This window comes from Bermanella marisrubri (genome assembly GCF_012295615.1).
Taxonomy (GTDB): Bacteria; Pseudomonadota; Gammaproteobacteria; order Pseudomonadales; family Oceanobacteraceae; genus Bermanella; species Bermanella marisrubri.
In genome coordinates this window covers 1,954,728-2,416,100 of sequence record NZ_CP051183.1, presented here as the reverse complement: position 1 = coordinate 2,416,100, position 461,373 = coordinate 1,954,728, and the positions used below count along the sequence as shown (strand labels likewise).

The 461,373-nt window shown below is 43.7% G+C and carries 429 protein-coding genes, 16 tRNA genes and 2 pseudogenes (2 of these 447 running past the window's edge); 273 read left to right on the top strand and 174 right to left on the bottom strand.

Features of this window, described 5'->3' with window-relative positions; translation table 11 throughout:
- Both HF888_RS11205 and HF888_RS11200 read left to right on the top strand, forming a co-directional pair.
- On the top strand, positions 1-194 hold the 3' portion of the coding sequence (locus tag HF888_RS11205; protein WP_007017409.1) for a hypothetical protein. 169 nt of this gene lie to the left of the window's left edge; only the last 194 of its 363 coding nucleotides appear in the window; the start codon falls outside the window, past its left edge; its stop codon occupies positions 192-194.
- A complete protein-coding gene (locus HF888_RS11200; protein ID WP_007017408.1) occupies positions 194-553 on the top strand; it encodes a DUF6164 family protein in 360 nt (119 codons plus the stop codon). The genes HF888_RS11205 and HF888_RS11200 overlap by 1 nt, the downstream gene beginning before the upstream one ends.
- A 143-nt stretch (positions 554-696) precedes the next feature.
- Here the strand turns inward: HF888_RS11200 and HF888_RS11195 are convergent, their stop codons facing one another.
- Entirely contained in the window at positions 697-2,262 is a 1,566-nt protein-coding gene (locus HF888_RS11195; RefSeq protein ID WP_007017407.1) for a sodium:solute symporter family protein, read from the bottom strand.
- Positions 2,263-2,467: 205 nt separating this feature from the next.
- Here HF888_RS11195 and HF888_RS11190 point away from each other — a divergent pair, with 205 nt between their 5' ends.
- Positions 2,468-3,610, top strand: a complete 1,143-nt coding sequence (locus tag HF888_RS11190; protein ID WP_007017406.1) for a PepSY-associated TM helix domain-containing protein — start codon at positions 2,468-2,470, stop codon at positions 3,608-3,610.
- Between the two features lie 407 nt (positions 3,611-4,017).
- On the opposite strand, the gene HF888_RS11185 is transcribed toward HF888_RS11190, so the two are convergent.
- The 9 genes from HF888_RS11185 to HF888_RS11145 all read right to left on the bottom strand — a co-directional run bounded on the left by HF888_RS11185 (position 4,018) and on the right by HF888_RS11145 (position 15,152).
- The gene (locus tag HF888_RS11185) at positions 4,018-5,292 is read right to left on the bottom strand and encodes a DUF4374 domain-containing protein (RefSeq protein ID WP_007017405.1); all 1,275 of its coding nucleotides are present in this window, start codon (positions 5,290-5,292) and stop codon (positions 4,018-4,020) included.
- A 10-nt stretch (positions 5,293-5,302) separates the two neighbouring features.
- Entirely contained in the window at positions 5,303-7,393 is a 2,091-nt protein-coding gene (locus HF888_RS11180) for a TonB-dependent receptor (RefSeq protein ID WP_007017404.1), read from the bottom strand.
- Between the two features lie 153 nt (positions 7,394-7,546).
- The gene (locus HF888_RS11175) at positions 7,547-8,599 is read right to left on the bottom strand and encodes an adenosine deaminase (RefSeq protein ID WP_007017403.1); all 1,053 of its coding nucleotides are present in this window, start codon (positions 8,597-8,599) and stop codon (positions 7,547-7,549) included.
- A gap of 145 nt (positions 8,600-8,744) precedes the next feature.
- On the bottom strand, positions 8,745-9,860 hold the full coding sequence (locus tag HF888_RS11170; RefSeq protein WP_007017402.1) for a fatty acid desaturase family protein: 1,116 nt from the start codon (positions 9,858-9,860) through the stop codon (positions 8,745-8,747).
- Positions 9,861-9,872: 12 nt separating this feature from the next.
- Complete coding sequence (locus tag HF888_RS11165) at positions 9,873-10,994, bottom strand: ferredoxin reductase (protein WP_007017401.1); 1,122 nt, start codon at positions 10,992-10,994, stop codon at positions 9,873-9,875.
- 134 nt (positions 10,995-11,128) lie between these two features.
- The gene (locus HF888_RS11160) at positions 11,129-11,863 is read right to left on the bottom strand and encodes an oxygen-binding di-iron domain-containing protein (RefSeq protein WP_007017400.1); all 735 of its coding nucleotides are present in this window, start codon (positions 11,861-11,863) and stop codon (positions 11,129-11,131) included.
- Positions 11,864-11,875: 12 nt separating this feature from the next.
- The gene (locus HF888_RS11155) at positions 11,876-12,514 is read right to left on the bottom strand and encodes a hypothetical protein (protein WP_007017399.1); all 639 of its coding nucleotides are present in this window, start codon (positions 12,512-12,514) and stop codon (positions 11,876-11,878) included.
- Between the two features lie 59 nt (positions 12,515-12,573).
- Positions 12,574-13,971, bottom strand: coding sequence for an oxygen-independent coproporphyrinogen III oxidase (hemN, locus tag HF888_RS11150; protein ID WP_007017398.1), 1,398 nt, complete (start codon positions 13,969-13,971; stop codon positions 12,574-12,576).
- 86 nt (positions 13,972-14,057) lie between these two features.
- A complete protein-coding gene (locus HF888_RS11145; protein ID WP_168367063.1) occupies positions 14,058-15,152 on the bottom strand; it encodes an extracellular solute-binding protein in 1,095 nt (364 codons plus the stop codon).
- Between the two features lie 206 nt (positions 15,153-15,358).
- Between HF888_RS11145 and HF888_RS11140 the strand changes: the two genes are divergently transcribed.
- Entirely contained in the window at positions 15,359-15,631 is a 273-nt protein-coding gene (locus tag HF888_RS11140) for an acylphosphatase (protein WP_007016848.1), read from the top strand.
- A gap of 61 nt (positions 15,632-15,692) precedes the next feature.
- Entirely contained in the window at positions 15,693-16,082 is a 390-nt protein-coding gene (locus HF888_RS11135) for a hypothetical protein (protein ID WP_007016847.1), read from the top strand.
- 7 nt (positions 16,083-16,089) lie between these two features.
- Here the strand turns inward: HF888_RS11135 and puuE are convergent, their stop codons facing one another.
- From puuE to HF888_RS11085, 10 genes are all read right to left on the bottom strand, one after another.
- Positions 16,090-16,998, bottom strand: a complete 909-nt coding sequence (gene puuE / locus HF888_RS11130; protein ID WP_007016846.1) for an allantoinase PuuE — start codon at positions 16,996-16,998, stop codon at positions 16,090-16,092.
- Between the two features lie 40 nt (positions 16,999-17,038).
- On the bottom strand, positions 17,039-18,211 hold the full coding sequence (locus HF888_RS11125; protein ID WP_007016845.1) for a hypothetical protein: 1,173 nt from the start codon (positions 18,209-18,211) through the stop codon (positions 17,039-17,041).
- Positions 18,199-18,606, bottom strand: coding sequence for an ACT domain-containing protein (locus HF888_RS11120; RefSeq protein ID WP_007016844.1), 408 nt, complete (start codon positions 18,604-18,606; stop codon positions 18,199-18,201). Before HF888_RS11120 ends, HF888_RS11125 begins: the two co-directional genes overlap by 13 nt.
- Complete coding sequence (locus tag HF888_RS11115; RefSeq protein ID WP_165837008.1) at positions 18,603-19,382, bottom strand: alpha/beta fold hydrolase; 780 nt, start codon at positions 19,380-19,382, stop codon at positions 18,603-18,605. Before HF888_RS11115 ends, HF888_RS11120 begins: the two co-directional genes overlap by 4 nt.
- A 90-nt stretch (positions 19,383-19,472) precedes the next feature.
- A complete protein-coding gene (locus HF888_RS11110; RefSeq protein ID WP_007016842.1) occupies positions 19,473-20,384 on the bottom strand; it encodes a hydroxymethylglutaryl-CoA lyase in 912 nt (303 codons plus the stop codon).
- Positions 20,385-20,394: 10 nt separating this feature from the next.
- The gene (locus HF888_RS11105) at positions 20,395-22,443 is read right to left on the bottom strand and encodes an acetyl/propionyl/methylcrotonyl-CoA carboxylase subunit alpha (protein ID WP_007016841.1); all 2,049 of its coding nucleotides are present in this window, start codon (positions 22,441-22,443) and stop codon (positions 20,395-20,397) included.
- Positions 22,444-22,482: 39 nt separating this feature from the next.
- Positions 22,483-23,277, bottom strand: coding sequence for an enoyl-CoA hydratase/isomerase family protein (locus tag HF888_RS11100; protein WP_007016840.1), 795 nt, complete (start codon positions 23,275-23,277; stop codon positions 22,483-22,485).
- Between the two features lie 9 nt (positions 23,278-23,286).
- Positions 23,287-24,894, bottom strand: coding sequence for a carboxyl transferase domain-containing protein (locus HF888_RS11095; protein WP_007016839.1), 1,608 nt, complete (start codon positions 24,892-24,894; stop codon positions 23,287-23,289).
- 14 nt (positions 24,895-24,908) lie between these two features.
- Entirely contained in the window at positions 24,909-26,078 is a 1,170-nt protein-coding gene (locus tag HF888_RS11090) for an isovaleryl-CoA dehydrogenase (RefSeq protein ID WP_007016838.1), read from the bottom strand.
- 61 nt (positions 26,079-26,139) lie between these two features.
- The gene (locus HF888_RS11085; RefSeq protein WP_168367062.1) at positions 26,140-26,523 is read right to left on the bottom strand and encodes a MerR family transcriptional regulator; all 384 of its coding nucleotides are present in this window, start codon (positions 26,521-26,523) and stop codon (positions 26,140-26,142) included.
- Between the two features lie 502 nt (positions 26,524-27,025).
- On the opposite strand from HF888_RS11085, the gene HF888_RS11080 reads away from it, so the two are divergent.
- On the top strand, positions 27,026-27,700 hold the full coding sequence (locus tag HF888_RS11080; protein ID WP_007017396.1) for a transglutaminase-like domain-containing protein: 675 nt from the start codon (positions 27,026-27,028) through the stop codon (positions 27,698-27,700).
- Between the two features lie 58 nt (positions 27,701-27,758).
- Here the strand turns inward: HF888_RS11080 and HF888_RS11075 are convergent, their stop codons facing one another.
- Positions 27,759-29,396, bottom strand: coding sequence for a long-chain-fatty-acid--CoA ligase (locus HF888_RS11075; RefSeq protein WP_007017395.1), 1,638 nt, complete (start codon positions 29,394-29,396; stop codon positions 27,759-27,761).
- Positions 29,397-29,519: 123 nt separating this feature from the next.
- Positions 29,520-30,218 carry a pseudouridine synthase gene (locus HF888_RS11070; RefSeq protein ID WP_040297561.1) on the bottom strand — a complete coding sequence of 233 codons (699 nt, stop codon included), beginning with the start codon at positions 30,216-30,218 and terminating at the stop codon, positions 29,520-29,522.
- A gap of 69 nt (positions 30,219-30,287) precedes the next feature.
- Here HF888_RS11070 and HF888_RS11065 point away from each other — a divergent pair, with 69 nt between their 5' ends.
- Positions 30,288-31,160, top strand: a complete 873-nt coding sequence (locus HF888_RS11065) for a type 2 periplasmic-binding domain-containing protein (RefSeq protein ID WP_007017393.1) — start codon at positions 30,288-30,290, stop codon at positions 31,158-31,160.
- Between the two features lie 205 nt (positions 31,161-31,365).
- The gene (locus HF888_RS11060) at positions 31,366-33,318 is read left to right on the top strand and encodes an integrin alpha (protein ID WP_007017392.1); all 1,953 of its coding nucleotides are present in this window, start codon (positions 31,366-31,368) and stop codon (positions 33,316-33,318) included.
- 65 nt (positions 33,319-33,383) lie between these two features.
- Here HF888_RS11060 and HF888_RS11055 read toward each other — a convergent pair whose 3' ends face one another.
- Entirely contained in the window at positions 33,384-34,418 is a 1,035-nt protein-coding gene (locus HF888_RS11055) for an SDR family oxidoreductase (protein WP_007017391.1), read from the bottom strand.
- Positions 34,419-34,581: 163 nt separating this feature from the next.
- Here HF888_RS11055 and cmoA point away from each other — a divergent pair, with 163 nt between their 5' ends.
- Positions 34,582-35,307, top strand: a complete 726-nt coding sequence (gene cmoA / locus HF888_RS11050) for a carboxy-S-adenosyl-L-methionine synthase CmoA (protein ID WP_007017390.1) — start codon at positions 34,582-34,584, stop codon at positions 35,305-35,307.
- Complete coding sequence (gene cmoB / locus HF888_RS11045; protein ID WP_243469370.1) at positions 35,304-36,320, top strand: tRNA 5-methoxyuridine(34)/uridine 5-oxyacetic acid(34) synthase CmoB; 1,017 nt, start codon at positions 35,304-35,306, stop codon at positions 36,318-36,320. The genes cmoA and cmoB overlap by 4 nt, the downstream gene beginning before the upstream one ends.
- Positions 36,321-36,352: 32 nt before the next feature.
- Here cmoB and HF888_RS11040 read toward each other — a convergent pair whose 3' ends face one another.
- The gene (locus tag HF888_RS11040; RefSeq protein WP_007017388.1) at positions 36,353-37,129 is read right to left on the bottom strand and encodes a methyltransferase domain-containing protein; all 777 of its coding nucleotides are present in this window, start codon (positions 37,127-37,129) and stop codon (positions 36,353-36,355) included.
- A gap of 92 nt (positions 37,130-37,221) precedes the next feature.
- On the opposite strand from HF888_RS11040, the gene HF888_RS11035 reads away from it, so the two are divergent.
- From HF888_RS11035 to HF888_RS11020, 4 genes are all read left to right on the top strand, one after another.
- Positions 37,222-37,866 (top strand): hypothetical protein, encoded by a 645-nt coding sequence (locus HF888_RS11035; protein WP_007017387.1) that lies wholly within the window; start codon positions 37,222-37,224, stop codon positions 37,864-37,866.
- A 35-nt stretch (positions 37,867-37,901) separates the two neighbouring features.
- A complete protein-coding gene (locus HF888_RS11030; protein WP_007017386.1) occupies positions 37,902-39,113 on the top strand; it encodes a pyridoxal-phosphate-dependent aminotransferase family protein in 1,212 nt (403 codons plus the stop codon).
- 67 nt (positions 39,114-39,180) lie between these two features.
- Positions 39,181-40,173 carry a GTP 3',8-cyclase MoaA gene (moaA, locus tag HF888_RS11025; protein WP_007017385.1) on the top strand — a complete coding sequence of 331 codons (993 nt, stop codon included), beginning with the start codon at positions 39,181-39,183 and terminating at the stop codon, positions 40,171-40,173.
- A gap of 39 nt (positions 40,174-40,212) precedes the next feature.
- Positions 40,213-41,067: a 23S rRNA (adenine(2030)-N(6))-methyltransferase RlmJ gene (locus HF888_RS11020; RefSeq protein WP_007017384.1), complete on the top strand. Its 855-nt coding sequence runs from the start codon at positions 40,213-40,215 to the stop codon at positions 41,065-41,067.
- Between the two features lie 9 nt (positions 41,068-41,076).
- Here the strand turns inward: HF888_RS11020 and HF888_RS11015 are convergent, their stop codons facing one another.
- The 3 genes from HF888_RS11015 to HF888_RS11005 all read right to left on the bottom strand — a co-directional run bounded on the left by HF888_RS11015 (position 41,077) and on the right by HF888_RS11005 (position 43,972).
- A complete protein-coding gene (locus HF888_RS11015) occupies positions 41,077-41,637 on the bottom strand; it encodes an MgtC/SapB family protein (RefSeq protein WP_007017383.1) in 561 nt (186 codons plus the stop codon).
- Positions 41,638-41,708: 71 nt separating this feature from the next.
- Positions 41,709-42,713 (bottom strand): DUF6976 family protein, encoded by a 1,005-nt coding sequence (locus HF888_RS11010; RefSeq protein ID WP_007017382.1) that lies wholly within the window; start codon positions 42,711-42,713, stop codon positions 41,709-41,711.
- A 38-nt stretch (positions 42,714-42,751) separates the two neighbouring features.
- Positions 42,752-43,972, bottom strand: coding sequence for a hypothetical protein (locus tag HF888_RS11005; RefSeq protein ID WP_007017381.1), 1,221 nt, complete (start codon positions 43,970-43,972; stop codon positions 42,752-42,754).
- Between the two features lie 163 nt (positions 43,973-44,135).
- Here HF888_RS11005 and HF888_RS11000 point away from each other — a divergent pair, with 163 nt between their 5' ends.
- From HF888_RS11000 to efpL, 4 genes are all read left to right on the top strand, one after another.
- Positions 44,136-45,944: an aldehyde dehydrogenase family protein gene (locus HF888_RS11000; protein WP_007017380.1), complete on the top strand. Its 1,809-nt coding sequence runs from the start codon at positions 44,136-44,138 to the stop codon at positions 45,942-45,944.
- A gap of 128 nt (positions 45,945-46,072) precedes the next feature.
- The gene (locus HF888_RS10995; RefSeq protein WP_007017379.1) at positions 46,073-46,936 is read left to right on the top strand and encodes a DUF6544 family protein; all 864 of its coding nucleotides are present in this window, start codon (positions 46,073-46,075) and stop codon (positions 46,934-46,936) included.
- Positions 46,937-47,029: 93 nt separating this feature from the next.
- Positions 47,030-47,245: a TIGR02450 family Trp-rich protein gene (locus HF888_RS10990; RefSeq protein ID WP_007017378.1), complete on the top strand. Its 216-nt coding sequence runs from the start codon at positions 47,030-47,032 to the stop codon at positions 47,243-47,245.
- A gap of 100 nt (positions 47,246-47,345) precedes the next feature.
- Entirely contained in the window at positions 47,346-47,912 is a 567-nt protein-coding gene (gene efpL / locus HF888_RS10985) for an elongation factor P-like protein EfpL (RefSeq protein ID WP_007017377.1), read from the top strand.
- Between the two features lie 167 nt (positions 47,913-48,079).
- Here the strand turns inward: efpL and HF888_RS10980 are convergent, their stop codons facing one another.
- Both HF888_RS10980 and HF888_RS10975 read right to left on the bottom strand, forming a co-directional pair.
- The gene (locus HF888_RS10980; RefSeq protein WP_007017376.1) at positions 48,080-48,391 is read right to left on the bottom strand and encodes an AzlD domain-containing protein; all 312 of its coding nucleotides are present in this window, start codon (positions 48,389-48,391) and stop codon (positions 48,080-48,082) included.
- On the bottom strand, positions 48,388-49,095 hold the full coding sequence (locus HF888_RS10975; RefSeq protein WP_007017375.1) for an AzlC family ABC transporter permease: 708 nt from the start codon (positions 49,093-49,095) through the stop codon (positions 48,388-48,390). Before HF888_RS10975 ends, HF888_RS10980 begins: the two co-directional genes overlap by 4 nt.
- Before the next feature lie 204 nt (positions 49,096-49,299).
- Between HF888_RS10975 and HF888_RS10970 the strand changes: the two genes are divergently transcribed.
- Positions 49,300-49,971 carry a tRNA-uridine aminocarboxypropyltransferase gene (locus tag HF888_RS10970; RefSeq protein ID WP_007017374.1) on the top strand — a complete coding sequence of 224 codons (672 nt, stop codon included), beginning with the start codon at positions 49,300-49,302 and terminating at the stop codon, positions 49,969-49,971.
- On the opposite strand, the gene HF888_RS10965 is transcribed toward HF888_RS10970, so the two are convergent.
- The gene (locus HF888_RS10965; RefSeq protein WP_007017373.1) at positions 49,955-50,533 is read right to left on the bottom strand and encodes a TetR/AcrR family transcriptional regulator; all 579 of its coding nucleotides are present in this window, start codon (positions 50,531-50,533) and stop codon (positions 49,955-49,957) included. The two genes, HF888_RS10970 and HF888_RS10965, sit on opposite strands and share 17 nt — an antisense overlap.
- A 237-nt stretch (positions 50,534-50,770) precedes the next feature.
- Here HF888_RS10965 and HF888_RS10960 point away from each other — a divergent pair, with 237 nt between their 5' ends.
- Both HF888_RS10960 and HF888_RS10955 read left to right on the top strand, forming a co-directional pair.
- Positions 50,771-51,829 carry an efflux RND transporter periplasmic adaptor subunit gene (locus HF888_RS10960; protein ID WP_007017372.1) on the top strand — a complete coding sequence of 353 codons (1,059 nt, stop codon included), beginning with the start codon at positions 50,771-50,773 and terminating at the stop codon, positions 51,827-51,829.
- A 12-nt stretch (positions 51,830-51,841) separates the two neighbouring features.
- Positions 51,842-54,898 (top strand): efflux RND transporter permease subunit, encoded by a 3,057-nt coding sequence (locus tag HF888_RS10955; protein ID WP_007017371.1) that lies wholly within the window; start codon positions 51,842-51,844, stop codon positions 54,896-54,898.
- 322 nt (positions 54,899-55,220) lie between these two features.
- On the opposite strand, the gene HF888_RS10950 is transcribed toward HF888_RS10955, so the two are convergent.
- Complete coding sequence (locus HF888_RS10950; protein ID WP_007017370.1) at positions 55,221-56,222, bottom strand: DUF2804 domain-containing protein; 1,002 nt, start codon at positions 56,220-56,222, stop codon at positions 55,221-55,223.
- A 226-nt stretch (positions 56,223-56,448) separates the two neighbouring features.
- Here HF888_RS10950 and acs point away from each other — a divergent pair, with 226 nt between their 5' ends.
- Entirely contained in the window at positions 56,449-58,395 is a 1,947-nt protein-coding gene (gene acs, locus HF888_RS10945; RefSeq protein WP_007017368.1) for an acetate--CoA ligase, read from the top strand.
- Positions 58,396-58,489: 94 nt separating this feature from the next.
- On the opposite strand, the gene HF888_RS10940 is transcribed toward acs, so the two are convergent.
- Positions 58,490-58,921, bottom strand: coding sequence for an Hsp20/alpha crystallin family protein (locus tag HF888_RS10940; RefSeq protein WP_007017367.1), 432 nt, complete (start codon positions 58,919-58,921; stop codon positions 58,490-58,492).
- 528 nt (positions 58,922-59,449) lie between these two features.
- On the opposite strand from HF888_RS10940, the gene HF888_RS10935 reads away from it, so the two are divergent.
- From HF888_RS10935 to HF888_RS10915, 5 genes are all read left to right on the top strand, one after another.
- Entirely contained in the window at positions 59,450-59,929 is a 480-nt protein-coding gene (locus HF888_RS10935) for a hypothetical protein (RefSeq protein WP_133308432.1), read from the top strand.
- A gap of 211 nt (positions 59,930-60,140) precedes the next feature.
- Entirely contained in the window at positions 60,141-60,383 is a 243-nt protein-coding gene (locus tag HF888_RS10930; RefSeq protein ID WP_007017365.1) for a type II toxin-antitoxin system Phd/YefM family antitoxin, read from the top strand.
- Positions 60,380-60,643: a Txe/YoeB family addiction module toxin gene (locus HF888_RS10925; protein ID WP_007017364.1), complete on the top strand. Its 264-nt coding sequence runs from the start codon at positions 60,380-60,382 to the stop codon at positions 60,641-60,643. The genes HF888_RS10930 and HF888_RS10925 overlap by 4 nt, the downstream gene beginning before the upstream one ends.
- A 393-nt stretch (positions 60,644-61,036) precedes the next feature.
- Positions 61,037-62,194 carry a TolB-like translocation protein gene (locus HF888_RS10920; RefSeq protein ID WP_040297559.1) on the top strand — a complete coding sequence of 386 codons (1,158 nt, stop codon included), beginning with the start codon at positions 61,037-61,039 and terminating at the stop codon, positions 62,192-62,194.
- 4 nt (positions 62,195-62,198) lie between these two features.
- Positions 62,199-62,975, top strand: a complete 777-nt coding sequence (locus HF888_RS10915) for a hypothetical protein (RefSeq protein ID WP_007017362.1) — start codon at positions 62,199-62,201, stop codon at positions 62,973-62,975.
- 236 nt (positions 62,976-63,211) lie between these two features.
- On the opposite strand, the gene HF888_RS10910 is transcribed toward HF888_RS10915, so the two are convergent.
- Positions 63,212-64,924: a protein adenylyltransferase SelO gene (locus HF888_RS10910; protein WP_007017361.1), complete on the bottom strand. Its 1,713-nt coding sequence runs from the start codon at positions 64,922-64,924 to the stop codon at positions 63,212-63,214.
- Positions 64,925-65,269: 345 nt separating this feature from the next.
- Between HF888_RS10910 and HF888_RS10905 the strand changes: the two genes are divergently transcribed.
- From HF888_RS10905 to HF888_RS10860, 10 genes are all read left to right on the top strand, one after another.
- The gene (locus tag HF888_RS10905; RefSeq protein WP_007017360.1) at positions 65,270-65,932 is read left to right on the top strand and encodes a GntR family transcriptional regulator; all 663 of its coding nucleotides are present in this window, start codon (positions 65,270-65,272) and stop codon (positions 65,930-65,932) included.
- Between the two features lie 22 nt (positions 65,933-65,954).
- Positions 65,955-69,452: a chromosome segregation protein SMC gene (smc, locus tag HF888_RS10900; protein ID WP_007017359.1), complete on the top strand. Its 3,498-nt coding sequence runs from the start codon at positions 65,955-65,957 to the stop codon at positions 69,450-69,452.
- 22 nt (positions 69,453-69,474) lie between these two features.
- On the top strand, positions 69,475-70,908 hold the full coding sequence (gene zipA, locus HF888_RS10895) for a cell division protein ZipA (RefSeq protein ID WP_007017358.1): 1,434 nt from the start codon (positions 69,475-69,477) through the stop codon (positions 70,906-70,908).
- Positions 70,909-70,923: 15 nt separating this feature from the next.
- Positions 70,924-73,008, top strand: a complete 2,085-nt coding sequence (gene ligA / locus HF888_RS10890) for an NAD-dependent DNA ligase LigA (protein ID WP_007017357.1) — start codon at positions 70,924-70,926, stop codon at positions 73,006-73,008.
- Complete coding sequence (locus tag HF888_RS10885; RefSeq protein ID WP_007017356.1) at positions 72,986-73,639, top strand: transglycosylase SLT domain-containing protein; 654 nt, start codon at positions 72,986-72,988, stop codon at positions 73,637-73,639. Before ligA ends, HF888_RS10885 begins: the two co-directional genes overlap by 23 nt.
- 57 nt (positions 73,640-73,696) lie before the next feature.
- Entirely contained in the window at positions 73,697-74,137 is a 441-nt protein-coding gene (locus tag HF888_RS10880; RefSeq protein WP_007017355.1) for a hypothetical protein, read from the top strand.
- A gap of 13 nt (positions 74,138-74,150) precedes the next feature.
- Positions 74,151-74,384: a YheU family protein gene (locus HF888_RS10875; RefSeq protein WP_007017354.1), complete on the top strand. Its 234-nt coding sequence runs from the start codon at positions 74,151-74,153 to the stop codon at positions 74,382-74,384.
- A 112-nt stretch (positions 74,385-74,496) separates the two neighbouring features.
- Positions 74,497-74,709, top strand: coding sequence for a hypothetical protein (locus HF888_RS10870; protein WP_007017353.1), 213 nt, complete (start codon positions 74,497-74,499; stop codon positions 74,707-74,709).
- A gap of 128 nt (positions 74,710-74,837) precedes the next feature.
- On the top strand, positions 74,838-75,476 hold the full coding sequence (locus HF888_RS10865; RefSeq protein ID WP_007017352.1) for a LysE family translocator: 639 nt from the start codon (positions 74,838-74,840) through the stop codon (positions 75,474-75,476).
- A gap of 36 nt (positions 75,477-75,512) precedes the next feature.
- A complete protein-coding gene (locus HF888_RS10860) occupies positions 75,513-75,986 on the top strand; it encodes a hypothetical protein (RefSeq protein ID WP_007017351.1) in 474 nt (157 codons plus the stop codon).
- A 13-nt stretch (positions 75,987-75,999) separates the two neighbouring features.
- On the opposite strand, the gene mnmC is transcribed toward HF888_RS10860, so the two are convergent.
- Positions 76,000-77,988, bottom strand: coding sequence for a bifunctional tRNA (5-methylaminomethyl-2-thiouridine)(34)-methyltransferase MnmC2/FAD-dependent 5-carboxymethylaminomethyl-2-thiouridine(34) oxidoreductase MnmC1 (mnmC, locus tag HF888_RS10855; protein ID WP_007017350.1), 1,989 nt, complete (start codon positions 77,986-77,988; stop codon positions 76,000-76,002).
- An 89-nt stretch (positions 77,989-78,077) separates the two neighbouring features.
- On the opposite strand from mnmC, the gene HF888_RS10850 reads away from it, so the two are divergent.
- Complete coding sequence (locus tag HF888_RS10850; RefSeq protein WP_007017349.1) at positions 78,078-78,968, top strand: AEC family transporter; 891 nt, start codon at positions 78,078-78,080, stop codon at positions 78,966-78,968.
- Here the strand turns inward: HF888_RS10850 and HF888_RS10845 are convergent.
- The 3 genes from HF888_RS10845 to HF888_RS10835 are packed head-to-tail and all read right to left on the bottom strand — an operon-like array spanning position 78,965 to position 80,631.
- Positions 78,965-79,576: a peptidylprolyl isomerase gene (locus HF888_RS10845; protein WP_007017348.1), complete on the bottom strand. Its 612-nt coding sequence runs from the start codon at positions 79,574-79,576 to the stop codon at positions 78,965-78,967. The genes HF888_RS10850 and HF888_RS10845 overlap by 4 nt on opposite strands.
- 38 nt (positions 79,577-79,614) lie before the next feature.
- On the bottom strand, positions 79,615-80,274 hold the full coding sequence (locus HF888_RS10840) for a TIGR04211 family SH3 domain-containing protein (RefSeq protein WP_165837020.1): 660 nt from the start codon (positions 80,272-80,274) through the stop codon (positions 79,615-79,617).
- A 57-nt stretch (positions 80,275-80,331) separates the two neighbouring features.
- Positions 80,332-80,631, bottom strand: coding sequence for a YciI family protein (locus tag HF888_RS10835; protein ID WP_007017346.1), 300 nt, complete (start codon positions 80,629-80,631; stop codon positions 80,332-80,334).
- A 187-nt stretch (positions 80,632-80,818) separates the two neighbouring features.
- Here HF888_RS10835 and HF888_RS10830 point away from each other — a divergent pair, with 187 nt between their 5' ends.
- The 7 genes from HF888_RS10830 to rluB all read left to right on the top strand — a co-directional run bounded on the left by HF888_RS10830 (position 80,819) and on the right by rluB (position 87,561).
- Complete coding sequence (locus HF888_RS10830; RefSeq protein ID WP_007017345.1) at positions 80,819-81,595, top strand: VC0807 family protein; 777 nt, start codon at positions 80,819-80,821, stop codon at positions 81,593-81,595.
- A gap of 11 nt (positions 81,596-81,606) precedes the next feature.
- Positions 81,607-82,437, top strand: a complete 831-nt coding sequence (locus HF888_RS10825; protein ID WP_007017344.1) for a PHP domain-containing protein — start codon at positions 81,607-81,609, stop codon at positions 82,435-82,437.
- Between the two features lie 86 nt (positions 82,438-82,523).
- Positions 82,524-83,147 carry an L-threonylcarbamoyladenylate synthase gene (locus HF888_RS10820; RefSeq protein WP_007017343.1) on the top strand — a complete coding sequence of 208 codons (624 nt, stop codon included), beginning with the start codon at positions 82,524-82,526 and terminating at the stop codon, positions 83,145-83,147.
- 107 nt (positions 83,148-83,254) lie between these two features.
- Positions 83,255-84,469, top strand: coding sequence for a tryptophan--tRNA ligase (locus HF888_RS10815; RefSeq protein ID WP_083771891.1), 1,215 nt, complete (start codon positions 83,255-83,257; stop codon positions 84,467-84,469).
- An 8-nt stretch (positions 84,470-84,477) separates the two neighbouring features.
- A complete protein-coding gene (locus HF888_RS10810; protein ID WP_007017341.1) occupies positions 84,478-85,365 on the top strand; it encodes a segregation and condensation protein A in 888 nt (295 codons plus the stop codon).
- Positions 85,362-86,600 carry an SMC-Scp complex subunit ScpB gene (scpB, locus tag HF888_RS10805; RefSeq protein ID WP_007017340.1) on the top strand — a complete coding sequence of 413 codons (1,239 nt, stop codon included), beginning with the start codon at positions 85,362-85,364 and terminating at the stop codon, positions 86,598-86,600. Before HF888_RS10810 ends, scpB begins: the two co-directional genes overlap by 4 nt.
- Positions 86,601-86,688: 88 nt before the next feature.
- Entirely contained in the window at positions 86,689-87,561 is an 873-nt protein-coding gene (gene rluB / locus HF888_RS10800; protein WP_007017339.1) for a 23S rRNA pseudouridine(2605) synthase RluB, read from the top strand.
- 62 nt (positions 87,562-87,623) lie between these two features.
- On the opposite strand, the gene HF888_RS10795 is transcribed toward rluB, so the two are convergent.
- Entirely contained in the window at positions 87,624-87,845 is a 222-nt protein-coding gene (locus tag HF888_RS10795; RefSeq protein WP_007017338.1) for a hypothetical protein, read from the bottom strand.
- Between the two features lie 271 nt (positions 87,846-88,116).
- Positions 88,117-88,917 carry a thioesterase family protein gene (locus HF888_RS10790; RefSeq protein ID WP_007017337.1) on the bottom strand — a complete coding sequence of 267 codons (801 nt, stop codon included), beginning with the start codon at positions 88,915-88,917 and terminating at the stop codon, positions 88,117-88,119.
- A 142-nt stretch (positions 88,918-89,059) separates the two neighbouring features.
- Here HF888_RS10790 and HF888_RS10785 point away from each other — a divergent pair, with 142 nt between their 5' ends.
- Entirely contained in the window at positions 89,060-89,437 is a 378-nt protein-coding gene (locus tag HF888_RS10785; RefSeq protein WP_007017336.1) for an MAPEG family protein, read from the top strand.
- 35 nt (positions 89,438-89,472) lie between these two features.
- Here the strand turns inward: HF888_RS10785 and HF888_RS10780 are convergent, their stop codons facing one another.
- The 9 genes from HF888_RS10780 to HF888_RS10740 all read right to left on the bottom strand — a co-directional run bounded on the left by HF888_RS10780 (position 89,473) and on the right by HF888_RS10740 (position 99,118).
- Positions 89,473-90,147, bottom strand: a complete 675-nt coding sequence (locus HF888_RS10780; RefSeq protein WP_007017335.1) for a sensor histidine kinase — start codon at positions 90,145-90,147, stop codon at positions 89,473-89,475.
- Positions 90,147-91,793: a tetratricopeptide repeat-containing response regulator gene (locus HF888_RS10775; protein ID WP_007017334.1), complete on the bottom strand. Its 1,647-nt coding sequence runs from the start codon at positions 91,791-91,793 to the stop codon at positions 90,147-90,149. Before HF888_RS10775 ends, HF888_RS10780 begins: the two co-directional genes overlap by 1 nt.
- Before the next feature lie 76 nt (positions 91,794-91,869).
- Complete coding sequence (locus HF888_RS10770; protein ID WP_007017333.1) at positions 91,870-92,508, bottom strand: alpha-ketoglutarate-dependent dioxygenase AlkB; 639 nt, start codon at positions 92,506-92,508, stop codon at positions 91,870-91,872.
- Positions 92,489-93,262: a phosphoribosylformimino-5-aminoimidazole carboxamide ribotide isomerase gene (hisA, locus tag HF888_RS10765; RefSeq protein ID WP_007017332.1), complete on the bottom strand. Its 774-nt coding sequence runs from the start codon at positions 93,260-93,262 to the stop codon at positions 92,489-92,491. Before hisA ends, HF888_RS10770 begins: the two co-directional genes overlap by 20 nt.
- A 153-nt stretch (positions 93,263-93,415) precedes the next feature.
- Positions 93,416-94,237, bottom strand: coding sequence for an ABC transporter permease subunit (locus HF888_RS10760; protein ID WP_007017331.1), 822 nt, complete (start codon positions 94,235-94,237; stop codon positions 93,416-93,418).
- Positions 94,234-95,130: an ABC transporter permease subunit gene (locus HF888_RS10755; protein ID WP_007017330.1), complete on the bottom strand. Its 897-nt coding sequence runs from the start codon at positions 95,128-95,130 to the stop codon at positions 94,234-94,236. Before HF888_RS10755 ends, HF888_RS10760 begins: the two co-directional genes overlap by 4 nt.
- Complete coding sequence (potA, locus tag HF888_RS10750; RefSeq protein WP_007017329.1) at positions 95,127-96,287, bottom strand: polyamine ABC transporter ATP-binding protein; 1,161 nt, start codon at positions 96,285-96,287, stop codon at positions 95,127-95,129. Before potA ends, HF888_RS10755 begins: the two co-directional genes overlap by 4 nt.
- A gap of 122 nt (positions 96,288-96,409) precedes the next feature.
- Positions 96,410-97,495, bottom strand: a complete 1,086-nt coding sequence (locus HF888_RS10745; RefSeq protein WP_007017328.1) for a polyamine ABC transporter substrate-binding protein — start codon at positions 97,493-97,495, stop codon at positions 96,410-96,412.
- A 270-nt stretch (positions 97,496-97,765) separates the two neighbouring features.
- On the bottom strand, positions 97,766-99,118 hold the full coding sequence (locus tag HF888_RS10740; RefSeq protein WP_007017327.1) for a glutamine synthetase family protein: 1,353 nt from the start codon (positions 99,116-99,118) through the stop codon (positions 97,766-97,768).
- Between the two features lie 346 nt (positions 99,119-99,464).
- Here HF888_RS10740 and HF888_RS10735 point away from each other — a divergent pair, with 346 nt between their 5' ends.
- The 5 genes from HF888_RS10735 to edd all read left to right on the top strand — a co-directional run bounded on the left by HF888_RS10735 (position 99,465) and on the right by edd (position 105,717).
- Positions 99,465-100,916 (top strand): NAD-dependent succinate-semialdehyde dehydrogenase, encoded by a 1,452-nt coding sequence (locus HF888_RS10735; protein WP_007017326.1) that lies wholly within the window; start codon positions 99,465-99,467, stop codon positions 100,914-100,916.
- Positions 100,917-100,990: 74 nt separating this feature from the next.
- Positions 100,991-102,355, top strand: coding sequence for a glutamine synthetase family protein (locus HF888_RS10730; RefSeq protein WP_007017325.1), 1,365 nt, complete (start codon positions 100,991-100,993; stop codon positions 102,353-102,355).
- Between the two features lie 144 nt (positions 102,356-102,499).
- The gene (pgl, locus tag HF888_RS10725; RefSeq protein WP_007017324.1) at positions 102,500-103,192 is read left to right on the top strand and encodes a 6-phosphogluconolactonase; all 693 of its coding nucleotides are present in this window, start codon (positions 102,500-102,502) and stop codon (positions 103,190-103,192) included.
- 18 nt (positions 103,193-103,210) lie between these two features.
- On the top strand, positions 103,211-103,867 hold the full coding sequence (locus HF888_RS10720) for a bifunctional 4-hydroxy-2-oxoglutarate aldolase/2-dehydro-3-deoxy-phosphogluconate aldolase (protein ID WP_007017323.1): 657 nt from the start codon (positions 103,211-103,213) through the stop codon (positions 103,865-103,867).
- A gap of 8 nt (positions 103,868-103,875) precedes the next feature.
- Positions 103,876-105,717, top strand: a complete 1,842-nt coding sequence (gene edd / locus HF888_RS10715) for a phosphogluconate dehydratase (RefSeq protein WP_007017322.1) — start codon at positions 103,876-103,878, stop codon at positions 105,715-105,717.
- Positions 105,718-105,726: 9 nt separating this feature from the next.
- On the opposite strand, the gene HF888_RS10710 is transcribed toward edd, so the two are convergent.
- The gene (locus HF888_RS10710) at positions 105,727-106,608 is read right to left on the bottom strand and encodes a LysR family transcriptional regulator (protein ID WP_007017321.1); all 882 of its coding nucleotides are present in this window, start codon (positions 106,606-106,608) and stop codon (positions 105,727-105,729) included.
- A gap of 196 nt (positions 106,609-106,804) precedes the next feature.
- On the opposite strand from HF888_RS10710, the gene HF888_RS10705 reads away from it, so the two are divergent.
- Positions 106,805-107,491 (top strand): type 1 glutamine amidotransferase domain-containing protein, encoded by a 687-nt coding sequence (locus HF888_RS10705; RefSeq protein ID WP_007017320.1) that lies wholly within the window; start codon positions 106,805-106,807, stop codon positions 107,489-107,491.
- Between the two features lie 114 nt (positions 107,492-107,605).
- On the opposite strand, the gene HF888_RS10700 is transcribed toward HF888_RS10705, so the two are convergent.
- Positions 107,606-107,947, bottom strand: a complete 342-nt coding sequence (locus tag HF888_RS10700) for a DUF2956 domain-containing protein (RefSeq protein ID WP_007017319.1) — start codon at positions 107,945-107,947, stop codon at positions 107,606-107,608.
- Between the two features lie 413 nt (positions 107,948-108,360).
- Between HF888_RS10700 and HF888_RS10695 the strand changes: the two genes are divergently transcribed.
- The 20 genes from HF888_RS10695 to HF888_RS10605 all read left to right on the top strand — a co-directional run bounded on the left by HF888_RS10695 (position 108,361) and on the right by HF888_RS10605 (position 123,385).
- Positions 108,361-108,831: a GNAT family N-acetyltransferase gene (locus HF888_RS10695; protein ID WP_007017318.1), complete on the top strand. Its 471-nt coding sequence runs from the start codon at positions 108,361-108,363 to the stop codon at positions 108,829-108,831.
- 29 nt (positions 108,832-108,860) lie between these two features.
- A complete protein-coding gene (locus HF888_RS10690; protein WP_040297556.1) occupies positions 108,861-109,331 on the top strand; it encodes a GNAT family N-acetyltransferase in 471 nt (156 codons plus the stop codon).
- 28 nt (positions 109,332-109,359) lie between these two features.
- A complete protein-coding gene (locus HF888_RS10685) occupies positions 109,360-109,848 on the top strand; it encodes a hypothetical protein (protein WP_007017316.1) in 489 nt (162 codons plus the stop codon).
- A 132-nt stretch (positions 109,849-109,980) separates the two neighbouring features.
- A complete protein-coding gene (locus HF888_RS10680) occupies positions 109,981-110,367 on the top strand; it encodes a tautomerase family protein (protein ID WP_007017315.1) in 387 nt (128 codons plus the stop codon).
- 334 nt (positions 110,368-110,701) lie between these two features.
- A complete protein-coding gene (locus HF888_RS10675; RefSeq protein WP_007017314.1) occupies positions 110,702-111,670 on the top strand; it encodes an ABC-three component system protein in 969 nt (322 codons plus the stop codon).
- Positions 111,657-111,881 (top strand): ABC-three component system middle component 6, encoded by a 225-nt coding sequence (locus HF888_RS16815; RefSeq protein ID WP_007017313.1) that lies wholly within the window; start codon positions 111,657-111,659, stop codon positions 111,879-111,881. The genes HF888_RS10675 and HF888_RS16815 overlap by 14 nt, the downstream gene beginning before the upstream one ends.
- Entirely contained in the window at positions 111,872-113,587 is a 1,716-nt protein-coding gene (locus tag HF888_RS10670) for a DUF2326 domain-containing protein (protein ID WP_007017312.1), read from the top strand. Before HF888_RS16815 ends, HF888_RS10670 begins: the two co-directional genes overlap by 10 nt.
- A gap of 121 nt (positions 113,588-113,708) precedes the next feature.
- Positions 113,709-114,068, top strand: coding sequence for a transposase (locus HF888_RS10665; RefSeq protein WP_007017095.1), 360 nt, complete (start codon positions 113,709-113,711; stop codon positions 114,066-114,068).
- Positions 114,020-114,907, top strand: coding sequence for an IS3 family transposase (locus tag HF888_RS10660; RefSeq protein ID WP_083771882.1), 888 nt, complete (start codon positions 114,020-114,022; stop codon positions 114,905-114,907). The genes HF888_RS10665 and HF888_RS10660 overlap by 49 nt, the downstream gene beginning before the upstream one ends.
- 93 nt (positions 114,908-115,000) lie before the next feature.
- A complete protein-coding gene (locus tag HF888_RS10655; RefSeq protein ID WP_007017311.1) occupies positions 115,001-115,420 on the top strand; it encodes a hypothetical protein in 420 nt (139 codons plus the stop codon).
- Between the two features lie 21 nt (positions 115,421-115,441).
- Positions 115,442-115,936: a hypothetical protein gene (locus HF888_RS10650; RefSeq protein ID WP_007017310.1), complete on the top strand. Its 495-nt coding sequence runs from the start codon at positions 115,442-115,444 to the stop codon at positions 115,934-115,936.
- 79 nt (positions 115,937-116,015) lie between these two features.
- Positions 116,016-117,208 (top strand): IS3 family transposase gene (locus HF888_RS10645; protein ID WP_133308430.1). Its coding sequence is split into 2 segments (ribosomal slippage): positions 116,016-116,313 and positions 116,313-117,208, totalling 1,194 coding nucleotides; the frame shifts between segments, so codons are not numbered across the junction.
- A gap of 100 nt (positions 117,209-117,308) precedes the next feature.
- Entirely contained in the window at positions 117,309-117,587 is a 279-nt protein-coding gene (locus HF888_RS10640) for a hypothetical protein (protein WP_007017307.1), read from the top strand.
- Positions 117,588-117,706: 119 nt separating this feature from the next.
- Positions 117,707-118,333 (top strand): FMN-binding negative transcriptional regulator, encoded by a 627-nt coding sequence (locus HF888_RS10635; RefSeq protein ID WP_007017306.1) that lies wholly within the window; start codon positions 117,707-117,709, stop codon positions 118,331-118,333.
- Between the two features lie 266 nt (positions 118,334-118,599).
- The gene (locus HF888_RS10630; RefSeq protein ID WP_007017305.1) at positions 118,600-119,760 is read left to right on the top strand and encodes an FG-GAP repeat domain-containing protein; all 1,161 of its coding nucleotides are present in this window, start codon (positions 118,600-118,602) and stop codon (positions 119,758-119,760) included.
- 83 nt (positions 119,761-119,843) lie between these two features.
- Positions 119,844-121,036 (top strand): IS3 family transposase gene (locus tag HF888_RS10625; RefSeq protein ID WP_133308429.1). Its coding sequence is split into 2 segments (ribosomal slippage): positions 119,844-120,141 and positions 120,141-121,036, totalling 1,194 coding nucleotides; the frame shifts between segments, so codons are not numbered across the junction.
- 339 nt (positions 121,037-121,375) lie between these two features.
- A complete protein-coding gene (locus HF888_RS10620) occupies positions 121,376-121,861 on the top strand; it encodes a hypothetical protein (RefSeq protein WP_007017303.1) in 486 nt (161 codons plus the stop codon).
- 112 nt (positions 121,862-121,973) lie between these two features.
- A complete protein-coding gene (locus tag HF888_RS10615) occupies positions 121,974-122,429 on the top strand; it encodes a GNAT family N-acetyltransferase (protein ID WP_007017302.1) in 456 nt (151 codons plus the stop codon).
- Positions 122,430-122,709: 280 nt separating this feature from the next.
- Positions 122,710-122,967 (top strand): hypothetical protein, encoded by a 258-nt coding sequence (locus HF888_RS10610; RefSeq protein ID WP_007017301.1) that lies wholly within the window; start codon positions 122,710-122,712, stop codon positions 122,965-122,967.
- A gap of 85 nt (positions 122,968-123,052) precedes the next feature.
- A complete protein-coding gene (locus tag HF888_RS10605; protein WP_007017300.1) occupies positions 123,053-123,385 on the top strand; it encodes a hypothetical protein in 333 nt (110 codons plus the stop codon).
- Positions 123,386-123,414: 29 nt separating this feature from the next.
- On the opposite strand, the gene HF888_RS10600 is transcribed toward HF888_RS10605, so the two are convergent.
- The gene (locus HF888_RS10600; RefSeq protein ID WP_007017299.1) at positions 123,415-124,266 is read right to left on the bottom strand and encodes an alpha/beta hydrolase family protein; all 852 of its coding nucleotides are present in this window, start codon (positions 124,264-124,266) and stop codon (positions 123,415-123,417) included.
- Positions 124,267-124,497: 231 nt separating this feature from the next.
- Between HF888_RS10600 and HF888_RS10595 the strand changes: the two genes are divergently transcribed.
- The 9 genes from HF888_RS10595 to HF888_RS10555 all read left to right on the top strand — a co-directional run bounded on the left by HF888_RS10595 (position 124,498) and on the right by HF888_RS10555 (position 134,104).
- Positions 124,498-125,112, top strand: a complete 615-nt coding sequence (locus HF888_RS10595) for a TetR/AcrR family transcriptional regulator (RefSeq protein ID WP_007017298.1) — start codon at positions 124,498-124,500, stop codon at positions 125,110-125,112.
- Positions 125,113-125,130: 18 nt separating this feature from the next.
- Positions 125,131-125,547, top strand: coding sequence for a GFA family protein (locus HF888_RS10590; RefSeq protein WP_483398640.1), 417 nt, complete (start codon positions 125,131-125,133; stop codon positions 125,545-125,547).
- 51 nt (positions 125,548-125,598) lie between these two features.
- Positions 125,599-126,018: a GNAT family N-acetyltransferase gene (locus HF888_RS10585; RefSeq protein WP_007017296.1), complete on the top strand. Its 420-nt coding sequence runs from the start codon at positions 125,599-125,601 to the stop codon at positions 126,016-126,018.
- Between the two features lie 38 nt (positions 126,019-126,056).
- Positions 126,057-126,269, top strand: a complete 213-nt coding sequence (locus HF888_RS10580; protein WP_007017295.1) for an RNA-binding S4 domain-containing protein — start codon at positions 126,057-126,059, stop codon at positions 126,267-126,269.
- Positions 126,270-126,322: 53 nt separating this feature from the next.
- Positions 126,323-126,724: a YkvA family protein gene (locus tag HF888_RS10575; protein WP_007017294.1), complete on the top strand. Its 402-nt coding sequence runs from the start codon at positions 126,323-126,325 to the stop codon at positions 126,722-126,724.
- A gap of 183 nt (positions 126,725-126,907) precedes the next feature.
- On the top strand, positions 126,908-127,336 hold the full coding sequence (locus HF888_RS10570) for an RDD family protein (RefSeq protein WP_007017293.1): 429 nt from the start codon (positions 126,908-126,910) through the stop codon (positions 127,334-127,336).
- A gap of 74 nt (positions 127,337-127,410) precedes the next feature.
- Entirely contained in the window at positions 127,411-127,881 is a 471-nt protein-coding gene (locus tag HF888_RS10565; protein ID WP_007017292.1) for a hypothetical protein, read from the top strand.
- Positions 127,882-128,226: 345 nt separating this feature from the next.
- Positions 128,227-133,101, top strand: a complete 4,875-nt coding sequence (locus HF888_RS10560; protein WP_007017291.1) for a M26 family metallopeptidase — start codon at positions 128,227-128,229, stop codon at positions 133,099-133,101.
- A 10-nt stretch (positions 133,102-133,111) separates the two neighbouring features.
- Positions 133,112-134,104 (top strand): hypothetical protein, encoded by a 993-nt coding sequence (locus tag HF888_RS10555; protein ID WP_133308428.1) that lies wholly within the window; start codon positions 133,112-133,114, stop codon positions 134,102-134,104.
- Positions 134,105-134,476: 372 nt separating this feature from the next.
- On the opposite strand, the gene HF888_RS10550 is transcribed toward HF888_RS10555, so the two are convergent.
- Both HF888_RS10550 and HF888_RS10545 read right to left on the bottom strand, forming a co-directional pair.
- Entirely contained in the window at positions 134,477-134,848 is a 372-nt protein-coding gene (locus tag HF888_RS10550; protein WP_007017289.1) for a hypothetical protein, read from the bottom strand.
- Between the two features lie 77 nt (positions 134,849-134,925).
- A complete protein-coding gene (locus HF888_RS10545; RefSeq protein WP_083771889.1) occupies positions 134,926-135,789 on the bottom strand; it encodes a LysR family transcriptional regulator in 864 nt (287 codons plus the stop codon).
- A gap of 196 nt (positions 135,790-135,985) precedes the next feature.
- Here HF888_RS10545 and HF888_RS10535 point away from each other — a divergent pair, with 196 nt between their 5' ends.
- Positions 135,986-136,831: an HPP family protein gene (locus HF888_RS10535; protein ID WP_165837019.1), complete on the top strand. Its 846-nt coding sequence runs from the start codon at positions 135,986-135,988 to the stop codon at positions 136,829-136,831.
- Positions 136,832-136,893: 62 nt separating this feature from the next.
- Here HF888_RS10535 and HF888_RS10530 read toward each other — a convergent pair whose 3' ends face one another.
- Positions 136,894-138,558: a hypothetical protein gene (locus HF888_RS10530; RefSeq protein WP_007017285.1), complete on the bottom strand. Its 1,665-nt coding sequence runs from the start codon at positions 138,556-138,558 to the stop codon at positions 136,894-136,896.
- A gap of 168 nt (positions 138,559-138,726) precedes the next feature.
- Between HF888_RS10530 and HF888_RS10525 the strand changes: the two genes are divergently transcribed.
- From HF888_RS10525 to HF888_RS10515, 3 genes are all read left to right on the top strand, one after another.
- Positions 138,727-139,509 carry a CLCA_X family protein gene (locus HF888_RS10525; protein WP_007017284.1) on the top strand — a complete coding sequence of 261 codons (783 nt, stop codon included), beginning with the start codon at positions 138,727-138,729 and terminating at the stop codon, positions 139,507-139,509.
- A gap of 13 nt (positions 139,510-139,522) precedes the next feature.
- Entirely contained in the window at positions 139,523-140,083 is a 561-nt protein-coding gene (locus tag HF888_RS10520; RefSeq protein ID WP_007017283.1) for a helix-turn-helix domain-containing protein, read from the top strand.
- Between the two features lie 83 nt (positions 140,084-140,166).
- On the top strand, positions 140,167-140,595 hold the full coding sequence (locus tag HF888_RS10515; RefSeq protein ID WP_007017282.1) for a DUF4396 domain-containing protein: 429 nt from the start codon (positions 140,167-140,169) through the stop codon (positions 140,593-140,595).
- A 141-nt stretch (positions 140,596-140,736) separates the two neighbouring features.
- Here HF888_RS10515 and HF888_RS10510 read toward each other — a convergent pair whose 3' ends face one another.
- From HF888_RS10510 to aptA, 5 genes are all read right to left on the bottom strand, one after another.
- Positions 140,737-141,147: a hypothetical protein gene (locus HF888_RS10510; RefSeq protein ID WP_007017281.1), complete on the bottom strand. Its 411-nt coding sequence runs from the start codon at positions 141,145-141,147 to the stop codon at positions 140,737-140,739.
- A gap of 205 nt (positions 141,148-141,352) precedes the next feature.
- Positions 141,353-142,639 carry an NAD(P)/FAD-dependent oxidoreductase gene (locus tag HF888_RS10505; RefSeq protein WP_007017280.1) on the bottom strand — a complete coding sequence of 429 codons (1,287 nt, stop codon included), beginning with the start codon at positions 142,637-142,639 and terminating at the stop codon, positions 141,353-141,355.
- A gap of 78 nt (positions 142,640-142,717) precedes the next feature.
- Positions 142,718-143,059, bottom strand: coding sequence for a cupin domain-containing protein (locus HF888_RS10500; protein WP_007017279.1), 342 nt, complete (start codon positions 143,057-143,059; stop codon positions 142,718-142,720).
- A gap of 51 nt (positions 143,060-143,110) precedes the next feature.
- A complete protein-coding gene (locus tag HF888_RS10495) occupies positions 143,111-144,598 on the bottom strand; it encodes a CoA-acylating methylmalonate-semialdehyde dehydrogenase (RefSeq protein WP_007017278.1) in 1,488 nt (495 codons plus the stop codon).
- A 36-nt stretch (positions 144,599-144,634) separates the two neighbouring features.
- Entirely contained in the window at positions 144,635-145,942 is a 1,308-nt protein-coding gene (aptA, locus tag HF888_RS10490) for an omega-aminotransferase AptA (RefSeq protein WP_243469369.1), read from the bottom strand.
- A 245-nt stretch (positions 145,943-146,187) separates the two neighbouring features.
- Between aptA and HF888_RS10485 the strand changes: the two genes are divergently transcribed.
- Entirely contained in the window at positions 146,188-147,684 is a 1,497-nt protein-coding gene (locus tag HF888_RS10485; protein ID WP_007017276.1) for an aldehyde dehydrogenase, read from the top strand.
- A gap of 244 nt (positions 147,685-147,928) precedes the next feature.
- Here HF888_RS10485 and HF888_RS10480 read toward each other — a convergent pair whose 3' ends face one another.
- Both HF888_RS10480 and HF888_RS10475 read right to left on the bottom strand, forming a co-directional pair.
- The gene (locus HF888_RS10480; protein WP_007017275.1) at positions 147,929-148,366 is read right to left on the bottom strand and encodes a GNAT family N-acetyltransferase; all 438 of its coding nucleotides are present in this window, start codon (positions 148,364-148,366) and stop codon (positions 147,929-147,931) included.
- Between the two features lie 28 nt (positions 148,367-148,394).
- Complete coding sequence (locus HF888_RS10475; protein WP_007017274.1) at positions 148,395-149,705, bottom strand: NAD(P)/FAD-dependent oxidoreductase; 1,311 nt, start codon at positions 149,703-149,705, stop codon at positions 148,395-148,397.
- Between the two features lie 163 nt (positions 149,706-149,868).
- Between HF888_RS10475 and HF888_RS10470 the strand changes: the two genes are divergently transcribed.
- On the top strand, positions 149,869-150,438 hold the full coding sequence (locus tag HF888_RS10470) for a cupin domain-containing protein (protein ID WP_243469368.1): 570 nt from the start codon (positions 149,869-149,871) through the stop codon (positions 150,436-150,438).
- A 59-nt stretch (positions 150,439-150,497) separates the two neighbouring features.
- On the opposite strand, the gene HF888_RS10465 is transcribed toward HF888_RS10470, so the two are convergent.
- Positions 150,498-151,439: a TIGR00341 family protein gene (locus tag HF888_RS10465; RefSeq protein ID WP_007017272.1), complete on the bottom strand. Its 942-nt coding sequence runs from the start codon at positions 151,437-151,439 to the stop codon at positions 150,498-150,500.
- 209 nt (positions 151,440-151,648) lie between these two features.
- Here HF888_RS10465 and putA point away from each other — a divergent pair, with 209 nt between their 5' ends.
- Together putA and putP are read left to right on the top strand one after the other, a co-directional pair.
- Entirely contained in the window at positions 151,649-154,828 is a 3,180-nt protein-coding gene (putA, locus tag HF888_RS10460) for a bifunctional proline dehydrogenase/L-glutamate gamma-semialdehyde dehydrogenase PutA (RefSeq protein ID WP_007017271.1), read from the top strand.
- A 47-nt stretch (positions 154,829-154,875) separates the two neighbouring features.
- Positions 154,876-156,354 carry a sodium/proline symporter PutP gene (putP, locus tag HF888_RS10455; RefSeq protein WP_007017270.1) on the top strand — a complete coding sequence of 493 codons (1,479 nt, stop codon included), beginning with the start codon at positions 154,876-154,878 and terminating at the stop codon, positions 156,352-156,354.
- Between the two features lie 29 nt (positions 156,355-156,383).
- On the opposite strand, the gene HF888_RS10450 is transcribed toward putP, so the two are convergent.
- Both HF888_RS10450 and HF888_RS10445 read right to left on the bottom strand, forming a co-directional pair.
- A complete protein-coding gene (locus HF888_RS10450; RefSeq protein ID WP_165837018.1) occupies positions 156,384-158,096 on the bottom strand; it encodes a sensor domain-containing diguanylate cyclase in 1,713 nt (570 codons plus the stop codon).
- 144 nt (positions 158,097-158,240) lie between these two features.
- A complete protein-coding gene (locus tag HF888_RS10445) occupies positions 158,241-159,191 on the bottom strand; it encodes an acyltransferase (RefSeq protein WP_007017268.1) in 951 nt (316 codons plus the stop codon).
- Positions 159,192-159,357: 166 nt separating this feature from the next.
- Between HF888_RS10445 and HF888_RS10440 the strand changes: the two genes are divergently transcribed.
- Both HF888_RS10440 and HF888_RS10435 read left to right on the top strand, forming a co-directional pair.
- Complete coding sequence (locus HF888_RS10440; protein WP_007017267.1) at positions 159,358-160,377, top strand: zinc-binding dehydrogenase; 1,020 nt, start codon at positions 159,358-159,360, stop codon at positions 160,375-160,377.
- A 190-nt stretch (positions 160,378-160,567) separates the two neighbouring features.
- Positions 160,568-161,503, top strand: coding sequence for an SGNH/GDSL hydrolase family protein (locus HF888_RS10435; RefSeq protein ID WP_244957546.1), 936 nt, complete (start codon positions 160,568-160,570; stop codon positions 161,501-161,503).
- Between the two features lie 117 nt (positions 161,504-161,620).
- Here the strand turns inward: HF888_RS10435 and ccoG (HF888_RS10430) are convergent, their stop codons facing one another.
- The 4 genes from ccoG (HF888_RS10430) to HF888_RS10415 all read right to left on the bottom strand — a co-directional run bounded on the left by ccoG (HF888_RS10430) (position 161,621) and on the right by HF888_RS10415 (position 166,481).
- Positions 161,621-163,021, bottom strand: coding sequence for a cytochrome c oxidase accessory protein CcoG (ccoG, locus tag HF888_RS10430; protein ID WP_007017265.1), 1,401 nt, complete (start codon positions 163,019-163,021; stop codon positions 161,621-161,623).
- A gap of 134 nt (positions 163,022-163,155) precedes the next feature.
- A complete protein-coding gene (locus tag HF888_RS10425; RefSeq protein WP_007017264.1) occupies positions 163,156-164,595 on the bottom strand; it encodes a sigma-54 interaction domain-containing protein in 1,440 nt (479 codons plus the stop codon).
- Positions 164,596-164,652: 57 nt separating this feature from the next.
- A complete protein-coding gene (locus tag HF888_RS10420) occupies positions 164,653-165,327 on the bottom strand; it encodes a lipid A deacylase LpxR family protein (RefSeq protein ID WP_165837017.1) in 675 nt (224 codons plus the stop codon).
- A gap of 233 nt (positions 165,328-165,560) precedes the next feature.
- Positions 165,561-166,481 carry a LysR family transcriptional regulator gene (locus tag HF888_RS10415; protein WP_007017262.1) on the bottom strand — a complete coding sequence of 307 codons (921 nt, stop codon included), beginning with the start codon at positions 166,479-166,481 and terminating at the stop codon, positions 165,561-165,563.
- Positions 166,482-166,585: 104 nt separating this feature from the next.
- Here HF888_RS10415 and speB point away from each other — a divergent pair, with 104 nt between their 5' ends.
- A complete protein-coding gene (gene speB, locus HF888_RS10410; RefSeq protein WP_007017261.1) occupies positions 166,586-167,542 on the top strand; it encodes an agmatinase in 957 nt (318 codons plus the stop codon).
- Positions 167,543-167,614: 72 nt separating this feature from the next.
- On the opposite strand, the gene HF888_RS10405 is transcribed toward speB, so the two are convergent.
- Positions 167,615-169,156 carry a thioredoxin domain-containing protein gene (locus tag HF888_RS10405; protein ID WP_007017260.1) on the bottom strand — a complete coding sequence of 514 codons (1,542 nt, stop codon included), beginning with the start codon at positions 169,154-169,156 and terminating at the stop codon, positions 167,615-167,617.
- A 192-nt stretch (positions 169,157-169,348) separates the two neighbouring features.
- Between HF888_RS10405 and HF888_RS10400 the strand changes: the two genes are divergently transcribed.
- Positions 169,349-170,179 carry a pirin family protein gene (locus HF888_RS10400; protein ID WP_007017259.1) on the top strand — a complete coding sequence of 277 codons (831 nt, stop codon included), beginning with the start codon at positions 169,349-169,351 and terminating at the stop codon, positions 170,177-170,179.
- A 37-nt stretch (positions 170,180-170,216) separates the two neighbouring features.
- On the opposite strand, the gene HF888_RS10395 is transcribed toward HF888_RS10400, so the two are convergent.
- On the bottom strand, positions 170,217-170,426 hold the full coding sequence (locus tag HF888_RS10395) for a hypothetical protein (protein WP_007017258.1): 210 nt from the start codon (positions 170,424-170,426) through the stop codon (positions 170,217-170,219).
- A 184-nt stretch (positions 170,427-170,610) separates the two neighbouring features.
- On the opposite strand from HF888_RS10395, the gene HF888_RS10390 reads away from it, so the two are divergent.
- Positions 170,611-171,723, top strand: a complete 1,113-nt coding sequence (locus HF888_RS10390) for an ATP-NAD kinase family protein (protein WP_007017257.1) — start codon at positions 170,611-170,613, stop codon at positions 171,721-171,723.
- A gap of 17 nt (positions 171,724-171,740) precedes the next feature.
- Here the strand turns inward: HF888_RS10390 and HF888_RS10385 are convergent, their stop codons facing one another.
- Together HF888_RS10385 and HF888_RS10380 are read right to left on the bottom strand one after the other, a co-directional pair.
- A complete protein-coding gene (locus HF888_RS10385) occupies positions 171,741-172,253 on the bottom strand; it encodes a glycine cleavage system transcriptional repressor (protein WP_040297554.1) in 513 nt (170 codons plus the stop codon).
- A 68-nt stretch (positions 172,254-172,321) separates the two neighbouring features.
- Complete coding sequence (locus tag HF888_RS10380) at positions 172,322-173,869, bottom strand: methyl-accepting chemotaxis protein (RefSeq protein ID WP_007017255.1); 1,548 nt, start codon at positions 173,867-173,869, stop codon at positions 172,322-172,324.
- A 111-nt stretch (positions 173,870-173,980) separates the two neighbouring features.
- On the opposite strand from HF888_RS10380, the gene glpK reads away from it, so the two are divergent.
- Positions 173,981-175,462, top strand: coding sequence for a glycerol kinase GlpK (gene glpK / locus HF888_RS10375; protein ID WP_007017254.1), 1,482 nt, complete (start codon positions 173,981-173,983; stop codon positions 175,460-175,462).
- Positions 175,463-175,597: 135 nt separating this feature from the next.
- The gene (locus HF888_RS10370; protein WP_007017253.1) at positions 175,598-176,725 is read left to right on the top strand and encodes a GGDEF domain-containing protein; all 1,128 of its coding nucleotides are present in this window, start codon (positions 175,598-175,600) and stop codon (positions 176,723-176,725) included.
- Between the two features lie 31 nt (positions 176,726-176,756).
- Here HF888_RS10370 and HF888_RS10365 read toward each other — a convergent pair whose 3' ends face one another.
- Positions 176,757-177,677, bottom strand: a complete 921-nt coding sequence (locus HF888_RS10365; RefSeq protein WP_007017252.1) for a hypothetical protein — start codon at positions 177,675-177,677, stop codon at positions 176,757-176,759.
- A 383-nt stretch (positions 177,678-178,060) separates the two neighbouring features.
- Here HF888_RS10365 and HF888_RS10360 point away from each other — a divergent pair, with 383 nt between their 5' ends.
- From HF888_RS10360 to HF888_RS10350, 3 genes are all read left to right on the top strand, one after another.
- Positions 178,061-179,233: a Na/Pi symporter gene (locus HF888_RS10360; RefSeq protein ID WP_050758007.1), complete on the top strand. Its 1,173-nt coding sequence runs from the start codon at positions 178,061-178,063 to the stop codon at positions 179,231-179,233.
- Between the two features lie 13 nt (positions 179,234-179,246).
- Complete coding sequence (locus HF888_RS10355) at positions 179,247-179,576, top strand: hypothetical protein (RefSeq protein WP_007017250.1); 330 nt, start codon at positions 179,247-179,249, stop codon at positions 179,574-179,576.
- Between the two features lie 746 nt (positions 179,577-180,322).
- Complete coding sequence (locus HF888_RS10350; RefSeq protein WP_007017249.1) at positions 180,323-182,284, top strand: oleate hydratase; 1,962 nt, start codon at positions 180,323-180,325, stop codon at positions 182,282-182,284.
- A 435-nt stretch (positions 182,285-182,719) separates the two neighbouring features.
- On the opposite strand, the gene HF888_RS10345 is transcribed toward HF888_RS10350, so the two are convergent.
- From HF888_RS10345 to nrdA, 5 genes are all read right to left on the bottom strand, one after another.
- On the bottom strand, positions 182,720-183,361 hold the full coding sequence (locus tag HF888_RS10345) for a hypothetical protein (protein ID WP_007017248.1): 642 nt from the start codon (positions 183,359-183,361) through the stop codon (positions 182,720-182,722).
- Between the two features lie 150 nt (positions 183,362-183,511).
- Positions 183,512-183,979, bottom strand: a complete 468-nt coding sequence (gene bcp, locus HF888_RS10340; protein WP_007017247.1) for a thioredoxin-dependent thiol peroxidase — start codon at positions 183,977-183,979, stop codon at positions 183,512-183,514.
- Between the two features lie 27 nt (positions 183,980-184,006).
- A complete protein-coding gene (yfaE, locus tag HF888_RS16810) occupies positions 184,007-184,477 on the bottom strand; it encodes a class I ribonucleotide reductase maintenance protein YfaE (RefSeq protein ID WP_083771896.1) in 471 nt (156 codons plus the stop codon).
- A 15-nt stretch (positions 184,478-184,492) separates the two neighbouring features.
- Positions 184,493-185,623: a class Ia ribonucleoside-diphosphate reductase subunit beta gene (nrdB, locus tag HF888_RS10330; protein ID WP_007017245.1), complete on the bottom strand. Its 1,131-nt coding sequence runs from the start codon at positions 185,621-185,623 to the stop codon at positions 184,493-184,495.
- Positions 185,624-185,696: 73 nt separating this feature from the next.
- Complete coding sequence (gene nrdA / locus HF888_RS10325; protein ID WP_007017244.1) at positions 185,697-187,967, bottom strand: class 1a ribonucleoside-diphosphate reductase subunit alpha; 2,271 nt, start codon at positions 187,965-187,967, stop codon at positions 185,697-185,699.
- A gap of 464 nt (positions 187,968-188,431) precedes the next feature.
- On the opposite strand from nrdA, the gene HF888_RS10320 reads away from it, so the two are divergent.
- Both HF888_RS10320 and HF888_RS10315 read left to right on the top strand, forming a co-directional pair.
- Positions 188,432-189,178 carry a response regulator gene (locus tag HF888_RS10320; RefSeq protein ID WP_279383247.1) on the top strand — a complete coding sequence of 249 codons (747 nt, stop codon included), beginning with the start codon at positions 188,432-188,434 and terminating at the stop codon, positions 189,176-189,178.
- 138 nt (positions 189,179-189,316) lie between these two features.
- Complete coding sequence (locus tag HF888_RS10315; RefSeq protein WP_243469367.1) at positions 189,317-190,570, top strand: ATP-binding protein; 1,254 nt, start codon at positions 189,317-189,319, stop codon at positions 190,568-190,570.
- Between the two features lie 174 nt (positions 190,571-190,744).
- Here HF888_RS10315 and HF888_RS10310 read toward each other — a convergent pair whose 3' ends face one another.
- A complete protein-coding gene (locus HF888_RS10310) occupies positions 190,745-191,662 on the bottom strand; it encodes a LysR family transcriptional regulator (protein WP_007017241.1) in 918 nt (305 codons plus the stop codon).
- A gap of 157 nt (positions 191,663-191,819) precedes the next feature.
- On the opposite strand from HF888_RS10310, the gene HF888_RS10305 reads away from it, so the two are divergent.
- On the top strand, positions 191,820-193,673 hold the full coding sequence (locus HF888_RS10305; RefSeq protein WP_007017240.1) for an ABC transporter ATP-binding protein: 1,854 nt from the start codon (positions 191,820-191,822) through the stop codon (positions 193,671-193,673).
- A gap of 98 nt (positions 193,674-193,771) precedes the next feature.
- Here HF888_RS10305 and HF888_RS10300 read toward each other — a convergent pair whose 3' ends face one another.
- Positions 193,772-194,245, bottom strand: coding sequence for a Dps family protein (locus HF888_RS10300; RefSeq protein ID WP_007017239.1), 474 nt, complete (start codon positions 194,243-194,245; stop codon positions 193,772-193,774).
- A gap of 208 nt (positions 194,246-194,453) precedes the next feature.
- Positions 194,454-194,786, bottom strand: a complete 333-nt coding sequence (locus HF888_RS10295; RefSeq protein ID WP_007017238.1) for a DMT family transporter — start codon at positions 194,784-194,786, stop codon at positions 194,454-194,456.
- A gap of 108 nt (positions 194,787-194,894) precedes the next feature.
- Between HF888_RS10295 and HF888_RS10290 the strand changes: the two genes are divergently transcribed.
- Entirely contained in the window at positions 194,895-196,634 is a 1,740-nt protein-coding gene (locus HF888_RS10290) for an ABC transporter transmembrane domain-containing protein (protein ID WP_007017237.1), read from the top strand.
- Between the two features lie 21 nt (positions 196,635-196,655).
- On the opposite strand, the gene HF888_RS10285 is transcribed toward HF888_RS10290, so the two are convergent.
- Complete coding sequence (locus HF888_RS10285) at positions 196,656-197,693, bottom strand: zinc-binding alcohol dehydrogenase family protein (RefSeq protein ID WP_007017236.1); 1,038 nt, start codon at positions 197,691-197,693, stop codon at positions 196,656-196,658.
- A 155-nt stretch (positions 197,694-197,848) separates the two neighbouring features.
- Here HF888_RS10285 and HF888_RS10280 point away from each other — a divergent pair, with 155 nt between their 5' ends.
- Complete coding sequence (locus HF888_RS10280) at positions 197,849-198,808, top strand: calcium/sodium antiporter (protein ID WP_007017235.1); 960 nt, start codon at positions 197,849-197,851, stop codon at positions 198,806-198,808.
- A 90-nt stretch (positions 198,809-198,898) separates the two neighbouring features.
- Here the strand turns inward: HF888_RS10280 and HF888_RS10275 are convergent.
- From HF888_RS10275 to rlmF, 4 genes and pseudogenes are all read right to left on the bottom strand, one after another.
- Positions 198,899-199,180, bottom strand: a pseudogene (locus HF888_RS10275) (bifunctional aconitate hydratase 2/2-methylisocitrate dehydratase); the annotation flags it as partial.
- Between the two features lie 38 nt (positions 199,181-199,218).
- Complete coding sequence (locus HF888_RS10270) at positions 199,219-203,298, bottom strand: hypothetical protein (RefSeq protein WP_050758000.1); 4,080 nt, start codon at positions 203,296-203,298, stop codon at positions 199,219-199,221.
- A 288-nt stretch (positions 203,299-203,586) separates the two neighbouring features.
- Complete coding sequence (locus tag HF888_RS10265; protein ID WP_007017232.1) at positions 203,587-206,376, bottom strand: bifunctional aconitate hydratase 2/2-methylisocitrate dehydratase; 2,790 nt, start codon at positions 206,374-206,376, stop codon at positions 203,587-203,589.
- Between the two features lie 398 nt (positions 206,377-206,774).
- On the bottom strand, positions 206,775-207,722 hold the full coding sequence (rlmF, locus tag HF888_RS10260; RefSeq protein WP_007017231.1) for a 23S rRNA (adenine(1618)-N(6))-methyltransferase RlmF: 948 nt from the start codon (positions 207,720-207,722) through the stop codon (positions 206,775-206,777).
- Positions 207,723-207,840: 118 nt separating this feature from the next.
- Here rlmF and bioA point away from each other — a divergent pair, with 118 nt between their 5' ends.
- Positions 207,841-209,154, top strand: coding sequence for an adenosylmethionine--8-amino-7-oxononanoate transaminase (bioA, locus tag HF888_RS10255; RefSeq protein WP_040297620.1), 1,314 nt, complete (start codon positions 207,841-207,843; stop codon positions 209,152-209,154).
- A gap of 329 nt (positions 209,155-209,483) precedes the next feature.
- Here the strand turns inward: bioA and HF888_RS10250 are convergent, their stop codons facing one another.
- Positions 209,484-210,482 (bottom strand): NADP-dependent oxidoreductase, encoded by a 999-nt coding sequence (locus tag HF888_RS10250; protein ID WP_007017229.1) that lies wholly within the window; start codon positions 210,480-210,482, stop codon positions 209,484-209,486.
- 191 nt (positions 210,483-210,673) lie between these two features.
- Here HF888_RS10250 and HF888_RS10245 point away from each other — a divergent pair, with 191 nt between their 5' ends.
- The 12 genes from HF888_RS10245 to HF888_RS10195 all read left to right on the top strand — a co-directional run bounded on the left by HF888_RS10245 (position 210,674) and on the right by HF888_RS10195 (position 231,817).
- Positions 210,674-211,576: a LysR family transcriptional regulator gene (locus tag HF888_RS10245; RefSeq protein WP_007017228.1), complete on the top strand. Its 903-nt coding sequence runs from the start codon at positions 210,674-210,676 to the stop codon at positions 211,574-211,576.
- An 89-nt stretch (positions 211,577-211,665) separates the two neighbouring features.
- Positions 211,666-212,430 (top strand): sulfate transporter CysZ, encoded by a 765-nt coding sequence (gene cysZ / locus HF888_RS10240; protein WP_007017227.1) that lies wholly within the window; start codon positions 211,666-211,668, stop codon positions 212,428-212,430.
- A gap of 73 nt (positions 212,431-212,503) precedes the next feature.
- Positions 212,504-214,534 (top strand): excinuclease ABC subunit UvrB, encoded by a 2,031-nt coding sequence (gene uvrB, locus HF888_RS10235; protein WP_007017226.1) that lies wholly within the window; start codon positions 212,504-212,506, stop codon positions 214,532-214,534.
- Between the two features lie 113 nt (positions 214,535-214,647).
- Entirely contained in the window at positions 214,648-215,172 is a 525-nt protein-coding gene (locus HF888_RS10230) for a hypothetical protein (protein ID WP_007017225.1), read from the top strand.
- The gene (locus tag HF888_RS10225) at positions 215,172-216,281 is read left to right on the top strand and encodes a DUF805 domain-containing protein (protein WP_040297552.1); all 1,110 of its coding nucleotides are present in this window, start codon (positions 215,172-215,174) and stop codon (positions 216,279-216,281) included. The genes HF888_RS10230 and HF888_RS10225 overlap by 1 nt, the downstream gene beginning before the upstream one ends.
- Before the next feature lie 50 nt (positions 216,282-216,331).
- Positions 216,332-216,457 (top strand): hypothetical protein, encoded by a 126-nt coding sequence (locus HF888_RS16740; protein ID WP_007017223.1) that lies wholly within the window; start codon positions 216,332-216,334, stop codon positions 216,455-216,457.
- A gap of 74 nt (positions 216,458-216,531) precedes the next feature.
- Positions 216,532-218,181, top strand: a complete 1,650-nt coding sequence (locus HF888_RS10220; RefSeq protein WP_007017222.1) for a ShlB/FhaC/HecB family hemolysin secretion/activation protein — start codon at positions 216,532-216,534, stop codon at positions 218,179-218,181.
- Positions 218,182-218,356: 175 nt separating this feature from the next.
- On the top strand, positions 218,357-227,059 hold the full coding sequence (locus HF888_RS10215) for a two-partner secretion domain-containing protein (protein WP_007017221.1): 8,703 nt from the start codon (positions 218,357-218,359) through the stop codon (positions 227,057-227,059).
- Positions 227,049-227,483 carry a hypothetical protein gene (locus HF888_RS10210; RefSeq protein ID WP_007017220.1) on the top strand — a complete coding sequence of 145 codons (435 nt, stop codon included), beginning with the start codon at positions 227,049-227,051 and terminating at the stop codon, positions 227,481-227,483. The genes HF888_RS10215 and HF888_RS10210 overlap by 11 nt, the downstream gene beginning before the upstream one ends.
- Positions 227,484-227,611: 128 nt before the next feature.
- On the top strand, positions 227,612-229,837 hold the full coding sequence (locus tag HF888_RS10205) for a hypothetical protein (RefSeq protein ID WP_007017219.1): 2,226 nt from the start codon (positions 227,612-227,614) through the stop codon (positions 229,835-229,837).
- A gap of 2 nt (positions 229,838-229,839) precedes the next feature.
- Complete coding sequence (locus HF888_RS10200; RefSeq protein ID WP_007017218.1) at positions 229,840-230,493, top strand: hypothetical protein; 654 nt, start codon at positions 229,840-229,842, stop codon at positions 230,491-230,493.
- A 457-nt stretch (positions 230,494-230,950) separates the two neighbouring features.
- Entirely contained in the window at positions 230,951-231,817 is an 867-nt protein-coding gene (locus HF888_RS10195) for a hypothetical protein (RefSeq protein WP_007017217.1), read from the top strand.
- A gap of 182 nt (positions 231,818-231,999) precedes the next feature.
- Here HF888_RS10195 and HF888_RS10190 read toward each other — a convergent pair.
- Positions 232,000-232,076: transfer RNA gene (locus HF888_RS10190), tRNA-Val, on the bottom strand.
- Between the two features lie 309 nt (positions 232,077-232,385).
- Between HF888_RS10190 and thrS the strand changes: the two genes are divergently transcribed.
- The 10 genes from thrS (at position 232,386) to HF888_RS10140 (ending at position 241,220) form a co-directional block, all read left to right on the top strand.
- On the top strand, positions 232,386-234,302 hold the full coding sequence (gene thrS / locus HF888_RS10185) for a threonine--tRNA ligase (RefSeq protein WP_007017216.1): 1,917 nt from the start codon (positions 232,386-232,388) through the stop codon (positions 234,300-234,302).
- 20 nt (positions 234,303-234,322) lie between these two features.
- Entirely contained in the window at positions 234,323-234,868 is a 546-nt protein-coding gene (gene infC, locus HF888_RS10180) for a translation initiation factor IF-3 (RefSeq protein WP_133308425.1), read from the top strand.
- 228 nt (positions 234,869-235,096) lie between these two features.
- Complete coding sequence (gene rpmI / locus HF888_RS10175) at positions 235,097-235,294, top strand: 50S ribosomal protein L35 (protein ID WP_007017214.1); 198 nt, start codon at positions 235,097-235,099, stop codon at positions 235,292-235,294.
- Between the two features lie 28 nt (positions 235,295-235,322).
- Positions 235,323-235,676 carry a 50S ribosomal protein L20 gene (gene rplT / locus HF888_RS10170; RefSeq protein ID WP_007017213.1) on the top strand — a complete coding sequence of 118 codons (354 nt, stop codon included), beginning with the start codon at positions 235,323-235,325 and terminating at the stop codon, positions 235,674-235,676.
- Between the two features lie 162 nt (positions 235,677-235,838).
- Entirely contained in the window at positions 235,839-236,855 is a 1,017-nt protein-coding gene (pheS, locus tag HF888_RS10165) for a phenylalanine--tRNA ligase subunit alpha (protein WP_007017212.1), read from the top strand.
- 92 nt (positions 236,856-236,947) lie between these two features.
- Entirely contained in the window at positions 236,948-239,338 is a 2,391-nt protein-coding gene (gene pheT, locus HF888_RS10160) for a phenylalanine--tRNA ligase subunit beta (protein WP_007017211.1), read from the top strand.
- Between the two features lie 2 nt (positions 239,339-239,340).
- Positions 239,341-239,655: an integration host factor subunit alpha gene (gene ihfA / locus HF888_RS10155; RefSeq protein WP_007017210.1), complete on the top strand. Its 315-nt coding sequence runs from the start codon at positions 239,341-239,343 to the stop codon at positions 239,653-239,655.
- Between the two features lie 157 nt (positions 239,656-239,812).
- A tRNA-Pro gene (locus HF888_RS10150) sits at positions 239,813-239,889 on the top strand.
- A 202-nt stretch (positions 239,890-240,091) separates the two neighbouring features.
- Positions 240,092-240,502 carry an acyl-CoA thioesterase gene (locus HF888_RS10145; RefSeq protein ID WP_007017209.1) on the top strand — a complete coding sequence of 137 codons (411 nt, stop codon included), beginning with the start codon at positions 240,092-240,094 and terminating at the stop codon, positions 240,500-240,502.
- An 85-nt stretch (positions 240,503-240,587) separates the two neighbouring features.
- Complete coding sequence (locus HF888_RS10140; RefSeq protein WP_007017208.1) at positions 240,588-241,220, top strand: MiaE family protein; 633 nt, start codon at positions 240,588-240,590, stop codon at positions 241,218-241,220.
- Here the strand turns inward: HF888_RS10140 and HF888_RS10135 are convergent.
- Positions 241,217-241,819 (bottom strand): TonB C-terminal domain-containing protein, encoded by a 603-nt coding sequence (locus HF888_RS10135; RefSeq protein ID WP_007017207.1) that lies wholly within the window; start codon positions 241,817-241,819, stop codon positions 241,217-241,219. The two genes, HF888_RS10140 and HF888_RS10135, sit on opposite strands and share 4 nt — an antisense overlap.
- A 138-nt stretch (positions 241,820-241,957) precedes the next feature.
- On the opposite strand from HF888_RS10135, the gene HF888_RS10130 reads away from it, so the two are divergent.
- Positions 241,958-242,581: a peroxiredoxin gene (locus HF888_RS10130; RefSeq protein WP_007017206.1), complete on the top strand. Its 624-nt coding sequence runs from the start codon at positions 241,958-241,960 to the stop codon at positions 242,579-242,581.
- A gap of 48 nt (positions 242,582-242,629) precedes the next feature.
- Here the strand turns inward: HF888_RS10130 and HF888_RS10125 are convergent, their stop codons facing one another.
- The 3 genes from HF888_RS10125 to rnt form a co-directional block, all read right to left on the bottom strand.
- Positions 242,630-243,058 (bottom strand): DUF6691 family protein, encoded by a 429-nt coding sequence (locus HF888_RS10125; RefSeq protein WP_007017205.1) that lies wholly within the window; start codon positions 243,056-243,058, stop codon positions 242,630-242,632.
- Positions 243,059-243,329: 271 nt separating this feature from the next.
- Positions 243,330-243,773 (bottom strand): YeeE/YedE family protein, encoded by a 444-nt coding sequence (locus tag HF888_RS10120; protein ID WP_007017204.1) that lies wholly within the window; start codon positions 243,771-243,773, stop codon positions 243,330-243,332.
- 70 nt (positions 243,774-243,843) lie between these two features.
- Positions 243,844-244,512 (bottom strand): ribonuclease T, encoded by a 669-nt coding sequence (rnt, locus tag HF888_RS10115; protein WP_007017203.1) that lies wholly within the window; start codon positions 244,510-244,512, stop codon positions 243,844-243,846.
- A 133-nt stretch (positions 244,513-244,645) separates the two neighbouring features.
- Here rnt and HF888_RS10110 point away from each other — a divergent pair, with 133 nt between their 5' ends.
- Together HF888_RS10110 and dinB are read left to right on the top strand one after the other, a co-directional pair.
- Positions 244,646-245,530: a flagellar protein MotY gene (locus tag HF888_RS10110; RefSeq protein WP_007017202.1), complete on the top strand. Its 885-nt coding sequence runs from the start codon at positions 244,646-244,648 to the stop codon at positions 245,528-245,530.
- A 69-nt stretch (positions 245,531-245,599) separates the two neighbouring features.
- Positions 245,600-246,700 carry a DNA polymerase IV gene (gene dinB, locus HF888_RS10105; RefSeq protein ID WP_007017201.1) on the top strand — a complete coding sequence of 367 codons (1,101 nt, stop codon included), beginning with the start codon at positions 245,600-245,602 and terminating at the stop codon, positions 246,698-246,700.
- On the opposite strand, the gene HF888_RS10100 is transcribed toward dinB, so the two are convergent.
- On the bottom strand, positions 246,631-247,458 hold the full coding sequence (locus HF888_RS10100; protein WP_083771886.1) for an HDOD domain-containing protein: 828 nt from the start codon (positions 247,456-247,458) through the stop codon (positions 246,631-246,633). The genes dinB and HF888_RS10100 overlap by 70 nt on opposite strands.
- Positions 247,459-247,614: 156 nt before the next feature.
- Between HF888_RS10100 and HF888_RS10095 the strand changes: the two genes are divergently transcribed.
- The 12 genes from HF888_RS10095 (at position 247,615) to HF888_RS10040 (ending at position 253,597) form a co-directional block, all read left to right on the top strand.
- Positions 247,615-249,408, top strand: coding sequence for an ABCB family ABC transporter ATP-binding protein/permease (locus HF888_RS10095; RefSeq protein WP_007017199.1), 1,794 nt, complete (start codon positions 247,615-247,617; stop codon positions 249,406-249,408).
- The gene (xni, locus tag HF888_RS10090) at positions 249,408-250,199 is read left to right on the top strand and encodes a flap endonuclease Xni (protein ID WP_007017198.1); all 792 of its coding nucleotides are present in this window, start codon (positions 249,408-249,410) and stop codon (positions 250,197-250,199) included. The genes HF888_RS10095 and xni overlap by 1 nt, the downstream gene beginning before the upstream one ends.
- Positions 250,200-250,227: 28 nt before the next feature.
- A complete protein-coding gene (locus HF888_RS10085) occupies positions 250,228-250,509 on the top strand; it encodes a LapA family protein (protein ID WP_007017197.1) in 282 nt (93 codons plus the stop codon).
- A 10-nt stretch (positions 250,510-250,519) separates the two neighbouring features.
- On the top strand, positions 250,520-251,686 hold the full coding sequence (locus HF888_RS10080; RefSeq protein WP_007017196.1) for a hypothetical protein: 1,167 nt from the start codon (positions 250,520-250,522) through the stop codon (positions 251,684-251,686).
- Positions 251,676-252,374 (top strand): orotidine-5'-phosphate decarboxylase, encoded by a 699-nt coding sequence (pyrF, locus tag HF888_RS10075; protein ID WP_007017195.1) that lies wholly within the window; start codon positions 251,676-251,678, stop codon positions 252,372-252,374. Before HF888_RS10080 ends, pyrF begins: the two co-directional genes overlap by 11 nt.
- 79 nt (positions 252,375-252,453) lie before the next feature.
- Positions 252,454-252,768, top strand: coding sequence for a ComEA family DNA-binding protein (locus HF888_RS16640; protein ID WP_007017194.1), 315 nt, complete (start codon positions 252,454-252,456; stop codon positions 252,766-252,768).
- Positions 252,769-252,974: 206 nt separating this feature from the next.
- Positions 252,975-253,050, top strand: a tRNA-Val gene (locus HF888_RS10065).
- A gap of 36 nt (positions 253,051-253,086) precedes the next feature.
- Positions 253,087-253,163 (top strand) — tRNA-Asp (locus tag HF888_RS10060).
- A 50-nt stretch (positions 253,164-253,213) separates the two neighbouring features.
- A tRNA-Val gene (locus tag HF888_RS10055) sits at positions 253,214-253,289 on the top strand.
- Between the two features lie 21 nt (positions 253,290-253,310).
- Positions 253,311-253,387: transfer RNA gene (locus tag HF888_RS10050), tRNA-Asp, on the top strand.
- Between the two features lie 26 nt (positions 253,388-253,413).
- Positions 253,414-253,489: transfer RNA gene (locus tag HF888_RS10045), tRNA-Val, on the top strand.
- Between the two features lie 31 nt (positions 253,490-253,520).
- Positions 253,521-253,597: transfer RNA gene (locus tag HF888_RS10040), tRNA-Asp, on the top strand.
- A 480-nt stretch (positions 253,598-254,077) separates the two neighbouring features.
- Here the strand turns inward: HF888_RS10040 and HF888_RS10035 are convergent.
- Positions 254,078-255,097, bottom strand: a complete 1,020-nt coding sequence (locus tag HF888_RS10035; protein ID WP_007017192.1) for an AraC family transcriptional regulator — start codon at positions 255,095-255,097, stop codon at positions 254,078-254,080.
- 139 nt (positions 255,098-255,236) lie between these two features.
- On the opposite strand from HF888_RS10035, the gene HF888_RS10030 reads away from it, so the two are divergent.
- The 3 genes from HF888_RS10030 (at position 255,237) to HF888_RS10020 (ending at position 259,379) form a co-directional block, all read left to right on the top strand.
- On the top strand, positions 255,237-257,264 hold the full coding sequence (locus tag HF888_RS10030; RefSeq protein WP_007017191.1) for an NADPH-dependent 2,4-dienoyl-CoA reductase: 2,028 nt from the start codon (positions 255,237-255,239) through the stop codon (positions 257,262-257,264).
- Between the two features lie 174 nt (positions 257,265-257,438).
- The gene (locus tag HF888_RS10025; protein ID WP_007017190.1) at positions 257,439-258,470 is read left to right on the top strand and encodes a hypothetical protein; all 1,032 of its coding nucleotides are present in this window, start codon (positions 257,439-257,441) and stop codon (positions 258,468-258,470) included.
- Between the two features lie 48 nt (positions 258,471-258,518).
- Positions 258,519-259,379: a 1-aminocyclopropane-1-carboxylate deaminase/D-cysteine desulfhydrase gene (locus HF888_RS10020; RefSeq protein ID WP_007017189.1), complete on the top strand. Its 861-nt coding sequence runs from the start codon at positions 258,519-258,521 to the stop codon at positions 259,377-259,379.
- A gap of 61 nt (positions 259,380-259,440) precedes the next feature.
- Here HF888_RS10020 and HF888_RS10015 read toward each other — a convergent pair whose 3' ends face one another.
- The 6 genes from HF888_RS10015 to HF888_RS09990 all read right to left on the bottom strand — a co-directional run bounded on the left by HF888_RS10015 (position 259,441) and on the right by HF888_RS09990 (position 265,459).
- Complete coding sequence (locus HF888_RS10015; RefSeq protein WP_133308423.1) at positions 259,441-260,487, bottom strand: AraC family transcriptional regulator; 1,047 nt, start codon at positions 260,485-260,487, stop codon at positions 259,441-259,443.
- Between the two features lie 232 nt (positions 260,488-260,719).
- The gene (locus HF888_RS10010; RefSeq protein ID WP_007017186.1) at positions 260,720-261,427 is read right to left on the bottom strand and encodes a hypothetical protein; all 708 of its coding nucleotides are present in this window, start codon (positions 261,425-261,427) and stop codon (positions 260,720-260,722) included.
- A 142-nt stretch (positions 261,428-261,569) separates the two neighbouring features.
- A complete protein-coding gene (locus HF888_RS10005) occupies positions 261,570-262,766 on the bottom strand; it encodes a hypothetical protein (protein WP_007017185.1) in 1,197 nt (398 codons plus the stop codon).
- 65 nt (positions 262,767-262,831) lie between these two features.
- Positions 262,832-263,302 (bottom strand): DUF2489 domain-containing protein, encoded by a 471-nt coding sequence (locus tag HF888_RS10000; RefSeq protein WP_007017184.1) that lies wholly within the window; start codon positions 263,300-263,302, stop codon positions 262,832-262,834.
- A 196-nt stretch (positions 263,303-263,498) separates the two neighbouring features.
- Complete coding sequence (locus HF888_RS09995; protein WP_165837016.1) at positions 263,499-265,103, bottom strand: SulP family inorganic anion transporter; 1,605 nt, start codon at positions 265,101-265,103, stop codon at positions 263,499-263,501.
- Positions 265,104-265,138: 35 nt separating this feature from the next.
- Positions 265,139-265,459: an ArsR/SmtB family transcription factor gene (locus HF888_RS09990; RefSeq protein ID WP_007017182.1), complete on the bottom strand. Its 321-nt coding sequence runs from the start codon at positions 265,457-265,459 to the stop codon at positions 265,139-265,141.
- Between the two features lie 166 nt (positions 265,460-265,625).
- Between HF888_RS09990 and HF888_RS09985 the strand changes: the two genes are divergently transcribed.
- Together HF888_RS09985 and tpx are read left to right on the top strand one after the other, a co-directional pair.
- The gene (locus HF888_RS09985) at positions 265,626-266,060 is read left to right on the top strand and encodes a DUF695 domain-containing protein (RefSeq protein WP_007017181.1); all 435 of its coding nucleotides are present in this window, start codon (positions 265,626-265,628) and stop codon (positions 266,058-266,060) included.
- An 82-nt stretch (positions 266,061-266,142) separates the two neighbouring features.
- Positions 266,143-266,640, top strand: coding sequence for a thiol peroxidase (gene tpx, locus HF888_RS09980; RefSeq protein WP_007017180.1), 498 nt, complete (start codon positions 266,143-266,145; stop codon positions 266,638-266,640).
- Positions 266,641-266,697: 57 nt separating this feature from the next.
- Here tpx and trhO read toward each other — a convergent pair whose 3' ends face one another.
- The 12 genes from trhO to HF888_RS09920 all read right to left on the bottom strand — a co-directional run bounded on the left by trhO (position 266,698) and on the right by HF888_RS09920 (position 281,315).
- A complete protein-coding gene (gene trhO / locus HF888_RS09975) occupies positions 266,698-267,708 on the bottom strand; it encodes an oxygen-dependent tRNA uridine(34) hydroxylase TrhO (RefSeq protein WP_007017179.1) in 1,011 nt (336 codons plus the stop codon).
- Positions 267,709-267,826: 118 nt separating this feature from the next.
- Positions 267,827-269,221, bottom strand: a complete 1,395-nt coding sequence (locus HF888_RS09970) for a leucyl aminopeptidase family protein (RefSeq protein ID WP_007017178.1) — start codon at positions 269,219-269,221, stop codon at positions 267,827-267,829.
- Between the two features lie 116 nt (positions 269,222-269,337).
- Positions 269,338-269,544 (bottom strand): cold-shock protein, encoded by a 207-nt coding sequence (locus tag HF888_RS09965; protein WP_007017177.1) that lies wholly within the window; start codon positions 269,542-269,544, stop codon positions 269,338-269,340.
- A gap of 191 nt (positions 269,545-269,735) precedes the next feature.
- Entirely contained in the window at positions 269,736-273,152 is a 3,417-nt protein-coding gene (locus HF888_RS09960) for a methylmalonyl-CoA mutase family protein (RefSeq protein WP_007017176.1), read from the bottom strand.
- Positions 273,153-273,333: 181 nt separating this feature from the next.
- Positions 273,334-274,218: a DMT family transporter gene (locus tag HF888_RS09955; protein WP_007017175.1), complete on the bottom strand. Its 885-nt coding sequence runs from the start codon at positions 274,216-274,218 to the stop codon at positions 273,334-273,336.
- Positions 274,215-274,385: an SEC-C metal-binding domain-containing protein gene (locus HF888_RS09950; RefSeq protein ID WP_007017174.1), complete on the bottom strand. Its 171-nt coding sequence runs from the start codon at positions 274,383-274,385 to the stop codon at positions 274,215-274,217. The genes HF888_RS09955 and HF888_RS09950 overlap by 4 nt, the downstream gene beginning before the upstream one ends.
- 7 nt (positions 274,386-274,392) lie before the next feature.
- Entirely contained in the window at positions 274,393-276,069 is a 1,677-nt protein-coding gene (locus tag HF888_RS09945) for a BatD family protein (RefSeq protein WP_007017173.1), read from the bottom strand.
- Positions 276,063-277,928 carry a VWA domain-containing protein gene (locus HF888_RS09940; RefSeq protein WP_007017172.1) on the bottom strand — a complete coding sequence of 622 codons (1,866 nt, stop codon included), beginning with the start codon at positions 277,926-277,928 and terminating at the stop codon, positions 276,063-276,065. Before HF888_RS09940 ends, HF888_RS09945 begins: the two co-directional genes overlap by 7 nt.
- Positions 277,928-278,950, bottom strand: coding sequence for a vWA domain-containing protein (locus HF888_RS09935; protein ID WP_007017171.1), 1,023 nt, complete (start codon positions 278,948-278,950; stop codon positions 277,928-277,930). The genes HF888_RS09940 and HF888_RS09935 overlap by 1 nt, the downstream gene beginning before the upstream one ends.
- Positions 278,947-279,387: a DUF4381 domain-containing protein gene (locus HF888_RS09930; RefSeq protein ID WP_007017170.1), complete on the bottom strand. Its 441-nt coding sequence runs from the start codon at positions 279,385-279,387 to the stop codon at positions 278,947-278,949. The genes HF888_RS09935 and HF888_RS09930 overlap by 4 nt, the downstream gene beginning before the upstream one ends.
- Before the next feature lie 3 nt (positions 279,388-279,390).
- Entirely contained in the window at positions 279,391-280,350 is a 960-nt protein-coding gene (locus HF888_RS09925; protein ID WP_007017169.1) for a DUF58 domain-containing protein, read from the bottom strand.
- A 2-nt stretch (positions 280,351-280,352) separates the two neighbouring features.
- Complete coding sequence (locus HF888_RS09920) at positions 280,353-281,315, bottom strand: AAA family ATPase (RefSeq protein ID WP_040297550.1); 963 nt, start codon at positions 281,313-281,315, stop codon at positions 280,353-280,355.
- Between the two features lie 240 nt (positions 281,316-281,555).
- Here HF888_RS09920 and HF888_RS09915 point away from each other — a divergent pair, with 240 nt between their 5' ends.
- From HF888_RS09915 to HF888_RS09905, 3 genes are read left to right on the top strand one after another with little or no spacing between them, the layout of a single operon-like run.
- On the top strand, positions 281,556-286,457 hold the full coding sequence (locus HF888_RS09915; protein WP_007017167.1) for an NAD-glutamate dehydrogenase: 4,902 nt from the start codon (positions 281,556-281,558) through the stop codon (positions 286,455-286,457).
- Between the two features lie 58 nt (positions 286,458-286,515).
- A complete protein-coding gene (locus tag HF888_RS09910) occupies positions 286,516-286,731 on the top strand; it encodes a DUF2835 family protein (protein WP_007017166.1) in 216 nt (71 codons plus the stop codon).
- A gap of 57 nt (positions 286,732-286,788) precedes the next feature.
- Positions 286,789-287,856 carry a quinone-dependent dihydroorotate dehydrogenase gene (locus tag HF888_RS09905; RefSeq protein WP_007017165.1) on the top strand — a complete coding sequence of 356 codons (1,068 nt, stop codon included), beginning with the start codon at positions 286,789-286,791 and terminating at the stop codon, positions 287,854-287,856.
- An 88-nt stretch (positions 287,857-287,944) separates the two neighbouring features.
- Here HF888_RS09905 and rmf read toward each other — a convergent pair whose 3' ends face one another.
- Positions 287,945-288,139, bottom strand: a complete 195-nt coding sequence (rmf, locus tag HF888_RS09900) for a ribosome modulation factor (protein ID WP_007017164.1) — start codon at positions 288,137-288,139, stop codon at positions 287,945-287,947.
- Positions 288,140-288,383: 244 nt separating this feature from the next.
- Between rmf and rlmKL the strand changes: the two genes are divergently transcribed.
- The 3 genes from rlmKL to HF888_RS09885 all read left to right on the top strand — a co-directional run bounded on the left by rlmKL (position 288,384) and on the right by HF888_RS09885 (position 292,740).
- The gene (gene rlmKL / locus HF888_RS09895; protein WP_007017163.1) at positions 288,384-290,600 is read left to right on the top strand and encodes a bifunctional 23S rRNA (guanine(2069)-N(7))-methyltransferase RlmK/23S rRNA (guanine(2445)-N(2))-methyltransferase RlmL; all 2,217 of its coding nucleotides are present in this window, start codon (positions 288,384-288,386) and stop codon (positions 290,598-290,600) included.
- Between the two features lie 256 nt (positions 290,601-290,856).
- Entirely contained in the window at positions 290,857-292,071 is a 1,215-nt protein-coding gene (locus tag HF888_RS09890; RefSeq protein ID WP_007017162.1) for an ammonium transporter, read from the top strand.
- Between the two features lie 168 nt (positions 292,072-292,239).
- Entirely contained in the window at positions 292,240-292,740 is a 501-nt protein-coding gene (locus HF888_RS09885; RefSeq protein WP_007017161.1) for a DUF2938 domain-containing protein, read from the top strand.
- On the opposite strand, the gene HF888_RS09880 is transcribed toward HF888_RS09885, so the two are convergent.
- Positions 292,710-293,891, bottom strand: coding sequence for a GGDEF domain-containing protein (locus HF888_RS09880; protein ID WP_083771884.1), 1,182 nt, complete (start codon positions 293,889-293,891; stop codon positions 292,710-292,712). The genes HF888_RS09885 and HF888_RS09880 overlap by 31 nt on opposite strands.
- Positions 293,892-294,063: 172 nt before the next feature.
- On the opposite strand from HF888_RS09880, the gene choX reads away from it, so the two are divergent.
- On the top strand, positions 294,064-295,011 hold the full coding sequence (gene choX, locus HF888_RS09875; protein ID WP_007017159.1) for a choline ABC transporter substrate-binding protein: 948 nt from the start codon (positions 294,064-294,066) through the stop codon (positions 295,009-295,011).
- 41 nt (positions 295,012-295,052) lie between these two features.
- Here the strand turns inward: choX and HF888_RS09870 are convergent, their stop codons facing one another.
- The 5 genes from HF888_RS09870 to HF888_RS09850 form a co-directional block, all read right to left on the bottom strand.
- Positions 295,053-295,670 (bottom strand): Yip1 family protein, encoded by a 618-nt coding sequence (locus HF888_RS09870; protein ID WP_007017158.1) that lies wholly within the window; start codon positions 295,668-295,670, stop codon positions 295,053-295,055.
- A 205-nt stretch (positions 295,671-295,875) separates the two neighbouring features.
- Positions 295,876-296,481 carry a nucleotidyltransferase family protein gene (locus HF888_RS09865; RefSeq protein ID WP_007017157.1) on the bottom strand — a complete coding sequence of 202 codons (606 nt, stop codon included), beginning with the start codon at positions 296,479-296,481 and terminating at the stop codon, positions 295,876-295,878.
- Positions 296,468-297,418: an XdhC family protein gene (locus HF888_RS09860; protein WP_007017156.1), complete on the bottom strand. Its 951-nt coding sequence runs from the start codon at positions 297,416-297,418 to the stop codon at positions 296,468-296,470. The genes HF888_RS09865 and HF888_RS09860 overlap by 14 nt, the downstream gene beginning before the upstream one ends.
- Before the next feature lie 5 nt (positions 297,419-297,423).
- Positions 297,424-299,646 carry a xanthine dehydrogenase family protein molybdopterin-binding subunit gene (locus HF888_RS09855; protein ID WP_007017155.1) on the bottom strand — a complete coding sequence of 741 codons (2,223 nt, stop codon included), beginning with the start codon at positions 299,644-299,646 and terminating at the stop codon, positions 297,424-297,426.
- Positions 299,643-300,170, bottom strand: coding sequence for a (2Fe-2S)-binding protein (locus tag HF888_RS09850; protein WP_007017154.1), 528 nt, complete (start codon positions 300,168-300,170; stop codon positions 299,643-299,645). Before HF888_RS09850 ends, HF888_RS09855 begins: the two co-directional genes overlap by 4 nt.
- A 301-nt stretch (positions 300,171-300,471) precedes the next feature.
- Between HF888_RS09850 and HF888_RS09845 the strand changes: the two genes are divergently transcribed.
- From HF888_RS09845 to HF888_RS09835, 3 genes are all read left to right on the top strand, one after another.
- On the top strand, positions 300,472-300,960 hold the full coding sequence (locus HF888_RS09845; RefSeq protein ID WP_007017153.1) for an asparaginase domain-containing protein: 489 nt from the start codon (positions 300,472-300,474) through the stop codon (positions 300,958-300,960).
- A gap of 59 nt (positions 300,961-301,019) precedes the next feature.
- A complete protein-coding gene (locus HF888_RS09840) occupies positions 301,020-301,787 on the top strand; it encodes a substrate-binding periplasmic protein (protein ID WP_007017152.1) in 768 nt (255 codons plus the stop codon).
- Between the two features lie 206 nt (positions 301,788-301,993).
- Entirely contained in the window at positions 301,994-303,121 is a 1,128-nt protein-coding gene (locus HF888_RS09835) for a DUF5610 domain-containing protein (RefSeq protein WP_007017151.1), read from the top strand.
- 30 nt (positions 303,122-303,151) lie between these two features.
- Here the strand turns inward: HF888_RS09835 and HF888_RS09830 are convergent, their stop codons facing one another.
- The gene (locus HF888_RS09830) at positions 303,152-304,072 is read right to left on the bottom strand and encodes a LysR family transcriptional regulator (protein WP_007017150.1); all 921 of its coding nucleotides are present in this window, start codon (positions 304,070-304,072) and stop codon (positions 303,152-303,154) included.
- 158 nt (positions 304,073-304,230) lie between these two features.
- Here HF888_RS09830 and HF888_RS09825 point away from each other — a divergent pair, with 158 nt between their 5' ends.
- The 6 genes from HF888_RS09825 to HF888_RS09800 all read left to right on the top strand — a co-directional run bounded on the left by HF888_RS09825 (position 304,231) and on the right by HF888_RS09800 (position 310,149).
- A complete protein-coding gene (locus tag HF888_RS09825; RefSeq protein WP_007017149.1) occupies positions 304,231-305,460 on the top strand; it encodes an acyl-CoA dehydrogenase family protein in 1,230 nt (409 codons plus the stop codon).
- Between the two features lie 32 nt (positions 305,461-305,492).
- Positions 305,493-306,302, top strand: coding sequence for an SDR family oxidoreductase (locus tag HF888_RS09820; RefSeq protein WP_007017148.1), 810 nt, complete (start codon positions 305,493-305,495; stop codon positions 306,300-306,302).
- Positions 306,303-306,304: 2 nt separating this feature from the next.
- Entirely contained in the window at positions 306,305-307,363 is a 1,059-nt protein-coding gene (locus HF888_RS09815; protein ID WP_007017147.1) for a phosphotransferase family protein, read from the top strand.
- Position 307,364: 1 nt separating this feature from the next.
- Positions 307,365-308,045: a histidine phosphatase family protein gene (locus HF888_RS09810; protein WP_007017146.1), complete on the top strand. Its 681-nt coding sequence runs from the start codon at positions 307,365-307,367 to the stop codon at positions 308,043-308,045.
- Positions 308,046-308,066: 21 nt separating this feature from the next.
- Positions 308,067-308,834 (top strand): SDR family oxidoreductase, encoded by a 768-nt coding sequence (locus tag HF888_RS09805; protein WP_007017145.1) that lies wholly within the window; start codon positions 308,067-308,069, stop codon positions 308,832-308,834.
- A 205-nt stretch (positions 308,835-309,039) separates the two neighbouring features.
- Positions 309,040-310,149: an SMP-30/gluconolactonase/LRE family protein gene (locus tag HF888_RS09800; protein WP_007017144.1), complete on the top strand. Its 1,110-nt coding sequence runs from the start codon at positions 309,040-309,042 to the stop codon at positions 310,147-310,149.
- On the opposite strand, the gene HF888_RS09795 is transcribed toward HF888_RS09800, so the two are convergent.
- Positions 310,127-311,173 (bottom strand): polysaccharide deacetylase family protein, encoded by a 1,047-nt coding sequence (locus HF888_RS09795; RefSeq protein WP_007017143.1) that lies wholly within the window; start codon positions 311,171-311,173, stop codon positions 310,127-310,129. The genes HF888_RS09800 and HF888_RS09795 overlap by 23 nt on opposite strands.
- A complete protein-coding gene (locus HF888_RS09790) occupies positions 311,149-311,739 on the bottom strand; it encodes a DNA-J related domain-containing protein (RefSeq protein WP_007017142.1) in 591 nt (196 codons plus the stop codon). The genes HF888_RS09795 and HF888_RS09790 overlap by 25 nt, the downstream gene beginning before the upstream one ends.
- A 54-nt stretch (positions 311,740-311,793) precedes the next feature.
- Between HF888_RS09790 and HF888_RS09785 the strand changes: the two genes are divergently transcribed.
- Genes HF888_RS09785 through HF888_RS09775 form a run of 3 tightly spaced genes read left to right on the top strand, consistent with a single transcriptional unit; the run spans position 311,794 to position 313,824 of the window.
- A complete protein-coding gene (locus tag HF888_RS09785) occupies positions 311,794-312,831 on the top strand; it encodes a prenyltransferase (RefSeq protein ID WP_007017141.1) in 1,038 nt (345 codons plus the stop codon).
- A 4-nt stretch (positions 312,832-312,835) separates the two neighbouring features.
- Positions 312,836-313,327: a transcription elongation factor GreB gene (gene greB, locus HF888_RS09780; protein WP_007017140.1), complete on the top strand. Its 492-nt coding sequence runs from the start codon at positions 312,836-312,838 to the stop codon at positions 313,325-313,327.
- 59 nt (positions 313,328-313,386) lie between these two features.
- Positions 313,387-313,824, top strand: a complete 438-nt coding sequence (locus HF888_RS09775) for a hypothetical protein (protein WP_007017139.1) — start codon at positions 313,387-313,389, stop codon at positions 313,822-313,824.
- Here HF888_RS09775 and ttcA read toward each other — a convergent pair.
- The 12 genes from ttcA to ccoN all read right to left on the bottom strand — a co-directional run bounded on the left by ttcA (position 313,821) and on the right by ccoN (position 325,212).
- Positions 313,821-314,786: a tRNA 2-thiocytidine(32) synthetase TtcA gene (gene ttcA, locus HF888_RS09770; protein ID WP_007017138.1), complete on the bottom strand. Its 966-nt coding sequence runs from the start codon at positions 314,784-314,786 to the stop codon at positions 313,821-313,823. The two genes, HF888_RS09775 and ttcA, sit on opposite strands and share 4 nt — an antisense overlap.
- Positions 314,787-314,890: 104 nt before the next feature.
- Positions 314,891-315,382: a hypothetical protein gene (locus tag HF888_RS09765; protein ID WP_007017137.1), complete on the bottom strand. Its 492-nt coding sequence runs from the start codon at positions 315,380-315,382 to the stop codon at positions 314,891-314,893.
- 241 nt (positions 315,383-315,623) lie between these two features.
- Positions 315,624-316,394 carry a fumarate/nitrate reduction transcriptional regulator Fnr gene (gene fnr, locus HF888_RS09760; RefSeq protein ID WP_050758006.1) on the bottom strand — a complete coding sequence of 257 codons (771 nt, stop codon included), beginning with the start codon at positions 316,392-316,394 and terminating at the stop codon, positions 315,624-315,626.
- A gap of 126 nt (positions 316,395-316,520) precedes the next feature.
- Complete coding sequence (locus HF888_RS09755) at positions 316,521-317,180, bottom strand: sulfite exporter TauE/SafE family protein (RefSeq protein ID WP_007017135.1); 660 nt, start codon at positions 317,178-317,180, stop codon at positions 316,521-316,523.
- Positions 317,181-317,189: 9 nt separating this feature from the next.
- The gene (ccoS, locus tag HF888_RS09750; protein ID WP_007017134.1) at positions 317,190-317,417 is read right to left on the bottom strand and encodes a cbb3-type cytochrome oxidase assembly protein CcoS; all 228 of its coding nucleotides are present in this window, start codon (positions 317,415-317,417) and stop codon (positions 317,190-317,192) included.
- 15 nt (positions 317,418-317,432) lie between these two features.
- Complete coding sequence (locus HF888_RS09745; protein WP_007017133.1) at positions 317,433-319,853, bottom strand: heavy metal translocating P-type ATPase; 2,421 nt, start codon at positions 319,851-319,853, stop codon at positions 317,433-317,435.
- A gap of 3 nt (positions 319,854-319,856) precedes the next feature.
- Positions 319,857-320,360, bottom strand: a complete 504-nt coding sequence (locus HF888_RS09740) for a FixH family protein (protein ID WP_165837014.1) — start codon at positions 320,358-320,360, stop codon at positions 319,857-319,859.
- A gap of 115 nt (positions 320,361-320,475) precedes the next feature.
- The gene (ccoG, locus tag HF888_RS09735) at positions 320,476-321,900 is read right to left on the bottom strand and encodes a cytochrome c oxidase accessory protein CcoG (protein ID WP_007017131.1); all 1,425 of its coding nucleotides are present in this window, start codon (positions 321,898-321,900) and stop codon (positions 320,476-320,478) included.
- Positions 321,901-322,073: 173 nt separating this feature from the next.
- Positions 322,074-322,979 carry a cytochrome-c oxidase, cbb3-type subunit III gene (gene ccoP, locus HF888_RS09730; RefSeq protein ID WP_007017130.1) on the bottom strand — a complete coding sequence of 302 codons (906 nt, stop codon included), beginning with the start codon at positions 322,977-322,979 and terminating at the stop codon, positions 322,074-322,076.
- The gene (locus HF888_RS09725) at positions 322,972-323,154 is read right to left on the bottom strand and encodes a CcoQ/FixQ family Cbb3-type cytochrome c oxidase assembly chaperone (protein ID WP_007017129.1); all 183 of its coding nucleotides are present in this window, start codon (positions 323,152-323,154) and stop codon (positions 322,972-322,974) included. The genes ccoP and HF888_RS09725 overlap by 8 nt, the downstream gene beginning before the upstream one ends.
- Before the next feature lie 4 nt (positions 323,155-323,158).
- Complete coding sequence (gene ccoO, locus HF888_RS09720; RefSeq protein ID WP_007017128.1) at positions 323,159-323,767, bottom strand: cytochrome-c oxidase, cbb3-type subunit II; 609 nt, start codon at positions 323,765-323,767, stop codon at positions 323,159-323,161.
- Positions 323,768-323,781: 14 nt separating this feature from the next.
- Positions 323,782-325,212, bottom strand: coding sequence for a cytochrome-c oxidase, cbb3-type subunit I (gene ccoN / locus HF888_RS09715; RefSeq protein WP_007017127.1), 1,431 nt, complete (start codon positions 325,210-325,212; stop codon positions 323,782-323,784).
- A gap of 380 nt (positions 325,213-325,592) precedes the next feature.
- Between ccoN and HF888_RS09710 the strand changes: the two genes are divergently transcribed.
- The 6 genes from HF888_RS09710 to acpP all read left to right on the top strand — a co-directional run bounded on the left by HF888_RS09710 (position 325,593) and on the right by acpP (position 330,889).
- Entirely contained in the window at positions 325,593-326,231 is a 639-nt protein-coding gene (locus tag HF888_RS09710) for an alpha/beta family hydrolase (RefSeq protein WP_007017126.1), read from the top strand.
- A complete protein-coding gene (gene rlmM, locus HF888_RS09705) occupies positions 326,232-327,290 on the top strand; it encodes a 23S rRNA (cytidine(2498)-2'-O)-methyltransferase RlmM (protein ID WP_007017125.1) in 1,059 nt (352 codons plus the stop codon). It begins immediately after the preceding gene.
- Positions 327,291-327,547: 257 nt separating this feature from the next.
- On the top strand, positions 327,548-328,114 hold the full coding sequence (gene fabA, locus HF888_RS09700; protein ID WP_050757999.1) for a bifunctional 3-hydroxydecanoyl-ACP dehydratase/trans-2-decenoyl-ACP isomerase: 567 nt from the start codon (positions 327,548-327,550) through the stop codon (positions 328,112-328,114).
- 25 nt (positions 328,115-328,139) lie between these two features.
- On the top strand, positions 328,140-329,351 hold the full coding sequence (locus tag HF888_RS09695) for a beta-ketoacyl synthase N-terminal-like domain-containing protein (RefSeq protein ID WP_007017123.1): 1,212 nt from the start codon (positions 328,140-328,142) through the stop codon (positions 329,349-329,351).
- A gap of 55 nt (positions 329,352-329,406) precedes the next feature.
- Positions 329,407-330,618, top strand: coding sequence for an enoyl-[acyl-carrier-protein] reductase FabV (fabV, locus tag HF888_RS09690; protein ID WP_007017122.1), 1,212 nt, complete (start codon positions 329,407-329,409; stop codon positions 330,616-330,618).
- Between the two features lie 31 nt (positions 330,619-330,649).
- Positions 330,650-330,889: an acyl carrier protein gene (gene acpP, locus HF888_RS09685; RefSeq protein WP_007017121.1), complete on the top strand. Its 240-nt coding sequence runs from the start codon at positions 330,650-330,652 to the stop codon at positions 330,887-330,889.
- A 143-nt stretch (positions 330,890-331,032) separates the two neighbouring features.
- On the opposite strand, the gene HF888_RS09680 is transcribed toward acpP, so the two are convergent.
- Positions 331,033-332,061 (bottom strand): AraC family transcriptional regulator, encoded by a 1,029-nt coding sequence (locus HF888_RS09680; RefSeq protein WP_007017120.1) that lies wholly within the window; start codon positions 332,059-332,061, stop codon positions 331,033-331,035.
- Positions 332,062-332,188: 127 nt separating this feature from the next.
- Positions 332,189-332,473: an antibiotic biosynthesis monooxygenase family protein gene (locus HF888_RS09675; protein ID WP_007017119.1), complete on the bottom strand. Its 285-nt coding sequence runs from the start codon at positions 332,471-332,473 to the stop codon at positions 332,189-332,191.
- Positions 332,474-332,718: 245 nt separating this feature from the next.
- Between HF888_RS09675 and HF888_RS09670 the strand changes: the two genes are divergently transcribed.
- Positions 332,719-333,045: a hypothetical protein gene (locus HF888_RS09670; RefSeq protein ID WP_007017118.1), complete on the top strand. Its 327-nt coding sequence runs from the start codon at positions 332,719-332,721 to the stop codon at positions 333,043-333,045.
- Here HF888_RS09670 and HF888_RS09665 read toward each other — a convergent pair whose 3' ends face one another.
- On the bottom strand, positions 333,046-334,512 hold the full coding sequence (locus HF888_RS09665; protein WP_007017117.1) for a sensor histidine kinase: 1,467 nt from the start codon (positions 334,510-334,512) through the stop codon (positions 333,046-333,048). It abuts the gene before it with no gap.
- Between the two features lie 258 nt (positions 334,513-334,770).
- Between HF888_RS09665 and HF888_RS09660 the strand changes: the two genes are divergently transcribed.
- Positions 334,771-336,315: a fatty acyl-CoA reductase gene (locus HF888_RS09660; protein WP_007017116.1), complete on the top strand. Its 1,545-nt coding sequence runs from the start codon at positions 334,771-334,773 to the stop codon at positions 336,313-336,315.
- On the opposite strand, the gene tsaA is transcribed toward HF888_RS09660, so the two are convergent.
- Complete coding sequence (gene tsaA, locus HF888_RS09655) at positions 336,299-337,000, bottom strand: tRNA (N6-threonylcarbamoyladenosine(37)-N6)-methyltransferase TrmO (RefSeq protein ID WP_007017115.1); 702 nt, start codon at positions 336,998-337,000, stop codon at positions 336,299-336,301. The genes HF888_RS09660 and tsaA overlap by 17 nt on opposite strands.
- A gap of 85 nt (positions 337,001-337,085) precedes the next feature.
- Here tsaA and HF888_RS09650 point away from each other — a divergent pair, with 85 nt between their 5' ends.
- The 4 genes from HF888_RS09650 to HF888_RS09635 all read left to right on the top strand — a co-directional run bounded on the left by HF888_RS09650 (position 337,086) and on the right by HF888_RS09635 (position 340,416).
- Positions 337,086-338,213 carry a hypothetical protein gene (locus tag HF888_RS09650; RefSeq protein ID WP_007017114.1) on the top strand — a complete coding sequence of 376 codons (1,128 nt, stop codon included), beginning with the start codon at positions 337,086-337,088 and terminating at the stop codon, positions 338,211-338,213.
- A gap of 53 nt (positions 338,214-338,266) precedes the next feature.
- Entirely contained in the window at positions 338,267-338,524 is a 258-nt protein-coding gene (locus HF888_RS09645; protein WP_007017113.1) for a glutaredoxin family protein, read from the top strand.
- 46 nt (positions 338,525-338,570) lie between these two features.
- Positions 338,571-339,278 carry a hypothetical protein gene (locus tag HF888_RS09640; RefSeq protein ID WP_040297548.1) on the top strand — a complete coding sequence of 236 codons (708 nt, stop codon included), beginning with the start codon at positions 338,571-338,573 and terminating at the stop codon, positions 339,276-339,278.
- A 103-nt stretch (positions 339,279-339,381) separates the two neighbouring features.
- Positions 339,382-340,416 carry an NADP(H)-dependent aldo-keto reductase gene (locus tag HF888_RS09635; RefSeq protein WP_007017111.1) on the top strand — a complete coding sequence of 345 codons (1,035 nt, stop codon included), beginning with the start codon at positions 339,382-339,384 and terminating at the stop codon, positions 340,414-340,416.
- A gap of 21 nt (positions 340,417-340,437) precedes the next feature.
- Here the strand turns inward: HF888_RS09635 and HF888_RS09630 are convergent, their stop codons facing one another.
- Positions 340,438-341,397 carry an integron integrase gene (locus tag HF888_RS09630; protein WP_007017110.1) on the bottom strand — a complete coding sequence of 320 codons (960 nt, stop codon included), beginning with the start codon at positions 341,395-341,397 and terminating at the stop codon, positions 340,438-340,440.
- Between the two features lie 375 nt (positions 341,398-341,772).
- On the opposite strand from HF888_RS09630, the gene HF888_RS09625 reads away from it, so the two are divergent.
- The 18 genes and pseudogenes from HF888_RS09625 to HF888_RS16805 all read left to right on the top strand — a co-directional run bounded on the left by HF888_RS09625 (position 341,773) and on the right by HF888_RS16805 (position 355,688).
- On the top strand, positions 341,773-342,789 hold the full coding sequence (locus tag HF888_RS09625; RefSeq protein WP_007017109.1) for an IS110 family RNA-guided transposase: 1,017 nt from the start codon (positions 341,773-341,775) through the stop codon (positions 342,787-342,789).
- Between the two features lie 267 nt (positions 342,790-343,056).
- The gene (locus HF888_RS09620) at positions 343,057-343,611 is read left to right on the top strand and encodes a hypothetical protein (RefSeq protein ID WP_007017108.1); all 555 of its coding nucleotides are present in this window, start codon (positions 343,057-343,059) and stop codon (positions 343,609-343,611) included.
- 121 nt (positions 343,612-343,732) lie between these two features.
- Positions 343,733-344,119 (top strand): tautomerase family protein, encoded by a 387-nt coding sequence (locus tag HF888_RS09615; protein ID WP_007017107.1) that lies wholly within the window; start codon positions 343,733-343,735, stop codon positions 344,117-344,119.
- Positions 344,120-344,205: 86 nt separating this feature from the next.
- Positions 344,206-344,460, top strand: a complete 255-nt coding sequence (locus HF888_RS09610; protein ID WP_007017106.1) for a hypothetical protein — start codon at positions 344,206-344,208, stop codon at positions 344,458-344,460.
- 161 nt (positions 344,461-344,621) lie between these two features.
- Complete coding sequence (locus HF888_RS09605; protein ID WP_007017105.1) at positions 344,622-346,193, top strand: IS1182 family transposase; 1,572 nt, start codon at positions 344,622-344,624, stop codon at positions 346,191-346,193.
- A gap of 165 nt (positions 346,194-346,358) precedes the next feature.
- On the top strand, positions 346,359-346,649 hold the full coding sequence (locus HF888_RS09600) for a hypothetical protein (protein WP_007017104.1): 291 nt from the start codon (positions 346,359-346,361) through the stop codon (positions 346,647-346,649).
- Between the two features lie 122 nt (positions 346,650-346,771).
- A complete protein-coding gene (locus tag HF888_RS09595; protein WP_007017103.1) occupies positions 346,772-347,209 on the top strand; it encodes a hypothetical protein in 438 nt (145 codons plus the stop codon).
- A gap of 72 nt (positions 347,210-347,281) precedes the next feature.
- Complete coding sequence (locus HF888_RS09590) at positions 347,282-347,686, top strand: DUF7674 family protein (protein ID WP_007017102.1); 405 nt, start codon at positions 347,282-347,284, stop codon at positions 347,684-347,686.
- A gap of 101 nt (positions 347,687-347,787) precedes the next feature.
- Positions 347,788-348,980 (top strand): IS3 family transposase gene (locus HF888_RS09585; RefSeq protein ID WP_133308422.1). Its coding sequence is split into 2 segments (ribosomal slippage): positions 347,788-348,085 and positions 348,085-348,980, totalling 1,194 coding nucleotides; the frame shifts between segments, so codons are not numbered across the junction.
- Positions 348,977-349,537, top strand: a complete 561-nt coding sequence (locus HF888_RS09580; RefSeq protein WP_007017099.1) for a hypothetical protein — start codon at positions 348,977-348,979, stop codon at positions 349,535-349,537. Before HF888_RS09585 ends, HF888_RS09580 begins: the two co-directional genes overlap by 4 nt.
- 226 nt (positions 349,538-349,763) lie before the next feature.
- Complete coding sequence (locus tag HF888_RS09575) at positions 349,764-350,852, top strand: hypothetical protein (protein WP_007017098.1); 1,089 nt, start codon at positions 349,764-349,766, stop codon at positions 350,850-350,852.
- 121 nt (positions 350,853-350,973) lie between these two features.
- Positions 350,974-351,186: a tetratricopeptide repeat protein gene (locus HF888_RS09570; RefSeq protein WP_007017097.1), complete on the top strand. Its 213-nt coding sequence runs from the start codon at positions 350,974-350,976 to the stop codon at positions 351,184-351,186.
- A 141-nt stretch (positions 351,187-351,327) separates the two neighbouring features.
- Positions 351,328-351,636 carry a hypothetical protein gene (locus tag HF888_RS09565; protein ID WP_007017096.1) on the top strand — a complete coding sequence of 103 codons (309 nt, stop codon included), beginning with the start codon at positions 351,328-351,330 and terminating at the stop codon, positions 351,634-351,636.
- A gap of 96 nt (positions 351,637-351,732) precedes the next feature.
- Positions 351,733-352,092: a transposase gene (locus tag HF888_RS09560; protein ID WP_007017095.1), complete on the top strand. Its 360-nt coding sequence runs from the start codon at positions 351,733-351,735 to the stop codon at positions 352,090-352,092.
- Complete coding sequence (locus tag HF888_RS09555; protein WP_083771882.1) at positions 352,044-352,931, top strand: IS3 family transposase; 888 nt, start codon at positions 352,044-352,046, stop codon at positions 352,929-352,931. Before HF888_RS09560 ends, HF888_RS09555 begins: the two co-directional genes overlap by 49 nt.
- Positions 352,932-353,027: 96 nt before the next feature.
- Positions 353,028-353,369 carry a hypothetical protein gene (locus tag HF888_RS09550; protein WP_040297602.1) on the top strand — a complete coding sequence of 114 codons (342 nt, stop codon included), beginning with the start codon at positions 353,028-353,030 and terminating at the stop codon, positions 353,367-353,369.
- 86 nt (positions 353,370-353,455) lie between these two features.
- Positions 353,456-353,977, top strand: a complete 522-nt coding sequence (locus tag HF888_RS09545; protein WP_007017092.1) for a DMP19 family protein — start codon at positions 353,456-353,458, stop codon at positions 353,975-353,977.
- A gap of 139 nt (positions 353,978-354,116) precedes the next feature.
- Positions 354,117-355,688: pseudogene (locus HF888_RS16805) on the top strand (IS1182 family transposase).
- A gap of 413 nt (positions 355,689-356,101) precedes the next feature.
- Here the strand turns inward: HF888_RS16805 and HF888_RS09535 are convergent.
- From HF888_RS09535 to HF888_RS09525, 3 genes are read right to left on the bottom strand one after another with little or no spacing between them, the layout of a single operon-like run.
- Complete coding sequence (locus HF888_RS09535; protein WP_007017089.1) at positions 356,102-358,408, bottom strand: xanthine dehydrogenase family protein molybdopterin-binding subunit; 2,307 nt, start codon at positions 358,406-358,408, stop codon at positions 356,102-356,104.
- Positions 358,401-358,892: a (2Fe-2S)-binding protein gene (locus HF888_RS09530; protein WP_007017088.1), complete on the bottom strand. Its 492-nt coding sequence runs from the start codon at positions 358,890-358,892 to the stop codon at positions 358,401-358,403. Before HF888_RS09530 ends, HF888_RS09535 begins: the two co-directional genes overlap by 8 nt.
- Before the next feature lie 6 nt (positions 358,893-358,898).
- The gene (locus tag HF888_RS09525; protein WP_007017087.1) at positions 358,899-360,179 is read right to left on the bottom strand and encodes a c-type cytochrome; all 1,281 of its coding nucleotides are present in this window, start codon (positions 360,177-360,179) and stop codon (positions 358,899-358,901) included.
- Between the two features lie 352 nt (positions 360,180-360,531).
- Between HF888_RS09525 and bamJ the strand changes: the two genes are divergently transcribed.
- Positions 360,532-361,005 (top strand): BamJ family beta-barrel-assembly machinery protein, encoded by a 474-nt coding sequence (bamJ, locus tag HF888_RS09520; protein WP_007017086.1) that lies wholly within the window; start codon positions 360,532-360,534, stop codon positions 361,003-361,005.
- 93 nt (positions 361,006-361,098) lie between these two features.
- Here the strand turns inward: bamJ and HF888_RS09515 are convergent, their stop codons facing one another.
- Positions 361,099-361,599: a lactoylglutathione lyase family protein gene (locus HF888_RS09515; protein WP_007017085.1), complete on the bottom strand. Its 501-nt coding sequence runs from the start codon at positions 361,597-361,599 to the stop codon at positions 361,099-361,101.
- A 95-nt stretch (positions 361,600-361,694) separates the two neighbouring features.
- On the opposite strand from HF888_RS09515, the gene HF888_RS09510 reads away from it, so the two are divergent.
- From HF888_RS09510 to rnk, 5 genes are all read left to right on the top strand, one after another.
- Positions 361,695-362,591 carry a LysR family transcriptional regulator gene (locus HF888_RS09510; RefSeq protein ID WP_040297547.1) on the top strand — a complete coding sequence of 299 codons (897 nt, stop codon included), beginning with the start codon at positions 361,695-361,697 and terminating at the stop codon, positions 362,589-362,591.
- A gap of 69 nt (positions 362,592-362,660) precedes the next feature.
- Positions 362,661-363,014 carry a glutaredoxin domain-containing protein gene (locus HF888_RS09505; protein ID WP_007017083.1) on the top strand — a complete coding sequence of 118 codons (354 nt, stop codon included), beginning with the start codon at positions 362,661-362,663 and terminating at the stop codon, positions 363,012-363,014.
- Between the two features lie 339 nt (positions 363,015-363,353).
- On the top strand, positions 363,354-363,872 hold the full coding sequence (locus tag HF888_RS09500; protein ID WP_007017082.1) for a permease: 519 nt from the start codon (positions 363,354-363,356) through the stop codon (positions 363,870-363,872).
- A gap of 200 nt (positions 363,873-364,072) precedes the next feature.
- The gene (locus HF888_RS09495; RefSeq protein ID WP_007017081.1) at positions 364,073-364,285 is read left to right on the top strand and encodes a hypothetical protein; all 213 of its coding nucleotides are present in this window, start codon (positions 364,073-364,075) and stop codon (positions 364,283-364,285) included.
- Positions 364,286-364,483: 198 nt separating this feature from the next.
- A complete protein-coding gene (gene rnk / locus HF888_RS09490; protein ID WP_007017080.1) occupies positions 364,484-364,891 on the top strand; it encodes a nucleoside diphosphate kinase regulator in 408 nt (135 codons plus the stop codon).
- A gap of 14 nt (positions 364,892-364,905) precedes the next feature.
- On the opposite strand, the gene HF888_RS09485 is transcribed toward rnk, so the two are convergent.
- The 3 genes from HF888_RS09485 to HF888_RS09480 all read right to left on the bottom strand — a co-directional run bounded on the left by HF888_RS09485 (position 364,906) and on the right by HF888_RS09480 (position 366,782).
- The gene (locus HF888_RS09485; protein ID WP_165837013.1) at positions 364,906-365,793 is read right to left on the bottom strand and encodes an FUSC family protein; all 888 of its coding nucleotides are present in this window, start codon (positions 365,791-365,793) and stop codon (positions 364,906-364,908) included.
- Positions 365,794-366,141: 348 nt separating this feature from the next.
- Positions 366,142-366,444 carry a hypothetical protein gene (locus HF888_RS16825; protein WP_481170237.1) on the bottom strand — a complete coding sequence of 101 codons (303 nt, stop codon included), beginning with the start codon at positions 366,442-366,444 and terminating at the stop codon, positions 366,142-366,144.
- Between the two features lie 89 nt (positions 366,445-366,533).
- Positions 366,534-366,782, bottom strand: coding sequence for an HlyD family secretion protein (locus tag HF888_RS09480; protein ID WP_133308420.1), 249 nt, complete (start codon positions 366,780-366,782; stop codon positions 366,534-366,536).
- Positions 366,783-366,933: 151 nt separating this feature from the next.
- Between HF888_RS09480 and HF888_RS09475 the strand changes: the two genes are divergently transcribed.
- A complete protein-coding gene (locus tag HF888_RS09475; RefSeq protein WP_007017077.1) occupies positions 366,934-367,704 on the top strand; it encodes a sulfite exporter TauE/SafE family protein in 771 nt (256 codons plus the stop codon).
- A gap of 34 nt (positions 367,705-367,738) precedes the next feature.
- On the opposite strand, the gene HF888_RS09470 is transcribed toward HF888_RS09475, so the two are convergent.
- From HF888_RS09470 to HF888_RS09455, 4 genes are all read right to left on the bottom strand, one after another.
- A complete protein-coding gene (locus HF888_RS09470) occupies positions 367,739-368,569 on the bottom strand; it encodes a tetratricopeptide repeat protein (RefSeq protein WP_007017076.1) in 831 nt (276 codons plus the stop codon).
- Between the two features lie 159 nt (positions 368,570-368,728).
- A complete protein-coding gene (locus HF888_RS09465; protein ID WP_007017075.1) occupies positions 368,729-369,592 on the bottom strand; it encodes a biosynthetic peptidoglycan transglycosylase in 864 nt (287 codons plus the stop codon).
- Between the two features lie 7 nt (positions 369,593-369,599).
- Complete coding sequence (locus tag HF888_RS09460) at positions 369,600-370,274, bottom strand: hypothetical protein (protein ID WP_007017074.1); 675 nt, start codon at positions 370,272-370,274, stop codon at positions 369,600-369,602.
- 71 nt (positions 370,275-370,345) lie between these two features.
- Entirely contained in the window at positions 370,346-371,746 is a 1,401-nt protein-coding gene (locus tag HF888_RS09455) for an MATE family efflux transporter (protein WP_007017073.1), read from the bottom strand.
- 257 nt (positions 371,747-372,003) lie between these two features.
- Between HF888_RS09455 and HF888_RS09450 the strand changes: the two genes are divergently transcribed.
- The 5 genes from HF888_RS09450 to pdxB are packed head-to-tail and all read left to right on the top strand — an operon-like array spanning position 372,004 to position 376,422.
- Complete coding sequence (locus tag HF888_RS09450) at positions 372,004-372,546, top strand: elongation factor P hydroxylase (protein WP_007017072.1); 543 nt, start codon at positions 372,004-372,006, stop codon at positions 372,544-372,546.
- Positions 372,547-372,548: 2 nt separating this feature from the next.
- Positions 372,549-373,976: a DEAD/DEAH box helicase gene (locus HF888_RS09445; RefSeq protein WP_007017071.1), complete on the top strand. Its 1,428-nt coding sequence runs from the start codon at positions 372,549-372,551 to the stop codon at positions 373,974-373,976.
- 22 nt (positions 373,977-373,998) lie between these two features.
- A complete protein-coding gene (locus HF888_RS09440) occupies positions 373,999-374,433 on the top strand; it encodes a hypothetical protein (RefSeq protein ID WP_007017070.1) in 435 nt (144 codons plus the stop codon).
- A complete protein-coding gene (locus tag HF888_RS09435) occupies positions 374,417-375,283 on the top strand; it encodes a 5'-3' exonuclease (protein ID WP_007017069.1) in 867 nt (288 codons plus the stop codon). Before HF888_RS09440 ends, HF888_RS09435 begins: the two co-directional genes overlap by 17 nt.
- Positions 375,284-375,288: 5 nt before the next feature.
- Positions 375,289-376,422, top strand: a complete 1,134-nt coding sequence (gene pdxB / locus HF888_RS09430; protein WP_007017068.1) for a 4-phosphoerythronate dehydrogenase PdxB — start codon at positions 375,289-375,291, stop codon at positions 376,420-376,422.
- Here pdxB and HF888_RS09425 read toward each other — a convergent pair.
- Positions 376,406-376,567: a PA1571 family protein gene (locus HF888_RS09425; protein ID WP_007017067.1), complete on the bottom strand. Its 162-nt coding sequence runs from the start codon at positions 376,565-376,567 to the stop codon at positions 376,406-376,408. The genes pdxB and HF888_RS09425 overlap by 17 nt on opposite strands.
- 48 nt (positions 376,568-376,615) lie before the next feature.
- Between HF888_RS09425 and HF888_RS09420 the strand changes: the two genes are divergently transcribed.
- The gene (locus tag HF888_RS09420) at positions 376,616-377,545 is read left to right on the top strand and encodes a class I SAM-dependent methyltransferase (protein ID WP_007017066.1); all 930 of its coding nucleotides are present in this window, start codon (positions 376,616-376,618) and stop codon (positions 377,543-377,545) included.
- Here HF888_RS09420 and HF888_RS09415 read toward each other — a convergent pair.
- Both HF888_RS09415 and HF888_RS09410 read right to left on the bottom strand, forming a co-directional pair.
- Positions 377,532-377,957, bottom strand: coding sequence for a hypothetical protein (locus tag HF888_RS09415; RefSeq protein WP_007017065.1), 426 nt, complete (start codon positions 377,955-377,957; stop codon positions 377,532-377,534). The genes HF888_RS09420 and HF888_RS09415 overlap by 14 nt on opposite strands.
- 18 nt (positions 377,958-377,975) lie before the next feature.
- Positions 377,976-379,190: a pyridoxal phosphate-dependent aminotransferase gene (locus tag HF888_RS09410; protein ID WP_007017064.1), complete on the bottom strand. Its 1,215-nt coding sequence runs from the start codon at positions 379,188-379,190 to the stop codon at positions 377,976-377,978.
- 139 nt (positions 379,191-379,329) lie between these two features.
- Here HF888_RS09410 and msrB point away from each other — a divergent pair, with 139 nt between their 5' ends.
- The 4 genes from msrB to HF888_RS09390 all read left to right on the top strand — a co-directional run bounded on the left by msrB (position 379,330) and on the right by HF888_RS09390 (position 381,528).
- Positions 379,330-379,731 (top strand): peptide-methionine (R)-S-oxide reductase MsrB, encoded by a 402-nt coding sequence (gene msrB / locus HF888_RS09405; RefSeq protein ID WP_040297597.1) that lies wholly within the window; start codon positions 379,330-379,332, stop codon positions 379,729-379,731.
- Entirely contained in the window at positions 379,731-380,396 is a 666-nt protein-coding gene (locus tag HF888_RS09400) for a DNA-3-methyladenine glycosylase I (protein ID WP_007017062.1), read from the top strand. Before msrB ends, HF888_RS09400 begins: the two co-directional genes overlap by 1 nt.
- Positions 380,397-380,531: 135 nt before the next feature.
- The gene (locus tag HF888_RS09395; protein ID WP_007017061.1) at positions 380,532-381,011 is read left to right on the top strand and encodes a glutathione peroxidase; all 480 of its coding nucleotides are present in this window, start codon (positions 380,532-380,534) and stop codon (positions 381,009-381,011) included.
- Between the two features lie 67 nt (positions 381,012-381,078).
- Positions 381,079-381,528, top strand: coding sequence for a MarR family winged helix-turn-helix transcriptional regulator (locus tag HF888_RS09390; RefSeq protein ID WP_007017060.1), 450 nt, complete (start codon positions 381,079-381,081; stop codon positions 381,526-381,528).
- Here HF888_RS09390 and HF888_RS09385 read toward each other — a convergent pair.
- Entirely contained in the window at positions 381,525-382,313 is a 789-nt protein-coding gene (locus tag HF888_RS09385; RefSeq protein ID WP_007017059.1) for a hypothetical protein, read from the bottom strand. The genes HF888_RS09390 and HF888_RS09385 overlap by 4 nt on opposite strands.
- A gap of 141 nt (positions 382,314-382,454) precedes the next feature.
- On the opposite strand from HF888_RS09385, the gene HF888_RS09380 reads away from it, so the two are divergent.
- The 4 genes from HF888_RS09380 to HF888_RS09365 all read left to right on the top strand — a co-directional run bounded on the left by HF888_RS09380 (position 382,455) and on the right by HF888_RS09365 (position 382,891).
- Positions 382,455-382,530, top strand: a tRNA-Glu gene (locus tag HF888_RS09380).
- A gap of 100 nt (positions 382,531-382,630) precedes the next feature.
- Positions 382,631-382,706 (top strand) — tRNA-Gly (locus HF888_RS09375).
- 21 nt (positions 382,707-382,727) lie between these two features.
- Positions 382,728-382,803: transfer RNA gene (locus HF888_RS09370), tRNA-Glu, on the top strand.
- 12 nt (positions 382,804-382,815) lie between these two features.
- A tRNA-Gly gene (locus HF888_RS09365) sits at positions 382,816-382,891 on the top strand.
- A gap of 209 nt (positions 382,892-383,100) precedes the next feature.
- On the opposite strand, the gene HF888_RS09360 is transcribed toward HF888_RS09365, so the two are convergent.
- Positions 383,101-383,505: a PA2817 family protein gene (locus HF888_RS09360; RefSeq protein WP_007017058.1), complete on the bottom strand. Its 405-nt coding sequence runs from the start codon at positions 383,503-383,505 to the stop codon at positions 383,101-383,103.
- 14 nt (positions 383,506-383,519) lie between these two features.
- On the opposite strand from HF888_RS09360, the gene HF888_RS09355 reads away from it, so the two are divergent.
- Genes HF888_RS09355 through queF form a run of 3 tightly spaced genes read left to right on the top strand, consistent with a single transcriptional unit; the run spans position 383,520 to position 386,081 of the window.
- Entirely contained in the window at positions 383,520-384,467 is a 948-nt protein-coding gene (locus HF888_RS09355) for an ABC transporter ATP-binding protein (RefSeq protein ID WP_007017057.1), read from the top strand.
- 4 nt (positions 384,468-384,471) lie between these two features.
- Positions 384,472-385,251, top strand: a complete 780-nt coding sequence (locus HF888_RS09350) for an ABC transporter permease (RefSeq protein ID WP_007017056.1) — start codon at positions 384,472-384,474, stop codon at positions 385,249-385,251.
- A complete protein-coding gene (gene queF, locus HF888_RS09345) occupies positions 385,251-386,081 on the top strand; it encodes an NADPH-dependent 7-cyano-7-deazaguanine reductase QueF (protein ID WP_007017055.1) in 831 nt (276 codons plus the stop codon). Before HF888_RS09350 ends, queF begins: the two co-directional genes overlap by 1 nt.
- Before the next feature lie 71 nt (positions 386,082-386,152).
- Here the strand turns inward: queF and HF888_RS09340 are convergent, their stop codons facing one another.
- The gene (locus tag HF888_RS09340) at positions 386,153-386,545 is read right to left on the bottom strand and encodes a SirB2 family protein (RefSeq protein ID WP_007017054.1); all 393 of its coding nucleotides are present in this window, start codon (positions 386,543-386,545) and stop codon (positions 386,153-386,155) included.
- An 83-nt stretch (positions 386,546-386,628) separates the two neighbouring features.
- Here HF888_RS09340 and HF888_RS09335 point away from each other — a divergent pair, with 83 nt between their 5' ends.
- Positions 386,629-387,105, top strand: a complete 477-nt coding sequence (locus HF888_RS09335; protein WP_007017053.1) for a hypothetical protein — start codon at positions 386,629-386,631, stop codon at positions 387,103-387,105.
- Between the two features lie 68 nt (positions 387,106-387,173).
- Here the strand turns inward: HF888_RS09335 and HF888_RS09330 are convergent, their stop codons facing one another.
- Positions 387,174-387,458 carry a hypothetical protein gene (locus HF888_RS09330; RefSeq protein WP_007017052.1) on the bottom strand — a complete coding sequence of 95 codons (285 nt, stop codon included), beginning with the start codon at positions 387,456-387,458 and terminating at the stop codon, positions 387,174-387,176.
- A 292-nt stretch (positions 387,459-387,750) separates the two neighbouring features.
- On the opposite strand from HF888_RS09330, the gene HF888_RS09325 reads away from it, so the two are divergent.
- Positions 387,751-388,308, top strand: coding sequence for a chalcone isomerase family protein (locus HF888_RS09325; RefSeq protein ID WP_007017051.1), 558 nt, complete (start codon positions 387,751-387,753; stop codon positions 388,306-388,308).
- Here the strand turns inward: HF888_RS09325 and HF888_RS09320 are convergent.
- The 3 genes from HF888_RS09320 to HF888_RS09310 form a co-directional block, all read right to left on the bottom strand.
- Complete coding sequence (locus tag HF888_RS09320) at positions 388,305-390,707, bottom strand: S8 family serine peptidase (RefSeq protein ID WP_007017050.1); 2,403 nt, start codon at positions 390,705-390,707, stop codon at positions 388,305-388,307. The two genes, HF888_RS09325 and HF888_RS09320, sit on opposite strands and share 4 nt — an antisense overlap.
- 134 nt (positions 390,708-390,841) lie before the next feature.
- Entirely contained in the window at positions 390,842-392,503 is a 1,662-nt protein-coding gene (locus tag HF888_RS09315) for a response regulator (RefSeq protein WP_007017049.1), read from the bottom strand.
- 152 nt (positions 392,504-392,655) lie between these two features.
- Positions 392,656-395,085: a Lon protease family protein gene (locus tag HF888_RS09310; protein ID WP_007017048.1), complete on the bottom strand. Its 2,430-nt coding sequence runs from the start codon at positions 395,083-395,085 to the stop codon at positions 392,656-392,658.
- A 196-nt stretch (positions 395,086-395,281) separates the two neighbouring features.
- On the opposite strand from HF888_RS09310, the gene ybfE reads away from it, so the two are divergent.
- The 4 genes from ybfE to HF888_RS09290 all read left to right on the top strand — a co-directional run bounded on the left by ybfE (position 395,282) and on the right by HF888_RS09290 (position 400,302).
- On the top strand, positions 395,282-395,629 hold the full coding sequence (ybfE, locus tag HF888_RS09305; RefSeq protein ID WP_007017047.1) for a LexA regulated protein: 348 nt from the start codon (positions 395,282-395,284) through the stop codon (positions 395,627-395,629).
- A 166-nt stretch (positions 395,630-395,795) separates the two neighbouring features.
- Positions 395,796-397,115, top strand: a complete 1,320-nt coding sequence (locus tag HF888_RS09300; protein ID WP_007017046.1) for a DUF3422 family protein — start codon at positions 395,796-395,798, stop codon at positions 397,113-397,115.
- 73 nt (positions 397,116-397,188) lie between these two features.
- A complete protein-coding gene (locus HF888_RS09295) occupies positions 397,189-397,644 on the top strand; it encodes a hypothetical protein (protein ID WP_007017045.1) in 456 nt (151 codons plus the stop codon).
- A 108-nt stretch (positions 397,645-397,752) separates the two neighbouring features.
- Positions 397,753-400,302 carry an efflux RND transporter permease subunit gene (locus HF888_RS09290; protein ID WP_007017044.1) on the top strand — a complete coding sequence of 850 codons (2,550 nt, stop codon included), beginning with the start codon at positions 397,753-397,755 and terminating at the stop codon, positions 400,300-400,302.
- Positions 400,303-400,468: 166 nt separating this feature from the next.
- On the opposite strand, the gene HF888_RS09285 is transcribed toward HF888_RS09290, so the two are convergent.
- Both HF888_RS09285 and HF888_RS09280 read right to left on the bottom strand, forming a co-directional pair.
- Complete coding sequence (locus HF888_RS09285; protein WP_165837012.1) at positions 400,469-402,223, bottom strand: DUF885 domain-containing protein; 1,755 nt, start codon at positions 402,221-402,223, stop codon at positions 400,469-400,471.
- Positions 402,224-402,294: 71 nt separating this feature from the next.
- Positions 402,295-402,849: a tRNA-uridine aminocarboxypropyltransferase gene (locus HF888_RS09280; RefSeq protein ID WP_083771881.1), complete on the bottom strand. Its 555-nt coding sequence runs from the start codon at positions 402,847-402,849 to the stop codon at positions 402,295-402,297.
- Between the two features lie 53 nt (positions 402,850-402,902).
- Between HF888_RS09280 and HF888_RS09275 the strand changes: the two genes are divergently transcribed.
- The 6 genes from HF888_RS09275 (at position 402,903) to HF888_RS09250 (ending at position 409,750) form a co-directional block, all read left to right on the top strand.
- Positions 402,903-403,781: a DUF4892 domain-containing protein gene (locus HF888_RS09275; protein WP_007017041.1), complete on the top strand. Its 879-nt coding sequence runs from the start codon at positions 402,903-402,905 to the stop codon at positions 403,779-403,781.
- Positions 403,778-404,710 carry a patatin-like phospholipase family protein gene (locus tag HF888_RS09270; RefSeq protein ID WP_007017040.1) on the top strand — a complete coding sequence of 311 codons (933 nt, stop codon included), beginning with the start codon at positions 403,778-403,780 and terminating at the stop codon, positions 404,708-404,710. Before HF888_RS09275 ends, HF888_RS09270 begins: the two co-directional genes overlap by 4 nt.
- 37 nt (positions 404,711-404,747) lie before the next feature.
- Positions 404,748-405,665 carry a 50S ribosomal protein L3 N(5)-glutamine methyltransferase gene (prmB, locus tag HF888_RS09265; RefSeq protein ID WP_007017039.1) on the top strand — a complete coding sequence of 306 codons (918 nt, stop codon included), beginning with the start codon at positions 404,748-404,750 and terminating at the stop codon, positions 405,663-405,665.
- Between the two features lie 41 nt (positions 405,666-405,706).
- Positions 405,707-406,801 (top strand): chorismate synthase, encoded by a 1,095-nt coding sequence (aroC, locus tag HF888_RS09260; RefSeq protein ID WP_007017038.1) that lies wholly within the window; start codon positions 405,707-405,709, stop codon positions 406,799-406,801.
- A gap of 39 nt (positions 406,802-406,840) precedes the next feature.
- Complete coding sequence (locus HF888_RS09255; RefSeq protein WP_243469366.1) at positions 406,841-408,004, top strand: MFS transporter; 1,164 nt, start codon at positions 406,841-406,843, stop codon at positions 408,002-408,004.
- Positions 408,005-408,118: 114 nt separating this feature from the next.
- Complete coding sequence (locus HF888_RS09250; RefSeq protein WP_007017036.1) at positions 408,119-409,750, top strand: methyl-accepting chemotaxis protein; 1,632 nt, start codon at positions 408,119-408,121, stop codon at positions 409,748-409,750.
- A 29-nt stretch (positions 409,751-409,779) separates the two neighbouring features.
- On the opposite strand, the gene folD is transcribed toward HF888_RS09250, so the two are convergent.
- Positions 409,780-410,637 carry a bifunctional methylenetetrahydrofolate dehydrogenase/methenyltetrahydrofolate cyclohydrolase FolD gene (folD, locus tag HF888_RS09245; protein ID WP_007017035.1) on the bottom strand — a complete coding sequence of 286 codons (858 nt, stop codon included), beginning with the start codon at positions 410,635-410,637 and terminating at the stop codon, positions 409,780-409,782.
- Positions 410,638-410,885: 248 nt separating this feature from the next.
- Between folD and HF888_RS09240 the strand changes: the two genes are divergently transcribed.
- The 4 genes from HF888_RS09240 to HF888_RS09225 all read left to right on the top strand — a co-directional run bounded on the left by HF888_RS09240 (position 410,886) and on the right by HF888_RS09225 (position 411,324).
- Positions 410,886-410,962 (top strand) — tRNA-Arg (locus tag HF888_RS09240).
- 27 nt (positions 410,963-410,989) lie between these two features.
- Positions 410,990-411,065 (top strand) — tRNA-His (locus HF888_RS09235).
- A 3-nt stretch (positions 411,066-411,068) separates the two neighbouring features.
- Positions 411,069-411,153: transfer RNA gene (locus tag HF888_RS09230), tRNA-Leu, on the top strand.
- 86 nt (positions 411,154-411,239) lie between these two features.
- Positions 411,240-411,324, top strand: a tRNA-Leu gene (locus tag HF888_RS09225).
- Between the two features lie 105 nt (positions 411,325-411,429).
- On the opposite strand, the gene HF888_RS09220 is transcribed toward HF888_RS09225, so the two are convergent.
- Both HF888_RS09220 and gltA read right to left on the bottom strand, forming a co-directional pair.
- Positions 411,430-412,299 (bottom strand): NAD(P)-dependent oxidoreductase, encoded by an 870-nt coding sequence (locus HF888_RS09220; RefSeq protein WP_007017033.1) that lies wholly within the window; start codon positions 412,297-412,299, stop codon positions 411,430-411,432.
- Positions 412,300-412,386: 87 nt separating this feature from the next.
- On the bottom strand, positions 412,387-413,667 hold the full coding sequence (gltA, locus tag HF888_RS09215) for a citrate synthase (protein WP_007017032.1): 1,281 nt from the start codon (positions 413,665-413,667) through the stop codon (positions 412,387-412,389).
- A 399-nt stretch (positions 413,668-414,066) separates the two neighbouring features.
- On the opposite strand from gltA, the gene sdhC reads away from it, so the two are divergent.
- From sdhC to HF888_RS09100, 23 genes are all read left to right on the top strand, one after another.
- A complete protein-coding gene (gene sdhC, locus HF888_RS09210) occupies positions 414,067-414,444 on the top strand; it encodes a succinate dehydrogenase, cytochrome b556 subunit (RefSeq protein WP_007017031.1) in 378 nt (125 codons plus the stop codon).
- Complete coding sequence (gene sdhD, locus HF888_RS09205; RefSeq protein WP_007017030.1) at positions 414,435-414,782, top strand: succinate dehydrogenase, hydrophobic membrane anchor protein; 348 nt, start codon at positions 414,435-414,437, stop codon at positions 414,780-414,782. Before sdhC ends, sdhD begins: the two co-directional genes overlap by 10 nt.
- A gap of 3 nt (positions 414,783-414,785) precedes the next feature.
- On the top strand, positions 414,786-416,561 hold the full coding sequence (sdhA, locus tag HF888_RS09200; protein WP_007017029.1) for a succinate dehydrogenase flavoprotein subunit: 1,776 nt from the start codon (positions 414,786-414,788) through the stop codon (positions 416,559-416,561).
- An 18-nt stretch (positions 416,562-416,579) separates the two neighbouring features.
- Complete coding sequence (locus HF888_RS09195) at positions 416,580-417,284, top strand: succinate dehydrogenase iron-sulfur subunit (protein WP_007017028.1); 705 nt, start codon at positions 416,580-416,582, stop codon at positions 417,282-417,284.
- Positions 417,285-417,541: 257 nt separating this feature from the next.
- Positions 417,542-420,373, top strand: a complete 2,832-nt coding sequence (locus tag HF888_RS09190; protein ID WP_007017027.1) for a 2-oxoglutarate dehydrogenase E1 component — start codon at positions 417,542-417,544, stop codon at positions 420,371-420,373.
- 29 nt (positions 420,374-420,402) lie between these two features.
- Positions 420,403-421,641 (top strand): 2-oxoglutarate dehydrogenase complex dihydrolipoyllysine-residue succinyltransferase, encoded by a 1,239-nt coding sequence (gene odhB, locus HF888_RS09185; protein ID WP_007017026.1) that lies wholly within the window; start codon positions 420,403-420,405, stop codon positions 421,639-421,641.
- A 55-nt stretch (positions 421,642-421,696) separates the two neighbouring features.
- On the top strand, positions 421,697-423,133 hold the full coding sequence (gene lpdA, locus HF888_RS09180; protein WP_007017025.1) for a dihydrolipoyl dehydrogenase: 1,437 nt from the start codon (positions 421,697-421,699) through the stop codon (positions 423,131-423,133).
- Positions 423,134-423,325: 192 nt separating this feature from the next.
- On the top strand, positions 423,326-424,492 hold the full coding sequence (sucC, locus tag HF888_RS09175) for an ADP-forming succinate--CoA ligase subunit beta (protein WP_007017024.1): 1,167 nt from the start codon (positions 423,326-423,328) through the stop codon (positions 424,490-424,492).
- 1 nt (position 424,493) lies between these two features.
- Positions 424,494-425,366, top strand: a complete 873-nt coding sequence (gene sucD / locus HF888_RS09170) for a succinate--CoA ligase subunit alpha (protein ID WP_007017023.1) — start codon at positions 424,494-424,496, stop codon at positions 425,364-425,366.
- 411 nt (positions 425,367-425,777) lie between these two features.
- Positions 425,778-426,668: a DUF2971 domain-containing protein gene (locus HF888_RS09165; protein WP_007017022.1), complete on the top strand. Its 891-nt coding sequence runs from the start codon at positions 425,778-425,780 to the stop codon at positions 426,666-426,668.
- Positions 426,669-426,707: 39 nt separating this feature from the next.
- Complete coding sequence (locus HF888_RS09160; RefSeq protein WP_007017021.1) at positions 426,708-427,106, top strand: hypothetical protein; 399 nt, start codon at positions 426,708-426,710, stop codon at positions 427,104-427,106.
- Between the two features lie 54 nt (positions 427,107-427,160).
- Positions 427,161-427,454, top strand: a complete 294-nt coding sequence (locus HF888_RS09155; protein WP_007017020.1) for a DUF1330 domain-containing protein — start codon at positions 427,161-427,163, stop codon at positions 427,452-427,454.
- An 89-nt stretch (positions 427,455-427,543) separates the two neighbouring features.
- Positions 427,544-427,879, top strand: a complete 336-nt coding sequence (locus HF888_RS09150) for a hypothetical protein (RefSeq protein WP_007017019.1) — start codon at positions 427,544-427,546, stop codon at positions 427,877-427,879.
- 125 nt (positions 427,880-428,004) lie between these two features.
- Complete coding sequence (locus HF888_RS09145; protein WP_007017018.1) at positions 428,005-428,466, top strand: hypothetical protein; 462 nt, start codon at positions 428,005-428,007, stop codon at positions 428,464-428,466.
- 272 nt (positions 428,467-428,738) lie between these two features.
- Positions 428,739-429,272 carry a DUF4303 domain-containing protein gene (locus HF888_RS09140; protein ID WP_007017017.1) on the top strand — a complete coding sequence of 178 codons (534 nt, stop codon included), beginning with the start codon at positions 428,739-428,741 and terminating at the stop codon, positions 429,270-429,272.
- Positions 429,273-429,395: 123 nt separating this feature from the next.
- Positions 429,396-430,109: a hypothetical protein gene (locus tag HF888_RS09135; RefSeq protein WP_007017016.1), complete on the top strand. Its 714-nt coding sequence runs from the start codon at positions 429,396-429,398 to the stop codon at positions 430,107-430,109.
- A 127-nt stretch (positions 430,110-430,236) separates the two neighbouring features.
- Complete coding sequence (locus HF888_RS09130) at positions 430,237-430,701, top strand: hypothetical protein (protein WP_007017015.1); 465 nt, start codon at positions 430,237-430,239, stop codon at positions 430,699-430,701.
- Between the two features lie 116 nt (positions 430,702-430,817).
- Positions 430,818-431,240, top strand: coding sequence for a hypothetical protein (locus HF888_RS09125; RefSeq protein WP_007017014.1), 423 nt, complete (start codon positions 430,818-430,820; stop codon positions 431,238-431,240).
- A gap of 149 nt (positions 431,241-431,389) precedes the next feature.
- The gene (locus tag HF888_RS09120; protein ID WP_007017013.1) at positions 431,390-431,641 is read left to right on the top strand and encodes a hypothetical protein; all 252 of its coding nucleotides are present in this window, start codon (positions 431,390-431,392) and stop codon (positions 431,639-431,641) included.
- A 3-nt stretch (positions 431,642-431,644) separates the two neighbouring features.
- Positions 431,645-431,977 carry a YnfA family protein gene (locus tag HF888_RS09115; RefSeq protein ID WP_007017012.1) on the top strand — a complete coding sequence of 111 codons (333 nt, stop codon included), beginning with the start codon at positions 431,645-431,647 and terminating at the stop codon, positions 431,975-431,977.
- Between the two features lie 210 nt (positions 431,978-432,187).
- Positions 432,188-432,616, top strand: coding sequence for an organic hydroperoxide resistance protein (locus tag HF888_RS09110; protein ID WP_007017011.1), 429 nt, complete (start codon positions 432,188-432,190; stop codon positions 432,614-432,616).
- A gap of 8 nt (positions 432,617-432,624) precedes the next feature.
- A complete protein-coding gene (locus tag HF888_RS09105) occupies positions 432,625-433,008 on the top strand; it encodes a DoxX family protein (RefSeq protein ID WP_007017010.1) in 384 nt (127 codons plus the stop codon).
- Positions 433,009-433,146: 138 nt separating this feature from the next.
- On the top strand, positions 433,147-433,455 hold the full coding sequence (locus HF888_RS09100) for a hypothetical protein (protein WP_007017009.1): 309 nt from the start codon (positions 433,147-433,149) through the stop codon (positions 433,453-433,455).
- 92 nt (positions 433,456-433,547) lie between these two features.
- On the opposite strand, the gene HF888_RS09095 is transcribed toward HF888_RS09100, so the two are convergent.
- The 3 genes from HF888_RS09095 to HF888_RS09085 form a co-directional block, all read right to left on the bottom strand.
- Positions 433,548-434,441 carry a LysR family transcriptional regulator gene (locus HF888_RS09095; RefSeq protein WP_007017008.1) on the bottom strand — a complete coding sequence of 298 codons (894 nt, stop codon included), beginning with the start codon at positions 434,439-434,441 and terminating at the stop codon, positions 433,548-433,550.
- Positions 434,442-434,522: 81 nt separating this feature from the next.
- Entirely contained in the window at positions 434,523-435,164 is a 642-nt protein-coding gene (locus HF888_RS09090; protein ID WP_007017007.1) for a nitroreductase family protein, read from the bottom strand.
- A gap of 51 nt (positions 435,165-435,215) precedes the next feature.
- Positions 435,216-435,380, bottom strand: coding sequence for a hypothetical protein (locus tag HF888_RS09085; RefSeq protein ID WP_165837011.1), 165 nt, complete (start codon positions 435,378-435,380; stop codon positions 435,216-435,218).
- Here HF888_RS09085 and HF888_RS09080 point away from each other — a divergent pair.
- The gene (locus tag HF888_RS09080) at positions 435,379-436,281 is read left to right on the top strand and encodes a DMT family transporter (protein WP_050757997.1); all 903 of its coding nucleotides are present in this window, start codon (positions 435,379-435,381) and stop codon (positions 436,279-436,281) included. The genes HF888_RS09085 and HF888_RS09080 overlap by 2 nt on opposite strands.
- A 112-nt stretch (positions 436,282-436,393) precedes the next feature.
- On the opposite strand, the gene HF888_RS09075 is transcribed toward HF888_RS09080, so the two are convergent.
- Positions 436,394-437,767: a DEAD/DEAH box helicase gene (locus tag HF888_RS09075; RefSeq protein WP_007017004.1), complete on the bottom strand. Its 1,374-nt coding sequence runs from the start codon at positions 437,765-437,767 to the stop codon at positions 436,394-436,396.
- A 376-nt stretch (positions 437,768-438,143) separates the two neighbouring features.
- Here HF888_RS09075 and betI point away from each other — a divergent pair, with 376 nt between their 5' ends.
- The 6 genes from betI to choV all read left to right on the top strand — a co-directional run bounded on the left by betI (position 438,144) and on the right by choV (position 445,014).
- The gene (gene betI / locus HF888_RS09070) at positions 438,144-438,740 is read left to right on the top strand and encodes a transcriptional regulator BetI (protein WP_007017003.1); all 597 of its coding nucleotides are present in this window, start codon (positions 438,144-438,146) and stop codon (positions 438,738-438,740) included.
- Positions 438,741-438,760: 20 nt separating this feature from the next.
- Positions 438,761-440,224, top strand: coding sequence for a betaine-aldehyde dehydrogenase (gene betB, locus HF888_RS09065; RefSeq protein WP_007017002.1), 1,464 nt, complete (start codon positions 438,761-438,763; stop codon positions 440,222-440,224).
- 25 nt (positions 440,225-440,249) lie between these two features.
- Positions 440,250-441,917 carry a choline dehydrogenase gene (gene betA, locus HF888_RS09060; RefSeq protein WP_040297544.1) on the top strand — a complete coding sequence of 556 codons (1,668 nt, stop codon included), beginning with the start codon at positions 440,250-440,252 and terminating at the stop codon, positions 441,915-441,917.
- 88 nt (positions 441,918-442,005) lie between these two features.
- The gene (locus HF888_RS09055) at positions 442,006-442,908 is read left to right on the top strand and encodes a choline ABC transporter substrate-binding protein (RefSeq protein ID WP_007017000.1); all 903 of its coding nucleotides are present in this window, start codon (positions 442,006-442,008) and stop codon (positions 442,906-442,908) included.
- Between the two features lie 87 nt (positions 442,909-442,995).
- On the top strand, positions 442,996-443,826 hold the full coding sequence (choW, locus tag HF888_RS09050; RefSeq protein ID WP_007016999.1) for a choline ABC transporter permease subunit: 831 nt from the start codon (positions 442,996-442,998) through the stop codon (positions 443,824-443,826).
- 9 nt (positions 443,827-443,835) lie between these two features.
- The gene (gene choV, locus HF888_RS09045) at positions 443,836-445,014 is read left to right on the top strand and encodes a choline ABC transporter ATP-binding protein (RefSeq protein ID WP_007016998.1); all 1,179 of its coding nucleotides are present in this window, start codon (positions 443,836-443,838) and stop codon (positions 445,012-445,014) included.
- Between the two features lie 94 nt (positions 445,015-445,108).
- Here choV and HF888_RS09040 read toward each other — a convergent pair whose 3' ends face one another.
- From HF888_RS09040 to HF888_RS09030, 3 genes are all read right to left on the bottom strand, one after another.
- Positions 445,109-446,044 carry an NAD(P)H-dependent flavin oxidoreductase gene (locus HF888_RS09040; RefSeq protein WP_007016997.1) on the bottom strand — a complete coding sequence of 312 codons (936 nt, stop codon included), beginning with the start codon at positions 446,042-446,044 and terminating at the stop codon, positions 445,109-445,111.
- A 238-nt stretch (positions 446,045-446,282) separates the two neighbouring features.
- Positions 446,283-447,101: a type 2 periplasmic-binding domain-containing protein gene (locus HF888_RS09035; RefSeq protein WP_040297541.1), complete on the bottom strand. Its 819-nt coding sequence runs from the start codon at positions 447,099-447,101 to the stop codon at positions 446,283-446,285.
- Positions 447,102-447,124: 23 nt separating this feature from the next.
- A complete protein-coding gene (locus HF888_RS09030; protein ID WP_007016995.1) occupies positions 447,125-447,967 on the bottom strand; it encodes a DMT family transporter in 843 nt (280 codons plus the stop codon).
- Between the two features lie 153 nt (positions 447,968-448,120).
- Between HF888_RS09030 and clpB the strand changes: the two genes are divergently transcribed.
- From clpB to HF888_RS08995, 7 genes are all read left to right on the top strand, one after another.
- Entirely contained in the window at positions 448,121-450,739 is a 2,619-nt protein-coding gene (gene clpB / locus HF888_RS09025) for an ATP-dependent chaperone ClpB (protein ID WP_040297540.1), read from the top strand.
- A gap of 165 nt (positions 450,740-450,904) precedes the next feature.
- Positions 450,905-452,851 (top strand): methyl-accepting chemotaxis protein, encoded by a 1,947-nt coding sequence (locus HF888_RS09020; protein ID WP_007016993.1) that lies wholly within the window; start codon positions 450,905-450,907, stop codon positions 452,849-452,851.
- Positions 452,852-452,897: 46 nt separating this feature from the next.
- Entirely contained in the window at positions 452,898-453,920 is a 1,023-nt protein-coding gene (locus HF888_RS09015; protein WP_007016992.1) for an AraC family transcriptional regulator, read from the top strand.
- 118 nt (positions 453,921-454,038) lie between these two features.
- Complete coding sequence (locus tag HF888_RS09010) at positions 454,039-454,398, top strand: AEC family transporter (protein ID WP_007016991.1); 360 nt, start codon at positions 454,039-454,041, stop codon at positions 454,396-454,398.
- 102 nt (positions 454,399-454,500) lie between these two features.
- Complete coding sequence (locus tag HF888_RS09005; protein ID WP_007016989.1) at positions 454,501-455,454, top strand: NAD-dependent epimerase/dehydratase family protein; 954 nt, start codon at positions 454,501-454,503, stop codon at positions 455,452-455,454.
- Positions 455,451-457,244 carry a Vgb family protein gene (locus tag HF888_RS09000; protein ID WP_007016987.1) on the top strand — a complete coding sequence of 598 codons (1,794 nt, stop codon included), beginning with the start codon at positions 455,451-455,453 and terminating at the stop codon, positions 457,242-457,244. The genes HF888_RS09005 and HF888_RS09000 overlap by 4 nt, the downstream gene beginning before the upstream one ends.
- A complete protein-coding gene (locus HF888_RS08995; RefSeq protein ID WP_007016986.1) occupies positions 457,244-458,440 on the top strand; it encodes an MFS transporter in 1,197 nt (398 codons plus the stop codon). The genes HF888_RS09000 and HF888_RS08995 overlap by 1 nt, the downstream gene beginning before the upstream one ends.
- On the opposite strand, the gene HF888_RS08990 is transcribed toward HF888_RS08995, so the two are convergent.
- Both HF888_RS08990 and leuA read right to left on the bottom strand, forming a co-directional pair.
- Entirely contained in the window at positions 458,441-460,354 is a 1,914-nt protein-coding gene (locus HF888_RS08990) for a methyl-accepting chemotaxis protein (protein ID WP_007016985.1), read from the bottom strand.
- A gap of 76 nt (positions 460,355-460,430) precedes the next feature.
- On the bottom strand, positions 460,431-461,373 hold the 3' portion of the coding sequence (leuA, locus tag HF888_RS08985) for a 2-isopropylmalate synthase (protein ID WP_007016984.1). Its footprint extends 737 nt past the window's final position; the window shows 943 of its 1,680 coding nt (coding positions 738-1,680); its start codon lies off the right edge, out of view; its stop codon occupies positions 460,431-460,433.

Sequence of the window (461,373 nt, the reverse complement as noted above, 5' to 3'; positions counted from 1 at the left end):
TGGATGGTATCCAAGCTATTGCTCCTGCGTTTATGGTCTTTGTGGCCGAGCTATTAACCTATGGTTTCCAAGAATCACTGCAAGGGCTATTACCGCTATTGCTGGCGCTATTCCTAGGTGCCACGGCGTTAGCTATTCATGCTTATTTTAAGCGTTCATTGCCAAAGAAAAAGCAAGAAAAGGCCAGTGAGTAATGGCGCAACTCTTACTGAAACTGCGTAACGTTCCTGAAGATGAATACCTAGAGGTATGTCAGCTATTAAACGACAATGATATTCCCTTTTACGAGACGAATGTAGGTTTCTGGGGAATAGGTGTAGCCGCTATCTGGTTAAATCGCGATGATGATTTACCTCAAGCACAACAATTACTGTCTGAATATATGGAACAGCGTCAGCGCCAAGCTCAAGCTGATTATCAGGCGGCTATTGAATCAGGTACTCAGCGAACTTGGTGGAGTACCTTCAGTCAGCAACCCTTCATGTTTATTCTATATATTCTGATCATCGGCTTTATTCTGGGGCTAACCATCATGCCGTTTCTTTCTCTGTAAGGATCAGCGTAAACAACACCCATAAAAAAAACGCGGCATGAATACACCGCTGCACCTTATATTTGAAACAACTGTTCTGTAATCAGTAAAGCGTCATCCCCGACGCGCGAAGCGCTTTGATCGGGGATTCATTAATAATTACCTTAACTGTTTTCTTTGGGTAAATCGTAAACCGTTAGCCCGCTTAAGTCGCGATCGCTTGGGAATACTTTGGCGGCTACGAAGTAGGTCACGATAAACATCACTACGTTTCCGACAAAACCTGTGTAATACAAGTCGAATGGAACCTGTAGGCTTTCTGGTAATAATTGGTTTTTACTCAGTATTGTCCAGCTCGTAAAAATCATGGTGCTAACCAGGCCCACCCAAATAGCACGGGCATCGCCTTTTTTGGTGAAGAATCCAATGAGATATAAGCCCAATAGGCCGCCACCTAGAATACTGGTCAATATGGTTGCGGTATCTTGCAGCGTTGTATTGTCGGCATGGGCTAAATAGATAGCTCCCAGAATCATTAGCACTGATGTAATGGTAGCAATCAACCAAGCCGCTTTTAGGTAGTGGCGGTCATTTTGCTCGGGTTTTAAATGGCGACGATAAATGTCTACGATGGAAACTGTTGAGATAGCATTGATCGAGCTATCCAGTGAAGACATAGCAGCAGCCAACGCAGAAGCGATAACTAAGCCAGCAACCCCCGCAGGTAAATGATTACTGATGAAGTAAGGTAGGATGCCTTCTGCTGCTTTTTCGCCATTAAGCATCATTGAGGCAGGTTCTGCAGGGAATTGCTGGAAGAAGACAAATAAGGCGGTACCTAAAAACATGTAAAACGCCCAAATTGGTAGCGAGCTAGCCACGGCGATTAACATGGCTCGGCGCGCTTCTTTTGTCGATTTAGAGGCGCAGTAGCGCTGAACGGTGTTTTGGTTAGAACTGTATTCTGTAAGCCATGCAATCAAGCCGATGAAAAGCATCATGGATACGGTTTTCTCATCAAACTGAATATCCCAGCCGACATTCTCGAGCAAACCATCATTGAGGACACTAAAGCTCAATTTATCGAAATCATTTGCCACGCTGAAGACTTGTCCTAGCCCTCCTGGTAGGGCATCGACGATGACCCAAAGACACAAAATACCACCTAACAACAATACGATGGTTTGCATTACGTCAGTCCAGATAACCGCATCTATGCCACCAATAATCGTATAGGTAGCGACAATCAGTCCTCCCACGACTATGGCCCAGGTGGCACTTAAACCGGTGAGCTCTTGGATGAGCAAAGAGAGTAAGAACAGAATCATGCTGATGCGCACAATTTGCGCAATGATGAACGCAATGGCGCCATACACTCGAACACTGGGCCCAAAGCGATCTTCTAAATATTCATAAGCAGTGGTGGTATTGCGGCGACGGAAGAACGGCAAAAAATAGTATGCAGCAAAGAGAACAGCTAGTGGTAGCATAAGGTTTGGAACAAATCGCAACCAGCTTGTCTTGAACGCGTCTCCGGGGTAGGCAAGGAAGGTAATCGAGCTGATAGAGGTGCCCACCAGCGATAGCCCAATAACCCAGCCGCTAAAACTGCGTCCGCCAACGAAATACTCCTCTGTATTGGTATTTTTACGTGAAAAATACACGCCAACGCCAGTAATCACTAATAAATAGCCGATAAGGGCTACTAAGTCTAAGCCGCCTAGATTCACGCTTGCCTCGTTAGATTTGTTGTTTTCAATTCTTATTGTTTGTATTCAGTCAGCTATCCGCACGGGGCCGAAATCTGAAGGACGCGGGATATTAGCAAATTTAAGGCTTTTTTAGAAACTTGCCATTAAATAATATTGATTATGAGAATTATTATAATTAGCATATGGCAATTGGATAATGCCAATTGCGCCCAGAGAGATTGTAATGAAGAAAAAACTGTTTAAGTGGCATAGCTACGCCGGGTTAATAGCCTTTCTACCAATTTTGCTGCTGTGTCTAACAGGTAGCTTTATTGTCTTTAAATATGAAATCGACACTCTTATTCGCGATGAAGTAGTGAGTGTACCAGTCATTGAAAACCAACAGCGTTTATCGCAAGACGTTTTGCTCGATACGATCGGCGAGAAATTTCAAGATCATGAAGTAGTAGGGTGGGTTTTATTCCAAGACTCTGAACGAAGCGATGTTGTGTACATCATGCCTAGAGGGACTAGTGATTGGTACCACATATATGTAAATGGGTATACTGGAGATGTCTTATCACAACCAGCTCAATCAACCGATAATCTCACTGATTGGATGGTGGAATTTCATGCATCCTTCCTTCTTCATGAGACAGGCTTGATTATAGCAAGTATTTTCTCTGTAGTACTTGTCTTCTTAGGTATATCGGGACTAATACTGCATAAACGATTCTGGAAAAATCTATTTAAGCTTCGAACCGGCGCCAAAAGGATTTTGTATTACAGTGACTTACATAAATTATTTGGCGCATGGTTTAGCCCAATTCTGCTAGTGCTTGGCTTTACTGGAGCATACTGGAATGTGAGTCACTTACTTCATGATTTAGAGCATCACCTAGAGGATGATCATTTTGTTATGTCAGAAAAGATGTATGGAAGGGATTTATCTATAGATAAATTGCTTGCTGAAGCATCCAGTCATGTGTCAGGTTTTGAAGCAACCTATATTTCTTTCCCTCATGAACCAGGTGATGAATTATCTCTCTATGGCGACGTTCCCGGTGACTCTTTTTTAACGAGCCAGTATGCAAATGTGGTCACTTATGATCGAATGACCGGCGAGTATCTTTCCTCTTATGATATTCGTAATGCTCCTCTATGGCATGTAATCGTAGATAGTTTTAGAAAGCTTCATTTTGGTACGTTTGCAGGAACGACATCAAGAGTTATTTGGTTATTGGCTGGTTTAGCTCCACTTATTCTAACCTTCAGCGGGCTCTATATTTGGTGGAAAAGACGTGCTATTCGTCAACGTAAGAAGCTCAAAAATCAGACTCTGAAACAAGATAGTTTAATTGTTGAGTCTAAACAAAAAGAAGCCTAAATCCTCACTAATTAGTACATAGAGCAATCGACAAAGCCCATGGAGTTTATTACTACATGGGCTTTTTTGTATCGATAAAGTGCTCTGTCCTATAATAAACTCACGTCTCGTGTTCTGTTATTTTTGGGGTGACAAGGGGCTTCGCTGTAGGTAAGTCCGGACTCAGAACCAGTTTAAATAAACACAGAATAATTTGAGACTGAAATAGGTTTATTTTTTCAATCCGTTAGTTCTAGCCGTTTTATCAATTATTTGTGCTTATGCTTATCTGAAATTGATACTTTACGGAAGTAGGGGCGTTGATAGAGACAACAAAAAATACTTAAATTAATTAGCCAGATTGATACAAAAAAAAGCCCCATTTGAGGATCAAATGAGGCTTAGGTGCAAAATGATTGTAACTCGTATTAGTTTAAGTCAAAGAATCCTTTTACTGTTTTTGCACCCTCGACTTTAGCACCTTTAACTGCCGTCGCTGTATCTAAGTCTACAGAGTATACATGAGTTTGAAGGTCTGGAGCTTCAGGCGTACCTTCGTTTGTTTCAATACTTACTAGAACTTTGCCATCTTTTATTTCAAGTGGAGATGTATAGCGTTTCTGATGCATCGGAACACCTTCAACATCCGTTACGGTTTTATTCGCAAGATCAAGAATCACAAGCTTATGTTGGTGGAATGACTTGTAGAAAGCTGACCAAGCACCGCCTGGTAGTGTCTCTGTTGCTTCAGTTGGAATAAAAATTCGGGCAATTGCTTTTTCACCGCCAATCGGTTCCATCCAAAACATCTTGCCGCCTTCTGTTTCTTCTTCGATATTGAAGAAGTATGAGCTATCGAATTCATCTTCACCATTGTTGATTCTTAGAATTCCTGATGGTTTGGTTGAAGCGGGAGCAAAGCCACCAGATACTGCACCATTTGAATAGGAATATAGGTCACCGCTATCTGTTTGTATCAGACCGTTCGTGTCTCCATTTACACCGATATTACTGGTGCGATCGTCTTCAATGATTTTGAGGGGTTCGTTATTTTCAGTCGTTAATGGATAGTTATAGACGGCTACATATGCTTTATTCACGTCTGGGGTAGTGAAATTGCCGCCGTCATCAAATTTTTGGAAAGGAATAAACAGTTTGTCATCACGCACAACCAAAGCGGTTGGCCAAGCGACTGTACCTTCGCCAGCAGTTCCAGTGTCGAGATCATGAATTGTATAGTCAACTTTACTGGTAATACGACCAGTTTCAGCGCTAATTGTATACATGATGAGAGGACCATGTTCACTATAGGAAGGATCGGTTGCTAGTAGAGTTGTATCGTTAACATTGCCGAACTGCTGAAGGGGACGGTCATAAAAGAATGTGTTAAGTACTTCCAACTGGCCCTCATCATTCATGACATAGGCGTTGGCTTCATAATTCTCATAACCGGTTACGAAAAGTGTATCGCCCACGCGATAGTAAAAATTCCAACCTAGCTGCTCGTTACCTGCACCTTGGTTAGTGATACTGCCGCTTTCAAGTGAGTTAGACGTCAACAAGAATTCTGTTTCAGTGTCTCCAGATTGCTTAAATGCTAAGGTAACACCTCCGTCTACGGCAGCGTTTGATGAATCATCACTACCACAGGCGGTCAAGCCAACGGTTGCGGCGATCGTTAGTGCCAATAAAGATTTTTTCATTTTGTTACTCCTAATAAGTGTAGCGAAGTTTGAGGTAGAAGGCTCTACCCGGCTTTTGAATGCTGAAGTTATCGTAGAGTTTTTCATCGGTTATATTGCTTACCGATAATCCTACATTGTATTTTCCATAGGCCAGCGCATAGGATATGTCTAAGTCATGAAAAAGCTGTTGTGGTATGACTCTTTTGGTCTCTGAGTTTCCAGATGATTCAGGGGTCAAATAGAATTTTTCAACAAATTGGGTATTCCAGCTTACAGATAGAACATTGTTATAAAGTACTTGCTCTGTTGAAATCTGAAGTCTAGAGAATAGGTAAGGTTTGTTTGGCAATCGGCCATTGTAGTTTTGGTTTTGTCCGCCCAAAATAGTCTCTCGGGCAACGTCACGAATATCTTGGTAAGTTGTTGTAAACGCAAGTTTGAAAAGTGTTGAATAACTAGCCTCTAAGTTAGCTTCAAACCCATTTATTTCTACTTCACTTTTATTAACATTGATGCCAGTGATAATTCTATCTGCTTCGTATTGAATGAAATCAGAGGCGTCTCGATAAAATAAATTTATGCCAGCAGAACTAAACCAGTTTTTTGTTTCAAGTGTACTGGCAATTCCGAGGTTAATATTATTACTTGTTTCTGGTTTTAAGTCCGGGTTTGCTCTTATAAATTGACCATCACCCAAAACCTCATCAGGTGTTGGTAAGCGATAAGCTTTTTCAATGGATACTGTTCCATATGAGTTTTGAGAAAAAGGCCATTTCAAAGCACTCCCGAAGCCATAGTTTGTAAAATCACTACTAGTATTTATTTGTTCGTTATTTTCACTAGTTGTTGTATCAGCGGCAAAGTGGTACACCTTGGCAAAAGTGTCCCATGTAATCGAGTTTTTGATATCGGTACTGATATTAAAAGCCAAGATATTTTTGACTGTAGAATTAGGAGTTGAGAAGAACCGATTATTAGGATTTAAATTATCGTTTCCACTTCGCTCAAGTCCATAGGTGCTTAAACTAGTTGAAAGCGAGATATCATCGGACAGTGTATATTGGTAAAAAGCAGTACTTGAGTATATTTTATCCTTAATCTCTAGGATGGAGGGTACTTCATAGAACTCTGCTCTACCTTGGCTGGAGTCCTCGAATGACCCATCCCAGTCATATTTGCGTGAAAAAGTATCATAGATAGTGTCTTTGGAAGTGCCAATTTGGCCATCCCATCTAACATCATGTTGTCCTAGGTTTCTCTCAATGTGTGAAGATAGTAAATAGGTTTGACTGCGTGAGTGTAGCTTTCCAAATGCACGATTCATCGTACTGCTAGGGTTTTGTACCTCATCATAATTCTCTGAGAGAGATATACCGATATTTGCATCATCCGCCCAATTAAGCCCGTAACTTCCTAGTTTCATGTTGAGCATTTGAGAATGGTAAGTGTCATTAAAGCGTTTGAAGCTCGCCTCACCGATTTTGTTGTCTAGGCTGTCAGTAACGGGAATATTATCCACCTCATAATCGTTATCTGAGTAATTTAAATATGCGGAGGTTATGAGGTAGTGATCACGGGCCGATACGAATTGTGAACTTAGAGATAGTCTGTGAGTATTGAACGAACCAATTGTATACGCGATATCAGTAAAGTCGCTCTGTGCTTTGCGAGTTACAAAGTTAATCGCGCCGCCAAGTGCATCTCCGGCAAGAGATATTGGAACGACTCCACGGTATACATCAATTCGTTCAATAAGATTTACTGGAAAGTTATTGATACCCATAGACGGGCCATAATTTTCCATCGGCACGCCATCAATATAAAAGCGAACTTGTTCTCCACTTAATCCGTTCATGCTGAGCTCGTATTCCTGCCCAAGCCCCCCTGAAGAGCGAATAGTGATCCCAGAAAGGCCGTTCAGAACTTGGCTTAGATCTTTGGCCTGATTAAAAAACTCACCCGTATCAATTTCTTCCATCGTGAAATTTTTATTCTGGCTACCGAACGCTCCGGCTGTACCTTTTACCGTGACGCTTTCAAGTTCTGTTTCTGGTGAAGCCCATGAAATAGCCGTAAATAAGCCTGTTGTGAGTAGGGTAAGATGGTATTTAGTCAGCATAAGTAATAGTATTAGTGAACGTAATGCAAATGATAATGTTTATCATAAAGATATGCAACGTTGACGTTGTGTAGGATTTGGAAGTGTTTGTTTAATTAGGGGGAGGGACAACAGGGGAGAGTATCCCCCTGTTGTTGATAGAACTTACTGGACTTACGCAGTTGCTAAATAGCCATTTAGCTCTTCAATCATAGTTCTCATACGTTCCTCGCCGCAAAAGCTACTGCTGATGCTGTTGTAAGCCAATTGTGCGGCTTGTTCGCGCGTCATATTCAAAGCTTGTGCTAATGAAAGGTAGTTTTGCAAAACATAGCCGCCAAAAAACGCAGGGTCGTCAGAATTGACCATGACCTTAAGGCCTTTCTCTAATAATTCAAGAATAGGGTGTTGTTCCATCTTCTCGTACACTTTTAAGCGTATGTTACTTTGCGGACATACGGTTAATGGAATTTGCTTGTCGGCAATCTCTTGCATGAGTTGCTCACTTTGTGTGCATTGCACGCCGTGATCAATGCGCTCGATTTTTAAACGTTCCAGTGCATTCTCAATATAACTGGTTGGGCCTTCTTCACCAGCATGGGCAACAGCTCTTAAACCTAAATCGCGAGCGGCTTTAAAAACACGTTCAAATTTTTCTGGTGGGTGACCCAGCTCAGAACTATCTAGTCCCACACCGATAATATGATCAAGATAAGGTTTCGCTTGCTCTAATGTATCGAAGGCCGCTTCCTCACTCAGGTGACGTAAGAAGCATAGAATCAAACCATAGCTAATACCGAACTCCTCTCTGCCTTGCTCTAGGGCTTTGGTAATGCCATTGAATACAATGCCAATATCGATCCCGCGATCGGTATGGGTTTGTGGGTCAAAGAAGGGTTCCACATGGACTACGCCTTCTATGGAGCATTGCTTTAAATAGGCATAGGTTAGGTCAAAGAAGTCTTGCTCGGTGCGCAATACATCAGCGCATTTGTAATAGATATCTAAGAAGCTTTGCAGATTTGTAAAGTTGTAGGCTGACTTTACGTCCTCAACGGTATCATAGGGTAGCGTAACCTGATTGCGTTTTGCTAACTCAAACATCAGTTCAGGCTCAAGTGAACCTTCTAAATGAAGATGCAATTCAGTTTTGGGTAGGCCCCTTAAAAAGGCTTCATCTGCTACTTTTTCTGGGTTAGATGGGGAAGAGAGCGGTGAAAGTGACATAATGGTAACCTAGGAAATTGACTATCTGATCAGGAAGTATAGCGCCACTAGGTAACAATTAAAAAGATACAATCAAAACAACATGAAAAATAACAGTATCCATATTATTTAATAGAACCGGGCGATAAAGCCCGGTTTTCAGTTGTTAAGATGCAGTAGCTTCTGTGGGCTGGCTTTGTTTATTCGGGAAGCTATAGCGCACGATGCGTTTCAAAACCGTGAAGTATTGTTTGAAGAAGCCTCCAGTATTGTAAGGAATGCCATACTTGCGGCATATTTGCTCAACTTGTGTTGCCATCTCAGGGTAGCGATGTGCTGGTACATCTGGGAACAAATGATGCTCAATTTGGCAGCTCAAGTGCCCGGTTAAAATATGGAACCAACGCGCGCCTTCTAGATTACCACTGCCCAATATTTGGCGATAATACCATTGTCCTTGGCTTTCATTTTCGCACTCAGACATCTTGAAGGTATGAATGTCTTCGGTGAAATGACCACAAAAAATAATCACGTTTGTCCAAATGTTACGAACAATATTTGCAGCAAAATTGCCGAGTAATACATAGAAGAAAACCGGGAAGCAAAGCAGCGGAAATAATATGTAATCTTTAAAGCCTTGGCGTTTAAGCTTATTAAAGAAGTCTTGCTTCAACTGTTCTCGGCTGATTGGTAGGCTACTGGTTTTACGTTTTTTACCCATGAAAATACGTTCTCCAGCTACTTCATGATAGGCCACACCCAATTCAAAAAATATACATAAAAGACTGTAGGTAAATAATTGCCAAAGATATTTGGGCTTCCAGCGAATATCATCGCTCATGCGCAAAAGTCCATAACCAAAATCACGGTCTTTACCAATAATATTGGTGTAGGTGTGATGCTCATGGTTATGGTAACGTTTCCATGAACCGCTATCACCGGCGTTGTCCCATTCAAAACTACGACTATTAATATTGGGATCGTTCATCCAGTCGTATTGACCATGCATGACATTGTGACCAATTTCCATGTTGTCGAGAATTTTAGAAAGGCCAAGAGAAAAGACCCCCAAAACCCACCATAGAGGGTGCAAGAATCCAAGGACTAGGGTTACGCGACCAATAATTTCGCTTATGCGTTGGACGGAGATGACTTTTCGGATATATTTGGCATCGTCAGTGCCTACTTTATCCATTGTTGCCTGCTTTAATTGATCAAGCTCTCTGGCAAAGTCATTCAGTGTACTTTCGTCTGGGCTCATGTTTTTAACATTCGTTGTCATGTTGCCTCCTTATTACAAATCAAGCACAACATCATCCACCGCGGTGCTGATGCATAGTTGAATTTCTTGTTGTCCGGAATCACTAATCTCTCCGGTTTTGATATTGCGCACGCGGCCACTTTGCTTTTTGCAAATACATTGATGACAAACACCGATGCGGCAACCGCTTACGGGCTTTAATTCTTGCTTTTCTGCTAGCTCAAGAAGGCTTTCATTGCCTTCGGTATTAGCTTGCAATTTTGCTCGCTGAAACAATACCGCTCTGGCTTGTCCATCCGCTTCCAATGGCTCTGGACCAAAAAATTCATAATAAATATTTTCTTTTTTCACGCCGTGGGTATTAAGCGTTGATCGTACGTGTTGAATCATGGCTGGCGGCCCACAAACGAAAAACGCAGTATCCGTTTGGTGTTTGTTTTCCACTTGTAGATGTGTGTAGTCAAAGAATCCTATTTTTTCAGAATCCATGAAATGCACATGTGCTTTAGGTAGTAGATACGCACAGCGTTGGAGTTCTTCTCTAAATAAAAAATGCTCTTCACTGCGCGCGTAATAAAACAATTCTATTTCTTGAGTATCACGCTCGTCGCTCTGCATTAGAGATTGCAGGCTAGATCTAAAGGGCGTGATCCCTGACCCTCCTGCTATAAATACCTTGCGCGAAACTGATTTATCACGTGGTATGTTGAGCGGTAAGAAATCACCCATGGGCTGACCTAGGTTTACCATGTCGCCTTTGTTTAGGTTTTTCATCAGCCAAGGCGTAATACGACCATTTGCTTGAATCGCGATGGACAGTTCAATCGTGCCCGTTTCTCTGAAAAATTCAGGACTTGAGGAAATCGTAAAATAGCGACTGACCCAAGCGCCGTCTTTTTGAATAATTAATTCAACATACTGCCCAGCGAACTCATGGGAAAAAGACTGCAATGGTTTGAGTTGCAGCGTGTACATATCACTGGATTCGTAGCGCACACTGACGACACGAGTGTAACAGCGATCGGCACGCCAATTAGGTTTTATCCATTGAATGAGCGGTTCAAAAAACGCGGCAAAGCTATTGTGTGTGGTTAGGCTGCGTGCAAACCACTGGGAAATTCGTGTCGTTTTAGGTGCGATTTCAACAGTACTCATGTTCACCTCTATAGTTTAGTGAACAAGTGTATGCTGAAATTGGTATTAGGTAAACAATTGTAATCTTAAATTGCTATGTATTTTATAAATAGAAGCAGATTAATCGATAGTTTTAAGCTAACAAGTGTTCTTTTTTATGGCTTGGTAGCGATACCTACGTCCAAATCCTCAAACCAATCGAAGAACTGTTCAATCTGCCTGCCCTTGAATAGGCGCCCATGCTGTGGGGCTAAGATGTCAATCTCTAGCTTGCGTACTCGTTGCAGCCAGTGCATTTTAGCCTCGTTGCTAGGCATCCAGCGCTGATGAAAATAGCGCATTTTATCGAGATGTTGTTCGAAATCATCCACAAACAAAGGGGCGCCTGGTGGCTCTAGGGCTGCGCCAACATCACCACTGAAAAGAATTTTCGCTTTGGGGTCGTAGACTTGGAAATTACCTGAGCTATGCAGGTAGTGGGCAGGAAAGAAGCGAAGCTCTATATCATCAAGATGCAAGCTACGGCCCTCATCGGGAATAGGTTCATAGCGAATGTGATCCATACCAAAGTGACACACAAAGCCCTCCCACAGCCATGAACAATGTAGAGTGGCATTCGGAAGCACTTGATCCCACATCCCTAAAGAAGAAATGATGTCTGGGTCTTGGTGACTGGCGAATAGGTCTGTCACTTTGTCGATATCCACGTATTTTAAAATCGATGCCAACATGGTGGAAAATATCTCAATACCGCCCGGGTCCAATACAATGCTGCGTTCGTCATTGACGATCATAAACTGGTTGGTATCGATTATTTTTTCTGGTTTGTCTGGGTCGCGGCCAAATACATACCATTGATGGCCTTGATCGTAGAGCTTGAGTGCGTCCATGTATTGACCTTTCTAATCCCGCTTTATGTGATGAAGCATGTTCGAGCTCATGGTAATGAGCGCTTTGATATCGTCAGTCAGCTTGGAAATATTATTCGCCATGGCTTCTAGCATAGGCTGAAACTCACCTGTTTGTGTCGCTTCTAAGCGAAAAGTAACGGCCACGACATTGCTTGACTGCATGAATTGCTGGATCTCACCTAAGGCATTGTCTAGCTGGCTCAATTCTTTACGTAAATTATGGTTCAGGTTGTTTAAGTGATTGTCGGCGAAATCCAAAGCTTGCTGAAGTTGTCGCTGTTGTTTCGATTCTAGTTTTTGATAAGCACTGTAGACGCGATCGACAAAGCCTTGGGTTTGCCATTGTTTAACGCTATTTTGCGAGATGCTAATGGCAGCCACATTGATGGTTTTTGAAAGCTCGATCGTGCGCGTCGCTAGTTCACCAAAATAATCACTGATGACTTTAAGCCCTGCTGCTGCGGAACCGGCGCGCAATACCATGGCGCGAGAATTTTTGGCGGTTAGTGCCATACGTTGTGCAATCAGGCTGGCTTTATGTAAATGGCCCGAAATCGACGCTGCTATGGCTGTTTGATTGGCAATTTGATGGGTATTGCTTTGCGAGTAGTTTGGCTCAACCGCTTGCATAGTTAGATCATCTATAGTGTATATAAATAAACTATAGACGATCTGGCAAGCAATGAGTTTTAGATGACCTTACTATAGCGGATGCTATGGTCTGGTTGATTTAGGTATTCATCGAATTGCATGCATATATTACGAATTAACAGAGCTCCTTTGTCTTTTACTTGGATACCCTTATCGTTGATTTCCACCAGTCCATCATCTTGATATACATGCAATCGGTCTAAAGCATCAGCAAAATGAACTTTGAAATCAATATCAAAAACGCGCTCAATATCGAGGTAATCTAATTGAAAGTGACAGATGAGCTGCTTGATAACGGCACGGCGTAAATCGTCTTCATCTGATAAAACCACGCCGCGCTTAATAGGCAGGCGGTCATTGCAAATATTATCCATGTACTCATTGATATCGGCGCTATTTTGAAAATAGCTATGGCCTACCTGTGAAATTGCACTGACGCCTAGAGCCACCAAATCACAATCTTCGTGAGTAGTGTAGCCTTGGAAATTTCGATGTAATTTACCTGCCATTTGCGCTTGTGCCAAAGAATCATCAGGTTTAGCAAAGTGATCCATACCCACGTAGTGATAACCTGCATCTGTAAGCATTTTGATGCTGTCTTCGAGCATACCTAGCTTGTCTTCTGATGAAGGTAAGTCTGCTTCATTGATACGACGCTGAGGCATAAAGCGTTCTGGTAAGTGGGCGTAATTAAAAACACTAATACGATCAGGGCTTAACTCAATTACAGTCTCTAATGTCTCTTTGAATGTTTCTCGGTTTTGGAAAGGAAGGCCGTAAATTAAATCAATGTTGATAGACTTAAATCCCAATTCTCGAGCTTGCGAAAGCGTTGCTTCTGTCATGCTGCGCGGCTGAATACGGTTAACGGCTTTTTGTACTTTTTCATTGAAGTCCTGAACCCCAAGGCTTACACGGTTAAAACCGATTGCTTTAAGGTGCTCAAGTGTATCGTCTTGCAGTTCACGCGGATCGATCTCAATACTGTAATCACGATCATCTGTATCCAGTAGAGTGAAATGTTCACCGAGTTTTTTCATGAGTGCGCTCATCTGCTCATGATCGATAAAAGTCGGAGTGCCGCCACCCCAATGTAATTGTTCAATAGGGCGGGATGCATCATAGCCTTGGCTGCGCATTTCGATTTCTTTGAATAATACGTCTAGGTACGGCTGGGCTTTATCTCTGTGTTTGGTAATTATCTTATTGCACGCGCAGTAATAACAAACATGACTACAAAACGGAATATGGACATAAAGTGAAAGCGGACCACTTTGATTGGTGCTGGTTTCACGTGCGTGGTCGTACTGTAAGCGGCTAAATCCAGGTTTAAATTGAACGGCCGTAGGGTAGGACGTATATCGAGGTCCTGACTTATCATAGCGCTTGATGAGTTCGATATCCCATTGGATACCTGGAGAAAACGGGTTCGACATGGCACAGCTTTCACATTAAATGTTAGATGAGTGCCAGTCTAGCAAGCCCCGCAAAAATGGAGCTTGCTTCAAGTCAAGAAATAGCTCTACAGATAACTCTTCATAGGCATAACACACCAACGACCATTGCTACATAGGGCCTTCACCCACAGGCGATGTTTAATGTTATTGCTTCTACGTTCAAGTGGTGCAAAGGCTTGCAGGCGTGCAAGGATCTCTTGTGAAGGATATATGGTTTTGTCCTCTAGAATTTCAGCGTCGACGAAGGCCTTGGCAGTATCAACAGGTGTTGGGTAAGCAATATAGTTACTGTTGGTGCCTGCAATTTTCGGTGTCGAAAGGAAGTTAATTAACCGGTAAGCCAATTCTTTATTTTCGCTGTTGCTTGGAATCGCCATCATATCAAACCACATGGAAGCGCCTTCTCTTGGAATGTTATAGCTGATGGCAGGGTTGCTTTCCATTTCGGCAAGGATGTCACCGCTGTAGCCAACACCAACACAAATTTTACCTGCACCCAAATCATCTGTGTACTGAGTGCTGTGTACGTATTTAGCGTCAGCTACCGTTTCTTTAAGTAAACTGCCGGCTGTATCTAATTGCTCTGGGTCTTTGGTATTGATGGGATAACCAAGATAAATCAAGGCTGCGGCAAATAACTCGTCGCGCTCGTATACCAATCCAATTCCGCAGGACTTTAGTTTTTCTCGCTTGTTTGCATCAAAGATTAATGACCAACTATCAGCATATTCGAATAGCCCTAAACGCTTAAGCTCTTTAGTATTCGCACCAATACCTGTCGTGCCCCACATATACGGCACACCATACTGATTACCAGGATCTTGCGCTTCCAATTCGCGCATGACATCGCGGTTAAGCTGTTCAAAGTGCTGAATCTTTGTTTTATCAAGCTTAACTAATAGATCTTTTTTAGACAGTACCCCTAACAAGGTTGAGCTAGGGAAGACCACGTCAAAGCTTGCGTCGCGCTCGAAAAACAACTTGTTGAACTCTTCTTCACTATTGAATTCAACATATTCAATACTGACTCCATTTTCTCGTTCAAACTGGGTGACCAACTCAGGATCAATATAATCCCCCCAATTTAAAACGCGTAGGGTTTGTGCGGTACTGCTGAGGGCAAAGCAAAGGCTCAGGGTTAAAACCAATAAGTGTTTCATTTGGCGCTCCGTGTCTAAAATTGTGCAGTATTTTATATCTTTTGTGATAAGTGGTAAAAAATAATTTACAAATTGTGACGTGTTACTCTTTTATTGAACATTGGTGTTAGATTATTTGAACGCCTTCAAACGGCTTATGGAGAGCAAATAGTTGACGCCTAGCAGTGTGCGCGGCATGCTTTGCGTATCAAGGAGTAGGAAGATCCATGCAAGCGTGGCACATAGTGGTTTCAGGCAAGGTACAGGGTGTTTATTACCGTGTATCCACAGCAAAAAGAGCAGAGCAGCTCGGCGTAAAAGGATGGGTACGGAATCTACCCAATGGCGATGTTGAGATGGTGGCTCAGGGTACTGAGGGTCAACTCAATGCACTTTACAACTGGTGCCACGAAGGGCCCGTTTTGGCAAAAGTGGAATCCGTCTCACGTTTAAAAGTGCCCATAGACAGTAAGCTTGTCGCATTTGACGTACTCAAGTGACTTACTTGCTTGAGAAAATCTTGATACCCTTGCTCAAAATAAAAACAACAAGAAGAACGCTATGAAATTCCCACTCTTGCTCGTGCAAATTGCGGCCATCATTGGTTTGTTATCTATGGGAGCTTGCAGCTCCATGCCTGGTGCGAAAACGGGTAATGATTTGAGTTACTTGAGTCTGCGTGACAAGCGCCTTTCAGAAAAACGTGTACAAGTCCTATCGCAAACACCGCAGTCTAGTGACGTACTAGGGGTCGTGACCACAAAGCGCTGTCAGACCAGTGTATTTAGTGAAGAGCCGCAAGAAAAAACCTTGCTGGTGGATATGAAAGCAGAAGCTTATCGTTTAGGTGCTAATGCCATTAGTGACGTTAAAGTCGTAAAAGCGGGAGCGGTTGGCGATGGTTGCTGGAATCTCTACACCGCCACCGCCAATATGCTTGTCGTTCAATAAACTTACTTTAACCAGCGTCCTTCGCTGGATGCGTTTGCATCCAGTGCTCGGCAATATCCGCTCGGGTAGCAACCCAAGCATCGTCGTGCTTCTGCACATAGTCTAAAAACTTCATTAGCGCCGCCGCACGCCCAGGGCGTCCTACCAAGCGGCAATGCAAACCAATACTCATCATGCGACCGCCTTCTGCATAAAGCACATCAAAGCTGTCTTTTAGATATTGATAAAAGTGTTCACCGGTGTTGAACCCTTGGTTGGTGGCAAAGCGCATATCGTTAGCATCCAGCGTGTAGGGCACAATCAAATGGGGTTTTTGATAATCGTATAGCCAATAGGGTACGTCATCAGCATAGCTGTCTGCGTCATAAGTAATGTCGGGATAAACATCCAATAAAAGGTCGCGCGTATTTGGGCTCATGCGTCCGGTATACCAACCCTTGGGTTTATTGCCCGTCATCGTTTCGTGAATCTCGATAGCTTGTTCTATGTGTTCACGTTCGATGCTGGATTTTACATATTGATAATCGATCCATTTCAAACCATGACTAGCGATTTCCCAATCGGCTTTGAGCATGGCATCAACAATATCAGGATTGCGCTGCATCGCTGTAGCAACACCGAAGACAGTGACTGGTAATTGTCGATCTGTGAACATACGATGCAAGCGCCAAAAGCCTGAACGCGCGCCATACTCATAGATCGACTCCATATTCATATGACGAACGCCGGGCAAGGCCTGAGCACCAACAATTTCCGAAAGAAAGGCTTCAGATGCTTCATCCCCATGCAAAATGCAGTTCTCACCGCCTTCTTCATAATTGATGACAAACTGCACAGCGATTTTGGCCTTGTTAGGCCAATTCGCATCAGGAATGTGAGGCCCATAGCCGATTAAGTCACGGGGATATTCGCTCATGGACGCTCCTTGAATAATAAAATTGATACCTGATTATAATTTACCTGACCAAACGGTCAATAAAAGGAATGCAATTAAAACGCTCTAATGACATTAGAACCTCAGAATCAAAGCACAAGCTGCCATCTTTTTGAATTGTTTGGATCTCACTTGAGAATGGGTGAACTGCACGTTTCCCATTATTAATAAGTAAAACTTTAGAGTTTAATAATCGAGTTTGTAAAATATTTTCCTTTTCATCGACGCCTTTCATTTCAAGCAAGATGCTGCCGCCATAATTACGAAATTGGTCCGTACCAACTTTAGGAATGCTTTCATTTAAGTAACGACTGAGAAACTGAGAATCTGGTGCATATAACAAGTCTATTAAGTACTGTGTTTCTCTTGCCTCTTGGTTAATAGTCATATTCGGTTTAAACAGTAAATTCACATACCAAGAAGGAACAATGTCCTGGGGTGAGAAAAAAGCAGGGTTACCATCAAGTCCCTTAAATAGATCCACCGCAATCATAAACTCCCATAAAAAGCCTTGTTTGAGACTATTTCTGATATCTCTGATTTCAAGATCCAGTAATTCGTAGCCGTGTTTATATTTTAAGTATGCGAATGCATTAAGGCTCCTATTGAGAAGCTCTTGAAATACTAGGGTGCCAAGAACGGTATCTTGATTATTTAGATGATTAGCAATAGCTTGAATATTAGTCTTTAACTCATTTACGGCATGCTCAGTGTTTTTGTTTGATAGTTGCTCAGAAATAAATAGATTGTGAGCAAACAGAACTGTAAAAAGATGCGGAGTAGCGTACTCAATGTTCGGTTTTTCTAGTGTTTGATAGTCGCTAAGGCCCATTAGTTTTTGATAGCGTGAATATAGATAACCATATTCTTTTACTAGGTGACGCTTGCTTTGGAATGATTCAACCACCTTGTCTACGCAATCTGCCTTGTGTAGAGAGCAGCTGAAAAGATGCGGATAGTCTTTTGCACGCTCTTGCCGGTTTTGTTTGGCGTGCATAATAGGGTCAGTGCCTTTAGGCGCGTCGAACCCCATCAATAGCCAGTATGCTTCACTATCGGATTGATTGTGTTGTGCTTCAAAGTCTCGAATTAAGGACTGGCTTTCTTGGCTTAAATCATCATCTAGGAAGGCATAAATGATGGTGCTAGTGGTGGCGATAATAATGATGGTTGATAAAGCGATTATGTAGCGCATTGATCCGATAAGTCCTTTAGTATGACGAGTGCATCCTCTGCACGATTGCTGGGTACAAATATATGATCGTGATAATAGGCAGCAATCACATTTGCACTGATGTGTTTGTCCGCCAATGCTTGTGCAACGGTTGCGGTTAATCCCACCGCGTTTAAACTGGATTCTACGTTCAGTGTAATGCAGCGAAAGGTCGATTCATAGACGAGCTTATTAGCCAACGCGGATTTCATGGTAATGACCATGGTCCACCCTTCATTTTCGTGGAAGCAAGCAATTGGGTTTAGGTGTAGGCCTTTTTCCAGTTCATGACCTAGATTACAAAAAACAAAATCATCATCAAGAATACTGGGTTTCAGGTTTTGCAGTAAGAAATCTAAATCGGTAGCGCTTTTCATAAGTTGTTCACCGAGTTTAGTGAAAGCATTGTATGCTTAAAGCGTCCATGCTTTAAAAAATGTACGATCTGAAATTTTACTTTTTCATCGTGTCGCATCATGGCATGACCCGCCTCTAGTAAGATGAAATCTTGCATCTCTGCTAATCGCATATTTTGGACTGCCACTGTGCCGTCATTGGGTTCAGGTAACCAAGACGATGGCCATAAGCTCCATTCTCGGTAAGCCGCAATGATTCCTACTTCTTCCTTGATAGGTTTTAATGAGTTTATAACGCCATTGGAGTCTTTAGTTAACGTGATGGCTGCTGGACCCACTAACCACTCATACCATGACGTATCGCCAAAGCGTTTACTGAATTCACTGCCTTGGTTGGGTGGGCTTAGCATAACCACACGACTATTTTCGGGTAATGAATGATTTTGCAAATACATTCTAGCAACGATGCCCCCCATGCTATGAGTGACGAAATGAATCCTTTTCATACCTTGGGCTTGGCATTCATCTACTGCAGGGGCAACAAAGTTGGTAGCGAGATTTTCAATGCTGGTTTCAGTAGAAGGGTAATTAATGGCGATGGTCGTAAAGCCATAATTGTTTAGGTATTCTTGCAAGGGTTTCATGGCATAACCACTACGCCAGAGCCCATGAATCAAGACAATACACTGATTCTTGCCGTTAACAGCAGCGAGCTCAACGGGCAGCATGGTTTTATCTGTGGTATTGGCACAGGCCGAAAGTGAAACCAACAACAATGAAAAGAGGAAAAGGCGCATCTTTAAACCAAAATAATAAATCAGCCTAAATAATATGGACATGTTGCAAAATTTAAATGGCCAATCTAGGTTTTCACTGTTTCGCATAGGCTAAGCTAGCATCGCCTTGCCGACTTTGCTTTGATTGCTTCGGTTTAGTTTTTGGCAGATCCATTGGCCGGTTTCACATAAAGCTTGCAAACCGATTCCGGTTTCGATGTTCATGCCTTGCAGCATGTAAACTACATCCTCAGTGGCGACGTTTCCACTGGCCCCTTTTGCGTAAGGGCAGCCCCCTAAACCGGCAATGGCACTATCGACTTTATTGATGCCCATTTCGAGACTGACATAAATGTTTGCCAACGCCTGCCCATAAGTATCATGGCAATGCACAGCTAAAGCTTCCATCGGAATCTCTTGAATCACAGCCTCAAGCATGGCCTTAAATTCAAACGGCGTTGCGGCGCCGATGGTATCGCCTAAAGAAATTTCGTAACAACCCATCTCATAGAGATGCTTGGCTACTTCGGCGACTTTTTGTGGTTGGATTTTACCTTCGTAAGGACAGGCCACCACGGTGGATACGTACCCGCGAACGGGTAAATTAATTTGCTGCGCTTGTGCCATGATGGCATCGAATCTCTGTAAGCTTTCTTGAATGGAGCAGTTAATGTTTTTTTGCGTAAAAGACTCACTGGCGGCACTGAAAATAGCCACCTCTTGAGCCTGTGCTTGAACCGCTGCTTCCAAACCTTTAAGGTTGGGCGTTAATACCGAGAATGTCGCTTGCTGGACGTCTGCTTGCTGGGATGCCTGAAGCGCGGCTAAAACCTCATCGGTCTTTGTCATCTGTGGCACCCACTTTGGGGAAACAAAACTGCCAGCTTCTAAATGCTTAATACCAGACTTCGTTAAGCGTTCTAGAAGCTCAACACGTGTTGCAACATCCGGATGAGACGGTTCATTCTGTAAACCGTCCCGCGCGCCCACTTCAATAATCTGTACTTGTCGAGGAAAACTCATCAAATCATTCCTATTCTAGCGCTGCGCTTGCCGTTTCTATGGTTTGACCATCTAGCTCTACCAAGATAGCGCCTTCATCCACCAAATCCCCTTGATTAAAAAACAAATCCACAATCGTGCCGTCTGTAGGGGCCGTGATGCTATGCTCCATTTTCATGGCTTCCATTATCAGTAGTAGATCACCGGCTTTGACCATTGCACCAGGTTCCACCGCTACATGAATAATGGTGCCATTCATTGGTGCCGTCAGGTTACCTTGATCCTCCTCTGCATATTCAAAGGCATGTCGCTTATATCGAAGTTTGGTTTCACCACCTTGATCGTATACCCAGATATCATCGCCATGATGCATAATGCGAGCACTGTACCATTGGCCATCAATGAGAATTTGTAATTCTTGTTGTAGTAGACGTGCTTCTACGGAGAAGGACTTTTCATCTAATTGAATTTGCCATGCATTATCATTCACAGTGTTGATATGAACACAAATGTCTTGCTGCTCTTGATGTTCAGCAACAAAGTGCAAGGTTTCTTGTGCATCTTGATTCAATCGGAACGTACTCAATTGATGCCAAGGGCTGTTTTTATCAGAGCGCGCTTGTGCCTTAATCCCTTGGCTTTGGCGTTTTAACATGTGGAAAGCAACAGCGGACAATACATGGTGTGTATGGCTTTCATTGCTAACTGCAAGTTGCTCATCGTGTTCTTCAATGAAATGTGTGCTCACGTCGCCATTGGCAAAGTCGTCGATGGAAAGTAGTCGGCGCAAGAATGACAGGTTTGTTGTGACCCCGGCAATTTGATATTCCTGTAAGGCATTTTTCATACGGCTCAAACATTGCGCTCGGTCTTCACCCCACACAATCAGTTTGCTAATCATAGGATCGTAATACGGACTGATTTGATCGCCCTGAACAACCCCTGAATCTAGGCGTACTTTTCCACTTTCTAAAACAGGCAATGATAGATAGTCTAAGCGACCAGTGGTGGGTAAAAAGTCGTTATCGGGATCTTCCGCATAAATACGCACTTCCATACTATGGCCATGAATGCTTAAGTCACTTTGCTCAAGTGGCAGCGCTTCGCCTTGCGCAACACGCAATTGCCATTGCACGAGGTCTTGTCCTGTAATCATTTCAGTAACAGGGTGTTCCACTTGTAGGCGCGTATTCATTTCCATGAAATAAAACTGACTCTGATTGCCTTGTTTTTCATAGAGAAACTCAACGGTGCCTGCACCTTCGTATTGAATGGCTTTAGCGGCTTTAAGCGCGGCTTCCCCCATAGCTTGGCGGTCATCTCCGGAAAAGTCAGGAGCAGGGGCTTCTTCAACCACTTTTTGATGTCGGCGTTGTATCGAGCAATCGCGCTCAAATAAATAAACGCCGTTGCCTTGCTGATCTAGAAATACTTGAATCTCAACATGACGGGGTCGTGAGATGTATTTCTCCACCAGTAATTTATCATCACCAAAACTATTGAGGCCTTCACGTTTGGCACCGGCGATGGCTTGGGCAATGTCTTCTTTTTTATCGACAATGCGCATGCCTTTACCGCCGCCACCTGCGCTGGCTTTAATTAAAACGGGGAAACCAATCTTTTCGATTTCGCTTGCTAAAAAGGCATCGTCTTGTTCATCGCCATGATAACCTGGCACCAAAGGCACATTGGCTTGTTCCATTAATTGCTTGCTATGACTCTTTGAGCCCATGGCTTCGATGGCAGAGGCAGGCGGTCCTACCCAAATCATATTGGCTTGCTCAACTTTTCGCGCAAAGCCGGCGTTCTCAGATAAGAAACCATAACCCGGGTGGATGGCATCGGCTCGAGACTGTTTGGCAATGTTAAGCACCTTGTGTGTATCCAAGTAGCTATCTTTTGCTGGGCTTGCCCCAATGTGCCAAGCCTCATCGGCGGTTTTCACATGTAATGCATCTTTATCAGCATCACTAAATAGCGCGATACAATGAATGCCCATGGACTGAGCGCTTTGCATGATACGAACCGCAATTTCTCCACGGTTGGCAATCAGTAGGCGTTTTATTTTTATCGTATTCATCTTAAAAATTCTCTAGGCTTTTAATGGGCAATTCGGTGATTATTGCTCACCACGCCAGCTGGGTTCGCGTTTCTCAAGAAACGCACTTAAGCCTTCTTGTCCTTCTTCGCTTACACGAATTGCTGCGATTAAATTTACTGTGTAATCGCGCATGTGGGGATCAATGGCCCCACGACTCACGTGCATAATGAGTTGTTTGGTTTTGTGAATAGCTTGCGGACTGTTTTGTAAAATACAGTCCACTAAATGCAGGCCTTGCTCTAGTAATTCATCACGATCGCTCACCACTTCGTTCACGAGACCAAACTCTTTTGCTTTGTGTGCAATGAACGGCTCTGCGGTTAGAAAGTAGCGACGTGCAATGCGCTCGCCCATAGCGCCCACTACGTAAGGACTGATGACAGCAGGGCTTAAACCAATGCGTACCTCACTTAAGCAGAAACGACTACGCTGAGTAGCGATGGCCATGTCGCAGCAAGCTACTAAACCGACAGCACCGCCATAAGCTGCACCGTCTACCAATGCGATGGTCGGAATGCTCATTTCATTTAAGCGGTGCATGAGTTCTGATAGTTCGTGTGCATCTGCGCGATTATCACTTTCTGATAAATTCGCCATGCGCTTCATCCAATTTAAATCGGCCCCGGCGCTAAAGTGCTTACCATTGCTGGTTAAGATTAATGCTCGAATGGAATCATCTTCTTCCACTTGCTTTAATGCTTTAATCAAATCATTGATGAGCTTGTCATCAAATGCATTGTGCACTTGGGGGCGATCCAAAATTAGTGTGGCAATCTGATTTTCAATCTTGAGTTGATAGCCGTTATCACTCATGACGTTCTCCTACATTCGGAAAATACCGAACTGTGTTTTTTGCGTGGGGGCATTTAATGAAGCGCTGATGGCCAAACCTAATACTTCTCGAGATTGTGCCGGATCAATCACACCGTCATCCCATAAGCGAGCCGATGCATAATAAGGGTGGCCCTCTTGCTCATATTTTTCCAGTAACGGCGCTTTAAAAGCGGCTTCGTCTTGTTCGCTAAACGGTTCACCGCGTTTTTCTTTTGCACCCTTGGTGATCAAGGCCATGACGCCAGCGGCTTGCTCGCCACCCATGACGCTGATGCGAGCGTTAGGCCACATCCACATAAAATTTGGATCATAAGCGCGGCCACACATACCGTAGTTACCTGCACCAAAGCTGCCGCCAATGACCATGGTGAATTTGGGCACCTTGGCACAGGCAACGGCGTTCACCATTTTGGCCCCGTGTTTTGCGATGCCTTCTTGCTCGTATTTAGAACCCACCATAAAGCCAGTAATGTTTTGCAAAAACACCAAAGGGATATTGCGCTGACAACACAGCTCGATGAAGTTCGCGCCTTTTTGCGCACTTTCAGAAAATAAAATACCTGCATTGGCGATGATGCCCACAGGGTAGCCGTAGATGCGGGCAAAGCCGCAAACCAAACTATTACCAAAGCGGGCTTTGTATTCATCAAATTCACTGCCATCCACAATGCGCGCAATGATTTCGTGAACGTCCATGGGCTTTTTCAAATCACTCGGCACCAGACCATAGATTTCCTCAGCAGGGTAGAGTGGGGCAACCACGTCGGCTACATCCAAGTCTACCTGTTTACGCCAGTTTAAACGCGCGATACTTTGACGCGTTAATTCAATGGCATGGTGATCATCTTGGGCAAGATGGTCTGCTACACCACTGGTACTGGTATGCATGTCACCACCACCCAAGGTTTCTGCATCGACTTGCTCACCGGTAGCCATTTGTACAAGCGGTGGGCCCGCTAAGAAAATCGTACCTTGTTCTTTAACAATAATGGATTCATCTGCCATGGCAGGAACATAAGCACCACCGGCAGTACAGCTACCCATAACCACGGCAATTTGTGGAATGCCCATGGCTGACATATTGGCTTGGTTATAGAAGATGCGACCAAAATGATCACGATCGGGAAAGACTTCATCTTGACGGGGTAAGTTAGCACCGCCGCTATCCACCATATAGATACAAGGTAGATAATTCTTTTGCGCAATTTCTTGTGCGCGTAAATGTTTCTTTACCGTAAGTGGGTAATAGGAGCCGCCTTTTACGGTGGCATCGTTGGCGACAATCATGCATTCTACGCCGCTGACTTTCCCTACACCCGCGACCACACCGGCGCAGGGAACCTCTTCGCCATAGACTTCATGGGCAGCCAGTTGACCCACCTCTAAAAACGGTGAGCCCTCATCTAATAATTCAGCAATGCGCTCACGGGCTAATAGTTTGCCGCGGGATTTGTGGCGTGCTTGTGCTGCTTCGCCGCCGCCTAAAGAAATACGTTGAATCAGATTGCGTAAATCACTAACAATATGTTGCGTATGCTGTGCATTCTGTTGAAAGCTTTCAGCATTCACATTGATTTTACTTTTAATAACGGGCATCGCGATAACCTTAATTATTTTGACTCGTTGAAAAGCTCACGACCAATGAGCATACGGCGAATCTCACTGGTGCCTGCACCAATTTCATAAAGCTTGGCATCACGTAATAAGCGACCGGTAGCAAAGTCATTGATATAGCCATTGCCACCGAGTAGTTGAATCGCATCTAGCGCCATTTGTGTGGCTTTTTCTGCGGTATAAAGAATTACACCGGCGGCATCTTTGCGTGTGGTTTCGCCACGATCACAGGCAGTCGCTACCATATACAAATAGGATTTACAGGCATTCATGGTGCTGTACATATCCGCAATTTTGCCTTGTACTAATTGAAACTCGCCGATGCTTTTTCCAAATTGTTGGCGGTCGTGAATATAGGGCACTACGACATCCATACAAGCTTGCATAATGCCGGTAGGACCACCAGATAAAACAACACGCTCGTAGTCTAAGCCGCTCATTAATACTTTCACGCCGTTGTTTAAACCGCCTAACACATTTTCTGCCGGCACTTCACAATCTTCAAAGATAAGCTCGCACGTATTGGAGCCGCGCATACCTAACTTATCGAGTTTTTGACCACGACTAAAACCAGGAAAATCCCGTTCGACAATAAAGGCGGTAATACCATGGGGACCTTTTTCAAAATCGGTTTTGGCATAGATCACATAAACATCGGCGTCAGGACCATTGGTGATCCACATTTTGCCGCCATTTAAAATGAACTTATCGCCTTTTTGTTCGGCCCGTAACTTCATGCTGACCACATCGGAACCAGCATTGGGTTCGCTCATGGCAAGGGCGCCAATATGGTCACCGCTAATTAATTTGGGAAGGTACTTTGCTTTCTGTTCTGGAGAACCGTTTTTAGTCAGTTGATTCACACACAAATTGGAAAACGCACCATAGCTTAAGCCAATGGAGGCAGACGCGCGGCTGATTTCTTCCATGGCAATCACATGGGCAAGGTATCCCATATTGGTACCGCCATATTCTTCTTCGGCGGTAATGCCGAGCAAACCCATGTCGCCCATTTTTTTCCATAGCTGATTGGGAAAGGCGTTTTCCTTATCTGTCTGTTCTGCTAACGGTGCCACTTCTTTGCTGGCAAAGTCGTTGACTTGTGCCCGCAACATATCCACGGTTTCACCTAAACCAAAATTAAATTCACTGTATTGGCTTTTCATAACGCATACCTCGTATAAGCTTTTTATTTTTATTTTTATTCTTACTTTTGCTGAATAAACGTTAGCGAGACATGGCGGTTTTTACCCGTTGCTCATGTTCATCTAATTCCATCAGCATGATTTCTATGTCATGCATTTGCTGCTGTAATCGTTCTCGACTGTCTTGCACTTTCTCTAGCACTTTTAAATATTGCTCTTGGTTATTTGAGTCCGGGTTGTACATTTGAATCAAATCGCGGCTTTCCGCTAGTGACCAACCTAAGCGCTTACCTCTTAAAATGAGTTTAAGCGTGGTGTAGTCCTTTTGGTTGTAGATACGCTTTTGTCCGTCGCGCATAGGACTCAGTAAGCCTTCGCTTTCATAAAAACGAATGGCTCGTGTAGTGATATCAAAGCGTTTTGCCAGATCACTTATGGTGTAAGTAGATGATTGTTTTGTGTTCATAAATCGATTAAAAACCAAGTTGACGTTTACGTCAACGTCATGACTTTATCTTAAGTTGTCACTGTCCGAATTTAATCCCCATAGTAGGGGCCAATGTGCCCCGAAACGGGCAATCGATGTCAAACGTTATGCACAAAAATAAACCACTGGCTAATACTCAACCAAAGTCGAATGCAATTGGCAGAGTTGAACTATTGATTTACGTAAAGTATTGAAAAATATAGAAAAAATTAATTGTTTGAAAAAAATCCAATTTGAGCTACCCCTAGAAACCATGCCGCCTAGCGTGAGTTTTCAAATACTTATGCACCAAGTTATCCACAGTTTCTGTGGGTAACCTTGCGTAACTGGCTGCAGCCCTTATTTTTCCTGAGTTTTTACGAAACAGGTGTTCGTTTGTTGGGCTTTTAAAGCAAAAATCAGTGGAATTGGCATATGTGGCAATTGGCCAAGAATGGCGAATAAGATCTAATATTTTAAGAGTCGCTGAGAGGAAGAAACCATGACGTCGCAAAACTATTTATCTGAAACCGAGTTTTTCGATTTTCAGCACCCCCTTGTGCAACAACTCAGTGCACGAACCGTGACACCTGAGATGAGCGATAAACAAAAAGCCATCGCTCTGTACTATGCGGTGCGGGATGGTATTCGCTATAACCCCTATGTATTCAGCGCTGAGTCGAAATCCCTTAGCGCTAGTCACTGTCTAGAAGCCGGGCAAAGCTATTGTATTCCGAAGGCCGTATTGTTGGGGGCTCTATGTCGCTTCAATGGTATTCCAGCTCGATTGGGCTTGGCTGATGTGAAAAACCACTTGTCTAGTGAAGCGTTGGTAAAGTGGCTAAGAAGCGATGTGTTTGTCATGCATGGTTACATAGAGTTATACATAGACGGCCAGTGGGTGAAAGCAACTCCTGCGTTTGATGCCAAGCTATGCGAACGCATGGGCGTGGAGCCATTGGAATTTGATGGTGAGCAGGATTCGATTTTTCATGAGTTTAATGGCGAGGGGCATCGTCACATGGAGTACTTAGCAGACCATGGCCAGTTTGATGACGTGCCTTTTGATTTCATTGTGGACAGCGTGATGCAGGCTTACCCACATTTGATCAGTGCAGATAAACGTGAAGTGACTGATCAGCAAAGCAAGGATACGGTGTTTGAGCCAAACGCTTGAAGTTAGGTTTCAACCTGCTTCAATTCTCCAAGCGTCAGGCTCGTTCAGTACTTTTTGATTAACGCTGTACTGAGTCGGGCAATTCATAGTCTTTGAATTGCTCACGTAAAGCGACCTTATTAATCTTCCCTGTGGCGGTGTGCGGAATTTCTTCGACAAACTCGATGGCATTTGGCAGCCACCATTTAGCCACTTTGCTTTCCAAGTATGTGCGAATATCATCAGGATTTGGCGGATTGCTAGGGTCTTTCGCGACCACAGCCATGAACGGGCGTTCTTCCCATTTAGGGTGTGATAAGCCAATCACCGCGGCTTCCAATACGGCGTCATGGCCCATTGCCGCATTTTCTAAATCAATGGAGCTAATCCATTCACCGCCGGATTTAATCACATCTTTACTGCGATCGGTGATTTGCATATTACTGCTTGCATCAATGGTGGCCACGTCGCCGGTATCAAACCAACCTTCGGCATCGGTGGCATCTTCTTGTGCTTTAAAATAGCGCTTGATGATCCAAGGGCCTCGCACTAATAAGCGTCCAAAGGCTTTGCCATCGTGGGGCAGCTCATTGTTTTGGTCATCGACAATTTTCATCTCGACACCAAAGCACGGACGACCTTGCTTTACTTTAATGTCTAATTGTTCTTCGTAGCTAAGTTTTAAATCTTCCGGACGAGGTTTGTTCAAACTGCCCAACGGGCTCATTTCGGTCATACCCCAAGCTTGCCAAACGTCGACGTCATAATCCTGATGGAATTTCTGAATCATAGAGCGCGGCACTGCCGAGCCTCCGATGAGCACACTATCGAGCGAAGGTAGTTTATCTCCTGATTCCTCCAAGTGTTTCATCAGCATGGTCCACACGGTTGGCACAGCAGCCGAGATATTTACGTCATAGCGATTAATCATGTCGCATACGCTGGCGCCATCCAAATGGGGTCCAGGTAACACCACTTTGGCGCCCATCATGGCGGTGGCGTATACCAAGCCCCAGGCATTCGCATGGAACATGGGCACAATGGGTAAAACACGAGTATTGTTATCCAACTCCGCGATTTCTTTACCGGCAATGCCCCAGCTGTGCAATAAACTGGAACGATGGCTGTAAACTACGCCTTTCGGATTGCCCGTGGTGCCCGAAGTGTAGCAAATAGAGGTTGCTTGGCGTTCATCCAACTCCGGCCATACATAGTCGCCATCTTCGGCATTGATGAGACTTTCATAGCAGTGGACATTCGGTAGTTTGGTTTCAGGCATATGGGCTTCGTCTGTCATAATGACAAAGCCTTTTACCTTGCCAATGTGTTCAAGCAAGGCCTCTACTAAGGGGACAAACGTGGTGTCTAAAAACAGATATTGGTCTTCAGCGTGGTTAATAATGTAGATCAATTGTTCTGGGAATAAGCGCGGATTAATCGTATGAAGAATGGCACCCATGCCGGAAATGCCATACCAGCATTCATAATGGCGATGGGTGTTCCAAGCCAAGGTTCCGATTACATCACCATCTTTAATGCCCAGTTTTAAAAGGGCCTGTGCTAATTGCTTACTGCGTTTTTGTGCATCTTTAAACGTGTATTCATGCCAGTGACCTTCAACGGTCTTGGTCACAATTTGTTGGTGACCATGCACCTTGGCGGCATGATCAATCAATTGGCTAACCAGTAGTGGGGAATCTTGCATCTGACCAAACATAAGTATGCCTCTTTTTTATTGTATGCATACTTTCAATTTGACTGATTAATCAGCTTTGTACAATGTACCAAATGCGCCAATTGGTAACTTGTTGTAACAGATCAATGGTACCGTCAGTTTTTACTAGTGTTTCCAATCAAAGGTGGAAAACAAGCTCTGCATAGCGCCCTCTAAAGGAGCGGTAATCATTAACTTAGAGCCTGAAACGGGGTGAGTCATTTCCAGTTGTTGATGATGTAAAAGCAGGCGAGGGCAATCATAATGTTCAGTAATATAGCGATTGTACTTGCCTTTACCATAGCGAGCGTCGCCGATAATCGGATGACTTAAATGCTTTAAATGGCGACGAATTTGATGGGTGCGGCCTTGCTTAGGTTTGGCTTCTACCCAACTAAAGCGACTTTTAGGATAGCGATCAATTTCCGCGTCTATCTCCACATAATCAATGGGTTTGAAGTGGGTTTGCGCTTCCTGAACGATTTCCACATCCTGACCATAATCTGCCATGCCTTTTAGAGCATGATCCACTAAGGTTTGTTCTTTTAACCAGCCACGCACCACGGCCCAATAAGTTTTGTTCGCCTGTTCCCATTGAGCCTGCACTTGCTGTGCGATTTCGCCAGAAAAACCAAATAATAAAACCCCAGACGTGGGACGATCTAAGCGATGCACAGGAAACACATGCTTGCCTGACATGTCACGAACGATTTGCAGTGCAAACTCTTTCGCGTCTTTTGCCACCCAGCTTTTATGCACAAGTAACCCGCTGGGTTTATTAATGGCGATGAGGTCATCATCTTGGTAAAGAATGCTTGGGGTCATGCTGATGGTCATAGAAAGAGTGATTCGGCATTTTAGCAAAAATGCACGGCGAGCACCTATACTGGAAATATGATCAGAATACTTGCCATCTTATTTGCATTGTTGATGAGTCACGCTTCAGTGGCTCAGGTTATTTATCATCCTCGGCCCGAGTTTGCCGAGGATCAACGCTATACCTACTTTAAAGCACTGCTGCACAAAGCCTTGCAAAATAGTCGAGATCAATTCGATCACTACGAGTTATTTGAAGTGCAGTCTCGCATGCAGCAAAAACGTCAATTGTTGAGTTTAGAGCAGGGACATATCAGTGTGATGTGGACCATGACCAGTGCGCAGCGGGAGCAAGAAGCCTTAGCTATTCGCGTGCCACTGATGATGGGGCTGATGGGATACCGCTTACTGGTGGTTAACGATGCCGACCGACAAGCAATTGCACAGGCCAATGAAGCAAAACTAAAAGCCATGACATCTTTTCAGGGGCATGACTGGCCGGATTTGGAAATATTAAAAGCGAATGGATACAACACAAAACCTTTTTCGTTTTTTCTGGGCTTGTATAAGCAACTTAGTTTAAGGAAGTTCGATTTTTACCCTCGCGGGATACTAGAAGCGTATCGAGAAGTGGAAGTTGGGCAATATAAAAACCTATCAGTAGATCAGTCAAAATTATTGTATTACCCAACGGCCATTTACTTCTTTGTGGCAAAAGACAATACACAATTGGCAGCACGCATCGAAGTAGGGCTGCAAGCCATGGTTGAAAGCGGCGATCTAGAAAAGTTCTTAATTAATTATGGCACCCATAAAAAAGACTTAGCACGAGCGGCTTTGAACAAGCGAACACTTTATACCTTACGCAACCCGTTATTGAGTGAAGAGACCCCTATTAATGATGCGCGATATTGGTTAACAGTGGACGAGATTCAAGCCTTGCTGAAATAAATATGTTCGGTCTCAGCTAATACTAAAGCATTGCGTTGCCCAATCCTTAAACGATTAAAATAAGAAATTTCGACAAATCTCTCATTCTATTATCGAGCGATAGAACTCACCTCAGAACCCCAGTACAATCCGCCGCTAATATTTAATCACCAAGGAATGGTGGTCGCTATTGTCTCGCTATTCCCGCTACATTCAAGGATGAAGTATGAAACTCCAGACGTTACTGTTTTGCAGTGCCTTTCTTTTTTTAACTGCTTGTGGATCGTCCGACTCCAAACCTATCGATTCAGATGCTGATGGCATTCCCGATCAAACCGATAACTGCTTGAATATCGCAAACCCAGATCAATCAGATCTTGATGACAACGGTCAAGGTGATCTGTGCGATGACGATATGGACGGCGACGGAGTAAACAACGCTGAAGATGCGTTTCCAAAAGATGTAACCGAATCGGTAGACGTGGATGGCGACGGCATTGGCGATAATAAAGATCTTGATCTTCAAAGCTCAAATATCAATTCAATTAAAATGAGTCGGTTACTGGATAATCAAAGGGCAGTAAAAGTGACCGGTGGTTATCATGGAGATCTCCAAGGTGATTATATCTATCCGAATTTTGGCCAGAATGTAGAAAATGTGGGAGATGTAAATGGCGATGGATACGATGATTTTGTAATTGGCACAGAGCACGCTGACTTTTATTCGCCATCTGAGAAGAGTAGATTTTATCGTTTAGGTGGCATTGCTTATCTGATTTTTGGTAGTGCGGAAACATTGCCTACGTCAGTAGATCTTGATTCATTGGAAGGTATATCTCATGTCAAGCTACGGTTTTCCGATTCCGGTCGATCCTCAGGCTTCGGATCCGAGGTAGAGGCTTTGGGTGATATCAATAAAGATGGTTTGGACGATTTTTTCATTTCTATCGAGTCAGATTTTATTGAGGAGCATGTAGGTTCAGCATTTATCGTATTTGGGCGTAATAGTTGGATTCAAGAAGCTGATGAACAGGGAGTTATATCGAAACAAAAGCTTCAAGAGAATGCAGTTTCATACCAAGGTTTTCAGGGCAGCCATCAATTTGGCAGGGTAGTTCGCAATATCGGAGATGTTAATCATGACGGAATTGTTGATGTTGCTCTTGTAGGTGTTCAGGATCGTGTTTTTTCTATGTCTAATGCAGGCGAGCTTTACATCTTGTTTGGTAGTGATGAATGGAAGCCGGAAAATGCTGGCTCAGTGTATAATATTGCCGACCTGAATAACGACAACGGTTTAGTCATATCTAAAATCCATCACGCCGAAGAAGATGAAGTGAAGAAATATTTAGGTGTTGAAGTCGTGCACACTGGTGACTTCAATGATGATGGTATAGATGATTTTGCCTTTACTTATCGCAGCGGTCCAGAGGCCAATGAAGATGCTGGCGTATACGTGGTCTTTGGTAAAGAAAGTAACGAATGGGCAGATGTTTATACCGTTGATACTTTCGCCCAAACAGATTTCATGCGCATTGATGCATTGGAGCCAGATAGCACCAAACCTTATTGGGGTGGCTGGAAACATATGGGCCGCGAACTGGCGTCTGGAGATTTAAATGGCGACGGCAAACCCGATCTAGTGGTACCAACGATAGGTGACATTAGTGCAGAAGGGGAAGATCCTGCACATCCTGGTATCGTTTCGATTTATTGGGGTGATCGTGGGGATTGGCCTACGCCATTTGATCGCACAAAAATGACAGACTTCTTAGGGGTTAACTTAAAGGGCGCTGAAAATAATCTTGAATTTGGCGCAGGGGTTGAGGTGGTATCCGACTGGAACGGGGATGGTATCTCAGAGCTCATTGTTAGTGCTAATCGCATGGGGGAAACTCAAGAAGAACGCCAGAATGATGTGTATATCATTTATGGCAAAGAAAATTGGTCGGAGATGTCGATTGGTGCAGAAACTGCCAATGAAAATGTTTTAAGAATTCAGATGGACGGCACAGATAGCCGCGGCGTTCCATACCTTAATAATATCGGCGACATTAACAACGATGGCCTTGATGATTTTACCGTTGCTGATCCTGCAATGAGTTCAAATGGGCTCACTTATAATGGTGAGCTTTATATTATTTACGGCTTTAAAGAGCTTTATCCAAGTCAAAAATAAGCAAAACCTTGAGTGTTATTAAGCAGCTAAATATCATTTAAAACGGCTGAAAACAGAACTGGCTCTCAAGCAATATCCCGCGCATCATATTGCTTGTCAGTCATGTGCGCAGGATGCCGCACCGTTTGCTCTGATTGTTTTTGCTTCCACCATTGATAAGTGCTTTCAAGCATTTCAGGTAGGCTTAGGCTTACCTGATACTGCAATTCTCTCTTTGCTTTATCGCAATTCGCAGTTAAATCGGCACACAGTAAATGCGCTTCATGAAGGCTCATGATGGGTTGCTTACGCGTAATCATCGCTACAAGAGATAATGTTGCACCTATACATTTAAACCACCAAGCCGGTAATCGGCCTCGGGGCAATGGTGTATTTAAGCGTTGGCTCACCCAGCGACAAACTAAGTCGAAACTGCCGCTTGGGCCCGACAATATATAATTCTCACCACAGCGTCCGTAGATAAACGCTTGAACATGGGCTTTGGCCACATCTTCCACATACGAAAAACTTTTACTGCCAGGTGGAATACCAATCAGTGACCCGTTGTGAATTCGGTCAAATAGTTGAATCCAGTTGCGTTCGTCCAATGGACCAATGACCGAAGAGGGGTTAAGAATGACGGCATCAATGCCTTTGCGAATATATTCTCTTACCAGTTCTTCTGCTAAATACTTGCTGCGGTAATAGGCAACAGGGCTATCAATGGCACGTTTTTCACTATGCTCGTCTACTTCATCGTGATGAAAGCCATACACGGCAATGGTGCTGGTATAAATGACTCGGGCGGCGTTTTTACTCAAGGCGGCTTGTAGTACGTTGTGGGTGCCCATGACATTGGTTTGAAATTGTTGTTTGACCTGAGTGGCGCAGGTACGGGTATCGCAGGCAAGGTGATATACCGCATCAGGCTGATTTGGCATGGCCGCCAGTAAATGCTTGAGGCTACAGATGTTACCCTCCACCCAAGTGAGATCTGGGTGCTGTAAATGGTGACCTCTATGCTTGCGGGTAAGCGCGGTCACTTGCCATCCTTGTGTTAACAGACATTTGACTAGGTGTTGGCCGATGAAGCCAGATGCGCCAGTGATGAATGCATGCATGATTCCGTCCTCTGCTGCTAATATCTAGGCTACTGTGGTTACTAATGCATAACTAGGACCAATTGGGCCATAATCTTCTTGTAAATCCCGCTACAAGTGGGTGAAAAAAACACCTAATTTTAGTAGTATGCGCGCCTTTCCCGTACAGCGAAGATAGACACCCATGGCACGAGACAATATATACGCCAATCCCCACGATGCTGTGGATGCCTTTGCGTTTGATGAAGCGGTTACCCGTGTCTTCCCGGATATGATCAAGCGCAGTGTGCCCGGCTATAACCTGATTATTCCCATGATTGGTGTCATCACCGAACAGTATGCCCAAGCAAACAGCACCCTATATGATTTAGGTTGTTCCTTAGGGGCTTCTTTATTAGCTATGCGCCACGGTGTTAAACACGATGGCTGTAAAGTCGTGGGAATTGATAACTCGCAAGCCATGATTGAACGTTGTCGTAGCTATGTGGATATTGATAACGCTAAGGTGCCGGTTGAGTTGTACGAAGGGGATGTGACCGAGTTCGAATATCAAAATGCGTCTGTCATTACCCTTAACTTTACACTTCAGTTTATTGATCAGGATAAACGTCTGGATTTGATTCAATCCTTATATGATGCACTGTTGCCTGGCGGTGCTTTAATTTTGTCTGAAAAGATTTGCTTTGATAATGCAAAAGAGCAAGAGATTCAGCAGGAACTGCATTGGGATTTTAAACGCGCAAATGGTTACAGCGATTTAGAGATCAGTCAAAAACGAAGCGCACTTGAAAATGTGTTAGTGCCAGAATCGCAAACACAGCAAATTGAGCGTTTGAAAGGCGCTGGTTTCCGTGAAGCCTTCCAGTGGTATCAGTGTTTTAACTTTAGTTCTTTTATAGCGGTCAAATGATGCAAAACCTTGGTTACTTCCAACCTTTTTATCAAGATCTTATTGAATTCTTGCAAGAGCCGGATAATCGCTTTACTTCATGGGGCGAGAACATTGAGTCTGAATTAAAAGCAGAACTTATAGATCGTAGCCATGGCGATATGGCGCGTTGGCAGGTGGCTTTTGATGCATTGCCGAACATCACACCAAAGAACGCATACCTAAATCAAAGTGCAGTTGAGCTGCAGGGTGATATCGAGTCGCAAACCCATGTTGAATTAAAAGACGCGTTGAAAGGTTTAATGCCGTGGCGCAAAGGCCCCTTTCAGTTTTTTGATGTGCCCGTGGATACCGAATGGCGCAGTGATTGGAAGTGGGACCGCATTAAAGATCATATATCTCCACTAAAAAATAGAACGATTTTAGATGTGGGCTGCGGTAGTGGTTACCACATGTGGCGCATGTACGGTGAAGGGGCTGCTCGCGTTATCGGTGTGGACCCGAGCAAATTATTTCTTTGGCAGTTTGAAGCGGTGAAAAAATATGTCAAAGCCGCACAAGGTGTAGAGTCGTTACCTGTGCACTTTCTACCGTTTAAAATGGAAGACTTACCAAAGAACATGCGTCGTTTTGATACGGTGTTCAGCATGGGAGTTTTGTATCATCGTCGTTCTCCATTGGATCATTTAAGCGAATTAAAAAGCGCCTTACGGACTGGTGGCCAAGTGGTTTTAGAGACCCTAGTGATTGAAGGGGAAGAAGGCGAAGTTCTGATGCCAGAAGATCGCTATGCTATGATGCGCAACGTTTGGTTTTTACCTTCCGTACCGACGCTTATGTTATGGATGCGTCGCCTTGGTTTTAAAAATGTGCGCTTGGCGGAAAAAAATTACACCACTATGGAAGAACAAAGGTCAACCGATTGGATGGGGTTCAGTTCACTTAAAGATTTTCTTGATCCCAATGATCCAAGTAAAACCGTTGAAGGCTTACCCGCGCCACTTCGAGCAACAATTGTTGCGGAAGCGCCCTAATCAAAAAAACGTTTCCGGCTATCTCTTGCTGATTAGATTTTTCTAGCAACAATGTGTACGTAACGCCCCAAGTCTCGGTATGGGGCTTTTAAACCAATATCCGATTCCAGCTCTACAAACTCTTCTAGCGTTTTTCTTTTTCGCATTTCTACAAACATATGGTCATGTACGCAGCGAATGCCTCGATGCAGTTCAATACTGAATCCTAGTGATTCTATCTTTTCTACCACGTCAGCTGGGTTTAGCGGGTTTTGCGGCATCAGATTATTTTTATCATGATGGAAGTGTGTGTTTTGAGCTCGCTGCCAGGAACCATTCATGAGGTTGCGCCAGACAATGGCATGCAGGTTATAAAACATAAGGGATAATATGCCATCTGATTTGACCCAAAGAGCAAGTTGTTCAATCGCAGCAAAGGGTTCATGTAACCATTCTAATACTGCATGGTTGAGTACTAAGTCATATTGAGTTGGCAGCGCTCGTGTGTGTAGCTCTTCGTTCAATGATTGCAAGGGTGCTGTAATCATCTGGTGAGTCTGATTGTCTGGCGCTAGTTCGGCCAAGTTGGCTTGTGCCATGGCTAGCATTTCGTCACTGACGTCATTCAAAACGAGACTATGCCCATGCTGGGCAAGCATGCTCGAAAACTGACCTTGACCCGCGCCGCAATCGAGAATATTGAGCGCGTGTGTCTGTTCAATATAAGGAGACAAGTCTTTTTCTAATAAGGCCAGACGCATCTGGCCTTTGAGGGTTCCATAAATCTGGTTTTTAAAGCGATTAGATAAACCATTGAAGTTTCGATCCATTTACAGGCTCATGTCTCATGTTTTGTGGGATCTGCTTGTTTTACAAAGCGTTTTTGGTATGCTCTTCGAACGTTTACAGGGTAGTGATTATTATGCGATTTTCATCCGTTATTTCCACGTCTTTTTTATACTTGAGCGTTTTAGCAGCGCCAATGGCTCAGGCAAATTACGATACGCTTTTCATTGATGCAGCCAGTGGTGAAGCCATTGAACACTATCGCCTCGGTTATGGTGAAACCAGTCGTGGTGAAGTGGGCGACGTAGTAACCAGTATGCTGTATGTAGGCTACTACCGTAGTGATGATATAGCCAAGATCGAAGATACTAATATTGGCGAAACCGAAGTGGAGGTACTGTCTATTGGTAGTGGAGGTTTTGGCTACATTGAAGGTCATCATCAAAATGGCGGTGCGGAATTTGATTTCGAATTGAGCCAGACCAGAGTAGAAGCTTTAGACTACGATCGCACCGCAATTGGTTTCCGCACTCAGGTGTTTTTGCCTGTTGTTGCAGGTTTACAGTTAAATCTTGGTTTTAACTTGCGTCCATTTTTCTTGGCTTCCGATTGGGATGATCAAGCAGAACTGGAATACGAATATCAAGGCGGACTTGAATACGCGTTCAATCTTGATGCGGCTATTTACACCCATTACCGCACCATGAAAGTTATTGACGAGGATGAAAACGACGTGACCCTTGCAGAAGACGTGGTTTTAGGTCTTCGATTCCGTTTCTAAGATAAATATGAATTATTGAAAATGAGTGACCGCTAGTGACCCAATCTATCGCGCCTCCTGCCGATCTTCCTTTAGATAGTATTTTACCTGATGAGCCCTTGTTATTAATGGGGGCTGGTCCCGTACCTGTTTCGCAAAAGGTAGCCACCGCCAACACCGTGGTGATCAATCATCTTGGCGATACCATGAATCAAGTCATTGAGCGTGTTCGTTTGATGGCCCAGTACGTGTTTCAAACAGCAAGCCCGCATATATTAGGTGTGGCTGGCCCTGGTAGCGCGGCAATGGAAATGGCCATTACGAATTTGGTATGGCCAGGTAAAAAAGTTCTCTGTATCCAAAATGGTTTTTTTAGTGGTCGTTTAGCTGAGATGGCAACGCGCTGTGGTGGCGATGTTGACATCTTACGTTGCGAAGATGGCGAAGGCGTCAAGCTGGAACAAGTACAGCAAGCTTTAGCCGAGAAGCAATATGATGTGTTAACCCTAGTACAGGGCGAAACGTCTAATACGGTCTGTAATCACGAATTGGCAGACGTTTGCAAATACGCCCATGAGCAAGGCTTATTCACTATAGTGGATGCCGTCTGCACGCTTAGTACCATGCCTTTGGAGATGGATGCATGGCACGTGGATGTGGTCATCACGGGTGGACAAAAAGGTTTGGCATCCATTCCTGGCGTGTCCCTTATCGCTTTTAGTGAGCGCGTTTGGCCTTACATGATGGATCGTGATGTGAACATGCCCCATTGGTGTTTCGATGTGCGTTTAGCGAAACAATTCTGGGAAGAGAAGGGGTATCACTATACCGCTCCTGTTAGCGGTATTCTGGCCTTGCATGAAGCGCTTCGACAAGTGTGTTTAGAGACATTGGATCGCCGATTTAATAGACACAGATTGTGTAGTCAGGCGTTACAGCAAGCCATTGAGGCAATGGGTTTAAGTTTGTATGTGGAACCTCATAGCCGCTTAAATAGCGTTGTTGGTATTAACTTGCCTGACGGTGTGGAAGGTAAGCAACTGTTGAATACCATGTCGCAGCTTTACAAAGTGGAGATTTCGGGCTCGTTTGGTTTACCCATTGTACGCATTGGGCAAATGGGCGAGCAAAGCCGTGCTCATAACTTGTTCCGAACGCTGCACGCATTGGGAATGAGCATGAAGTCTTGCGGCGGCAATGTGGATCTTCCGGCCGCCATGGCTGCACTGGAGCGTGGATTAGATCGTTCCTCCGCACTAACGGCTTAGTCACAGCGCCCAAAACTTGCTAGTATGACTCTGTTGTTCATCAAGCAGTTGGGGGTTGTGTCCTTTCATGGCCGCACTCACGGATACATTTAAGCGCACGATTAATTACGTACGAATCTCGGTTACCGATCGCTGCGACTTTCGCTGTGTGTATTGCATGGCGGAGGATATGACCTTTATACCGCGTAAAGATGTACTGTCTTTCGAGCAAATCGAACTCATCAGTCAAGCCTTTGTCGAGTTAGGGGTGACCAGTATCCGCCTAACGGGCGGTGAGCCTCTTATTCGCAAGAACATTGTGGATTTAGTGGCTAAGCTCAATCAGCTTGATGGCCTGAATGAAATCACCATGACCACTAATGGAAGTCAATTGCCGCAGTTAGCTCATGGCTTAAAGCAAGCAGGGTTGTCGCGGCTCAATATCAGTTTGGATTCACTGAAACCTGAGCGCTTCAAAGAGTTGACGCGCACTGGCGATTTGCAGAATGTGCTGGTTGGCATCGAGGCGGCCAAGCAGGCGGGCTTTGATCGTATTAAATTGAATGCGGTTATATTACGCGGTCGCAACGACGATGAAATTTTAGATTTGGTTAAATTTGTCCGTGATCAGGGCATTGATATTTCCTTTATTGAAGAAATGCCGCTAGGTCATATTGTTGAACATGATCGTAGTTTGGCATTCATGAGCAGTGATGACGTTCGTGAAACCATCGCACAGTCTTACAACATTGAACCTAGCGAGCACACCAGCTCGGGTCCTAGTCGTTATTGGCAGTTTCAAAGTCACTCTAATAGTCGCTTAGGCTTTATCAGTCCTCATAGTCACAATTTTTGTCATGAGTGTAATCGGGTTCGTGTAACCGCTACTGGTAAATTATTGTTATGTTTGGGTAACGAGCACAGCGTCGATCTAAAACAGATTATGGAGCAATCTGAGCAACCATTATTAGCGGTTAAGCAAGCCATTTCTGATGCCATGCATATCAAGCCGGAGCGGCATCACTTTGATTTAGAAGATGATGTTCAGATTGTTCGCTTCATGAATGCGACTGGCGGCTAGTGACGTTCATATTGTTATTTTTATTGTTAAGGGTTTCCCATGTTAAGTTATCGCCATGCATTTCATGCTGGTAATCATGCTGATGTTCTAAAGCACAGCGTTTTGGTGGCTATTGCAAAGTATTTTCATAAAAAGCAGTCTGCCTACACTTATATAGACACACATAGTGGCGCTGGCGTTTACAAGCTGAGTGACGATTTGGCCAATAAAACTCAGGAGTATAAAACGGGTATCGCTCGCTTGTATCCAAATAGTGATTTGGCTTTGATCTCTCCTTATCTTGAACAAGTGCGAGTCTTAAATGCGGCACAAGGAGAAGAGAAGAACTTACAGTTTTATCCAGGTAGTCCTTGGTTTATGACTGAGTTATTGCGCGAGCAAGACCAGGCCCATTTGTTTGAGTTGCATCCGCAAGATCATGCCTTGCTTGAGCAAAACATGAACACAGGTAAACAGCTGAAAGTGCACATGGAAGATGGATTTTCTGGGATCAAAGCGGTTTTACCACCGCAAACTAAACGCGCATTTATCGTCATTGATCCGCCTTATGAACAGGCTAACGAATATAAAAAGGTTGTTAATGCCATAGAGCAAGGCATTAAGCGTTTTGCTGTGGGTGTATTTGCAGTTTGGTATCCGTTGTTGAATCGCAATGATAAGCAAGGCATGAGCGAGACCATGGTTGATGAGCTTGCGAAGACTGACATAACAAAGTACTTAGATGTGCGCTTATGGACCAGCAAGCAAACTCAGGGCATGTATGGCAGTGGTTTGTTTATCGTAAATCCGCCTTATATTTTGCAAGACCTTCTAAATCAAGAATTGCCAAAATTATTGGAAGTATTAGGTTTAGATGAGACTGCGGGCTTCTCAGTCGACTACGTTGAGAAGTAAACGTCGTTATTAAGAGGTTTTGTCATCAGGACTCAAATTAGAGGATGTGGAATCGGTATTTTGCTGGTCAATATCTTCTTTTTTGGGTTTGGTATTGCTCCAATGCTTCATGCGTTTTCGAACGCGTTTCCCTAGGTACTGGCTGTATTCCTCAAACGTATCTACACCAAACAAAATGACGACGACAATAACAGAAAGTTTCAATGCACTTCCATGTTGTCCAATACCAATAATGACACCAATGGCAGCAAGTGCCCAAATAGTAGCGGCTGTGGTTACGCCATAAACGCTGCGTCCTTTACTGAGCATAACGCCAGCACCTAAAAAGCCAATCCCTGTGATGACTTGTCCGATAATTCGGCTAGGGTCTGTCATGGTTGCATGTTGAGAAACATAGGTAGAACTTGCGATAAAGACATAAGTCCCGAGGATAATCAGGGCTGAGGTGCGTATGCCCACAGGTCGGCCTTTAACTTGACGTTCTAAGCCTATGATGGTGCCGCAAGCGAGGGCGGTAACAATTGCTTGCCAGTCGAACGGGGTGATTTCCAAAAACCAATGTGCATCCATACTTTAAATATAGTGTATGAATGCGCACTGGTGGAAAGTTTTTTACAACTTCATTATTAGCGAGTTGTTGATTACTGGTTATCGAGCGTCATATAAACCAGTGTCTGGTTTAACAACTGATAGGCCACTTCACCAAATGTAATTGGACCAATCAAGTTCGAAGTTTGCTTTCCTTCTAGCTCAGAGTACAAGAAGTTAAGAATACAGTTACAGCTAAAGGCAGTGTTCTTAGTATCCTGTGTTTCTAGTGCTTGGTTAAAGCTTTGTACGTAATCCGCTACGGGTGTTGCGAACTGGTATTCAACATCGGCAAATACAGGTGCGTATAAATCGATGTTATCAGCATTGACGCTTTGAATACTCACGTTCACATTGATACCGTTGTAGTCCGCCACCAATGGTAAGCGCGTATCAATATTGTTGTCTTTAACATATTGAGTTAGGGAGCTTGGTTGTCCATCAATGGTGCAAGCATCTACATTAAAGCCAGTTTGGTCGAAGCGGATCTTCGCACCCTTGCCTTGTTCAAATAGATTAATGGTTTGTACATTGGCCACTTGATTTTCAGGCAAGGCCACGTGCATGGCGATAGCTTTGTCATCCATCATCATTGCACCTGGGCCAAATACAGTTTGTGCTTTGCTATTTTCGACATCATCCAAGTGCATGCCGGAGATCCAACCTACAATGGGAGTAAAGAACATATTGTCGTAGCCAGGAGCATTTTTTGCGTAGTCGGCATGAACATCCGTTCCCGCTGGCAAAATCACAATAGTGAAACCGTTGTCTGGTGCGTCTTGCGCAATACGATTAATCGATTTTACATCGTATGGCGTAATGCGAGGTTGAGCGTTACCTTGAATACCTTCTACGGTTTGAATGAAAACCTGTTCCTTACTAACGGTTCCGCCTTGCTCGCCCATAAAATAGGGGATACTACCACCGATCCAGTTGCCGCTCGGTAGTTGCGTTAAAACAGACTCATCGGCCGCGATAACTAGAAACTCCCCAGCCTCAATCTTTTCTACTGCAGTATCTAGGTCGGTTAATTGACTTGAAATAGAGATGTTACCCATAAATATCGTTGAAACTCTTATACGTTGTAAATAAAAAGCTAAACAGCAGCTGTTATATGTTGCTCAAGTTGACGTAGTTCATTGTCCATGGAGCGTTTATTGCGATTAAAGTAATCACATATTAAAGCAGATGCTTCGTGCTGGTCTTCTAATGCTCGTGCTTTTACGAGTAAAAGCTTCAACGCCATTTTATCAGACTCAATATAGGTACGACCCGCTAAAATATCGCTCCATAGTTGATGACCCGGCGCAGGCAGATCAACCTTTTCAGGTTGTTCATTCATTTGCTTAACCATGCGTGAGATCGACATCAACTCGTTACGTAGATTATTTTTATTCTTTTTCAGATATGACAAAAGTTCTCGTGCAACTTGCATTTGCTCTTGTCCATCGTTTGCCTTTTTATAAAGCGTTTTTAATTGGGTTATGAATAAGTTTAACCCCATATTTTTAGAAAGAAGGTCTACTTCTCCCTGCAAAATGCTGTGCCAAATAGGGTGATCTACAGTCAGTGTTACGCGCTTTTTGGTGCCTTCGCTTTGCTCCGAAGATTCTGTTTGTTTCTCGCTAGGAGTCGTGTTTAACACGCCAATTTGCGCATATTCACTTTTAAGTTGACGAGCATTTTTGATGAAGAACTGACGTAACGTCGCCACTGCATTTTGCATAACGCTCGGATCGTCCTTTGCGTTCATGCAATTCAGCTCAAGCTTAGACAATAAAAATCGTAATGGTGCCAGTTGAGTTTTAAACGGAATCTCATGGCGAATAATACTTTTCCAGATGGGATCTGTTTCCAGTGGCAAAGTGGTATTCGCTTGTTGTTCTTGTTCTTGGTTTTCGCTGTCCGCCAGAATTTGATTAATGATGCTGCGATCTACTTCCAATAGCTTTTGAATACCATCGGTTTTTAGGTTGTTATTCGCCGCTAATACAACCATTTGCTGTAAATGGTAGGTGTATTGGCTGTCTTCTGGGCCAATGAACGCTGGTGGATTGATGGTGCGATGTTTACTAAAAGTATGGGGCGTTGCATAAAGCGTGATGACGGTGGAGAAACGTCCGAGTTTCGTATGGTGCCATTGCACACGTTTTGTTTTTGGCCTATTGGCCTGGAAAATGCGTCTCGTTTGTTTGAGTTGTTCTTCTATTTCGACTTCCAGCAGTTCTTTCTCTGGGTCGATATGTAACTCCTTAATTTGGAATGGAGGATAAATCCCAAGGATTTGCTCCACCTCCCTTCGATATAGTCGGTCCATCCGCTTTCCCCTTAAAACGTCTATCAATAGTGAGAATATTTCTTATTTGATATATTTTTATTTTATGAGAAGTGATTCTAGTCTAATGATTTGTTCTTACAAGTCTTTTATGCTTAGATTGAGTAGACAGTTCACGCTATTTCAATGACAAGGATGATTTATCATGGCCACAGCTGAAAAACGCACTAATACCAGTCATAAAATGCCACATGCGCACGATATGAGCGCGATATTGGGCGAAGACTTTTCTTCTTACCCAACCATTCAAATTGAAGCCGGTCAGACGCTGATTGCTCAGGGAACAGTAACGACTACATGCTACATCCTTGTATCAGGTCAAATTGCTGCTCAAATCGAAGATACTCAGTTAGAAAGGCAGGCAGTATTACCGTGGCGGTATACAACGGGTGATATTTTGGCCGCCCGGGAACTCTTTTCAGGAAAAAAGCTGAGTTTAAATTTGATTGCATTAGAGGACACTCATGCATTTGTGTTAGACCGTGAGGCGTTATTAGGGTTAATTACCCAAAATGCGCAAGTAGCAGAACAGGTCATACTCAATCTCACCCAGCCACAAGAATTGATGCAGCAGCCACTTATCGATAGCGCAATGGCAAACTCGCCGATTAAAGAAGTGGATTTCATGATCAGTAAAGCTAAGCAGGCCTATTTGGATATTCAGCCTTTATTGGAAAGCCGTATAGATGAAGCCATTGAAGCGCTGGCTCAAGTGATTGCCGATGATGCTGAAATCTATGCAAAAGAGACCGTTGCAGAATCAGGGATGGGCGTGGCGGAACATAAGATTGAGAAAATTAAATTAGGCACATTGGCAGTCGCTCATGATCTGATCGGCAAGCCTGGTGTTGGCAGTATCATTGAAGAACATGATGGTATTAAAGGAATCGCACAAAGCATGGGTATCGTTTTTGCCATGATTCCAGTTACCAATCCTGTAGAAACCCTAGTATTTAAAAGTTTGATCGCTTTAAAATCTCGAAACGCGGTTATCATCAGTAGCCACCGCCGAGCTAAAAACGTGGGCTTGAAAGCAGTTAAAGCCATGCAGGCAAAGCTCAAAGAGCTAGGTTTACCGGTTGATCTTATTCAAACTTCGCAAATGCCATCAAGCCGAGAGTTAACTCAAGGCTTTATGAAGCATCCCGATTTAAACTTTATTCTGGCAACCGGCGGCCCATCGATGGTGGCTTCCGCTTATCAGTCGGGTACGCCGGCAATCGGTGTGGGTAAAGGTAATGCGCCGGTTTGGATAGAAGAATCTTGCGATGTTGAAAAAGCAGCGAAGGATGTCGTGTTCAGTAAGAGCTTTGATAACGGTGTAGTTTGCGGTTCAGAAAACAATCTACTGGTGGATGACGCTATTTACGATCAGTTCGTTGGATATGCGATTGACGCGGGTGCTGCTGTCTTAAATCACTTTGAGTTGCATGCCATTATGGAATCATTATTCGCCCATGGCTCGCTCAATAGGGATTACATTGGCAAAAGTGCTCAAGAGGTATGTGATGGACTTGGTATTAAGCGCGATTATCCGATCAAATTGATCATTGCTGAAATGTCTATTGTCGATTCTGACGATTCGATTCAACACCCTTTGATGAAAGAAAAGTTATTGCCGCTCGTTTCTCTCACTCGCATTCTTGATCAAGAGCAAGCCTTGCGAACAGCAGCGGGTATTTTGAATAATGAAGGGGCTGGGCATACTGCAGTTATGCATAGTAATAGCGAAGAAGCCATTCAGGAATATGCACGAATAGTGGATGTAAGCCGTATCCTGATCAATACGCCTGCAACATTAGGATGTATCGGTGCAAACAATAACTTGCAGTTGTCATGGACCTTAGGCTGCGGCACTCAGGGTTGTGGGTCGACTAGTGATAACGTTAGCTACCGTCATTTGTTGAATATTAAACGTATTGCCTATCCGTTACCTGCCGATCAACAGTCCTAAGCATAATCATAGACACCGCACTGATTACCCCATTAGTGCGGTGTTTACTTTCTATATGGATATCACTTTGCCAAACGAAGCTAGATCCGCATAATAGATAAAATTCTCAGGTTTAGGTTTGTTTACAAATGAAGTACGTATTGATTGTTCCTGCCATTATTACGCTTGTCGCTTTGGTGGTTGTTTTCTTTGGTCAGAAGGTACAAGAAGACGATATACAAGAAGCGAAATTCAATCTCGTTCAGGAATCAAAGCAAGCTTCCAATGTTGATAGTGTTTATCTGCAAGACTTAGCTAACTTGCCTGATCCTGTGCAGGATTATTTGGCGTACGCGCTTAACGGCCAGAGTAAAGGGATTCAAGTGGCGGCCTTTCAACAAGATGGCCAGCTCCGGACAGATTTAAAAACTAATTCGTGGATTCCTTTCAAGGCACAACACATTGCCATTGCCAATACTCCTGGATTCATATGGGATGCTCGAGTACAAATGCCATTTGGTCTACATGTGAACGTTGTTGACTCATTTGCCAATAACGAAGGGGAGGCAGAGATTAATCTAATGTCGGCTATTCCATTTGGTGGAGATAGCAATAGCAAAGAACTTACCTCGGGCGCTTTACATCGCTATTTAGCCGAAGCAGTTTGGTACCCGACGGCGCTCGTTCCAAATCCTGAAGCGTCCTACCAACTCTCGTGGCAAGCCATGGATGAGCGATCTGCACTTGCTACCCTATCGGTGAATGACGTAACCGTCTCTTTAGAATTTCATTTTAATGAGCAACATCAAGTAGAGCGTATTTATACACCTGAGCGCTTCGCTAAAACCGAGACGGGTTATATGTTGCGTCCATGGGAGGGCAGTTTTTCAGATTATCAAGAAGTTGAAGGCTTACGTGTGCCAAGCAAGGGCCAGGTAGGCTGGTACATGAGTGATATGTATTTGCCCGTATGGAAGGGTGAAATCACGGACTTTGAATATCGTTTTAATTAACCACGGTTTGCCTCGTTCAGAAAACCAATGAACGATAAAAGGAGTATTACTACTCACAGTAATACTCCTTTTTTATTGGGATAGAAATGGCTAATGAATCAGATTAATCCTAGAAAGTTGTTACATAGTAAGTGGACCGCTGCTCAGCCGCAAAATAAAGAAAAGCACTTCATCATTACAGAGATAGAGTTCGATGAAGACGGTGTCGTAGAACACTGTCTAATTGAAGCAGTTCATAGCGGCAACGAATACGCTATAAACTGGCGAGATCTAAAGGATAGTCAGCAATGGCGCCAAGGCTGGAAGTAATGGTATTGACTGTAGGTTATTAATAGCAGTTGAATAAGCCTGATTTTGGTGTAATCTTTGGCTCGTTTTTGATCGACAGTAAAGTAAAAGAGATTGAGTTATGCCAAAGGCCAGTGATATTAAAAAGAATGCTGCAGTTGAATACAATGGTAGTGTTTATATCGTTAAAGACATTGAGCGTTCGGTTCCACAGGGCCGTGCAGGTGGTTCTATCTATCGTATGCGCATGTACGATGTTGTAACGGGTCATAAAGTGGATGAATCCTTTAAAGACAGTGAAATGCTGAATCTTGCGGATTTGATTCGACGTAATGCCACGTTCTCGTATGAAGATGGTGATGAGATGGTATTCATGGACAGCGAAGACTTCACCATGTACAACATCAATAAAGAAGCTATCTCTGAAGAGATTCAGTTCATTACCGAAGATATTCAGGGTTTGTACGTGGTGGTTTTGAACGACGCTCCTGTTACCGTTGAACTACCCTCTACAGTTGAGCTAGAAATCACTGAAACTGACCCTTCCATTAAAGGTGCATCGGCAACGTCGCGCACAAAGCCTGCGACAATGTCCACTGGTCTAGTGATTCAAGTTCCAGAACATATTTCGACTGGTGATCGAGTAAAGATCAATGTAGAAGAAAAGAAATTCATGGGACGTGCTTAGGTCGTTTTTAGTGTATCGTCATTCTCCGGCTCCGCGAAGCGATAGACCGGAGAATCCATCATTCATGACTCAGCATTCGCAGTTCAACACTAATTAAATGGATCCTCAATCGAGTTGAGGATGACGGGTAGTGTAATTCGGGTATCACCATTCCACTCAACACTCATTCACAAAAGCGTATTCAAAACCAAAAATACGGCCATACTCAAAACCGTCGTCAGCAATACATTTCCTGTTTTCCAAATCAGCAATACTGCAAACAGTGCTGCCATGAAATAGGCATTGTGCCAAGTCATGTCTATTTGTTTATCGTGAACAAATACAATGGGTCCCCATATAGCGGTTAAAATAGCTGGGCTTGAATAGTTTAAAAACCTAACCGCCTTTTGGTTTAGGCGTAGAGGCAATTTAGGCTCTAAAAAGACGTAACGACTAAAAAATACAATGGCAGTCATGCCGGCAATAGCAGCCCACATCATGAGGATTCTCCCTCATTACGCTTCTTGAAATAGGTTTCACAGACATATCCTGTTGCCATTCCGCTAACAGAGGCGATGATCAAAGCGCCTTCGATATTAAAACGCGTTAGCAATACGGATAAAACCAGTGAAACGAACACCGTGGCGGCAACGGGAATGTTTTTTATAAGGGGGAAAACGATGGCGATAAAGGTGGCCGCCACAGCAAACTCTAACCCATAGTCGGTTAGGTTTGGAATATAGCTGCCTAAAATAATGCCAATGAAACTTACAATGTTCCAAGCAAAATAGAATCCACCGGCTACACCAATGGCAAACCAGCGATTAAAATGCTCTTTTGATTGTGTTCCGCAGATGGCAAACAATTCGTCCGTCAGCCAGTGACCAAATAATAAACGCCATTTCAGCGGCATTGGTGCAATACGGTCTCGCATAGTGAGGCCATAAAGAAAGTGTCTCGACGTGATAAAAAACGTGGTCAGTAAAAGGGTGCCTAAACCGACCCCTGAATTGATCATTCCCAGTGCCACCAGCTGTGCAGACCCAGCATAGACGATGGCTGACATGGCCTGTGCTTCTAACATGGTCATGCCGACTTCAATGGCATAGGAGCCGGCTAATATTCCCCATGGGATTACCGCCACACAAAGAGGGCTAACGGCTATGACCCCTTTGATTAATTGCTGGCGAGCATGTTGATTCATCAAATGTCCTTTAGACCTAGTCTGAAAAAGCCCTGTAGAGTAAAACAAATAGGAATAAAAAACTTGAGTTTTTGGTCAATTATTTTGCAACTCAGTATTTCAAATTTGCTAGTATCACGCAGCGGTCGCATGCATTGCTTGCGATGAGCTTTTAATCTTCAGTAAACTTGCATGTTTAAAATGAGCGTCAGGTAATTAAGTAGTATGGCCTTTCAGCCTGCCAGTAATGGTTATTCCGCAAAAGGCGGTAAGATAATTCGATGTACTCGCTGTATGATGGCGGCAGATTATTGTATTTGTGGCTGTGCAGAGCCAGAGTATTTGCAAGGTGAACACGAAGTGTCTTTTTGTTTGCTAATGCACACAGATGAGCAATATAAACCTACTAATACAGGGCGCTTAATCGAGGATATATTGCCCAAGCATTGTTACCGGTTTTATTGGCATCGTACCGAGCCTGATCCTGAATTTATTGCATTGATAGAGCGTCCAGACATTCAGCCATATATTATATTTCCTGGCGATCGCGGTGGATATGATCATCGAGTGGTACAGAAAGCGGATTTTTCTGTGGGGATAAAGCCATTATTTATCATTCTAGATGGCAGCTGGCGTCAAGCTGGGCGCATGTTTCGTTTGAGCAAATATTTACAAGATCTACCCGTATTGCCATTGCAGACACAGCGCAATAGTCAGTATCAGTTGCGTAAGGCGCCGGATGATTTTCACTTATGTACCGCAGAAGTGGCCATCGAACTGTTAAAGCAACATCATCAAGAAGCCGCGGGTAAAAAGTTGGACGACTACTTTAAGCATTTTAATCACATGTATGCTCGCTCAAGACGGGAACCTGTGAACACTAACGGGCCTGAGTAGCCAGTTCATAGATTTTTAAGATGTTATCACAGGCCGCTTTCACTTCTTGGTTCGCCATGTGGCCACGCACGCCGTCTAAACATGCCACCAAAATGTCAGACAGTTGATTACTTGTTATGCCAAGTTTACTTAGCTGTATTTCATTGCGCTGTATGCCACGATTGAGCAGTTGAGCGCACATATTACTCACTGACTTGCGAGCCTCATCAAAGATGTCTTTGGCGATGGTTTGCGCATGGTATTTCAAATCTCCCATGACTTGCTCATCGCTGACTTCTTCAAAAGTGGGTGTCATCCAAATCAGCATGACTTGGCGTATGCTCTGCCAGCAGTCAAATTCATGTTCTTCGAGTACAAGTTGGCTAGCTTGTGTGGCGTTTATTTGGAAGTCTTGGCAAACCTGACGGAATGCGTCGTCTTTATTGTGTAGATATTTGTGTACAGTAACTCGGCTATAACCCGTGTATTGGCTGATCAGGGTCATGTTGCTTGCGCTATAACCATGCTGGAAAAAGCATTGTCGAGCGCCGAGCAGTACAGCTTGCTTTGTTGATTTTTCCATGACTCTCAGCCATTCGAGGTTTTGTAATAGGATTGTTGCAAATATGAATCATAGATTTATGGTTATTCTATGGTTAATTTACAGATTATCACTTTGTGTAAAGCTGTCAATGTGCTACAAATGCGTCCTCATGAAATCAATATCTCGATATAAGTTAGTTCTTACTCAAACTAAGACTAAACTTTTTTATCAATACAAAAACGAACGGCATTAATCGCTATATCAAGGGAGACATCCATGGGCAGGTTATTTAAGGGTCTGCTAGCCATGGCCATTATTTCATTAGTGGCTTGTAGCAATGGCGAAGACCAAGGCCAAGAGCAAGAACAAGCAACGGTTGTTCAGCTGGCACAAGTAAAGGTGGCAAACCAAGAAAATGAGTTTTCGTTCCCTGCAAAGGTAATGGCAAAAACCACAGTAAATCTTGCATTTCAGGTAAGCGGGCGCTTACAAGAAATTAACTTGCCAGAAGGTCAAATGGTGAAAAAAGGCCAGGTTCTTGCCCGGTTAGAAGCTGAGCCATTTGAACGAGCAGTTCGTACAGCCAAGGTCCGAGTTAAACAAGCAAAACTAGAACTAGACCGAATCACAACCATTGCTACAAAAGGCATTGGTTCAGAGCAAAGCGTAGACAATGCCCAAGTCGCTTACGACCTTGCTCAGCTTGATTTAGAAAATGCACGTCAAAACCTAGAGTACAGTGTTTTAAAAGCACCGTTTGATGCGCTTGTTGCCAGTCGCTTAATTGAAAACGAGGGCTTTATCGCTACGGGGTCGCCTATTGCCCGTTTGCAAGATTTATCAAAAATACATTTCGAATTTGATGTCCCTGAGCGTTTAATTGCTAGATATAGCCGTGATCAAGTCTCCAAAGCAACGGCTTATATTGATGGCTCGATCGACAAAGAGTTTGATATCAAGTACGTCGAGCATAGCACCGAGCCTGATCCTGTTACTCAAACATATAAAGTGACGTATTCGATGAACAAACCAAGTGGTTTGGATATCACACCAGGGGTCCGTGCTACTGTAAATATTATTGGTGATAGCACGGGTATTCCTGCGATCTTAGGTGTACCTGTAACGAGTATCGTCACAAGCGCTAGTAACGATCTCTACGTATGGTTGTTTGATGCAGAAACTCAACGTATTAAAAAGCAACCAGTGACAACGGGTCCAATGTTGAAAGGCTATGTGGCTATTCTTTCTGGATTGGAAGAGGGTCAACAAGTGGTCTCTGCAGGTGTGCGCAAGCTAGAAGATGGCATGCTTGTTCGTCCATTTAAGATGCAATAAGCGGGTGTCAGTATGGATATAGCAAAAGCCTCAATACGAACACCGGTTAACACATGGTTATTGATCATCATATGCTTCATCGGTGGCATGTTAGGGTTAGGCGAAATTGGTCGCTTGGAAGACCCTTCATTTACCATCAAAGAAGCCATGGTTATCACCGCTTACCCTGGAGCGAATGCCGAGCAGGTTGAACAAGAAGTTACTGAACCATTGGAAGTAGCGATTCAACAGATGCCGCAAATCTATAAGGTGCGTTCAAAATCGAAGCCTGGAGTGTCTGAGATTCGCGTTGAAATGCAGCGTCATTATGATGGTACGCAGCTTCCTCAAATTTGGGATGAGTTGCGAAAGCGCATGCGCGATGTTCAGAACTCATTGCCGACGGGCACCCGTCCCATTCAAGTGGTGGATGATTTTGGCGATGTTTACGGCTTATATTACGCCTTAACAGCACCCGATTTTACACCTTACCAGTTGCGCGAATTTTCTCGCATTATTCGTCGTGATCTTTTGACTGTACAAGGTGTCACAAAAGTCTCTGTTCAAGGTGTTTTGAAAGAGCAAATTACGGTTCGCATTAATACGTCGCAGTTGGCAAATCTAGGTATTTCTTTACCGGATGTACGTGATGCATTAGCGCTCAACTTACGTCCTTATAGTAATGGCCGTTTGTATATGGATGGTCGTCGTATTCGCATTCCAATTGATAGCGCAGGCTCACAAGTAGACGCGATTCAAAATATTACCCTCGGTGTTCCGGGTACTACTAGTCAAATTCGTCTAAGCGATATTGCTGATGTTGCGCTCGAGGTTGTCGACATTCCTGACTTTTTAGCGCGCTACAATGGCGAGCCAGCCATCACGCTAGCGGTCGCAGCAAATTCTGAATCTAATGTGGTTGAAGTGGGAACGGCAGTACGACACCACATCGAAGATATACTTAAAGACCTGCCTGCAGGCATTGAATTGACTCCGATATATGATCAAGCACGCGTGGTTGATGAAGCGGTAGATGGCTTTATATTTAACCTCGTTATGTCAGTTGCTGTGGTAATTGCGACTTTGTGTATCACCATGGGCTGGCGTGCCGGTATTGTAGTGGGTTCCGTTTTATTACTAACCGTATTATCCACTATTTTAATCATGTGGTTGTATGGTTTGAATCTACAACGTATTTCACTTGGCGCTTTGGTTATTGCCATGGGTATGCTGGTGGATAATGCCATCGTAGTGGCAGAAGGCATGATGTTGCGTATGCAAAAAGGCTACAACGCGATTGAAGCATCCAGTCATGTTTGTAAGCAAACGCAATGGCCACTACTGGGTGCCACTGTTATTGGTATTGCCGCATTCTCTGGTATCGGTTTATCGAATGATGCAACAGGTGAGTTCTTATTCTCATTGTTTGCGGTTATCTTGATTTCCCTGTTAATGAGTTGGGTATTGGCCATTACCGTAGCGCCACTATTTGGTTCGTACTTCTTCAAGCAAGAAAATCAAAGCAGTGGTGAAGCCTTTGATACGCCGCTACACAATCGCTATAAAAAAGCCTTGAAGGCCGCGTTAGAAAAGCCAGGAAAAAGCGTTTTAATTTTGCTGGGCATTACCATTGTTAGTTACATGAGTTTTGGCTTTGTGAAGCAAGGTTTCTTCCCAGCATCCAATACGCCGATGTTCTATGTTAAATATTGGGGTCCTCAAAGTCGTGACATTCGTCAAACCGAAGAGTTTTTGAAAGAAGCTGAAAAAGTGGCACTGGGTTATGAAGAAATAACGGCAGTAACTACTTTTGTGGGACGTGGTGGTGAGCGTTATACCTTAACGTATGCGCCAGAACAGCCAAACGAAAGTTACGGCGAAATGATTATCCGCACGAAAGAGCGAGATCAAATTCCGCGCTTAGCTAAAGAAATTTCGGAAAAACTGCAGTCTATGGACCCAGATTCTGAAATATTTACGCAGCGCATCATCTTTGGCCCTGCTACTGGAGCAAAACTAGAAGCGCGTTTTTATGGTCCAGATAAAACGGTCTTGCGTGAACTCGCTTCGGCTGCAGAAGAGATATTCCAAGCAGATGGCAATATCATGGATATTCGTCACAATTGGCGTGACAAGGAATTAATCTTGGTTCCTGAATACGACGAATACAACGCAGGTGTTGCTGGTGTTACTCGTGCTGACTTTTCTGACGCGGTGAAGTTCTCTACCGATGGTTTGAAACTCGGAAAATTACGATACGAAGACTACACATACGACATTATTGCCAAAGCGTATGCGCCTGATTCTGACCATGAAGATCACGACGAGCTGCAAAAACTCAAAGATGCATTAGTGTGGTCGCCATATCAGCGAAGCTATGTACCACTTCGTCAGATTAGTCCGGATATGCAAGTACAAAGTGAAGACGTGCTGATCCATCGTAAAGACCGCATTCGCACGATTAGTGTATTCGGCGAGCCAGGTCCAGATGATACTGCAGCTGCTGCACTTGAGCGTATTAAAGCAGACATTGAAGCCATTCCATTACCTGCGGATTATCGCTTAGAGTGGGGCGGCGAATATGAAAGTTCTCGTGATGCACAGCAAGCATTGGGACAAGGCTTACCGCTTGGCTTCTTAGTGATGATTTTAATCACCATCTTCTTGTTTGGTACGGTGCGTGAGCCATTAATCATTTGGTTGATTGTGCCTATGGCCGTTTGTGGTGTCGTTGCAGGCTTATTAATTGCCGATTTACCATTTGGCTTTATGTCCTTACTGGGCTTCTTAAGTCTGTTTGGTATGTTGATTAAAAACGGTATCGTATTGCTTGAGGAAATCGACATACAAATCGAAACTGGCATGGATAAATACGATGCGGTGGTGGAAGCGAGTTTGAGTCGTTTGCGTCCAGTGTCTCTGGCTGCAGTGACAACGATCTTGGGTATGGCGCCGCTATTAACCGATGCGTTCTTCGCGGACATGGCTGTTACCATTATGGGTGGTTTGGCATTCGCAACCATACTGACCTTGATTGCTGTACCGGTATTGTTCTGTTTGTTCTACGGTATTCGTCGAAAGCAGTCTTAATCCGTTGACATAGATTCTCTGGTCTGACCGCTTCGCGTCAGCCAGAGAATGACGTGAGCTTATAATCGTCATTTCCGCTAAGGCGGTAATCCATCTAGTTGTTTCAAAACCTTTCCATGGATTCTCAATCAAGTTAAGAATGACATTAGCGTCGTCATTCCCGCGAAGGCGGGAATCCATCTAGTTGCTTCAAAACCTTTCCATGGATTCTCAATCAAGTTGAGAATGACATTAGCGTCGTCATTCCCGCGAAGGCGGGAATCCATCTAGTTGTTTCAAAACCTTTCCATGGATTCTCAATCAAGTTGAGAATGACAGACGATTACCACTTCGCATAATGGTCTTCACAAAAACCCAATGCACCATTAACAGTATAAATACCACCGCTCTCATCTTTTAACGTACCATAAAAGCGACCAAACAATTGGGTAAAGTTGCTGGCAATGAATACTGCATTGACTTTTTCCTTACGCTCGCCCTCTGGTTGAAAACGTAAATCCACATGACCATCGCTGGTGGTGATAACCCATTCTTCCATACGGTTTGAGCGATCAAATTTAAACCGGGCACGGTCTAATTTAATCATGCGATCATCAATCCATAATGCGTTTTCGGTTTCGCTGGTTTCGTTGACACCCGCGGCCAAGTTTAGACCTACTTTATTACCTGTTGAGGTGTAAGCACTTAAACTCGACCACATCCAAAAGGTTTCGCGACGCATGTGTCCGCATGACCAATCCACGCTGGCCAACATGTTCTTGCAATCAAACTGATGTTCGCGCCAACGCACGCTGCCACTCACATCTAAGGCTGTTTGCTTTTGTGTAAATTGCCAGCCGCTATAACCGGCGCGACAGCATACAGAAAGTGGAGGAGTGTTTTTGGGCTCGCTAATGGTTACGTCTGCCTTTAACGCACCAAGAGAAACCTGTAAGCGACGACTATCATTTTGGCAATCAATACGGACGTGCTTATTACCGCTTTTAAAATGCCATTTTCCACCATTGGGCTGCAAACTGGTTTGCAATCCGAGTCCGAAAGGTTTTAGATAAGAATATTCTTTAAATTGTTTCGTACTGGGCTGATAAATATAAGCAAAACAGTTGCTTACCCACTTAAGGTGAACCAGAGCAACACCCAGTATGAAGTCGTCGCCCGTGATGGCGATAAATTGAAATTGGTTAAACCCCATATGCCGACGCCACTTGGATAATGGTTTATCCATGGCATTACGTAGATCAAAGTCCATGTAATTAATGGTATGAGGGCTGTTGGGGTAGCATCCAAAGTCGATTTGGCCCTTGGAATCAATAAGTTGCTGCATGGATAGACTCAAAGCAAAAACAATGAGTTTATCCCTATGCCGCTACTAAGCTAGGTTCTATCGGGCCAAGCCGTGGATGAAATTATGCCAAAGTCTAATAACAACTTGATTCAGGCTAAAACACAATGGAGTCAATTTACATGGTTAGTTGGCAAAAAGCGCTAGCCTATGCTTTGCAAACCATACTGGTTATCGAAAGCCTGCAGGAAGAAGACAGGAGAGACTTATGTCCGAAGTGAAGCTACATCCCGTGATGTCCGGTTGGTCAGATCGCGCTCATCTTGATAAAGAAGATTACGAGGCCATGTATCAGGCTTCCATCAATGACCCGGAAGGATTCTGGCGTGAGCATGGCCAACGCCTGCATTGGTCCAAGCCCTACACTCAAGTAAAAGACGTTAGTTACGACGAAAAAGATCTACACATTAAATGGTTCCACGATGGCGAGTTAAACGTCTGCTATAACTGCGTAGACCGTCACCTTGCCGATAAAGCGGAACAAACCGCCATTATTTGGGAAGGGGATGATCCGAAAGACGACAAAACCCTCAGCTATGCGGACCTGCATTTAGCCGTAAGTCGCTTCGCCAATGTTTTAAAAGATATGGGCGTAAAAAAGGGCGATGTGGTTACGCTTTATATGCCGATGGTGGTTGAAGCTTCATTAGCCATGTTGGCCTGCGCGCGGATCGGCGCCATACATAGTGTGGTCTTTGGTGGCTTCAGTCCTGACGCCTTGGCGGGTCGCATCGAAGACTGTAATAGTAAATTCCTAATTACCGCCGATGAAGGTATTCGCGGTGGCAAAACCATTCCACTCAAAGCCAGCGTGGACGAAGCATTAGGTAAAGCCGGTACCGAGTGTATGGAAAAAGTACTCGTCGTTACTCGTACCGGAGCTAACGTAAACTGGGTAGAAGGGCGCGATGTAAAATACGAAGATGCGCTGAAGAATGTAAAAGACGAATGCCCAGTGGAAGCCATGAATGCAGAGGATCCATTGTTTATTCTTTACACCTCTGGCAGTACCGGAAAACCCAAAGGCGTCTTGCATACCACGGGTGGCTATTTGGTGTATGCCGCCTTTACTCACCAATACGTGTTTGACTATAAGCCCGGTGATATATATTGGTGTACTGCTGACGTAGGTTGGATTACAGGTCATAGCTATATGATTTATGGTCCACTAGCCAATGCTGCCACCACCGTCTTATTTGAGGGGGTACCTAATTATCCCGGTGTTAACCGCATGGCCCAAGTGGTGGATAAACACCAAATCAATATTCTTTATACCGCACCTACCGCCATTCGTGCGCTGATGGCCCATGGCGATAAAGCTGTCGAAGGTACAAGCCGTAAAAGCCTGCACCTTTTGGGTACCGTGGGTGAACCCATCAACCCAGAAGCGTGGGAATGGTATTTTAAAACCATGGGTGACGAACGTTGTCCTATCGTTGATACTTGGTGGCAAACGGAAACCGGCGGTATTCTGATCAGCCCGTTACCGGGAGCGACCGATTTAAAACCCGGTTCTGCGACGAAACCTATGCCGGGCGTACAACCGGCGGTCGTGGATAACGAAGGCAATATACTAGAAGGCGCCACTGATGGTGCTCTGTGTATTCTGGATAGCTGGCCTGGACAAATGCGCACGGTCTATGGCGATCATCAGCGCTTTATCGATACCTACTTCAAAACTTTCCCGGGTAAATATTTTTCTGGTGATGGTGTGCGCCGCGATGAAGACGGTTACTACTGGATAACTGGTCGAGTAGACGACGTACTGAATGTATCAGGCCACCGCATGGGGACTGCCGAGATCGAAAGTTCGTTAGTGGCGCACCCTAAAGTATCCGAAGCCGCCGTGGTCGGTTACCCTCATGACATCAAAGGCCAAGGGATTTATGTGTACGTCACGCCAATGGTCGGAACGTCACCTAGCGAAGAGCTAAATCAAGAGTTAAAAGACTGGGTGCGTTCGGATATTGGCGCAATAGCGACGCCCGACTTGATTCAATTTGCACCGGGCTTACCTAAAACCCGAAGCGGTAAAATCATGCGCCGTATCTTGCGTAAATTAGCCGCCAATGAATGCGACAATTTAGGCGATACCTCCACGCTGGCGGATCCTAGCGTGGTTGATACTTTGATGAAAGAGCGCTTAAATAAATAGCGCTTTAATAGAGAGCGAAAAAACAAAAGGCTGCTTGCTTCCATGAGAGAAGCAAGCAGCCTTTGTCTTTTTAGTATTCCATCCAGTGACGTTTTTACTTCACTTGGACTTCCACTTGTTTCGGTTTTTGTTTTTCCACTTTAGGTATATCCACTTCAAGTACACCGTCTTGGAAGTTCGCCTGAACATCTTCCCCTTGCACATTATCTGGCAAGGTAAAGCTGCGGCGGAAAGAACCAAAACTGCGCTCTACGCGATGTACCTTTTTATCCTTCTGCTCATGAACATTTTCGCGCTGACCACTCAAGGTCAAAATGCCATCATGAACCGTTACTTTAATATCGTCTTTCTTCACACCGGGTAATTCAGCGTGAATGTGGAACGCCGCATCGGTTTCCGAAACATCCACGCTTGGATACCAATCACTGCGTGTTATTTCTTCATTAGAGGCCACGCCGCGGGCAGGGCGGTAGCGATCTAAAACAGCTTCCATTTCACGGAACGGATCCCAAGTTGTTAATTTCATAATCAGCCTCCTGAGTTTTATATACTCAAAGTTCAGTTAAAAAGATTGCGCATGGCCAATTACTGCAAAGTCTCGCAATCAGTCTTTGTTAATCATGTATGTCATATCTAGTTAAACGTAAAGTCGACTTCGTTTGCTTAATAAATAGGAGCGATTAATGGATATTCAAGGGGCACCCTATATAAAAAAATAGAAAATTGATAAGGGTCAATAAAACCGGAAGATTTAAAGCAAGGCATCCAAAAAGCGAGAAAGGAGGCTCAAATAGTGCTAGATGAGCCTTTGAAGTTAGAGACGAGTGTCCTTAGATAAATGTTTACGAAGGCTATCTGCGCCAGTTTCTAGAGTGATGAGTATCGAGGCTTGGTATACTAGAAGTCCGAGGAAAAGACATGCAGAATGAGATATTATCGAATAAATAGTTGCCAATGGAGAACCCTAGCATTTATGAAAAATCGAGCACACCTGCAACTTATTTTTAGTTCCATTACTTCCACTAAGCGATGTGCATTTTCTAGAAGACTTTCAGTGAAATCTAAATATCTCTTACCGACTTTATTGGTAGCGAGTTTCTCTGTTTTTGGAAATAACATGTGCAATGTAGAAGATAGAGTCATCTTTTCTTGTGAAATGGGAAATAAAAACGTATCAGCTTGTTTAACACCCAATGCCACTGTTAATTACATTTATGGGAAAGAAGATAAAGTCGAAATAAAATTGAATTCTCCTGTTTTTAGCAGCACATTTTGCCCGGGTGGTGGAATGAGCAGGTTAAGATTCCAAAATGGTGATTATAGCTATGTTCTTTATGACGTTATGTGCAATTCACGGCAAGTTGGTGATGGGCAATGGAGCAAGTCAGAGTATTCTGGTTTATTGGTTCTAAATCGAGACAAAGTCATCGCTCAAAAGTACTGTACCGGATTTGAAGATGATATTCTTGGCATTAATTCAGGTATCTTACCCAAAGAAGTACAACGTGAGGAGTTTAACTATGACCTCCCATGATGTTCGTCAGGCTATGGAGGGGCGAGCATTTGAAGCTCCCTTCGCAAGCTAGCTCCTAGTCAAGTAATATCCCAAAGTCGTCGCCCGGCATCTACCTCTCCTAAAAGCTTATATCTATATCAAAAACATCAGTTTAATCAATTCAGTACGTCTTGACGAACGTACGTAATGGCGTACAATTGTGCAAAGGTTGAACACTTTGAGGTGTGTCATGGCAGGTATTACAGCTACAGAGGCGCGCAGTAATCTTTATCGTTTGATTGACGAGACGGCAGAGTCACATCAGCCAATCGTGATTACTGGCAAGCGCAATAAGGCGGTTTTGATTTCTGAAGAAGATTGGTCCGCTATTCAGGAAACCCTTTATTTGCTATCGGTTCCTGGTATGCGGGAGTCAATACGTGAGGGGATGGATACCCCAGTGGATGAATGCGATGAGGAGCTGGACTGGTGACATGGAAGTTGGTTTATACTAAGCAAGCCCAAAAAGATGCGAAGAAATTAGCCTCCAGTGGTCTTAAACCCAAAGCCCAAGAGCTGCTGTCCTTGATTGCTGAGGATCCCTACCGCAAGCCGCCGCCATTCGAGAAGTTAATTGGTGATTTGTCAGGCGCTTACTCAAGGCGCATTAACATTCAACATCGATTAGTTTATCAAGTCATCGACGAAGAGCAGGTAGTGAAAGTTTTGCGTTTGTGGAGTCACTACGAATAAGAAGAAGTTCATGCAGGGACTACAGTGCTGGTAAACCCTCAATTTATGCATAGTGCAATAACGTAAATACACCGATCAGATATAAAATTAATCAATAGCTTTTCTTAAACAATCATCCCTAACCCTACAGCAACCGCCAATAACAAAGGCCCGAGAACCTAGGCTCGGTTCTATACTGCCTAAATTATAGAATCATTTATGCAAGGTTTTGATTTTTTGTTACATAGTTCAAATAAACTCTCTAACATCATGATTATCACCTTTAAAAGGTACTATTGAGTAATGAAATACATTATTCTGATCAGCTATTGATCTCTTGCTGATGTTTGAGTAGTGCTTGAATGTCAGATTTGGGAGTGGGAATTAATACGTAATATGAGATAACGGATTATCATGAAGAACCTCTTGAATGCTCTCTGCATATTGGCTATTTCAGCCTTTCTTTTTGGGTGCATACCACCATCCTCTGATTCAAATAATAAACCTAAGCAATTTGAGACTAAATTTCAGGATCGATATCGATGGGGGGTCTATAAGCTACATACTCCAATAATAGAGAAACAAGATCTAGCGTGGGAAAACAAACCCTACTTGATGTTTTCTATGGCGAAAAGTCGCGATTACAACTCAATTCCAGGTATCTACAGAATTAATCTTGAGGGTACTAAAGTTGAGCAAGTTTTTAGTGAAGACGAGATCTCAAAACTATTTAAGGGTGTTAAGTCTATCGATATAGAAGGACCAATGTATTTATCACCTGATCGTAAGTATTTAGCGTTGATGTATCGAGAAAGCTATCTTTATAACTTCCTATTAATCAACATGGAAAATAGACAAGTTGAGCATAGCGTTAATAAAATTGATGAACATTCTAAGGTGTTTTGGTCGCCTGATAGTCAAACTGTCTATTTTTATGATAGAGATTTCAATTTGTTTAAGTATGATTTGAAATCTAAAAGCCAAGAGCCAATCATGTCGGATTATTCATATAAGCCGAGTCGTCGCTCTGAAGCCCGCATTGAAATATATCCTTCTGAAAATCTTGTACTTGTCCCCTTGGGGGATATGCATTTTTATGACTTGTCTACCGGTGAATACTTACGCACCGAGCCAAGGGAAAATTATCCAGGATACCAAACACATATTCCGGGTATACGAGTTGTCGAGAAATCAAAAAAATATCACGAAAACGCAGTTTTCTTAAAGCAAGGGTCGCCATTGATGGATGAGAATATCATTGGTGAAATTCACCCACACTTAGATACAAAGTACTTGTCGACAATAGGGCCTGCGCTGACTATTGGATCTGATAGATATTTTATAATTGATCATGACGATATAGATTATGCTCAGCAGTGGCGGTATCACGGCAGTGATTATAAGAAACCTTATACGGACAATATCAGTATCGTCAATATCAGTGATTCGACATTGCGGGAAGTGTATTGTGATAACAAAAATGAGGAATATGAACCATTCTGTATAGCAATATCAGGCTGGTTATCCAAAAGCGCATTGGCGTCAATGAATAATGATGTTGACAAGGAATGACAGCATGAAAATATTATCACGAATCTTTTTGGGGCTCTTGTTTACACTGCTTGCGTTAACTGCGACTTGGCTGGGTTTTTGGATATTCAATACAATTTATGAAATATTCCATATCCAGTATACGGTTATAGCGATTGCTTTGTTATGTCTCGTAACCGTACTAGTAATTTTTTCTACTCGCTTTTTAAAGCGCTATAGAAACGAAGTGTGGTCTAAGAGGAAGGTCAGTGTTGTTTCTAACGCTTTTAGAACGGTCACTATCCTTATTATGATTGGTTTTTCAATCAATCTCTTTATGAACGGTGGGCGGTATATACTCAATATAGCAACGCATCTAGAAAACCCTCACGTTCAGAATTATGAGTTTAGTTATAATGGCTGTGAGGCATTTCACGAAAACATCTATTATGAAATTGTTGTGAGGGTATTGCAGGATAAAGCTGAAAATGATGAATTTACAGAAGTTATGAAGAGTTGGCTTCCTATGCTGGGCGTTTGCCGATACTTTGATGACCCCCGAAGACCAAATAGTAAGGTTTTGGTAGGCCTCATTGGTGAGGCCTCCGAGACAGAGCCAGAACCAAATGCTTCGATGAGCTTGTTCGCAGATAGAACAAAAGTCTTGATCAAAATTTATAAATATCTACTACATGCGTTGTTTGTTTATAGGCCGCCGATCGCTATATTTAATGATGTTCAGCTAAGTAATGATTCTTATACTGAGCGGAAAAGAAAGCTTATGACACCTCCGCCACCCCCGCCTCGGGGATGGAAGCCTTAGGCAGGTTTAAGGTTTTTGGATTTGATGTAGTCGCTTTAACCTGCAACTACCGTCGTCGAATCCACAGCAGTCGCCAATAACAAAGGCCCGACAACAAGTACTGCTAGGGCCTTTTCTCGAATAACCGCTGCCAATCCTGCTTTCTCTCAACTGTTGATACGGCTTGCTAAAATAATGGGTGTTGCAGAAACCTATAAGTTAAGCTGATGCTTTTTAATTGATTTATAATAGCTTCGCTACGACGAACAGCTATAAAAAGAAACCCCGCCAAGATTAAAAAACTCAGATGGCTTGCGTTTGTTGTATTGCGTATCTGCTTTTTCGGTTTGCTCATCGTACGGATGGGTTAAAACCGTTTGCAGTTCTTTTACTAATTCGTAATTTCCTTTAGCGGCTTGCTGATAAGCCGGTGCGATAAACCATTCACGCATGGTGTATTTGGGGTTAACCTGTTTCATCGCTTTAGAGAGTTTGTCGCGCAATAGCTTCGCATTTTTATCTTGGTTTTCGGAATGGATACCGATAAGCGAATGCCATTTTGTTAGCCATTTCCCCCAGCGCAGGGTCAGTTCTTCGTCTGTGCGATAGAAGCTGCCAATAAGCGGTGTGATATCTTCGGGAATGCTTGATAGCGCTCTAAAGAATAGTGTGTAATCCACTGGGGTTTCTACCATTAAAGCCATTAATTCTTGGAAGAGTTCTGTATCAAAGGTTTTCAGTCCTAGTTTGGCAGCCCACATGTTTTCCATTTCTGTTTGCATGACGGAAGCAAAGCCATTTTCAATGTCTTTTAGTTGCGCCTGTGCTTTTTCATCATCGACGATTAAAGGCATGAGTGCTGAACAGAAGGACTTAAAGTTTTGTTCTGCGGCTAATGGTTGATTCATAAATGAGAAGTGTTGGCCACCGCCTGTCCAGGGTTGATACAACGGATGGAATATTTCGCAAAAGCCAAATGGACCATAATCCAGTGTAAAGCCACCGGCTGCACAGTTATCGCTATTGAAGTTGCCTTGGCAATAACCAACTCGAATCCAGTTGGCGATTAACTTAGTCAGTCTCTGACGAAACGCGCTAGCCAGAGCAATGACTTTTTCAGATAGATCCAATGTTGGATCGATTTCAGTTTTGTATTCTCGATCAATCAAATGCAATACAAGCTGTTGAAGTTCTTGCAGAGCATTTTCGTGTTCTTGTTTTCTTGCACGACGTGCAAAGAGTTCCAATTGACCTACGCGAATAAACGACGGTGCCACACGGGTACTAATGGCCACCGGTTCTAATACGAGTTGATCTGGGTCGGGCGAATGAGAGCCTTCGGAATACCAGGGGCGCTTAACGGTTTCGGTTTTCGAAACATATAAACTGAGAGAGCGCGAAGTTGGAACGCCTAATGCGTGCATGTGTTCTTGTGCTAAAAACTCACGCACGCTGGAGCGCAAAACCGCACGACCGTCTGCACCACGACAATAAGGCGTGCGCCCACCGCCTTTTAATTGCATTTCCCAGCGTTGACCATTCAGTACCGCTTCTAGTACCGAAACTGCTCGACCGTCGCCATAACCATTGCCCGTTCTAAAAGGGCATTGCTGGGTATATTCAGTACCATAAATCGACAACGCATAACCACAGGCCCAACCAGTTTGTCGCATGGGAGCGGGAACCAACGAAAGATCTCCCGAGAATAGGCGAGTAAAATCCTCTGTGGTGGTTAGGCTATCCGCCAACCCTAACTCGCTAAATAAAGTATGGCTGTGTGCCACATATTCAGGGTTTTCAATGGGGGTTGATTTTACAGGTACATAATGTCCAGAAAAAACCTGCCTAGGTTGATGATCAATACCATCTTGGGTGGCGTCTGGGTCACAGTTTAAATTATTCATTAATGAATAATCAGCGTGAGAGGCAAGTAGCTGAATACTGGTGATGTTGGGTTGCGAGTCTTTCATTGGTTTGTCGCTATGAAATGCAAATGGATGAGCAGCGTTGAGACGAGTCTACCAGTTTTGTGCATGCGATGTAGGGTATCTACATAGGATTACATGTTCCAAAGTGCATGGTTTTGTTACAAAAGCGAAGTCATGGAGGCTGTTCTCACTGTAATTTAAGTTGTTTGGTTTCGATAGGTAGATAAGCGCCGTCCATGAATGACGAACCGTAAAACCCCTTCACAAACAGGCCTCTATAAGCATAGTCAAAGCAAATAGTTGTGGTACACTAACTGCTTTTCATAGCCCTTATCTATGGGGGTTGGGTCAGTAATTGGTTGGATTTTGTACAGGATTTAAGGGCTTATGAGCTTTAAGGCACCGGAAAGTTTGGCAGAACAGATCGCCCAGCATATTGGTGAACAAATTATAACCGGTAAGCTAAAGTCCAAAGAGCGTATTCAAGAACTCAAAGTAGCTACAGAGTTAGAAGTTAGCCGTGGCAGTGTTCGTGAAGCCTTGCTTATTTTAGAAAGCCGTCATCTGATCGATATCTTACCGCGTCGTGGCGCCATGGTCGCCGAATTGAACAAGGTCAACGTAAGTGCCTTGTACGAAACCTATATTACCTTGCTTGTGGTGTTAGGCCGCAAAGTAGCTGAAGTCTGGAAAGAAGGTCAGCTTGATCCGCTTATTGAACAGCTTCACAAAATCCGCGCTATCGCTAATAGTAACGACCCAGAGGCACCAGAACGTGTTGTGGCCGCCGGTTTTGATCTAATGCGTATGGCCTATCCTTTAGCGGAAAATCCTTATTTAGAAAGTATTCTTGAAGACTTGCAACCAGCCATCCATCGCGCTTATCACATGGCCATTACCTCAGATAGCAATGCTCTGGGCTACAGTATGACGTTTTTTGGCCAATTGCTTGAAGGCGTGGTTAAACGTGATTTGCCAAAAGTTGAGAAAGCCATCCAAGATTATGGCGACCACCTACTTAGCATCATGATGGATGCCCTAGAGCAATAAAAACTATAAAAGGGGCGTAGCAGTGCGACTTAAGTCCATTAAATTGGCCGGTTTTAAATCATTTGTTGATCCGACCAAAATTCCATTTCCTACCAATCTGACCTGTATCGTCGGCCCGAACGGCTGTGGTAAATCCAATACCATCGATGCGGTCCGTTGGGTAATGGGTGAGAGCTCTGCAAAGAACCTTCGTGGCGATGCCATGACCGACGTTATCTTTAACGGTTCTACGGGTCGTAAGCCGGTGGGCCAAGCCAGCATCGAGTTGGTATTTGATAACTCAGAGGGCAAGCTGCAAGGGGAGTACGCTCAATACACGGAAATAGCGGTGAAACGTAAAGTGACCCGCGATGGTCAATCTACTTATTATCTGAACGGCACCAAGTGTCGTCGCCGTGACATTACCGATTTATTTTTAGGTACCGGTTTAGGTCCAAGAAGTTATGCCATTATCGAACAAGGCATGATTTCTAAGCTGATTGAATCTAAGCCAGAAGAGCTGCGTGTTTACATTGAAGAAGCCGCGGGTATCTCAAAATACAAAGAACGTCGCAAAGAAACCGAAAACCGTATTCGTCGTACCACTGAAAACCTTGAGCGTTTAACTGATATTCGCGAAGAGCTAGACCGTCAGCTTTCCCGATTAAAGCGCCAAGCCGAGTCTGCAGAAAAATACAAAGAATACAAACAAGAAGAACGTCAAACCAGAAGTCAGCTTCTAGCCATGCGCTGGAAAAACATGGATGACGAACTTAAGCAAATCAATCAAGTCATCGCTGAGCATGAATTGGCTCTTGAGCAAGTAGTGACTGTTCAAGTGGAAGACGATGCAGGCATCGAAGAAAAACGTATTTTACTTGTTGATTTAACCGATGAGTTCGAAAAGGTTCAAGCACAGTTCTATCAACTTGGCGGTAAAATTGGTCAAGTAGAACAAAGCATTCAATTTCAAAGTCAGCGTTCTTTGCAGTTAGATAATGACTTGCAAGAAGTTGCCAGTACGGTTGCTGAATTACAACAGAAACAGCAAGAAGATGAGCTGAGCCTTGAACAAGTAGAAGAAGACTTGTTAGCACTAGAGCCTGAAAGCGAACTTATGCAAGCTCAAGAAGAGGGTGCGCAAGAAGAACTCGTCGCCGCTGAAGAAGCTATGAACAATTGGCAGCAGCGTTGGGAAGCCTTTAACGAAAAAAGTGCTGAGCCACAACGTGCCGCCGAAGTGAACAAGTCCCAAATCCAGCACTTTGAAAATAGTATTTCCCGTATTAGTCAGCGCATCGATCGCCTTACGCATGAGTTAGTTAATTTACAGATTGGTGATGAAGCTGACGAACAGTTGGCCATGCTTGATGAGCAGCTGTCGGAAAAAGAATTAAAGCTTGAAGCACAACAGCAAGAAGCAGCGCAGTATCAAGATCAGATAGAGCAAGCCCGTGAAAAACAAAGCCAATTATCACAGCAATTGAGCGATTCTCGTAACCAATTGCAAAGTGTGATGGGGCGAAAGTCTTCACTTGAAGCTCTACAGCAAGCGGCATTGGGAACAGAAGGTGAAACTGGCCGCTGGTTGCAAAGTCAGCAACTGCACAATCAACCACGCTTGGCCGATCAACTGGAAGTTGAAAACGGTTGGGAAAAAGCGGTTGAAACGGTTTTAGCCCAGCAATTGCAATCGGTTGTAGTCGACCGTTTAGATGATTACGCACAGCGTTTAGATCATCTGCAATCCGGTGAAATTACACTGGTTGATAAGCAAGCCAGCCAATCGACTCAGTTAAATGCAGATAGTCTTGCTAATAAAGTGACTGGCTTAAACAACCATTGGTTAGATTCTGTTATTTGTGCCAGTTCGCTTGAAGAAGCACTTCAAAAACGTAGTCAATTACAAGCAGGTCAAAGCCTCATTACACCAGACGGTGTATGGTTGGGCAGCAATTGGATTCGCGTTAAAAAAGGCGATGATGATCAAGCCGGTGTTTTAGCTCGTAAGCAAGAGTTAGAAGAACTAGCGATTAAAGAAGATGATTTAGAAGCGCTAGTGGAAGAATTGGAAGTGGATTTAGAAACCACTTCACTGCGTATCAATACCTTAGAGCAGCAGCGTGAAAACGCACAGCGAGAATTGAATACGGCGTCGCAGCAATTAAGCGATCACAAATCGAAAATCCATGCGGAAAAAGTGCGCTTGGAACAAGAAGTGAATCGTCGCAACCAATTGCAAAGCGAAATTGAAGAGCAAAAAGAATATAAGGCTACCGAGCAAGAAAACCTCGAAGAGGCCCGTATCAATTGGCAGCAAGCACTGGATGATATGCAGCGCTTTAACGCTGAGCGTGAGGACCTTTTAGAACAACGTGATAGTTATCGTGAAAAACTAGACCATGCTCGTCAGCGTGCACGTCACGAAAAAGACCATGCTCACCAGCAGCAATTAAAAGTTCAAACCTTGCAGCATCAAAAGCAAACCTTGGTGGATGCTATTAATCGTTATAAAGACGAGCAACGCAAGCAAGAAGAACGAAAGAATGCGTTAATTGAAGAGCGCGGACAGGGTGATAACCCAGTCGAAGAGCTGAAAATGCAGTACGAAGAAATGATGCAGCAGCGCTTGGACGTAGAAGAATTAATGAAGGCCTCTCGTTCTAAGAAGGAGACGGTAGAAGCAGAAATACGCGAAATTGAACAGAAGCGTCAGCAGCTTGAACAAAAAGCCAATGATGTGCGCTCTGAACTAGAACAATCGCGTATGCAATATCAAACCATTCATACCCGTCGTGTGGGTATCGAAGAACAGCTTGCAGAGCAAAATTTTGAGCTTGAATCGATTCTAGAAAACCTGGCAGAAGGTGTATCTATTGAAGCCTGTCAGCAGGAGTTAGAAAAAATTCAGCAACGCATTACCCGTTTAGGTGCCATTAACCTAGCGGCCATTGAAGAATACAAAACCCAAGCCGAGCGTAAAGAGTATCTTGATAAGCAAAATGAAGATTTAGAAAAAGCGCTTGAGACCCTAGAAAACGCCATTCGTAAGATCGATAAAGAAACACGAACGCGCTTTAAAGAGACCTTTGACAAGGTGAATGCTGGCTTGGCAGAACTGTTCCCGAAAGTATTTGGTGGCGGACACGCATACCTAGAGCTAACGGGTGACGATTTATTGGATACTGGGGTTGCCATTATGGCGCGACCACCAGGTAAAAAGAATAGCACCATACATCTATTGTCAGGTGGTGAAAAAGCGCTTACCGCCATTGCGCTTGTTTTTTCTATATTCCGTTTGCGTCCAGCGCCTTTCTGTATGCTGGACGAAGTTGATGCGCCGTTGGACGATGCCAACGTTGGCCGTTACGCGCGCCTTGTGCACGCTATGAGTGAGCATGTTCAGTTTATTTATATATCTCACAACAAAATAGCGATGGAAATGGCAGAACAATTAATGGGTGTCACCATGCATGAGCCTGGTGTATCGCGCATTGTATCTGTGAATATGGAAGAAGCAGTAGAACTGACCGAACACTAGATTTGCAATTACGAGCATAACCATGGATATCAGTTTACATAGTTTCATCCTGGTCGTGGGTTTATTAGTCATCATCTTCATTGTAATTGATGGTATCAAGAAGATGAGACAAACTAAGTCCACGCCATTAGAGGAAGAGTGGTTAGATCAGGATCACGATCTTCCCGATGACGAGCCTCTGCAATTCGATCATTTAGAAATTGATGATGAAATGCTGACGGATCACTTTGATCTGAAGAAGACGCTGCGCACACAAGATCAACAGTCTAAAGACGATCTACAAACGGCAGCTGATTCTAGCGAACCTGAGACACCGCAATTTGCCCCGCAGCAAGATGATGCCGTTCAACCAGAAATGGCCGAGCCGGAATCTCCAGAGCCTGATTTCCAGCATGCAGAAATTAACGAATCGCCAACTGAAGTAAAACCAGAACCAGCGGTTGCCAGTGAGGATGATGTGTTGCGTGCTGAAAAACAAGAGCCCGCTTTCTCTGTTTTAGAAGAGCCTGAAGATGATCTGGATCTTGGGCTAAAAGCGGATTCAGATACTATTACTGCTGACAAAGTTGCAGCAGAAAAGCGCACAATCGAAAAAGCAAAAAAAGCGACATTAAATGTGAAAGCGGAAGGCTCTCTATTAACGGAAAAAGCCAAGGCTGCTGCCCAATCTTTTAAACAGCATGTACAAGAATTGAAGCACAACAAAAAAGCGCAAGAAGAACAGCTTTTATCTGCACAATCACAAACAGCAAAACAAGCAGCAAAGCCTAAGCGTGACCTGAACTCTGATGAACCGGTTCCAATGTTAATGGATCCGATTGAGTTGGGCGAAGAAGTAGAACCGGATGCACCACAACAGCAAGAATTACATTTACCTGAGTTTGTTCAGCAAACCTTAAGTGATGAGGCCGTTATCAAACAACCTGAAGAAGAAATTCGTGCCGAAAAAGATGCCTTGTTAGATGAATACATTGATGATGTGGTCTCGCCACGAGAGGAAGTGGGCGAACGTTTAAGTGAACGTCCTCCTGCAGAAGAAATCTTTGTCATTCACGTACTAAAGAATTCAGAACCTTGGCTGCAAGGGTTGGATCTAGAACACATTTTTAAGGCCTGCGATATGCGTTTTGGTGAGATGAATATTTTCCATCGTTTTGAAGAGCCAAACGCTCAAGGCAAGATCCAATTTAGCGTCGTGAACGCCGTGGAGCCCGGCACTTTTGATCCTAATAATATGGAAGCTATTTCTACTCCTGGGATCAGTTTATTTATGAGTTTGCCGGGGCCAGAAAACCCAATGGCAGCGTTCGATGCTATGTCCGAAGTGGCACTCGTATTTGCTCGAAACTTTAGCGCTCAGCTTCAAGATGAAAGTCATAGTGTGTTAACACCACAAACGTTAGAGCATTACCGCCAGCGTATTCGTGACTATACCCGTCGCACTCTTAAGAAGTAATGGAGACAGCGATCTATGTCAGATCAACCTTCCTTGTTTGATAACCCTAATGACAATGTCCCTAAGGTTGATGATGCAACACTCACTCGTGTTGCAGAATTACGCGATGAGCTTAATCGAGCCAATCACGCCTACTATGTATTGGATGATCCGAGTATTCCTGATGCGGAATACGATCGTCTTTTTCATGAACTCAAAGGCTTAGAAAGCAAACATCCTGAACTGTTAACAAAAGATTCACCCACGCAACGTGTTGGTGCAACACCCTTGTCTGAATTTGAAACTGTGGCCCATGAAGTGCCTATGTTGAGTTTGGATAATGCGTTTGATGATCAGGATATGCGAGATTTTAATCGCCGCATTAGCGAACGTTTAACAACTAAGTCGTCCATTAGGTTTGCTTGTGAACCTAAGCTTGATGGCATCGCGGTTAGTCTGCTTTATGAAAATGGAAAGTTAGTGCGTGCGGCTACGCGTGGTGATGGTGCTGTTGGCGAAAACATTACGCAAAATATTCGTACGGTTTATAGTGTACCGCTTACACTCATGGGCAATGATCACCCACCGGTGTTAGAAGTGCGCGGTGAAGTGTATATGCCCAAAAAAGGTTTTGAAGCTTTTAATGTAAAAGCCCGCGAACGTGGCGAAAAAACCTTTGTTAATCCTCGCAATGCTGCTGCCGGTAGTTTGCGACAATTAGATTCTCGTATTACCGCATCGCGCCCATTGGAGTTCTGTTGTTATAGTATGGGGCGCGTTGACGGTGCTGAGCTACCAACGGTTCATAGTGAAATCTTGAAAAAGTTTTCTGAATGGGGATTCAAAATCAATCCTGAAATGGCCGTCGTTGAGGGAGTAGAAGGCTGTCTCGATTATTACGAAAATCTAGCCGCTAAGCGAAATGATTTGCCCTATGAAATTGATGGTATTGTTTACAAAGTCGATGACTTGAAACTTCAGCAACGTTTAGGTTTTGTTAGTCGTGCGCCGCGCTGGGCCATTGCTCGTAAATTCCCTGCACAAGAAGAAATGACGTTACTCAAAGGCATAGAGTTTCAAGTGGGCCGTACGGGCGCTATCACGCCGGTGGCACGTTTGGAACCTGTCTTTGTGGGCGGCGTTACTGTATCCAATGCAACGCTACATAACATGGATGAAGTAGAACGCTTAGACGCTCGCATTGGCGATACTGTTGTGATTCGTCGAGCAGGTGATGTGATTCCACAAGTAGCCAGTGTCGTTAAAGAAAAGCGCCCAGATAATTCACAAAAAATTCAATTACCGGATGCCTGTCCAGTATGCGATAGTCATGTGGAGCGAGTGGAAGGTGAAGCGGTAGCCCGTTGTACAGGTGGTTTGGTTTGTGCGGCGCAGCGTAAAGAAGCGATTAAGCATTTTGCATCTCGCAAGGCTATGGATATAGATGGCTTGGGCGATAAAATCGTGGAGCAGTTGGTCGATGAAGGCAAAATAAAAAGCTTCGTGGACTTGTATAAGCTTAAGCATGAAGACATCGCCAGTCTTGAGCGTATGGGTGATAAATCGGCGCAAAATCTTTTGAAGGCAATTGAAGCCAGCAAAAACACCAGTTTCCCTAAGTTTTTATATGCACTGGGTATTCGTGAAGTCGGTGTGGCTACGGCCAATAACCTCGTTCAGCATTTTCTAACCATTCGTGCGCTCGTCAAAGCGTCTTTTGATGAGCTGATTGAAGTGGATGATGTGGGCCCGATTGTGGCTGAGCATATTTTAAATTTCTTCGCTGAGCCTCATAACCAAACTATTATTGATGGTTTATTGAATATTGGCATCACGTGGCCAGAAGTAAAATCAGTATCCAATAGTGAACTTCCGTTAAGTGGCGAAACCTATGTGGTGACAGGAACCTTGTCTGCAATGGGGCGTGAAAATGCAAAAGCCTACTTACAGCAGTTAGGCGCAAAAGTCGCAGGCAGTGTAAGCAAGAAAACCTCGGCGCTAGTAGCGGGTGAAAAAGCGGGAAGTAAATTAACCAAGGCACAAGATTTGGAAGTGCCCGTATTAGATGAAGAACAATTTCTGTCTTTATTAGCGGAGCATGGCATTGAACCTGAAGCTTAGTACTCTCGGTGTGGTGCTCTTGCTGTTATCGGCTTGTACCACAGCGCCGCCTAAAAACATTAATAATGTTTGTCATATTTATGATGAATATTACGACTGGTTTTTAGCGTCGGACGAAGTGTACAAGCGTTGGCAGGTACCACAGCATGTGACCATGGCGTTTATTCATCAGGAGTCGAAGTTTGTGGGGGATGCGCGTCCTCCTTGGCAATGGTTTATGTGGATTATTCCACTTGGTCGTCCATCCAGTGCTTTTGGTTATGCACAAGCGTTGGATGGCACTTGGGAAGAATACATGCGTCAAACCGGCAATTGGGGCGCAGATCGCGATGACTTCGAAGACGCTGTCGATTTTATTGGCTGGTACAACCATAAGTCACTGATACGCAATAAAATAAATCCCCATGATGCTTATAGTTTGTACTTGGCGTATCACGAGGGGCAGGGCGGCTTCAGTCGTGGAACCTATAAGAACAAACCTTGGCTGCTCAAAGTCGCTAAGAAGGTTGAGCGCCGCAGTCGTTTTTATCAGCAGCAGTTACAAGGCTGTCGTGCAGAGCTTGAAGACGATCGGTATTGGCGTTCAATATTTGGCAAAAATGAGACGAAATCAGTCGATTTTCATAGCTAATTTTGTTATCAATACGTCTATTAAATATTACCGAAGTATCTAGGTAAGGACATCGCAGTGGATCAGGAATCAATTGTATACGGCATCATTAAGGACATTCCCATGGCTCCAGAGCTAGATGGGCAAACTCGCCGTATGGTCAATAGTTCTTCACTTTTGGATCTGCCTCAAACGCTAGATGTTGAATCGCCTTACCTCTGCAGCGATATGTTCACTTTGCCGGGTTTAGACGTATTCAGTGGCGCCTATCACACCCAAGTCATTCATTTTGGTGCTTCCTATCGTGCTGTTGAGTACGAGTGGGAGCAATGGATGAAACGCTTTGAAGAGCTTCTGGGCAAGATGTACTGGGTGAGCGCTACGGTGCATCTAGAAACTGAATTAAGCGGTAAGCACACTTTCACATGGGAACCTGTGAACAGGGGATGCCATGTCCCTAATTCTGGCGATCTGCGCGTTAAATGTGAGTGGGAACGAGAAGCCGATTTCATTAAGTAGTTGATTGGGTTTTATGACAAGCGACGCATACACGTTAATTCCTCACGAACAACTGTCTAGCGATGCTCTTGAGGGCGTCATTGAAGAATATATCAATCGTGAAGGCACCGATTATGGTGAGATCGAATACGATTTTGCCACTAAGAAGCAGCAAGTATTGAATCAGCTTCAGAAAAAGATTGCGTTTATCGTATTCGATCATGACTCGCAAAGTGTGAGTGTTATGCATAAAGACGAACTTGCTTAGTCTGTTTCGTACTGAAATTTTCCTTAATTACACACAAAAACAAAAGCTACACAGCGCGTCTTATTAAAACGAGCTATCCTGAATTTATATCTGCTCTAACCCAGGATGGCCCATGACGCATATTCACGCTTATAAGTTACGTTCTTTAATTCAGGGTTTACTCAAAGATTCGGATAAACTGCATAAGCAGCTGGCTGAAACTCGAGAGCAATGCAAGCAGATTGAAGAAGTGATGCAGGCTATTCGTAGAAACAGCTTTACAGCGAAAAACCACGTGATGCCTCGTTGCCCCTACGGACGTGACAAAGCAGCAAATGATAGTTAGCGTTTTTGTTGCTACGGACGGCCAAATAGTCTGATAATTACAATACTCTTTTTGGTAAAGTTTTAACCTCCGCCATTCTTCTTTGTAGCATTTCCCGCTAGACTTGAGCTTTTACGCAGGTTTAAACCGTGGAATTATCAAATCTCTTATTGTTCTTTCTAACCAGTTGTTTACTTGCCGTGACCCCTGGTCCTGATAATTTATTTGTCTTAACTCATTCTGCGACCATGGGGATGCGTTCAGCCATGGTTGTAGTGTGTGGCCTTTGTACGGGCTTAATTGTACATACCGTGATTGTCGTGACAGGCTTGGCTGCTTTGATTCAGAGTCATGATTATGCACTAAGCGTTATTCAATATGCGGGCGTGGTTTATCTGCTGTGGCTTGCCTATCAAAGCTTTAAGTCCACCATGCAATCAACTTCCTCAGAAGTTTCAAATGAGCAAAGTGTTCATCGCATATCTTTGCGTGCTTTGTATGCACGAGGGATTGTGATGAATATTACCAATCCTAAAGTAGGATTCTTTTTTATTGCCTTTTTGCCTCAATTTGTTATCGAAGGTGGATGGGAATACTCAGTACAACTACTTACACTCGGTGGAGTGTTTATTGTCTCAACATTGCTTTGTTTCGGCATTATCGCCTTTTTAGCGAGTAGCCTAAAAAACATCTATGCTAACAATAGTCGAGCAGAAAATTGGATGAATCGAATTGCATCACTGGTATTTGTTGGTTTGGCGGTGCGACTGGGACTAACCGAAATTTAGTCTAATACTTTCAGACTAAATTATAAGGAGATGAATATGCGAATTCCTTTAGTATTGATTACGACTGTGAGCTTAATGCTTTCCACAATCGCTGCGACAGCGGGCAGTATCGAATTTGAAGAAGCGGGGTTTAGTATCGATACACTTGATATAAAAACCAAAAGCCCGTTTGCCCAACCCATCACTATGGCATTACCAGCGAAAGGTGGGTTCGCTGCCAATGTGAATGTTCAAATACAAGAATACCCAGGGACTTTGCAAGAATATTTAGACCTATCGGTGGGACAGCTCGATCAAATGGGCTTACGGATTCTCGACCAGTCGATTTCCGATGCCGAATTAGTGATGGAGTATGAAGGCGTGATGCAAGGACGTCTTTTGCATTTTTATGCTAAAGCCGTTAAACGAGGGAAGTCGGTGTATTTAGCCACAGCCACCGACAGTGCAGATAACTGGGCCAATACGGCAGCAGAATTAAAATCTGTGGTGGACAGTCTAAAATTAAAATAAAAATACGATGTATTTAAAGCAGATTCACTAAAAACCGATTCGGACTTAGGATCTCTGCTGTGCTTGTCTGCAATGGCCAGGGTTCGCTGTTCATTTGAGCTGCAACCAGCTCCGCACATAAAGGCGCGGTGCTTAAACCACGGGAGCCGTGCCCTAGATTTAAATATAGGTTTGGGTAAAACGTTGCGGGTTGTCTAAAACGCCATTTCTTGTTTTTTCTTAATGGTTCAAAATCTCTAAAGAACGATTCGGGTTCGCAAACGGCGCCGACGATGGGGGTGTAGTCCGGCGTGCTGCAGCGCACGCTGGCTCGGCCTCCCAGCGCAACATCGATTTGTTCTGCTACGGCAGGAAAGTTGTCCATTAAGCTTTTTAAATTGTGATCAGTGTCTTCCGCGCGGATTTCAGTAGCTGTACTGTTGACTCTGTAGCTGGCACCAAAATTAATCCTGCCGTCGTGTATAGGTGTTACGTAGCTATCGCCACACAATACGGTATTCAGTGTTAATGAGTTTTGTTTAGCTTGGCTTACTTGGCCCGCCATTGCTTTGGTCGGTAGGAAGGATAGGGCGTTTAATTTTTTTGCTTCATAAGCATTGCAGATTACGAGGTTGTTACCTTTAATGGTTGTTTTTTCTCTATCGACTGAACAGTGGATCTGCCACTGTCCATTACCATATTGAATATCTTCGACCGTGCATTTTGTAATGAGAGAGATGTTTTCATGCTTGATCAGTGCATCACACCAAGCCTTTGGATAGACCCATGCGCCATTTTTAAACCAAAGCCCTTCATGTTTTAAATGGATACCGGCAATCTTGCTAGCTTGCTCTGCGCTTACCCTAGCAATGATGCTTTGCAGGTCATGATTATTTTCAAACTTTATTTGTCGTTGCTGCTCTTTCTCGTTTAACGCTAATTGTAATACGCCGCAGTCGTCCCATTGCTGCTGTCTATTGATCCGCTGAGGCTCACCTAGTGTCTGTTTTAGTACTCGAAGAGAATATAAATAACCAGATAGATAAAAATCACTTTGGGTAGTGAATTTCACGGGAAGCTTGGCGTAGATTACACCTTGCGCATTGCCCGAGCCGCCCATGGCAATGCCTTCTTGTTTTTCAATTAACGTGACCTTGTATCCACGCTTCGCCAAGCTATAAGCCGTGCTGCAACCTGCGATACCGGCTCCTACAATGATCACATTTTTTGGTGTCTGGTTTTGCGGTACGCAAAACCAAGGTGGCTGCGTTAGATAGTTCGGCAACACAGGGCCTATAGTCGCTTGGTAATTTGCTACGAGCATGTCGCGTTTTTTACCAAAGCCTTTTGCTTTTTCTACTTTGAATCCAGCGCCTTTTAAACCACGTTTTACTAACCCAGCAGCAGTAAATGTGGCTACTGTGGTATTGGCGTAACTTAATCGCGCCATTTGAGAGAAGAGTTTGGGTTGCCACATCTCAGGGTTTTTTGCAGGGGCAAAGCCGTCTAAGAACCATGCATCTACTCGAGCGGTGGTTTCAGATAACCAATCGTGTATGTCACCAAAGTATAGGTGTAAAACCACTTCCCCTGTGCTTGAATGTTGGAGTTCAGTAGGCGTGGGTAAGTGAATGCTGTGCCAGCCCGGAACCAGTTCCGGGTAAAAATCACAAAGTGTGTTGGCTAGGGGAGAAAGCTCAGGCCATTTGTTCAGTGCTGTTACTAAGTCTGCCTTTTGCAGAGGGAACTTTTCAACACTGGTAAAGTGGAGAGTTTGACCTTCGCTGCTTTGTTTAAGCCATTGCTGCCAAGCACATAAAAAATTTAGACCTGTACCAAACCCTGTTTCGGCAATGGTAAATTGGCTCACAGGGTGGTTCGCCCAGCGCTCTGGTAGGTGGTTCTGCTTGATAAATACGTAGCGGGTTTCATCCAGACCACTGGCTTTGGAAAAATAGACGTCATCGAATTCTGTAGAAATCGGTGTATCATCAGACCATGTGATTTGAGCGGGTTTTATCATGCAGCTTGAAGCACCTTTCTGTAATGTGTGTCAGTAAAGCTTGTATTGCGCTGTGCTTTGAGTATTTGATTTTAACATAGTGAGTTTGAATGTTTTTAACCATTTTTCAGGTTGTCGCCCCAGTATGGATATGTGCTGCTATTGGCTTTATGTGGGTGCGGTCAGGCAACCCCTTCCCGTCGGATTTCATTTCGCGTTTGGTTTTTAATATTGCTGCCCCCTGTTTGGTTATTAGCACTATGGCGAGTGTAGAGTTGTCCATGTCTGCATTAATGAATATGGCTATGGCAGCTGCCTTGGTGCTGTTGTGCGTGCTTAGTCTCAGTTACGCTCTGATTCGTTTATTCGGTCACGATACTAAGGACTACTTGGTCAGTTTGAGTTTTGCCAATGTCGGTAACATGGGCCTACCGGTTTGCTTGTTTGCATTTGGTGAAACGGGCCTTGCACTGGCTGTGGCGTATTTCATTATCAATAGCATTGCACACTTTTCGCTAGGAGTTTCTTTGAGTAGTGGGCGCAGCTTAGATTGGCAGGACTTTTTGAAAAATCCGATTTTATGGGCAATTGCAGTTGCTGTGGGTCTGATTTTCTTCCAGTTATCATTGCCCAATTGGCTAGAAAACACAGTGACACTAATTGGTGATATGACCATACCGCTGATGTTAATCACTCTTGGTGTATCACTGGCAGGCATTCAGGTTAAAAGCTGGAAGCTTGGTTTGTTTTATTCAACCATGCGTTTTGTTATCGGCGGTTCTGTCGCGATGTTTGTGGTGTGGTTATTGGATCTTCATGGGTTGCAAGCAAGCATCGTGATTATTCAAGGCTTGATGCCGGTGGCTATTTTTAATTATCTATTTGCACTGCAAGCAAAAAGAGATGCAGATACGGTGGCGAGTATGGTGATGATTTCGACTTTGCTATCTATGGTAGTAGTGCCAACGGCATTGGCACTACTATTGGCTTCAAACGCTTAGTTCGTCGCGACAGGCTTGTCGTAGCTGACGGTAACACTTTCAATAGCGACAGGTTCTACTGGAACGTTCTGGTGGCCACTCTTACGCGTCGTTTCGACGGTACTGATAGCATCGACCACTTCTATGCCTGAAATCACCTTTCCGAACACGGCATAACCAAAATCACGGAATCCATGATTGAGGAAGTGATTGTTTTTTACGTTAATAAAGAACTGACTGGTGGCGCTATCAACAGCCGCAGTGCGAGCCATTGCGATGGTGCCACGATTATTAAACAGGCCATTATCCGCTTCGTTTTTAATGGGCTCATTGGTGGCTTTACGAATCATAGATGGAGTAAAGAACCCTCCGGCTTGAATCATAAAGTCTGGAATTACTCGGTGGAATAAGGTGCCATCGTAATAACCGTTTTGCGCATACTCTAAAAAGTTAGCCACACTTATGGGTGCTTTGGCAGGGTTGAGTTCCAGAATAATGTCGCCCATATTGGTTTTCATTGTGACGTAAGGTGTCGCTACGTCTGCTTGCTCTGCAGACGGCTCGCTTTGTGACTCGGCCATCACAGCAAAACTAAACATTGAAAGTAAAAAAGCTAGTATCAAACGCATTTTTGTATCATTCCTAATGAGAGTGGAAGGGTTGAGCGTTATGCCCAACCATCGCCTTTACGGCCAGACATTTTAGGCAACACTAGGCCAAGAATAATTCCTAATAGAATCAAGCCTCCGCCGATCAGGATGTAGTTCAAATCCTTACTGCCTTGTAAGCGCTCGTTTTCTGCTTTCAATGTATCCACTTTGATTTTTAATTCTTCACTCGCTTTTGCCAGCTCTTGGTTTTTCTTATCCAAATTGATGGCATTGGCACTTACTTTTTTGATGTGCTCTAGTTCTTTCGCTTGAGCTTGTTTCTCTTCAGTGGTTTCAGACTGTGCTTGTTTGGTTTGAGACAGTTCTTTCTTCAGTTCGGAGTGCTGAGATTTTAGCTCGTTGTAGTCCGCTTTTAACTTATCTAGTTCACGTTGAGTCAAAATGAGTTTTTCAAATGCAATTGGCTTATCCTGAAGGAAGCGAGTCGGTACCCAACCTTCTAATCCCTGGTCCGTGGTCACTTTTGTAAACTTGCCATCTTCAGATTCTTCAATGAACTGCAAGTGGCTGCCACTTTTCAGTGTCTTGATGATGCGAAATTCGTTGCTTGGACCTGTGCGCAGGTTAATCCATAGTTCGTCACTGATGTAACGTTTTTCCGCCAAAGCTGGCGCGACCATTAGAAAACTAAGTACAAGTGCAGATAGTCGTTTCACTGTGATAATCCTATTTTTAAAGTTCTTTCCAAACATGTAGGTTATAAGCTTAGCGCCTTAAGGCAAAACTTTCTTGAACGGCTTCACGGTTACTTTAGCGTAAACCCCAGCGGCAACATAAGGGTCAGCATCTGCCCATGATTTGGCAGCGTCCAAACTATCAAACTCTGCCACCACCAATGAGCCAGAGAAGCCAGCCTCAGGGGCGTCCTCCGTATCGGCTAAAGGGTGAGGTCCCGCTAAAATAAGACGACCTTCTTGCTTCAGGGTCTCGAGACGAGCAAGGTGATCAGGGCGGGCACCTTTACGTTTTTCTAGGCTGTTTTGAACATCTTCGCTGATAATGGCGTACAGCATAAACATGACCTTACTTATTACTCTTTTATTGTCGCCCAATAGTAGCAGCAGGTTTAGCAACTATAAAGCGGCTTGAAGCAGCTTTATGCCACTTAATCAAGGTGTTAGCGTAGATTCCGCGCTTGCTGCGATTAGAGCACCGCCGTAGAATAGATTTCAAATAAATGATTTGCAGTAGAAGACTTCAATGACAGAAATGACTCAGGCTGGCGAAAAACCTAAAAAAGAAAGTATGTTAGCCAATATATTGCTCAACATCGTTATTCCTACCTTCATCTTAATGAAAGGCAGCGAAAACCCGTGGATTGCAGAAAAACTGGTGGAGTTAGACGCTAAATTTGGCAGTCATATGGCCGCTGTCTACGATGCGCACGGTATAAAGTTGGCCATTATTATCGCTTTGGCATTTCCCATTATTTACGGTGTGAAGGATTTTGGTCGCATCCATAAAGTGAATGTATTCTCGGTATTGGGTGTGTTCAGTATCTGCCTGACTGGTGGCATCGCTTTGTTAGAGCTGGATGCTAAATACATAGCCATCAAAGAAGCTGCAATACCGGGCATTTTGGGGCTGGTTACCGTGCTTTCAATGAAGACCCGTTTTCCCTTAGTTAAAACCTTTTTGTACAACGATAAGATATTGAAGGTAGACAAAATCGAATTGGCCTTAGAAGAGCGCCATAACCGGCCGGAATTTGATGAGAGTTTGAAAATTGCCTCTTATCTAGTGGCAGCGTCCTTCTTTTTATCGTCTTTCTTAAACTATGTTCTTGCCAAATGGATTGTCGTCAGCCCTTCTGGAACGGCTGCTTTCAATGAAGAATTGGGCAAAATGACGGCATTGAGTTTTCCGGTCATAGCCATTCCTGCCACTATCGTATTGATGGCCGCTTTGTACTACTTGTTCCGCAGCATTAAGAAACTGACAGGACTCAGCTTTGAAGATGTGATGGTGGAACCCTAATGGGGACGCCTATGTTATTTGATCTTCACTGCCATAGCTTACGTAGCGATGGCCAATTAAGTCCCACCGATTTGGTCAATCGTGCTTATGAGCAGGGCGTCACGCATCTTGCTCTAACGGATCACGATACAATCAACGGTTTGCAAGAAGCCAAGCAAGCTGCAAAGCCCCTTGGACTTGAAATTATTCATGGTATTGAAATCTCCACTGTGTGGAATGGCATGGGCATTCATGTCGTTGGACTAAATTTTGATGCAGAACACCCAGCCATGTTAGCGGCCATTGAGCGTCAAGAAAATTGTCGTTTAGAGCGCGCTAAAACCATTGCAAAAAAATTAGAAAAGCAGGGTGCTGAAGGTATTTGGGAAGCGGCGCAAAAAGTTGCGAATGGTGCACAAATAGGACGCCCCCATTTTGCTCAAGCCCTCATTGATATGGGCAAAGTCAACAACATGGCAGCGGCGTTTAAGCGCTACCTTGGCGCCGGAAAGTCGGGAGATGTCAAAACCCTGTGGCCTGAAATGAGTGAGGCTGTGCAGTGGATCGTTGATGCTGGGGGGACAGCCGTGTTGGCCCATCCAGATAAATACAAGTTAACGCGAACCAAGCTACGATTGCTATTAAATGCCTTTAAAGAAGCCGGAGGAGGCGCTGTGGAAGTAACCACGGGTGGCATGGAATCCAGCTTTGCGCAGCGCATGGCTCAATATTGCGATGAGTTTGGTTTATTAGGTAGCCAAGGCAGTGATTTCCATGGCCCTAGACCATGGAGTGAACTGGGTAAATTTCCCCCTATGCCCAAATCCGTGACACCTGTATGGCATGATTGGTACGCTGATTAGTAGCCAGCGGCTGCTACACTTAACAGTGTTCAGTAGCGACTGCATTCACGCTGAACACAATGAAAGATATAAGTAAAGGACGCTAAATGAGTCAGTTTTTTCAGATTCACCCCGAAACGCCTCAACCGCGTCTGGTAAAGCAGGCGGCGGATATCTTAAAGCAAGGTGGTCTTGCGGTTATTCCGACCGATTGTGCTTATGCCTTAGCATGCCACATTCAAGACAAGCAGGCATTGGAGCGCGTGAAGCGCATTCGTAAATTGGATGACAAGCACAACTTCACCCTAATGTGCCGAGACCTCACTGAAATCAGCACCTATGCCAAAGTGGACAATACTGCGTACCGACTACTAAAAAACCATACCCCCGGGGCTTTTACTTTTATTTTGGATGGCACTCGCGAGGTGCCACGTCGGTTGATGCACCCGAAGCGTAAGCAAATCGGCATTCGAGTCCCAGACAACGCTATTGCTTGTGCCATTATGGAAGAATTAGGCGAACCACTAATGACCACCTCTCTGATTATGCCGGGGGACACAATGCCTTTGTCCGACCCTTATGATATTCGCCAAATGCTTGAGCATGCGGTGGATTTAGTGGTTGATGGCGGATACTGTGGCTTTGAGGCCACTACTGTCGTTGATATGACAGGGGATGAATACAGCATTACCCGTCAGGGGGTTGGCCAGCTGCCTGAGCTTGAGGTCTAGACCTACCTTCAGCAGGAAGAACAAGCACTATGTTTTTCCTGCCAATTCTTGGTAAACTCACCGCTTTGTCATTTTACAAACTTTCATAAGCTGTATTAGGAGAGAGCGTGAGCTCGGTAGACTCTTCCCAGCGCGTGCTATCAGGCATGCGCCCCACAGGTAAACTACATTTAGGCCACTATCATGGTGTGCTCAAAAATTGGGTTAAATTGCAGCACGAATATGAGTGCTTCTTCTTTGTTGCCGACTGGCATGCTTTGACCACCACCTATGACGATCCATCTGTCATCGAGCAAAGCGTGTGGGATATGGTTATCGACTGGCTAGCGGCAGGGGTGAACCCAGGTAGCGCCACGTTGTTTTTGCAAAGCAAAGTCCCAGAACATGCTGAGCTGCACCTATTATTATCGATGATCACGCCGCTTGGTTGGTTAGAGCGTGTCCCCACCTATAAAGATCAGCAAGAGAAGCTAAAAGATAAAGATTTAGCCACCTATGGTTTCTTAGGTTACCCGCTACTGCAAAGTGCAGACATTCTATTGTATCGAGCGGGTCACGTACCTGTAGGTGCTGACCAAGTATCTCATGTTGAAATTACCCGTGAGATTGCCCGTCGTTTTAACTACAAATTTGGTCGAGAGCCAGGCTTTGAAGAAAACGCGCAGGCAGCGGTTAAGAAAATGGGCAAAAAAGCGGCTAAGTTGTATACCAACTTGCGTAAACGCTACACAGAAGAAGGTGATGGCGAAGCATTGGCGACTGCTCAAGCGCTTTTGAAAGAGCAGCAAAATATTACACTAGGGGATAAAGAACGCTTGATGGGTTATTTAGAAGGCGGCGGTAAAGTCATCCTGCCTGAGCCTCAAGCGCTGCTTACACCAGAATCGAAAATGCCAGGTTTGGATGGCCAAAAAATGTCCAAGTCCTATGGCAATACCATCAGTTTGCGTGAGCATCCAGATGACGTAGAGAAAAAGATTCGCACCATGCGTACCGACCCAGCTCGTGTGCGTCGTGATGATCCAGGTGAGCCTGAAAACTGTCCGGTTTGGCAGTTGCACGAGGTTTACAGTAATGATGAAGTGAAAGACTGGGTACAAAAAGGGTGCCGTAATGCGGGCATTGGTTGTATCGAGTGTAAAGGCCCTGTTACTGACGCCATCAAGGCGGAACTGATTCCAATTCAAGAGCGAGCAGAGCACTTCGAAAACAATCCTGATTTGGTGAAAACCGTGATTCAGGAAGGTAGCGAAAAAGCCCGTGATGCGGCTCGCGATACCATGGAAGACGTTCGTCATGTAATGGGCTTGTCTTACCGCTAAGGGTCAATATGGCAGAGCAAGCTGAGAATAATAATAAGCAAACTGAGGCCGAATCTACACAAGACGCGCAAGCGAATGTAGAAGAAGCTCAACAGGAGCAGGCTGAACATAAAGGCCAGCAAGAAATGCCGTTTGCTTTGATTCATGGTGAAGCCATGACTCAGCTGCCGCTTGATTTGTATATTCCACCGGATGCTCTGGAAGTGATTCTGGAGCAATTCGAAGGACCTCTCGATTTACTCCTTTATTTGATTCGAAAACAAAATCTCGATGTACTTGAGATTGATGTGTTTGAAATCACCAAGCAATACATGCAGTACGTCGAACTAATGAAAGTGATACAGCTTGAGTTGGCTGCAGAATATTTGGTCATGGCCGCCATGCTCGCGGAAATTAAAAGTCGTATTCTTTTACCAAGACCAAAAGAAGTAGAAGAAGAGGAAGAAGATCCAAGGGCAGAGTTGATTCGTCGTTTACAAGACTATGAGCGCTTTAAGCAAGCGGCGGAAGACTTAGATGAGCTGCCGAGAATGGGTCGTGATACTTACGAAGTTGAAATCAAACCGCCTGAATACAACGCACAAAAAGCGCACCCTGACGTAGACTTTAATGAATTGATGTTGGCATTCAGTGATGTATTACACCGCGCCAATATGTACACAGAACACGAAGTGGCAAAAGAAAAACTGTCTACTCGTGAGCGAATGAGTCAGATTCTTAATCAACTAAATCAAGGTGACTTTGTTCCGTTTACTCGGTTATTTACCGTGGAAGAGGGCAAAGCGGGTGTGGTCGTAACCTTCTTGGCAACGCTGGAATTAATAAAAGAACAACTAATTGAATTGGTGCAAAACGAAACCTTTGGTCCAATTCATGTGAAGGCAAAATCCTCATGATCAATGACGCATTATTAGAACAAATTGTAGAAGCAGCATTGATGGCTTCCGGTCAGACGTTAAGTGTCGACCGTATGCAAACCCTGTTTGAAGAACACGAAGCACCAAGCAAACAACGCTTGGAAATTATCGTGCAACGCATTTATGAGAAATGCGAACATAAAGGGTATGAGTTAAAAAAGGTTGCGACGGGTTATCGCTTTCAAGTGAAGCAAGATCTGTCCAATTGGGTTAGCCGCTTGTGGGAAGAAAAACCTCAGCGCTACAGTCGCGCCCTGTTAGAAACCCTGTCTATTATTGCCTATCGTCAACCGGTGACACGTGGTGAGATCGAAGACGTTCGTGGTGTCGCGGTTAGCTCTCATATTACCAAAACCCTGCAAGAACGTGAGTGGATTCAAGTAGTAGGACATCGTGATGTGCCAGGTCGCCCAGCCATGTACGCAACCACCAAAATGTTCTTGGATTATTTCAATTTAGAGTCCCTCGACCAGTTGCCGACGCTTGAAGAGATTCAAGAAATCGCTGATGCGAATCATGCTCTGGAGTTTGAAGACAAGCAAACTGAAGAAGGTAACTATGACTTTAGTTATCAGCAAGAAGAACAAGAAGACAGCGAAAACTTGAAGAGCGCCCAAGAAGACTTGGCCGCAGCGGAAGCCCTAGTAGAGAGCGTTGAAAACTCTGTCTTTAAGCAGCCAGAAGAAGAGGAAGAAAACCATAGCGTTGAAGAAACCGATTCTTTACAAGATGGTGAAAACCTTTTAGCGGCGTTGGAAGATGCTTCTGAAGCAGAACGAAGCAGCAACGAGGATGACGAAGCGGATGTATCCTTGGATGAAATGGATGATGAAGCCATGGCCGAAGCAACCATTGCACGTATGCTGGCCGAGCAAGAAGCCTTGATCAACAGTGAAGAAAAGAAGCTTGAAGAAAAAGACATAGAAGAATATGTATCTAAACCTGTGACCATCGAAGAGTCATGGCGTGAGCAAGATACGGGCAACGAATCAACCCATCAAGCCTATCAGGCAGGACCATCGGTGTTTGGCGAAAGCTCGAGCGCTGATGAAGATGAAGAAGCACTGCTGGCGGCTCGTGAAGAAGAAATGATGGCACAGCTAGAGGCTGAGCAAGAAGCCTTGATGCAAGAGCAGGAAGAGGAACAAACGCAAGAGTCCTCTGCTAGCGGTTCGAAGAGTCTTTCTGATCTTGCTAATAAACTAGATGATTAACCTTTCTGAATGATAGCAGGTGGCGTAAACCGCCTGCTATCGACTACAATGAAACATTCCCCCATAAAATCCAAGAGAGATTCCCACCGTGAGTGAGAAGTTACAAAAAATATTGGCCCAAGCTGGTTTGGGCTCCCGTCGTGAGATGGAACGTTGGATTGAGCAAGGCCGCGTTGAGCTCAATGGTAGTCCAGCCAAGCTCGGTGAGCGTGCCGAAGCAAAAGACCAGATCAAAGTGGATGGCAAAGTGATTGAACATGGTCAACGCAAAGCCAGACGCGTGTTAGCTTATAACAAGCCTGAAGGTGAGGTGTGTACACGTCACGATCCCGAAGGCCGTCCCACGGTTTTTGATCGTTTGCCTAAGTTGCATGGTGAGCGCTGGATTGCTGTAGGTCGACTCGATATCAATACTAGCGGTTTGTTGCTATTTACCACAGATGGCGAATTAGCCAACAAACTCATGCACCCGTCTACCAATACCGTTGACCGTGAGTATGCCGTGCGCGTGGCCGGTGAAGTCACAGATGAAGCGGTAAAAGCCATGACTGAAGGTGTCTTGCTTGAGGATGGCATGGCTAAATTTACCGATGTTCAGTATTTCGATGGTGATGGTTTTAACCAGTGGTATCACGTCTGTATTATGGAAGGTCGCAATCGAGAAGTGCGTCGCCTATGGGAAAGCCAAGGTTTTAAAGTATCCCGTTTGAAACGTGTGCGCTATGGCTGTGTTTTCTTACCCAAGAGAGTCAGTGCAGGCAAGTGGACGGAATTGAATCAAGCGGATACAGATGAATTATCGGCATTGGTGGATTTACCTTCCAAGCCAGTAGCGAAACTGGACCCGCAAGAAATGAAACGCTATGAACGTGAATTTCGCCGTCAGCGTACTCGTCAAAAGGCGGGAGATCAGCCTAACAAACCCAAAGGCCCCAGCCGCAACGCTCGCATAGATTCTTAAAACTCCTCCTGAAATTCGAAGACGTGAGCATCTAACAAGGAACGTTGGATGTGTACTCTGGTCTATGGCTCCAAGAACGCAAAGCTTAAAAACACCAAGAAGCTGCTGAATAGCAGAATAAAAGCAGGATGAGCGATGATCAACATGATGATACCGCTTAAGATCCATGTATTTTTTATCCACTCGATGCGTTGGGCATAGGCTTTACTTTGGCTCCATTTAAATGCTTCAGTTTCTTGGCTGATACCCAAAAACCGAATGAGGCGCTGTATAAGGCGATTCATGATTAGCCCTCAATGATTCACATTCACTTAGAGCTTAATTCAAAAACCTCTACTTCACAGGCAAGATAGAAAATTGATCTTGCAGTTCAAGCCTATATACATCGAAAGTATAAAAACACTCATGATTGCACTTTTAATGTGCACCTTAATTTTTTTAAAAAATGATTGCAGATATATGATCAGATTTGGTGCGCTAAACTGATGAAATTCCGTCTAGCCAGCAGCAATTTGACGGCATGGATTGATTTCCGCCAAATTGCTCGATAGATCACTAGCGCTTGTCGTAAACCGCGACCAGCTGGCGGCTAAAGGCGATAAGTTCACCATTGGGATGAAAGATCTTAGCTTCCGTGTGGGCATAGCCGAGATCCGCTTGCTTCACTTCGCACTCGTAATAAAGGCTATCATCTTGCGCTAGCTCTGTACGTGGCTGAATAAATTCGATATTCCAAGTAACGCTACTACCTGGTGCTGGACCTTTTAGCATAGGGAAAACAGCCGGTGGCCATGCATCGATCAAGGCTACAACGGAGGCATCATTAAACTCTGAGTGCGGATCATTAAAGTTCATGTAGCCAGTGATGATACCCTGATCAGCACCAGAGAACGGAAGTGCCTTGCTGGTGAAGCGCAAGTCCAGATGCTGAATAAAATCAGGCACGACCCCTTTTATAAATGGCATTTTCTGGGCTTGCTCTCGACTTTTGCTGGGGGTAAGAATTTCGGCTTGATGTCGAATATCGGAATCTCTGTTTTTAGCAAAGCAGGCCATAACCAGAGTTTTACATTGATTGCCTTGAAGCAAGCGGGCTTGTACTTGAATGACTGATCGACCCTCGCTAATGGTTTCATAGCTTAGCTGGCAAGGCTCATCGGCTGTAATGGCACCCGAGAAGTGAACGTTTAATGTTCGCAATTCCTTATCAGTTAAGCCTGTTTGCTGTTCTATGTGTACAAGCAATAGAGCAGCGCTTAGTCCGCCAAATACACTGCGACCTTGAGCCCAAGTAGGATCAATTGAAAATGGCTCTGAACCTGCGGCAAGTTCAAAATACTGAGAGAGGTTTTTCATAAATAATTTAGCTCGAGTAATCTAAAACTTAAACTTGTGAGTAAAACTTGATATATATAAGCACAAGTGTGTATTTATGGCTTCTATTTGCTATAGAACGCACTGTTGAATCAAGACAATAATAATATTTAGGGGTTTCATTATGACGTTAGCCTATTGGTGTGTCTTCATTGCCATTTTATTACCACTGGTTTTTACTGCATCTGCAAAATTCTCGGGACGCTTTACACCCAAAGATAATCTCAATCCTCGTGAATATCTTGAGGGACTTTCAGGTTTTCGTAAGCGTGCTCATTGGGCGCAATTAAACACGTTTGAATCGATACCAGGCTTTATGGCTGCAGTCATTATTGCCCACCAAATGGGTGGCGATCAAACTATGATCGATGGGTTGGCAATAGCTTATATCTTATTGCGATTAGCCTACGGTTTTTTGTATATGGCCAATATTGGGTTATTAAGAACATTGGTGTGGGGCGCAGCATTGGCTTGCACTTTGGGTCTGTTTTTCACTGCCTAAGGTTTACTCACATGCGTCCCTAGTGATTAGGGACGTCATGGTATATAAATAGAAAACAGACCTCCACCCAATTCACCGCCATTGCTTAACTCGATATAGCCGGTTTGTTCTTTTCTACGATGTAGCTTCGCAACACAGCTTGCAAAATATAACCCGAGGCTTGTACTTCCGTTTCTGAAGTTTATACCCTTAGGCTCGTAGGGCTTCATAAGCATGTTGTCAGGATAACCTAAACCATCGTCGTTCACTTGAATACATAGCATGTCGTTTGTGATTTCGGCTTTTACGAGAATTTTGGTTTTTGTATAGCGTACGGTGTTAACGATAATGTTATTGATCACGCTTGCGACTAGATTGTAATCACAGTACCAAATTTCATCTTCGTCACAGTTTAACTCAAATGTGTGACCATATTTTTCAATGAGTACTTGATTGCGCAAATGTACTTCATGTAACAGCTCCCATACCTCCATTTCATCGATGATTAACGGCAGGCTGTTATCTTCATAGCGATAAACACCGAGTAAGTGCATTAAGTCGTTATTTAAACGACTTGCTTCATAACGTAAATTTGCCAATTGCTTTTCGTTGCTGTCTGCTAGTGCTTGGTTATCTTGAATTTCATCGATGCTATTTAATATCATGATGATAGAGTTTTTCATGTCGTGAATACAGGAAGCCAATAGCATATCTAAATTATTATCGGACATTAGCTCGTCTCCTTTTGGCCATGCTTCTGTAACATCTCTAGCGTGTTTTTGAATTGTTGATAGCGTTTAAACTGCTTGTCGCCTCCTTCAATATGGTCAACAAATTCAATGTGCTGCTTGCACAAAGCAATTTTTTCAGGAGCCGGGCCAGACTTTTTCATATCAAATAACAAAGCTTGAATAATATTCAGACGAATACCAACGTGTTTAGGGAAGAACTGAACCGCTTCAGAGAAACTATCAAGAGCTGCTTGATATTCTCCTCGTTCGAACAAATTGATGCCTTCTTTATTTATTTTAACCACAGCTTCTCGGCCTTGAGCGGTGACAGGTTCATCAACTAATTTATCTAAGCGCTGGCTGATGGCTTTATCATGTTTATATTCTTGAGCGAGCTGTTTGAGTAGAGCAAAGCCTTTATCTTTATGGCCTGTTTGTAAATAGCTTTTTGCTAATTCTAATTGGCTTCTTAAAGTATGTGTCCCGTGTCTGTCTATACGACTCTCAGCTGACTCCAATGCTCGTTGTGCATTTGCATCGTCACCGCTACTGGCATAAGCACGAGATTCGATGAGTTTCGCTTGAATTTTTATGTCTTGATTAGCGTATTTCTTTTGTGTTGCCTGCGACGTATTTAACGCTTCTTTCGCGTAGGCTTTTTTAAGCTCTCGTTCCTTAGTATGCAATGCGGCTTCTGAAAGGCTGTCAGCCAAATCTAGTTCATTTTCTGCATTTTCGTGAATACTGTGCTCAGCTAATCGGACAACACTGCGAGATGCTTTTGCCGCCGTATCATAATCGTTATTCATACGGCTGATTTCTGCTAGCAGCTTTTGGCGTTTAACGGATCGCGAACTGATCGTCGTAGAACGCTCCAGAAGGGACTGAGCACCTTTGGTATTCCCCATACTTACTAAACATTGGGCTGCGCCTTCATAGGCCTCGAGGCTTGCAGGATTCTCGCTGTAGCATTCTTCATATAAATTGAGTGCTTGCTTAAATTTCTTTATAGCTAAATATACGTCTGCCAGTCCCATGCGAGCCCAAAAGAGTGGACGTTCCTCAACGATGGCTTGGTAATGCTGCTCTGCCTCATCGAAACGTTCTTGATTTAGAAGAATCTCTCCTTTGGTCTTTAAACACCAATTCTTGTTGCGACTCTTGTTTGTAATTTCTTGCTCACACAGCATAAGAGCTTGATCGAAGTCTTCTTGGTCTAGAGCGGTATAAATAGGTTTCAAATTGTCTTTTTGCTTGATGCATTTGAGTAGACGAGATTGAATTTCCCCAGGAGAGATGGGTTTATTCATGTAGGCATCCGGTTTGTATTCTAAGGTGCCCACGACAGCATCACGACTGGAATCGGCCGTTACCATGATGAATATACAGCTGTGCTTCAGTATATCTTTGTGACGTAGCTCTTCGAGCATTTGCAAGCCATTTGGTCCCTTGCCTAGGTCGAGATCCGAAAAGATAACGTCATACTCATGTTCTTCGCAAAACCGAATAGCTTGGCTGCCACTGGTCGCGGTATCAATATCCTTGACATTGAGACCATGGAGCATGCGTTTCAGTATTTTTTGAAAGCTTTCGAAATCGTCGACGATGAGGAATTTCTTGTCGCGATAATCGTTTTCTACCGCCATGTACAGTCACCCTTAATCCATGTTTAAAGTGTAGGTGACAATTCGAGTCAATCAATTATCTGTAGCACACAGCAGTTTAGGGCTGGCTACGCCTAAGGGTCAGATTATATCGTTGTTGCAGCTCAGGCTGATTAGGATTGGCCTTAACCGTATTAACGCCATGGTAGTATAAGCGCGCCTGGCCGCTGAGTATGAAAACGTCACCATCGGAAACTGAATAATATGTGGCTTTTCCTTGGCGTTTTGGACCGACCACCTGAAAAATGGCAGGCAGGCCAAGTGATACGCTAATGATGGGATAGTCGAAGTTGGCTTCATCCTTGTCTTGATGCCTTCCCATGCTCGTGCCTATGTCATAGCGGTTAATAAGGCATGCGTCTGGGCTGTACTTAGGAAGATTGAGGTGAGCAATGACATCGTCAGAGATAGTACGAATAGTGTCTGGCATAGCTGGCCAAGATTGGCCAGACTCTGGGTCATTACGACTGTATCCATAACCGGATGGCTGGGCAATCCATCCATATTCTCCGCAGTTCGTCGTCGCCACTTTCATATGATGGCCCATAGGGGTCATCATATGACGAAAGGGTGCTTGTTTGGCCACCTCGTGAATCGCTGCCATAGTTGCTTCTGTATTCACTAAGTTGCGAATTTGAAACAGCCCTTGACCGTGATCTAAAATCTCGACTTCATTGCTAGCGAACAGATCGCTCATAATTCTGGTTCCACTGGATACATTCATCAAGCGTGACACCCTTGCCACCGAAGATATCCAAAGCACTTCCGATCGTCAGATCCACTTTGCCATTGGATAACTCACTTACTCGATGTAAATCGGCCAAGGAGCGAGCGCCACCTGCATAGGTCATCGGCGCATAGGCGTGTTTACCAAGCAGAGTAACTAACTCTTCGTCGATACCCCCCTGTAGACCTTCTACATCAGCAGCATGAATTAAAAATTCAGCACAGTGTTCGGCAAGAGACTTGAGGTTTTCTGCTGTGATGGCGGTACGGGTGACCGTTTGCCAGCGGTTGGTAGCGATGTGCCAGCCATCTTTGGTACGACGACAGCTTAGATCGAGCACTAATTTATTTTTACCCGTTTCTTTTTTGATGGCTTCTAGGCGTTCAAAACTAAATTCGTCGTTTTCAAATAGGGCAGATGTGACGATGACGTGACTAGCCCCCGCATTGAGATAATCGGATGCGTTCTCTCTGTTTACACCGCCGCCAAATTGCAAACCATTGGGCCACGCCTTAAGTGCCTTTAGAGCGGCCTCTTGATTACCTGGGCCAAGTGCGATCACGTGACCACCGGTCAGATTCTTTTCTTTGTAAAGGTCTGCGTAATAGGCGCTATCGTATGGGCTCACATAATTGGTCTTTGCGCCTTCATCATTAAGGCTGCCACCCACGATTTGTTTTACTTGACCTTGATGTAGGTCGATACAGGGACGAAATACAGTCACATCTTCACCGCTTACTAAAAACTGTGCAGATTATAGCGGTTTAGGCTGGGATACCCAATAAATTGGTTTTGGGAAGGTGCTGAGGTTTGGGAAAAGACACCTCGATCACTCATTGGCTGATGAATAAACGAGTGAACGAGATGTCTTAAAAGATTAAACGGGCTTGTATTTTTCGTTTTGTTTACGAATGAAATACCAACTGATGAGCGCTACAAATGAAACGGCTAATATAATTAGCGTAGCCAATGCGTTGATCTTCGGCGTAATGCCGAGACGAACTGAGCTAAACACCTCAATCGGTAGGGTTGTTGCACCTGGACCGGTTACAAAACTGGCTATTACCACATCGTCTAGCGAGAGTGTAAACGAGAGCAACCAAGCTGACGCAATGGCGGGTGCAATCACAGGCATGGTGATTTTCACAAATGCCTCCAGTTGATTGGCCCCTAAATCCAGAGCTGCTTCCTCAATGCTATGATCCATTTCCAATAAGCGTGAACTGATTACTACTGTGGAATAGGCCAAACAAAAGGTAGTATGAGCAATCCATATGGTAAGCATGCCTCGTTCGGCTGGCCAACCGATTAATTGACCCATGGCTACGAATAAAAGCAGCATCGATAAACCAATGATGACATCGGGCATTACCAAAGGCGCAGTAATCGTGCCGGTAAAAAATGTTCGTGTCTTAAACTTTTTAATTCTTACCATTACAATTGCGGCGAATATACCCAAAGCCACAGCAGCGGTTGCGCTATAAAAAGCGACCTGTAGCGAACGACCAACAGCGGTCATGATCTGATCATCTTTAAAAAGCTCCACATACCATTTGGTGGAGAAGCCAGCCCAAACGGTCACTAAACGGCTCTCGTTAAATGAATAGATAATCAAAATCACCATGGGTAAGTACAAAAATGCGATACCTATCCAAAAGAATATTTTGCTGAAACTCCAATTGCGAATATCAAGGCTCATGATTGCACCTCCTTATTCTGATAATGGTGGAACAGCGTAATAGGAATAATCAGAATCAAAATCATGACGACCGCTAAGGACGCAGCAACCGGCCAATCGCGGTTATTAAAGAACTCTTCCCACAATACTTTACCGATCATGATGGTATCAGTACCGCCTAATAGTTCAGGAATTACGTACTCACCTACAACAGGGATAAATACCAGCATAGAGCCAGCAACAATGCCGTTAAAAGAGAGCGGTAAGGTGACCTTAAAGAAAGTAGTTACTTTGTTCGCACCTAAATCGGATGCTGCTTCAATCAGTGATTGATCATGCTTAACCAAGTTGGCATACAAAGGCAGAACCATAAACGGTAAATAGCTGTAAACAATACCTACGTATACGGCAAAGTTGGTATTCATCATACGTAATGGTTCATCAATAATGCCCACAAACATGAGTGAGTTGTTAATTAGACCATTATCTTTTAATAGCCCCATCCAAGCGTATACGCGAATCAGAAACGACGTCCAGCTCGGAAGTAATACGAGCAGTAACCAAATTGGTTGCTGATGCTTGGGGGCTCGGGCAATGGCATACCCCATCGGATAACCGATTAATAAGCAAAATACAGTGGACCAAAATGCAATAACGATGGAGTTCCAGTAGGCTTCTGCATATAAAGGATCGTCCAACAACCAAATATAATTGGCAAAATTAATCGAGATACTGAGCTTTTCATCCAACCATTCGAACATAGGGCTATATGGTGGAATCGATAGAATCGATTCTGACACAGATATTTTGCCCACAAATACAAACGGCAGCACAAAGAAAACGAGTAACCAGACATAGGGCGGTAAAATCACCCAAAACTTTCCGGCTGGAATGAGTGACTTGATCTTATTCATACGTTCATCACCATGCCTGAATCGTCTTTCCAATAGACGTAGACCTTTTCATCCCATTTAGGACGCTCATCACGGCGCTTGGTATTGGCCAAAAAGCACTGAATAATTTTGCCAGATTGAACACGCACATAATAAACCGTGTGACCACCTAAATACGCAACATCATCCACTACACCTTTTGCCCAGTTTTTGTCTTGTTTGGGTTTGCTTTTGCTAATGAAGGTCTTTTCAGGACGAATAGCAAATAGCATAGACTTTTCGTCAATGCGTGAACTGACACCGCGTCCAACGTAAATGGTCGCATCTAAATCGGGAGAGCGGAGTTCCATGTGATCTTCTTCATCAGCAATGATTTCAGATTCAAACATATTTACGTTGCCGATAAATTCGGCAACCATTCGATTGGTTGGACTTTCATATACGTCAACTGGCGAACCAATCTGTTGAATAAATCCTTCATCCATAATGGCAATGCGATCAGCCATTGTCATGGCTTCTTCTTGATCATGGGTTACCATAACGCAGGTCACGCCTACGCGTTCCAAAATATCCACGACTTCTAATTGCATTTCAGTGCGTAACTTTTTATCTAGCGCGCCCATCGGCTCATCAAGTAATAGAAGTTTTGGATGTTTCGCAAGTGAGCGAGCAAGTGCGACACGTTGACGTTGACCACCAGATAGTTGATGTGGTTTGCGACGAGCGAACTTTTCCATGTGAACGAGTTTTAGCATCTCTGCGACTCGATCAGCGATTTCGTTTTTGGGAAGTCTGTCTTGTTTTAAACCGAATGCGATATTTTTCTCTACACTCATGTGTGGAAATAAAGCGTAGCTTTGAAACATCATATTAAACGGTCGTTGGTTGGGGGCCATGCCGGTAATATCGTTATTACCTAAGCAAATTTTCCCTGACGTAGGCATCTCAAAACCCGATAGCATACGTAGCAAAGTTGACTTGCCTGAACCTGAAGCACCGAGTAGGGCAAAGATTTCGCCTTTGTAAATATCGAGACTAACGTCGTCTACCGCTAGAGCTTCATCATAATATTTGGTTAGGTTTTTTATAGATAGTAAAACTTCTTGGCTAGATCGACTGGTTCTGCCGTTATGATCCAACTCCGAGTTCTCTTGCAAAGAGTCAACCCCTGTAGGCATAAGTACTGCTCTCCGATTATTGTATGCGTTGTCAGGTATGTTCTTTATATTTTGTGTTTTGAACCTGAATAACAGCAGACTATAGCGGCTTTGGGGCCGCCTAAGTCCACTGTGATTGATCGTTATTTACCAGACTTGATACTGGTCCAAGTACGGGTCATGATGCGATTAATCTTGTTAGGCAGCACTTCAAACGTGAATAGTTTAGTGCCTTCAGGTGGGAAGATACCCGGATCAGATAAGATCTCTTCGTCAATGTGTTGCTTAGCGGCTTGGTTAGGACTGCCATACCAAACATAGTTGGTTAGGTCTGCACCCACTTTTGGGTCAAGGATGTAGTTAATCCATTTATGAGCTTGCTCGACATTTTTGGCGTCTTTCGGAATCGCCATCATGTCAGACCACATAGCTGTTCCTTCTTTAGGGATGTAATACGCTATCTCTACACCATTTTCTGCTTCTTCAGCACGAGCAGCTGCTTGGAAAACGTCACCAGACCACCCAATAGCAACGCATAAGTCGCCGTTAGCCAAATCTGAAATATAACGAGAGCTGTGGAAGTAGCGAATGTTGTCACGGATGCTCAACATTTTTTCTTCAGCTTTGTCGTAATCGCCTTTATTTTTGCTGTTTGGATCCAGACCAAGATAATTAAGAACAAGTGGCAATACTTCGCCAGCACTGTCTAAAACGGAGATACCACATTCTTTGAGTTTAGAGGAATACTTAGGGTCAAAAATAAGATCCCAGCTATCAGTCGGAGCCTTTTCACCTAGAATAGCCTCCACTTTTGCAACGTTGTAGCCGATACCTGTGGTGCCCCACTGATAAGGTACGCCATATTCATTACCTGAATCGTAGTTTTCAAGCGCGGCTAAAAGGTCTTTATCTAGGTTATCCCAGTTAGGGATTTTAGACTTATCTATTTTCTGATAAGCACCAGCTTTTATATGGCGAGCAAGGTAGTCTGAAGTAGGAACCACCACATCGTATCCAGACTGACCAGACAATACTTTGGCTTCTAGAACTTCGTTGGAATCGAAAACGTCATAAGTCACCTTAATACCGGTTTCTTTCGTGAAGTTATCGATCGTGTCCTCTGCAATATAGTCAGACCAGTTATAGATACGTACGGTATCTGCAATGGCCGCACCTGAAACGGAAACTGCAATAGCAGCACCAATCAGGGATTTAGCGATGGTTTTCATATATGACTTCCCCATGTTGTTGGTTGAACTGTTAGTTATCTGGTTCGACTGTTCTTAAGGTGCTCACAGAACACGATGAGTATCTTAAGTTTGATCCATTGGTGCAATAAATCTCTTTGAGATTAATGCAGATTGGTCGAAGAACCAATTCCTTGAAGCAGCAAAATGTGCTGTTGTCCAAAAAAATGTGCAAAACTCAGGGGGCCAATTGTTTTGCACCTAGCGCTTATTGTTTTTATTGGCGGCGCGTTGTTCTTTTTTGTTTCAGGATTAAACCGTGCTCAGCAGGAATTCTCGTTCCCATGAGCTGATCACTCGTTTAAAACCTTCATATTCGGCTTCTCTTGTAGCTATGTATCCATCCACAAAGTTATCACCAAAAATGGCACGAATTTCTTGTGATTCGTCCATTGCTTCAAGAGCCGATTCGATGTTCGTGTGTAGTGCCTCATCTAATTCCTCTTCGGCACGACCGCTAATAGGTTTGCGAGGCTTGATTTGTTTTTCCATGCCCAATAAACCACATACAAGATTGCCGGCCATTGCCAAATACGGATTGGTATCGGACCCAGGTAAACGGTTCTCGACACGACGGGCAGCTGGTGGTGCCTTTGGCACACGTAAACCAACGGTTCTATTCTCTTCACCCCATTCGATATTCATTGGTGCATTGCCTTCACCGCAAGACTGATAGCGACGATAGCTGTTCACATTAGGCGCGAATATAGGCATTAGCTGAGGGATAAACGTTTGCATACCGCCAATGTAGTGATGGAATTCATCGCTGGCAGTACCATCTTTTTTAGAGAAAATATTCTTACCCGTTTTTGCGTCCAAAATAGATTGGTGTATATGCATAGAGCTACCGGGTTCACCAGAAATGGGTTTAGCCATAAAGGTTGCACTGATGTTATGTTTCAATGCCGCCTCGCGTACCGTGCGTTTAAAAATAAAAACTTGATCCGCTAGTTTCAATGGATCACCGTGACGGAAGTTAAACTCTAACTGGGCCATACCTTCTTCATGGATTACTGTGTCAATGTCCAGCCCCATGTCTTCACACCAATCGTAAATATCTTCGATGATAGGATCGAATTCGTTTGCAGCATCAATGCTAAAGGATTGGCGACCACTTTCTTGTCGTCCAGACCGACCGATTGGTGGTTCAAGAGGAAGATCTGGATCCGTACAGCGTTTCGTTAAATAGAACTCTACTTCTGGAGCGACGATCGGTTGTAAGCCTTTCTTTTTATATAGCTCTAATACACGTTTCAAAATAGTACGCGGTGCTAGATCGATGAGGTTGCTCATAGAATCGTAACAATCATGTATGGCTTGTGCGGATGGCTCTATTGCCCAAGGAACAGTAAAAATCGCATCTTCATCAGGCTTTAAAATCATATCGATATCTTTCGGGTCAAGTAACTTGTAGTAGATATCGTCGTCGGGATAGTCGCCAGTAGCCGTTTGCAATAAAACACTTTCAGGAAGGCGAATGCCAGCCTCCTGTATAAATTTATTAGTTGGCATTATTTTGCCGCGGGCAATGCCAGTTTGGTCTGACATTATGCATTCAACTTCAGTGATCTTTTTATCTTTTAACCACTTGGTTATTTTTTCCATGTATCTCATTTGGTATTACATGCATTAATATCACGCTGTACCAAAAGCCTCATTCATGTTTGGTTCGGAATGTTGTCATTCCATTTACTAAGCTTAGATAAATAAAACCGTACTAAGCATTTTTTTCAACAACGGGGTAGGGTCGATTTGTAGCCCTGTTTTGAAATCAGTTGTTTAGTTTATACTACAGTGGTATAAAATATTTCAAACGTTTTTTGTAAAATATTTTACAAAATGATCAAAAAAACATGATTTTTTCACAATCGCACCAGCAGGTGGCGTATTTGGTCTTAACTAATAGTATTGCACCAAATAGTGGCAAAATCAGATCGGTAAGGAGCGATTTATGCCATCCCAACTGCTCAAAACTCAAAGCTATGTAAACGGACAGTGGAAAGATGCGCAAAGCGGCCAAGAATATCAAGTCGTTAATCCGGCCACTGGGGAATTAATCGCAAAAGTGGCGGATTGTGCAGCAGCTGATGCAGAAGTTGCTGTCGAATTGGCCCATGAAGCGTTCTTAAGTTGGCGTAAAACTACAGCGAAAGAGCGTAGCCAAATCATGCGTAAATGGTTTGACCTCATTATGACTAACCAAGACGAACTAGCCGAAATTATGACCATGGAATGTGGCAAGCCTTTGGCGGAATCTAAGGGTGAAGTTGCATATGGAGGTTCTTTTATTGAATGGTTCGGTGAAGAAGCCAAACGTGTATATGGCGATATGATCCCGGCTCCCGCTGGAGATCGCAAAGTTTTAGTAAATAAGCAGCCTGTCGGTGTTTGTTCTGCGATTACACCATGGAATTTTCCATTGGCTATGATCACTCGTAAATGCGCCCCCGCCATCGCAGCAGGCTGCACTATTGTGATTAAACCGGCAGAAGCCACACCGTTAACGGCATTGGCGCTTTGCGAGTTGGCTGAACAAGCCGGTTTACCAAAAGGCGTATTGAATGTTGTGACTGCCAGCTCAGGCAAGGAAGTGGGAGAGGTATTATCAACTCATCCACTGGTGAAGAAGATTTCATTTACGGGCTCAACCCCAGTGGGAAAAATTTTGCTGAAGCAAAGCGCTGATACAGTGAAAAAGTTGTCAATGGAGCTCGGCGGAAATGCACCGTTTATCGTTTTTGATGATGCGGATATCGACGCAGCAATAAAAGGTGCCATGGCAAGCAAATACCGCAATACAGGACAAACTTGTGTGTGTGCTAACCGTTTCATCGTTCAAAGTGGTATCCATGATGAGTTTGTGAAAGCGCTCGCCAAAGCCAGTGATGAATTGAAGCTGGGCAATGGTTTAGATGAGGGCATAACTCAAGGTCCGTTAATCAATAAAGCTGCAATAGATAAAGTTTCTGGCTTGGTCGATGACGCCAAGAAGAAAGGAGCTGACGTCGTAACAGGAGGCGAACCTTTCAGCAGCAAAGGTGGTTACTTCTATAAGCCTACCGTATTGACTGGTATAAAAGATGGTATGGACATTGCGACGGAGGAAATTTTTGGCCCTGTCTGTCCTGTGTTTAAATTTGATAAAGAAGAAGAAGCCATCGCCATAGCCAATGACACACCTTTTGGTTTAGCGGCTTATTTTTACAGCCAGAATCTTTCGCAAATCTGGCGTGTCGCGGACGAGTTAGAGTACGGCATGGTGGGTATTAATGAAGGTATTATCAGCACAGAAGTTGCGCCCTTTGGAGGGGTGAAAGAATCAGGTATGGGGCGTGAAGGTAGCAAGTACGGTATCGATGAGTACATAGAAATGAAATACCTATGCATGGGTGGATTAGCCTAGCGTAAGTGTGGGCTTATTTTGAAAACAACGAATAATATAAAAGAACAAAAGGTAGCCTTCGGGCGAGAAGAATTATGAAATCACGTTCAGTATTGGATAGGTTTTTAAAGCAACATCCTGATGTTGAAACTATTGAATTACTTGTCGCAGATACATCTGGGGTGTTACGTGGTAAGCGAGTGGAAAAAAGCTTACTGACTAAAGTGTTTGAGCAAGGCTTTTATTTACCTGGATCAATCATGTCTTTGGATGCAACTGGCGCCACTGTTGAAGAAGCGGGACTGGGCGCAAAAGTTGGCGATAAAGATCGTTTGTGTAAACCAATACCTGAAACTTTGAGTATTGTGCCTTGGCATGATGCCAGGGATCGAGCTCAGGTCTTATGCACCATGCATGAAGATGATGGTTCTGCGTTTTTTGCCGACCCACGCCAAGTACTAAAGCGCGCAGTAGATAAATTTGAAACCCTGGGCTACACACCAGGTATCGCATTGGAATTAGAATTTTATTTGATCGATCCTGAGCGTGACATTAATGGTCAAATCCAGCCGCCTTTAATTCCCGGGACTAACCGTCGAATGACCTCTTGCCAAGTCTATAGTATCGACGAACTGGACGATTATGACTTTTTTATTCGAGATGTTATAGAAGCTGCTGCGCAACAAGGGATTCCTGCCGATACCGTTATCGCGGAATATGCACCAGGCCAGTTTGAAGTGAATCTAAACTACGGCAACGATATTTTAGCGGCTGCCGATAATGCCATTTTATTGAAGCGCGTGATTCATAGTGTGGCGAAAAAACATGGCATGATGGCATCATTCATGGCAAAGCCTTACATCCAAGAGAGCGGTAACGGGCTGCACATTCATTTGTCCCTGATGGATGAGCAAGGTAACAATATTTTCGCTGATGATGATCCCACGCAAAATCCCTTTATGCGCCATGCGGTGGCGGGTTTATTGGACATGGCAGATGCTACTCAGGCTTTCTTATTTCCTAACATCAATAGTTATCGTCGATTGGATCCCGGCGCCTATGCACCGACCAGTAAAACATGGGGTAATGACAATCGTACGGTAGCCATTCGAATTCCTTCTGGTGGTAAAGATGCGACGCGTTTAGAGCATCGTATTAGTGGAGCTGATGCCAATCCGTATTTGGCTGTTACGTCTATATTAGCCGGTGTTGTGGAGGGTATTACCAATGAACTGACACCCCCAGAGGCTGTAGTAGGAGATGCTTACGAGCAAGACCACGAACATATTAGTGACAACGCACGGGATGCGCTGCGCAATATGGAAGGGGATGCGCGCATCCAAGAGTGGTTCGGAAAGGATTTTGTTCAGGTTTATAGCATTTGCAAATGGCAAGAAATTCGATTGTTTGAACATCAGATAACTGCCAAGGAATATGATTTACTTCTGCCGTACCTTTAGTAGAGGTCAAATCTATATTCAGCTTTCATGGTGAAACGATAACAACAGACTTTTAACTATGTAGTTCAATAAAAAAATCTTAACTTGCGTCTTGGAGTAAATTTTGCTTCTAATAGGCTCAGGTTTTTTGCACGGAAGAACTGCATGGATTTGCCCAGTCACATCCACTGGCACAGCTACCAAGACGAACATGGCTTGGCGCAAGGCCTAGGCATAATGCTTGAGTCTGCTATTGAAGAAAGCTTAGCCAGTCATAGCCCCGCAATGATCGCGCTATCCGGTGGTTCGACGCCGCGGACTTTTTTAAAGCATCTTTGTCATCAACACCTGCCTTGGCAAGACATCGTTTGGACACCGGTAGATGAGCGCTTTGTTCCCGTCGATCATCAAGACAGCAATGAAAAAATGTTTCGAGAATTATTGATTGAGCATCATCCAGAAACCCACTTTCTCTCTATGATTCAACATCAAGAGTTAGAGCAATCGGTGCAGCTTTATCAAAAGCGTTTTCACACTTTTGGAAAAACCTATGATGTCTGTATCCTAGGCATGGGTAATGATGGACATACCGCCTCTTTATTTCCCGATGCTCCTGAGCTGTCCCAAGCCATTAAAAAAGACGCAGATTGCTTTATGGCTATGCATCCCCAAAGTGCGGTACAAGCGCGCATTAGTGCAGGATTGGAAACTATTATGCAGTCAAAGGTGCGAATCTTGCACATACAAGGTGAAGAGAAAAAGCGCACGTTTACGAAAGCATTAGCTGTGACGAATCCAGCGGAGATGCCAATCCGTTGGGTTTGTGAACAACCGTTACATGTATTTTGGTGTCCATAGCATTTTTAAGGAAAGTCCATGAGTAATCACTATCAAATATTGGATCAATGGTGTGCCCAATCACCTGTTATACCTGTGATTACTTTGTATAAAACCGAGCACGCCGTACCTTTAGCCAATGCACTGGCCAAGGGCGGTTTAAGTATCTTAGAAGTGACCCTGAGAACGGACTGTGCGCTAGAATCCATTAAGCTCATGCGAGAAGCCTGTCCGCAACTATTGATTGGAGCAGGTAGTGTTCTTGATACCCGAACACTTTGGGCTGCACAAGAAGTGGGCAGTCAATTCATTGTAAGCCCCGGAGCAGGGCCTCAATTATTGCAAGCTTTGGCTCAATGCCAGATTCCGGTCTTGCCAGGTATCGCGAGTATTTCAGAAATGTTAACTGGTTATGAACTGGGTTTACGTCGCTTTAAATTTTTTCCTGCCAACATCAATGGTGGTGTCGCCGCACTGAAAGCGTTTTCCGGTCCTATCAAAGACGTCAAATTTTGCCCAACCGGTGGTGTTAATCTCGATAACATGAATGACTACCTAGCCCTTGATAATGTATTCGCAGTGGGTGGTACTTGGATCGTTCCAACGGATTTAATCGAACAAGAAAATTGGCAAGCCATCACAGATTTAGCAAAAGAATGTCTTATTAAATCGCAGCAAGTCCAAAGGAGTTTGTAGTTAACAACATGAATAAAACCCTGCAGGCCGTCACGCAACGTATCGTCGAACGCAGCCAATCAAGTCGCGCTGCCTATTTAAACGCCATGCAGCAACAGGCCACCGATGGCCCTGCCCGCCAAGTCATGTCATGCGGAAATTTGGCTCATGGCTTTGCTGCATGTAAACCGCAAGATAAAGAATCCATTAAACTCATGAATGCGGCGAATATAGGTATCGTTACTGCGTTTAACGATATGCTTAGCGCGCATCAACCTTACGAACCTTACCCCAATATTATCAAGCAAGCCGCGCAGAAAATGGGGAGTACCGCGCAGGTGGCTGGTGGCGTGCCTGCTATGTGTGATGGTGTGACCCAAGGCCAACCGGGCATGGATTTAAGTCTATTCAGTCGCGATGTCATTGCCATGAGTACAGCGGTATCCCTGAGCCACAATATGTTTGATGGCGGTTTGTGCTTAGGGATCTGCGATAAAATCGTACCAGGTATGTTAATGGGAGCATTAAGCTTTGGTCATCTGCCTTTTGTTTTTGTACCCGCAGGCCCAATGGCATCGGGTATCAGTAACCAAGAAAAAGCTAAGGTTCGTCAGTTATATGCTGAAGGAAAAGCCAGTCGTGAAGAATTGCTAGAAACAGAATCTAAGTCGTATCACAGTCATGGCACCTGTACGTTTTATGGTACTGCCAATAGTAATCAGTTATTGCTTGAAGTCATGGGCCTGCATATACCAGGCAGTTCATTTATACATCCTGATTCTCCCATGCGCCAAGCCATGACTGAAATGGCAGTGGAGCAAGTAATTCACATGACCAATATGAATCAGCGACCCACTGCACTTTATGAAATCGTTTCCGAAAAAACCATCGTTAATGCTTTGGTAGCCTTATTAGCGACAGGAGGTAGTACCAATCACACCATGCATTGGGTGGCTATCGCCCGTTGCGCAGGTATTCAAATCACATGGGATGACTACGCAGAACTGAGTGAAGTAGTGCCGCTGTTAACCAAAATTTATCCCAATGGCCAAGCAGATATCAATCACTTTACCGCAGCGGGCGGCGTTGGCTACTTAATCAAGCAGTTATTAAAAAAAGGCTTACTACACGAAGACGTGCAAACTGTATTAGGCAAAGGACTATCACAATATTGTGTAGAGCCCCATTTTATTAACGGACAAATTCTCTTCAGACCTTGTATTGAAACCTCACAAGACAAAGACGTACTGGCGAACATCGAAGCGCCTTTCAGTGACCATGGTGGTTTACAACTTATGCGAGGCAACCTAGGCCGTGGCGTCATCAAAACCAGTGCGGTTAAAAGCGAACATCAGTCTGTTTGCGCGCCAGCTGTCGTGGTAAATGATCAAAATGAAGTGAAGACGCTATTCGAATCTGGCGAACTCAACAAAGATGTTATTTTGGTGGTGCGTTTTCAGGGCCCACAAGCCATTGGCATGCCCGAGCTTCACAAACTCACACCGTATTTAGGTTCTCTGCAAGATAAGGGTTACAAAGTAGGGTTAGTCACAGATGGACGCATGTCGGGTGCATCAGGCAAAGTGCCTGCCGCGATTCATGTTTACCCAGAAGCGAAACAGGGCGGTGCCTTAGCTAAAGTTCAAAACGGTGATGTCATCGAATTAAACGGTGCGACAGGCCAACTGAACATTGTCTTTGACTCTAAAGCAGAAGAACAACAATTCTGGCAACGTCCTGACGCGTCTATGACTACGGACCATAGCCAAGGTTTAGGCCGCGAGTTGTTTTCTAATTTCCGCAAGTTGGTGACCACGCCCGAGAAAGGTGCTATGAGTATTGATGTGCCTTACGACCAAATGAATGAATAACTAAGTTGTTCATTCATCCCAATCTTTAAAATGCTGCAATAGATAATCAATGGCTAAGCGTGCCCGCATTGGCAAAAATCGACGGTTTTGATACACGATCCAACTGGTAATGCCATGGCTCCAATAATCACGCAAAATCGGCTTTAGTCTTCCGCTGTTAATGGACTGCTCGAAACTACTCACTGGCATATAGGCGATGCCCATACCATGTTCGCAGGCTTGTAAAACCACATTGGCATTATTGGAACGCCAAGGGCCGGATACTTTCACATCAAAGCTTTGCTGATTCTCGGAAAACAACCAATGATCGTTGTTGGTTAGTAAGCATTTATGGTGTTTTAAATCGTCAGGGTGAGTGGGTTCGCCAAACTGCTTTAAATATTCAGGGCTAGCCGCTGCCATTAAGTGACGCTGAATAAGACGACGCGCCACCAAGCCAGAATCTTTAAGGCGACCATAACGGATAGCGAAATCAAAACCTTCCTCTACAAAATTGACCATGCGACTATTAAAGTCCATTTCTATGGATAGCTCAGGATGGGATTTTGCAAATTGCATCAAACAGGGGGCAATGAACTGCTCGGCAAAGGTGCCGGCCGCGCTGACTTTTAAAGTGCCCGTCAGCTTAATACTCTCATCCGATACGGATTCATCCGCTTGCTGTAAACCATCAATTAACTCACGGCACTGGGTATAATAACGCTCCCCCGCATCGGTGAGGCTGACCATACGTGTCGTTCGGGCTAGTAACTGCACGCCCAAGCGCTCTTCTAAACGCGCTACTTGGCGGCTTATATGGCTGGTGGATGCGTCAAGTTGCTTAGCTGCTGCAGAAAACCCTTGTGCCTCGGCTACTGCGACAAACTCTTGAATGCCTTCAAAGTTACTCATAGTGGCTTTTAACCTTAATACTCGGTATCTATGCTTGATTATTGCAGTATAGCAATAGTGATTTGATAATTATAAGGATTATCATCCAATCAGCCATGAACTAACCTACTCATAAATCGAAAGCAGGGCGTTGAAACATAGCGCTAAAACTTAATTTATATAAGTTATTACATTCACCGAGAAAGGAGGTTTTCTCATGAGTAAGATCCTAATTCTGGTAACCAATCACGCAACATTAGGCGAAACAGACGAAGCAAACGGTACTTTCGCGCCCGAGCTAACCCATGCCCTGCATGAGATCACAGACGCAGGTTATGACTATGACCTCGTATCCATCAAAGGTGGCCAAGCGCCAATGTATGGCACCGACATGGAAGGGGATGAAATCAACAGCAAGATCCTAGCAGATGAGACTTTCCAAAACCGTATCAACAATACGATTCCGGTAAGCCAAATCAACGTTGATGATTACGCAGGTATCTTTTACCCAGGTGGTTTTGGTCTACTAACCGACTTAGCGAAAAACGAAGAAGTGGCGAAGCTAACGGCGAAACACTATGAAGACGGCGGTGTCGTATCAGCTGTATGTCATGGTCCTGCAGGGTTGCTACCAGTGAAGCTCAGCAATGGTGAGTCACTACTCTCAAAGATTAAAGTGACAGGCTTCACCCGTGAAGAAGAAGTGGATTTCGGTACCATCGATAAGATTCCATTCTTGCTTGAGGAATCACTGGCCCGTGCAGCGAAAAACTACAGCAAAACTCAACCTTGGGGTGAGTATGTAGTGCAAGATAGCCGCGTAATCACTGGCCAGAACCCAGCCAGTGCCGGTGCGGTAGGTAAAGCTCTAGTCGAAGCACTAAAGCAAAAGCAAGCCGCGTAAGATTACGCTTGGTACGCAAATAGCTGATGCTAACGCGATACAGTTAGTAATCGGTAAAAAGCAAGCGGCCCGCTAGAAATAGCGGGCCGTTTTTGGTTTTTATCAGTAATGTAATTAAACAGGCAAAAGCAAGTAACTTAAAAACCCGGCCCAAGATAACCCCAACAATACCCAAGGCAATAAAGCAGAGTACTTGCTTGAAACCGATTCAGTTTGAACCTCCTCAGTGGTTTCTTGTTGCTGTGCCTTTGCTGCTTTTTTCTGCGCTTTATCCAACTCACGAGCTTTCGCTTTTTGCTGTTTTTTATAAAGCTCAATACCTTTAGCAATACCTTGCGTCACCAACTTGGTTTGCTCTTTAGTTTGCCCTAGCTTTTTTATGCCATTAGCAATTTGCTTGGCTTCTTGCTGAGTTTTATCAGATTGTTGATTTTTGTTCTTTGAATACTTTGCCATGAGAAAGTTGGCTCACTAACGATATAACAGAATGAAAATACGAAGAGCATGGTAGCAAATTTTAAAAATACAAGCTGGTAACAAAGTCTGATGGTCTTTTATACAGTAGATTAGCAACACCTAGGCCGCATATCACCATTTTGAGCGCCCCTCGCAAAGCCCCTAATCATGGGCCTTACAGATAACTATGCACAATGCCTGTGGATTATGCGGCCCTGTGGATGAGTTATACGAACGGGCGTTTTCAAATTATAACCACCGTGCTATTGTTGTGGATAAAATTAACTCGGCTAATGGATATAGCGGTAAGTCACTGAGAAGAAAGGGAAATTCATCCCCACCTCCCAGCCGCATATAGTTTATTAACAGTATCTAGGCCGTATAACACGCTGTTAAGTTTTTGGGAGACATTGATGATTATCAGGAAGATGGAAGAGAAGGACCTTGAAGCTGTAAGTGCAATTTGCATGGACTCTTTTTCGCAGTCTGTTGCAGGCACATTGTCTGATGAGGGGATTACAACCTTTTCGAATATCGCTGCGCGCGATGCATTCCTCGATAGGATGAAAGGCGATAACTTAATGCTGGTTGCTGAGAACAACGAAAATGTCGAAGGTGTCATCGAGTTAAAGGAAGGTCGCCATATTGCGATGCTTTTTATCCGTCCGGAATCCCAGAAAAGTGGCATTGGAAGAAAGCTGCTTATATCCGCCTTGAATCATGCGAAGGTTGAAACTGTTACCGTCAGCGCGTCGCTATCTTCAGTGACCGCTTATGAAAATTATGGGTTTGAGTGCAGTGGCGAAGTGGGCGAATCGGCAGGCTTGGTTTATCAGCCTATGGAGCTCAAACTTAACAAGGCAATGCACGCGACAAGCGCGTGATTGCGGCGTTAAGTTTTTGGGAGACATTGATGATTATCAGGAAGATGGAAGAGAAGGACCTTGAAGCTGTAAGTGCAATTTGCATGGACTCTTTTTCGCAGTCTGTTGCAGGCACATTGTCTGATGAGGGGATTACAACCTTTTCGAATATCGCTGCGCGCGATGCATTCCTCGATAGGATGAAAGGCGATAACTTAATGCTGGTTGCTGAGAACAGCGAAAATGTCGAAGGTGTCATCGAGTTAAAGGAAGGTCGCCATATTGCGATGCTTTTTATCCGTCCGGAATCCCAGAAAAGTGGCATTGGAAGAAAGCTGCTTATATCCGCCTTGAATCATGCGAAGGTTGAAACTGTTACCGTCAGCGCGTCGCTATCTTCAGTGACCGCTTATGAAAATTATGGGTTTGAGTGCAGTAGCGAAGTGGGCGAATCGGCAGGCTTGGTTTATCAGCCTATGGAGCTCAAACTTAACAAGGCAATGCACGCGACAAGCGCGTGATTGCGGCGTTAAGTGGCAGGGAGTAATAATGGATATTGATCTCATCGGTAGTATCGCTGGATTAATACTTGCACATAGTGCTTATATTGGCAGTGGGCAGGATGGAGAGTTGATGGTTCCTTATGTCATTTTTCAATCAGATGGAGCTAGAGAAGTTCAAAACTTTGAAGCAGAAACTCAGCAAGATGCGGTTGATGCTGCGCACGCTGCAATTGCTAAGTATCAAGGTAAGGTCGATGCTTGGGCTTATGCGCAAGAAGGTCTAGTAACACTAGGTGATGGCTCTAAGCAAGACATTTATTTAATTAAAGCTTGGGCGCCAGGGTTAGTGGAGCCGATCCAACTTTATCAAATGTTTCATCCCAAGCCTTTTAAGCTCACCGGTAATATAAAAATTCTAAATTTCGAAGATGCCGGTTTTAAAATTGATCAAGCTGAGCAATTTCATGCTGCTCTAGACTCAGGTATTACTTCACATAAGAAGGCAAACGAAAAATGGGAAAGTTGGTATGAGTGAAAGCCACTTAACAAACAGCTCAAACCGACCTCCACTGTGTTGCTCGTTTTGTGCTTTTTCGCTACGCTCGCACAAAACAATCAACTCCGCTCCGGCGGCTTAGCTGGGCGTTACACGTCTTAAGGAATCAGCATGATCATAATTTATGGAATCAAAGAAAAACTTAATCCGATAAAAGCAAGATTGTCGGATGTTATTCATAGCTGCATGCAAAGTGTTCTCGGTATGCCAGAGGACAAACGCGCGCACCGAATTGTGCCTTTGGAACGAGAGGACTTTTATTACCCAGGCGGCCGAAGCGATGCTTATACAGTCATCGAGATTAACATGATGGCAGGTCGTAAGCCGGAGACTCAAAAGGATCTTATCAAGGCTATATTTAGCGAAGTAGAAAGCAAGCTTGGACTTTCATCCGTTGATGTTGAAATTACGATTAAAGAACAGCAACCATACCAATGGGGCTTTAGAGGCATGACTGGTGATGAGGCAAATGACCTTAAGTACAAAGTCAACGTGTAACAAGGCCATTAAATTCGCTCCCTACGGTCGCCCGACGCTCGCAAGCTCGCAAGCTCGCAAGCTCGCGCGGTTTATGGCGGCGTTATACGACACGGCATCAGTTTCCGCGATCTACCCAAAGTGGGAGTAAACGAGTTCTGAAATTAAGAATTATGAAAAATGGCAGTTTAATAATTATGCACGTGGGGGAGCTAGTGAGAAGTAACCGCTGAAAAGTAGAATTCCGATTTTGGGTTTTCAATATTATTTTAATCATGAGAAAATATTTAAACGGTCAGGCCCTCATTAAGAGGGGCGGTGTTGTTTTTCTGAGAATGGTGTAGGGTGTTGCGAAATGAACAGAACATTATATTACAACTATATCGATGAAAAACTCCACGCATTGGCGATCAGGATTGATACCAATGGTAAGCTCAATCTGTTGCAGCTGCACATGCATTCTGAGAGCTTCTATTTGCATTTTTTAAATTTGTTATATGGCTATGCACTGGAGAATTTGAATAAAACATTGCAAAATGTTGAGGCGATAGATCTTATAGATCATAAAAACATGTTAATTGTGCAGGTTTCTGCTACCTCTACAAAGGCCAAAGTTGAGTCCGCTTTAGGCAAGGACATAATTAAAAAATTCCCATCATATAGGTTTTTGTTTTTATCAATCTCAAAAGATGCTTCTAATTTAAGAAAGATGAAATTCAAAAACCCGCATGGGATATCTTTTTCCCCGACCTCAGATATCTTGGATACAAGATCAATATTAGATGAGGTTTTAAATAAAAAGATAGTGGAACAGAAAGAGGTCTATGAGTTCGTAAAAAATGAACTGGGCAGCGAAATAGATGCAGTAAAACTTGATTCGAATCTCGCTATGATTATAAATATATTGGCGAAAGAAGACTGGAATGATGATTCTCATGTTGAGCCAGTTCATAAATTTGAGATCGATAGAAAAATCCTACATAACCAGCTTGATAAAGCGAAATGCTTGATTGAAGAATATTGCCTTTATCATGGTAAAGTGGATTCGAAATATTCTGAATTTGACAGCATGGGAAGTAACAAAAGTACTTCAGTATTGGCCAAAATCAAGCGCGAATACCTAAATAAAAAGGACTCTGGAAGTCCTGATGAGGTGTTTTTTTCTGTCATTGAGGTACTCAAGGGTAAGGTTATTGAAAGTGCAAACTACTCGCAAATTCCAATAGATGAGCTTGAATTGTGCATCGATATATTAGTTGTAGATGCATTTATTCGTTGCAAGATAATGGAAAGTCCGGAAGGGTACATGTATGCTGCTTCCTGATAACATTCACCCCGATAATAGTGTCTATTATAATGGTGCGATTGTGCTCCAGGTTCTCCAGAATAATGGAAGAATGGAGCTTTTCGAGCTTTACGAAAAATCGAAAGGCGTGAAGGAAATGTCGTTTCCATTGTTTGTATTATGCCTCGATTGGCTATATCTAATTGATGCTGCTGTTTTAAATTCGGGCGAAGTCGAGCTATGTTCATAGAAAAACTCGTAATATCAAAATCTGGAGAAGCGATTCGGGAAATACCTTTTCATAAAGGTATCAACCTCATTGTTGACGAAAGCGACGGCCAAGTAACTGGAAATAGTGTCGGAAAAACAACCGTATTAAAGTTGGTAGATTTCTGCCTTGGTGCAAAACCCAAGATAATTTATGAAGATCCAGAAAATAAAAAGGAAATCTATACTTTAGTCAGGGACTATCTCGTAGAGAATAAAATCTCTGTTTTTCTATATATAACTGAAGATCTTGACGATGAAAAAGCTAGGTCGGTAGTTATTGAGCGAAATTTTTTGTCCAGAAAGAATATAGTTCGAAGAATAGATGGAGAACCTTATACCGAGAGCGAGTTTGAAGATAAGCTTACCGAGCTCTTCTTTCCTAGTCAGGTCGGTAAGAAACCGACGTTTCGCCAGATCATTTCTCACAACATTCGCTATAGTGATTTGAGTGTTTCTAACACTTTGAAAACTCTTGATAAGTATACGAGTGATGCTGAATACGAGACACTATATCTTTTTCTATTAGGTTGTGATTTCTCTAAAGGCAGCACGAAGCAGGAAATTCTACAAAAAATACAACAAGAAAATACTTTCAAAAAGCGTATCGAAAAAGTACAAACCAAATCAGCATATGAAGCAGCGCTAGCGTTAATAGAGATTGAAATAAAAGATCTAGATAAAAAGAAGTCTTCTTTGAATGTCAATGAGAATTTTGAGGAAGATTTGAATAGTCTTAACAAGCTGAGATATGAAATTAATTTATTAAGCAAGGATGTTGGTAACCTTAATATAAGAAAAAACCTTATAGAAGAGACTAAGGATGAACTTTCTTCGGCCTCCTCAAAAGTTGACTTGGCTCAGCTAGAGTTAATATATAACCAGGCTTCTACTAACATTGATGGATTACAAAAAACCTTTGAGGATTTGGTTATATATCACAATCAAATGATCCAAGAACGTATTGGGTATATTTCTAAAGAGCTCCCTGTTATTGAAGGAAAGATTAATAGTAAGAGTGCAGATTTAAGGAAACTCTTGAAAAAAGAGCAAGAAATTGCAGATCTTGTTTCTAAAAGCTCTTCTTTTGAAGAGTTGGAAAGCCTAATCGCTGAGCTTAATGCTAAGTATCGAGATAAAGGTGAGTATGAAAGCATTATAAAACAGCTAGATGAAGTAGAGAAAAATATTAAAACGTATGAATCTGAATTAAATGATATAGATAAAGAGCTGTTCTCGGATGAGTTTGAGGCGATAGTAAAACAACAAGTGAATAAGTTTAATGAGCACTTTTCAGCAACATCCGAAGCCCTCTACGGTGAAAAGTATGCCCTTAAGTACGATAAAGTCGTTAACAAAAAGGGCCAAAAACTTTATAAATTTAGCGCCTTTAATACTAATTTCAGTTCCGGTAAAAAGCAGGGTGAAATTTCCTGTTTTGACATAGCCTACACGCTCTTTGCTGATGAAGAAAATATTCCTTGTATGCATTTCTTGCTAAACGATAAAAAAGAGCTTATGCATGATAATCAACTACTAAAGATAGCTGACCTTGTGAATAAGAATGGCTTGCAGTTTGTTGCTTCGATATTGAAGGATAAATTGCCGAGTGAACTAGATAACGAAGATTATTTTATTGTAAAACTTTCAGAGAATGACAAGTTATTTAGAATTGAAAATGACCAGTAAGGAAGAATGTTCGGACAGCGTATAACAAGGCAATTAAATTCATTCCGGCCTACGGCCTCCACCGGACGGAGAGCTCACCCTATAAAGTAGACGCCTATCTAAACCAAAAGGTAGGTCGTAAATGCCAAAAATACTCAGTCCAGAGCGAGTCATTGAGTACTCTGTAGAATTTAAAATCAGAGTAATCAAACTTACATTTGAACTCGATGTAAAAGCCATGGATATCGCTAAGGTTCTCAATCTTCACCCAATGATGATTTATCGATGGCGACAGGAGTATAGAGAAGGTAAGTTTGTAGAAGAGCCTTCAAGAAGAATTAGTATGACTAAAGAGACATCTACGCCTAAGGAAGATCGAGACAAAGACGATGAGATCAAGCGTCTTAGGAAAGAATTGGCAGAAGCAAAAAAGGAAAATGACTTTCTAAAAAAGTGGGATCGGTATCTGAAGGACCAAAAGAATTCCGATTTAGATTCATAAAAGATCATCGCGAATATTTTGGTGTCAGATACCTTTGCCGGAAACTTTTTGTATCATTTTCTGGTTTCTATAAGTGGTTAAGTCGGCCTGTAGAACTAAAATCGGATAAGAATGATGAGCTCACCCGCTTAATTAAGAAGATATTTGAGAGGCATGAAGGGAACTATGGAAGCCCTAGAATTCATCGTGAATTAGTGAATTTAGGGCTGGTTGTTAATCATAAGCGTGTTGCAAGAATTATGCGGGAAGAGCGGTTGATAGCTAAAGCGGCGAAATTGTACCGTAGGAAGGCATTGCCGGATAATTCATGTATAACTGTTGGGAACCTTAGACATAATATTCCGCCACCATCTGGTCCTAATCAGCAGTGGGCAGGTGATGTTAGCTATCTTAAAGTCAACGGCGAATGGATTTATTTATCCGTTATTCTAGATCTTTACTCTCGGAAGATAATTGGTTGGTCATTGAGTAGAAACAGGACTACTGAACTAACTTTGCAATCATTGGATATGGCGATTGAATCGAGACAGTTCGAGCCTGGATTGATTTTTCATAGTGACAAGGGTGCTGAATATGGCGCGCATGTTTTTCAAAATAGACTTCGATCATCTGGGATAAGGCCGAGCATGAATCGTCATAAAACAATGACGGATAACATTCACGTGGAATCATTCTTTCGTACATTTAAGACGGAAGTGTTCCATGGTGAAATTTTCGAAGATGCAGAGCATCTCCGTGATGTCACGAAATGGTATCTGGAGGATTATTATAACTGTGTTCGAATGCATACTTCGTTAAACTTTAAATCACCAGTGCAGTATGAAAGAATGGCTGCTTAATATGAATCAGTATAAGCGTCTACTTTTAGGGGTGAGCTCTCACGCCCTTGTCAGGGCGCCGTTTATTGCTGGCGTTAATTTTTAAGGAAGAATATGTCGATTTATGTGAAACCTATATTACTCGGTACACTTTTCGGATTGATGAGTGGAATTATTGGTTACTTTGCCACTGTTTTATATCTGTCTATAGGGCAAGGTGTGACTGAAAGTTCTGAGCTTGTTGAGTTACTACGATCTAAAGAAGCAATGTACTGGAGTATGCCATTTAGCTTTTTAGCGCTGCTGATTTCTAGCTTCATTTCTTCCCGTAAACTTCACACTGGGCATTATTTAGTTACTTTTGTCGTAGCCTTAGTGGTGTGTTTGAGTATTACACTCGGCCCACTTAAAATAATAAGTATCCATATGAACTACTTACCAATCTTAATTGGAAGCCTAACAGGTGCTTATCTAGCCAAAAAAATTAACAAATCAAGTCAGCAAGATGGCAGCGAAGCTGCCATCTCTGCTTGAGGCGTTATAAGTTGATACCAGATGAAATTTAAACACGTACTCTGTTCATTACTAATTATCTTTTATTCCTCCATTAGTTTTGCTGATGATGGATATACGATAAGTGAACTTCGTGAGTACTTTAAAGATAATGGATTTCAAGCAATTGTAGGTCTTGTGCATGCAGGACATTCAGCAGAGGAATGGAAAGAAACTGAAATTCTAGATGAAATGACCGAAATGGGCAGTGAAGAAACTGTAGATATTCAATGGAAAAGCAGACCATTCCTTGAAAAGAATAAACTGAGAATTTCTACATCAACAGTTTATGCTCATATTGAGAATGCCCCTCTGACAACAGACGTTGATGGTACTTATTCTTGTTTAGGTGCTGCTAGTGGCGACACATTGGTACTGAAGCTAAAAGACTCACGCTACTTTACATATACATGGTCATGCGGCTCTGGCGGCTGCGGCTTCTGGGTGGACTTTATTGAAAAAGATTTTGGTGAACTAAGTGATGTTTGCTTCAAGTAAACTTATAACAAGTACGCGCAGTGGATTATGAACTTCCCCCGATAATGTGGACATCTTTAAATAACTTAAAGGTGTCTCAATGCCCAAGTATAATAACCCCAGAAAAACTTGGTTTTACTCAAATGAGTTCAAAATCAAGGCAGTTAAATTAAGCTATCAACCTGATATTCAAAGTAAGCAAGTCGCTGAAGGTCTTGGTATCCATCCTCTGATGTTATCTCGATGGAGAAAGGAATACCGAGAAGGGAAAATCCAAGGCGATGGTCAAAAGCGAGTTGGTGTGACAAATAAGCGAAAATCTCCTCCAAAGAAACAGCTAACAGAGAACGCGAGACTTAAAAAAGAGATTGAGCGTTTAAAGAAGGAGAATGATCTTCTAAAAAAGTGGCAACAGTTTCTAGCGGAACAGCATCAGAACGATTTGGATTCGTCGAACGATACAGATCAGAGCTAGGAACGCAATTTTTATGCGATTGGCTTGGAGTATCTCGCAGTGGATTTTATGCGTGGAAAACACGAAAACCATCGAGTCGAGCTAAGTCTGATCAAGCCTTGTTAAAGCTTATTAAGCACATATTCGTTAAGAGTAAAGGCCGGTATGGAAGTCCTAGGGTTCATATGGCTCTTAAAAAACAAGGCGTATTGGTAGGAAGGTCCCGTGTCGAGCGCCTAATGAGGCAGGCTGGGTTAAAGGGGCGAGTGAGTCGGGTCACTAGGCGCATGCCTGGTTTAAAGAGATTTGTAGCTCGCGGGGAAAATAAGCTACTGGAACATGGTAATGCAACTCAGATCAATCAGGTGTGGGTATCCGATATTACCTATATCAAGCACCAAAACTCGTGGTGGTACTTAGTAACCATAATGGATCAATATTCTCGGCGGATATTAGGTTGGACTTTGTCTAAGAGTCGTACAGCCGAAGTCACCGCGAGGGTATTGCAGTCTGCTATCAAAAATCGAGGCTACCCCAAGGGTATTATTTTTCATACAGATAGAGGAATTGAGTTTACAGGCTCAGACTTCCAAAAAGTATTGAAAAAATATGGGTTTATACATAGCGTAAATCGAATCGGCTATTGTACAGATAACGCGTTTATGGAATCCTTCTATCACAGTTTAAAAGGTGAGCTGATAAGGAAGTCAAATTTCAAAACAGTGGCTCATTTAAGAAGAGAGATTGGTCGCTACATAAACCAGTTTTACAACCTAGTTCGGTTACACTCTGGTTTAAGTTACATGTCACCAATCAAATATGAACAAAGCCTAGGATAAAAATGGTGGTGTCCATTTTATCGGGGGAAGATCATTAGTTACGCTGCGCTCCACTAACCACTGGCGTAAACGTTAAGTATTCTTAGTAGAAGTATTAAACATGAGTGATGAAGAATTATTGATACTTGATTGTGAAAAGCATGGAAAAGGCGTTGCTGCAGTAGTTTGTGGACATCTAACGACTTATTGCGACACTCCGCTTGGATTCGTTGAAAACTCTGACGAGCCTAATGACTTACAAGGTTGGTGCTTTGCTTGTGAATATGTATATGATCAAGAAGAGGATCTAACGGATCGATTTAAAAGTTTCAATAATATGAGGCTGGTTTGTGAGAAATGCTATTCCATTATCAAGTCAAAACATACGATAGAAACTTAACAAAGCAATCAATTGCGCCCACAAAAAATGTGGGCCGGAAAATCAAAGCAAAAAACGCTTTGATTTCCGATTATTTTAAGCGTTAGCTGCGCAAGGACTCTACTCAGGAGCATAAAAGGATGTATGTCCCGAATCACTTCAAAGAAGAAGACCGAGAGAAGCTTCAACAGTACATTCGCGATTATGGATTTGGGCTGCTCGTTATCGCAGATGATGAAGGGATTGATGCCAATCACGTACCCTTTTATTTGAGTTCTGGGGAAAACGATTCTTTTGGATATCTTCAGTGTCACCTGGCTCGCAGTAACCCAGTTTGGCAACGCATGCAGGACGGAGCTAGCGTGCTTGCAGTTTTTCAGGGGCCAGATGCTTACGTTTCCCCCTCCTGGTACCCCACCAAGGCTGAGACAGGCCGAGTCGTCCCAACATGGAATTATTTGGCTGTCCATGCACGAGGCAGCGCTCAGATTATTCAGGATTCAAGCTGGCTGAAACATCATCTCCACCAGCTAACAGACCAACATGAGTCGCAAATGGTCGCTCCTTGGTCTGTGGACGATGCGCCAACGGATTTCACTGAACGTTTGGTAGAAGCTATTGTTGGCGTAGAGATCAAAATTGAAACCCTGACAGGTAAGCTGAAAGCAAGCCAGAATCAGCCAGAGAGGAACCGGGCCGGTGTCAAAGCTGGCCTAGAGACCGGAGAAGGAGCGCAGAACCGTGCGATGGCCAAGTTCATCAGCTAACCAGGGGCTGTTGTCGGACGGTTTTTCCGTCGCGTCGCTCCTCCAAAACCGCCGCAAAGCCCAGCGTTAGGTGCTTGGCTAGGAAAAAGCCTGAGCCGAAGGTGAAAGAGGGAATTAAGTAAACTGTTCTCGGAATTTGCGCTATATTCATGGAGCATTGCGGCTGTTTCCAATTAAGTCAAGAATGGGTGGTATGGTGACGTGTTTAAACGCGTCACTTTGACGTTGAATATAATGTTAGGTATCAAAAAATAAGGAGACTGATAATGAAGAAGCTAATGATAATAGCTGTTTGTGTTGCATTTTTTTCAGGCTGTGGTAGTGGTGGTAACACAGGAATAGATTTGGGGATATCGCAAAATTTCAGCGTAGATGACAGCAGTTCTCATACGTTACAAGTGATAAGCTTGCATGTTGATCGTAAGGCGATAAAAACAACGAATCCGCACACATTCGATCATGCGGTAAGTTATGCTGACTTTGATCAAGATGGGGATATTGACATATTCATGTCATCAGGGGATGGCAGCGAAAATGAGACGCCTTCTGAGCTTTATTTAAACGATGGCAATGACAATTTTACACTCGATACTGATTTTTTTAATGGCTCACCACCAGGTCAGGTTCATCCAAGGAAGGCCTTGACTGGTGATTTCAACGGTGATGACAAAATGGATGTCTTTGTTATTGGCCATGGTTACGATCAACCTCCTTATCCTGGAGAAGCGCCTTACCTGATTTTATCTTCCAATTCCGGTTTTACTCTCGGGGGTGGCCTAAGTTCGTTAGCTGGCTTTCATCATGGCGGAGCCTCCGCAGATATAGATGCTGATGGGGATCTTGATGTGTTTCTTGCCGATACTCGTGAACCTACCTTCTTAATTAATGATGGTGCAGGTAATTTCACAACAGACACATCGAGATTGAGTGGGCTAAACCTCCAAGACATGTACACTGCCGAGTTAGTAGATGTAGATAACGATGGTTATGTCGATTTACTTGTTGCTGGTCATGAACCAGCAGGCTTTTCAAGTAAAATACTTTGGGGAGACAGTACGGGATTTTATAGTACATCGAAATCTACAACTCTTCCCGCTGTAACTCAAAATGGCACGGTAATAGATATTGATGTTGCGGATATTGACCTTGATGGTGATAAAGATATCGTATTAAACAGAACTGGTGATGGTACTGGTGCGTTGGGACCTTATCAGGGCTATTATCTCCAAGTTGTAGAAAATACAGGAAACAGAAAGTTTGTCGACAAAACCCAAGAAAGGTTTGCTACAGGTTCTAATTCATCAGAAAGTTGGATTGACTGGATTCGTTTGCAGGACTTCAACAGCGACGGCCATATAGACGTTGTCGTTGATGATGCAGCAAGAAATCTTGTCTGGTATAACGATGGAAGCGGTAATTTTCAGTAATAAATACCTAACAAGGCAAATTCACTCGGCAATGAACTTCCCCCGATAATGTGGACACCTTTAAATAACTTAAAGGTGTCTCAATGCCAAAGTATAATAACCCGAGAAAAACATGGGTTTACTCAAATGAGTTTAAAATAAAAGCAGTAAAGTTAAGCTATCAACCTGATATTCAAAGCAAGCAGGTTGCTGATGGTCTTGGTATTCATCCCTTCATGTTATCGAGGTGGAGAAAAGAGTACAGAGAAGGAAAGATTCAGGGTGATGGCCAAAAGCGAGTTGGTGTGACAAATAAACGTAAATCTCCTCCGAAGAAGCAGCTAACCGAAAATGCTAGATTGAAAAAAGAGATCGAGCGTTTGAAGAAGGAGAATGACCTTCTAAAAAAGTGGCAACAGTTTCTAGCGGAAGAACATCAGAGCGATTTGGATTCGTCGAACGATACCGATCAGAGCTAGGAACCTCTTTTTTATGTCGATGGCTTGGGGTTTCGCGAAGTGGTTATTACGCTTGGCGGAAGCGAAGACCATCTAATCGAGTAGAATCCGATAAAGTTTTACTCAAAAGAATTAAACAAGTTTTTGAGAAAAGCCGTGGTCGCTATGGCAGTCCAAGAGTCTATCAAGCCCTTAAAAATCAAGGTATAGCGGTAGGAAGGTCACGTGTAGAGCGACTTATGAAGCTGGCAGGTTTAAAGGCCAGGGTTTCTAGGGTGACCCGAAGAGTACCTGGTTTAAAGCGATTTGTGTCAAAGGGCGAAAACAGATTGCTTGTTCATGGTAATGCTACTCGAATCAATCAAGTTTGGGTTGCCGATATTACTTATATTAAGCATCAAGGCACTTGGCAGTATTTAGTTACAGTAATGGATCAGTACTCTAGAAGAATAATCGGCTGGACACTCTCAAAATCGCGTACAGCCGATGTTACAGCAAGAGTCTTGTCGGCAGCTATCAAGAACCGAGGATATCCCCGCGGAATACTCTTTCATACCGATCGAGGTATTGAGTTTACGGGTTCAGAATTCCAAAGGATTCTAGATAAATACGACTTTAAGCACAGTGTGAATAGGATTGGTTATTGTACCGATAACGCATTTATGGAATCCTTCTATCACAGCTTGAAAGGTGAATTGGTTAGGAAAACAAATTTCGAATCACTGACCCATTTGCGAAAGGAAATTGGTCGATACATCAACCAGTTTTATAACAATGTTCGGTTGCACTCTAGTTTGAACTATATGTCGCCGATTAAATATGAACAGAGCCTAGTATGAAAATTGCGGTGTCCATTTTATCGGGGGAAGATCACAACATTTCGGATCCAGAGGGCAACCATATCCAGTGCGGGAGTTTAGACTATAAAAAATCAACGATAGAGCGACATCCAATACTGGGCTGAAGGTGTATTAATGAGTTGGTGGAAGCTACGTAATTCATCGTAAAAACGATGTTTAACAAAACTTTCAAGGGATAGAACGGCGCATAGCCTTGAACTTACCTTGGTATAATGCGTTAATTTTTTGTCAATGGTTTTTTTGTTGAGCGATGTTGTGCTCTGTTAGCATACAGGGTTGTAGGTTTTATTGTATTTATCAAATGGATTTAAAATTATTATGAAATATTTTTCAGCGTTAATCGCTTGTGTTGGTGTTTCTTTATGCGGAATTTCTCAGGCAGAAGGTGACAGCGAATACTCAAAGGTATTATCCATCGGGGGAAATGGCGTAACCATAAGAGATACTGAAAGCAATTGGTTTTATGGAGCTAATTACACTTTTTCTGAAGAAGACTCGGACTATTATAATAGTGATACGTCACATGAATTATCTGCTGTTATTGGGAAGAGAATTTACTTAAATAACGAGAAAGCACGAAGCTTTGTTGATGGGGTTGTTGATGTATCTCATCATTTTTCTGATTCAGATTACAGCTCCTATCGAATTTCAGCGGTGTATGGTTTAGAAACGTTTATATCAAGTGTGGTCAGCATAGAAGGCTCTGTCGGTGCTTCAATTATCTACGCTGACGGCACAAGCTCTAACTATACAAGATTGTCAGTTCCATTTGGTAGATTCTCATTAAGTTATTATTTTGACTGAGGTCAGGCAAAGGTTGGTCTTTACTACTGTTGAAGTTAACAAGGGATTACATCCTATTTAATCATAAAACATTCGAGCCTCTAAGTATTCTGAACTTAAAATTAGTTATTAAATGACTGTCCGACTATGTAATAAAAATGATCTAGCTTCCATCTTTGATATTTATAATCATTCGAAAATTGATGAACTTAAATACGAGGATAGGGATTTTATGCTTCTGCCTCTTGAGAAAGATGATATGAGATTAGGCGGTTTGATGGAGTCTGATATATATGTGTATGAAGAAAGAGGCAAAATTTTGGGTTTTGGGGCTCACCACGATAACGAAATTCGAGCCCTATTTGTATATCCTGAGAGTAGGGGCAAGGGCATAGGAAAAACCTTGCTTGAATTTTTATTGTCCAATGTTCATGGCCAACCCTATCTATATGTTGCTAGCACGAATCAACCAGCGAAATATATATACCAAGGATACGGTTTTCGTGTAACTGAGACGTTCGAAACGACATATAATGAAATACCAGTGATCGCTCAAAAGATGGTTCGTAAAGATCAGATCTTAACTTAAGCAATGAGATTGATATTTAAATACAGCTACCTAATATAAATATCAATTCAATCAGTTTATTATCCAATAGCATAACATTTATAATAAGACTATTAAAAATGCTGGAGAAAGCATGAAAATAATCATAACTGCTGTATGTCTATTACTTATTGGGTGTAGTAAATCGGATGCTCCGCACGAGGTTTATGATCAGTATGTTCAATTAGAAGCATCGGGAATTTCTGTCGATTAATTTATTAATGCCTATAGCAAGCGGAAACGAAATAAAATAGAGGAATCCGTGCAAGTTGCAATGGCAAAAAACGGTTTAACCCGAGAGCAAACAATTGAGGAGTATCTACCCATATTTCAAGGTTTTGCCAAGTGTAAGAAACTAGAGCTTATTGATGAAGTGATCGAATCGGATACCGCTATTATTTCTTACCAATCGACTGACGACTGTGTAGAAGGTCAGGTACATACTAAGAAAGAAGTCATTTATATGGTATATGAAGACGGTTGGAAGATAGATGACAATGATATTCAAGAACTAAACTAGTGGTCATCTCAATTCAATTTTGATATACCCACACTGTAACAACACATTTTTATGTGGCGTAATTTTAAATGTCTTAGGGAAAAGCATGATAAAAAAATTCATTCCAATTGTTTTATGTTTATTGTCAGGATCAGTGTTGGCAGAGGGAAAGCCCCCTGAGCTTTGGTCGTGGTTCAAAGATCTGAATAAATCCAAAGAGGCTTGTCAAATACAAAGCTCATATTCATTGAAAGTACTTGGATTAGAAAATCAGGTTGAGAATGAACATGGAATATATGGAAATGTAAGATCTAACCGAGTGGTCGTTAAATGTATAGGAATGTCACCGAACAAAAGTAAGCTTATGGTGGCGGTTGCAGGTCACAACAGAGACTCGGTTGAGCTAGTGAGAAATAAGATTATAGACTCAATAAAGTAGTATTGAGTCTAATTGTTTTATTCTTCGTATTAAGACGCAAGGCCATTCAAAATAGTTGGCCAACAAGCTTCGCAACGTCTGCGTAGCAGATCACTATGGCCGATTTCTTTCAACCCAAAGCCTGCTGGTTCCAGAAAGTGCTTTTCTATGCTGGCGTTGGGTAAAAGTCGCAGAAAATCATCTACATTGTCGGGTACGGCGATGTGGTCATCTGTGGCGGTTAATGAGAGTATCGGAGCTTTGATATCTGCGTAGTAGTGCTGCTGTATTTCCTTTCCAAAACTGTTTTCAACGTAACCTGGTGCACGGCACCATTCTCTCCATTGCTTAGCTACACCGCGCGGTAGGTTCTCACCAAAACCAATAATCTTGGTAGGCCAATAACCTTTAAACGCGACAGAGATTGGCTGCCAAACATGGAATAGTAGCTTTGCAGCGAGTTTTGTTTTGGGTTTTAAGTTATTGAAATAACCAGATGATGCAGCAATAAGAACATAACGGTCGACGATAGAGAAATTCGGCATTAAACCGATTAATTGTGCTCCCGCGCTATGTCCCACAAAGCTAATGGGCAAATCCGGCTCGAGATTGATAAGTTTTTCTAATGCTGCTGGCAGGTCAAGCGATCCCCAATCGACTAGGTCGCCTGAGATTTGGGCTAAGGGTGTGTTATTACGAGAGTCTCCGATACCACGATTCGAAAAGGTCAGTACAGAGAAGCCCTGCTCGCTCAGCCATGAGGCAAAATTGAAGTAGACTTGGTGACGAAACCCCGTAGCTGGTGCGATGAGAACTGCGCCACGAGGTGTATCGGTTGATGCCTTGAAGAAATGGCCAGTCAGGCAGTATCCGTCTTGACAGGCGATTAGCGTTTTTTCCATTAGTCATCCAACTAAAAATCGATTCTCAAATTCATCACGGCGCTCATACACGTGATGCGCCCATGACTGCCCGAGTTCTGCCTATTTGATGCTAGGCATTTGCTCGACGATATACTTCACATACAATAACAGAATAATATTCTATATTGGAACATTATTCTCTTTCTAACTGGGGCTGTCAAACGGTAGAATGTTAAAGATGGCGAGATCAGACGGGCGAATATCAATTTAATGAATCAACATAAAATTCTTGAGAGTAGATTTCCTGGGCGAAGAGCTGGGCTAAAAAGAGAAATTTTGGAGCATGCGCTTCATTGTTTTAACGAGCTTGGGGTAGAGTCGACCACGATAGATGTAATCAAAGCCCGCTGTGAAACCAGTGTTGGTGCGATTTATCATCACTTCGGGAACAAAGAAGGAATTTTAAGTGCGCTTTTTTTCGCTGCCCAAGATGATCAGAGATTACATCTTGCACAGTCGTTAGCGATTTCAAATAGTCTGCGTGATGTGGTGTCTGCGATCATTTCGAGTTATTTGGATTGGGTTGTTGAGAATCCTGAATGGGCAAAATTCCTATATCAAGCCCGTGCTTCAGTCGCTAAGGGGCCATTTAAAGAAGAGCTGAACGATCGTAATCTAAAAGGGTTTCGTGAAATCAGAGCAAAATTGCTTAGTTTCGAGAACGAAACGACTGATATTGTGCAATCGTTCGAGTTATTGCCTTCTTTGATCATTGGACCCAGTGAGAATTATTGTAGAGCTTGGCTTGCCGATAGGGTTCAAACGTCGCCATTGGATTACCGTGAAGAGTTTTCGGAATCTGCTTGGCGCTCGCTGCAAAGGTAAGAGGCTACTTGATGAACCATGGAGATAAGTATTATGAGTAAACACACTGGCTCTTGCCTATGTGGGAAAGTGACATTTGAAATAGAAGGTGATTTAGAGAGTTTTTACTTATGTCACTGCCAGCATTGCCAAAAAGATACGGGCTCTGCTTTTGCGGCCAACATATTCTCACAGTCAGCCAAACTGCGATGGCTGACAGGTGAAGATTGCATAACTAGTTTTACTTTGGAAGGTACCCGTCATAACAAGAGCTTCTGTAAAGTATGCGGCTCAGCATTGCCTAATACACTGACTCAAAACCTACTTGTTGTGCCTGCTGGAAGCTTGGATACAACAATTTCAGTGGAACCTACAGCACATCTTTTTACATCTAGCAAAGCAGATTGGGAAAAAGATTTGGATAAAATAGCAGCCTTCAAGAGTTTACCTAGTTAGGCTGCTAATTAATCACACTTAACTTATTCAATGACACAAACAAGGACGAACATGGCAATCAAATACAAAGTGAATGAGCCAATTACCACGGATCAGTTTATTGATCTATTAGAACGCTCCACCCTAGGAGAGCGCCGCCCCATTGAAGACTATGATTGCATGGCGGGTATGGTTTCCAATTCCAATCTTATGATAACCGCTTGGAATGATGACATTCTTGTTGGGATTGCCCGTAGTGTGACGGACTTTCATTATGCCTGTTATCTATCCGATTTGGCAGTACATCAAGATTACCAGAAATTAGGCATTGGCAAGCGACTACAGGCTCTCACTCAAGAGCAGCTTGGTCCTCGTTGTAAGTTGATTCTCATTGCTGCGCCGGCTGCAAACTCTTATTATGGGCCCATTGGTTATAGCCAGAATGATCGTTGTTGGGTGCTGGAGCCGGGAACTCAGATTCTCACGGAATAAAGCGCCCCTAAATACATAAAGATAGGTAATGAGTTTTAATGCGAGTAGTCGAAATCACCGAAGAACCCGTTGAGTTATATAAGATTCTTAAGTTTGAAGGCATCGTAGAAAGCGGCGGGCAGGCCAAGGCGGTCATTGATGATGGCCTGGTATCGGTCAATGGTGAGGTAGAGACCAGAAAGCGTAAGAAAATTGTATCTGGTGATGTCATTAAATACACGGATATTGAAGTTAAAGTCGTGCTGAAATAGCTAGCACAGGAATAGTTTCTTTAATTGGACCTTGATTTCAAGAGAAGTGCGTTATGAGCGAGCACAGCAAAAACAAAGCCGAAGAAGAGCTTAAACGACAATCCGCAGGCGTCTCGAAAAAAGATCTTGAAAAAGTAATTCACGAACAAGACGCCATTGAGGACAAGTTTAAGACCAGTGGTCCACTCGGTCGCTATATTGAAGATGCCAAGCTGCTGTTTTCGCTTATCAAGGATTACGCCAACGGCAGCTATCGAGCGATTCCTTGGTACTCTATAGCTGCCATTGTTGCAGCATTGCTGTATGTCTTAAATCCTTTCGATATTCTGCCCGATTTACTTCCGCTACTTGGTTTAATGGACGATGCCTTTGTCATTGCCAAATGCTTGTCTATGGTGGAAAGCGACCTTCATGCTTATAAAGCATGGAAACTTCAAAACCAGTCAGAAATGTAGGCCACTAATTATGATCTGGCCTTTCCATTGTTTCTATCATGATCGGTTTCCTAATAAAGAAGATAGTTCTTTCCGCTATGATCTACTGATTTAGTATTAAAGATAGAGATTTAAGTTGTTGAAAAACCAATCAATGTCATAAACTCCACCATCGATGTCAATTTAATACAAAGGAAGGTAAAAATGGTTTCGAAACAGTCGATTCCTGAAACTAAAAGTTTTGAAATAACTAAGTCTTCAGATCCGTTACTTCGACTTATAAACTTAATTGTTGATACCTTCATGCTTTTAATTGTTTGTAATTTATTTGTCTTTATTGCTGGCTTTATATTTGGCCATTATAGCATTGATCTGACCACGTCTTTTGCTATCGCAACGCTAACATATTTGTCTTACTACATTATTTTGGAATCAATTTTTGGCAAAACATTAGGAAAAATCATAACCAAAACTAAGGTTGTAGATGAGTACGGTGGTTTACCCAGTTTGCCACAAGTGATTGCCAGAACTTTTTCTCGACTAATTCCATTCGAGCCTTTTTCCTTTGCGAGGGATGATAGCCGAGGTTGGCACGATAGTATTCCCGGAACATATGTCATTTTGGATAAGTAAGTATTGCTGCTATTACGCGACGAAATGCAGTGGTTGACATCATTCGTATAATCTTAAAAAGGAATTAGACAGGTATGCGTATATTATTAATTCTCACCTTGTCATTGAGTTTTTCTGTTTTTGGAAAAGAACTATCTAGAGATCCGGCTAAATTAGTTGAGCAAATGGCAGCTTGTGACGTTTCTTGGGACGACTACAAAAACTCCATCGATGTTGAGATGACACTGCTAGAATTCTTTACTTTATCGGTCCTTCCTGATCCAGATAGGCGTAATTCATATTTACCCAAGAACCCGACGACCGTATTTGGTTTAGATGTTGTTAAACTGAGTCCGTCTTTTGGTATGTCACCGGGTTTTATGGTTCAGGTAGGCAGCGATTTGAATGAAGTCAAAAAGGCGGTTGAAGAATCACGCGGGTTCAATCTTGAATGCGAAGATAAAGAAAAACGATGCGGAACAGACATATCAAAAACAGAAGCGTTTGTTATCATGCAAGGACGTTCGAATGTGGTTTTAGGTTGCATTTATCCTTATCAGAAGTAGTCAACACCGTTTTCAGTAGGCGGTGGCTTAGCGCTAAGTTTATTGGATTTTCAGACCAATTCAGGAAGGACTGACTTGGTCATCATTAACCTCAGCTAGCCCATAACACAGCTATTACAATAGTTCTAGGTTCTTCCATCGGCTTTAATCAATTCTATCTTTCCTCTATCTCCTGAGTTGTGAAGAGTATCACGATTTTTCTCTCTACTTTGCTGGTGCTAATTTATAATGAATAAAAGGCTTCCCACAGATATTACGCTATCATTCATGACTTTGTGGATGCGGCGAGTTAGGTCGGGCATAATATTCCGTATAATTTAACTCTTTATGTTAGATGGACCTACGATGAAAGCCCATATTAAGTTATCTATTATTAAACGAATATATGTTTTCTTAGCCTGCCTTACCTCTAATTTTGTACATTTAGCATTAACCTCTTCCATAACTCTCTTTTCTTTCAATGTCTCAGCGAGCAATGACACTCTGGTTGATCGCGATGGTGATGGTCTAATTGATATAAATACGATAGAAGATCTAAATGCAATGCGCGTTAGTCTTGAACAGAGCGACTTAGAATTCATGCTGTATGGGAGTATGAAAGGTTGTCCAGAGAAACAATGTGTTGGCTATGAATTAAACGCTAACTTAGATTTCGATGATAACAATGACGGCAAGTTTGACAGTAATGATTCTTATTGGAATGCGGGTGAGGGCTGGAAACCAATTCAGCTTATAAATAAGAGGACAGTGGTCTTCAATGGAAATAGCCATGAGATCAGAAACCTAGTAATCAATCGAAAAGACTACCGAAATCAAGTGGCTGGATTGTTTGGAAAAGTTAATAGTCTAGAAATCAGTAATCTGAAATTGACAGATTTTTATATTCAGTCTCGTTACTCTGCAGGGTCAATTATCGGTGAATCGCTAGGGCATGTGTCGATCTCTAATGTCCATGTGAATGGTGAAATCATAGGACCTTCCTATGCAGGTGGTTTAATTGGAGCCCATAATTCGAAATACGGATCTGTTCCACGTTCTGTTGACATTGACGGAGTGTCAATCAATGTTCAACTGTTTTCAACTGGCGATATGGGAGGCGTTATTGGTTCTGTCGATAGTAAAGCTTCAATACGTAATGCCTATATAATGGTTATGGCGAAAGGTACTGGCTATTTTGGTGGTATTGTTTCAAAACAAATTGGAAAAGCAGGGGTGTCTGTGAACTCTGCTATTGTGCTCGCGGCAAAAGATCCTAACGTCACCGGATTTGCTTTGGCGTATAGTCACTACAAAGTAAATGTTGAGCATTCCGTCATTCAGACCAATTTCATAAATAGTTTTGATGAAGTGTATTTAAATCTAGGTATAAATATAAGCGAAGAAGAATCCTGGATCAGTCCTGAAAGCTCTGTCGATTCTGTTGTAGTCCTAACAGAGGAGGATGAGAAATTAATACAACATCATGTAGGAGCAAATAGGTTTGATAGCACTAATATAAAGGGACTGAGCCGAACTAAATTTATCCCAAATATCAAAATTTTGGGAACCTGGTATAGAGATAGTGATAAAGATGGATATTTTGATCGCTATGACCAGTGGCCATTTAATGCAGCTCGTGCCATTGATTTGGATAGGGATGGCTATACCGAAAAGGTGATACCAAGCTTCTTTGTTATAAATATTGGCACACCCAAAACACAAAAAAAACCCTTCGCAGTAGATCAGTTTCCTAAGAATCCCTTTGCAGCTATCGACGAAGACTTTGATGGTTTGCCAGATCAATGGGTGAAAACATGTGGAAATATATGTCAAAAGCAATTTAGCCTTACTTTGGATGAGCATTTATTTGACTTTGATAATGATGGCATAGTTGATACTGATGACATAGATGCTGATGGTGACGGAAAAGAGGATATGGATAGTAATAGCAATGGACTGATCGAGATTAGAACCTCGCAAGAACTCGTAGATTTCCTAAAGCATGATCCCTTCGGCTTCGGCACAGGACTTCGCAGAGTATCTGAAAAGAAAGCTGCTAGTGGCTGCCCTTTTAAAACAATTGGCCGAAGGACTAGGCGGCAATGTCATGGGTATGAGTTGGTCAATGACATTGAGTTTCCAATCGGTAAGGGTGTTTTAGTCAATTGGGAGCAAATCAAATCCTTTGGTGCTGTTTTAGATGGGAATGGATACTCTGTAAAAGGTATCAGACAAATGCATAGTCCAGAGGATGATGAATCTAATTTTAATATTGGATTGTTTCAACAGATGCAGAGGGCAGAGATAAGAAATATAAACTTTGAAAACGGTCTTTTTTACGGGGAACAAAACCACGCACACGGTGTACTCGCAAGTTCAATTCAATTATCAAAAATTGTGAATGTATCATTTGAAGCGAGAACTCTACATACAGCGAGAGATAAATCAGAAATCCATATACCTTCTTTTAAAGGTCTTGTTGGCAATGTCATTGATTCAGATGTAATCGGTTTATCATTTGAGGGGGTGATTGATACTAGTGCTAGAGTTGTGAATGGTCTAATCGGTAGATCAGAGAATAGCAATATTGAAGATATTAGCTTGATTGCAAGAGTAGTAAAAACAGGCTGCCAAACCGTCAATGCTTTTGGTAGTAATTTATCCAAAACGATAATAAGCAATGCCTGGGTCGCTATGGATCTGATTGAGGACGAGAACGGGGGGTGTGATAATAGTGTTCACATTGTATCCAAGGAAATCAATAGTACTAATCTGTCACACTTTGTGGCCAGTTTTAGAAGTAATCGACAAGATCAGATCTTCGATTACTTTAGCTCGGCAAAAGGTGAAGTGGGTTTGTCCAACGGATTAGTAATTACCGGTCATAAATTAGCTTCTATTCCAAAATCCATGACGTCAAACTTGAACATTAGTATAGATAGTATCGGCGAACTAATCGCTAAAAAGGAGGATATAAAATTCCAACAGCTAGCACTTGTGAGGAAAAACTATGAGGCTCCGTTGGAATTTACCAGAAAATCAGTTGTTTGTGATGAAGTTGATTGTATTGAAGAATTGTTCTCTGCCGAATTTTTGGACGTTATCGAGTGGAATAGTGGTAAAAATACGGTGAAACCCAAACTATTGTTAGGGAACATCGAATATAAAGACACCGACCTAGATGGTTTTCCAAATCACTTGGATATGGCGCCTAGAGATGTAAACTTCTCGATTGACCGGGACAGAGATATGGTATTTGACTACTTTAATAGTGCGTGTGATGAAGAATGTAAAAGAAGCATATCGATGCCAGTTGATCAATTACCTGATTTGCCTTTTGCCTCCTTGGATAATGACAAGGATGGATTAGCAGACGCTTGGAATTCAAACTGCGATAGTGATTGTCAGCGGTTAAATATCAAATACTTGGATAATTATGTAGACGACTTTGATAATGACGGAATTCCAGATTCGAATGACAACGATTGGGATAATAATGGTAAGGATGATGCGGATGCAGATCATAATGGTCTTATTGATGTCAATTCACTAGATGACTTTTCTGCTATACGTTTTTCGCCGAGTGGAAGCTCAAAGAAGGTGTCGAAGGATGCTAAAAGAGACTTTTCTGGCTGTAGGCCTTTGAATAGACATGGTGTGTTTACAAGTCGATGTGTTGGTTATGAGCTAAAGAAAAATTTAGATTTCGATACTAATGCTAATAATAAGGTTGATCCAGAGGATCAGTTCTATCATGAAGATAGAGAGAGAGGGCGCTTGACAAACTGGTCTCCAGTCTACGAATTTAATACCTTTTCTAGTGTACTTGAGGGTAATAATTTTGAGCTAAGAAATCTATTCATAAACGATGATTCTACTCATCGGTCTCTATTCAATTCATTGCACAATGCTAAAATAAAAAACTTAACTCTAAGAGGGAGTCTTAATCGAATTCATAGTGAAGACCCTTCATTTTTAGCAAGCAAGATTAAAGGATCAGAACTCAATAATGTACATATTGAAGGAGGATTAAGGGTTTACAAAGGACATGGTCAAGGATTTGCTGAGGATATAATTCATAGTAAGTTTGATAATGTCAGTTTCAATGGAATCATTGTTGGTGAAATGAATAAAGTATCGTCTATTAACGGCATTGCTAGATGGGCCAAACTATCTGAATTTAATAATATTAAGATAGAGGGCTACTTTCATGGAGCGAAAGCTGTAGCAGGATTGTTCGGCTCAATGGCGTCAGCAGATGTAATGAATGCCGATATTGATGGAGTGTTTCACGGTTTTGACCAGGCCGCTGGCCTAGTTGAAAGAATGTCGAGCGATAGCATGATCAGAAATGCAGCGATAAGAGGTGATATTCATTCACAAGGGGATGCAGCTGGTGTTGCAAGATATATATTCAGAAACAACATATTAGAAAACATTATTGTCCTTGCGTCTATTCAAGGAGAGATGAGTGTTGGTGGGGTAGTCGCGGAAATAAGTTCCAGCGATAACCTTTTGCTCAATGTTAGTTCGAGAGGAACAATACGTGGTTTTGGCGAAGTTGGTGGGATTGTAGGTTTAGTGGATAATCAAGATGGGAATCGAATTATCGGCTGTTCTGTTTCCAGTGAAATCTCTGGAAGACAATATGTAGGTGGTGTTGTTGGGAGAGCCGGAACGCTAGATATTATAGGCTGTGACAGCATGGCCAATGTGGCTGGCTATATTTACGTTGGTGGTATTTCAGGTGGGCATTTTGGTGGTCTCATCTCGAACAGTCGTAGTGAAGGCTCAATAAGAGGAGTAGATAGTGTCGGAGGCTTAGCAGGTTTTGTTGGATTTAAAGATATTTCAATGAAACTTCAACGCAATTACGTAACTGGGAATATTATCGGAGATAAATTTTCTGACGCTTTGATTGGTTTTAAAAATGGAAGTCTTGAAAGTATCAATAATTTCTGGGCGATAGATACAACGAATCAATTGGAAAGTGTTGGTAGTTCGGATACTAGCTTTGGAGTTCTTCAAGAGCATCTGAAGTGTACCGGCACTAGTAGCGCACACTGCACAAATGCTGATGCTATATCAGTAGATAATTATATATCCATTCCTTGGGGACACTCTATTAACATTGAGGATCTAGGACAGTATAAAGTGAAAGTCGGTTGGGACTTTGGTAATTCAGTCTCACTCCCTGTGCCTAGAGTTGAATACATCAAAAGGGATGTTCGGCCTCAATAAGGATATTGAAATGAAAAAAACATTACTACTCATGTTAGCATCACTATGGCTCGTTGAAGGCTGTAGCCAGAAAGGTGATGACGAATCTATTGAATCAAACGTGAATGACGAACCATTTTTTTTGAGCCGGGAAGTCATCCAAGGTTTTAGCCGAGACATTGAATATCGAAGCTGGAGTGATCTAACTTCTATGGCCGCACCTCTCATTCTTTTTAATGGAGTACCAAAGAAAGATAATAGATATAGTATATTTGCGGTTGATCTAGCTATTTCTGAAATTCATAAGCCGTTTGAGAGTGAAAAGTTACTAGGAGATGATGAGGAGCTTGCCCGGTCTAGAATCTATGTATCCCACGGAAAAACACAGTTTATTTACATAGTCCGAAAATGTAATATCATAGAACTAAGGTTATTCAATACCGAAAATGAAACCTATCGATCTCTTTTATCCCTATCTTTTCCACCAGATATTATATGGAAAAATGACGACTCCGGGTTCTATTATAATAGTGGGTCTGGATTAATGTTCTACTCTATTGATGATGGTGTTTCTAGGAGATTGGTCCTAGATGAGGATTATTCCTACTTTCAAAGAATATCTAAATTGAATGACCAAGAGATTTTATTGCACGGAATCAGATCAATCGATTTATACGATATCGAGTCCGAAAAGATCACTAAACTAACCGATACAAAAAACCAAAATAAACTGACGTTAGACAAAAAATACATTGTATCTAGGAAACGCTCTGGTTGGTTTGGAATGAAAGTGTCTAATAAAAATCCAAGGGACGAGCTAAAGCTCCCGTACCTTGATTCTATACCTTTCTTTGGATCAATCATCGAAAGTGAAAATGGATTTGGGATTGGTATGAATGGCAATACTCTTATTGTAGCCCGCCCAGGTGAAAAGCCTGTATTTTATATCTTAAATGATTTTAAGAAAATTTTCGGCCCCTCTATCCTCGGTTTTAAAATGAAAGAGCCTAGAATTGGGGAGTAGATATGCCTCTGGGTATTTTACAAAGGTTAGGTAGCATCTTTAAAAATCACTGAAACCAAGAGAATTTTAATCGGTGATTGAAAAACTTAGAAAAGGTGAGTTTTATAGTAAATTGCGCCATAGGTTTATTAGTTAGGAATAAATTTCAATGATCTTCTGTCGTTTCATTCCATTAGTACTTTTTTTTCTGAGTGGAGTGATAGTGTGGGTGGCATGGTATTATGTCTATACATTTATTATCAAGGATAGAAAAGTTCAGATGGTAATGTCGCACCGTATCACCCTCAGCTTGATTGAGAGTCCATCTACTTCATTTCAAACTTAAAAATAGATTCTCGCCTTCGCGGGAAGGACGGTACTCTAAATATTCACTCAAAGCTCAAGATACTGCGCCAGCATAAATGAATCGCCTTTTCCTTCTTCATGACCGAAATAACTGACCGCCTCTCTATTACCATCTTCAGCCGTACCGAACTCAGCATCAATACCATATTGCTTGGCTAAATCATTGAAAAGATTCACCGGTGTTTGCAATTGTTTTGGTTTTTTTATGGGTTGTTCGATTCCCAAAACCCAGTCTTCGCAATTGTCACTATCCGTTTCGTTGATCACCTTAATGTCCACTTGCGGCATAGATTCCGTGTATGCCTTGAGTGCAGCCAGAATGTCCTCTCGGTTTTGCTTTAGCTGTTTTTCTTGTGCTTCTTCTAAGCGATCGCAGGCGACGAATATATAAATTTGCATTTTGGGAAGCTTAAGTGATTTATGTATCCGCATTATAGCTGTAAATCAATAACATAAACCACCGACTAGCGGTTATTTTATATAAGCCATTCAGTTTGCTCTTGTGTTATCGCTCGAGTGGCATTGAGTACCTCTGGAAGAATAGGGTTGCTGTTGTTTTTGTTCCGAGTAATAAATATCGGATAGCTGAATTCTTGCGTATCACTGACTTTATAAAGCTCTCCAGTGTCCAAATAGGGTTTAACGACACGAGTTCGAAAGTAGCCGTTTCCACCAGTTTCTAGCATGATCTTTAATGCCAACGGGCCTAAATTGCAGCTTAACCCAGTTTGTTTAGGTGTGGTTAAGCTGGCATCGAATTTTTGTAAAAAGTCATTGCCCCAATTAATGAATAAATTAGGTTCAAATCGTTTACTGGAAGCAACATGAATAAGTTTTTCCTCCAGTAAGAGTTCTACCTCTAATTGTGAGTGATATTGGGGGGAATGCAGGATAAGCACATCTAAGGTTTGATCATGTAAATATCTGTGTAATGCCTCTGACTCTGCAACCTCAACATGCATCTTAAGATTTGATTTTTGCAGATAAAGTTGATTGACCATATCTGTTGCAATTGGGTTCCAAAGGCTAGATTCAACGCCAATTGTAACCGTTTGAGGTTCCTCTGCCGGATGAGCTAAAGCAGCCTGAGCCTCTTTCCAAGTATTAACCAGTCGTCTTGCATGCTCAACGAAACGCTCGCCGTCGGATGTCAATTTCGCACCATTGCGGTTTCGAATAAATAATTGTGTACCTAATTGCTCTTCTAGGTTCTTGATGCGTGCGGTAGCGGCGGTTTGTGAGATGTGAAGTGTTTTTGCCGCGACTAGAAAGCTCCCTGAGCTCATGATTTCTAAAAAGGTTTGGGCGAGTCGAATATCCATAATTCTATATTTCTGCATTAAAAGTTACTTAATATTCATTATACACAACTATTACCTTTGGCTAGTATGCGTGCACAAATAGGGAGCATAGGGGAGTCATAGCCATGCTGCGTTGGTCAAATATCTTGTTTATTGTGGCATTGCCCACGCTAGTGATTAGTGTTTGGGCTGGTTTTCGTTTAGAAGATCAGCTCGCGATCGCTTGGCTGATTGTGTGTCACATTGTCCCGGTTATCTCAATGCTGTTAATCAAGATCGCTTATATATTGCGGTTAGTCGCTATATCGGAGTACATGTGAAGCAAGGGCCTTTTTTAAAGGAGTTATCGAATACCTTAGGGATTGAATCAACCGGCTTTTCCCTTATAGAAAGGCTTTTAGCGGCCTGTGGTGCAGCAGGGTCTTTGTGTTTGTGTGTCGTCATTAGTGCCCACTTAACGGGGTTTGATATACCCGACATGCTGGTAACATCCTTGGGAGCTAGCGCTGTGTTGGTGTTTACTGTCCCCCATGGTGCCATGTCACAACCCTGGCCTTTGGTTGTGGGTCACGCAGTATGTGCACTTGTAGGTGTGTCCGTTTATAAGCTCTTAGGTTTTACGGTGTTTTCTGCTTGCATGGCCGTTGGTTTGAGCATTCTGCTTATGACATATACTCGCAGTATTCATCCACCAGGTGGAGCAACAGCTCTTTACGCCGTAATAGGAGGGGACGCTGTACACCAGCTTGGTTTTCATTATCTATTGTGTCCAATTGCTTTAAATGTGGCCCTACTCTTGATCTGCGCTATTACTTTCAATTGGTTTTTTGAATGGCGTCGATATCCAACTCACTGGTTTAAGTTAACTCGAGTACATAGTAACGGGCCCATACAGAAAGGAGATAACAATTTCGATTCTCGCATCTGCCGCGATGATTTGATTTATGCACGAGATCAGTTAGATTCATTTGTTGATATAACCATCGATGACTTAGAACTAATTTTGGGTCTGGCCAATGAGCATCGAGCACAAAAGCGAATGAAAAAGAACAATGAGTCGTCGAAGATCATGAGGACATAGTGCCAGTTAGAGTGGATGGCACTATGTATTAATCCACTGGATTTTTTCTAACCAGATCTTAGCTAGAGTTGGCGCCAGACTTCAAGATCAAAACCTGAAGCGTTAGTTGAACAAGCCACGTACTTTATGACACCGCCTAGCTGAGTGTGTAATAGCACGCACCATTTACTGGTAGCGTTTTCGGTTAGTTCGAGCAAGCTATCGCTAGTGCTCACGCTATAAGTCTTGCTTGGCGTTAATTCGTCGAAATTATCCGGATAATCGCATATGAGGTTGCTGGTGGCGTCGCTGTCGTAAACCTCATAATTAGTACTGTTTAGGATTATAACGCCCTTGCAGACACCGGTTTCCGCATCGTAAATCCCATGAAAGCCATCTATGTCCGCGATGGTATTCACGTTGGAGTTGGCTTTTACGTTGCGAAGTAAGGATGGTACCCACGAAGAGTTGTCGTCGTAGTCAGTTATCCATGTGCCCGCTAGATAAACTAATCCAGATTGAGCTGGGCGGTACTCACCGTCAAAACTAGCATCAGCATCGTCTGTACCATTAAAAACGAGGTTGCCGCCTGTGTTGATTGACCAATCTTCGATCGTGCCTGTATCGCCGTTATTGTCACTTGAAGATCCACCAATGACACTATAGCTTCCGCCCTTACTGCCGCCATTTAATGTAAATTCGATGGTGCTCAATAGGCCACTAGAGCCTCTTTCAATTTCTGTGTATTTGCCAGCGACAGTGGCCTCTGCAAACTCGATATTGTCTTTTTGGAAAATCGTCGTTTCTACTTCGTCTACTCCCTGATAAATACAGCTGGCAATAATCTCAAATTCGCTAGAGCTTACTACTATGCAGGTATCTGTGATTCCTGAACCTGTCAGTGATAGTGCATTGCCAACCAGGGAATAACTTTGTGTAAATGCCGGGCGGGTCGTGCAGTTGCTATCAGTGGACTCTACTGTGGAGGACCAATAAATGTCATTGTTCGCACAATCATCGTATTCGGTGACGGTCACTTCTCCATTGGCGCTAAAGTCGTAAATGGCGCTGATATCCCCATATTCGCCGTTTCGTGCGATCCAGCGACCTAAGAAAGATGCACTGGCGCTCAACTTATTAAGGGTATCCTGAAAGTGCTCAAGCGCAGCGGCTTCATCTACTAGGGTTATTCCGCGCCCTGAAAATTCACTGTTTACGACATTTTGCAAGGCTGACGCGAAATCATCTTTACTCGCAGATAGATTGATATTGGCAAACGGATTTTGTGTCGAGGTAGAATCATTACGGTTACTAATTAAGTAAATCCCATTATCCAAATTCTGGTCCTCATCCATGCTTTGCAGAAGCACTAATAAGTTTTTTACCGGTTGTGTTAAGTTGGTAGTGTTCGATGGATTTACTTGACCCAGAATTGTAGCGGGTGTGACAACTAAGGAGTTGGAGCTGGTGGTAACCGTGCCAAGGGTTAAACCATCATAGCTTAGAGTAATGGTCTGCCCTGGCGTGTAGGGGAAATAGCCATTGCGCTCAGTATATCCAGTGTGATCGGTGGATTCATAGCGAATGTTGCCTACTGCAGAATCTAGGAAATAGCCCGCAGCTACGGTGGTACCGCCACCACTGTCGTCATCATCGTCACCGCCGAAATCAAAACAAGCAACAAGCGAAAGGAAACAAGAGCTTAAGACAAAGGCTTTAATCAGCATTAAAAGACGAGCAGGCAGCATGACGGTCTCCTATTACAAGTTTTATTATGAGTGTCTTTAAGTAATGAGTTGTTTAATTAATAGCCTATTGAGGCGTCATGACAATCCATTAGGCGTAAAGAATCTATACAGTTATGTTTTAGAATGCGCCAAGACTAATAGGTACTATCTGCGGTAAACTTTTGTGATATGAAAGACCGAATATTCTATCGCCGCGGACCAAATCATAGAAACGACGATGTCAATTTTATTGATATAAGACGACGCTTTAATTTTCGTAGTATTGAACTAGGGAAATGGGTGACCCACGCCGAGAAAGCGAAAGCGGCGAATTTGTTTTACGACGCGCTCAGTGATTTGATGTGTATTTTATCTGCACCTGAAGACCTTGTATCTTTGCGTGGATCTTTGGCATTGCAGTATGGAAAAGGTGGTCAACGCTATGTCAGTGCCCATTATGATCCTAGTACGCGAAGTTTTGCGCTCGCCAAAAATGCAGGGCCTGGCAGTATTGCTCACGAATGGTTTCATGCGTTTGATCATTACATTTGCAGCAAACTATACGATGAAAACGAAGTAAGTCGACATCAATTTGCAAGTAGCTATTGGTTAGAAGATGGAGACTATAAAGCACATCCAATTAATCACCGTTTAGTACAATGCTTTCAGACCATTTTATTGAGTGAAGATGGCGAAGAGCCCAGTGATGTCTTTAAGCAGTCCGTGCTGGTGGATAAGAAAATGAATACAAAGTACTTTAGTCAGCCAGAAGAAATATGTGCGCGTGCCTTTGAAGCGTTCATTCAAGATCAGCCAATAAAAAATGAGTTTTTGGTGAAAGGCACAAAAGAATCAGACGAAGCTAAATTGGGTTTATACCCACAAGGCCAGCACCGAGTTCGCATCAATTATGCATTCAAAGACTATTTTCAAAGTCTTGGTCAAGCCTTATATCGAGAATCTCAGCGATAGAAACACAAAAAATATGATGCTCTATATTAAAAACATGGTATGTAATCGCTGTATTATGATCGTGCAGCAGGTTTTGACAGATCTCAATATAGCCTATGACAATATTACGTTAGGCGAAGTCGTACTCTCAGCCGAGCTTAGCGACGATAAGATCCAAGCATTAGATGCCGAGCTTTTAAAATATGGCTTTGAGCGCTTAAATGCGAGTAAAAGCGTTTGGGTAGACCAACTTAAAGTCGCTTGCATTCAATATTTAAATGACCAAGTTCATCAGCGTGAAAAGCTTTCTGACTATGTTCGCCGACATGTGCATCGAGATTATCAATACTTAAGCCATTTATTCTCCAGTATCGAAGGTATGACATTAGAGCAATATTTTATTCGTTTGCGCATTGAAAAGGCGAAAGAGATGCTAGCCTACGGTCAAGATACCTTAGCTGAAATAGCCTTTCAGTTAGGGTTCAGTAGTACTGCACATTTAAGTGGACAATTCAAAAAAGTGACGGGCCTAACACCAAGCCACTTTAGAAATGCGCGCCACAAACAAGAGCGTGTCCCCTTGGATAACCTATAAATTCTATAAAATGATATAACAATCCTATAACGCCTTAATCTTTCTTCACCTTTACACTGTTAAAAATTGAAAGAGGAGGGGATATGGCTATTTCTTGGAAAAATAAAAGCAATTGGATAAAAAGCGCGCATAATACTAAGTGGTGCCTGATTGGCTGTGCCATTGGTGACTTTGGGACGATCGCGTATTTTCAAAATATTGAACATGACTGGTCAGTGCTATCCGTTATGGCACTGGCTATGGTGAATGGTTTATTAACCAGTATCTTGCTAGAAACTATCATATTGCTACGTGCAAAGTTTGACTTTAAAGATGCATTAAAAACCGCGTTAGGCATGAGCTTTATTTCCATGATCGCTATGGAGTTGGCGATGAATATCACCGACTATGCATTAACCGGTGGCGCCATTTTAACGTGGTGGGTGATTCCAATCGCGCTGTTTGTGGGCTTTATTACACCATGGCCCTATAACTATTGGCGTTTGGAGAAATTTAAGAAATCGTGTCACTAAGATTGCGATAACGATTCTAATGGATGCCCGATCAGGTCGGGCATGACGAACGCTAGTCATTCTCAACTTCTAATGTCATTCCCAGCTTGACTGAGGATTCATCTGATTATTTCTCGAAGTTCGAAGCTTAATTGGTTCACTCTAACGTTTTTGTAAAACAAAAATTATCGGTGTCACGACTAGTGCGGTGGTCAAAATGTCGAGTATGGAATGGTAATTCAGATACATCATTAACCAAGCATACAGGACAAATGATACGATACTGAGAACAGCCGCTATTGATTTTTGAAGTACCAGAAATACGACAAAGATCAGGGCCACTGCACTATGTGTGCTGTAATCCAACCCGACTGCTGACCATATATTAAGCGCTTGATCTACCGCCATAACGCCGTAAACAAAACAACCGGATATGAAAATCCATAATAATTGCTTCAAGGGTCGTTGGAAATTAAACTTGACGAGTTCTTTTAGCAAAAATATAAGCGTGATCAAGGCCAAAACAGGGATATAGGCGTCGGCTACTAAACCCCACTGGGAATAACTTAACATTAATACCTCACAGGTTAAGCAAATGGCTGAAAACCGTAGCTTAACCCCCGAGATGCTTACTTACTATGGTTTAGCGCACAGTCTGTCATTTTGCGATGCCGTACAAAGCGATGTTGCTTGCTAATGTAAGTTTATTTTTTCTGCGATTTAAATGAATGCCCGATCAGGTCGGGCATGACGGTTTTAGTAGTGGAGAATGGCGATACTAAATCCCTAGTTTGTCGCGAATGCCATAGTAGGCTGCACCTATCATAGTGTATGGCACTCGGAACATTTGTCCGCCTGGGAACGGATAGTGTTTCAGACTGGCAAAGGCATCAAAGCGTTCTGCATTTCCTTTCATCATTTCGCCCACGAGCTTACCGATAAGGTGAGTGGTGGTTACACCATGACCTGAGTAGCCTTGAGCATAAAAAATACTATCGGTTAAGCGGCCAATTTGCGGTAAGCGACTCATGGTTAATAGGAAGTCACCGCCCCATGCATATTCGATTTGCACGCCTTTTAATTGTGGAAAGGTTTTCTCCATATGGCTTCGCACAAAACGCTCAATGCTCGCAGGATCACCACCACCGTATGTTACACCGCCGCCATAGAGCAAACGGTTATCTTGTGTGATACGGTAATAGTCGAGTTTGTAATTACAATCTTCAACACAGTATTGATTTGGAATGAGGGACTTGGCCATGTCTTCATCCAGCACCTCGGTGGTCACAATTTGAGTACCACAAGGCATCGACTTGGATGCAAGCTCAGGCACTAAACCGCCCATATAAGCGTTACCGGCAAGCAAAAGATAATCGCAGGTTACACTGCCGTTTTCAGTGTGAACCACCGGACGTTTGGAGCGATCAATTTTAGTAACCTTGCTATCTTCATAAATCGTACCGCCAAGCTCTTCAAATGCTTTAGCTTCACCGAGTACAAGATTAAGCGGATGAATGTGACCACCAGTATGATCTAAAAGACCACCAATATAGGCGTCGGTATTGATTTGTTCACGAATACTGTCTTCATCAAGCAGCTCTAAACCTTCGTGGCCATAACGTTCCCAAAGCGTTTTCTGTTCTTTGAGTTCATGCATTTGCTTGGCGTTGAATGCAGCAAAAATACCACCGGGCTTGTAGCCACAATCAATATTGTATTTTTCTATTCGCTCGCGAATGATGTTACCGCCTTCAAATGCCATGTGACCAAGGGCGCTACCCAGTTCTTTGCCATAATTCTTTTCAATTACATCGATGTCACGGCTATAACTGTTAACGAGCTGACCACCATTGCGACCACTTGCACCGTAACCAATACGCGCACCCTCAAGCACGGTTACTTTAAAACCGGCTTCGGCTAAATGTAGGGCACTGGAAATACCGGTAAAGCCAGCACCAACAATACAAATCTGTGTATCAATGCTGTCTTGTAAAGACGGGCGGTCCACTTGATCGTTCGCCGTGGCTGCGTAATAGGAACCTGTATGCGGTGTGCGTTGGGTCATATTGGTCGTCTCGTTCTCAATGTGTTTTATCTTTCTTCTATCACTATGATTATTTATAAAAGCACTAGGCTTCGTAAACTACATAGATTTTTTACAGTAATTAGGGACTTCCCAATCTCCAGAAAAACCAGCTGGCACCATAAAATGATCACCGGCTTTCACGGTTTTCGTATTGCCATCTTTATCGTGAATAATAGATCCACCTTCTAAGATGACGCAATATTCATCTTCGCTGTAACTGACTTGCCATTTACCTGCTTGGCTATCCCAAATGCCAGCATTGAACTTTTCATCTTTCGAAGAGAATACATTCCAGATACCTTGCTCAGGGTTACCTGAAGCAATCTTTTCTTGATCTGGAAGATACACTTCTTTTTCTGCGTTTTGCTGATTAACGTCAATTAATTTTTCAATATTCATAGCAATCTTTTATCAAAAAGGCAGGGTAGGACCCTGCCTTTTTTAGAAGTTTTATTTCATGGTTGGCATGACGAATTCGGCGTCTAGGTCGCCTTCTGGCCAGCGCATGGTGACCGCTTTACGTTTGGTATAGAACCTCACACCTTCAGGACCATGAACATGATTACTACCGAATAGAGAACGCTTCCAACCACCAAATGCATGGAATGCCATTGGTACTGGAATCGGCACGTTTACACCGACCATGCCCACTTGAATATCGTGTGCAAACTTACGAGCTACCGCACCTGAACGGGTAAAGATCGATGTACCATTACCGTATTCATGATCGTTAATCATCTTGGCGGCTGTGGCGTAATCCTCTACACGCACTACACAAAGCACGGGTCCAAAGATTTCTTCCTGATAAATTTTCATGTCGGTGGTGACGTTATCGAACAAGCAACCACCCAAGAAGTAACCGTTCTCTCCGCCGTCAACTTTGACGTCGCGGCCATCAACAACGAGTTTGGCACCTTCTTCCACGCCCAGATCAACATAGCCTTTTACTTTTGCGTGGTGCTCTTTGGTTACTAATGGACCCATATCAAGGCCGCGGTTAATACCATTGCCAATTTTGAGTTCTTTTGTTTTGGCAGCAAGCTTATCAACCAGTTCGTCAGCAATATCGCCCACGGCGACCGCTACAGAAATTGCCATGCAGCGCTCACCAGCAGAGCCGAACGCAGCTCCCATTAATGCATTTACAGCACCGTCGATATCAGCATCAGGCATGACAATCATGTGGTTCTTTGCACCGCCAAGCGCTTGAACACGTTTGCCGTGTGCACTGGCAGTCGAATAAATGTATTCAGCAATGGGTGTGGAACCAACAAAGCTTACTGCTTGAATATCTGGGTGAGTCAGTAAAACATCAACAGCTTCTTTATCACCGTTAACGATGTTAAGTACGCCATCAGGCAAGCCACATTCTTTTAACCACTCAGCGACCATTAAGGTAGCCGTTGGGTCTTTTTCTGAAGGCTTCATCACGAAAGTATTACCGCAGGCGATGGCAACAGGCCACATCCACATTGGAACCATGGCAGGGAAGTTGAACGGAGAGATACCGGCCACAACACCCAGTGGTTGATTCACAGAGTAGGCGTCGACATCACGACCGACTTGCTCTGTAATTTCACCTTTTAATGCCGATGGAATACCGCAGGCAAATTCAACCACTTCCATACCACGAATGATTTCGCCTTTCGCATCTTCAAACACTTTACCGTGTTCCTTGGTGATGGCTTCTGCTAACTCATCCATGCGCTCTTCAAGCAGCATTTTAAACTTAAATAGAATGCGCACACGGTTGAGAGGTGTGACTTTTGACCATTCTTCGAATGCTTCTTTTGCATTAGCAATGGCTTCTTCTACTAATGAAGCCGGAGCAAGAGACACAACACCCGTTTGCTCACCGGTCGCTGGGTTATAAACAGGGGCGTTGCGTTCGCTCGCCGCTGTTATTTGACCGTTAATGAAATGGGTAATGTTATTCATGTTTCACCTACAAACGTTTTATTTTTAAGAAAATTCTTACAATGCATTGCTTAATGATTTGCTCAATGCATTCATTAGTTCATCAATGTGCGATTCTTCAAGAATCAATGGTGGAGACATTGCAATGGTATCGCCAGTACATCGCACTAATGCATTCTGTTTCCAGTAGCAATGGTTGAATATCTTGTAACCACGCTCGCCAAATTTCTCTGAACTATGCAGTTCGATTGCACCGACTAAACCATAGTTACGAATATCTTTGACCACACCATGCTCACGAAGTTTGTGCAGAGACTCTTGCCAGTAGCTTTCTAACTGCAGTGCTTTTTGGAATAAGTTTTCTTCTTCGTAAATATCCAGTGTTGCGAGACCCGCTGCCGCTGCCACTGGGTGGCCGCTATAAGTATAGCCGTGGAATAGCTCAATAATTTCTTCAGGGCCTTGCATAAAGGCATCGTAAATGAAGTCTTGTAAGAACACCGCACCCATTGGAATTGCACCATTGGTGAGGCCTTTTGCTGTATTCATAATATCTGGCGTCACACCCATACGGTTTGAAGCGAAGGCTTCGCCCACACGACCGAAGCCCGTGATTACTTCATCGAAAATAAGCAGAATGTCATGCTGTTCGGTGATCTGACGTAAACGCTTCAAATAACCTTGTGGTGGCATGAATACACCACCAGAACCAACGATAGGCTCTACAATGACGGCGGCAATGGTTTCAGCGCCATGAAGGGCGATCATATCCAGTAGCTCATCGGCCATTTCTGCGCCGTCTTCTGGAAGACCTTTAGTAAATTCACTGCCTGGTTTCCATGCGTGTTTTAAATGATCCACACCTGTTAATAGAGAGCCGAAGCTTTTGCGGTTATTGCCTAAACCACCGACACTGATGCCACCAAAGTTGGTACCGTGATAACCCTTTTCACGACCAATTAAACGGGTTTTACCATGGTTACCTTTGGCTTTATGGTAGGCAATGGCTATCTTTAGAGAGGTGTCAGCCGATTCGGAACCTGAGTTGGTAAAGAAAACGCGGTTTAGGCCATCCGGTGTGTGCTTTACTAAACGCTCAGCTAATTCAAATGGGAGTGGATGACCCATTTGAAAAGTGGGAGCAAAGTCTAGTTGTTGAATCTGTTTGGCGACGGCTTCTGAAATACGCTTGCGCCCATGGCCAGCGTTGACACACCAAAGGCCTGCCGTGCCATCCAGCACATTGCGGCCATCTTCCGTCTGATAATACATGCCTTCGGCAGATACCATTAAGCGTGGTTCTGCTTTAAATTGGCGGTTGGCCGTGAATGGCATCCAAAAAGCATCGTGTTTGCTGGTGGACATGGTGACCTCTGTCATCTGTATATTATTTTGAACATGTTTTGCCGAGTTTATGTTAAATAAATAAAACATCAACCCTGAAAACATGAAAACTTGTAGAAAATCATGAAATACCTATGGGGCATGCTCTCAATACGGTATTTTTTGTGAATTTTAGTGTTTTGTGTGTTCGATATATTGAAATAAATGGGTGTTTTGCAGTATGTTGAGCCTAATTACATTGAATAATTAAGTTGTTAGGAGTCGAAATGTCCAGTCAGCGCACTTTCGAGTATTGGAAAGAACAAGCAGCAAGCCTTTCTATTAATGGTCAGGCCTTTATTAATGGTCAGTCGGTGGATGCAAAAAGTGGTGAGACTTTTGAAACCATTAGCCCCATAGACGGCCGTGTACTAGCAAATGTTGCAAGTTGTGATGAAGCTGATGTGAATGAAGCGGTGAAACTTGCCCGAGCAGCCTTTGATAGTGGGGTTTGGTCGCAAAAAGCGCCAGCGGAGCGCAAGCAAGTATTGCTAAAGTTTGCTGATCTAATCGAAGCTAACCAAGAAGAGCTGGCTTTATTGGAAACTCTCGATATGGGCAAGCCGATTAGTGACGCACTGTCAGCCGACATTGGTGGTACTTTGCGAGCGGTACGTTGGACAGCTGAGGCCGTGGATAAAGTTTACGATGAAATTGCGCCAACGTCAGAAAATGAAATCGGTATGATCACCCGCGAACCCGTTGGTGTGGTTGCGGCCATTGTACCTTGGAACTTTCCAATGATCATGGCCTCTTGGAAGTTTTCCCCTGCGCTGGCAATGGGGAATTCGGTTATTCTAAAACCTTCAGAGAAATCCCCGCTTACCGCTATTAAGCTTGGTCAATTAGCCAAAGAAGCAGGCATTCCCGATGGTGTGTTCAATATTCTTCCGGGCTTTGGTCATACGGCTGGGAAGGCGTTAGCCTTGCACATGGATGTCGATACCCTGGTATTCACGGGATCAACCAATGTTGCTAAACAGCTAATGATTTACGCTGGTCAATCGAACATGAAACGTATTTGGTCGGAAGCTGGTGGTAAGTCACCGCATGTGGTGTTCGCAGACGCGCCAGACTTAGACCTAGCGGCGGATGCTGCTGCTGCTGCCATTTGTTTTAACCAAGGTGAAGTTTGTACGGCGGGTTCTCGTCTATTGGTTGAAGACAGCATTTATGACGAGTTTATGGAAAAGGTTCGTCAGTCTCTAGGTAAATGGAAAGCAGGTAATCCGCTGGATCCAGAAACCAATGTCGGTGCTATTGTCGATGAAGATCAATTGAATCGTGTGCTTTCTTTTATTGAAAAAGGTAAAGAAGAGGGTGCAAACCTAACTGTAGGCGGTAATCGTGTTGAACTAGCCGAAGGCGGTTATTTCTTAGAGCCAACTATTTTCGAAGATGCACAGCCACACATGAGCATCGTTAAGGAAGAAATCTTTGGCCCTGTACTTTCGGTGATTCGTTTTAAAACCGATGAAGAAGCATTGCAGCTATGTAATGACAGTATTTATGGTTTAGCTTCTGGAGTGTGGACGAATAACCTTACTCGAGCCCATCGCTTTGCAAAAGGTATCAAAGCTGGCATGGTCTGGATCAATGAGTACGATCAGGGCGATATGACGGCACCATTTGGTGGCTACAAGCAAAGTGGTAATGGTCGAGATAAATCACTGCATGCGTTTGAGAAATACAGTGAAGTGAAAGCGACTTGGATTAAGATTTAATACAAGCTCTTGATATCGAAAATCCTATAATGGGATTTTCGATATCGTTTATGGTTTTCGAAAGTTGTGTCTCGTTTTTATAAATGCCTTTTGAACACTAATTGTAAAGCGAGCGGCGTTGCGTGGTTACGCAAAAGCTCGCTTTTTTAGTATTGGCGCTCTCTACTCGCGGACGCTACAAGTACATCCATGTACGCTCGCTAGAGATAACGCCAACACTTAAAAGCATGTTGAGTAAACTAAATTAAATAGCAATGCGCTTCCACATCTTAATGTGTGGAATACCAACAGCGGTATAATACTCACCATCCGTTTGATAGCCCAACTTTTCATAAAAGCCTACAGCCACTTTTCTTGCTGCCATATCGATGATTTCAATGCCTTGCTGTTTTAATTCGGCTTCGCAAAATTCAAGCAATAAGCGCCCAAGATTTTGGCCTTGGTAGTGATCATCAACAGCAAATTGTCGAAGTGTAGCTAGTTGAGGATTAGGGGTTTTAAAAACCACACAAGCAATAACCTGCTCGTCATCATTGATTACCGCAAAGTGCTTTTGCTGATCTTCGTGGGCGACGTCTTGTTCGCTAAGAGAGAGCCCAAGGGGCTGCCTTAAAATACGATCTCGTAGCTTAAGGCATGCTTGGTATTGTGTACTTTGATAGGCGATAGGTATGCATTTCATCCTTGAATATTATTATTCCATTGAGTGTTTAGAATAGATCTTTAAAGCGATGATAAAGCATGCCTACGGCTAACATAGGTGAACGGAAATGACGACCACCAGGGAAGCGCATATGTTTAATTTTGTCGTAATCATTGATGCGATTAGTTTCATCGTTGATGGCCTCCGCAATAATTTTAGCGGCCATGTGGGTGGCGTTTACGCCATGACCTGAATAAGCTTGAGCATAATAAACAGAAGGATGCAATCGACCTACTTGAGGAAAACGGTTTGCACCAATGCCAATCATGCCTCCCCATTGAAAATCGATTTTGACATCTTTCAAGTAAGGGAAAACACGATCCATGTTGGGACGCAAGGCATCGATAATGGATTTGGGGTCTCGGCCGCTATAAGTACACAAGCCACCAAATAACAGTCGACGGTCGGCGCTCAATCGGTAGTAATCTAGATCGACCCTTTGATCGCATACCGCCATATCTTGCGGTAAAACCTTATTGGCAATCTCTTCGCTTAAAGGTTCAGTTGCAATCACGTAGCTGCCAGCGGGCAGTACTGTACCTTCTAATTCTTTATCTAATCCCGCCACATAAGCGTTGCCACAGATGACCAATTGATTTGCAGTAACATAGCCTTTTTTTGTGCTGATTTTATGTTGGTCGCTATTGCGTTCATGGGCGTATTCAATATCAGTTACTGGGCTTTGTTCAAAGATTGTCACGCCTAAATTTGCGGCTGCTGCAGCTTCACCGGTTACTAGATTGAGTGGGTGAACGTGGCCAGACCCCATATCAGTTAGTCCGCCGATATAAAAATCACTGCCTACCACTTGCTGCATTTCATCTTTTTGCAATAGGCGAGACTCATAGGGATAACCCATTTTATCTAGCCACTCTAATTCCTCTTCGAACTCACGCATATGCCGAGGCTTATTGGCGAGATCACAATATCCCATTTTAAGATCGCACTGGATGTCATATTTTTTAACACGCTCTTTAACAATTTCTACTGCCTCAAAACCCATTTGGTGAATATTGTTGATGCCTTCATCACCAATTTGATTTCGAAATTGCTCCAACCCATGGCCAATGCCACGAATTAATTGACCGCCATTTCGACCTGAAGCACCCCAACCGATGCGGTAAGCTTCGATTAAAGTGATTTTAAATCCGCGTTCAGCCAACTCTAATGCTGTGTTTACGCCACTAAATCCGCCCCCTATGACGCAAATATCGGTATCATGTTGGCCTTCTAGCTCAGGATATTCGATTGCATAGGCACGAGTAGCGGCGTAATAAGAATCCGCATGCTCTTTTGAGTGGGTTCTCGGGTTAAGCATGATTCTGACCTGTTTGTTAAAAATACTAACATTTGGTGTTGATTATAATTTACAATCTACCTCAGTCGTCGCTTTTATGGAAGAGAGTTGGTTAAAAAATGTCAATTGGCTGGGTTTCTCCAATTGTAAGCATATGTAATGCTGCCTATACTTGGCGGCTCCCTTGATAAAGAGGATCGAAACATTGGATGTAGGCACCCGATTAAAAGAAGTACGCAAGAAATCTGGCTTGTCCCAGCGTGAGTTAGCAAAGCGCGCAGGCGTTACTAATTCCACCATCTCTATGATTGAAAAGAATAGCGTGAGTCCTAGTGTGAGCTCTTTAAAGAAGGTGCTCGGCGGAATTCCGTTATCTCTTACTGAATTTTTTGAGACTGAAGATACCAGTCAAACCGCCACTCCCGTTGTATACCCAGCGGAAGAATTTCTTGATTCCTCTGTAGAAAGTGTAGAGTTTAAGTTAATCGGTAAAGATTTTCATAATCGTGCTATGACATTTCTTGTAGAGTGTTTACCTCCCGGTGCTGGTACCGGTGCAGAACTGTATACTCACGACGGAGAAGAAGCAGGCTACGTACTTTCGGGTAAGTTAGAGCTCACTGTGGATGAGGAAACCTATATCGTGGAAGCGGGACAGGGTTATTATTTTGAGTCCAGTCGTCCACACCGTTTTCACAATCCATTTGATGAAGAATGCCGCTTGGTGTCGTCGACAACACCGGCTAACTTTTAATGAAGTTATCGATTCTCAGTTATATAAAAAGCCTGCTCTATTGAGCGGGCTTTTTTATTCTAAAAGAAAATGATGACAAGGTATGCAATGAGTATTAGCCAGATCAGCAAGCCCAATAGAAAGATAAGTAACGCTTTTTTTCTATTATCATCACCGCGCGGCTGAATCCCTTTAAAGCGCATGACTAGTTGGGCTGTAAGGTTCACAGATGCAATATTAATTAATAGTAATAATCCGGCACCTTTTGCAAAGTCTAAATAGTTCAGGCCTAAACTAATTCCTAATGTTACCGCAGGCGGTAACAAAGCAACGGCAACCATGACACCTACTAAAACGCTGGAAACTCCAGTGGTGATCGAAAGCGCACCTGCCGCGCCAGAAGCTAATGCCAGTGCTAAGCTTCCGGGGCCGACCGTGGTGCGTGATAATAACTCAGGACCAAATTCAATAGTAGGATAAAACCAACCTAATAAAACAGATAAACCAATGGCTAGGCCAACACCAATCACGAGGGTTTTAAATGCTCTCGTGATTGTTCCAAGGTTACCCAAAGTCGTTGCTAACGATAGAGCCAAGTTAGGACCCAATAGCGGTGCAATCACCATGGCGCCGATGATCACAGCCACGTTGTTCTCAATTAAGCCAATGGCAGCCACTAAAGTGGATAATACAACCAGCATGAGATAGTGACTGTCTGCATTTGCATGGCCAGATAGTTGATTCAATAGCGCTTCGCGACTGACAGATGCTTGAGTTTTGGCTTCGTAAGGTAGGGCAACTTCTAACGGATATGCAATAACTCGGAAATTAGTTTTTCCTTCCATTTGGCCTTGCAGTTGATCGAGAACTTTTTGCGAACGCGCTTTTTCAACCAGCATTTTGATCGCGATTTGTTTCTCACTTTGACTGCTGATCCAATAATCAGGAATGTTGTTTTGTTTAGCGATGCGTGTAACTGCATCTTGGCTAGAGGCCGGAGCAACTGTTTCGATAATAATCATCAAAAAATCTCAATAATTTCACTTGCATCAAGGATATTTATTAAAAAATCTCACAGAGTGTAGCCACAAGCCCCGTTGATTGCTACGTCTTCTTAAATTGGCGCTTTTAATGCATAAAAAACCCAACCGAATAGTCAATTAACGACTATCTTTACATGTAAGCCCCATCAATGTCAGGATGGTGAAAAGCGAACTTCTCGGAGGTATACATGTTTACTGCCAGTCAGGTCATGGAGAACAAATTTCAATCTCAGGAGAGAGATACGTTTTGGCAATACATTGTTGAAAATTACGCAGTAGATGAAGACTCTTATGTAAAAGAGCTGATAGAAGTCGCTAAGAGTACAGATTCAGAAAAGAAAAACATTCGTAATCGCGCCACGAAAATGATCAAGGGTGTCCGTGCTCAAGACGATGCGGTACATATGGTCGATGCATTATTACAAGAATATAGTTTGGACACGGAAGAAGGCATTCTTCTAATGTGTTTGGCTGAAGCCTTGATGCGTATTCCTGATAGCCACACGGCTGATGCGCTGATTGAAGATAAACTATCCAACGCAGATTGGAAGAAACACGTCGGCCGTAGTGAATCTACTCTCGTAAATGCTTCCACATGGGGCCTGATGCTTACAGGCAAAGTCGTTAAAATGGACAAACAACTTGATGGAACACCATCAAGTATATGGAAGCGTTTGGTAAAACGCAGTGGCGAACCAGTTATTCGCAGCGCAATGTATAAAGCCATGGGTATCATGGGTAGTCAGTTTGTACTGGGTCGTAATATTAAAGAAGCATTAAAAAACGCTAAGGAGTATCGTAAAAAAGGTTACACATACTCATTCGATATGCTTGGCGAAGCGGCCATGACCGAAGACGATGCAGCACGCTATCTAGAAGAGTATGTTAACGCCATTAAAGCAGTAGGCGATGACGATTTTCCAACCAAAGATCAGCCAGCACCTTCTATATCGATTAAATTATCTGCTCTTCATCCACGCTATGAGGTGGCGCAAGAAGATCGCGTCATGGACGAATTATACAAAACTGTTTGTGGGTTGTTGCAGATAGCAAAAGATAAGAATGTCGCAGTGACCATTGATGCTGAGGAAATGGATCGTCTTGAGCTCTCATTGCATTTGTTTGAGAAAATATTCAAGTCAGACGTGTGCCAAGGTTGGGATAAGTTCGGCATGGTCATCCAAGCTTATAGTAAACGAGCGTTACCGGTACTGTGCTGGTTAAATAAGTTAGCGGCAGAGCAAGGTCGCGAGATCCCCATTCGTTTGGTAAAAGGGGCGTATTGGGATACAGAAATAAAAATATGTCAGCAAATGGGTCTCGATGGTTACCCTGTGTTTACCCGTAAAGAAGCAACAGATGTCTCCTATCTTGCGTGCTTAAAGTTTTTACTAAGTGATCACACCAAAGGAAATTTATACCCACAATTAGCAAGCCACAATGCGCATACAGTGGCGACAGTGCTTGAATTGGCAGATCAGAGCGGGCGCCAAGTGGAGTGTCAGCGCTTACACGGTATGGGTGATGCTCTATATGATCACATTTTAGAAAATAAAAATATGCCAGTGCGTATTTATGCTCCGGTTGGCGCACACAAGGATTTGTTACCGTATTTAGTGCGTCGTTTGTTAGAGAACGGAGCAAACTCCTCATTTGTGCATCGCTTAGTTGATGCGAAAACCCCCATTGATGATTTGGTTCATGATCCAGTAGATGATTTGCAGAAATATAAATCGTTGGCTAATGATCGGATTCCACTGCCACCTAATATATATCCAGAAAACCGTAAAAATTCTCGTAGCATGAATATTCACGTTGAGTCGCAACTGAATCCATTAATGGATGAATTAGGCAAGTGGCGTGAATGTCAATGGAATGCCGGTCCTATCATTAATGGTAAGACTCATAAGGATAGCGACGAGCAATCAGTACTTAGTCCGCAAAATAATGGAGACAGTGTTGGTTCAGTTGTTTGGAGTACCGAAAAACACGTGCAAGCCGCATTAGATACAGCGAAGCAGGGCTTTGATGCATGGAACATGACGCCAGCTTCACAGCGTGCACAATGCCTACTGAAGTACGGCGATTTAATGGAAGATAACATGGAAGAACTCATGGCCATTTGCTGTCGTGAGGCGGGTAAAACCATGCAGGACGCTATTGATGAAGTACGTGAAGCGGTTGATTTTTGTCGCTATTACGCTCAGCAAGGCGTTAAGCAATTTGAAGAAGCAACCTTGTTGCCAGGCCCGACAGGGGAAAGCAATGAACACTATATGGAAGGTCGAGGTGTGTTCTTTTGTATTAGCCCATGGAACTTCCCTCTCGCTATTTTCAGTGGGCAAATCATGGCTGCTTTAATGGCAGGTAATACGGTCATTGCTAAACCAGCAGAGCAAACCAGCCTAGTAGCGCATCGTGCAGTGGAGCTTATGCTAGAGGCCGGTTTCCCCAAAAATGTGATTCAACTGTTACCCGGTGATGGCGCTAAAATCGGTGGTATTTTAACGCCTCATGAAGATATTGCTGGTATTGCCTTTACGGGTTCTACTCAAGTCGCACATCTCTTAAACAAGACGTTAGCACAACGTGAAGGTGCCATTGTTCCGTTGATTGCCGAAACAGGTGGTCAAAACGCGATGATTGTAGATAGTAGTGCTTTACCGGAGCAGGTGGTAGGAGATGTATTGCAATCTTCGTTTGCCAGCGCTGGCCAACGATGTTCCGCGTTACGTGTGCTTTATATCCAGAAAGATGTAGCAGAGCGAGTCGAAACCTTGTTGCAAGGTGCTATGGATGAATTGATTGTTGGCGACCCTGCCTATCATCGTACCGATGTGGGCCCTGTAATCGATGATGAAGCGCTAGCAGGTTTGCAAAGCCATGTGGATGAGATGAAAGCGAAATTTGACCTCGTCGCCAAAGCGCATCTTACAGAAGAGTGTAATTCTGGCTATTTCATCACGCCTTGTGCATTCCGTATTAACAGCATGGCCGATTTAAGCAAAGAGCATTTTGGACCCATCCTTCATATCGTTCATTACGAAGCCGAAAAACTTGATGATGTTATTGCCGAAATTAACAAAGCAGGTTATGGCCTAACGCTTGGTATTCATAGTCGCAGTGAAGCAACAGCGGCTTATATCGAGCAAAGAGTTAAAGTAGGTAACTGTTACATTAACCGAAATCAGATTGGTGCAGTGGTAGGTGTTCAGCCATTTGGTGGGCGCGGACTCTCTGGTACTGGTCCGAAAGCAGGTGGGCCTAATTATCTTACGCGTTTTGCAACTGAACGTGTGAGAACCATAAACACGACTGCAGTAGGTGGTAATGCCTCATTACTGTCACTGGGTGTGGAGAAGGTATAAGCAGAGGGGTTTATGCCAATAAAAACAAGTAGCCGAGGAGAAGCATTATGATCGATGGAAACATAGGTGTGAGTATAACCTTCGGGTTATATCTCATTCTCATGCTGGCAATAGGCTATATTGCCTATCAGCGAACATCTAATTTGTCCGACTATATTATAGGCGGGCGTAGCTTAGGGCCTGTACCTTCAGCCTTAAGTGCGGGTGCTTCCGATATGAGTGGTTGGTTATTACTTGGCCTACCTGGATATGCTTATGCTGCTGGTTATGAAGCGGTTTGGATTGCTGTAGGTTTGTTGGTTGGTACGTATCTAAACTGGTTATTTGTCGCTCAGCGCTTGAGGACGTATTCTTTATCGGCTAGCGATTCCTTGACCATGCCTTCTTACTTCGAAAATCGTTTTCATGATACCCAGCGTATTCTACGTGTTGTGTCAGCGTTCTTCATTTTGCTCTTTTTCTTGTTCTACACCAGTTCGGGTCTAGTAGCAGGCGGTAAATTATTCGAAACCGTATTTGGTTTGGATTATACGTGGGCAGTGATCATCGGCACCATAGCGGTGGTTTCTTACACCTTCTTCGGTGGCTTCCTGGCGGTGGCATGGACAGACGTTATTCAAGGCCTGCTCATGTTCGCGGCATTACTTCTAGTGCCCATTATTGCTATGAATGCAGAAGGCGGATGGGGTGCAACTACTGAAGCGATGGCAGCAAAAAATCCAGAATTACTTGATGCCTTTACGAGCACCGATGGTACTGCCATGACCACTATTGGTATTTTATCCTTGCTAGGTTGGGGTTTAGGTTATTTTGGTCAGCCTCACATCCTCGCGCGCTTTAAAGCGATTCGGAGTGAGGATGATATTCCTACCGCACGTCGCGTTGCGGTTACTTGGAGTGGTTTCGGCTTATTGGGTGCTTTATTGGTAGGTTTCGCAGCCATTGGTTACTTTGATACTCCGTTAGAAGACGGAGAGAAAGCCTTCATGCTGCTAGTGGATGCATTATTCCACCCGGTTATTTCAGGTATTTTATTGGCTGCCATTCTCGCGGCAATTATGTCAACGGCAGATTCCCAATTGCTTGTATCGTCTTCTGCATTGGCTGAGGACTTTTATAAAGCGTTGTTTAAAACTGATGCCCCACAAAAAGAACTAGTTATGGTGGGTCGTTTAGCTGTGGTAGGTATCGCTGTTGTTGCTGCTGCTCTTGCCATGGATCCGGATAGCCAAGTGCTTGAACTTGTGTCCTATGCATGGGCTGGTTTTGGTGCTGCCTTCGGTCCTGCATTAATTCTTTCGCTTTACTGGAAAGACATGACGAAAGCAGGTGCCGTTGCCGGTATCGTGGTTGGCGGTACAACCGTGGTGATTTGGGGCAACTTGTCTGGCGGTATTCTAGACTTGTACGAAATCATTCCTGGTTTCTTACTTGCAACCATCGCCATTGTCGTCGCCTCTAAGTTGTCTGGTCCACCAAAACCAGAGACTTTAGAGGGTTTTGAAAAAGCAATGGGTAAGAAGTAGGCTCTTTTCTTTAATTCATTTCAAAGTAATCACAAGGTGGACGCTATGACGTCCACCTTGTGTGTTTCTGGAATGTATATACACGCTGTATCTCTGCCAATGGACTTCGCATGGTAAAGCGCAATGTCAGCGTATTGTATTGCTTGGGTGAGATCCCTGCCTTCTATCGGACATACTCCTAAACTGACAGATAGAGTGATTTCATACTGCTCATCTTTATATGGTTTTGTTTTCACATGATGTCGTAGTCGTTCCGCTATTGTTTTCACTGATTCTTGATCAAAAGTTCTTAGTATCATAACGAATTCTTCTCCCCCGTATCGAGCCACTACATCTTGCGGGCGTGTCATTTCTCGAATCGTGTCAGCAAGGTGAATAAGAACCTTATCGCCTACAGTGTGGCCATACTGATCGTTTATTTGTTTAAAAAAATCGGCATCAATGAGAATCAGTGAAAGAGATTCATCATGTCTTAAGTGTTTGAAAATTTGTGTGATTTTATTATTGAGGAATCGTCGATTAACAAGTTGAGTCAATTCGTCACGCATAGAGTCTTGCGTAACGATACTTATTTCAGAGTTTAGCTGCTTAACTTTTTCTATTAGTGCTAGTGCGAGTAGAAATGATTCTAAGAGACTAGCAAACTGGGCAGCAAGTAAGGGTTTCATACCCCATTCAATGGTATTGCTTAGTGCAGCTAACGCCGATAAAAAAAGTGTAATAGCATAAATGACCCAAGCAACAATATACCATTTAGCATAGGTCGCCCCTTTTATAAAACAGAAATAGCCGACAACTGGTAAGAAGCAAAGAGATAATATTGCTATAAAAGATAGATAAGTAGGGAAGGCATAAATGCCGAATAGTCGAATTATGATGCCGATAGTAAAGACAATCTGAATCCACTTTAAAATCTTGTCCAATGTTGGGCTGAGGTTTTTCGTTTCTAAATATGAGCGACTAAATTGAATTGCCATGATGGCGAAAGCGAAATAGACGATATGATAACTATGATTAATAAACGGACCAAACTGGGGGAATAAAAACTGGAAGACATAGCCATTCAGAAAGCCCCAAAGAAAAGCGTTTGTTAGCAAATAGCCACTGTAAATAACGTATATATTGCTGCGAAGAATCCATCCAAGCAGGGCACTAATGAGCATCAGGGTTAGACATGCCCCAAAAAACATGCCCAAAATCATTTGTTCTCGCTTGCTAAATCGCTCGAACTTGACCACATCGCTTATGCGAATATTTAGCGACAACGTGTCCGCTTTTAGCATGCCTGTTTCGACATAGGCAGTGTATTGGGTGTTCGCAGGATGGAAATGGGTTGTGTTCAAGAGTCGATAATCTAAGCTTCTTTGCGCAAAGCTATCTTGATCTGAATTGATATAGCGATGAACCACTTCCCCATCAGATACTAAATAGACGTTCATGTAGTCTAAGTAGCTGACCTCTGCATGCATGATCCAGTGATGTGGATCATCAAAGTCAGTTCGAATAGGAAATTTAAGCCAGTATTTATTGCCGGATACGCCCGGGTTTAGATCGCCTTTTATCATGGGTCGGAAAGGCGTTTTAATGGGATCAATGACATCTTCAATGGTTGTTTGGCGTGACGCGTCTATGAAAATGCTAGCATCTTGCCAAATGGCTTGATTAAGAGTGTCTTTGCTTACTGTGATAGAAAAGCAACTTCCACTAACTAAGAGTAATAATAAACAGTTAAAAATCTTCAATAGTGAAAGCACAAGGAGTAGATGCAAAAAAATTATATGTGTTTTGAGTATAGCAAGGTGATCAATGGTGTGAAGCACCGACTCATAACAAAAAGGCCTGAGTGATCAGGCCTTTTTGTTATGAGTTATTGGTGGATTACTAGATTATATGTCTAGGGGAACACCAGATTCGTTGCTTTTGTTCTTGGTCTCGTATTCATGTAAGACTTGGGTGATTTGATGGTCCTTGTTTAACCAAATGTCGGATACCCAATTCTGAATTTGCACTCGTAATTCTCGATCGTCTTGGTAACTACCTTGACTGTAAGCAGCAGGGATAGGTACTTCTTCGCAACGCACAACAATCGTACCTAGTCGACCGCACAAACAATCCCAGAAGTTGGGCACACCACCGGGATAAACGATGGTCACGTTAGTCAGGGTGTCGAACTTGTCACCCAGTGCCTGCATAGCGAACGCCAAGCCACCGGCTTTTGGTCGCAGTAGATGCTTATATTGGCTCTTTTGCGCAGCATGCTTCTCTTTCGTAAAACGCGTGCCTTCTAAAAAGTTCATGACACTGGTTGGCATACGTGAAAACTTTTCACAGGCCTCTTGGGTTTCTTTTAAATCGTCACCTGCACGTTCAGGATGCTTTTTTAAAAAGCTCTTGCTGTAGCGCTTCATGAAAGGGAAATCGAGGGCTTTCCATGCCTGACCTACGATTGGAATATACTTGAGTTCATCTTTGATGAAAAATTTCAAAAATGGCACTTTTCCGTGATAAAGATTGTATAGCACGAAAATGTCGACCCAGCTTTGATGATTCGCGGTAATAAGATACCAGCCTTTTGGGTTGCCCTCGCTAAGGCCATTTAATTGCCACTTTGGACGGTAAATGTGTTCGATCCACCAAAGAATGCCGTCTAGCCAATGAAATGCTATGTAATGCACCCCCCAATCACCAAAATCTCTGCCTTTGCCGGGCAATGCCCATTTAAGCAAGATGAATACATAGAGAAAGACGCCCAACAAGACTGTGTGGCCGAGCAAGACCACAGAACTCAGGATGCCTAAAAGGTAATCATACGGTTTACTAGGAGGGCGTTTATCCATGCCATATCTCGCTTTGTGTTTTCTGAAAATCGGTTTTCCGAGTCTAGTACGAGAAGATTACCGTTTCATATCACAAAGCTCTAGTCTTTGTGTGCCACCGTAGTATGAAACTCTGTTTTTCCATCACAAACGAGCTATGTCATTATATCTCTAATAAGGAGAAGTTATGAGAAAGCGTGAATGGCGTACTCCCAAGGCTGGAGCAATTAGCCGATTGTTCCTACACGAGACAGATTTAGCTAGCTTGTCAGCCGAGAACATACGCGTCGAAGTAAAAGCTGTGGGTCTAAACTTTGCGGATATATTTGCATTGACTGGTCTTTATAGCGCTACACCTGAGGGGGCCTTTGTACCTGGTTTGGAATTCAGTGGTGTCGTAGTAGAAAGTCATGATCCTAGTTTCGCAGTAGGTGATGCGGTCATGGGGGTAACGCGATTTGGAGGCTACCGTACTGTTATTGATAGTACGGCGCACTATTTGTCTCCTCTACCTGAAGGTTGGAGCTTTCAGCAAGGAGCTGCGTATCTTGTTCAGACCCTAACCGCTTATTACGCCTTACGAGAATTAGGAAATCTAAAAATGAATCAACGGGTGCTGATTCATAGCGCGGCAGGTGGTGTTGGCTTGCAAGCCATGAAGCTAGCAAAAGCACTCGGAGCAAGGCCAACGGGTACAGTTAGTCTTCCTCGCAAGCAGGCTTACCTGCAACAACTAGGATTTGAAGAGGTATTTGTTCGTCAGGCACCATTCAAAACACAAGTTGATGAGATTGCAAAACAACAGGGGGATGGGTTCGATTTAGTACTTGATGGTGTGGGAGGTGAAGTACAAAAATCGAGTTTTGAGCATTTAAATCCTATGGGCAGGTTAATTGTATTTGGTGCAGCAGAATTCACGCCCGGAAAAAATCGGCCCAATTACATTCGCGCATTGTTCAAATATATAAACCGACCAAAATATGATGTTATGGACATGATCAGTGAAAACAAATCGGTAATGGCGTTCAATCTGATATGGCTTTGGGAGCAAGTTGATTATTTAACAACACTTATAAGGGATATGCGGGGTATCGACATAGATCCTCCTGTCGTAGGTCATGAATACGATTTTGAACAAGCATTAGATGCCATTGAATGTCTGCGCTCTGGAAATACGGTTGGCAAAGTGGTTTTAAATATCACTTAGACTCGTTGATATACACAAGCCACGACAGGTGGCTAAAAGTTGGCGAGTTAGCTCCGTTATTCGGCTTATATGACCTAATATAACCTTCTGATCTCTGACTAGAATGAGTGTGCTGGCCGCAACGCGGCTCCCCCATAATACAAATCATAGGGAGCCGATGACTCATCATATAAGGAGCCCATTTATGATAATGCGCCGACTACTTCTTGCTGTATTCACCATTGCTCTAATGGTTCAGGCCCACGCAGAACTACCCGATAAAACCACAGCCGCAGGTGACAGTATCACCATGGGTTTTGGTGCTGACTGTACAGGGAATGTTTGGTTTTGGGATTTATTTTGTCTGTTAGGCGGTGATCAACCAGAACACTCATGGTTTGATGGTTGGGACCGTGATGTAAACAGTGTTCATGATCGCTACAAAGTCTTAGATGCAAATATCGCCGCGAATAAAAATGCAGCGGCATCTGGTTCAGAAATGCGCGGTGGTAATAATAATTTCGCTACCCAAACTGCCAATATAGCAGCGCAAGTACCTGTGCCAGATCACGTAGAGGTATTACTGGGTGGCAATGATATTTGTAATCGTGATTGTACAAATCCAGCTAACTGCTCTAACCCACTTTATAGTGATTCTCAGTGGCGTCAAAGTGTGCAAGCCGGTCTAGATACATTAATGAACTCTATGCCCACAGGCGGTACAGTTTATATCGGTGGTGTGCCACGCATCCAAGACTTACGTCCTGCTGGTTTAGATAAGCAAAGTGGCAGCTGGGGTATCAACTGTGAAAATATTTGGAATTCGTTCGATGTCTGTTCAATTGCAACTAGTGGAAGCGTTATGAATGGCGAGACTATCAGCCAGCGTCGCGCAGCCATTTCCGACAAGCAAAAACGCTACAATGAAATCTTGGCAGAGGAAGCAGTCGCTTACAACAGCAATGCCAATGGCAAAAACCCTCGTGGTATTGAAGTGGTTGCTGATTATCAAGGGGAAGGCGTTGCATCTGTGGGTACGACACCATTTGGTAAAAACGATATCGATGGCGGTGATTGCTTCCACCCCAGTGTGCGTGGTCAGAATATTCTTTCCGACGTGATGTGGAGCAATAATCCAGATAAATAAGCTTGATAAATAAAAACGATCGCTACAAACAGGTTTGGTAATAGGACTCGACCTGTTGGCCAGCAATAAAAAAGGAGATCATTAGATCTCCTTTTTTATTTGCAATCGGGTAGTGCTTTAATGATCTGGATTAAAAAAATGATTGTCCAAACTAAATGTTTCTCCATTGATGTTAATTTTCAAATCTATATTTGTTTTTCGATCAAGCGCGCAAGGTTGTTGGCATAATAGAGTAAAAGGGAAGTCTCGTTTTTCTCCCGCCGATACAGATATAGGTTGATTCATTTTTATTGTTAAATCAGATGGTTGCAGTACTTCGATATTAGCCTGAACGTCTTGATTCAATTTGTTTTGTAGAGAGAACGTATAGCCATTCGCAATATTTAAACCACTGTAAAAATACAATTGCCCGCGTTCACGATTAACGCTTGTTTCAAAGCTCTCTTTTGATAAGACTTGTAATGCGAATAGGATTATAGAAACGAATAACGCTAATGAATAGCCGACGAGACGCAAGCGGGAACGTACTTGGTGACTTTGTCCTGAATCAGGCATGAAGCGTATCAATCCTTTTGGTTTATTAATGCTGTCCATAATGTTGTCACAAGCATCTATACAAGCACCGCAATCAATACACGAGTACTGTAAGCCTTGTCGAATATCGATACCAACAGGGCAGACCTGAACGCAAAGCCGGCAATCGATACAATCTCCAGATGTTTTAGAGCTTGGTTTGTTCTTCACCTTGCTGGAGCGAGGCTCGCCACGGTCAATATCATATCCGACTTTTAACGTATCTCGGTCTACCATGACAGATTGGAAGCGTGCATAGGGGCACATATGCATACAGACCTGCTCACGTAGCCAGCCTGCGTTAATGTAAGTAAGGGCAGAAAAAAATATGAGCCAAAACGTCACTGCAATGCTGATGTCTCCAGAAATAATATTTTGTGCTAGACCCTGACCTGTCTCGAAATAGGCGACAAACGTAAAGCCCGTGACAAAGGCCATGCTCCACCAAAGTAAGTGAGTCATGAAGAGTCCTTTCAAATTTCGTTGGCGCCACGGTAGCTTTGCTTCTTTTAAGCGTTTATTACGTGAGCCAAGAAAACGATCTTCTACCCACATGAACATCATGCTCCAAACGGTTTGCGGACAACTGAATCCGCACCAGATACGCCCCGCGAGATTGGCTGCGATAAAAAGAGCAAAGGCACTGGCCAAGGCTAGCCAAGTTAGCATCAGTAAATCGTCAGGCCAAAACTGCAGACCGAACAAATGCAGAGTATGATCCTCTAAATTCATCCAAAGTAGGGGCGCGCCATTAATCTCTAGCCAAGGAGCTATCAGAAAAAGAAGTATCAGAGGACCACTTAACCAGCGTCTTAATCGTTGATAGTGACCTTTGACTAATCGTACCGCCTCGTTGTGACGTGTGGCATCCACGACGGGAGTATCAACGCTTGCTAAATCATTATTGCTGGGATCGAGTGTGCGTACAGGGATGAGTTCAGACATAATACTGCTCTAAATGCTAAAGAATGTTCTGTCGCTTATAGAGCAAACCCTGTTCCAAGCACTGAACCGCCATAGTAACTAGCCTACGAGCGCATTATTTATTTAAAGCGCGATATATCGCGTCGATATGTCGCTTAGCCATAAATCCCGAGTTTTTTCATTTTCGAGCGCAACGTGCTAGCCGGGAGTTGCAACAATTGAGCTGCACCATTGGCACCGGCAATGCGGCCATTACAATGCAGCAGAGCTTTTTGAATGTGTTGTTTTTCTGCTTCTGCCAAGCTGACAATAGATTCATTATCATGCTCAACACTGTGATCATGACGAGCGTGAGCCATGGGGTGGATATGAAACAATCCGCCAGTATGTAAAATGGCATTGTGCTCGATCCAATTGGATAATTCCCGAATGTTACCCGGCCATTGGTAGTGACTCATCCATTTTAGTGAAGGCATGTGTAAACCTTTAAAGGATTTACCCATATCCGCGCAGGCTTTCTTAGCAAAGAAATGACTTAAAATCGGTAAATCACTTTTTCGTTCTCTCAATGGCGGTACTTGAACAGAAAAGACATTTAAGCGGTAGTATAGGTCTAAGCGAAAGCTACCATCATGTACCGCTTGCTCAAGATTTTTGTTTGAGGCAGCGATGATGCGTACATCCACTCTGATGGTTTTATTCCCACCTACTCGTTCAAATTCACCCTCTTGTAAAACTCGCAAAAGTTTTACTTGTGCGTCCAAGGGCAATTCACTGACCTCATCCAAAAATAAAGTCCCTTTGTTAGCCAACTCGAAACGGCCAATACGTTGTTTTACAGCACCCGTAAAAGCGCCTTTTTCGTGACCAAAAAGCTCGCTATCAACGAGGCCTTCAGGGATAGCGCCACAATTGAGTTTTACCAGAGTTTGAGCTTGGCGCTCACTTTGTTGATGAATGGCTCTGGCCACCAATTCTTTTCCTGTACCGCTTTCGCCTTGAATTAAGATGTTAGCACTGGTTGGTGCAGATAATGATATTTGCGTTTGCAAGTGTTCAATTGCTGGACTTTGTCCAATTATGTCTGATTGATAATTGGATTCTATTTCCGATTGTAGATAGGAATTTTCTGCTTCGAGCTTTTCTTTCAGAAAACGATTTTCTGTCAGCGCCTTTTGTAATGCAGACTCAATACGCTTCCTCTCGCTGATATTTTTGAAGACGACAATGGCACCTTGTATTGAGCCTTCTTGAAGAATGGGAGTAGCACTGTATTCCACCGCAAAGCTGGTGCCATCTTTCCGCCAAAATACTTCGTTTTCTTTAGTGCGCGTAATGCCATCCTGTAAACACTGATAAATGGGGCAATCCGCTTGAGGATAGTGACGGCCATCAGCATGGCTATGGTGGTGAAAATCGTGAATGCTTTTACCTATGAGGTCATTCGCCTCCCAACCGGTTAAGCGTTCAGCAGCCAAATTAACAAAGGTTGCTAGACCATTTTCGTCGAGCCCATAAACGCCTTCGGACATGGATTCCAGTAGTAGACGCTGGTGTTCTGAAACCTGATTAATTGGTGATTTCGTTGGTGACATAGCATACTCCTTGCAGTATTTGTAAGGATACTATGATTAGTCACGATATATCACACTTTATTGTCGCCATGCCAACGTAATGGTGCCAAAACGCATGGCGTCGTCCAATTCCGTTTTGTGCTCTCGAGCGTTTAAATTATAGAGCGCCATGGTGACGGATACATGCTCAAACGGGTAGGCTATACCTGCACCTAACCCAAGAGTTTCACGTTTGTAAGGAACAGATGGGTCGTCATCAAAGGCGTTGCCATCCATGAATATCTGATGGAATGTATAACCCACTGAAACATTTATATATGTGTACCAGCCACCGTTTAATGAGATCGGATTACTGGTGCGAGATTGAGTCAACATGGACGTCGCGTAGCTGTTGTCTAAATGTTCGCCGAAGCGCAAAAATATACTTGCGGTAACGGAGGTTTCTAAATTTCCGACTCGAGCGCCAGCAGTGGTAATCAAATCGAAGTGATTATGCTCATTGTGCCAATGGCGCCATGCTCGGGATCTAGATAAGGAAAATACTGGCTCGTTTTCTAACTGCGTCCCCCAACCCCTTGGTTTGTCTGAACCCATCCAGCGATGACTAACGGTTTGTACGTCAGCGGCTCCGGATAATGGCCCGACAATGCCAATGCTCACGCCATAATAATCGGCAACATCAGGATGGATATCGAGATTGGCACGGTTGTAATAAAGCAGCCCTGAATAGGGGACATCCATTGGTGTAGCCATAGTCATTGCCGACAAAAAAGTCGTTATCCAGTGTAAAGGAGTACCAGTTATTGCTTTTGACGGACGCAGCCCATGTAACTTGGCTCAGGTTTATAAAGCTCACCATAATGATGTAGATTATGGATCGATAGTTCATACCCACCTCTAATTGTTCAATGAGGTGGATTATAACTGTTCTTTAATGGCTGATAATGACCTATAGATTGAACTCATTGTTCAAAAATTTTGATCTATCACTGTGTAGCCGTCGCTTTTATTTCATCTATTAGCCATTTGAGCCCCGGATCTTGTTGCTTTATCGGGTGATAAACAAAATTAAGATGAGCCTTGGGTGCGTCCAATGGCAATGCGTAGACACGCAGTGGCAAGGCTTTTGATAGCTGGTTAGCAACACGCTTGGGAATCACCATTAAATACGGTGCGCTGCTCACTATCGCTGCGGCTGAAAAGTAGCTTTGGCTTGTCACGGCAATTGTTCGTTTCTGCTTTTTTGATTGAAGCCAGTGGTCAATCACGCTTTGTCGCTCACCCAATGGGCTGTGGAATACGTGGGGTGTTTCCACTACTTGCGACAAAGTAAGTGCTTTGTGCTTGGCAAAGTCGTTATGGAATTGCGGGTTCGCCAATGCAACGAGCTCGTCTTGCCACCAAGTTTCTTGATTTAGCTGCTTCGGAAAGTCCATATAATTACTGAATCCTAGTAGGAGATCGACATCGCCTGTGGCCAGTTCTTCCAGTGGTAAGTCTTTACTGAGAATACCTACTTCGATTCCAACACCAGGTGCTTCTCGTTTTAGTTTAGCGATGAGTGGTGGCAAAACCACGCACTCCACGTAGTCCGTGGTGTGTACGACAAAACGGCGCTGACTTATTTTTGGGGTGAAGTCTCTGCTTTGTTCTAGGGCGGTTTGAAGTTGCGCTAATGCCTGACGTATTTGCGGTGTAATTCGCTCGGCAAACTCGGATGGCATCATACCGCTTGGCGTACGAACGAGTAGCGGATCGTTTAGTGCTTCGCGTAATCGATTAAGGGCGTGGCTGGTAGCGGATTGCGAGAGAAATAGTTGCTGAGCGGCAAGGCTGACACTGCGTTCTCGCATTAGTGCATCGAATACGCGAAGTAGATTCAGATCGAGCTGGTGAAATTGATTCATATCTATGCACGCTATACATATAGTTATTAAAAGTATGCATTTAACGAATATAAAAAGAAAGCCTAAACTGACTGTACTTGCTAATCAATTTATGTGGTTTCGCTATGGATCATAAACAAGAGTTACAAAACCCAATGGCTTCAGCAGATGCTGATATGCCTCTCTATGGATCTTTGGGCATGACCTTTATGGAATTTCCCTATGCTCCCTCAGTGAAGCAGACTGATGCCGATGTGGTGGTGAGTGGCGTTCCGTTTGATATGGCAACATCGGGTCGATCGGGTGCGCGTTTTGGTCCTCAGGGTATACGCAGTGCATCTGCTAATTTGATTTGGGAAGGTGCTCGTTGGCCTTGGGATTTCGCTCTTGATGACCATTTAAAGGTCGCGGACGTAGGCAACGTGAACTTCAAGCATGGTGAACCGCAAACACTGGTGGACAACCTGCAACGGCACATTCTACAGATTATGGAATCGGGCAAAAAATCGCTAACTTTTGGTGGTGACCACTTTATTACATTGCCCATATTACGCTCTGTGGCGAAAATACATGGACCTGTCTGCTTAGTTCACGTCGATGCTCACACGGATACCTATAGTGGTGGCAGTAAATATGACCATGGCACATTCCTTCACCATGCAGTGGAAGAGGGTTTAGTGGACGATAAGCATTCCGTGCAAATTGGTATTCGTACGAATTACTCCAAAGATGCACATGGATTTGAGGTGCTAGATGCAGCTTGGGTTGGCGATCATGGACCTCATGAAGTTTTAAAACACATTAAAGAAAAAGTCGGTGATCGGCCGGTTTATGTCACTTTTGACATAGATGGTTTGGACCCTGCTTTTGCTCCTGGTACGGGAACGCCGGTTTCTGGTGGCCTGACGATGGATACGGCATTAAAAGTGATTCGCGGTTTACAGGGATTAAATCTAGTGGGGATGGATGTTGTTGAAGTTGCGCCCGCGTACGACCATGCAGATATTACTTCATTGGCTGGGGCGACTTTAGCGTTGGACTTTTTGTACGTGTTGGCTCACAACAAGATTCATCATTCTTAATTGTTCAAGAACAGTTCGACTCTAATTTTGATGTATTCAGGAGTCGAACTGAAGTGTTCCGCTTGGGTTGATCTATGGCGTTACCTGAAATGCTAGGTGTACGGGTTTGCCTTTTCGCATTACGGATATAGTAACGCTCTCTTCATTAGCTAAGGTTTGGAACAGGGTATTGCTTTGCTCGTGTATCCACTCGTCGTTCACCCGCATGATGACATCTCCTGGTTTCATACCTAGAGTTTTATAGAATGGATCAATATCGTCTTTGCTTAATTTTACCAAAGACTTATCTTCGAATTGGCCATCTGATAACTGAAAATCTTGCTCTAATTCTGACTGGCGCATGAGCTGTTGATCTAGCCAGTTTTGCGGCAGTGCTTGTTTGGGGAGTTGGGAAATGGCCGCTTCGTAGCGAGCTTTTGCATCATGAGGAATAAACTTCTCATTGTGATCATTTGTTGTCTTCTCTTCAGCTATGGAAGTTGTTATTGCTTGATGGTTGCTGTGTAAATCAGCACTGGTGGATTGATTGGTACTGTACAATTGATTTTCACTGGTTTGTGGCTGACCAATGAATTCAACTTTACCATCCTTATAAAGGCCAAAACCGTGCTCGGTCACGCTGGCGATATAAAAGTCCCCAATGCGACTTCCGACTGAAACACGCATGACCGATTCATTGTTTTTGGTAAGAGCCCAGTCCTGTGATGGCGAGCGAGCGTTATTGGTTTTCCAAGACTGTAACCATTCTAAATCGTGGTTTATTTTGCTACTGATCATTTCGATGTCATCTTTAATAGCGACAAATAATTGTGATAATTCATAACCGCGCGCTAAATAATGCCCGTTCAGAAACACCGATGGTGCTTTACGAATTCCGGCCTGTTGAATTTGATCATAACGTTTACTTAGGTAAGTGAGAGTCTCGTCATTTTGCATACACTTATAAACTTTATCAGCTGCTGGGCTATAAAGGTCAATGGCTGCGCTTAGTACCGCCATATCGATTTGCCCCTGCTTGGTTTGCAGTGCTTCTAAAAAACTAGGTTTGGCGGACGGTTGCATGCAATGAGTAGCGCCAGCGATTTTCACAGCGTGTTTATGGAAACCATGCCAAAAATGATAGTACTGAACATATAAATCCTGTTTGGTATGTTTGGCAAGGGCGCTCAGTTCTACTAATAGGTCACTACATGGCCGAGATTGTAACGTACAAAAAAGTTGCAGCTGCCACGGACTGCTCTCATTGCCCAGAGTCCAATCTGGTATTAAAGGGAAGTGCGCTTTTGGCGAATCCGGGGTGGGTAGTTGCCATTGTACTGTTTGTGAGTGTGCTCCTTGTCGTTCAATAGTTTCACGTAAAGAGGCACTGGTGAGTTGATATACTTGGTAATCGAGATTGTATAGCTTGATTTGATCCGATAAGGGTAGGTCGCGATGGTGGATGGAGGCTGTATCTGTTCTTGCCAATACCTCACTAGATAACGAATTCGCTTTACTCGGGCCTATGTTTTCAACCACCTCTGCTTGATCGCAACCCGTCAACAAAAGGCTCGTCATGACGAGATATGCGATTGTGATTGAATAACGGATCATATTGGCTGATGTCGCTGACATGGGTCACCCAGTTATTTATTATTGTTTGTAATATTTTGGATGCTACCCGTAGATAGTAAAGGTAATAGTCTGCCAATCTCTTGATTTCCAGTTCCATCTAATTATTCGATACTAGCAGCAAAAAAATCTCAGACGTTCGATTCCTTTCCAAGACTAGAATAGGGGCAAGTAGTTAATTGAGAGGAGTTTGATATGCGTACCGTGCAGACAATATTAAGCGCTATGGATGCGATGGATGGTGCTGGAGTTAAAATCAAACGCCACAGCCCCATTCATCATGGGCTGGCTGATCCATTCATTATGCTTGATGAAATTCGTAGTGATGACAAAGACGACTTTATTGCTGGCTTTCCACCTCATCCCCATAGAGGTATCGAGACACTCACTTATATGCGTGTTGGAGGTATACGCCATGAAGACAATATGGGTAATGTGGGTGAAGTGTTGGGTGGTGGCGTTCAGTGGATGCGCGCCGGAAAGGGGGTTATTCATGGAGAGATGCCCTTGAAAGAACATGACCAAATGCATGGCTTTCAACTTTGGATTAACCTAAATAGTCGCAACAAGATGCAGCCTGCTGAATATCGAGATGTGCCCAAAAATGAAATTAAACATGTGGAGATTCGTCGAGGTATGGTTCATGTGATTGCAGGTGAATGGCAATTGCAAGGACAAACCATCAATGGTCCATTGGATCGCTTAGAAGGCAATAGTCACATCATTGATATTGAATTAGAAGCAGGAGCAGAATTTCAGCATGAAATAGAAAAAGGTCATCACTTGGTGGTGGCGGTTTATGATGGTGAGCTCATGGCTGATAAGCCGATTAAGACACATCAGATGGCATTGTTTAACGATGATGGTCGCTTGGAGTTGACGACTGACTCAGGAGCAAAAGCGTTGATTCTTCATGGTGTACCTAACAAAGAACCTATAGCGAATTATGGTCCGTTTGTTATGAATACGCCGGAGGAAATTGAGCAGGCTATTCAGGATTATCAGTCGGGAACGCTAACTCTGTGAGTAAAAATTTCGTGAGGTGGTGCTGGCCGCAGTGAGGTCAGCCCTCACTGCTCAAGTTTGTATCATTATTGTCTTGGTTATTCAGCACCCAATGTATGTCTAGTGCGATGATGACCAATGTAATTGCCAGAATACTGGTGACAGAAACATGTTGAATTTCGATAGCAACAAAACCAGTAGCAATAGCGAGTAGCAAAAATAGTACGGCAAAGACTGCAAGCATTGCTTTTTTGTGGGCATCACTCATGACTTGATTCCTCTTTATTATTTTCTTAGGCACGATTTGATTTTGTTTACAATATATCTGTGAAATTGTGCGGAATACGTTGCTGAATTGTTGCCTTTTGTAACGCTCTGTAGCTGCCCAAACCGCCCCTGATCATGTATGATTTGCCTCAATATTTGATCAATGTACGGCATGCAGAGTAGTTATGTTTCGACTGGGCTTAATTATTAATCCTTTAGCTGGCTTAGGCGGTAGTGTTGCACTGAAAGGCAGTGATGGTGTTGCAGAATTAGCCCTTAGTAAAGGGGCAATTGCCAAGGCTCAAGAGCGGGCAAAGATTGCTTTTGACGTTTTTTCTGAATTGAAGTCTGACATTCAACTCATTACTTGTGGTGGTGCCATGGGTGAGCAACTGGCTCAATCACTTGCGTATGATTTTGAGATTGCTTACACCCCAAGTAATCCCTTAGCGACCACTGCCGATGATACTAAGCGCGCTGCTAGCGCCATCAGAGATGCAGGTGTTGATTTATTGTTGTTCGCTGGTGGTGATGGTACCGCACGCGATGTTTGTCAGATTGTAGAAGATGCCTTTCCCGTACTTGGTATTCCTGCTGGTGTAAAAATTCATAGCGGTGTTTATGGTGTTACCCCAAGCGCTAGCGGCGAAGTTGTTAAATTATTGGTGAACGGCGAGCTGGTGGATTTAAAACCACAGGATGTACGCGATATTGATGAAGACGCTTTTCGTCAGAACCAAGTCAAAGCAAAATTATTCGGTGAAATGCTCGTGCCCCAGGCAGGGCAGTTTGTGCAATCAGTAAAGCAGGGCGGTGTCGAACAAGAAGACTTGGTCTTGGATGATATTGCGGCGTATTTGATTCAGGAATTGGAGCCTGATGTTTTATATTTAATAGGTTCAGGAAAAACTACACAATACTTTATGAATCAATTGCACTTGCCCAGCACCTTACTAGGTGTCGACGCACTTTGTAACGAAGAGGTGGTTGCACAAGATTTAACGGAATCCGATATTTTGAAGTTGCTCGATGATTACTCAGAAGTCAAAGTAATATTGAGTGTTATTGGTGGGCAAGGCCATATACTTGGTCGCGGTAATCAGCAATTGAGTGCAAAAGTGATTGAGCGTATCGGTAGAGATAATCTGAAAATTATTGCAACTAAAACCAAATTGAAAGCGTTAGAAGGACGGCCCTTGATTGTGGACTCTGGTAGCCTTGAGTTGGATAGAAATTTGGCGGGCCACATGGAAGTCATCACGGGATATCAAGATTTGGTCTTGTACCCCGTTCAATAAAATAGCTTGGACGAAAATTAAATTTCTTGGATTTCAACCATCAGGTCATTACTTAATTGCTCCAGAGCATCGGCTACGTCTTGGAAGTCCTTGTCCTGAGGAATATAGACCTTGGCTTTGGTTTTGAATAGGGCCTCTGCACTCATTGCTGCACTCTCAAATGCGGTATTCAATTCCAAGACATTAACGGCATGAGATGCCAGTACCTGGGCCACGTCTTTTACGATGCCCGGACGATCGTTGCCGACAATGCTTAATTTTGCATTGGCTTTCGCGGTTTCATTTTCAGTGTCTTGCTGCTCAACATTAATAATCCAACCTTGTTGTTTTAGTTCAGCGAGTGCAGTAGACAACTCATCAGCTGTTTGCTTACTTATTTGTACTTTTACAATACCTGCAAATTTACCAGAAAGCTGTGACATGCGGCTTTCTAACCAGTTGCCACTATGCTGTTTGACGATGCCCGATAGAGTGTCGACGATACCAGGACGGTCGTCGGTCATGATGCTTATGATGAGAAACGTAGACACAAAAAACCTCTCAATACGAAATGATTGAGAGGAATATAGCCCATGCAGACTGAATTAAAAAGGGATGCTTACCGGAAACGTTCGATGATACTGTGCTGTTCGGCAACCAGTTTCAGAACTTTTTCTGCTGCCGCACGACTGTCTTCAGCGGTGTGTTGATTGTCTTGTGCATTTTGCCGGATGGTTTCCATATGGGTATTTATCTCGCTTGAGCCCGAACGTTGTTCCTGCACCGCATGATTAATAGTGGCCATTTGATTGTTGATTTCTTGCACCGCAGCTTTTACTTGCTCAAGGGTTTGATGCGTAATTTGCATTTGTTCCGCATTATCATGAGCCTGTTCTTGGCTTTGATTCATGACAGCCGTAGTATCTTGTGCCCCTTGTCGCAGGCTAGCAATGATTCGTCGAATCTCTTCGGTACTATCGGATGTACGGTTGGCTAAGCTACGCACTTCGTCGGCGACAACAGCGAATCCTCGGCCTTGTTCACCAGCACGGGCAGCCTCAATGGCTGCATTAAGCGCGAGCAAATTGGTTTGTTCGGCGATACTTTGAATGACTTCAAGAAAGCTGTGAATCGATTCTGCGTGATTAGCAAGCTCTTGCACGCTGCTAGAGGCTTGGTTAATAGTTTGCGCCATAGATTCTAATGTATCTTTGGCTTTGAGCATTTGCTGTTCACTGCTCTGTGTATCCTGATCAGCCTGCTGCATACGCTCGGCGGTGCTAGTCACAGAGTCGGAGATGGAATCAAATTGCGTAGTGACCTCTTCAAAGGCCGCGGCAAACATAGTAGCAGCGTCTAACTGCTCGTTCAGTTTATGTAAGCTGTTTTCCGCCGCATTTTTGCTGACTTGACTGGCTTCTTGAATAGGCTTGGTGGAATCTTCCATACGTTCGCGCAATGTAATGAGCTGACTTTCCATGTGCTCAAAAGCCATGAGTATTTTTCCAACGTCATCTACGCGACCGGTAAAAATGTAAGCGGCCAAATCATCATCTGTAATGGTACGGGCTTTCTTCAGCACAGTTTTTATGCCTTTAAGCTCAATACCTTGGGTAAAGCCCAGCGCAACCACCGGAAGCAATGCCAACCAAGGAGAATAATGGGAAGCAATGTAAACGGCTAAGATACCCAAAATCACACTGGCGATTTGACCAACAGGCAAAGTTCGCAAAAGGCTTTTTTTGGGAATGGGCGCTTTGCCAGCATTAATACGTTTGTAGGTTTTCTCCGCTCGGCGAATTTCTTCGCTGCTGGGTTTGTAGCGCACGGATTCGTAGCTAACGACCTCACCGTTTTCTTTTACTGGAGTAACGAAAGCATCAACCCAGTAATGGTCGCCATTCTTACAGCGATTTTTTACGACACCTTTCCATTGCTTTCCGGCTTTTATGCGATCCCACAAAAGCTTGAAAGCAGCAGGCGGCATGTCGGGATGGCGCACAACATTGTGGCTTTTGCCCAATAATTCATCAGCAGTGAAGCCACTGATCTCGATAAAGTCATCATTTACGTGCGTTGTGATGCCTTTTAAATTCGTAGAGGATATGATGCGCTTGCTGGCATCATAGTCGAGCTCTTTTTGCGTAACCGGGAAATTTTTCTTCATGGTAGTTCTACATCGTCCATGTCGTCCATAGTGACAGACTAGACCACAAATTCGAAACTATCAGGTCGATGCTCCCAAACAATTAAAAAAATAAGGTAAAAGTGACGCATTATGTCTCAATTTATAATGGCAATTGATCAAGGTACTACAAGCTCCCGTGCCATCATATTTGATCAACATGGTCGTATTCAGGCGCAAGCCCAAGCAGAGTTTCCTCAATATTTCCCCAATGATGGTTGGGTAGAACACAATGCAAAAGAAATACTAGAAGGTGTGATTCAGGTAAGTCGTGAGGTATTGCAAAAATCTGAGTTAGCCGCATCTGATATAGCGGCTATCGGCATTACTAACCAACGGGAAACAACGGTGGTTTGGGACCGAGATACTGGAGAGCCCGTTTATAACGCTATCGTATGGCAAGATCGCCGAACAGCTCGAGTTTGTGAAGAACTGACACTGCAGGGCAAAGAGAATTGGGTGAATAAAAAGACTGGGCTACTACTCGACCCGTATTTTTCTGCCACTAAGTTGCAATGGATTTTGAACAACGTGGATGGTGCAAGAGAACGGGCGCAAGCTGGTGAGCTAGCGTTTGGTACGATTGACAGCTATTTGCTTTGGAGTCTCACAGGTGAACATAAAACCGATGTAACTAATGCATCTCGAACCATGTTGTTTAACATTCATGAACTGACTTGGGACAATGAATTGTTAGAGCTGTTTGATGTACCGTCTTCCGTGCTGCCAGAAGTGTGTGCTTCAAGTGAAGAATTTGGTTATACGCGAGAAGATATACTTGGGGCTCCAGTATTGGTTGGTGGCATGGTGGGAGATCAGCAAGGTGCGCTAATTGGCCAGGCGTGTTTTCACGAAGGGATGGCAAAAAGTACTTATGGAACCGGTTGTTTTTTAATGCAAAACACCGGAACTCAGCCTCGTACAAGCCATCATCGCTTACTTACCACTATTGCTTATCAAGTGGGCGATACTGTGCATTATGCATTGGAAGGAAGCATTTTTATGGCGGGTGCAACCATTCAGTGGATTAGAGATGGTTTAAAGCTTATTGGCCATGCTCGTGAAACATTGGATATGGCGAAGCAAGTGGGGGCGAATAATCACGTTTATATGGTCCCAGCTTTCACTGGATTGGGCGCCCCTTATTGGGACCCGGATGCTCGTGGAGCGATCATGGGGCTGACACGGGATACCGGGATTGCAGAAATAGTGACCGCAGGCTTGCAAAGTGTGTGTTATCAGACTCGCGATTTATTGGAAGCCATGGCCAAAGATAAAGCGGTACCCACGCGTATTCGCGTAGATGGAGGCATGGTTGTTAATGACTGGGTTGTGCAGTTTCTGGCGGATATTTTGCAACTGCCAATTGAGAGGCCTGAAATCACAGAAACGACGGCACTAGGCGCGGCCTACTTGGCCGCCATTAGTGCGGGTCAGAAGACCTGCTTAGCCGACGTTGCAGAATTATGGCAGCAAGAGCGCAGCTTTGAGCCGAATATGGAACGTGCCGCAAGTGATCAATTGTATGATGGTTGGTTGGATGCAGTGGGGAGAGTGCGCAGTCACCGCGACTGATGAATTAAAAAATCTCCTGCTTAGAACCCTTGGTTCCATCCTATGGGCAGGATTATTCCTGACGAGTACAATCAGCGGCCAAAATAATAACAGACCGCATTGAGTAGCGGTTGCTTACGTCAAGGATTAGAGTTTATGTTGCAGTCAGAAAAGCAAGCAATTCGACTGCGGCGCGCCATATTGGCAAATCTGGGGACCCTAGGGAATGTAGTATTGTGTGCCTTTGCGGCATACCTAGGATATTTTGTTATTGAGTGGCCATACGTTGTGAGCATTGCTGCAGTCATCTGGTTGGGGCATTGCGTTATGGTTGTGGCTATTCTGCGGCAATGGAACCTTAGGTTGAAAGACGCCAGTATGACGTTCCCGCAAATGTTCTGGGTTGCCATGGGCATCAGTGTGCTCATGTTCTTTGCTAACGACATACGCTCCCTTCTATTAATGGCATATTTGCTCATCTTATCTTTTGGCGCGTTTCGATTACGTCGCACAGGGTTTTACTTGTTTACCTTGTTTACTGTGGTCAGCTATGGCTTAAGCCTATTGATGATTTATCGTACTCGGCCAGATGCTATCAATCTCGTGCAAGAGTTTTTTATTTTCTCTGGTTTTGTCATGGTGATAGTTGGCTTTGCATTCATGGGGAGTGAATTCAGTAGTTTGCGCCAAGCACTGGGGGAACGACATCGGCAATTGAAAGGGGCCATGTCAAAGATCGAAGAGTTAGCTATCACAGATGAGTTGACGGGTCTATACAATCGTCGTCACGTCATGGAGATTTTGAATCAGCAACGTGCTCTAGCTAATCGGAGTCAGTATCGTTTCACCGTTTGCTTTTTAGATCTGGACCACTTCAAAAAAGTGAATGATCAGTATGGGCATCCTTTTGGAGACAAGGTTTTAAAGCGTTTTGCATCATTAGTTCGCACAAGTTTACGCGAAGTAGATATTGGGGCGCGTATCGGCGGTGAGGAGTTTATTTTGATCTTGGCGGATACATGTCAAGAAGATGCTCATGAGGTAGTTCGCCGGATGGCTCAGCGATGGCAGCAGACGCTGTTTGAACCTCATGAAAGTTTGGTGATGACATTATCCGCAGGCATCACAGAGTTTCATCCTCCAGAGACTCTCGAAGCCATGATTGAGCGTGCAGATGAGCTTTTGTACGAGGCGAAACGCGACGGTCGTAACTGCGTTAAGATTGAACAGGTCGACCGTCAGGCAACATTGGATCTTACCTTCCCTGATGGGGATCCTGCTTAGCGATAAAAGAAAGCAAAGTTTACGAGACCCGTTAAAACGTAATTTCTAATCCTAGGCTTGCGTACCAGTCAACACTGGTGAACGCATCGTGTTTCACAATTTGAGGATTCGTATCTGATTGAGTCTGATACGTAAGCTGGGATCCCACTTTGGGTACCCAATACCAATATGGTTCAATACGGTAGCGATAATGCCAGTCTAATTGTAAATTTAACCTTAGGTCTTCGCTCTCACCTCGTGCAGTGGCTCTATGCTGTGTAACAGAGTTGCTAAAATCCGTTTGCAGATTGTAAATATCCAATAACCATTGAAAATTTAGGCCGCGGTCGTGCTTAATACGGCCTAATTGGATTCCCCAGCCAGTGAAATCTGCATCGTAGAGGTCGGCAGTAACGCCTGAAATTTCAGCTGAAGCCGGTGTGTTTTGTTGAAGATAACTAAGGCCGACGCGATTAATAGGTCCTTCTTGATTAACCCCTTCCAACCAATAAAGTTGCCACTGGGTTTGTTCGCTTTCTATTCTACTTTCCCCAATCCCCGTGCTTACTGCCGTACCATTATCTTGTAGATACAATCGACTGGTTGACCAGTTGGTATCGAGTTGCCACTGTGAGTATCGGTATTCAAAGTAAGCCCCATGATCAGGGGTCCATTGATAGATAGGCAATGTTGCTGAAACTTGTGTCAATTGTTCAGCTTGTATCCATTGCAGGCGGGGCCCACGTGACAGATAGCCAACACGCTTACGGCGCCACGTGAGTAGGTTGATGTCGATACTCTGCATGATGGATTGCTGAGTAGCCTCATCCTCAACAAAGGCATGTTGAGATCCGTAATAACCATAATGTAGGCGAATATAGGCCGTGCTATGAGCAGCATTAGCTAGGCTAAGTGATAAAAGTAAAACTGAGCCGAATTTTAACGAGCTGTTTATTAGTTTGTGGATTTCCATCTATTTATTATTGCTCAAATATACTGATGTGCTTGATATGGGGAAAGAAATAGAGCTTTGCGGCCGAGCTGGTCTGCTTTGGGCTTGTGTGGTTACACTTGGTTACAAAGATACTATAAAAAGAAACGGACACTATCTCATTTGGTGTTTATATTTTAACCATCAGTTTCCTTTTAAGGGCTGATCATTGTGTGACTCCTTATTATGTTTTTAGGCGCCTTATGGCGTCTTTTTTTTATCTATTGTTCCACTCAGAAAACACTTCAAAAAGAGACTCGTTTAATCGGATCAAACAGCTGTAATAAAACCGTTAAGGGGTCTGTACTCTTCAAATCCTGATGTTAAACTTGCGCCAAATTTTTTTCATACTAAAGGGTTGGAGCATGACTGAAACGGCAGATAACCGTGCGACAGAGCAGGAAAGTGCTAGCATGCAGTCTCGTCTGATTAAGTGGATGATCTTGTTAGCAGGGGTGTATGCCATACTGCTATCGGTGGGCATGGTGGGCAGTGGCTTTAAATGGGCGTCTGGTGGTAGTGAAGGGGCTCGAGAGTTGTTCGCCTTTGCTACTAATCCCTTCGTCGCTCTTCTCATCGGCATCCTCGCCACCTCTCTTGTTCAATCTTCCAGTACCGTTACTTCAGTTATCGTTGGCCTTGTCGCTGGTGGATTACCTATTGAGATCGCAATCCCAATGGTTATGGGTGCAAACGTAGGTACAACGATCACTAATACCTTGGTAAGTTTGGGTCACGTTCGCAAGAAGTCTGAGTTTAAACGCGCTTTTGCCGCAGCCACCGTGCATGACTTCTTCAACCTAATTGCGGTGATCATTTTCCTACCGCTAGAAATCATCTTTGGTATTTTGCAAAAAGCCAGTGAGTGGGCGACTCAGTACCTAATTGGTGCAGACTCTATGAGCATTAAAGGCTTTAACTTTATCAAGCCTTTAACCAAGCCAGTGATCGGTGAAATCAAATCTTGGCTTACCGTTTTACCAGAGAAAGCGGCTGCGATTACTCTCATCGTTTTAGGTATTGTTGCAATCTTTGTTTCTATCACGATCATCGGCCGTGTACTTAAGAGCCTGATGGTTGGCCGAGCTAAGCGCATCTTACACGGTGCCATCGGTCGTGGCCCGGTAACGGGTATCTTTAGTGGTAGTGTCGTAACGGTATTGGTGCAAAGCTCATCAACCACAACCAGCTTGATGGTTCCTCTTGTAGGTTCTGGCGTATTCAAGCCAAAAGATATTTATCCGTTCACGCTAGGTGCCAACATTGGTACCACGATTACGGCTTTGCTTGCTGCTACAGGTCTTTCTGGAGCGGGCGCTGCGGTGGGTCTACAAATCGCTCTTGTGCATTTGTTCTATAATGTGAGTGCGGTACTCATTATTTTTGCCTTGCCATTCTTGCGCAACGTTCCTCTGTACCTAGCAGAGCGTTTGTCAGAAGTGGCGACTCGCCGACACTCACTTGCCGCTCTATATGTACTCACGGTATTCTTTGTAATACCGGGTCTGTGTGTCTTGCTGATGTCAGGCTTGGATTAAGGGAGGAAACAGCATGGGTAAAAAGCGTATTAAAAAGCTTCAGGCTCAAGTAGAAGAAGCAAGAGAAGCACTGCGTGAATTAGAAGAAAAAACAGAGCGTAAAATTCTGAAAGCGCAGCACAAGCAATTGGATAAGCTTGATCCTAATAAAGTAGAAGGTAAGAAAGAAAGCCTTCTCGATGTAGGCGAAGAAGCATTCCAAGAGCTGAAAGAACTGTCTGATTCTTTAATCAACCGAATCAAGTCTGCTATTCGCCGACAAGATGAAGAAGATAAGAAAGAAGAAGACCAGCAAGAGAAGCTTGAAGAAAAAGAAAAGCCTGAAGAAAAGCAAGATAAGTAATCCGGCCGAAAACCCCCTTCAATGGGGGTTTTTAATCCTCCACTTTTTTCCAAAACCTTCAGTAGTGCGGCCGGAGCCCCAGCGACCCCCGCAACAGGCTTTCGAAATCTGCCCGGTTTTCAAAAACTAAAGTAGTGCGGCCGGAGCCCCAGCGACCCCCGCAATTGGGATTTAGCAATCTGCTCCGCTTTCCGGAAGTTGTCCGTAGTCTCACGGACGCCGTCAACACTTCCATGTGGGCTCGCGAGTGCCATCCATGGCACGCAACGCCGCTCGCTTTATGGATAATCCTCGAAAATCGTAATTTTTGGTTTATTGAAAGCTTATTTTATTTATATCGTAGTGCGGCCGGAGCCAAAGCGACCCCCGCAATTAGGTCTTTAAAACTCGCCACGCTTTTCGAGAATCACTCATAGTCTCACGGACGCCGTAAATATATCCCTATAGGTTCGCACTCGCCATCCGTGGCTCGTGACGCCGCTCGCTTTATGAACAATTCTCGAAAATCGTAAACTTTCGATTCAGTAAAAAAGTAGTGCGGCCGGAGCCAAGGCGACCCCTCCGCAATAGGGATTCGTACGAAGCTTCCAAAAATCGTTAAGGTTTTTGGGTTATTTAAACGTTTTTTGCGACGGGTTCATAAATCTCTTAAAATGGTATTATAGTACAATATTGATTTGTGTCAGTTCCCACGTTGTGTACGTGTGATACCTTGGATGAAACACGCCACCAAGGAGAGAAGGCACATGACAAAACAATCACTTAAACGCAGTGACCTTCATCGAAAGTTTGTTGAAAAGGATGCAACTGCCGAGTTTTGGCATAACAGCCCTTCAAACACTTTGCCGCCACCCGATATGCTAAGCCCATATTCGCGGAACAAACCATTGAAAACAGAAGATATCGAAAATCGCAAAGCTCATATTATAGGTGCAGGCATTGCCGGTCTGGCCGCGGCTTTCTATCTCATTCGTGATGGCCATATGCCAGCCGAAAATATTTTCATATTTACCTCGGAAGATGTAGAAGGTGGCTCTCTCGACGGTGCGGGTAATGTACAGGAAGGCTATATCGTTCGTGGCGGCCGCGAAATGAATTGGAACTATGATAATTTATGGGACATGTTTCAAGATGTCCCTGCAGTTGAATTACCTACAGGGTTTAGTGTTCTAGATGAGTATCGTCTTTTGAATGACCATGATTCGAATTATTCAAAAGCTCGGTTACTGCATAAAAACGGCCAAATAAAAGACTTCTCTAATTTTGGGCTTAGTAAGCGGCATCAGTGGGAGTTAATTAGCCTACTGCTTAAGCGAAAAGAAGAGTTAGATGATATTACGGTTGAGAGTTATTTTAGTTCAAGTTTCTTAGAAACTAACTTTTGGACTTTTTGGCGTACCATGTTTGCATTCCAAAACTGGCACAGTGTTTTGGAAATGAAGCTTTATATGCATCGTTTTTTAGACGCCATTGATGGCCTCAATGACATGTCTGCTTTGGTCTTTCCCAAATATAACCAATACGAGACCTTTGTTGAGCCTTTAACAAAGATGCTTAAAGAGCAAGGTGTTAATTTCATTAGAAACCAGCGCATTTGTGATTTGGAGATACAAGACAATACCGATGCAAAAACAATTACAGGTCTAATTACGGCTACAGGTGAAGTGCTAGCTGTTGATGAGTGCGATTTAGTATTTGCTTTAACAGGGTCTATGACAGAAGGCACTGCTTATGGCGATATGGATACGGTTCCTGAGTTACAGAGAACACAGGGTTACCCTGGCACAAATAGTGATTGGGTGTTATGGAAAAACCTAGCTGAAAAATCGACTGTGTTTGGCAATCCTAACACGTTTGTGGGTGATACTAGTCGTTCAATGTGGGAATCAGCAACGCTTACCTGCCATCATTCACCGTTAGTCGATAAATTGATATCGCTATCGGTGAACGATCCATTTTCAGGAAAAACTGCCACTGGAGGTATTTGTACTATTACGGATTCCAATTGGCTGATGAGCTGTACCATTAATCGGCAACCTCATTTCCGAAACCAGCCTGATGATGTTTTGGTAGTTTGGGTTTATGCATTACTAATGGATAAACAAGGTAATAAGGTACACAAAACAATGCCAGAGTGTACAGGTAAAGAAATTCTTGAAGAGCTCTGCCACCATTTAGGACTGGAAGATCAATTTGAATTAATAGCGGAAAATACGAAAGTACGTACCGCGTTAATGCCCTATATCACCGCCGAGTTTATGCCTAGAGCAAAAGGGGATAGACCTCGAATTGTTCCTGAGGGATTTACTAATTTAGGTTTGGTAGGCCAGTTTGTAGAGACCAATAATGATGTTGTTTTCACAATGGAAAGTTCAGTGCGAACCGCTCGTGTAGCAGTTTATTCGTTATTGAATCTATCCAAAGTGGTACCTGATATTAGCCCCACTCAATATGATGTTCGAAATATGTTAAAGGGGGCTAGAGCGCTTAATAACGGTAAACCGTTTATAGGCGAGCGATTGCTGCATAGGTTACTAGATAAAACTTACTATGCGCATATTCTGCCGCCTCTACCCGAGCCGGAGGAATCCAAATTAGAAAGCCTTGAGGCTGAGATTAAACAGTTACCTGCTAAGTTGAGTGTAATGTACAGATCCGTATCTGATCAGGTTCATAGGCTAAGAGATAAAATTATTAACAAGAAATAGGACACAAAATACCTCTAGCTCTGGTTGTACTAATAACATTTGTAGTTCGGCCGGAGCCCCAGCGACCCCCGCAATTGGGATTTAGCAATCTGCTCCGCTTGGAAGTTGTCCGTAGTCTCACGGACGCCGTCAACACTTCCATGTGGGCTCGCGCGTGCCATCCATGGCACGCAACGCCGCTCGCTTTACGAACAGCTTCCGCAAACCGTTATAGTTTTTGATTATCCAAACCTTTTGTTGCGGGGGTCGCCTACGATAACCGTTTGCTTAATAAAAGCTTCGAGATTTCCGAAAATGAATACTAAAGCGAGCAATTCACTCGCCAGGGATGGCGAGTGTAAGCCTATAGGGACATATTCTTGGCGTTTGCGAGACTAGGATTCGTTTTTGGGAATCCGGTGGGTTTAAAAACCGAAGCGGTATCGAAAAACTCTATTACGGCAAACTCATAAACCATACTTTGTTTTCTTTGTGTCTAAAGCAAATCTCGCATGCCATTTTTTTAACTTTTAGGTTAGTGAGATAAAAGCCCATTTGACGCTTCAGAGCGAGCACTAATTCATCATAGGTTAACGATACAGTATTATCGTTAACATGGAACTGAACGTAAAAATCATCGTTAATATCGACCCCAACAAAGCGTAACTGTTCGGCCATCATTTTGCTCATTGAGCGCAATGCAAACTGTGTGAGCAAATGCGGTATGCATCCATCCATAGTCAGTAACCAAGCATCATCAAAAAAAGCGGAGTCTTGTTTTTGTGCGGCGTCTATAAAATCGCGACCAATTTTTGCGCTTGTTTCCTGATCAGCCAGTGCGGTGGGGCAGTGATAAAAGTTTTTTATAGTGCTGTATCCATCTTCTGAATCGGCACTTGTATTGGTGTGAGTAGCGACTATATCTGAATCTAAAATGGCCTTAAACCGCGTAGGCTTATAGTCGTGCGGGTCCAGTTCAATGTGCAGTTTTTTTAACTTTTCTTGGCTGCGTTCACAGCGCCGGATATTTTCAGCCATATTAATGGTTAGAAATTCGGCCCAGCTATCGAAATTATACTGGTTAGTCTGATTTGCCATGAGATAAATCCCCTTAATAGCTTAGAGTTATATTAAGCTCTGTTTCCGTGGGTCTACTGCATAGTATAGACAGTCTCTCAGGATTGCTGGAAAAGGGAAAGGCAATTGGTAAAAGAATAGGGCGCGGGAAAGTGCGCCCTAATTTAATGATTATAGGCTTTCTAAGTACGCCAAAACATCTTCATGGTGAGTTTTGGTTTTAAACTTATCCATAATATTGATTAATTTACCATCTTCATCAATGATAAAGGTAGTGCGATGAATGCCATCGTATTCTTTACCCATAAACTTTTTAAGGCCCCATACACCATATTTTTCAGCAATTTTATGGTCTTCGTCACTTAGCAGTGAAAAGTTTAAGTTGTCACGCTCGATAAACTTCATTAAACGAGATGGAGCATCTGGGCTAATACCTAATGCAATGGTATTGTGCTTTTCTAGCTCTTTTTTGGTATCTCTAAGACCGCACGCTTGTGAAGTACAACCTGGTGTCATGGCTTTGGGGTAAAAATATAAAACCACTTTTTTGCCACGAAAATCTTTAAGAGCGACCTTTTCACCTTTCTCATTTAATGTTGTAAATGCTGGGGCAACTTTGCCAATATCAGGTTTTTGCATGATGTCCTCTGTTTATTTTAAAAGGGGTTAGCCTTTCAATTTTAATTTAAGCGGGCTTTTGGGAACGCAGCAGCAGGGTAGAATCTCACCCTCATTGATCCAAGCCATAGGCTCCTGAAGATACGCTACTTCCCCCTCAACTAGATCAGTACGGCAGCCACCGCAATAGCCTTCTCGGCACTGATAGGGCACTTGTACTCCCTGGGCTTCGAGGCTTTCTAATAAAGAACTAGCATAGTGAAACTGCAAAGGCTTTTCGATGCCATCAACGGCAACCGCATAGGCTGGCTTTTCGAAGCCGACAATTTCTAACTGGCCATCATCAATGGGAGATTCTGGATCGTACTCGGGAAGGAATAGCTCGTTTTGAACAGCCCCCGATTCCACCTCAGGAGCAGGACTTTCAAGTTGAAAGTCCTGATTTTCATTTTGGATTTCGTCAGGTTGCGGACTATCCAGATGAAATGAATCTTGCTTGGATGCGTCCTTGTATTTCATAGCAAGCATAATGACTTATAGTTCGATGTCGCTGAAATCTTCCAAAGAAACTTCACTATCAATAGCGCCTACTAAATAAGAGCTGATTTCCGCTTCTTGTGGTGCCACTTGCACATTGTCACTGACCAACCATGCGTTAATCCATGGGATTGGGTTTTGACGGGTTTCAAAGATGTTATCCAAGCCAATGGCACCAAGACGTTGGTTGGTGATGTATTCAACGTACTGGCAAAGAATATCTTTGTTTAGACCGATCATGCTGCCGTCTTTAAATAGGTATTCTGCCCAATCTTTTTCTTGCTGAGCCGCTTCACGGAAGATCTCAATCACTTGCTTTTTGCATTCGTTGGCGATTTCACCCATTTCAGGATCATCTTTACCCAGAGCCCAAATCTGCATCATGTGCTGAGTACCGGTAAGGTGAAGGGCTTCGTCACGAGCAATGAGTTTGATGATTTTTGCGTTGCCTTCCATTTTGGTGCGTTCAGCAAACGCAAAACTACAAGCAAAGCTAACGTAAAAACGAATCGCTTCAAGCACGTTTACCGATGCCATGGTAAGGTAAAGCTTGCGCTTAAGATCACGCAGAGAAACATGAATGGTTTCACCATTAATTTCATGATCGCCTTCACCAAGGTTTTGGTAGTAGGTAACGCCTTCGATTAAATCGTCATAGTATTTGGTTACACTTTCCGCACGCTTAGTGATGTATTCGTTGCTGACGATGTCATCAAATACCTTGCTTGGGTCGGAGATAACATTGCGGATGATGTGCGTGTATGAACGACTATGAATGGTCTCACTGAATGACCAGGTTTCAATCCAGGTTTCTAGCTCTGGTAATGAAACAATTGGCAATAGCGCAACGTTAGGTGAGCGACCTTGAATACTGTCTAGAAGTGTTTGGTATTTAAGATTGCTTAAGAAAATGTGCTTTTCGTGCTCAGGTAATGCAGCAAAGTCTTTGCGGTCTGTAGATAGATCTACTTCTTCTGGACGCCAAAAGAAAGACAATTGTTTTTCAATCAACTGTTCAAAAATTTTGTATTTTTGGGTGTCATAGCGAGACACATTCACATTCTCGCCAAAGAACATTGGCTGACTGAATGCATCGAAAGTATTACGGTTGAAAGTTTGATAGCTCATTGTCTAGTTCACTGCCATTCAAGCAAAAAGCACAGCACCATATTGGTACTGCGCTATACACAATTAGAATTTTTTAGATCTTACAAGCGCCGCCTGCACAATCATCCGCCATGTCATCTTGGGCATCAGACGCGCCGTCGCGTGTATTATGGTAATAAAGTGTCTTCAATCCAAGTTTGTAAGTGGTTAGAAGATCTTTCATTAGCAACTTCATTGGAACCTTGCCACCTTCAAAACGACTAGGATCGTAGTTGGTATTGGCACTGATGGCTTGATCCACAAATTTCTGCATTATGCCTACTAGTTGTAGATAACCATCGTTACTTGGCCAGTTCCAAAGTAGTTCATAGTTGTTTTTCAGTTTCTGATATTCAGGCACCACTTGTTTCAAGATACCATCTTTAGAGGCTTTAATGCTGATGTAACCACGTGGTGGTTCAATACCATTTGTTGCGTTACTGATTTGCGATGAAGTCTCTGACGGCATCAACGCGGTGAGTGTTGAGTTGCGTAAGCCGTGAGTTTTGATTTCCCCACGTAAGGCTTCCCAGTCGTAACGCAATTCTTCTTCACAAACTTTGTCTAGATCTTTTTTGTAGGTATCGATTGGTAGGATACCTTGCGAGTAAGTGGTCTCGTTGAACTTGGCGCATGCACCTACTTCTTTCGCTAGTTGATTCGATGCTTTCAATAAGTAGTATTGAATTGCTTCAAACGTTTGGTGCGTTAAACCGTTGGCGCTACCATCACTGTACTTCACGCCATTTTTGGCAAGATAGTAGGCATAGTTAATCACGCCCACACCCAGTGTACGACGGCTCTCACTAGCGATTTCTGCAGCGGCCATTGGGTAGTCTTGGTAGCTTAATAAGTTGTCAAGAGCACGCACGATAATGTCGGATAGCTCTTCTAGTTCATCAAGGTTTTCTAGAGCGCCTAGGTTAAAGGCAGCTAGAGTACAAAGCGCAATTTCACCGTCTTTATCATTGATGTCTTTCAATGGCTTAGTTGGCAACGCAATCTCTAAACACAAGTTAGACTGGCGAATCGGTGCATGTTCAGGGTTGAACGGACTGTGCGTATTACAGTGGTCCACGTTCTGGATGTAAATACGACCCGTGCTTGCACGCTCTTGCAATAGTATTGAGAACAATTCCATCGCTTTAATGGTTTGCTTACGGATGCTGTCGTCTTGTTCGTATTTAACGTACAGTTCTTCAAACTTGGCTTGGTCTTCAAAGAACGCATCGTACAAGCCAGGTACATCAGACGGACTAAACAAAGTAATGTTGCCGCCTTTGATTAGGCGCTCATACATGAGTTTGTTGATTTGCACGCCGTAGTCCAAGTGACGAACACGGTTTTCTTCTACACCACGGTTATTTTTAAGTACTAATAAAGATTCCACTTCCAAGTGCCAAATAGGATAGAAGAGGGTAGCAGCACCACCGCGAACTCCGCCTTGAGAGCAGCTCTTAACTGCTGTTTGGAAATGCTTATAGAACGGAATACAACCTGTGTGGAACGCTTCACCACCACGGATTGGACTTCCAAGTGCGCGAATGCGACCAGCATTGATGCCAATACCAGCGCGCTGGCTGACATATTTAACGATAGAACCAGCCGCCGCGTTAATAGAATCTAGGCTGTCATCGGTTTCAATCAATACACAAGAGCTAAATTGACGAGTTGGTGTACGTACGCCCGCCATGATTGGTGTAGGTAGAGAAAGCTTAAATGTAGAAACCGCGTCATAGAAGCGACGAACATAATCCATACGATTCGACTTTTCATAATTAGCGAAAAGACATGCGCCAATCAATACGTATAGAAACTGTGGGCTTTCGAATACTTCGCCAGTTACACGGTTTTGCGCCAAGTATTTACCTTCTAATTGCTTCACCGCAGCATAGGCGAAGTTCAGGTCACGGCCGTGTTCGATGAAACCTTCCATCTCATCGAATTCTTCTTTTGTATAGTCCTCAAGCAAGTGGCGGTCATAGCGATCCATATCAACCAGTTTTGCCACATGCTCGTAGAGAGCTGGGGGTTCGAACTGACCATAAGCTTTTTTACGCAAATGGAAGATGTTCAAACGCGCCGCCATGTATTGATAATCAGGCGTATTTTCAGAAATTAGATCAGCAGCAGACTTGATCAACGTTTCATGGATATCACTGGTAGAAATACCATCACTGAATTGAATTTGCGCACGCAGTTCTACTTCGGACACAGAGACGTTTTCCAATCCCTCTGCGGCCCAAGTTAACACCTTGTGGATTTTGTCCAAATCCAATGGTGCACGATTTCCATCTCGCTTTGTCACATGAAGAGTGCTGCTCATTTTAAGCCCCAAAAATAGCCCACCGAATGGCGGAGTGTTATAACTAAAATGAATTAAAAGTAAGGACGTTTGCTTGTGTCGTGATCACATTGGTTATTTTTTGAATTCCAGTGATCAGATACTGCTCAAACAATACTGCTTTCGTTCTTGATAGACACAAGATAATGGGTATGAAGCTATGAATCAACCCCATATATAGTGTTTTTGCTGTTCAAGAAACCACCAGGTGCTGTGGATAAATTGTGTGTAAAAGGTGGGTATGTCACTGGTGTGAGCGTCTACTAACTTGTGGGTCATTGCCATGGCCAGACCGCTCAATCCTGCCACCCTTAAAACAAGAAATCTATAGGTTGGCGGGAAATGACGAAACTTATTTACCAGTATTTCATATGAGTGTTAGGCACTTTGTTTTTAAGGGTCTAAATTAATAATAACAATGTTACAAACTGGGCTGGGATATTGGGATGACGACGGAGTCGATGCAACACACTGAGGAAAGCTGGCACATTATGATCGTTGAGGATGACGAGCGTTTGTCTGACTTGACTAGGGACTACTTGGTATCAAATGGTATGCAAGTCAGTGTTGAAGCGGATGGTGCGCGCGCAGTGGATCGTATTAAGGATGAGCAGCCCGACCTTGTGATTTTAGATTTGATGTTACCCGGAGAAGACGGCTTATCCGTTTGCCGCTTGGTTCGCCCCAGTTATAAAGGACCGATTCTCATGCTAACAGCGCGTGATGATGATTTAGACCAAGTGCTGGGCTTGGAAATGGGCGCTGACGACTATTTAACTAAACCCGTTCGTCCTAGAGTATTGCTGGCGCGTATTCGTGCTTTGTTACGTCGATTAAAAGATAACCCATCTGTTGCAGGTCAAAACGTAGACGGTGAGGAAAGTCAAACCCGTGTTACCTTTGCCAATTTGGTCGTCGACAATAGTATGAGAGAGGCTTGGCTCAATGATGATCCAATAGAGCTAACCAGCGCTGAATTTGATTTGCTTTGGTTGTTAAGCTCGAATGCAGGGCGAGTATTGAGTCGTGAAGAGATCTTCACTGCGTTACGTGGTATTGAATATGATGGACAGGATCGTTCTATTGATGTTCGCGTTAGTCGTATTCGTCCTAAAATTGGTGACGATCCAGTTAATCCGAAACGTATTAAGACCGTGCGAAGCAAAGGATATTTGTTTGTTAAAGAGATTTAGCGAATATTGGTTTACGGTTATGCTTCAACTAACTTCGGATTTGACGTTTAGGAGTTAGTTATCTTTATTCGTGTTTTTGTTGGTGTGATTGTCATCATGTTGCTAGTCAGTACACTTTTGGCGAGCAGCCTCTGGACAATGTCTCATTTAACGTCAAATGAAGATGCCTCCAGAGCTCTCAATCACATTCATCAACACCTTGAGACACTGAATCACACTGAGCTTCATCAGCGCCTTTCCTCACCTGTATATTCTCATTATTCAGCCAGTATAAAACTGCCAGCGTTGTCAAAATTAGAGCAAGCGCGTTTGAAGCATTTCCAATATGTTGCAGTAGCGGATAGTTCTTTGGTGGTTTTTCGCTTGGCAGGCAATGGCTTATTGTCCATGCACTGGGAGCAATTCTGGGATGCCTATATGACTTTGGCCGAGGCTGAGGGCATAGTACCTATTGAACGTCAACCCGCCTTTACGTCGCAACGGCTGTTTATATTGATACTGGTTGTATTGGTTGCAACTGGGTTGTTCGTTTATTTCTTAGTTTCTGGTTTTGAAATGAATCTTGAGCAACTGCAGCGAGCCAGTTCGCGCATCGCCAATGGACACTTAAATTCTCGAGTAAAAGTGGATGAGGAAAAAAAGAATACAGATCCATTTTCTCGCTTAGGCTTTGCGTTCAACCGCATGGCAAATCAAATTCAACGCCTCATGGGAGTGCAGAGAGAAATGATTCGAGCGGTGAGTCATGAGTTACGCACTCCTGTTGCACGCATGCGATTTGGTATTCAAATGCTAGAAGATTCAACCGATGATCAATTTGTCCATAAGCAATTGCATGCAATGGACAATGACTTACAGGAGTTGGATGAATTAGTTGATGAAATCCTAACCTATGCCCGGTTAGAAGAGGGTGGTCCAATACTAGAATTTGAACGCAACAATATGTTGGATCTGGTGCATCAAATTGTAGAAGAGACTCGTCGCAGAACGGACAAGGTTACTATTCAAGCTCACTCAGATACGGTAAACGAAGCACGAATTTTTTCAGACATTGAGTACCGCTATTTACATCGAGCGGTTCAAAATCTAGTGGGCAATGCGTGTCGGTATGCCAAAAGTCAGGTCCATATTGAATACCATTGTGACGAGCAGGTGTGCCGTATCGATGTAGAGGATGATGGTGAAGGTATACCTGAGAAAGACTGGGAGCGCGTATTTACGCCGTTTACTCGCCTTGATGATTCTCGTACTCGATCGTCTGGTGGCTATGGCTTAGGTCTGTCCATTGTGCAGCGCATTATCTATTGGCATGGCGGACAAGCCAGTGTCGGGCGCAGTCGTTGGGGTGGCGCGAAAATGAGTTTGGTGTGGCCGCAATATCGTGAGCATTAGCAAGACAGAATATGATCTGTTACATGTTGTTACATAAAGCAACATTCTGATTACTGACACTGAAGGTTATAAGTTACATCATGGTTATGCACTTCTAGATGGAAGTGCGGTGAGAATGTAGCGAGAACTTCGGTTCTTTCTTTGCCCGCTTTGATTGAGTCAAAGCGGGCTTTTTTATGCTGGTTTGATGCCTTCTAAATGTTGATGGCAAACGCGCTGTGCAATGGTTTTAAAATCTTGAATAAAGGCATTCTCAGCCTGTTCCGCTCGGACCGCTGCATAAAGCGTTCTAAATACACCATGACGTCCAAGTGGTTTGGCAGTCACAAAACCCTGACGGACATAATCATAGATGGCCCAATTGGGAAGGCAGCAAACTCCCCGACCACTGGCAACGAGTTGAACCATCATCATAGTCAATTCCACTTGTCTTAAATGACCAGGTTCAATGCCGGCTGGCGTTAAGAAGCATTGGAAAATATCGAGGCTTGAGCAATCAACAGGGTAAGTGATCAGCGTCTCTTTACTCAAGTCATGTGGTTCAATGACGGTTTTTTGTGCCAGTTCATGTTCCGGCGCGACGATCAACATTGCTTGATATTTAAACAATGGCAAATAAGCAATTTCGTCATCGTTTTTAGGATCAGACGTTACAACCAAATCTAATTCGCCATTTTTTAGTTTTGCGATGGAGTCAAAGTGAAAGCCGCCGAGCATATCGAGTTCCACTTCTGGCCAGTGACCTCGAAACTCGTTGAGAGTTGGCATCAGCCAGTCGTAACAGCTGTGGCATTCGATGGTGATATTCAAGCGGCCTTTTCGGCCTTGTCGAATGCGAGATAAGTCTCGCTCAGTTGATTCAATTTGTGGGATAACAGCTTGAGCAAGTTCGAGCAAGCGTTGTCCCGCTGGTGTAAAACGAACTGGTTTGGTTTTGCGATAAAAAAGCGGCTGGTCGAGACGACCCTCTAACTCTTTTAGTTGGTGACTTAAAGCACTCTGAGTTAAGTGAATGTGTGCAGCTGCTTCAACTAGCGAGCCCGTTTGGTCTAGCGCCAGTAAAGTCTTTAAGTGTCGAAGCTCGATATTCATGGACACTCCCGCCAATGAATGAGATACAGAAGTTCTATATTAGGAATATTCATACTATAAATCAAATGCTTGAGTAAGCTTCACGTTGGATCAACCTTATCCAATGCTCAGGATTCACGTACAATGCCGTTCTTTTACTATTTTGATCAGTGGTTCCATGTTTTCATTTTTTGAGCGTCTAATTAACCCATATCCTAGTCAAGAGCCTCAGCAACCTCCCGATACACTTTGGGCTTTTTGTCGTCATTATACCAAGGGGATGTGGGTGCCCTTGGTGATTATGACTGTACTCACGGCATGTCTGGCCATGTTCGAGGTCTATTTGTTTGGCGTTCTGGGGGATTTGGTTGATTGGCTAGTAGATAAGGATCCCAAGACGTTGTTTCAAGACGAGGGAGACCGTCTGGTTTTAATCGGTTTAATGTTGGTGGTTGTCATGCCTTTGCTCGTCATGGTGCACGCCATGATCGTACATCAAACATTACTGGGTAATTTCCCCATGTCCATCCGATATTTAGCGCATCGCTATTTACTGAAGCAAAGTCTGTCGTTTTATCAGGATGAGTTTGCCGGTCGTATCGCCACTAAGGTTTTACAAACGTCATTAGCACTGCGCGAAAGTATTATGAAGCTGCTCAATGTCATGGTTTATATTCTTGTGTATTTCACTTCCATGGTTTTTGTTGTTGCACAAGCAGATTGGCGCATGGCCATGCCAATATTCGGTTGGTTGGCGTTATACATTGTGGCTCAGTGGTATTTCATTCCTAAGCTTAAAGATATCTCAACAAAGCAAGCAGATGCGCGCAGTGATATGACAGGGCGCATTGTCGATACATATACCAACATTATGACCGTGAAATTATTTAGCCATAACGCTCGTGAAACCCAATATGCAAAAGACGCTATGGACGGATTCATGGGCACGGTTTATAAGCAAATGCGTTTAGCCGTGGGTCTTAACGTTAGCGTCCATGTGATTAATTATTTCCTCGTATTTGCCATTGGAGCCTTAGGCATTTATCTCTGGGTGAACAATGCCATTACTGCTGGTGCTATTGCCATTGCGGTGAGCTTATCTCTTCGACTAAATGGCATGGCTCAATGGATAATGTGGGAGGTAAGTAGTTTATTCGAAAATATAGGCACTGTTGCAGACGGGATGAAAACCTTGTCTAAGCCACAAAGTATTCAAGATAAACTGGATGCTAAGCCATTAACTATTTCACAAGGCGAGATTCATCTTAAACATGTACGTTTTGCCTACGAAAAAGCCAACTCTCAAAATAATGCCATTCAAGACTGGGTTTTTGATGATCTAGATTTGCGTATTAAACCCGGTGAGAAAGTGGGTGTTGTAGGACGTAGTGGTGCTGGAAAATCGACTCTCGTGAATTTACTTCTGCGTTTTTATGATGTTCAAGAAGGTGAAATACTTATTGATGGACAAAACATCGCAGAGGTAAAACAAGAAAGTTTGCGACAGCATATCGCCATGGTGACACAGGATACGTCACTACTTCATCGTAGCGTACGAGATAATATTTTGTATGGACGACCTGATGCAACGGAAAGCGAAATGTTAGAAGCAACCAAGCAAGCCCAAGCGTTTGACTTTGTGCAATCTTTGTCTGATGTGAAAGGCGGTAGAGGGTTCGATGCACAAGTGGGAGAGCGTGGTGTAAAGCTTTCTGGCGGCCAGCGACAACGCATTGCCATTGCTCGGGTCTTATTAAAAGACGCGCCAATTTTGATTCTTGATGAAGCAACGTCTGCCTTAGATAGTGAAGTGGAAGCAGCAATACAAGAAAGTCTAACGGATTTGATGCAAGGTAAAACGGTGATTGCCATTGCCCACCGTCTCTCAACGATTGCTGCCATGGATCGATTAATTGTAATGGACCAAGGGCGTATCGTGGATGAGGGTACTCACGAAGAATTGCTTGCCCGTGAGGGTATTTATCGTCAGTTATGGTCCCATCAAACCGGTGGCTTTTTAGGTGATGAGTAGCAGTTTGTAGCGCTCTTTCTGGATATAGAAAAAGAAAGCGCTAGGCATAAAAAAGCCACCGAAGGGTGGCTTTTTTATGTACGTTATCTTGAAAGCACTTAGCGTTGGCTTGCGCGTAACATCCAAGCCGTTTTTTCATGAATACGCATGCGGTCAGAAACAAGAGCCAGTGTTGATTCATCGTCACCGCTGTCTGCAACTTTCAATACTTCGCGACAGGTTTTGACCACTTGCTCGTGGCCTTTAGTTAGCAGTTCAAGCATGGTTTCAGCGCTCGGAACGCCTTCTACTTCCTCTACGGAGCTCAGTCGCGCAAACTCTTTATAAGTGCCAGGCGCTGCTACACCCAATGTACGAATACGCTCTGCAATGTCGTCCACCGCTTGAGCGAGCTCGGTGTAGTGTTCCTCAAACATCAGATGCAGCTCACGGAACTGAGGGCCAGTTACATTCCAGTGAAAGTTATGGGTTTGTAGATATAGCGTATATGAATCAGCTAGCAATCGCTTTAGGCCTTCTGCGATCTTTTCTCTTTGACCCTTTTCAATACCAATATCGATATCCGTAGACATGTGTAATCCTCACTTATCGTTGTTAGGAAGCGCTTTAAGAATAGTCTGGTGTAGCACCGAATTCCAAGCACTTTCTTATGAATGTTCAATCCCTCAGTTACTTCATGGTGACTGCTACGTCATTTTCAAGGAACGTGTGCAAAATTCTTTGCAACAAACTGATCGATGAAATTGGCATGTTTATAGCGTTGCTAAAGTCAACGCTTCATTAGTGGCTCACACTTTTGGAAAAAACATTCATTATTACAACACCTGTAACAATAAGCCCCATTCCTAATACTGCAGCCCAATCTAATGTTTGACCAAACAGCCACCATCCGATCAGAGTAATCAAGACAATACCCAAACCAGCCCAAACAGCGTAGGCAACGCCAACAGGAATGACCTTTAACGTCAAAGACAGACAATAGAATGCAATTGAGAAACCGATGACAGTGCCAATACTCGGCCAGAGTTTGGTGAAGCCTTCACTTGCTTTCAATGACGATGTTCCAATAACTTCGGCAAGAATCGCGACCATTAAGAGTAACCAGCTATTCATATTAGACCTTTGCAAAAACCTTCATAATTACTGAGTAGTTATGCTAGCAATTGCTTGCTAAGCTGTAAGCCTTTGTTTTCACATTTACCGGTTGAAAAATAGAATAATATGTTGCGTTGGCTTTGGGGATTCGTGGGTCCATATCGCAGTCGTTTGATTGTGGCTTTAATTGCTTTGGTGCTAACAAGTGCTTTGACCTTGTCACTGGGTCAAGGGGTAAAGTTATTGGTGGATGAAGGGTTTGCGGCGGGGTCTCACGAGGGTTTAAAAGACTCATTGCAAATCATGTTGGTGCTTATTGTGGCATTGGCTTTGGGGGCGTACTTTCGATTTTTCATGGTGTCTTGGATTGGCGAAAGAGTGGTAGCGGATATTCGCAAGAGACTATATGGTCATCTACTAACGCTAACGCCCAGCTTTTTTGAGGACAATCTAGCGGGAGAAATTCAAAGTCGTGTCACGACCGACACAGCCTTGCTGCAAACGGTTATTGGTTCTTCACTTTCTTTTGCATTAAGGAATGTTCTCATTTTTGTTGGTGGCTTGGTATTGATGTTTATTAGCAATCTAAAACTAAGTCTTATGGTTATTGCTGTAGTGCCGCTTATTGTATTTCCGTTAATCTTTATCGGTCGAAAGGTTAAGCGCTTATCCAAGCAGAGTCAGGATGAAGTCGCATCAGTAGGAGCGTGGGCCGGTGAAAGTCTTCAGAACATCAAAGTAGTACAAGCTTTCACGCGTGAAAGCCATGTCGCAGAGCAATTTGATCAAGGAGCAGAGCAGGCGTTTGCCGTTGCCTTACAACGCATTCGTTATCGAGCTTTCTTGATTGCGCTCGTGATGATCATGGTTATGGGGGCTATCACGGCTATGTTGTACGTTGGCGGTAGTGATGTCATTAGTGGCGAATTAAGCGCAGGTGATTTATCAGCATTTGTTTTTTATGCTGTGATGGTGGCGGGCTCACTGGCTGCGGTGACTGAAGTCTATGGGGAGCTGCAGCGAGCTGCAGGTGCGGTAGAACGTATTCGCGAACTACTTGCCACGCAACCGACGATTTTAGATAAGGGTGGTGAGACAGTAGTAAAAGATCATAGTGGCAGTGCAGCCATTGAGCTAAACAATGTAAGTTTTGCGTATCCTAGTCGGCCTGATCAATGGGCACTACAGGATGTATCTTTGAAAATTCAGGCTGGTCAAAGTACTGCTTTAGTTGGTCCATCTGGCGCGGGTAAATCCACGTTATTTGATTTGTTGTTACATTTCAGAGAACCGCAAAAAGGCGATATCTTTATTAACAATCAAAACATCGCTGATTACCCTTTGGCTATGCTACGTAATATGTATGCGCTCGTGCCGCAAAACCCGGTACTTTTCAGTAGTAATGTTTGGGATAATATTCGCTTTGCAAAACCAGATGCCACAGATCAAGAAGTGATTGACGCCTGTAAAGCAGCCCATGCTTACGACTTTATTATGGCGCTTCCAGAACAGTTTGATAGTTTCTTGGGCGAGCAGGGCGTTAAGCTATCAGGCGGTCAGAAACAACGTATAGCCATTGCGCGTGCCATATTACGTGATCCTGATGTATTACTATTGGATGAGGCCACGAGTGCCTTGGACGCACAGAGTGAGTTTTGGGTTCAGCAGGCTTTGAACGAGCTTATGCGTGATCGCACAACACTCATCATTGCCCATCGTTTGTCTACCGTTCGTCATGTGGATCAAATTGCGCTATTCGATCAAGGGCGTATCACGGCTGTGGGCAATCACAGTCAATTGATGCAAAATTCAGACTTGTATAAGCGTTTAGCAGAGCTTCAGTTTCAGGGGGAAACTGAAGCGTAATGGTTTGCAAGTATGTTTTGTTTAGTCCCAACCACTTAATACAATCTTGCCCATGGTTTGACCCGTTTCGATGGCTTCGTGGGCTTTAATTAGGTTTGCTGCAGTAATACTGCCAAAGTGTTGCTTCATAGTGCTTTGTATTTTGTCGCGCTCTAGCAGCTCTGAGACTTCGTTCAATATAAAATGCTGACGCACCATATCGTCTGTTTCAAACTTGCTGCGCGTAAACATCAACTCCCAATGCAAACTAACACTTTTCAATTTGAGCGCTTGAATGTTCAAGGGCTCGGCCGGGTCATCAATGAGCGCAATTTTTCCTTGAGGCTTTATCACTTCAATAAAGTCATCAAAGTGTTGCGACGTATGGGTTAGACTTGCGATATGTGACACGGGGGCGATGCCCAAGGCTTTAATTTGCTCTGCGATGCTTTCCCTTTGCGGGCTATGGTCAATCACGTAGTCAGCGCCCAACTGTTTACAGTACGCTTTGGATTCTTCTTTACTGGCGGTAGCAATCACGATGTTTTGTCGACATTTTGCTTTTGCTAATTGAATGAGAGCACTGCCAACACCTCCGGCTCCTGCGGTAACCAATAACACATTGGGGTGTTTTGTATAACTTGAGGTTTGATCAAACTGTAAGCGATCAAAGAGTAGTTCATGAGCGGTAATGCAGGTAAGTGGCATAGCAGCTAAGCCTTCATCGGTTAGACTGCTTGGGGCACTGCCAACAATACGTTCATCTACCAATTGGTATTCCGCATTACTACCTGCACGCGTCATATCGCCAGCATAGAAAACTCGATCGCCTTTTTTAAATAGACATACTTTCTCACCGACTTCTTCGACAATACCGACAGCATCAAAGCCTAGAGTTTTGGGTTCACCTTTTTCAGGTAGTAAGCGCAGACGTAACTTACTATCAATGGGATTGACGCTGATGGCTTGTACTTTTATCAGTAGATCTCTTCCTGAAGCTTCAGGTTTAGGAAGCTCCGTTTCAAATAATGCATTGGGCTCCGTTATTGGAAGACTCTTATCAAAAACGATGGCTTTCACGAAAGTACCTCACAACTAAAACGATAAGTGTATCAAGAACCCAGGTGCGCTACCTAGTAAGTTCGCGAATGCGGCGACGTGTTTTTAGCTGTACATAACAAACCGCAATACGTTAGATTGACTTGAGCACACACGACGAGATAGAGGAAAATGTGATGAATGCTTTATTGCTCATAGTGGGCATCGCATTGCTAGCGATTGGGGGAGAAGGGTTAATTAGAGGGGCCTTGGCTATCGCCAATCGGCTCCAGATTTCCCCATTGTTGAGCGGGTTGCTCATTGTTGGTTTTGGTACATCGGCGCCAGAATTGGTTGTTTCTATCGATGCTGTCACTCATGGCCAGCCAGACATTGCCATTGGTAATGTGGTAGGGAGCAATATTGGAAATATATTGTTAATTTTGGGTCTTTGTGCATTGATTACACCACTGTATGTCAAACCACAGATACTCCAACGTGATGCCAGTGTCGTTGTTGCAACGAGTATTTTGTTTCTTGCATTGACGTACGACGGAATGATCGGCGTACTTGACGCCAGTATCCTTCTGATTGTGTTTGTGGCTTATCTCATATGGGCATATCGCTCAGAAAGTACCAGTAATGCGCCATCTGCGGAACTTCATAAGGCAGAAAGCGAAGAGGTTTCCAAATTGCCGAGGTCACTTTTCGCAATCATTCTATTTGTAGTTGGTGGTCTGTGTTTGCTTATTTTAGGGTCACAAGTTCTTTTGAAAGGAGCCGTAGGGCTAGCTGAATACTTTTCAGTACCAGAGGCGGTGGTTGGCTTAACGATAGTGGCTGTTGGAACCTCTTTGCCTGAATTATCGATCTCAGTCATGGCGGCTCTGCGAAAGCATGCTGATGTTGCTATTGGGAATGTATTGGGTAGTAATATATTTAATTTACTTGGAATTCTTGGTGTATCAGCGTTACTCCATCCCTTGAGTCTAGCTTCTCGCATTTCGCAGTTTGATCAATGGGTCATGCTTGCCGTTTCAGTTTTACTGTTATTGTTTCTCTACACCGGAAAACGTCTCAATCGGATAGAGGGAGGTATATTGTTGCTAGGCTACATAGTGTATGTAATGTTAAGCCTAACCATTTTTGTTGTATAAAATGTAAAAAAACCAAGCAACTTTCATTGCTTGGGTTTTTTGTATCCGCTTTAAACAACCCCGCTAGGCGGGGTCATAACTTTTAAAAAGTTATACGGCTTTTAGAGGGATAGCAGGGCGCGCTAAGTCTCCAGAAGGTGGCGCGAAAGACGTTAGGTTAATACCTTCAACGGCTTCTTTGTACTCTTCCAAAGTAGGGAAGCGACCTAGGATACAAGATAGAACAACCATAGGTGTAGAACCTAGTAGAGATTCACCTTTCTTCTCAGAGCTATCGGCAACAACACGGCCTTGGAATAGACGAGTAGAAGTAGCGATTACTGTATCACCTGGCTCGGCTTTCTCTTGGTTGCTCATGTATAAATACAGTCCATACGCGTTTAATTAGGAGAATCTCTTAGTAGGACAGATCACATTTTTGGGGATATCAATATTTCCATTAGTTGTTTATTGAGTGTGTTTCCGTCCACTTTTTCGTTTGGAGCCTGATTCTTCGTCTCGCCTTCAGGCTTTTCAGGAGCTTTCCATGCCTTCGGTATGCTTGATGGTATCTTATCTAGTGACCAGAAATTAAGTTCGCCAAGCATGGCTTGAAGCCCATTTAGATCTTGTTTGATCCCTGCACACGAGTGGCTTTGTGAACTGTTTTTTCCATTAGTTGCACATTTTAAATCCGTCAATGAGACCGCGGTGTGGTGTTTATCAGTTTTTTGATTTTGTGCTGGTTGGTGTTTGTCCTTAAGCCAGTAGCATCCATTGATAATGGTGCTGCCATATTCACGACCAAATAAACCACCAGTACCATAACTGTCCTTGACGAACCCGACGTTGAGGCAGTGATCAATCTGGCTTTCTGATATAGAACCAATAAGTCCGCCGGCATTTGAATAATTTGACTGAATTGAGCCGGTATTAAAGCTATTGGTTAATGAACCTGAAAGTAAGGTGCCGGCTATACCTCCAGCGTTTATATCTAAGCTTTGAATATGGCCCGAATTGTAGCTATCACTTATGTGACTGGATTGTCCAAAACCTAAGAGTCCACCTGTACTCGACCCTGTTCCGAAGATGAACCCGGTATTGAAGTTGTTTTTGAATTGCGTAGCAAAGGAAAGCCCTACTAATCCACCGGTTTTATCGTTGCCTGTTACCGACATTAAGTGGCCCGTCAAGCCTACGTTTCTTATTTCTGCATTTTTGGTTAATCCAAATAAGCCGATGAAGTATTGGTCTGGCCTGTCGATATAGAGGTTCTTGATGACATGATGATTACCTTCAAAGATGCCTTTGAAGGCGGTGGTTATATCACCTCGTCGGCCAATGGGTATCCAGCCTTTACCTGTGATATTGGCATTCCAGTAATCATCTTGCTGATCTATAACGCCATCCAGGTTGGTATCAAAATCTAAGTCTTCGATTAATTCATAGCCTCTACATTGCCGCTCTATACGCTCTCTATTAAAAATAATTGGACAACCTGATGTATTTAGTTTTGCATTTGATGACATTCTTAGGCCATGACCGTCCAGTTGGTAACGTATAGCATTCAGTTGTGCGAGAGAGTTGATTTCAATGAGTCCATTACTGTTTGTGTCCACATCTGTGATGCCATCATTATTATCATCAGTATCTTTGTCGTTGGTTAGGCCGTCGTTATCTGAATCATTTATGTACTTATCGAGTGTAACGTTTGAAGCTGCTTGACAGTTGTGATCACAGCTTGCTGTCCATTCATCGGCAAGGCCGTCAAGATCCATATCTTTACTTATGGCAGAATTATTTGGGAACTGATCTATGTGGTGCCCCGACTCTTTGATACATGACTCATCACAGTTTGTAGACCAACGATCTGGGCTGTTGTCTTTGTCTTTGTCAAGACTTGAGAAGCGTTGATAAGGCCATGCATCATCCGCATCTAGAGAACCATCACCATCGGCATCACGATACATATTACCATTGATGATGAGAGCGGGAAGTTGTGATGCATTACCAAAGTTCCACAATGGCTGACCATTGTAGTTAGCTAAATGCCATTCATTATAGAGTGGAAGCGAGGCAGTTTTATTTTTTACTGAGGGGCAGTTAGTATTCTTTTGATTGTCGGAGTCTGAGCTGCTTGTGTGAGTTGCGCACCGCAAGAGTGCCAAGCTAACTCCGGTATAACCTGTTTCAACTGCCCCCTCTTCAGGTACGTTTTTTCCTGAACTATCGATTGCCCAATAGCTATTGGAAATAGTATTGTTTTTTCTATCGAAGCCCAGCAAACCGCCTGAGTCTGAGGTCCCTCCGACAAATCCAGTGCTCAAGCTGTTCAATATCTCACTGTTTATTGCACTGCCGATTAACCCCCCAACTGATTTCTCACTTCCGGTCACTGGCCCAGTACTGAAACTGTTGTGTATTTTGGATGCTCTAATACGGCCAATAAGCCCACCCGCAATGCCTTTCTCACTTGTAATTTTCCCTGTGTTGAAGACATTTTTGAATACGCTGTTATATGCGTAACCCGCTAAGCTGCCATTCTGCCGGTATCCTGTTACTGACATTAGCGGGCCGCTCATCCCCAGGTTTCGAATTTTCGATTGTTTTAACGTGCTAAATAAACCATTGTCGCTGCTGTCTGGGCGGTGAATAAATAGGTTCTTAATCAGGTGACCATTACCCTCGAAGACGGCCGTAAACTCTTTAATAGGTCTCCAGCCTTGGCCTATGCCTTTTTGATTTGGATTCCAAAACGTGTCAAGTTCATTCATAAGACCATCTTGATTGGTATCAAAATCCAAATTAGTGTTTAATTCATAGCCTATGCATCGGCGTCTTGTAGCATCAAAATCGTTAAAAATTGGGCAGCCTGAATCATCTAAAGTAGCACCAATGGACAATCGTCTTCCCACCCCATTGGGCTGATGACGAATTGCATCCAATTGCGCAAGACTGTGTATTTCAATCAATCCATCACTGTCTGAGTCCGCGTCAATTACACCATCATTATTATCGTCGGTATCGAGAAGATTATTGATACCATCGTTGTCTGAATCGTTAGGGTAAGGGTCGAGTTTTATATTAGACGATGCTTGGCACTGAGCATCACAATCCGGATGCCAGCTATCAGGCAAACCATCTAGATCTTTGTCATCACCAGCGTCAGAAGAGAGAGAACGATCCAAGGTTAAGTTTGATTTAGCTACACATTCTTCGTTACAACCATGAGACCAGTAATCTGGTTGACCATCGTTGTCTTGGTCAATGCTTGCGGCTCGGTTCGTAGGCCACTGATCAACCTCATCTAATGTCCCGTCACCATCAGAATCACGGTAGACCTTTCCGTTAAGTCTAAGTCCGGGTAATTGAATAGCGGTACCAAACGCCCAGATATTTGAGCCACCATCATCAGAATATAACCAACCTTTAAACATATGCATGTTCAGGCTTTGGGTGTTTTTATCTGAGTTATTTTCCGTTTCGTTGATCGATTCCTCAGCTGAGTTGCAAGCGCTGTAGACAAGATGCTTATCTTTTTGCGTTACACACTTGAGATGGACTAATGAGGTAGGTATAAAACCATTAATTTCATAGCTGCCCGGTTGTAAACTTCTTTTTCCTGTAATGTTGCCTGTCGTATAACTTCGGCTAATTTGGCTGTCTTTGATGTAGCCAACAAGGCCATTAGGGTTGCTATTTCGATGCTTAATCACGCCAGTATTGAAACTGTCAGTAATATCGCTGAATTTTAAACTTCCGATTAATCCACCTGTATTGCCATTTCCTTCAATAGCTCCTGTATTAAAAGTATTAGAAATACTGCTGGAGATAGCACGACCTATTAATCCGCCGGTGTTCCTTCTTGTCCCAAAAACTGACCCGGTATTAAAGCTGTTCGTGATCTGACTGTTATGCGCAGAGCCTGCTAAACTGCCTGTTTTTTCACCACCAGTAACAGACATCAAAGGACCGCCGAAACCGATGTTTCGGATTTTGGCGTTATCGATGTGACCGAATAGACCTATGTAATGTTGTGAAGGGCGGTTGATGTATAAGTTATGGATAACATGTCCATTGCCTTCAAAGATTAATTCAAAGGCTCTATCGGTTTTGTTGGGTATATATCGCCCAATTGGCTTCCAGCCTTCTCCTATATTTTTTCTATTGGTATTCCAGAAACGGTCTTTTTCGTTAAGCGTGCCATCTTTGTTTGTGTCGAAATCAAGGTCAGTTGTTAATTCATAACCTATACAGCCTCCTTTGGGTGAGCTATTACTAGGCCGAGGGCATCCGGAGTTACTCCCGTATAAAGTTTTCGTTCTCATGCCGAACCGTATTGCGTTCAGGTCATCTAAATCATTAATCTCTATAAGACCATCGTTATCGAGATCATAGTCTGTTCGCTGTCCTTCGGCCAAAGTGAGTACTGGTAGTCCTGTGAGGATTGAGAATAACAGTATGAGAAAAAGATGATGAGATAGCGTGTGAAATAATAGAGAAGAAGGCATCCGTTCGTCCAAGTAAAAACCATTTTCTGGCAAGTATATTAGGCTGGCTAGTTCAAATCTATGAGTGATATCGAAAGTGGTACGCTTAATAAATTACAGACTCTTTTAAGTTTTTTGTGAGTATTAAAAATATATTAAGTTATCACTTTAAACGTAAGGATCCTATGAGTCAGCAAAGTGGGTTCTAAATAATTATGCATCTAAAAAAACCCAAGCAACTTTCATTGCTTGGGTTTTTTGTATCCGCTTTAAACAACCCCGCTAGGCGGGGTCATAACTTTTAAAAAGTTATACGGCTTTTAGAGGGATAGCAGGGCGCGCTAGGTCTTCAGAAGGTGGCGCGAAAGACGTTAGGTTAATACCTTCAACGGCTTCTTTGTACTCTTCCAAAGTAGGGAAGCGACCTAGGATACAAGATAGAACAACCATAGGTGTCGAACCTAGTAGAGATTCACCTTTCTTCTCAGAGCTATCGGCAACAACACGGCCTTGGAATAGACGAGTAGACGTTGCGATTACTGTATCACCTGGCTCAGCTTTCTCTTGGTTGCCCATACATAGGTTACACCCAGGGCGCTCTAGGTACATTTGGTTTTCGTACTTAGTACGTGCTTCTTGCTTAGGATTCGCATCGTCAAATTCGAAACCAGCGTACTTCTGTAGAAGCTCCCAATCACCTTCTGCTTTTAGCTCGTCAACGATGTTATACGTTGGTGGCGCAACAACGAGAGGTGCGTTGAATGTAATAGGACCTTTCTTCTCAAGGTTACGAAGCATCTGAGCGATGATCTTCATATCACCTTTGTGAACCATACAAGAACCGACGAAACCTAGGTCTACAGGACGGTCTTTGTAGTATGAAGTTGGACGAATAACATCGTGAGTATAACGCTTAGAAACGTCTTCGTTGTTTACGTCAGGGTCGGCAATCATTGGTTCTTCAATTGCGTCTAGGTCAACCACCACTTCAGCGTAGTACTTGGCGTTGTCATCTGGAGCAAGTGCTGGAGTTTCACCAGACTTCACTTCAGCGATACGCTTGTCAGCTAGGTCGATTAGACCTTGTAGCATGCCTTTTTCGTTATCCATACCCTTGTTAATCATGATCTGGATACGAGACTTAGCGAGCTCTAGAGACTGGATTAGTGTGTCATCAGTAGAGATACAGATAGAAGCTTTTGCTTTCATTTCTGCAGTCCAGTCAGTGAACGTGAACGCTTGGTCAGCTAGTAGAGTACCGATCTGTACTTCGATTACGCGGCCTTGGAAAACGTTCTCGCCACCAAACTGCTTAAGCATTTGTGCTTGTGTCGCGTGTACGATATCACGGAAGTCCATGTGCTCTTTCATCTTACCTTTGAAAGTCACTTTAACAGACTCAGGAATTGGCATTGCACACTCACCTGTTGCAAGTGCAACAGCAACCGTACCAGAGTCAGCACCGAATGCTACGCCCTTAGACATACGAGTGTGAGAGTCACCACCAATGATAATTGCGCGATCATCAACAGTGATATCGTTCAATACTTTGTGGATTACGTCAGTCATTGGAGCGTAACCGTCTTTAGGATCACGAGCTGTGATAACACCAAAGTTGTTCATGAAAGACATCAGCTTAGGAATGTTAGACTGAGCTTTCTTGTCCCATACAGACGCAGTGTGACAACCTGACTGGTAAGCACCATCAACGATTGGAGAAATAGTTGAAGCAGCCATTGACTCAAGTTCTTGGCAAGTCATAGGACCCGTTGTGTCTTGAGAACCAACGATGTTCACTTTAACGCGAACGTCAGAGCCGGTGTGTAAAGGCGCATCAGATTTAACGTCGATCGCATTGCGGTTGAAGATCTTCTCAACAGCGGTTAGGCCTTGGCCTTCATGAGAAATTTCTTTAGAAGGAGCGTAAACTTCTGGCTTCTCGATGCCTAGAGTATCTGCTGCAAACGTTTGTAGTTTTTTACCGAAAGTTACTGCGTAAGAACCGCCTGCTTTCATGAATTCCATTTTTTGTGGAGTGAAAGAAGCAGAAACATCCGCTAGCTCTTCGCTACCGTTGTATAGTTTCTTCGCTTTAGTATCGATCGTAAGAACAGTACCTGTTGCAACTGAGTATTTTTCAGTCAGTACTGGGTCGCCGTTTGCGTCAGTTACAACGTTGCCATTTTCATCTGTCTTTTTAACCCAGTTTTTAAGGTCAAGACCAATACCACCAGTAACATCAACTGTAGTTAGGAAGATTGGAGCGATACCGTTTGTACCTGCAACGATAGGACGGTTGTTAACGAATGGGATGTAAGGAGAAGTCTTTTCACCGGCCCATAGAGCTACGTTGTTAACACCAGACATACGAGAAGAACCAACACCCATGGTGCCTTTCTCTGCAATCATCATCACTTTCGCATTAGGGTGCTTTTTACCTAGTTCAACGATCTCTTTTTGAGCAGCTTCGTCGATCATGCATTGACCATGAAGTTCGCGGTCAGAACGAGAGTGAGACTGGTGACCCGGAGATAGAAGGTCAGTGGAGATATCACCTTCGGCAGCGATGTAAGTAACAACGTCAATTTTCTCTGGTACGTCATCTAGCTTAGTGAAGAATTCTGCTTTGGCGTAGCTTTCAAGAACGTCTTTAGCGATTGCATTACCTTCTTTATAGGCAGCTTCTAGACGAGCCATGTCGGCTTCATACAGGAATACTTGAGTTTTTAGAACTTCGCCAGCCGCTTTAGCTTGAGCGTGATCAGAAAGAGCGATGTCCAATAACACTTCGATAGAAGGGCCGCCTTTCATGTGAGAAAGCTGCTCTAGAGCGTACTCTGGAGTGATTTCTTCAACGATCTCTTGACCAAGAACGATATCTTTAAGGAACTTAGCTTTAACGCCAGCAGCAGGAGTGGTACCTGGCAGAGTATTAAAGATGAAGAAGTTTAGTGATGCTTCACGGTGCTCATTAGCAGTGTCTTTGATCTGCTCAATGATTTCTGTCAGCAACTCTGCACCGTCGATTGGTTTTGGGTGTAGACCTAGTTCGCTTTTACGAACTTCGATCTCTTGTAGGTATTCAGAATACAAGCTCATACGAATCTCTTCCTCATCAAGTGTACCCGTGATGTATTTGGTCTCATCATCAGGCCCTGAGCCATGTTTCCACTGTTATTGACCAGTGGCTTAAACGGCTCAAGCGAAAAATAGCGTCCGAATTATAGGTCATAGGGCTCTATAAATTAAGCTGATACTTCGCTCTTTCGCCTATAAATGAGAAATATCCTGTTTATATTGGATATTCATGGTATTTATAGTGGTCGGATTGGTGGGTTTTTGAACGATTGTCTGGTGAAGGAGGGTCTTGAACCTACGGGGATTTCACATTCGTCAACATGCTCATAAGCACGCTGTTATCTGAAGTTGGTAATTTGCGCATGAGGATAATGGGATCGGGCAAACTCTTTATTGGCATGTTTCATGAGGTATGTGCTTTATTCAAATCTCTTTTGACACCAGTCTGACCGTTCATCGTCTGTTAAAAAGCTCCAGGCGATAAAACGACTGATTTTATTGCCTTGTTCCATTTTGATTACTTTCGTTTCAATCGCATTGGCTTTTTTTAATGCCAGCTTTAGTTTTGATACGTTGTCCTTTTTTGAAATAAGACTAGTAAACCATAAAACCTGTTTCGAATAGCTACGGCTTTCTTTAATCATATTCTTTACGAAAGATAGCTCACCACCTTTACACCAGAGTTCGGCGTTTTGACCGCCAAAGTTTAGTACTTCGCTTTTTTTGTTTCTGTCTTTACTCTTGTTTAGATTATTCCACTTACGCTGCGTTCCGCTCATACCTTGTTCGATGGACTCATGAAAGGGCGGATTACAGAGTGTGATATCAAAATATTCGTCATTATGAATTATGTTTCGAAAAATATATTTTTCTGATGTTTGTAGGCGACAGTCAATTTGGTTGCTGAGAGCTTGGTTTGCTTTGATAATAGCATTAGCGTTGTCAATGGATTTAGGGTCAATATCGCTAGCGACCATTTTCCAATCGTAAATGCGATTTCCTAGTAAGGAGTAAATACAACTTGCTCCCGTACCAATATCAAGGGCCGTCACATTTTTAAAGGCTGGTTTATTATTATTGGTTTCTTTTAACAGGTCGGCCAAATAATGAATGTAATCTGCGCGTCCGGGTATTGCAGGGCATAAAAAGCCCTTGGGGATGCTCCATTCATTAATGTTGTAGTGATGCCTTAATAAAGCTGTATTGAGTGCTATGACGGCTTGAGAATCGGAAAAATCAATAGTTTGCTTCGAGTATTGATTGATAAATACGTGGGGTTTTAGCTGAGGATAGCTTTGACATAAGGCATCAAAGTCATAACCATTTTTGTGTGCATTTCGCGGATGATGTTGCGGTTTTACAGTCAAAACAATTGCTCGTACAGCGTTTCTCAATTTCTAGTAGCCATTGTAGCAGTTTCTTAAGTTTTAAACCCCCAGCAAAATCGCTAGAATGTTGGTAAATAATGATAATAGTGTGGCCCCTATGACGCAGTCGAAGCCGCTTTTGAGCGAATCCCTTACCGGTGAACAAATCAGTGAATTAGATGCTAAGCATGTGTGGCACCCGTATTCGTCTTTTAATTCTCCTTTGCTGCCGTTCCCTGTTGAAAGTACAGAGGGCGTTCGCATTCGTCTGAAAGATGGACGAGAGTTGATTGACGGTATGGCGTCTTGGTGGTCAGCGGTGCACGGATATGGACACCCTGTCTTGAAGCAAGCAGCTCATGATCAGATTGAAACCATGAGTCACGTCATGTTTGGGGGGTTGACTCATGAGCCTGCCGTTACTCTGTGTGAAAAATTAGTCAAGCTATCGCCAGATGGCTTGAACAAAGTTTTTATTTGCGATTCAGGTTCGGTTTCCGTAGAAGTGGCTATGAAAATGGCCTTCCAGTATGCCTTGAGCCAAGGTAATCGAGAGCGCAATAAATTGCTTACGGTACGCAGCGGATATCATGGTGATACTTTCGCGACCATGGCTACCTGTGATCCGGTCAATGGAATGCATCACATGTTTGAAAACATCTTGCCTAAGCATATTTTTGCAGAAGCGCCGCCCTGTAAGTTTGAAGAAGCATTCAGCGAATCACATATCCAAGACTTAAAAGATAAGTTAGTTCAGCATCAGCAAGAAGTGGCTGCCATTATTTTAGAGCCTATCGTGCAAGGTGCTGGTGGTATGCGTTTTTATAGTCCTGATTACCTAAAGCGCGTACGTGAATTGTGTGATGAATACGATGTATTGCTGATTGCCGATGAAATTGCCACTGGCTTTGGTCGCACAGGGAAAATGTTTGCGTGTGAGCATGCTGGCATTACGCCCGATATTTTATGTGTGGGTAAAGCGTTGACGGGCGGCTTTATGAGCCTTGCGGCAACCTTGTGTACTGATAAAGTGGCGAAAGGCATTTGCGAAGGCGAGGCTGGTGTATTTATGCATGGCCCTACGTTTATGGCTAACCCATTGGCGTGTTCCGTTGCCAATGCTAGTCTCGACTTGTTAATGAGCGGAGAATGGCAGCAGCAAGTTGCGAACATTGAGTCCGGTTTGAAAATCGGATTGGGGCCAGCAAAGGCATTATCGCAAGTGGAGGATGTTCGTGTTCTTGGTGCAATCGGTGTTATTGAATTGCACGAGCCCGTCGATATGCCAACGGTTCAACCGCAATTTGTGCAAGAGGGTGTATGGGTAAGGCCTTTTGGGCGTTTGGTTTATGTTTTGCCACCCTTTGTCATTGAAAATGAAGACTTGGCTCACCTGACCAAGGCCATGGTGAGCGTTGTTAGTCGACTTTAATTTTGAGTTGTGAGTTGTGAGTTGTGAGTTGTGAGTTGTGAGTTGTGAGTTGTGAGTTGTGAGTTGTGAGTTGTGAGTTGTGAGTTGTGAGTTGTGAGTTGTGAGTTGTGAGTTGTGAGTTGTGAGTTGTGAGTTGTGAGTTGTGAGTTGTGAGTTGTGAGTTTTTAATGATGTGTCTTGAACTTTGGAAGTCAAGTATAATCGTCATTCTCCGGCGTCGCGAAGCGACAGACCGGAGAACCCATCACTCATAACTCAACATTCATAATTCAACACTAATTAGATGGATTCCCGATCAAGTCGGGAATGACTATAGTCAACACTCAAATCTAAAGTTTAACGATTAGCTTGCCTTTATTGCCACCAGTGAAGAACAAGTTTAAGCCAGTCATGGCACTTTCGAGTCCTTCCAAGATGTGACTGCGGTATTTAATCTTCCCTTGCATGACGTAAGGCGTAAGAATACCTAGTAGCTCAGGCACATCCTTGAAGTGATCAGGCATTGCAAAGCCTTGGACGCGAATGCGCTTTTTAATGAGTGGAATCCAGTTTGGGCCAGGCGGAGGAGTAGGGTTCGTGTAATCGGCGATCATGCCGCACACTACAGCGCGGGCATGTGCATTTAAGCGTTTAAAGACTTCTGCTTGGATTGGGCCGCCCGTGTTTTCAAAATATACATCCACGCCGTTTGGTGTTAGCTCTTCAAGCTTGGCGGCAAGGTCGTCGGTCTTGTAATTAATGGCTCCGTCAAACCCAAGTTCTTCGGTGATCCATTGAGCTTTTTCATCGTCACCCACTACCCCAATTACGCGTAAACCATCTGCTTTAGCAATCTGACCAACGATAGAGCCAACGGAACCTGCAGCACCCGTTACAACAAGAGTTTCACCGGCTTTAGGTTCGCCAATCTTTTTCAAACCTTGAGTTGCTGTTAGGCCTGGTAGAGCAAAAATGCTAAGGGCAGTTTCGGCATCCACACCAGTTTGTACTTTGTTAAAGCCTTGACCGTTGCTTACGATGTATTCAGCCCAACCAGTCATACCCATTACAGTATCGCCTACGGCAAAATCTGGGTGATTTGATTCAACTACTTCACCTAAACCACTTGAGCGCATAACTGTGCCCAATTCGACAGGAGGGATGTAACTTTCTTTGTCTGGGTTCATCCAACCTAGCATGGCTGGGTCCAGCGACATGTGCGTTTGTTTGATGAGTATTTCACCCGGGCCAGCTTGCGGCATGTCTTTTTTTACAACTTCAAACATGTGTGGGCCAATGGGGTTACCATCTGGACGCTTGGTTAGCAGGATCTCTGTGTATTGAGACATGGCTTGACTCCTGTTTTATTAGTAAAAGGGTTCTGGCGCTTTTGCTAAGCGCTCGTACATCGTGTGATGTTTATCATAGTGATGTATTTTGTACGACATAGCCCACTTATTAGTAAACTTTTTTGTCGAAAGGACAATAAAGGGGCTAGAATATCTTAGTTATCATTCATCATAAGCGGGGCGCAGACACAGTGGACCAACTGAAAGCAATGCAATATTTTGCAGAGGTGGCACAAACCAGCAGCTTTACCGCGGCGGGAAAACGCTTTGATGTACCTGCCTCGTCCATATCGCGGCGAATTGCCGATCTTGAGCAGCACCTTGGTGCAACTTTGTTGAATAGGACAACACGTCTAGTGCATCTCACTGAGGTTGGTCAAGAGTATTACGCCCAAGTTAAGTCTATCTTGGATCAAATAGAGCGCAGCGAAACCTATGTGCGTCAATATCAATCTGAGCCTCAGGGGAAGTTAGTTATTAGCAGCATGGTGGGATTTGGCGAGCGCATACTGATTCCATTATTAGACGAATTCAGAGCACTTCATCCCAAGGTGGTTTTGGATGTACGCTTAAGCGATGAGGTTTCACAATTGAATCGAGACCAAGTAGATATAGCCATTCGTGGTGGCTATGCCCCGAATGAGCGGGTTGTAGCGAAGAAGCTGATGAATAATCAATTTATCCCAGTGGCCTCTCCAAGTTACCTGGAAGCGAATGGCTTGCCAATTAAGCACGAAGACTTGAAAAAACACCAAGGGTTGTTTTTTCGTACTCCAATGGGGCCAACGCCGTGGTTATACCAGCAAAATGGTCAGTGGCATGATGTTTCGCCCAAGCCTACGTTGATTAGCAATAATGGTAAGTGGTTGATCGCTAGAGCTATTGAAGGTCAAGGATTGCTGATGCTACCGGCTTGGGTTGTCCAGTCTCAATTGGAATCTGGAGAGTTGGTGTCACTCAAATTGGATCCACCACTGCAAATTAGTGATGGGGCTGGATTTGGTGTTTACATTCTTTATGAGACAGACATGTACCGCATCCCCAAAATCAAAGCAGCGGTAGACTTTATTCTAGCAAGAGCGGCTCAAGTTTGATGTTCTTAGCTAAAGAATGGCTTTGGCCTAATGATGGATTTTGCTAAAGTGACCTACTCGCTAGAGTTACCTTATATGAGAGAAATGGAATGCACTATTTATTGAAAGGGGTTCAGGTATTGTTTCAGCCTGGGTATCGTAAATTTATCTTGGTCCCGATCCTCGCCAATATTTTATTCTTTATTGCGCTGAGTATTTTCATGGTGGGTTTATTCTCCGATACCATGTCATGGTTCATGAATTTTATTCCTGGTTGGTTGGAATTCATGAGCTACTTTTTATGGGTTGTTTTTGCCCTATTATTCCTTGTTGCCTATGGCTTCAGTTTTACCATGATAACCAATCTTTTTGCGGCTCCGTTCAATGGTTTTCTTGCAGAAAAGATCCAAAAGGATTTAGGGCAAGATGTTCCTGAAGTGAGCATTCCAGAAATGGTCGTGCGCTCCATCAAGCGTGAAATACAAAAACTAATCTATTTCGTTTGGTATGGCTTTCTGGTCGCTATCGGCTTATTTGTTTTAAGTTTTGTACCGCTATTGAATTTGGCTGTGCCAGTGATTGCATTTGTATGGGCAGCTTGGTGTATTGCCATTCAATATATGGACTATCCAGCGGACAATAATCTTCAGGATTTTAAGAAACTAAGAAGTGATGCGAAAAAACCTTGGATTCATACCTATGGTTTTGGCGGATTAACCAGTTTGCTTGTGATGGTGCCAGTATTGAATATTTTTGTAATGCCGGTGGCCGTAGCAGGTGGTACCTTGCTTTGGTTAAGCAAAATTCATCAACCTGATGCAGAATTTGATTTGGATGATGTAGAAGAGACAAAATCCATCGAAGATCTGCGTTGAACCTTAAACGTTAACCTAACGTATACGAAATCTTAGATAGCAGTATAGTATGTGGAAATTGAGATAGAAGAACATGTCAGAAAAAGAGTTTGAGGTAAAAAGTAAGTATCAGCCGGCAGGGGATCAGCCTAAAGCCATTGAGCAATTAATGGATGGTTTAGAAAGCGGTCTTGCTCGTCAAACTCTACTCGGGGTAACGGGTTCTGGTAAAACGTTTACCATGGCCAATGTTATCGCCAAGGCACAACGACCTACGATTGTTTTAGCACACAATAAGACTTTGGCTGCTCAACTCTATGGCGAGTTCAAAGAGTTTTTTCCTAATAATGCGGTTGAATATTTTGTCTCTTACTATGATTACTATCAGCCAGAAGCCTATGTGCCTTCCAGTGATACTTTCATCGAGAAAGATGCTTCTGTAAATGAACATATCGAGCAAATGCGCTTGTCGGCGACGAAGGCGTTAATGGAGCGTCGAGACTGTATTATCGTCGCCACGGTATCATCTATATATGGTTTGGGCGATCCTTCCTCTTATTTGAAAATGGTACTGCATTTAGATCGCGGCGATATTATTGATCAGCGTGGCGTATTGCGCCGCTTGGCGGAATTACAATATACGCGCAATGATATGGACTTCCATCGTGCTACTTATCGAGTGCGAGGGGATGTAATTGATATCTTTCCAGCGGAATCCGAAGATGAAGCAGTGCGAGTAGAACTCTTTGATGAAGAAATCGAAGAGCTCAGTATATTTGATCCGCTTACTGGTGAAATTCTACGCAAAGTTCCACGTATTACCATCTTTCCCAAGAGTCACTATGTGACGCCGAGAGAGACGCTGGTGGATATGATCGATGAAGTAAAAGCCGAACTTAAAGAGCGACTCACGCAATTAAAAGACAATAACAAATTGGTTGAGGCTCAGCGTTTAGAGCAGCGTACTCAATACGATTTAGAAATGATTCAGCAATTGGGTTATTGCACTGGTATTGAAAACTACTCGCGCTATCTATCCGGTCGCCCACAAGGGGCTGCGCCACCAACCTTGTTTGATTACTTGCCCGATGACGCCTTGATGTTTATTGACGAAAGCCATGTGACCATTCCGCAATTTGGTGCCATGTACAAAGGAGATCGCTCGCGTAAAGAAACGCTAGTGGAGTTTGGTTTCCGTTTGCCGTCGGCATTGGATAATCGACCCATGAAGTTTGATGAATGGGAAGCTATTTCACCGCAAACGATTTTTGTATCAGCAACACCGGGTAAATATGAAGCGGAATATCAAGATGCGGTGGTAGAACAAGTGGTGCGTCCGACGGGTCTAGTCGACCCCATTGTTGAGGTTCGACCTGCGACCACTCAGGTTGACGACGCCTTGGGTGAAATCCGCAATCGTGTTGAAAAAGGTGAACGCATATTAATCACAGTGATGACCAAACGCATGGCGGAAGACTTAACGGACTTCTTGTTTGAACACGATGTACGTGTTCGCTACTTGCACAGTGATATTGATACCGTTGAACGTGTAGAAATTATTCGTGATTTACGTTTAGGGGAGTTTGATGTGCTGGTAGGTATCAACCTCTTGCGTGAAGGTCTAGATATTCCCGAAGTGTCATTAGTCGCTATTTTCGATGCCGACAAAGAAGGCTTCTTGCGTTCAGACCGATCGTTAATTCAAACCATTGGTCGTGCTGCTCGTAATGTTGAAGGTAAAGCCATCCTTTATGCAGAGCGTATTACGGATTCAATGAAGCGCGCCATGGAAGAGACCAAGCGTCGTCGTGAAAAACAAATCGCGTTTAACGAAGAGCATGGCATTACACCACAAGGCATTAAAAAGAGTGTTGAAGATATTCTTGAGGGTGCTGTGACACCTGGTAAGAAAATCGGTCATGGCCGCAATCGTAAAAAAGTGGCCGAGAAAGGGGCTGGCTATACAGCCGATATGGAACACTTGAATGTCAATGACTTGAACAAGCGCATCACTCAGGTAGAAGATGCCATGTTTAAAGCCGCCAAAGACCTTAAGTTTGAGGAAGCCGCGCGCCTCCGCGATGAGTTGCATGAGCTGAAGGATCAATTGATTAAAAATAGTTAGCTCGGGTTTATTGAAGGTGAGTTAAGCCTCACTTTGTAATTGCTATACTTGAATATTGATTTTTTATTCGGTATAACGCACAGCTCTTTTTTGGACAAAGCTTGGTCAAGGATATGAGACTGAAAAGACTTGCCGGATTTTTCACGCCTGTAAATATATTGCTGATTTATTTGTTTGTTTCTTGTGCAATTAGTATCGGCTCATTTGCATATTTTATTATATTTGATTCATCTAGCTACGAGATGCAATTAACTTTTTGGCTCCTAGGCGCAATCGCCATTTTCCTTTCCTTGGTTGCTTTTATTCTTATCCTTCTGAAAAGAAATTTAGGTTTCATGTTTGCTTTCGCTTGCGTGTTGCTACAGACATTTTTTATAGCTCCTGCTAATGCTTCTTGGGCACTTTCTGTCGGAACGCCGATCCTGATAGGTGTTTCAGCTTCAAGTGGCGGATTGTTCTTCGATAATGTTGCAGTTTATGACTATTTTTATATGTCAAATCTAGATTTCAGTCATCTTTATCAGTTGCATGGAGATCTGGAGCCAATGACTTGGGTGAGTCTAAACTTCCTACCGTTAGCAGTTCTTGCGTCGGCATATCGCTATTGGAAGCAAGAAAATGATGGAGCGCCTGTATAATGTTATCGGTTTTTAAAACATGCTTCCGTGCGCTTTTTAGTTGTGAAGGGACGGTCACAAGAATGGAATATTGGTGGTTCTTGGTACTTCCATATAGTCTTGTTTTTTCGGTATTGATGGTATTTGACCCGGTACTGTCTGCGTCTTTTTCTGGTGAATTTTACATTTTGCCTTTTATTTTCATTTATGCATATTCGGTGGTTGCTATAACCATAAAACGCTTTCGAGATGCGGGCATTAAGCCAGTGTATATATGGTTTTCATTGGTGCCTATCGCTGGAGCACTCTGGCTTCTGTATATAGTCTATCTCAAGTCAAGTGTGAACGAGAGAAAAGCGGCACTTTTAAAACCTGTGTCTAGTATTGAAAAGACTATTAAAGCGTTTTATCAACATCCTGTATCAAGCAGGGGAATCTATTTAGCGGTTGCAATATTGTTGCCTTTCGTGGCGTACATGATGATTTACTTCTATTCAGACTTCTCTGTAGAGCGAGTTTGCGACAGTCGTCTTTTTAGTTTTTCGTCATGCGAAAAATTACCTGAACCTGCATTCTTTGTTATGGGGGATCTGATCTTGGCATATTTTTATTGTTTAATTATACCAATAATCTTTTTATTCCTTTTTAGATGGGGTAGTCAACTGGGTCTATTGCTGAGCTTATCTCTATTCGGAGTGGTAAGTGCGCCATTTTTAACGCATATTTCAGATTACTTTATTGAGGGGGCGGGGTATTTATCTTCTCACTATATTGAGCTCATAGATCAGTTGGGCATCGCTTTTAATATTTCTATTATAGCCTATACCGCGATGGTCATATGCGGCTTAAAATCATTCACATTGTTTATTTCTTCTTATTATGCGGTAGGTAGTGTCTATTACTTTGTGAAAAAACTAATGGTCATTCCGGAGCCGAGAGGTTATTACTATGATATGGCTGATGAAATTGTACATGTAATTAATCACGATCCGACCTTGATTGCTTTGGTTAATGGTTTTGTTATATCGCTCACTATTCTCTTTAGCGTGTTGTTGTATCGTAAGCAGAAAAGAGATGAGATTAAGTGCTTCTCTGGTTGGGGTGAATCACTTCGTAAAGGTGGGATTTAGAGGGTTTTGATATCGAAACATCTTAGTAGGCTGTCCTCCGAGATAGTATCATGCGCGCTAATCGTTTTAAGTTCATCAAGGATTTCAAATATACAGAAGCCGCGCGTCTCCGCGATGAGCTGCATGAGCTGCATGAGCTGCAAGAACTTAAGGATCAGTTGATAAAGAATAGTTAGAGTATGGTAATAAAATAAAATACTGGTATAGTCCCGCGCCCAAATATTGAACAATTATCCCCAGCGGGACGACTATGAGTTTTAAATGGATTTTGGCAGCAGCCGCTACTTCGAGTCTTATATCTACATCATCGGTAGCGAATGATTTAAATCCTACCGAGCGCTTGCTCAAAGAAAAGCAAGAACAACAAGAAGCGGAACGTCGCTTATCCGATACTCAGCCACCGATTACAACACCTGATTTAGATAGCGTGCCAACGCCACCCCAAGAAACTCCTTGTTTTGATATCGAAACGATAGAGCTAGACACGACATTCCATCGTGACCTATTTGATGGAATTACTCCAAAGTTTGAGAACCAATGCTTAGGAAGAAACGGTATCTCTCTATACCTTAAGGTGCTGAATAAGCGGTTATTGCAAGCAGGTTACGTCACTTCAAGAGCAGTGCTTCCTGAGCAGGACCTCTCTACAGGAATATTGAGTGTAAAAGTATATTCGGGAGCATTGGCGTCCGTTGAGTTTCCAGATACGTATCAGCATTCTTGGCGCTTCGCTGCTCCGTTGGAGTATGGAAAACCGTTAAATATTCGAGATATGGAGCAGGCTATTGAGCAATACAATCGCTTGGCTTCGCAAAGCGTCAAGTTTGATATATTACCTGGTGAAGAGGTGGGAACGAGTAAGCTGCGAGCTAAGGTTCAAGAGGGAAACCGAATTTATGGCAACCTCGCGATTGACGATGCCGGTAGTGAAGCGACGGGGAAATATCAATTATCCGCTTCTGCGAACATCGACAATTTAGTAGGCATTCAAGATCGTTTATCCTTTGGCGGTGGACGAGATTTAGATCAAGATAGCGCCAATGGTAGTTATAACTATCGATTAGGTTGGGAGGTTCCGATTGGCTACTGGTTGCTTTCTACACGCCTTACCGGTTCAGATTATACTCAAGCAGTGAGTGGCGCCGTTCAGGATTTTGTCAGCAGTGGGGATTCCCACGATGAATATCTATCGGCCAAATATCTTGTTAATCGAGACAATAATAGCAAGCTAACAACGGATGTAGAGCTGCGTAAGCGCAGTCGCGCAGGTTATATAAACGACACAGAAGTCAAACTGCAAAAGCGTAGGCTAACAGATATTAAATTATCACTGCTCTATAAATATTACGGTAGCGCAGCTGTCTATGATATGTCCTTTTCAGCTTATCAAGGTTTGGATTGGTTTGGTGCAGAGCAAAGCAACGATGCAAACGGCATTATCGGTTCTGATTATCGGTATTTCACTGCGAGCTTACTCATTAATACACACTTTTCTTCATTTGCACAAAAATTAAACTATTCCGCTCAGGTTTATCTGCAAAAAGCTGATACTCAACTGTATACCTTGGACTGGTTCAGTAATGGAAGTCGATACACGGTTCGAGGTTACGAATCAAAAAATACAGTGAGTGCAGCTGATGGGTGGAGAATTAGAAATGATTTAGCCTACCCCTTACGAGAAACCCGTACGTCACTATACATAGGGTTTGATATTGGCGGTATCGATGGTGAAGGGGCAAGCAATTACGAAGACGATATTCTCGCGGGTCTAAGCCTTGGTGTAAAAGGTGCGGTTAGTAGTGTGGGTTTTGACTTTACCATTTCTCAGCCAGTTTTTTATAAGCCCGAAGGCGTGTCAAATTGCTGCACACTGGCCGGGCGTGTTAGCTTGAGTTTTTAAAGTCTTGCATTTTTAAAAAAGTAGAGCAATGGCTTTAATTAAATGTGACGCTCATCATGTTTATTATGTAAGCGATTGACTGAAATGTGAACAGGTTATAAAGTCCGCGTCCTTTGATAAACCTCCACTATCAGACACGCGGTTTGACAGTGGTTGAACACATGGAAGCTGATCAATGCCTGCTGTATCTTCGACAAAACCTGTTCTCTCTCTGTTTCGTGCCTATAAAAAGCCGTTAGCGCTATTCACCCTTATTGTTTATGCATCACTGCCCAATCTTGTTGTTGCACAAGGTGTCGTATCAGCGATAAACGGCAAGGGGGTAGCGCTTGAAGAATCGGCAAACGGTATCCCTGTTGTCAATATTAATAAGCCCTCTGACGGAGGCGTGTCTCGCAATGAATACAATCAGTTTAACGTTGGTGAAGAAGGTTTAATCTTAAACAACTCTCCAGACATAGTAGCAACGCAACTAGCAGGCTATATCGATGGAAATAGCCGTTTAGAGGGGCAGCAGGCAAGCATTATCCTCAATGAAGTTATCGGCGCCAATCCATCGCAGCTATTGGGGTATACCGAAGTCGCAGGTCAGCAAGCAGAAGTTGTTATCGCAAACCAAAATGGTATCACGTGTAACGGTTGCGGATTTATCAACACACCGCGTGCGACATTAACAACGGGCCAATTAATGTTTGATGGCGCTCAGTTTAGCGGCTTTGATGTCTCAAAGGGAAAAGTTGATATTGGAGAGCTAGGTTTTAACGGCAGTAATGTTGAGCAGATAGACATATTGGCGCGTAGTATTGATATCAATGGTGATCTCTGGGCGAATCAACTTAATCTCGTCACTGGGCAAAACACGATATCTACCGATTTAGAACAGATCGAAAAAAACACCTTAGCTACTTCGGATGAATCAAGCACTCCTGAATTCTCACTCGATGTAGCTGCCATCGGCGGCATGTACGCTAATAGAATTCATCTGGTTGGTACGGAACAGGGTTTAGGGGTGAACTTGGGTGGTGATGTTATTGCCACTTCGAACTTTACCTTAGATCAAAGCGGGAATATCACAAACTCAGGAACCATTGCCGCAAACCAAGTTGATTTTACCGCTCAAAGCTTAATAAACAATGAGAAGGGTAAGCTGATATCAGCCGACGGTGGTAGTGCGATCTCGTTATCAGAGCGTCTAGAAAATAGTGGTGCAATTACCTCTGATCAAAACCTAACGATAGACACACAGAGCTTTGCAAACACAGGCCTTGTTCAAGGTAATAATACTGATGTGACGACCGCTTTGTTTTCCAATGCAGGTAATCAGGCAAAATTACACGCCAAAAATGAGCTAAGCATTGATGTAACCAATGACGATATTGTGAATGAGGGTGTCATTTATGCAGGTGATACTGTCAATCTTGACGCAAACGACAAATCAATTGTTAATCGAAATAGCATAGAGGCCAGTAATAATATTAACCTCACCTCAAATGCAGTCATTAACGGGCAAGACAACGCAGGCAGCACTGATGCTCTACCAACGATCGTTGCAAGAGAAGGGCAGCTTAATATTCAAACCACTGAATTAGAAAATACTGCATTAATCGCAGGCGATAGTATTCAAATTGCTTCGCAACAGTTCCGTAATCACGGTCGCCAAGCAAAGATACAAGCAGGCAGTAGTATTAGTATCGACGTAGAATCAGATATTAATAATACCGAAGGCGCTCTTATTTATAGTGCTGGCAATACATCTTTAACAACTCAAAATAACGTAAATAATAGTAACGCGATTCTGGCGGCTGATGGGGATTTTGATTTTGTTGGTCAAGCTTTCAATAACTACAGTGCTGATTCGAACAATAACTTTGCTGCATTGCAAGTGGTTGGCAATGCGACGCTTTCAACGAACCAAATCAACAATTCTTTAGGCTCTGTTATCGCCACCGAAAATGGTTTGCTTGATATGGATAATAGTGGTGCTATTTCAAATACGGGTTTAATTGCAGGTGCACAAGTTGATATCACCACTGACGCTATAACGAACTCGGGTGTCGATGCTCAAATTCAAGCAAAAGAATCGCTTTCAATCGCCGCAATCCAGACCTGGTATAACAAAATGGGCGCGCTCATTTTCAGTGAAGGAGTCGCCTCACTTAGCAGTCAAGGATATTTTTATAATGACTCCGGTATTGTAGAGACTCTAGGAGCCTTAAGCATAGATGCAGAGCGAATTTATAACCAGAAGAATACTCACCACAATGAAAAAGGCTATCTTGTTTCATCCGGTGATATGAGCGTAACGGGTAGTCTTTACAACAAAGTAGCCGCTATTCAATCCAATGGTAACTTTAATCAAGATCAAGGCCTATTTCATAACGAGAGTACCGGTGTCGTAAAGGCGGTCAATGGAGAAGCGACATTTAATTCCACTGATTGGGATAACTATGGCTTTGTGGGTGGAAACAAACTCGATATAACCGCTAAGACGATTGACAATGATGGTGACAAGGCACTGGTACTAGCCCATGAAAACTTAAGAATGAAAACCACATTAGGGGACTTAAGAAACAGAAACGGTGGGGTGCTGTATAGTTTTGGATCCGCAGGTTTTGATGTTGATGGTACATTGCTGAATGAGTCATCTATTATTGAAACCAGTGGGTCCTTATTCATTACTGCAGGTGAGCTAACTAATAAAAGAACTGTCTTTATTACAGATGTAGATGATTATGACATAGATCGCAGAACAAATTATGTGATAGCTACGGACCTTGAAGATTATTTTCCGAATTATATTTATGACTTAATAGAAAAGGATCGATTGCCTGGAGGCTATATTCATAAAATGGTTGAGAACTCTATAACAACTAGAGAGGTATTTACCATTGAAGAAATGTCTCAGGAGTCCTTTATATTGTCCGGAGATAATATTGATTTAAATATTAAAGGAGCCATAAGAAATGAATATTCCACAATAAGTGCGTTAGGAAATAATGATGCTGCATCTTTTGATGTGATCAATTTTGAATTTGAAGAAAAGCAAATTGATAAAAAAACTGGAAAATATACTTTTGTAATTCTCAGTAAGTGTAACTGGCCTGAACGCTGCCTAAAAGGACGAGATCGAGCACCCTCAAACCCAAGAGATATACGTCATCCACCAAAGGTCGTAGATAGTAGTAATAATTCAGATTTTAAAAAAGTCGTGTCCACTATCTCAGCAAACAAAAAGTTGAGCATTAAAGCTGAAACAATATCAAATGGTACCTCAGATAAAGCAAACGAGAGCGATAGTGTCGTTATAAACGCACCTAAGGACGTTTCTGATAAATCAACTGACATTATTACATCAGAAATAATAAACGCTGGTTCAAATCTAGATGATCTTTCTTATGGCGCATTATTTTCTCAAGTGGATAACGGTAATCACGGTTACCTAATCGAAACCAATCCAAACTTTACCGAATACCAAAACTTCATCTCATCTGATTATATGCTTGAACGCATGGGTGTAGACATCAACGAAAATGATGCTGTTCGTTTAGGTGATGGCTATTTTGAGCAAGACCTTGTACGTGATCAGATATTAGATTTAACGGGTGTTCAGTTTGTTGATGACAGTCAAAGCATTCAGGATCAATATATTGCGCTAATGGAAAATGCTCTTACTGCGAAAGAAAACCTAACCCTATCGATTGGTGTGGAACTAACACTCGAACAGATAGAGGCCTTAGATAAGCCCATCGTTTGGATGGTTGAAAAACAATTCGAAACAAAAGATGGAGTAAAAACAGCACTTGTTCCTCAAGTCTATTTTAACGATACCATGGGCTTATCGTTACGTGAGGATGGAGCTCTCATAGCTGCTGACACTGTTGACCTAGAGGCGACCAATGAAATTGCAAATGCAGGTGTGATAAAAGCTAAAGACAAACTGAAGCTGGTTGCTAACGATATTAAAAACACCAACAAACTAGTCTCCAAAAATGAAATGGATCTCGTTGCTCAACGGGACATCCACAATGCCAGTGGGTTAATCGACAGTGCACGCATAAACATTAACGCGGGTCGTGATTTCATAAACCAAACACAGGTAGAGGTAGTCGATCTCAGTGGCGCAAACAGCACGTTTAAGCAAAGCTTAGTCGGTGATACCGCAACCATTAACGCTCAAGAGTTGAATATCACGGCTGGAAACGATGTGAAGTTTATCGGTAGTGACGTGAATGTAGAAGGTGATTTGGTAGTTGAAGCGGTCAATAACATTGAAATGACCACCGCGAAAATCATTGAAGAAGCGATCAGTGGTAACTTCTATAACGTCAGTTCAACTCAGCATCAAACGACAGAAATTGGTGCGGGTACCGTGTTGATGATAGCGGGAGGAACCGTTAAATCAGAAGGCGCCAAAGTCGCATCTGATGGTAATCTTGAAATTGATGCCAACGACATTCAATTGCTCGCCGTTAAGAATACCGAAGATAAAGACATCTTTTATAACTACGGCGGTGGCGATACAGAGCATACGCAAAGCCACAGTGAAGAAGTAATTGCCTCTGCGTTTACATCTGATGGCGTGTTAACACTATCAAGTAAAAACGACATTATATCGAAAGGGACTCAATTTAGCGGCAAAGATGGCGTTAACCTATCCGCCGAGGGGAATGTTTTACTTGCTACCGAAACAGCACTCAATACTAGTCGAGTTGACAAGACCTCGAAGAGCTCCGGTTTTGGTGGTAGTACTCGAAGAGCCAGTACCGAAATAAACGAATCACTGACGCACTTGGGAAGCAGTATTAACTCTGATGGTAGTATCACAATTCAATCCGGTGGCAATACCGCCTTGGTGGGCTCGACAATTGAAGCTGGCGAAAATGTAAATTTAGACGCGACCGGTGATTTACTCGTAAGCGCAGCCGTTAATGACAGCTTCAACCAATATACTAAAACCAAAAAAGGCAGCTTCACACAAAGCTCGCAAAACAAAGGGGCAAAGACTCAAGAAGCCATTGCTTCGAGTATCAGTGCAGGCACTAACCTAAATATTAATACTGCTGGTAACGTCACGGTTAAAGGCTCAGATCTAAGCGCCCAAGAAACCATGACCATCGGCGACGATGTGATTGCACAGTCACAGGACGGTAGCGCCCAATTAAGTCCAGATGGACAGTTTGTTAACCAAGAAGGGGAGCAAGTTGGCAATGTCACGGTTACGACACAAGAACTTAAAAATGAAAGCTGGAATGAAAAATCCTCTGGTTTTAGCGGCATATTAAAAGACATCGCCAGCGGTGTAAGCCTAATGGTCAGCTCTGTGGCTGCAACCGCAGGGATTCCAGTGGATGCCGAGATCGAAGTCGGTAGCAGCAGTAGTGAGCGCAGCCAGCAAACCATACAGCAAGCATCTAATTTACAGGCTAAGAACTTGAATGTTGATGTGGCTGGTGATGTAGCCGTTATCGGTTCCAATGCCACAGTGCAGGATACGGCTAATATTGATGCTCAAAGCTTTACCATGGACGCAGCAAAAGAGAGCAGCTCTTATTCCAAAACCGAAAGTACAACCACGGTGTCCTCATCAGCGCCTTCGGTTGGTGAAAATGAAATTACAGTAGCCAACCTGAGTGAAACCAAAACCAGTACAACGGAAGCGACCACATCGACCACTTGGTCTGGTTCTAGTTTGAATGCCGGTAACCTCAACATAAATACCGACAAAGCTGTCAATATTGTTAGCAGTGATGTGACGGTGCAAGGTGATACTGACATTCAAGCAGAAGATATAGTGGTATCAGGGCGCCAAGATACCACTGAAACCACAACAACGCTGAAAGAAGAAATAAAAACCGTTAGCGTGGGTGTAAAGAACGCATATGTTGATACAGCACAAGCGATCGAAGAATTGAACTCGGCTAAAAATGCTGTACGCGATGCTAAGCAAGCTTACGACGACGCTAAGCAAAAAATCGCAGACGGCCAAATGCCAGCAAGCGAACTGAAGTACTTTGAAACCAATATTGCCGCCGCCACAGCGAACTTAACCAATGCAACCATAGCTGTTGCCTCCGCTGGCGCCACCGCCGCTGGCACAACCGGTACAGGCGGTTTTTATGCTACTGGCAATGCTAGCGTAGAAACCAATGAATCTTCGTCCACAGAAGTCAGTAGCACGTGGAATGGCTCTAATGTAAACCTAGGCGGCAACGCAACACTGCAAGCCCAAGATGAAATCCAAGTAAAAGGCTCAAATGTCGCCGTTGGCGGAGAATTACAGTTAGACGCCGAGGATATCAATCTACTTGCGGGTGAAAACAGCACACAAACCAGCAGCGATAGCAGCAGCCATACCGAAAGCGCTAGCTATAGCACCAATGGCGGCCCAAGTGGCAGCTTAAGTGCCAATAAAACCGAAAGCAGCAGTGAGTCCCAGTATTACACCAATACACAAATCGTAGCCGGCAGCTTAAGCAGCGACAGTGAAAACCTCACCCTAAGCGGCGCCAATGTCGATGCAGGCGTAGTGGACATTTCAACTGAAAACTTATTAGTCGAAAGCCTACAAAACACCTCCACCTCCAATAGCCAAACCCAAGGAGCAAACCTGTCCTTAGGTGGCGTTGCACCACCAACCTCAGGTGGTATCAACCAACAACAATCAGAATCCAGCTCTGCTTGGGTCGACCAGCAAAGCTCCATCACAGGTGGCAATGTATCAATCAAAGCCAAAGACACCACACTAAGAGGTGGCTTGATAGCAGCACAAGATGAAAATGGAGCCGATAACGGCAACCTTAACTTTGTAACGGACACCCTAACTGTTGAAAACATCCAAGACCACGACACCTCAAGTGACAAAGGCTTTAGCCTAAACACAGGCGCCAGCACCACCACCGTAGGTGCCAACTATTCCGGTCACGATAAACGTCAAACCACCAAAGCCACTATAGGTAATGGCAACGTTACAGTGGGCGGCGAACAACTAGCCGAAACTGATATTGATGTAAACCGCGACACCAGCAACGCCCAAGAAATCACCAAGAACCATGAGCTTGGTGGCTTGGACGCCACAGTAACAGTGGATCATAGGTTGGCCAGTGAGGAAGGTCGTCAAGATATTGCCAATGACTTTGAGGATACAGCGGAACACGGTCAAGACATAGCGCGTACAACCTCCAAGCTTATAGAAGACGACAATCTCAATGCGCTGAACTTTGGCGAAACTCTGCATAACAATGCACAAGCCACACAGCTCAAAAATGATTTAGTACGCAATCCCGAAAATGCTGAACTGTTAGCCGGTCTAAAAAGTGATGACCCTGAAGTGTATGCGCAAGCGGTTAAAGACTTAGGTCAGCTAGCGCAAGCGAAATTTGGTTTAGACCTATCAGAAGTGGATCTATACGACGGTGAAAAAACCACCAGTGGTTCGTTAGGTGATAACGCGCTAACTGATGTAAAAGGCGGCACTGTTGTAGACAAAAACAACGCAAACGCAGGGGATATTTTTGTTGACGCTGGAGATGGTGCCAGCAAAACCGATATGGCCAATACACTGGGTCACGAAGTGCTGGAAAGCCAAGACTTCCAAGGCAAAGACAGCAGCCTAACCGGTGGCTTATTCGGAACCAACACTGATAGTCAACAAGAAAGCTTAGCCAACGCCTTTGGTGAACAATTCAGCGACCGCATCAACCAAGCAGCAGGTGGTAACCTTGATAGTACTGGCGGTGCCGACTTCTCCAATAACCTAAAGAACAGCCAAGCGGTACAAGCAGGTACACAAAAAGCCAACACAGTAGGCAATGCAATAGTTGAGCATAGGCAGCTTTATGTGTCAGAAGCAAAAGCCATTATTGATCACGCACAAACTTATGCAGATAGACATGACATTTCACTAGACCAAGCCAAGCAGGAGCTAACTCAACAAGCCTTGTTACAGGTCGATAGTGAATGGGCCGACCAAGCACATATCCAAGAAAATGATCGAGCAAGAGAAGGGTTAAAAGAGATTGCAGCTGAAATACCTCCTATTAAGGATGCGTACGTTAATGGTGGTTTGGTTGGAGCTTTCATCGCGACACCTCCAGACAAAGAAAATCAGTATATAAACGCTAATCAAGCCAGAATGATTGAAGACGGTGCTGCTGGCGAAGATAACTATATGAGTAAATATGCTACTGAAAATGGCGAGTTATCAGTTGAGCTGACACCTATGCAGCAGGTTGGTGAAACCGTAGATGGGATTGTTAATGGTGCAATCTCGATAGGGGAGGGTTTAATTGAAGATTATCCAGGAACTATGGACGATATGGTTCAAGTCATACGCGATGGTGTTGGTGGCTGTGTTGATGCAGGACTTGATTGCGTATTGAGTGATCCTAGAGAAGGCTACTCAGGGGATAGAGCATTCGTAGATTTATTACAGGGTGATCGAGAATCTGCAGTATCCAATAATAATATTGAATTGGCGGGTGAAGTAGCACCAGTTTTGCCAGTTGTTCTTAAGTTGAAAAATATAGATTTATCTGGTCAGACGGTCGATACTCAGATAGGTGCAGGGACAAACGGCAGTTATAATGCAGAAAATGATTTTGATGGTAAGAATCCGTCTGATTCAACTGCTCAAGAGACAGATTTGCAAGCTAAAAAGGAACTGGTTGAAAGTAAGCTACTTTCTGCCCAAGAAATTACTGGTGCATATACTAAGAACAACAAAGCTGAAGACTTGAAACTATATGAAGATTTGAAGAGAGCCGAGCAAAGGACTGAACCTGAATATAAACGAGATCCAAAGTCGGCTGGTTTTGATGCTGGGGATAGAATATTAACAGGTATAAAAAATATTTTAGAAGGACTAGATAGTGCTGAATAAATTTTTTAGGTTTTTTAGATTAATTCCCGCTGAGTATTTTTGGCAGGAAGCAATGATATGTTCATCGAAGGGCATGAAAGAAAAGGCTTTAAAATACTTAGATAAGTCGCTGTACTTTTCTAAAAGCAAAAGTATAAATTTCTTGCTTTTAGAGGCTCAGGTTCTATTGTCCAAGTCTGACTTTGAAAAAATCAAACAACTATCACTGCTGGCTTTAGATAAAATTAATAAATCAAAAGTATTAAATAAAAGTGAAAAGGTGTACCTGTCCTTGTATGCGACAGATCTGATAAACTTGGCCATTATTCATGGGGATTTTAATGAAGAGCTTCTTCCAAGATTAAAAGACTTTGATTCTAGAGATGTTGATGATCGATATTTTAAATATTTCCCTTTGTTAGACCGCGACAAAGACGACATGTAGCGCCCTGCCAATACTGTCCAGACACTTCGCTTTCATTCTTCCCGCCTAATTTTTATGTTATCTGATCAAATTAGGCGGGGTTTGCTTGTTAAATAGTAAAAAACTAAAGCAAAAATAGGATATACCGAATGCATCGTACGCTGACTTATATTCTTTTGATAGTGATAAGCCTCATCACGAATATGAGTGTGCATGCTTCATATATCAGCACAGCCAACAGCCTAACTGTTGAAAACATCCAAGACCACGACACCGCCAGCGACAAGGGCTTTAGCCTCAACACAGGTACCAGCACCACCACCGTTGGAGCTAACTACTCAGGTCACGATAAACGCCAAACCACCAAAGCCACGATTGGTAATGGCAATGTACAGGTGGGCGGAAAAGCACTTGCGGATACCGATATTGATGTAAACCGCGACACCAATAACGCCCAAGAAATCACCAAAGACCATGAGCTAGGTGGCTTAGATGCGGAAGTAACGGTTGATCATCGCTTAGCTAGTGAGGAAGGGCGCGACAAAATTTCAGAAGACTTCATGAAAACAGATATGTTGCGTGAAGCGGTTGAAAGAATGGTCACAACCGAGCGCATTGGTATAACGGATTTAAACAGTGAAATAGGCAAGCAGAACAACACCTATGAAGCCGTTAAATTAGAAATTGCGAAAGACCCAATATTAGCCGCGAAACTTCAGAGTTCTGATTTAAACCCAGAAGAGAAACAACACGTTTTAAACCAGCTCACGCATACCGTAATGCAAGAACTAGGTTACGAAACCGAAGGCTATAACAATAAAGTCACAGCGAATGAGAACAGTACCCGCCAAGGCTTCTATTCAGAAGAAACAGGCGATGCCTATATCAACGACTCGTACATAGATGACAATGGGCAGTTAGTTGAAACAGCAGGTCATGAAATGGCACACGCCATGGATGATCGTGATGGCAGCAACCAGCAATACTCAAAAGAAGACCGTGAAACCTATGCGCATAATATTGGAGAAGGACTGGTTGATTACACTGCTATGGCGCTGGATATTAATGGCCACAATGATGGCTTGGCTACAAGCAACAATCATGTAGGTAATGATAGCGCATTAATAATTGCAAACAATGTTGAATACTCAGGCTTAGATAAAACCAAAGGTGATGCGTTACTGCCTGAATTCGTTAAAGACGCTCGTAAAGCTGTTAGAGATCATCAAGAAAAAAGCCAACAAGCCAGTGCAAATCTCAAAGGTGATGGTGTTGGCACAGCATTATCTATGGCTGCAGCAGCAGGGGATATTGTTATTAATGTTACGGATGCGGCCGTTACTATCGTGGACAAAACCACCGATGTAATTGGAGCTGTAGGTTTATTTGGTGGAGACCTTAAAGCAGAAGCACTTGATAATATTGCGCGAGACCTTTCTTCAATTGAAAGTGCATACGAGAATAAGCAAGAAATAGCCACAGCTATTCTTACAAAGCTCCAAGACTACCCGAATCGACTCGCGGAAATGGACCCATCAGCATTACGGTCATTGATTTCGGTAGCAGGTGAGGCAGCAATCCCCGCTGCTATAATCGCTAAGGTCAATAAAGCTGATGTTTCACATGGACCAAAACCAGACATGGCTATTTCGGATAACGAGGTTGGTCATTCAGCTTTAGATCAGGATCCAGTAGTTCAGGCGCTAAGGGAGAAAGATCGTCAGGGTGTAGACCCTAATAGCTCAGATATTTCTGTAGATAATGAGATGATAGGGCAGAATTCTGCTACTGATACTGGAATAAAAAATCCTGAAGCTAGCCACTCGAATGATTTAAATATAGGTCAAAATAATGAAAATTATAATCAAAGGCTAAATCAGAAAATTACCCAAAGGGGCATTCAAAAAGAATTTGAGAATGAAATGGGTTTTCAAGAAGTAGGAGCTATTACGGGTAAAAGAGCTAATGATTTAGGGCGTGAGCAATATGGCGATAGTTATATCCCAGAATGGAATGACGATGATATTGTTAAAAAAGGAATAGTTCCTTCTGGTCAGCCAGAGGATGTTATTTCTCGAGCGCATAATAATCCCACAAGGCCTCAGGGGAGTTATTTGGCACCCACGGGTAATTTTAAAAATAGTGATGGATCATTAAAGCAGCCAAATCAAATTCAAGACACCCTTGCTCTACCTCCTCAGAGTCAAGCAGCTAGTATCACAAGTTATAAAGGTGATAGTGATAAGACGGCTTTGCTAGGTCCTGTTGGTAAGAATGAATGGAGTGAAAACCCTGATGGGACACAGATTAAAATTATAGAAAAAACAGATAGAAAAGACTTTCATAAAGATACAGTGCAAACTAACGATGATTAAATATGAAATTAATAGATGAGCGAATATTTATAGATAATAGAGGGAATGAATTTGAATTTCCTGAAGGTGCAGATATTCTATCTATTGCTGATATAGGTGATGACTATATATTCTATACTATGAATTCTATTCAGGGTGATGATAAGTGTAATATCTACAAAATAAGCAAGTTTAGGCGAGAAATACTGTGGCAAATTTCTCCATCTTTTTCATGGGGAGGAAAAAAGCAGCAATATTTTCAAGAGAATGGTGAATATGAATCTTTAGAGGTTTTTTATATCGACAATAAAGGCTATTTTCCAAATAGATTACTCTATGCGAAAGATCATGGGGGAAGAATTTCTGATTTCGATGAAGGTCTTAATTACTATGAGTTTGAAAGGGGTTTTTCTGTTGAGAAAGTCTTTAATTGCAGTGTTGTTTATTGTGTGGATAGAGAGTCGAGTACCTTGGTTGAACTTAATAGTGAAGAATTTAAAAATAAGAAGAAATCTGGATGTAAAGGTTTTGTTGAGTATGGGAAAGTTGATTTAGAAAGTGGTTTAGATAACTATCTTTTTCTTGTGTCTTCAGGACATTATCGTTATGTGTTGAATATTGATAATGGTGATGTGACTCCTTATTGTTATCGAAAGAATATATCTAAGATGGATTGATTCAATGAAGTAACAAGTATGAAATACCAGAGAGGATAGATAGTACTTGTGTCCTGTCCACACTATCCAGACACTTCGCTTTCATTATGCCCGCGTCCAACTATGATGTTATCTGATCAAATGAGGTGATTTCTTTTTCATGTGTCTTATGCTGTTTTTGATTTGACTTGTAGATTAAAGCCTGCTGCTTATTTCTTTTTGAGTAGTTACTCTACCTTAGTGTGATGTCGGTTCCATTCTTAAACTTAGTTGTTGCTCATTAATTGATCAATCGTTATTATGCCGCGACTTTTATCAAGTGTTGATTAAAAAGTCATCATTGGCCTTGTCATTTTAGATACAAGCCAATTAGAAAACGATAATCACGATCTAAAAGTCTCGTAGATAATTAACTAAACTTCATTATTTTCGGTTCTTATAGTTACAGGTTTCGCTTCAATATAAGTGATGGATGTGTATGAAAATGCAATTAAAGATTCTTGTCAGTTTAACCTTTCTATTGGTATTAGCTGCATGTGGCTCAGAGGATGAGACGTTAATTAATTTAGATCAATTCAAAGGTCTCGAACTTGAGCCGGAGCTAACATCAGACGATTTGGTAGATGGCAATCCTTTGTATCTAAACTACGAGTATACGGGCTCTATGATGATCTCTTCCTATGAGGAAGGTTATGATCATGCCTTCAGTTTTTCTCCTGACAAAAGCGGTTTGGTTGTGATGGAGCTCATAACGTCATCAGTGGAAGCGGATTTACGCGTTTATGTAGAGGGTGATGAAGATGGTTTGAATCTCCTTGGTATTGGTGGTGGCAACGATATTTTAGTATTGCAGGCTGAAAAGGGTGTTACTTATAGTGTAGAGGTCTCTATTTATCTTGAGCAGCTGGATGTTGAGTATGAGTACTCCTTAATCGTTGCAGACGCAAATCGTGAGCGATTGGGATTGGCAGTTAATGAATATTGGTTGGGTGTTTCTATTGAAGGGAGAGAGACTTGCGAGTCCACTAATTTACATGAAACGGGTACAGAAGAGCAGTCTTATTCTTTGGGGATGATTGTAAATATAGCTGATCTTTATTTGCGCTCAGGGGAGACTAAGTTTAACTTGGTAAGTCTATCTAGTAATCGCTTTGAGCATCAGGGCTCAGATAAAGATCAGTTTTTGAATACGACTACTACATCAGAATTTAAATATCAGCTTAAAATAGCTGGTGAAACCGGCCAGGTACTGGGCAGATCTGAGTATGAAAATGTCGAAAAGTATAATGAAACTACTACCACCTGTATTGGAAAAGACACCTGGTCTGGCGCTGTACTGCTCTAAAGTTCTCTATTCGGGTGTAGTATGGATAGCGCGAATTAGCGGTTTATTTTTAAATGTGGTATAGAGGACGCTAGTCCTCTTTTTTGTTTCTCGATATGGCTTCACTAGCCCTATCGAGTGGCGGCTACCATCTAGCAAACAAAAAGCCCCGCTGGCACAGCCAAGCGGGGCTTTTTAAATTCTGGTAGTCGCGATTGGATTTGAACCAACGACCCCCACCATGTCAAGGTGGTGCTCTAACCAACTGAGCTACGCGACTTCAAGTGCGGGCAATTTTACTTAAAAAATTGCACTTGGCAAGCTAAGTGTTGGTAATTCCTCAAGATTTTCGTTGTATAGCACCATGTTTATGGGGTCTTGGCCGTTTATCTGGCGTAGATTTTCTGCTTTAATATTGGCCCTTTGAAATTTGTAGTAAATCGTCGTGTCTCACTACTGGGCGATGCAAGTGGCTGTACTTGGTAAGTACTATTGCGCTTGCATAAGCAGGTGGCGGGTAGCAATACCCAAAGCACGGCAAAAACCATGTGCGGCTTAGTAGGCCTCACCACTGATAGGAAGAAACAACATGCCTGTGATTACTCTGCCTGATGGCTCTCAACGTGCTTTTGATGAAGCCGTATCCGTTTTAGATGTAGCCAACGATATTGGCCCTGGTTTAGCCAAAGCCACCATTGCTGGTGAAGTCGATGGTCAACTTATCGATGCCTGCGACAAAATCGAACATGACGCCCAGTTACGCATTATCACAGCGAAGGATGAAGAAGGCCTTGAGATCCTGCGTCACTCTTGTGCTCACCTTTTAGGTCATGCCATCAAGCAGCTATGGCCACAAACCAAGATGGCCATCGGTCCGGTTATCGACAATGGCTTTTACTACGACGTAGACGCAGACTTTCCAATTAATGAAGAAGAATTAAAGCAGCTGGAAAAACGCATGAATGAGCTGGCAAAAACCAGCTATCCAGTTGTTAAAGAGGTGGTATCTTGGCAAACCGCTCGCGACACATTCGAGAAGCGTGGCGAGAGCTATAAGATGGAAATTTTGGATGAGAATATTCCAAAAGACAGTACGCCTGCGTTATATCACCATGAAGAATACATTGACATGTGTCGTGGTCCTCACGTACCGAACATGAAGTTCTGTCAGAACTTTAAACTGATGAAGGTGGCAGGTGCTTACTGGCGCGGCGATAGCGACAACAAAATGTTGCAGCGTATTTACGGTACGGCATGGGCAGACAAAAAGGCATTGAAGGCCTACTTACAGCGATTAGAAGAAGCAGAGAAACGTGATCACCGTAAACTGGGTAAAGCCCTAGACCTGTTCCATTGGCAAGAAGAAGCGCCAGGTATGGTGTTCTGGCATTCTAAAGGTTGGACCATATACAACATTCTTGAAGACTATATGCGCAAGAAGTTGGTGGAGTACCAATATGAAGAAGTGCGTGCACCAATGGTGATGGATGTTTCCATGTGGGAGAAATCCGGTCACTGGGATAAGTACCAAGACAATATTTTTGCCACTGAGTCAGAAAAGCGTACCTACGCGGTTAAGCCAATGAACTGCCCTGGCCACTTACAGATCTTCAATCAAGGCCTGAAGAGTTACCGTGATTTGCCGTACCGCATGGCGGAATTTGGTATTGTTCACCGTAACGAGCCCTCTGGATCTTTACACGGTTTGATGCGTGTTCGTTCATTTACTCAGGATGATGCGCACGTTTTCTGTACCGAAGAACAGATTCTAGAAGAAGTGACTAAATGTATTCAGATGGTTTTTGACGTGTATAAAGACTTTGGTTTCGACCAGAATCTGAGCGTTAAACTGTCTACTCGTCCTGAAAAGCGCATTGGTAGCGACGAAATTTGGGATAAAGCCGAGAAAGGTTTGGCTGATGCACTTAAAGCGAACGAATTAGACTATGAAATTCAAGAAGGTGAAGGCGCGTTTTACGGTCCTAAGATCGAATTTACACTGTTTGATTGCTTAGATCGTGCTTGGCAGTGCGGTACGATTCAGTTGGATTTCTCAATGCCGGGTCGTCTTGGGGCGCAATACGTAGATGAGAATGGTGATCGCCAGACACCAGTAATGATTCACCGCGCGATTTTGGGCTCTTTGGAGCGTTTTATCGGTATTTTGATTGAGCATTATGCGGGCGCATTGCCAACTTGGTTGGCGCCAACACAGGCCATGATCATGAATATTACCGATAATCAGGCCGATTATGTGAAAAAAGTGCAGCAAACCCTCGCCAAACAGGGCTTTAGAGTGGACTCGGACTTGAGAAATGAGAAGATCGGCTTTAAAATCCGCGAGCACACTTTACAAAAGGTCCCTTATTTGTTGGTTACAGGGGACAAAGAAGTGGCTTCGGATGCTGTTGCCGTACGTACCCGCTCAGGTGAAGACCTAGGTACCATGAGTCTGGAAGACTTCGCGAAGTTGTTAGAAAGCGAAAACCAGAACCGCGGTCAGTGATTTTTGAGTAAAATGGAGATATAACGATTAGACGCGATAACCGAAACAGAGGCCGCCAAGAGAAGGCGCCGATTAATGACAACATCAAAGCTCGGGAATGCCGACTAATTAGTGCTGATGGGGAACAGTTGGGCGTGGTGCCCATGAACGAAGCCCTTGAAGCTGCTCAAGAAGCCGAATTAGATTTAGTACAAATATCAGACGGCGATCCGATCGTATGTAAGATCATGGATTACGGCAAGAAACTCTATGAAGAGAAGAAAGCCAAAGCCGCTGCTAAGAAGAAGCAAGTTCAGACCCAGGTGAAGGAAATTAAATTCCGTCCTGGTACTGAGGAAGGGGACTATCAGGTAAAACTTCGCAACCTGATTAAGTTCCTTGAGCACGGGGACAAGGCCAAGATTACATTACGTTTTCGCGGTCGTGAGATGGCTCACCAAGAATTGGGTATGCAATTACTTAAGCGTGTAGAAGAAGATCTTCAAGATCTGGCTAACGTTGAATTGCGTCCTAAGATGGAAGGTCGTCAGCTAACCATGGTGTTAGCCCCCATTAAGAAGAAGTAGTTAGGCCTGTATCAAGTGCCTCTTCAAAAGTAATCCATGTACTTTTGAGGGTTACGGCGTCAGTGAGAACGCTAGCGCAAGGCGAGAGGATATTTTGGCGCGCAGCTTAGTGTACTAAGTGAGCACACAAAATATCCGATCAACGTAGCGATAGCGTTTGTAACTAGACGTAAGCCCAAAAGGCCGCCTGCTGCTGTTATTAACCCAATGCGAGTGAGATTTAAAGCCATGGCTTATAAAATCAAAAGTAACAGTGGCGCTGCAAAGCGCTTCAAGAAGACTGGTAACGGCTTCAAACACCGTCAAGCACACCGTTCACACATCTTGACCAAGAAAAGCACTAAGCGTAAGCGTCAGCTACGTCCTCAGTTGCAAGTACATGCATCTGACGTACCGTTGATCAAGCGTATGCTACCTGGTGTTTAATTTTTTTATTGGTTAAGAGGAGTTCATTATGGCTCGTGTAAAACGTGGTGTGGTAGCACGCCGTCGTCACAAGAAAGTTCTAAAGCAAGCTAAAGGTTATTACGGTGCACGTTCACGTGTATTCCGCGTAGCTAAGCAAGCTGTTATTAAAGCTGGTCAATATGCATACCGTGACCGTCGTCAGCGTAAGCGTCAGTTCCGTGCTCTATGGATCGCGCGTATCAACGCTGGTGCACGCATCAACGGTTTGTCTTACAGCCGATTTATTAACGGTCTAAAAAATGCCTCTATCGAAATCGATCGTAAGGTGTTAGCTGATTTAGCCGTTAACGAAAAAGCTGCTTTTGCTGCTCTTGTTGAGAAAGCTAAAGCGTCGCTTTAATAAGCTGACAGATCGCTTAAACAGATGCTTAGCATCTGAATAAGACTAAGGTGAAAGCCTTATTCGAATAGGGGAAGAGCCCACCCGGCCTTCCCCTATTTTTGTATTTGCGGTTTGTGTTTTATATGCAAATACGTACCGGGCAATTGGGGAGCTGGAAAATTGGAAAACCTTGAAAATTTGGTATCAGAAGCCCTGCAAAAAGTAGAGCAGGCCGAAGATGTAAAAGCACTGGATCAAGTGCGAGTCGATTATTTGGGTAAAAAAGGTGCGTTAACCGCGCAACTTAAGAATTTAGGTCAGCTAAGCGCAGAAGAACGTCCTGCGGCTGGCGCGAAGATCAACGAAGCAAAGCAGCAAGTTGAAGCGGTACTTCGTGAGAAAAAAGAAAACTTAGAGAATGCTGCGTTAGAAGCTAAGTTGGCAGCGGAAAGCATTGATGTGACCTTGCCAGGTCGCGGCCAGCAGCGTGGTGGTTTGCACCCAGTTACGCGTACTTTGCAGCGCATGCAAAGCTTCTTCAAAAATGCTGGCTATAACGTCGAGTTTGGTCCAGAAGTAGAAGATGATTTCCATAACTTTGAAGCGCTGAATATCCCATCGCACCATCCAGCTCGCGCGATGCATGATACCTTTTATTTTGATGCTTCGACTTTATTGCGTACCCATACATCCCCAGTACAAATTCGTACGATGGAAACGCAAGAGCCACCGATTCGCGTGATCTGCCCGGGTCGCGTATATCGTTGCGACAGCGACGTGACTCACACGCCGATGTTCCATCAGGTTGAAGGTTTGGTGGTTGATGAAAATGTAAGTTTTGCTGATTTGAAAGGCACTGTAGAACAGTTTCTTCGCGTATTTTTCGAGAAAGAATTAAAAGTACGCTTCCGTCCTTCTTATTTCCCATTCACAGAACCAAGTGCTGAAGTGGATATGGAATGTGTTATGTGTGGCGGCGACGGTTGTCGTGTTTGTTCCCACACAGGTTGGTTAGAAGTTATGGGTTGTGGCATGGTGCATCCAAAGGTTTTCCAAGCCTCAGGTGTGGATTCTGAAAAATACTCAGGCTTTGCATTCGGAATGGGTGTGGAGCGTTTGGCTATGTTGCGCTACAGCGTGAATGATTTGCGTCTGTTCTTTGAAAATGATCTTAAGTTTTTGGAACAGTTTAATTAGTTCATTTTAAAACAAAGCAGAGTGTCGAGTTGTGACGCTAGAAATGAACATCAGAGAGCAAATAGCAAACAAAAGAATTCAGGAAGCAAATAATGAAATTCAGTGAAAATTGGTTACGCGAATGGGTTAATCCCAAATTAAGTACCGATGAGTTAGTCGCCCAAATCACCATGGCAGGTCTTGAAGTCGATGCAGTAGAGCCTGTTGCAGGTGAATTTAGTGGCGTAGTTGTGGGTGAGGTCGTTAAAAAAGAACAGCACCCGGATGCAGATAAATTAGCACTATGTGTCGTTAGTGATGGTTCAGAGACATTTCAGGTTGTGTGTGGTGCACCCAATGTTCGTGAAGGACTAAAGATTCCATTCGCAAAGATTGGTGCTTTGTTACCACCGGGTAAAGACGGTAAGCCCTTTAAAATTAAAAAGGCAAAACTTCGCGGTGTAGAAAGCCAAGGCATGTTGTGTGCAGAAGCCGAGTTGCAATTAAGTGATGCCTACGAAGGCTTGATGGAGTTACCAGCCGACGCACCTGTGGGTCAGGATTTTCGTGAATACTTAGGTCTAAATGACAGCATTATCGAAGTGGACCTGACACCCAACCGAGCGGATTGCTTGAGCCTTAAAGGTCTAGCACGCGAAGTGGGCACACTGAATAATGAAGATGTATGCGAGCCAAAAATTGAAGCAGTTAGCGCGAGCATTCAAGATACATTTAAAGTAACTCTAGAAGATGCAGAGTCTTGCCCTAAGTACTTAGGTCGCGTTATTAAAGGTGTGGACGTATCTGCACAAACACCGTTATGGATGGTTGAGCGTTTACGTCGTAGTGGTATTCGTTCGATCGATCCGATTGTAGATGTCACTAATTATGTTTTGCTTGAGCAAGGTCAGCCAATGCATGGTTTTGATTTAGCGAAACTGAATGGTCAAATTCATGTTCGCAAGGCCAAGCAAGATGAAAAGCTAACCCTGCTCGACGGCCAAGAAGTGAAGCTGGACGACGATACATTGGTGATTGCCGATGATCAAAAAGCATTGGCTATTGCCGGTGTCATGGGTGGTGAAGATTCGGGTGTAAATAGTGACACACAATATATCTTCTTAGAAGTTGCCTATTTCAACCCAATTGCCATTGCTGGCAAGGCGCGTAAATATGGTTTGCATACAGATTCTAGTCACCGTTTTGAGCGTGGTGTGGACTTTGAACTACAAGCACCTGCTATGGAACGTGCAACTCAGCTGATTCTTGAAATTTGCGGTGGTGAAGCCGGTCCCGTTGTTGAGTCCATCGAACAGACGGCGATGCCAGCTAGTGCGAGTATCGATTTGCGTGCAGATCGTGTAAAAGAAATTTTGGCTCTTGAGTTACCTGCAGAACAAATCGAAGAAATGCTGACTCGCTTGGGTATGAAAGTGAGCAGCACAGATGCGGGCTGGAAAGTGGACGCGCCTAGTTATCGTTTTGATATGGCTATTGAGGCGGATTTGATCGAAGAGATCGCGCGTATCTACGGTTATAACAAGTTGCCAGTGAATACGCCAAGTGCGGCTATTGGTTTGCAAGTTCAAGAAGAAGTGCAAACCCCAGTGGAAGTGATTAAGCAGCTTTGGGTGGATCTTGGCTATCAAGAAGCCATTACCTATAGCTTTGTTGATCCTAAAATTCAAAAATTAGTGGACCCAAGTATTGATGCGCTAGCACTTGCTAACCCTATTTCTGCTGACATGGGCGTCATGCGTTCAACTCTTTGGGTCGGTTTGATAAAAGCCGCTGAACATAACTTGAACCGTCAGCAAGACACCGTTCGTTTGTTTGAAACAGGTCTACGCTTTGTGCCTCAGGCCAATGGCGAGCTTGAGCAAACTCCTATGATCTCCGGTATCTTGTGTGGCCAGCAAGTAAGCAAGGGCTGGACAAACCCTTCTGCTAAAGTGGATTTTTATGACTTGAAAGGGGATGTGGAAGCCATGTTGGGCCTCAATGGCGCGAGCGATATTCGCTTTGAGCGTGGTGAGCACTCTGCTCTGCATCCGGGTCAAGCAGCTAAAGTGGTTAAAAATGGCAAGGATATTGGTCTGCTAGGGGCCTTGCATCCAGAGCTGCAAAAGCAGTTAGGAATCAAGACGCCACTATTTGTGTTTGAGCTGGATTTAAATGCCGTGAGTGAAGGCGTCTTGCCTCATTTTGCGCCATTGTCCAAATATCCAGAGGTGAGCCGTGATTTGGCCTTTGTGGTTGAAGAGTCTGTGACCTGGTCTCAAGTGGAAGATATCATCCGCGAAAAGGCCGGTGACAAGCTCATTAACGTCACATTATTTGACGTCTATCGCGGCCAAGGTATTGAAAATGGTAGAAAAAGTCTCGCTTTAGGCTTGACATGGCAGGATGCTTCGCGCACTCTCAATGATGAAGAAATAACCAGTTGGGTGAACGACATCGTTCAATCACTGGCTGAGGGATTAGACGCACAACTACGAGGTTAGTTATGACCGCCGTCACCAAGGCCGATATGGCAGAAAAGCTATTCGATGAACTTGGTCTCAACAAGCGTGAAGCCAAAGAGATGGTGGATATCTTTTTTGAAGAGATCCGCCACTGCTTAACCGAAAAAGAACAGGTTAAGCTGTCCGGGTTCGGAAACTTCGATTTAAGGGAAAAGCGCCAGCGCCCTGGCCGCAACCCAAAAACGGGAGAAGAGATTCCTATCAGCGCCCGCTGTGTGGTCACTTTTCGTCCGGGGCAAAAACTGAAAGTTCAGGTAGAAGCCTATAACGAAGCCAATCCGGATCATCCTGCGTAAAACGCGAAAAAGAACCCAGTTTTTAACTGGGTTTTTTTATGCCCGTTGAAACCGAAGGCAATTTTCGAAAGTGTTAGTAGGGAATAAAAACCTTCACAAAATCAATTGCTTAGTATATAGTTCCGCAATCTTTCAGGATCTCTCCTGAAGCCTTTGTCGGGGCATAGCGCAGTCTGGTAGCGCACCAGCATGGGGTGCTGGGGGTCGTAGGTTCAAATCCTACTGTCCCGACCAATCAAAATCATTCAACATTTCAACATTATTTTTATTTCTTTTGCTGATATCGTCTCTTATTCGAGTGTACTGATTTAACACTATTGCGTAGAAAGTAACCTAACAGCGCCTTCCTCATATTTGAACCAATGGGTTTTGTGTCTTGCTATTTAAGTCTCTATAATGGCGCGCTTTTTCTAATTAAGGTGACCGGGTCCACTCTATGTTTGTATCTGAAGTGAAAGTGCGAGGCTATCATCTCGATATCTACCAGCATGTTAACAATGCTCGCTATCTTGAATTTTTAGAAGAGGCTCGCTGGTCGTTCTTTGAACAATATCCGTTGGTGCAAACTGTACATAAATCAAACTACGCGTTCGTTTTAGTCAATATTAATATTAACTATCGTCGACCAGCATTTGTAAATGAGGTCATAGAGATTCGTACACAGGTTTCCCGTATTGGAAATAGAAGTTGTACTATTCATCAGGCACTCGTATTGAAGGGCACTGACACCTTGGTAGCGGATGCCGATGTGACTTTTTGTGTGTTGGATCAAGACCAGCATGTGGCAGTGCCTATAGAAGGTGATATTCGAGAATTGCTTACGACTATGTCTTCAAAAGACAGCTAAGCCGAATAGGTTTGCCTTGGGTTTTTAAGATAAGGCAGTAAAATAACCACATCTTTGCAATTACCTTGAATGCTAGGAATTAAGTATGGCTAAAACCATTGATGAATTAATGGAACCGGTATTAGGTTATTTGCATTGTCGCACACCTAAAGAGTGGATTGACGCGGCTTTGCAATACCCCGAAACCATACTTATCGATCATGCCGCTAATGAACTAAAGGCAGCTCAGTCGGCAATGACACTCATGTCTAAGAATCCACATAAATTGGATATATTGGACAAAATGTCAAAACTGGCTCGCGAAGAATTATTGCATTTCGAGCAAGTCATGAAAATTCTTAAAAAGCGTGGTATTAAATATCAAGCGCTGAAGGCGAGTCCTTACGCTGGTAAAATGGCGAAGTTTATTCGCAATACCAATGACGGAATTTTGGTGGATTCGTTGATTATTGGGAGTATTATCGAAGCCCGTTCTTGTGAGCGTTTCCATGCACTTGCTCCTTACCTTGATGAAGAGTTAGAAAAATTTTATATCTCATTGCTCAAGTCAGAATCACGCCATTTCAAGGACTATTTAGGACTGGCGCAAAAATATAGTAAGGAGCCTATTGAAGAGCGAGTGCAGTTTTTCTTGCAAAAAGAACAACAGGCAATACTGGGTGCAGATAACTTAATGCGTTTGCACTCCGGAATGCCCACGGATAATCTCAGAGTCTAATTCAGGTCATCAGCTTGATGACTTACTTCAAAGCGAAGCATTAAATTGCTTGTAGAGATGTCTTTCGGTATCGGCGGATAGGGATTAGCCGACAACACCTTTTTCTTTACCCAATCTTTATAGTTCTGGTTTTCGCTACTGGCATCTGTTTTTATTTTGTAAGCAATGCCAGAGGGCATTAGCCAGATTGTGACTGATGTCTGTCCAAGTGTGGGGGCCTCTTCCATTGTAGTGAGTAGATGCTGAATGACAGCATTGCGATAGCTTTGTTCCGCAGTTAATACCGTGCCGGATAGGTCTTTGTCCTGACCTGTTTTGGTGAACTGTACTCGGCGATCTTCAGAGTGAATTTGGTTGGCTTGTGTTTTTGCTTGTGTCGTTTGTTGTTGGCTGGTTTTAGCGTTGATCATCGAGCTATCTTCTTGTTTTTTATGGACTAGCTTCTGACTTTCACTTTGCCAATGTTTTGAGTCTTCAAGAAGTAATATATGAGCGCTACCTTTGCTGGATGCCTGTGGTTTTTCACTTTGCCATTGTACAAACAGTAATCCGTGAAAAACGATCGATATGAGCAAAGCTAAGAGATAGCGCAAATGCATTAAAAATTATCCCTAGTTTGACGGTAGGATTTAAGTGACGGCCAATGTATTATAACGCGCTTATCCTTTCTTACTAACCGCCTCTGAGTATTTTGCTTAGTGTGCACACTATAACCACAATAAACGTTTGGAGTGATTATGAGTATCCTTGTAGGTAAAAAAGCCCCTGACTTTACAACTGCTGCTGTGAAGGGTGACGGTTCTATCGTTGATAACTTCTCTTTGTCTGACACCATCAAAGGCAAGTACGCGGTTGTTTTCTTCTATCCATTGGACTTTACCTTTGTGTGTCCTTCAGAAATTATCGCTATGGATCATCGCGTTGAAAAGCTTAAAGAACTCAACACAGAAGTGATTGGTGTGTCTATCGACTCTCACTTCACGCACAATGCATGGCGAAATACTCCAGTAAACGAAGGTGGTATCGGCCAGCTTCAGTACACTCTAGCGGCTGATATGGATCATGCGATTTGCCGTGCCTATGGTATCGAATCAGAAGGCGGTGAGTCTTACTACCCAGCGGGCGTAGCCATGCGAGCAACGTTTGTTATTGACCAAAATGGTGTTGTACGTCACCAGGTTGTTAACGATGAGCCTCTAGGTCGTAACATGGACGAAGTGGTTCGTATCGTTGAAGCGCTTCAGTTCTTCGAAGAGAATGGTCAGGTATGTCCTGCAGGTTGGAACAAAGGCGATTCTGGTATGGTTAATACGCCAGAAGGTGTAGCTAAGTACCTATCTGAAGAAGCTGACAAGCTTTAATCTAGTACTGTTCCGTTAGGATTAGATTACTAGATAAAAAAACCGAGCCTAGGCTCGGTTTTTTTGTGGTTTGTCCATAAGTTGATGGGCTTTAGCGCCTATCATCATGGCAACCACAAAAATAATTACGTCTGTATAGCCATAACTGAGGGCGGCAATGGCAGGTCCTGGGCAGTAACCCACCAAGGCCCAGCCGATACCAAATATAATCGCGCCACCAATCAGTTTCCCATCTATTTTTTGTTTATTGGCTAAATGGAAGTCTTTATCGAGAACCGGTCGGTTACGTTTGTGTAAAACCCATTGAAAACTAGGAATAGCAATCAATAGAGCGCCCACCATGACGAACATTAAGCTTGGGTCCCAATTTCCAGCAATGTCTAAGAAGCTTTGTACGCGCTCTGGATTATTCATATCACTTGCGGCCAATCCAATACCAAAAAGTAATCCGCATATGGCTGAGATAATTAAATACATTTAAGGGCACCTCTTGTAAGTCACTTTAAGCTCTGGCCTTGATCGTGTTTCAAGATCAAGGCGTGTTATTGAAGGTCTAACTGGTTAAATCGAAATATCACAACACAGATGTTGGAACACGAGCAATGCCCCGAAGGGCAAGGCCTGTACCACTTTCCTTTTGTGTCAGCCTTCTGGGAAAGGACTCGTCATTACGCTGCGAAGCCTTCCTTGAATGAAAGCACTACAGGCATCTTGCAGAGTCAAATTGACTTACAAGAGGTGCCCTTCATTAAACCTCCCAGCCAAGTAAATGTTGCGCGATAAAGTAACAGGCAATAGCTGCGCCCATGAAGGCGAGCGTAGCGACGATGGAGCGTTTGGAAAACCGGGCGATACCTGCAATGCCATGTCCACTGGTGCAGCCATTAGCCATGGAGGTACCAATGCCCACTAATAGCCCACCGATGATTAATAGGGGTAAGGAACTGTCTGGCGCATCGGGAAAAGGACGTTGCGAAACCAAGTGAAAAAGTTGCGTGCCCGCAATCATGGCGACTAAAAAGGTGATACGCCAGAGGTTATTGCGCATGTTTGTGGCCATAAGCGAAAAGGCCATGCCGCAGATGCCTGCAATGCGGCCGTTCATAGCAAATAAAACACTTGAAGATAGGCCAATGGCGATACCGCCGCCAAGCACATGAAGCCAAGATACTTGATCAAATAGTGAAAGCATGGTCTTGCGTCTCAGATAACGTTTTTTATTAAAGCGCTGTAAAAGTAATAACTAGCCGAGGAAGTAACGATTAGTCTTCGTCCTTTTCGTTTTCCTTAACGTGCTGTTCATAGGCCCAATCCCAGCCGCCAAGTTGTTTCCATTTATTAACGATGAGGGCAAATAGCTCAGCGGTTTTTTGCGTGTCATACAAGGCGCTGTGAGCCGAGTGATTATCAAAGTCGATACCCGCTAGCTTGCATGAACGCGCAAGAACTGTGTGGCCTAATGCAAGTCCACTAAGCGTAGCTGTGTCGAAACCAGAGAATGGGTGAAATGGGCTGCGCTTTATGTTGTTGCGCTCGATAGCTGCATTTAGAAAGCCGAGGTCGAAATGGGCATTATGGCCGACCAAAATCGCGCGTTTGCAACCTTTTACTTTCATGGCTTTACGGATCGTTTTAAACATATCTTTAAGGGCAGGGCCTTCGTCTTCGGCGCGACGATCGGGGTCAAATGGATCGATACCAGTAAAGTCCAACGCGCTTTGCTCTAAATTCGCTCCCTCAAAAGGCTTAATGTGAGCAGACATGGCCGGGCCAGGGAGCATATTGCCTTGTTCGTCCATATCCATGATCACCATGGCAATTTCTAACAATGCATCCGTTTGAGAATTAAACCCTGCGGTTTCTACGTCTACGACAACAGGCAAGTAACCACGAAATCGAGACACCAGCGGATCTTCAAAGTAATCACCCATGAGAGCCCTTAATCTAATAAATTGCCGCATTGTAGCGTATCTGCTTAGTTCATTCAGCTATACAGGATTGAAGAAAGTACAAAATTGGCCGATAACATTAGAGATAGTGTTCATCGAGTCTCGGTTATCGTCCATGAAACGTATTTTATTTTTGCTTTATATCGCTTGTTTAGCCAATGTGAGCCACGGATTGGTATTTCAGGCTGAGGTGGAGCAGACCGAGTGGCGTTTAAGCCCATCGATTTTTGAATGTGAGTTTACTCAGCCTATTCCCAATTATGGCGAGGCTGTGTTTTATCATGAGGCAGGCGAAGACCTGTTGTTTCATCTGAGGACCAAGAAAAACCTGATGGGTGAGGGGATGGCAGCTCTTCATATCGAACCACCTGAGTGGTTGCCAAGTCAGATGGCACAAGATCTTGGTCTCGTCGATGTTAAGAACAGCAGCAAACCCATCCGAGTAGACCACGATCGAGCTAATAAAATGATGCAGAGCTTAATGCAGGGGCTCAGACCAACGTTTACGCGGCGAGCTCGGTATGACCCATCTCAATCTATTCGAGTGGCGGTGTCTCCTGCTCGTTTTAATAGTTTTTATAATGATTATCTAGGTTGTGTGGCCGGCTTATTGCCAGTGAATTTTGGGCAAGTATCGCGCAGCAAGGTATTTTTCCCAGGTGGTGGAGCTGCGTTGGACAAACAGGCTCGGAAGAAACTCGATTTAATCGCTCTTTATGTCAAGGCGGATCCAGAAGTTCAAGCGATTTATATTGATGGGCACAGTGACGCATTAGGTCGACGTTATAACAATCGTCGTTTATCTGAGGATCGTGCATTGAAGGTGAACGAATATCTAATCGAGCGTGGTTTGGATGCCGAGATTATTACCACTCGATATCATGGTGAACGATATCCCGTGGCTTCTAATGCAACCGCGGCTGGGCGAGCGCAAAATCGACGTGTCACTATCCGCTTAGAAAAACCCGATGAAGAGTTAGAGACCAGTTTAGACTATTGATCTCGCTAGGCGCTTGTTTTCAACTCATACTTACTTATAATCACTGTATGTTAATACAGTATTTTGATTATGCCTCGTCAAGTTCTGCATGTCGATTGTGATTGCTTCTTCGCTGCGGTCGAGATGCGAGATAGCCCTCAATATCGTGATATTCCTTTAGCTATTGGCGGCTCGAGCGATCGTCGTGGAGTGATTTCAACTTGCAACTATGTCGCCAGAGCCTATGGTGTTCGTAGCGCCATGCCCTCGGGTCAAGCTTTAAAGTTATGTCCAGACCTCATGCTTATTCGAGGTGACATGGAAAAGTACCGCCGTGTCTCTCGTGAAGTAATGAGCATTGTGGAAAGCTATGGGTTAGCCTTCGAGCAGGTATCCATTGATGAAGCTTATATTGAAATCTCACCTCATTCCCCCGGAAAGATCATCGCGCAGCAAATACGCCAGCAGGTTGAAGCTGAAATTGGTATCACAGTATCCGTAGGGATCGCGCCGAATAAGTATTTAGCCAAAGTAGCCAGTGATTGGAATAAGCCAAATGGTCAGTTTGTAGTAGAACCTCAAGCGTTGAACGAATTTGTGAGAACTTTGCCCGTAGGTAAAATTCCGGGTGTGGGGCCTAAAAGTGCAGAAAAATTGGCAAACATGGGGATACACTCATGCGCGGATGTGCAAGCCATAGAACTTGCGGATCTTTTGAAGCGTTTTGGCCAATTTGGAAAAAAACTGTATGACCGAAGTCGAGGCATCGACGATCGAACTCTATCGAATGGGCGTGAACGTAAATCTTTAAGCGTTGAACGTACTTTCGCAAATGATATAGAAAGCGAAGAAGAGTTACAGCAAGTAGCACAAGATTTATGGTTGCGCTTTCAATCCCGTATTGAGGCCAATGCAATTCGCTTAAGAGATGTGACACCGTTTGTAAAAGTGAAATTTGCAGATTTTCAAGTCACCACGTTGGCGAACCATCAAAAAACGGTGGATTTAGATAGTTTTATCGAGCTCATACAACAGGCTAGGCGGCGCCAAGAAAAATCTATTCGATTGATTGGTATTGGCGCGCGTTTAAAGCAGAATTTGACTCAAATGGAACTCTTTGATCAAGCCACCGCAGAATTAGACATAGACTCTAGCAAGTCTTCTCTTAGCTCATTGAACTCTACCTCATGAATTTCTAGATAATCGAGCGCGGCCAGCAGAGTTCGTTGCTCTAAATCACTTTTCTCAACTTTCCAGTAATTTTGATACTCTTGACTAATGCTTTTAGCCAGAACCAAAATAGCCAAGAGGTCGGCCACACTGGTTGGTAAGGTTTTTTTACCAGTCAGCACGCTGTGTGCGATGGGTTGGTAACGGATGGAGAGTGCAACTTCGCCAGGCATAAACCATTTTTTTGTGAGCATGGCACCCTGAAAGAAATGGTCGGTAGAAAAGTGTTGGCGTTCTAAAGCACATAACTCATGAGTCGGCTGTTTACCGTGAGTATCAAAAAACGTTTTATACTCGGGCAGTGATTGTATCATGATCGCGACACCCGCGTTATGCAGCATGCCGGAGGTGTAGGCTTGGTCAGCATTAGGTAGGCGGTATCGTTTAGCCAAGAAATCACTGATACTGGCGACTTCTGCTGCCGATTCCCAAAAGCTCTCGAGTAATGGCACGTTTTTAAACGTTGTTCTGACCGTCATCGCCTGAATCAGGCTGACTACTTTGCTCATACCCATAATAGTCACGGCGTTCTCTATACAATCCACTGACTCAGGTAGCCCCATCCATGGACTGTTTACTGCAGCAAGCAGAGCTGAATAAAGAGCTACATCTTGTTTGATTAGGGCGGCTAAACGCGTTAACTCAAGATCATCGTCTTTCATGAGTTGAGTAAGTTCGAGCATGATTTGCGGTCGCGGTGGTATAGAAAGGTCGTTCATAAACGTTTGGTACTCAGATATTTTTGAGTACTATAGTGCGAATTGAGTGTGACGTGGGTCACATAAAGTATCGCAAACGTTTCTGAATGTAACCGCTGGCAATCCATTTCTACAAAGATACAATGCACTTACTTACTTATAAGGATTTCTCATTCCATGCGAGGTATGACCTCAAATTTTGATCCAGACAAAAAAATAGATTGGTCCGTGATTCGACAGATGGGCCCCTACCTTTTTGAATATCGCTATCGCGTTTTCTTAGCTTTGCTTTGTCTTGTGGGTGCCAAGGTGGCCAGTGTCACCATGCCGTTTATTCTCAAAAATGTGGTCGATGATCTTGATGCTCAGTTAGATGCAAACTCCCTGGCTTTAGTTTCTGTGCCCATTGCTTTATTGATCGCATATGGTTTTGTGCGTTTTGCCAATGTTGTATTGGGGCAGATTCGCGATACGCTTTTCGGGCGTGTTACAGAGCATGCCATGCGTCGAGTTGGCCTTCGAGTCTTTAAGCATCTGCATAGTTTAGATCTTGCTTTTCATTTGAACCGGCGTACTGGTGGTTTATCGAGGGATATAGAGCGAGGCACCAGCGGCATAAGTTTCTTAATGAGGTTTTTGGTTTTTAATATTGTTCCTACGTTCCTAGAGCTGATCTTCGTGATGGGAATATTATGGATTGAATACCGCGTCGAATATGCACTAATCGTGTTGTTTTCTGTAATCGCTTATGTTTGGTTCTCTAAGGTCACAACGGACTGGCGTACACAATTTATTCGTGAAGCAAATGATGCGGATAACGTATCGAACACACGGGCCATTGACAGCCTGATTAACTTTGAAACTGTTAAATATTTCACCAATGAGCAATATGAGTCAGAACTGTACGACAAGAACTTAGAATACTGGGAACAAGCGAGGCGCAAAAATCGTTTAACGTTATTTCTTTTAAATGCAGGTCAAATGCTTATCGTTAGTATATCGATGACATTGATGCTGTTGCTTGCAGCTTATGATGTGTCGAATGGCGTGATGACGATCGGTGATTTTGTATTAGTGAATGCGTTTATGATGCAAATATTTGTACCTTTAAATTTTTTAGGTTTTGTTTATCGTGAAATTAAGGCGTCTATGGCAAACATTGAGAAAATGTTTGATCTACTCAAGATTAAATCTCAGGTCCCCGAATCTAGCGACGCCTCGGTATTAAAGGTTGATCATGGCGACATAGAGTTTAATGGAGTTTGTTTTTCTTATGACGAGCGGCAGATTATTAAGAATTTAAATTTTGCCGTCCGTGCTGGGGAAAAAGTAGCAATTGTAGGAAGTAGTGGCGCGGGTAAATCCACTGTCGCCAAATTGCTGTTTCGGTTTTACGATATAGACGAAGGTAGTATTCGTATTGATGGGCAAGATATTCAAACCGTCACTCATCACAGTTTACGCTCCTCTATCGGTGTGGTGCCACAAGATTGCGTGTTGTTTAATACATCGCTGTTAGAGAACGTTCGCTACGGGCGCCCTGATGCGTCTGAGCAGGAAGTAAGTGAAGCTTTGCGTCTCGCTCACTTAGACTCTTTTATTTCTCAGTTACCAAACGGCCTTGATACAGAAGTTGGTGAACGTGGATTGAAATTGTCTGGTGGTGAAAAACAGCGTGTGGCAATTGCGAGAACCATCTTGAAGCAACCAAAAATTTTGTTGTTTGATGAGGCTACAAGCTCCCTTGATAGTCATAGTGAAAAAGCGGTACTTGAGGCTATTGAAGCAGTATCCAAGGGTAAGACCAGTCTCATGATCGCGCACCGGCTCTCGACCATTGTAAATGCCGATCGTATTTTGGTGTTGGAAGAGGGTGAAGTGAGGGAGCAGGGCAGTCATGCTGAGTTGCTAGCTCTTGGTGGTTTGTATTCTCGCTTATGGGCAGTGCAGCAACACGAGGAAACAGAATAGTGGATGTATTGCTGTTCGACGCGATGAATTTGATTCGTCGTATATATGCCACGCAACAAGATAAACCGGATGGCGTTGAAAATACCTTATTGTTGAGTCAAAACGCCATGTTGAAAGATATCGAGCATTTTCGTCCCAGTCATGTGGCTTGTGTATTCGACGGTCACAGTAAAACATGGCGTCATACGATTTATCCGGCCTACAAAGCAAATCGAAACCCAATGCCCAAGGATTTAAGTGCTGCTTTGCCCGAATTTCATCGACGCTTTGAACAGATTGGTATTCGCTGTTTACTATATGATTATTTGGAAGCCGACGACGTAATAGCAACTTTAGCGGTTAAATCGCAGCAAAGGGGGAAGTCAGTCTGTATTGTATCGACCGATAAGGGGTACATGCAGATTATGGATGAGCAAACCTCGCTGTATCATCACTTTGATCGCAAACAATTGAACTTAGATGATGTCCGATCAATACTCGGCTTTGAACCATCACAACTAGTCGATTTTCTTTCACTGGTTGGTGATAGTACTAATGAGGTCCCAGGAGTTGATGGAATAGGCCAAAAAACTGCAGGAAAGTTGCTGGATCAGTTTGGGGATTTAGACAGTATACTGATTCACAGTGATGAGATTAGTGGGAAGGTTGGTCGACAATTGGAAAATCATTTTCGGATTGCTTTGCGGGCACGTAAGATGGTGACATTGAAAACGGATTGTGAGTTAGCGATTAATTTGAAGGGGCTGCGATATCTGCCAGAGGTTTACAAGTCAGCAGTATCGCAGAGATAATGCGCTGGAGAGCAAATAGGGTGTGCAAATGAGTTGGATATTGCGTTTTATTTATGCAGCAATTGGATTATCAATCGTACTTTTGGGCGTATTGATTAGTGTGAATAATAGTCAGCTCGCCCGTGTCGATTTGTATTGGTGGCAAGCTCCTGAACTGCCTTTAGGGTCGGTCATTCTGATTATGTTACTGATTGGTGCTGTTTTAGGGATTCTGGCAAGCAGTGCTGTGGTGTGGCGAACTCGTCGTCAGAATAAGTACTTGCAAAAGCAAATGAAGAGCGTACAAGCTCGTTTGGACCACTTAGGATAAATCTCGCCTCATGATGGATTGGACTTTGCTGCTTGTTTTGGTCGCTGCTGTAGCTGCAGGCTGGTTGCTTGGACGGCAAGAAAACAAGCGCTCTAAGGATACTCCGCTGCCTAGTCTGGATATGTTGGCCGGTGGCCAAAGCGATACGATGCAGGCGATATTGGATATGGCTCAACGAGAGGAGGCCGTTGAGTTGCAGCTTAATCTTGGCACATTTTATCGACGTAGAGGCGAGTTGGATAAGGCGGTTTCTATTCATCAGAGTTTATTTGCTCGCCCAGATCTGGACAAAGACTTAGCCGGTCAAGTGCAATTTGCTCTAGCTAGTGACTATCTACAGTCGGGTTTATTTGATCGCGCTGAAAGGCTGCTATTGGATTTACTTAAAACACACCAAAACATGAAGAGTAAAGTGCTCGACAAGCTTGTCGTCTTATACGAAGAGGAGCAAGACTGGGAGAGTATTTTATCCCTCGCTAGTGAGGTAAAAAATTTCAAGAACATTAAGTCAGTGGCCTATGCTTGTTGTGAATTGGCCGATCAATCAATCAAAAAGCATGAATGGCGTGAGGCTCAAAGTTACATTGATCGCGCGCTAAAGATAGACAGCAAGTGCATTTGGGCTCTTATTTTGGAAGCCAAAGTTCATGAAGAACAGGGCTTGCCCAATAAAATGGTCGCGTCGCTCAAAGAAGCCTTGCAATACGACCCTGCTCAGCTGCATGTGATACTGCCGAATTTGAAAGAGACGTTTGAATCTCGCCATCGTCCCCACGAATTAGAGCAGATTTTAGAAGAGCTATGGATCGAATCCCCAATGCCGCTCTCGCTGCACAGTTATGCTGAGCATTTGGCCAAGTATGAGAGCTTAGACGAAGCTATTTCTCAGTTAACCTATTCCATTGCGAAAGTACCAACTATCGAAGGCTTTAGATTGTTGCTGAAGCAACTTATAGCTAAGGGTGAGCCTTTACCCTTGGCTGATATGCAGCATTTAAAAGACATTCTCGATCAACTCGGTCGGGGAGAAGATCATTATTTTTGTAAACAGTGTGGTCTTGAAACGGATCAGCACCATTGGCGTTGCCCAAGCTGTAAGCAATGGGAAACCATGGTTCCTAAACTCGCAACATTGAATATGGCGCCAACCAAACCAAGGAAAACTCATGAGTTTTAAACCCATCTTAGTCGCTCTCGATTATGACCGTGCAGAGCCAGCCCTCGACCTAGTGAGTAAGTTAGATGCTTCGCAATGCCGTCTTAAGATCGGTAAAGAATTATTTACCTCTGAAGGCCCTGCTTTGGTTGAGAAAGTACAGAGTATGGGGTTTGACGTATTTTTGGATCTAAAATTTCATGACATTCCCAATACGTGTTCAAAAGCCGTTAAAGCAGCTGCAGAGTTGGGGGTGTGGATGGTCAATGTGCATGCCAGTGGTGGTCGACGAATGATGGAAGCGTCTGCAGATGCCCTAGCCAACTATAAGAATAAACCTAAGCTGATTGCGGTAACTGTGCTAACAAGCATGGAACGTGTTGACTTAAGTGACATTGGGTTAGATGTTGACCCTCAGGAGCATGTTTTGCGTTTGGCCAAGCTTACACAATCATCAGGGCTTGATGGTGTAGTGTGTTCCGCACAAGAAGCTCAGATGCTTAAGCAAAGTTTGGGACAAGATTTTCAACTAGTGACACCAGGTATTAGACCTAGCTTTGCTCAGGCAGGTGATCAGCGACGAGTTATGACGCCTTCTGATGCTTTAAAAGCTGGGGTTGACTACATGGTGATTGGGCGTCCAATTACTCAGGCAAAAGACCCATTGCAAGCGCTGAATTTGATTCAAAACGAAATTACTGGCTTATAAATCATACAATCCTCTGATTGGTCGCTTGTAGATGGCTTGTTAGGCTGAATGTTCAATTCAATCTAATAAGGAATCATTCATGTTTATTAAGCGTTTTGCATCGATCGTTTTCGTCGCTTTTGTAAGCCTTTTTTCGTTTCAGGTTATGGCTGAGCCTGGCCATCAGCAAGGTTCTGAACAGGCCGCTCAACAAATTGAAACGATAGACATCAATACGGCTTCGGCCGAGCAATTAACACAACTGGATAATATAGGGCCCAATAAAGCTCAGGCGATTATCGATTACCGTGAGAGCAATGGGCCGTTTAAAGATCTAGAAGATTTACAGAACGTCAAGGGGATTGGTTCGACAACAATCCACAAGAATCGTGATCGCATGCTTGTAGGTCAATAAAACCGCCCGCGATATACAGAGTGATTGGCTCAAAGATAGAACTTAAAAGCCTCGTGGGTTATCGCGCGAGGCTTTTTCTTTGCCGCTTTTACTATTCTGATTAAAACCTAATCAAATAAGCTAAGTCATTGCAATTAATAGAAAAAATATTAAAAAGACGATTGACAGAGATCGAAACTTCTATAAAATGCGCACTCGCTTGGCACGGGTGATTAGCTCAGCTGGGAGAGCACCTCCCTTACAAGGAGGGGGTCGGCAGTTCGATCCTGTCATCACCCACCAAATTTTATTTGGGCTTGTGCAAGCGTTGGTTTAAATGGACTGGTAGTTCAGTTGGTTAGAATACCGGCCTGTCACGCCGGGGGTCGCGAGTTCGAGTCTCGTCCAGTCCGCCAATTTAAACCCATCGCCGGATGTAAAACGGGTTTGCATTGATGATGCATTTGGGTGATTAGCTCAGCTGGGAGAGCACCTCCCTTACAAGGAGGGGGTCGGCAGTTCGATCCTGTCATCACCCACCAACTTTAAGTTGGTTTTAAAGTGGACTGGTAGTTCAGTTGGTTAGAATACCGGCCTGTCACGCCGGGGGTCGCGAGTTCGAGTCTCGTCCAGTCCGCCACTTTAAATTCATCATAGGCACAGTTTGGGTGATTAGCTCAGCTGGGAGAGCACCTCCCTTACAAGGAGGGGGTCGGCAGTTCGATCCTGTCATCACCCACCAACTTTAATTAATAAGTTGGATCCCAAAAAGTGGACTGGTAGTTCAGTTGGTTAGAATACCGGCCTGTCACGCCGGGGGTCGCGAGTTCGAGTCTCGTCCAGTCCGCCACTTTTCCTTTATGTATAATTCTTTTGACCTGGGTCGCGAGCTGAAGCGTCAGCCCGGTCGTAGTCTCGTCCAGTCCGCCACTTTTCCTTTATATATAATTCTTTTGACCTGAGTCGCGAGCTGAAGCGTCAGCCCGGTCGTAGTCTCGTCCAGTCCGCCACTTTTCCTATGTATCTGATTATTTCGTTACATTTCTTATAATCTCGACTTTTCTTACTAATTAGTTGTTCGTAATTTGAACTATTTGTCATATAAGTGTCATATTTATTGCGTATATTTTGATGCACGTACGTCTAGGAGGACAAATATGAGTGATTACGAAGAGGAGCTTTTAGAAACTTTTGAATTTGATGACGACGATGTCGTTGATGATGGTTTCGAGCTTTAACTTACGGTTCCCAGGCAAGCATGGCATTCAGCCATCGGCTTGGGGCAAATAAAATCTTTATTTCATTTCTGTTTAAACCTTATCAGCCTTACTCAAGCGCTTCGTTTAATTTTCCTATATTGACCAGGTGACAACGACGTCCATCGCTTAAATGCGCGCTGAAATGCCGTAGGTGAGCTGAAGCCTAGTAGATAAGCGATTTCGCCGATCGCGAGATCTGTATCCTTCATATAACTCTCAGCCAGTCCGCGGCGAGTTTCATTCAGTAGATTTTGAAAAGAAGTATCGTGATCTTGTAATTTGCGCCTTAATGTCCACGGTGGCATACCTAGGCTATCTGCTACTTGCTCAATGGTCGGAGTTTGACCCTCTAAGAGTGGGCCTATCTCGTCCATGACTTTTTCGCTTAAGTCTCGCTCTCTACTCGCTTGCGCTAGACGCTCATCACAAATGCTTTTTAGGTTGAGGAATGCATTTTTATCGTGCTGGAGTAGAGGCCAACTTAGAGCGTCAGACTTAATGATGAGAGCATTCCTCTGCTGTCCAAATAGAACAGGACATTCAAAGTAGTCCTCGTAAGCACTCGCGTAATCAGGCGCTGCAAATTCAACCTCCACGCGCTCAACTGCACCGCTGCGCCCGCACATCCATTCTAAAATTTTATGCTGGGATGCGAGCACTGAATCAACAACAAAGAGGTTGTAATCATTGTATGGGCTGATTGAATAGAAAGACGCAACGCCTTTGCCTTGATCCATATAGAAGCGTGATTGCCCTCGGCAATTGGTGCTGGATAAGCGTTCGTAGTGGGCAATGATTAAGCAGGCAGACTCTATGTCTTTGGCGGTCATGGCTAAAAAACCGGGTAGGCCCAGTAGAGGAATGCGAACACGCTTGCCCATCTCTAGACCTAGGTCTGCGCGACCGGTTTGTTCAATGGCGGCGAATCCCAAACGCATAAAGCGTGGAATGCTTATACGACCTTCAGGTTGTGATAATTTGCTATCCGAAAGACTAAACTGCTGTTGAAGCTCTCGACTGTTCCCGCCCAGCGCGTCTGCGGTTTCGAGTAGGCTTCGGGCATAACTGACGGAAATGTCCCCAAGTTTCATGCTTAATTTGTTTACTTTGGCTAGAATTTTGTTCAAACAGGATATAGTCAAAGTGTATCAGGGAAATTAATCTGAAAACCAGTGCTGAACGTTCAATAAAAAAATAAATAACGACAATTATCAGTTTTTGGAGAGAGCCATGTCCCAATACGAGCATCTTTTAGCCCCACTTGATTTAGGATTCACTCAGGCACGTAGCCGCGTATTAATGGGTTCAATGCATACCGGTCTTGAAGAGAGAAAAGGCGGTTGGGAGCGTCAGGCGGAGTACTTTCGTCAACGTGCAGAAGGGGGCGTAGGTATCATTGTAACAGGTGGTATTGGTCCGAATACTCAAGGTGTAGGAGTTCAGGGTGGTGCTATTTTAAATGATGAAAAAGAGGTTCCAAATCACAAGATAGTGACGGATGCTGTGCACGAGGTGGATGGCGCACTTATATGCATGCAAATACTTCATACCGGCCGCTACGCCTATAATAATGAAGCGGTCGCGCCGTCTGCTGTGAAGTCCCCAATCCATCCATTTCCACCAAAAGAATTAAGCAAAGACGAAATCGAAGTTCAAATTCAAGATTTTGTGAATTGTGCCTTATTAGCCCAGAAAGCCGGTTACGATGGTGTTGAGATTATGGGTTCTGAAGGCTACTTCATTAATCAGTTTATTGTGACGCGTACTAATAAGCGTGACGACGAGTGGGGCGGTAGCTATGAGAATCGTATTCGTCTAGCCAAAGAAGTTGTGCGTCGTACCCGTGAAGCGGTGGGCGAAAAATTCATTATTATTTTTAGACTGTCCATGCTGGATCTAGTGGAAGAAGGCAGTACTTGGGAAGAAATTGTTTATTTGGGTAAAGAACTAGAGAAGTGTGGTGTAACTATCATTAATACAGGGATTGGTTGGCACGAAGCTCGTGTTCCAACGATTGCCACTAGTGTTCCCCGTGCAGCGTTTGTTGAAGTCACAGCGCGTATGAAAAAAGAACTAAGCGTGCCGCTCATAACTACGAACCGTATTAATGACCCAGACGTTGCGAATAGCATTATTGCTGAAGGACAGGCGGATATGGTGTCTATGGCTCGTCCCATGCTAGCTGACCCGTATTTTGTGAGTAAGGCGGCTGAAGGTCGGGCGGATGAGATAAATACCTGTATTGGCTGTAATCAGGCGTGTTTAGATCATGTCTTTAGTGGCGGTGAAGTCTCCTGTTTGGTGAATCCTTATGCTTGCAATGAAACTAAACTGGTTCTCGAGCCTGCTACAACGAAAAAGAAAGTGGCGGTTGTTGGAGCTGGGCCTGCTGGATTAGCCGCGGCGACCACAGCAGCGGAGCGTGGCCATGATGTCACATTGTTTGATGCTGATGGGGAAATTGGCGGTCAGTTTAATATTGCCAAGCAAATTCCTGGTAAAGAGGAATTTCACGAAACCATTCGCTATTTTGCCAAAATGATTGAAAAGCATGGTGTTAATCTTCAGTTAAACACAAAAGTTGATGCTGAATCATTGCAGAAAGCTGGCTTTGACGAGGTATTCTTAGCCACGGGTATTGAGCCTCGTATGCCTGATATTCCTGATATCAATCATGAGAAAGTTATGGGCTATTTAGATGTCCTCAAGCATAAAAAGCCAGTGGGTAAAAAAGTTGCCGTAATTGGTGCGGGCGGCATTGGTTTTGATGTGAGTGAGTACCTGACACACGGTGAGAAGCTGCCTAGTCTAGACAAGCAAGCTTTCATGGAAGAATGGGGCGTTGATTTGACTGTCTCCCATGCCGGAGGCCTCAATACCGATCCTAAGGTTGAACCATCTCCTAGAGAGGTATTTTTGCTGCAACGTAAGAAGTCCAAAGTTGGAGCTGGTTTGGGTAAAACTACTGGCTGGATTCATCGCACGACCCTCAAGCATAAGGGGGTGCATATGATGAATAATGTGTCTTACAGTAAAATCGATGACCAAGGTCTGCACATTCTTGTGAATGATGAGCCAAAAGTCTTAGAAGTCGATAATGTTATTGTTTGTGCGGGACAAGACCCGAAACGAGATATGTATGATGCGTTACAGGCTGCTGGGATATCTACCCACTTGATTGGTGGTGCGGACAAAGCGGCCGAGCTAGATGCTAAGCGTGCAATCAAGCAGGGCACAGAGTTAGCACTTCAAGTCTAAGCCATTTGGATGGATTAATGGGGTCTTCATGGTTTCGGTTAATGGAGACCCTCATTAATTTTGCGCAACGACCGGATTTGACCAAATCTTACACAGGAATCTGATAATTTCGTCACACCTACATGGCCAAATCTCACCTAAACTCATTCCATCTGGTCGAAAGTTAGGGAAGATATGGCAACTCAATCATTACTTGTGCAAACCGAAAAGGGCTATGGCAGTAATAGTGCCTATTGCTTGTTCTCGGGCAAAGATATAAGCCAAATCCTCGGACATGAGGCTTTTGAAAAGGCTCTGGAACGTCAGCGAACATTTCAAGAGCGTGGCTCAATTTCTCTAGCTTATGTGGAGTATAACGATTCTGGGCTGATTCAAGCCGTGGTATTGTTCAAACTGCCGTTGGATGACGATGGCCGCTGTGCTGAGGGATGGCATATGCCATTGCAACGTCTTGCTCATACCGCGGGTCGAGGACCTAACCTAGGTAGTGGGCGTATTCGCTTGGCGTGTCGCAGTCAGTGTTCTATATCTTGGTTGCAGCCCTTGTTGTGGGATCCAACACCTCGAATTTTTGCCAATCTTAAGCAAGTGGTTGCTAAGCACGCTAAAGAATTGCCTGGACAAGCTGAAATTAATACCGACTTTTTAATTCGTCAGTTCCGAAACGAAACGGCCGGATATCGAAATGAATTACAGCAGCTTCAGCAAGAGCTTGAGCAGCAACGCCTCTTAAATGAACGCTTATTGAATAAGTTAAATACGCAGCCTGTGAATACCTCAGTAGAGTCGATGAGCAAAGAAGAGCGTATTGATCATCATGTATTGCGTCAGAAAGCAGAGCGTCAGGCTATGAGAATTAGAGAATTGGAAGTGACTAATGAAAAACTAAGACAATCACAATCTCAAACTGATGAACCTAAGATCGTAGAGGCCATGCAGCAAAACGAGGTTATGAGTGTCGTATTTCACCCAGGGGCAGGACACATTAATCTTTCGCCCTATGAGCTCATCGAATACTTACAAGACCCTAAAGCCTATGCAGCTCACTATTTAGGTATGAGTAAATTTCATTACGGCCAGTGGCTTAAACATTATGAATCGGGATGTTGTGAGGTTTGCGATGAGAAAATTGCCATTATTGCTGATCCACAAATTTTTGATGCTGAAGTGGATATCTACTGTGACGCTCATAAGCCTATTGCATGATGCTTGGCTTATGACAGACTAACGCCCACACAAGTACGGGCGTTTTATATGTCTTCTATTCAGTTAATTGAGCATCCTCTATTTAAACAACAGAAAGTTACTGTCTGTGTAAAACGCGATGATCAAGTGCATCCGATCATCAGTGGTAACAAATGGTATAAATTAAAATATCATTTCCAGGCTTTTTTTGGTGGTCAATATGATTGCTTGGCCAGCTTTGGTGGCCCTTACAGTAACCATTTGCATGCGTTGGCTTATGCTGGAAAGGAGAAAGGTGTTAGGACTATAGGTTTTATTCGAGGCGAACAAATTCTACCGTTGAATCCTACTCTAAGAGATTGTGTTGATTGGGGGATGACCTTAATTCCCATCTCACGACAACAATACAAACTCAAGCATGACCTTAGAACTTTAAAAGCGTATCAAGCCTTTTATCCGAATATGTACATAATACCTGAGGGGGGCAGTGGTATTTTGGGCGTAAAAGGTAGCATGGGCATGGTAAGCGTTGAACAAGCCAAAAGCTTTGACCATATTGTTGTGGCCGCCGGTACAGGAACCACCGCAGCAGGTATTATTGCTAACGTGTCTAGTGCCACTAAAGTTCATGTCATAGCGGCGTTAAAGGCCAAGCAATGGCTTGAGAACGAAATTAGTCATTATCTCGATGAACTCTGTATATCAGGGAAGCAATGGTCGGTATTTGAAGACTATACATTTGGTGGTTATGCCAAACGACCACGAGAGCTATTGGACTTTATTGAACGGGAAAATAAATTCCTACCACTTGAGCCAATTTATACGGCTAAAGCGTGGTTTGCTTTACATGAAATGATACACGAGCAAATAATTCCTTCGAACGAGCGAGTCTTATTTATCCATACTGGTGGCTTGCAAGGCTGGCGCTAAAGCCTGCAATGGGCGATAACACCACAGATCACTGGTGTCGCCCATTGCGCCTATTATGGCATTAAGCGACTTCGCTTGAGTCTTCTCGACTGCCCTCTGTCGCGCTTTTGCTACGATACTGAGCAGGACTCATTCCCACATATTTAATGAAGATACGATCTAAGGTGCGACGACCAGAGAATCCGATTTTCATTGCGATTTGTTCGATGCTTTGTTTGTTTTCTTCAAGCATGGTCTTCGCTTCATCAATACGCGATTGCGTAAGAATAGACTTAAGCGAAGTGCCTTCTTGCTGAAGGTGGCGATTCAAGGTGCGTGAACTGATATGAAACAATTCTGCGACTTCTTTTTGCGTGGCGCTGAACTCAATACGGTTCTGCGTTAATGCTTGGCGAATACGATCGCTTAGCAGAGCGCGGTTATTGATTTTCTCGGCCAGGTTTTTCACTTCTGTTTTTATCATATTCATAATGTGTGGGTTCGACTGGTGAAGTTGCTTGTCAAGCCAGAAAGCAGGGAATACTGCTGATACTTCCTGACAGTTAAACCGGACGGGAGCACGTAACCATCTTTCGTACGACGCCATGTAGCTCGGAGGACTAAATGGCAACAAAAGTTGGGTAAGTTTGAATTCACGACCGCACACTTGTCGCAGCCAATGGCAAGTGATGGATAGGACTAAGTCCATTCTTACTCTTTGCTCTTCGGTAAAAGAGTGGGCAAGAGGGAACGAAATTTTGACGCTACCATCGCCTTTGCGACTGAATGTTGGCGGTGCTTCATCACTGAACAAGATAAAGTAACGGTTGAGGTAGACCAATGCTTCACTCAGCGTCGAACAGCATAAAAGAAGGTGTTGTAATAGATTATACGAACGCGCCTCTAAGCTGGCTCCAGCGCTTAGACCTAGATCCATCTTATTACTGATCGACACAAGACCGTTGAACAACGCATCCACCTGGGACACAGGCAGACGATTGTCTGGATCTTTCAGTAAATCAGGGTTAATACCTGCTTTGCTAATAGCAGTGCGAGTATCGAATCCCATGGATTTCACATGGCTGATTACTGGATTGATGAGTGATACAGATACACAGTCGGAAGTCACCGTACTGATCCTTGTTTTTATTTTTATTGTTGGGATCTCTGTCCTTAAGTTACTAAATGCACTAAATGTGCCATATGTATTAGAACCGAAAACATGGCAGGTATTGGCTAGGTTTTTTTAATGAAAATGGTTTAATTAGCTTGGTTCTTTAAGTGTTTGTTGTTACCTCTTGTAACCAAACAGGTAACAACATGGGTAAGAAAAGTGTGAATATTTTACCCTTTCCTTTAAATTAGAAGTGGATTTGCAGGCTTGTAGTGATCCCCTCAAATGTATTTTTCGGGTAATCAATAGCGTTCATAGTGACGATCGCGTATTCCGTTCTGAATGAAACCCAAGAGAATGGCTTTAGTATAAAACCATAGCCGTACCAAAAGTCTACAGCCTGATGAGATTCGCCTTCTTCTGTGAGGCGACAGTAGCTGGTGGTACCGCAATCATTAATGTTCGTTGCATCAGCGAGATCGTTTACCTCGTTGCCGTCTGCATCGACGGGTGTTTCAGCACCAAAAATTGTGACTCGAGTTGTATCACTTTGCCAAGCCAAAAAGCTTACTCGAGCATAAAGTTGAAACCAATTGTTCACTGATTTTTTGAACTTGAGTCCAGCACTGATACCTTGAGTTTCGGCGGAAGTGATACCGTTAAATTCGTTTCCTCCAAAATCACCAAAACCAATATTCTCAAATCGAGCGGCTTCGTCATTGTCTTCGTCTGCTGGAATGTATGTAGGATCATCGAACCGGCTTTCACCGTAATTGATATAACCCCATTCTAAATCAAGCCAATCTGTTAGTTCCGTGCCAAAATCGAAGCGATAACCATCGTCGACTTCGTCATAGCTGTTTGTGCTAGTCAAACTGTATCCAGCGCCTAAATAACCGGCTTGGCTTGGCAATGCTAAAAATAGGCATGCGATGGAAATGATAATTCGCATCATTGAAACTCTCGTTATTATTGTTTTCTGTGAGAAAGTGCGAGGTATTCTAACCAGACAGGTGACGTCTGTCATGGTTTTTAAATTGGGCTTACATTGAATAAATCAGTAAAAAGTACCAAACCCATCTGTGTTAAGCAGATTCTTATTCGGCGCTTTTATTATTCATATTAGTTTCTTTGGGACTCTCACTGGTTTGCGTGTCGACAATAACTGACTTGTTAGCATTGTTGTCTGGATTTACCTGTGTTGACTTAGCAGGTGTAGGCGGTTGAGGGTCAACTGAATTTGATCTTGCTTTGTTCTGAGCATCTTCTAGTAAGCGTTCGAGTTTTTTGATGCGTTGCTGTAATTGCTGGTTCTCGTTTTGTGTTCGGTTTTGTTCAAGTTGTTGTTCAAGCTTAGATTTGGCTTGCTTTGCTAGAATTTCGGCTGTTTGCGCTAGGGCAATAGACTGACTATTTAACGGGAGATGAGTGACGTCTTTCTCGCCTAGAGCGGTACCAATTCGCATCAGGAACTGTTCGATCGATAATATGTGCTTTTCTGCAGATTTAGAATCCAGTCGCAACAGGGGTTTCGCTGCTTGAGCCACATGCAGTGCGTGCTGGGCAAGGCGAACAGCATTTTGCGAGTCAATCTTAATTTGCTCTCGTTGCTTGGGCTGCTGTTTAATTAACTCTTCAAGTCGATCCATGGCTTTCTCTGCTTCAGCATAGGACTGAGCTGCAAATTCATCCGCATCGACATCTTCTGCACTTTCGAGCGCAATTTCCACCGGGCGAAGAAAGATCACCCGCAGAGTTTCAATTTCTAATTCATAAATGTCGTTTAGCAAGCTTTTTTGCTCATCTGCCAACTCAGATGTATTGCCTTGTTCAATGAGTTCAATGGTCTCTTGAATGTCAGCTTGGATATCTTGGAAATCTGACGCTAAATATTGATTCGCTTTCAAGCCCCGAAGCATATCCATGCCCCTAAATACATCATCTAGTTGCTGCAGAGCCAAGGGTTTTATGGCTAAACCACGCTTGAAAAATGCTTCTGCCTTTAAGGCTTCGGTCATGGCTAAAGCTTGGTTATTCGCATTTAAAGCAGATTCCGCTTTGGTCATGGCGGTTTCGCCATTGGCCATGTAGTTTGGGCTGTAGAAATATAGATCTTCTTTTCGTGCGTCAGTCTGTATATTGCGTACCCGCTCGAATACGCTTTCAATAGAAACGTCCGCACTTTGGGCTTGCTCAATTGCTTGCATTTCAATTTGCTTTGTATCTTTTAACTGAGGGCCCGCGCAGGCAGAAACAAGAACCGGTAAAATTATCAGGCTAAGGCGAAGAAGCATGAGAGGTCCTTATTAGAGTGATAAGTATTAATTCGTAAGACTTCGAAGAGCTCAGTTTTTGGATTTTAGTGTAGCTCTAATGCTTTAAACTTTTGCGTTACCAGTATTTTGGCATCTCGTAAAACCGCACGCTTATTTGTTTCTTCTAGCTCAAAACGTTGCTTATCTAACTCAAAGCGTTGTTTTGGCTTTAGTGCTTTGTACGCATCGTGAGTTGGCATGTGAGCAGTGGCCTCATAATGCGCTTTTATGGAACTGAACTCTGGTTGGAAGCGCAGGTCTTCATCAAGACGATCCATCAGGACTGTCAGGCGCATACAGCCCTCTGTAATCTCGCACTGTTCTTGGACCATGGCATTGGCAATGAACCGAATATCTGATGCAATTTCTTCCTGCTTGTTGCGCCAAGCCGCTTCACCTTCAGCAATCGCTTTTCTTTGCGCGTCTTTTGCGTGCTTTAACTTGACCAAATAATAAGCCGCGATTCCGCTCAATATGACAATAACAGCGATGGCTGCTGTAACTAAATAAACCATACTACCTCCGAGATTTGTACCTATTATGGGGTTTCATAAGGAATTCACAAGGGGCTCGAGTGTTGTTTAGTCCTGGCTTAGGCGGCAGCTTTTAGCGTGGTTGCTTTCTACATAGCGCACTTTAGATGAGCTTTTTCCACGCTGGTTAGAGACCTCGAAGTAGGGGCGTTGCATATTTAAGTCACAAGTTTGGTTTTTAGCTTTTGTGTTCGTTGTCATTTTGATTCTCCAAAGCCTCAAATGCTTCATGTGTACTCATATAGATTTGACCTGGAGCTAAAAGTTTCTCTAAATGTAAATGTTGCAGTTTGTCCATAATAGGGCCTTTCACCTCGGCCAGATGAGTGAGGATACCTTCCTTTTTTTGTCTGCGAATGATGCTTTCTAACCTTTCTAGTCCGTCGCTGTCGATTTGATTGACCGCTGAAAAGACCAATAGGAGATGCCTAGTTTTTGGATGATCGAAAATAGCTCGAGCGATAAAATCTTCTATGTTTTCAGCGTTGGCAAACGTTAGTCCTTCATCTATTCGAATCGCCAACACATGAGGATGGGTTTCGACTTTGTGTCTGCGTACATTTCTAAAATGGCTTGTATTTGGGATACGACCGATAATGGCGATATGTGGGTGGGCTGCGTTTCGAAGCAAAAATGCAATGGAAAGGCCAACGCCGATCATTATGCCGCTTTCAACGCCCAGAATAAAAACACCCAAAAAACTGGCAAGCCAAATGGCATTGTCTTGTGGGTGTATTTTCCAATGGCTATAGAGTGGCGATAGATCAATCAGGCTCCAAACGGCCATGGCGATAATAGCACCGAGCACGGGTTTCATCATGTAATTGATGGATTCTGGAATAAAATTGATGAATAGCAGAACGAATAATGCTGTGAACACCCCAGCCAGCGGAGACGTAGAACCAGCTTCTTCATTGACCATCGTCCGCCCAAATCCACCGGCTACCGGAAAGGCGCCCGAGAACCCTGCGATGATATTGGCGCTGCCTAATCCCATTAGCTCTTGATTGGGAGATATACGTTCATCATGTTTTTTTGCCACAACTTTAGCCACCGAAGTGCTTTCTAAGAACACTAACACAGAGATAATGACAGCACTCGGAAGCAGGGTTAATAGCGTATTTGAGAGTGCGTTCGTATCCTGATTCCACGGTGAGAAAAGGGTGAAGATGTCACCAGTGGCATGATAACCAATCGTTTCTATTTTCAAATTTGGCAGGTTTAAGGCGATTATCATACCGGCAAGTAGAACCATTAAAGGGCCTAGCTTGTTCAAGGGCGATGGCATAAAACCTTTCACAATTATTAGTGAAATAAGGCTGAGCGTGCTTAGTAGAAGGCTTGGAAGGTGCCACGTGTTGACGTTGAATACATCAGAAGGCAAACCAAGCATTAGTTCGAGCTGCTTGAATATGATCAAAACAGCGGCGGCAGATGTGAAACCTTGAATGACAGGATGGCCTATAAAATTTACCAACTTACCTAGGCTCAGGAATCGAATAGTCAGTAGGATTGTTCCGACCATTAAGGCTAACAAAGGAACGCTTAGAGCTATTTCATTGGCACTCATGTCAGTAGTAGCCTCAGCAACCATGAGGCTGACAATTGCGACGGGGCCGACTGCCATCGACCGACTGCCGCCAAATAAAGCGTAAGCGATTAAAGGAAGTGTGGCTGCAGCGAGAGCAATATTTGCTGGCACATTGGCCAATAGGCCATAGCCGATGGCTTGCGGAATGATCAGAAAGGCTACAATGATGCCCGCAGAAAGGTTATTACCCAACTCCAGAGGTTTGCTGCGCCATGGAACGAACATCTCTAGTTTGTCACCAGATCTGCACAATAAATGCTTTGTAATACGTCGATAATGGCTTTCGCCTTAGTGCCATGTAACGCGTAATAGATTGTTTGAGCATCTCGGCGGGTTTGCACAAGATCCTCTCTTCTTAGCCAAGCTAGATGTTGGCTTAATGCACTTTGGCTTAATGTGAGTCGTTCGTTTAGCTCTGATACGCTCAGTTCTCCTTGACCTAGTGAACACAGAATCATCAGGCGATTTTCATTGGCCAGTGCTTTAAGAAGTTGTGACGCGTCGCGCGCGTGCTTTTGCATCTCTTCTGCGAGAATAGGTGTATCCATAAAAGTTCTCATATACAGTTGATCTTTCTAATATTAGCATAACTAATTTAGGTAAATCTAATATAGAGTGTGGGGCTCTTAATTTAGGCATAAAAAGCCAATGTGTTGTGCAATCTAATTATAATCTGCTAGTTTTTAAGAAAAACCATCATGGATAGGTACGAGTATGGCCTTCTCAAATCGCTGGATTACTGCTGACGGTACGTTTCAAAATGATCCGATTACAATCCGCTATCGCGATGGTGTCGAAGATGAAAAGGGGTCTGGTCAGTACCCACATTGTATTCAGATTGTTTGGGAAGCGTCTGATGTGGATGCAGACACCGGATATCCAAATCAGGCTGAACTCATAAAGATAGATGCGTTTAACCAAAAACTGATGCAAGCCATAGAGAGCAAGCCATGTGGTCTGTTGGTGATGGTTCTTACTTCTCAAGGGATTAATCAATGGATTCTTTATGCGACAAGCAATGAAGAAGTTACATTGGCGCTAGATTCTATTCCAACGGATACAGGTCTGTATCCGATTGAAGTCTCCTCGGAAGAGGATGCGGATTGGTTGGTATTTACCCAATTACGCGACGCGATCAAAACACAATAATATCATCCAAAATATCTTGCCATGCGTAACTACAGGTCATACTGTAGCAATACACTTCAGTAAAATTAATAAGGAGAAAAACATGGCAACAGTAACTCTTCAAGGCAATGCGTTTGAAACCTGCGGAGAATTGCCGAAGGTAGGTAATCAAGCCCCAGACTTCAAGCTGACTCAAGTTGACCTCGCCGATTTAACATTAGCCGATCTTAAGGGCAGTAACATCGTCCTAAACATTTTCCCATCGGTAGATACACCAACTTGTGCGACTTCGGTGCGCAAATTTAATGAAAAGGCATCTTCTTTAGATAATACTAAAGTGGTCTGTGTTTCTGCTGATCTTCCTTTTGCCATGAATCGCTTTTGCGGTGCAGAAGGGCTCGAAAACGTTATCAATGGTTCAAGTTTCCGCTCAAGTTTTGGTAAAGACTATGGTGTTGATTTCGCTACAGGACCTTTGACTGGCTTGCTATCCAGAGCCGTTGTGGTTATCAATGCCGACGGCAAGGTAATTTATACCGAGCAAGTGGCAGAAACTGCGGATGAGCCAGATTACGAAGAAGCATTGAAAGCTTTGGCTTAATTGTTGTCGTTTAAAGTGATAATAAAAAAGGGCCATTTGGCCCTTTTTTCTTGGATGTTAAACGGATTGACCTTTTAAACTTCGAAGTCTTTGACGTTCCCGTTCAGCCTCTTTTTCTTGGCGATGTTGCTCAATGGTCTTTTTCACATCCGAACCTATATGCGCTTCACCGCGTTTCTTAGCCAACTCCACTTGACGCTCTCGCTCAGCAAAGCGTTGGCGTTGTTCTTCAGTTAGCTTGTCATAACAATGCGGGCAGCTCACTCCTTTTTGATACTTTTCACTTTGCTTTTCCTCTTCGGTGATTGGCAAGCGACAAGCATGGCATTGATCATACTGACCTTTCTCTAACTGATGATTGACGGTGACGCGTTCATCAAAAACAAAGCATTCGCCATCCCACATTGTTTCTTCTTGCGGTACTTCCTCAAGGTATTTAAGGATGCCGCCTTTAAGGTGATAAACTTCGTCGAAGCCTTGCTCTTTCAAGTACGCAGTGGATTTCTCACAGCGGATGCCACCGGTACAGAACATAGCAACTTTTTTATTTTTATTGGGATCTAGATTTTCTTTTACGTATTGAGGGAATTCTCGAAAGGTCTCTGTATTCGGATTGATCGCATTTTTGAACGTGCCCACTTGGAACTCATAATCATTGCGTGTATCGACCAAAACAACATCAGGGTCACTGATCAAATCATTCCAATCTTTAGCTTCGACGTAGGTACCAACCACGCGCTTGGGATCAATACCCTCAACACCCATGGTCACAATTTCTTTCTTGAGTTTCACTTTTGTACGGTGGAAAGGGGGGGTGTCGGTATACGATTCTTTATAATCAATATCCGCTAGGCGTTCGTCTTTACGCAACCAATCAAGTAAGGCGTCGATGGCCGTTCGACTTCCAGCCACGGTGCCATTGATACCCTCGTTGGCAAGTAGAAGTGTACCGCGTATACCCTGAGTTTCCATGAAGTTATGAAGGGGTGCGCGGATGGATTGATAGTCATCTAGTGTGACAAACTTGTACATGGCGCATACGACAATGCTGCCTTGAGTTTCACTCATATAGCTTCTCCTGCTCACCGAAACGTAAATTCGGCGCTTGGTTGATTTTGAGGGCGCAATTATAGGGATGATGACGGGAAAGTGAAGGGCCCAAAGGCCCTTTTTTATTTATATAATGTTACTGACCGTAGCGACCCTGTAGCATTTCAAAAACAGCGCGAACCCCCATTGCCTCTCCGCCAGAAGGACGGCCAGGAAGCGTCCGGTTGTTCCAAGCCATTACATCGAAATGGATCCAAGGCGTGTCGTTTTCAATGAACGCCTGAAGATAGAGCGCAGCTGTAATCGCGCCGCCAAACGGCGAAGCCGCGCTGTTGACCATATCGGCAACATCACTCTTAATCATATCTTTGTACGGGGTGTGTAAAGGCAGCTGCCAAACCGGATCTTGTGTTTGACTGCCAGCTTGGAACAGGGCATGGGCTATTTCATTGCTATTGCTAAAGTAGCCAGGCAGCTCTGTACCCAGTGCAATTCGACACGCACCCGTCAGGGTGGCGAAATCAATGATAAGGTCTGGATTTTGTTCACAAGCATCGGTTAACGCGTCACAAAGGACGAGACGTCCTTCTGCATCCGTGTTGTCGATTTCTACTTTCAATCCCTTTCTTGTATTGAGCACATCACCGGGTCGGAAAGCATTGGCGCTGACAGCGTTTTCTACCGCGGGAATTAATACCCGCAATTGAACGGGTAGGGCATGGCTCATGACCAAGTGAGCAACACCCAATACGTGAGCAGCACCACCCATGTCTTTTTTCATAAGCCGCATAGCATTGGCTGGTTTAAGATCAAGGCCGCCGCTATCAAAGCACACTCCTTTACCAACAAGTGTGACCTTTGGGTCCGACTCCTTACCCCACTTGAGTTCCAGTAAGCGCGGTCGATTTTCGCTAGCACGTCCAACAGCATGGATCATTGGGTAGTTTTGCTCAATTAATGAAGCATCTACGATTTCATTAAACGAGCCGTTGAATTCTTCAGCTAGGTACTTGGTCGTAGCTGCAAGATCCTGAGGCATCATATCGCCTGCTGGGGTGTTCACAAGGTCCCTAACGAGTGTGACGGCTTGGATTTGGCGCTGCGCCTCTTCATATAAATTTTTGTCAGGGATTGCCAGAGTGATATGGGTCTGATCCTCTTGCTGTTTTAAATAGCGAGAAAATTGATAGGTGGCTAATCCCCAAGTCATGGCAAGATTGTCACCATATGGGCTATCTTCTAATTTATATTGCTGCGCTGGGAGTTGTTTAGGAAGATTAGCAAAGGCCCATAAATCACTTGGATCGGCACTAACGGCGATTGCCAACGCGGTCTCACCTTTGATATTCGGAATAGTGGCTGCACCGGATTTGTGTAGGTGTAATGGCTGTAAGATATTCTGCGTAAAGCTATCTTGCAGTTGCAGCCAGCTTTCGTATTCAGTAACTGAAAATAATTTCAATGGAATGCCATCTTGGCTATGCACAATACTGTCACAGTGGCGGCTGGTACACGTCATTGAATCAGACATAAACTTCCTTTAGATCAAGCGGTTAGTAAGATCTTAGCATGAATATTGGAGGGGTAGGTACTTAGGAAGCAGGCATAAAAAAAGCGGCCTCAGCCGCTTTTTTTGCTCAAGCAAGATTATGCAGGTTCTACATCTTCCGCTTGTAGGCCTTTTTGGCCCTGAGTCACAGTCATCGTAACTTGTTGGCCTTCTGCCAATGTGCGACGACCAGATCCTTGGATTGCGCTGTAATGTACGAATACATCCTTACCGCCGTCCTGTTGAATGAAGCCGAAGCCTTTTTCATCGTTGAACCATTTAACGGTTCCTGTCACTTTGGACATTTTGCATTTCTCTTTCTATGGGCCAAACAAGTTTGGCATTAAAACCACTGTCGATGACAGCCAAGCGTATTTACTAGAAAATGTTCTAATAAACGAGAATCATGCTACTCGCTATTGATTACAAATAAAACAAAAAATTTCGCTTTTTTATTCGATTTTTGTGAATTTTTTCTTTCAATTATACTTTTGGCTTACATGTTACGTCGATATTCGCCGCCTGCTTCATAGAGGGCGTGACTGATCTGCCCTAAGCTGGCGCACTTAACGGCCTCCATTAACATTGCGAAGGTATTTCCCCTTATTTTTGCAGTGTTTTTTAATTGATTTAATGCTGTTTCAATTTCATCGCGATGTCGCAATTCGAAGGCTTGTATGTTTTTGATTTGCTGGTTTTTTTCCTCTTCACTTGAGCGAGCAAGAGTAAGGTCGGCTGTGACACCGTCGCTATGGTCTGAGATAAAAGTATTAACACCTACAATTTCAAGTGAGCCATCATGTTTTTTATGTTCGTAAAACATGGATTCATCTTGAATTTTAGAACGCTGGTACATGGTGTCCATTGCCCCGAGCACGCCTCCTCGATCATTTAAGCGTTCAAACTCTTCGTAGACAGCCTCTTCCACTAGATCCGTTAACGATTCTATAAAGTAACTGCCCTGAAGGGGGTTTTCACATTGATTCAAACCTAATTCTTTGTTGATGATCATTTGAATCGCTACGGCCCGTCTGACACTTTCTTCCGTGGGCGTGGTAAGTGCTTCATCATAAGCATTAGTGTGTAGGCTGTTGCAATTATCAAACAATGCATACATGGCTTGAAGAGTGGTGCGTATGTCATTGAATTGAATTTCTTGGGCATGCAATGAGCGACCGCTGGTTTGAATGTGGTATTTCAGTTTTTGTGAGCGCTCATTGGCGTTGTATAGATTCTTCAACGCGCGCGCCCAAATCCTGCGTGCTACTCGACCAATGACGGCATATTCCGGATCCATCCCATTGCTGAAGAAAAAGCTTAAATTCGCAGCAAAGTCATCGATATGCATACCGCGACTTAAATAATATTCTACGATTGTGAAGCCATTTGCTAGGGTGAAGGCCAATTGCGTGATGGGATTGGCCCCGGCTTCTGCAATGTGATATCCACTGATGGAAACGCTGTAAAAATTTTTGACCTGATGATCAATAAAATAAGACTGAATATCTCCCATCATATGCATTGCAAATTCAGTAGAAAAAATACAAGTATTTTGTGCTTGATCTTCTTTCAAAATATCCGCTTGAACGGTACCGCGAATTTGCTTGAGAGTGGCAGCTTTGATTTTCTCATAAGTATCTTTATCAAGTACTTGGTCGCCAGTAATGCCCAGCAAGCCTAAACCTAGCCCGTTATTGCCTTCTGGTAATACACCTTCGTACTGCGGGGCTGTTTGATCTTTATATTTTTCTTTCAATGCAGTTTCTAGCTGATGCCACTGGCCGTTTTCTTTTACGTATTTTTCGACTTGCTGATCAATGGCGGCGTTTATAAAAAAAGCAAGAATAATCGGAGCCGGTCCATTGATGGTCATAGAAACAGAAGTACTTGGATCGCATAAGTCAAAACCTGAATAGAGTTTTTTCATATCGTCCAAACTAGCGATGCTCACGCCACTATTACCTACCTTTCCATAAATATCTGGTCGTGATGCTGGATTCTCTCCGTATAGCGTTACGCTATCAAAGGCCGTTGATAAACGAGCGGCTGGTTGTCCTAAGCTTAGGTAGTGGAATCGGCGATTGGTACGCTCTGGTGTACCTTCTCCAGCAAACATACGGATAGGGTCTTCTCCTTGGCGGCGGTAGGGGAAAACACCTGCGGTAAAAGGGTAGTAACCCGGTAAGTTTTCTTGGGTTAAATACAGTGCCCATTCACCCCAATCAGAACTATTTAATGGAGCGACTTTGCATATAGATAGATGACTCAAGCTCTCACGATAGTTTTCACCTTTGATGGTTTTATCTCGAACCTGATATTCATAAGTTTCATCTTTTACGTCTTGTTTATTTTTAGGCCAAGCGATTAACTGTGTACGTAAATCAGCATCGATGGCATGCAAAGCCTCTTGGTAATATTGGCGAAGGGCTTGCCATTCGTATGCTTGGGATAGAACGTTTGATTCGTAATATTCTAATGGAGTGGGAAGTAACGGATCTTTCAGCGCTTTAAGGGTTTCGTATAGGTGTTGCGCTCGTGAGGCATATTCTTTTTGTTGTATGGCAAATTGTGATTGCTTGCGACCATTCTCTGCGATTTCTGCGAGATAGCGAGTTCGTGAACCAGGAATTAACGCAAGACCTTTTGGGTTCTCTGGCCCAAAGTTAGTTGACAGCTTGGCACCATCTGCCAATTGAGGAAATTGCTTGCAGATACGATTGAGTAAACTTTGAAATAGCCAGTTGACCCCAGGATCATTAAATTGGCTGGCGATGGTAGCGAATACAGGTAATTCATCATCCGCTGTTGTAAATTCATTGCGATTGCGGCGATATTGTTTTCTTACATCTCGTATTGCGTCTTCACTGGCGGCTTTTTCAAATTTGTTGATAACGATGCTGTCGGCAAAATCCAGCATATCAATTTTTTCTAGTTGACTGGCAGCTCCAAATTCACTGGTCATGACATACATAGCGTGATCTACATAGTCGACGATCTCGGAATCGCTTTGTCCGATGCCAGCTGTTTCTACAATGACAAAGTCAAAGTATTGGGCACTCAAAAAATCGATGACATCTTGAAGAATTTCTGTGGTCGACAGATGCTGGCGCCGTGTTGCCATGGATCGCATGAAAATGTTTCCATGGCGTAGGGCATTCATACGAATACGGTCACCTAATAGGGCTCCGCCGGTTCGACGACGGGTTGGATCCACAGCCAATACGGCGATATTGAGGTTGGGCAAGTATTGATTAAATCGGTTGAGCAGTTCGTCGGTCAAGCTAGATTTTCCAGCTCCCCCAGTTCCAGTGATGCCAATGACCGCGGCCTTTTTATTGGCTTTCCAATCAGCGCGAAAGTCGTTAAGCGTATCCTGATTAAATTCATTGTTTTCCAATGCGCTTATCAATTCGGCTACCTGTAAGGGAGTTTTTGCATGATTTTGGTTTGTCTTCGTATTTCGAATGTTTTTCAGACGGCGAGCCTGTGCACGATCAACAACATCGTTAATCATGCCTAATAAACCCATTTGCATACCGTCGTTGGGGTGATAAATACGCTCAACGCCAAATTGGTGTAGCTCATTGATTTCTTCCGGAGTAATGGTTCCTCCACCGCCTCCAAATACAGCAATATGGTTTGCGTCTTTGTTTCTGAGCCCATCGATTAAGTATTTAAAATATTCAAGGTGACCACCTTGGTATGAGCTGATGCAAATGGCGTCGGCGTCTTCATCTATAGCTGTATCAATAACTTCCTGGACGCTGCGGTTGTGACCAAGATGAATAACTTCAACCCCCTTATCCTGAATAAGCCGACGCATAATATTGATAGCAGCATCATGACCATCAAAAAGACTGGCAGCAGTGACAAATCGTAATGGTGGTGTTGCATTTGAATCACTAGACGACATTTATAAGCCCATTTATTTTTATTCTTGCTCTTATTATTAAAATGAGTCTAGCCTTTGCACCACTGGACGAAAAGGTCGAAATAGGCCCAAAGTGCGAAAGGGTGTAAAACGCCAATCTTAATGGAAGAAATGGTCATAAACGATAGGCGTTTTTTCTAGATGTTAAATCAGTGTGCGTACGCTAGTTAGATTTAGCCTGATTGGCTTGACTCTTCAGCATGAAAAAGATGCCTACAAGGATCAAAGATGAAGCAATAATAAAGGAGAGGGTAATCGGTTCTTGGTTGACAACAATGCCACCCAATGCGGCAATGATCGGCACGCTCAGTTGTAATACACCTGCAATCAGGCCACTAAAATGAGGCAATACTTGGTACCACAACCAATAGCCAAGGGCCGAAGTGACGACACCTGAGAATATTGCAAGTAAAACTCCGGTTGAGCTAAATACCGGTTCAACCCAGTAAAAGAATACCAAAGAGAGCAAAGCCAACGGAACGCTTAGGATAAAGTTTCGCGTGGTTGAGGTCTTTGCTGGTAGTGTATTGACCATTCCCATATAGGTGTAACCGGCCCACGCAATACCGCCGATCATCATGATGGCACTTCCAAGCATTGAGGGTCCACTGGACTGTGGTCCTAACCAATACAGCAAACCTGAGAAAGCTAATAGTAAACCAGTTATATCGCTCCCAAGCGTTGGCTGACCATTGAGCTTGTGCTTTATGGCTAAAGTAATCTGAACACTCGCAAACAAAATCAGTGCTCCAGCGGCGGCACCCAACTCTATATAAGCAAAGGAAAAAGTGATGGCATAAAGCCATAACAAAAATGCTGACAACCAAGGTTCAATTGTTTTTAGTTTGGATTTCGTCAAACTTGCTTTTAGCGTATTCCCATTCTTAAAAAGCACCGCAAAAATTAGTAAGGCAGATGCCCCGCTAATAAGTCGCACGATAGTAAACGTATTTGCATCGATACTGCCTTCTGCTAGGGCTAGACGGCATACAACACTGTTGCCTGCAAAGGCAATCAGTGCGATCAGTGTTGTGATGAATAGCTTCATTCAGACTGGTTCGACTTTAACAATTCTCTTAATTCTTTCGCCTTTTGAGAATCCTTTAAAGCATCAAGAATAGCCTGACGAGCATTGCCTTGATCATAGGCTTTTTTACAGCAGTCTTTATAAAGCTTGCCACTTTCACAAGGACAAAGTTCTTTATCGTCACTCATATTTTATTTAACTCGTTGGATACAGAGGCTTTAGACCATTATCCTGATTTTGTGAGGATTGCGCCATGGGTTTGTATTGGTTGACTAATTGCCACAAGTATTCACCTTGCCATGCACTGTTTCCTGTGGCGCTATATAGAGTGTAATCCAGTTCTTGAATAGCGCTGATTAAAGCTTTGTCATTGAGGTCCTTACAAATATCAGTAAGGCGCCCGTATGGAGCATGGGGTAGGGTGGTATTTGCCCAATTAAGTAACGCGTGTCGTGCCATGTCCGGCTGGTTTTCTCTGCACGCTTTTTTGAGGGCTTTTAATGGCTTGCTAGTATCAGCAGCTGTTGACTCTGCGGTTACCAAAGTGCTTTTGCGATCTCTCTGCCAGACAATATACAAAATAGTGGCGAGCCAGAGAATGGCAAATAGGAGTGTTGAAAGCATCCATGGGCTCCACTCGTTTTCTCTAACTGTTTCCGGTGGTAGCAGCGCTTTCTGAGCATTGACCGCCAGTGGTGCTTGGATAGCCTCAGTTGAATTCTGTGTTCTTTGAGCTGGTGACGCTTTTGTCTCCACCGTTAAGGCTTGCGCGTCAATGGTTGCATATTCTACTCGATTAGTTTGTGTGTTCCACCAAGGAATGCGAATTTCAGGCAAACGAAATTGTCCCGGCTTTGTAGCGACGACGGCGATACTTTGTTTGCGGCTAGAAATCAGTCCCGAGGCGGTATCTTGGTCCTGTGTTTGCGCTTGATCTGGATAGTATTTAAACCCATCTAATTCGGGTATCGCGACAGCCGGAATTTGTGCCGAACTTAACCCCTTTGCTTCTATATTAATTGTTAGAGTAATGGGGTCTCCTATCTTAATTTGCTGTGGATCGCCTTGCCAATTAGCACTGACTGAGAAGTTCTTGGCTGGGATCCAAGGTGCATTTGGATAGCTGCTAGGTTTAGGTAACACTTCAATCTTTTTGGGAGGATGCCCCAGACTAATAGGGCGACCAGGACGCCATGGTCCGTTACTTATTTCGCCCGTATAGCGGGGCCCAGGGATAACCATCTCTCCGCTGGTTTGTGGGAAAATAGCAAACTGTCGTTCATAGACATTAAAGTTTCGACCATTGACGCGGGTATTATACTGTTTAATTTCTCCCAATGGAGTTACTACCGCTTCGTCTACAGCCAGTTCATTTAACTGCCCGTTATCCAGAGGGACCGCAAAAAATAACTTCTCTGTATACAATATTTGCCCTTGCACGTAGGCTTTAGATACATCAACTTGAGTATCAAAAAACACATCATCTTGCTGATTCTGAATGCGTTGTGACATTTCTGCTACTTCAATCCAAATAGGTTTGGTTACTTCACCTTCGAACTTGAGCGGTGGAATTTGCAGTTTACCCTTGCGCTTTGGACTGAGTGATAGTGTCCATACTGTCCAATTTTCGCTTTTTCCGTTGATGAATTGAAAACTGCTTTTTCGCTGTTGATTAACAATTCGAAAATCTTGTGTCAGAGGACGAAAGTTGGGACTGTCGCTGAAAACATTAGCTGCATAGCGAACGGTTAAAATGACCGTATCACCTTCACTGACTTTGTTGCGGTCCACAGTAGCCTCAAATGCAGTGGAGGCCCATCCCAACAATGAATAAAGACTCACAGTGAGTGCGAGGATGAAATGCCTTACCATGGTTTACGATCTCCATTGCTTTCATCGCGATTACGATTTTTATATTGGTATAAGAATTTATTTCTTAGCAGTCCACCAGGATCATCAGGGATGCGTTCCATCCATTGTTGCATAGCTTGTTCATGCTCACTTTGTTGACGACGCTGTGCTGTACTTTGTTGCGAAACCGGTTCTTTTTGTTCATCTTGTTGAAGCTGCGATTCTTTTTGCTCGTCGCTAGTGTTTCTCGCGTCTTGCTGTTTTTCTTGTTGCTGGTTTTGTATATCAGATTCTTGTTCGTCATCAGAGGATTTGTTTGGGTTCTCAGAAGCCGCTTTTTCATCAAAGTCTTGCTGTGAGTTGTTATTGGGTGATTTAGAATTATTATCTGATTGATTTTCGGACTGTAAATCGCTTTGCTGATCAGATTGATTGTCTGAGTTTTGCTCACTGCTGCTTTGTTGATCGCTATTGTTCTGTTCGTTTGCGTTTTCCTGCTGACCTTGTTGTTGGTTCTGTTGCTGCTGCTGGATCTGTTCGATTAATTGCTTGTTAAATTTAGCTTTTTCGTGATCGGGTGACTTTTCCAAAGCAGCTTGATAGGCATTGATGGCTTCATCAAAACGATTTAACTTTGAAAGTGCATTACCTTGGTTGTAAAGGCTGTTTGCATCATCAAACTGCTGCCATTTTTCTAAAGCTTTTTCGTATTCTCCGGCTTTGTAATGACTGCTGGCCTGCCATTTGGGGTCATCAAATAATGTGGCTGCTTGTTCAGGTTTTGATTCTAGAATTTTGCGTGCTTGTTGGTCATCATTCAGCAGCCAATTCGGTGTGTTTTCATACGGCTCTGCCCATGCGTCATGGTTTGGCGATAACAGAATCACCAGTGCCATACCTAATACGATTCCTCGACGAAACAGGAGTAAGGTAAAGGGCAGGGCCAACCATAAAAACCAATTACCATTGTCGGCCCACTGGTCAAACACAATATTAGTGTCTGACTTAGTAACTGCGCTATTGATATCTTGTCGAATTAGGTACTGAATATCACGATCGTCACTTCTTAAGCGCATAAGTTTGGCATTGCTTTGCTCAGCTAATGTTTGTAGATCACTCAATTCAAGCCCAGGCATTATGACTTGACCTTGAGCGTCTTTAAAAAACTGGCCACTAGGTTTAACGATTGGAGCACCTTGTTCAGTGCCGATGGCTAATATACTTAATTGTATATTAGCTTTATTGAGCAGCTCTGCGGCGGGCATAATATCTTGCTGCTCTACGCCATCCGTTACCAATAGTAATTGACGATTTTGAGTTTGTCCTTGTTCAAATAGTTCAGAGGCCTGTTCAACTAGTCTTATTAGATTGCTACCGGGTTCAGGCATAATGTAAGGATCCAGTGCGCTTAGCATGGCTTTAACCGTCTTGTTGTCTTTTGTCAGCGGAGAAGCCACATGAGCATCACCGGCATAGGCCATAAGCGCTGTATTCATATCTGGATACTGATCTAGTACATCGATGATTTTGAATTTTGCTCGCTGCAGTCGCGAAGGGGCGACATCTTGTGCTGTCATGCTTAAAGATAAGTCTAAGGCTATGACCAGACCGGATTGCGCGTCATAAATATCGGATTGGTGTTTTTTCCAACTTGGCCCTGATAACGCAATGATGATCAACACCAGAATTAGCATCAGTAGCGGACTGTACCACTTTGCAAAGGCATCTTTTTTTTGTGTTTTGCTAAGCATATAGGGCTGTAACTGCTTGGCGATAAGTTGGCTCCACGAACCTATTGAACGCTGTCGTGTATATTGCAACCAATACAAGGTCGGTAAAAGTAGAAGTAACCACAAAAACTCGGGGCGAAGAAAATGCATTATTTAGCCCTCTTTTTTTGATCATTCAATAGAGTGTGTGCGCGTCTGTGCCAACCTAGTTGATTTAGATACACTATCAAACCGAACACTAGGCAAAGCAGCAGTGGATAATGTAATAATGATTTCTCTGGACGGAAGGTTTTATCTTCGCTTTCGATTTCTTCTATCTGGTTAAGTACATCATAAATCTGTTCAAGTTCATTTACATTGCGAGCACGGTAATATTGCCCACCGGTATTTTCTGCAATGGCTGTTAGTGTATCTTCATCTAGATCTCGACTGGGGTTGACTCGGCGCGGACCGAAGAATCCTTGGATGACCATCTCATCAGCGCCAATACCAATAGCATAAATTTTAACACCCGCTTTTTCAGCGAGTTCCGCCGCTTTCAAAGGTTCGATCTCTCCTGCCGTATTTTGACCATCCGTTAATAGAATTAACACACGGTTGGATTCGGGCAAATCTTGTAAACGTTTGACACCCAAACCAATAGCATCACCAATAGCAGTTTTGTTTCCTGCAAGCCCGACAACCGCTTCATCCAATAAACGTTTTACGGTGCTAAGATCGAACGTTAATGGAGTTTGAATATAGGCTTGTTCGCCAAACAAAATGAGCCCTAAACGATCCCCTTTGCGTTCTTCAACAAAATCCGTAACCACCGCTTTTACGGTTTGTAAGCGATTAACTAGCCGACCCTGGTATTGCATGTCTTCTTCTAACATACTTTTTGAGATATCGACCGCCAGCATCATATTTCGATCAGTTTGCTGCAAGGCTTTAGGTTCGCCAACAAACATTGGTTGTGCCATCGCTGTTATAAAGCTCAACCAAGTTAAGGTGACTAAACTTATCAATAATTTCGAAGAATTATGTTCTGCTGCAGGTTGTTCTTCTGCGAGCATCATCAAGCTTGGCGCATAAATGGATTCGTTACTGCGCTCACGGGCAGGCGCCAAAAAATAAACAAATAAAGGGAGTGGCAACAATAGAAATAGCCAAGGGTATTCAAAGTGAATCATTTAGCCCTCCTGATCCATTGCTGTGCTCGCATTTTGAGTAAGTTTACGTCCAAGGTTTGCCCTGAATCTGGAGCATGTGCAAAGTCTTCGAGGTCTGGCAAAAATAGTGGCGTTTTTGTTTTACGATCAAGGCTGGCAAGCCATTTGATACCTGATAGCGATTGTCCCTGTCCATAACGGCTAACATATATTTGTTTCAGTAAGCGATTAATGGCGATAACGTACTCTTGATTATCTTTGCTATTTAATTCATTTAAACGCGCAATTGCGGCTCTACGCCAACGATTGCGGCGATAATAAATGACACTGGCCGTAGCGAGACAAATAATGGCAATAACTAGCAGCCACCAAGGCCAAGCGGGCGGCCAAAAGCCAACTTCTGGTGGTAACTCTATATCTTGTAACTGTGCCAAAGGATCTGGTTGCATTGCTCGCATGGATTACACACGTCCCTTTTGTTCTAACGCCAATTTTATAGCGGAGTAGGGGATGTCACCGGCACTAACAAGGTGATGACTGACGGATAGTTTTTGAAAGAGTGAGTTTAAGCCTTGCTGCCAAATATCTAAGGCTTCTTTGTACTGTTTGCGGTTGTTTCCTTGAATATTGAGAACCGACTCTTGAACACCATCATTGACGCCATAAGTGCCGGTTGGTGGAACTTCACGCTCCAGCGGATCAAAAACCTGCAGCGCTACAACATGATTATGCCGCTTTAATTGAAACAAAACTTCTTTGTCGGCCTCGTTTAAATCATAAAAGTCACTGATCAGAAAAAGTGTGGTACCTGGTTTAAGGGAGCGTTTAATATGCTGAAGGCTTTCGCTGAGTGATCGTTGGATATTGTGGTCGCTGTTCGCTAGTTGACGATTAAATTGGATTAAGTGTTGTAAAATATGCAGTACGTGCTGCGCTCGCTGCTTAGGGCGAAAGTCTATTTCGCCATTATCACCTAATAAAAAAGCGCCCACTTTATCACCATGCTCAATGGCGGCCCATGCAATAAGTGAAAAGCACTGTGCGGCTGTGACCGATTTAAAACAGCGTTTTGAACCAAAGAACATGGGGGAGCGTTGGTCGCATAAGATCATTACCGGCCGTTCGCGTTCTTCTTTATAAAGGCGAGTATGAGGAAGCTGTGTTCTTGCTGTTACGCGCCAGTCTATGGTTCGAATATCATCACCTGGCTGATAAATGCGAAGTTCATCAAGATCCAGACCACGACCTTTCTGTTTACTAAGATGTGTACCCGCGAGCATTCCTTGTAGTTGCGGCAGACTTGCCATGCGAATACGTTTAGCAAGCATGCGCAAATGCACCAGATGCTTTTCTTCGCATAAAGCGCCCGCAGGAAAAAATGGTTCTAGAGCTGCTTGAGTGGTAGAAGCTTGAGACGTCATGGCTATGGCACAGCAACTCTTAAGATAAGCTCATTAATGATACGATCGGAGTTTAATCCCGATGCTTCGGCTTCAAAACTCACTAATATGCGGTGGCGTAACACATTGTGAATAACCGCTTGTACATCATCAGGACTAACATAGTCTTTGCCAGCAAGCCAAGCGTGGGCACGTGCGCATCGATCTAAGGCAATGGTAGCGCGAGGGCTGGCGCCAAATTCAATCCAACCTGCCATGTCCTCGCCATAGGCTTGTGGCTGTCGGGTAGCCATGACTAGTTGCACTATATATTCCTCTACACGCTCGCTGAGGTGCATTTCCAATACTTCTTTGCGAGCAGTAAAAATATTGTCAGCGCTCAATATAGGTAGTTGGACGCTATCTTCATCCATCAGTGCTTCACCGCGCGCCAGTCGTAAAATTTGCAGTTCGGATTGGGCATCTGGATAGTCAATACGCACGTGCATCAGGAAGCGGTCTAATTGAGCTTCTGGCAAAGGGTAAGTGCCTTCCTGTTCGATAGGGTTTTGTGTCGCCATCACTAAGAACAATTTGTCTAGTGGATAGGTTGTGCCGGCAACACTCACCTGGCGCTCGGCCATGGCTTCTAACAAAGCAGATTGTACCTTGGCTGGGGCACGATTAATTTCATCGGCAAGGATCAAATTATGAAATAGAGGGCCAGCTTGAAACTCAAATTTACCAGTTTCAGCGCGATAAACTTCGCTTCCCGTAATGTCTGCCGGTAACAAATCAGGCGTAAACTGAATTCGCTGGAATGCCCCCTCAAGACGATCTGCCAAGGTTTTAATAGCTTTGGTTTTGGCTAAGCCTGGCGCCCCTTCAACTAATAAGTGACCGTCAGCCAGTAGCGCTACCAATAATGCGTTGACCAAATCTGGCTGACCAATGATGCTCGACTGCATCGATGATTGCAGACTTATGAGGTGTTCTCGTGTGCTCATTAGGCGATTCCAAGTTTTTGTTTTTAAAGTAATTTACCGAATTATTCACGCGATTCATAGTCAGACCTGATAGGCCGTTTTTTGATCGCTTTTTAAGCAAAATTGTTATCGCTAGGATTTGATCCGAAATGGGGGCAATAGTTTCAAAAATCAAGGATATTCGTTTGAACTGCAATGTTGAGCGAATCCCTGTTCTTCATCTATGCTGTTAGTAGATCGATTAAGTATAAAGGATACTTCATGAACCACATGATTCAGCAGGAAGTCCATCCGCAAATCAGTGCGTTAATAGAGCGTTTAAAGCAATCTGTCCCCAGTGCTCAGGCGGAGAGCATCGAACAATTTACAAAGCATTATTACGCTACTACGCCGATTAACGAAATTGAAAACCGAAGTTTAGACGACTTATATGGCGCAACACTCGCTTGTTGGAATTTTGTACAAGAGTGCAAGGGTGAAAGCAAAATTCGCGTATTTAACCCCGACTTCGAAGAGCATGGGTGGCAAAGTACTCACACTGTGGTCGAGGTATTGCACAAAGACGTGCCGTTTTTTGTAGATTCTATTCGCATGGAATTGAACCGACGTGAAATGTCCATTCACTTTATTAATCATGCTGTGTTGCCGTTCAAACGTGATAAATCGGGTAAGTTGAATCTAGCAAAAAGCTTCAATGAAAAAGAGACTGATCCGGAAGCCGTTATTTATATTGAAGTGGATCGCCATACAGATGATTCAATTTTGGCTGGTGTGGAATCGTCATTAGAAACCATATTGCGCGATATTCGTTTGGTGGTATCCGACTTTCCTCAGGTCCAAGATAGAATCAAAGAGTCTATTAAGTGGATTGCAGAAAGCAAAGGTCCGTTCTCTCAAGGTGACATTGAAGAGGCTTGCGCATTCGTTGAGTGGATGCATGACAATCACTTTACTTATTTAGGTTGCGAAGACTTTGCGGTTGAGCATGCCAATGATAAAACTATTGTTAAACGGGATAGCAAAAGTATTTTGGGCATATTCAAGCATGAATTACATGGCCCAGATAAAACCATTATTGATGATTTAGCGCCTGATATGCAGGCCATGATTATGGCTCCGCAGTTGGTCAGTATCACTAAATCTGGACGTCGTTCCCGAATTCATCGCCCTGCATATCCTGACTTTATTACGATCAAACGTGTAGATAAAAATGGTCAGGTGACGGGTGGTCGTCGCTTTATGGGGCTATTCACATCGAATGTATATAGTGAAAGCCCATACCGTATTCCTATCATTCGTAAAAAAGCAAAGCAGGTGTTAGAACGCTCCGGATTGGATTTGGAAGGTCACAGCGGTAAAGAACTTCAGCATATTTTAGATATTTATCCTCGCGATGAGCTATTTCACACCGATGTTGATCAGTTGTTCCATACCGCGATCGGAATTTTAAATATACAGGAACGCCGTAAAACTCAGATTTTTATTCGCAAAGATAAGCTCAATAAATTTCTCACTGTGATGGTGTTTATTCCACGGGATTTGTACAACACAGAATTACGCCAGCGTATTCAAAATATCTTAGTGGATGCATACGAACCTAAAGATGCACGTTTTACGACTTTCTTTAGTGAATCGATCTTGGCTCGGACCTTATTCACGTTGCGTTTGGATAACCGCAATCAAATGGAAGTGGATGAAAGACAGCTTGAAAGAGACATCCAGGAGGTCGCACGTTCTTGGCAAGACGATTTAATTGCCGCTTTGGTTGATGGTGTCGGCGAGGAACAAGGTAACCAATATTTTCAACTGTACCGCAATGCTTTTAGTGCAAGTTATCGAGAACAGTTTAGTGCTCGAACGGCTGTGCTCGATATTCAGCACATTAGTAAAGCCCAAGAAGATGACGATGTAGCTATGAGCCTGTATCGGAACGTAGCTGATAAGGGCAACCACTTTAAATTCAAGTTGTATAATCCAGATTCTTTATTACCGCTATCGGACGTCATTCCAATTTTAGAAAACCTAGGTCTGCGGGTCTTGGGTGAGCATCCCTATGGTATTACACGAACTGACGGTAAACAGTATTGGATGCATGATTTCTCTTTGGAATATAGCTTTAGTGACACAATTGACTTGCACGAAAGCAAGCAGCAATTTCAAGAAGCGTTTAGGGCTATATGGCAGGGTAATGCGGAAAGTGACGGCTTTAATCGCTTATTGCTTGGTGCTCGTATTGGTTGGCGTGAAGTCGCTCTGTTGCGCGCCTATGGACGCTACATGAAGCAGATTGGTTTTGCTTTTTCTGATACTTTTATTAGTGATACGCTATGTCGCTATCCTGAAATCAGTAACTTTATTGTTAAGTATTTCCAAATGCGTTTTGCGTCTACAAAAATGAATATGGAGACGCGCAATAAGCATCTAGAAAAGCTGGATACGCAGTTTTTCGAACTATTGGAAAATGTCGATAGCATTAATGAAGATCGCATATTCCGTCGGTATCACGAATTAATTTCGGCTACTTTGCGTACAAACTTTTTCCAAAAAGATAAAAATCTGTTTAAGAACTATTTTAGCTTCAAACTAAGTCCTCGGGATATTGAAGATATCCCGTTACCAAAACCCATGTTTGAAATTTTTGTCTATAGTCCTCGCGTTGAGGGCGTCCATTTGCGTGGCGGAAAAGTAGCTCGGGGTGGTTTGCGCTGGTCTGACCGTAACGAAGATTTTCGTACAGAAGTGTTAGGTTTGGTAAAAGCTCAGCAAGTGAAAAACTCGGTGATAGTGCCTGTTGGTGCTAAGGGAGGGTTTGTTGCCAAGCAGTTACCGGAAGGTGATCGAGATGCCTTTATGGCAGAAGGGATAGAGTGCTACAAAATCTTTATTTCAGCTTTACTTGACGTAACCGACAACTTGGTCGAAGGCGAAGTCGTGCCACCAAAACAAGTCGTACGTCACGATGAGGACGATCCATATCTCGTTGTTGCAGCGGATAAGGGTACGGCGACGTTTTCCGATATTTCCAATGGTATCGCTGTCGAACGTGGATTTTGGTTAGGGGATGCGTTTGCTAGTGGTGGTTCTGTTGGGTATGACCATAAAAAAATGGGGATCACCGCACGGGGCGCTTGGGTGTCAGTGCAGCGCCATTTCCGCGAACGTGGTGTGAATGTTCAGACCGATCGTGTTTCCGTTATTGGCATTGGTGATATGGCTGGTGACGTATTTGGTAATGGTATGCTGAGCTCAGAAACTATTGCATTGAAAGCAGCCTTTAACCACTTACATATCTATATTGATCCTGATCCAAAAAATTTGACGGATCATTATCAAGAGCGGAAACGTTTGTTTGAAACCCCTCGCAGTGCTTGGAGCGACTACGACACCAAGTTGTTATCAAAAGGAGGAGGGATTTTTGAGCGTTCCGCAAAATCAATTCCCATTTCGCCGGAAATGAAAGCGGCTTTCAATATTAGCGCTGATCGCTTAGCCCCCAACGATCTTATTCATGCATTATTAAAGGCACCGGTTGATTTAATTTGGAATGGAGGAATCGGTACCTATGTGAAGTCCAGTGCAGAATCCCATGTAGATGCGGGCGACAAAGCCAATGATAGTTTGCGTATTGATGGTAAGGAACTACGTACAAAAGTCATTGGGGAAGGCGGTAATTTAGGTATTACGCAACGTGCTCGTATTGAGTATGCATTGGCAACTGAAGGGCAGAGCTTTACTGATTTCATTGATAACGCAGCCGGTGTTGATTGTTCGGATCATGAAGTCAACATTAAGATTTTGCTGAACAGTTTAGTTCAAGCGGGCGATATGACGGTTAAGCAGCGCAATCAGTTGCTTGAAAGTATGACTGATGAAGTGGCTGAACTGGTTTTAGATAATAACTATCGCCAAACCCAAGCCATCGCATTGGCATTTCGTGAAGCAAAAACGCGTATGGATGAATATAAGCGCTTGATTCATGACCTTGAGGAGCAAGGAAAATTGAATCGTGAGCTTGAGTTTCTTCCTGCAGACGAAGATCTTGATGAGCGTAAGTCGCAGCAAAAGGGTTTAACTCGACCAGAGTTGTCGGTTTTGATCAGTTACATCAAAGGCGATTTAAAAGAACAACTGAATATCGAGTCGGTTTCAGAAGATCCCTATCTAGCGAAGGCGGTTGAAACCGCTTTTCCTGAGGTGTTGTCAGATAAATACCCTGAAGCTATGTACGACCATCAGTTACGCAGTGAAATTGTGGCGACACAATTGGCGAACGAAATGGTCAATCGTATGGGTATTACTTACGTGAATCGCATGCGAGATAGTACTGGTGCGTCGATAGAGGCAATCGTGAAAGCGTATGTGACGGCGCGCGACGTGTTTCGCATGAACGAGTTGTGGGAGCAAATCGAGAAACTGGATTATAAAGTTAGCGCTGAGATTCAAGAATCCATGATGTCCAGCTTAATGCGCTTAGTGAGAAGAGCGAGTCGATGGTTCTTGCGTAATCGGCGACGTGATCTGGTGATAGCTGATGAAGTAGAAAAATTTCGCGAACGTGCTCAGTCGTTGGGAGAAAACTTACCTAGCTTATTGGCTGGAGCGGGTAAGTCCATGTGGCAGAAATACTACGACCGCTTAGTTGAAGCACAGGTGCCCGAGCAATTAGCGACAGTGATTGCAGGTGCCAATAATATGTTCAGTGTTCTCAGTATTATTGAGGGGGCAGAGCACACTCGACAAGACGCAGAAGATGTTGCTGCAACCTATTATCAAGTGGGCTGTGAATTGGACTTGGAGTGGTTCTTGGATCAACTCAATACGATGCCCGTGATGAATCACTGGCAGGCACTGGCCCGTGAAACCTATCGAGACGACCTTGATTGGCAACAGAGAACTCTGACGGTGAGTATTATTAATACACTACCTCATGCTGATATGGATGCACGGATAAGAGCATGGCTAGAGCAAAGTGAGCCTATGATTAGCCGGTGGCGACGAACCATTAAGGAACTCAAAGAGGGCGAGATATCCGATTTTGCGGTATTTGCTGTGGCGCTTCGAGAGTTGCTTGATTTAGCGCAAGCAAGTCGTTTGGCCAGTCTTGAAGAGGAAGATCCGTTATTAGGCCAAGCCCCAGGAGTGGCTCCTGAGCATACGGATTAAAGTACTTGGCATATTAGGGTACTCCTACTGTATTATTTGGTGCAGCTAGGAGTGACCTGTGAACCAAATAGTTGTCGATATCCATATAGATAGTGAAGAGGTGTTGAAGGCCTATCACGGAGCGGAGTTTGTCTATGCACAGGCTCTTGATGGCCGTCGAATCCGTTTTCCTGTTAATATTCTGTGGTCTTTCATTGGCCATGACGGTATCCATGGTCGTTTCGTGATTACCTACAATGACCACAACAAGTTTGAGCGGGTCGAGAGGCTCTAGGCACTAAATCGGACTTAAAATCCCTTTTTAGATTAACCCGTATTCTCGCGTATTTTCATGCAAAACCTGTATAATGCCGCAAAATTTCAAGGGGGTATTCAGGTGTATTCGCTACTTCGTTCTTTACTATTTAAACTCGACCCAGAAACGTCGCATGATCTCAGCCTAGATATGTTGGGAGCAGCAAAGCGTATGGGCGTATTGGATATGCTGGTAAAGAAACCAAGTCCGCAGCCTGTAACGGTTTTTGGAGTAGACTTTCCAAATCCCGTTGGCCTAGCCGCAGGCCTAGATAAGAATGGTGACTTTATCGATGCCCTAGGTGCCCTTGGTTTTGGATTCATTGAAATTGGCACCATTACCCCTCGCCCTCAACCGGGTAACCCTCAACCCCGTCTTTTCCGATTACCCGAGCACCAAGCGATAATTAATCGTATGGGGTTTAATAATAAAGGCGTTGATTATTTAGTAGAGCGAGTCAAAAAGCGTAAATTCACAGGTGTGCTGGGTATTAACATCGGTAAAAACTTTGATACTCCTGTGGAAGAGGCGAATCGAGACTATGAGATTTGTTTGGAAAAAGTATACGAGCACGCAGATTACGTTACGGTCAATATTTCTAGTCCCAATACGCCAGGACTGCGTAATTTGCAGTTTGGTGAGAGTCTGACAAGCTTGCTTCAAACCATGAAAGAAGGACAAGCGCGGCTAACTAAGGAATATGGAAAATACACGCCTATCTTGTTAAAAATTGCTCCGGATATGTCAGAAGATGAAACCCGTTTAGTGGCCGATGCTTTACGTGAATACAAGATGGATGGAGTGATCGCCACGAACACTACCCTTGAGCGCGATGCTGTAGAAGGCAGTGAGTTTGCGGATGAGGCTGGCGGTTTGAGTGGCGCACCTGCCTTAGAGCCGAGTAATCGTGTGTTGCGCTGGCTTAATGATGCGTTAAAGGGCGAAATACCGATTGTTGGCGTAGGTGGAATCACCGATGGTGTCAGTGCGGCGGAAAAAGTAAAACTGGGTGCAAGTCTAGTGCAGGTCTATAGTGGTTTTATTTATGAGGGCCCGAAATTAATTCGTTTGGCCAATGATGCAATTGCCGCTGAGCGAAGCTAGGGTTACAACGATTTTGGGATAGCCATAAAAAAGGGCCCGGGTGGGGCCCTGTTTTTCTCTAGGATTGTTTTATTGATTGTTTAGAAGCTTACAACGGAAGCTTGTGGACGCCAGCGACACCAGAATAGCCATCCCAATGGTCAGCTCGGCCTTCACGCCAGCCCGCCATCCAATTGAAATGAGAGTTACCGTCTGGGCATAGATCTTTTGATCGACCTTGTACACCCGCTAAGTAACCCTTTTGGAAGGCTCGGCGGTCCATATCTCGCTTCTGTCTCTTCATAAGTGATTGCCTCTACTTTGGAGAAGATTTGAAATGTGTGGCTTTTAGAACTTCGAAACGCCACTGTTTCAGTATGGTGACAGTGGCAGCCCATGTTAATGAATTTATTGAACTTAAACGCGTTTTCTATATAGCTAAATATTATTAAAAATCTAAGCTACTGAAAATAGGCCATTTTCGAATGACCGAATACTGACTTATATTCAATAGAGTTCAGTGTCGGTTTTTTATATGACAACTTGATATGACATCTCAAAAACCAATACAAGATAGCCCAAACCAACAAGCTCTTACGTTTACATGCCCTAAAGGCTTAGAAGGTTTATTAGAAGAAGAGCTTACGTCTCTAGGTGCTAGCGAGGTAAAACTCGGAGTTGCGTTTGTAGCATGCCGAGCAGACCTTCAGTTGGCATATAAAGCCTGCATCTGGTCGAGACTTGCCAGTCGCGTGCTTTGGCCGATAGCGGAAGGCCAGGGAGAGTCGGCAGAAGCTCTGTATGATTGTATTAAATCCATTAATTGGATTGAGCATTTTAGCGATCGCCAAAGCTTCAAAATCCATTTCACTGGTAAAAGTCCCGATATTCGCAACACGCATTTTGGTGCATTAAAAGCCAAAGATGCGATCTGTGATTACTTTCGCGAACTAACAGGCAATCGCCCAGATGTCAGTGACCAGCCGGATATTCATATTCACGTTCGTTTACACAAAGGTGTTATTAAAACCTCAATCGATTTTGCTGGTGAACCATTACATAAACGTGGCTATCGTCAAAGCCAAGGTGCAGCGCCTTTAAAAGAAAATCTAGCAGCAGCCATTGTTATGCGAAGTGGCTGGCCATCTATGATGAAACAAACCGAAGCCGCTTTACTCGATCCCATGTGTGGCTCAGGTACTTTGCTGATTGAAGCGGCACTTATAGCGGCAAATATCGCACCGGGTCTATTACGTTCACAATACGCTGTGGAGCGTTGGAAACAACATCAAAGAGATGAATGGCGTGTGGTTAAAGCAGATGCTCAAGAGAAAAAAGAGCAAGCTTTGCAAACAGAAACCGAGTTGACGTTGCTCGGCTACGACATGGATGAGCGCGTCATCCAGAAAGCTATACAGAATGCTATCCGCGCCGGAGTGCAGCATTATGTACACTTTAGCGTACAAGCCTTGGCTGATTGGCGGCGTGAAAAAGGTTTACCTGATGAAGGTCTGATTGTTTGTAATCCACCGTACGGTGAACGTTTAAGTGACGAAGTAGCAATTGGTGCACTATATGCCGCCATGGGGAATAAAGCTAAGCAGTTTTTCCCAGGATGGAAGATGGCGATTTTTACCGGGAATCCGCAGCAGGCATACCAATTTAAAATGCGTGCAGATAAACAGTATCAAATGTTTAACGGCGCTATTCCAAGTAAGTTAATGGTTTATGGCATCAGTAAAGATAGTGACAAACACTTTGTAGAGAGTACTGAAGCGCGTTCGATTGAGAGTGGTGACAGTGCCAATATTAAGTTGAACGACGGTGCGCAAATGGTTGCAAACCGAATCAAAAAGAATCTTAAAAAAATCGTGCGTTACGCCAAAAAGCAAAAAACCAATTGCTACCGTGTTTATGATGCCGATATGCCTGAATACGCAGTTGCGGTGGATGTATATGGGGACTGGGTGCATGTCCAAGAATATGCGCCACCAAAAAGTGTGGATCCTGAAAAAGCACAAAATCGATTGAGGGATGTGCTTGATGCGCTTCCTGTCGCGCTCAATGTTGATCGCGAGAGAATTGCGTTAAAACAAAGGCAAGTACAAAAGGGTAAAAAACAGTACCAAAAAGTAGATGAGCAAGCTTCATTTTTTGAGGTGCAAGAAGGTAGCTGTCGCTTTTATGTGAATATGACTGATTATTTGGATACTGGCTTGTTTTTGGATCATCGTCCTATTCGTACCGATATTGAAACCCTTGCCAAAGGCAAAGACTTTTTGAATTTGTTTAGTTACACCTGTACGGCTAGTGTTCACGCTGCTGTCGGGGAGGCGCGATCGACCACCAGCGTTGATATGTCGCAGACCTATTTAAATTGGGGTCGACGAAACCTTACTCTAAATGGGATTGCTGAGAAGTATCATCACTTCATACAAGCAGACTGTATGCAGTGGTTAAAAGATGTTCAGAGTGAAAGCAAGCGCTTTGACTTAATTTTTATGGATCCGCCGAGTTTTTCCAACTCCAAGCGAATGATCGGAGTACTCGATGTGCAGCGTGATCATGTGGAGTTGATTGAACTGGCGATGGGACTGCTAAAACCCAATGGCATCCTGATTTTTTCAAACAACCTAAAACGCTTCAAATTGGATTTTGATGCACTAAATAAGTTCGAAGTGATCGATGTTAGTGCAAAAACCATCCCTGATGATTTTACCCGCAATGCAAAAATACATCAGTGCTTCCAAATATCGGCTAAATAAATAGCCTCAGCAGCCCCGTTTCAACGGGGTTCACACCAAGTTGGTGCAGGCCTATCATTAAAAATGCCTTCAATTGATGCGATTGGCATGACTTCTGCTTAAAGACGGAGCATCTTTTGGGGGTAATCCACTTTTCTTCTGAAAATAAAGGATTATCGAAATATAAAATCATATAAAAGTGCTTTTTGTTCGAAATGTGATCGCTGGTGGTGCTCGCTGAACAATAAGTGTGCAAGTCAGCCTTGAGGGGAATCTTGTGGAAAATATTAACAGTGCTGTAGAAACCCTGATCAGCAGTTCTAACACATTCTTTATCCTACTTGGTGCCATTATGGTGCTTTTCATGCACGCAGGTTTTGCGTTCTTGGAAGTGGGTACTGTTCGCCATAAAAACCAAGTAAATGCGTTGGTGAAAATCATTACTGATTTTGGTATCTCAACCATCGCTTATTTCTTCGTGGGTTACAGTATTGCCTACGGTGCAGACTTCTTTGCTAGTGCCTCCGATCTAACCGGTAACAATGGTTATGAGTTAGTGAAATTTTTCTTCTTACTGACGTTTGCCGCCGCTATACCAGCCATCGTCTCCGGCGGTATTGCAGAGCGCGCAAAGTTTTATCCATTCCTAATTGCTTCTGCTTTGATTGTGGCTTTTGTTTATCCGTTCTTCGAGGGTATGATTTGGAATGGTAATTATGGCTACCAAGATTGGTTGGAAACCACATTTGGTGCACAGTTCCATGATTTTGCTGGTTCTATTGTTGTTCATGGCGTGGGTGGCTGGTTAGCGCTTGCGGCGATTTTGATTCTTGGTGCGCGTAACGGTCGCTATCGAAATGGTCGTCCGGTGGCATTTGCGCCCTCGAGTATCCCTTTCTTAGCGCTTGGTGCTTGGATTCTTACCGTAGGCTGGTTTGGCTTTAACGTAATGTCAGCACAAACTCTTGATGGTATTAGTGGTTTGGTAGCGGTTAATTCCTTGATGGCGATGGTAGGTGGTACTATTGTAGCCATGCTAATGGGACGTGTTGACCCTGGTTTTATCCATAACGGTCCTTTAGCAGGTTTGGTTGCTGTGTGTGCGGGCTCCGATTTATTCCATCCAATGGGTGCGCTCGTTGTTGGCGGCATTGCAGGTGGTTTATTCGTTTATACCTTCACCTTGTTCCAAAACAAAGTACCACGTATTGATGACGTATTGGGTGTTTGGCCGCTACACGGCTTGTGCGGTGCTTGGGGTGCTATCGCTGTTGGCATTTTTGGTACAGAAGCTTTCGGCGGTCTTGGTGGCGTTAGCTTTATGTCTCAGCTAATCGGAACGCTTACAGGTATTGCAGTGGCACTAATCGGTGGCTTTATCGTGTACGGTTTGGTTAATGCCGTTTCTGGTCTTCGTCTATCTGAAGAAGAAGAGTTCGATGGTGCGGACTTGGCCATTCATAAAATCGCAGCAACGTCTGAAGATAAGTAATTGATTGTTTAAGATATAAACTTAAAAGAACCCCCGCATAAAAGCGTTGCTCGAAAGAGTAGCGCTTTTTTTGTATTCCGAGACATAAAAACTCTGTGTTTTGATCTAGGTTATGGCGAGCACTTTAACATTCGCGTTATAGTCCTAATTTTTCACAGGGATCGTTCGATGACATTTCCGAATGTGTTGTTTTTCAGTCTTGTTTTAGGTGTCTGCGCCACGGTTTTAATGGATTTGTGGGCCTTGTTTTTAAAGCGAGTCTTTAATGTTCAGCCACTAAATTGGGCCATGGTTGGTCGTTGGGTGGGAAACATGCGAACAGGTCACTTTTACTATGAAAGCATTATTCGTGCACCGATTGTAAAGCATGAAAAAGTAATTGGTTGGTTGATTCACTACATTACGGGTGTGATGCTGGCTTTGATGTTTTTATCCATTGTTGGCAATGGATGGTTATTGATGCCAACTGTGCAACAGGCTATTAGCTTTGGGCTAGCGACCGTTTTACTGCCGTTTTTAATTATGCAGCCGTGTTTAGGATTTGGATTTTTTGCAAGTCAGACCCCAAATCCAATGAATGCTAGGATGCTAAGTATTTTGGCTCATATTATATTTGGGTTAGGTTTATTTTTGACCGCTTATGTCGTCGTCCATGTGGTTGGAGTGTGATCCAAACCTGAGTGGTAACGCATGGCACGGTTCCGTCCAAGATCTTTGGCTTTGTAGAGCCCTTTGTCTGCTTGAACTAATAAGCCCTTAATATCTGTGATGGGTTGATCTTCTGTGATGAAACCCAAGCTAATCGTGATAGGAATAACCTGATTTAAATAAACAAAACGAGTCTTAAAGATACAATTTCGTAACCGTTCTGCAACGATTTCTGCTTGGCTCGATTCACAGCCTGGCAACATCACGGCAAATTCTTCTCCTCCCATCCTCGCAAGAACGTCGTTTTCACGCAGTTCATGGGCTAAAAGATCGGCTAGCCATTTTAATGCCGCATCTCCCGCTTCGTGACCGTATTTATCGTTGACGTGCTTAAAGTGGTCTATATCGATCATCATGACGGAAAGGTGACAACTTTTATCATGAGTACGTTTGCTGAGAATCTGCCATTGATCAAAAAAACCTCTTCGATTAAAGACACCGGTTAACGGGTCATAACTGGCAAGGCCCACCAAATGATCTTCATTGCGCATGAAAAATAATAAAGGAAAAAATAATGCGGTACATGTCGCTAGCATAATGTGAATTAATAAAATGACAGGCATCACATTGCTTGTGGATTGCGCCAAAACATTAAAACTGTGAAGGGCGATGATACTGGCCTGTAACAGCATTACTAAGCCATGGATGGACAAGAGAGCAACAAGAATTTTGGATGGTTGGTTAGTTGCTTGATGATTTCCTCCAAGCAAGTTGACAGAGTAAAACAGTAAACCACAGACTATTATCGTTGTAATAAACTGGGCAAGGTCTGGCACATGAAGGCTTCCGGCCAAGGCCAACGCACTGATTAGTAGAAGGGGCGCAAACATTTTGAAATGTGCCTTCTGCGGTTGTACGTAGCAGCGAATACCCTGTACGACTAATACATTGACCAGAATGATCATAAAGTCCGCGATGGCGACCGTGACGACTGCAAAGTCGATGAAGACACGTAAGCTGGCCGTAAGCTCTGCTGCCGCGAACAACCAGCATGAAAGCGACCAATAAAGAAAACTCTTTTGGTGTTTCATCCAATATAGAGCAAATAGAAAACCACCAATCATCATGTTAATTAGAAAAGAGACCCCTATCAGGGTGGGAAGGTGGATCATGCTTCTTCCTATTACGATGTTTGCGTGAGTTCAGCTGAGCCGTTCGAATAGTCTAAAGCTTAGTCCAAATACTCAAAATTTAGCGGGTTCAACTGTATTAATTTTGATCGTTATTCTGTATGATGCGCCGCTCATTTTTATTGATTGAATGTTCAATATAAAAAGGTGTGAAATGCGAACGATATTGATCTTGGCCGTTTTTGCTTTGATTGTGGTGGGTCACTCGGCTTATGCCGATGAGCAATGTGATGCTGTGCGTTTCGGCGTAGTGGATTGGACTGATGTAAAAGCAACCACAGCGGTAGCTGCCGAGCTTCTGCGGGTTCTTGGCTATGAGGTAGAGATTACCAAACACAGTGTGCCCGATACCTATGAAGCAATGGCAAATAATGAGGTGGATATCTTCCTTGGAAATTGGATGCCTAGTATGGCACCTGTGGCGGATCCATTTGTGCAGAACAAGCAAGTTGAGCGAGTGCGTCCAAATTTAAAGGGAGCCAAATATACGCTAGCTGTCCCACAGTATGTGTATGATGCTGGCGTTACGAGCTTTGCAGACATCGCAACGTTCCAAGAGCAATTTGAAGGACGCATCTATGGTCTTGAAAAAGGTAACGATGGCAATCAGTTGATTCTTGATATGATTGAAAGCAATGCCTTTGGTCTAAAGCCGTTCAATCTCATTGAAACTTCCGAGCGTCTTATGCTCGCTCAAGTAAAGGGAAAAATTCGAGATCAGCGCTGGATTGTTTTCTTAGCTTGGGCGCCTCACCCCATGAACGAGCGCTTTGATCTCGTTTATTTAGAGGGTGGTGATGATTATTTTGGACCCAATAAAGGCGGTGCCACAGTGTATACCAATACGCGTGCAGGCTTTGCCAGTGACTGTCCCAATGTTGCCCAGTTTTTACAGAATCTTGAGTTTTCTGTGGCTATGGAAGGACAAGTAATGGATATGATACTGAATCAATTTGTCCCACATGATCGTGCAGCACGTCATTGGATGTACCAAAACCCAGATCGGGTTGAGTCTTGGCTAAAAGGCGTGAGGCATCAAAACGGCGCCAAAGCAAACGCTAAAGCTATTGCGAGATCAATGCAGCTTAGTTTGAGCGAATAAAAAAAGCCCCTCGGGGCTTTTTTTATTTTCGAATGTCGGTATCAGGGAATGACGGTTATAAATTCGGGTGCGAAACCATATTCCCAAATGATTACCGTACCAACGCGAGTCACCACGAGATAAACCAAAGCAACCGTCAAGATTGCACCACTGAAAGGGATAGCGCGTTCTTTTTCGATGCCAAGAACAATGGGTAGACCGTCGTACATTAGATACCCCGTGTACGCGGCAGCGGCAACAAACACCACCATATTGAAGATTGGTTCGGGGTATAGCAAAGCAAAGCCCGCCAAAAATAGGGGGGTACAGGAATACGCGGTTAAGGCAATACCGTATGCATAGTACTCATCGTGGTGACTGCCGTAGGTTTTAGACATCCAATCAATGGCCCAACCTAAACCGAATACACCAACCAGCATGGCTAAGTAGGTCATCACGACCAAAGGCAGAGCACTTTCTTGGGTAAATTTAACTAGGTTGCCGTCGCCTACTGTCCAACCGATTTGTGTCGTTGCAACATAGGCACAAATGGGACTGATGAGTGCGAGAATCCCTACATAGGCGATATAGAGGCGCGTGGGTTGGGTATGTTCTTTTCGAATTTCAGCCCACTCTTGATCTGGGTGAGTGAACATTCCAAACATATGACTGAGTAGCATAGCGGCCCCCTTAATGGACTATTCGGCTGTAGCGTAAAATGCTTATTGTCACTTGTTTTTATAGTCGGGTTTTTCTCAACTATCCACAAAAACTACGCGTCATTTTCTTACTTAGTTCACTCTGGCGAATAAAGTCTGACTTTTGATAGGTAAACGCAGACAGTGCGGCTCGAGCATGTTTATTGGTTATAAAGGGAGTTAACTGTTATGCAAAGTGATCGATATCCATGAGAATACCTTCATCATCGCAATCAATGCGTAATAAATCTGTTTCTTTTATCAGTGCTTTTGCTCCTTGATCGCCGTTTAGTTGTAAGAGATCTGGACAATACCGATATGGAAAAATGACGGGGTGTCCATCATGTCCATTAAAAGTAGGACGCACTATTTTTGTCCCATGGTTTTGTTTGAATGTGTCTAGCAGTAATTGATAAGTGGATGCTTGTATATAGGGCATATCAGCAAGGCAAATCATGATACCGTGGTTTGGCGGTATTAGTGCGGCTCCTCTTTTTAACGATTCTGACATACCAAGTTTGGTGTTTGGATTATCAATCACCTGCACAGATTTGTGTTCGCTCAAAAAATGAAGCGCGTCGCGCCGCAAAGGATCCACAACGCAAATGCAATGTGCCGCTATTTGATTGAGATGGTTTAGAGTGTGCGACAAGATTGGCAACGATTTATTATTCAGTTGAATCTGATGGGCGAGTTTAAACACACCGCTTGGGTGTTTAAAGCGAGAACCTTGACCAGCAGCCAAAACTATAGCTGTGACTTGATCAGCGTTAGCGCGTTTATGTTTTTCCATTTTTAGTCGCAATGATCTCCGCTAAAATCGAAATAGCAATTTCACTGGGTGTCTTACTACCAATATCGATTCCAACCGGACCATGTAAATGATTGACTTGCTCTTGGGTAAAATCAAAATGTTCCATAAGCCGCGCTCGACGGTTTTTATTGTTGAGTTTGGAGCCTAAGGCTCCTATGTAAAACGCTTCACTTTTTAATGCTGTTAATAGTGCCATATCGTCGACCTTGGGATCGTGCGCCACGGTAACAATCGCTGTGCGCTTATCGATATTCAGAGAATCTATGACATCGTCAGGAAACCCTTCCGCTAAGGGAATATCCTTCATTAACCAGTTGTTTCGATAATCAGGCCGCGGATCACTGACAACAATACTAAAGCCCAAACCTTGAGCAAATTCAGCGAGAAATCGACCAGTTTCACCGGCACCTACAATAACCAGTCGCCATTGTGGACCGATAACATTTTTCCAGTATGTATGATTTTCAAATTGAATTAATTCGGGCTCTTCTGCTTCCCACGGTGAGACACTCACTTGGCCATTGTCGACATTGAGTGATCGAGTCACGGTTTTACGCTGTTCAATAGCTGTAATGAGCACTTCCACTTCGTCAAGTTTAGATAGTGGTTCGGCGATTAATTCCAGAGCACCGCCACAAGGCAAGCCAAAGCGGTGTCGCTCTTCTTGAGTTTCGCCGTAGATAAATTGCTGAGGAGATGACACGGGATTGTTAATTAGCTCACGGATGAGATCTTCTTCTACGCAGCCACCGCTAACACTTCCATAAAAGCGCCCATCGTCCGCTACAGCCAGTAATGAGCCCACAGGCCTGGGAGACGTTCCCCAAGTCTTAACAACGCTTACTAAGGTGACACGATTGCCTGAATTCAAGCAATCGTGACAGCCTTTCAACACATCAAGTTGTGATCCCTGCATACAAGTCAACTCAGTTTCAATGGCAGACTACGTAAACGTTTCCCCGTAGCGGCAAAAATGGCGTTACCCACAGCAGCAGCGATAGGCGGGAGACCAGGTTCACCAACACCGCTAGGTGATTCATCGCTGTCGACGATCAGTACTTCGATATCCGGTGTTTCGTTGATACGTAAGATAGGGTAATTGTGGAAGTTACTTTGTTCTACCGCGCCGTCTTTTAAGGTGATTTCGCCATGCAAAGCGGTCGTTAAACCGAAGATAATACCGCTCTCCATTTGATCGCGAACAATGTCAGGATTCACTGCTAATCCACAATCAACGGCACAAGTAACCTTGTGTATTTTGATTTGATTGTTTTCGACAGATACTTCAGCAATTTCTGCGACATAACTCTGAAAAGACGTATGTACTGCAACACCATGATAATGGCCGTTTGCTAAGTTTTTATTCCAGCCTGCTTTTTCAGCGGCTTGCTTCAGTACATTTGCTAAACGGGGATTGTTGTTTAAATGCTTCAGGCGAAACTCAATGGGATCGACTTTTTGCTTGATCGCAATCTCATCCATCATACTTTCTTTAAAGAAGCCAGAATAACTGTGACCAACACTGCGCCAAAAGCCTAGTGGTAGGCCAGGGTCTACTGTTACATGATCGACATTTTTATGCGGTGCATCATAGTCTTCAAATAAACCTTCAACACTGGCAGGGTCAACAGTCCAGCCATCGAAAAGCCCATAGCCAGCTTTGCTTATCCAATCGACCATGCCATTGGGTAAGAAGCCCGGCATCATCGCATCTGCCACTTCATCAATGGTATAAGGCATAATGTTGGGGCCGGAGCGAGTGACATTCCAGCTATCAATCATGCCTTCATTGCTGACACCTATTTTGAAACGAGCCATGGAAGCAGGGCGATAATAATCATGTTGGGTATCATCTTCGCGGCTCCATACTAATTGAACGGGAACGCCTGCTGCTTTGGCGATTGCAACCGCTTCTGCCACATAGTCACTAACGGTTCGACGACCAAAGCCACCGCCGATAAAGCAGCCATGAACAGTCACATCATCTTTGCTCACATCGCCATAAAATGCCGCAATATTTTTTGCTACTTGGGGATTTTGCGTGCTAGTCCAAATCTCTAATTTATCGCCATTGAATTTTGCAGTGCAATTCATGGGTTCCATAGTGGCGTGTGCTAGGTATGGCGCCCAGTAATCGGCTTCAATAACATTGTCGGACTTTTGCAACGCTTCTAGACCATCACCTTCTTCATGAGCATTGTCATAATCACCAAGGTCTAACGCTTCTTTGAAAAGGTTTTGACCATTACCTTTTGCTGTGGAATTGGAGCTAAAAGCCGAAAGGGTTTCTGGTAGGTTCCATTTTATCTCCAGCTTCTGCAACGCTGCTTTCGCTTGGTAATAATGTTCAGCCACCACTGCTACGCCATTATGAATTGCTACCACAGACTTTACGCCTGGCATATCTTTGGCTTTTGATCCATCAAACGATTTAACTGTGCCACCAAATTGCGGACAGCGTTTGAGTGCTGCACGATGCAGCCCGTCAAATTCGATATCTAAGCCAAATTGAGCGGTGCCGGTACTTTTTGCCTTCGCATCTAAGCGCTGATTAAGTTTACCTATATATTTAAAGTTTGATTTTGGTGTCAGCGTCGCGTTCTCTGGAAATTCTAGTTGCGAAGCGACTTCTGCAAAGTCACCGTACGGTAGGTACTTTCCAGCGATGACAACATTACCGTTCTCTGTACTAATATTTTCAATAGGTTCTTGAGTCACTCTCGAAGCTGCTTGGCGAATGACTAAACGCATGTTTGCGGCTAGCTGACGCAATGGTTTGAAATGCACGCGAATAGAATTACTACCCCCTGTTACCTGTAAACCGTATTCAGGGTTATTGTAATCAGGATGATCGCCGACGTTGATGACATTGATTTTCTCTGGCGCGATATCTAACTCTTCAGCCAAAATGGTCGTTAAGCCGGTATAAACTCCTTGTCCCATTTCCGTTCGCGGTAAATAAAAGTTGATCTGATTATCGCGTGTGATTTGTAAGAGTGCATTTGGTTGAATGTCGCCCGTTTGCTCATTTGGAAGAGCAGTTGAGGCACAGCCTGTTAATGGGATACCCGCGATTAAACCACCACTGGCAAGACCTAAGCCTTTCAAGAAGCGACGGCGTGAATCATCTATAACTGGGTTCATGCTTGCACTCCTTGTGAATTACTTTGCGGATCAAAAATACGCACTGCTTGTAACTGACCCTTGCCTTGTTTGAGAGAGCTGGCGGCTTGCTTGATGGCTTTTTTAATATTGGGGTATGTACCACAGCGGCAGATATTCCCGCTCATGGCATTGTTGATATCATCGTCTGAGGGATTCGGGTTTTGTTTTAGTAAGGCCGTTGCACTGATTATTTGACCCGATTGGCAATAGCCGCATTGAGGCACACCGGCTTCGACCCAGGCTTCTTGTAGGATTGATAAAGTTTGTTGATCACCAATGCCTTCGATCGTGACCACATCCTTACCAGCTACAGATGAGATTGGAGTAATGCAGGTTCGCGACGAGTTCCCATCAATGAGCATACTGCAGGCACCGCAAAGGCCCATGCCGCATCCAAACTTGGTACCCTTCATTTTTAAATGGTCACGCACAACCCATAATAGAGGGGTGTCAGGTGCGGCATCCACTTCTATAGATTGCCCGTTTAGAGAGAATGTGATCATGGGTTTCCTCATTCGATATCGATACAGTGCGCACTGCTATAGATGTCTAGAGTAATTATTCTATTAAAGGAACGCAACGCAATATAGTGTTGCTCACTAGGTACAATACTGCGGATGGCCTAAGTTGCAATAAACATCCTTGGTACAAAGTGCATAGCCTTTTATACTGACGGTCTTATTATAGTGTTGCTCACTAGGTACAATACTGCGGATGGCCTAAGTTGCAATAAACATCCTTGGTACAAAGTGCATAGCCTTTTATACTGACGGTCTTATTGCGTTGGACGTTGGACGAAACAAAATGAAAACGATTTTATTGATTACCACAGGTGGCACTTTAGACAAGGTGTACTTTGATGCGCTGAGCGAATATCAAGTTGGTAATGCAGTAGCGCCCGAAATATTACAGCGCATGAATGTGAACTTCTGCTACGAGCATAAAGAAATCTGTCGTAAAGACAGTCTCGAAATAACAGACCAAGATCGTGCACTGATTAAGCAAGCTATTGATGGTTGCGAACATGATCATGTATTGGTCACCCATGGGACAGATACTATGGTGCAAACGGCGCAGTTTCTGGGTGAACAGCCTGAGAAAACCATTGTGTTCACCGGTGCTATGCAGCCTGCGGCGTTTGCCAATACAGATGCCATTTTCAACATTGGTACCGCCATTGGCGCTTTGAATAGTGCCCCGAAAGGGGTCTATGTGGCGATGAGTGGTCAAGTCTTTTTAGCGAGCAAGGTTTACAAAAATTATGAAACCAAGCGTTTCGAAGACAATGAATAATCATCAATCCGATGAAACAACTATACTTCCTTGAGCGTATCAAACTTAGAGGCGGAGTCATGCCGTTCTTCGCATTGTTGATGTGTTTATTGTCTTTTGCTGGTTGGGCTGAGCCTAGCGAGCCACCGCCTGCCAATGAAATAAAATTGGTCAGTCTATATTGGCCCCCATATTCTGGACCAGACTTGGTGCAGCAGGGTGCCAATATCGCTGTAGCGCGTGCTGCTTTTGCGGCTGTTAATGTGGAACTGAAAGTGAGCTTTTTCCCTTGGGCTAGAACACTAGGTCTGGCGAGAAACCTTGAAAGTGATTTCGCAGGCTATGTTCCAGAGTATTTTGCCGATGATAGGGCAGAAGAATTCTACTTTAGCGATCAAATTGGCTCTGGACCATTGGGGTTCGCCAAGCGTAAAGATATGGATTTTTCTTGGTCAAGCCTAGACGATCTAACGCCCCATCGTATTGGCGTTGTGCGCGGGTATGTGAATACGGAAGAATTTGACCAAGCCGTTAGGGATAACGTTTTTAGAGCGGAGCCCGTTGAAGATGATGCTCGAAATCTAGTAAAGCTTGCCTATCGAAGATTAGATGTTGCGGTGATGGATGAAAACGTCATGCGTTACTTGGCACTAACTGAGGCAGAGCTTGCTGATTATCGTGACCAGTTCGAGATGGCGCGGCCATATTTAGAGGTAAAACCCTTGTATGTCTGCTTTAAAAAGACGGAACAAGGACGTCTTTGGCTTGAGTGGTTTAATGAAGGATTAACGCGCATCAATGTAGAAGCGGTGTTTAAGCAATATCTTCTTGCCAATTTGAATGGTTAATTATTGTTAGTACCATCACTCTATTGTTCAACTTAAGCGTTAAGTCGTTAGACTGCTGTAACCTGATAAAAGATTAAATGCTTACATATCTATTTTTAATCGCTAAGCGTTCTATATATCTCAATTAAGTTTGCTATACGCGAGCCGTTAACCTCTATAGCGGCGCCATCGACCGATGGCGCATATGCTCATACAAGGGGTGCCCAATGCTTTCATTTAATTCATCGTTTTTTAACCAGTCCACGCTGTACTCCCAGACCATTAAGCCGCAAGTTCAGCCCAATGCATACGGCCAAGAAAAAACTGAGCAAGACCAGTTTGCTATGCAGCGTTTGGGTGAAAATCTAAAGAAAAACGCCGATGTGGATTTGGCTTCGGATAAAACGGTCAATGAAGCAACCAAACCGTTCGATGTGGATGTAGTGATTGATACTGTAATGAAGCAAATCGGTAAGCGTATAGATGAGGCCAAATCCGCGGGTGCTAGCGACAAAGAACTAGAAAGCATGTTTGAAGCAGCGCGTTCGGGGGTTGAAAAGGGCTTTGGTCAAGCCCGAGAGCAAATAGAAGCGCTCAGCAAAATGAATGAACCATTAGCTGAAAAAATTGATGCGGCGGAGAACGGAATTTACGAAGGTATCGATCAGCTTAAAGAAAACACTTTTGCGTCCCAAAATGTAAAAGATGCGGTAAAAACGGAGCAGAGTTCTTTTGAGTATGGACGTGTATTTCAGCAAGCTCGCAATGACTTCAATTTCGAATTAACAACACAAGAGGGAGATAAGGTAACCATTAAGGCTAATAGTCAATTTGAGTCTTATGCTGCTTTCATGAAGGCACAAAGTGAAAGCGGACAAACCCAAGTGGCGGGGGTATCGCAAAGTATGAACAGTGGTTATTCATTGTCGGTGGAAGGCGATATTAGCGAAGCAGAAATGGCGGCCATTGAGGATTTGATGTCGCAAGTAAACTCATTAAGTGAAGAGTTTTATGGAGGCGATTTAGACAAAGCCTTCGATATGGCAATGGGTCTAACCAGTGATGCTTCGCAAATCGCTGAGTTCAGCTTAAATCTACGTCAACAGCAAACTCAGGCTGTCGAATACGGCAAAGGAGTATCTGGATACAATCAAGAATCCTTGCCTAAAGGTTTATCTGAACCGTTAGCCGATTTCGCGAATAGTGTTCAACAAGCATTTGATAAAGCTAAATTCTTCCAGAACTCTCAGGAATTACTGGCCGAATTGACAGAAAAAATGCAGCCGAAGCCCGAAGAAAGTAAGACGTCTATGTTGGATTTCATGAAGCCATTGATGGATAAACTGGCGGCCTAATACTTTATTAGGACGCCAATTCAATGAGATCTAGCTCGCTTGCAATAGAGGTTGATGGGTTTCTAATACCTGTTGCAGCATATCTCTAAACCAGGCGTTGGCGCCGTCTTCATTCAGGCTTTCATGCCAATATAAATAGACGTCAATACTGCTGGTTTTAAAAGGTAAACTGCTGCGCTGCAAAGTAGGGAAGTGCTGCAATAAAATGCTGGCGTAACGGCTCGGCATGGTAAGTAGCATACCGTTATCACTGGCTACCTGACAGGCTGCATAATAGTGCTGGCATCGCAGAGCTACATTTCTATTCAACCCTTCGGCGCTCAATGCGTAATCGACTAAGCTAGGTCCGCTGGCTCGTGTACTGACTAAAATATGTTTCGCTCGCAAGTACTCTTCTTCCGTAAAACCTTCTGGTAATTGGCTCAACGCCGGGTTATAGATCACTACTAATTCATCATTAAGCAACTTCTTTTTATAGATCTGTTCAGACGTAGGCAGCAAGACGTCTACTACGAAATCTAATTCTCCACTGGCCAATTTCGATTCCATGTCACGACGTTCGATATGCACACTGGCTAATTGAATGTTAGGAGCAATGTTATCTAAACCCTTTAACACAGGAGGAAGCAAGGTGGCCTCCATTACATCCCGCATGGCAACACGATATGTTTTTTCCGCTTCAGCGGGGTTGAAGTGGTGGCTTTGCTGTAACGCTCCATTTAGTTGACGTAGTGCGGCTTGAATGTCGGGAATTAGTTTTTGTGCCAAAGGTGTGGGACGCATTTTATGGCCTTGCCGCACAAATAATGGATCATCAAGGCGTTCTCGTAGGCGTGATAATGCGTGACTGATAGCGGGTTGGGTCAGGTTTAGTCTTTCTGCCGCTCGGGTCAGGCTACCTTCGAGGTATATGGCCTCGAATACAGTGAAAAGATTTAGATCGATTTTCATGACGTCTACCTACCACTCATGGCTCATGCTATTGGCTTACTTTTACTATTAAACCTGTTTATTGGGAAAAATTCAAAACATTCATTAGATTTATAGTTCTAAGCTGATTATGGTAATTGCTAATTAGAGACACTGATCACACATTGTAAAGGTGCTATATGGATTTCAACCCATCAGAGCAGGGGGCCAAAGTCCTCAAACAAGTTACCGACTTCGTCAATAATGAAATCATTCCTATCGAAAAAGAATATTTTCAAGAATTACGAAGCTTAGACAACTCTTGGGTTGTGTTGCCCATCATTGATGAACTAAAAGCCAAAGCCAAGGCTCAAGGTCTATGGAACCTATTTTTGCCAAAAAGCGAATTTGGTGCAGGCATTAGCAATGCTGATTACGCAATGATGGCAGAGCAAATGGGTCGTAGCTTCATCGCCCCTGAAATTTTCAATTGCAATGCTCCAGATACGGGCAACATGGAAGTCTTGGTTCACTATGGAAACAAAGAGCAGCAAGACAAATGGTTAAAGCCACTGCTGGCTGGAGAGATTCGCAGTGCGTTCTGTATGACAGAACCAGGCGTGGCATCCAGTGATGCGACAAATATGGCAGCGACCGCTGTGGTTGAAGGCGACGAAGTCGTAATCAATGGCCGCAAGTGGTGGAGTACAGGTATAGGACATCCAAATTGCGAAGTTCTGATCTTTATGGGTCTTACTGACCCAGATGCCCCTAAGCACGCTCAACACTCAATGGTTCTCATACCCAAAAATACACCAGGGGTGAAAATCGAGCGTATGTTGCCAGTGTTCGGAGAATATGACGAACCTTATGGTCATGGTGAGGTGAGCTTCACTGACGTGCGCGTACCAAAAGAAAACATTATCGCTGGTCCGGGTAAAGGTTTTGAAATCGCACAAGGCCGTTTAGGACCTGGCCGAGTTCATCACTGCATGCGTGCCATCGGTGCTGCAGAACGCACCTTGGAGTTAATGATTAATCGAGGCATTGAGCGAGAGGCTTTTGGTAAGCCAATTATTAATTTAGGTGGTAATCGTGACATTGTTGCAAATGCTCGTATGGCTATTGAGCAGGCGCGTCTTCTCACATTGAAATGTGCTTGGTTGTTAGATACCAAAGGTGTGATTGGCGCATTGAGTGAGGTATCACAGATTAAAGTAGTTGTTCCTAACATGCTTCAAACCATTGCGGATCAAGCTATTCAGATTCATGGTGGTGGTGGTGTTAGTGACGACTATGATGTTGCCAGTATTTTTGCTTATGCCCGTTGTTTACGCTTAGCGGACGGTCCAGATGAAGTGCATCGCGGTATGGTGGCAAAAATCGAATTAAAAAAATACAGCCAAAAGATAAAGCAGTTAGCAAAATAAAATCTGGCTGACACGATCAACAGGGGTTAACAATGAAACGTATTTTAATCACAGGTGGTGCCAGCGGTTTGGGCAAAGCCTTAGCCGAAAAGTATGCTCAGCAAGGTTTTGGTGTCTGCATTGCCGATATTAATCAAGAAGACGGTGAAGCCTTGGCTGCAGCATTAAGTAGCAAATACAGTAATGACTGTTTTTATCATAGGCTAGATGTGACGAGTGAAGACGAATGGCAGATCATTCAGCAAGCGATTGGCGAGCGCTGGCAAGGTCTCGACATTATTGTCAACAATGCGGGTGTTGCCTCTAGTGGTGATATTGATCAACTACCAATGGCAGACTTTCAATGGACGCTGGACGTCAATGTCATGGGTGTAGCGAAGGGGTGTTACACCTTTGTGCCCATGCTAAAGAAAAGTAAAGGACACGTAGTCAATGTTGCATCTATCGCGGGTTTGATTCATATGTCGAGCATGTCTGCGTACAACACTTCAAAAGCAGCGGTTGTTGCAATGTCCGAAACGCTATTGTCCGAACTTGCTCCATTTGGAGTGGGTGTAAGTGTGGTTTGTCCGGCATTTTTCAAAACCAATTTAACTGACAGCATGCGAGCGACACATGAAGGCGGTATCAAAATCGCTAACAAACTGATGGAGAGGTCTTCTATTCAAGCAGAAGATGTCGCGCGTATGGTTTACCAAGGTGTTAGTAGCAATAAGTTTTACGTAGTCACTCACCCTAAAGAGACTTGGTTGTGGCGTATAAAGCGCTTCATTCCTAGCTTATATTTTGCTTATATGAAGCGCACGGCTAAAAAGTTTCATGCTAAAGCGAATCAGGGGTAACTATGTCTTTAATTGATCAGGCAGGAAATATTCGAGAAGGCGAAGAGCTGGATTCTCAAGTGATTGAATCCTACTTCAAGCAGCATATTGATGGACTTGAAGGTCAGCCTAGCATTACTCAGTTTCCAGGTGGCGCGAGTAACCTAACCTATCAAGTGAATTTCGGTGAGAGAGCACTTATTTTGCGACGCCCCCCATTTGGGCGCATTGCAAAAGGTGCCCATGATATGTTGCGAGAAGCGCGCATTATGCAGGCGCTTAAGCCTGTCTATCCTTACGTGCCAGATATTCTTGCCATTTGTGATGATCATGAGGTACTCGGTTGTGATTTTTACGTGATGGAAAAACTGACCGGGATTATTCCAAGACAAAACATGCCTAAGGAACTGGATTTGTCGCCGGAGAAAACTCGTCAGCTATGTCTAAGTGTTGTCGACAAACTAATTGAACTGCATCAAGTCAGTATTACCGGCACCGAGCTAGAAAAGCTTGGAAAGGGAGATGGCTATGTTGCAAGGCAAATTAACGGCTGGAGCGATCGCTATACAAAAGCCAAAACCGATGACGCGACAGGTTTTGAAGAAGTGATGCAGTGGTTAAAAGCTAATATGCCTGAAGACTGCGGCCAAGTTTTAATTCATAACGATTTCCGTTTTGATAATGTGGTGTTAAACCCAGATAACCCGAACGAAGTGATTGGTGTATTGGATTGGGAAATGGCAACGGTGGGCGATCCTTTGATGGATTTAGGGAACAGCTTAGCCTACTGGGTGCAAGTGGACGACGATGCTCAGTTTCAAATGATGCGCCGCCAGCCGACGCATATACCGGGAATGCTTACCCGTGATGAAGTGGTGGACTACTATCTAGAGAAAACCGGACGTAACGTCGAGAGCTTCGTTTTTTACGAAGTCTATGGCTTGTTCCGTTTAGCGGTAATTATTCAACAAATTTATTATCGTTATTTTCATGGTCAAACCAAAGATAAACGCTTTGCGGGTTTTGTTCATGCAGCGAAATATTTAGAAGCTCGTTGCTTGGCAAAAATTAAGGCTGCTTAATATGGCGGACATTTATTTTGTGCGTCATGGTCAGGCCAGCTTCGGTAAAGTCAATTACGATGCACTGTCGGAGCTAGGACATGATCAAGCACGTATTGCTGGTGAGTATTTGGCAAAAGTGTGTGAGCCAGATGTCGCCTTTCATGGTAGTTTAGTGCGTCAGCAGCAAACGTTTTCGGAGATAGGCAAGAGTTTTCCTGACTTGCGCGCGACTGAGAATAGAGGATTGAACGAGTTTAATCACGAAAATGTATTAGCGGTTCATTACCCAGAGTTTTTGGATCGCGAAGCATTCGCCGCCCACATCGTAAAACAAGATGATCCTAAAAAGTATTTTCATCGTCTTTATCAGCGCTCTGTTAAACAGTGGCTGGCTAATGAAGGCGATTACGAAGAAAGCTTTGATCAATTTAAGCAGCGTGTAACGCAATCGTTGCGGGACATTCAACAGCAAACACCTGCTGGCGGATGTGCTTTGGCGGTCAGTTCAGCAGGCCCCATTGCATTGTGTTTGCAAGATGCTTTAGGCATTTCCATTGAACAAGTTTTCGCTTTAAATGAAGTCATGGCTAATAGTGCGATTACACGAGTTATGTTTAATCAAAGTGGAAAAATCAGCCTGTCTTTTTATAACAATTATCAACATTTAGTCTATGCCGATAGCCAAGTCACCTATCGCTAATGAGAATTAAAGGAGAACAAAATGAGTACAGAATTATTTAATCTTTCAGGAAAAGTCGCACTGGTTACTGGCGCAAGTCGCGGCATCGGCGAAAGCATTGCAAAGCTCCTAGCAGAGCAGGGCGCGCATGTTATTGTTTCAAGTCGTAAGATTGAAGGTTGCCAAGCGGTTGTCGATCAAATAACGGAAGCGGGCTTTAGTGCCGAGGCTATTCCTTGTCACATTGGTGAGCTAGAACAGATCGCATCCTTATTCGCCGAGATCAAAGAGAAACATGGAAAGCTAGATGTACTGGTGAACAATGCAGCAACCAATCCTTTCTTCGGCCACATTTTAGATACCGACTTAATGGCTTATCAAAAAACTGTGGATGTTAATATTCGCGGTTACTTCTTCATGTGTGTAGAAGGTGGTAAATTAATGAAAGCCAATGGTGGTGGTTCAATCATTAATGTGGCTTCTGTCAATGGTGTGATTCCTGGGTCACTGCAGGGTATCTACAGCATCACCAAAGGTTCGGTCATTACCATGACCAAATCCTTCGCCAAAGAGTGTGCGCAATTAGGTATTCGTGTTAACGCACTTTTACCAGGTGCAACCGATACCAAGTTCGCAGCTACTTTGGTTAAAAACCCTCAGATTCTAGAGAAAGCCCTTGAGCATATTCCTATGAATCGTGTTGCGGAGCCTGACGAAATGGCTGGCACCGTTCTTTATTTAGCCAGTGACGCCTCGAGTTATACCACTGGCGCTTGCATCAATGTCGATGGCGGTTATCTCATCGGATAACTCTTTCGCATCCAACTGATACGCATTCCTGCGTTTCAGTTGGAGATTTAAGTGTACCTCTAATCAATCACCTTAATCTCTGTCCTTTATCCTATTCCAATATTATGTCGTGGTATTTTGTGTCTTGAAATAGCACCTTTAACTTGAATACTCATCACTTCAGCTACTATGATGATGTCCAAATAAAAATAACGATGGATGATTCATGAAAAAACTTTTTATCTTGTCTTCGCTTATTATCGTTGCAGTGTATCTATTGGCATGGCCTGTAGAGATTGAACCAGTGGCATGGAAAGCCCCTGATAATCCGGGTTACACAGGTTCTTTTACTAAAAACCAAGCGTTAAGCCAAATCCATAGACTTGAGCTAAATGGCGAAATCGGACCAGAGGATGTGGCAATCGATGCATCCGGTATGCCTGTGTTCGGCGTACTAGGCGGCGACATCATGCGTTTAAATAGCAATGGAGAATACGAGAGTCTGGTAAATACGGGTGGCCGACCTTTGGGTATTGAGTACGATACACAAGGAAATCTCTGGATAGCGGATGCTTATATAGGTTTATTAAAACTTACTCCAGAGGGCAATTTGGAAACGGTTCTGACACACGTGGGTGATAGTCCCATTCGCTACGCGGACGACTTAGATATCACCGCATCTGGTAAAGTTTATTTGTCTGATGCGTCGACAAAATTCCATGCCAAACATTACGGTACTTATGCCGCAAGTCTTCTAGATATAAACGAGCATGGTGGACATGGGCGCGTTATCGAATACGATACTAATACTAAGCAAGCAATGGTCATTCTTGATGGCTTAAATTTCGCAAATGGTGTTGCCGTGAGCCATGACGAAGAGTGGGTGTTGGTGAACGAAACCGCTAAATATCGCGTGCTAAAAATAGGTATTGCTGAGCATAATCGCCAGCATCAACAAGTGGTCATTGATAACCTACCAAGCTTTCCAGACAACATTAATCCAGGTAGCAATAGTTTATATTGGGTAGGGCTCGTAAGCCCACGTAGCGCGCCGTTAGATGCGCTTAGCGAATACCCCTATTTACGTAAAGTAGTGCAGCGATTACCGGCTTTCATGAGACCGAAAGCAAAGCACTATGGTCATTTGATTGCTATTAATGACCAAGGAAAAGTCGTACATGATTTACAAGACCCACTTGGCATGTATGGCCATGTGACTGGCGCTGCAGAAGCGGGTGAAGTACTTTACGTCAGTAGCTTGCATGAAACCGCACTGGGTAAAACGGTTAATTTAAATCAGTCAAAGCAAACGCTTATTGAGCCACAAACGCCTTAGAGTGCCAAAAATAATTGCTACCGTCTTCGCTGGGGGCGGTACAGTTATATCGACTGCGCCCTTTGCTTAGACTTGCCTTGGCTTTAGCTTGAATCACCACAATATCATGTTCGTCTTTACTCGTTTTAGTCTCCACAGGATTGCCAGAAAAGAAGCACTGTACTTGTTTGTGACGAAAGCCGTTGTCTTTCACTTTTAAAATTAATTCTGGAACAGCATCACCGGCACTGCGTACTTGGGCTTTGGGTAACTCTTCAATTAAATGAAAGGCACGGCTATTCAATTTGGTTTTCAGTGTTTTGGTATTGGCATAGATCCCAGAAGCAGGGAAACGTGGTAAAGCCAAATATTCACTGGTTTGATGAATGGGGCCAGATTGTTGGCCGAATGCAATGTAGCCCATTTCCTTCATGAGTGATTTTAACTGCTCGTCAAATTCACCATAAGGGTATGCCATGTATTTTTTGAGAGAGCCAAGGTGATGTTCAAGACTGGCTTGTGCTTGTTCGGTATCTTTACGAATGCGTTCAAGCCATTCTTGGTCGCTCTCACCCTCTAACCGGAAAGCAAGGTGATCATGCTGATAACTATGATTAGCCATCGTAGCACCATACGCTTGCATCTCTTTGAGCTGTCCCCAGCTCAACATATCTGTAAAGCCATCTTCCACCGGTTTCGGTGAAATAAAAATGGTGAAAGGATACTGATATTCTTTTAGCAGGGGGAAACCAGCGGTATAAATTGATTCGTAGGCATCATCAAAAGTGATGACCGCAGTGGGTTTATCAAACGTATTACCTTGCTGTAGCGTTTCGATGACTTGCGGAAGCGGTAAGACCTGAAAACCTTCTTTTTGAATTAGGTTTAAGTGCTGCTCTAATTGTTCTGCGGTTACGCTTGTGATGGGTGGCGTGCTGTTTGAAACATGATGGTATTGCAATATAACAGCATGATCGTATCCGGTTTTGCCGTGAACGACAAATGTGAATGATAGGGTGATTAGTAGTAATAAAAATTTAAACATTCAACCGCCTCATTTATTTTTCTGAGCATAACGCCATCACCGCCGCGATCTGGGTGGTGTTTCATTGCAAGACGACGATATTGCTGTTTAATGGTTTTTCTGTCAATTTCATCCTTCTTAGGATCAAGCTCCAATACTTCAAATGCCCAAGATGCATCATCATTCTGCTGGTAATGCTTGTATTTGATCCAAAATTCATCCAATAGACGGCAGACCTCCACTTCATCTGTTTGATTCAGCCGGTCAATGTCTAAATAAAATAAACGCAACGGGTCATGGCTTTTAACTGCGTTAAATGATTCCCCATTTTTTAGAGAGCCTCTTGGTTTTAATTCGATATGCAGGGGGCTAATATCTATTTCATACTTTTCAGCGTGATGGATTTGTAATCGATAGAGTGCATTAAAAACCAAAAAGTGGCTACGGAAGAGACCTAATGGCTCCTGCAAACAAGAGCGGGGAAATCGGCCTTGGGAGCAAAGGTACATGATGATCTCATACTCTTTACACGGGCTGTTTTTTTGTAAGTATTGCTCTAGCTCTTGGCTTATATCAAAGTTAAACATATATTGGCATTATTATAATGGAGCTAAAATTCAGTGCTGCTAGTAAGGACTTTAATGGATCATATTCTTTTACCCTGGCATGACCCGCAAACTCAAAGGGCTCTAGATAGTGGCGTATTCGACCAAAGCGATGGTTGGGTAGCCATTCAGAGTAATAGTGAAGGAATAAGTTTTAAGCGCATCACTGATCCTAAGCCTAGTCTTTTATGGCGCATATTTAAAGCAATGCGCGTAATTAGTCTTACTGCGACTTTTATGCCTGCACTGGCAACGGTTTTACTGTTAATCCTATTAGATGTGCCTATCAATTGGGGTAATACCATTTCATCGATATTGGCTTTGCTGCTTCTTCAGGTGGCTGTAAACATATTTAATGATGTTGCCGATTACAAAAAATTGATCGATCTTCCCGATTCATTAGGCGGTAGTGGTGTCATACAGCAAGCATGGCTTACATCGCGGCAGATGTCGTACTTGGCATGGTCGTCATTGTTTTTATCAGGTTTGTTTGCGTTGCCCGCGATAATGTATGCTCCTGTACCAGTTTTGATTTGCGCACTTGTCGCTTTCTTTGGGGTGTTGGGATACAGCGGGTGGCCGTTTTATTTTAAGTATAAAGGGCTGGGTGATGTCGTGGTTTGGTTACTTTGTGGTCCGCTTTTGGTCTTCGGCATGAGTAGTGCCGTTAGTGGGGTATTTTGGGAGCCCGTTTTGTTTGTGGGATTTTACTTTGGTTTTGCTGCCACAGCGATATTAAATGCAAATAATATGAATGATATGAAAATTGATTTGGCAAGTGGCGCCACGACTCTTGCGATTAAATTAGGGTTCACCAATGCGAGGTTGCTTCAAATTATTTATTACCTGGGTGTAGTACTATCTAGCTGCGCACTTGCTTGGTTTTTTGGACCTTGGCTATTATTACCGCTAATCGCAACGCCCTTGGTCGCACTCCAGTGTAAAAAGCTATACTCCGTACACACCGGTTGTGATGACTCGCTTAAAGATATTCGTTTTGATGCTGCTAAAACGCATTTATTACTTGGAATCTTGTTGTGCATAGCTATTTCGATAAGTGTTTGGTTATCATAGACGTATGAGCAAAGCCGATTTAATTACCCCAGAAGGGGAGCAAACCTTAAAAGACGAACTCGACTATTTATGGAGGACTGAGCGTCCTAAAGTCACCCAGCAAGTGAAAGACGCTGCAGCCCTCGGCGACCGTTCTGAAAACGCAGAGTACATATATGGTAAGAAACGATTACGTGAAATAGATCGACGTGTTCGGTTTTTGAGCAAGCGTTTAGAAAAATTGACGGTTGTGCGAGACAAGCCAGCTGATCAGACCAAGGTCTTTTTCTCAGCTTGGATTCAGATCGAAAACGAGCAAGGGCAAGTTCATATTTATCGTATAGTTGGTCCTGATGAAATCGATCATCGTCCCGAGTACATCAGCATCAATAGCCCAGTGGCAAAAGCCTTGTTAGGCAAACAAGCAGGCGATGATGTTGCTGTGCAAACACCTAAGGGTTTAAGTGAGCTGTATTTAGACAAGGTAAGTTATTCAAGTTTCTCGGAGGGTTGCTAAGGTCAGAGCAATATCGGCCGATATATGTTCTACAATTAAATAGACTTTGGGAGTCTATTATGTGGAAATGGATTGGCGCTTTTTTACTTTTGTCTGTTTGGGCTGTGGCTAACGATCATGAATCGAGCGTACATCTCAATATGGTCCATCAGCTTGATCCTTTAATTTATGATGTTAAAGGAATGGGGCAATGGCAGAAAGGTTCGCGAAAAGGCCAGATTCGGTTAGTGCTGACCCGCACTGAGAAACAAGATGGAGCGTTCATCCAATGGGTTCGTTGGAATAAAAAAGGCCCTGTTTCTGTAGAGTACACCACTCAAATTGCTGAGCTACAAACGGAAGGTAATTTCAAGGTAACATTTATTCGTAGGGAAGTGCTCAATGAACATGAGCGCCGAATGGTGTTAGGTCTTGAAAACAAACACGATAAGTCCATACAGCGTGCCTACATATGGGTTACTGATATGGGAACTTATCGTTTAGAAATGAAGCGCTAGTTAACGTTTAGAGTGTCGATCAGGTTGTCTGGTCGTAGACGCGGGGGAGCTTCAGCAAAATCCCCCACTCCCTCTATCACTTGCCCATCGCCAAATCCTTGATCGTCTCGTTCACTTGATCGATCGATTTGTAAATTTTCAAAGTCAAACAGTTGTTTATCGGCCATTTGTGATGGTGCAATGTTTTGCATCGAATTAAAAATTTGTTGAATTCGACCAGGATGCTCCTTGTCCCATTGTTCCAGCATGGCTTTAATATTCTGTCGCTGTAGGTTTTCTTGGGAGCCACAAAGGTTGCACGGAATAATTGGAAATTGTTTATATTCTGAGAAGGCCGCAATGTCCGATTCTTTACAATAAGCCATAGGTCGAATGACGATGTTGCGTTTATCGTCAGACAGCAGTTTTGGCGGCATAGCGGCTAGACGAGCACCATAAAACATATTGAGAAACATGGTTTCTACGATGTCGTCACGATGGTGACCCAAAGCGACTTTATTCGCACCGATATCCTCAGCAAAGCCATATAAGGTGCCACGTCTCAAACGTGAACATAAACCGCATGTAGTACGACCTTCGGGTACCTTTTCTTTTACGACAGAGTAGGTATCTCGGTTGACGATGTAGTATTCGATATCCAATGAGTCTAGGTATTCAGGTAGAACATGTTCTGGAAAGCCGGGTTGTTTTTGGTCAAGGTTGACCGCGACTAATTCGAACGAAACTGGGGCGCTTTTCTGCAAATTCTGCAGGATATCAAGCATGGTGTAGCTGTCTTTACCGCCGGATAGGCACACCATGATACGGTCACCGTCTTCGATCATATTGAAGTCTGCAATAGCTCGGCCAACTTCACGGCGCAAGCGTTTTTGCAGTTTATTGAATTCGGTTTTTTGCTTTTTTTCCGCCGGCGACGTTTCTGCATTTAAGGCAGTGGCGCTAGCATCAACAAATTGGACCATGATACGACTCGGTTTAACCTAGAACTAGGGCGCGGATTCTAACGTAAATCCGCGCGGGTTCCTACTCAGGTTTGTAACCCGCTGACAGACCTGGCCCATGGATGTTACGCGGCGCGGCAGTCCGCCTCTAGGAGGGGTTTAACCCGTTCCATGAAGCGTTCAACGCTAGCGTGAGGACGACTGTGAAAGTGGCGGCGCCAAAAGCGCGCTACTGAGTCTAGATCTCTTGCTTTGGGTATATCACTGGTCTTACGTTTATAGATCAACCAAGCAATAGCCGTGGCATAGCGAAGATTAGTCGCCAATTCTTGGTGAGGATTGGCTAGAAACTCATGTTGGCTTGCCAATCCTCGAACTTTACTTGCTAGCTCAGGGTTATTGACGAGATATTTATCCCAAACGTTGCGGTGGCATTTGGCACTTATTTGGTAAACGCCAATGCCTTTATGCTTACTGCCAATAAGGTGAAACCCCAGTTCTGATTCCATGGCAGCAGTAGCCATAAGAAGAAAACGGGCATCTTCGTTATCTTCGCCCAAGTATTTGAGGGTGGGGCGAATCACCAAGTGTATTAGCTCGCTGGGACAGATTCCCATGTCTTCCTTTCCTTTTAATGATTTTGTATCAGCGAGTTAGCATCTACTATCACGCAAAATCTCATGTTTCTGTTTTCTATACTGAACATTAGATGGAAACTGACAAAATGCAAAAAATACTTGCAATTTTATTTTTGCTTATAAAAGAGAGGGTTAGAGAGAAATGCGAGAATTAGTAAGACTAAAGTTGTAGGCACAGACCTATCCTTCACGACAGACCTGTGCAAAATCAGGTAAATAATCAGATGCTATGTTCACAGGACGCTTTAATATCAGGATTGCCGGCAAGCTTATTAAGGCCATGAATGTCCAAGAGTGTGACTTCTTTACCTTCCGTACTAATGAGCTCGCTCTTTTGCATACGGGTAAATATGCGGCTGACAGTTTCTACTGCAAGACCTAAATAGTTACTGATATCCACACGAGACATTGAGAGTCGGAAGGTCTTGGGTGAAAAACCACGGCGCTCGAAACGGCTACTTAGATCCAGTAGAAAATAAGCTAGGCGTTCGTCAGCGGTTTTTTTCGATAATTGCAGCATCATTTGCTGATCCTGACGAATTTCGCCACTCATATTACGCATCATTTGGCGACGTAACCCTGGAATTTCGTCACAAAGGCTGTCTAACTTGTCTAAAGGCAGTTCACAAACAGTCGTGGTTTCCAAGGCTTTTGCTGTCAGCGGGTAGCTTTCTTCGCTATAGCCAGATAGGCCCACGATTTCACTGGCTAGATGAAAGCCTGTGATCTGCTCTTCACCACTGGGCGCAACGGTGTAGCTCTTAATTGCCCCTGTACGAATGGCGTATACCGCTTTGAAATCGTCGCCTTGTTTAAACAGAGTTTCGCCTTTTTGCAGCGGACGACCACGTTTGATGATCTCGTCTAGTGCATCAAGATCTTCGTTATCTAGAGCAATCGGTAGGCAAAGCGAGCTTAGACTGCATGTACTGCAGTGGGGTTTACCAGCACCGCTTTTTGCCAGGGAAATAATGTTTTTATCAACTGCCATAAACAATCCTTCAATCTTGGCACGGTGCATGTTATTAGCACCTATAACCTAAATGTTGGGTAAAACCATTTGCTTAGTCAAGAGCAACAGTGCTTAACTTAGGCTGCAAACATGTGCAGTAAGAAGTTAGATTTGAGTCGACCATGTGGCATAGAGTGTCCACACTCCAAATCCTACCACAAAAGTACCAGACATTAACTTGACCCATGTCTTTGACTTCAACTTTGTAAGCTGTTGAGTTAACAGGGCAAAGCTAAAGAGGGCGGGTAAATTACCTAAGCCAAATACCATCATTAAGCTCGCACTTTTGACTGGATCAGCGGCTACTAAAGCCCAACTCAGAGTACTGTAGACTAAACCACAAGGCAGGAAACCCCAAACCATACCGAGTGGAATGGCTTGCTTTAATGAGTGTGTAGGGATAAGGCCTTTGCTGAGAGGTTGTAGTCGTCGCCAAAGGCCGCTGCCGGCACGCTCGATCCACGCAAGCATTTGAGTTTGTCCTGCTAGATAAAACCCCATCAAGATTAATAAGATCCCAGATATGGTTCGTAAAACTAGGCCGACATTACTGTGGCTTTCACTTAACCACAGTCCAATGATGCCTGCTGCAAAACCTAAAGCGCCATAGGTCAAGATTCTCCCTATATGGTACCCCAGCTGCAGTGTTGGCTTGGGTCCATTCATGGAAAGTGCGCCAACGATGCCGCCGCACATGCCCATACAGTGGACGCTACCCATGAGACCTAAAAGCCAAGCGGTCAGGAATGTAAGGGGTTCATTCATGATTACAAATTATTTGGTTTGAGAGGAATCTTTGTCTTGCTCAGCGCTTTCGGATAGTTCTTTCTCCGATGCGTTTTTGTCCTTTTTATTGGGGCCCTGATCTTCATCAAAGAGAATTCGGTGGGCAGGACTGTCAAGGTCATCAAATTGGCCTTTTTTACTAGCCCAAAAGAATATGCCTGCGGCCACCGCGATGAAAACAAGTGTCACAGGGACCGTTATAAAAATTATTTCCATGCTGACCTCAGAAATTTATAGTTTGGCGAGTGAATTTAATCGCAAAGCGTTGAAAACAACGATAAGTGAACTGGCAGACATACCAATTGCTGCTGCCCATGGCGGTAACAAGCCAGCCGCTGCTAAGGGTAACACACTGGTATTATAGAGCAGAGCCCAGCTTAAATTTTGACGAATTATACGTTTGGCTTTTCGTGCGTGTTGAAGCAATTGTGCAATGGTTTTTAGATTCTGATTCAGCAAAATCACATCAGCGTGTGTTTTAGCTAGATCACTTGCACTACCGACAGCGATTGAAATAGGCGCCCTAGCCAATACGGGGACATCATTAATGCCGTCACCAACCATGATGGAATGATCTTGGTTATTGAGTCCACTTAGATAGTCGAGCTTACCTTGAGGCGAAATACTACCTTGCGCCTTTTGTAGTTTCAGTTCTTTCGCAATCTTTTCCACTTGATAGCTATGATCACCACTTAGCATTTCAGTGATGATGCCTTGTTGATTGAGGCTTGAAACGGCATGCTGACTACCAGGTCGCAATTGATCTGAGAGTACAAAGCGGGCTATTGCTTTGTCGTCAGCAGATAAAAAGATTTGTTGGCGTTGTTCATCCGGATTGAGCTCGGAGTCGATGGCGGCAAAGCCTTGGTGACCAATACGATAAAGTTGACCATTGACCTTGCCTTCAATGCCTTGGCCGACCACCATGTTAATGTCTTCAGCGACATATCGTTTTTCCAGACTTAACGCTTGAAAAGCATTGGCAATAGGATGCTGGCTATGGGACTCAAGAGCTGATGCTATGGCGAGTGCTTCTGTTTGATCAAGCTCAGTTTCAGGAGCAATTGAAACAGATTCAATGGATAATTGACCCAATGTCAGGGTGCCCGTCTTATCGAAAATAATGCGCTTGCTTTGGGTTAAGCTTTCTAAAACATGGCCACGCGTTATTAGCACACCTGCTTTTCGTAAAGCCCCCGTGGCGGCTGTAAGCGCTGTAGGTGTAGCAAGTGATAGAGCACAAGGACAGGTAGCAACCAGAACGGAAAGTGTGATCCAAAACGCACGATCAGTATCAATGAAGTACCAAGCAGTGAAGACAATCGCTGCCAAAATTAAAACCGCGCCTACAAAATATTGCGCTATTACATCGGCCATTATGGCCATACGAGGTTTTTCTGACTCGGCACGATCCAATAGCGACATAACAGTAGAAAGCTGGGTGTTGTCGCCTAAGGCCGTGACTTCAATCTCAATAGGGTTCTCAACGTTTAAGCTGCCTGCAAGTACTTGATCACCGGTGTCTTTATGGATGGGCAAAAACTCGCCCGTCATAATAGATTCATCAACGCTCGAGTGGCCTGTTTGAATAATACCATCGGCGGCAATGGTGGCGCCGGGCAATACACGAATCCGATCACCAATGTTAAGTTGATTTACTGGAATGACAGCTTCTGATTTCTCATCATCGGTAGTGATACGCGTAACCGAACGTGGCAATACATTATTAAGTTGATTGCCGGCTTCCCCGGTACGTAATCGCGCGCGGGTTTCAAAGTAGCGCCCCACTAATAAAAAGAACGTAAACATACAGACGCTATCGAAATAAACTTCTTCACCACCTACAAAAGTAGAATAAATACTGGCTATGAACGCGCCGCCAATGGCAATGGACACGGGGACGTCCATCGTAAGATGTTTTGTTTTAATATCACGAATGAAACCTTTAAAGAATGGCCTAGCGCTGATTAAAATGACGGGGGTCGTAATGGCCATTCCTGCAAAGCGGAAATACAACTCAAACTTTTCTAGAATCCCTGCTAGCTCACCAATGTACAGTGGAACAGCAAACATCATCGCTTGCATGGTTCCAAGGCCTGCCAGTAAAACTCGGCGTAAGGCCCGTTTTTGCTCTTCTTCTAATTGTTGCTGGAAGGTATCGGTTTCAAACGGTTGTGCTTTAAAGCCTAGAGAGTAAATAGTTTCTATAACTTGCCGAAGCGGTGTTTGATTTTGTTCCCATGTAACACTGAGGCGATGCTGGGTGAGGTTGAGGTTTGCTTCTTTTACACCTGGTAATCGTTGCAATTGTTGCTCAATCAACCAAGCGCAAGCAGCACAGGTAATGCCCTCTATCATCAGCTGAATGCGTTGCCCGCTCTCAACCTGTTGTCCTAGTTCTTTCAGGACATCTGGGTTATCGTATAGAGCAAGCTCTTCCGACACGCTTGGTGGCAATTGACCGAGAGTAAACTCAGGTGTTTCATTTAAGTCTGTTCGGTAGGTATAGAAAGATTCGTTACCACTGTCGACAATGGCTTGTGCCACGGCTTGGCAACCAGGGCAGCACATAGGCTGCACTTGGTTGTTTATTTTGACAGATAGATCAATGTTCTTAGGAACGTCTTGACCACAGTGAAAACAATCAGTCATGTATTAGAACTTGAGGGTTTGACCTGCATTTACATGATTCACATGACGCACGCGCCACGCTTGCTGTGGGCTTTCGACGTTGATGTAGTAGCGACCAAATTCGATGGGCTGTTCAGTTAGGCCTACATAGGTTTGACCATCCACTTGTTGCAACACTGCATTTCGGTCTTTTCCCTTAAGGGTAGGGTGGCTAAACGCTACTTGCAGGATGTTTGGCAACGCCAAGCGAGAATTCTCGATGGTCATTCGTACTTCACTATCTTTACTTACCGTCAATGATAGTTTGATATCATTGGCTTCGGCTTTGTTGTCCCATTCTAATTCTTGGTTGTAGGCTAGACCGTCTTTGTAATAGTTGTCTCTTACTAAAGTATCCTTGGTGCTCACGGCCAAATTAATAAAAAAGATGCCCATGATTACACTGCTTGAGGGAATACCAATCAGTAACCAAACATAGGGTTCTCTATACCAAGGGCGCTTCTGTTCTTGCATGCTTAATACTGCCAAATAAGGTCTTGAAGATGGTGCGTATCCTAGCACTATGGCACATAAATGCTAGCCAGTTTTGTCAGGAAACTGGCTAGCTGGATACACAGATTCTTGTCCAATAAGAGGGTGAGTGCTAGCGACTTGCTGGGCCGATGAAACGACTTTCTTGTTCAACGCTCAAACCATCATCTCGTGTCACAATAAAGCGAATATCTGTGCGGGATTTTTCCAGGTCCCAAGGCACTGCTTTTATGCTTAAAGGCACATCGCCAACTTCACCTTCGTCTAATGAGAGTTCGGTTTTGCCATCAAGTTCCGCACCCTCAAGCCCGACCACTGTAATTACGAAGTCATGAGCTTTTTGGTCCATATTCATTACTTTAGCGTTGTAGCTATTTTGCACGCGACCATCACTGGTATTGCTATACAACTGTCCGCGATCACGCATGACATCCAATTCAAGTGGTGTGCGATCATAAACAGCCCAGCCAAATAGGCCAAACATGGCAACGAGCGCAATGGCGTAACCCACTAGTTTGGGTCTGAAAATATGAACTTCTTTGCCCTCTAAAGCGTGTTCGTTTGTATAGCGGATCAAACCCTTGGGATAGTGCATTTTATCCATGATTTCGTCACAGGCGTCGATGCATAGCGCACAGCCAATACACTGATATTGCAAGCCATCACGAATATCAATACCGGTTGGACACACTTGAACGCACATATTGCAGTCGACGCAATCCCCGATATTTGCTTCCACAGGATCGACGCCTTTTTTGCGTGGACCGCGGCCTGAACCACGCTCACCACGACGTTCGTCATAGGAAACGATTAGCGTATCTTGGTCGAACATGACCGACTGGAAGCGGGCATATGGACACATGTGCAAGCAAACTTTCTCACGCAGCCAGCCTGCATTGCCATAAGTCGCCAAGGTAAAGAACAATAACCAAAAGCTCGCCCATTGATTTTCAATACTAAAGGTAATGAGGTCGGGAATGAGTTCACGAATAGGGTAAAAGTAACCGACAAAGGCAATTGCTGTGGCAAGTGCAATGACTAGCCAAATGAAGTGTTTGCTGGCTTTCTTAACAAACTTACTGGTGCTCATGGGCTCTTTATCGAGCTTCATCCGCTTGTTGCGATTACCCTCGATTTTCTCCTCAACCCACATGTATATAAAAGTCCAAGCAGTTTGCGGGCAGGTATAACCGCACCAAATGCGTCCTGCTAACGTGGTAATGGTAAATAAACCGAATGCACAAATAATTAATAGAAACGAAAGTAAGACGAAATCTTGCGGCCAGAAAGTCATGCCCCAAATGTGGAATTGACGAGCGGGTAGGTCAAACCAAACGGCTTGGCGACCACCAATGCTAATCCAAGGAGTAACGAAATAACCGATCATTAATGCCCAAAGTGATAGCGTACGGATCTTGTTGAATAAGCCATTCACCGATCTAACATAAAGCTTGTCGTTATACTTAGCGGAAACCCCTTTGTATTGGCCGTCAATGCTGTGAGGTGTGAGTTCTTGTACAGGTATTTTTTCGCTCATCCTAACCACCTTATGATGCACATTATCGTTTCCGCACATTTATTCTTTTTATATTAGGTGAGGTGATATGTGGTTGTATTCGTTTTACTCAGTGTAATAGATTAGGGCTTTCTAATAAACATAAAAAAAGCGGCCATTGGCCGCTTTTAATAAAGTATTGAGCTAGCTCAATTTTACTCTTGGTCTTTCTTAGATAAAGAGTAAACGTAACCCGCAAGCACGTGAATCTTATCTTCACCCAAAATTTCTTTCCAAGCTGGCATCACACCATTGCGACCGTGCTTAAGCGTAAAGTTAATTTGCTTTTCGCTACCGCCGTACAACCAGATGTTGTCAGTTAAGTTCGGTGCACCCACAGCTTGGTTACCTTTAGCATCCACACCGTGACAAGCAACGCATGCCTGCATATAAAGTGGCTTGCCGTTTTCTGCATCACCAGAACCTTCACGACCAGACAAAGAAAGCACATATGCAGTAACATCGTTACGTTGCGATTCTGTCATGTTTGGCATTAGGCCGTTAGCTGGCATTGCGCCTTGACGACCTTGAAGTAGGGTGGTCTTGATTGCTTCGAAAGAACCACCATATAGCCAATCGTTGTCTGTAAGGTTCGGGAAGCCCAGAGAACCTTGTGCAGTAGAACCGTGACAGATTGAGCAGTTAGACGCATAGATGCGCTGACCAGTGGCCATTGCTTCGTCACTTTGGATCAGCTCTTCAGGGCCCATTGCGTTAAGCTTTTCATAATAAGGTGCGAATTTTTCTTCTGCTTTCGCAACTTCTGCTTCCCATTGACTATGAGAAGACCAGTTTGAGAAGCCACGCCAGTCACCCACACCGTAGATAAGGATGTAAGCAAAACCGAACACAATAGTGACCCAGAAGAACATGTTCCACCATTTAGGAAGAGGGTTGTCTAGTTCTTCGATACCGTCGAAGGCATGACCCGTTGTTTGGTCAGTTTCTTCGTCGTAGTTTTGACCGCGCTTAGTGACCACCAATAGGATGCCGCAAGCAACCATGGAGCCAATCACGATGGCACTTACCCATATGTGCCAAAATGTTGATAATTCACTCATTCTCTTTTTTCTCCGCTTCTGCTGAACGCTGCGCGATATCGTCATCTTTGAAGATCATGTCTCCATCATCTTCGAAACGCTTCTTACGGCTTGAGCTATAAGCCCAAGCGATGATGCCTATGAAAGCGATTAGGGCGAAAACTGTGCCCAAACCACGCACGTCATTAATATCCATTGCTCTACCGTTTTTGCGTTAATACTGTGCCTAGCTGCTGTAGGTAAGCGACTAGGGCGTCAATCTCACGTACACCATCGGCATCTTGCTTAGCGTTTGCAATTTGCTCGTCTGTGTAAGGTACACCAACAGCACGCAGAGCTTTCATTTTCTTCGGAGTATCACGGCCGTCAATAGTCTGCTCAAACAACCATGGGAATGATGGCATGTTTGATTCAGGTACTACGTCACGTGGGTTGTATAAGTGAGCACGGTGCCAATCGTCAGAGTAACGTTGACCTACACGAGCTAGGTCAGGACCAGTACGCTTAGAACCCCAAAGGAACGGGTGTTCGTAAACGTGCTCACCGGCCAAAGAGTAGTGGCCATAACGCTCAGTCTCCGCACGGAAAGGACGAATCATTTGCGTATGACATACGTGACAACCTTCACGGATGTAGATGTCACGGCCTTCTAGTTCAACAGCACTCAAAGGCTCAAGACCTTCGATAGGTTCCGTTGTTTGCTTCAAGAAGAACAACGGAATGATTTCTGCTAATGCTCCCCAGCTGATTGCCACAATAATCAAGGCAATCATCAGAGGTAAATTCTTTTCAACAATATCGTGTTTCATTGATGATTCCTTCCTTACGCTTCAGCCAGTTTTGCATTTTGCTCAGCTTTCGCGCCTTGCACAGTTTTGTAGACGTTGTAAGCCATTATGAACATACCCGCTAGGAAGATCGCGCCGCCTAGCGCACGAACGAAGTAGCCAGGGTAAGAGGCTTCAAGGGCTTCTACGAAGCTGTAAGTTAGAGTGCCGTCGGTGTTCACTGCACGCCACATTAGGCCTTGCATGATGCCGTTTACCCACATGGAAGCGATATAAAGCACGGTACCAATAGTAGATAACCAGAAGTGAACATTGATCAGGTTAGTGGAGTACATTTCGCCTTGTTTGCGGCCAAGTACTACAGGAATCAAGTTGTATAGCGCACCAATCGATACCATGGCAACCCAGCCTAGAGCACCTGAGTGTACGTGGCCAACAGTCCAGTCGGTATTGTGAGATAAAGCGTTTACTGTCTTGATAGACATCATCGGACCTTCGAAGGTAGACATGCCGTAGAAAGACAAAGACACCACCAAGAAACGAAGGATAGGGTCAGTACGCAGCTTATGCCAAGCGCCTGAAAGTGTCATCATACCGTTGATCATACCACCCCAAGAAGGTGCTAGAAGGATCAAAGACATGATCATACCCGCTGACTGAGCCCAATCTGGAAGCGCAGAATAGTGCAAGTGATGCGCACCAGCCCAAACGTAGATAGAGATCAACGCCCAGAAGTGAACGATAGAAAGACGGTAAGAGTATACTGGACGTTCTGCTTGCTTAGGTACGAAGTAGTACATGATACCTAGGAAGCCCGCCGTCAAGAAGAAACCTACTGCGTTGTGGCCGTACCACCACTGAACCATCGCATCGATCGCACCCGAGTAAACAGAGTAAGATTTAAATGCTGATACAGGAACAGACATGCTGTTGAAGATGTGTAATACGGCAATAGTAATGATGAACGCGCCATAGAACCAGTTAGCAACGTAAATGTGCGGTTGAGAGCGCTTAGCGATGGTGCCGAAGAAAACAATGGCATAACACACCCACACAATGGTGATCGCGATATCGATTGGCCATTCTAGTTCAGCGTATTCTTTTGCTGAAGTGTAACCTAGAGGCAGGGTGATCGCTGCAGCAACGATAATGGCCTGCCAACCCCAGAAGGTGAACATTGCCAAAGAATCACTGATTAGACGCGCCTGACAGGTACGTTGAACCACGTAATAAGAGGTGGCAAACAGGGCACAGCCACCGAATGCAAAGATAACCGCGTTAGTATGCAAAGGACGCAAACGCGAGAACGTTAGATACGGAGTATCAAAGTTCAATTCAGGCCAAACAAGTTGTGAGGCAATAAGTACGCCGACAGACATACCTACGATACCCCAAACCACAGTCATGATGGCAAAGTACTTTACCACCTTATAGTTGTAGGTTGGATGCTCGATAGCAGTGCTCATGATTTTAGTTCCATTAGCAGCAAGTTAAAAAATCCGCGCAATTATCGGGAAACGAGGCGTTAAATGCAACGAAAAGCCGTGATACATATCAACCTTTTTCCTCGATTCAACAATAAGTTAGGCGTTTTGCCTAAAAATTGCACTGAACAAGCTTAAGCTTATTCACCTTGCGGGTGTCAGTGCTGATGCACATCAAGCAAAAGCCTAATTTGTTGGAATAGTTAGCCAATTTATCTAACACCAACGATAGTTGCTCATAAAATCAGCATATATAGATGTATATGCTAGCAGTAAAATGAGCTTCTTGAAGTCATGAAGATGATAATTTGAGTGTAATTACGTAAACTCCCGCGTTTTATTTGCGTTAGCCTTGGTTTGTCATGCATACACTGATTAATGGTCCCGAAAATAGCCCCATTTGCTTATTTGCTCACGGTGCAGGTGCGCCCATGGACAGTGATTTTATGGAAGCTGTTGCGCAAGGCGTGGGTGAAAAAGGCATTAAAGTGGTTCGTTTTGAATTTCCTTACATGCAAGAGCGCCGCGAAACAGGTAAAAAGCGTCCACCAAATCGACAGCCTGAGTTGTTGGCTTGTTTTAAAGAGTTAGTTGACTCGCAACAAGGTGATGTTTATTTGATGGGCAAGTCCATGGGCGGTCGCATGGCGAGCATTCTTGCAGCGGAGCATTCAGAATTGCCCATTCAGCAAGTCTTTGCACTCGGTTATCCATTTCACCCCCTAAACAAGCCAGAAAAATTACGAGTGGATCATTTCCCGAATATGTCCTGCGCCATGACTATTTATCAAGGGCAAAGGGATAAACTGGGAGATCAAGGCTTGGTTGAGTCCTTAGTGCTTCCGACCAATATCGAAGTCGCATGGTTAGAAGATGGCGATCACGATCTCAAGCCACGAGTAAAAAGCGGCTATACACATGACGAACATATTCAAACAGTGATCAATGATATTGCTGGAAAGATTCACGCATCATATGCCTCAAAAAACGGAGAGCAGTAAATGGCCATGCAGCAAGTGGTGCTTCTATGTCGCCAAGGTTTTGAAGGCGAATCGGCGGCAGAAATTCAACATCTAGCGGCCGAAGCGGGTTGCTTTGGCTATTGTAAAACTCATGATGGTTGGGTGAGCTTTATTGCTGAAGATGACGTCCTTAAGACACTCATTGAGCATGTCTCTTTCAAGCGTTTTATTTTTAGTCGACAGTGGTTTGTAGCAGGTGAGGAGATCGCCTTGCAGGGACATGATAGGGTCGCGAGTTTGTTGGAACACTCGCAAGGATTACCTGAATGCGGTGAGTTGGAACTTATTCATACGGATACTAATGAGGGTAAAGAGTTAAGCAGACTATGTAAAAGTTTAACTGCACCGCTTGCGACACAAATGCGTAATCATGGATACCTGTCTAAAAAGAGGAATCGTAAACTGCCCAGAATGATGGTTTTCTTATTGGATGGGAAACGTGCATTAATGGGGTATCACCACGCAAATAATTCGAATCCGATTCCAGATGGAATTTTAAGACTGCGTTTTCCAAAAGATGCGCCAAGTCGCTCAACATTGAAATTGGAAGAGGCGTGGCACGTATTTGTACCTAAGCATCAATGGGACACACGTTTGGCACTAGGTATGCGTGCGGTTGACTTGGGCGCCGCACCAGGTGGCTGGACCTATCAATTAGTCAAGCGCAGTATGATGGTGGACGCGATTGATAACGGCCCAATGAAGGGTGACTTGATGGATACTGGACAAGTCAATCATTTGCGTGAAGATGGCTTTCGCTATCAACCGTCAAAAAAAGTGCATTGGATGGTCTGCGATATGGCAGAAAGCCCAATGAAAGTGACTAAGCGCATGGTGCAGTGGGTAGTGAATGATTGGTGTGGCGAAACCATATTTAATTTGAAACTGCCAATGAAGAAGCGCTTTCAAGAAGTGCAGCAATGCATAGAATATATGCAGCAAACATTCGAAGAAAACAAAATTGAGGTCACCATTGCATGTAAACATCTTTATCACGACCGTGAAGAGGTGACAGTACATATCGCTCGTATTAGTTAAACACTAAAGCACTTATTGGTTCCACTTTTTAACTCTCATTTTCCATCAATTCGAACGTTTGTGTTTTCAATCATTAAAAACAAGCGTTTGAATTTAACGTTCCGTGCATTGGTCACACTTTATCCCTGATATTTTCTTCTTATCTATCCTCATGTCACAACCAATCAATCTGTTGATACCTTGGGTCAAGAGTCAAAACGTAGCCTAACCTACATTACTGTCACATCTTGAGTCTAGCTTTTGTCGCGGTCATAAAAATGCAATCTAATCGCCGCAGGATAACCTTAATTCATCGTATTGATGGCATCGGACTAGGCTCAATGAAAGAGGGTGAAGATATGAACGCGGTAAAGGATGTGATTAACCAAGACGTAGAGTCCATATTGGATGCTATGCATGGTGCGCAACTACCTCAAGGAGAATTAAAACTCCTTAATCATGTTCCGCTAATAAGCGAGCAAGGTGGGCGTTATGGAAAAGGTCAGGTCATTGCTCAAATGAAAATTCACCCCGACTTATGGTTCTTCAAATGCCATTTCCCTGGCGATCCGATTATGCCGGGTTGTTTGGGTATCGAGGGTTTGTGGCAAAGCCTTGGTTTGTTTTTGGCATTTAAAGGTGCCAAAGGAAAAGGCCGAGCGTTAGGTGTTGGCGAGCTGAAATTCTTGGGAGAAGTATTGCCAAGTAACCAGTTATTACAGTTTCAAGTACACATCAAAAAGATTAAATCAGCAGCCTGTACCTTGGTCGTGGCTGATGGGGATGTACTTGTAGATGGCAAACTGATTTATCAAGCGAAAGATATAAAAGTGGGCATGTTTTAGCCCGAGCATAATGATGGAGCAATCAATGAATCGTGTGGCTGTTGTGGGTGTTGGATTGGTATCCAGTTTAGGAAACGATTGGAAAACGGTAGCTCAATCGTTGCACCTGAGCAAAAGCGGAATCCGTATCAATGAATCTTTTATTGAAAAGGGTCTGCGTTCTCACGTTAGTGGATTTATTGATTGTCCAGAAGTAGAGAATATTGATCGTAAATTACGCCGCTTTATGGGTACCAATGGTGAATGGTGCTATGTGGCAATGAAAAATGCAGTAGAGCAAGCGGGATTAACACAAACAGAATTGAGCGACGAATCGACAGCTTTGATCGTCGGCGCGGGCGGCGTCGCCAGTGACGATCTAGTAGACGCAATTAATGTGTTGGAAAAGTCGGGCATCAAAAAAGTCGGTCCCTACCGCGTAACGCGAGAAATGGGTAGTGCGCCATCCGCGAACCTAGCGACCGCATTTAAAATTCGCGGCCCCAGTTATTCAGTTTCTTCGGCTTGTGCCACCAGTGCTCATTGTATTGGTCAAGGTTATCAACTCATTAAAACCGGTTTGCAAAAGCGTGTTGTTGCAGGTGGGGTTGATCAAGCTCACTGGTCCCATGCGATGCAATTCGATGCGATGGGTGCGCTTACGACAAAACGTAATGACGAACCAAGCAAGGCATCGCGGCCTTACGATTTGGATCGCGATGGATTTGCCATTAGTGGTGGTGCCGGCATCGTCGTTTTGGAAGATTGGGGAACCGCTCAAGAACGAGGCGCAAACATCATTGGCGAAGTCATTGGTTTTGGTCAAAGCAGTGATGGTGACAACATGGTGGCCCCAAGTGGTGAAGGAGCAGAGCGTGCTATGAAGCACGCGCTAAATGATGCTGGATTAGAAACGGTTGACTACATCAATACTCATGGGACCAGCACACCGCGCGGGGATCTTACCGAACTTCAAGCCATTAAAAACGTTTTTGAAAACAACATACCTTATATCAGCTCCACCAAATCTCTTTCTGGTCATGGTTTGGGTGCAGCAGGTGTTCATGAATTTATTTTCAGCCTGATCATGATGCGAGAGGGATTTTTAGCAGCCAGTGCCAATCTTGAAAACCCCGAAGACATCGCGCAAGACATGCCGCTTCTTCGTCAGCGTTTGGATCAATCATTCAGTACCGCTCTTAGCAATAGCTTTGGCTTTGGTGGGACCAACGCCTGCTTGATTATGAAGCAAGCCTAAAGGTGTATAAGCAAACAGCACGCAATAACAGTATTTCAAAGAATTCGGAGGGTTTATGAGTTACAAAGCGAGAATAAAAAACAATATTTGCACAAATGCACACCCCAAAGGTTGCTACTACAACGTTCATGAACAAGTCATGGATGCATTAGATAATCGCATCAATACCGATTTAGATGGCAAGACAGCTTTAGTCGTGGGTGCCAGCTCTGGTATTGGTTTGGCTTCACGTATCGCACTTAGCTTTGCCTACGGCATGGACACGCTGGGTGTATATTATGAACGCGCTGGTCAGGCACACAAATTTGGTAGTGCTGGTTGGTACAATAACCAAGCCTTAGAATACTATGCGCGTCGTTCCAATCGTACGGCATTGAGTACCAACCAAGATGCGTTTCAAGAAAAAGCTAAAGACTGGGTCATTCAAAAATTACAACAGCAAGGCAAAAAGCTTGAGGTGCTTGTATATTCTCTAGCCGCTCCTAGACGATCGATTGAAGGTGTTGGTGACTATCAAAGTACTATTAAGCCCATACATGAAAATTTTACTGGCACTACGCTGGATATCGTGAAAGGGAAATTGCGCCCATTGCAATTGGATACAGCCACACCCGAAGAGGTTGAAGCTACTGTTAAAGTGATGGGTGGTGAAGACTGGCAGAACTGGGTGATACGTTTGCAAAAAGCGGGTGTTTTGGCGGAAAACTTCAAAACGATTGCGTATAGCTATTTAGGCCCTGAACAAACGCAAGCGATATATGGTCGCGGTACCCTGGGTGCAGCCAAGCGTCACTTACATGAAACTGCTATTGCTTTAGATCAAAAACTAAAAGGCATTAAGGGTAGAGCGCATATCGGTTTGTTCGAAGCACTAGTGACGCCTTCGAGTTCAGTAATTCCAAGTTTACCTCTGTATATTTCTGCCTTGCATCAAATACAAAAACAGCGAGGCACTTATGAATCAACACTGGATCAGGTTTTGCGTATGTACCGCGATGGGTTCATGCAAAACGACAATGATATCAAGATTCGAGTCGATGACATCGAACGCGATCCCATCACGCAAAAGCGCGTTAATGAATTATTAGAGATGGTGACAGAGGACAACCTGAAAGAAATCATCAATGTTGATGATTTTCGACAGGCGTTCCTTAAGCAATTTGGATTTGAACATGACTTCATTGATTACGAAAACAAACCCGATCCATTAATGCCACCGGCAACCTGTAGTTTCGAATATCGCTCGCACTTGAGCGAAGCAGTATAAAATAAAACTGATTTCTTAAAAGGAGAAAGCAATGTCCGATATTTATAATCAAGTAGTAGAAGTTGTCGTAGAGCAACTCGGCGTAGAAGTAGACCAAGTGAAAATGGAATCACATTTCATTGAAGATTTGGGTGCAGATTCATTGGATACTGTTGAGTTGTTGATGGCTTTAGAAGAAAAATTCGATTGCGAAATCGAAGAAGACAAAGCTGAAAAATTAACGACTGTAAAAGATATTGTCGAGTTTGTTCAGTCGCTAGAGACTGCATAAACTTATATGGTTTCATTTGCCAAATGCTTTGCCTAGCAAAGTTTATGGTGTTCGGGGGAATGGAGTAGACCTGCTAGGCGGTGCTTCTTTTCTTCATAAACTATAAAGCATTTGGCAATTGATTATTAACGATAGTCAATAATCTAAAGTTGATTTTGACGGCGAAACTCCGCCGGTGACAAGCCCGTCCAACGTTTAAATGCTCGTGTAAACGCACTCAATTCAGAAAAACCTAAATCATAAGCGATGACAGTTAAGGGTGTACTGGTGGTTTTCAAAAGCTTAAATGCCTTCTCTTTTTTAACTGCTTCAACAATATCACTATAAGACGAATTATCGTTTTTCAGTTTACGATACAGTGTTTGTCTACTCATGTTTAGCGCTTTTGCCACTTGTTCTGCGTCAAACTCACTGTCTGCAATATTGACCTCTACCAAACGGCGCACTTTATCGCTGATGGAGCGCTTAAACAGTCGAGATAAAATTTGATTCGCATAGTTGAGGGTGGCTCTGCCAATATGAGGATTGCGACGCTTCGGCTTTAGGTTAAGCATTTGAGCATCAAAGCGTAGCTCACAAAATTCACTCTCAAAACTGACTTTACAAGGGAATAATTCTTCATATGCAGCTGCATAGTCTGGTTTACTATGAGCAAATTTAGCGCAGGTGAATTTCGCCATAGGGCCTATCGCGGTCTGTGTACGCTTCACGACGATACCTAAAGTACGCTCCATGTCAGACTGATTGTATTGCTCTGCGTTAAAGTACTTGAATACTAAAATACCTTCGTTATTTTCTTCAGTGAATTCAAGTTTGATTGCTTCATTCACGACGGAAAATAAACGCTGATAATGTTGTAGTCCTTCGCGTAAAGTGGGGCTGTTATAGACTACATGGGCGACTAGACCTAAGTCGGCAAACGTATCTTTCGAAGCGATAGTAAGGCCCAAGGCTTCGTCGTGGCTGAGTTCTTTGGCCAGTTGCCAAATGCGCTCATACAAATTGTATGGAAGACGTTGTTCTTCTTCAGTTAGTAAAGCGATATCACAGCCAAGGTGACGTGCGATATCTGAAGGAGACCAATCAAAGTTTTGATAGTACTCAATCAAAGCACGAGCTGAGGCGATACCGATGGTGGGTTCGGGCTGTGATGACATGATGGCAGATTCCATATGGCCTCCACGACAACGCTAATCTCAAGCGTTTGATTATTCGAGTTGGCCAGCATAATAGGCAAAATAGCCTAGTTTGAACAGGCTATTTTATTCCTACTTTTGTCGTTAGCAAAAATTAAATCCGCTAACGAATTTCCGTAATTGTGATTTTCTCATCACCGTCTAAGATTGGTGCAATTTGAGAAATGACCTGTTTGCGCTCTGCACTTTGATACCAGCGGTCCCATGCTTGAATAGAGGTCCAGTTGGTAATGATCAACTTGTGATTTGGTTTGTTGATATCCACCAGTGATTCACTAGAAATATATCCAGGTGCATCAAGCACTGCTTTGAGGGTATCTCGCGCAGCCTGTAGATAGTTGGGCTCCAACCCCTCTGCGATATTGCGTTCAATAATTACCTTGATCATAGCGATTCCATTTATTGCGCTGTTTACATTACAGATAGTGCTGCTTGTCTGAAAAATCAAGCCATAACAAGACTTTATCCCTAATAGCGTTGAGATGCTACTATTGCGGCCACTGTGTGATGCAAAGTGATCGCTAGTCTAACTCTGCCAATCTGAGTAAAATGCGTATCATCCTTCACTTAGGCCACAAAAATGTCACACGTTAATGACATGATTGGCTACTTACTATTTAAAAGAGAAATTTCATGCGTACGGTAATGACTTATGCACTAGCCGCCGTGGTTTTGCTATCTAGCAACGCGATGGCAGAATCAGACCTTGATCTATCTGCGAAAGCCAACGCTCATGGATTAGAGTTATCGGTTTTGCAGGATTTTGTACAAAGTTATGATTTTAAATGCCCTGATCCGATTAGCGAACAAGAATTAAACCAACAATTAGCCACGTTGGATGAAGAATCTGATCTTGCCATTATGATAGAGGCAGACCGCATGGGCTGGCGCGATTTATATGTAGAGAGTCGTGCACAGATTCAATGCATGACGGCAGGCGAGGTGTCTCGCGGGTACTAATCAGTCTCCGAATTTTGTTTGGGAGTCTTTGGTTTCGATTTGTTGAGGTAGCCGCATTGTAAAATGGGTACCTCGGCCCAGCTCAGAACTGACCTTTATGCTGCCGCGCAACTTGTGATTAACAATGTTGTAGACAATGTGCATTCCAAGTCCGGTTCCACCTTCGCCTCGACGAGTGGTAAAAAACGGGTCGAATATTTTTTGTTGAACGTCCTCTGACATGCCGCGCCCATCATCTTGATAGTGTATCTGGATATCATCATCCTGAGTGGTCACTTCGATATGAATCGTACCTTGGTCTTCTACATCATAGGCATGGGTCAGGCTATTCATGACCAAATTCGTTAAAATTTGTGAAAAGGCCCCTGGGTAGCTGCGGATAATTAAATCATCGTCGCAATCCAATAAAACAGCAATTTGATAGCGTTTTAGATTCGGTTTCAGCGTGTATAGGGTCTCTTGCAAATAATCGTATAGACTGAATTCACGTATTTCATCGTGACTTTGATCTGAGCTTACTTGTTTGAAACTGGTCATGAGCTCACTAGCGCGCACCAAATTGATTGTCATTAGGCGTATTCCATCAGACGTAACATCTAAAAAGTTTTTCATGTCTTGCTTTGTGATCGTGCCTTCTTCAAAGCGAATACGAATCTGATTGAGAGAGTCCTCCACGTGGCTGGCACTTGTGCGTGCGACACCTAGGGGGGTATTAATTTCATGGCTTATGCCTGCTACCAAAGAGCCTAGAGACGCCATTTTTTCACTTTCGACTAACTGGTCTTGAGCGCTCTGTAATTCGCGCAAAGCCTGTTCAGCTTTTTCTTTCTCTGAGAGCAGCATCTCATCGTGCTCTACTTGCAATACTTGTGTTCTGTTAAAGGTGTTCACCAAAGTGCCCATTTCATCATTGCTTTGCCAATCTACTGGTTGATGAATGCTGGTGCGCTGAAACTCTTGTAAACTGCTGATCATGGCCTGGATAGGGCCCATGACCCAACGGTTAAAAAGTAAGAAGAAAACGGCAAATATGGTCAGAAGTGCCATAAGCGCGACAGGAATGCGGCTCAATAGAATGAACATTAATCGGTCTTGATCGAGTTCGATCTCGAACGAAGCGACGACAACACCGATATATTGATCTTCATAGATAATAGGCTCGCTATGCAACGAAGCGCCATCTTTAGGGTGTTCGCAGCCCTTTGGTGCATACTCTTTGAGGCTGGCATCACTTAGTAGCTCTATACACTTTATATAGGGGCTGAGTGCGTATTGCTCCAGATAGCTGGCGATAAATTGTTGATCCAGATTCCATGTCGGGATAGCGACGACTTGCGCCAATTGAGCCACGTTAGCAATGACCTGTTCGGTCTGGCGGTTCTTCAAACTTTGCGTTTCGATAACGGATATGATGCCGGCGTAAAGCACACCAACCAGCAAAGTTACTGGGATCGCAACAGAAAGCATCCGCCTAAAGAGGCTGTTATGTCGAGTGAGGACCGTCAATGTCGATAGTTTCCATCATGATTTGAACTTTTTATAAGATTAGCAGAGACTTAACCGCTCTGTTTAGCTCATATAATGCGCACAGCCAGCGCTCCAGTGATGCATGATAGCGATTCATTGGAATATATTGTCCAACAAGTGGACTGTCCGGGTGCATCGCGCCATTTTACAGAGTAAAACAGTATTTAAAAATAATAAAAACAATATGTAAGGCGTCCTATGAGTCAGTATTCTGCATTTTCAGTGTCTCAGTCTCTCAAAGGTAAGCACATCTTTTTAACGGGTGTGACAGGTTTTTTAGGCAAAGCTATTTTAGAAAAGCTCTTGTACAGTGTACCGCAGCTAGCACAAATCCACATTTTGGTGCGCGGTGGCAAAGTTTCAGCCAAAAAGCGTTTTCAACACGATATCCTCGGCTCCAGTATTTTTGAGCGCCTGAAAGAGCAGCATGGCGAGCACTTTGAAGAATGGGTGCAATCAAAAATCAATCTGGTGGAAGGTGAATTGACACAACCCATGTTTGATTTGCCTAGTGCTGAATTTGCGGGTTTGGCCAATCAACTGGACTTAATTATTAACTCCGCTGCCAGTGTTAATTTCCGCGAAAACCTTGAGAAAGCGCTCAACATCAACACCTTGTGTTTAAACAATATCATTGCGTTAGCGCAGTACAATGTGGCCGCTCAAACGCCGGTGATGCAGATATCTACATGTTATGTAAACGGTTTCAATAAAGGTCAAATCAATGAAGAAGTGGTTGGTCCAGCAAGCGGACTGATCCCACAGTTGTCTCAGGATTGTTATGACATCGATTCGGTTTTTAAACGAGTACATAGCCAGATAGAGCAGGTCAAAAAGCGCAAAACAGACATAGAACAACAAGAACAAGCACTGATTAAATTAGGCATAAAGACCAGCCAGCATTTTGGTTGGAACGATACCTATACATTCACAAAGTGGTTAGGTGAGCAGCTACTCATTCAAAAACTGGGTAAGCAGAGTTTAACTATTTTGCGTCCGAGTATTATCGAGAGTGCTGTACGTGAACCTGCGCCGGGTTGGGTCGAGGGCGTGAAAGTAGCGGATGCGTTGATTTACGCTTACGCCAAGGGTCGTGTTTCTATTTTCCCAGGTCGTGATGAAGGCATCCTTGACGTCATTCCTGTGGATTTGGTGGCTAATGCGGCAGCCTTGTCAGCGGCGCAATTAATGGAATCTAATCAGCAGACGGGGTATCGCATTTATCAGTGCTGTAGCGGTAGTCGCAATCCCATAAAGTTGAAGGAGTTTATTCGCCATATTCAAAACGTGGCGCAAGCTCGCTATCAGGAGTGGCCAAAATTGTTCGCAGATAAGCCACAAGAAGCCTTCAAAACGGTTTCCCCAAAACGTTTCAAATTGTATATGAGTGGCTTCACGGCTATCACTTGGGCAAAAACGATTATCGGACGAGTGTTCGGTTCCAACGCTGCGTCGCAGCATATGTTAAAAGCGAAAACCACGGCGTCACTGGCGAATATTTTTGGTTTTTATACCGCCCCTAATTATCGTTTTAGTAGTCAGAAACTTGAACAGTTAGTCAAGCAGTTCGACACCACAGAACAGCGCTTATACGATATTCGCGCCGATCACTTTGATTGGAAATATTATTTGCAAGAGGTACACATGGATGGACTACACAAATACGCCCTAGCGGACAGGCAGGAACTGAAGCCCAAGCATGTGAAAAAGCGTAAGCGCGAAACCATCAGGCAAGCGGCGTAATAGATTCAACGTATAGAGAAATATTGCCCGAGTCATCTTTTTGATAACGCCACTTTACATTGTGTTGCATCAATGCCGCGCCGTATTCGCGTTCTTGGTCAAACTTATGAAACGCAGGTCTAGGATCTTGCTCTAGTACTTGTAATAAAAACGTTTTTAGCTGTGGTTGATTATTCAACCGCGTTTCGCAGGCTTGGCTAAATATAACATCAATAGCAGGCGGCTTGTCTTGAGCAAAGGGATATTGAGCATCAGGCAAGCAATCGCTATAGGGCACATAGGGTTTGATATCGACAACCGGCGTGCCGTCGATTAAGTCCAATCCGCTGATCCATAACCTCACGCCGTTATTGATATCAATACGATCGAGTTTTACGACAGATAGGCCAATGGGATTGGGACGATGAGTCGAGCGTGTGGCGAATACGCCCATTTTTTCATTGCCGCCCAAGCGCGGTGGTCTTACTTTGGGTTTCCACCCTTGGTTCATTACTTCGTGAAACACAAACTCTATCCAAATATGTGAGCATGTTTCTAATCCGGCTACCGAATCGGCCTGATTGTATGGTGACACGAGCTCAACATAGCCTTGTGCTTGTGACACCAATCCGGGTTGGCGGGGCGTAGCGAACTTCTCGTGGTAGGGGCTGTTAATATAGCCAATGGGTTGTAATTCGATTTTCATACGTATTCCATATCTTATGCGGTCATTATAAAGCCTTTAAACATGATAAGCTTGCCCGCGCCATAAAAAGAAACATCGAATCTGAATGAAAACTCCGAACGTTTTTCTCAACATTGTCGTTCTCATAGGTATGTCCATTCATGCCTTGTGGGTTCAGTCGGCACCAGATGATAGCTTGTTCTATTATGGCCAAGACTATGGCAGCGAGTCGCAATTTGGTCCACTGAATGTATTGATTAACGTTGGGTTGGTTGTACCTGGGCGTTTAGGGACCACCAATCGTCTTGACGACGTTCGCTTCGATGAAGGCTGGTCACAGTGGAAAGAGGCACTCAGCCATCAAGAAGATGTATTCGAAGCAAGTGGCGGTTATCAGAGTGCACTAGAAAAAGAGTTTATTCCATTCGCACATGAATCCGGCGCTTGGGTACCCAATTATACGTTGCATTTTTTAGGTGAGGGCATGCTCACGCGAAAGATGGAAGAATACTACCGCTACCATGGAGTTACTGGGCAATATTGGCCAAAAATTCTCGCGATCTCTACCGTTACGGCCGCACAAATTACGAACGAAGTCGCGGAAATTGAACTCCCCTGGGAGCAACGACTTGACCCAGTTGCGGACTTATATTTTAACGTGGCCGGGATGATTGCATTTTCCTTCGATGGTTTTGCAAAATGGTTTAACAGCGGCACACGAGAATACTATTATTGGCCTGGGCAGCCAGTGATCGATCCTTACGATCAGGGCTTATTCAATCAAGGTGAAAGCTATTTATTTCGATTCGGTGAAGGCACGAAGTGGGCAGTGGCTACTGGTATGCCTGCCAACGGAGTTGGTTTTTCTTTTCCGCTTGATGATATGGAATTTGAGTATTTCACTGTGTTGCTTGGAAGTGATGTATTAATTCCCAAACGCGATGAAATCATTGAGCGTGAAAAACATGATCGAGGATATCAATTTAGCGCTAGCGATGTGGCTGATGAATATACTTTGGCGATAAACACCTACTGGGATCGTAAGGGTTCATTGATGGCCAGTGCAGCCTTAAGTGTGTATCCCAGCGCGCAACTCAATATAAATATATTTCCGATTTTTCAACATCAGAATGGCTGGGGGCTCGGTGGTTATTTTATCTTATCGGATGAGGGTGCGAGTTCGGTTGGCATTACCCTGAGCGTGACGCCGGTCATACTGGGCGTGCGTTCTTAAGGTGAGTCAAAGGGATTCATGCTAAAGTGCGAAAACTAAAAAGACGTTGTATTATGAAAAAAATAGAATTACTCGGTACATTGGGCTGCCACTTATGCGAATTAGCAGAACCCATTGTCTATTCTGTGGCCAAAATGTATGGCATAAAAGTTGAGCAGGTGGACATCGCAGATGATCCAAAACTGACAGAATTGTATGGTATTCGCATTCCCGTAGTGCGACTAAAAGATGATACGCAAACACAAGATTTAGGTTGGCCATTTGATGAGAGCCAATGCGAACAATGGCTGCGTAGCATCAATGCCGTTTAAATCGGTTTCAACTATACTCAAGAAAAATCAAAGCAAGGAGTTTATTGTGATCAAGACTGTTTTAGCGGCGGTTGTCGCATTGTCATTGGTGGCTTGTAGTGGCCCATCTCGAACACCCCAAGAACAAGCCATCAGTTACGCACTCATCGAAGATGTAACGCTGCGAAAACTTCAAGAAGAATGCACAGATGTTAGCACTTCTGCCAAGCAGTCTGCTTGGCGCGGTCAGCGTAGTTGGTGGAAGCGCAATGGTGGTTTGGTAAAAGCGGCAGACTATGGCCTAAGTTACAATGTTGTAACACTTACCGATGATCGTTTAGAAACCGGAGCACGATATGCCATGGGTCTCACTTTCGACATCGTGCATGCCGCCGAAGAGAATGTGAAAGCATTACTGGCGGGTGATGACAAAGAAAAGGCCTGTATGAACGTCATGAGCGAATACCGCGATGGTGATCGTGATTTACAGCAAGAGTCCGAGCACTACCCCGTATTGGTTAAATTGCAGCAAGAGCGAGAAGCGCAAGGCGATGATCACTACCTAAAAATAAGCCGCCTAGAGAAGCAGAAAGGTGAGCAATATTCACGCAGTGCTTATACTGTAGAGCGTTTAGTAAAACGCCAAGGTTGTGTGAAGCCTAAGGTGCGTACACTAAAAGCAAACGGACCAAATGAGGTCTTAGAGGCAACCTGCGCAGATGATAGCTTCATGTTGATTCGTTGTGAGTGGCGCAACTGTAAAATCCAAAAATAGCACTGTTACGTATTTAGCAGCACGTTAACATAGACTAAAAAACCAGAGCACGTCTCTGGTTTTTTGTTTTACAAGACTCTAAATCGAATGAGCGAGGGCAGGTATGAAGCATTCAAAGCTGGGCAATACATCTATTGACGTCAGTCGTATTTGTTTGGGCACCATGACATGGGGTGAACAAAACACCGAAGCCGAAGCACATGAACAAATGGATTACGCCGTAGAACAGGGCATCAACTTTTTTGATGCGGCTGAAATGTACCCAGTACCGCCTAAGCCCGAAACCCAAGGGTTAACTGAACAGTACATCGGCACTTGGTTTGCCAAGCATAAAAAACGTGAAGACATCATCATGGCTACCAAAGTGGCAGGGCCTGGCGATTGGTTAAGTCATATTCGCGGTGGCTCGCGCTTGAACCGTGACCATATCATGCAAGCCATAGATACGAGTTTAGAACGACTGCAAACAGACTATGTCGACGTCTATCAATTACACTGGCCTGATCGCAATACCAACTTCTTTGGTCAATTAGGTTTTACTCCAAAACAGGAAGAACAAAGTACAGATCTAGAAGAAACGTTAAGCGCGCTGAATGAACTCAAGCAAGCGGGTAAGATACGACACTGGGGCTTTAGTAATGAAACCCCATGGGGTGTGATGAAAGCTTTGCAAATCTGTGATGAAAAAGGCTTTGATCGCCCAGTAAGTATTCAAAACCCCTACAACTTATTGAACAGAAGTTACGAAGTAGGTTTGGCAGAAATCAGCTGGCGCGAGCAGATTGGTTTACTTGCCTACAGCCCATTGGGCTTTGGCGTACTAACTGGTAAATACCTAAACGACGCACCCGCTAACGCGCGCCTAACGTTGTGGGAGCGTTTCTCGCGCTACACCAATGACGAAGCAACAGCAGCAACTAAGCTCTATGCAGAACTCGCCAAAGACAATGGCTTAACACCGACACAGCTAGCATTAGCGTTTGTAAACCAGCAAGGCTTTTTAACCGCTAATATTATTGGCGCGACTAATATGGAGCAATTAAAAGAAAATATTGATTCAATCAATATTGAACTCAAGCAAGAAATCATTGATGAGATTAATGCCATTCACAAGCGCTATAGTAACCCAGCGCCATAAACGCATAGTTTTAAAACGCAATTAAATCAAATCTAGGGGGCTATCAGTCCCCGCGAAATGTTGTCCAACGACATGAGTATAAATTTGTGTCGTTGAGACATCTTTGTGACCCAGCAACTCTTGAACGGTTCTGATATCCCTACCTGCCCGCAAAAGCTCAGTGGCGAAAGAATGACGAAAAGTATGGCAAGTAATTCTCTTGTTATAAATGCCAGCCGATTTACAAGCCTTAGCTAAAGCCTTGCGCATAACCGTTTCGTGCAAGTGATGACGACAATGGATACCTGTAATTGGATGTTTGCAAATAGTGGTTGATGGAAAAACAAACATCCAAGCAGGTTGGCGATACGCATTGGGTAATTTACGGCCAAGCGCACCCGGAAGGGAAGGGCCAAGCCCACTCAAGTTATCTTTTTCCTGCAGGGCTATTGAGTTTTGTATCTGATTTTGTAAATCACCAACAATATTCTTGCTCAAAATAGTTTTACGATCTTTACCACCCTTGCCATCAATCACATCCAGACTGCCAGTCTCAAAGTGGATATCCTTAACTCTAAGGCGCAGACACTCGCTAATCCTCAAACCCGAACCATACATTAATGAAACGATTAAACGATCACGTTCACCAAGCTCATTGATAATGCGTTTCACCTCTTGCTGAGTGAGCACCTGTGGTAATCGTCTCTGCCTTTGAGCGTAAACAAAGCCCAGATCTCCTAATGGCTGCTTTAGGAACTGGTTGTATAAAAAAGCTAAAGCATTTAATGCTGTCTTTTGAGAGTTAATTGCCATATGTTTATTTGAAGCGAGATGAGATAGGAAGCTACAAACCTCATCATTATGGAGGGTTTCTGGGTGACGCTTACCATGGAAATGAATGAAATACTTAATCCAATAAATATAGGTTTTGATCGTGCGTTCACTGTAACCAGCCATGCGCATACGGTTGCGCACCTTGTCTAAAAATGGGCTCCTTGCCATGCTTCAATCCCTTCTTTTTAGGTCTGTATATATATACAGTGTATTTCTAAAAAAGAGAAAATCAACACAGATGCCAGTATAAACGCGCACAAAAAATGCGCGTTTATACTGGCGGTTCTTAGAAAAAACCTGCAAAATCAAGGCATTATAAAATCAAGCGCTGTGCATAGAGGACCTCGTGTTTCTGGAAAAACGAGCATGCGCGTTTTTGCCGCTGAGCATGAAATGGAATTCTCCAAAAAAACCATTACTTTCAAATACTTAGCTTCGATTGCGCCTTATCTCCGAAACCGGAAAAACGCGCACGCGCATTATTAAAATAATGAAATGGACACCCCTTCTATACTGAGTTGGTCAGTTAAATAGGAGGTTGTTATGAACCAGATTCATGCAATAGGTATTGATTTAGCTAAGTCTGTTTTTCAAGTATGTGCTTTTGATGAGTATGGAAAGAAGCTCCTAAATAAAGCGCTGCGTAGAAACCAAGTATTAAAGTTTTTGGCAAACATAGAGCCTTGTCTCGTAGGGATGGAAGCCTGCGGCAGCGCTCACTACTGGGCTCGAGAGATAAAAAAGCTCGGTCATAAGGTGAGGCTGATGCCGCCACAATACGTAAAGCCTTATGTTAAGACAAACAAGAATGATAGTGCTGATGCTGAGGCTATATGTGAAGCTGTTAGTCGCCCCACGATGCGATTTGTGACAGTTAAGAGTGAAGAGCAGCAAGCACTGCTTTTATTGCATCGGGAACGTGACGGTGTTGTTCGGGATCGCACTTCCCTAATAAATCGAATAAGAGCTAGTCTCCATGAGTTTGGTATATCAATACCGGCAGGAAGATTTCGACTTAGAAAGTGGTTCCGAGAAGATTTTGGGGTATTAGAAAGCAAGATACCAAGCATGCTGTTGAATCATATCAAGCTTATGCACACGCGTTTGGTTGATATCGAAGCTTACTTAGAGGAATTAGATAGGCAGATTGATTCTGCAAGTCGTAAAAGTGAACAGTGCAAGAAGGTTCAAGAAATTCCGGGTGTAGGGCGGTTAACGTCTTCGGCATTGGTCGCAAGTATTGGTGATGCAAAGGAATTTAAATCTGGCCGTCAACTATCTGCTTGGCTAGGTCTTGTTCCGAGTCAGCATTCGAGTGGCGGTAAGGCATTATTACTTGGTATAAGCAAGCGTGGAGACGCATATTTAAGACGTATGTTTATTCATGGAGCTAGGGCAGTAATTAGGCACACAAAAGAGGGTAAGCCATTTCATGAATGGATCATGGCATTGCTCAAACGAATGCACAAAAATAAAGTGATTGTTGCATTGGCAAACAAGTTAGTGCGTATTGCATGGGCAATACTTGCAAAGCAATCACAGTATTGCGCTACAATCTAAAGCTTTTAAATTAAAGATCATCCAGTTTTGCTTAGTAAAATAGTTGATGACAAGACAGGTAAGACCGTGACTTGGAGATTCTGTGCCTAACATCGTTTCTTTGAAAACGGTAAAATGATTAGAGCCAAGTCAGCGGAGTTCATCAGGGATCAAGGCTGCAGGCCTTAAATAGAATCCGAATAGATGGCTGCAAAACTACTCTTGTTACTAAATATTTTGCTTGCAAAAAACAGGGGTGTCCATAGATGTTATGCATAGGGAGGTCGAGTGAGTGCTGTAGGCTGTAGATTAGATGAGGCAATCCAAAAAATAAGCGCTGGCGACTTAGAAAATGCTTTAATTCAGGTTTCGATTGCCATTGACGTAAGCTCAAAAAGAAAATGGCCGAAACAAAAGAAGGTTGGTGAACGCTATAAAAATTTCATCAGAGAGCATGAGTCTTTAATCTATTTCATGTCATTAGGTATTAAAGGCGATACAAAGCCACTTGTTTCATTCCCAAATCCTAATGGTGATCGGTATGACATTGCGCACGTCTATTACAAGGCTGTGCGCAACGGATTACTGCATGACGGAGAAATTAGTGAAAATCTTTCTGTCGTAGATGAAAACGTATTAATTTACAAAGATGGGAAGATCACAATATCAAAAATGATTCTAATGGCCTTAATGCTTGCGGTGATCTGCGAACCGGTCAACTGCAATGAGAGACTAAGCAAGAACTACACGGTGACTTTTACTAATGATATTGATATCAACCTAAATGATTTCTGGGGAAAAAGAGATCTTTTATACCAGAAAATTGGTCATGATAAGGCATAACAAAGCCAGTAACGGCGAGCAATTCTTCCGTCGCTTTTTTGTGGCGGGCGCTACGCTGCCACAAAAAATCAACTCCAAAATTGCCGCGTTCTGGCGGCGTTACACGTCTTAAGGAATCAGCATGATCATAATTTATGGAATCAAAGAAAAACTTAATCCGATAAAAGCAAGATTGTCGGATGTTATTCATAGCTGCATGCAAAGTGTTCTCGATATGCCAGAGGACAAACGCGCGCACCGAATTGTGCCTTTGGAACGAGAGGACTTTTATTACCCAGGCGGCCGAAGCGATGCTTATACAGTCATCGAGATTAACATGATGGCAGGTCGTAAGCCGGAGACTCAAAAGGATCTTATCAAGGCTATATTTAGCGAAGTAGAAAGCAAGCTTGGACTTTCATCCGTTGATGTTGAAATTACGATTAAAGAACAGCAACCATACCAATGGGGCTTTAGAGGCATGACTGGTGATGAGGCAAATGACCTTAAGTACAAAGTCAACGTGTAACAAGGCCATTAAATTCGCTCCCTACGGTCGCCCGACGCTCGCAAGCTCGCGCGGTTTATGGCGGCGTTAGGTTTTTAGGAGAAGGCATGAGAAGAGTGAACCTGCTTGTGATGCTGGCAATATTGTCAGCGTGCAAGGCTTCAGAGGAAGCTATCGCTTGTGCTGCCTCAGATTACTGGGAGTGCTCAGTTGACGCTGTTGTTGTTGAATCACTTGGGGCTAACTCTTATGCGGTATCGGGTTGCGAAAAAGAAATGCATGTCTCATGCAAAGGACCTTCGGATGGCTGCATCATTAAAGCCGATGCAGGCGTTTTACCAACTAGGCAATGCATAGAATGATTCCGGGCGTAAACCTAACAAGCCAAGGCAGTGGGACAAATTTTGCATCGCTGCGCTCAAAACGCAAAATCTGCCCCTGCTTGGGGCGTTGAGGCTGTAGAAAAACCCCATTTCTTTTATAAATTTTGGTAAAATGCACCTTCGCATAGGGAGGTGTGACAATGCCAAAATTCATTCCTTACAATTACGATCAAACCTCAATGGTTGTAATTAATTTCAAAGATCAATTGCAGTCCGGAACGTTTGAGTACGCAGTTCATTATTTGATTAATGAAAAGCTAGATCTTTCTATTTTCTATCCGAATTACAACAATAGCAGTAGCGGTCGTCCTGCTTATGATCCAGCCATTTTGTTGAAGATTATTTTGTTTGCGTACTCCAAGGGCATTACTTCTAGCCGTGAGATTCAATGGTGCTGCGAAACCAATATCATTTTTAAGGCGTTGTCCTGCGATACGGTACCCCACTTCACAACCATTGCCTCCTTCGTGAGCGGTCATTCCTCTGAAATTGAAAACCTATTTGAACAGATCCTTTTAATCTGTCACGAGCAAGGATTGCTAGGTAACGAACTGTTTGCCATTGATGGATGTAAGATGTCATCCAATGCGGCAAAGGAATGGTCAGGTACTTTTAAAGAATTAGAGGAAAAGCGAGCAAAGATAAAGCGCTTGATCAAGCATCATATTACCGAGCATAAAAAGATCGATAAAAACGAATCCCTTGGTGAGGAACGAGCCAAGTGCGCTCAGCAAGCCATTAAAACTTTATCTGATGCTTACGATAAGATTGATAAGTTCCTAAAGACGTCTAGTCCAAGGATGGGGCAAGGCAAGAGAAAACAGGAAGTTAAAAGTAACATCACCGACAATCAGTCAGGCAAGATGACCACCAGTAAAGGAACCATTCAAGGCTACAATGGTGTGGCAACGGTCGATAAAAAGCATCAAATCATTATTGATGCGCAAGCCTTTGGAGAGGGCCAGGAACACCATACGTTGAGGCCTATTATAGAAAAAGTGCGAGAAAGATATAAGCGAATAGGCATTAGCAAAGATATCTACAAAAAGAAAACCATAGTGACTGCCGACACGGGCTTCGCCAATGAAGCTAATATGAAATATCTATATGAATCGGGTATTAATGCCTACGTGCCGGATAATCAGTTTCGAAGCCGAGATCCTAAGTTCGCACGACAAAAGAGAAAATACGGTAAGCGTCATCAGAATGAAAAGAAAAAAAGCCATGTTCGAAATGTGATTCCACCCAGCGAGTTTCATTTTGACCCTGTTAATCTTATTTGTGTCTGCCCAGCCGGCGAAACATTAAGTTATCAAAATACTCGAACTTCAGAATCCGGAGCACCAAAAGCCTTCTTTAATGGTCGCATCATGCAATGCAGAAACTGTGAGTTAAAAACCAAGTGCATGCAAAATCCAGCATCTGCTGATCACAGAAAAGGCAGTGGCCGACAAGTCTCATTTACGCTATCTCATAAGCGTGGGCCAACATACACAGATTGGATGAAGCATAGAGTCGATAGCCAAGAAGGCAAGCAGATTTACAGTCACCGAATGTCGGTAGTAGAACCTGTCTTTGCCAATATCGGAACCAATAAAGGATTGAATCGTTTTAGTCTACGAGGGAAGGCAAAAGTTGAATCCCAATGGCAGTTGTATTGTATGGTTCATAATATTGAAAAGTTAACGAATTACGGGCAATTAAGTCATTAATATAGACATATAGCTGCCTCATAGTTTTATCTTCATTATTTTAGTGTTTAAGGTTGATAATTAAAATTGATGTGGCAAATTAACAGCTAATTAAATAAAGAATATAGGCTGCAGGAAATCACTGTCTCAAAATTGGTTTTTCTACAGCCTCGTTATACGTAATTTATGAATAATCTCAGCACTAAGCAGAAAGCCTTCTATAAAAAGGTTGCCGAAATACTATGGGAAAAGTGGGACCCTATTGGTGTGAATGATGGCGATAATGAGTGGGATGATGAGTATGATAGCTATGTTCCGCACATATTCCGCTTAGCCATTGAAGGTAATGATGCTTTTCGAATCGCAGCTTCACTAACTTCTTCTGTTGAGCAAAATATAGGGCTAGGCCCCGATAAAGAGCACGACCGAAAAGTTGCAGCGCTAATCGTGAAAGCAAAAATAGAAATGCTGGGATAGTGCAAACGTATAACAAGCGCATGTTGCATCAACCACTGCGTGGTTTGGACGGTTTTCCGCTCGTGCCTCGCTACAAAACCGCCGCAAATACGGGCGTTAGTTTATTAAGGTAAGGGAATCACTTGTCAGATACGGATATCCTCATAGAAGCTCCTAAGCCGACTCATGATGATTTGGCGCCAATGTACTTCTATGTAACATTACTTTCTTTGTTCGGTATTCCACTCTTGTTTATAGCTTTTCCAGCCGGATTTATGCTCACGTTTGGTGCTTTGATAGTCTTTTTATATTTCTATACAAGAATCTCAGCGGTCTACGAGGCCTTTAAGATAGAAGATGATTATCTACAAGTTATTAAGGGCAAGAGGGCTATTTGGAAAGGAAGTGCTAAAGATATTGAATCTGTAGATGTGGATACATTTTCTGAATATCAAGCTGAAAGGGGGATTACGATGGTTGTTTTTTACTTTAAAAACGGCACGTCTTGGTCTTTTAGTTATACAAATTACCAAAACGAACAGCTAAAAAAGATCAAGTCAATAATTGAATCAATAAACTAACAAGGCGCTCAAGCTTTGGACGCAGTAAACTGCGCCGCTTAGCATGAGCGTTAAGCAAAATGAGTTCGAACCATGATTGATAAAGAAGATGCGATTAAGCGATTGGTGAAAGCCTATCCCTATTATCTGGACGAACTACAAAGGAGTATGAGTTCATTTCTGGGTGGTGAGGGAGAAATATTGTGGTTTATGATGATTTCAAGTGCTCTTTCTACGGCGGTGACCAATAGTTTCACGTCTAATAACTATGAGTTTTCCGATGCTCTTTTCCTAGAGATAGAAAACTTGATAGAGAATGGATCTCAAGAGGTTAGTGATATTGTTTGCACCGGTTTTTTGGAGTCTATGCAAAACCAAACGAAGTTGCCTAGTAGATATTGGGCGCCATTGCTTGGTAAGCGTGCAACTGATTTTTGCAAAGCTATGGACGATTTTCATGGTGTTAAAACTGAAGGATTGGTTTGCTATAAAGCATAAAACAAAATTAAAAGTGCAACATGTGCATAACAAGTCGTTCAAGCCGACGGTGAACTTCCCCCGATAATGTGGACACCTTTAAATAACTTAAAGGTGTCTCAATGCCAAAGTATAATAACCCGAGAAAAACATGGGTTTACTCAAATGAGTTTAAAATAAAAGCAGTAAAGTTAAGCTATCAACCTGATATTCAAAGCAAGCAGGTTGCTGATGGTCTTGGTATTCATCCCTTCATGTTATCGAGGTGGAGAAAAGAGTACAGAGAAGGAAAGATTCAGGGTGATGGCCAAAAGCGAGTTGGTGTGACAAATAAACGTAAATCTCCTCCGAAGAAGCAGCTAACCGAAAATGCTAGATTGAAAAAAGAGATCGAGCGTTTGAAGAAGGAGAATGACCTTCTAAAAAAGTGGCAACAGTTTCTAGCGGAAGAACATCAGAGCGATTTGGATTCGTCGAACGATACCGATCAGAGCTAGGAACCTCTTTTTTATGTCGATGGCTTGGGGTTTCGCGAAGTGGTTATTACGCTTGGCGGAAGCGAAGACCATCTAATCGAGTAGAATCCGATAAAGTTTTACTCAAAAGAATTAAACAAGTTTTTGAGAAAAGCCGTGGTCGCTATGGCAGTCCAAGAGTCTATCAAGCCCTTAAAAATCAAGGTATAGCGGTAGGAAGGTCACGTGTAGAGCGACTTATGAGGCTGGCAGGTTTAAAGGCCAGGGTTTCTAGGGTGACCCGAAGAGTACCTGGTTTAAAGCGATTTGTGTCAAAGGGCGAAAACAGATTGCTTGTTCATGGTAATGCTACTCGAATCAATCAAGTTTGGGTTGCCGATATTACTTATATTAAGCATCAAGGCACTTGGCAGTATTTAGTTACAGTAATGGATCAGTACTCTAGAAGAATAATCGGCTGGACACTCTCAAAATCGCGTACAGCCGATGTTACAGCAAGAGTCTTGTCGGCAGCTATCAAGAACCGAGGATATCCCCGCGGAATACTCTTTCATACCGATCGAGGTATTGAGTTTACGGGTTCAGAATTCCAAAGGATTCTAGATAAATACGACTTTAAGCACAGTGTGAATAGGATTGGTTATTGTACCGATAACGCATTTATGGAATCCTTCTATCACAGCTTGAAAGGTGAATTGGTTAGGAAAACAAATTTCGAATCACTGACCCATTTGCGAAAGGAAATTGGTCGATACATCAACCAGTTTTATAACAATGTTCGGTTGCACTCTAGTTTGAACTATATGTCGCCGATTAAATATGAACAGAGCCTAGTATGAAAATTGCGGTGTCCATTTTATCGGGGGAAGATCACGGCGCTACGCGCCGCGGCTTAACTCCAGCGTTATGTAAACGAGCAATCATGATTCATAAAATTAAAATCTTTATTTGCATTATGTTTCTGATCTTCATCAGTAATACTTCAATGGCTGAAGAGTCAGATGAGTTTGAAGAATATGCATCAAAAAATCTCCAAGAATCATGGTGGAGCAAACAAGTCGGAGTTGTTATGAGTTCTTTAGTTGCTTCACAATATCCCGAGGCATTTGGAATAGGTATAACTTTGTTGTCACCAGTTACGCTGGCTACCGAAGATCATGATTATGTTCGGTATACTGGCTTCGGAGGATTAGCTTCTGTTGGGTTGTATAACTCTCTAGAAATGAAGAAAGATAAATACTCAAAGAGCGCTATATTCAAAAGAAACTTAGTAGCCTTTCAAATTCTATTTGGCACTCTTCACATACTTAAGAAAGAATTTCAATATACATCTAATACACTAAGTGTAGTGCCTATTTCTAATGGTATTGCGGTTGGATATAACTATGAATTCTAATTGTTTACATAACAAAGCAAGGCACAATTGCACAGCAAGCTGTGCAGGACTCGCTCATTCTTCGCTCGCCTGTGCTTGCAGGCGTTACTTACAAACATCTATGGTCTGGTTAGTGAAATTATGCTGAGAAGGAGCCGGAGAGCGTGCCGACAGAAGTTGAGTCATACGTAAGTCAAAATTACAAACACAGGTTCTAATATTTAATAGCTTATAATTGGAAAACTTAATGTCAGAATTAAATGCAACCATTAAGGTGGTTTTTAGGAAAATCAAATCCGCAAATATATTTCATTCATCTATATGTGAAGTCGCATCAATTTCGGAAAAAGCTGGCTATGAACTGGATGAAGGATCAGGTTTCTCAAGTGTTAAGTTTAGTGAATATGACTTATCTCATATTGAAATTTCATCAATAAAACAAGATAAAAAGTCTATACAGTTTCATCTATGGGGTGGTGTTGGCTCAGCATCCGAAGTTCTTCATCAGCTGTATAAAGGAATTGACGGTAGTCTTGTTAAGACATTTATTTCTTCAGCATATAATGATCAAGTGGGCTACAACTACTATCCGTGCTATCACGATACAATATATTACGATTATGGGGAGGAGCAGAATCCAGATATTGATAACAAACTGATGAAGGCAGAGGAAAACGGCAATCAATTCGAAGTTCTAGAAAAACTTGTGAAAGCAAAAAAACTACTCAATGCAGAGATGGCATTAAATGATTGTATTAATGAATATGTTAAAAATGGAGTGTTTCACACTAGATATTTAAATGTTAAGGGCATCGAGACTGGTAGAAACTCTGATGGTGATACGTTATTGACAGCAATGATTAAAGCAGGACATGAACGACAAGCTATTTGGTTGCTCGATGTGCCAATGTGCATTGATTACGGAGTTTCTGATAATGAGGGTAATACCCCATACGAATTGGCGAAGATTCATGGGATGTCCGAATTGATATCGGAGTTTGAGCGAAATAAAGTTTATCGTCCTAACGTAAATTTAGAATCTCCAGAGAGTTTTACGATTGGGGATGAGTTTCCGCTTATCGAGTTGGCCAGTAAGTGTAAGATTCATGGGTTGCATATGTATGAGTACGGTTATGTTTCGATTAGTCATCATGAAATTATGTATCCGGGTGAACATCAAATTTTAATCTTTGATTATTGGGATAGTAATAACAAAAAATGCTACGAAATTCGGTTTTATAATAAAAGGCAACCAAATGCCTTTTATTATAAAAAGGGGCTAACGATCGATCAACTGTTGCAATGTGTAGATGACTATGGGAGTCAAAGGATATAGTACGGGTATGGATTAAAAAGGATCACGCGTTTGTCGTCGCGGTACTTTTTGCTGCGACTGATAAATAATCAGGCCTCCTTACCTTGCAAGGTACAATGAATAAAATGTTAATTGGTATTATATGAAAATAATCTCTACCTTCTTGATTTTAGTATTCTCAAGTTCTGCTTTTTCTTATGAAATTCCGTCTATCGTTGAGGAATGGATAGAGATTAAGGCAAGCTACCAAGCTTATATGGTTTCAAGAAACTACGATAAAGCTATTACTCAGGCAACAAAGCTACTTAGTATAGATCCATCGAATGATGAAGCTAAATTTTACCTTCTTGGCTAAATGAGGAAGGTAGATTCACTAGAAAAACTGAAGGTAGATTCTATAAAGAGCTTGCCTCAGAACTGGAATAATCCAATTAACAATGCGCTCAAGCTTAGGACGCAGTAAACTGCGCCGCTTAGCTTGAGCGTTAGTTGCCATATGGAAATGAACGATATCGATTTTAAAGCATTATTTGTTGGCTTAGCTGTCTGCTTTTCAATAGGTGCGGTTATAGATTATTTCACCGTTTTACACTGGCTTCCCGCTGGCTTTTTCGTAATGTTCGCAATTCTGTTTAATGGTGTATTTATTAGCATCGAAGATCGCGAACCGGGTGGTTGGGATCACGTTGGCAATAACAGTCCAATGGCCGATGCACAGTTTAAAAAAATGCTACGAGTGCAAAAGCTTTGTACACTCGTAGTTTTAATTCTAGGGTTCGTTACATATGCGTACACTAGCAACTAACAAGTTTAGCCTGCCTCGCCCCGGAAAAAGCCCCGGGGCTGGAGAGAGCTCACCCTATAAAGTAGACGCCTATCTAAACCAAAAGGTAGGTCGTAAATGCCAAAAATACTCAGTCCAGAGCGAGTCATTGAGTACTCTGTAGAATTTAAAATCAGAGTAATCAAACTTACATTTGAACTCGATGTAAAAGCCATGGATATCGCTAAGGTTCTCAATCTTCACCCAATGATGATTTATCGATGGCGACAGGAGTATAGAGAAGGTAAGTTTGTAGAAGAGCCTTCAAGAAGAATTAGTATGACTAAAGAGACATCTACGCCTAAGGAAGATCGAGACAAAGACGATGAGATCAAGCGTCTTAGGAAAGAATTGGCAGAAGCAAAAAAGGAAAATGACTTTCTAAAAAAGTGGGATCGGTATCTGAAGGACCAAAAGAATTCCGATTTAGATTCATAAAAGATCATCGCGAATATTTTGGTGTCAGATACCTTTGCCGGAAACTTTTTGTATCATTTTCTGGTTTCTATAAGTGGTTAAGTCGGCCTGTAGAACTAAAATCGGATAAGAATGATGAGCTCACCCGCTTAATTAAGAAGATATTTGAGAGGCATGAAGGGAACTATGGAAGCCCTAGAATTCATCGTGAATTAGTGAATTTAGGGCTGGTTGTTAATCATAAGCGTGTTGCAAGAATTATGCGGGAAGAGCGGTTGATAGCTAAAGCGGCGAAATTGTACCGTAGGAAGGCATTGCCGGATAATTCATGTATAACTGTTGGGAACCTTAGACATAATATTCCGCCACCATCTGGTCCTAATCAGCAGTGGGCAGGTGATGTTAGCTATCTTAAAGTCAACGGCGAATGGATTTATTTATCCGTTATTCTAGATCTTTACTCTCGGAAGATAATTGGTTGGTCATTGAGTAGAAACAGGACTACTGAACTAACTTTGCAATCATTGGATATGGCGATTGAATCGAGACAGTTCGAGCCTGGATTGATTTTTCATAGTGACAAGGGTGCTGAATATGGCGCGCATGTTTTTCAAAATAGACTTCGATCATCTGGGATAAGGCCGAGCATGAATCGTCATAAAACAATGACGGATAACATTCACGTGGAATCATTCTTTCGTACATTTAAGACGGAAGTGTTCCATGGTGAAATTTTCGAAGATGCAGAGCATCTCCGTGATGTCACGAAATGGTATCTGGAGGATTATTATAACTGTGTTCGAATGCATACTTCGTTAAACTTTAAATCACCAGTGCAGTATGAAAGAATGGCTGCTTAATATGAATCAGTATAAGCGTCTACTTTTAGGGGTGAGCTCTCTGGGACCTCCTTTCAGTCGGCCCCAAATGCGGGCGTTATGTGTTTAGGTAAAACTATGGAAGACTGTACTCCCTATAATATGGCTTTTGCATGCTTCGATTGTTGCAAGTCTTTCAAGCGTGAGTTTAACCTTTCGGAAGGCTGTCCTGCTGAGCTTAAATGCCCCAATTGCGGAGGCATTGCTCATAATTTCGGACGTCATTTCAAGGCACCTAAAAAGACAGACAAGAAGCAATGGCAAAAGATTGCCTTTCTTTTTGAGCATGGATTTCGATTTCAAAAAATCAGAATTGGCAACAAGCATCATGACGTTGTGCCTTATCCAAAAACTCTAGAAGAAGCTAAAGAATTTGTGATTGAGTACAAACAGTATGCAATCAAGAAGAAAAACACATAACAAGGCGCTCAAGCTATGGACGCAGTAAACTGCGCCGCTTAGCATGAGCGTTATGCAATTATTCAAATTATTTAGAGAGTGTAGAAATGAAAGAAGGCGATTTGTTTTTAGATAGATACGATGGCCAGACAGTAGATGACCTTATTAATTTACAAAGTACACATCGTATTGATTCTATTGTATTGGCTTTTGAAGCTTCTTTAGATTCCCGCAAAGAAGCCGGTGAAAAGTTAACGGATGCAGAATTAGTAGTGTTGGCTATTGAAGCGTTCGAAAGAGAAGTTAACAATGGTGGTTTCAGTCAATTTTTCTATAACTCCTCAGTTGAATATGCTCCCATAATTGTAAATTCTCTTAAGTCAATAGGATGCGATAAATTGGCAGAACTAGCCCAAAAATCTATTGATATTGTTGCTGTTGATGTTTCAAATACAGAGGAAGTTGAAGACAGGATGGATCCTGATGATGAGGTTTTGGAAGATGTCCTCGGCGAGTTAGATGATATTTTCTACGATATCGAAGAAATTCCCGCTTATGCATTATTCGATTTTATTAAAAGTAATCGTAAAAATATTCGGCTTGGCGATGAAAGTATACAATTCGCATAACAAAGCCAGCCAGAGGGACACAAAAACCGCCGCTTCGCTCTGGTTTTCGTGCCCCTGCTGGTGGCGTTGAGGCTGTAGAAAACCCCCATTTCTTATATGAACTTTAATAAAATACACCTTCGCATATGGAGGTGTGACAATGCCAAAATTCATTCCTTACAATTACGATCAAACGTCAATGGTTGTAATTAACTTCAAAGATCAGTTGCAACCAGGTACGTTTGAGTACGCTGTTCATTACTTGATTAATGAAAAACTCGATCTTTCTATTTTTTATCCTAAGTACAGCAATCATGATGGTGGCCGTCCTGCCTATGACCCTGCTATTTTGTTAAAGATCATTTTGTTTGCGTATTCAAAAGGCATTACTTCTAGTCGTGAAATTCAATGGTGCTGCGAAACCAATATTATATTTAAAGCATTGTCCTGCGATACAGTGCCTCACTTTACGACTATTGCCGCATTTGTAAGTGGCCATACATCCGAGATTGAACATCTTTTCGAGCAGATACTTCTGATTTGTCATGAGCAGGGTCTTTTAGGGAATGAACTATTTGCCATTGATGGCTGTAAGATGTCCTCTAATGCCGCGAAAGAATGGTCTGGTACGTTTAAAGAATTGGAAGAAAAGCGATCAAAGATAAAGCGCCTGATTAATCATCATGTGACAGAGCATAAGGCGATAGACAAGTATGATTCACTTAATGAAGAACGGACTAAGCGAGCTTAAAAGGCGATAGAAACGCTTTCAAAAGCCCATGAAAAAATTAATGAATTCCTAAAGACGTCTGACCCACGCATGGGGCAGGGCAAGAGAAAACAGGAAGTTAAAAGTAATATTACCGATAATCAGTCAGCCAAAATGACCACCAGCAAAGGGACGATACAGGGCTACAATGGTGTTGCGACTGTGGATAAAAAACACCAGATTATTATTGATGCGCAAGCCTTTGGTGAAGGTCAAGAGCACCATACTTTAAGACCGATACTAGAAAAAGTACAGGATAGATATAAGCGAATCGGTATCAGCAACAACATCTATAAAAAGAAAACCATCGTCACGGCCGATACAGGCTTCGCCAATGAAGCCAATATGAAATACCTACATGAATCGGGTATCAATGCCTACGTGCCAGATAATCATTTTCGAAGCCGAGATCCAAAGTTCGCAGAGCAAAAGAAGAAATACGGTAAGCGACACCAGAATGAAAAGAAGAAAGGTTCAGTTCGAAACGTCATTCCACCCAGTGAATTTAACTTCGATCCAGTGAATCTTGTCTGTGTCTGTCCAGCAGGTGAAACCCTTAGCTATCAAAATACCCGCATCTCAGACTCTGGCGCGCCCAAGGCCTTCTTTAATGGCCGAATCATGCAATGTCGAAACTGCGAGCTAAAAACCAAGTGCATGCAAAACCCAGCATCCGCCGATCACAGAAAAGGCAGTGGCCGACAGGTCTCTTTCACGCTATCCCATAAGCGAGGGCCAACCTACACCGATTGGATGAAACATCGAGTCGATAGTAAAGAAGGCAAACAGATTTACAGCCACCGAATGTCGGTAGTAGAACCTGTCTTTGCCAATATCGGAACCAATAAAGGATTAAATCGATTCAGCCTGCGAGGAAAAGACAAGGTCGAATCCCAATGGCAGCTGTATTGTATGGTTCATAATATTGAAAAGTTAACGAATTACGGGCAATTAAGTCATTAAGAGGGTGTTATAGAGCGCTCATAGTGATTATCTACAACATTTTGGTGTTTAAGGTTGATAATTAAAATTGATGTGGCAAATTAACGGCTAATTAAATTAAGAATTTAGGCTGCAGGAAATCACTGTCTCAAAGTTGGTTTTTCTACAGCCTCGTTAGATACACAAAGGAATATCGATTGAGTATCGAGAACAAAGCCATTGATGCCATAAAACAATCGTCGGGTACTGAGCAAGGTAGGTACGGTATTGATGAGAAAGCTAACAATAGCCTTTCCTCAATCTAAGAATCCCAAAAATAAGAAATGAATTGGAAAAGGTAAATCATGCATTTAGTTAAAGATGCATTGGTTTGCGTTAGGAGAGAATGCACCTGTCATCGCACGAGAAGTGCGATGACAGGTGCATGTAATATTTTATCCCTTTAGTGCTGCTAATACTGCTTCGCGTCGTATGGGCAGTTCCGTCATACGTACCCCAACGGCTGCAAAGATCGCGTTAGCAATGGCAGGACCGACGACGGTGGTGGCCGGTTCACCCAGCCCTACAGAGGTTTCTGTACTATCAACAAACGCTTGTTCAATCTCGGGGACATCACGAATACGCATTGGCGAGTAGGTATTTAGGTTTTGATCCTTAACCTCTCCGTTTTCAAACTCGGTACCTTCGTGTAGCGCCATACTCGCACCCCATAAGGCTGCGCCTTCCACTTGGGCGCGCGCACCGTCTGGGTGAACCACGGTGCCTGCATCTGTTACCAATGAGAGTTTTTCCAATGTGACCTTGCCTGTGTTTCGATCTACATGGACTTTAGCAACGCAGGCGGTCCACGTTGGCATGTTGCGTTCCTGACCATAGGTGGTCGCTACACCCAAACCAGTGTCTTTAGGCATGTCTTGACCCCATTCAGACAGCTCGCGAACTTGACGTAATACATTCGCCTGACGATTTGCGCCGCCTACCGAGTTAGGTGCTTCACCTGCGTTTTTACCTTCCGCCTTGAGTAGGGCTAGGCGAAAATCAATGGGGTCTTGCCCGGTTTTGTGCGCGGCTTGGTCCATAAATGATTCCAAGGCCCAGTTCACCCACCCAGAGCCAACCGAGCGTAACCAACCAGGACGGAAGGTTTTATTAGCTAGGTCATTAGAAATCGCCCGTAAGCGATGACCTCCCACTGAATACCAGTGGGCGGCACCGTGAATCGCGAAAGGATCAAATTTTTCGCCATTGGACGCCTCGGGCATAAAGGCGGGTACTAAGACTTGGGTTGGCCAGCCTGCGGTTGCATGGTGCTCCATGCCTGTTGGGTTTCCTTTGGCATCGAAAGCCATGCGCATTCGCTGATAAGCTGGCGAGCGAACTGAGTCAAAGCGTGCGTCGTCCTCTCGAGTAAACACCATTTTTACTGGACGGTTTAATGCTTTTGCAGCCAGTGCAGCGGGCACAGCATAATCGCCATTGAGCCGACGACCAAAACCGCCTCCAAGCATATATGTCCGCATGATGACGCTATTTTCAGGCACATCCAACGCCTTGGCCAGTGTTGGTAAAATCAGGGATTGCCATTGATTGCCTGTGTGAATCTCCCAGATACCGTCTTTTTGATAAGCAAGGGCGTTTACCGGCTCTAGTTGGAAGTGCAGCACTGTGTGGGCAATGTAGTCTTGCTCAAGTATTGAATCGGCATTTTTGAACGCATCGTCGACGCCTGCATCGTTTACTACTAATGCGCCAACGCCGTCTTTCTCAATCAGCTTCAGGCCGTGATCGAGAATGTCTTGTTCGCTGACCTTGGCGGTTTCGCCTGGTGTCCAATCTACTTTAACTTTAGCGGCCGCTTTATTGGCCGCATGGAACGAGGTCGCAATGACCGCGGCCCACCCGGGAACAGTATCAGTAGGGTCATTGAGTTGAATGGTTTGTATATAGCCGTCGACGTTTTTAGCCTCGCTATCGTCGATGCTGTTTATCGTGGCACCATAACGTGTGGGTGGAATAAGTGGGCGGCTGTAAACCATGTTATCGACTTTGGCATCAATCCCGTAAATGCTGGTTCCGTTGGTTTTGTCAGGGATGTCTAGCGCCTGTGTTTCTTGACCAATGAATCGACGCTCTGAAGGCTTTTTGACTTTGATTTTTTCCAGTTCGTCTTCGCTGAAAGAGCGGGACATATTGCCGCGCTGTACAATTTCGGCATAGGTGATAGAGCGGCTACCAGCGATGACTTGGCTGTTTCGTGCGCGACACTCGCTGACCCTGACGCCAAGCAATTTTGCTCCCTCTTCGATCAAAACTTGTCGGCCAGCAGCACCAGCGCGACTGAGCGGCATGAAGTTTTCCCATACAGACCAACTGCCTCCGGTTACCATCATGCCCCACTTGGGGTCACTATCTACGTGGTTCAGCTCGACATCTGACCAGTCGGCTTCTAATTCGTCTGCGACAATGCGGGCCAAGGCGGTCCCCACATGTTGGCCCATTTCGGCTTCGGTGATATTTACAATGATACGCCCGTCATTTTCGATCTGATACCAGATGGTCGGTTCGAACGCTTGGCTTTGAATCACTTCTTGGGGCTCGGCAAAGCTGAGACCAGGGCGGTAAAAGGCGAGGGTGATGCCGGTTCCCATCGCTCCGATCAAAAAACCGCGTCTGCTTAAGCTTGGGCCGTGATTAACAGCACCCACATCAGGGTTGAGCAAGGAGCGAAATAATTTATTCATTAGTGGCATCCTCCTGCACGTTAACGCTACGCATCTCGGCGGCGGCGATTTTAATTGCCTCGCGAATACGGACATAGGCCATGCAGCGGCACAAGTTGCCACTCATTACTTGGTTTATTTGCTCGTCAGTTGGGTCGGGAAAATCCTTAAGCATGGCAGCAGCCTGCATGATCTGGCCAGACTGGCAATAGCCACACTGGGGAGTCTGAGTCTCTACCCAAGCCTTTTGCAGAGGGTGGGGCCCGTTTTCGCCTAAGCCCTCAATGGTTGTGATTTCTGCGTCTTTTACTTGGCTGACTGGAGTGATGCAGGAGCGTGTAGCCCGGCCATTGACCAAAACCGTGCACGCGCCGCATAAGCCGATACCGCATCCAAACTTGGTGCCGGTCATGCCGGCCTCATCCCGAATGCCCCAGAGTAAAGGGGTGTCGTCAGTCACATCGAGTGTGGTTTTTTGCCCGTTAAGGGTGAATGTTGTGCTCATGGTTGGCTACTCCTTAACTTGGTCAGTGCTTTTGCGTATGGCTTGAATGCGTGATTCCAGATCGTCCCATGGGGGGCGGTCGGTGTAGGTCTCCCGCAGGAATTCAAACAGGGCAATCAGGTCTTGATTGTTCCAGTTTGAGAAACCGGGCATTACAGTCCCTTGGATACCGGCCTCGTCAGAGATGCCTTCCATTGTAAAACGAATTAAATTGGTCGGGTCGTCTGCAGTCACTGCGCTGTTTAAGCTCAACTCTGGTCGCAAACTGCTGGGTCTATCAGGTGTATTGAAATGGCAGCTGGCACAGGCGTAAGCAAACAGAGCTTCGCCTCGACTAGAACTATTGGCACTGCGTTCCTGAGCGACACGAATTGCACTCGCTGCTTGCTTAGACGCTTGTGTTGCGTCGCCGCTACCGCTAATGCTGTAAAAGTAGTCTGCCAGCGAACGTATATCTTCGTCGCTCGCCTCTGCCAGCCCTTGATGAACGACCGCTGACATAGAGCCTGCCGCTACGCCGTGGTAAACCGAGACGCCCTTGCGAAGGTATAAATAAAGTTCGTCTTTGGTCCAGCTGACGGGTGCATTGTGGTTTACGTTTAGACTGGGTGCGTACCAGTTATTGGTCAGGGTACCGTCGTAGTTTTTTCCTTGGACTTCGGCGCCTAGCAAGTTACGCGGCGTATGGCAGGCAGAGCAATGACCTAGACCCTCAGCTAAATACTTGCCACGATCTGCGTCCTCTTCGATGGTGGCTCCTTTGAAAAACAATAGTTTCCAGCCAGCTTGGAGCATACGAATATTAAATGGGAAGAGAAGGGTGTTGTCGGGCGGAGAGGTGCTAATTGCTTCTCGCGTCATTATATAGGCGTATAGATTTTCCAAGTCTTGGTTGCTGACATTCGCATAATGGGTGTAGGGGAAAGCTGGAAAGAGGTGAGAGCCGTCGCGAGAAACGCCCTCTTGCATGGCGCGGTTAAACGCTTCTTGAGACCACTTTCCAATGCCGACATTTTCATCGGGTGTAATATTAGTTGAGTACAGGGTGCCAAAGTCGGTCTTGAAAGCGAGCCCTCCAGCATAGGGTTGGTCCGGGTTTATCGTGTGGCAACTTTGGCAGTTTGCGATACCGGCTACTACTCGCCCTCGGTCAATTTTCTCTTGTGAAAACGCGTTGGCTGATGGGGGCGATTGCGGTTCAATTTCCTCCTCCCAAGCCAGCATGATCAGAATGACGAATGTTAGAATGGATAGGCCGATAATACCGACCAAGATTCGTTTTATCACCTTGCCTCTCCTTTGTTTGTGTACCCATCACCCAAGCGTATAGCCCAACAAGGTGGTGGGACTTTTTCTGACGATGAGTTACGGCTTGGAATCAAACTAGTCAGGAGTCGCTAGACAGCATAGACTAAGAATTAAGGTTTAGCACTCGGCGAGTTAGGGTATTCACGCCATTTTTTATAGTTTATTTTTCGTTCGAGCCTAACGGGAATAACAAAAATCAAAAATCTAATCCCGACTGATAGAATCCACACAGCTTTGAGCCGTGGTAGTATCTAACTCTAGTCTTTAAAGCTCACTATTCTGATGTGTGCGCATCCTTTATAATCATTGGCTTTCGAATAGGAGTTTTTGCATGCCGCCGTTATTTATCATCGCCGTTGTCTTTGTAGTTATTATTTTTACTTGGATTCATTTCAAAAATAAACGCGCGGCCGCAGGCAATATTGAGATAGGTGATGCGTTCCTGAAAGAGAACGCCATGAAAGAGGGCGTTCATACGACCAACTCGGGTCTGCAATACACGGTCCTAGAAGAAGGTAATGGTGAGCGTCATCCCACAGCGAAAAGTGAGGTTACGGTGCATTACCATGGCACTTTATTGGATGGTTCGGTATTTGATAGTTCAGTAAACCGTGGTCAGCCGATCAACTTTCCGTTAAATCGAGTGATTCCGGGTTGGAGTGAAGGTGTTCAGTTAATGGTGGAAGGTGAAAAGCGACGCTTTTTTATTCCTAGTTATTTGGCTTACGGAAATCGTAGCGCGGGTACAATCCAACCGGGTTCGACGCTGATTTTTGACGTTGAGTTGATCTCTATTAACGATTGATGATTAGCGTTCGGTTAGATAGTAAGTGAGCCATTGGGCTCACTTACTCTTAGGATTGAAAGCCATGGTGGCTTTTGTTTCGTTACTGCTGAATCAATAAGCGCCTGCGCTATAAATCAGCTCATAGCTATGACTGTATATTTCTAAGATATTACCAAACGGGTCTTCCATATAGATCATGCGATAGGGTTCCTCGCCCGGATAATAATAACGTGGTTTTTCCATTCGGCGTTTGCCTCCTGCAGCCACGATTCGCTCGGCAAGTTCTTCCACGTTAGGGTCTTGCACGCAAAAATGGAAGATACCAGTTTTCCAATATTCAAAGTTGTTTTCTGGGTTGGTTTGGTTTTTAAATTGGAAAAGCTCCACACCGATTCTGTCCCCTGTCGATAGGTGGGCGATACGGAAGCCTTCCCATCCTGGTCCGAATACATCGGTACACATCTCACCGATGGCGCTCTCGTCCTCTTCAATGTCAGTGGGCTTCATGATCAGATACCAGCCTAATACTTCAGTATAAAACTTTACTGCTTTCTCTAAATCCGGTACTGAAATTCCGATGTGTGAGAAGTTTCTAGGATAAACGTTGCTCATTTGTAATCTCCCGAGGTTAATTTCAAGTGAGAGGTTACATCCGGCTTAAAATTACGTAAAATTATCAATTGTTATATTTGTAATTATAAAGTGTAATGATAAATCCAATATGGCTCAGAACCTTTTGCACGTTAGTCGAAGTAGGGCATTTCACTCAGTCTGCTGATTACTTACATATGACGCAATCTGGCGTTAGTCAGCATATTAGTAAGCTGGAGCGGCAGTTAGGCGTAAAATTGCTGATTAGAGAAGGTAAGCAATTTAGTGTGTCTGAGAGCGGGGCAAAGCTTTACCGTGAAGCGCAATCCATCTTACAGGGTTTAGAGAATCTGCAGCAATCAGTGGCGACTGATTCCCCATTCGAGGGGGAGGTTAGAGTGATGTCCCCGGGCAGTATTGGTTTGAATCTGTATCCTCAGCTCCTATCCCTGCAACAACAGCATCCTAGTTTAGTGATCGACTATCGATTCGCTCCGAATAAGTCGGTAGAGCAATCCATTGCAGAATCGAATAGTGATATTGGCTTAATGACAAGAAAACCAATTGTGCCAGATGTACAAAGCGAAAAAATAGCAAGCGAAAGGTTATTGCTTGTCACGCCTGCAAACATGATGAAACCAACTTATGAGGATTTAATGGTATTGGGTTTTATTGATCATCCAGATGGTAGCCATCATGCTGATTTATTGATGAGTGCAAACTTTATCGAGTTTCAACACAGCGACCTCTTTCCCAAAAAAGGATTCTCAAATCAAATTTCGTTGATATTGGAGCCTGTTAGCAAGGGCTTGGGTTTTACGGTTTTGCCAGCTCACGCTGTTGAGGCTTTTCGGTATCCAGAATTAATTCGAACCCATGTATTGGATAACAGTGTCAGTGAGACGCTTTACCTTTGCACACGTCGAAATCGTGTTTTTCCAAAAAGAATAGAAACGATCAAGAGTATGATCAAAGCGCACATCGCGAACCCAGAAGAAAGCGGTAGTAAATGATTGGCTTAGTTTTTATTATCCATTAGCATTACGACTTCATTGGATTAGTTGGAAATAAGGATATTTTGTATGAAATACATAGCACTTATTATCGTTTTATTAGCTGCTTATCAATACATAGATAGAACAACATCAATAGCGATTCCTTCTGGGGTTGATATTGTTGATACTAACAATTTTGTGGCTGTGTATGGTCGTGACTCTTGCTCTATCACCCAGCAAGTGAAGAGTTATTTGCAACAGAACGGCATAGACTATGTCTATCTTAATGTTGATGATCGGCAAGTAGCTGATGAGTTACACAAGCAAATGAAAGAGCAAGGTCTGTCTACGCGCCGCTATAGTTTACCTGTTGTTAACTTTAGCGGAGAGCTATCCGTTCAACCCAATAAGCAGATGATATTGGACGAGGCCAATGGATAGCGCTCACATTTTTAACCAAAAAATCTTTTTTTATTATATCTAGGTAGTCACTGAACATCACCCAATACCTCGCTCTCGCCATTCGTTTGTTTTCTGTGACCCTATTTATTTATGGGTTAAAACAAGTAGGCACCATATTGAAGTTATCATACATGGCTCGGTAAATGGTGCAGCCATTTACGATGGTTGAATGAAATCAACGACGTGTTTTTTGCGATTATGCTGAACAGCATGTAGGCCAAAAAGATATTTTCCTACATTGGAGGCATCTTGGAACACTTCATACAGCAATGGAATGAGGCGCCATTACCAGTCTCGGCTTTTTTTGGATGGCCATCCATGGCATTCATGCTTGCGTCAACCAACTTAGTGATTGAGCTAGGGATGGTCATTGCCATTTTCTTAGGCTGGCAGTTTGTGGTGGGTGAATATGTTGGTGGACTCCTATTGATCTTAATCACTTGGGGCATCTTTCGCATTACTCGGCCTAAGCGTCTAGTGGCGCTAGCTCGTAAGAAGCAGGATCATGGCCACGATCACGAACATCGTGAAGATCGGACTTGGAAGGAAAAAATAATAAGTATCGAAACTTGGAAAATGATTGGGCAGACCTATGTCATGGAGTGGCAGATGGTTTGGAAGGATGTCCTAATTGGCTTTACAGTAGCCGGTATTATTTCGACTCTGGTTCCTGATAGTTTCTTTCAAGCGCTATTTGTCGGTACGGGTAGCGAAAATCAAGCGAACCCTGGCTTTCTCGCTGTATTGTCGCAAACCTTGCTTGGGCCTATCACCGCGTTTTTCACTTTTATCGGGTCCATGGGTAATATCCCCTTAGCAGCCGTATTGTTTGGTTAAGGTGTGACGTTCGCGGGGCTGATGGCCTTTATCTTTTCTGACTTGGTGGTCTTGTTGGTATTGCGTATCAACGCTAGCTACTATGGCGGGAAAATGGCGTTGTAGCGCTTGGCGATTATGTTAGTGGCAATTTTGTGAGCGAATTAAATGCATCCCGATGAGGCAAAAGCATCTAACAGGCTATAGGTCGTCTTTAAACAATGAAAGTTGCAATAAACTACCCTTTTTTTAAGTGCAGTGATGATGAAAATGCGTTCTTTTCTCGGTTGGCGGAAATATCTGGGTTCGAGGGGGTTATTCGCGATCAACAGATTATCTGTTTGACCATTCAGGATGCGTTTTCTAATTTGGCTTTAGAGCAATTGGATGATATTAGTGCTATATGGCATGTTCAGTTTAGAGTTTTGAAGTAGATCGTCGGTCGTGATTAAGGTTTTGAGCGAAAACGACGGTGTAACTGGTGGTTTTTGAAGGTGTATATTGGTTCAGATTGCTTGGTTCTCATCGTTACTTGTGCACGGTTTGATATGTTTTGACTTATTTTAAATTGATGTCATTATCAAGTGTTGGGTGTTTTTTTTCGTTATCTATTTAAAAGTAAAGGGGGGCTTGTGAAGCCTGAATTAATTATTTCGAAACTCGATGCGGATAGGCTGTATAGGTTATTAGAAACATTGCCAAAAGGCCATGTCATGGGTGGGAGTGAGCTTGAGGATGAGTTGGATCGAGCCAACTTGGTCGAGCCTACTGAAATTCCACCCAATATTGTATCGATGAATTCAAAAGTTAAATTCGAGGTTGTCTCAACCAACCAAGAGTTTGAGCTGACATTGGTTTACCCAAAAGATTTGGATCAAGAGGGTAAGACGATTTCTATTTTAGCGCCAGTCGGTAGCGCCTTACTGGGACTTTCTATCGGCGACTCTATCGAGTGGTCAAGTCCCGGCGGCGGTATTTTGGAAGTGATCATTAAAGACATCGTTTATCAACCTGAGCGAGCAGGTGAATTGCATCGTTAATGGTTTGTTTCCGATCAAGAGGGGTTTTTGCTCTTGATCGGAGACAGTGTATTGTCTTTCAGAATCAACTGCTCCAGTAGCGCGTATAAATAAACGGAGCCTATGGTTCCAACAAGCGTCAGTGCTACTCTTAGAATGCTCGCGTAAACAGGCACTTGATTATTTAGCGCTCCGACCAGCAGCGCAAGCATGACTGATAGCGCGAACTGATAGACCATGGGCGGCAAAGGGCCTTCCATCATTTTGTGTCCAAGATACAAAGCCGCCATTAGGGTGGTCATGAGTAATACCGAGAAATGCCCGATATGTGAAAATACCCCCAGTATTGCGAGCATTAATAAGCTGCCAATAATTGTCGCGATGCTTCGTTCCTTTGCTTCTTCAAATTGATGCTCTTTGCATGGAAATACCAATGTAAAAATCGCTGCGATTGCTAATGTGATGTGAGATGTATCTAAAAACGTATACAGCCATGCAAGCAGAAAAAGCATAAAAATGGATCTCATAATGGCGCGTGTGAGGTGGTGCCCTTGATTATCCGGTTCATATATCTCTTCTTGAGGTTGACGAGCATTGCTTGGAAAAAGCCAGAAAAGTATGGGTATTAAAACCAATGCCGTGATGCTGCCTTCTATAAAACCATTTCTAATGATGGTCATTGCCGCCAATGATTTCGTGCCCATTACGGATATTAATGCTACAGAAATTAAAATTAGCATGCCGATGAGGTTCCCAGATTTTAGTGTCAAGTAGTAAGCGAGGGTGCTAATTGAAAATACAACCACGATTAAAACGCTGGGTAATACATGAAGATACGAAACCAGCCAATGAAAAAAACTGATGCAGACGATAAGTGAAATAGGGCCTCCGAGGGCTTTTTTAATGTCAAATGCTTTACGCATACCGGCTAATAGACCGACCGTTAACGCAGGTATAAGCATGGGCATTTGTGATCGGATAAGAAAACCAATAAGTAAGGCCAAAATAAAGTCAACTGCTAATCTAACCGCAAAAAATTGATTGTCTTCCGCTCTTGGTCTGGGGGCTATATACAGAATCAGTACAAATACGAAAGCAGGGATTTAAGCTTGAAATTCAGATATGAAATCCATGCCACGGGATTGCTAAAACCCGTTGAATATATCAATGCACTAACCTTTCCGCCCGCTTTAGCGTGTTCTGGCCAGTGTTCTATCCCGCCAGTAAGTTCAATATGCACCGGGATTTTTCGCGCCGGTTCAGACCATTGGTTACCGAGTGGGTGCTTTTATAGTTGTGTAGTCTAGGTTGAGTTGTGCTTTTTCGAGCGCAATTTTCGCTGCATGAATCTCTAGGTTTGTTTCATCTTTTGAACCCAAGGCAAGAATCGCACTATCGAGACTGGATTTTGCTTTTTCATACGTGGCAAGCGCTGTATCTAAATTAGCATTGGCATTTTCTACATCGGAAGATGAAATTAGATTCCTCTTGAACAGTGAGCGTGCGCGGTTGGTTGAGGTTTTAATGTTTTCAAGGTTGATTTTAGCTTCGTTGGCAGCAGCTTGTTTGGAAATGATAGATGCAGCATTTACTTTGGTCGATCTTATGGCAACCTCTAGCTTATTTTGAGCTTGCTGTACGGCAATGCGGTGGATGCGATCATCTAGCTTAAATAGGGGGTGCCAGCGGTGACAACATCGCCATCGGCGACAAAAACCTCCGTGACCTGACCTGCCACGTTTGGAGAAAGTTGAGTCACATAGGCCTTGATGGCTCCACTGGATGAAGATGGCGCGATACGATCTGTCAGAACATGCCACGTGACGAGTATAAATAGTACGGCTGTGATACCGATTGCCATATTTTTAGCCGCTCGATTAGCGTCTGGTTGTTGGTTTACTGTCTTGTTCATGATGTCTATTACCTTTGCCGAACTAATCACATTAGATTAGCACAGGGTGAACCCAAAGCACTTGTCTGTTGCGTAAATAGAATAATGGGCTAACATGGTCGCTTTTTGTTGCATTTTATCTGCTAAATTCGAATGGGTTTGAATAGTTAATATGAGCGAGATGGTTTGGCTATTACTGGCTGGGTTTATTGGGGGAGTTTTAAATACCATTGCCGGAGGGGGCAGTTTTATTACCTTTCCGGCATTGATGATGGCTGGTCTTCCACCCGTTGTTGCGAATGCGACCAATACTTTTGCCTCCAGTGCGGGGTACGCAAGTGGTGTGATCGGTTTTTGGCACGAAATAAAAACGCTTAAGGGTACGATTCTTTATATCGCTGCCGTTGCGTGCTTGGGTGCAAGTGCTGGTGCGTATTTTTTATTGATAACACCTAATGACCAGTTTCAGGCTGTCATTCCTTGGCTAATGCTTTTTGCAACTGTGCTCTTTATTTTCGGCGGAAAGTTGTATTTGTTAATGCGAAGCTTGGCAGGACAGATGTCGAGTCACAGCTTTATTGGTGTTTTAAGCTTATTCCTCGCTTTATTGTTGGTCTGTATTTATGGTGGTTTTTTTAATGCAGGTTTAGGCATTGTTTCACTGAGTTACTTGGCGTTAGCAGGATACACCAATATTCATGTTATGAATGGCATTAAGCTTGTGATATCGACGTGTGTATCGATTGTGGCAGTGTTGGTGTTTGCGTTTGATGATGTAATTGCGTGGCAAGAGGGCAGTTTTGTGTTGATTGGCACGCTGGTTGGAGGGTATGTTGCGGCTAGGGTAAGCAAGCGACTTTCGCAATCATGGTTACGAGCCATTGTTGTCTGTATTAGTCTTTTGATTACCACGTATTTCTTTTGGGATGTGTACGGGTGGTGATCATTCACACCACCCAGCACTCATGTTTATCAATTTATGATTTCGACTTTTTTAAATCCAAATAACTACCGTTGGCGATCTGGGTAAGACGGCTTTCTGCCTTTCTAAATTCTTCGGTTTCAGGAAATTCTTCTAGTAGCTTCCGGAAAATCGCTGTGGCTTTTTGAATGTTTTGCTTTTCATTATTAGGACTCATATAAATGAGACCTAATTGGTACAGTGACTTAGCTCGGATTTTATCGCTAGAGCCTGGATTATTGTAAACCGTCATGTAGACACCATGTGCGTCTTCTAACCGACCTTCTAATATTGCCCGTTTACTCATAGGTGTTAGATCTTGGTCGAACGCTATTGTCGGTTGATTGAGCAGTTCTGACTTATCCATTCGCGAAATGATTTGTTCTGGTGTCAATTGAACTGGTTGCTTTTTGCGTTCTTCAATACTGGCGATATGTTCGCGGATGCGGTTTTGTAGAATACTGTATGGGAATTCAATGAGGTGGCGTTGGAAATACAGTTTGGCTTTGTCATCATCACGCTTCTCGTTTAATCGGTTCATATAGATCAAACCAATCTGATAAATAGCGATACTTTTCATATCTTGGCTGTAGTCGTCTTTACCATAGCCCTTTAGGTAGGTGTTAATAACCTCATCCGTTTTACCTTCGGCGATGCCTCTAACTGAAAACGTGATGAGATCAGGCTCTTCTTTTAGCGCAGCTGCTGCGCGTAAGCGGATTTCTTGTTTGTATTTCTGAAACTCATGATTGCCTACTTCAGCAATGACTAATGGCGTGCTAGGGAAAAAAGAGCAGGCGCTCATAAAAGTCAGTGTGGTGAGAATCGATAGTAATTTTAATGGCACGGTGTGTCCTTCACATGCGTTGAAATAAGACGCCAGTTTAATGTGCTAAACGAACGATTGCATCTTTTCCCATTAATGTGGCTGGATTTTACTAGATCTATATCAAGAATTTGAGAATCAGCTAATGAAGGTGCTGTAGATGTTCGGCATTTGTTTGGCTTAGCGAAAAAATGGCCAATTGAGGTAACGATCGTATTGCGCTGGGCTGATGTATTCCTTGTACGCCATGTCTTGTAGGATGCGACGGAATTTGCGTTTGTGGCGCGGTGCAAAATATTGGTTTTTATAAATACTAAAGTGGTATTTCCGTGGGCTGGGCATCAGGATTGCTAAAAATGCACCTTGCGCCCCATTAATTTTATCGGGCGTGGTGTTGAAGTAATATTGGCTTGCGGCGTGAATACCGTAGAGATTAGGGCCGAATTCAATGATATTGAGATAGAGCTCAAGTATTTCATTTTTACTAAGCGCTTTTTCGAGTCGCTGTGTAATAACGACTTCTGTGAGTTTGCGATACAAGGTTTTATCGCTGGTTAAGTAAATATTCTTTATGGTTTGCTGGCTAATGGTGCTGGCACCAAAGCTCCATTCTTGGCGTTTGATGTTTTCGCCCAATGCGTTCATTAAAGCGTCGTAATCAATCCCCTGGTGACTAAAGAAATCGCCATCCTCACTCATGACAATGGCATACAATAGCTCTCGATTGACGTTCGCTAAACTGGTCCATTGATAGGTTGCCAGTTTTGGATCATCGCTGTTTTCTATGCGTTGCTCAATACGTTGCGTGGCCGCTTGCTTAGCACCGGTAAATCCGATTTCCGTAAAGTTAGGCAGGCTCTCTAATACAAAGTAACCGCCAATCGCTAATGCGGTTATACCACTCCAAAACAAAGCGCCCGTAATTAAAAATAGGGCTCGCAGCATTCTCACTGGGCTAGTAATAATACGAATAAAGCGATAGCGGAGACGCTTCCACGGGTTGGTTTCTAAGCTATTTAGTACGTCGTCCTTGATATGAAACATGTGCGTTCTAGGTCTGTTTATGATGGCTCAGGCTGGCCATAGCAGCTAGGGCATCAGGATCATTGGATTTTAATTTATTGGCAATGGCGTGCTGGAAATAGTACTGAAAATCTTTGCGATGATAAACACTGTATAGGCAATCGTCGCCAGGTAACACAGGTGTGTAGTGCGGGTTGCTTTCTTCTACCGCCATGGCGAGAAGCGTACCGTCACTGTATAAGCGCCAACTATGAATTTCTTCCATGCTAAAACTGGCAAAGCCATCGCTGGAAAAAATGGCGTGGCTTCCGATGGTATCAGGAATTTCTTGAATAATTTCTGGCTGGCTATGTTCAATGACGGGATAAAACTGTGCACTGTCTCTTAAATATTCTTCTTTAAATTTTGGTATGGAAAACAGAATTTGTCCGGTCTGTGCATCCATGAAACCTTCCCAATGACCATGAAGCGGGTCATCTAAAGAGCGACATGCAACTATACGATTAAGCCAAGGTACCATGCCGTCCACATGTCCATCGCTCCACAACGCCCAGCATAAAACTTTTAAACTATAGATATCCTCCGATGCTTCATTCGTGTACAGCATTTCAATGCCGTCGAGTTCCGGAAGTAAACGAACGATGGTGGGTTGTGCCAGCTGTTGGTGGTGGCGAAAATCGATGATCTTGGCTTTTTTGGCCATACTGCCCTCTATATTGCGACTACAATCTGCATTTAATTTGAGTATAGGCGCAATTTTTGAGGGGTAGCCAATTAGTTTTGAATAAGCTCTGCCGTGTTCATAGCTTGTGTTTGTATGGTCTTTTGCGACACACGACTTAAACGATGCATTAGAAGTATGGCGTTTACACTTAACCCGACGATTAAACCGATCCAAAAACCTTGAGCGCCCATAGGAGCATCACTGCTTAGGCCAAGGTAATGGCCCAGTGGCAGGCCAATTAACCAAAATGAAATAATGGTGATCATGAGCACAACAAAGGTGTCTTTGTAGCCACGCAATGCTCCGGCGGCACCTACTTGCATGCTGTCACTAAATTGAAATACTGCCGCAAAAACTAACAGCCAGCTTGCCAGCTTGGCGACGTCTTGGTCTTCTGTGTAAAAGCCAACCCAAAAGTCATTTAGGAAAAATAAAACAGCCGCGTTAAAAGTTGCAAATATCAAGTTGATTTGCAAACCGTTGATCCATGCTAAACGTGCGCCTTCGGCGGAGCGTTTACCTAATTCTTGTCCCACTCGAACGGTTAACGCCATTGCTAAACTCAGCGGCACCATAAAGACAAGAGTAGAAATATTTAATGTGATTTGGTGGGCGGCGACCGTATCGGCGCCAAGGCTTGCAATCAGTAACGCGATGATACAAAACAAGCTGACTTCCACAAAAATAGCCAAACCAATGGGCAAGCCGAGCGCATTGATTTCAGCGATTTTGCCAAAATGAGGTTTGCGATATTGTTTGAGAGGTTCGATTTCATCATGGGGTTTTGCATAAAAGGTATAGACACCCAGCGCGATGGCTGCCACATAAAAAATAATCAAACTGGCTAAGCCACAGCCGGGGCCGCCCATGGCTTCCACTGGGCCATACCCCAATACAAATAATAGATTTAATGGAATATTGAGTGCTAATGCGCTCAACGCAATAATACTAACGGGTTTGGTTAGGCCGAGGCCCTCGTTGTAAGAGCGAAAAGCCTGGTAAACGGCAACCGCAGGTAGACCGTAGGCAATGTAATCAAGATATTCTTTTGTTGGTGCTTGGATGTTTTCGGTAACGCCCATGATTTGCATTAATGGAGCGGTGAATATCAGCAAAATGAACATGGCGACAATGCCAATAAATAGTGAAAGATACAGGCCTTGCTGAAGCGTTTCGCGGCACTCTTCGCGTCTCTTTTTTAGGTTTTCCATACCGTCCGCATGGGCCGTTAGCGGGGTTAGTGCCACCATAATACCGCTTACTAAGAGAACGAGTGGTAACCAAACGCTTGAGCCTACCGCCACTGCAGCTAGGTCCAATGTACCTGCAATGCCTGCTACTAAGGTATCAACTACACCCATACCAGTTTGCGCCACTTGCGTACCGAGTATGGGGATCATAAGTGCCATCAACGGGCGACTGCGTTCTATAAAAGATGCGAAACGGGCCATGTGTCTTCTTATTTGAAAGGTCGTAAAGCTGGCTCAGTATGGCTATTTCCATTCGAAATGCAATGGATTTACGCACCCGTATCAGAGTGTTGCTCAGACTGTTATAAGAACGAAGCAATGCCCGTGATTACTGGTGGCCAAGGCCGTTTGCTGGTATAAAGCACATCCGGCGATTTTACCCGTTAGATCTTCAATTCTAGGCTTTGATCTTAAAACACGATCAAGGCCAGAGCGTAAAGTGACTTAGAGGTGCATATTTGCATAAGTGTCAGGACATAATTGACGTTTTTAATGCTTGTTTTAAGATCGACTTGGCCACAGAGCTAGTAAAAGGCGGGGAAGAGCCAATCTACCTTCCCGCCACGCCTTATTATCCGTATCATAGAGTGATATTCGCCCGTGGTTTCTATGCCAGTGCATTACATGAGATCAGTCATTGGTGTATTGCGGGACAGGCTCGCAGGCAGTTGGTGGATTTTGGCTATTGGTATAACCCTGATGGTCGAACCCAAGACGAGCAAGATGAATTTGAAAAGGTGGAAATAAAACCACAGGCGCTGGAATGGATATTGGCGAAAAGTGCAGGGTTTCACTTTAACGTTAGTTTGGATAACTTAAATGGCGATTTGGGCGATATAGAAGATCGAACCCAACGCTTTAAACGAGCGCTTCATGAGCAAGTAAAAGACTACTTGAAAAATGGTTTGCCAAAGCGAGCGCAACAATTCAGTCAGGCTTTAATTAAGTTTTATAAGCGACCACCCCTGGCTGTAGATGAATTTACTTTGGAAGCATTATAAATATGGGATTACTGAAAAGTCTTTTTGGTAAAGATAATCAATCAAAACCACAAAATAACAAAAAAGGCCCGGCCAAATCCTCTGGCGGTAACAAAGGCAAGCCGCAAAATCGCCAGAATAAAAATGGTCCAGCGCGTAACAATGGTCCGCGTAATGGTAAAGGTGGCAACCGCAAAGGTGCTCCTAAATCTGGTCCAAAGAGCAATAATCGCTCTAATCAACCTCGTCGTCATACACCGCCTATGGGTGATTGGTCGGTTGATCAATTTAAAGTTGAACCTGCGGAAGGTAAGGTTCGCTTTCATGACTTTAATTTGGATGCACGCATTATGCGAAGCATTCAAGACTTAGGCTTTTCTTACGCCAGCCCCATTCAAGCAGAAGCACTGCCATATACATTGGCGGGTCGAGATATCATTGGTAAAGCGCAAACAGGTACGGGTAAAACCGCGGCATTCTTGATTACCGTATTGCAGAAGCTGTTAACCGTAAAGCCAGAAGAGCGTTTTGCTAGTGAGCCACGAGCATTGATTCTGGCTCCGACACGTGAACTGGCTATGCAGATAGCAAAAGATGCGGATGGCTTGTCTAAGTATGCTGATTTGAACATTGTTACCGTATTGGGCGGCGTGGACTATGACAAGCAAAAAGAACAATTAGAGAATGAGGTCGTAGATGTTGTAGTTGCGACCCCAGGTCGACTACTTGATTATTTACAGCAGGGCATAGTGTATCTAGACCAAGTAGAAATGCTGGTGATTGACGAAGCAGACCGTATGTTGGATATGGGTTTCATCCCTGACTTAAAACGCATTATTCGCGGCACGCCCGAAAAATCTATTCGTCAGACTCAGTTGTTTAGTGCCACTTACCCCTATGATGTGGTGGCGTTAAGCGAAAGCTGGACCTATAAGCCCGAGCAAGTAGAAATTGAGCCAGAATCTGTGGCAACGGAAACCGTTAAACAGCAATTCATCAGTTTGCAAGAAACTCAAAAAGACAACGCACTGATCGAGTATTTAGAGAAAGAAAACACGGGTAAATCCATTATCTTTGCTAACCGTAGAGATACCTGTCGTGATTTGGCAGATCGCTTGAACAAGCGTGGAGTGAAGGCGCTACTTTTAAGTGGTGAAGTAGCGCAAGCCAAGCGCATGAAAACTCTTGATCGCTTTAAGTCAGAAGATGGCGCCGTGTTGGTAGCCACAGATGTGGCGGGTCGAGGTATTCATGTGGACGGCATTACCCACGTGTTTAACTATAACTTGCCAGATGATCCTGAAGATTACGTTCATCGCATTGGGCGTACTGGTCGAGCAGGAGAAAGCGGTACTGCCATTACATTTATCGATGAATATGAAGCCTATGGCTTAATGGACTTGGAATCTTACCTAGGGAAAAAGGTGAGCACTGATCAATATCAGAGCTAACACCTTTTAAGAGGAAGCAAGGATGCGAGCAATCACAATGCGGTTATTTTTAGTGGGCATGGCCATGGGGATGGCATTAAATGCTATGGCTATGTCTGCTCAGAAAGCCCATGAGTTGATAGAGCAACAAAGACCCGAGCTGTTAGAAACCGATGAGCTTGTCAGCCTGTATTATTTTGGTCGAGAAGAATCGGTTTCAGTGGTGGGTTTGGAGCGTGTTGGGCAAGACTATCTACCGGTGCGTTGGTTGCTGTTGTTTGAAAACGAGCAATTACTGGGGTGGTATCACCCGCTACCTGATTTTCCTGCTCGATTAGAAAATGGCCAATTGCATTTTCCCAAGGGGAGTTCAATTGAGTCGTTAGGCATTCGATCTCCCCGGCCTTTGCCTATGGTGATCGATAACCAGCATATGGCGTTTCGTTCAATAAAGAGTCTTGATGAAGCACATCATTGATATCAGCGCAGTTTTCTTTCGCTATTATTTTGCCCCCGGACCTGTTGTTATTAATGACGATGGCTATGATGTCAGTGCATTGCTCAGTTCACTTCGTTGGTTATTGAAACCTGAATTCTTGTTAGCTGAATCCACGATCTGTTGTTTTGATGAGAGTCTTGGAACAGGCTTTCGCCATGAATTAGATCCTGAATATAAAGCCAATCGTCCATTACCGACTGACGACATTATTTATCAGCTATCCGCTTTGAAATTGGTATGTGAAACCCTAGGGTTCGCTGTGCTAGCCAGTGATGAACTGGAAGCGGATGATTTAATTGCCACAACCATTGCTTGCTATCCTTCGGACCCATGCGTCATTCATAGCCGTGATAAAGATTTACGCCAGCTTTTGATCGAAGGTCGCGTCACCATGCAAGATGTCGCTACCAACCAAATTTGGACTCAAAAACGATTAGAGGAAGAAGTTGGTTTAGCGCCACAACAAATTCCGTTGTATTTAGCCATGGTCGGAGATGTGAGTGATAATATTCCGGGTGTGCCAGGAATAGGTGATAAGACCGCACTGCGGCTTTTACAGGCTTATGAGGATTGGCCTCAGATCATGGATGCGGTGCACTCCGACGACATTTTACCGGTTCGAGGTAGTGCAAGAATTAAACAGAATATTCTAGAATACCAAGATCGTATTGTACTCAACCTTAAGTTGACCCAATTAAAAGTGCTTAAGGATCAGACGCTGCGTTTTAAAGTGAGAACAAGTGATCAGATAGATGAGTTAATGGCGCAATGCGAAGTACTGGGCATTGCGCATCGCTTAAAGAAACCCCTTCAACGACTGACGAGTTAACCCTAATGAAAATAGTGGCAGACGAAAACATTCCCTTATTGGACGGTTTTTTTGCGCCTTTATGCCAAGATCTTGTGACCTTACCCGGCCGCAAGATGAGCAATGCTGATGTAGCGGATGCGGACATTTTATTAGTGCGTTCGATTACTAAAGTGGACCAGGCTTTACTGCAGGGCTCTAAAGTACGTTTTGTTGGTACCTGCACCATAGGTACCGATCATTTGGATACGGATTACCTAGAACAAGCAGGCATTAAATGGGCAAATGCCCCTGGCTGCAATGCCAAAGCCGTGGTGGATTATGTATTAAGTTGCATGCTCGTGATTTCTGAAATGAAGCAACGGTCAATTCGCGACATGTCTGTGGGTATCGTGGGTGCTGGTAATGTCGGCGGTATGTTGCTGGAAACCCTAACTCAAGTCGGTGTTGAGGCGATTGCCTATGATCCGAATATTGAAGGTTTAGATTCAGAGGAACTAAAAACCGCCGTTTGGCAGCAGGATATCGTGACGCTGCATACCCCCATTACCAAAGAGGGTGAGCATAAGACCTTTCATTTAGTGGACGACGCGCGCTTAAGCAGCATGAAACCCAATGCGGTTTTAATTAATTCCTGTCGAGGTGCGGTTATCGATAACCAAGCCTTGCTGCGTCACATTCGTGAAGTGAAAACCTTTTCCGCGATTTTAGATGTTTTCGAGGAAGAACCCAGCCCTAACGATGAATTACTCACCCGTTGTTTATTGGCTACGCCACACATAGCGGGATACAGCCTCGATGGCAAGTATCAGGGCAGTGCCATGATTTACGATGCCTTGTGTGAGTTTTTGGCATTGCCGCGTCGTACAAAGCTTGAACAGCTGATTCCAGAGGCTCAGTTGCGTAAAGTGAGCTTTAGTTCGGAATCGGAAGAAGAGTTTGTATTACAGAAGATGATTCGTAGTGGTTACGATGTGCGTGATGATCACTATCGGATGAAGAGTTTGCTAGGGTTATCAGATGAAGAGAAGGCCAAAGCCTTTGATTTGTTGCGTAAGAATTATCCAGTACGTCGTGATTTGAATCGCTTGGTTGCTTCCGCACGTAATATTCGTGGTAATTACATGCTGGAAGCACTGGGCATCAAGATGAAGTCTTAGAGGCCTTTAGAATTTGTTTCAGGGCCTTTTCAATCATTTCTTCCGTAATGGGGTGTTCTTTGCCGTTTTTATCGATGACGGCGGCCCCATGCATGTAATCCGCGTCTTTGTGCGCTTTCTCGTTGTTATGGGTGGTTGCAGCCATGTTTTATCCCCCAATAAACTAAAGTAATTATCAGTATAGGCTTTCAGTGTGAATCAGACCAACCCCCAAGAGCAAGTTTATTCTGCCTTCGAACAAGCTTTTCCAAGCAATGAGGCGTTTCGTGTCTTTCATGGGCGTGGCGGATTGGTACGCGGGTTCGAACAAATTAACATCGAATACTATGCTCCTGTGCTTTGGTGCATGGTGTATCAACCGGTTAATGAAGCGCCTCTCATGGCGCTTGTTGAGAGTATTAAAGCAAATGCAGCGGCGTGGGGGATCGAACACATTTATATTCAGCGACGTCACGAAAAAGGTGATCCTGTTGAAGTGATCATGGGAGATGCCTCTTACATTGATAAAGAATTTGTCGTTACGGAGCAGAACCTAAAATATTGGGTCACGCTTGGACGCAATCAAAATACAGGGTTGTTTTTAGATATGGCTCACGGACGAAAGTGGGTACGCGAAAACTGTCAAAATAAGTCGGTTCTGAATTTGTTTGCTTATACCTGTAGCTTAGGCGTGGCGGCCGCGGCAGGTAGTGCACGTCAGGTTGTTAATGTGGACATGGCGAAAGCGGCCATTAAAAGGGGTCAACAGAATTTTGCCCTCAATGAATTCTCGGGTGCAGGCACCGCTTTTATGGCGCAAGATGTATTTAAAATGATCAAAAAGATAGGTCAGAAAGGGCCCTATGATTTGGTGATTTGTGATCCGCCTAGTTTTCAAACTAAAGCGTTTGATGTGAAAAAAGACTATGCAAAGACGTTGAAAAAAATTGCGCCGTTTATCGCAGAGAAGGGCAAGCTCATGTTGTGTCTTAATAGTCCCGCTTTAGACGAACAGTTTTTGATCGATACAGTGGCCGAGTCTATTCCCGAAGCACGGTTTGATGGGCGACTTGAAAACCCTTCTGTGCTGGCGGATAAAGACGAGCAATCCTCACTAAAAATTATGTTTTTTAGCTTAAAATAAAATGCTCTTCGATGAGGTATCGAACATCTACGCCGGCTTGTGCTTGGATGGCTTCATCCAGTTTGAATACTAGTGTGCTTTGCTGACGCTCGATTGAAGAAGCGCTTTCGCGTTGTTCGGTATTCAATTGAGGTTTGATTAATTTAGAAAACGCTTTTTGTGTTAGTGTACATTCATCGGCTACTTCATAACGAGCAAGGTCACGATATCGCACGTAACCCTCATCGTGTAACCATTGAAATGCCCCTACGCAAGCCATGTGCCTAGGACTGTGAAGACCAAACTCGTCAATCGTATCTGGGCCACTCACGTCTTCTACAAAAAGAGAAATCTTTTGCGGAAATTGCCGATATAAGCTCAGCAATATTACCGCAATGTCTTTGTAAAAGTCGTCAATGTTAACGTCGATCATGGCAACTCAACTGTTTTATTATTGCGAATAACGTTCAAAGAAATGCCCCATTTTTTCGATGGCTTGTTCTAAATCCTCGACACGGGGTAAAAATACTAAACGGAAATGATCAGGTTCTGGCCAGTTAAAAGCACGGCCATGAACGATTAGAATTTTTTGTTGCTCTAATAAGTCCAAAACCATTTTCTCATCATTTTTGATGTTAAAACGCTTCTGATCCATTTTTATGAAACTGTAAAGAGCACCTTGCGGTAAGGTGCAACTTAAACCTGGGATGTCGTTAATCATATTGTGAGCAGTCATTCGTTGCTCATAAATGCGACCACCGGGCTTGATCAAATCGTTGATGCTTTGGTAACCACCAAGGGCTGTTTGAATCGCGTACTGTGCGGGTACATTTGCGCACAAACGCATATTCGCCAGCATATCCAAACCTTCCATATAGTCTTTGGCCTTATGCTTGGCGCCACTGACAATCAACCAGCCTGATCGGAATCCAGCAAGGCGATACGTTTTGGATAGACCATTAAACGTTATGAATAATAAGTCATCGGCCAGCGATGCTGTTGACGTGTGCTCGACTTCATCAAAAATAATTTTGTCGTAAATCTCATCACTGAAAACCACAAGATTATTTTCGCGGGCAATTTCGATCATGCCTTCCAATACTTCTTTGGGGTAGAGCGCACCGGTTGGGTTATTCGGGTTAATAATCACCATGGCTTTGGTTTGCGGTGTGACTTTGGCACGAATGTCATCCAGATCTGGATACCAGTTGCTTTGCTCATCACAGATATAGTGTCTCGGTGTGCCACCTGCTAAGCTCACTGCGCCGGTCCAAAGCGGGTAGTCTGGCGCAGGTATTAAGACTTCATCGCCGTTGTTGATCAACGCCTGTAGAGCCATGACTATTAACTCACTAACGCCATTGCCTAGATAAATGTCATCGATTTCAACGCCATCAATGCCTTTTTGTTGGCTGTATTGCATCACGGCTTTGCGAGCACTGTAGATACCCTTGCTATCGCTGTAGCCTTCCGCGTTAGGCAATTCATGGATGACATCTTGAATAATCTCATCCGGTGCGTTTAACTCGAAGGGAGCAGGGTTGCCGATGTTAAGTTTGAGGATGCGATGGCCTTCTTCTTCCATACGCTTGGCGGCGGTGAGCACAGGTCCTCGAATGTCGTACAGCACATTAGCGAGCTTGTTGGACTTGTGAAATTCGTGCATGAATACCTCAAACTTTTTCAAACCAAGGCGTGTAATTACGCGTATTTGCAAGAGGGTTGATAATACCCTTTTATCATTGTTTCATCCAAACGAAATCCGTAAATTGTCCTTGGATTTCGAAGAAAAGGAGGACGTTGTTGTGAGTAAGATTGTAAAGTCTGAGCAGGAATGGCGTGAGCAATTAGATCCTGATGTTTATCACGTGACCCGTGAAAAGGGCACCGAGCGTCCGTTTACAGGTAAGCTGAATCAAAATAAAGAGACCGGTGTTTATCATTGTATTTGTTGTGGTGAGCCGCTTTTTTCCTCTTCTGGTAAATATGATTCTGGTTGTGGTTGGCCAAGTTTTTATGAGCCGCTGCCGAACGCTCCCATTGAAGAGCATAAAGATACTAGTCATGGCATGATTCGTACGGAAATTACCTGCGGTAAATGTGATGCTCATCTTGGTCATGTGTTTCCAGATGGCCCCGCACCAACGGGTATTCGATATTGTGTAAACAGCGTATCACTAGATTTTGAGAAGAAAGAAGACGAGTAATGAAGTCGTACGATTGGATTCAGCAGCGAGCTGAGGATTTGAAAGGATTGAATTATCAAGTGTATTTACCTGAGGTAAGCACTGAGCAGCAGCTACTTCGAAAAACCGATGCTGAATACCTTTCTCTAATGAGCTTGCGTATATTCCGAGCCGGGCTAAAACACAGTTTAGTGGATTCTAAATGGCCAAGGTTTGAGCAAGTCTTTGGTGGCTTTAATCCTGCGTACATTGCCAGCTTAAGTGATGAAATGCTGGAAGCTCATATGCGAGAGCCGGGATTGATAAAGCACTGGGGAAAGATGAAAGCCATGCGAGATAATGCGGCCTGGATTTTACATATGCGCAATGAGGGCAGCAGTATTGCCGAGTTAGTGGCTCACTATCCGGTTACTGAAATTGTCGAGCTTTGGATTCAAATGAAAAAGCAAGGGTCGCAATTAGGTGGTGCCAGTGCGCCTTCGTTTTTACGCATGGTGGGTAAAGATACCTTTAGACTTAGCGAAGATGTCTTAGTGCAATTGCGGGCGCAGGGTATTATTGACCAAGTAAAGCCAATAACGTCACAAAGGGATTTAAGAACGATTCAATGTGCCTTCAATCAATGGTACGAAGAATCTGGTGGTGTACCCATGGCTCATATTTCGCGTATGCTTTCTTTTACCTGATATTTTTCCATGCTCAATGAAATCGCAAATACACTGTTTTAGTTGATTAATAACTGGACAGGTGGGATTTTTTCGGTAATTATATTTCGCACAATTAAATGGTGGTAAATTCAAATAAATTTAATGAGGAAAAATATGAGCGTATACGATTTCAAAGCGACGGATATCACAGGTCAAGAACGTGAACTGAGTGAGTTCAAGGGGAAACCGCTATTGATTGTGAATACAGCAAGCAAGTGCGGTTTAACACCTCAGTTTGACGGCCTAGAAGCGCTATATAAGCAATATAAGGATCAAGGCTTTGCGATCTTAGGTTTTCCATGCAACCAATTTGCAGAACAGGATAAGGGCAGCGACAGTGAAATCGCTGGTTTTTGTATGAAAAATTATGGCGTTAGCTTTCCTATGTTCAGTAAGATCGAGGTGAATGGCGACAATGCTCATCCTTTATACCGTTATCTTAAGGATCAAGCGCCAGGTTTCTTGGGTAGTAAAAAGATCAAATGGAACTTCACCAAGTTTTTGATTAATAAAGAGGGCAAAGTGGTTAAGCGTTTTGCGCCTACAACAAAACCAGCTGCTATCGAGAAGCATGTGAAAGCGCTTGTTGAATAGCCCAAAGGGATTTGACCCCATTCGGCATAGTGTTTACATTGCCATTAATTACGAGCAAGGATGACCTATGTCGAATAAAGATGAGCTGCTAAAACTAGAGAACCAAGTCTGTTTTCAGCTGTATAGCGCTTCCCGTTATTTAACCAAGCTTTATCAGCCTTTGCTGAAGCCTCTAGATTTAACCTACCCCCAGTATCTTGTGATGTTGGTGATGTGGGAGGAGGCTATGGGACAAAAGTTCACGGTGACGGAGTTGGGGCAGCGCTTGAAACTCGACAGTGGTACTTTAACGCCGCTACTTAAACGTCTAGAGGGTAAAAAGCTAATTCAGCGTCAGAGAAGTACAGAAGATGAGCGTCAAGTTTGGGTGCGCTTAACTCCGCTAGGTGAATCCTTAAAGCAACAAGCGAGGAGGGTGCCTGAAAAGCTTCTATGTAACACTCAGGTCAAGGTGGAAGAGCTCACTGCACTAAGAGAAACACTGCGAAAGTTGTTCGATGACAAGCCTATTGATTAGTCATCGTATATATTCTTTTTACCTTCCCAGCTTTCCTCTTCTTGAATTTTATCTACCCCGGCAGCCAGTTTGTTTTGTGTGGTTGCCTGATTCTGCATCCGAGTTTCATTGAGTTTTGCCTCGGTCTTACTTATGAGGTCGTCAATTTCTTTCTTTTGTTGTTCTAGGTGTTGCTTGATCGGGCTTTTTAGAATGATTGACTTACTCATGCGCAGTTTTCCAAGGGCAGGGCGCCACTTGTTCATTTTTAGTGCGGCTTTCGCCATATTATAATTGAGGTCTAACCCTAGGCGATTGGCCATGATTTTTAGGTTTTTTGCTATTCGGGCACCATACGACTTGGGGATTAAGCCTGTTCTAACGGATGCTAGCATTTGACTGTGAAGAAACTTAATGGACATTTTTACCTCATGTGCAGTATCCGCGTTGCTAATATTGCTGCACTTGCCTAGACGTTTTACGCTGTCGTCTTGCTTCTTTTGTACTTTATCAAGCTCGAACTCTAGTTCTTGTAGTTGAATATTAATGCCTTCACTTTCATTTCCAGCTTGCTGGACCTTGCTTAATAACTCCATCAAGCGACGAATCATGAAAACCTTCGTAGGTTTATCAATGTATATTTCGGGGATAATTGAGATAGCGTTTTGCATGCGCTTCAGGTCATCATGCAGGTCCACAAGTTTGCGGGCTTGCTCGATGCGTTTCTTCTCAAGATAACTCTTGATAAAAATGCTACCGACGAGAGCAGCGACTAAAACAACCCCCAAAATGACCATAGTTTCCATTAGTAGACTCTTTTTTCCCTATCTTCTCTAAGTGTAGACGCAAAATTCAAAACTTTTTTGCAGAAAAAACTTGACGCAATTCAATGAGATACATAAAATGCGCGCCACATTGAGACGTGACTGACGTTTCAAGTCCAGTGTGTCCCGTTCGTCTAGAGGCCTAGGACACCGCCCTTTCACGGCGGTAACAGGGGTTCGACTCCCCTACGGGATACCATTTTCTCTTTGTGAGATTAGGACACCGCGCTGTTTTATGATGGCACGGCGGCCAAATCCAAAAGGGATACCATTTTCTCTTCTAGAGAGAGTACATTGTTGCGGGAATAGCTCAGTTGGTAGAGCACGACCTTGCCAAGGTCGGGGTCGCGAGTTCGAGTCTCGTTTCCCGCTCCAAATTATCAGTCAACAAATTGTGTCCCGTTCGTCTAGAGGCCTAGGACACCGCCCTTTCACGGCGGTAACAGGGGTTCGACTCCCCTACGGGATACCATTTTACATTGTTGCGGGAATAGCTCAGTTGGTAGAGCACGACCTTGCCAAGGTCGGGGTCGCGAGTTCGAGTCTCGTTTCCCGCTCCAATTTTCTAGATGTTTCTTTCTTTTACTTCCTCGTTATTTATTTTTACCCACTCAAATTCTTGAGCTTCAGTCCGTTCCGTTCCGTTCCGTTCGTGCAGATAGAACTAGCCATTTGTAAGTTGGTTTGCAGGAGTGGATTATACAAAGAGGCGGTATAGGTAAATACAGCCCCGCAGAAGCAGGGCCTAATCGCCAAGTCAGCCGTTTGACTAGTGTTCAGTGGTGTTGTCGTCTTTTTTATTGAAAATGGCGATTTTCGTTTCTAAGTAATCGTGCCCTTCAGCGACAAGCTCTTCCAATTTCTGAAATTTTTCAATTTCTTCATCTGGCATAAAATGCAATGCTTCACCGCCAAAATACCAAAGAACCTCTCTAGGCATGATAGGGGCGATCGTCGGATAATTACGAAATAGGCGAGATAACCAAGTTTGTCCCTCAAATTGGACATCACTTTGGTTGTCTTCTAAACCTGCTACAATGCGCTGTAGTTGATCTAAGAAACTAGCTTCGTCCTCACCCAAAGGTTCTTGGTTGAATGGAATACCTTGTTTCACGGTTTTTTCGAAGTCTTTTAGTAGAATGAGAGTATGATGTCTCGGATTGTACGCCTGCATATAAATAATCGTTTATGAGCTCTAAGAATACGTTAAATATAGACCCACAAGCACCTGCTTTAAAAATCTCTAACTTACGCAAGACCTATGACAATGGTCATGAGGCGCTGAAAGGGATTGATTTGGAAGTTAAGCAAGGTGATTTCTTTGCACTATTGGGCCCCAATGGAGCTGGCAAGTCTACCACACTTGGCATTGTTTCTGGTTTGGTAAATAAAACTTCTGGCGATGTTTGTGTTTATGGGCAAGACATAGAAGGGGATTGGTTTCACGCTAAACGTCTTCTGGGTGTTGTTCCGCAAGAGTTTAACTTTAACCAGTTTGAGAAGGTTCAAGACATTGTCGTGACCCAAGCGGGTTATTATGGGATGAATCATCAAGAAGCTCTGATTCAGAGTGAGAAATATCTCAAAGCATTGGACTTGTGGGACAAGCGCGATGTGCCATCTCGTATGCTCAGTGGCGGTATGAAACGTCGCTTGATGATCGCAAGGGCGCTTGTACATAATCCCAAGCTGCTGATCTTAGATGAGCCAACTGCGGGAGTGGACATTGAGCTGCGCTTAAGTATGTGGGAGTACTTAACCAAACTGAATGAGGAAGAGGGCACAACTATTATCCTCACTACTCACTATCTTGAAGAAGCAGAAAGCTTATGTGAGAACATCGCGATCATCAATCATGGCGATATTGTCACGAATACCAGTATGCGCTCTTTGCTGCAGGAGCTACATAAGCAGACGATGATCGTAGAGCTGGCTCAAGATTATTCTAATCGACCTTCCTTGTCGCCTCTAGATCACCATTGGTTGGATGACTCCAGTCTAGAGGTCGTGGTTGAAAAAGGAACGGCCATTAACGAATTATTTACTGTGTTTAATCAGCAAGGTGTTTCGGTGAGTGGTATCAGGCCGAAGAGCAATCGTCTAGAAACTCTGTTTGTTGATGCGGTAAGGAAGTAACAGAATGAGACATTTTATTTCAGCTTATTGGGTTGCGTTTAAAACTATTTTAGTAAAAGAAGTAAGGCGTTTCTTGCGTATTTGGCAGCAAACCTTGCTGCCGCCCGCTATTACAATGACGCTATACTTTATTATTTTCGGTAATCTAATCGGGTCGCGAATTGGAGAGATGTCTGGGATTAACTATATCTCTTTTATCATGCCGGGTTTGATCATGATGGCGGTGATCAATAACTCCTACTCGAATGTGTCCAGTTCGTTTTTTAGCAATAAGTTCCAACGCAGTATAGAAGAGCTGTTGGTCGCTCCAGTACCGAATTCCGTTATTCTTTGGGGGTTCGTGTTCGGGGGGGTAACCCGCGGCTTGTTAACCGGCTTTATTGTTACTCTTGTTGCATTATTTTTTACTGATGTGCAGGTCTTTAATTTGTTTGTACTGGTCACCGTTGTATTACTGAGTTCAATATTGTTCTCACTTGGTGGTTTTATTAATGCTTTGTTCGCTACGAAGTTCGATGATGTCAGCGTGGTGCCGACGTTTGTGTTGACGCCGCTATCGTATTTGGGAGGTGTCTTTTTTAGCACGGATTTATTGCCCGAACACTGGCAACTGGTTTCACAAGTAAACCCGATATTGTACATGGTGAACGGTTTTCGTTATGGCATGTTAGGGGTCAGCGATGTGAGCTTGTTTGCTTGCTATAGCATTTTGATCGGCACAATTGTGGTACTCAGTGTGTGTAGTATGTGGCTATTACACCGTGGTAAGGGGATACGCTCCTAATGAAAGACGATATTCTACTAGGTAAAGAAACCGAATATAAATCGGAATACGATCAAAGCTTAATCTATCCCATTGAGCGCGCCGGCAATCGCGCAAAGTTAGAAGGGATTGATGATTCATTGAATAATGGTTTGGGGTTTTATGGCTATGATCTTTGGACTGGCTATGAAATTTCATGGCTGAACCAAAAGGGCAAGCCGCAAGTGGCCATTGCAGAATTCATTATTCCTTGTGACTCAAGCAATATCGTTGAATCCAAGTCTTTTAAGCTATACCTGAACAGTTTTAATAATACGCGCTTTGATGATGCGGATGAGGTTCAAGCTTTAATGCAAAAGGATCTGAGCCAGGGCTTTGGTGCGGATGTAGACGTTCGCTTTTATTCGGTAGAGCAATATCCATTGGCTCAGTCGCTAACGGGCGAGTGTATTGATGATGAAGATATTACGGTTAAGGATTATGCGCCTACCCCAAGTCTTTTGTCCTTTTCTGACGAAAGCACACAAGAAATCCTAATAAGTCATTTATTGAAAAGTAATTGTCCAGTTACGAATCAGCCAGATTGGGCAACAGTGGTCATTGATTACAAAGGCAGTAAAATTGATCGCGCCGCTTTGCTTGCCTATATCATCAGCTATCGCAATCACGATGATTTTCACGAGCACTGTGTCGAGCAGATGTTTACGGATTTGTGGCGTTTAGGAGCTTTTGATTCATTAACCGTTACGGCGCGCTATACAAGAAGAGGGGGCTTGGACATCAATCCAATGCGTTCTTCTCGTTCTGCGATCAGTGTGAAAGATATGGTGGGTCGATTACCTCGTCAATAACCTGAAAATAAGACACAAAAAAAGCCCGAAAGGGCTTTTTTTGTGTCTACTCGATGCTGCTGTGTCTCGCTCTAGATTAAGCTAAACAGACCCAGGGGATGATGCGTACGTGCAATGGTGACCATCATAATGATGCAGATAATGGCGGCGGCGAAGAAGCTGCGACGAAGCATCACATTGTCGGTTTTCATCATTTTGATGCCAAACAGAATATAACCTACCAAAAACACCATTTTAGCCGTTAGCCAATGATCGCTTATGGGGTATTGATGTGTGATCACCGTTAATGCGATACCCGTTGCCAATAAAAACGTGTCGATAATATGAGGGCTAATTTTCGCCCATTTCTTTTGTAGCCATCCTGCCTGCATCAGTAATGCAATGCCGCGGATGACGAAAAAGCTTAGGCTCAGTGCCACTAGCAGTAAGTGGCTGTGTTTCATTGCGATGTATAGGGTACCCATGGTTTTCCTATTAGTTATTAGTCCTTGACAGCATAGTTAATCTCTATTTAAATGATAATCATTATCAATAAGGAGAGGTTGCTATGACTCGCTTAGATTCCAGTTTGGAGGAATGTTTCAAAGCATGGGAATTTTACACGCTAAAGGGAAATGCGTGCTACCACAGGGGCGAACTAAAACAGGCTTGCAAAGCATTTGCTAAGTCTGTCGACCTCTTGGAGGGGTGTTTGGATCAATATGATTTGTCCCAACCTGAATTGGTGAGACGTTTTGTGTTGGCCTGTCATAATACGGCTCATAGTTATCATATGTTGGATTCAGTAAAAGAAGCAGAATACTTTTATAGTCATGCGCATTTCCGGCTGTTAAGTATGTTGCATTCTCGCCGTCACTCTATGTTTGATGTTTTGCTTAAAGAGCTAAGAATTACCTTCAAGCAACTGCGCAGTTACCTTAAGGGCAAACAGAAGCACCAATTGGCAGATAGTATCCAAGAGGAGAGCGTTAGAGTGGTGCGTTCGGTCTATCTTGATAGTGCTGAGGATGTATTTGCAGCGTGAAGGGTTTGCTTCTTAAGTACAATTAAAGCAAGGCTCAGATACGAGCCTTGCTCTCGGGGGATGGGAGGTTAATAAGCCACGGCTCCCATTTGAAAGTCATCCGTTTCTAAATTCAGATGATACTGGACATTATGATTTTCTATTTCGCGATTTAGCTCTTCGCTACTCATTTGACTGAACTTTTGTACCAGCAAGGCGTGATGAATCAAGCTGATTTCTCGTTCCGACAAATCTTTTACTTCTTGCGCATCAAATATCTGGTTCTGAATTAAATTTCGGCGCCAAGCACCGATGTCCTCTTCATTCACCATGATATGTTGCACCAGTGTGTTGACCATTGGATTCACTTGCATAACACCTCCTTCGGGACGTGACTTTGAAATTAGAGGCATTGGCTGGCGATTACCAGAGTTTTTCCAGCCTCATTACTTAATGATCTATTAACGATTATTCAATATTCAAGGTAGTTCAAAAATTCGAACAAAGCAGTCTTAAATGGTTGTTTAAATTAAACGTTTGAGCACTTTAAAATCAGTGAAAATGAATAAATTGGTACCCTAGGTTGCAATTTCTATTAGTTGTTGGCTTTATAGTGGCCCGCAATAATTTGCGGTCCAAAAAATAAAATAATAAAGGAAGCACACAATGAAATACTTGGCTCTTATTACAGCGGCATTGCTGTCATTGAACCTCTCTGCTGCAACCATTTCGGGTGTCGAACTGCCTGATAACCTAAGTGTTACTAAGCAACCTCTGGCACTTAATGGTGCGGGTGTGCGTAGTAAGTTTTTTATGGATATCTACGTGGCGGGTTTGTACTTACCAGAAAAAGAGCAAGCTGCGCAAAACATCATCGAACAGGACCAGCCAATGGGTTTGCGCCTGCATGTCACTTCGGGCTTGCTAAGCGCCGAAAAAATGCAAAATGCTACGTTAGAAGGATTTGAAAAATCAACTAACGGTAATCTTGCTCCCATTCAAAAAAATGTTGATGTGTTCATTGATAGCCTGAAAGATGAAATCGCAGAAAACGATGTTTTCGAATTCATTTACGTCCCAGATCAAGGCGTTTCGGTTTACAAAAATGGCGAGTTAAAAACTCAGGTTCCTAGCCTTGAGTTTAAGCAAGCATTATTTGGCATTTGGTTGTCGGATGAGCCAGTTCAGGATGACCTAAAAGCAGGACTATTAGGTAGCCTTTAATAGCTGATGATCAATTGACCTGACAGTGGCGACTTGAGGTCGCCACCGTTGCATTGAGTGAAAGATCGTGCAATTGGATCGCTACATCCTGTACGTTGCCCGCAGAACTCACCTAATTCGCAATAAACACCATCATAATCTATATCTGAACTGACTTGGATGCTCGGCTCATTAGCGTTATGGGGATATTGCAGTTGCCATCCTGTTTGATTGGTTGAGGCTCGAAGAGGTGTCCGTTTGCTATCGATCTGTACATATAAATGATCAAGAAAATCTACACGATGGCCATCATTGTATGATTGCAATTGTGTTTCTAGGGTGCGCCACTGGTAACCGTCATGATAACGGATTGTAATATTATCTATATCAATAGCATTCTGTACGCTAAGTTCGTATAAGTAGTTATTCACTTTTTCCAATTCGTAATTCAAGTCGTTCGGAAGAATGCTGAAATTTAACATTTCTAGAGAAACATCGTTTGATAGCCTTATGGGCAGTCGGGCTGACATATCTGAATTGTGATAGTTTATTTGGGTGGGGGCCCAAAGGCGTGTATGCGTAGTGGGCGTACCGATATTGCTGTTAGCTAACGTTCCTATTTTGTACATATCTAATCGACCCCAACCATTTTGCTTTGTGTGTTTATCGCTAGTGGTGATTTTTCCTTGTTCGATCAGCCGGTTTACATCAGCAACATCAATATGAGGATGATGGCTTTTTAAACTCGCAAGCACGCCAGTTGCGAATGCAGTGGACATCGATGTTCCTGTTAAACTCTTAAATCCTTGCGGCGCTAAATTTATAATGCCGCCGCTGCATGTTTGGTCCACACAGTTGCCACCTGGGGCAATAATGTCTAGAGCGGCTCCACTATTGCTGTAAGGTGCTACATTGCCGAAGCGATCATGCGCACCAACAGCGATGACGTTTGGATAGGCAGCTGGATAATCTATTGTATCCGAACCTTGATTACCTGATGCTGCAATAATAATTATGCCTAGTTGACTCAGCCTTTGAATGACGTCGTTTTCTATCTGACTAAAGTCTTTTCCTCCCAAGCTGAGATTAATAATATCAGCAGGGCGGGCAGGGCGTTTACCTGTATCGTTACCTAAAGCTGCAGCGTATAAAAGACTTTGAATAAGATCGTAACTTGTTGCCCCGAAGCGGCCAATAGCTCGCAGTGGCATGATTTGAACATTTGGGCTGATGCCTGCAATTGAAGTATCCGTCAGTTGTCCTTGGCTGGCGATGATTCCTGTAATATGAGTACCATGACCTATGTCAGAATCATCAAAAGGATTGCTGTCCCAGCCATCACCATCATCGCTTTGCAGAGGGTCTGAAATAAAATCGTAGCCATCCTCAATATATGCATGACTTAATTCGGCATGATTCGATAATCCCGTATCGATAACGGCCACGCGCACGTTGAGTCCCTGGTTTGGTAATAACTGCCATAGTAATGGGATATCAAATTCACTTAAGGACCATTGAGTAAAGCTGCGGCTGAAGCGCCAATAGTTGTAACTAACAGATTGAACATTATCTGCTTGCTGAAGCGCCTGTCGCGCCTGTTGAATGTTTTTGTGATGGCGTAATCTTGGGTCGCTAATATCTACCAATTCAGGGTTCAATTGATTTTTATATCTAATAATGAGTTTTCCTGGCTGATACGAATTGGCGTCGACAGACTCATTTAATCCAACGTTTAGTGTGTAGCGAACGGTCTCTGTCTTCCTAATTAATTCAAGATCGTACAGACCGGCCGCAAGATGCAAAGGGTTTTGCCAAGCTATATCAGAGCCATTTGCTTCAACTTTAACGGAAAGCTCTCCTGTATGGTGTTGAACGTCCAGCGTGATGGGCTGATCTGTCTGCAAGCGATAGCGGTCAATGTCATCGCCACTGCTACATAGGCGACCAGTTTGGCATTGCCCTTTTGCCATCATGATGCCGCTGATTTTGCTCGGTGCTGTAATTGGCTGAGGTTCAAAGTCATTCCGTTTCCACGTCTGGTTAGGATCATTGTGGTCGCTGTCGACAACGATTAGGTCTCTACTGATCACATCAAGATTTTGCGCCGCACCCTCAAGTACAAGAGTGTCAGAGATCTTTTCTTGTTGTCCATCGCGCTCAAAACTATAGGTAATCGTGTATTGACCTGGACTGTAATAAATGTGGTTGACACTCCTGCCTGCAGAAACATAGCCGTCGCCAAACTGCCAGTAGCCAGAGTGATCTTCTGATACATTAGCCTTGAATGCGACTTGGTAACGCTCGCTTCCAAGAGAGGTGACGGTGTAAGTAATAGGGCTGTTGGGTTGGCTTGAGTTGCTATCGCTTAGGCAGGCGCTAAGCAAAAGAAACATGCCATATAATAGAAAACGGACGACCATACTGCTCCATTGATTGCCGAAATTCCTTCTATGTTTATAAGCATAGAAGCTGCTTCGACTGGGCGCGTGGTTCGTCTATATCAATTGAGTGGAAGGCGCTGAATTAACAAAGGTTTTGGTTATAAATAGATTCATTAATGCCAGCGCTCTAATGCATCCTTTAATACATTGAGTTTGATGGGTTTGGATAAAAAGTCGTTCATGCCACTGTCAAAGCATTGTTTTTGCTCTTTTTCTGTGGCGCCTGCGGTAAGGGCGATTATGGGCAAGTTTTTTAAATCTGGGTTTTTACGGATATTCTGGGTGGCGATAAAACCGTCCATCGTTGGCATTTGACAATCCATTAAGACGAGATCGTAATCTTGCTTATCCAATTGGCTTAAAGCTTCTTGGCCGTCTCCGCATAAATCGTATTGATAGCCTAAGCGCTTTAGCATTGTGCTTATGACTAATTGGTTGGTTTTATTGTCTTCGGCTACCAATATACGAATATTCTCTACCGGCTTATTAGACCTTATAGCACTGTCGTCATCGACTGAAACGGGCTTGATGCCGGCGTTTAAATGCAGATCGAAAATAAAGGTCGAGCCTTTGTCTACTTGGCTGTGCAAACGTATATTGCCGCCCATTAGTTGCACTAGTCGTTGACTAATTTGCAGTCCCAACCCGGTGCCGCCGTATTTACGTGTGGTTGAACTGTCTACCTGAGTGAAAGGTTTAAATAGTTGATCTTGCTTCTCTTCACTGATACCAATGCCTGAGTCCGAGACTTTAAACTCAAGCACTAAAGGCGTGGCTTGGCTTTGTCTGATGTCCAGCTTTACATATCCCTCGTGGGTAAACTTCAGGCTATTGCTGATTAAATTGAGTAGAACTTGTTTGATGCGCAGGGGATCGCCGTTTAAAAATTCAGGGATATTAGGATCTAAATTGATGTCAAATTGTAGGCCTTTGTCTTGCACCTGAGATATGAATAAGCCTTCGAGATCGTCGCATAGTGTGGGCAATGAAAAATCAATACTTTCAAGTTCCAGTTTACCGGCTTCTATCTTAGAGAAATCCAAGATGTCATTAATTATCGCAAGTAACGCTTCCCCACTATGGCGAATGGTTTTAATGAATTCTAATTGATTCTCGTTGAGCTGTGTTTGCGCCAAAATATCGGTGAGGCCCAATATTCCATTAAGAGGGGTACGGATTTCATGGCTCATGTGAGCCAAGAACTGGGATTTTGCTTCGTTTGCTGCGGCTGCGGTCATAGACTCTTGTTCAGCTAACATGATTTGTTTCTGCAGGTCTGCGGCACGACGAATGTCACGGTAAGAGCGCAGCGCATTTAATAGAGCCATTCTCAGTTTATGTGCCGTAATATCCGTTTTACTGAGATAGTCATTAATATCGTAATCTTGGAAGACGCTTTCTTCAGGAGCCGCCCCAGGTTGGCCAGTACGGATAAGTAAGCGTATCTCATTATTGTTGTGTTCTTCGCGGATGAAGTTAACCAAATCCAATCCAGCGTTGTCAGTTTCCATGACGACATCAACAAGAGCAACGGCCACATTATCGTGGGTTGCAATGTAATACTTGGCTTCTTTAGCACTTAGGGCGCTAGCTAGACGAATGGGGGAGCCTTCGAAGGTAAAGCCCCTTAACACCATTTTGGTAAGTTGGTGAACATACTCGTCATCGTCAACTACTAAAACCAAATACTCTTGTTCGGGCTTTTTGTAAGAGGGTTTAGGCGCATCATGCTGGCTTTCATCATCCTGGAAAAGAAGTTCATTTCCCGCGACCATCACTGCTCCTAAATCTTAATCCTTTTCTCAGTATAGCTTTTTGCAGTAAAAAGAATAAGAGTGGCATAGGCCTGAAAGCTATAAAAATCGGAGAAAACAGGCAGATAGGGCCTGAAATCCCAAATCTGCCACTTACAAGTAAGACAATAGTATTAGGTTTGAGCGTCTGTTCGACTTTTCGCGTCACTATCGTCGTGATCTTCATCTTTGCCAATATCGGCGATGTCACGCAGACGCTCTAATACTTTGTAATTGATACTGCCTCGTGGGAAGCGACCTTTTTTATTGATTTGACCGGCTTTTTTATCCATTAATATCTCTAAAGCTTGATCAATGTTGGCGATGCCATATATGTGAAATTCCCCAGCTTCAACTGCATCACAAACTTCGCGCTTTAACACCAAATGCTTCACATTAGATGCTGGGATGAGCACTCCTTGCTTACCATTCAAGCCGCGTGCTTTACAGATAGAAAAGAAGCCTTCGATTTTTTCATTAATTCCGCCAACTGCTTGTACTTCACCATATTGACTTAAGGACCCTGTGACGGCCAAGCTTTGGTGGATTGGAACGTGGGCTAGGGCGCTAATTAGTGCACAGGCTTCTGCTAGCGAGGCGCTGTCACCGTCCACGTGGCCATAACTCTGTTCCATGGCAATTGAGGCGCTGACTTCAAGTGGAAACTCTTGCGCATAAGTATGGCCAAGGTAGCCGGTAAGGATCATCACGCCTTTGGTATGAATGTTTTGACCAAGATTGGCCTCGCGCTCGATGTCAACAATGCCGCGCCCTCCAGGATACACTGTGGCACTTATTCGTGCAGGTGCGCCAAAACTGCTGTCACCAATAGATAAAACAGTTAAGCCGTTGATTTTACCGATGGCTTCGCCATCTGTGTCGATTAGAATTGTGCCATCAATGATGTCGTCTTGGATTTCTTTTTGAATACGACCACTGCGTTGTTCTTTTGCATCCAGCGCTCGGCTAATGTGCTGTGCGTTAATGTACTTATCCTTCGCCATATCGCGAATGAATTCAGCTTCGGCTAACAATTCAAATAAATCCCCGATGCGTGCGCTAAGGTGGCGTTTGTCTTCCGCCAGGCGAGCGCTGTGTTCTATTAATCTTTGTACGCCCAGATTTTCGATTGCAGCATAGCCTTTTTCCTCACACCGGCTTTGCAATAGGCGGGCAAATGCGAGCATGTGTTCTTCAGAGCGTGGCAAATGATCATCGAAGTCCACTAAGACGCGAAACATTTCATTGAAGTCGTCATCTAAGTCTTGCAGTAAGTAATACGTACTACGTGAACCAATCAAAATAATTTTCACGTCCAGTTCGATTAACTCTGGGATCAGCGTGGTGGTGCTAATAATGCCCATTTCGCTGTACGGACTCTCGATTTTTAATTCGCGCGAGGATAGAGCGCGTTTGAGAGCATCCCAGACGAATGGTTCGTACAATAGCTTTTCAGCATCAACAATAAGGTATCCGCCGTTTGCTCGATGCAGAGCCCCTGGACAGATTTTACGGTAGTGAGTTACTAAAGCGCCTTGCTCGCTGGTGTATTCAATGCGACCGAACAAATTGGCGTAATTGGGGTGGCTTTCGTAGACCACTGGCGCGCCAGCGTCTGCACTGCGGCTGACAATTAAGTTTGGTACATAGGTTTCTTCTAAAAATAAACGCTTGGCGCTGTCTTCGCGACTTTCGAGCAAGCGATCTTCGGTCAGCTCAGAGATAACTGTGCGATGAAGGTTGTGCTTCATCTGCTTCAGATACTCCAGAACATCTTTTAAATCTTGATATTTTTCTTCCAATGGATGAAACAAGGGTTCAACGGATTCGTTAATCGTATCTTGATTCAGTTTTTTAAGTGTTTCTGTACTTTCCCTTTTCCATTGAGGCAAAGGAACAAGGGCGTCATTAAGCTGCGCTTCTAGTTCGTGAATGTTTTCGTGGAATGTTTCACGTTCTTCTTCACTTAATTGAGCGAATTCTGTTTCCTCCATGGCTTTGCCTTCTTTCATAGGCAAAAAGCTAATAGAAGTGGCGTCACGGTACATCGCGATGTTGCGCTTCAAGGCTGCTTGTTCGATGCCATCAATGACGCGGTCGTATTTATGATTAAACTCGCGATCAATTAAGCTCTTCTTTTGCTGGTATGTTGGGTGTTCAAATGCAGCGGGGAAGGTGGTCAATAGTTGGTCGACTAGCTCTTCCATATCTTTTTTGAATTTCTGACCCTGACCAGCAGATAGTTCCAGTTTTTTGGGTTCGCGGTTGTTATCGAAGTTATTGACGTAGGCCCAGTCACTTGGACTCTCTTGGCGTTTTGCCTCACTTTTTAAATACTCCGTCACGTAGGAGCTTCGGCCTGTGCCAGAGTCTCCCATTACATAGACATTGTATCCCGGACGATTCATAGCGACGCCAAACTGAATAGCGCTTACTGCTCGGTCTTGGCCAAGGACACCATTAAAGGCACTGAGTTCGTCACTGGTTTTGAAAGGTAGAGCTTGTTCTGGGATATGAATACTTAGTTCATCAACTGGAAGTGGCGTATGTGTCTGTCTACTCATTAACTGCATTTCTCCTTGAATATGCAAGCAACACTATTTTGATTTTTGTTTTCGGGCAAGCCCTGGCGCGGTTAAACCAGATAAAAAAAGGATAAGTGGATAAATTGCGCCCAATTTCACTGATTAATTTGAATAATTAAAGATGATCGGTCATAATAAATAACATAAATTAACCACAACAAAAAAAGGAGAGTCTATGGGAGTGCAATTAGAGGATCGTACGACCATCGATATGTTCAATGCCCGTGCAAAGGGGCGCCCAAGGTCCAATCCGTATCCCAGAGATGTGCAAATTCGAATCAATAAGCGTTTGCAGCGAGAGCGTGATCGCGACAAGGGCATGCGTCGCATGGAGGTGAAAATTCCAAATGCTTTGGTGGAAAAGTTGGATGAATTCGCCAAGGAGCAAGCTTGTACTAGAACCGAGGCGGTAGAGTTGGGTTTGAATGCTTGGTTTGAAATGTTAGAGAGTGCTGCAGCTCGCAATACAGATAGTACAGATATTGCGCACTTGTCTGATGGTTCGTCTGAAATCGAAGAGTAATGCTTTAAAGAATTGTGGCTGTGTCTCCAGCGCAATGGCATCCTGAGTGAAGTGGTTAATGCTCAGGGTGCCTTTTTTGTTTTCATGAAAACATGAAAAATGCTCGCTACAGTTGCTTAACGAGTTTTGCTAATATAATTCTCGAACGTTTTTGAGAATAACATTAGTGACAAATAATCAAACGACCCATAGTCCTTTATTAGATCTTTCAGTTTACCCTCATCGACAGTCTCTCTATGAAGAACTGCATACTCGTCCGAGTCCGATAGTTCACTTACCTTGTTATGTCACGCATTTGGCTCTGATTCGTAAGGAAAACGTTTCGCAAACAGAAGTCGAGTTAATTACAGCGCTATGTCAGCGCTTTTCGGTGAATCCACCTGCACCTGATGCATCTTGTTTTTATCAAAGCTTTGGTGGCTTCGAATTTCGTTGGGAGCGCCATACGGAATTTTCCACTTATACATTCATCCGCCCCAAGGAAGAAAAAGATAATCCAGAATTTGGTTTGAGTTATGTTCCCAAGGAGTGGCTAAACCAACTGCCAGGGGAGTTGGTGGTGGCAGTAAATATGTTAGTAACTGACGAGCCTATTGAAGAGGATTATTCCAATCATTTTTTTGAAGGTCAGCGACCCTGTGGTTCGAGTGTCGCCAACGGCAAGGCACAAGTTTTAACCAGTTTTCGTTTGCACAGTGATAGTTTCGGGCGTTTTTGGGTAAGTGCAAAGCAGTTAAATGCTTATCAAACCGGTCGCTTGGTGCAACGTCTGTTGGAATTAGAAACCTACCGCTTAACGGCATTAATGGGTTTGCCGGTAGCGCGGGATTTAGCCCCTGAGGTTTCTCAAATGGAGTCTGAATTGGCCCACTTGAATCAGTGTATTGCTGAAATTAAAGAAGAGCGAGAAGAGAGGCAGCTATTAAAGCAGCTATCAACGATAGCCGCGCGTATCGAGCAGTTACGAAGTGATACAAATTATCGTTTTGCTGCAACGAATGCTTATCATGCTTTGGTGCGAAAGCGCTTGGAGCAGGTGTATGAGCAAAAAATCAGCGGTATGCAAACTATGCGAGAATTTCTTGAACGCCGTTTAACGCCAGGTATCCGCACCTGCAATAGCTTAGCAGATCGTCTTGAGGATCTTAGTCGTCGCATTCATAGAGCGACTAGTCTGCTGAGGACTCGAGTTGAAGTGAGCATCGAAAGTCAAAACCAAAAGTTGTTAGTGTCTATGGATCGACGTTCCAGTCTGCAATTGAGATTGCAGCAAACAGTTGAAGGATTGTCTGTTGTTGCGATCGGTTATTATCTGCTTAGCTTGCTTGGCTACGGTTTCAAGGGTATGGAAGAAGCCGGATATCCCATTAGCGAACCAATAGCGACAGGTATCGCTATGCCTATTGTGTTGGGCTTGGTGTATTTGGCGATACGTCACCATATCAAGCGAATTGCAAAGCGGGAACGACACTCAGCTAGGAATTAATTCTAAAATCTTAGTCATAATTGGCACGTTGTTCGCAGAGTAGGTGGCAGACACCACCTAAATGGACAGAATTATGACTTCGTCAGTTGATCCAAAGCGTACACCTCACTTCACTAGCCAAAAAGTTGGCGATTATGACTGGCAAGCCTTGGCCAAGGGCTTGCCGGGCTGTCAAAATATTCGCGGTAAATTAGGCGAAAATATCCAGTTCCTCTCTCGTTTCATCAGTCATGAATCGCTTTATGGCGACAGTGAGGGTGCTAGAGAGCTGATAAAAGCCTTGTTGCTTCTTGAATCTGTAGACGCGCCGGTATCAACAAGCGTTATTAGTCAAACACGTAAATCCCTTGAGTATCTTACTGCCTATCGCGGCATGTTATATGAGGTAGGAGCGGATGCAGAATTATGCATGCGTTTCGACCAGTTGGTGCAGACCTTTCACTCATTACTATCGCTGCGCGACAAGGCTCGTCTGGGTTTGATGTGCTCATACGGACAGTTGAGTCAGCAATTAGATATAGCCAGTTAACAAGGCTTTTCACTGTGGCGTAACACATTGTTTTTGTTCCTTCCTTGATTGTTTCGCCACATCCTTTTATAAAGGCCAGCATACTTTTGTAAATGTGTGTAAATATTTATGTCTTGGCTTGCTGGTCTCTATCGAAATACGATCCTTTCTTACCCAAAAATCATTCTTGCATTGGTCTTTTTGATTGTGGGTTTGACTTTAGCAATAGGAGCACCTCGCTTTGAGCTGGATGCATCTGCAGAATCTTTGGTTTTGGAGAATGATCAAGATTTAGCCAATTATCGGATGGTGGCTGAGCGCTTTGGAAGCAGTGAATTTTTAATTGTTACGTTTGAACCAGAGTGGCCTCTATTTTCTGAATCTTCCTTAACGCTCTTAGAAGCCCTGCGAGACGAGCTGTTGAAGGTTGAAGGCATTGAATCCATTAATTCTATGCTCGACGTGCCATTGCTCGAGAACCCGCCTGTCCCCGTTTCCGAACTACTCGATAACATCAAGACGTTAGAGTCTCCTCAGGCTGACATTGGCCTTGCGAAAAAAGAGCTGTCTGAAAGCCCTTTGTATAAAGAAATGCTGCTCAATCTGGACGCTAACATAACGGCGATGCAACTAAATCTACCTTATGACGAAAAGCATAGGGCATTGACTAAGTCTCGTAAAAATCTGTGGGATAAGCGTGATGAGCAAGGTTTGAGCGCAAAAGAAAAGCAGTCATTGGCGTTGTTAAACCAGCAAATTGAAGATCTAAACGCCAAGAATGCTGAAAAGTTACATCAAACCATCGTCGAGATCCGTGGCATTCTAGAAAACTATGAATCCAAAGCGGAAATCTATTTGGGCGGCGTGCCCATGATTGCCGATGACATGATTACCTTTGTCGAAAATGACATGTACACCTTTGGTTTGGGTGTGTTCTTATTTTTAATTATAACGCTTCTGATTATTTTCCGTCGTGCACGTTGGGTTGTGATAGCGCTATCCGCTTGTACATTTACGCTCATGACCATGATTGGCCTTTTGGGTATTTTTGAATGGCAGGTGACGGTGATTAGTAGCAACTTTGCTAGCTTGTTACTCATTATGACCATGTCTATGTGTATCCACTTGATTGTGCGCTATCGAGAGGCACATGCACTAGAGCCAGATAAGTCACAGAAAGAGTTGGTGAAAACTGCGGTGGATCATATGTTCAAGCCTTGCTTGTACATGGCGTTAACCACTATGGTGGCGTTTAACTCGCTCATTTTCAGCGGTATTCGTCCAGTAATTGATTTTGGTTGGATGATGGCTACAGGCGTGTTCATGGCGCTTATTATTGTCTTTATTTTATTCCCTGTATTGGCATTGTTGGTAGGTAAGCAAAAAGAAGCCGCCAACGTAAAAACACATAGTCCAATCACCGATCTATTTGCTTGGGTAACTTTGCAGCACGGTAAAAAGCTGATCGGCTTTAATATCGTTTTGGCAGTATTGGCAGTACTTGGTATTTCAAAGTTGCAAGTGGAAAATAGTTTTATCGATTATTTCCATGAAGATACTGAAATTCACCAAGGCATGATTGTCGTCGACAAATATTTGGGTGGTACTACGCCTATGGACGTAATAATTGACTTTTCTCCAGCTAACGATGACTCCGATAAAAAGGTTTCCTCAAATAATGCATCATCAGATAGCATTGAAGAGTTTGATGATTTTGCCAGTGATTTTGAAAGCGATGGTTTTGGTGACGACTTTAATGACGGGTTTGGCGCTAGCGACGAAGACGAAACCAAATACTGGTTTACGCTTTCAAAAATGGAGCAAATTGAAGCGGTACATCGATATCTGGACAAACAACCTGAGATTGGCAAGGTCACGTCGTTAGCGACAATGATCGATGTTGCAGAAAGTATCAACGAAGCTCCGCTTGGCAGTGTGGAATTGGCTTTACTTTATAGCGTCATTCCGGATGAGTTTAAAGCGTTAGTGATTGATCCGTATGCAAGCCCAGATCACGATCAAGCTCGAATCAATATGCGTATATTGGATAGCCAACCTGACCTGAAGCGCGACGAACTATTAAAACGTATCCATACTGGACTGCAGGAAGAGCTCGGCTTAAGTGAAGACGAGTACATGGTGAGCGGTATGATGGTGCTGTATAACAATATGCTGCAAAGCCTATTTAAATCTCAAATCCTTACTTTGGGCGCGGTGTTCGTCGGTATCATGCTCATGTTCATGTTTTTATTTCAATCGTGGAAGCTTGCTGTGATTGCGATTGTCCCGAATCTATTGAGTGCAGCAACCGTCTTAGGCGTAATGGGGTGGGCAGGTATGCCGCTTGATATGATGACGATTACGATTGCTGCGATCGCTATTGGTATTGCAGTGGACGATACGATTCATTACATACATCGCTTTAAAGAAGAGTTTGTTGAGCATCGTAACTATGAAGAGGCCATTCGCCGTTGTCATGCATCGATCGGCAAGGCTGTATATTACACTTCGATTACTGTTATTGTTGGTTTCTCAATACTGGCTCTAAGTAACTTTATTCCAACGATTTACTTTGGCTTGTTAACGGGGTTGGCGATGTTGATTGCCTTGGTGTTGGTATTGACGTTATTACCAAGAATGATCCTGATGTTTAAACCACTTGGTGAAGAAAAAGAATAGCCACCGGCAAAAGATTGAACTGATTTCACGGTGTAAATCGTGAAGTGTTGAGGGGCAAAAAAAAGCGAGCATGTGCTCGCTGGTCCCAAGAATTGTTTTATAAAAATAATTCCCGTCATCCCCGACGCGCGAAGCGCTTTGATCGGGGATCCATTACAATCAAGTTTTATTGTTGCTGCGCCCATTTCTCAAGTTCAGACTCAAGCAACGATAGAGGCATAGGTCCCATCTCTAAAAGGTGGGTATGATAAGCTCTTTCGTCAAAACCAAAGCCGACAGTTTGCTTTGTTTGCTCTCGATATTGTTCTAACTTCAGTTTGCCAACCATGTAAGCCGTCGCTTGGCCTGGCATGACGAGATAGCGTTTTATAGCATTGATACTGTCTTGTTCACTGAAGGGTGTATTTTCTAAACGATAAGCTAACGCTTCCTCCAGCGTCCAGCCATAATGATGTAAGCCAGTATCTAATACGAGTCGCATTGCTCGCCATAAATTCATGAGTAGTCGCCCATATTCATTCCAAGGATTTTTAAATCCGCCTAGTTCTTTGCCAAGCTTCTCTGCGTAAAGTCCCCATCCTTCGCTATAGGCAGTAAAGTGTATATGTCGACGGAATGCAGGGATGTTTTTGCTCTGTTGTGCATAGATGATTTGTAAGTGATGCCCAGGCAGCGTTTCGTGATAGGTCAGTGCCTCGAATTGAAATTTAGGCATTTCATTGAGCTTGTTTAAATTCATATAGTAACGCCCAGGGCGACTACCGTCTTCGCTAGGAGATTGGTAAAAAGCGATGGGAGCACTGTCTTCTCTATAGGACTCAACGGGTCTTACTTCTATGCCAATATTTGGGATATTCAGGAACAGGTTGCCTAGTTGTGTATTGATTGTGCGAATATATTCCTTGGTGTCGCTGATCGCTTGTTTGCCATCGTTATAATAAATACCGTCATCAGTGCGTGTATATTTAAATAGTTCGTCTAGGGTGGTGAACCCTAATTGTGGTAACAAATCTGTTATTTCTTGGTGAATTACTTGGATTTGTTGCTTGCCCAATTGATGAAGCGTTTCTGCGTCCATGTTGGTAGTGGTGGCACTACGCAAAGCAAATTGATAATAAGCGTTACCGCCGTCGAACTGGCTAAAGCCAGTATCCAAGCTGGCATCAGCGAGTACTGTTTTGTAGTGTTTGATGAGAGATTGATAACCGCGTTTAAATCCACGCTGCAATGCACGCTTAAGGTCGGATTCGAGTACCTTTTCTGTAGATGTGTAGAGATTCAACTTGGCAATCTTTTCTTTAAAGGCAATCCAAATCATGTGCTCATCATCTGTTCGCTGGATTGGATAACCTTCTAGAATCTTTTCGCTGGCATTAATGACGGACTCCATGACAAATCGAGGGGGAATAATGCCTGCTTCCTCTCGTTGACGTATTTGCACAAGTAAATCATCAAAAAGATCCTCCACACCCCACACTCTACTGATAAAGTCTCTCGCATCTTTGATTGTATCTATGCGGTGGATGTTAATCAGAAAGTTAGGGATCTCGGTATGTAAACCAAACATTTGATTGAGAGGGTAGTTGTAAAGTCGATATTGATATCCCTCAATGGTCGTAGCGACTTGGTAGTCTAAAATGCGTAAACTTAGTTTCAGATCAGAAGGTAGCGCTTGCTCTTGAATGTCCATGATCTGTTGCTGAAACTTTAGAAGGTCGCGGTATTGGGACTCTTCAAACTCCAATGACAAGTCGTCCCATTGATCGTATTGCTGCTTTTGTCCTCGATAGGCCATCAGCATTGGGCTTGAGTCTTCGCGCCACAATTTGTATCGAGCCATAAGCTCACGCGTGTTTTGCTCCGCTTGCTGGATCTCTTGGCTGCTAAATTGCGGCTGAGCGTTCGTGATTTCGCTTTGCATTGGACACCCTGATAATAAGGTGGCGATACAAATTAGACCAATGCGGGAAAAGCTTCGTAACATAGTTAAACCTAGTGCTTTTTGTATTGTGCTTGAAACGAGAGTAAAAATTGTACCAGTTTTTCACTGGTTTGCTTATCACCTCTTGCAGCTATTAGGTGCGCGGCGGCCTCCAGTGTGCTCAAACCACCGATTATCTGGTTACGCCTTAGTGTGTAATAGCTGCGTTGAGGCGATATGTGTACTTTGGGAAGTTTGGCTAACCAAGGGCTTTGGCGTAATATTTTTTTGCTTTGCTGCCATGTGCTGTCGATCAATAGTAGTGGGCCAGGTGGAATAGATTGCTCAGGGTTTGGGTCATCAGATGGATATACCAACGTATGATTCGCTAGCTGCTGCGAAAGTGCATGATGCTGACGATGCCACACGTGATGTTCCATATCACAGCAGCGATAAAGAAGTCGCCCCGTGCTGTGCTGTTTTTCTCGCTCACGGGGGTGGAACAATATCGTGAGATTAGTATCCGATAAATCAGGTGCTAGCGAGCAAAGACACTTTGGCAAAGGCAGTGTGCAGGCAATGCAATGGGCGCTGTTTGTCAATGTGTCGGTGTTCAGGTCTTCCATATTGGGGTAAAACCCATTAACGTTGAAAACGCGTACTTTACCGAGTTATTAGGATGATGAAAATTCGATTGTTAACGATTGTTTTACTGAGTGTGTTTTGCTTGCAAAGTCATGGGTTCCAATTGAATCCGCAAGAGGGTGCAGAACGCATAGATTTTGATGCAACTCGAAAACAAAATCAGTGGGTAGTACTGGGTCAGCTCAAACGAATACAAGGTAATCTTATTGCTGAACAGGATGTGCGAGTGGATGGCAGAGTGACAAGTTGGATGTGGAAATGGCCATCGGGTTTGTCGGTTCAGGCAGCGTTCAACTACATTGTAGAGCAAGCTAAACCATCATCAACGACATTGTTTGAGTGTGAAGCACGTGGCTGCGGTATGAGCAATGACTTCGCGAATCAGGTTTTTTCGCAGCCACTTCTTTATGGTCGCGATAATGATCAGCTTTATTGGGTTGGATATAACCCTGATGCAGGTTTTGGGCGCATATGGTTGGTGTACACCAATGAACGCACCAATAAGGGTGTGCATTTGTTTGCCCAAAGAATCGACTTAGAGAGGGGACAAAAAGACCGTTTAAAGCCTTTTTTAACTCAGGGCCAATACCAGACTCTTTTCTCGCAAAAATATTTGATATTACAAACGCTCACTCCAGGTAAAGCTAGACTTAGTGAAGAAAATGTCCAGTGGTTAAAAGAGCTGTTGCAGGCGCATCCTATCAAGAGATTCGCGATCGTGGTGCATCGCTATGCTGAGGGCGATCCTCAATCGCTACTTGATCGCACTATAGACGAGGCTGGAGATCTACGTAAGCAACTGGCCGATGCTGGAGGCTTTGTGAAAAACGTGTACAGCCATGGTGCAGGTTCTCATCTGCCTAGGTCAGGACAGTCTTCAAGAATAGAGTTGGTGGAATTATCAGGTAAATGAAGGATATCGCATTAGTTTTAGGGAGTGGTGGTGCAAAAGGGTATGCACACATTGGGGTCATCAAGGCGCTTGAGGAGAAAGGTTACCGAATATCTGGTGTTGCTGGTTGCTCCATGGGAGCTGTGGTAGGTGGCTTTTATGCCGCTGGTTTGCTCGATGAATATGAAGAATGGGCTCGCTCGCTCACTTATCTTGAAGTGCTTAAACTAGTCGATTTAAGCTTTTTAAGTGATGGTGCGATTCGTGGCGATAAGCTCTTTAATCACCTAGCTCAAATGCTAAATGGCATTGAAATTCAGGATCTTAAAATGCCATTTACAGCAGTTGCAACGGACTTGACTGGCCAAAAAGAAATTTGGTTTAGTCAAGGAGTTCTCTCTGATGCATTACGGGCATCAACTGCGATTCCGTCTTTACTCCAACCGGTAATTCGGGGTAATAGAGTTCTGGTGGACGGTGCGGTTTTGAATCCTTTGCCCATTGCCCCCGTGGTTGGTATTCACGCCGATGCGATCATTGCTGTCGACCTGAGTGCCGAAGTCCCTATGCCAGGTGGTAAACGAAAGGAGAATGAAGAAGCGTTGGCGCAGCACGAAGTCGAAAAGCTTAATTGGTTCGCACAGATGAAACTGAAAGCACTCAAGATGTTTGAGAAGACAGACAATGAAGAAGATACGGAGGTAGCATTAACCGAAAACTTGGGTAAATTGGGCGTCATTTATCAAATGTTCGAGACGATGCAGGCATCATTGGTGCAATATAAAATTGCAGGTTATCGTCCAGACTTACTTATACGCATGCCAAAGAATTCTATACGTTTTTATGAGTTCTATCGGGCCGAAGAGCAAATCGACCTAGGGTATAAAGTTGCCATGCGGGCCATTGAAGGGTATGAGCGAGGTGAGTCGAATACCTATGGTCAGTTGTAATTTCGCGTTATCATTGGCTTTTTGTCAGAGCTAAATTATGTCTCATTATCAAGAAGCTATTGAAGAGCTTCATTCCATTATTGATTGGGTTCGCTTTTCCGCTAGTGAGTTTGAGCGTCATGGTTTGTTTTATGGGCATGGGACAGACAATCCATGGGATGAGGCGATTTCTTTGGTTACGCATTGCTTGAATATGCCTCCGCAGGTGACCTCCGAACAAGCTCAATGCCGGCTAATTACTGATGAAAAACTGTCTATTGCTAAATTACTTCATCGTCGCATCCTCGAACGTAAACCCCTCGCTTATCTGACTAACCAAGCATTTTTTGCGGGTATGCCTTTCTATGTGGATGAGAGAGTACTGGTACCAAGATCGCCGCTGGCTGAAATGATCGAACATCGCTTTGCACCATGGAATAAAATCGAAGAACCTCAGCGTATTTTAGATTTGTGCTGTGGTAGTGGCTGCATCGGCATCGCCTCATTGCAAGCATTCCCGGATGCTCAGTTAGATTTAGCCGACTTAAGTCGAGATGCATTGGATGTGGCAGAGATTAATATTGATCATCATGGCTTGTGGCAGCAGGTAGCCGCCATTCAATCTGATTTATTTAATGAGTTACAGCCTGGTTATGACCTGATTGTGAGTAACCCACCGTATGTGGACGAAGAAGATCTGTCGGCCATGCCTGATGAATATCAGCACGAACCTGCCATGGGCTTGGGCAGCGGCGTAGATGGATTAGATATCACCCGGAAAATACTCGCTCAAGCGGCAGACTATCTCAATGATGGCGGGTTATTAGTCGTCGAAGTGGGTAACTCATGCGTACACTTGGATGAAGCTTTCCCTGAGGTGGCCTTTAATTGGGTGGAATTTGAACGCGGTGGTCATGGTGTATTCGTCATGACAAAAGAAGAATTGCAGCAGAATCGTGCTCACTTCTGTGTATAATAGCGCCAATTTGATTCATTTTAACGAGAAGCAGTGTATCCATGTCGGGTAATACGTTTGGAAAACTATTTTCTATCACCACATTTGGCGAAAGCCACGGTAAAGCCCTTGGCTGTATTCTAGATGGTTGTCCTCCTGGAATTGAAATTACTGAGGAAGAGATTCAAAAAGAATTGGATCTACGTAAACCGGGTACGTCACGCTATACCACTCAGCGTCGTGAGCCAGATCAAGTCAAAATCTTGAGTGGTGTTTTCGAGGGCAAAACCACGGGTACACCCATTGGTATGCTGATCGAAAATACAGATCAACGCTCTAAAGATTACGGCGATATTGCGCAAAAATTTCGTCCCGCTCATGCCGACTATGGCTATACACAGAAGTATGGCTTCCGCGATTATCGCGGCGGTGGTCGTTCGAGTGCTCGTGAAACCGCTATGCGTGTTGCCGCTGGTGCGATTGCCAAAAAGTTCTTAGCGTCCAAAGGAATTCAAGTTCGGGGTTATTTGTCTCAGCTAGGCCCAATCAAGGCGGAACAGTTTGATTGGAATCAAGTACACCAAAATCCTTTCTTTTGTCCAGATGAAAGTAAAGTGTCGGAAATGGAAGATTATATGAATGCTCTTCGTAAAGAAGGGGATTCCATTGGCGCAAAAATTTCTGTGGTCGCGTCTGGTTTGCAGCCAGGTTTAGGCGAGCCGATTTTTGATCGATTAGATGCGGACTTAGCTCATGCATTGATGAGCATCAACGCAGTGAAAGGGGTTGAGATTGGTGATGGGTTTGACGTCATTGAGCAAAAAGGCAGTGAACACCGTGATGAAATGACGCCTGAGGGCTTTTTATCCAATCATGCCGGTGGTGTGATTGGCGGTATCAGCAGCGGCCAAGACATCGTTGCGCACATTGCGTTAAAACCAACATCAAGTATTACTGTGCCAGGTAAAACCATCGATATCGGAGGTAATGCAACAGATTTGATCACCAAGGGCCGCCATGATCCTTGTGTGGGCATTCGTGCGACGCCCATCGCAGAAGCCATGATGGCCATTGTATTAGCTGATCACTATCTGCGTCATCGCGGTCAAAACGCTGATGTAGAGTGCTCTACACCAGTAATCCCAGGCCAAGCTTAATTCATAATAAAACGCCCAATATTATTTGGGCGTTTTTCATTGAGTATCATCATCATTATGCTGACGGTTCCCAATGTGCCTTACTGGCGCCTTTCTTCTTTTTACTTTTTCTATTTTGCACTACTTGGCTGCATCTCTCCTTATTGGGGCCTTTTTCTGGATGAGCGGGGCTTCACTGCTCAACAAATTGGCGAGCTTATGGCCTTGTTTGGTTTGGTGCGCATCATCGCGCCCAACGTATGGGGCTGGTTAGGCGACATGAGTGGGCGGCGGATGCCGCTGCTGCGTCTAGGTACTGCCGTATGTTTTTTAATCTTTATGAATATTTTCTGGGTCGATGGCTTTATGGCTATGGCCACAATCATGATTGGATACGGCTTTTTCTGGGCTGCCGTGTTGCCTCAGTTTGAAGTGATTACGCTGAATTATTTGCAAACACAAACCGATCATTACTCCAAAATTCGAATTTGGGGATCCATCGGTTTTGCGGTTTTTGTTTTGGTGTTGGGTTGGGTGTTTGACCATATCAGTGTGGCAAACTTGCCAGTATTTATGTTGATTCTATTGGCTGCCATTTTCGTTAGTAGTCTCACCGTACAGGGCCGTTTTCAGGTTGGCGAGCACGATGAAACAAATGGATTTTTATTCCTTGTTAAACATCCTGCGGTGTTTGCTTTCCTATTGGCTGGTTTCCTGATGCAGATGAGTCATGGCGCCTATTACACTTTTTTCAGTTTGTTTTTGGAAAAGCAGGGCTATTCGAAATCCATGATTGGTTTTTTATGGGCGTTGGGTGTCGTCGCAGAAGTATTAATCTTTTTAGTCGCTCACCGTTTGTTTGCTCATGTGAATTACAAAACCGTGCTTATTGTTAGTTTGTTGCTGGCAGCTATACGTTGGTGGTTTATTGGTAACTTCTCTGATGTGTTGTGGTTGCTGCTGATTATGCAACTACTACATGCCGCAACGTTCGGAACCATGCATGCTGTGTCGATGTATTACGTACATCGGTTTTTCAAGGGTCGTCACCAAGGCCAAGGGCAGGCGCTTTTTTCCAGTGTGACGTATGGAGCCGGTGGTGCCTTGGGCGCTTGGATTGCAGGTCATGTTTGGGGTTGGGATCAAGGTGTTAGCATGTTCGAACTTGCGGCATTAAGTGCGTTGCTGGGCGCTGCGATTGCATGGTTTGGGATTCGTCGATGATGTAATTTTCGCATGTTGCGGTGATATGTGGACATTAGCTGCCTCACGAAAACGTACATTAAGCACTTTTTAGAATCCTTGCTAAGCTCTATAGAGGTCATGCGGGAGAATATCATGAAATGGGCTGATCTAGGGCTTCGAAAAAAACTCATCGTACCAATAGCGGTTTTAGGTGCTTTGCTATTGGCGGTGTCTTCATTGTTGATGCTGACCACTGAAAAGCTGGTGAGTGATTTTTCTTCAATTAATGAAAATTATATTCCAGCAATCGAATTGGTTCTTAATGCGGATCGAGATTTGTATCAAGCCCAAATCGCCGAGCGCAGCATGGCAATGGGCGCGTCTATTGAACAGTTTCGCGGTACACATAAAGAGAACCTGGATCAGGTCGCCAATAGAATTGCGCAAATCTCTCGAATGGAAGTCAATCAAGAGAGCAGGGGTTTGGCCAACGAGTTCCTACAGGAATTTGGTGAATGGCGGCCAAAGTCTGAAGGACTAGTTACAGATCTATCAGAAGGTACCATTACTCAAGCGCAGGCGAAAAAGGCAAGTCTTACCTATCTTGATCAGGAATTTGAAGGTATTCGCGACACGCTCGATAAGTTAGGAGATAAATTAGGTAAAAAAGCATCTTCCCTGCAGCGAAAATCTCTCGAAACCAAAAGCATCGTGATGTTTAAAGCAGCGATGCTAGTGTTATTGGCGCTGGCGGTGACCGTGGCTATCGCCGTTTTCTTCCCTCGAATCATCGTACGACCGCTCATTAGAGTGACATCAGTGCTTGATGAGTTGGCATCTGGTAAAGGAGATCTCACGAAAAGACTCCCAGTGACGGGGAAGGATGAAGTTGGCTCTATGGCGACAAGTTTTAATCACTTTATGGGCGGATTAAATGGCTTGATCAAACAAACTCAAAATGTCTCTCAAGAAGTTGAGCATGCAGGGCAAGACCTAGCATCAGGCGTTGCTAGTGTGAAAGATGTGAGTGATCAATATGTTCATTCTATGGATATGGTCTCGACGGCCAATCAAGAGATGGGGGCAGCTATTCAAGAAGTTTCAAGTAATAGTCAGCAGGTTTCCTCTGATGCTAAGGAGGCGGATGCGTTAATTAAGCAGGTTGCCACGGAGTATCAGCGCGCAATGCAGGAAATTCGAAATTTGGCGAAAGGCGTGCAGGACTCGGCTGATATTATTCAAGAGTTGGAGAAACAAACAACTAACATAGAGTCTATGTTGGGGGTGATACAGGGAATCGCTGAACAAACTAATTTATTGGCGCTGAATGCTGCCATTGAAGCAGCGAGGGCAGGGGAGCAAGGCCGCGGATTTGCAGTAGTGGCTGACGAGGTCAGAAGTCTTGCTGGTCGTACTCAGGAAACGACGTCAGACATTAACGATATAATCGAAAAGCTTCGCAATGGTGTTGAACGAGCAGTGGAGTCAATGGAGCAGGGTGGGCAAACTGCAGATAGAACCGTAGAGCAATCATTAAAAAGTCGTGATGATATCGAAAATGTCTCACAAGTTTTAATATCTATGACTGATCGAATTTTGCAGATTGCTTCGGCGATTGAAGAGCAAACATCCGTTATTGATGAAATAAATGGTAATTTATCTCAGGCAAAAGAATTGAGTGAGAGTGGTCGTCAAGGTACCAGTATTATTGGTTCTGCAGTCGATGGTCTAAATAAACAAGCTAAGATTCTGCGGGATCGCACTGGCAGCTTTAAAGTTGATTAAAGCTGCCAATTTGATGTGCGTGCAGTGATTTATTTGTCGTGGAAGTTTTCACACGCATACAGCGTGTTTTCCATCAGGGTGGCGACGGTCATTGGTCCAACGCCACCTGGTACCGGCGTGATGTAACTGGCTTTGCTGGCGGCTGTATCAAAGTCTAAATCACCGGCAAGCTTGCCATTCTCTAATCGATTCATAGCCACGTCGATAACGATGGCGCCCGGTTTTATCCATTCCGAATTCACAATTCCACGTTTACCTATAGCTACCACCAGTAGATCCGCTTGACTAACGTGATGTTCAAGGTCTTCCGTAAAGCGGTGGCAAACCGTCGTAGTAGCACCTGCCAGAAGCAATTCCATGCACATTGGACGACCTACGATGTTGGATGCTCCAACGATGACGGCATGCTTGCCTTTCACATTCAAATCATAGTGCTTTAGCAGCGTCATAATACCAGCAGGTGTACATGAGCGCAGAACAGGAATACGTTGTGATAAGCGACCAACGTTGTAAGGGTGGAAGCCATCCACGTCTTTTGTTGGGTCAATTCTTTCAAGAATTTTCGTGCTATCAATGTGTTTAGGTAAGGGAAGCTGAACGAGGATACCATCAACGGAATCGTCTTGGTTTAGAGAATCAATGAGCGCTAGTAGATCATCTTCTTTGGTATCTGAAGGTAGGTCATGCGCAACACTTTCAATACCGATCGCTGCACAGGCTTGACGTTTTTTGCCGACGTAAACTTCACTGGCAGGGTCGCTGCCCACTAAAACTACTGCAAGACCTGGCGCACGTTTGCCTTGTTCAACGCGTTGTGCAATTTGATCTGCTACTTGTTGTTTGAGGGAGGCGCTTACCGCTAAGCCATCAATGAGCGTTGCCGTCATGTTTTACCTGTTGCATACGAATTGAGGAAAAGAATCGCGCAATTTTCGCATGGTTCGCTTGGAATACAAAGCAAAGCGTAAAAAACATGGAACTTCTTGTTTTATATAAAAAAATTTAAAAAAACGGTTGACGCATAAGGCTCTCATCCGTAATATGCGCATCCACTTGGTGAGCACTACCCACCAAGTCGCAGCCAAGCTTTTATCCGGTTGCATGGCATAAGCCAATGGCTGAGCCAATAGGCGAAGCGCCCGTAGCTCAATCGGATAGAGCATCGGCCTTCTAAGCCGAGGGTTACAGGTTCGATTCCTGTCGGGCGCGCCAACCCTTGGTGAGAGAGTAGTGATAGTGGTGACTGTAGCTCAGTTGGTAGAGCGCAGGATTGTGATTCCTGTGGTCGAGGGTTCGATCCCCTTCAGTCACCCCATTTGCGGAAGTGGTGAAATTGGTAGACACGCCAGATTTAGGTTCTGGTGCCGTAAGGTGTGAGAGTTCGAGTCTCTCCTTCCGCACCATTTCTTGTCCAGCCAACCCTGTGTTGAAGGGCAAAGAAGTCAGAGCTACCTTATAGATCAGACGAAAGTCGATCGTCCCTTGTTGTGCGGGGGTGGTGAAATTGGTAGACACGCCAGATTTAGGTTCTGGTGCCGTAAGGTGTGAGAGTTCGAGTCTCTCCCTCCGCACCATTTACTCCTTCTGAGTAAGTGAATTTTCTAACAAAAGCTTATCGAGCTATTTTCTGTTTAATTTCATTTTAAAAATCAAATTCGCTGACGTCCTTGTCACTATAGTTATTTATTTTGAAGTCTTTTCAGTAAGCTAGATGTATCTAGTTGGCCATGTCCAGACTGCTGTAATTCTCCATAGAGTTGATCCACCATGGCGGTAGAGGGTAAAGAGGTGTTCATCTTCTTTGCCTCTTTTAGGCAAATTTCCAGATCTTTACGCATATGGTCCACCGCGAACCCAAAGTCGTATTGGTCTTCTAGCATAGTTTGATAGCGGTTTTGTAATTGCCAAGAGCTTGCGGCACCTGAGCCAACCACTTTCATGACTTTTTCCATATCAAGCCCAGCTTGTTGGCCAAAGTGAATGCCTTCAGCAAGGGCTTCAATGAGGCCGGCGACACAAATTTGATTGACCATTTTGGTGAGTTGGCCGCTTCCAATAGGGCCCATATGGGTAAAGGATTTGCTATAGGCCTGTGTGATCCCTTGTGCGCGTTCAGCTGCTAAGGCTTGGCCTCCGCACATGATGGTGAGCTGGCCACTTATTGCACCTTGTTCGCCACCAGATACGGGTGCGTCTACATAATCTACCTGTTTTTCTAAGAGTTTTGCTTGCATCTCACAAGCTAGTTCGGCCGAGGTGGTGGTGTGGTCGATTACGAGCGTGCCAGGTTTTAAGTTGCTGTACAGGCTATCTTTCCCGGTAAGGGTGTTGCGTACGTCTTCATCGTTCCCGATACAAAGAATTATGATTTCGCTATGTTTCCCGCAATCGGTAAGGCTGTTTGCGATGGTGCATTGTTCAAAATTGCGCTTAAAGTCTTCTGATTTGCTTGGGCTGCGGTTGAATACTTCTAGCTGATGATTGGCTTGAACTAAATGTTTGGCCATTGGATAGCCCATTTTTCCAAGTCCGATAAAGCTGATGTTCATGTCTATTTCCTTTTTATTTGATTGCTCTTGAATAATAAAAAGACATAAAAAAAGCCGCTAAAAAGCGGCTTTTTTCGATCGGAAGAATTACTTCTTCGGATAATCGCGTTTTGCATAGCCAGTGTAAAGCTGACGTGGACGCGCAATACGATAATCGTTTGCAAGCATTTCGTTCCAGTGTGCAATCCAACCTGGAGTACGACCAGTGGCAAAGATAACAGTAAACAATTCTGTTGGAATGCCGATGGCTTTCAGGATGATGCCAGAGTAGAAGTCTACGTTTGGATACAGACCGCGAGACTTGAAGTATTCGTCTTCAAGTGCGATTTTTTCCAGTTTCATAGCCATCTTAAGTTGTGGATCGTCTTCAAGACCTAGCTCAGCAAGTACTTCATCACAGGTCTTTTTCATGACAGTGGCACGAGGGTCGTAGCTCTTATAAACGCGGTGACCGAAGCCCATTAGACGGAATGGATCATTCTTGTCTTTGGCTTTTGCTAGGTATTTGTCGATTTGAGTTTCGTCACCGATCTCATCAAGCATGCGAAGTACAGCTTCGTTTGCACCGCCGTGAGCAGGGCCCCAAAGTGCAGCAATACCAGATGCGATACATGCGTATGGGTTGGCGCCAGTAGAGCCAGCCATACGTACAGTTGATGTGGAGGCGTTTTGTTCGTGATCTGCGTGCAACAGGAAGATTTTATCCATTGCGCGAGCAAGTACTGGGTTAACTTCTTTCTCTTCGCATGGTGTGTTGAACATCATGTGCAGGAAGTTTTCAGAGTAACCTAGGTCGTTACGAGGATACATAAACGGCTGGCCAATGTTGTACTTGTAAACCATGGCGGCCAGAGTTGGCATCTTGGCGATCAGGCGATGTGCTGCAATTTCACGATGACGTGCATCGTTGATGTCTAAAGAGTCGTGATAGAAAGCAGATAGAGCACCAACTACACCAATCATGACGGCCATTGGGTGGGCATCACGACGGAAACCTTTAAAAAATTGTGCTAGTTGCTCGTGAACCATTGTATGGTGAGTAATGGTGTTAACGAATTTATCTTTTTCTTCTTGGGTTGGAAGTTCGCCGTGTAAAAGTAGGTAAGATGTTTCTAGGAAGTCAGAGTTTTCGGCGAGTTGTTCGATGGGGTAGCCGCGGTGAAGGAGAATACCAGCGCCACCATCAATATATGTAATCTTTGATTCGCAAGAGGCGGTAGATACAAAACCAGGATCGTAAGTGAATTTGCCTTTTGCCACTAAGCTACGGACGTCGATTACGTCGGGGCCAACTGTACCCTCATAAACGGGAAGTTCTAGGGCTTCGTCTAAACCGTCAACCGTTAACTTCGCTTTTTTGTCAGCCATGAATGGCCTCCTATCTGCTATGTTCTGATACCCGAGTTCTGTAGAACCCTTTCTAATTGTCTGAGTCAAAATGTGACTCTGTACCGTTGCAAAGACGGCCAACTATAGAGCCAAAATAGCGATTGTCAATTCTTGACCATGCTATCTCGACCATCGTCTACTTATTTTGGCTAAAGAATGATCTATTATTAGTAATTGAGAGTAAATCACTGCAATTACTTGTTTAAAGCATAGGTGCTTGTTTGTATTTGACAAACTCTATGTCTATAATTCGGCGCGTTTGCGAAGGCACTAGAAAGGCGCGTAAGTGCGCATTTTCTAAAGGAAAAATGCACAGTTTTCGTGCCGAACGATAATCGCGCGCTTTATTTTGAAGCGACAGAGAGAGTGTAGAGAACCGTGAATCAACAACGACCAAAAAATCTTGATCTATCAACGATCAGTTTTCCTCTTCCTGCATTAACCTCGATTACCCACCGTATTGCTGGCGTAATTTTGTTTGTAGGTGTGATCTTTTTATTGTGTGTCCTAAGCGACTCATTGCAGTCTGCCCAGGGTTTTGCACAAGCTAAACAGTCAATGACGACTGGCTTTGGCAGTTTTATAACCTGGGGTCTTCTTTCGGCTCTTGCCTACCACTTTGTAGCGGGTATCAAACACCTGGTTATGGATTTCGGTATTGGTGAAACCAAAGAAGGCGGAAAGTTGGGTGCAATCATTACCATCGTATTGGCTGCTCTTCTAATCGTACTTGCAGGAGTTTGGGTATGGGCGTAAGCGTTACTAACTTCAGTCGCAGTGGTTTGTCTGACTGGCTGATTCAGCGTGTATCAGCAGTTATCTTGGCGCTATACACTGTTTTCATTGTTGGCTTTTTGTTGGCTAACCCTGATCTAGATTATGCTCAGTGGAAAGAGTTCTTCTCTTCAAATGCTGTGCGTATCTTTAGCTTGCTAGCATTGATTTCGACAGTTGCTCACGCATGGATCGGTATGTGGACAGTTGCAACTGACTATTTTAAACCCGTCTCCATCCGCTTTGTTTTTCAAGTAGCGTGTTTCTTAGCATTGTTTGTCTACTTGGTTTGGGGCATTGAGATTATTTGGGGTGTATAAGTAATGGCCAATAAAATCCGTACAATGAGTTTTGACGCCATCGTAATCGGTGGTGGTGGTGCTGGTATGCGTGCTGCGCTCCAGCTTACTGAGGCTGGAATTAAAACCGCATGTGTCACCAAGGTTTTTCCAACTCGTTCTCACACAGTTTCTGCACAGGGCGGTATCACTTGTGCAATCGCTTCTGACGATCCTAATGATGATTGGCGTTGGCACATGTATGACACCGTTAAAGGTTCCGACTACATCGGCGACCAAGACGCGATCGAATACATGTGTAAAGTTGGTCCACAAGCGGTATTCGAGCTAGACCACATGGGTCTTCCGTTCTCTCGTACCGAAGAAGGTCGTATCTACCAGCGTCCTTTCGGTGGTCAGTCTAAGAATTTCGGTGAAGGTGGTCAGGCTGCGCGTACTTGTGCTGCGGCAGACCGTACTGGTCACGCACTGCTTCACGCGTTGTACCAAGGTAACCTGAAAGGCGGTACTACTTTCCTTAATGAGTGGTATGCCGTTGATCTCGTTAAAAACGAAAACGATCAGATCGCTGGTGCTATCTCTATTTGTATCGAGACCGGTGAAGTCGTATACATCAAAGCGAAAGCCACTGTGCTTGCAACAGGTGGTGCGGGTCGTATCTATCAATCTACGACAAACGCTTTGATCAATACGGGTGACGGTATGGGTATGGCTCTACGCGCAGGCGTGCCAGCTCAAGATATGGAAATGTGGCAGTTCCACCCAACAGGTATTCACGGTGCCGGTACTCTGGTAACAGAAGGTTGTCGTGGTGAGGGTGGTTACCTAATCAATAAAGACGGCGAACGCTTCATGGAACGCTATGCTCCAAACGCCAAAGACCTTGCTGGTCGTGACGTTGTAGCACGCTCCATGGTTATGGAAATTCTTGAAGGCCGTGGCTGTGGTCCTGAGGGCGATCACGTGTTCTTGAAGCTTGATCACTTAGGCGAAGAAACACTAAACGCTAAACTACCTGGTATCCTTGAGCTTTCTCGTACATTTGCTCACGTGGATCCAGTTAAAGCGCCGATCCCTGTAGTACCAACTTGTCACTATATGATGGGTGGTGTTCCGACAAACATCGGCGGCCAAGCGATCACTATCGACGAGAACGGCAACGATAAGATCGTTGACGGTCTATACGCAGCGGGTGAAGCCGCTTGTGTATCTGTACACGGTGCAAACCGTCTTGGTGGTAACTCACTACTTGACCTTGTTGTATTTGGTCGTGCTTGTGGTTTACAAATCGAGCAGAGCTTCAAGGAAGGCTTTGATAGCGTTGATGCACGCGACGAAGATATCGAGCGCGCAATGGCCCGTCTTGAGCGTCTAAATAATTCAACTTCTGGTGAGAAAGTAGCGGAAGTTCGTGCAGACCTACAAAAAACCATGCAGCTTTACTTCGGTGTATTCCGTGAAGGTGAAGCGATGCAGAAAGGTTTAGATATGCTAAAAGAGATCGGCGAACGCGTTAAGAACGTACACTTAGAAGATAAGTCGGACGCCTTTAACACTGCTCGTATCGAAGCTCTTGAGCTTGAGAACCTATACGAAGTAGCGCTTGCAACTGCGATTGCTGCTGAAGAGCGTAAAGAGTCTCGTGGTGCCCATGCTCGTAACGACTTTACTGAGCGTGATGACGAAAACTGGTTATGTCACTCATTGTACTTCCCGCAAACCAAGACTATCGGCAAGCGTGCCGTTAACTTTGCGCCGAAGACAATGGACCCGTTCCCACCTAAAGAACGTAAATATTAAGAGTGGGGGAGAGAGAATATGTTAGTTAGCGTATATCGTTACAATCCAGAAAAAGACTCTGCGCCTTACATGCAGGACTACGAAGTAGATATTCCTGAAGGCAAAGATTTGATGGTTCTTGATGTTTTGAACTTGATCAAAGAACAAGATCCATCAATCGCTTACCGTCGCTCATGCCGTGAAGGTGTGTGTGGTTCAGACGGTATGAACATCTCAGGTAAGAACGGCCTAGCCTGTATTACACCGATTTCGGAAGGTGCAAAAGGCAATAAGCTGGTTCTTCGTCCATTGCCAGGTCTACCGGTTATCCGTGACCTCGTGATCGACATGAGTTTGTTCTACCAACAGTTCGAGAAGGTGAAGCCATTCCTGCAGAATAATACACCTGCTCCAGCTATCGAGCGTTTGCAGTCTCCAGAAGACCGCGCCAAGCTAGATGGTCTGTACGAGTGTATCCTATGTGCATGTTGTTCTACCTCTTGTCCTTCATTCTGGTGGAATCCCGATAAATTTATCGGGCCAGCTGGCTTGTTGCAGGCGTACCGCTTCTTGGCGGATAGTCGAGACACAGCCACTCAAGATCGACTCGCTGATCTTGATGACCCATTCAGCGTATTCCGCTGCCGGGGCATCATGAACTGTGTGAATGTATGTCCAAAAGGGTTGAACCCAACTCGTGCAATTGGTCATATCCGCAGCATGTTATTGTCGCGTGAGATCTAAACAATAAAGGGGCTTTTTAGCCCCTTTATTGATGCAACACCTTGCAGTAAAAAATGCGTCTTACAAGGATGCTAAAAAAAATTAGAACAAAACAGGCCTGCTAGCATCATATTTGCTAGGCTAATACTAAGCACTATGCGGGAAACGGGTTACCCCCGTTCTGAATGTCTAACTTCAGTCTCTATCCGAGCGTCCATTCAATTATGGGGAAGTTAGCCAAACAGAAATCCCATATGTTGAATTAAGGTGGTTTAATCATGCACGAAGGCTCGATGGAGCAGCTATGGAGCACCTCCCAGTTAGCAGGGGGAAATGTTGCTTACATAGAGGAGTTATACGAACTCTATTTGACGGATCCAAATTCCGTACCCGAACAGTGGCGAAATTACTTTGGCACCTTGCCAAGGGTTGAGGGTGGTAACACCAACGATACGCCGCATACCCCCATTAAAGAGCAGTTTTTACTGATCGCCCAAAATCAGCGCAGGCTTGGATCGACAACGCAAGCCCAGGTAAGCAGTGGCTATGATCAAAAACAACTGCGTGTTTTCCAGCTCATCAATGCCTACCGCTTCCGCGGCCATCAGCACGCCAAGCTAGACCCGCTAGGTATCATGGAGCGAGAGCAAGTTCCTGATCTTGATTTACGTTATCACGAACTTTCCGAAGCCGACATGGACAGCGTGTTCCAGACCGGTTCTCTATTCATGGGCAAAGAAGAAGCGACCCTATCTGAAATTCGTGATGCACTAGAAGAAACCTATTGTCAGTCTATCGGCGCTGAATTCATGCACATTGTTGATACGGCCGAAAAACGCTGGTTCCAACAACGCATTGAAAGCGTGCGCGCCAAACCCGATTACGGCGAAGAAGCCAAAACCCATTTGCTTGAGCGATTGACTGCAGCAGAGGGGCTAGAGAAATTCCTAGGTTCAAAATATCCAGGTGTAAAACGCTTTGGTCTTGAGGGCGGCGAAACGCTTATCCCGTTGATGGATGAATTAATTCAGCGTGTAGGAACCTATGGTGCCAAAGAAGTAGTGATCGGTATGGCGCACCGTGGACGCTTGAACGTATTGGTTAACACTCTGGGTAAAGCGCCTGGTGATTTATTTGACGAATTTGATGGTAAAGCGACGTTCGATCATTCTGGTGACGTTAAATATCACCAAGGTTTCTCATCAAATGTATTAACGCCAGGTGGCGAAGTACACTTGGCTCTGGCCTTTAACCCAAGTCACTTAGAAATTGTTTCTCCTGTAGTTGAGGGTTCTGTGCGTGCTCGTCAGGATCGTCGTAATGATCCAGTGGGTGACACGGTCGTTCCTGTGAACATCCATGGCGATTCAGCATTTGCTGGTCAGGGTGTTGTAATGGAAACATTGCAGATGTCCCAGACTCGTGGTTACAAAACGGGTGGTACGATACACATAGTTGTAAACAATCAGGTTGGCTTTACTACCAGTAAGCGTGAGGATGTTCGTTCAACTGAATACTGTACTGACGTTGCCAAGATGGTTCAGGCACCGATTCTTCACGTTAATGGTGATGATCCAGAAGCTGTTTTATTTGTTACTCAGCTTGCTGTTGATTATCGCAATGAATTCAAAAAAGACGTTGTTATTGATTTGGTTTGTTATCGCCGTCGTGGCCATAACGAAGCGGACGAGCCATCTGCTACGCAGCCACTGATGTACAGTGTTATTAAGAAACAGCCAACGACTCGAACTCTTTACGCCAAAACACTGCAAGATAGCGGAGTGGTAAGCGAAGATCACATCAAAAAGATGGAGTCAGATTACCGCGATGCGCTGGAATCAGGTAAGCATGTCGTAAAAAGCCTAGTGACTAAGCCAAATTCGCAATTGTTTGTCGATTGGTCGCCTTATTTAGGCCACGATAATTCAACGACGGCCAGCACTAAATTTGACCTCAAGCGACTACAAGAGTTAGCGAACAAGGCTCAGGAGGTTCCAGAAGGCTTCCAAGTTCAGCGTCAAGTAAACAAAATTCTAGAAGACCGTCGTAAAATGGCCGCTGGCGCACAACCCATTAACTGGGGTTTTGCTGAAACCATGGCTTATGCAACTTTGTTAGATGAAGGTTACCCAATTCGTTTGACTGGCCAAGACGTAGGTCGTGGTACGTTCTCTCACCGTCACGCGGTGATGCACAACCAAAAAGACGGCTCTTCATACTGTTCATTGCAAAGCCTGAAAGAAGACCAGCCTACATTCACCATTCACGATTCACTTCTTTCTGAAGAAGCGGTTTTGGGTTTTGAATATGGTTACGCAACAACAACGCCAAACATGCTAGTGATTTGGGAGGCACAATTTGGTGATTTCGCCAATGGTGCCCAAGTTGTTATGGACCAGTTTATTTCCAGTGGTGAGCATAAGTGGGGTCGTTTGTGCGGCCTAACGCAACTGCTACCGCATGGCTACGAAGGGCAGGGTCCTGAACACAGTTCTGCTCGTTTAGAGCGTTACTTGCAGTTATGTGCCGAGCACAACATGCAGGTCTGCGTACCAACGACACCTTCTCAAATCTTCCACTTGTTGCGTCGCCAGGTGATTCGTCCATTGCGTAAACCGCTAGTGGTTATGTCACCAAAGAGCTTGCTTCGTCACAAGCAAGCGGTAAGTACGTTGGAAGATTTAGCTGAAGGGGAATTCCAAACCATCCTTCCTGAAACCGAGGAGCTGAATCCAAAAGATGTAACGCGCCTCGTATTCTGTAGCGGTAAAGTTTATTACGACCTAGTGGATCGTCGCCGTACGGAAGAAATGAATAATGTAGCGATTATTCGCATCGAACAATTGTATCCATTCCCAGAAGAAGAGCTTTATGCTGCTATTTCTGAGTACAGTAACGTGAAAGAAGTTATGTGGTGCCAAGAAGAGCCGATGAACCAAGGTGCTTGGTACAGCTCGCAACACCATATGCGTCGTGTAACACATCGACTAAATCCTAATTTGTATTTGGATTATGCAGGTCGACAACCGTCAGCAGCACCGGCGGCAGGTTATATGGCTCTTCACTTAGAGCAACAAGAACAATTGATTAAAGATGCGTTAGGACTATAAGTCCAATTTAAGGAATTTAGGAAACTGTTATGAGTACTGAAATTAAAGCCCCTGTTTTCCCTGAGTCTGTTGCAGATGGCACCATTGCCACTTGGCACAAACAACCTGGCGAACAAGTGAGTCGTGACGAATTGTTGGTAGACATTGAAACCGACAAGGTTGTATTGGAAGTCGTTGCGCAAAACGATGGTGTATTAAAAGAAATTATTAAAGCGGAAGGCGACACTGTATTAAGTTCAGAAGTTGTCGGTATTTTCGAAGAAGGCGCAACAGGTTCAGCAGGTGGTTCAAAAGATGAAGCTCCTGCCGCCAAAGAAGAGACGGCACAAGAAGCCGACGAAGACGACCTGAAAGTTAACCCAGCGGCGCGCAAGCTTGCTGAGGAAAAAGGCGTTCAGCTGTCTGCAGTAAAAGCCACAGGTAAAGACGGCCGTATTACTAAAGAAGACGTTCTAAATCACATTAAAGCGGAAAAAGAAGCACCAGCAGCGGCGCCGGCTCCAAAAGCTGAGTCGGCTCCCGCACCAGCGTCAGCACCTTCAATGCCAAGCTTCAATGCAGGCGAGCGTGCAGAGAAACGTGTTCCTATGACACGTCTACGCGCCACCATCGCTAAGCGTTTGGTTTCAGCTCAGCAAAACGCTGCAATGCTAACCACGTACAACGAAGTGGACATGAAAGCGGTGATGGAGCTGCGTTCTCAATACAAAGATATGTTTGAGAAGAAACACGATGGTGTACGTCTTGGTTTCATGGGCTTCTTTGTTAAAGCCGCAACCGAAGCACTAAAACGCTTCCCATCAGTAAATGCTTCTATCGATGGCAATGACATTGTTTATCATGGTTACCAAGATATTGGTGTTGCTGTTTCCACAGATAAAGGTTTGGTTGTGCCGGTGCTTCGTGATGTTGATGCCATGGGCTTGGCTGACATTGAAGGCGGTATCGTTGATTACGCTAAGAAAGCAAAGCAAGGCAAATTAGGCATTGAAGAAATGCAAGGCGGTACTTTCACAATCACAAATGGTGGTGTGTTTGGCTCATTGATGTCGACGCCAATTTTGAATCCACCGCAAACCGCAATCTTGGGTATGCATAAAATCCAAGAGCGACCAATGGCGATCAATGGTCAGGTTGAGATCCGTCCGATGATGTATTTGGCGCTGTCTTATGATCACCGTATGATCGATGGTAAAGAAGCGGTTCAGTTCCTAGTAACCATTAAAGAGTTGCTAGAAGACCCTGCACGTATCTTGTTAGACGTTTAAAGATTGAGTGTTGTTGTAAGGGTTAATTTCTAGAAAACAAATTTGAGGAAATCTCATGTCAGATAAATTTGACGTTATCGTAATTGGTGGTGGTCCTGGTGGTTATGTTGCAGCCATTCGCTGTGCGCAGTTGGGCCTAAAAACCGCGTGTATCGATAAATGGTTAGATGAAGAAGGAAAAGGAGTATTCGGTGGTACTTGCCTTAACGTTGGCTGTATTCCGTCTAAAGCATTATTAGACTCTTCCCACAAGTATGAAGAAGCAAAAGAGCATTACGACGTTCATGGAATTGATGTGAAAGACATCTCTATGGACGTAAGCAAAATGCTTGAGCGTAAAAAAGGAATTGTTAAACAGTTAACGCAAGGTGTTCGTGGTTTATTCCAATCTAATGGTGTGACCCCCTACGAAGGTCTAGGTAAATTGTTAGCGGGTAAGAAGGTAGAATTTACTAACCACGCTGGCAAAACAGAAACACTGGAAGCTGAAAATATTATTATTGCAACGGGTTCAGTACCGGTTGAAATTCCGCCAGCACCTCTGCAGGATGACATCATTGTTGATTCAACTGGCGCGCTAGAATTTACCGAAGTGCCAGAGCGTTTAGGTGTAATCGGTGCAGGTGTTATCGGCCTAGAACTAGGCAGTGTTTGGAATCGTTTAGGTTCAAAAGTAACGGTGCTAGAAGCTCAAGATAAGTTCTTACACCTTGTAGACCAGCAAGTCGCTAAAGAAGCGGCTAAGCAATTTAAAAAGCAAGGCATGGACGTTTTACTAGGTGCTCGTGTTACTGGTACTGAAGTAAAAGGCAAAGAAGTCACGGTTAATTACACAGATTCCGAAGGCGAGCAAAGCATCACCTTTGATAAATTAATCGTTGCCGTGGGTCGTCGTCCTTACACTGAAAACTTATTCTCAGCAGACACTGGCGTTAGCCTAGACGAACGTGGCTTCGTATTCGTTGATGATCAGTGCGGAACTGAAGCGCCAGGCGTATGGGCAATCGGTGACGTAGTTCGCGGACCAATGCTTGCTCACAAAGCATCTGAAGAAGGTGTGATGGTTGCCGAGCGCATCGCCGGCGAAAAAGCGCAAGTGAATTACGAGTGCATTCCATCTGTGATTTACACGCACCCAGAAATCGCTTGGGTGGGTAAGAGCGAAGATGAATTGAAAGCGGCTGGTGAAAAATACAATGTCGGTAGCTTCCCATTTGCGGCTAACGGTCGTGCAATGGCAGCGAATGACACAGGCGGTTTTGTGAAAATTATTGCGGACGCAGAAACCGATCGCATCTTAGGTGCCAGTGTCATTGGTCCAAGTGCAGGTGACTTGTGTCAGCAAGTAGTTATTGCCATGGAATTTGGTTCAAGTGCAGAAGACTTAGGCATGATGGTGTTCTCGCACCCAACCTTGTCTGAGTCAGTGCACGAAGCAGCGTTAGGTGTAAACAACCACGCGATTCATAAGGCGAATCGTAAGCGCCGCTAGTCGTCGCAAAAGAGTAAGCTGATTTTTTGATCAGCTTACTCTTGGCTCAAAGTCCAACCATGTGCAGTACTAATAATGGTGTCTTTCGTTTACGGTTTTTGTTATAACAAAAGTCTATATACAAGATACTGAGTACTAAATTAATTCGACTAGTATTCGGTATTAATCCTTAAGATAGCACAAGGGGTTCTCATGAATTTACATGAATACCAGGCTAAGCAGCTGTTCGCGGCCTATGGTTTACCTGTTTCAGAAGGCGTAGTGGCAACCACCGCCCAAGAAGCAGAACAAGCCGCCGATAAGATTCCCGGCGACAAATGGGTAGTTAAAGCACAAGTACATGCTGGCGGACGTGGTAAAGCTGGCGGTGTGAAATTGGTGTCGAGCAAACAAGAAATCGCAGATTTTGCTCAAAGCTGGTTAGGTAAAAACCTTGTAACCTATCAAACTGACGAAAACGGTCAGCCTGTTAATCAAATCCTCGTAGAATCCTGTACTGATATTGACCAAGAATTGTACTTGGGTGCGGTAGTCGACCGTGGTACACGTCGTGTTGTATTTATGGCATCCACCGAAGGCGGCGTTGAAATTGAAAAAGTCGCTGAAGAAACCCCTGAAAAAATTCTAAAAGCGGAAATTGATCCGTTAACCGGTGCTCAGCCATATCAAGCACGGGAAATCGCATTCAAGTTGGGCTTGAAAGACAAGCAAATCAAACAGTTCACACAAATCTTTTTAGGTTTGAGCAAACTGTTCTTCGACAAGGACTTAGCATTGCTCGAAGTAAACCCATTGGTCATCACCAAAGACGGTGATCTTCACTGTCTTGATGCCAAGATCAACGTAGATAGTAACGCGCTATATGCACACAAAGATATTCAAGCCATGCACGACCCATCACAAGAAGATGGTCGCGAAGCGGAAGCTGCCAAGTGGGATCTTAACTACGTAGCCCTAGACGGTAACATCGGTTGTATGGTGAATGGTGCCGGTCTAGCCATGGGCACAATGGATATCATCAAGCTAAGCGGTGGTGATCCAGCTAACTTCCTTGATGTAGGTGGCGGTGCAACAAAAGAACGTGTTGCAGAAGCGTTCAAAATCATCCTAAGCGATGACAATGTCAAAGCCGTATTAGTAAACATTTTTGGTGGTATCGTACGTTGTGACATGATCGCCGAAGGTATTATCGGCGCAGTAAAAGAAGTGGGCGTAAAAGTGCCAGTGGTTGTGCGTTTAGAAGGTAACAACGCAGAACTCGGTTCAAAAGTACTGGCGGAAAGTGGTTTAGATATTATCGCCGCCGAAAGCTTAACCGATGCCGCTCAACAAGTGGTAAAAGCAGCAGGAGGTAAATAACATGAGTATTTTATTAGAGAAAAACACAAAAGTTATTTGCCAAGGCTTTACCGGTTCTCAAGGCACATTCCACAGTGAACAAGCCATTGAGTACGGCACAAATATGGTGGGTGGTGTAACGCCAGGAAAGGGCGGCACAACTCATTTAGGTCTGCCAGTGTTCAACACCGTTAAAGAAGCGGTAGAACAAACTGGAGCCGAAGCCTCCGTTATTTATGTGCCAGCACCTTTCTGTAAAGACTCGATCTTGGAAGCTGCTAATGCAGGTATCCAATTAATCGTATGTATCACAGAAGGTATTCCGACTCTCGACATGATGTACTGTAAAGTGAAATGCGATGAGTTGGGCGTGGTATTAATCGGTCCAAACTGCCCGGGTGTGATTACGCCGGGACAAAGTAAGATCGGTATCATGCCGGGCCACATTCATAAGCCAGGTAAAGTGGGTATCGTATCTCGCTCTGGTACCTTGACCTATGAAGCGGTTAAGCAAACCACAGACTTTGGTTACGGCCAATCTACGTGTGTTGGTATCGGTGGTGACCCAATCCCAGGTTCAAGCTTCATCGACATTCTAAAACGCTTTGAAGAAGACCCGCAGACAGAAGCCATCGTCATGATCGGTGAAATCGGCGGTACTGCTGAGGAAGAAGCGGCTGAATACATCAAAGAAAATGTATCCAAGCCAGTGGTATCTTACATTGCCGGTGTAACAGCCCCTCCTGGTAAGCGTATGGGCCACGCAGGCGCGATTATCGCAGGCGGTAAAGGCACAGCAGACGAGAAGTTCGCTGCGCTAGAAGCAGCTGGCGTACAAACCGTGAAAAGCCTAGCCGATATCGGCAAAGCACTGAAAGAAAAAACCGGTTGGTAATCCACGCTAATCGCTATTAAGTGTTAAACGAAAGCCCAGCAATCGCTGGGCTTTTTTGTGTGTGTTGGTTGGTGCTTGTGATTTTATACAGAGGATTAATATTGTTAATGTGTACTAGGGCCGTATATCACGAATATACATTAATCGCGCAAAGCCAATAACCATGCGTCTTACAGACAAGTATGCACAAGGCCATTGGATTATGCGGCCCTGTGGATGAGTTATGCGAACCGCCGTTTTCAAATTAAAACCACCATGCTATTGTTGTGGATAACATTAACTCGGCTAATGGATATAGCGGTAAGTCATTGAGAAGAAAGGGAAATTCGTTCCCACCTTCATGCCGCATATAGTTTATTAACAGTATCCAAGCCGTAAAACACGCTGTTATACCCTAATTCATAAATCATCATGATCGAATCAATAAAGTCTGAAAAACAGTATTTTTATCATTATACAAAAGCTGAAACTGCACTTGACTTTATCCTTAAAAATAGGAATTTGAGGCTTGGTAGCTATGATCAAACCAATGACCCAAAAGAAACAAAGTCATGGAAGTTTAATTTTGGAACAAATGAAAATAGAGATCTTTCCAAGTACAAAATGGAGGAGCTTTCCGCTTGGTTATCTTTTGAACTAAAAGGTAAAGCTAAACTTCTTTGCTTTTCTATGGATTCTGCTCCACTTACAGGGAATCATCTCAATGATATTTTCAATAGAGGTTATTGCAAACCGAGAATGTGGGCACAATACGGGCAAAACCACAAAGGTGTGTGCTTAGTTTTTGATCGAAGTAAACTCGATAAACTAATATATGAAAGGTTTTCACATGATCAGATATTAAGCTCTTCGATTGAGTATAAAAACAGAGGGATTGCTCCAAACCTGTATTCTGCTGATGACCAACAGTATATGATCAATATTGATCACTTAGAAAATGTTGGCCCAGAACAGTATGTTTACGACCACTTAATGGCTCACCACAAAAGGTTATTTTTCGAGAAAATGAGCGATTGGCGTGATGAGTCAGAGTGGAGATATGTTGTATTCTCACGTTCAAGCGATGACCTATATCTTGAGTTTCAAGATTCATTGGTTGGCATCATGTTTGGAGATGATACCGATGATCAGGCTGTATCAGACATAATGGAGCTTACAAAAGGTTTTGGGCTTCGTTATATGGGGCTGAAATGGAAAAATTGTAGTCCTTGGTATGACTATGGAAATCTAAGATACATGCCAGGTATGCAAAATTCGCCATGGGTAAAATCGAGCACGGGTATAACAAGAAATTCCAGGTGACGCCTACGGCGCACCTGAATTAGGCGTTAGGGTTACGAAATGGAAGATTCTGCCGGACGAATAAAAAGAACAATAGCTGCAATGCTTATAGCAGGTTATGGTCTGGCAATATCTTTTCTCACATATTTCATGTTTATGTGGGACAACAAGGGTGCAAAAAGCATCTGGGATAAAAGCATTATTGATTGGGCGGTAACTATATGGCTCGCCGTGGCGAGTCTTGTTGTCTGGTATGCCGTTATTAAATGTGCATCAACAAAATATATACAGCTCTCGTTGTTATATGTGCTGGCTGTAATTTTTGTCGCACATCTACTTGTGGTGGCGATCAAGGCTGAAGATGAGGCCATTTACTATTTGGGCTCTCCTCATTTGTTTTTAGGTCTAGGCTTTTATTTATGGTGGAGATCAATAGGCAATGCAAAAAAAAGACCCTAACAATCGCATAAACTCGGACCACAAAAAGCGAGGCGTTATGAGTAAGAGAGCCAGATGATCAATATACTCGTGAGATTAGAGGTAAAGGATTTTGAGTGTCTAAACGAATTTGAGTCATTTGCATTGAAAATAATGGAAAGATATCAAGGAAGACTCTTATCTGCATTTGAAATAGAGGAAACAATGGAAGGGAAGAGAGAAGAAATACATATTCTTGAATTCCCGGATGAAGCACACTTTAAAAAATATAGAGAAGATGGCGAGTTAGCTAATAAAAGCGAACTAAGAAATAAAGCCATATCAAAAACAACAGTAAGCATATCTACAAAATTGAAGTCGTATGGTTAGTCGGCGAGAAACTCATAACAAGCGCAAGCAGGCAGGGAAAAACTTTCCGCTGTTGCGGGCGTCATGTGGCATTTCGTGAAGGGATTTGAATGGTGGATAAATTGACCGAAGCGAAGGAAAAGCTCTTAAGCACGGAGTACCCACGTTGGCGCAATCTGCTGTCTTGCACGATTCTCGTGCTTCTCGCCACTGGTATGGTTTCGGGTTGGTGGTATGCCTATTACACCGATTCTGACATAGAGTGCCATAAAGGAATTTTGTATTTTTCAGCCGTATGGCTGGCGGTGCAATGGGTGGTCATTGGTTATTTATACCGCTATCAAAACATTCCCGCATTTGCTCGGGATGCGATCAAGGTACTGATAATGCTGGGTAACGTATGGTTTGGGCTTTTCATTTATTCATTACAATCGTGTGCGCAGTAGTCCAAGCACATAACCAGTCATTCAAGTTCGATCAGGCCCTGGCGGGCCTACACCGGACCGCCTTGCCTAAGCCTTGCTCCGGCCGGCCGCTTAATGTTGGCGTTATGCATCACTAGGGAAAAGCAATGAGCTATGAAAGTTTTACTAAAGATCCAATGCTTGTAGCGGTTGCATCTGCCTTTATTGGTTTATTTTTGGCATTTCTCTATGACAAGTGGAAGTCTGGTCAAACTAGAGAATCGGCGCTGAGAGTATTGTGCCATCAACTTGAAGATCAAGATCGTCAACTTGGTGTGTTAAATGAGAGTCTGTCAAAAAACAGGGTTTTACGTGGTTTAGATTCCAACTTTATTAACAATTTTATAAATGGGCCATCTATAGACCTGGCAAAAGATGAAAAGTTAGCACTACAGCTATATAAGCATCTAGACAATATCGAATTGATTAAGAATGCATTAGAGCGTATCAACCTTTACTCGGCAAGCCTTAGCAATAGTAGCGATGGACTTGAATCAAGTTTAAAGAGTGTTATTAGCGGCTGTAGAGAAACCATATCAGAATGTATTTTGGCCGCAAAAAATGCATAACAAGCACATCAAAAATCGCTCCACTTCGTTGCGCTGGAGGTCGCTGATGCTCCGCCTTTTATGTGGGCGTTGAGGCTGTAGAAAAACCTAGAAGGGAGAAATGATACGCGCTCTACATTAAATTTTAAGAAAGTTTAATGGTAAAACCTATACAGATTTTAAACTGAGGCGTATTTTTAGGGTGATTTTTATCCTATTTTTAATGAAAAATTTTGACTGAGAGTTTTTCTACAGTCTCGTTAGCAGTCCGAGTTCGAAGGGAGTCCAACATCGTGCATGATGAAGAGGAATTATTAGAGAGTATGATCAATGCAACAGAAGAGTCATTCTTACTTTGCATTGAAAAGTCAGGGAAAGAAAATGTTCTAGGGTTTTCCATTTGCTCTGATGATTCAGGGGTTACATTTTCACCTCGTGTGGCAACTAAATCAGGAATGGCTAATTTTAAGGAATGTGGCACTGCCGATGATTTCTTATACGATCCTGATAATTGGGATATTGAGGAAAATACATCCAAATTAGATGAGCTACATTCTTCCATAAACGCTTTATACGAAGAATGTGAGGATTACGACAATGATGATAATTGGCACGCAGAATACAGGAATCGTGTTTATCAGCTTGCTGTTCGGACAATGGAAAAATTAAAGAAGAAAGGTATTTTTTCATCAGATCATTATCTAAACGTATGGGTTTCAGATTCAGAAGTCCCATCTAAAAAAGCTACTTCATGGTCTAAACGTCTAAATACACCAGAAACTCATCTGTCCTTTGTAGAATGGCTTGATTCTAGAGAGGAAAACTAGGTGGTAAGCTATAACAAGGCGCTGCAACCGACTGCTAAAAGCGTCACTTGTTTTGCAAAAAACCGAAAAACAAACGCCACTTTTTTTGGCAGCGGCTGAGCGCGGCGTTAGTGTAAGAAGCATATGACTTGTAGATTGTGCAAAAGAGATTGCCAACTTAAGAATTCTCATATTATTCCAGAATTCTTATATAGGTCTTTGTACGATGAAAAGCACCGGTTTTATAGGATCTCTGTTGAAGAAAGTGAAAAGAGTACTTTTATTCAGAAGGGGGTTAGAGAGTATTTACTTTGTGGTGATTGTGAGCAGAGATTATCTAAATACGAAAGATACGCAAGTACGGTATTGCAAGGCGGTGTCGAATTAACTGTTAGTCGCGACGGAAATCTAATTCATATTGAGGGTATAGACTACGTTAAATTCAAATTATTTTCCCTATCCATTCTATGGCGATCTAGCATTTCAAGCCTAGATATTTTTAAGCAGGTTAGCCTCGGTCCTCACGAGGAAAAGCTGAGAAAAATGATTTTAGCTGAAGATGCTGGGCGAGATTGTGAATACCCTTTCATAATGTCTCCAATTACACATGAGGGTGCCCTGCAAAAAGATCTGATAATTCAGCCAACGAAAACCAAACTTGAGGGGCATGTTGTCTATCGATTTACATTTGGAGGTATTTTTTGGGTGTTTGTCGTAAGTGGACATCGTATTCCAAGTGTGGTCGTTTCAGCGTCAATTAGTACTAACGGTAAGCTGACAATGCTTCCGCGTGAAATTACTGAAATGAAGTATATTTCAAACATGGCGACCGAATTGGCTAGGAAAGGTAAAGTATGAAATACACTAACAAACCATTGCTTAGGTCGCGAAAAATACCTCGCCCAAGAGTAGAGGTGTATAAAAAGAAACAATGAACCAAAAGTGCCCTAAATGCAGAAATGAACTGTTCTATAGGGGCAGGGTTATGTCAGGATTCGATGAATATGATGACTTTCCACCTGGCCTACAAATTAAGCCTCAAAAGTTCAAACTCCCATTGTTTAGTGATCCGATAATCCCCTTGCCAAGGGAGGCTTCGGCTTGTCCGGAATGTGGTTCAATATGGGGTAAAATTGAAACTTCAAAAATAGATGAGAAAGTGGATTATTGGCTGCGAGGAGATACCCTAAAAGGAGTATCTTCTTGCAAGTGTAAATCCTGTAGTAGCGAATTGGCGCTACGCTGGCCTTTTTATGGAAAGCTTAAATATTATTTTATTTATGATAGAAAAGGCGGCTTTTACGTTCTGGGGTATTCTACTGAGCCTAAGATCTCAAATGAATGTATCATCTGTAGAAACTGTGGTTCTATTGAGTACTTTTCTAGCAAAAAGCAACTAAACAAAAAATCTAAAGGTGCAGTAGCCTGCCATGTGCCAAAATTCTTATAACAAGGGAAGGTAAAACCGCTCACTCAAAATATGGGTTGGACTTGTGAACTTCTTCCCTCGATAATCTGGACACCTTTTCTTCGATTATTGCTTACATTTGATAAGGATAACCTTGTATGGCATTGCGATTTGCTCTTTCCCTTCTTTTATCAGTTTTGTTTTCAGTCTCCTTGCATGCCAGTTGTGTTGAAGGCGTGTCAGCCAAGTTAATGATGCATAACTTATCTATCGATGAAGGCTTTACCTATGATTATGAGGATTATAAAAACTGGGTAAAGAATGAACTCGGATCAGGCGATTCATTGTCGTTCGGAAGCTCATCCTATAATAATCATCTATTGATGCTGACAGTCAGAGATGACTGGCATGAATTAGAGACTTTCATCTGCGAGGTAGATGGAGGGATTCAGCTTGTCATAAAACGGTACAGTGATGATAGTTGGCGGAAAACATATGATATTCAATGTAAAAAAGAAATAACCATCAAAACCCGATACGATGGCGTTTATCCAGTAGGAGCGGTTGCTTATTGCAATTGATGTCTTAGCCCCATAGCGATATCTGGCCGCAAAGCCTTGTCAGATCGGGTGTCCAAAAGACTTGTGCCATATTTGTCGTATTTCATCGTAGCTGGCACGACCTTTAATTTAAATAGAAACGACCTAGGAACAAAAGAGGTGTTAGTCGAATGCTAAAGTCCAAACAGCGGGGCGTTCGAGGCAAAAATCGATTGGCCAATGCGCTCAATAAACCGATAGAAGGGCGATTAGCCGAAAAGCCAACGAATCTATTTAAAGTCATTCTGTTTGCCCTGACACTTACAGCGATTCTTGCTTACTCTGTGAGTGAGCTGGGTGTTGAAAACGGGTTCAAGATAACAATGGTACTGATCGTTATTTTCTTCCTAGCTTACCTTCAAGGAAAAAGTAGAAGTAAGTAGATTATGCCTGAGCTTAAAACACTTGGACTTTTCCTCTTAACGGCCTTAGCCGAGATTCTCGGCTGTTATTTACCTTATCTTTGGTTGCGCGAGGGCAAAACCATCTGGTTGTTGATTCCAGGGGCGTTGTGTTTAGCCTTGTTTGCTTGGTTATTGTCCCTGCATCCCACGGCCTCTGGCCGCGTCTATGCTGCCTATGGTGGTGTTTATATTTTTATGGCGATACTTTGGTTGTGGACAGTAGATGGAGTAAGGCCAACCGTTTGGGATTTAGTGGGTTCTTCAGTGGCCTTACTAGGGATGGCGATTATTATGTTTGCCCCTCATGGTCAGTAGCTTTTTCATATATTGATTCTCCTTGGTTTGGAATACTCTGTTCCTTTTTTGACCGATACCCTCTAAAAGCCCGTGTGACGGGCCGTTCAGAGGTGTTGCCTATGTTCGCCAGTGCTTCTCTAATAAATAGCTCTTGCCTAATTAGTTTATGGCAATTAAATTGTGTGCAATCTAAATATAGATTAAAACTCAATTTTCAGGAGACCGTGTATGAACCCTATTTATCAAGTTGCCGCAAATGCTCAAGCTGGCCGTAATGGCTCAGTTTCAACAGAAGACGAGCAATTAAAACTAGACCTCAGTTACCCCAAAGAAATGGGCGGAAGCGGAGCGGGTAATAATCCAGAGCAGCTATTTGCCGCTGGTTATGCCGCGTGTTTTTCTAATGCCATTCTTCATGTTGCGTCACAGCAAAAGATTAAAGTCACAGAAGCTCCAGTTCGTGCAAATGTGGCGATAGGACCTCGTGAAGATGGTGGTTTTGCTCTTGCGGTGACGTTGGATGTCACAATGGATATTGAACAGACGCAGGCTGTTGAGCTTGTGGGTGTTGCGCATCAAGTCTGCCCGTATTCTCATGCAATTAAAGGCAATATTGAGGTGGTGGTAAAAGTAAACAATGAATCAATCATAGGATAATAGATTTTATGGAAAAGTATTCGATTATTGCTGGGCGCAGCTTGCTAGGGTTGTACTTCTTGTTGCCTGGCATTATGAAATTTGTGTCATGGGATATGCACGTGGCTTTAATGGAAAAGCATGGCATGATCTTTATTCCTTTTTTGCTGGTAGCAGCTGGTATTACACAGATTGTCGCTAGCCTATCTATTCTGGCTAATCGATTTGTGGCTCCGGCGGCGTTTGTTTTGGCGGCGATGGTGGTTGTCATCAATATCTGCTTGCATGACTTTTGGAATTACTCCGGTGTCGAAGGCGCTCATGAGATGCAAAACTTTGTTAAAAACCTTGGGATTTTAGGTGGTCTTCTGGTTTTAGCATCGTTTGATCTTGTTTCTGAAAAGCGACAATAACGATGTTTTGATTAACCAATTACTTTGTTAGCAAGGGCTGCTGGTATTGATCAGTCGCCCTTTTTTTATTTTTTAATCTTTGACTAGAACGTCCGTGATGCTTATTGTGTCGCCACTGATATCGAGTGATGGTGAAAAATGGAATTATTCAGCAAGAAAACTTTAGCAATCGCTACTGGGATTTTTAGTATTTACTATGCAGCTTCAACGTTTATTGGAGGACTTGGTGTAGATGTTGTTGTAACTGAGCCCGAGGAGTGTAGCCTAGTCAAAAACCTTCTTCCTGTTCGATATACGGACAACCGTTTCTTAACAGCGTTAGTACAAAAAGAGAGGGCAAAAAAAGCTGGAGGGGATACCGTATATCTACCTATCGGTGTTAGTAATATTTCATCCTCTCAAGGCTACATCAGTGGCGCTGCCTATGACTGCTCTCAGGTTAAGTAGCAATTTTAATAAGGTTTGTATCGACTGTGGCTGCTGAAACTGGGAGTGCTATCTACTTTACTAACCATTCATCAATACGACTCATTTAATTGTTATTTCTCTATTTTCTGTTTGATAAAATCCAGAAATAATCTGGCTCTTTTGGGTAAATAGCGACGATCCGGATACATAGCGTATAACGACCGGGGTTGAAGTGATGCGTCGAGTTTAATCTCTTTTAATAGTCCCGAAGCCAGTTCGTCTTCTATATACGCTTTTGGCAGCGAGGCGATACCCAGCCCCGCTTTTACGGCATCGATCAAAAACAGCGAATTGTCAGCAATTATGGGGCCGTTAACACGCACGTGCTTTGTTTTCTGAGGATCGTTATTGTCAATGAAGGACCACTCATGGCTGTCGCTACTCAAACTAAATATTAGGCACTCATGCTCAGCGAGTTCGGCCACGGTTTTTGGTGTTCCTTTATCTGTTAGATAGCCTTCAGAGGCAACCACCACACGATCGATTTCAGTGACGTGGCGCGCAATAAGGGTCGAGTCCTGAGGTTTTTCGATTGCACGAATGGCAAGATCAACACCGGATGCGACAAAATCCAAAACCTGATCACTCATATCAAGTTTGATTTTGATAGAAGGGTGCAGACGGTTGAATTCAATAATAAGCGGGGACAGAACTTTCAATGACATGGAAACCGGGCTGGCAATCGACAAAACTTCCTTTTGAGAAGTCCCGTTTGTAAAGCTATCTAGTAAGTTGGCGGTGGTTTCATCAATACGCAAACAATATTCGTAAAATTGTTTGCCTTCTTCGGTAAAGCTAATCGTGCGCGTATTGCGGTTGATGAGTTTTGCGCCAACCCAGTCTTCTAGAAATTTCACATACTTTGAAATAACGGCGTTGGAACAGTCGAATTCATCGGCCACCGCCGAAAAAGAGCCGAGCTCAACAATTCGTTTGTAGTATTCAAGGCCTTTTAGTCTATCCAAGCTGCCTCCGGTATGTAATCCATCCTTTTGTGAGAAAGGAGTATACCGAAAGCAGTGCGGAGTTACATGTCGAGGTGTGTTTTATCGCCATTGAATGAATTCATTGTAGGGCTTTCGCCATTTTGGTTGCTTTGCATAGCTGTCGTCTTCATCGCGATAGCCTAATGCCAAAAGCACAACACTGGATAGCCCTTGCTCTTTAAGACCAAGCAAGTCATCAAGAGCCTCGGGGTCAAAACCTTCCATGGGAGCCGCATCAACTTTTTCCAGTGCCGCTGCGGATACTGCCAAACCAAGACTGATATAGGCTTGTCGATTGGCCCATTCCTTTTTTGCATCGTTTGATTCCATGCTATTAATGGCTGCTTTCATTGCGCTAGAAAATTCGCTGAAGTTCGCTTCAGGTTGTTTCTTCGCGTCAGCAAGCCCGCGGATGTAGTTGTCCACTAATTCATCGTTAACCTGTGTTTTGGATGCAAACACTAATAACTCTGAGGAGCCTTGAATTTGCGCTTGTGGACAGGCTTTGAGAAAGATTTGGTTCAGCAGATTTTTATTTTGAACCACAATCACACTATAGGGTTGTAGGCCATACGATGACGGTGCTAAATGTGCCGCGTCAATGATTCTGCCTAGTGTACTCGCGGGTACTGCGTTTCCATTTAATTGCTTTGGTGCGTAACGCCATTGTAATGCTTGAGTAAAGTTCATGCTGTTTTCCATGTTTTGGGTTCCTGGTTTTGAATTTCTATTTGTGAGTTTCTTTGCGGTCGATTAGCGATCCGATTCTTCAATTCGGTAGATGTGACCATTTTGTGTGATGTGATCAGGCACATCGACGATCAAATCGTGAAAACTCATTTCACGGAATAGGGGGTGATGATTATTCGCTTGCAGCTCAGTATTGCTTCGAAATACATACCGAGGAGAAAGAAGCATGAATAGGGTGATTTCTTACGGAGAGATAGATGGACGCTGGCTCCCATATATGTTGTTACTTATAACAGGCGTGTCGATTGCGCTCATGTTGCCCATGGCGAAAATAGCCGTTGCTAAGGGGATCGATCCTTTAGCTTATGCCTTTTGGCAGGCCACAGGAGCGGGGTTGATCTTATCTGTGTTCAATCTGATTCATGGCAGTGCGGGCGCAAAGTTACACAAACGCTATTTCATGATGAGTGGTTTAACTGCAATCGCTATTCCCAATGCGGTTGCGTTTTCCATCGCTGTTGAACTAGGCGCAGCAATAACATCTGTCTATTACGCGTTGCCTTCATTGGTAACCTATGGCTTGGCATTGCTGCTGAAGCTGGAACGCATCCAGCGCCTGCGAGTTGCTGGTCTTGTCATTAGCGTAGCAGGCTGTGCATGGGTGCTACTTGGTAATCAATCGGTAGCGATGACGAGTAGTAGCATAAATACGATGCTGCTGGGTCTATTGATTCCTGTTGCTCTAGGGGTTGGCAATATTTACCGCACTAGAGCATGGCCAAAGGGGGCTACGCCTAATCAATTAGCCCCTGGTATGCTGATGGGTGGAGCGTTTGGTATATTCATGTATCTGATGCTTCAAAACCGCTTAGAGGTATTGTTGTTTGCACATACTGAGATACTTCTGATACTCATCGTTCAGTCTCTGATTACCGCACAAAGCTATCTCTGGTTCTTTAAGCTACAGAAGCTTGCTACTCCTGTTTTTATTAGTCAGCTGGGTTTTATCATTATTCCAGCGGGCGCTTTGGCGGGGGTATTGTTTTTAGGCGAGCAAATAGGTGTGGATTTTATATTGGGTGTGAGTGTTTTGTTCTTGGGGATGTGGTTAGCAAACCATACGAAATAAAATATTGGTAAGCAGTCATGAAAGAGTCATTTTGCTAAAAATAAAAGTGCCACTCAGCGAATGAGTGGCACCTTAAATAAGTCGACAAATCAAAAAGTTGCCATTTATTAGGCTAATTTGGTGATTGGGATGGTCGCTTTATCGGAGACTTTTTCTGATCGCTTGGTTTACGATTCTGGCGTTTAGGTTTGGAGTTCGCAGTTGTTTTCGCCTTTTTGGCGCTCGCTGATTTGTTTGCAGGTTTTTTCTTCTGCTTTGGTGCTGCCTTAGAATCGGTAGAGGCTTGTTTTGGCTTTTTCGGTTTTTTAATCTTTTTAGGTTTTAAGTTAAGCTTTAATTCGGGTAGTGGTTTGCTAGGTGCAAATCCCGGGTAATCGAGACGTTCAATTGGTTCGCCAATGAAGTTCTGAATGTCTGCTAGTAAATCAATTTCATCTATCGACACAAACGAAAGCGCATCGCCATCACTTCCTGCGCGCGCAGTACGACCGATTCGATGTACATAGTTTTCAGCTACGTTAGGTAAATCAAAGTTGATTACGTGTGGTAGCTGGTCGATATCTATACCTCGCGCAGCAATGTCAGTAGCAACCAATACTTGAATGTCATTGCTTTTGAAATCGGCTAGTGCTCGGGTTCGAGCGCCTTGGCTTTTATTGCCATGAATCGCAGCGGCTGGAATGTCAGCGTCGCTTAGTTGTTTGGCGATCTTGTTGGCGCCGTGTTTGGTGCGACTGAACACCAATACCTGGTGCCATTTTTCTTTTGCCAGTAAATCTATTAATAGATTGATTTTCTGCTTTTTATCAACCGCAATAATGCTTTGGCGTACTTTTTTTGCGGTCGTGTTTTTAGGTGTGACTGATACTTCAACTGGGTTTTCGACAATGGTTTTCGCCAGAGCGCGAATCTTGTCAGAGAATGTTGCGGAGAACATGAGATTCTGACGCTTTTTGGGTAGTAATCGCATAATCTTGCGAATGTCGTTGATAAAGCCCATGTCCAACATGCGGTCAGCTTCATCAAGTATCAGTGTATCCAGTTGATCGAAATGGATGGCATTTTGGTTGTGCAAATCCAGTAGTCGACCTGGTGTAGCAACAAGAATATCCACGCCGCGACGAAGTCTCTGCATTTGTGGGTTAATCTTCACGCCACCAAATACCACCTCTGAGCGAATCTTGGTGTATTTCGAGTAGGTGGCAACATTGTCTTGAACTTGTGCGGCTAATTCGCGTGTTGGCGTCAACACTAAAACCCGAGCTTGATTCGGTTTTACGCCTTTTGGCGCGTCTAGCAACTTTTGCAAAATTGGTAGGGTGAAGCCTGCTGTTTTCCCTGTGCCCGTTTGAGCGGCTGCCAATAGATCTCGACCAGATAATACGGCCGGTATGCCTTGAGCTTGAATAGGGGTAGGGGAAGTATAGCCTTGCTCGGCTATGGCTTTAACTATGGGCTCCGCAAGAGCCAAATCAGTAAATTGCATGCAGTCGTTTATGACCTAGTGGAGATTGAGCGGGGAGTATAGGTGTTTCGTCGTTTTTGTACCAACATTAATGGGTCGGTACCGTGATAGCATGGATTTAAGAGGGGTAAGAATAGATAAATTCTACCACGTCTAAATAATTATACCGTTATCTTTGTTGGTATGTTGGTGATTTGTTTTGAGTCCTAAATAAAATTAGAGGGTTGTATTGAATAGTTGCAAATGGCCTTTCGCCCAGCTGGTAAGCCTTTCGGGCGTGTTTTGGAGAGATTAATTGATGGGGAATCAAGCTTGATACTTTTAATTCAAAGCTTTATATTTATTTTAATTGAACGTTCATTCAAAAATAATGAATCCACAGGAAGGGTGGAGATGTATGCCTAAAGTTGGAATGAAGCCTCTACGCCAAGCACAGCTAATTGAAGCGACATTAGATTCGGTTCAAGAGTTTGGTTTACATGCAACGACCATAAGCACCATTAGCCGTAAAGCGGGTGTGTCTACTGGCATTATTAGTCATTACTTCGGTGGAAAACAGGGTCTGTTGGAAGCGACGGTTCGCTATCTGTTGCAATCCCTGCAGGATGAATTGAAAGAACAGCTTAATCAGTTGAGTAATCCTGATCCAATGCAGCGCTTATACGCCATTGTAGAGGCTAATTTTGGACAAGTTCAGGTTTCAGACCGTGGTGCAAAAACCTGGTTTGCGTTCTGGGCTCAGTCCATGCACGACCCTGAGTTGGCTCGATTGCAGCGAGTGAACGAAAAACGCTTGTTATCGAATTTGCGCTATTCGTTGAATGAGTTAGTGCCAAAAGAATATGTAGCGGAAACCGCTCAAGCCATAGCCGCCATGATTGATGGTTTGTGGTTGCGTTGGGCATTAAGCCAAGCGCCTTTAGACGGCAAAAAAGCCGTATCCATGTGTAAACAATTTATTGATCGCACTGTGCGTAGTTTCGATCAGCAATAGTCGTAAGAAGAGAGAAAGAGATGAGTCAACCTGTCTACCAGTCTTTTGTGAATGGCGAGTTTCTTGGCAATGCCAATGGCGAAACTTTTGATGTGATTTACCCGGCAACGGGTGAAGTGATCTATAAAGTAGAGCAAGCGGATGACAATGTGATGGCGAAGGCCGTTGAGTCCGCCATCGCAGGTCAAAAACAATGGGCTGCCATGACAGGTATCGAACGCAGTCGAATTTTATTGAAAGCGGTGCAGTTGTTGCGTGAGCGCAATGACGAGCTAGCTGAATTTGAAGTTAAAGATACTGGTAAGCCTTGGCAGGAAGCGGTCGAGGTGGATGTCGTTACAGGCGCAGATGCTATTGAGTTTTTTGCCGGTCTAGCCCCAAGCATTGAAGGCAATCAACAAGATTTAGGCGGAGACTTTTATTACACCCGTCGCGAACCATTGGGTGTATGCGCAGGTATTGGTGCATGGAACTACCCAATACAAATCGCTTGCTGGAAATCGGCACCGGCACTCGCGGCTGGCAATAGCATGATCTTTAAACCATCCGAAGAAACACCAATGGGGGCGATTCAGCTCGCTAAAATTTTTATAGAAGCTGGTGTGCCTAAAGGTGTGTTTAATGTCATTCAAGGGGATTATCGAGTTGGTCAGATGCTCACCTCCCATCCTGATATCGCCAAGGTGAGCTTCACAGGTGAAGTGGGAACGGGCAAAAAAGTCATGGCGGATTCTGCTTCGAGCTTGAAAGAAGTCACTATGGAATTAGGTGGCAAGTCGCCGCTGATTGTTTTTGATGATGCTGATATTGAGCAAGCGGTAAGCGCAGCCATGCTGGGTAACTTTTATACCCAAGGTGAAATATGTACGAACGGAACACGTGTTTTTGTTCACCGCAGTATTCTGAATGAGTTTCTAGAGCAACTAGCCGAACGCACGAAAAACAATATTGTTGCTGGCGATCCAATGAATCCAGAAACAAACTTTGGCGCACTGATTTCAGAAAAACATCACAAGTTGGTATTGGATTACATTGAAAAAGGCAAGGCCGAAAATGCAACGTTACTAGCCGGTGGTGAGGCCATGAAGATCGAAGGTTTCGAAAATGGTTATTTTGTTGCGCCAACCATCTTCACCGACTGTACCGACGACATGACCATCGTAAAAGAAGAAATCTTTGGTCCAGTCATGTCGGTATTGGTATTTGATGATGAGGAGGAAGTAATCAAACGTGCTAACGATACTCATCTCGGGTTGGCTGCAGGTGTCTTTACTCAGAATATTCAACGAGCACACCGTGTGATTCACCAAATTGAAGCCGGTATTTGCTGGATCAATGCTTATGGTGCGTCACCTGCTGAGATGCCTGTTGGTGGTTATAAGCAATCCGGTATCGGCCGAGAAAACGGCACCATTACGCTGAATCATTATACCCAAGTGAAATCGGTTTATATGGGTATGAATAAAATTGAAAGCCCGTTCTAGGGTTTGAAGTCACGTTATAGAGAGCATGATGATGAAGCAGTTCGATTACATCATAGTGGGAGCAGGTTCAGCGGGTTGTGTGTTGGCTAACCGCTTGACCGAAGATGAAAATGTTTCTGTATTGCTATTGGAAACCGGTGGTAGTGATAAAAGTATTTTCATTCAAATGCCAACCGCATTATCGATTCCAATGAATACGAATAAGTATGCTTGGCAATTTGAAACGGATCCCGAGCCCTATCTTGATAACCGTCGCATGCATTGTCCGCGCGGTAAAGTGTTAGGTGGGTCCAGTTCGATTAATGGCATGGTTTACGTTCGTGGTCATGCGGAAGACTTTAACGAGTGGGAAGAACAGGGTGCGAAAGATTGGGACTATTCCCATTGCTTGCCGTATTTCAAAAAAGCAGAAACCTGGGCGTTTGGCGGTGATGAGTACCGTGGCTCTGAAGGTCCTCTTGGCGTGAATAATGGTAACGAGATGAAGAATCCGTTGTATAAAGCGTTCGTCGATGCGGGGCAAGAAGCCGGATATGACTTCACCCATGACTATAACGGTGCGCGACAAGAAGGCTTTGGTCCAATGCATATGACTGTAAAGAATGGTCGTCGCTGGTCTACCGCCAATGCATATTTACGCCCAGCAATGAAGCGCCCTAATTTAACCGTGGTTACCCATGCGGTGGTTGAAAAGGTGTTGCTAGAAGCGAAAAAAGCCGAGGGCGTGCAATACTCTCGCAAGGGAATGAGCCACCAAGTAAAAGCCAATAAAGAAGTGATTCTAAGCGCGGGTTCGGTAGGTTCTCCACATATTCTTCAGCTTTCTGGTATTGGTAATCCAGAAGTGCTTTCTAAAGCGGGAATTAAAACCAAGCATGAACTGCCGGGTGTTGGTGAAAACTTACAAGACCACTTGGAGTTTTATTTCCAATTTAAATGTAAGCAGCCGATTACTTTAAATAGCAAGCTAGATTGGTTTAATAAAGGCCTTATTGGTGCACGCTGGCTTCTTACCAAAAAAGGGTTAGGTGCAACTAACCATTTTGAATCTTGCGGTTTTATTCGTTCTAAAGCTGGCATAAAAGCCCCTGACTTGCAGTATCACTTTTTGCCTGCGGCCATGCGTTATGACGGTCGTACAGCGTTCGATGGACATGGTTTCCAAGTACATATTGGACACAATAAACCGAAAAGCCGTGGCCACGTACATGTGAAGTCTTCAAATCCTATGGCAAAGCCAGAGATTTTATTTAATTACCTACAGCATGAAGATGATATTCAAGGCTTTAGGGACTGTGTTCGATTGACGCGAGAAATCATTAATCAACCTGCGTTTGATGATTTTCGTGATGGAGAAATTCAACCGGGTGAACATGTTCAAACGGATGAACAAATCGATGCCTTTGTGCGTGCAAACGTAGAAAGTGCATATCACCCATCCTGCACATGCAAAATGGGTGAAGATGATAAGGCTGTTGTTGATTCCGAAACCAAGGTGCGGGGTATTCAAGGATTGCGTGTTGTTGATTCGTCGATTTTTCCGACGATTCCAAATGGAAACTTGAATGCACCAACAATTATGGTGGCGGAGAGAGCAGCAGATTTAATAAAAGGTAAAGGCACGATGCCGGCTTCAAATGCAGCAGTGAAATACGCAATGGATTGGCAAGAAAAACAAAGGCCTAACGCATAACTCGTATAAAACCATTCGGGTAAACGAGATAGTACTAGATAACACACAACAACAAGGAAAAATGATGAAACTTAAATCGATACTTCTAATGGCGCTTATGAGTGCTTCACTTACGAGCCAAGCAAATCAATGCGATACGGTTCGTTTCTCTGATGTTGGTTGGACTGATATTACAGCGACCACAGCCATCGCTTCTACCGTTTTAGAAGGTATGGGCTACGACACCAAAACGCAATTATTGTCAGTTCCTGTTACGTACAAATCCCTTGAAAACGAAGATATCGATGTATTTCTAGGTAACTGGATGCCAACAATGGAAGGGGATATCAAAGCTTATCGTGAACGCGGTACGGTAGAGACTATCCATAAAAATCTATCTGGTGCTAAGTACACTTTAGCGGTACCTAAGTATGTTTATGACGCTGGGGTAAAAAGCTTTGCTGACATTGCCAAATATGCAGATAAGTTTGACGGTAAGATCTATGGTATTGAGCCTGGTAATGACGGTAACCGTTTGATCCAAAGCATGATCGACCAAAATGCATTTGGTCTAGAGGACTTTGATGTGGTTGAGTCATCTGAAGCAGGTATGTTGTCTCAGGTTAAACGTGCCACCCGTCGTGACAAGTGGATCGTTTTCCTTGGTTGGGAACCGCACCCAATGAACGCAAACTTTGAACTTGCGTATTTGGAAGGCGGCGATGATTTCTTTGGTCCTAACCTTGGTGGCGCAAATGTCTTTACCAATGTGCGTACAGGCTATGTTGAAGAGTGTAAGAATGTAGGTAAGTTGCTGAAAAACCTGACCTTCACTCTAGAGTTAGAAAACCAAGTGATGGCGGCGATTCTTGATGACGGCAAAAAGCCTAAGAAAGCAGCTAAAGATTGGTTGAAAGAGAATCCAGCCGTATTGAATGATTGGCTAGAAGGTGTAGAAACCAAAGATGGTAAGCCGGCGCTACCAGCGGTAAAAGCGGCTCTCGAGATTTAATCTAGTCCCGTCCCTAGCCATGGTGATATTCATCACCATGGCTCAAGCGCTTGCGTAAGCAGGTTAATGAATCAATGCAGTAAATAAATGATGAGTTTTATTACGGAAAACAAAATCCCAATTGGGGAGTGGGCAGAAAGCATGATGGATTTTTTAATCGATCATGGCGGAAGCTTTTTTGATTGGGTGTCGATTGTATTGGATACCATGATTGTTGGCTTGGTGGATCTTTTGTCAGTGATGCCACCTTGGCTGTTCATTCTGATTGTGGGTGCGTTTGCATTTTGGTATCAGCGCCGCTGGGGAACACCTATTTTTATTGTGGCCTCTCTGTTGTTGATTTGGAATCTAGGGTATTGGCAAGAAACTATAGAGACGATTTCTTTAGTTATATTTGCTACCGGTTTCTGTGTTTTAATTGGTGTGCCTATTGGTATCGCCGCGGCTCATCGACCTTGGCTGTATCGTGTGCTTCGTCCCGTGCTCGATTTGATGCAAACCATTCCGCCGTTTGTTTATTTGATTCCGACCCTAACACTGTTTGGTCTGGGCGTGGTGCCCGGCTTAATCTCTACCATTGTTTTCGCGATTGCTGCACCTATTCGTTTAACCTATTTGGGTATTTCCGAGGTACCTAAAGAACTATTGGAAGCGGGTAAAGCGTTTGGTTGTACCAAGCAAAATTTGCTGGTGAAAATCGAAATCCCTGCTGCCATGTCTAGCATTCGTGCGGGTATTACTCAGTGCATTATGTTGTCGCTATCAATGGTTGTTATTGCCGCCTTGGTTGGTGCAGATGGTTTAGGTAAACCTGTTGTACGTGCTTTGAATACAGTAGATATCGCGTCTGGTTTTGAAGCAGGTCTAGCGATTGTATTAGTGGCTATTATTCTCGACCGCTTGTTTAAGACGAAGTAGAGGACCGACATGATAGAGTTTAAGAATTTAGATGTAGTGTTCGGTAAGCAAGTGGATCAAGCATTGCCATTGCTTGATAGTGGCGTTAGCCGAAACGAAATTTTAGAAAAAACCGGCTGCACTGCGGGTGTTCGCAACGCCAATTTGAAAGTTGAGCAAGGCGAAATCTGTGTGCTTATGGGTCTATCCGGCTCTGGCAAATCCAGTCTCTTAAGAACCGCGAACGGTCTCAACCCGATTACACGCGGTAGCGTACATCTCGATACCGAAAATGGCATGCAGGATTTTAATTCCTTGAGCGAGGCGGAACAGCGCCAAGTTCGTATGGAGCGCATTACCATGGTGTTTCAGAAATTCGCGCTAATGCCTTGGTTAACGGTTGCACAAAATGTTGCTTTTGGTCTTGAGCAAAAGGGCATGGATAAAAAGCTCATTCGCGAAAAAGTAGAAGAGCAGTTGGAATTGGTTGGCCTTACGCCATGGGCCGATAAAAAACCATCGGAACTATCTGGCGGTATGCAGCAACGTGTTGGACTTGCTCGTGCCTTGGCTATGGAAACCGACATTATTTTAATGGATGAGCCATTTTCCGCACTGGACCCGCTGATTCGCGCACAATTACAAGACGAACTATTGCGCTTGCAAGCCAAGCTCAACAAAACCGTTGTTTTTGTGAGTCACGATCTGGATGAAGCGTTAAAGCTCGGCAATCACATTGCCATCATGAAAGATGGTGAAATTGTGCAGCACGATACACCAGAAAATATTGTATTGAATCCTGCCAATGATTATGTGCGTGATTTTGTTGCCCATACTAACCCCGTTGATGTAGTGAAAGGGCATTCACTTATGCGTTCGCTTTCTTCTCTTGAGCAAGAGGGTGAAGAATATTGCTTGAGTCATCGTCATGACTATTGGTTGGAACTAAAGAGTGGTATTGATAGTGCTCGTGTGCGCCTGGGGGATCAGTTTTACCCCGTCCATAAGTGGGATGGAGAGGGCAGTATTGAAACTCTACCAAAGCAACCAGCTATGGTGCCCGTCGAAACCATCATGAAAGATATTATGGAATTGCGCTATCACACTGGCCACGGTGTGTTATTGCATAAGAATGATAAAGTCGTGGGCTATGTGGGTGATAAAGATATTTATCATGCATTATTAGGGAAGTTATTAGACGAAGACTAATACCTTGTAGCTTTTCGTTGTATCCGGTTTTACCCGCCAAGCTCTCTCCTAGCTTAATTGCTTTGTTTGGCGGGTTTTTTATTGCATTTAATCTTTATAGCATCGCTGCAGTTTTATAATCCGCTAGCAATTTATTGGTGAGTTCCTGAATACTTGGAATATCATTTATCCCACCCACACCATGTCCAGCGCTCCAAATATCTGTCCAAAAGTTTGTATTGCCCAAGTCCAAGTCGACTTTGCCTTTACTGATTAGGTCTTGAACATTAATACCAACGCGTTCTAAAGAAGGGATTAAGTAATTAGCATGCACGCCAGTAAAGTGATCACTAAAAACAATATCTTCAATGGCACATTTTATGAGCATGTTTTTATAGTCTTGATCCACTTGAGCTTCTTGTGTCGCAATAAATCGCGTACCCATGTAGACCATATCTGCGCCTAGGGATTGTGCTGCTTTAATGCCAAAACCATCGTTGATGCCGCCAGCCAATATAATGGGGCCATCCCAAAACGATCTGACTTCGCGAACAAACGCGAAAGGATTGAGTGTACCTCCGTGACCACCTGCACCGGCTGTGACTAATATGAGACCATCGACACCCGCGCTAATGGCTTTTTTAGCGTGGGATACTTTAATCACGTCGTGAAAGACTTGCCCTCCCCAAGAATGGACTTGCTCAACGATGTCTGATGGGTTGCCTTGGCTGGTGATGACCAGTGGGACTTGGTGTTTCGCGATGATGGCTTGGTCAGCTGCTAAGCGAGAATTAGAGGGGTGTACCACTTGATTGACCGCAAAGGGAGCGACAACTTGCTCAGGGTTGGATGTCTTGAATTCATCAAGCGCGCTTTTTATGTCTGTAATCCATTCGTCCAGTTTTTCCTGAGGTCGTACATTGAGAGCAGGAAAGCTGCCGACGACACCACTTTTACAACACTCTATGACAAGCTTAGGCGTACTTACCAAAAACATTGGGGCGCAAATGATGGGGAGTGGTAGCTGCGAAAGTCGATCTGATAAAGTCATGGACACACTTATAATTATTATTTCTTTATGTCCATCTTAAACTAGATGATTTTAGTGGGAAGGGTATTTTCGGCTAAAAGTATTGATTAAATGATTCAATGCTTTATCAGAATACTCAAAATCGCTGCAATCACTTCAGTGTTGGATCCCGCAGGTTGTGACTTTTGTTGTTGAGTTGAGGGGGTAAATTCTCCGAGTAGTGATTCGAACATAGTTAAGCTCAACGAAAAACAGATCATCAGAGTGGTGATGGAGATAAACCAAACTGGGAGAATATTTCTGTTAGTTTCCCGTTTTTGTGTAGCTTCTTCAGAATCGAGTTGATGGTTTCAATAGAAATATTGGCATCACTGGCGAGTATGACACGGTGGGAATAATGTTGATCATAAAAGTCGGAGAAAACGAGTACTTTTTTTAGTTTAGGATCTCTGAATAGTTCGCGGTCTAGGAACGCTTTGCTGACTATGCCAATTTCAGCTTTGCCTCTAACAACTTGTTTGATAATGGCTCCTGAGTGACTGAGTAGACTAATATTAAAGCGTTCCTTAAGGCGTTTGGCATCGCTGTCCCAATCTGCAAACTGATAATGATAGCCAAGCATAGCTGTAATACGCCGTTGCTCGATATTTTTGAAAGCGGTTTTGTTTGTCGTTTTGTTATTTCTAGCAATAAACACTTCTCCGCCTTTTAAAAAAGCCTCGCTTGTCACCACGGGGTAACCGTTCCAGCCCCATTTGGGGTCTTCAAAGAACAGCATTTGGATGCGACCTCGTTCAAAATCGATATAGCGTCGTTTGGGGCTGGTTAGAGTAAGCTTGAAGACATAATCATTTTGTATTTCATTGAAGGCATCGAGTAATAGTGGTGTGAGACCGCCATATGTGCCATTGCTGGTTTCAAAGAAAGGAGGGAATTCGTATGCGCCAACGCTGATGATGGTGGCTGGTTTTGATTCATTAGACAGCGTGATGGGCGCATTAACTGCCAGCAAGATTGCAATAAACCAGTGCTTTAGCATAATGAGTTTCATCCAAGCTCGATCTTTTAAATCTAGCAATAAAACTCATATGAAAAAAGAGGTTATTGCCGTTTTATATTCCAAAGTCCTGCAATGACGATAAATGCGCTGCCAATTAGTGTGCTAATGAGCAGTGTTTCGCCCCAAACGATCCAACCCAAACTTGCCCCATAAATAACTGAGCTATACACATATGGACCGATTTGGCCGGGATTGGCTATACGATAGGCGCGTGTTAGGGCGAGCTGACCCATAGTGGCCACAATACCCATTAAAACGATCCATGGCCAATGATGTGCTTGAGGCCACTGCCAAGCCCAAAACAGAGGAATAACCGATAGTAAAGAGCTGATGGCGGCGAAGTAAAAGACGATGCTTACTGAGCTTTCAGTATTGCCCATTTTACGAATACAGACCTTTGCCGCGCCGGCCAAGAATGCTGCACCCAAGCCAATTAAGGCCACTGGCGTAAAGTTCTCGGTTCCTGGCTTTAGGATAAATACCACGCCGATAAAGCCAATGATAATCGCTACTATATTGCGTCGTGAAATACTTTCGGCCAGCCAAATGCCAGCAATAATAGGCAAGAAAAATGGTGTGGTGAGTTTAACTAGAAAGGCTTCTGCTAAAGGCATATGTGCGATGACATAAAAAAAGCCGTACATGGCGGTAAGGCCCACAGCAGCCCGTAATAGATGTAGATGAATTCTGTGCGTTTTTAGTGAACTGAGGCCGTTGTGATAGAGCAATGGCGCCAGCATAAATAAGCCAAATAGATTGCGGTAGAACACAATAAGCTCGGTAGGTAATTCTTGGCTAAGGTGCTTAATGATAGCACCCATTATGGCGAGCAAGGCTTCTCCGACTAGAATCAAGAGAGCCCCTTGTAATACCTGATTGGGCATAGAAGTCATTTATCTAAAACGGCGCATTATACAGTGTTGAGTTGTTGACCCAAGTCAAAGTCGTGAAAGAACTTGTTCCATTGGTTACTTGAAAAAAACTAGTCAGCCACCATTACTTAGCCATAAGCAAATTGAACGTATGAGGCATCGCTCATGAGAATGGAAAAGTTTACCAGTAGCTTACAGCAAGCTTTGTCTGATGCTCAGTCCCTAGCGTTGGGCAAAGACCATAATCAAATTGAAACAGCACACCTGCTTTTAGCTTTGTTGGAGCAGGCACCAGGTGGCATTCGTCCTTTATTGCAAGGTTTAGGGGTTCAAGCTGGTTCGTTGCGTCAGAAATTGGAAGGGGTATTGGGTAACTTACCTGTCGTTAGTAGCCCTGATGGAAATCTAAGTGTTTCTTCAGAACTTGGTCGAGTACTGAACCTTACGGATCGTTTGGCGCAAAAGCGAGGTGATCAATATATTTCAAGTGATCTTGTGTTATTGGCCGCTCTTGAAGAGAAAGGTGACACAGGTAAAGCGTTGAACGACTTGGGCCTAAATAAAGAAAAAGTAGAGCGGGCTATTGATACTGTGCGCCAAGGTGAATCGGTTGATGACCCTAACGCAGAAGATAATCGTCAGGCACTCGATAAGTTTACCGTTGATCTAACAGCAAGAGCTGAAGAGGGTAAGCTTGATCCGGTGATTGGTCGTGATGATGAGATTCGCCGCACTATTCAAGTACTACAGCGTCGCACAAAGAATAACCCAGTTTTAATTGGAGCGCCTGGTGTTGGTAAAACCGCCATTATTGAAGGCTTAGCGCAGCGTATTGTGGATGGAGAGGTGCCAGAAGGTTTGCGTAACAAGCGCATTTTGTCTTTGGATATGGGCTCCCTGTTAGCAGGGGCTAAATTCCGAGGAGATTTTGAAGAGCGGCTGAAAAATGTTTTGAAAGAAGTCAGTAAACAAGAAGGTAATATCGTCTTGTTCATTGATGAGATTCATACAATGGTAGGCGCTGGTAAAACTGACGGCGCTCTTGATGCTGGCAACATGTTGAAGCCAGCTTTAAGTCGCGGCGAACTGCATTGCGTTGGTGCTACTACGCTTGATGAGTACCGTGAATATATTGAAAAAGACGCAGCACTTGAGCGTCGTTTCCAAAAAGTGTTGGTAGACGAGCCATCAGAAGAAGATACTGTGGCCATATTACGAGGCTTGAAAGAGCGCTACGAGGTACATCATGGTGTGCAAATTACTGATGGAGCCATTATTGCAGCGGCCAAGTTATCAACGCGTTACATTACCGATCGTCAATTGCCGGATAAAGCCATTGACCTGATTGATGAGGCCGCGTCCATTATTCGAATGGAAATAGACAGTAAGCCCCAAGAAATGGATCGCTTAGAGCGTCGTTTGATTCAACTGAAAATTGAACGAGAAGCGCTTAATAAGGAAAGTGATGAAGGCAGTAAAAAACGCCTGAATGAGATCAACGGTGAGATTAACAAGTTAGGCCGAGAGTATGTCGAACTAGAAGACGTTTGGAAGCAAGAAAAGTTGTCTCTTGAAGGTAGTAAGCAGGCAAAAGAGGCACTGGAAGAAGCCAAGGTTGAAATGGAGCAAGCTCGACGGGCAGGTGATCTTCAGCGGATGTCGGAACTTCAATACGGCAAAATTCCAGAATTGGAAAAGCAGATTGAAGCGGCCGAAAAAGCTGAAAAAGGCAGCAATGAATTTAAACTATTGCGCAACCGCGTTACCGATGAAGAAATCGCGGAAGTGGTTTCGAAGTGGACTGGTGTGCCGGTGGCAAAAATGCTTGAAGGCGAGCGCGAAAAGCTTTTACGTATGGAGCAGGAGCTACACAAACATGTTGTCGGGCAAGACGATGCGATTACGGCTGTATCTAATGCAGTGCGTCGTAGCCGTGCGGGTTTAAGCGACCCACGTAAGCCCAATGGTAGTTTTCTTTTTCTTGGTCCAACAGGTGTTGGTAAGACGGAGCTTTGCAAAGCATTGGCTACCTTTATGTTCGATTCTCAAGACGCCATGGTGCGTATTGATATGTCGGAATTTATGGAAAAGCATAGCGTTGCACGTTTAATTGGTGCGCCTCCGGGGTATGTGGGTTACGAAGAAGGCGGTTACTTAACTGAGCATGTTCGTCGTAAACCGTATAGCGTTATCTTGCTCGATGAAGTCGAAAAAGCGCACCCTGATGTGTTTAATATTTTGCTTCAGGTCCTAGATGATGGGCAGTTAACAGACGGTCAAGGTCGCACCGTTGATTTTAAAAATACGGTATTGGTTATGACCTCTAACCTTGGTAGTGATGTTATTCAAACCATGAGTCACCACAATCAAGGGGAAGAGCAAACGGATACAGAATACGAAGAAATGAAATCGGCAGTGATGGAAATTGTGGGTGGTCATTTCCGTCCTGAATTCATCAATCGTATTGATGAGGTAGTTGTATTCCATCCACTACAAAAATCGCAGATCCAAGGCATTGCACAAATCCAGTTGCAAGAGCTTGAGAAGCGCTTAAAAGAGCGTGAGCTAAGTTTGCAATTGAGTGATGAAGCAATCAATCGCTTGGTTGAGGTTGGATATGATCCGGTATACGGGGCTCGTCCACTGAAGCGCAGTATTCAACGTTGGATCGAAAATCCGTTGGCGCAAGATATTCTGTCTGGTAAGTTCGTGCCCGGTGATCGTATCGTTGCAGAAGTAAGCGGTGATCAATTGTCGTTTACGGTGGCGCAAACGGTTCACTGATCAGTGTATTAATGCTGTTTACAGTTACATGTCGTTAAAAGCAAAAAAAGCCAGTGCTCATATGCGCTGGCTTTTTTTATTCGTGAAATATCTAATGTATTAGCCTTACTTGTACAAAATATCAGCTATAACTTAATAGAAAGGTTTGTTTCATTTAGGTGTGTCATGACCATACGTACCCGATTTCTTGTCTTACTTATCTCAGCGGTTGTATTGCCTGTACTGATTGTTTCTATCATGGCAACGCTGCAAGCGCGTGATAGTGCAATCGAAGCATTTCAGGATCAGAGTACTAGTGAGATTGCTAAGATTGACCAAATGTTCAATATGTATCTCGATGGTTTAGCCGCAGATGTGGAGTTTTTGGCCGATACTGAGCAGCTAAGAGCATTGGACTCATCGACTGCAAAATACACCATGGCAAATGCACCCAAAATGAATGCGTTGGCGGGTTCTTCCGCCGAGGCTGAAGCGTTTAAATTGCTCGAAGACTTTGGAACGAATCAAGAGGGGCTTGCTTACGTATATCTTGGCTTGGATGATTCTGGCTATGTACAGTGGCCGCAGGAAAGTTTAAGCGAATACGATCCTGTGAAGCGTCCTTGGTATCAACAGTCGCGCGAGAGCAATGGTGAGACAAATCGCACCGAAGCCTACAAGGACTTTCTGACAGGTGATCCCATACTTGGCTATACCCATGGTTTTACGACCTCTAGCGGCTTGAAAGGTGTAATGGCATTGGATGTAAGCTTGGGGCGTTTAACGCAAATTGTAAATTCCGTGCGCTTCGGTAAAGAAGGTTATTTGATTCTAATTGAAGATACAGGAAATATTTTGGCCGATGCGGCGAACCCTGATAATAACTTTAAAAAGCCCGAAGATGTGGGTGATCAGTACGTTAAGATGGCTAACTCTGAGGGATTAGCGCAAATCGAACTAAATGGTCGTGAGTGGTTTGCTAGGAGTTTTGTTTCGGATCATACCGGCTGGAAATTTATTGGTTTGAAGCCTGCTAGTGAAGTGTTCGCCGCATCTAGTCGACTCGAAGCATCAATTGCTCTAGTAAGTGTGGTGCTAGTAGCGATATTCATTGCGGTAGGTTTTTGGATGACATCGATCATCAGTCGACCCATACAACGTGTGACAGAAAATATGGAAGAGGTGGCACAAGGGGAAGGGGACTTAACCAAACGAATGCGTATCAAATCGCAAGATGAAACCGGTAAAATGGCAGGAGCCTTCAATCAGTTTATAGAAATCGTCCACCAGCTGGTGAAAGAAATTAAAAGTGGTGCAGTAGATATTAAAGAGCAGGCCGAAAGAGCTGATGTCCTATCTGACAGGGTTGGGCAAAGCGCAGATCATCAAGTGCGGTCAATAGAGCAAGTTACCACCGCTTTCGATGAAATGGTCGCTACGTCCAACGAAGTGGCTAAAAGCTGCAGTGAAACGGCGCAAGCGGCAGACGAAAGCGAACGCTATGTCGAACAGGGTCAGCGCTATATTGATAGTACAGCGTCGTCGGTGCATAGCCTCGAGGAAGTTCTTGCCGACTCCAATCAAGCTATGGAGACCTTGGTAGAGCAAAGCGGAAATATTACTAGTATTTTGGACACGATTCGTGGGATTGCAGAACAGACGAATTTGTTGGCATTAAACGCTGCGATTGAGGCAGCTCGTGCTGGTGAGCAAGGACGTGGCTTTGCCGTCGTAGCAGACGAAGTACGCACATTGGCTGGTAAAACAGCTGAGTCAACGGAAGAGATAGACAATCTACTATCAACTCTGACTACACAAACAGAAAATGTGGCGAATAAGCTGGCAAGCAGTACAAACCACTCGCGCAGTACAGTGGAAGCAACTGAGCAAACCCGTGAAGTGTTTGGTTCTATTCAAGCATCAGTTTCTCGTATCCGTGACATGACTACGCAAATCGCGGCCGCTGCTGAAGAGCAATATCAGGTGGGTGAAGAAATTCAGAAGAATATCATTGCTATCAACCAAGAGGCTTCAAACAATAATGAGAGCGCGGAAGAATTGCGAGACAACTCAAAATCTCTGGGTGGAGTGGCCAAGGAATTAACGTCTCTCGTCGAGCGGTTTAAGGTGTGAGTACAAGGGTAGTTGACTTTTCATGCCAATATGATTTGATTTGGCTATGGAAAGGCCTAATTTATCTCTAGATTTACACCCCAAAATCGCTGTTCAACCTGTGAGAGCGCTAATCAATTATGCAGAGCGGCATGGATTGAAACGAAGCCAGTTGCTTGAGCAAGGTAGTCTCTCTGAGTCCCAGCTTAATGACAGTCGCTTACTCATTGACGTGATGCGTTTTGAAGCCTTGATGCATTTTGTTTCTGGGCAGATTTGTGATGAGCATTTGGGGTTTCATTTGGGGCAACAGTTTGAACCTGATCGTTGGGGGATATTAGGTTTGATTGCGCTGACTTGCCCCAACGTAATGGCGGCTTTAGACGCGCAATATCGTTTCCAGTCTTTATCCGGAAACATGGGGGCACCCATGTTAAGTGCTGATGAGTCGAAAAGTATACTGCAATGGGTCCCTGCCTATGATTGCAGTCACAATGTATCTGAAATGATAATTGCTGGGTTGGTAAGCCTCACTCGTGTATTAATTAATCAGCCAGATTACTCACCCATAAAAGTCACGTTTACTCATTCGGTCGCTGGGAATGTTGCAGAATATAGCGAGTATTTCGGTTGTCCGGTGGAATTTTCCTCGCAATCGAATTCTCTAGAAATCGATAATGGGTTGCTGCAAAGTCCTTTGCGCCATGGAGATGGAGAGACATATCAAATCTTAATGCAGCACGCCAAATCATTGTTGACTCAGCAAAGCTTTAGCTCCCCGCTAGAGGTCATCAAGGATTTTTTATTGAAAACTCTGCCCGATCATGTGCCTGATATTGAAGAGGTTGCTGAATACATGGGTATGAGTGTGCGTAGCACTCAGCGTAAGCTCAGCGAATTTGGCACTAGCTACAGTCAAGTACTGGATGGTATTCGAAAGGAATTAGCCATGACCTATTTAAAGCAAACTCAGAATCCGATGATCTTCATTAGTGAGCGTTTGGGGTTCAGTGAGCAAAGTGCATTTCAACGGGCATTTAAACGCTGGACTGGGGTGACGCCCAAACAATTTCGAACCATGCGCCACTGATAGCTTTTAATTAATTGACTTTACATGCCAATACGCTGACCTGAGCTGTCAGTACACGGTCAAGCCACTTGTCTAGACTTAAGTAATATCAGATAGGTTCGAGGTTTGGCTGCATTTTATGCCTGAAATTCAATATGACAGCGCCCAGCATTGGATGCTTAATGCCGTTCTCGCATTAATGATTTTAGGTCTCGCGTTGGATCTACATCCGAGGGACTTTACCCCTATTCTGAAAAAGCCAAAGGCTCCTCTATTGGGTTTGTTGGCTCAATTTCTTCTTTTGCCTGCATTTACATGTCTACTTACGTTATTGCTTGATCTACCTGCCGGAATAGAGCTAGGCATGATTTTAGTGGCGGCCTGCCCTGGCGGTGCATTATCAAACTTTATTACGCATTTGGGTGGCGGTAACGCTAGAAGTGGGTATGCAAAATTCATCGTTGGCAATAGCCATTGTTTTTACACAGTTTGGTGGTGAATACGGTATGGCGCTCATTAGTGCGTTTTGGGGTACGTGGCATATTGTTTCAGGGCTAGGTTTTGCAGTGATAGCGCGTCGATATTTACAGGAAAAATAAATATGAGAAAAATTTTAGTGACAGGCGCAGCGGGCGATATAGGCACACGTTTAGTTCAAGCGTTGTCGTCAAGAGGAGATGTGGATCTATATACCACGGCTCTTAAAGACCTTCCTTACATTGTGGATTCTACTCATCGAAACTTTGATATTCGTAATCCACAGTTTTTACAGTGGATAAAGCAAGTAGAGCCAGATGTTGTTGTACATTTGGCAAGTGTGATTCGTTTGCCTGATAGTATGAGTGAAAGCGAAGCGTTTGAGATTGATGTGACGGCTACAGAGCAGTTATTGTCAACTTGCGTAGAAATTGGGGTTGATAAATTCATCGTCACTTCAAGTGGTGCCGCCTATGGTTACTGGCAGGATAATCCTGAGTGGATTCAAGAGGCTGATCCTGTGCGTGGTAACGACGATTACTTTTACTCTCGCCATAAGCGCTTGGTTGAAAATCTTTTGGCCGAATACCGTGAGCGCCATCCTCAACTAAAACAGGTCATCCTTCGTCCCGGTACCGTGCTAGGCCCGAATTTTGAAAACCCCATTACTAATATGTTTGAGAAAAAACGTATTCTGGGTATTCGTGGAAGCTTGTCTCCATTTGTCATTATTTGGGTGGATGATTTAGTTGAATACCTTATAGAAGCCTGCGTCACTGAAGTCGAAGGTGTATTCAATGTTGCAGGCGATGGTGTATTGACCATGCCAGAGATAGCGAAACGCTTAAACAAGCCTTATTTATCAATTCCTGCGATTGTTGTGAAGTCGTTGCTGGTGATTTTGAAACCTTTAGGGTTGTCTCAGTACGGCCCCGAGCAAGTTAAGTTTATTCAGTATCGTCCGGTACTATCGAACAATAAAATTAAGTCAACGTTTGAATATAAGCCAAGAAAAACCACTTCAGAAGCTTTCGAAGCTTTTCTGGCGCAAAGCAATAAGGAGTATCAACAATCATGATGTCTAAACTTTTCACGTTTTTGATAATGATTCTTTGCGCGTTGTCTGTAAAGGCTGCAAAGATAACGGTTGTTGATGAACAGCAGCAACCTTTGGCTTTGGTGATGGTATCGGCGACACCGGTTTCCGGTTATACCCTTGATCGTTCAGATAGTGGTTATCCACCTGTTGGTCAGACACATCGATCTAACCCAACCTATACTGGATTCACATCGGAATTGGGACTAATCGATTCGGATGGTTTTTCAGGCGAGCAACTTATTCGTTACAGATTGCGCAAGCCTGGTTTTAAAGACCTCACCATTGAGAAGCCTGCAAATGTAAATTTCTCTTTAGTGTTAGAGAAAGAGACTGATCTGATTGCGCTAGCTGCTTCACGACCAGCCAATACTTGGTTGCATGCATTGGATATGGAGGAAGATTTAAAGAAGCACTACATAATGCAGTGCGGGTTTTGTCACCAGCAAGGTAGTATGTATTTACGTCGTGATCGCAGTGTTCAAAGCTGGGAGGAAACCATCTATCGCATGGTTAATTACGGCGCGCGTCTAGCGGATGATGCTCAGGTCATTTTGCCTGAGTTATTGCATAAGGAGTATGGAAAGCTCAATGCCAATCCAGAGCTTATTCCTGCAGGAACAAAGTGGGAGCAATATTTAAGCAAAGCAAATATTACGAATTGGCCCATTGGCGATAGCTTTTCGCAAATGCATGACCTATTGCATCACTCCAGTGGATTAGTTTATGTCGGCGATAATCTTCAGGATCGCATGTACGAAATTAACCCAAAAACCGGGGAGTATCAGGTATATAAACTGCCGAGAGAAGAGTGGGATCAGTACGGCGGTTTACTCGGAGCGCGTCTGAAAGAATTTCCAAAGCATGAGACCTTTGCAGGGATTCACAGTTTTGCTGAAAGTCCAATCGATGGCAATGTTTTTATCACAGCTTCTTATCAGCAGCGCATAATCGAATTTAATCCGCGCACTAAAGAATGGACCAATCATCATATGGATGATGGTTATTATCCGCACACGCTGCGTATCGACGATGATAATAACGTATGGTTTACCTTGGCGTTGTCGAATCAAGTGGGCAAGTTTGATCGCAGTAAGCAGGAATTTACGATTATTGATTTACCTAACCGTAGCTTCCGTGAATCCATAACCGTAACGTTTATGGGTGTGCTACTAAAATTGATGAGCTGGGGTTTACCAGTTGCAAATTGGGCTCCTGTGGATCGTGATAGTACCGGGGTGCCTTTGCCTTATGGTTTGGATATCGCACCAGATGGAGCGGTTTGGTTTGCCCGTTTACACGCCGATAGTATTGGTAAAATTGATCCGCAAACAAATGAATTGACAATGTATGAAACACCGTTCCATGGTCCGAGACGTTTGCGTGTCGACGCTGATGGCGGTATTTGGATCGCTGCGTTTCCAGAGTCTCAGATTGTTCGCTTTGACTCGGATAAAGAAATATTTGAGTTTTTTGATATACCTGTAAACCCTATTGGTAGTGAAACGCCGTATTCATTAAACATTGATAAACAGCGAAAAATTGTTTGGGTTAACGGTAATACATCCGATGCTTTGTATGCGTATCAATATTCAACACAGCAGTGGCAGCATTACCCAATGTCTAAGCGAGTAACCTTCACTCGTGATGTGGAAATTGCAGGTGATGGTACGGTATACACAACCAATTCTAGTTTCCCAAGCTGGCATATTGAGGATGCACAACCCAGCTTGATTGTATTGGAACCTGTCGGTTTTTCGGATTCTAAATAATGCCAGTATCTGTATTTTATGTGTCTTGCTTCTTAGCCTTCGTAGCAGGACACATTCTTAATTATTCCGCTATCTTCTACAGTCTGGAGTTGTTCGAGTCTTCTCTGATTGCAGGTGTCGCGTACGGACTTTGTTTTGGTCCACCGATTGTTTTTGGTTGGGTGGCTGGCGCCTATATTGATCGATACAGTGCTAAACGAGTACTACTGCTAGCGCAAAACTTTTTTATTTTTGGTGCTGCCTTAATGTTTTGGGTGGTTATCAATCCAGAGCAGAAATTGGTTTGGTTGTTTTTATTAGCCTCTGGCTTTATCGGTGTGGCATGGGCATTTGTTGCACCGTCACGTTTTGCTTATCTCTTTCAATTTGCAAAAGGGCATGAAGAAGTGTTGGCAAAATCAACGGTGATTTTGAATCTATTGGTTATGCTTGGTTTTGGTTTGGCACCCATTCTACTGACCCAGATTCGCGATGCTATGGGTTGGCCTTGGGTGTTAACTATCGTGTTTGTCGCATTTGTCGTTTCTTCGCTTTTAATTGTTAAGGGGCCAAATCAACATAAGCGTTTACATCACCAAAATTTGCGCCAAGAATGGCGGGATTGTTTTCAGCAGTTGTTCACTCAGCCTCTGCTAATACAATTATTGTTAGCTGCAATTATCGGTTATCTAATGATGGGGCCAATGCAGGTGATTTTGCCGCAGATTGCAGAGCAAAACTTAGGTCTAACTAAGGTACAAACAGGTAATTATTTAGGTTTGATTGCGGTTTCTTTAATTATGGGTGGTCTTTTAGCTATCGCTTTACGTTCAAGGTTGCCTATTGGGAAGGCTATAGTGATTCTACTTTTTGTTTGTGGTTTTAGTATCGGGCTGTTGGGCGTTGTCGAGCAGCTTTGGTTAAGCTGTTTCATTCTCGTGCTCGGGACGACAAGTGCAGGGATTGTTGTCAGCTTTATTGTGGCGTCCATTCAAAGCCAGGCAGTGCAGCAACTGCGTGGTCGCGTGATGAGTATGTACACGATTATTAGTCAGGTGGTTTCCGCTGCATCAGGAATGATGGCGGGTGCGATTGCAGCGTTTATGGGCCCAAGTATGAGTCTTTATGTGATCAGTGTTTTGTTTGTTACCTGCACGCTAACTATATGGGTAGGAGCGAAATCTATGAAAGCATTTTGCTCATTGCATACAGGATGATTAAAATTTGAAATTACCCACAATCTGGTTGAGTTTATCTGCGTCTTTTGAAAGGCCGGCACATTCATTATTGATAGTCTGGCTTTGCTGGGCAGTATCATCTGACATATTTTTAATGTTTAAAATATGACTGTTAAGTTCGTTTACTACAGAGCTTTGTTGCTCTGTGGCGGTTGCCACTTGAGTGCTCAAGTCACTGATATTGATAATTGCTTGCGTGATTTGCTGTAGAGATTCGCCGGCGCGTCCAGCGTACTCTACAGAGTTCTTGCCGGTATCTAGGCCGGATTCTATTGCACCAACCGCGTTTTGTGCCCCACCTTGAAGCTTATCAATCATCTTATTGATTTCTTCTGTGGATTCTTGTGTGCGCTGCGCTAGAGTCCTTACTTCATCTGCTACTACGGCAAAACCTCGGCCTTGCTCTCCTGCGCGCGCTGCTTCTATGGCGGCGTTCAGCGCCAATAAATTCGTTTGTTCACTGATACCTCGAATCACCTCTAGTACGCTGCTTATGTTACCAACATCGGCGGCCAATTCTTCTACTGCTGAAGAAGCTTCTTGGACTTTTTCGAATAGGTTGTTGATGCCTGCTACGGCTTTGTTGACCACTACTTGACCTTCCTCGCTTTCCTGAGTAGCCATTTTTGCTGCATTGGCAGTATCGTTTGCATTTCTTGCGATCTCTTCAACGGTAGATCCCATCTCATTGATGGCAGCAGCGACCATGTCAACGCTTTGCTGTTGCTCCTCTGTATTGGAGCGTGTTGTTTCTGCAGCGCCTAATAAGTCTTTGGAGCGATTGTTAACACTTTGTGCGTTGGAGGCGACAGCGCGAATTAAATTGGCCAGTTGGTCAATGAATAGATTGAATGAGTTAGCGAGCTTACCCACTTCGTCATTGCCATTGACGGGCATTTTCTTTGTTAAATCGGCGTCGCCTGATGCGATGATGCGCAGCATTTCAGCGGCTCTATGGACAGGTTTAGAGACGCCAATTGCAATCCATAGACCTAGGCCAATAAGAATGATTGCGACGACTGCATTAACAACGACGAGTTCAATAGAGGTCTGGTTGATCGGGCCATATAAATCGCTCTCAGGCACTTTAGCTACGACAAACCAATTGAGACTGGGAATAAATTTCGCAGCCATAATGTTATCGCTTTTGCCCGAGCTGTCCATGACCGTGGAGTCGTCTTTTTGCAGAAGCTTTTGACTGACCTTATCACCTATCTGTTTGTCTAGAGGTGTACCTGTTGCGACTTCAAGGTCTGGGTGTATGAGAATGTTGCCTTTGGGGTCGGTGATCATGACTAAACCATTTTCACCGATTTTATAATTCCGAACCATTTTGGCGACTTCGTTGAAGTCGATACCAATACCAGCTAGTGAGTCTCCGGAAAGAGTGCGTGCGTTAATGAATAGTGCGAGTTTTTTTAGGCTGTCATCAATATCGATATTTAGGGTGTAGGGTGTATTGTCGTTTTTGAAAGCAAAAAACCATGGATCTCCGCTTTGATCGACGAATCGATCTAATCCATTGTGCGTGTAATATTTGTTGCTTTTGCCTGAGACAAGATAGGCTGTGATGGCATTATTTTGGTTTTTCATGGAGGCCAGATATTCTTGAATTTCGCCTAGGCGATCCTCTGGCTCGCCTTGTTCTTGAAAAGTCCTCAAGAAAGTATTTTGTGCCATGGCTTTGGAAATGGCCAGTGGCGTATTGATTTCTTTGGCGATGGCATTGCTTACCGCATTTAGTGAGGCTGGAATTTCCTCAACTTCTATGCGCCCAATGACCATTTCTCGCATGGCGTTATTGCTAATCCAAGTGGAGATGATCACGCTGAGCAGTAAAGCTGCAGCGATGGCCAATGATAATTTGTGACGAATGGCTAGGTTGTTCCACATAATGGCTTCTCACGTTGCTACTCCTTTAAGGTTAGTCTGCGTCTGTGAGAATGCCACGTATGTGTTGGATTGGTGGTTATGCCGCTTGCTGGTTTCGTAAGTTAAAGCGATTCAGCCCCTGTATAATGGCTTTTAGTGGAGCGTGAGAACTGTCCGTATCGGTTGCACATGCCACTACCTTTTGACCGTCGATATTGAGTTGCATCATTGCCAGAGCGCTTGCGTCAGAATGTTCGCCTAGGGTAACCATGTCATAGTACTGCACATCTATGGTGTGTCCCCATTCGGTTTTTACCGCGTGGCAGAATGCGTCAATGCTGCCGTTGCCAAGGCCTTGGATGATTGTATCTATATTGTCGTGTTTTACCGTGCAGTATATGGCGTCTTGTTGGTTCGCATTATTACTATGATCGCTATGTTCAAATTTTACGGAACGCAACTGTACTCCAGCGGTTTCCGCCAAGAAGTGTTGGTTGAAGATGGAGTGAATGTTTTCACCATTTACTTCCTTGTTGTTCTCTTCGCAGTGCTTTTGTACGGCTTGGCTTAATTCAATTTGCATCCAGCGTGGAAGACGAATGCCATATTGGCTCTCCAAAATATACGCAACGCCACCTTTACCGCTTTGGCTGTTGACGCGAATAACGGATTGGTAATCACGACCAATGTCTTTGGGGTCGATCGGCAAATAGGCGACATCCCAATATTCGTCGTCTGCTTGCTGATTAAGGCATTTACGGATAGCGTCTTGGTGAGAGCCGCTAAATGCAGTGTAAACCAAGTCTCCAACCCAGGGATGTCGAGCGTGAGTAGGGATGGCAGTGCATTGCTCTACCGTTTGTGTGATGCGGTGTGCATCTGTTAAATCAACCTCAGGATCAATGCCTTGGCTGTATAGATTCATCGCCATGGTAACAAGATCCATGTTTCCAGTGCGCTCTCCGTTACCCATTAGTGTGCCCTCGACACGGTCAGCGCCAGCCATCACCGCTAATTCAGCGGCGGCCACAGCGCAACCT

Coding starts and splice junctions, on each gene's coding strand:
- HF888_RS11200 (WP_007017408.1), top strand. CDS start 194: ATGGCGCAACTCTTACTGAAACTGCGTAACGTTCCTGAAGATGAATAC.
- HF888_RS11190 (WP_007017406.1), top strand. CDS start 2,468: ATGAAGAAAAAACTGTTTAAGTGGCATAGCTACGCCGGGTTAATAGCC.
- HF888_RS11185 (WP_007017405.1), bottom strand. CDS start 5,292: ATGAAAAAATCTTTATTGGCACTAACGATCGCCGCAACCGTTGGCTTG.
- HF888_RS11180 (WP_007017404.1), bottom strand. CDS start 7,393: ATGCTGACTAAATACCATCTTACCCTACTCACAACAGGCTTATTTACG.
- HF888_RS11175 (WP_007017403.1), bottom strand. CDS start 8,599: ATGTCACTTTCACCGCTCTCTTCCCCATCTAACCCAGAAAAAGTAGCA.
- HF888_RS11170 (WP_007017402.1), bottom strand. CDS start 9,860: ATGACAACGAATGTTAAAAACATGAGCCCAGACGAAAGTACACTGAAT.
- HF888_RS11165 (WP_007017401.1), bottom strand. CDS start 10,994: ATGAGTACTGTTGAAATCGCACCTAAAACGACACGAATTTCCCAGTGG.
- HF888_RS11160 (WP_007017400.1), bottom strand. CDS start 11,863: ATGGACGCACTCAAGCTCTACGATCAAGGCCATCAATGGTATGTATTT.
- HF888_RS11155 (WP_007017399.1), bottom strand. CDS start 12,514: ATGCAAGCGGTTGAGCCAAACTACTCGCAAAGCAATACCCATCAAATT.
- hemN (WP_007017398.1), bottom strand. CDS start 13,971: ATGTCGAACCCGTTTTCTCCAGGTATCCAATGGGATATCGAACTCATC.
- HF888_RS11145 (WP_168367063.1), bottom strand. CDS start 15,152: ATGAAACACTTATTGGTTTTAACCCTGAGCCTTTGCTTTGCCCTCAGC.
- HF888_RS11140 (WP_007016848.1), top strand. CDS start 15,359: ATGCAAGCGTGGCACATAGTGGTTTCAGGCAAGGTACAGGGTGTTTAT.
- HF888_RS11135 (WP_007016847.1), top strand. CDS start 15,693: ATGAAATTCCCACTCTTGCTCGTGCAAATTGCGGCCATCATTGGTTTG.
- puuE (WP_007016846.1), bottom strand. CDS start 16,998: ATGAGCGAATATCCCCGTGACTTAATCGGCTATGGGCCTCACATTCCT.
- HF888_RS11125 (WP_007016845.1), bottom strand. CDS start 18,211: ATGCGCTACATAATCGCTTTATCAACCATCATTATTATCGCCACCACT.
- HF888_RS11120 (WP_007016844.1), bottom strand. CDS start 18,606: ATGAAAAGCGCTACCGATTTAGATTTCTTACTGCAAAACCTGAAACCC.
- HF888_RS11115 (WP_165837008.1), bottom strand. CDS start 19,382: ATGCGCCTTTTCCTCTTTTCATTGTTGTTGGTTTCACTTTCGGCCTGT.
- HF888_RS11110 (WP_007016842.1), bottom strand. CDS start 20,384: ATGAGTTTTCCTCGACAAGTACAGATTATTGAAGTGGGCGCGCGGGAC.
- HF888_RS11105 (WP_007016841.1), bottom strand. CDS start 22,443: ATGAATACGATAAAAATAAAACGCCTACTGATTGCCAACCGTGGAGAA.
- HF888_RS11100 (WP_007016840.1), bottom strand. CDS start 23,277: ATGAGTGATAACGGCTATCAACTCAAGATTGAAAATCAGATTGCCACA.
- HF888_RS11095 (WP_007016839.1), bottom strand. CDS start 24,894: ATGCCCGTTATTAAAAGTAAAATCAATGTGAATGCTGAAAGCTTTCAA.
- HF888_RS11090 (WP_007016838.1), bottom strand. CDS start 26,078: ATGAAAAGCCAATACAGTGAATTTAATTTTGGTTTAGGTGAAACCGTG.
- HF888_RS11085 (WP_168367062.1), bottom strand. CDS start 26,523: ATGAACACAAAACAATCATCTACTTACACCATAAGTGATCTGGCAAAA.
- HF888_RS11080 (WP_007017396.1), top strand. CDS start 27,026: ATGACGTCGCAAAACTATTTATCTGAAACCGAGTTTTTCGATTTTCAG.
- HF888_RS11075 (WP_007017395.1), bottom strand. CDS start 29,396: ATGTTTGGTCAGATGCAAGATTCCCCACTACTGGTTAGCCAATTGATT.
- HF888_RS11070 (WP_040297561.1), bottom strand. CDS start 30,218: ATGACCCCAAGCATTCTTTACCAAGATGATGACCTCATCGCCATTAAT.
- HF888_RS11065 (WP_007017393.1), top strand. CDS start 30,288: ATGATCAGAATACTTGCCATCTTATTTGCATTGTTGATGAGTCACGCT.
- HF888_RS11060 (WP_007017392.1), top strand. CDS start 31,366: ATGAAACTCCAGACGTTACTGTTTTGCAGTGCCTTTCTTTTTTTAACT.
- HF888_RS11055 (WP_007017391.1), bottom strand. CDS start 34,418: ATGCATGCATTCATCACTGGCGCATCTGGCTTCATCGGCCAACACCTA.
- cmoA (WP_007017390.1), top strand. CDS start 34,582: ATGGCACGAGACAATATATACGCCAATCCCCACGATGCTGTGGATGCC.
- cmoB (WP_243469370.1), top strand. CDS start 35,304: ATGATGCAAAACCTTGGTTACTTCCAACCTTTTTATCAAGATCTTATT.
- HF888_RS11040 (WP_007017388.1), bottom strand. CDS start 37,129: ATGGATCGAAACTTCAATGGTTTATCTAATCGCTTTAAAAACCAGATT.
- HF888_RS11035 (WP_007017387.1), top strand. CDS start 37,222: ATGCGATTTTCATCCGTTATTTCCACGTCTTTTTTATACTTGAGCGTT.
- moaA (WP_007017385.1), top strand. CDS start 39,181: ATGGCCGCACTCACGGATACATTTAAGCGCACGATTAATTACGTACGA.
- HF888_RS11020 (WP_007017384.1), top strand. CDS start 40,213: ATGTTAAGTTATCGCCATGCATTTCATGCTGGTAATCATGCTGATGTT.
- HF888_RS11015 (WP_007017383.1), bottom strand. CDS start 41,637: ATGGATGCACATTGGTTTTTGGAAATCACCCCGTTCGACTGGCAAGCA.
- HF888_RS11010 (WP_007017382.1), bottom strand. CDS start 42,713: ATGGGTAACATCTCTATTTCAAGTCAATTAACCGACCTAGATACTGCA.
- HF888_RS11005 (WP_007017381.1), bottom strand. CDS start 43,972: ATGGACCGACTATATCGAAGGGAGGTGGAGCAAATCCTTGGGATTTAT.
- HF888_RS11000 (WP_007017380.1), top strand. CDS start 44,136: ATGGCCACAGCTGAAAAACGCACTAATACCAGTCATAAAATGCCACAT.
- HF888_RS10995 (WP_007017379.1), top strand. CDS start 46,073: ATGAAGTACGTATTGATTGTTCCTGCCATTATTACGCTTGTCGCTTTG.
- HF888_RS10990 (WP_007017378.1), top strand. CDS start 47,030: ATGAATCAGATTAATCCTAGAAAGTTGTTACATAGTAAGTGGACCGCT.
- efpL (WP_007017377.1), top strand. CDS start 47,346: ATGCCAAAGGCCAGTGATATTAAAAAGAATGCTGCAGTTGAATACAAT.
- HF888_RS10980 (WP_007017376.1), bottom strand. CDS start 48,391: ATGATGTGGGCTGCTATTGCCGGCATGACTGCCATTGTATTTTTTAGT.
- HF888_RS10975 (WP_007017375.1), bottom strand. CDS start 49,095: ATGAATCAACATGCTCGCCAGCAATTAATCAAAGGGGTCATAGCCGTT.
- HF888_RS10970 (WP_007017374.1), top strand. CDS start 49,300: ATGGCCTTTCAGCCTGCCAGTAATGGTTATTCCGCAAAAGGCGGTAAG.
- HF888_RS10965 (WP_007017373.1), bottom strand. CDS start 50,533: ATGGAAAAATCAACAAAGCAAGCTGTACTGCTCGGCGCTCGACAATGC.
- HF888_RS10960 (WP_007017372.1), top strand. CDS start 50,771: ATGGGCAGGTTATTTAAGGGTCTGCTAGCCATGGCCATTATTTCATTA.
- HF888_RS10955 (WP_007017371.1), top strand. CDS start 51,842: ATGGATATAGCAAAAGCCTCAATACGAACACCGGTTAACACATGGTTA.
- HF888_RS10950 (WP_007017370.1), bottom strand. CDS start 56,222: ATGCAGCAACTTATTGATTCCAAGGGCCAAATCGACTTTGGATGCTAC.
- acs (WP_007017368.1), top strand. CDS start 56,449: ATGTCCGAAGTGAAGCTACATCCCGTGATGTCCGGTTGGTCAGATCGC.
- HF888_RS10940 (WP_007017367.1), bottom strand. CDS start 58,921: ATGAAATTAACAACTTGGGATCCGTTCCGTGAAATGGAAGCTGTTTTA.
- HF888_RS10930 (WP_007017365.1), top strand. CDS start 60,141: ATGGCAGGTATTACAGCTACAGAGGCGCGCAGTAATCTTTATCGTTTG.
- HF888_RS10920 (WP_040297559.1), top strand. CDS start 61,037: ATGAAGAACCTCTTGAATGCTCTCTGCATATTGGCTATTTCAGCCTTT.
- HF888_RS10915 (WP_007017362.1), top strand. CDS start 62,199: ATGAAAATATTATCACGAATCTTTTTGGGGCTCTTGTTTACACTGCTT.
- HF888_RS10910 (WP_007017361.1), bottom strand. CDS start 64,924: ATGAAAGACTCGCAACCCAACATCACCAGTATTCAGCTACTTGCCTCT.
- HF888_RS10905 (WP_007017360.1), top strand. CDS start 65,270: ATGAGCTTTAAGGCACCGGAAAGTTTGGCAGAACAGATCGCCCAGCAT.
- zipA (WP_007017358.1), top strand. CDS start 69,475: ATGGATATCAGTTTACATAGTTTCATCCTGGTCGTGGGTTTATTAGTC.
- ligA (WP_007017357.1), top strand. CDS start 70,924: ATGTCAGATCAACCTTCCTTGTTTGATAACCCTAATGACAATGTCCCT.
- HF888_RS10885 (WP_007017356.1), top strand. CDS start 72,986: ATGGCATTGAACCTGAAGCTTAGTACTCTCGGTGTGGTGCTCTTGCTG.
- HF888_RS10875 (WP_007017354.1), top strand. CDS start 74,151: ATGACAAGCGACGCATACACGTTAATTCCTCACGAACAACTGTCTAGC.
- HF888_RS10870 (WP_007017353.1), top strand. CDS start 74,497: ATGACGCATATTCACGCTTATAAGTTACGTTCTTTAATTCAGGGTTTA.
- HF888_RS10860 (WP_007017351.1), top strand. CDS start 75,513: ATGCGAATTCCTTTAGTATTGATTACGACTGTGAGCTTAATGCTTTCC.
- mnmC (WP_007017350.1), bottom strand. CDS start 77,988: ATGATAAAACCCGCTCAAATCACATGGTCTGATGATACACCGATTTCT.
- HF888_RS10850 (WP_007017349.1), top strand. CDS start 78,078: ATGTTTTTAACCATTTTTCAGGTTGTCGCCCCAGTATGGATATGTGCT.
- HF888_RS10845 (WP_007017348.1), bottom strand. CDS start 79,576: ATGCGTTTGATACTAGCTTTTTTACTTTCAATGTTTAGTTTTGCTGTG.
- HF888_RS10835 (WP_007017346.1), bottom strand. CDS start 80,631: ATGCTGTACGCCATTATCAGCGAAGATGTTCAAAACAGCCTAGAAAAA.
- HF888_RS10830 (WP_007017345.1), top strand. CDS start 80,819: ATGACAGAAATGACTCAGGCTGGCGAAAAACCTAAAAAAGAAAGTATG.
- HF888_RS10825 (WP_007017344.1), top strand. CDS start 81,607: ATGTTATTTGATCTTCACTGCCATAGCTTACGTAGCGATGGCCAATTA.
- HF888_RS10820 (WP_007017343.1), top strand. CDS start 82,524: ATGAGTCAGTTTTTTCAGATTCACCCCGAAACGCCTCAACCGCGTCTG.
- HF888_RS10810 (WP_007017341.1), top strand. CDS start 84,478: ATGGCAGAGCAAGCTGAGAATAATAATAAGCAAACTGAGGCCGAATCT.
- scpB (WP_007017340.1), top strand. CDS start 85,362: ATGATCAATGACGCATTATTAGAACAAATTGTAGAAGCAGCATTGATG.
- HF888_RS10795 (WP_007017338.1), bottom strand. CDS start 87,845: ATGAATCGCCTTATACAGCGCCTCATTCGGTTTTTGGGTATCAGCCAA.
- HF888_RS10790 (WP_007017337.1), bottom strand. CDS start 88,917: ATGAAAAACCTCTCTCAGTATTTTGAACTTGCCGCAGGTTCAGAGCCA.
- HF888_RS10785 (WP_007017336.1), top strand. CDS start 89,060: ATGACGTTAGCCTATTGGTGTGTCTTCATTGCCATTTTATTACCACTG.
- HF888_RS10780 (WP_007017335.1), bottom strand. CDS start 90,147: ATGTCCGATAATAATTTAGATATGCTATTGGCTTCCTGTATTCACGAC.
- HF888_RS10775 (WP_007017334.1), bottom strand. CDS start 91,793: ATGGCGGTAGAAAACGATTATCGCGACAAGAAATTCCTCATCGTCGAC.
- HF888_RS10770 (WP_007017333.1), bottom strand. CDS start 92,508: ATGAGCGATCTGTTCGCTAGCAATGAAGTCGAGATTTTAGATCACGGT.
- HF888_RS10760 (WP_007017331.1), bottom strand. CDS start 94,237: ATGAGCCTTGATATTCGCAATTGGAGTTTCAGCAAAATATTCTTTTGG.
- HF888_RS10755 (WP_007017330.1), bottom strand. CDS start 95,130: ATGAATAAGATCAAGTCACTCATTCCAGCCGGAAAGTTTTGGGTGATT.
- potA (WP_007017329.1), bottom strand. CDS start 96,287: ATGCCTACAGGGGTTGACTCTTTGCAAGAGAACTCGGAGTTGGATCAT.
- HF888_RS10745 (WP_007017328.1), bottom strand. CDS start 97,495: ATGAAAACCATCGCTAAATCCCTGATTGGTGCTGCTATTGCAGTTTCC.
- HF888_RS10740 (WP_007017327.1), bottom strand. CDS start 99,118: ATGGAAAAAATAACCAAGTGGTTAAAAGATAAAAAGATCACTGAAGTT.
- HF888_RS10735 (WP_007017326.1), top strand. CDS start 99,465: ATGCCATCCCAACTGCTCAAAACTCAAAGCTATGTAAACGGACAGTGG.
- HF888_RS10730 (WP_007017325.1), top strand. CDS start 100,991: ATGAAATCACGTTCAGTATTGGATAGGTTTTTAAAGCAACATCCTGAT.
- pgl (WP_007017324.1), top strand. CDS start 102,500: ATGGATTTGCCCAGTCACATCCACTGGCACAGCTACCAAGACGAACAT.
- HF888_RS10720 (WP_007017323.1), top strand. CDS start 103,211: ATGAGTAATCACTATCAAATATTGGATCAATGGTGTGCCCAATCACCT.
- edd (WP_007017322.1), top strand. CDS start 103,876: ATGAATAAAACCCTGCAGGCCGTCACGCAACGTATCGTCGAACGCAGC.
- HF888_RS10710 (WP_007017321.1), bottom strand. CDS start 106,608: ATGAGTAACTTTGAAGGCATTCAAGAGTTTGTCGCAGTAGCCGAGGCA.
- HF888_RS10705 (WP_007017320.1), top strand. CDS start 106,805: ATGAGTAAGATCCTAATTCTGGTAACCAATCACGCAACATTAGGCGAA.
- HF888_RS10700 (WP_007017319.1), bottom strand. CDS start 107,947: ATGGCAAAGTATTCAAAGAACAAAAATCAACAATCTGATAAAACTCAG.
- HF888_RS10695 (WP_007017318.1), top strand. CDS start 108,361: ATGATTATCAGGAAGATGGAAGAGAAGGACCTTGAAGCTGTAAGTGCA.
- HF888_RS10690 (WP_040297556.1), top strand. CDS start 108,861: ATGATTATCAGGAAGATGGAAGAGAAGGACCTTGAAGCTGTAAGTGCA.
- HF888_RS10685 (WP_007017316.1), top strand. CDS start 109,360: ATGGATATTGATCTCATCGGTAGTATCGCTGGATTAATACTTGCACAT.
- HF888_RS10680 (WP_007017315.1), top strand. CDS start 109,981: ATGATCATAATTTATGGAATCAAAGAAAAACTTAATCCGATAAAAGCA.
- HF888_RS10675 (WP_007017314.1), top strand. CDS start 110,702: ATGAACAGAACATTATATTACAACTATATCGATGAAAAACTCCACGCA.
- HF888_RS16815 (WP_007017313.1), top strand. CDS start 111,657: ATGCTGCTTCCTGATAACATTCACCCCGATAATAGTGTCTATTATAAT.
- HF888_RS10670 (WP_007017312.1), top strand. CDS start 111,872: ATGTTCATAGAAAAACTCGTAATATCAAAATCTGGAGAAGCGATTCGG.
- HF888_RS10665 (WP_007017095.1), top strand. CDS start 113,709: ATGCCAAAAATACTCAGTCCAGAGCGAGTCATTGAGTACTCTGTAGAA.
- HF888_RS10655 (WP_007017311.1), top strand. CDS start 115,001: ATGTCGATTTATGTGAAACCTATATTACTCGGTACACTTTTCGGATTG.
- HF888_RS10650 (WP_007017310.1), top strand. CDS start 115,442: ATGAAATTTAAACACGTACTCTGTTCATTACTAATTATCTTTTATTCC.
- HF888_RS10640 (WP_007017307.1), top strand. CDS start 117,309: ATGAGTGATGAAGAATTATTGATACTTGATTGTGAAAAGCATGGAAAA.
- HF888_RS10635 (WP_007017306.1), top strand. CDS start 117,707: ATGTATGTCCCGAATCACTTCAAAGAAGAAGACCGAGAGAAGCTTCAA.
- HF888_RS10630 (WP_007017305.1), top strand. CDS start 118,600: ATGAAGAAGCTAATGATAATAGCTGTTTGTGTTGCATTTTTTTCAGGC.
- HF888_RS10620 (WP_007017303.1), top strand. CDS start 121,376: ATGAAATATTTTTCAGCGTTAATCGCTTGTGTTGGTGTTTCTTTATGC.
- HF888_RS10615 (WP_007017302.1), top strand. CDS start 121,974: ATGACTGTCCGACTATGTAATAAAAATGATCTAGCTTCCATCTTTGAT.
- HF888_RS10605 (WP_007017300.1), top strand. CDS start 123,053: ATGATAAAAAAATTCATTCCAATTGTTTTATGTTTATTGTCAGGATCA.
- HF888_RS10600 (WP_007017299.1), bottom strand. CDS start 124,266: ATGGAAAAAACGCTAATCGCCTGTCAAGACGGATACTGCCTGACTGGC.
- HF888_RS10595 (WP_007017298.1), top strand. CDS start 124,498: ATGAATCAACATAAAATTCTTGAGAGTAGATTTCCTGGGCGAAGAGCT.
- HF888_RS10590 (WP_483398640.1), top strand. CDS start 125,131: ATGGAGATAAGTATTATGAGTAAACACACTGGCTCTTGCCTATGTGGG.
- HF888_RS10585 (WP_007017296.1), top strand. CDS start 125,599: ATGGCAATCAAATACAAAGTGAATGAGCCAATTACCACGGATCAGTTT.
- HF888_RS10580 (WP_007017295.1), top strand. CDS start 126,057: ATGCGAGTAGTCGAAATCACCGAAGAACCCGTTGAGTTATATAAGATT.
- HF888_RS10575 (WP_007017294.1), top strand. CDS start 126,323: ATGAGCGAGCACAGCAAAAACAAAGCCGAAGAAGAGCTTAAACGACAA.
- HF888_RS10570 (WP_007017293.1), top strand. CDS start 126,908: ATGGTTTCGAAACAGTCGATTCCTGAAACTAAAAGTTTTGAAATAACT.
- HF888_RS10565 (WP_007017292.1), top strand. CDS start 127,411: ATGCGTATATTATTAATTCTCACCTTGTCATTGAGTTTTTCTGTTTTT.
- HF888_RS10560 (WP_007017291.1), top strand. CDS start 128,227: ATGAAAGCCCATATTAAGTTATCTATTATTAAACGAATATATGTTTTC.
- HF888_RS10555 (WP_133308428.1), top strand. CDS start 133,112: ATGAAAAAAACATTACTACTCATGTTAGCATCACTATGGCTCGTTGAA.
- HF888_RS10550 (WP_007017289.1), bottom strand. CDS start 134,848: ATGCAAATTTATATATTCGTCGCCTGCGATCGCTTAGAAGAAGCACAA.
- HF888_RS10545 (WP_083771889.1), bottom strand. CDS start 135,789: ATGCAGAAATATAGAATTATGGATATTCGACTCGCCCAAACCTTTTTA.
- HF888_RS10530 (WP_007017285.1), bottom strand. CDS start 138,558: ATGCTGCCTGCTCGTCTTTTAATGCTGATTAAAGCCTTTGTCTTAAGC.
- HF888_RS10525 (WP_007017284.1), top strand. CDS start 138,727: ATGAAAGACCGAATATTCTATCGCCGCGGACCAAATCATAGAAACGAC.
- HF888_RS10520 (WP_007017283.1), top strand. CDS start 139,523: ATGATGCTCTATATTAAAAACATGGTATGTAATCGCTGTATTATGATC.
- HF888_RS10515 (WP_007017282.1), top strand. CDS start 140,167: ATGGCTATTTCTTGGAAAAATAAAAGCAATTGGATAAAAAGCGCGCAT.
- HF888_RS10510 (WP_007017281.1), bottom strand. CDS start 141,147: ATGTTAAGTTATTCCCAGTGGGGTTTAGTAGCCGACGCCTATATCCCT.
- HF888_RS10505 (WP_007017280.1), bottom strand. CDS start 142,639: ATGACCCAACGCACACCGCATACAGGTTCCTATTACGCAGCCACGGCG.
- HF888_RS10500 (WP_007017279.1), bottom strand. CDS start 143,059: ATGAATATTGAAAAATTAATTGACGTTAATCAGCAAAACGCAGAAAAA.
- HF888_RS10495 (WP_007017278.1), bottom strand. CDS start 144,598: ATGAATAACATTACCCATTTCATTAACGGTCAAATAACAGCGGCGAGC.
- aptA (WP_243469369.1), bottom strand. CDS start 145,942: ATGTCCACCAGCAAACACGATGCTTTTTGGATGCCATTCACGGCCAAC.
- HF888_RS10485 (WP_007017276.1), top strand. CDS start 146,188: ATGTCCAGTCAGCGCACTTTCGAGTATTGGAAAGAACAAGCAGCAAGC.
- HF888_RS10480 (WP_007017275.1), bottom strand. CDS start 148,366: ATGAAATGCATACCTATCGCCTATCAAAGTACACAATACCAAGCATGC.
- HF888_RS10475 (WP_007017274.1), bottom strand. CDS start 149,705: ATGCTTAACCCGAGAACCCACTCAAAAGAGCATGCGGATTCTTATTAC.
- HF888_RS10465 (WP_007017272.1), bottom strand. CDS start 151,439: ATGATTATTATCGAAACAGTTGCTCCGGCCTCTAGCCAAGATGCAGTT.
- putA (WP_007017271.1), top strand. CDS start 151,649: ATGTTTACTGCCAGTCAGGTCATGGAGAACAAATTTCAATCTCAGGAG.
- putP (WP_007017270.1), top strand. CDS start 154,876: ATGATCGATGGAAACATAGGTGTGAGTATAACCTTCGGGTTATATCTC.
- HF888_RS10445 (WP_007017268.1), bottom strand. CDS start 159,191: ATGGATAAACGCCCTCCTAGTAAACCGTATGATTACCTTTTAGGCATC.
- HF888_RS10440 (WP_007017267.1), top strand. CDS start 159,358: ATGAGAAAGCGTGAATGGCGTACTCCCAAGGCTGGAGCAATTAGCCGA.
- HF888_RS10435 (WP_244957546.1), top strand. CDS start 160,568: ATGCGCCGACTACTTCTTGCTGTATTCACCATTGCTCTAATGGTTCAG.
- ccoG (WP_007017265.1), bottom strand. CDS start 163,021: ATGTCTGAACTCATCCCTGTACGCACACTCGATCCCAGCAATAATGAT.
- HF888_RS10425 (WP_007017264.1), bottom strand. CDS start 164,595: ATGTCACCAACGAAATCACCAATTAATCAGGTTTCAGAACACCAGCGT.
- HF888_RS10420 (WP_165837017.1), bottom strand. CDS start 165,327: ATGGCTACACCAATGGATGTCCCCTATTCAGGGCTGCTTTATTACAAC.
- HF888_RS10415 (WP_007017262.1), bottom strand. CDS start 166,481: ATGAATCAATTTCACCAGCTCGATCTGAATCTACTTCGCGTATTCGAT.
- speB (WP_007017261.1), top strand. CDS start 166,586: ATGGATCATAAACAAGAGTTACAAAACCCAATGGCTTCAGCAGATGCT.
- HF888_RS10405 (WP_007017260.1), bottom strand. CDS start 169,156: ATGTCAGCGACATCAGCCAATATGATCCGTTATTCAATCACAATCGCA.
- HF888_RS10400 (WP_007017259.1), top strand. CDS start 169,349: ATGCGTACCGTGCAGACAATATTAAGCGCTATGGATGCGATGGATGGT.
- HF888_RS10395 (WP_007017258.1), bottom strand. CDS start 170,426: ATGAGTGATGCCCACAAAAAAGCAATGCTTGCAGTCTTTGCCGTACTA.
- HF888_RS10390 (WP_007017257.1), top strand. CDS start 170,611: ATGTTTCGACTGGGCTTAATTATTAATCCTTTAGCTGGCTTAGGCGGT.
- HF888_RS10380 (WP_007017255.1), bottom strand. CDS start 173,869: ATGAAGAAAAATTTCCCGGTTACGCAAAAAGAGCTCGACTATGATGCC.
- glpK (WP_007017254.1), top strand. CDS start 173,981: ATGTCTCAATTTATAATGGCAATTGATCAAGGTACTACAAGCTCCCGT.
- HF888_RS10370 (WP_007017253.1), top strand. CDS start 175,598: ATGTTGCAGTCAGAAAAGCAAGCAATTCGACTGCGGCGCGCCATATTG.
- HF888_RS10365 (WP_007017252.1), bottom strand. CDS start 177,677: ATGGAAATCCACAAACTAATAAACAGCTCGTTAAAATTCGGCTCAGTT.
- HF888_RS10360 (WP_050758007.1), top strand. CDS start 178,061: ATGACTGAAACGGCAGATAACCGTGCGACAGAGCAGGAAAGTGCTAGC.
- HF888_RS10355 (WP_007017250.1), top strand. CDS start 179,247: ATGGGTAAAAAGCGTATTAAAAAGCTTCAGGCTCAAGTAGAAGAAGCA.
- HF888_RS10350 (WP_007017249.1), top strand. CDS start 180,323: ATGACAAAACAATCACTTAAACGCAGTGACCTTCATCGAAAGTTTGTT.
- HF888_RS10345 (WP_007017248.1), bottom strand. CDS start 183,361: ATGGCAAATCAGACTAACCAGTATAATTTCGATAGCTGGGCCGAATTT.
- bcp (WP_007017247.1), bottom strand. CDS start 183,979: ATGCAAAAACCTGATATTGGCAAAGTTGCCCCAGCATTTACAACATTA.
- yfaE (WP_083771896.1), bottom strand. CDS start 184,477: ATGAAATACAAGGACGCATCCAAGCAAGATTCATTTCATCTGGATAGT.
- nrdB (WP_007017245.1), bottom strand. CDS start 185,623: ATGAGCTATCAAACTTTCAACCGTAATACTTTCGATGCATTCAGTCAG.
- nrdA (WP_007017244.1), bottom strand. CDS start 187,967: ATGAGCAGCACTCTTCATGTGACAAAGCGAGATGGAAATCGTGCACCA.
- HF888_RS10320 (WP_279383247.1), top strand. CDS start 188,432: ATGACGACGGAGTCGATGCAACACACTGAGGAAAGCTGGCACATTATG.
- HF888_RS10315 (WP_243469367.1), top strand. CDS start 189,317: ATGTCTCATTTAACGTCAAATGAAGATGCCTCCAGAGCTCTCAATCAC.
- HF888_RS10310 (WP_007017241.1), bottom strand. CDS start 191,662: ATGAATATCGAGCTTCGACACTTAAAGACTTTACTGGCGCTAGACCAA.
- HF888_RS10305 (WP_007017240.1), top strand. CDS start 191,820: ATGTTTTCATTTTTTGAGCGTCTAATTAACCCATATCCTAGTCAAGAG.
- HF888_RS10300 (WP_007017239.1), bottom strand. CDS start 194,245: ATGTCTACGGATATCGATATTGGTATTGAAAAGGGTCAAAGAGAAAAG.
- HF888_RS10295 (WP_007017238.1), bottom strand. CDS start 194,786: ATGAATAGCTGGTTACTCTTAATGGTCGCGATTCTTGCCGAAGTTATT.
- HF888_RS10290 (WP_007017237.1), top strand. CDS start 194,895: ATGTTGCGTTGGCTTTGGGGATTCGTGGGTCCATATCGCAGTCGTTTG.
- HF888_RS10280 (WP_007017235.1), top strand. CDS start 197,849: ATGAATGCTTTATTGCTCATAGTGGGCATCGCATTGCTAGCGATTGGG.
- HF888_RS10270 (WP_050758000.1), bottom strand. CDS start 203,298: ATGCCTTCTTCTCTATTATTTCACACGCTATCTCATCATCTTTTTCTC.
- HF888_RS10265 (WP_007017232.1), bottom strand. CDS start 206,376: ATGAGCTTGTATTCTGAATACCTACAAGAGATCGAAGTTCGTAAAAGC.
- bioA (WP_040297620.1), top strand. CDS start 207,841: ATGACGCAGTCGAAGCCGCTTTTGAGCGAATCCCTTACCGGTGAACAA.
- HF888_RS10250 (WP_007017229.1), bottom strand. CDS start 210,482: ATGTCTCAATACACAGAGATCCTGCTAACCAAGCGTCCAGATGGTAAC.
- cysZ (WP_007017227.1), top strand. CDS start 211,666: ATGCACTATTTATTGAAAGGGGTTCAGGTATTGTTTCAGCCTGGGTAT.
- uvrB (WP_007017226.1), top strand. CDS start 212,504: ATGTCAGAAAAAGAGTTTGAGGTAAAAAGTAAGTATCAGCCGGCAGGG.
- HF888_RS10230 (WP_007017225.1), top strand. CDS start 214,648: ATGAGACTGAAAAGACTTGCCGGATTTTTCACGCCTGTAAATATATTG.
- HF888_RS10225 (WP_040297552.1), top strand. CDS start 215,172: ATGTTATCGGTTTTTAAAACATGCTTCCGTGCGCTTTTTAGTTGTGAA.
- HF888_RS16740 (WP_007017223.1), top strand. CDS start 216,332: ATGCGCGCTAATCGTTTTAAGTTCATCAAGGATTTCAAATATACAGAA.
- HF888_RS10220 (WP_007017222.1), top strand. CDS start 216,532: ATGAGTTTTAAATGGATTTTGGCAGCAGCCGCTACTTCGAGTCTTATA.
- HF888_RS10215 (WP_007017221.1), top strand. CDS start 218,357: ATGCCTGCTGTATCTTCGACAAAACCTGTTCTCTCTCTGTTTCGTGCC.
- HF888_RS10205 (WP_007017219.1), top strand. CDS start 227,612: ATGCATCGTACGCTGACTTATATTCTTTTGATAGTGATAAGCCTCATC.
- HF888_RS10200 (WP_007017218.1), top strand. CDS start 229,840: ATGAAATTAATAGATGAGCGAATATTTATAGATAATAGAGGGAATGAA.
- HF888_RS10195 (WP_007017217.1), top strand. CDS start 230,951: ATGAAAATGCAATTAAAGATTCTTGTCAGTTTAACCTTTCTATTGGTA.
- thrS (WP_007017216.1), top strand. CDS start 232,386: ATGCCTGTGATTACTCTGCCTGATGGCTCTCAACGTGCTTTTGATGAA.
- rpmI (WP_007017214.1), top strand. CDS start 235,097: ATGGCTTATAAAATCAAAAGTAACAGTGGCGCTGCAAAGCGCTTCAAG.
- rplT (WP_007017213.1), top strand. CDS start 235,323: ATGGCTCGTGTAAAACGTGGTGTGGTAGCACGCCGTCGTCACAAGAAA.
- pheT (WP_007017211.1), top strand. CDS start 236,948: ATGAAATTCAGTGAAAATTGGTTACGCGAATGGGTTAATCCCAAATTA.
- ihfA (WP_007017210.1), top strand. CDS start 239,341: ATGACCGCCGTCACCAAGGCCGATATGGCAGAAAAGCTATTCGATGAA.
- HF888_RS10145 (WP_007017209.1), top strand. CDS start 240,092: ATGTTTGTATCTGAAGTGAAAGTGCGAGGCTATCATCTCGATATCTAC.
- HF888_RS10140 (WP_007017208.1), top strand. CDS start 240,588: ATGGCTAAAACCATTGATGAATTAATGGAACCGGTATTAGGTTATTTG.
- HF888_RS10135 (WP_007017207.1), bottom strand. CDS start 241,819: ATGCATTTGCGCTATCTCTTAGCTTTGCTCATATCGATCGTTTTTCAC.
- HF888_RS10130 (WP_007017206.1), top strand. CDS start 241,958: ATGAGTATCCTTGTAGGTAAAAAAGCCCCTGACTTTACAACTGCTGCT.
- HF888_RS10125 (WP_007017205.1), bottom strand. CDS start 243,058: ATGTATTTAATTATCTCAGCCATATGCGGATTACTTTTTGGTATTGGA.
- HF888_RS10120 (WP_007017204.1), bottom strand. CDS start 243,773: ATGCTTTCACTATTTGATCAAGTATCTTGGCTTCATGTGCTTGGCGGC.
- rnt (WP_007017203.1), bottom strand. CDS start 244,512: ATGGGTGATTACTTTGAAGATCCGCTGGTGTCTCGATTTCGTGGTTAC.
- HF888_RS10110 (WP_007017202.1), top strand. CDS start 244,646: ATGAAACGTATTTTATTTTTGCTTTATATCGCTTGTTTAGCCAATGTG.
- dinB (WP_007017201.1), top strand. CDS start 245,600: ATGCCTCGTCAAGTTCTGCATGTCGATTGTGATTGCTTCTTCGCTGCG.
- HF888_RS10100 (WP_083771886.1), bottom strand. CDS start 247,458: ATGAACGACCTTTCTATACCACCGCGACCGCAAATCATGCTCGAACTT.
- HF888_RS10095 (WP_007017199.1), top strand. CDS start 247,615: ATGCGAGGTATGACCTCAAATTTTGATCCAGACAAAAAAATAGATTGG.
- HF888_RS10085 (WP_007017197.1), top strand. CDS start 250,228: ATGAGTTGGATATTGCGTTTTATTTATGCAGCAATTGGATTATCAATC.
- HF888_RS10080 (WP_007017196.1), top strand. CDS start 250,520: ATGATGGATTGGACTTTGCTGCTTGTTTTGGTCGCTGCTGTAGCTGCA.
- pyrF (WP_007017195.1), top strand. CDS start 251,676: ATGAGTTTTAAACCCATCTTAGTCGCTCTCGATTATGACCGTGCAGAG.
- HF888_RS16640 (WP_007017194.1), top strand. CDS start 252,454: ATGTTTATTAAGCGTTTTGCATCGATCGTTTTCGTCGCTTTTGTAAGC.
- HF888_RS10035 (WP_007017192.1), bottom strand. CDS start 255,097: ATGAAACTTGGGGACATTTCCGTCAGTTATGCCCGAAGCCTACTCGAA.
- HF888_RS10030 (WP_007017191.1), top strand. CDS start 255,237: ATGTCCCAATACGAGCATCTTTTAGCCCCACTTGATTTAGGATTCACT.
- HF888_RS10025 (WP_007017190.1), top strand. CDS start 257,439: ATGGCAACTCAATCATTACTTGTGCAAACCGAAAAGGGCTATGGCAGT.
- HF888_RS10020 (WP_007017189.1), top strand. CDS start 258,519: ATGTCTTCTATTCAGTTAATTGAGCATCCTCTATTTAAACAACAGAAA.
- HF888_RS10010 (WP_007017186.1), bottom strand. CDS start 261,427: ATGATGCGAATTATCATTTCCATCGCATGCCTATTTTTAGCATTGCCA.
- HF888_RS10005 (WP_007017185.1), bottom strand. CDS start 262,766: ATGCTTCTTCGCCTTAGCCTGATAATTTTACCGGTTCTTGTTTCTGCC.
- HF888_RS10000 (WP_007017184.1), bottom strand. CDS start 263,302: ATGGTTTATTTAGTTACAGCAGCCATCGCTGTTATTGTCATATTGAGC.
- HF888_RS09990 (WP_007017182.1), bottom strand. CDS start 265,459: ATGGATACACCTATTCTCGCAGAAGAGATGCAAAAGCACGCGCGCGAC.
- HF888_RS09985 (WP_007017181.1), top strand. CDS start 265,626: ATGGCCTTCTCAAATCGCTGGATTACTGCTGACGGTACGTTTCAAAAT.
- tpx (WP_007017180.1), top strand. CDS start 266,143: ATGGCAACAGTAACTCTTCAAGGCAATGCGTTTGAAACCTGCGGAGAA.
- trhO (WP_007017179.1), bottom strand. CDS start 267,708: ATGAGTGAAACTCAAGGCAGCATTGTCGTATGCGCCATGTACAAGTTT.
- HF888_RS09970 (WP_007017178.1), bottom strand. CDS start 269,221: ATGTCTGATTCAATGACGTGTACCAGCCGCCACTGTGACAGTATTGTG.
- HF888_RS09965 (WP_007017177.1), bottom strand. CDS start 269,544: ATGTCCAAAGTGACAGGAACCGTTAAATGGTTCAACGATGAAAAAGGC.
- HF888_RS09960 (WP_007017176.1), bottom strand. CDS start 273,152: ATGTCGTCTAGTGATTCAAATGCAACACCACCATTACGATTTGTCACT.
- HF888_RS09955 (WP_007017175.1), bottom strand. CDS start 274,218: ATGAAGCTATTCATCACAACACTGATCGCACTGATTGCCTTTGCAGGC.
- HF888_RS09950 (WP_007017174.1), bottom strand. CDS start 274,385: ATGAGTGACGATAAAGAACTTTGTCCTTGTGAAAGTGGCAAGCTTTAT.
- HF888_RS09945 (WP_007017173.1), bottom strand. CDS start 276,069: ATGGTAAGGCATTTCATCCTCGCACTCACTGTGAGTCTTTATTCATTG.
- HF888_RS09940 (WP_007017172.1), bottom strand. CDS start 277,928: ATGCATTTTCTTCGCCCCGAGTTTTTGTGGTTACTTCTACTTTTACCG.
- HF888_RS09935 (WP_007017171.1), bottom strand. CDS start 278,950: ATGATTCACTTTGAATACCCTTGGCTATTTCTATTGTTGCCACTCCCT.
- HF888_RS09930 (WP_007017170.1), bottom strand. CDS start 279,387: ATGCGAGCAATGCAACCAGATCCTTTGGCACAGTTACAAGATATAGAG.
- HF888_RS09925 (WP_007017169.1), bottom strand. CDS start 280,350: ATGACGTCTCAAGCTTCTACCACTCAAGCAGCTCTAGAACCATTTTTT.
- HF888_RS09920 (WP_040297550.1), bottom strand. CDS start 281,315: ATGAGCACACGAGAACACCTCATAAGTCTGCAATCATCGATGCAGTCG.
- HF888_RS09915 (WP_007017167.1), top strand. CDS start 281,556: ATGAACCACATGATTCAGCAGGAAGTCCATCCGCAAATCAGTGCGTTA.
- HF888_RS09905 (WP_007017165.1), top strand. CDS start 286,789: ATGCAAAACCTGTATAATGCCGCAAAATTTCAAGGGGGTATTCAGGTG.
- rmf (WP_007017164.1), bottom strand. CDS start 288,139: ATGAAGAGACAGAAGCGAGATATGGACCGCCGAGCCTTCCAAAAGGGT.
- rlmKL (WP_007017163.1), top strand. CDS start 288,384: ATGACATCTCAAAAACCAATACAAGATAGCCCAAACCAACAAGCTCTT.
- HF888_RS09885 (WP_007017161.1), top strand. CDS start 292,240: ATGACATTTCCGAATGTGTTGTTTTTCAGTCTTGTTTTAGGTGTCTGC.
- HF888_RS09880 (WP_083771884.1), bottom strand. CDS start 293,891: ATGATCCACCTTCCCACCCTGATAGGGGTCTCTTTTCTAATTAACATG.
- choX (WP_007017159.1), top strand. CDS start 294,064: ATGCGAACGATATTGATCTTGGCCGTTTTTGCTTTGATTGTGGTGGGT.
- HF888_RS09870 (WP_007017158.1), bottom strand. CDS start 295,670: ATGCTACTCAGTCATATGTTTGGAATGTTCACTCACCCAGATCAAGAG.
- HF888_RS09865 (WP_007017157.1), bottom strand. CDS start 296,481: ATGGAAAAACATAAACGCGCTAACGCTGATCAAGTCACAGCTATAGTT.
- HF888_RS09860 (WP_007017156.1), bottom strand. CDS start 297,418: ATGCAGGGATCACAACTTGATGTGTTGAAAGGCTGTCACGATTGCTTG.
- HF888_RS09855 (WP_007017155.1), bottom strand. CDS start 299,646: ATGAACCCAGTTATAGATGATTCACGCCGTCGCTTCTTGAAAGGCTTA.
- HF888_RS09850 (WP_007017154.1), bottom strand. CDS start 300,170: ATGATCACATTCTCTCTAAACGGGCAATCTATAGAAGTGGATGCCGCA.
- HF888_RS09845 (WP_007017153.1), top strand. CDS start 300,472: ATGAAAACGATTTTATTGATTACCACAGGTGGCACTTTAGACAAGGTG.
- HF888_RS09840 (WP_007017152.1), top strand. CDS start 301,020: ATGCCGTTCTTCGCATTGTTGATGTGTTTATTGTCTTTTGCTGGTTGG.
- HF888_RS09835 (WP_007017151.1), top strand. CDS start 301,994: ATGCTTTCATTTAATTCATCGTTTTTTAACCAGTCCACGCTGTACTCC.
- HF888_RS09830 (WP_007017150.1), bottom strand. CDS start 304,072: ATGAAAATCGATCTAAATCTTTTCACTGTATTCGAGGCCATATACCTC.
- HF888_RS09825 (WP_007017149.1), top strand. CDS start 304,231: ATGGATTTCAACCCATCAGAGCAGGGGGCCAAAGTCCTCAAACAAGTT.
- HF888_RS09820 (WP_007017148.1), top strand. CDS start 305,493: ATGAAACGTATTTTAATCACAGGTGGTGCCAGCGGTTTGGGCAAAGCC.
- HF888_RS09815 (WP_007017147.1), top strand. CDS start 306,305: ATGTCTTTAATTGATCAGGCAGGAAATATTCGAGAAGGCGAAGAGCTG.
- HF888_RS09810 (WP_007017146.1), top strand. CDS start 307,365: ATGGCGGACATTTATTTTGTGCGTCATGGTCAGGCCAGCTTCGGTAAA.
- HF888_RS09805 (WP_007017145.1), top strand. CDS start 308,067: ATGAGTACAGAATTATTTAATCTTTCAGGAAAAGTCGCACTGGTTACT.
- HF888_RS09800 (WP_007017144.1), top strand. CDS start 309,040: ATGAAAAAACTTTTTATCTTGTCTTCGCTTATTATCGTTGCAGTGTAT.
- HF888_RS09795 (WP_007017143.1), bottom strand. CDS start 311,173: ATGTTTAAATTTTTATTACTACTAATCACCCTATCATTCACATTTGTC.
- HF888_RS09790 (WP_007017142.1), bottom strand. CDS start 311,739: ATGTTTAACTTTGATATAAGCCAAGAGCTAGAGCAATACTTACAAAAA.
- HF888_RS09785 (WP_007017141.1), top strand. CDS start 311,794: ATGGATCATATTCTTTTACCCTGGCATGACCCGCAAACTCAAAGGGCT.
- greB (WP_007017140.1), top strand. CDS start 312,836: ATGAGCAAAGCCGATTTAATTACCCCAGAAGGGGAGCAAACCTTAAAA.
- HF888_RS09775 (WP_007017139.1), top strand. CDS start 313,387: ATGTGGAAATGGATTGGCGCTTTTTTACTTTTGTCTGTTTGGGCTGTG.
- ttcA (WP_007017138.1), bottom strand. CDS start 314,786: ATGGTCCAATTTGTTGATGCTAGCGCCACTGCCTTAAATGCAGAAACG.
- HF888_RS09765 (WP_007017137.1), bottom strand. CDS start 315,382: ATGGGAATCTGTCCCAGCGAGCTAATACACTTGGTGATTCGCCCCACC.
- fnr (WP_050758006.1), bottom strand. CDS start 316,394: ATGGCAGTTGATAAAAACATTATTTCCCTGGCAAAAAGCGGTGCTGGT.
- HF888_RS09755 (WP_007017135.1), bottom strand. CDS start 317,180: ATGAATGAACCCCTTACATTCCTGACCGCTTGGCTTTTAGGTCTCATG.
- ccoS (WP_007017134.1), bottom strand. CDS start 317,417: ATGGAAATAATTTTTATAACGGTCCCTGTGACACTTGTTTTCATCGCG.
- HF888_RS09745 (WP_007017133.1), bottom strand. CDS start 319,853: ATGACTGATTGTTTTCACTGTGGTCAAGACGTTCCTAAGAACATTGAT.
- ccoG (WP_007017131.1), bottom strand. CDS start 321,900: ATGAGCGAAAAAATACCTGTACAAGAACTCACACCTCACAGCATTGAC.
- ccoP (WP_007017130.1), bottom strand. CDS start 322,979: ATGAGTGAATTATCAACATTTTGGCACATATGGGTAAGTGCCATCGTG.
- HF888_RS09725 (WP_007017129.1), bottom strand. CDS start 323,154: ATGGATATTAATGACGTGCGTGGTTTGGGCACAGTTTTCGCCCTAATC.
- ccoO (WP_007017128.1), bottom strand. CDS start 323,767: ATGAAACACGATATTGTTGAAAAGAATTTACCTCTGATGATTGCCTTG.
- ccoN (WP_007017127.1), bottom strand. CDS start 325,212: ATGAGCACTGCTATCGAGCATCCAACCTACAACTATAAGGTGGTAAAG.
- HF888_RS09710 (WP_007017126.1), top strand. CDS start 325,593: ATGCATACACTGATTAATGGTCCCGAAAATAGCCCCATTTGCTTATTT.
- rlmM (WP_007017125.1), top strand. CDS start 326,232: ATGGCCATGCAGCAAGTGGTGCTTCTATGTCGCCAAGGTTTTGAAGGC.
- fabA (WP_050757999.1), top strand. CDS start 327,548: ATGCAATCTAATCGCCGCAGGATAACCTTAATTCATCGTATTGATGGC.
- HF888_RS09695 (WP_007017123.1), top strand. CDS start 328,140: ATGAATCGTGTGGCTGTTGTGGGTGTTGGATTGGTATCCAGTTTAGGA.
- fabV (WP_007017122.1), top strand. CDS start 329,407: ATGAGTTACAAAGCGAGAATAAAAAACAATATTTGCACAAATGCACAC.
- acpP (WP_007017121.1), top strand. CDS start 330,650: ATGTCCGATATTTATAATCAAGTAGTAGAAGTTGTCGTAGAGCAACTC.
- HF888_RS09680 (WP_007017120.1), bottom strand. CDS start 332,061: ATGGAATCTGCCATCATGTCATCACAGCCCGAACCCACCATCGGTATC.
- HF888_RS09675 (WP_007017119.1), bottom strand. CDS start 332,473: ATGATCAAGGTAATTATTGAACGCAATATCGCAGAGGGGTTGGAGCCC.
- HF888_RS09670 (WP_007017118.1), top strand. CDS start 332,719: ATGCGTACGGTAATGACTTATGCACTAGCCGCCGTGGTTTTGCTATCT.
- HF888_RS09665 (WP_007017117.1), bottom strand. CDS start 334,512: ATGCTTTCTGTTGCGATCCCAGTAACTTTGCTGGTTGGTGTGCTTTAC.
- HF888_RS09660 (WP_007017116.1), top strand. CDS start 334,771: ATGAGTCAGTATTCTGCATTTTCAGTGTCTCAGTCTCTCAAAGGTAAG.
- tsaA (WP_007017115.1), bottom strand. CDS start 337,000: ATGAAAATCGAATTACAACCCATTGGCTATATTAACAGCCCCTACCAC.
- HF888_RS09650 (WP_007017114.1), top strand. CDS start 337,086: ATGAAAACTCCGAACGTTTTTCTCAACATTGTCGTTCTCATAGGTATG.
- HF888_RS09645 (WP_007017113.1), top strand. CDS start 338,267: ATGAAAAAAATAGAATTACTCGGTACATTGGGCTGCCACTTATGCGAA.
- HF888_RS09635 (WP_007017111.1), top strand. CDS start 339,382: ATGAAGCATTCAAAGCTGGGCAATACATCTATTGACGTCAGTCGTATT.
- HF888_RS09630 (WP_007017110.1), bottom strand. CDS start 341,397: ATGGCAAGGAGCCCATTTTTAGACAAGGTGCGCAACCGTATGCGCATG.
- HF888_RS09625 (WP_007017109.1), top strand. CDS start 341,773: ATGAACCAGATTCATGCAATAGGTATTGATTTAGCTAAGTCTGTTTTT.
- HF888_RS09615 (WP_007017107.1), top strand. CDS start 343,733: ATGATCATAATTTATGGAATCAAAGAAAAACTTAATCCGATAAAAGCA.
- HF888_RS09610 (WP_007017106.1), top strand. CDS start 344,206: ATGAGAAGAGTGAACCTGCTTGTGATGCTGGCAATATTGTCAGCGTGC.
- HF888_RS09605 (WP_007017105.1), top strand. CDS start 344,622: ATGCCAAAATTCATTCCTTACAATTACGATCAAACCTCAATGGTTGTA.
- HF888_RS09600 (WP_007017104.1), top strand. CDS start 346,359: ATGAATAATCTCAGCACTAAGCAGAAAGCCTTCTATAAAAAGGTTGCC.
- HF888_RS09590 (WP_007017102.1), top strand. CDS start 347,282: ATGATTGATAAAGAAGATGCGATTAAGCGATTGGTGAAAGCCTATCCC.
- HF888_RS09580 (WP_007017099.1), top strand. CDS start 348,977: ATGAAAATTGCGGTGTCCATTTTATCGGGGGAAGATCACGGCGCTACG.
- HF888_RS09575 (WP_007017098.1), top strand. CDS start 349,764: ATGTCAGAATTAAATGCAACCATTAAGGTGGTTTTTAGGAAAATCAAA.
- HF888_RS09570 (WP_007017097.1), top strand. CDS start 350,974: ATGAAAATAATCTCTACCTTCTTGATTTTAGTATTCTCAAGTTCTGCT.
- HF888_RS09565 (WP_007017096.1), top strand. CDS start 351,328: ATGGAAATGAACGATATCGATTTTAAAGCATTATTTGTTGGCTTAGCT.
- HF888_RS09560 (WP_007017095.1), top strand. CDS start 351,733: ATGCCAAAAATACTCAGTCCAGAGCGAGTCATTGAGTACTCTGTAGAA.
- HF888_RS09550 (WP_040297602.1), top strand. CDS start 353,028: ATGGAAGACTGTACTCCCTATAATATGGCTTTTGCATGCTTCGATTGT.
- HF888_RS09545 (WP_007017092.1), top strand. CDS start 353,456: ATGAAAGAAGGCGATTTGTTTTTAGATAGATACGATGGCCAGACAGTA.
- HF888_RS09535 (WP_007017089.1), bottom strand. CDS start 358,408: ATGAATAAATTATTTCGCTCCTTGCTCAACCCTGATGTGGGTGCTGTT.
- HF888_RS09530 (WP_007017088.1), bottom strand. CDS start 358,892: ATGAGCACAACATTCACCCTTAACGGGCAAAAAACCACACTCGATGTG.
- bamJ (WP_007017086.1), top strand. CDS start 360,532: ATGCCGCCGTTATTTATCATCGCCGTTGTCTTTGTAGTTATTATTTTT.
- HF888_RS09515 (WP_007017085.1), bottom strand. CDS start 361,599: ATGAGCAACGTTTATCCTAGAAACTTCTCACACATCGGAATTTCAGTA.
- HF888_RS09510 (WP_040297547.1), top strand. CDS start 361,695: ATGATAAATCCAATATGGCTCAGAACCTTTTGCACGTTAGTCGAAGTA.
- HF888_RS09505 (WP_007017083.1), top strand. CDS start 362,661: ATGAAATACATAGCACTTATTATCGTTTTATTAGCTGCTTATCAATAC.
- HF888_RS09500 (WP_007017082.1), top strand. CDS start 363,354: ATGGCATTCATGCTTGCGTCAACCAACTTAGTGATTGAGCTAGGGATG.
- HF888_RS09495 (WP_007017081.1), top strand. CDS start 364,073: ATGAAAGTTGCAATAAACTACCCTTTTTTTAAGTGCAGTGATGATGAA.
- HF888_RS09485 (WP_165837013.1), bottom strand. CDS start 365,793: ATGCGTAAAGCATTTGACATTAAAAAAGCCCTCGGAGGCCCTATTTCA.
- HF888_RS09480 (WP_133308420.1), bottom strand. CDS start 366,782: ATGAACAAGACAGTAAACCAACAACCAGACGCTAATCGAGCGGCTAAA.
- HF888_RS09475 (WP_007017077.1), top strand. CDS start 366,934: ATGAGCGAGATGGTTTGGCTATTACTGGCTGGGTTTATTGGGGGAGTT.
- HF888_RS09465 (WP_007017075.1), bottom strand. CDS start 369,592: ATGTTTCATATCAAGGACGACGTACTAAATAGCTTAGAAACCAACCCG.
- HF888_RS09460 (WP_007017074.1), bottom strand. CDS start 370,274: ATGGCCAAAAAAGCCAAGATCATCGATTTTCGCCACCACCAACAGCTG.
- HF888_RS09455 (WP_007017073.1), bottom strand. CDS start 371,746: ATGGCCCGTTTCGCATCTTTTATAGAACGCAGTCGCCCGTTGATGGCA.
- HF888_RS09445 (WP_007017071.1), top strand. CDS start 372,549: ATGGGATTACTGAAAAGTCTTTTTGGTAAAGATAATCAATCAAAACCA.
- HF888_RS09440 (WP_007017070.1), top strand. CDS start 373,999: ATGCGAGCAATCACAATGCGGTTATTTTTAGTGGGCATGGCCATGGGG.
- HF888_RS09435 (WP_007017069.1), top strand. CDS start 374,417: ATGAAGCACATCATTGATATCAGCGCAGTTTTCTTTCGCTATTATTTT.
- pdxB (WP_007017068.1), top strand. CDS start 375,289: ATGAAAATAGTGGCAGACGAAAACATTCCCTTATTGGACGGTTTTTTT.
- HF888_RS09425 (WP_007017067.1), bottom strand. CDS start 376,567: ATGGCTGCAACCACCCATAACAACGAGAAAGCGCACAAAGACGCGGAT.
- HF888_RS09415 (WP_007017065.1), bottom strand. CDS start 377,957: ATGATCGACGTTAACATTGACGACTTTTACAAAGACATTGCGGTAATA.
- HF888_RS09410 (WP_007017064.1), bottom strand. CDS start 379,190: ATGCACGAATTTCACAAGTCCAACAAGCTCGCTAATGTGCTGTACGAC.
- HF888_RS09400 (WP_007017062.1), top strand. CDS start 379,731: ATGAAGTCGTACGATTGGATTCAGCAGCGAGCTGAGGATTTGAAAGGA.
- HF888_RS09395 (WP_007017061.1), top strand. CDS start 380,532: ATGAGCGTATACGATTTCAAAGCGACGGATATCACAGGTCAAGAACGT.
- HF888_RS09390 (WP_007017060.1), top strand. CDS start 381,079: ATGTCGAATAAAGATGAGCTGCTAAAACTAGAGAACCAAGTCTGTTTT.
- HF888_RS09385 (WP_007017059.1), bottom strand. CDS start 382,313: ATGGAAACTATGGTCATTTTGGGGGTTGTTTTAGTCGCTGCTCTCGTC.
- HF888_RS09360 (WP_007017058.1), bottom strand. CDS start 383,505: ATGCAGGCGTACAATCCGAGACATCATACTCTCATTCTACTAAAAGAC.
- HF888_RS09355 (WP_007017057.1), top strand. CDS start 383,520: ATGAGCTCTAAGAATACGTTAAATATAGACCCACAAGCACCTGCTTTA.
- HF888_RS09350 (WP_007017056.1), top strand. CDS start 384,472: ATGAGACATTTTATTTCAGCTTATTGGGTTGCGTTTAAAACTATTTTA.
- queF (WP_007017055.1), top strand. CDS start 385,251: ATGAAAGACGATATTCTACTAGGTAAAGAAACCGAATATAAATCGGAA.
- HF888_RS09340 (WP_007017054.1), bottom strand. CDS start 386,545: ATGGGTACCCTATACATCGCAATGAAACACAGCCACTTACTGCTAGTG.
- HF888_RS09335 (WP_007017053.1), top strand. CDS start 386,629: ATGACTCGCTTAGATTCCAGTTTGGAGGAATGTTTCAAAGCATGGGAA.
- HF888_RS09330 (WP_007017052.1), bottom strand. CDS start 387,458: ATGCAAGTGAATCCAATGGTCAACACACTGGTGCAACATATCATGGTG.
- HF888_RS09325 (WP_007017051.1), top strand. CDS start 387,751: ATGAAATACTTGGCTCTTATTACAGCGGCATTGCTGTCATTGAACCTC.
- HF888_RS09320 (WP_007017050.1), bottom strand. CDS start 390,707: ATGGTCGTCCGTTTTCTATTATATGGCATGTTTCTTTTGCTTAGCGCC.
- HF888_RS09315 (WP_007017049.1), bottom strand. CDS start 392,503: ATGGTCGCGGGAAATGAACTTCTTTTCCAGGATGATGAAAGCCAGCAT.
- HF888_RS09310 (WP_007017048.1), bottom strand. CDS start 395,085: ATGAGTAGACAGACACATACGCCACTTCCAGTTGATGAACTAAGTATT.
- ybfE (WP_007017047.1), top strand. CDS start 395,282: ATGGGAGTGCAATTAGAGGATCGTACGACCATCGATATGTTCAATGCC.
- HF888_RS09295 (WP_007017045.1), top strand. CDS start 397,189: ATGACTTCGTCAGTTGATCCAAAGCGTACACCTCACTTCACTAGCCAA.
- HF888_RS09290 (WP_007017044.1), top strand. CDS start 397,753: ATGTCTTGGCTTGCTGGTCTCTATCGAAATACGATCCTTTCTTACCCA.
- HF888_RS09285 (WP_165837012.1), bottom strand. CDS start 402,223: ATGCAAAGCGAAATCACGAACGCTCAGCCGCAATTTAGCAGCCAAGAG.
- HF888_RS09280 (WP_083771881.1), bottom strand. CDS start 402,849: ATGGAAGACCTGAACACCGACACATTGACAAACAGCGCCCATTGCATT.
- HF888_RS09275 (WP_007017041.1), top strand. CDS start 402,903: ATGATGAAAATTCGATTGTTAACGATTGTTTTACTGAGTGTGTTTTGC.
- HF888_RS09270 (WP_007017040.1), top strand. CDS start 403,778: ATGAAGGATATCGCATTAGTTTTAGGGAGTGGTGGTGCAAAAGGGTAT.
- prmB (WP_007017039.1), top strand. CDS start 404,748: ATGTCTCATTATCAAGAAGCTATTGAAGAGCTTCATTCCATTATTGAT.
- aroC (WP_007017038.1), top strand. CDS start 405,707: ATGTCGGGTAATACGTTTGGAAAACTATTTTCTATCACCACATTTGGC.
- HF888_RS09250 (WP_007017036.1), top strand. CDS start 408,119: ATGAAATGGGCTGATCTAGGGCTTCGAAAAAAACTCATCGTACCAATA.
- folD (WP_007017035.1), bottom strand. CDS start 410,637: ATGACGGCAACGCTCATTGATGGCTTAGCGGTAAGCGCCTCCCTCAAA.
- HF888_RS09220 (WP_007017033.1), bottom strand. CDS start 412,299: ATGAACATCAGCTTTATCGGACTTGGAAAAATGGGCTATCCAATGGCC.
- gltA (WP_007017032.1), bottom strand. CDS start 413,667: ATGGCTGACAAAAAAGCGAAGTTAACGGTTGACGGTTTAGACGAAGCC.
- sdhD (WP_007017030.1), top strand. CDS start 414,435: ATGGGCGTAAGCGTTACTAACTTCAGTCGCAGTGGTTTGTCTGACTGG.
- sdhA (WP_007017029.1), top strand. CDS start 414,786: ATGGCCAATAAAATCCGTACAATGAGTTTTGACGCCATCGTAATCGGT.
- HF888_RS09195 (WP_007017028.1), top strand. CDS start 416,580: ATGTTAGTTAGCGTATATCGTTACAATCCAGAAAAAGACTCTGCGCCT.
- HF888_RS09190 (WP_007017027.1), top strand. CDS start 417,542: ATGCACGAAGGCTCGATGGAGCAGCTATGGAGCACCTCCCAGTTAGCA.
- odhB (WP_007017026.1), top strand. CDS start 420,403: ATGAGTACTGAAATTAAAGCCCCTGTTTTCCCTGAGTCTGTTGCAGAT.
- lpdA (WP_007017025.1), top strand. CDS start 421,697: ATGTCAGATAAATTTGACGTTATCGTAATTGGTGGTGGTCCTGGTGGT.
- sucC (WP_007017024.1), top strand. CDS start 423,326: ATGAATTTACATGAATACCAGGCTAAGCAGCTGTTCGCGGCCTATGGT.
- sucD (WP_007017023.1), top strand. CDS start 424,494: ATGAGTATTTTATTAGAGAAAAACACAAAAGTTATTTGCCAAGGCTTT.
- HF888_RS09165 (WP_007017022.1), top strand. CDS start 425,778: ATGATCGAATCAATAAAGTCTGAAAAACAGTATTTTTATCATTATACA.
- HF888_RS09160 (WP_007017021.1), top strand. CDS start 426,708: ATGGAAGATTCTGCCGGACGAATAAAAAGAACAATAGCTGCAATGCTT.
- HF888_RS09155 (WP_007017020.1), top strand. CDS start 427,161: ATGATCAATATACTCGTGAGATTAGAGGTAAAGGATTTTGAGTGTCTA.
- HF888_RS09150 (WP_007017019.1), top strand. CDS start 427,544: ATGGTGGATAAATTGACCGAAGCGAAGGAAAAGCTCTTAAGCACGGAG.
- HF888_RS09145 (WP_007017018.1), top strand. CDS start 428,005: ATGAGCTATGAAAGTTTTACTAAAGATCCAATGCTTGTAGCGGTTGCA.
- HF888_RS09135 (WP_007017016.1), top strand. CDS start 429,396: ATGACTTGTAGATTGTGCAAAAGAGATTGCCAACTTAAGAATTCTCAT.
- HF888_RS09130 (WP_007017015.1), top strand. CDS start 430,237: ATGTCAGGATTCGATGAATATGATGACTTTCCACCTGGCCTACAAATT.
- HF888_RS09125 (WP_007017014.1), top strand. CDS start 430,818: ATGGCATTGCGATTTGCTCTTTCCCTTCTTTTATCAGTTTTGTTTTCA.
- HF888_RS09120 (WP_007017013.1), top strand. CDS start 431,390: ATGCTAAAGTCCAAACAGCGGGGCGTTCGAGGCAAAAATCGATTGGCC.
- HF888_RS09115 (WP_007017012.1), top strand. CDS start 431,645: ATGCCTGAGCTTAAAACACTTGGACTTTTCCTCTTAACGGCCTTAGCC.
- HF888_RS09110 (WP_007017011.1), top strand. CDS start 432,188: ATGAACCCTATTTATCAAGTTGCCGCAAATGCTCAAGCTGGCCGTAAT.
- HF888_RS09105 (WP_007017010.1), top strand. CDS start 432,625: ATGGAAAAGTATTCGATTATTGCTGGGCGCAGCTTGCTAGGGTTGTAC.
- HF888_RS09100 (WP_007017009.1), top strand. CDS start 433,147: ATGGAATTATTCAGCAAGAAAACTTTAGCAATCGCTACTGGGATTTTT.
- HF888_RS09090 (WP_007017007.1), bottom strand. CDS start 435,164: ATGGAAAACAGCATGAACTTTACTCAAGCATTACAATGGCGTTACGCA.
- HF888_RS09080 (WP_050757997.1), top strand. CDS start 435,379: ATGAATAGGGTGATTTCTTACGGAGAGATAGATGGACGCTGGCTCCCA.
- HF888_RS09085 (WP_165837011.1), bottom strand. CDS start 435,380: ATGCTTCTTTCTCCTCGGTATGTATTTCGAAGCAATACTGAGCTGCAA.
- HF888_RS09075 (WP_007017004.1), bottom strand. CDS start 437,767: ATGCAATTTACTGATTTGGCTCTTGCGGAGCCCATAGTTAAAGCCATA.
- betI (WP_007017003.1), top strand. CDS start 438,144: ATGCCTAAAGTTGGAATGAAGCCTCTACGCCAAGCACAGCTAATTGAA.
- betB (WP_007017002.1), top strand. CDS start 438,761: ATGAGTCAACCTGTCTACCAGTCTTTTGTGAATGGCGAGTTTCTTGGC.
- betA (WP_040297544.1), top strand. CDS start 440,250: ATGATGATGAAGCAGTTCGATTACATCATAGTGGGAGCAGGTTCAGCG.
- HF888_RS09055 (WP_007017000.1), top strand. CDS start 442,006: ATGGCGCTTATGAGTGCTTCACTTACGAGCCAAGCAAATCAATGCGAT.
- choW (WP_007016999.1), top strand. CDS start 442,996: ATGATGAGTTTTATTACGGAAAACAAAATCCCAATTGGGGAGTGGGCA.
- choV (WP_007016998.1), top strand. CDS start 443,836: ATGATAGAGTTTAAGAATTTAGATGTAGTGTTCGGTAAGCAAGTGGAT.
- HF888_RS09040 (WP_007016997.1), bottom strand. CDS start 446,044: ATGACTTTATCAGATCGACTTTCGCAGCTACCACTCCCCATCATTTGC.
- HF888_RS09030 (WP_007016995.1), bottom strand. CDS start 447,967: ATGCCCAATCAGGTATTACAAGGGGCTCTCTTGATTCTAGTCGGAGAA.
- clpB (WP_040297540.1), top strand. CDS start 448,121: ATGAGAATGGAAAAGTTTACCAGTAGCTTACAGCAAGCTTTGTCTGAT.
- HF888_RS09020 (WP_007016993.1), top strand. CDS start 450,905: ATGACCATACGTACCCGATTTCTTGTCTTACTTATCTCAGCGGTTGTA.
- HF888_RS09015 (WP_007016992.1), top strand. CDS start 452,898: ATGGAAAGGCCTAATTTATCTCTAGATTTACACCCCAAAATCGCTGTT.
- HF888_RS09010 (WP_007016991.1), top strand. CDS start 454,039: ATGCCTGAAATTCAATATGACAGCGCCCAGCATTGGATGCTTAATGCC.
- HF888_RS09005 (WP_007016989.1), top strand. CDS start 454,501: ATGAGAAAAATTTTAGTGACAGGCGCAGCGGGCGATATAGGCACACGT.
- HF888_RS09000 (WP_007016987.1), top strand. CDS start 455,451: ATGATGTCTAAACTTTTCACGTTTTTGATAATGATTCTTTGCGCGTTG.
- HF888_RS08995 (WP_007016986.1), top strand. CDS start 457,244: ATGCCAGTATCTGTATTTTATGTGTCTTGCTTCTTAGCCTTCGTAGCA.
- HF888_RS08990 (WP_007016985.1), bottom strand. CDS start 460,354: ATGTGGAACAACCTAGCCATTCGTCACAAATTATCATTGGCCATCGCT.